This is a genomic window from Pseudomonas sp. GW823-FHT05G12, from assembly GCF_058795575.1.
Genome location: NZ_CM179501.1, coordinates 624,215 through 1,080,851, shown reverse-complemented (window position 1 = coordinate 1,080,851; position 456,637 = coordinate 624,215). Strand labels below are relative to the sequence as shown.

Here is a 456,637-nt window from a genome sequence, read left to right as displayed (position 1 = left end):
AGTTCGAACTGATTGCCATCACGCCAGGGGAAGACCGGCCCCGCCATGTCAGCGCGCAGTGAAGATCAGCACCGCGCTAACCGGTACCGACGGGTTGATGGACTTCAACCTGGCGAACTTGCGCAGGCTTTCCAGCCCCGGCAGCAAGCCAAAATCTTCGGCGCGCAGCACCAGAGGCTCAAGGGTCACCACCTGGAAGCGCCGCGCATCCAGGCGGGTAGCCAGCAACAGAACACTGTAACTGTGCGACTGGCCATGCAGGGTGACCGTCAGCGGCAGGCGCAATTCGATCTGTGCACCGTCGGCCAGGTCATTGATCGGCTGCAGGTCGATCTGTGCCTTCACTGTGGCCTCGGCGAAGCGCTCGACCTCGAACAGGTTGTCGCGCATTTGCTCGTCACGCAGCGGAATACCGCTGCTCACCGAGTCCATCTCGATCCTCAACCCGGCCATACCCTTGCGATCGACCGTGCCATGCAACACCAGAAAGCGATGCACTTCGGCGGTGTCGCCGTTCTTGCCGGTGATGAACGACAGCCGTGAAGATTCGCCATCCAGGTGCCAATTGGCATGAGCGGGCAGGCACAAAGCCAGCAATAAGGCAGGCAGCAGACGGGGCAACTTGAACATGACAGATCTCGTGAAACCAGGCCGCCAACCTTACCCGCCTGCATTCATGGCAGCAAGCGGCAGCCCTCACGCGCGCTTTGCCAGGCCGCCTGGCTGCGCCGCCCCAGGCCTTCAGCGGTGACTCGCTGCTGCTGGCTGTTTTCCTCCAGCAGGCTCAGTGGCAGCCACTGCTTCACGTACCCTTGGCAGTACACCTTGTCGAAGCCCATGACAAAGCGGCAGGAACAATATTCCTTGGCCGAGTAGGCCGAGAGTATGCCGGGGAAGTCCGCCAGCGCCTGGCGTTCCTGCCAGGCCCAGTACAGGAGCCCTGCCAGCGCCAGCAGCAATAACCGCTTCATGCCCCCTCCCCGGCCAGTACCGCCAGCACCCGCTTGAGCAATTCGTCGTGTCGATAGCTGCTGTCACGGTCATCGGCGTAGCGCACGATCACCAGCTTTTGCTCAGGCAGCACATATAACGCCTGCCCCCAGTGGCCAAGGGCGGCGAAGGTGTCTGCGGGTGCACTGGGCCAAGGCCGTTCGGCGCCAGCCAGCGGCTGGTTGAGCCACCAGTGGCCGCCCGGGATGGCCTCGCCAGGCAGCGCCTGGGCCTGGGCAAACGGGGTCCGGTTGAAGGCTACCCAGGCTCTGGGCAGCAATTGTCGGCCCTGCCAGCGCCCGTCGCGCTGCATCAGCAGGCCAATACGGGCCAAATCGCGGGCACTGAGGTAGAGATAGGAAGAGCCTACATAGGTGCCTGCCCGGTCACGCTCCCACACCGCACTGCCGATACCCAACGGGGTGAACAGTGCGTGCCAGGGGTAGTCGGGGTACTGCCCGGCATCGAGCATGCCACGCAGCGCGGCGGCCAGCAGGTTGCTGTCGCCGCTGGAGTAGAGGAACCGCTGACCGGGGCTGGCGGCGGCACCCCGGGCCGCCGCGTAGGCGGCCATGTCTGCGCGGCCACGGGTATACAGCATGGCCACTACCGAGGACTTCAGCGGCGCGTATTCGTAGTCTTCCTGCCACTCGAGGCCACTGGCCCAGTGCAGCAGGTCGGCCACGCGCACGCCTGGGTGGGCGCGCATGGGGGGATAGAAGCGGCTGACCGGGTCTTGCAGCTGGAAGCGGCCTTCGCCCTGGGCTACGCCCATTACCGTGGCCAGTATGCTCTTGCTTACCGACCAGGTCAGGTGCGCGGTGGCGGCGCGGGTGGGCGCGGTGTAGCGCTCGTGGAGGATACGCCCGTCGCGGATGATCAGCAGAGCGTCCGTGCGGATGCCGTTGCGCTCCGAGGGGGAGCGTGCAGGAAAGGCGTAGGCGTCGACGGCCTGCCAGTCGAGGGTGGCAGGGTCGTTCTGCCACTGCGGGTCAGGCCAGTCTTCAGCTTTGGCGCTACCTGCAACCAGCGCAAGGATGACCAACAGTACCTTCATCGAGCTCGCCTTGATTGGGGCTGCTGTGCAGCCCTTCGCGGGTAAGCCCGCGCTCACAGTTGCAGGAGCGGATTCCCCCGCGAACAGGCCAACATCATCGATAAGGAATCAGCGCCGAACCGGTCGCTTCTGCAGCTTGCGCTGCAAGGTCCGTCGGTGCATGCCCAGCGCCCGTGCGGTGGCCGAGATATTGCCTTCATGCTCGTTCAGCACGCGCTGGATGTGTTCCCACTGCAGGCGATCGACCGACATCGGGTTTTCCGGCACCAGGGTATCCAGGTCGGTGTGCTCCGACAGAAGTGCTGCCAACACATCATCGGCGTCAGCCGGCTTGCACAGGTAGTTGCAGGCACCGCGCTTGACCGCCTCCACTGCGGTGGCAATGCTCGAGTACCCGGTCAGGATCACCACGCGCATTTCCGGGTCCAGTTCCAGCAGCTTGGGCAGCAGCACCAGGCCGGAGTCGCCATCCATCTTCAGGTCCAGCGTGGCGTAGTCCGGCAGGTCCTGCTGGGCCAGAATCAAGCCTTCTTCGGCAGAACTGGCAGTGCTCACACGGAAACCGCGACGGCTCATGGCCCGGGCCATGACCCGGGTGAAGGTGGCATCGTCATCCACCAGCAGCAGGTGCGGCAGCTCTTCGCTTTCGACCTGGTTTTCTTCGCTCATCATTCATCTCCTCGCTTGCCATAGGGCAGGCGCAGTTCGGTCAGGGTGCCACCCTGTTCATGACTATAGAGTTTCACCGAGCCGCCCGCACGGGTCACGCTGGCCTTGCTCAAGAACAGGCCCAGGCCGAAGCCTTTGCCCTTGGTGGTAATAAAAGGTTTGCCGATGGCTTCGGCAATGGCTGGCGGTACACCAGGACCATGGTCGTGGATACTGATGACGATGTCCTGGGCGTCCCAGTCCAGGCGAACTTCCAGATCATCAGGGCAGGCATCGGCGGCATTGTTCAGCAGATTCAGTAACGCCTGGGTCAGGTCTGGCGGCGGCGCCAGACGCGGCACCTTGCCGTCGCGCAGGCGCTGGAAGCGGTAGCTGGCTTCCGGGCGCATCAGGTGCCAGCGGTTGAGCGCCTCGTCCAGCCAGGCAGTCACATCCTGCTCCACGATGGCCAGGCGTCGATTGGCTTCGGCTGCGCGCACCAGCTGTTGCAAGGTCTCTTTGCACAGCTTTACCTGGTCCTGGAGGATCTGCAGGTCCTCCTGCAACATCGGGTCGGTGTGGTCCTGGCGCATTTCGTTGATCAGCACGCTCATGGTCGCCAGCGGCGTACCCAGTTCATGGGCGGCACCGGCAGCCTGGGTAGCCACAGCCAGCAGTTGCTCGTCGCGCAGGCTTTCTTCACGCCGCTCTGAACGCAGCTGCTCCTGGCGGCGCAGCTCTTCGGCCATGCGCGCGGCAAAGAAGGTGATCACAGCCGCCGCCAGGGCAATGCTCAGCCACATGCCGTAGACCTGCATCTTGTCCCGCGCCATCGGCAGCCCTTCGAGCGGGTAGAACTGCACCAGCAGCAAACTGTAGGCCGTCAGCGCAATGCCCGACAGGATCAGCGAATACAGCCACGGCAAGGTCACCGCAGCGATCGCCAGCGGCACCAGGTAATACGACACGAACGGGTTGGTCGAGCCGCCGGAGTAATACAGCAAGGCACTGTGGATCAGCAGGTCACAGGCCAGCTGCAGGGCGTACTCCATTTCGGTGACGGGCAGCGACAGCCGCAGGCGCAGGGCCGTGAAGGCACACAGCAACGAAGACAAAGCCAAGGTGCCGGCCAGCGACAGCCAGGGCAATGGCAGCAGTTCGGTCCAGTAGGCAACGCCCACCGAGCCGGCCTGGGCAGCCAGGACCAGGACCCGAATGACGGTCAGGCGCCAGAGGTTCTGGCGGGTAGCGGACAACGGTTGTACGGCGGCGAGCATGAGCTCTCCTGATGAGTGCTCCAGAAAAATCGGCTGGAGTATACCGAAGCCGGGCGCCTCGCTGCAGCGATGCGGCAAAGCGCCACACTTTGTCACAGGTTCATGATGGCACTTTTGAACCCACTACACTGTTGCCGGTCCTATGGGCCATGCGTGGAATGGATGACCAGCCCCCACGCCTTCAAATGCCAAGGAGTACCACATGCAAATCCCACGTCGCGGCGCCGCCCTGATCATGTCTTGCGGCCTGCTCGCCAGCCTGCCGGCACTGGCTGCCGATGAACCGCGTTTCAACCAGGTATCGCTGCGTGCCGAAGTCAGCAAGGAAGTGGCGCGCGACCTGATGGTCGTGACCCTGTACAGCGAAGCGCAGAACAGCGACCCGGGCAAGCTCGCCAAGCAGATTACCGAAACCATGAACAAGGCCGTGCAGCAGTCGCGCCAGGTCAAGGACGTGAAGATCAGCCAAGGCAGCCGCAACAGCTACCCGGTGTATGACAGCAAGGGCCAGAAAATTACCGGCTGGCGCGAGCGCGCCGAACTGCGCCTTGAAAGCGCCAACTTCCCGGCCTTGTCCCAGCTTACCGCCGATTTGTTGCAAGAGCTGAAAATGGCTGGCATGGACTTCTCCATCGCCCCGGCCACGCGCAAGGCCAGCGAGGATGCTCTGCTCAAGGATGCGGTCGATGCCTTCAAGGCACGCGCGCAACTGGCGACCGAAGCGCTGGGTGGCAAAGGCTACAAAGTGGTGAGCCTGAATCTCAACAGCAGCGGCTACCCGCGCCCGTACTTGCGTAGCGCGCCGATGGCGATGAAGGCCATGGGGGCTGATGAAGCGGCACCGGCGCCAGATATCGAGGCAGGCACCAGTGAAGTGAGCATGAATGCCGATGGCCTGATCGAAGTGCAGATGCCATAAGGCGTCCACGCATCATTTGTGGGAGCCCGCGAGCAAGACACGGTGGTGGAGGCACGGGCTTCGCCCGTGTTCGCGGGTAAACCCGCTCCTACGGGTGACTGCGTTATTGTCACGATTTTCAGACATTTCTTACGCACCAACAGGGTGCGTCCTACGCTTTCCCCTACCTAGAAACATCGCGCAAAACGCCATCATTTTGCCTACGCAAACGTTTAACTTCGCCAAAAGTTATACCGATGCGACATCCATGTACGTTCGTGCCACTTTCCCGGCGTCAACTATCCTTGTACCTGTTGCAATGGGAACGCCCCCTGCATAAGTATCCGCAGGTCGGCTCACGAGGCCACCTCATCCAAAAAATGACAACAATGAGGCCACCATGCTCAAACACGCAGTCATTCCGTTCCTGCTGGGTGCAGGCTTGCTCAGCGGCGCACCGTCGGCCGTTGCCGCATCCAACCTGGTGTTCTGCTCCGAAGGCAGCCCGGCCGGCTTCGATCCGGGGCAGTACACCACCGGGACCGACTTCGATGCCTCGGCAGAGACCGTGTTCAACCGCCTGACCCAGTTCGAGCGCGGCGGCACTGCGGTCATCCCGGGCCTGGCGACCAAATGGGAAGTGTCCGACGACGGCAAGACCTACACCTTCCACCTGCGCGAAGGGGTCAAGTTCCACACCACCGACTACTTCAAGCCCAGTCGCCCGTTCAACGCCGACGACGTGCTGTTCACCTTCAACCGCATGCTCGACAAGGACAACCCGTTCCGCAAGGCGTACCCCACCGAGTTTCCATACTTCACCGACATGGGCATGGACAAGAACATTGCCAAGGTGGAGAAGCTTGACGAGCACACGGTGAAGTTCACCCTCAACGAGGTTGACGCCGCGTTCATCCAGAACCTGGCCATGAGCTTTGCCTCGATCCAGTCCGCCGAATACGCCGACCAGCTCCTAAAGAACGGCAAGGCCGCCGACATCAACCAGAAGCCGATCGGCACCGGCCCGTTCGTGTTCAGCAAATACCAGAAGGACGCGCAGATCCGCTTCAAGGGCAACAAGGACTACTGGCAGCCCGAGGACGTGAAGATCGACAACCTGATCTTTGCCATCACCACCGACGCCTCGGTGCGCATGCAGAAGCTCAAGAAGAACGAGTGCCAGGTCACCCTGTTCCCACGCCCTGCCGACATCGAGCCGCTAAAAGCCGACAAGAACCTGCAAATGCCGCAGCAGGCCGGTTTCAACCTCGGTTATATCGCGTACAACGTGATGGACAAGATCAAGGGCAGCAACGAGGCCAACCCCATGGCCCAGCTGAAAGTCCGACAGGCGCTGGACATGGCCGTGGACAAGAAAAAGATCATCGAGTCGGTGTACCAGGGCGCCGGCCAGCTGGCGGTCAACGCCATGCCGCCCACGCAGTGGTCCTATGACGACAGCATCAAGGACGCCGCCTTTGACCCCGAGAAAGCCAAGCAACTGCTCAAGGAAGCCGGCATCAAGGAAGGCACCGAAATCACCCTGTGGGCCATGCCCGTGCAACGCCCGTACAACCCCAATGCCAAACTGATGGCTGAAATGCTCCAGTCCGACTGGGCCAAGATCGGTATCAAGGCGAAGATCGTCAGTTATGAATGGGGCGAGTACATCAAGCGCTCCAAAGGTGGCGAACAGGGTGCCATGCTGATTGGCTGGAGCGGTGACAATGGTGACCCGGACAACTGGCTGGGTACCCTCTACGGTTGCGATGCCGTCGATGGCAACAACTTCTCCAAGTGGTGCTACAAGCCCTACGACGACCTGATCAAGCAGGCCAAGGCCACGTCCGACCAGGCCAAGCGCACCGAGCTGTACCAGAAGGCGCAGCATATCCTCAAGGAGCAGGTACCGATCACCCCGATCGCCCACTCCACTGTCTACCAGCCCATGAGCGCCAAGGTGAAGGACTTCAAGATCAGCCCGTTCGCGCTGAATTCCTTCTACGGCGTCAGCGTGGACAAATAGGCTGACTGAGGCACCCGCTGAATCGCGGGTGCCCTTCACCCCCGCCACCTCTTCATGTCGTCCTGCGGCCATACGCTGCGGGGACGGCGAACTGTTGCCGCCATTCGTACCCGGAGGCGGCGCGAACAGATGAAAAAGGATTTGCCATGCGCCACGTTACCCGCCTTTCCGCGCTGCTGGCTCTGGGCCTGGTCAGCCAATCCCCGGTCCTGCTGGCCAACAACCTGGTGTTCTGCTCTGAAGGCAGCCCAGCCGGCTTCGACACCGCCCAGTACACCAGCGCCACCGACAACGACGCCGCCGAACCCATCTACAACCGCCTGGTCGAGTTCGAACGTGGCGGCACCACCGTGCACCCGGCCCTGGCGACGCACTGGGAGGTGTCCGACGACGGCCTGCGCTACACCTTCCACCTGCGTGAAGGGGTCAAGTTCCACAGCAACAAGGCCTTCAGCCCGAGCCGCACGTTCAACGCCGACGATGTGCTGTTCACCTTCAACCGCATGCTCGACAAGGGTCATCGGTTCCGTCAGGCCTACCCTACCGAGTTTCCCTATTTCAACGGTATGGGCCTGGACAAGAACATCGCCCGCGTCGAGAAGGCCGACCCATTGACCGTGGTGTTCACCCTGAACACCGTCGATGCCGCGTTCGTCCAGAACCTGGCCATGAGTTTCGCCTCCATCCTCTCCGCTGAATACGCCGAACAGCTACTGGCCAGTGGACGCCCCAGCGACATCAACCAGCAGCCTATCGGTACCGGGCCGTTCGTGTTCCAGCGCTACCAGAAGGATTCGCAGATCCGCTACAAGGGCAACAAGGACTATTGGGCAGCGAACGAAGTGAAGATCGACAACCTGGTGTTCTCGATCAATACCGACCCGTCGGTGCGTATCCAGAAGCTGCGCCGCAATGAATGCCAGGTGACCCTGCACCCACGCCCGGCCGACCTGCCGGCGCTCAAGGCCGACAGCACGCTGCAGGTGCTCCAGCAACCAGGCTTCAACCTCGGCTACATCGCCTACAACACCCAGCACCCGCCATTCGACCGCCTGGAAGTGCGCCAGGCAATGGACATGGCGGTCAACAAGGAAGCCATCCTCCAGGCGGTGTACCAGGACGCCGGCCAACGGGCGGTCAACGCCATGCCACCGACCCAGTGGTCCTATGACGACAGCATAAAGGACGCCCCGTACGCGCCAGAAAAGGCCAGACAGCTGCTCCAGCAGGCGGGTGTCAAACCTGGCACCGAGATCACCCTGTGGGCGATGCCGGTGCAACGCCCGTACAACCCCAATGCCAAGCTGATGGCCGAAATGCTCCAGGCGGACTGGAGCAAGCTCGGATTCAAGGTGCGCATCGTAAGCTACGAATGGGGCGAATACCTCAAGCGCATGAAAAACGGTGAGCACGACATCGCCCTGATCGGCTGGACCGGTGACAACGGCGACCCGGACAACTGGCTGGGCACCCTCTACAGCTGCGAAGCCATCGGCAGCAACAACTACTCGCGGTGGTGCGACCCGCAGTACGACAGCCTGGTCAAGCAGGCCAAGCAGGTGACCGACCGTACGCAACGCACCGCCCTGTACCAGCAGGCCCAGCAGCGGCTCAAGCAGCAGGTACCGATCACGCCGGTGGCGCATTCCACCGTGAGCCAGCCGCTTAGCGTCAAGGTTTCCCAGTTCAAGGTCAGCCCGTTTGGGCGCAATGATTTTTCCGGTGTGAGTGTTGATTAAGCGTTAGCCAGTACCGGCCTCTTCGCGGGCAAGCCCGCTCCCACAGGATCTCGACAGGTTCGGACACTGCGCCCTACCTGAGGGAGCGGGCTTGCCCGCGAAGAGGCCAGAACGGCCAACACAACGCCCCGATTCTGCCCGGTGATCCCGCGGCACCCCTGGCAACACCGCAGCAATCACCCGGCCCACAAGGCCGGCCATAACTAGAAAAGAAAGGGAGCTTTAACCTTGAAAGTATTCACCTTGACCGCACTGGCGTTATCCATCAGTGCCTTTTCCACGGTGGCCCAGGCAGATCCGCAGAGCCAGGACTACATTCCGCTCACCCTCAAAAGCAGCAGCGAGCAAGCGCAAGCCAGCGGCTTCATCGACGGCCAAAGCCTGTCCGGTAGCACCCGCAACTGGTATGCCCGCGAACGTGCCGCACGCGCGCCGCTGTGGAAGTACTACAAGAACGACGGCACCCGCCACGACACTCACAGCCGTGAAAACTGGGTCCAGGGCACCATCCTCAATTACAGCTCCGGCTTCACCCAGGGCACCGTGGGCTTCGCCGTCGAGGCTGCCGGCTACAACGCCATCGCCCTGCAACAGAGCCGCGAAGCCATCGCCGGCCCCAACAACCGCACCCTCACCCACAGCGATGGCGACCCCGTCGGCCAGTGGAGCAAACTGGGCCTGGGCAATATCAAGGCGCGCGTGTCCAACACCACCCTTACCCTTGGCCGCCAATCGGTGGATACGCCGATGATCGCCTACATCGGCAACCGCGCCCTGCCCTCGAGCTTCCAGGGCGCGTTCCTGCACAGCGCTGAATTCGACAACCTCAGCATCGACCTGGGCACCTTCGACCGCGTCTCGCCACGTACCGAACAGAGCCTCAGCAAGTTCCGCAGCGAGTACAGCGCCACCGGCGTGGAAACCGACCGTGCCAGCACCGCCGGCATCAACTACCAGCCGTTCAAGAGCCTGAGTACCAGCCTGTACGCCACCAAGGTCGACGACTTCTGGAACCAGTACTACTTCGGCGCCAACCATGTGCTCGGCGACAGCGCAGTGCTCAGCCTGAGCACCGGCCTGAACTACTACAAGACCGTCGACGCCGGCAGCCAGAAAATGGGCAAGATCGACAACGACACCTACAGCCTGTCACTGGGCCTGACCCATCAGGCCCACACCCTCAGCGCCTCCTGGCAGCAGGTCAACGGCAATGAATACTTCGACTACCTGCACGAAACCAACGGCATCTTCCTGGCCAACTCGCTGCTGTCGGACTTCAACGGCCCCAACGAGAAATCGCTGCAGATTTCCTATGTGCTGAACATGGCGCCCTATGGCGTGCCTGGCCTGAAGTTCAACCTGTACAACGCCCGCGGCTGGGGTATCGACGGCACCCACTACCGCGGCACTGCCTACGACGTGAATGGCCTGGATGGCGAAACCCACTATGAGTGGGGTATTGGCACCAGCTACGCGTTGCAGAGCGGGCCGCTGAAAGACACCAGCATCCGCGCCACCTACACCACCCATCGCGCCAGCAAGGCCCAGGGCGATGGCAGCCTGGATGAGTTCCGCGTGGTCACCACCATTCCGTTCAACATTCTCTGACCGTCGGCGCCCTGGCCCGTTTCGCTGCGGGCCGGGGCGGCTACGCTGGAACCAATGCAAGCAGGGAGTTTTCAACACATGCACAGAGCTTTCATGAAATCGCGGCCGTTGCGCCTAGCCCTGGTCGCGCTGCTTCTGGGCGGCGCCACGCAACTGGCGGCCAAGCCGCTGGTGGTGTGTACAGAAGCCAGCCCGGAAGGGTTCGACATCGTCCAGTACACCACCGCAGTCACCGCCGATGCCTCGGCCGAGACAGTGTTCAACCGCCTGGTCGACTTCAAACCCGGCACCACCGAGATCCAGCCGGCCCTGGCCGAGCGCTGGGACATTTCAACCGACGGCCTGACCTACACCTTCCATCTGCGTCAGGGGGTGAAGTTCCACACCACCGACTACTTCAAGCCCACCCGTGACTTGAACGCCGATGACGTGCTGTGGAGCCTCAATCGCCAGCTCGACCCGAACCACCCCTGGCATGACAAGACCAGCGTCGGCTACCCGTACTTCGAGAGCATGGGGTTCAAGGAACTGCTCAAGTCGGTCAGCAAGGCTGACGAGCACACCGTGGTGATTACCCTCAGCCGACCGGAAGCGCCGTTCCTGCGCGACATGGCCATGGGCTTTACCTCGATCTACTCCGCCGAATACGGCGACCAGTTGCTCAAGTCTGGCAAGACCGCCGAGCTGAACAGCAAACCGATCGGCACCGGCCCTTTCATCTTCCAGCGTTACAACAAGGACGCCCAGGTCCGCTTCAAGCCCAACCCGGACTATTTCCGCGGCAAGCCGCCGGCCGATGCGCTGGTGTTCGCCATCGCCATCGACAGCAACGTGCGCCTGCAGAAACTGCGCGCCAACGAGTGCCAGGTGGCGCTCTATCCCAAGCCCGATGACGTGCCGTCGATCAAGCAAGACCCGAAACTCAAGGTTGAAGAAATCGAGGCCCTGGTCACCGGCTACATCGCCATGAATACCCAGCACAAATACCTCAACGACGTGCGTGTGCGTAAAGCCATCAACATGGCCTTCGACCGCCAGACCCATGTCGACCAACTGTTTGGCAAAGGCAACGCGCTGGTGGGTGTAAACCCTTACCCACCCACCATGATCGGCTACAACACCCATAACCAGAACCCACCGCGCGACCTCGACAAAGCCCGCGCACTGCTCAGCCAGGCCGGTGTACCCGAGGGCACGGTAATCACCCTGTTCACCCGCAACGGCGGCGGCCCGACCAACCCCAACCCGCGCCTGTCCGCCGAGATGCTGCAGGCCGACCTCAAACAGATCGGCCTCAAGCTGGATATCCGCGTCATGGAATGGGCCGAGATGCTGCGCCGGGCGAAGAACGGCGAAGCCGACCTGGTGTCCACCGGCTGGGCCGGCGACAACGGCGACCCGGACAACTTCCTCAGCCCACTGCTCAGTTGCGATGCCGTGAAAAGTGGCGAGAACTATGCGCGCTGGTGCAACCCCAAGTTCCAGGAGCTGATCAGCCGCGCCCGCGAAGTGATCGACAACGACGAGCGTGCAAGGCTCTATAACGAGGCATTGAAAGTGTACGATGACGAACAACCCTGGATCAGCATGGCTCATCCAAAGATGTTCACCGCCATGCGTGACAACGTGGAGGGCTACGTGATCAACCCTCTGACCAACAACAACTTCGCCACCACCAAGGTGAAGTAGAACAACAACGACCGCCGGCCACCCACACGGGGACCGGCGGCTCTGCCGTAACGGGCTGATCGCCCCACGGCCTGATGAGGTAACCCCGACAATGTTGAGTTTTATTGCCCGGCGCCTTGGCCTGCTGATACCGACCTTTTTCGGCATCACCTTGCTGACCTTCGCGCTCATACGCCTGATCCCCGGCGACCCGGTGGAAGTGATGATGGGCGAGCGCAGGGTCGACCCCGAAATGCATGCCCAGGCCATGGAACGCCTGGGCCTGAACAAGCCACTGCCGGTCCAGTACCTGGACTACGTCGGCAAACTTGCCCAAGGTGACCTTGGCGAATCGCTGCGCACCCGCGAAAGCGTGTGGCGCGAGTTCCTCACCCTGTTCCCGGCCACCCTGGAGCTGGCCTTCGCCGCCCTGCTGTTCGCCGGCGTCGTCGGCCTGCTGGCCGGTGTAATCGCCGCACTCAAGCGCGGTTCGCTGTTCGACCACGGGGTCATGGGCATATCACTGGCCGGCTACTCGATGCCGATTTTCTGGTGGGGCCTGATCCTGATCATGTTCTTCTCCGTGAGCCTGGGCTGGACCCCGGTGTCCGGGCGCATCGACCTGCTCTACGACATCGAGCCGAAGACCGGCTTCATGCTTATCGACACCCTGCTCAGCGATGAAGAAGGCGCGTTCAAGGACGCTGTGATGCACTTGATCCTGCCGGCCATCGTGCTCGGCACCATCCCGCTCGCGGTGATCGCCCGCATGACCCGCTCGTCGATGCTGGAAGTACTGCGTGAAGACTACATCCGCACCGCCCGCGCCAAAGGCCTGTCGCCGGCCCGTGTGGTGTTCGTCCATGGCCTGCGCAATGCGCTGATCCCGGTGCTGACCGTGTTCGGCCTGCAGGTCGGCACGCTGCTGGCCGGTGCGGTGCTGACCGAAACCATCTTCTCCTGGCCGGGCATCGGCAAATGGCTGATCGAAGCCATCGGTGCCCGTGACTACCCCGTGGTCCAGAACGGCATCCTGTTGATCGCCTGCCTGGTGATTCTGGTCAACTTCGTCGTGGACATCCTCTACGGCCTGGCCAACCCACGCATCCGTCATCAGCGCTGAGGCCCTTGCCATGACTAGCCCGATTACAAAATCCGTGTCACCGGCCAGCCCGGTGGACCAGAGCCTGCTCTACCCCTCCCCGTACAAAGAATTCTGGCAAGCCTTCGCGCGCAACAAGGGCGCGGTGATGGGCCTGGCCTTCATGTGCCTGGTGGTGTTCTGCGCGCTGTTCGCGCCTTGGGTCGCCCCGCATGACCCGAGCGAGCAGTACCGCGACTTCCTGCTGACCCCGCCGGTGTGGCTGGAAGGCGGCACCTGGCAGTTCATCCTGGGCACCGACGAACTGGGCCGTGATCTGCTTTCGCGGCTGATTCAGGGTGCACGGCTATCGCTGCTGATCGGCCTGTCGTCAGTGGTGATGTCACTGATCCCAGGCATTCTCCTTGGCCTGCTGGCCGGCTTTTTCCCGCAGTTGCTCGGCCCGTCGATCATGCGCCTGATGGACGTGATGCTAGCCTTGCCGTCGCTGTTGCTGGCCGTGGCCATCGTCGCCATCCTCGGCCCTGGCCTGATCAACACCGTGATTGCCATCGCCATCGTTTCCCTGCCGTCCTACGTGCGCCTGACCCGCGCCGCGGTGATGGGCGAACTTAACCGCGACTACGTCACCGCCGCACGCCTGGCCGGCGCCGGCTTGCCCCGACTGATGTTCGTCACCGTGCTGCCCAACTGCATGGCACCGCTGATCGTGCAGGCCACGCTCAGCTTCTCCTCGGCCATCCTTGACGCCGCCGCACTGGGCTTCCTCGGCCTCGGCGTACAGCCGCCAACCCCCGAGTGGGGCACCATGCTGGCTTCGGCCCGGGATTACATCGAGCGCGCCTGGTGGGTGGTAAGCCTGCCCGGCCTGACCATCCTGCTCAGTGTGCTGGCAATCAACCTGATGGGCGACGGCCTGCGCGATGCGCTGGACCCGAAACTCAAGAACGCCGCCTGAGGAAAACGCCATGCCACTTTTGCAGATCAACAACCTCAACGTGCGCTTCGGCGACGCCAATGCGGTACCCGTGGTGGACGGCCTTGACCTGGTGGTAGACGCCGGCGAAATCCTGGCCATTGTCGGCGAGTCCGGCTCGGGTAAATCGGTCACCATGATGGCCCTGATGGGCCTGATCGACGCCCCCGGGCGCATCACCGCCGACGCCCTGACCTTCGACGGCACCGACATGCTCAAGCTCAGCGGCCGTCAGCGGCGCAAGGTGGTGGGCAAGGACATCGCCATGGTCTTCCAGGACCCGATGACCGCGCTCAACCCCAGCTACACCGTAGGCTTCCAGATCGAGGAAGTGCTACGACAGCACCTGGGCCTGAAAGGCAAGGCTGCACGCCAGCGTGCTCTGGAGCTCTTGAAAAAGGTCGAGATCCCGGCCGCCGAAAGCCGCCTGGACGCTTACCCGCACCAGCTGTCAGGCGGCATGAGCCAACGTGTGGCGATCGCCATGGCCATTGCCGGCGAGCCAAAGCTGCTGATCGCCGACGAACCGACCACGGCCCTCGACGTGACGATCCAGGCACAGATCATGGAACTGCTGGTCAACCTGCAGAAGGAGCGCAACATGGCGCTCATCCTGATCACCCACGACCTCGCCGTGGTTGCCGAAACCGCCAGGCGGGTGTGCGTGATGTACGCCGGCCAAGCCGTGGAAGTGGGCCAGGTGCCAGAACTGTTCGATGTGCCCGCCCACCCTTACAGCGAAGCCCTGCTCGCCGCGATCCCCGAGCACAGCATTGGCGCCGAACGCCTGGCCACCCTGCCTGGCATCGTCCCCGGCCGCTACGACCGCCCGGTCGGTTGCCTGCTGTCACCACGCTGCCCCTATGTTCAGGACAATTGCCGGCGCCAGCGCCCCCCCCTCGACCCTCAGGCCCACAGCCTGGTGCGTTGCTTCTACCCGCTGAACCAGGAGGTGGCGTGATGGCCGTCGTTCTATCCGCCCGGGAGCTGACCCGGCACTACGAAGTCTCCCGCGGGCTGTTCAAGGGCCATGCCCTGGTCCGTGCGCTCAATGGCGTTTCATTCGAACTGGAGGCCGGCAAGACCCTGGCTGTAGTCGGCGAGTCCGGCTGCGGCAAGTCGACCCTGGCCCGCGCCCTGACGCTGATCGAAGAGCCGTCGTCCGGCTCGCTGCAAATTGCCGGCACCGAGGTGAAGGGCGCCAGCAAGGCAGAGCGCAAACAACTGCGCCGCGATGTACAGATGGTGTTCCAGAGCCCCTACGCCTCGCTCAACCCAAGGCAGAAGATCGGTGACCAACTGGCCGAACCGCTGCTGATCAACACCTCGCTGAGCAAGGCCGAGCGCCGGGACAAGGTGCAGAAGATGATGGAACAGGTCGGCCTGCGCCCCGAGCACTACCAGCGCTACCCACACATGTTCTCTGGCGGCCAGCGCCAGCGTATCGCCCTGGCCCGGGCGATGATGCTGCAGCCCAAGGTGCTGGTGGCCGACGAACCGACCTCTGCGCTGGACGTGTCGATTCAGGCGCAGGTGCTGAACTTGTTCATGGATCTGCAGAAGGAGTTCAACACCGCCTACGTGTTCATTTCGCACAACCTGGCGGTAGTACGGCATGTGGCGGATCAGGTATTGGTGATGTACCTGGGGCGGCCGGCGGAGATGGGGCCGAAGGAGGACATCTACAACAAGCCGCTGCATCCCTATACCCAGGCGCTGCTGTCGGCGACACCGGCGATTCATCCAGACCCGTTGAAGCCGAAGATTCGTATCGTCGGGGAACTGCCCAACCCGCTGAACCCGCCGGATGGGTGTGCCTTCCACAAACGCTGCCCGTATGCGACCGAGCGGTGTGCCAAGGAGGTGCCGGCGCTGAGGCAGGTGAGTACGCGGCAGGTTGCGTGCCACTATGCGGAGCAGTTTCTTTAACTGTTAGAAAACTGGGCAGCCCTCAATGCGAAAAACAGCAGTTTGCTGCGCTGCCCAGCTGAAGTACCAAGGCTTTTTGATTGTGGAGCTGAATCCATTTGTGGACGAGGTTGCCATTGAGGCTGTAGCCCAAGGCGATGTTTGCGATGGAGGCGCCGGGCTCGTCGCACTCTGGGCTTTGAAAGGTTTATTGTAGGTACGGCGCTGAGGATGCCTGGAAAATCCGCTTGATGGGCCAGAAATGGTGTCCACTTTTAGGTGGACACCATGGCCTTCGCCGGTTCCGTCAGGAAGATGTGTTGGCCGGACGGATACCGGGATTCGACTATCAGGGGAGTGTCAATTTTTTTGTGTACGGGACAAGGCATTTTCAATGCTTTGATACCTGCTTGCTGACTGCAGACGCCGTCAAGCCTAATTGGGCGCAAAAGGGCCGCAAAAAGCGGCCCCCAAAATCTCAATGCATAAAGAACCAGATCAGAATGATCACCGGAATCGGCACCCCAATCATCCAAAGCAGTATCGAGCGCATGGCCTTTCTCCTTGTTCGATGGTGACAAGAAAGGTGCAGCCGCCATGCCAGTTGTATCAAAAAACTACATTCATAAGAATCAAAGGCTTACCCTCCAAGCCGCCTGAGCAAACCGTGCAATATGCAGGATCCACGCCCTTGCACCTGGGTGTTCTGCAATGCACTATCCTCCCATGATCGCCACCACCCTCCCCGACGGCCCCGAGCAAACGCCGCTTACCGCCGAAATCGTGCTGCGCTACCACCTCTGCTGGAAGCACCGCGACCTCGACGGTGTCATGGCGCTGTACCACCCCGATATCCAGTACCACGACTTCTTCCAGAACCGCGTGCTCGGCCACCAGGAACTGCGCGACTATGTACGCGCCTGTCTGCCCCATGAAGCCGGCGAGGACATCGTCCACAGCGACCGCATCCGCGTCGATGGCTGCACCGCATTCATTCAGTATCAGGTCACGGTGCAGGGCGGCGACGGCCTGGTTGCGTTCCAGTCCAGCGAGGCGATCACCGTCAGGGACGGGCTGATCTGGCGGGTCAACGAATACGCCACGCTGGTCCGCCGGAACGGCACAGGCCCCGCCAACAGCGGCCCGCGCCCCGCCACCAGCCGCCTGGGCCTGTCGCCCCGGCAGTTGTCGACCATGGCCCAGGACCTGGAGCACTACTTCCAGCGTCAACGCCCCTACCTCGACCCGGAGCTCGACCTGCAACAGGTCGCCGACGCCAGCGGCTACAGCCGCAACCAGATTTCCTACCTGCTCAACCAGGTGCTGGGGCAAAGCTTCTATCGCTACGTCAACCAGGCACGCCTGCAGCACCTGATGGCCAGCCTCGGCGACGACAGCGTCGAGGCGACGATCGACGAGCTGGCCTTCAGTGCCGGCTTCAACTCGCTGTCGGCGTTCTACAAGTGCTTCCGTGAGCACACCGGGCTCACGCCCAAGGCCTACCTGAAGCAAATTTCCCTGCGTGCACGCACGTAGGACAGCTGCCCGCTGACACCACTACGATCGCCCACAGACCTTGACGGATGTGGAGCCGAACCCGATGCAACCCCTGCGCACGCTCAGCCTGTGGATGGACCAGCTCGACGAGCCGCTGTGCGCGCGCCCGGCACTGCGCAATGACCTCGACGTTGACGTGTGCATCATCGGTGCCGGCTATACCGGCCTTTGGACCGCGTACTACCTCAAGCGCCAGGCACCCCAGCTGAACATTGCGGTGATAGAAGCCCAAATCGCCGGCTTCGGCGCCTCCGGCCGTAATGGGGGCTGGCTGATGGGCAACCTGCTCGGCGAAGACCGCCTGCTCGGTGCCCTCTCGCCGCAACAGCGCCGCGCCAGCATCGACCTGCTGCACGGCATCCCTGATGAAGTGCATCGCGTGCTGCAAAGCGAAGGCATCGACTGCGACTACCGCAAAGGCGGCGTCCTTTATTGCGCGGCGCGCTACCCGGAGCAGGAACGCAGCCTGCGCGCCTACCTCGACGACTTGTATCGCCAAGGCATGACCGAGGACGACTACCGCTGGCTGAGCCCCGAGCAGCTGGGGAGCCAGCTGCAGGTCAGCAATGCGTTTGGAGCCATCTACAGCCCGCACACGGCGACCATCCAGCCAGCCAAGCTGGTGCGCGGCCTTGCCCGGGCAGTGGAAGCGCTGGGCGTATCGATCTACGAAAACACCCCGGCCATCGACTGGCAGCCGAGCGAGGTGCGTACCCCGCTGGCACAGATTCGCTGCCAGTGGATGGTGCCTGCCGTGGAGGGTTACGCCGCCAGCCTGCCGCCACTGGGCAAACACCAATTGCCGGTACAGAGCCTGCTGGTGGCCACCGAGCCGCTGCCGGAGGCCACCTGGGAGCAGATTGGCCTGAGCCAGGGCCAAGCCTTCAGTGAAAGCAGCCGCCAGGTCACCTACGGCCAGCGCACCGCCGACAACCGCCTGGTCTTCGGTGCTCGCGGTGGCTACCGCTTCGGTGGGCGTCTGCGCGAAAACTTCAACCTCGACGAACACGAAGTCGAACTGCGCCGCTACCTGTTCGGCGAACTGTTCCCGCAGCTCAAACAGGTACGCATCACTCATACCTGGGGCGGCAACCTGGGCATGGCGCGACGCTTCCGCCCACACATGCTCTGCGACCGCCAGCGCGGCATCGCCCTTGCCGGCGGCTACGGCGGCGAAGGCGTGGGGGCTACCAACCTGGGCGGACGCACCCTGGCGGCGCTGATCCTCAACCAGCGCAACGAACTGACGGCACAACCCTGGGTGCTCGACAACCGCCCGCTATCGAGCCTGGCCAGCTGGCCTCCCGAGCCCTGCCGCTGGCTGGGCTACAACGCGATCATCCAGAGCTTCGTCCACGAGGACCGGACCCTCGCCAACCCCGCCAGCGCGCCGTGGAGGCGGCGCCTGGCCATCTCGGTTGCGGACTTCATGGAAGGCTTCATGCACTGACTTCCCTTTTCACTCGTACAGGATCCACCGGTCATGAGCATCACCCAGTTCAAGAACACCGAATTTGCCGTGCTCGACAGCTCCAACCCGGTCGCGGTACCGCTCGGCGAACCCGTGGCAGTCACGTCAGTCACCTGCGTGGAGCGCAGCGATGGCGTTGAAACCGGCATCTGGGAATGCACCCCAGGGCGCTGGCGGCGGCAGATCGTGCAACAGGAGTTCTGCCATTTCATCAAGGGCCGCTGCACGTTCACCCCCGACGGTGGCGAGCCCCTGGTCATAGAAGCCGGAGACGCATTGATGCTACCGGCCAACAGCACCGGCACCTGGGACATCCAGGAGACCGTGCGCAAGACCTACGTGCTTATTTTCTGATCCGCTGATCGCCTGCCTTCGATAACAACAGACAAAGCAAGGTAAACCCGACATGCGCACCTTCCTCCTCGCCCCCCTGATGCTGGCCGCCAGCGTGGCCAGCGCCGCTGAAACGGTGAAGATCTACAACTGGTCCAGCTACGTGGCCCCCGACACGTTGAAGAACTTCCAGCAAGCCAGCGGCATCGTGCCGACCTATGACGTGTACGACAGCAATGAAACCCTCGATGGCAAGTTGATGACCGGCAATTCCGGCTACGACGTGGTGTTCCCCTCCAACCATTTCATGGCCCGGCAGATTCAGGGCAAAGCCTTGAAGCGCCTGGACAAGTCGCAGCTGCCCAACTGGCACAACCTCAACCCGGTGCTGCTCAAGGCGCTGGAGGTCAACGACCCGGGCAACCAGTACGGCTTCCCGTACCTGTGGGGCAGTACCGGTATTGGCTACAACATCGACAAGGTCAAGGCGGTGCTCGGCGACAACGCGCCCGTGGACTCCTGGGACCTGATCTTCAAGCCCGAGTACATGAGCAAGCTGAAAAGCTGTGGCGTCGCGGTGCTGGACAATGGCCCCGAACTGCTGCCGATCGCCCTGCACTACCTGGGCTTGCCCCATCACAGCCAAGACCCCAAGGACTACGAGAAGGCCAAGGACCTGCTGATGAAAGTGCGGCCTTACATCAGCTATTTCCACTCGTCCAAGTACACGGGCGACCTGGCCAACGGCGATATCTGCGTGGTAGTGGGGTTCTCAGGGGACGTGCTGCAGGCGAAGAACCGCGCCGATGAGGCGAACAATGGCGTGAAGGTGGGCTATTCGATACCCAAGGAGGGCGCGCCGATGTGGTTCGACATGGTCGCCATGCCCGTCGATGCGCCCGATGAAAAGGCCGGATATGCCTACATGAACTACCTGCTGCAGCCGGAAGTGATGGCCAACATCAGCAACCATGTGCAATACGCGAACGGCAACCTCAAGGCAGACGGCCTGGTAGACCCGGCGATGAAGGGCAATACGATGATTTACCCGAGCGACGAGGTGATGGGCAAGCTGTATGCGCTGGAGGCGATGCCGGCGAAGATCGACCGTATTCGTACGCGAATCTGGACCAGTATCAAAGCCGGGAACTGAAATGGGGCCGCCTAGCGGCCCTTCGCGGGCACGCCCGCTCCCACAGGTATCCCATGACCTCCTGGTTTGGTGATTCCCTGTGGGAGCGGGCGTGCCCGCGAAGGGCTGCAAAGCAGCCCCGATTTCAGGCCTTAATGGTGCTCGCGGGTAGCGCGGAACTTGATGTCCGGCCAGCGCTCTTCCATCAGCGCCAGGTTGACCCGGGTCGGCGCCAGGTAGGTCAGGTGACCGCCGCCGTCGATGGCTAGGTTTTCCATGGCCTTGGTCTGGAATTCCTCGAGCTTCTTCTTGTCATCGCAGCTGATCCAGCGCGCCGACCAGACAGTGATGGGCTCGTAGGCGCACTCGACCTTGTACTCTTCCTTCAGGCGGCTGGCGACCACGTCGAACTGCAGCACACCGACCGCACCCAAGATGATGTCGTTGCTGCGCTCAGGGAAGAACACCTGAGTAGCACCTTCTTCGGCCAGCTGCTGCAGGCCTTGACGCAGTTGCTTGGATTTCAGCGGGTCTTTCAGGCGTACGCGGCGGAACAGCTCCGGTGCGAAGTGCGGGATACCGGTGAAGCCCAGCGCCTCGCCTTCGGTGAAGGTGTCGCCAATCTGGATGGTGCCGTGGTTGTGCAGGCCGATGATGTCACCGGCAAAGGCTTCTTCCAGCTGCTCACGCTCGGAGGAGAAGAACGTCAGCGCATCGCCGATACGCAGGTCTTTGTTCAGGCGCACGTGGCGCATTTTCATGCCTTTCTCGTACTTGCCCGAGCAGATGCGCATGAAGGCGATACGGTCGCGGTGTTTCGGGTCCATGTTCGCCTGGATCTTGAACACGAAGCCGGTGAACTTCTCTTCCACAGGCTCCACGGTGCGCTCGTGGGCCACACGGCCAAGCGGACGCGGCGCCCAGTCGACCACGGCGTCGAGCACGTGGTCGACACCGAAGTTGCCCAGTGCAGTACCGAAGAACACAGGGGTCAGCTGACCGTTGATGAACTCTTCCTGGTTGAACTCGTGGCAAGCGCCCTGCACCAGCTCCAGTTGCTCGACGAACGAATCGTACTGGTCGCCCAGGTGCGCGCGGGCTTCGTCCGAGTCCAGCTTCTGGATGATCTTGGCTTCGGTACGCTCGTGGCCGTGGCCCGGGGTGTACACCACGATGTAGTCACCGGTCAGGTGGTACACGCCCTTGAAGTCACGGTAGCAACCGATCGGCCAGGTGATTGGCGCGGCCTTGATCTTCAAAACGGCTTCGATCTCGTCGAGCAGTTCGATTGGGTCGCGGATATCACGGTCGAGTTTGTTGATGAAGCTGACGATTGGCGTGTCGCGCAGGCGGCACACGTCCATCAGGGCGATGGTACGCGGCTCAACGCCTTTACCGCCGTCGAGCACCATCAGCGCCGAGTCCACCGCGGTCAGGGTGCGGTAGGTGTCTTCCGAGAAGTCTTCGTGGCCGGGGGTGTCGAGCAGGTTGATCATGTGCTCGCGGTACGGGAACTGCATCACCGAGGTGGTGATGGAGATGCCGCGCTGCTTCTCCATTTCCATCCAGTCGGAGGTGGCATGGCGGTCGGACTTGCGCGACTTCACGGTACCGGCGACGGCAATGGCCTTGCCCATCAGCAGCAGCTTCTCGGTGATGGTGGTCTTACCGGCGTCGGGGTGGGAAATGATTGCGAAAGTGCGGCGCTTCGCGACTTCGGCGGCCTGGTTGGTCATGGGAAATCGCCTGACTGGGGGATTTGAAAGGGGCAGTATCATACCTGAAGTTGGGCCTGGGCCAAAATCTGCCGAATGAATGGCGCCTGTGCCGGCCTCGTCGCGGGTAAACCCGCGCCTACAGGTACGACACAGGATCCGGATGCGGTGCAGTCTTCGTAGGAGCGGGTTTACCCGCGAAGACGCCAGCACAGACAAAACAAACCCAACAGGCAATCGCTTTATCACGACAAATAACCAAAACGCAGTTATTTCAACGCCTGCAGCACATCAAGTCGCTGTTTTTTCTCGCCAAAAAACCCGCAACCCAGCGATTAACGCTGGCCAAATGCCGTCCCAGATGGGAACCTTTACGCCCACGGAGACGTCCACTCCCCTGCAAACCGCTTCGGTTGGGGACTGGTTTCATCAGCATTTTCGGGCCCGACGGGGTTCGGCTCATGGCCTGATCGCAGCCCTCGGTTTGCATCACGCTGCTACTCGCGAACACACCACCCGCCGCCAGGACTGGCCGGCAACCAAGAAGTGTGCTCGCCGACTACACAAGGAGTCCACCTGTGGCTAAACGCTACGGAAAGGGGCTGTTGGGATGGGCCGCCGTGCTCGTCATCCTGGCCCTGCTGGTCCACTGGATCGGCATCGACACGATCGCGCGTTATCGCGACGATCTTGGGTTCTACCTGCAAGCGCACCTGGTACTGGTGCTGGCTTCGATGGCGGCGGCGCTGGCCGTGGGCATCCCCGCCGGCATTGCGTTAAGTCGACCGCACCGGGTCGACAAAGCCGAGCGCTTCATGCAGTTCTTCAACGTTGGCAACACCATCCCCCCTCTGGCCGTTCTGGCCATCGCCCTGAGTATCCTGGGCATCGGCGCCGGGCCTGCGATCTTCGCACTGTTCCTCGCGTCCCTCCTGCCCATCGTGCGCAACACCTACGAAGGCCTGAAAAACGTCCCCGCATCGCTCAAGGAAGCCGCTACCGGCATTGGCATGACCCCGCGCCAGCAACTCTGGCAGGTGGAACTGCCCAACGCCGTGCCGATCATCGTCGGCGGCGTACGCGTGGCCCTGGCGTTGAACGTGGGCACCGCACCGCTGGCATTCCTGATCGGCGCCAACAGCCTGGGCAGCCTGATTTTCCCCGGCATCGCCCTGAACAATCAGCCGCAGCTGCTGCTGGGGGCCGCCTGTACCGCGCTGCTGGCACTGGTGCTGGATGCGGCGGTGAGTTTCTCCAGCAGGCGCTGGCTGGAACGTGGCCTGGCCCAATAAGGATAGGAAACGCATGAAGAAGAGAATCGCCTTGCTGCTGGGCGCGGCCCTGCTGTTCGCAGGATTTGCCCAGGCAGCGGAAAAACCGCTGATCCGCATCGGCGCGCGGGTGTTCACCGAACAGACCGTGCTCGCCGAAATCACCGCGCAGTACCTGCGCGCCAATGGCTTCGATGTGCGTGTCATCGGCGGGCTTGGCAGCAGCCTCGCACGTCAGGCCCAGGAAACCGGCCAGCTCGACCTGATGTGGGAATACACCGGGGTGTCGCTGGTGTCCTACAACCACATCGATGAGCGTATGCCCAGCGCCGAGGCCACCTACGCCAAGGTCAAGGAGCTGGATGCCAAAAAAGACCTGATCTGGCTGACCCCGTCGAAATTCAGCAACACCTATGCCCTCGGCTTGCCAAAGCAGGTCGCGGAGGCCTACCCGCAGATCAACTCGATCAGCGACCTTAACCAGGTGCTGCGCGACGAGCGCAAGCGTAATCACCTGGTGGCCCTGGACACCGAGTTCGCCAACCGCCCCGACGGCCTGGTCGGGCTCAAGGAAATGTACGACCTGCAGGTCGGCCGCGCCAATATCCGCCAGATGGACGCGGGCCTGGTCTACACGGCCATGCACAACAACCAGGTGTTCGCAGGCCTGGTCTACACCACCGACGGTCGCCTGAGCGCGTTCAACCTCAAGCTGCTCGAAGACGACAAGCACTACTTCCCCGACTACACCGCCGCCCCGGTGGTGCGCAAGGCCGTGCTCGACGCCAACCCGCAACTGGTCGCCCTGCTCAAGCCACTGGCCGAGCAGCTCGATGACGAGACCATGCGCCAGCTCAATGCCAAGGTCGACGTAGACCACCAGAACCCGACCGCTGTGGCCGCGGCATTCCTGCGAGAGCATCCCCTCAAGGAGGTACAGCCATGAGCCTGCTCGACACGTTCGCCCACCTCGACTGGGCCCAGGTGCTGCAACTGACCTGGCAGCACATCATGCTGGTTGGCATCGCCGTCGGCCTGGCGATCCTCGTTGGCGTGCCGCTGGGCATCCTGATGACCCGCTTCCCGGCAGTGGCCGGCCCGCTGCAGGCCAGCGCCACAGTGCTGCTGACCATCCCATCGATTGCGTTGTTCGGCCTGCTGCTGCCGTTCTACTCCAAGTTCGGCCAGGGGCTGGGCCCCTTGCCTGCGATCACTGCCGTGTTTCTTTATTCGCTGCTGCCAATCATGCGCAACACCTACCTGGCCCTGACCAATGTCGAGCCCGGTATCCGTGAAGCCGCGCGTGGCATTGGCACGACCTTCGGCCAGCGCCTGCGCATGGTCGAGCTGCCCATCGCCGTACCGGTGATCCTCGCCGGCGTTCGCACCGCCGTGGTGATGAACATCGGCGTCATGACCATTGCCGCCACCATCGGCGCCGGCGGCCTCGGCGTGCTGATTCTGACTTCCATCAGCCGCAGCGACATGTCGATGCTGCTGGTCGGCGCCGTACTGGTCAGCCTGCTGGCGATCATCGCCGACCTGCTGCTGCAAACCCTGCAACGTGCCCTGACTCCAGAAGGACTGCGCTCATGATCGAACTGAAGAACCTCAGCAAAACCTTCAACGTCAACGGCAAGGACGTCAAAGCCGTCGACTCGGTAAGCCTCACCGTCAATGAAGGGGAAATCTGCGTGTTCCTCGGCCCGTCGGGCTGCGGCAAGAGCACCACGCTGAAAATGATCAACCGCCTGATCACGCCCACCTCGGGCCAGGTGTTCATCAACGGCGAAGACACCACCGGCCTGGACGAAGTTACCCTGCGCCGGCACATCGGCTATGTGATCCAGCAGATCGGTCTGTTCCCCAACATGACCATCGAGGAGAACATTACCGTGGTCCCGCGCCTGCTTGGCTGGGACAAGCAGAAATGCCACGAGCGGGCTCGCGAGCTGATGCGCATGATCAAGCTCGAACCCAAGCAGTACCTGCAACGCTACCCGCGCGAGCTATCTGGCGGCCAGCAACAGCGTATCGGCGTGATTCGCGCCCTGGCAGCAGATGCACCCGTGCTGTTGATGGATGAACCGTTCGGCGCGGTCGACCCGATCAACCGCGAGATGATCCAGAACGAGTTCTTCGAAATGCAGCGGGCGCTGAACAAGACGGTGATCATGGTCAGCCACGACATCGACGAAGCGATCAAACTGGGCGACAAGATTGCCATCTTCCGTGCCGGCAAGCTGTTGCAGCTGGATCACCCGGATACCCTACTGGCGCACCCGGCGGATGATTTCGTCAGCAACTTTGTGGGCCAGGACAGCACCCTCAAACGCCTGTTGCTGGTGCGTGCCGAGGATGCAGCGGACAACGCGCCGTCGGTGAGCCCGGAAACACCAGTGAGCGACGCACTGGAGCTGCTCGATGAGCACGACCGCCGCTACGTGGTGGTGACCGACGCGCAGAACAAGGCGCTGGGCTATGTGCGCCGACGTGACATGCACCGCCAGCAAGGGACGTGTGGCGATTTCCTGCGGCCGTTCAATGCCACGGCGTCGCACGATGAGCATTTGCGCATCCTGTTGTCGCGCATGTACGAGTTCAACCGCGCGTGGTTGCCAGTGTTGGATGCCGAGCAGGTGTTCTTGGGCGAGGTGACGCAGGAGTCGATTGCCGCGTACCTGAGCTCGGGGAGATCGCGGGGGGCGAAGAGCAGTATCGTTTCGCCGGCCGAGGCGGTGGTTTCGTAATCGCCGGGGGCGCTTTGCGCCCCTTCGCGGGTAAACCCGCTCCTACAACGGCCTGTGTTCAATCCCCGATGTATGTCCACAACCGATCAATGTGTAGGAGCGGGTTTACCCGCGAATACGGTGGTGGCGGCAACGGTGAACGACGGGTGAAGATTGGCCAGCAGGCCCGGCCCTTTCGCGGATGAACCCGCTCCTACGACGGCCTGCGCCCAATCACCGATGTGTGTCCACCACCGATCAATGTGTAGGAGCGGGTTTACCCGCGAATACGGTGGTGGCGGCAACGGTGAACGACGGGTGAAGATTGGCCAGCAGTCCCGGCCCTTTCGCGGGTGAACCCGCTCCTACGACGGCCTGCGCCCAATCACCGATGTGTCCACCATCGATCAATGTGTAGGAGCGGGTTTACCCGCGAATACGGCAGCGGAGGCAACGGTGAACGACTGGTGAAAATTGGCCAGCAGGCCCGGCCCTTTCGCGGGTAAACCCGCTCCTACAAGAGCGAGCGAAGGGCCGCAAAGCGGCCCCGGCAATCTCGATCAAAACCCAACACTGGCCTGCACGTAGAAGGTTCGCGGCTCACCCACGTAAAGGCCGGCATTGTTGTCACTGGAGCGGGTGAAGTACTGCTTGTCGAACAGGTTCTTCACCCCCGCCGCCAGCTTCAGGTTGGACAGTTCAGGCCCGAATTCGTACCCACCGCGGGCATGCCAGGTCACATAACCCGGAATATCGCCATACTGCCCGTCAGCACTCGGCTCGGTGATGTAGTCGCCATTGAAACTGCCATCGGCATTGATCCCGGTACCGGGTGCGCGCTGCCTGGATTGGGCATAGGCATCCAGGTTCCAGGTCCAGCGGTTGACCGCGTAACGCACCCCGGCAGTGGCCACCTGGCGTGAATAGAACGGCAGGTCTCGGCCCTTGAACCCCGGGATATCCCCTTCATAGGTCGCGCGGGTATAGGTGTAGCCACCGCTCACCGACAGCCCGTCCAGGCGCGGGTCCAGCCCTGCCAGGTCATAACGCACCGAAGCCTCGATGCCCTGGTGCTTGGTCGCACCGAGGTTGGTCCAGCCCACGTCGTTGCTGATGTACTGCAGCTCATCATCGAAGTCGATGTAGAACGCCGTCAGCTCACCGGCAAAGCCGCCATTGTCATAACGGGTACCGATTTCGTAGGTCTTGGCTTTTTCCGGCTCCAGGCCATTGGCCGTACTGTTGCCAGAACCGCCCTGGCCCAGCTGGAAGTACTGCAGGCTACCGAACGAAGTCTCGTAGTTGGCGAATACCTTCCAGGCATCGGAAACGTGGTACATCACGCTCAGCGCCGGCAAAGGCTCGTTGCTGGTGATGCTGCGCTTTTTCTCGGCTACCGGGCGGTTGTTGGCGTCCAGTACCGGGCGGTCGCGCCAGTCGGTATTGATGTGCTCGAAGCGCACGCCAGGGGTAATGGTCCAGTTGCCCACGTCGATCTTGTCGTCGATGTAGTAGGCGCTGGCCTCGGTGCCGCCGCTGCGGTCCTGGAACACGTGGCCGTCGGAAGTCGGGGTCACCGTCGGCACGTTGTCGATCAGCGCCAGGCGAGTCGACTGTTCGCGCATCGCTTCCTTCAGGTAACGGTAACCGACACTGACTTCCTGGGTGGTTGGGCCGGCAAAGAAGATGCGCGACACACGGGGTTCGATGGCAAAGGTGTGGTAGTTGCGCGGGTACGACGACAACGTCTTCATGTCCCGCGAGGCTATTGTGCTGCCGCGGAAGCTGTCGGTGTAGTAGGTCAGCACTTCGAACTGGGTGGCATCGTCGAGCTGCCGCTGCCATTTGAACGACACATCCTTGCGCCGGCCAGCGAAGTAGTCGTAATCACGCAGCGACTGGTACGGGTTGCTGTCGTATTGGGCCTGGGTCAAGCCACCCGGCATGTCGGCACGGCCATCGTAATAATGGAAGTTGAGCCAGAACTCATCGACATCGGTTGGCGCCCAATGCGTCTTGAGGATAACGTCGTCGATGTCGTTGCCGTTGTTGCTTTCACGGTAACCGTTGCCATTCACCCCGGTGTACAACAGCGCCACGCCGATGCCATTGTCGGCCGTGCCACCGACGAAGGCTGACTCGGTGTGTTTCCAGCCACCGTGCTGGGAGGTCTCCAGGGTGGTGGACAGCTCTGCCGAGGCCTTTTGCGGAATAGCCCGGGTTACAAAGTTGATCACGCCGCCCACGTTCTGCGGGCCATAGCGCACCGAGCCGGCACCGCGCACGACGTCGATGCTGTCGAGGTTGCCAGAGGAAATCGGTGCCATCGACAGCTGTGGCTGGCCATACGGCGCGAACGCGGCCGGGATGCCATCGATCAGTACCGTGGAGCGTGGTGACAGGCGCGAAGTAAGGCCGCGCACGCCCACGTTCAGCGACAGGTCGCTGCCACCGGTTCCGTTGGAGTCCTGCACTTGCACGCCGGGGATGCCGCGCAGCACGTCGCGCACGTTCATTGCGCCCTTCTCCACCATCGCCTCGCGGCGTACCACGGTGCGTGCCCCGGGGTGGTTCTGTACCACGCTCTGCTGGGCATCACCCAGCCAGTCACCGACCACCTTGATGTCGGTGGGTGCCAGCTCCAGGCTGCCGCTGCCCAGGTCAAGGGTAGTCGGCAGAGGCTTCACCACAACGGTGTCCCCGGACATCTCGTAGGTGAGCCCGCTGCCTTGCAACAGCTGTTGCAGCGCCTGCACCGGCGCCAGGTTGCCCGATACCGCCGGGGCCTGTTTGCCGGCGACCAGCTCGGGGCTGAAAAACAGCTGCAGGCTGGTCTGCTGGCCGAGCTGGTTCAGCGCCGAACCCAACGGCTGGGCCTGGATCTGGAGGGTATTGCCGGCCTCTGCGGCCTGGCTGTCAACGGCCACGGCGCTGACCGCCAGGGCCAGCGCCAGGGCGCAAAAGCGTGGGAAGGGTTTGTTGTTGTTCACGTCGTCGAAACATCCTGGAATGCGGAATAAACGCCAACCGCGTGCAAATGGAAATGCTTGGCAGTTGCAGCTGGCGAGGAAGACGAACGAGTGAAAAAAAACCTGAATCTAGTTGGCGATTATTTCGCTGGAGCCGTCTTCATGGGCCTTGATGGCCACCGGCAGGATGCTCGGCAAAGCCCGCAGCAGAGCGTCTGTATCGTTGGTACTGAAGGTGCCGGACAGGCGCAGCCGCGCGACTTTCCCAGGGGCGACCCGCAATGGCTGGCTACGGTAGCGCAAGGTTTCGGCCACTACTTCGGTGAGGGTTGCGTTGTCGAACACCAGCTTGCCCTGTCGCCATGCGGTCATGGCGCCGGTGTTGACCGCATAGGGTGCGGCGACCAGGCCCTGTGCATCTATATGCGACCCCTGCCCGGCCGTCAGTTGCGCCAGCGAGGCGCCCTTGCCCTGCACCCGCACCGACCCCTGTTCCACCGCCACACGGGTGCTGGCTGGGTCCAGGCGGACGTCAAAGCGGGTACCTGTGACGATCACACTGCCCTGGGCAGTGTCGACCACAAACGGCCGGTTACTGTCATGGGCGACGCTGAACATCACTTCCCCGGCGTTCAGGCGCACGTGCCGCTGGCCGGCGCTGAACTCCACCTGCAACTGCGTGCTGCCATTGAGCTCCAGATGCGAGCCATCCGGCAGTTCGACCTGACGGCGCTCATTGAAGGCCGTCTGCAGGCTGCCCTGATGGTTCAGTTGCAGGTGGTGCCAGCCGGTCCAGCCCAGGCCCAGCGCCACTACCGCGACACTGGCGGCCAACGCCTGGCGCATGAAACGCCGTCGTGGCAGCTGCTGCACCGGGTCTGGCCGGCACAGCGCCTCCAGGTGCTGGCGTGGAATGAAGTCGGCGGCCTGCCACACGCGGCAGAGATGCTCATATTCTTCCCGGTGATGCTCGTCGCTCGCCAACCAGGCACGCAACTGCTTGTGCAGCCCGGCATCCCGAGGTGCATCCTGCACGCGGGCGAACCATGCGGCCGCCTGCTCGCGGACGGCATCGGTACCGTGCTGTTTCATCGAAAAGGCCTCCTGACTCTTCATGCCGACACATCCAGGTGCTCACGCAGGTGCCGGAGCGTGCGGATCATATACTTTTCGACCATGTTCTTGCTCAAACCCATGCGCTCGGCAATCTCGGCCTGGGTCAGGCCTTCGAGCTTCTGCCAGATGAACACCTGCCGGCAGTTGAGTGGCAGCTCGGCCAGGGCGCGCTCGACGCGGTCGGCCAGCTCCAGGGCATGCACGTAGGCTTCCGGGTCGCCACTGCCGGTTGCGCCTTCTTCGAAGGCTTCCCGCTCCAGCGCCTGGCGGCGGTCCTCGCGACGGAAGCCATCCACAGCGATGTTGCGCGCAGCCTGATGCAGGTAGGCGCGTGGCTGCTCAACCTGCTCGCGCGGGGTTTCCAGTACCCGGACAAAGGCATCGTGGGTGAGGTCCTCGGCCTGCTGACGACTGCGCAGCTTGCGCGTCCAGGTGCCGATCAGCTCATGGTAGTGGTCGAGGAAGCCTTTGTGTCCGGACACGGTCGGGGGTCATCAGGGAGGCAGATAAGGGTGCGAATAGTAATGTTTCTCATCAAAAGCAGCAAATCCGCCAGTCGGTAACAAAAAATTTATGGGCGATTTCCTGTACGGGGGTACCAGGAAAATGTGGCCATAAATATGAACACCTCCGGCCCTTTCGCGGGCAAGCCCGCCCCCACATGGAACGCGTATCCCCTGTAGGAGCGGGCTTGCCCGCGAAGGGCCCAACACGCTCCATTCCACAATTTTTTACGCTTGAAAGATCGCAGGGAACATCAGCCGGTCACACGAGTCGGTTATTCAAATGGCTGGTCGTCGATCCACGTCGATCACGCCCGGATTGCCTGTTGATTCTGCATTCTTCACGCCCTAAAGTGCGCGCCGAACGTCCATGCTGGAAACGATCCATCCGGCTCAAGTACTGAGTAGGCGAACCAAAGTGGGGATACGGAGGACGTTCAGTTTGCAGCCACTTAATCTTTCAGTTTGCCCATGGAGTCCCTGAGCATGTCGATCCAGGTCGAAGACTATTTCGCGCGTGAAACCTTCCAGAAAATGAAGGCGTTCGCTGACAAGCAGGAAACCCCGTTCGTACTCATCGACACCCAGATGATCAGCCAGGCGTACGACGACCTGCGCGCCGGTTTCGAATTCGCCAAGGTCTACTACGCGGTCAAGGCCAACCCGGCCGTTGAAATCATCGACCTGCTCAAAGAGAAAGGTTCGAGCTTCGACATCGCCTCGATCTACGAGCTGGACAAAGTGATGGGCCGCGGTGTCAGCGCCGACCGCATCAGCTACGGCAACACCATCAAGAAGTCCAAGGACATCCGCTACTTCTACGAGAAGGGCGTGCGCCTGTATGCCACCGACTCGGAAGCCGACCTGCGCAACATCGCCAAGGCCGCACCGGGCTCGAAAGTGTATGTGCGTATTCTGACTGAAGGCTCCACCACTGCCGACTGGCCACTGTCCCGCAAGTTCGGCTGCCAGACCGACATGGCCATGGACCTGCTGATCCTCGCCCGCGACCTGGGCCTGGTGCCTTATGGCATCTCCTTCCACGTGGGCTCGCAGCAACGCGACATCAGCGTGTGGGACGCCGCCATCGCTAAGGTCAAGGTAATCTTCGAACGTCTGAAAGAAGAAGACGGCATCGAACTGAAGCTGATCAACATGGGTGGTGGCTTCCCGGCCAACTACATCACCCGTACCAACAGCCTGGAAACCTACGCCGAAGAAATCATCCGCTTCCTCAAGGAAGACTTCGGTGACGAACTGCCGGAAATCATCCTCGAGCCCGGCCGTTCGCTGATCGCCAACGCCGGCATCCTGGTCAGCGAAGTGGTGCTGGTCGCACGCAAGTCGCGTACCGCCGTCGAGCGCTGGATCTACACCGACGTGGGCAAGTTCTCCGGCCTGATCGAAACCATGGACGAAGCCATCAAGTTCCCGATCTGGACCGAGAAGAAAGGCGAAGCCGAGGAAGTGGTCATCGCCGGCCCGACCTGCGACAGCGCCGACATCATGTACGAGAACTACAAGTACGGGCTGCCGCTGAACCTGGCCATCGGTGACCGCCTGTACTGGCTGTCGACCGGCGCCTACACCACCAGCTACAGCGCAGTGGAATTCAACGGTTTCCCGCCGCTGAAGGCATACTACCTGTAATGCACGACGGGGCCGAAAGGCCCCGTTTTCATGTGCGTGCTGTCGATGCTGGCCTCTTTGCGGGTAAACCGTACAACGCCCTGCGCCCAACCACCGATGCGTGTGTAGGAGCGGGTTTACCCGCGAATACGGCGGCGGTGGCAACGGTGAACGGCCAGTGGAAATTGGCCAGCACAGTCAACCTCACTCACCACGCCGTTCGATCTCCTCGGCATAGCGCCCGGCAAAGGTCATGAGCGCCGGCCCCGCCTCCTGCAAGGTCACCAGCGCCGCACGCAGGAAATTCATGTTCCCCGCAACCCGGGCCTGCTCCAGCCACTGCCCTGCCTCGGCCAACTGCCCACGCTCGACCAGCACCAGCGCCAGGCTGAACATCCCACGAAAATCCCCCGCCTCGGCCGAACGCCGATACCAGCGCACCGCCCGCGCCGGGCTGGGCGCCGTGGCAATGCCCTGCTCCAGGTAACGCCCATACAGGTTCATCGACTTGGCATGCCCCAGCTGCGCAGCCTTCTCGTAGCACATCAGTGCCTGCGCCTGATTGGCCGGCACCCCACGCCCGGTCGCCAGAAGGTTGCCCAGGTTATACAGGCCCCAGTCCAACCCGGAGTCGGCCGCACGGGCGTAGTGAACGGCCGCCTGCACCAAACTCACCTCGCCGCCCCAGCCATGCTCCAGGCAACGCCCGAGCATGTTGTGCGCCATGGCACTGCCACTCTGTGCAGCGATACCGAACCAACGCCGGGCAACCGTGGCATCCTGCTGGATGCCACGCCCATCCAGCAGGATCTGCCCCAGCAGCAACTGCGCCTCGACCACGCCCTGCCCCGCTGCCGCCAGAATCGCCTGGGCGGCCTTGCCGGGGGTTTCCTCGAGCATGGCCTGCAAGCCGGCCACATCCACCACTTCCTCACGTCGCAGCAGGTAGGACACGGCTCAGACCTCAGCCCAGCGGCGCAGCAAATTATGGTAGGTGCCCGTCAGCTGCAACAGCGAAGGATGGTCCGGCACATCGGCAGTCAGCTGCTGGATTGCATTGTCCATCTCGAACAGCAGCGCCCGCTGGCTGTCATCGCGCACCAGGCTCTGGGTCCAGAAGAATGCGGCATAGCGTTGGCCACGGGTCACCGGGTTGACCTTGTGCAGGCTTGTGCCGGGGTACAGCACCATGTCACCGGCGGCCAGCTTGATCTGCTGCACGCCATAGGTGTCCTGGATCACCAGCTCACCGCCGTCGTAGCTTTCCGGGTCGCTGAGGAACAGCGTGGAAGACAGGTCGGTACGCACCCGCTCCGGGCTGCCCTTGGGCTGGCGCAGGGCATTGTCGATGTGGAAACCAAAGTTGCCGCCATCGCGGTAGCAGTTGATCAGCGGCGGGAACACCTTGTGCGGCAAGGCTGCCGACATGAAGCGCGGGGTCTTCCACAGGCGGTCGATCAGCGCAGTGCCGATTTCCTTGGCCAGTGCATGGCCTTCCGGCAGCTGCAGGTTGTGCTTGGCCTTGGCCGACTGATAACCCGCCGTAACCTTGCCATCGGCCCAGTCGGCCCGCTCCAGCGCCTCGCGGATACGGGCCAGTTCATCAGCGTCGAACAGGCCTGGGATGTGAAGCAGCATGGCAACAGCACCGTTAGTAAATGTAAAGGCGCAATGATATTGATTCCCTTTTGCGCTACACAAGCCCCATTCGCCGCTTAAGACGTTTCAGCGGCATGAAACCGTAAAGACAAATTGTAAAGATTGTAAATTCTTCACGAATGGTAACGACTCTCAATTGTTAGTCAAAATTGCTTACATTAAGATCCACCGCCTCAATACCTTGGGGAAGGTTCTTTGCAATGCGCCAGTACGTACCATCTGCTGTGAGTTCGCCACGCCTGATCGTGTCTGCCATCGGTGTCGCCCTGAGTGCCTCGTCGGTCTATGCCGCCGATCCGGCCGCCAACAGCGCCATCACCCTCGATGCCACCAGCGTCAACGGCAAGGCTGAACAAGCCAGCACCGATTACAAGGTGGAGAAGGCCGCCTCGCAGAAGTACACCGCGCCGCTGGTAGACACCCCGCGCTCGGTAACCGTTATCCCGCAGCAAGTGATCAAGGACACCAACGCCCTGACCCTGCAGGATGCCCTGCGCACCGTGCCCGGCATTACTTTCGGCGCTGGCGAAGGCGGCAACCCGCAAGGTGACCGCCCGTTCATCCGCGGCTTCGACGCCCAGGGCGATACTTACCTGGACGGCGTGCGTGACACTGGCGCCCAAACCCGCGAAATCTTCGCCATCGAATCTGTTGAAGTGGCCAAGGGGCCGAACTCGGCCATCGGTGGCCGCGGCGCGGCCGGCGGTACCATCAATCTGGTAAGCAAGCGCGCGCATCTGGGCAACTCGCTGGACGGTGCCTGGACCTGGGGCAGCGACCAGACCCAGCGCTACACCTTCGATGGCAACTACCAGTTCAGCGATACCGTTGCCGGCCGCCTGAACCTGATGACCCACGAAAGCAACGTCGCCGGCCGCGACAAGGTCAACTACGACCGCTGGGGTATCGCCCCGTCGCTGGCCTTTGGCCTGGGCACGCCGACCCGCGTCAACCTTGACTACTACCACCTGGAAAGCGACGACCTGCCGGATTCGGGTATCCCTTACAGCATCCCCGTTACTGGCAGCGCCGCCCGTACTTCGGCGCACCCGAGCAAGCCGATCGATGGCGGTGACAGCGACAACTTCTACGGCTTGACCGGTCGCGACTTCCGCAAGAGCCGCGTGGACATCGCCACTTTCGCCATCGAGCACGACCTGACCGACTCGCTGACCATCAAGAACACCCTGCGTCACGGCAACAGCATGCAAGACTACGTGCTGACCCAGCCGGATGACAGTGCCGGCAACGTGAACAACAACGGTGTATGGCGTCGTGCCAACACCCGCGTGGGTAACACCGCCACCACCACCAACCAGACCGACCTGTTCGGCGAGTTCTTCGTCGGCGGTTTCAAAAACAACTTCTCGACCGGTATCGAACTCACCAAGGAAGAATCCGACCGCCAGAGCTACACCGTCACGCCAAACAGCAAGCTCACCTGCACCGGGCCTGGCAATGGTGGTAGCTGCACCTCACTGAGCGACCCTAACCCGGACGACACTTGGGACGGCACTGTCTCGCGCAACTACGCCGGTACCAAGACCAGCGGCAAGACCCGAGCGATCTATGTCTTCGACACATTGGAGCTCACACCCCAATGGCTGCTGAACATGGGCCTGCGTTACGACCATTTCGATACCAAGTTCCGCACCTACGACGCCAGCGGCGCAACCGTCTTGAACAAGAACGGTGTACCCACCAAAGGTCGCGACAAAAGTGAATTCTTCACGGGCCAGCTGGGTCTGGTGTGGAAGCCAGCCGAGAACGGTAGCATCTATATTTCCTACGCCACCTCGGCGACACCGCCAGGCGCAATGCTCGGCGAAGGTACCGAGACCAACTCACTGCCAGGTACAACCGACCGCAGCGGCAATATTCTGGGCAGCGACCTGGAACCGGAAGAAACCACCAACTACGAAATCGGTACCAAGTGGGACTTACTGGACGAACGCTTGTCGCTGGCAGCGGCGCTTTTCCGCACTGAAAAGGAAAACGCCCGCGTCCAGGTGGACACCACTACCTACGAGAACGTCGGCGAAACTCGCGTGCAGGGTATCGAGCTGTCCGCCAGTGGCAAGCTGACCGACAAGTGGCAGGTATTCGCCGGCTACACCTACATGCAAGCTCGCCAGATCGACGGCGGCCCGATGGGCAAGGCCAACGACGGCAACCAGCTGCCGAACACGCCAAACAACAGCGCCAGCCTGTGGACCACGTACTCGATCACGCCAAAGCTGACCGTGGGCGGTGGTGCGTTCTACGTGGATGACGTGTACGGCAACGTGGCCAACACCACCATGGTCGACAGTTACGTACGCTACGACGCCATGGCCGCCTACAAGCTGACCAAGAACGTCGACCTGCAACTGAACGTGCAGAACCTGACCAACGAGGTGTACTACGACAAGGCCTTCTCCACCCACTTCGCCAACCAGGCGGCCGGGCGGACGGCACTGCTGACCACCAGCGTCCACTTCTGATGTCGGGATTGGGTTGATCCGCTAGAAGGGCTGCTCCTGTGGCGGCCTCTTCGCGGGCTTGCCCGCTCCCACAAGTCCACCACAACCTTCAAACCCTGTGGTGTACCTGTGGGAGCGGGCAAGCCCGCGAAGAGGCCGGTACAAGCTTCCACCAAAAGAAGCCCACCCCCGCCCCGTTCATTGAGCGGGGCTTTTGCGTATCAAGGCATAATGCACGCCGCGCAGTCTGCGGCAGCAACACAAGGTGATCAATGTGGTGAAGAAGACGCTGTTCCAATTGCACTGGTTCTTTGGCATCACCGCTGGCCTGGTGCTGGCCTTGATGGGCATTACCGGGGCGCTGTACTCGTTCCAGGAAGAACTGCTGCGCGCATTCAATGCCGATGTACTCAAGGTAGAAGTACGCACCGAAGGCGTGCTACCGCCGGCCGAGCTGGTTAAGCGGGTCGAAGCCCAGCAACACGACAAAGTCTCGATGCTGTGGGTCGACGTGCGCGAAGGCAACGCTGCACGGATCTTCTTCATGCCCGCACCGGGCGAACGCCGTGGCGAGCTGCGCTATGCCGACCCGTACACCGGCGAACTCAAGGGCGAAGCGGCCGGGCAAGGCTTCTTCAACCTCATGCTCAAGCTGCACCGCTTCCTCGCCATGGGCGATACTGGCCGGCAAATCACCGGGGCCTGCACCCTGATGCTGGTGTTCTTCTGCCTGTCCGGCCTTTACCTGCGCTGGCCGCGTAAAGCGCTGGACTGGCGCACCTGGCTGACCTTCGACTGGGCCAAGAAAGGCCGCGCCTTCAACTGGGACCTGCACGCCGTTGCCGGCACCTGGTGCCTGCTGTTCTATCTTCTGTTCGCCCTGACCGGGCTGTTCTGGTCCTATGAGTGGTACCGTGAAGGCCTGAACAAGCTGCTGGCCGACGCGCCGGCTGCGGGCCAGCAGCAAAAACGGGGTGAAGGCCGTGGCCGGCACGGGCCGCAGAACGTCGACAGGAATGCGCCGCCGCTGGTGGTGGACTACGACGCCATCTGGGCCAACCTCAAGGACGCCGCGGGCCCAGGCCTGTCCACCTACAACCTGCGCCTGCCGCCCGCTGGTGGTCAGCCGGCCAACCTGTTCTACCTGCTCGACAACGCTGCGCACCCGCGTGCCTTCAATACCCTGGTGCTGGACCCGGCCACTGGCCAGGTTAAAAAGCACGACCGCTACACCGACAAGTCCTTCAAGGCGCAGCTACTGCAGAGTGTTTACGCCTTGCACGTCGGCGAATACTTCGGCTTGCCGGGGCGCATCATCGTCACCATTGCCAGTCTCACCATGCCGTTGTTCTTCGTCACCGGCTGGCTGCTGTACCTCGACCGCCGCCGCAAGAAACGTCAGGTGCGTGCAGCCCGTGGCAACGTCGCCAACAGCGGCAATGGCGAGGGCTGGCTGATCGGCTTTGCCAGCCAGAGTGGCTTTGCCGAACAGTTGGCCTGGCAGAGCGCCGAGCAGCTGCAGGCAGCTGGCCAGCCCGTTCAGGTGCGCGCCCTTGCCGAGCTGGGTGAAAACGACTTGCGCCAGGCCCATCGCGCGCTCTTCGTGGTGAGTACCTTCGGCGACGGCGAAGCGCCCGACAGCGCTCGCGCCTTCGAGCGCAAGGTGCTCGGCCAGCCTTGGGCACTCAACAACCTCAACTATGCCCTGCTTGCCCTCGGTGATCGTCAGTACCCGCACTTCTGCGGTTTCGCTCGTCGCCTCCAGGCGTGGCTGGGAGAGCGCGGTGCCAGCAGTGCATTCAGCCCGGTGGAAGTGGACAACGCCGACCAGGCCGCCCTGCAGCAATGGCAGCAGGAGCTGGCGCAACTGACCGGTGTCCAGCCGGTGGCCGCCTGGCAGCCGCCAACCTTTGCCAACTGGTCGCTGGTGCGCCGCGAACTGCTCAACCCCGGCAGCCAAGGCCAACCGGTGTACCTGCTTGGCCTGCTGGCTGCAGAGCCTGCAAGCTGGGAAGCCGGCGATCTGGTAGAGATACTGCCGCTGAATGGGCAGCCACGGATCGACGCGTTCCTCAAGGGCATGGCACTGGACGCCAGCAGCCAGGTGCAGGTGAATGGCCTGAGCGAAACCCTTGCCCAGGCACTCGCTGGCCGCCAACTGCCGACGCGCCGCGACCACCTGATCGGCTTGCAGCCACAAGCGCTGGTCGATGCACTGGCGCCAATCGGCAGCCGCGAATACTCCATCGCCTCGATCGCCAGCGATGGTGTGCTGGAGCTGATCGTGCGCCAGGAACGCCACCCAGACGGCAGCCTTGGCTTGGGCTCTGGCTGGCTGACCGAATACCTGCCAATGAATGGCACCCTGAGCCTGCGCCTGCGGCGTAACAGTGGCTTCCATCTGCCTGAGGCTACTGCGCCGATGATCCTGATCGGCAACGGCACTGGCCTGGCGGGCCTTCGCAGCCTGTTGCGCGCCAGGGTCAATGCCGGTGAGCAGCGCAACTGGCTGCTGTTCGGTGAGCGTAACCGGGCGCATGACTTGCTGTGTGGCGATGAGCTGCACGCTTGGCTGGACAACGGCGACCTGGCACGGCTGGACCTGGCGTTCTCACGCGATCAGGCTGAGAAGGTGTATGTGCAGGACGTGATGCTGGAGCAGGCCGAGGACTTCAAGCGCTGGGTGGCCGACGGGGCTTGCGTGTATGTCTGCGGCAGCCTGCAAGGCATGGCAGCGGGGGTGGATGCGGCGCTCAAAGGCATGCTGGGTGAAGCTGCTGTACAGCAGTTGATCGAGGATGGGCGATATCGGCGAGATGTGTATTGACCGGTGTGTAGGAGCGGGTTTACCCGCGAATACGGTGGCGGCGGCAACGGTGAACGGCCGGTGGAAATTGGCCAGCAGGGCTGGCCTCTTCGCGGGTGAACCCGCTCCTACGGCGGCCTTTCCCCAACCACCGATACGTGTGTAGGAGCGGGTTTACCCGCGAATACGGTGGCGGTGGCAACGGTGAACGGCGGGTGGAAATTGGCCAGCAGGGCTGGCCTCTTCGCGGGTAAACCCGCTCCTACGACGGCCTTCCCCAACCACCGATACGTGTGTAGGCGCGGGTTTACCCGCGAATACGGTGGCGGTGGCAACGGTGAGCGGCGGATGGAAATTGGCCAGCAGGGCCGGCCCTTTCGCGGGTGAACCCGCTCCTACAACGGCCTGGGACCAACCGCCGATGCGTGTGTAGGCGCGGGTTTACCCGCAAATACGGTGGCGGCGGCAACGGTGAACGGCGGATGGAAATTGGTCAGCAGGGCCGGCCCTTTCGCGGGTGAACCCGCTCCTACAACGGCCTGTGACCAACCGCCGATGCGTGTGTAGGAGCGGGTTTACCCGCGAAAGGGCCGGGCCTGCTGTCAGTGCAGCTCGAAGGTATCGGCATCCAGATTGACCGGGAACTTGGCCCGGTACGCCGCCAGTTCCGCCGCGCTCAGTACTGCAGTGAACACACCGTCCGCCTCCCCGGCACTGAGCAGGCTCTCGCCCTGGAAATCCAGCACCTGGCTGTCACCAGAGTAAGCAAAGCCTTTACCGTCCGTGCCCACCCGGTTCACCGCCGCCACATAGCACAGGTTCTCGATCCCCCGCGCCGGTAGCAGGCGGTTCCAGTGCTGGCGACGCGCGGCCGGCCAGTTGGCGGTGTACAGCAGTAGGTCAGTGTCCTGGGCGTCACGGCTCCAAACCGGGAAGCGCAGGTCGTAGCAGATCAGCGGGCGAATGCGCCAGCCCTTGAGCTCGAACTGCACCTGCCGCTCGCCTGGGGTGTAATGTTTGTGCTCACCGGCCATGCGGAACAGGTGGCGCTTGTCGTAGTGCAGAATCTCGCCGTCCGGCCGCGCCCACAACAGGCGGTTGCGGTGGCTGCCATCGGCGGCCTGGATGATCACACTGCCGGTAATCACCGCGTTGTGCTTCTTGGCCTGTGCCTTCAACCATTTGTAGGTCGGACCGTTCTCCGGCTCGCACAGGCTCTCCGATTGCATCGAAAAACCGGTGGTAAACATTTCCGGCAGGATTACCAGGTCAACCTCGCCCACCTGCTCCAGCAGCACCTCGAAGTGCGCGTAGTTGGCCTCACGGTCGTGCCAGGCCAAGGTGGTTTGCACCAGGGCGACTTTCAGGTTCGGCAGTGTACTCAGATCGCGCATAGTCTTTCCGCTGCCTGACGCAGCGTCTCCTCTCGTTTGGCAAAGCACAGGCGTACCAGGCGTTGCTCGGGGATGGGTTGCTGGTAGAACACCGATACCGGGATGGTCGCCACGCCGTGCTCACGCGTCAGCCACAGCGACATGTCGACATCGTTCAGGTCCGGACGGATTTGCGAATAGTCCACCAGCTGGAAATAAGTGCCCGTCGTGCGGGTAAAGTTGAAACGCGAGCCGTCCAGCAAACCGCAGAACAGGTCGCGCTTGGCCTGGTAAAAGGCCGGCAACTCATCAATATGCTCGGGGTGCCCGGCCATGAAGTCGGCCAAGGCACACTGCAGCGGCGTCACGCCACAGAAGTTGACGTACTGGTGCACTTTGCGCAGCTCGGCGCTCAAGGCTGGCGGTGCGATCACGTAACCGGTCTTCCAGCCGGTAACGTGGTACGTCTTGCCGAAGGAACTGACCACGAAGGCACGTGAGTACAACTGCTCATGGGCCAGCACACTGGCGTGGCGTACGCCGTCGTAGACCAGGTGCTCGTACACTTCATCGCTGACCAGGTAGATATCGCGGTCGGCAATAAGTGCGGCCAACTGGTCGAGGTCCTCGCGGGTGATCAACGCGCCGCTGGGGTTGTGTGGCGAGTTGAGGATGACCACGCGCGTGCGCGGGCTCAAGGCATCACTGAATTTCTGCCAGTCGATACGGAAGTCGCCGTCGCTCAACTGCACATGCACACAGCGACCACCGGCCAGCTCCACGGACGGCTCGTAACTGTCGTAGCAGGGGTCGAAGACGATCACTTCATCACCGGCATGCACCACCGCCTGGATGGCACAGAAAATAGCCTCGGTGGCGCCGGGGGTGATAGTCACTTCCTGATCGGCATCCACCCTTGCCCCATACAACCGCTCGACCTTGGCCGCCACCTGCTGGCGCAGGGCCGGCAGGCCGGTCATGGGCGAATACTGGTTATGCCCGGCAGCCACGTGCCGGCCCACTGCATCGAGCAGGGCCTGCGGGCCATTGAAGTCAGGAAAGCCCTGGGACAGGTTGAGCGCGCCAGTCTGCACGGCGAGCTGGGACATGGTGGTGAAGATGGTCGTGCCGACATTCGGCAGTTTGCTGCGGATCATGGAGCCCTCTTTCCTGGGGTATATCCGGCACGGGGTGGAGTCCGAGCATAGCGGATCGAGCGGTCAGGAAAAAGGTTGAAACAATAGGGGGATTGCTCTGGATCAAAGGGCGTCTGTGGGGGCAGCCTTGCCCGCCCCCACATGGCGCTGCTTAGCGTTTGTCGCGACGCTTCTTCTCGGCCTTCTTGTGGTGCGACATCAGGCGGCGCTTCTTGTTGACCTGGCGATCGGTAAGGGTGTTCTTCTTACCCTCGTACGGGTTCTCACCCCCCTTGTACTCGATACGGATCGGCGTACCGACCAGCTTGAGCACCCGGCGATAGGTGTTTTCCAGGTAACGCGAGTACGACTTGGGAATGCTGTCGGTCTGGTTGCCGTGGATCACGATCAGTGGCGGGTTGGCACCGCCGAGGTGGGCATAGCGCAGCTTGATGCGGCGACCGTTGACCATCGGCGGCTGGTGCTCGCTCACGGCATCTTCGAGGATCTGCGTCAGGCGGCTGGTCGGCCAGCGGGTGACCGCGGACTGGAACGCAGCCTGTACCGACTTGTACAAGTTGCCCACGCCCGTGCCATGCAGCGCGGAAATGAAGTGGATGTCGGCAAAGTCGACGAAGAACAGCCGGCGCTCCAGCTCGGTCTTCACGTAGGCGCGCTCACCCGGCTCCATGCCATCCCACTTGTTCAGGGCAATGACGATGGCGCGACCGGCTTCAAGGGCGAAGCCCAGCAGGTTCAGGTCATGGTCGACCACACCTTCGCGGGCATCCATGACGAAGATGACGACGTTGGCATCCTTGATCGCCTGCAGCGTCTTCACCACCGAGAACTTCTCGACTTCCTCGTGGATCTTGCCACGCTTGCGCACACCGGCGGTGTCGATGAAGGTGTACTTCTCGCCATCGCGCTCGAACGGGATGTAGATACTGTCACGGGTGGTGCCCGGCTCGTCGTAGACCACCACACGCTCTTCGCCGAGCATGCGGTTGACCAGCGTAGACTTGCCAACGTTCGGGCGGCCGATGATGGCGATCTTGATGCCATCCTTCTCGCTTGGGCCAGGAATGCGCACGGCTTCCTCACCTTCAGCGACGTCCTGCTCGAGGGCTTCTTCTTCGGCATCACGCGGCAGGTGACCGAGCACGGCCTCCATCAAGGCGTTGATACCACGGCCCTGGGAGCCCGCCACCGGAATGGCGTTACCCATGCCCATTGGCGAGAATTCGGCGCGGGCAACGTCGGGGTCGATGTTGTCGATCTTGTTGGCAACCAGGATCGCCGCCTTGTTCCGCTTGCGCAGGTGCTCGGCGATCATCTGGTCTGCTGCAGTCATGCCCGCACGGGCATCAACCAGGAACAGCACATAGTCGGCTTCTTCAATGGCCATGAGCGACTGCTCGGCCATTTTCTCGTCCATGCCCACTTCGTCACCGGTGATACCACCGGTGTCGATCAGGATGAAGGAACGACCCTGCCAGCTGGCATCACCATACTGGCGGTCACGGGTCAGGCCCGACAGGTCACCGACGATGGCATCGCGGGTCTTGGTCAGGCGGTTGAACATGGTGGATTTGCCGACGTTCGGGCGGCCCACCAGGGCAATTACGGGAACCATCGGCTCTCCACTCTCGAATTCTTGAAAATGCAAAGGCCGCTGCAAGGCAGCGGCCGGAGTTTGGGCGGCGTGTCCTACGCCGCGGCTTGAAGCCCGCCAAGGCTTCAAGCATAGCTTCAGCGGATGGTCAGTGCCTCGAGCTTGCCGCTGTTGCCGAAGACATAGATGGTGTCGCCGACCACAAGTGGGCGGGCGCGCAGGCCATCGCTGTCGATACGCTCACGGCCGACGAAGCGGCCATCCACCTGGCTCAGCAGGTGCAGGTAACCTTCAAAGTCACCCACAGCCACGTAGCTGCTGAACACTTCAGGGGCGGTCAACTGGCGGCGAGCCATGCTGTCGTTGCTCCACAGGGCACTGGAAGAGCGCTCATCCACACCTTCCACGGTACCCGAGGCTTCGCTGACGTAGACGTTACCGAAGCCCTGAGCGACACCCACATAGCTGGAAGCATCGCGCTGCCACAGCTCGCGGCCGCTTTCCAGGTCCAGGCCCGCTACACGGCCCTGGTAGGTGCTGACGTACAGGGTACCACCAGACAGCAACAAGCCGCCGTCGATATCAACCACACGGTCCAGCTCGGAACGGCCCTTCGGGATGGCCACGCGGCTTTCCCACACGGGCACACCGTTGTTGATGTCAACCGCGACCACTTTGCCGGTGGACAGGCCGGCAACAGCCAGGCGGTTGGTGGCGATCGGCGCACCGGTGCCACGCAGCGTCAGCACGGCCGGCGAGTTTTCGTAGATCCAACGGCGGTCGCCAGTGGCGGCATCCAGGCCGATCAGGCGGTCGTCCTGGGTCTGCACCACCACCACGTCACCGTTGTTGGCAGGTGGGGCCAGCACTTCGCTGGTCACGCGCGAGCGCCAACGCTCCTCACCGGTGCTGGAGTCCAGGGCAATGACTTCACCCTTGAGGGTACCGAGCATGACCAGGCCATAGCCTACGCCAACTGCACCGGAAACCTGCAGCTCCAGGTCCTTCTTCCACACCACGTCGCCGGTGATGCGGTCGAGGGCGAAGACTTCGCCGTTGACGTCGGAAGCGTAGATACGGTCGTTCTCGATGGCCGGTACCAGGGTGTTGTAGGTTTCACCCTGGCCGTCACCGATCGAACGGCTCCACTGCTTCTTCAGCACCACTTCCTCGGTGAACTTGGTCAGCTCGGCCGGGGGCAGTTCCTTCTTGCTGTTGCTGCTGCAACCTGCGGCCAGTACGGCCAGGGTCAGCACTGCTGCATGTTTCCAACCGATCACTTACGCGTCCCCTTTAGCCAGGTCATCCAGCTTCAATTGCAGGCCACCGACCGCCGCGTCATCGGACAGCGCAGCCTTGGCTTTTTCGTAAGCGCTGTGCGCGTCGTTGGTGCGACCCAGCTGCACCAGCAGGTCACCCTTCAACTCTTCACGGCTGGCCAGGAAGGCTTTGTCGGCGTCGCCGTCGAGCAGCTTGAGCGCATCCTCGGCCTTGTTCTGGGCTGCCAGTACGCGCGCCAGACGCTGACGCGAAATCTCGCCCAAGGTAACGTCGGCCGGTTTGTCCAGCACGCTTTTCAGCTCGGCTGCGGCGTCATCGAGCTTGCCGCTGTCGACCGCGACCTTGGCCACGAACAGGCTGCCGTACTGGGCGTAAGCGGTGCCGCCAAACTCGCTCTTGAGCTTGCCGGCCAGTTCCGCGACCTTGGTGGCGTCCGGCTGGCCGGTCGGTGTCAGGCTTGTTTCAATCAGCGCCTGATACAACTGCGAGGCACCTTGCGACTGGTTGGTCTGGTACTTGTGCCAGGTATTCCAGCCCAACACCACCACGCCAGCCAGCAGTGCACCGGTCAGCAGCGGCTTGCCGTTGCGGTTCCACCAGTCCTTGACGCCTGCCAGGTCATCATCATCGGTACTCGACACCCCAATACTCCTTTTCGCCTATTCGCTTGTTGAACCGCGTTACGCCTGCGCGATCGCGGTTTCCAGGTGCTCTGCAAGAGCATCCCAGGCAATGTTCTGTTGTTCACCCTGGCCACGCAGGGGCTTCAAGCCGATTTCTTGCTTGGCCAGCTCGTCGTCGCCGAGGATCAGGGCGAACAGTGCACCGCTCTTGTCGGCTTTCTTGAACTGGCTCTTGAAGCTGCCACCACCGGCGTTGACTGCCAGGCGCAGGCCCGGCAAGCGGTCGCGCAGGCCTTCGGACAGGCGCAGGCCAGCCAGCTCCGCCTGTTCGCCAAAGGCGCACAGGTAAACGTCGATCTGGCGGCTGATGGACTCCGGCACCTTGCCCAGGGTTTCCAACAGCAGGATCAGGCGCTCGATGCCCATGGCGAAACCAACGCCAGTGGTCGGCTTGCCACCCATCTGTTCGACCAGGCCGTCGTAACGGCCACCCGCGCACACCGTGCCCTGGGCACCGAGCTTGTCGGTTACCCACTCGAACACGGTCTTGCTGTAGTAGTCCAGGCCGCGTACCAGCTTGGTGTTGATCACGAACGGAATACCGGCAGCGTCCAGGCGGGCCTTGAGGCCTTCGAAGTGCACACGCGACTCTTCGTCCAGGTAGTCTTCCAGCTTCGGCGCCCCAACCAGCACCGCCTGGGTGTTCTGGTCCTTGCTGTCGAGGATGCGCAGCGGGTTGCTCTTCAGGCGGCGCTGGCTGTCTTCGTCCAGTTGCTCCAGGCGCGCGGAGAGGAACTCGACCAGCGCGTCACGGTAACGTGCGCGGGCTTCACTGGTGCCCAGGCTGTTGAGCTCCAGCTTGACCGCGTCCTGGATGCCCAGCAGGCCCCACAGGCGCCAGGTCAGCATGATCAGCTCGGCATCGATGTCCGGGCCGTCCAGGTTGAACACTTCCACGCCAATCTGGTGGAACTGGCGGTAGCGGCCCTTCTGTGGGCGCTCGTGGCGGAACATCTGGCCGATGTACCACAGCTTCTGCACCTGACCGTTGCCGGTGATGCCGTGCTCGAGCACCGCTCGCACGCAGGCCGCAGTGCCTTCAGGGCGCAGGGTCAGCGAATCGCCGTTGCGGTCCTCGAAGGTGTACATCTCTTTTTCGACGATGTCGGTCACTTCACCGATCGAGCGCTTGAACAGCTCGGTGAACTCGACGATCGGCGTGCGGATCTGGCTGTACCCGTAGGTGTCCAGCAGCCCGGCCACTGTGCCTTCGAAGTAGCGCCACAGCGGCGACTGTTCTGGCAGGATGTCGTTCATGCCACGGATGGCTTGCAGCGATTTGCTCACGAAAAGTCCTTACGAATTCTGTGTGTCAGCCACGAGCGATCAACGCCGCGTCGGCCTCGGCCTTTTCGGCCGCTTTCTGGCGGATGAGTTTTTCAAGCTCATCGACCAGGTTGTCATTGGTCAGCTTCTGCGCCGGCTTGCCGTCGATGTAGATCAGGTTCGGCGTACCGCCGGTCAGGCCTACATGGGCTTCCTTGGCTTCACCCGGGCCGTTGACCACGCAACCGATCACCGCTACATCCAGCGGCACCAGCAGGTCTTCCAGACGCCCTTCCAGCTCGTTCATGGTCTTGACCACATCGAAGTTCTGCCGCGAGCAGCTCGGGCAGGCGATGAAGTTGATGCCACGCGAACGCAGATGCAGCGACTTGAGGATGTCGTAGCCGACTTTCACTTCTTCGACCGGGTCGGCCGCCAGCGAGATGCGGATGGTATCGCCAATACCTTCGGCCAGCAGCATACCGAGGCCGACGGCGGACTTCACGGTGCCCGAACGCAGGCCACCGGCTTCAGTGATGCCCAGGTGCAGCGGTTGCACGATCTGCTTGGCCAGCAGACGGTAGGCTTCGACAGCCATGAACACGTCCGAGGCCTTGACGCTGACCTTGAAGTCCTGGAAATCCAGGCGATCGAGATGCTCGACGTGGCGCAGGGCCGACTCGACCAGTGCGGCCGGGGTCGGTTCGCCGTACTTCTTCTGCAGGTCTTTTTCCAGCGAACCGGCGTTGACCCCGATACGAATCGGAATGCCGCGGTCGCGGGCGGCATCGACCACCGCGCGCACGCGGTCTTCACGGCCGATGTTGCCCGGGTTGATCCGCAGGCAATCAACGCCCAGTTCGGCAACACGCAGGGCGATCTTGTAGTCGAAATGGATGTCGGCGACCAGCGGCACGCTGACCCGTTGCTTGATCTTGCCAAACGCTTCGGCCGCGTCCATGTCCGGCACCGAGACCCGCACGATGTCCACGCCGGCGTCGACCAGACGCTGGATTTGCGCCACGGTAGCAGCGACATCGTTGGTGTCGGTGTTGGTCATGCTCTGCACCGCGATGGGCGCATCACCACCCACCGGCACATTGCCAACCCAGATTTTGCGGGATTCGCGACGTTTGATCGGAGATTCGCCGTGCATGACTTACTGTCCCAACTTCAGGCGAGCAGTCTCGCCACTGGTGAACGGGGCAACATCGACGGCCTGGCCGTTGTAGCTGACCTGGGCGCCCCGGGCAAAGCCCAGGCGTACCGCGAATGGCGGCTTGCCGGTCAGCTCGAGGTTGTCCCCCTTGCGCTTGATGGCGCTGAACAGCACCTTGCCGTTGCCGTCGCTGACCTGGGTCCAGCAATCAGCGGTGAACTGGATGGCGACCTTGGCGCTGCCTGCTGGCACCGCGGCAGGCTCGACGGCCGCCACGGCCGGTGCAGGTGCAGGTGCTGGTGCCGGCGCAGCAGTGGCCTGTACCGGAGGAGTAACCGGTGCAGGCGAAGCAGCAGGTGCGGTTTGCACAGGCGCTTGTTGTGCTGGAGCAGGCGCTGTGGCAATGACTGCCTCAGAGGTTACCGGCGCCTGTTCAGCGGCAGCAGGCTGCTCGGCAGCGCCCTGCTCCAGCGCCAGCGGCGCGCTTTCAGGTTGCTGTCCAGCGGAAACGGCCTGGTCTTCAGGCTCATCGAGCGGGTGAATCTGTGTGGTGCCGTCGGCGCTTTCGACCTCGACGTGCTCCAGGGCAATCTTCGCCAGCTCCTTGCCCCGCAGGCTGCCCTGGTCCTGCCACCAGAAAAAGCCACCACCGACCACAGCCACCAGCAACAGCAGGCTGACGCCGCGCAGGATGTTGTGCGACAACCGCACAGGCTCTTCGATACGGCCCAGCGAATGCACGTCGCTGCCTTTGGCGTGGGTACCGGTGTAGCGGTCGAAGGCATCTACCAGGGCGGCTTGATCGAGGTCCATCAGCTTGGCGTAGGCGCGAATGTAGCCACGAGCGAAAGTATGCCCGGGCAGCTTGTCGAAGGCGCCGGTTTCCACGTGGTTCAACGAACTGACAGTGAGGTTGAGCTTGCGGGCCACCTCGGCTTGAGACCAGTCCCGTTTCTCACGGGCCAGGCGCAAAAGCTCACCGGGGTTCTGGCCAGGCGCTACTGCTACTTCGGGATGCGCGGCGTTCATCGTTGCTCCGACAGGTATTGCTGATATTCCGGCGTACCGGGATAAAGTCGTTGTAATTGCTGGCCCAATTCGGCCAGTGTGCCCTGCTCGTCGAACACCCTGGCAAGGCGGCTGCCCAGCAGCAGGCTACGGGCGTCGTGGTCGCTCAACTGGCTGAAACGATCGTAGTAGTCCCGGGCCGGCACATAATGCCTGTTTTCGTAGGACAACTCAGCCATTTCCAGCAACGCTTTTGGTTGCCGCTGGTTGAGTTGTAACGCTTTCAACAGATACGCGTGCGCCTGATCGCGGCGTTCGAGCTTCAGGGCGGTCAGGCCCAGATTCTCGTACACGCGTGAGCGCTCAGGATACAGGGTATCGGCACTGGCCAGGCGAAACATCTGCTTGGCCTCGGCAAATCGCCCCTGAGCATAAAGGAAACTGCCGTAATTGTTGCGAATTCGCGTGTCACCGCGGCTTATCTGCAAGGCCTTGCGAAAATGTGCTTCGGCCAACGCCGGCTCGCCTTGGGCTTGAAACACTACCGCCAGGGCGGCGTGCGCGTCGACATCCTGGTCATCCAGCGCCAGGGCCTTTCCCAGCGGCGCCTTGGCCTGTTCGGTCAAACCTTGTTGCAAATAACCCAAGCCAAGCTGCACATAAGCCCGCCCTGCCTCCACCCTGCCCTGGCGGCTGGCCAAGGGGTCGCTCGCGCCGCCCGACACGCAGCCGGCCAGCAGCGAAAGCGCAAGGATCGACAGCGCGGCACGCAGGCTCATGGGCAAGGTACCTGTCAGTGGCTGGCGGCGCTGTCTGGCAGTTCGACGTCCGCAGAAAGCTGGCGAACAGCGATGTAGCGCTCACTGCGGCGAGTACGGTCATTGACCTGGCCGACCAGCTGGCCACAGGCAGCGTCGATGTCGTCGCCGCGCGTGGTACGGGTGGTGACGTTGAAGCCACCGTGGTGCAGCAGGTCCTGGAAGCGACGAATGGCGTTGTTGCTCGGTCGCTCGTAACCCGAATGCGGGAACGGGTTGAACGGGATCAGGTTGATCTTGCAGGGTACATCGCGCAACAGTTCGATCATCTGCGCGGCATGCTCGGGCTGGTCGTTGACGTCCTTGAGCAGGGTGTACTCGACGGTGAGCACGCGCTTGCCGCCCAAGGTGGACATGTAGCCCATGCACGATTCCAGCAGCATCTTCAGCGGGTACTTCTTGTTGATCGGTACCAGCTTGTTGCGCAGTTCGTCGTTCGGCGCATGCAGCGACAGGGCCAGCGACACGTCGATGTGCTTGGCGAGTTCGTCGATCATCGGCACCACGCCCGAGGTGGACAAGGTGACACGGCGCTTGGAAATGCCATAGCCAAGGTCATCCATCATGATTTTCATGGCGGCAATGACGTTGTCGAAGTTCAGCAAGGGCTCGCCCATGCCCATCATGACCACGTTGGTAATCGCGCGGTCGACTTTGGCAGGAACGGTCCCGAAGGATTTGTTGGCAAGCCACACCTGGCCGATCACTTCGGCGGCAGTGAGGTTGCTGTTGAAGCCTTGCTTGCCGGTGGAGCAGAAGCTGCAGTCCAGGGCACAGCCGGCTTGCGACGATACGCACAGGGTGCCGCGGTCGTCGGTTGGAATATAGACGGTCTCGACGCAGCTGCCGGAGGCAACGCGGATCACCCATTTACGGGTGCCGTCGGCGGAAATGTCTTCACTGACCACTTCCGGTGGGCGTATTTCGGCAACGGCCTCGAGCTTTTCGCGCAAGACCTTGCCTACGTTGGTCATGGCCGCAAAGTCGGACACGCCAAAATGGTGAATCCATTTCATCACCTGGCCGGCACGGAAGCGCTTCTCCCCAATAGAGTCGAAGAATTGTTCCATTTCCGGCTGGGTCAGACCCAACAGGTTGATTTTGCCAGTAGATGTCGTCATGGATTCACCCTCACCCGTAAGCTTTCGCTTAGCGAGTGGTTACCTCGGTAGCAGCGAAGAAGTAAGCGATTTCGCGAGCAGCAGCAGCTTCGGAGTCCGAACCGTGAACGGCGTTGGCGTCGATCGACTCGGCGAAGTCAGCGCGGATGGTGCCGGCAGCAGCTTCTTTAGGGTTGGTAGCACCCATCAGCTCACGGTTCTTGGCGATGGCGTTCTCGCCTTCCAGAACCTGGACAACGACCGGACCGGAAGTCATGAAGGCAACCAGGTCACCGAAGAAGCCGCGCTCGCTGTGCTCAGCGTAGAAGCCTTCGGCTTCGGCTTTGGACAGTTGCTTCATTTTCGAGGCAACGATTTTCAGGCCGGCTTCTTCGAAGCGAGTGGTGATCTTGCCGATGACGTTTTTGGCAACAGCGTCAGGCTTGATGATGGAGAAAGTACGTTGAACAGCCATGGAAAACTCCAGAATATGAGTGTTACGAAAAATTAAACCCGCGAATTATACGCGGGTTCCGGGGGATTGCCTAACCTGCAAGTGACGCTTAGTCGGCTTCGTCGATCCAGGCGGCCTGGATTGCCTCGAGCACTTTCTCACCGCCGCGTGACGGATCGTCGCTGAACTCTGGCAATGCCAGCACCCAGCTGTGCAGGTCCACGAAATTCACATAACGAGGATCGACCTCAGGCTTGCTTTCTGCAAGCTGGATTGCGATCTCAAGTACATCAACCCATTTCAGACTCATGTACAGGCCCTCAGTGCGGTGCTTCGGCAGCATGGTTGAGCGAATACTTGGGGATCTCGATGGTCAGGTCTTCGTCAGCGACGAAAACCTGGCAACCCAGGCGCGATTGCGCTTCCAGGCCCCAGGCTTTGTCCAGCATGTCTTCTTCCAGCTCGTCAGCCTCTTCGAGCGAATCGAAGCCCTTGCGCACGATGCAGTGGCAAGTGGTACAGGCCTTGACGCCGCCGCAGGCGCTTTCCATCTCGATGTGATGGTCGTGGGCCAGTTCCAGGATGTTGGTCCCGGGCTTGACCTCCACGGTCACCCCCTCGGGGCAGAACTTCTCATGCGGCAGGAATGTCACCAGCGGCATCGATTACTCCTCGATCTCATTCAGGTTGCGCCCGGCCAGTGCGGCTTTGACCGTCGAATCAAGGCGACGGGCGGCAAATGCATCGGTCACCTGCGACAGACGCTTGGTCTGTTGCTCGATGGCTGCGCCATCGGTGCCGGCCAGCAAATCACGTAGTTCTTGCATCTGGAATTCGATGGCGTCGCGCTCATCACTGCTGAGCAGGCGATCGCCGTCGGCGTCCAGGGCGCCCTGTACCGCCTCGAGCAGCCGCTCGCCATCTACCTGATGCTCTCGCAGCTGGCGGGCGTGCTTGTCGGAACCGGCGTGTTCGAAGGAGTCCTTGAGCATGCGGGCGATTTCGCCGTCGGTCAGGCCGTAGGACGGCTTGACCTGAATGCTGGCTTCCACGCCCGAACCCAGCTCGCGGGCAGCGACGCTGAGCAGGCCATCGGCATCCACCTGGAAGGTGACGCGGATTTTTGCAGCACCGGCAACCATGGCTGGGATGCCGCGCAGCTCGAAGCGGGCCAGCGAACGGCAGTCACTGATCAGCTCGCGCTCGCCCTGCAGTACGTGGATCATCATGGCCGACTGGCCATCTTTGTACGTGGTGAACTCCTGAGCTCGGGCCACCGGAATGGTGGTGTTACGCGGGATCACCTTCTCCATCAGCCCGCCCATGGTTTCAAGACCAAGCGACAGCGGGATGACATCGAGCAGCAGCAGCTCGCCACCTTCGCGGCGGTTGCCGGCCAGGGTGTCGGCCTGGATGGCGGCACCAATGGCCACCACCTGGTCTGGGTCGATCGAGGTCAGCGGGGTGCGCCCGAACAGCGCGCCCACGGCCTCACGTACACGCGGCACGCGGGTCGAACCACCGACCATGACCACGGCGCTGACTTCTTCCAGCTCAACGCCACTGTCGCGCACGGCGCGGCGGCAAGCCTTCAGGCTGCGGGCAACCAGTGGTTCGATCATGGCTTCGAAGGCGCTGCGGGTCAGCTCACCGTGCCAGGCACCGTGACTGACGTTGACCACATCAGCGTCGGTCAGGGCTTCCTTGGCGGCGCAGGCGGTTTGCAGCAGCGCGCGCTGGGTAGCCGGGTCCAGATCGGACGACAAGCCAGCCTGCTCGATGATCCAGCCGGCAATAGCATGGTCGAAGTCGTCACCACCCAAGGCGGTATCACCGCCGGTGGCCAGCACTTCGAATACGCCAGCGGTCAGGCGCAGGATGGAAATATCGAAAGTACCGCCGCCCAGATCATAGATGGCTACCACGCCTTCGGCGTTCTGGTCCAGGCCGTAGGCTACGGCGGCCGCAGTCGGTTCGTTGAGCAGGCGCAGCACGTTCAGGCCGGCCAGACGCGCTGCGTCTTTGGTAGCCTGACGCTGGGCGTCATCGAAATAGGCCGGCACGGTGATCACCGCACCTACCAGCTCGCCACCCAAGGTGGCTTCGGCCCGTTCGCGCAACACCTTCAGGATGTCGGCAGACACTTCCACAGGGCTTTTCGGCCCCTGCACGGTGTCGATGAACGGCATGTGCGACTCACCACCCACAAAGCGGTATGGCAGTTGCTCGCCCAGCTGCTTGACGTCGGCCAGGCCGCGCCCCATCAGGCGCTTGACCGACAGCACGGTGTTCAACGGGTCGCTGGAGGCAGCATCACGCGCGGCCTGCCCCACTTCGTTGCGCCCTTCGAGGTAGCGCACCGCGGACGGCAGAATGACGTTACCCTGCGCGTCGGGCAGGGGCTCGCTACGGCCGCTGCGCAGTGCAGCGACCATTGAGTTGGTGGTACCCAGGTCGATTCCAACCGCCAGGCGGCGCTGGTGCGGCTGAGGGCTTTGACCGGGTTCGGCAATCTGCAGTAGGGCCATGCTTATCTGAATACCTTAGGTGCCATCACGGGCAGCACCGGGGTTAATCGTCGAGGCGCTCTTCCAGTTGGCGCACTTCTTGGGCGAGCTTGTCGAGGAACTGCATGCGGCGCATCAGGCGTTCAGCCTTGTCGCGCTCGCCCGGGGCATCCCAGCAGCCGGCAAAGTCCTCATTCAGCGTGTCCTGGGCGGCCTTCAGGCGCTTCTTGAACACGCCGACACCGTCAAGGTCGGCTTCATCCTGCAGTTCTTCGAGCTCTTCACGCCACTGCATCTGCTGCAGCAGGAAGTCAGGGTCGTGGACCGTAACCTCCTGGGGCACTTCGTGGCCGCTGATGGCCAGCAGGTAGCGCGCGCGACGCGGCGCACTGCGCAGCGTCTGGTAAGCGTCGTTGAGGGCCGCGGATTTTTCCAGCGCTATACGCTGCTCACGCTCGGAGGCGTCGGCAAAGCGATCAGGATGGACTTCGCGGGCCAGCTCGCGATAGCGAGTGGCCAGCTTGTCGAGATCCAGACGGAAGCTTGGCTGGAGGTCAAACAATGCGTAATGACAAGGAGTACCCACAGCCAGCCTCAAACGTTGAAGCTTTCGCCGCAGCCACACTCACCGCGCACGTTGGGGTTGTTGAACTTGAAGCCTTCGTTCAACCCTTCCTTGACGAAATCCAGTTCGGTGCCATCGAGGTAGACCAGGCTCTTGGGATCGATGATCACCTTGACGCCATGGTTTTCGAACACCTGGTCTTCGTCCGCCAGTTCGTCGACGAATTCCAGCACGTAGGCCAGACCCGAGCAACCGGTGGTGCGCACGCCCAGGCGAATGCCCTCACCTTTGCCGCGCCCGTCGAGGGAGCGGCGAATGTGGTTGGCGGCGGCTTCTGTCATGCTGATAGCCATCAGAACTCCTTACCTTGCAACAGGCGACTTAGATCAAGCCTTTCTTCTGCTTGTAGTCGCGTACGGCTGCCTTGATGGCATCTTCGGCGAGTACCGAGCAGTGAATCTTGACCGGCGGCAACGCCAGCTCTTCGGCCAGTTGGGTATTCTTGATGGTTTCGGCCTCGTCCAGGGTCTTGCCCTTCATCCACTCGGTGGCGAGGGAACTGGACGCGATGGCCGAACCGCAGCCGTAGGTCTTGAACTTGGCGTCTTCGATAACGCCCTGCTCGTTTACCTTGATCTGCAGGCGCATCACGTCACCGCAGGCCGGGGCGCCGACCATGCCGGTGCCGACATCCGGGTCTTCGGCATTCATCTTGCCGACGTTGCGCGGGTTTTCGTAGTGGTCGATGACCTTTTCACTGTATGCCATGGTGCAATTCCTTCCTCATCAGGGAGCCGCTCTTGCCGGCGACTGCTTAGTGGGCGGCCCACTCGATCTTGGAGATGTCAACGCCGTCTTTGTACATATCCCACAGCGGCGACAGCTCACGCAGTTTATTGACGGCCTCGCAGACTTTCTGCGCGGCGTAGTCGACTTCTTCTTCGGTGGTGAAACGGCCGAAGGAGAAGCGGATCGAGCTGTGCGCCAGCTCGTCGTTGCGGCCCAGAGCACGCAGTACGTAGGACGGCTCGAGCGACGCGGAGGTACAGGCCGAACCGGACGATACGGCGATGTCTTTCAGCGACATCAGCAGCGATTCGCCTTCGACGTAGTTGAAGCTCAGGTTCAGGTTGTGCGGTACACGCGCAGTCTGGCTGCCATTGACGTACAGCTCTTCAAGGTTCGAGACCTGCTTGAAGAAGCGGTCGCTCAGGGCCTTGATGCGTGCGTTTTCTGCAACCATTTCCTGCTTGGCAATGGCGAAGGCTTCGCCCATGCCGACGATCTGGTGGGTCGGCAGGGTGCCCGAACGCATGCCGCGCTCATGACCGCCGCCGTGAATGATGGCTTCAAGACGTACACGCGGCTTGCGGCTGACGTACAGCGCGCCGATGCCTTTCGGGCCGTAGACCTTGTGCGCCGAGAACGACATCAGGTCGACTTTCAGCTTTTGCAGGTCGATTTCGACCTTGCCAGCCGACTGGGCGGCGTCGACATGGAACAGTACGCCGCGCGAACGGGTCAGTTCACCGATGGCGGCAATGTCGTTGATCGAGCCGACTTCGTTGTTCACATGCATCAGCGAGACCAGGATGGTGTCGTCGCGCAGCACCGCTTCTACCATGGCCGGGGTGACGATGCCGTCTTCGCCTGGTTCCAGGTAAGTGACTTCAAAACCTTCGCGCTCCAGCTGGCGAGCGGTATCCAGGACCGCCTTGTGCTCGATCTTGGAGGTAATGATGTGCTTGCCCTTGGTCTGATAGAAGTGCGCGACACCTTTGAGCGCGAGGTTGTCGGACTCGGTGGCACCGCTGGTCCAGACGATTTCGCGCGGATCGGCGTTGATCAGCTCGGCAACCTGGCGACGACCGTTCTCCACCGCTTCCTCGGCCTTCCAGCCAAAGACGTGGGAGCGCGAGGCCGGGTTACCGAAGTTCCCGTCGACCAGCAGGCAGTCGGCCATCTTCTGGGCCACGCGTGGGTCGACCGGAGTGGTCGCGGAGTAATCAAGGTAGATCGGCAACTTCATTTGTCTCTCCTATCAGGCGGTGGCGTCGCTCGTCGTCCCAGGGGGTCAATCGACGGCAGACGTCTCAATCTTGTCCAGCTGGGCGGTTCGTCCTGCGACACGGCGCAGGTCCTGGCGCTGGGCGACTTCCTGCACATCACGGCGCTTGACGAGGTCGGCCAGGCTGATGCCGCTGAGGAATTCATGGATCTGCTGGCTGAGGTCGCACCACAGGTGGTGGGTCAGGCAGGTATCACCGGCATGGCAGTCACCGAGCCCCTGGCAACGGGTGGCGTCGACCGATTCGTTGACCGCGTCGATAACCTGGGCCACCTGGATGGTTTCCATGCCCCGCGACAGCTGGTAGCCACCGCCTGGACCGCGCACACTGGAAACCAGGCTGCTGCGGCGCAGCTTGGCGAACAGCTGCTCCAGATAAGAGAGGGAAATGCCCTGGCGCTCGGAAATATCGGCCAAAGACACCGGCCCATGCTTCGCGTGCAACGCCAGGTCGAGCATGGCGGTCACGGCGTATCGGCCTTTGGTAGTCAGTCGCATGGCTATTGGGTACCACGGGAGTTTCAGGATGTGTGCGAGTATGCGATTCCCGAGCATTTAAGTCAACTATTAGACCTACTGCTTTAGTCGGGATTGCATCAGGGAGGCGGGCGCGATTGTAGCAGACGAGGGGCGTGAGCACACGCCCCGCATGCCACCATGACTTCAGTGCGGCGCGATCAATGCGGCTGAGTGTCGCGCTGGGCCACCTGGGCAGCCTCGCTGAAGTCGTCCTCCGGCAAGGCCGGCAGTTCCTTGGCACAATAGTCACTGCCCATCTTGGTCAGCGCGCCACACATACCCTCCAACCGTTCGTCGACGGCCTGCAGGTGATCGAGCATCTGGCCGATGGCCCGCGCCACCGGGTCGGGCATGTCGCCACTGACACCATAGGCGTCGAAGCCGATCTTCTCGGCCATTGCCTTACGCTTGGCTTCGACTTCGGTGTCCTCGCTCTTGACGATGATCCGCCCCGGAATGCCTACCGCGGTAGCCCCGGCCGGCACTGCCTTGGTGACCACCGCATTAGAACCAATCTTGGCGCCGGCGCCGACGGTGAAAGGCCCCAGCACCTTGGCACCCGCCCCTACCACCACGCCGTTCTCCAAGGTGGGGTGGCGCTTGCCCTTGTTCCAGCTGGTGCCACCGAGCGTCACCCCCTGGTACAGGGTGACGTCATCGCCGATCTCGGCGGTTTCGCCAATGACGATGCCCATACCATGATCGATGAAAAAGCGCCGGCCAATGGTGGCGCCAGGGTGGATTTCGATACCGGTCAGCCAGCGACCGAAGTTCGATACCAGCCGGGCCAGCCATTTGAAATCACGCCTCCACAGGGCATTGCCCAGGCGGTGCAGCCAGATGGCATGCATGCCGGGGTAGCAGGTGAGCACCTCGAAGGCATTGCGTGCAGCCGGGTCACGGTGGAATACGCTTTGAATATCTTCACGCAGGCGTTCGAACATCTGTCAGTCCTTCCGTTTATGCGGTTCGCCCCGGACCACTTTCTGGGTCTCGGTGAGGATGCCGCGCAAAATGCTCATTTCCGAACGCTCGACCGCCACCCGCCCATACAGCCGGCGCAAGCGCGGCATCAGGTGCTTGGGCTTTTCGGGGTCGAGGAAGCCGATGCCCACCAGGGTTTTCTCCAGGTGGTCGTAGAACAGCTCCATTTCATCCATGGTCGCCAGCTCAGCGGCGTCAACCTTCTCGACTTTGCCCGGTGCTTCACCGGCAGCCAGCCAGGCCATGCGCACCTCGTAGGAGAGCACCTGCACGGCAGCAGCCAGGTTCAGCGAGCTGAAGTCGGGGTTGGAGGGAATGTGCACGTGGAAGTGACATCGCTGCAGTTCTTCGTTGGTCAGGCCGGCGTGCTCGCGCCCGAACACCAGGGCGATTTCCTCGCCGCCATTGGCATGCTCCACCGCCTTGGCACCGCATTCACGCGGGCCGATCAACGGCCAGGGAATGCTGCGCTCGCGGGCGCTGGTGCCCATCACCAGGTTGCAGCCGACCAGCGCCTGTTCGAGGCTGTCGACCACCTGGGCATTATCCAGCACATCGTCGGCGCCCGAAGCACGGGCACTGGCATCCACGGCGGGGAATTCTTTCGGCTGCACCAGCACCAGACGCGACAAGCCCATGTTTTTCATGGCACGTGCAGCGCCGCCGATGTTGCCGGGGTGGCTGGTATTGACCAGAACAACACGAATATTTTGCAGCAAGGTGTTGTGCTCACAGATGCAGGAATCAGGGCCTTCGATCTTACAGAACCGACAGACGTAACGCCATGAAAGCAAATGTGACACTTCTGCCGCCAAAGTTTTCTGCTAGAATGATCGGCTTTCTTCTTTAACATCTCCAGGTGACCCGCCCATGCAGCCTATGCTGAATATCGCCCTGCGCGCCGCTCGCAGCGCCAGTGAACTGATTTTCCGCTCCATCGAACGCCTGGATAGCATCAAGGTCGATGAGAAAGAGGCCAAGGACTACGTTTCCGAAGTCGATCGCGCCGCCGAGCAGAGCATCGTCAACGCACTGCGCAAGGCCTACCCGAACCACTCCATCCAGGGCGAGGAAACCGGCCTGCACGCGGGTAGCGGCGAAGAAGGCAAAGATTACCTGTGGATCATCGATCCGCTGGACGGCACCACCAACTTCCTGCGCGGTATCCCGCACTTCGCCGTCAGCATCGCCTGCAAATACCGCGGCCGCCTTGAGCACGCCGTGATCGTCGACCCGGTTCGCCAGGAAGAATTCACCGCCAGCCGTGGCCGTGGCGCCCAACTCAATGGCCGCCGCCTGCGCGTCAGCTCGCGCACAAGCCTGGAAGGCGCCCTGCTGGGCACCGGCTTCCCGTTCCGTGATGGCCAGATGGCGGACATGGACAACTACCTGGGCATGTTCCGCGCCTTGACCGGCCAGACCGCCGGCATCCGCCGCGCCGGCTCCGCCAGCCTGGACCTGGCCTACGTGGCTGCTGGCCGCTTCGACGCCTTCTGGGAGTCGGGCCTGTCCGAATGGGACATGGCAGCTGGCGTACTGCTGATCCAGGAAGCCGGTGGCTTGGTGAGTGACTTCAACGGTGGCCACGACTTCCTCGACAAAGGCCACATCGTTGCAGGCAACATCAAGTGCTTCAAGGCAGTACTGACTGCCATCCAGCCGCACCTGCCAGAAAGCATGAAGCGCTAAGCGCAGATTGCTGGCAAACAAAAAGCACCTCTCGAGGTGCTTTTTTTGTGCCTGGTGGTTTTGCGCGGCCTGTGCCGGCCTCTTCGCGGGTAAACCCGCTCCTACAGGGACAATGCGTTCCATGTAGGAGCGGGCTTACCCGCGAAGAGGCCGGCACAGGCCACGCAAATTACTGACCCGCTTCGCTCAGGATCAACTTGCCATTCTTGTCCAGCGGAATGGTCGATCCCGGCTCGCGATCCATCTTCACCTTGCCTACCTGATCACCGATGGAATAGGTCACGTTGTAGCCCACCACCTTCTCGCTGATGTCGTTGACCGTGTTGCAGCGAGTTTGCGTGGTTGTGTAGGTATCACGCTCCTGCATGCCTTCCTGCACCTTGTTACCGGCATAACCACCACCGACCGCACCGGCCACCGTGGCAATCTTCTTGCCGGTGCCACCACCGATCTGGTTACCCAGCAAGCCACCGGCCAGCGCACCCACGACGGTGCCGGCGATCTGATGCTGGTCCTTGACCGGCGCCTGGCGCGTAACGGTAACGTCCTTGCACACTTCGCGCGGGGTTTTCACCTGTTGCTTGATCGGCTGCACGTCGGTGACCTGGGCATACTCAGGCCCCTTGTTGACCAAGCTGTAGGTCGCGACAGCACCTCCGGCAGTCACACCGACAGCACCCAGTACCGCACCCACCAGCATTGATTTGTTCACGTGGACCTCCTGATCGTACCAGCGGGCATCAACCCGCGCTTCTCCCAGCCTTGGAGCAAAAAAAAAGGCGCGAGTTCAATACTCGCGCCTTTTACACCGCCAGGCGGTGATGGACTAGCCCTTACGGACGATCATCCACACCCTCGGCCTTGGTCGGCGGGATCAGGTCTTCGCTGTTCAGGTTCAGCCAGATCAGCACCACGTTGGCGATATAGATCGACGAGTAGGTACCGGCCATGACACCAATGAACAGGGCGAGCGAGAAACCGAACAGGTTGTCACCCCCGAAGAACAGCAGCGCAGCAATGGCCAGCAAGGTCGAAACCGAAGTGGCGATGGTGCGCAGCAAGGTCTGGGTGGTGGAAACGTTGATGTTTTCGATCAGCGATGCCTTGCGCATGACGCGGAAGTTTTCACGTACCCGGTCGAACACGACGATGGTGTCGTTCAGCGAGTAGCCGATGATCGCCAGCACCGCTGCCAACACCGTCAGATCGAAGGTGATCTGGAAGAACGACAGGATACCCAGGGTCACCACCACGTCGTGGATCAGCGAAACGATCGCCCCCACGGCGAACTTCCACTGAAAACGGAAGGCCAGGTAGATGAGGATACCGCCCAGGGCCAAGAGCATGCCCATGCCACCCTGGTCGCGCAGCTCTTCACCGACCTGCGGGCCGACGAACTCGACACGCTTGACCGTGGCCGGGTTGTCACCCCCGGCCTTTTGCAGCGCAGCAGCGACCTTGTTGCCCAGCTGCGGGTCATCGCCTGGCATACGCACCAGCAAGTCAGTGGTAGCGCCAAAGCTCTGCACTACCGCCTCGTGGAAACCGGAGTCGACCAACTCGGCACGCACTGCCTTGAGGTCGGCCGGGCGCTCGTAAGTCAGCTCGATCAGCGTACCACCGGTGAAGTCCAGGCCGAAGTTAAGGCCCTTCTGCCACCAGCTGAACAGCGCCAGCACGGTGAGGAGCACGGTAATGGCGAACGCGACATTGCGCACGCCCATGAAGTTGATGGTTTTCATCGCAGCTCCCTCAAACCCACAGCTTCTTGATGTCACGCCCGCCGCAGGTCAGGTTGACCATTGCGCGGGTCACCATGACGGCGGTGAACATCGAGGTGAAAATCCCGAGGGACATGGTAACCGCAAAGCCTTTGACCGGGCCGGTACCCATGGCGAACAGGATACCGCCGACCAGCAGGCTGGTCAGGTTGGCGTCGATGATCGCGGTGTACGCACGATTGAAGCCTTCGTGGATGGCACGCTGCACCGACATGCCGGCTTTCAGCTCCTCGCGGATACGCGAGAAGATCAGCACGTTGGCGTCCACCGCCATACCCATGGTCAGCACGATACCGGCAATACCCGGCAGCGTCAGGGTAGCGCCCAGCAGCGACATCAACGCCAGCAGCAGGACCATGTTGCCCGCCAGGGCGATGGTGGCGATCACGCCGAAGCCGCGGTAGATGGCGATGATGAACAGCGAGACGAACAGCATGCCCCACAGCGACGCATCGATACCCTTGGTGATGTTGTCAGCACCCAGGCTTGGGCCAATGGTACGTTCTTCAGCGAAGTACATCGGCGCAGCCAGACCACCGGCACGCAGCAGCAGGGCCAGCTCGGACGATTCGCCCTGGCCGTTCAGGCCGGTGATGCGGAACTGGCTGCCAAGCGGCGACTGGATGGTCGCCAGGCTGATGATTTTTTTCTCTTCGACGAAGCTTTGTACGGCAACGTCCTTCTCGACGCCGCCGACGGTTTGCTTGACGTAGCGGGTAACCGGCTTCTGCTCGATGAAGATCACCGCCATGCTACGGCCGACGTTGCTACGGGTAGCACGGCTCATCAGCTCGCCACCGTGGCCATCCAGGCGAATGTTCACCTGCGGGCGGCCATGCTCGTCGAAGCTGGCCTGGGCGTCGGTAACCTGGTCACCCGTGATGATCAGGCCCCGCTCGACTGCGGCGGAGCGGCCGCCCTCACGGAACTCGAACACCTCGGTAGTGGCCTTGGATGCACCCGGTTCGGCACCGAAGCGGAACTCCAGGTTGGCCGTTTTACCAAGGATACGCTTGGCTTCGGCAGTGTCCTGCACGCCTGGCAGCTCGACCACGATACGGTTGGCGCCCTGGCGCTGTACCAGAGGCTCTGCCACACCCAGCTCGTTCACGCGGTTGCGCACGGTGGTGAGGTTCTGCTTGATCGAGTATTCGCGGATCTCGGCGACTTTCGCCTGGGTCAGCGCCAGACGCAGCACCGCAAGCTCGTTGCGATCGGTGGTGGTCAGGTCGAAATCATTGAAATTCTTGCGGATCAGGGCACGTGCCTGTTCGCGGGTGGCATCGTCAGCGAAGCCCAGCATGATGCCGCCATCCTGCTGAGGCAGGCTGCGGTAGCGGACGCGCTCTTTGCGCAGCAAGGTCTTGACCTCGCCTTCGTAGACTTTCATGCGGGCAGTCATGGCCTTGTCCATGTCCACTTCCAGCAGGAAGTGCACACCACCAGACAGGTCCAGGCCCAGTTTCATCGGGCTTGCGCCCAGGTTGCGCAGCCATTGCGGGGTAGTCTGGGCCAGGTTCAGGGCCACGACGTAATCATCGCCCAGTGCCTTGCGCACTACATCCTTGGCTGGCAGCTGGTCTTCCTGATTGGTCAGGCGGATCAGCCCGCTGCCCTTTTCACCCAGGCTTGCGCCCTTGACAGCGATCTTGGCATCGACCAGCGCCTTGCTGACGCGATCAAGGTCGGCCTGATTCACCTGCAGCGCCGAGCTGGCACCGCTGATCTGTACCGCCGGGTCATCCGGGTAGAGGTTGGGAGCGGAATAAATGAAACCGACCACCAGTACCAGCACGATCAGTGCATATTTCCACAGAGGATATTTGTTCAGCATCACGCCGCCCGTTCAAGACGCGGGGCGCGTTGCGCGCCCCGACTGGAAAATAAAACCGGTAACTCAGATAGCCTTGAGCGTACCTTTTGGCAGGGTGGCAGCAATGGCACCCTTCTGGAACTTCAGCTCGACAGTGTCGGACACTTCCAGCACCACGAAGTCATCGGAAACCTTGACGATCTTGCCGGCGATGCCGCCGTTGGTGACAACTTCGTCACCTTTCTGCAAGTTGCTCAGCAGGTTCTTCTGCTCTTTCGCGCGCTTGGCCTGCGGGCGCCAGATCATCAGGTAGAAGATGACCAGGAAACCGACCAGGAAAATCCACTCGAAGCCGGTACCGGCTGGGCCAGCGGCAGGTGCTGCAGCGTCCGCGTATGCGGCGGGGATGAAGAAGCTCATTGGGCACTCCTAATGTAATTTTCTAATAATGGATGCGGACAGTCAGTCCAAGGGCGGTACAGGAAGCCCGCGCTTGGCGTAGAAGGCGTCGACAAAGGCGGCCAATTTACCCTGTTGAATAGCCTCGCGTAAACCGGCCATCAAGCGCTGATAATGGCGCAAGTTGTGGATGGTATTCAGCATGCTGCTCAGCATTTCGCCGCATTTGTCCAGATGATGGAGATAGGCGCGCGAGAAGTTGGTGCAGGTATAGCAGTCACAGGTCGGATCCAGCGGCGATTCATCGTGACGATGGAACGCATTGCGGATCTTGATCACCCCTGTATCAACGAACAGATGACCGTTGCGCGCGTTACGCGTCGGCATCACGCAGTCGAACATGTCGACGCCGCGGCGCACACCCTCAACGAGATCTTCCGGTTTGCCTACCCCCATAAGGTAACGAGGTTTGTCAGCAGGCATCTGGTCCGGCAGATAATCCAGCACCTTGATCATTTCGTGCTTGGGCTCGCCCACCGACAGGCCGCCAATGGCCAGGCCGTCGAAACCGATGTTTTCCAGGCCTTCCAGCGAGCGCATGCGCAGGTCCTGGTACATGCCACCCTGAACAATGCCGAACAGCGCTGCGGTGTTGTCGGCATGGGCGTTCTTCGAGCGCTGGGCCCAGCGCAGCGACAGCTCCATGGAAGTGCGTGCCACATCGTGCTCGGCCGGGTACGGGGTGCACTCGTCGAAGATCATTACCACGTCCGAGCCCAGGTCACGCTGAACCTGCATCGACTCTTCCGGGCCCATGAACACCTTGGAACCATCGACCGGCGAAGCGAAGGTCACGCCCTCTTCCTTGATCTTGCGCATGGCACCCAGGCTGAATACCTGGAAACCACCAGAGTCGGTGAGGATCGGGCCTTTCCACTGCATGAAATCGTGCAGGCCGTTGTGCTTCTTGATCACCTCGGTGCCCGGACGCAGCCACAGGTGGAAGGTGTTGCCGAGGATCATCTCGGCGCCGATGGCCTCGATGTCGCGTGGCAGCATGCCCTTGACCGTGCCATAGGTCCCTACCGGCATGAATGCCGGGGTTTCCACGGTGCCGCGTGGGAAGGTGATGCGACCCCGACGGGCCTTGCCGTCGGTGGCCAGCAGTTCGAAGGACATTCGACAGGTGCGACTCATGCTTGATCCTCGGGCCCGCGTGGCGCCGGATTGCGGGTGATGAACATGGCATCACCGTAACTGAAGAAGCGGTACCCGTGCTCGACCGCCGCTGCGTAGGCAGCCATGGTCTCGGGGTAGCCGGCGAAAGCCGAGACCAGCATCAGCAGCGTGGACTCCGGCAGATGGAAGTTGGTGACCAGGGCATCGACCACATGGAACGGCCGGCCCGGGTAGATGAAGATGTCGGTGTCGCCACTGAAGGCCTTGAGCACGCCATCACGCGCGGCGCTTTCCAGCGAACGCACACTGGTGGTGCCAACCGCGATCACCCGACCACCACGGGCCCGGCAGGCCTCGATGGCATCGACCACATCCTGGCCCACTTCGAGCCACTCTTTATGCATGTGGTGGTCTTCGATCTTGTCGACCCGCACCGGCTGGAAGGTGCCGGCGCCCACATGCAGGGTGACGAAGGCGCGCTCGACGCCCTTGTCGGCGATCTTTTCCAGCAGCGCCTCGTCGAAGTGCAGGCCTGCGGTAGGCGCGGCAACCGCGCCAGCGCGCTGGGCGTACACGGTCTGGTAGCGCTCACGGTCGGCGCCCTCGTCCGGGCGGTCGATATAGGGCGGCAACGGCATATGGCCGACACGGTCGAGCAACGGCAGCACCTCTTCGGTGAAGCGAAGCTCGAACAGCGTGTCATGGCGCGCGACCATTTCGGCCTCGCCACCGCCATCGATGAGGATGACCGCGCCTACCTTGGGCGCCTTGCTGGCGCGCACATGGGCCAGCACCCGGTGGCTGTCGAGCACGCGTTCGACCAGTACCTCCAGCTTGCCGCCGGAGGCTTTCTGGCCGAACAACCGCGCCGGGATCACTCGGGTGTTGTTGAACACCATCAAGTCGCCGGGGCGCAGATAGTCGAGCAAGTCGGGGAATTGCCGGTGCGCCAGCGCGCCGGTAGGCCCATCGAGCACCAGCAGACGGCTGCCATGGCGCTCGGCCAACGGGTGGCGGGCGATCAGGGAATCAGGGAGTTCGAAGGAAAAATCGGCGACGCGCATGATGATGTTCGGTTCGGCAGGGCCGGGAAGTTTAGCCCAATGTGTGAAAATTGACCATGAAAGCCGATTGACCGACCAGCGGCACCTCTTTATACTGCGCGCCACGCCCTGATGGCGGAATTGGTAGACGCGGCGGATTCAAAATCCGTTTTCGAAAGGAGTGGGAGTTCGAGTCTCCCTCGGGGCACCAAATCCGGAAAAAACCGACCTTACGGTCGGTTTTTTTGTGCCCGACGATTTTGTCGGGCTGGGCCAAGGTCCTCTCAGGGACGAACCGCTGTCACTTCGATCTCAACCCGCCAGGCAGGGTGCGCCAGGCCTGCAATCTGGAACGCCGAGCGCGCAGGTAGCACCGGCTGCTTGGCGGCTGGCCCAAAGAACTGGGTGTAGCCAGCCATGAAACCTTCGAAATCCATCTTGCCGCCGTTCTCCGGCCCACCCACCAGGAATACCTGCATCTTCACCACGTCAGTCAGGCCAAGACCCAGTGTTTTCAGCTGCTGCTGGATGCTTTCAAGCACATTGATGGTTTGTGCCTTGGTATCACCGTAGGCTTCCAGCGAATCCTTGGGCGCATCGGGATGGATCACCGACGGAACGGAACCGCTCAGATAGACGACTGACTTCCCGGCAGGAATCTCTACAGCCGACGAGATAGGGAAACTACCTGCGCCATGGCGCACGATATCTTGTGCATGAACGCTGCCACCGGCTATTCCCAACGCCAATGCTGCAACGGTCTTGAAAGCGCATTTCATATTTCTCTCCTGATGGTTACACAAGAATGTACACGCACCGTTTATGCGTGTACGGGTCATTCCATTGCGGTATGCGTACTTAGAATCGATACAAACTGAAGGGTTTCGGATCCAGCACCGGCGCCTTTCCAAGCAGCAGGTCTGCCGTCAGCTCGGACGACACCGGGCTTTCCGTCATACCCCAACCGGTCGCGGTGTTGATAACCAGGCCCGGGTACTCGTTGACCTGCGAAATGATCGGGTTCTCATCCGGGGCGATGGCCATGGCACCGCTCCACTGATCGATCAACTTCGCATCTTTGAAGGCAGGGAACTCGACTTTGAGCTTTTCCAGAGATGCATCCAGCTCTGGAATATCTGGGGCCGCCGTCATCAGCCTGTTTTTCTCGAAGGGCGAAACCTCGTCCAGCCTCCACTGGGTGGGCTGAGTGAACGAATCGATCAGTTGCTTGTTGAGTGATATGTGCACCGGGAAGTCGGGGATGGCCAGCAATGGCAGGTATTTATAACCATACATGAACGATTCTTTGACCACCGGGGCAACGACGACGCGCGGCGAGGTGGCGTATGTACCGTCGGCCTGCTCGCGGAAGTAGATATTCCCTGGCAATGCAACGTTGCCCCCCGGTGCACGGGGTGCCGCGCTGATGATTTGCTGGGACTGGTAGGCCGGCAAGGTAGGCACATCGACGCCCAGGTTCTGCATGAACAGCCTGGACCAGGCGCCGCCTGCCACGACCACGCGAGAAGTCCTGATGGCGCCCTTCTCGGTCACCACATCGGAGATGACGCCCGCCTGGGTTTCCAGGCCCCTTGCGGCGCAGTGGGTGTAGATGCGCACACCCATTTTCTTGGCGTACTCCGCCATGACAAACGATGCGCGCTCAGCGTCCAGGCTACCGGAGTCTTCCTCGAAACCTGCAATTTTCCAGCTCGAGGATGCACCGCGCAGCCGCTGTTCGAGTTCATTCCCCTGAATGATCCGAGTCTTGAAGGGGTTGTCCGCTGCTACTTCCCGGCTTTTGACATCGATCCACTTTCTGACGTTTTCCAGGTCTTCTTCATCGAAAGGAACTTCGACCCGGCCCTGTGTGCGATAGCTGGTATCTGCACCCACTTTGGCATTCATCTCGCGCCACCGTTGTTTGGCAAGATGGTGCAACTGGAACGTCGCATCAGGCATCTTGTAGGTCATGACCTGACCATAGAACCTGCATGACTGCTCGCCGGCAATATCACCTTTTTCAACGACGACTACCGAGAGGCCACGCTCGACAAGATTGATTGCGGTCATGAGCCCCAGAATACCAGCGCCAACAACGACGACGTCTGCCTGTTTGGGAAGCGCACCTTCGCTACCTTCTACAAAACCAAACCGCGGTTTGCCGGGGATCAACCTGCCTTCGCGGGTCAGCAAGGGGGTCAGAATGCCTGCGCCACCTGCAATAGCCACGCCGCCGCCGCCGATCAAAAATTTACGCCTCGTCATTCCCATGACACTTTCCTTTCCTGGTAATCGGTGTGGGTTCATCAGCTCAGGCGGCGAGCCGCCGCGGTCAACTTTCGGCCACCGCGTCAGGCTGATGTTTAAAATTGAAGGGCGGCTATTTTGTTGATGACCCGCTTCGGGAAAAAGCGCTGTGGGCAAATACTTAGTTCAGCTATTTTGAAACTATCGCGCAAGTGACATAAATAGTTGATATGGCGACACTCAACACTCGAAAGAGGGAAGTTAGTTCGGGCGAATATGCTGGCTTAGTTCCGAAAGTGCGCGGGGGCAATAAGCGCTGCGGATTCAGTAACTGTGTGGGTGCATAGCGTTATGTGGCAACACTTCATTGCCACATATTCAGTGTGGACAAAGGCATCAGGATCCGACGGTGGTAGATCTGTCCAATGCACAGGGAGGCATGGAGCGGATCGGCACGGATTAGCAGAGCCTGTTCAGGTTCAGTGAGCACCAGATCCAGATGGATACCCGTTGCGAGACCATCGAGCGCAACCTGGGGTCAATTTTTCGTGTGCCCGCCCGTGGCTCAGGCGCTCTTCACGCCGAGATCTTCAGCAAACCGAAGCAAGTAGCCGTCCGGATCCTGCACCAGGAAATTGCGCTGGCCGACCAGCATGCCGCCCTGGCGGTACCAACACTCTTCAATCGGCTTTCTGATGCTATGCCCCGCAACCCCCAGCGACGCGACCAAGGCCAGTGCATCAGCGCATTCGATCGACAGGTTGATGCCTCGACCATACGGCGGCTCCAGCGGGCCGACCCGCCAGGGTGACTCACTCTGCCAGTCCTGCTCCAGCATCAGCTGGCTGCCACCAAAAGACAGGAAGGCAAAATGCTCTTCTGGCCGGTCGTATTCAATCTTGAAGCCGAGTACGCCGCAGTAAAATGCCAGGCTGCGAGGTAGATCAGAAACAATCAGCTCCGGCACCAGGGGATTTAGCTTAAACAATGTTCTGATTCCTTTCAGGGTAAGTCGACTGGCAACTATGAACAGGTCGCCCTGAAAAAGGTAGCTTGTCAGTGTGGTCGCCCAATGCAGCTCAATGCAGTTCACACCCCTCAGATTCGCCCGAAAAAAAATCCCTTCACTTTGACGCCGCCCCAATGGCTCTGGGACCTGTAGCCATACCTGCATTCTATTGGCCGCCGTCATGACTAACACTTAAGCTGTCATTCGTCGGATATATGCCGAAAGTATTGCTAGAGTAATGGCACTTAGCCATAGTTGCGTTCCCATTTTTCCACGCCCTGTGTGACACATGAAAACAATCGCGCCCTGCATGGCGGCAATGATGCTGCTCAGTGGGTGCAATGGAGTGCCAACGTCGTACGTTTCAGATCCCGTCTACAGTCAGGCTTTCGTGGTCACTTCTGGTGCCCCTCTGCCGATGTTGCTGATGGCCAGCGCCATCCAGTGGAACGAGGATTACGCTGTGACCGCCAAACACACCCCCTTCCTGCGCAACGTGGTCCACGAGGGCCTCGGTGACGTAGTGTTCTTCAAGCACAAAGCCAGCAGCGTGCCGCACTGGCGCCAGTACGTGCCAGGGGAAGCCGTGACGGCGGTGGGCTTCAACAGTTTCATGATGCCGATGCAGGGCAAGGGCCATGCCCTGCCGTCACTGGTACGGCTTGAAGGTACGCCTGGCAGTGTTTTCTACTCGGTGCATGACGGCCCGATCACCAAAGGCATGTCGGGTGGGCCGGTGTTTGCCGATGACGGCAAGGTGGTGGGCATCAACGTGGCCATCATTCCCACCAACGAGATCAATGCGGGCAAGCGCCCGGACCTGGTCGGCAAGGACCGTATCAGCGTGTTCATGTCGTTCAGCGAAATCGACAAGGAATGGCGACGCTATCAGTACCTGCTGGCGCACAAGGCCAAGCCCCAGGCACCGGCTGCGGTCAAAGGCTACGTGGCGGTGGCCGCCAAGCCGTGAATCGGGGCGCGGTGTTGGATGAAAAGCGGCCTATGATGTGAGGCTGATGGCCTCTTCGCGGGTAAACCCGCTCCTACAGGGCCTGCACAGGATTTGAGCCTTGTGCAGTACCTGTGGGAGCGGGTTTACCCGCGAAGAGGCCCTGCCAGCCAACGCGAGAAGGACCTGCCATGCACCTGACCCACCGCCCCATCCGGCCAGAAGACATCCCCGTTATCTGCAGCTTCCCGCAGAGCCCGGACGAACTGTTCTACATGTTCCCCAAAGCCACCTACCCCCTCACCCCCAACCAGCTGAGCGACGCCATAGCCCAACGCAGCGGCTCCACGGTAGTGGAAGGTAACGGCGCTGTCCTGGCCTTCGCCAATTTCTACAAAGCCGAACATGGCGGCCTATGTGCCCTGGGCAACGTAGTGGTGGCCCCCAGCGCCCGCGGCCTTGGTGTAGCGCGTTATCTGGTAACGGCAATGATCGACCTCGCCCGCCAGCAGTACAGCGCCCGGGAGGTCTGGGTGTCATGCTTCAATCACAACACCGCAGGCTTGCTGCTTTATCCACAACTGGGTTTCATGCCGTTCGGCATCGAGGAGCGGCAGGCGTGGGATGGCACGCGGGTGGCGTTGGTGCAGATGAAGCAAATATTGACTTAACCGAGCTGGATCAGCGGGTCATTGCATGTGGCTGAACGAGAAGGTCCACCCCCAGAGCACGAATGACCCTCAATACAGTGTCAAAACGAGGCTTCGCGCCAGGGCTCAGCGCCTTGTACAGGCTTTCTCTACCCAGCCCACTCTCCGTAGCAATATGTGTCATGCCCCGTGCACGAGCGATATGGCCAAGTGCTCGAATGATTTCCTCGGTATCGCCATCTGATAGCACCTGGCTAAGGTATTCACTGATTGCCTCATCGCTGCTCAACAAGGCTGCCATATCAAACGGGATCAATTTTTCGCTCATTTCATCTCCTTCAGCAGCTTTCTGGCTTTGAGGATGTCGGCGGCCTGGGTGGACTTGTCGCCGCCGACCAGCAGTAAAACCAACCTCTGCCCCTTTTGCGTGAAATAGATGCGATAACCGGCAGCTACGTCGATGCGAAGCTCACCAATACCGCCTCCAAGCCACTTGAAGTCACCAAGATTGCCCGCCGCTGCTCGCTCCAGCCTACGACCTATCGCCAGCCTGGCCCTCAAATCTCTCAAGCTCGATAGCCAAGCGGCAAAGCTTTCCGTCTGTTCAACGAGAAACATCAAGTGGTCACCCAATCGTATCCTTATGGATACACCCATTCAAGGATTGAAGCGACCCACTCTGTCGTTTTTGAGCTGAATCAGGAATTCAGGCACATCTGATAGGCTGGTCGGAGTTTTCCCTTCGTTTCAGCTACAAAATCCCTTGCAACATTCAACCCTCGAACCTTCGACGAGCCTCGGCGTCCCATCCTGCATCCCCCGCGTTTCGAGGTGCCCCCACGTGAAAGACGTCATCGCCCGCAAGTACCGCCTGGTGGTGAAGACCATCGGCTATATCGGTTGGTCGCTGTTCTGGCTGCTGATCTGGGATGTGCTGGTCACCATCGATTTCATGCTGTTCTTGAACAGCAAGTTCACCCTGCCACTGATCCCGCTGACCCTGCTGGGCTCAGCCTTGGTGGTGCTGGTGAGTTTTCGCAACAGCAGCGCCTACAACCGCTGGTGGGAGGCTCGCACCCTGTGGGGCGCGCTGGTGAACAGTTCGCGCAGCTTCGCACGGCAGACGCTGACGCTGATCGATGACCCGGATGACGGCCTGAACCCGGTCAAGGCCACCCTGCTGCGCCGGCATATCGCCTATGTGAACTGCCTGGCGGCGCACTTGAAAGGCGAAAGCTGCCCGGAGGAGCTGATGGCCTTCATCCCTCCGGCGGAGTTCGAACGGCGCAACCGCTCGAACAATTTCGCCAATGACATTCTCGGCGGCTCGGCAGCCTTGCTGGCGCGAGAATACCAGGCCGGGCGGCTGGACAGCATTCGTCTGGCGCGGCTGGAGTCGACGCTGGTAGATCTGTCTAACGCCCAGGGCGGCATGGAGCGGATTGCCAATACGCCATTGCCCTACCCCTATGTGTATTTCCCACGGCTGTTCATCACCCTGTTCTGCCTGATCGTGCCGGTGGGGCTGGTGGAGTCGCTGGGCTGGTTCACGCCGCTGGCGTCGACGGTGGTAGGGTTCATGTTGCTGGCCATCGAGCGGATCGGCACGGACTTGCAGAGCCCGTTCAGGTTCAGCGAGCATCAGATCCAGATGGATACCATCTGCGAGACGATCGAGCGTAACCTGGAGTCGATGCAGCGGGAGGCGCAGTGTGCCGAGGCTGTAGACGCCTGAGAGATGTCGGGGCTGCTTTGCAGCCCGGGCTTTCCGTCAGGCCCGCACATAGCGCTGACGCAACACATCACTCGACACATCCACCAGCAACACCAACACCAGCATACCGATGATCACCGTGCTGGCCTGGGCCTCCTGGAACAGGCTCAAGGTGGTGTACAGCATCTGCCCCAACCCGCCCGCCCCGACGAACCCGAGCACGCTGGCCATGCGGATGTTGTTCTCCCAGCGGTACAAGCTGTAGGCCAGCAACTGCGGCCACAGGTTGGGCAGGGTACCAAAGCAGAACGCCGCCACCTGGCTGCCCCCCTGCAAACGGATCGCCGCCGCCGGCTCGGGCGGGGCATTCTCAAGTGCCTCGGCAAACAACCGCCCCAGCACGCCAGCGGTGTGCAACGCCAAAGCCAGAGTACCGGCATTCGGCCCCAGCCCAGCCGCCAGCACAGTCAGCGCTGCCCACACCAGTTCAGGAATGGCACGCAAGGCATTGAGCAGCAAACGCGCGGCCCCTTGCAACGGCCAACCGAAGCGACCCGCCGCCGGCAGTGCCAGCAACATCCCCAATACCATTGCCAACAAGGTGCCCATGCCAGACATGGCCAGGGTTTCCAGCGCCCCGCGCCACACCGCCTTGAGGTGCCCCGCAGACAGATCCGGCTGCAGGAAGCGCCCGGCGTACTCGCCCATCTGCCCCAGCCCGCCATTGCCGACCAGTGCGTGCAGGTCCAGCTCCAGGTATGCGAACGAGGCCACCACCGCTGACACGATGGCACCCAACAGCACCCAGTTGATCACCCGGTTCATGCCAGCCTCCAGCGCAGCAGGCGGCTGAGCAGGTCGGCCAGGATCACCAGCAACAAGAACGTCAACAGCATGCTCGCCACTTGCGCACCCGCAAACATGCGCATCGACAGGTCGATCTGCTGGCCTAGCCCGCCAGCACCGACAAAGCCCATCACCACCGAAGCCCGTACCGCGCACTCCCAGCGGTACACGGTATACGACACCACTTCGGAGGCAGCATTGGGCAGGATGCCGTAGAAAAACGCCGCCAGCCGGCCACTGCCCGCCTGCAACAAGGCATGCGCCGGGCGCTGGTCGACCGACTCGAATATTTCGGCATAAACCTTGCCGAGCATGCCACTGTAGGTGATGGCGATAGCCAGTACGCCCGCCGTCGGCCCCAGCCCCACGGCGCGCACGAACAGCAACGCCCAGACGATCTCCGGCACGCTACGCAGGAAAATCAGCAGCCCGCGCACCGGCAGGCGCAACAGTCGCGACCACAACCCGGCCCGCCCGCCGCGTGAAGCAGCACGCAAGGACAAGGCACGGCTGGCCAGCAAGCCAGCCGGGATCGCCAACAACAACGCCAGCGCCATGCCGGCAGTCGCCACGGCCAGGGTCTGCAAGGTGGCTTCATATAGCAGTGCAAGAAAATCGGCATCATGTGCCGGCGGCCAGAAGGCGCTGGTAAAGCTGGCAATCTGCTGACGGTTGTCCGCCTGCAACAGCACCCCGGGGTTCAGTTCGCTTGTCTGGATAGCCGGCCACAGTACTGCTACCGCCAACAGGGCCAGCAGCATCCGCGGCAGCAGCGCCGGGTCGCGGGCGTCGGTCTTCAGCATCGCGGAATCTGCACGGTCAGGGTCGGCCCCTGGGTTGGCGGCGGAGCCAGTTGTTCGTTGGCGTATAGCGCGTCCAGCAGTTGCTCGGTGACCGCTTCGGCCGGGCAGTCGAACACAACCTGCCCTTCCCGAATACCAATCACCCGCGGAAAATGCGCCAGCGCCAACTCTACGGCGTGCAGGCTCGCCACCAACGTCACGCCAGTGGCCTGGGCATGGCGATTGAGCAAGGCCAGGCTGTGGTCGGCCAACACCGGGTCCATGGCCGACACCGGTTCGTCGGTCAGCAGCACCTGCGGGCGCTGGTACAACGCCCGAGCAATGCCCACCCGCTGCAACTGGCCACCGGACAACTGTCCACACTGCACGAACAGCTTGTCGGCCAGGCCCAGTTCGGCCAAGGCCTGGCGCGCCCCCGGCACATCGCTGGGATACAGCAGGTTGAGCAAGCCGCGCAGCGTACCCCACTGCCCCAGGCGACCCGCCAGCACTGCGGTCACCACCCGCTGACGCGGTGGCAAAGGCGGCGACTGATGCACCAGGCCAACCCGCGCACGCAGTCGCTGGCGTGCCCTTGCCGACAGTGCCCACGGCTGCTCGCCAAGCAACTCCAGGCGCCCACTGCTGGGCTGAATGGCCGTGGCCATCAGGTGCAGCAAGCTGGACTTGCCCGCCCCCGACGGCCCAATGATGGCGACACGCTCGCCCTGCGCGATACGCAGGCTCACCGCGTCAAGCGCGCGTACCTGGCCATGGCGCAGGCTGGCACCGTGCAGATGGATTGCTGCATTCGAAGCTGTCACTTGAGCAGGCCGGCCTCGCGTGCAGCTTGTTCGGTGCCCTTGTAGTTCTCAGGCTTGGTCTCGATGAAGCGGCTGGCGGCCTGCAGGTCAAGGATCGCCTTGTGCTCCGGGTTGCTCGGGTCGAGGTCCAGGAAGGCTTTCTTGATTTTCTGTTTCAACGCCGGGTCCATGTTGCCGCGCACGGTCCAGTTGTAGTCGAAGTAGGTCGGGGTCGTGGCGAACACCTTCACCTTGGTGGTGTCGACCTTGCCGGCATCCACCAGCTTTTGCCACACGCTGGCGTTCAGCACGCCACCATCGACCTTGCCAGCCTGCACCCAGGCCACGGTGGCATCATGGGCGCCAGAATAGGCCACACGGCTGAAGTACTCTTCAGGCTTGATATTGTCCTGCTTGAGCATGAAGTAACGCGGCATCAGGCTGCCCGAAGTAGACGAAATGGAACCGAAGGCAAACGACTTGCCCTTCAGATCGCTCAGGCTCTTCACGTCGGGGTTGGCGGTGATGAACTTGGAGGTGAACTGTGCGTCCTGCTCACGCTGTACAAGTGGAGTGGCGGTCGGGTCCTTCAGGTGCACCTGAACGAACGTGAAGCCCCCCAGCCAGGCCAGATCGAGGCGGTCTGCGGCCAGCGACTCGACCACCGCCGGGTAGTCGGCCACGGGTACGAACTTCACCTCCATGCCCAGTTGCTTGGCCAGGTACTCACCCAAAGGCTTGAACTTGCGCTGCAGTTCGGTCGGCGCTTCGTCGGGAATGGCGCTGACCCGCAGGGTTTCTGCGGCCTGAACGACAGCGGCACAGCAAGACAGCACGAGGCCGGCGGCGAGCGCCAGGGGGCGGTTGAGCATGGGTGTTCTCCGGTTCAATAGCGGGGAAGTGCCGACACATTTGCCGACACCGGGAATTATAAGAGGCAAGGGCCCAAAGGCCAGCTTTGCTACAATCGCGCAACAATTTGACCTGCAGAGGTGCGTATGAGCGAGCCGATTCGCCTGACCCAGTACAGCCATGGCGCCGGCTGTGGTTGCAAGATCTCCCCCAAGGTGCTGGACGTGATCCTTGCCGAAAGCGGCACCCAGGCCCTGGACCCGAAACTGTGGGTCGGCAACGCATCGCGCGACGATGCAGCAGTGTACGCGCTGGACGACGAGCGCGGCGTGGTCTCGACCACCGACTTCTTCATGCCGATCGTCGATGACCCTTACGACTTCGGCCGCATTGCCGCCACCAACGCCATCAGCGACATCTATGCGATGGGCGGCGACCCGCTGATGGCCATCGCCATCCTCGGTTGGCCGGTCAACGTGCTGCCGCCGGAAGTCGCCCGCGAAGTCATCCGCGGCGGCCGTGCGGTGTGCGCCGAAGCGGGTATCCCGCTGGCCGGCGGCCACTCGATCGACGCGCCCGAGCCGATCTTTGGCCTGGCCGTCACCGGGGTGGTCAGTAAACGCCACCTCAAACGCAACGACACCGCCAGCGCGGGCTGCCAGCTGTACCTGACCAAGCCCCTGGGCATCGGCATCCTCACCACTGCCGAAAAGAAGGCCAAGCTGCGTGTGCAAGACCAAGGCCTGGCCCGTGACTGGATGTGCACCCTCAATACGCCGGGCAGCCGCTTCGGCAAGCTGGACGGGGTCAAGGCCATGACCGACGTCACCGGCTTCGGCCTGCTCGGCCACCTGGTCGAGCTGGCCGAAGGCAGCGGCCTCACCGCGCACCTGAACTACGCCGCCGTGCCACGCCTGGCTAGCGTCGACCACTACCTGGCCGAAGGCTGCATCCCTGGTGGAACCCTGCGCAACTATGACAGCTACGGGCACAAGATCGGCGCCCTGAGCGACGACCAGAAGCACCTGCTGTGCGACCCGCAGACCAGCGGTGGCTTGCTGGTAGCTGTTGCCCCGGAGGGTGAAGCCGAGTTCCTCACCGTGGCTGCCGAACTGGGCCTGAAACTGTCCCCGATCGGCAAGCTGGTCGAGCGACAGAGCCATGCGGTCGAGGTGATCTGATGCGCCCCGACTGCACCGACTTCCGTCAGCTGTTCCTCGACGACGTGCCGATGATGGACATGCGCGCCCCCGTCGAATTCGCCAAAGGCGCCTTCCCTGGCGTGGTAAACCTGCCGCTGATGAACGACCAGGAGCGGCAGAAGGTCGGCACCTGCTACAAGCAGCAGGGCCAGGCCGCCGCCATCGCCCTGGGCCACCAGCTGGTCAGTGGCGCCACCAAGCAGGCCCGTCTGGAGGCCTGGGCAGCGTTTGCCAAGGCCCACCCTGACGGTTACCTGTACTGCTTCCGTGGTGGCCTGCGATCGCAGATCGTGCAGGGCTGGCTGCGCGATGAGGCGGGTATTCAGTATCCGCGTGTCAAAGGCGGCTACAAGGCCATGCGTACCTTCCTGCTGGAGACAACCCAGCAAGCGGTGGAGCAATGTGATTTCGTACTGGTCGGTGGACTGACCGGTACTGGCAAGACCGATGTGCTGCACCAGCTGGACAACGTGCTCGACCTTGAAGGCCACGCCAACCATCGCGGTTCCAGTTTCGGCAAGCGTGCCACGGCACAACCGGCGCAGATCGACTTTGAAAACCAGCTGGCAATCGACGTGCTGAAAAAGCGCGCCCGCGGTATCGGGCAGTTCGTTCTGGAAGATGAAGGCCGCATTGTTGGCAGCTGCACGGTGCCGCTGGAGTTGTACCAAGGCATGCAGCATTACCCGCTGGTGTGGCTTGAAGACAGCTTCACCAACCGCGTGGAGCGCATCCTGCGCGACTACGTGGTCAACCTGAGCGCCGAGTTCAAGGCCGTGCATGGCGAAGAAGACGGTCCCCGGCTGTTTGCCGAGCGCATGCTGCAGAGCATGGCCAATATCTACAAGCGTTTAGGTGGAGAGCGCCATCAGCGCTTGTCCGAGATGCTGCGCGAAGCCTTGGAAGAGCAGCAGCACAGCGGCGCAGTAGACCTGCACCGGGGCTGGATCGAAGGCTTGCTGAACGAGTACTACGACCCGATGTATGCCTACCAGCGCGCAGCCAAGGCCGAGCGCATCGAGTTTGCCGGGGATGCCGTGGAAGTACGCGAGTACCTCAAGGCCCGGGCGCTGCGCCAACCGCGCAAATAGAACCAGCACCCTGTAGGAGCGGGTTTACCCGCGAAGAAGGCAACGCGGTGCATGACACCGGCAAAGCCGATGTTCGCGACTGAACCCGCGCCTGCAAATGTGGGCCAATCATGCCTGAACAGGCGTTACTGCCCCGGGCTAAGCACCCGCTCCAGCTCCGCAGCGCGGTCGCGGGTCATGTCCATGATGCAGCTGCCACCTTCCAGCTGCGCCAGGGTCCCGCCACTGGCCTGTACATGGAACTGGCAATTGCCATCACGGTAGGCCAGCCACTTGCGCTGCACATCCCGCAGGCTCTTCTGCTGCCCGGCATCCAGCTTGCCCATCAACTGCTTGTACACCCGGTTCAAGCGCTGGTCCTGCACTTGCGTTTCGGCCCCGATGCACGCGCTCATGGCCACGGTGCTGGAGGCCTTGTCCATGCACTGCCCGTAGGCCGCCGTGTAATCGTCCGCCATCGCTAGCGGTAGCACGCAAGCCAGTGCCAGGCCCGCCAGGTAATGCTTGATCATGCTGACCCTCCTTGTGGGTATCAAAACGTCTGCGGCTGCTCCGGGGGCATCAGCACCTTGCCTGGCTCGAAGCGCAGCGAGGGCATTTGCGTCGCTGCATACAACGTTACCCCCAGGGCGGCAATCAAGGCGACATCAAGCCAGTTCCAGCCTGGCACGTCGTCAGCCCTTCGCGCCTTCCAGCAAAACCAGGCTTGCCCCAGGCAAAACACCACCATCGCTACCAGCCACAGGTAGAAGCCAGCACCAAAGCCGGTAAGGTCATGAAATTCATAGCTGCTGTTATCCGGCAAGCGGTCGATGCCAAAACTGCTGGCGGCCAGATACGCCGCCCCAAGCCCGGCCAGCAAGGCCAGCCGGCGAAACCGCCGATGAGCCAGGATAGCCAGGGCCAGCAGCGGGTTGGCAAACCATTGGTACAAGCCGAACGGCATGCCCCATGGCCCGTACAGCAGCATCTGCAGGGCCGGCATATGACGCTCGCCGCTCATAAGCGCGCCATCGAAGAACAGGGCGAGCAAATACAGCAGCAGGCTGATACTCAGGTAGAAAGCGGGCAAAGGGGATTCCTGAGAGAAACGGGACAGCCTACGACCTTAACCCAGGCCCTGCCCCGCTTCCAAACCCTCAATAGGTGCCGCGCAGGGTCACCATGAAGTTGCGTGGCTCACCATAGTAGTTGCCATAGGTCGAAGTGCCCACGGTTTCGTAGTACTTCTTGTCGAACAGGTTGTTGCCGTTGAGCGTGACGTTCCAGTGATCATCGACACGGTATTCGACCAACGCGTTCCAGATCGCATACCCGCTCTGGTCGAAGTCGAACGGCACGTTTCGCTCAACCAGCGCGCCGCTGCTGTCGTAGCGATTCACTGTACCGCTCATGTACGTGGCGCTTTGCACCTGCACGCCACCGCCGACCTTGAAGTCGCTGAGGATACCCGGCAGCCGGTAGGTGCTGTACAGCTTGAACAGGTGCTTTGGCATCACCGTGCTCAGCGGTGCATCGGCGCTACGGTTGCGGTTCAGGTTGAAGGTGTAGCCCCCCACCAGCATCCAGTCCGGCAGCAGCTCGCCAGACAGCTCCATGTCGATGCCCTTGCTCACCACCTTACCGTTGGACACATAGCAGCAGCTGCCCGAGAAGCCGGCGTTGGTGACCAGGAAGTTCGGGTCTTGCACCGCTTCGTTTTCGCGGGTGCTGTAGTACAGCGCCACGCTGGCGTTGAGTGCGCCGTTGAACAACTCACCCTTGAGGCCGGTTTCGTAGGTTTTGCCGGTCATGGGCTCAAGCGGCGAACCGCTTTGCGCAGGGCCGCTGATTCGGCTGGACTGCGGTTTGTAGATTTCCGAATAGCTGGCGTATGTCGACCATTGATCGTCAAGGTCGTAGACCAGGCCACCGAACGGGGTGACCTTCGTGCCTATACGCTGCTCCGGGCTGGAGATACTTGCTGGCGAGGTCAGGTTGTTGGTGTAGGTCTGCCAAAAGTGGAAGCGCTGTGCACGCGCACCGACAATCAGGTGCAGGGGTTCGGCCAGCTGCAAACGCAGGCTGCCGTACAGGCCGTACTGGCGTTGCGAGTTGGGGCTGTAGTCGCGCTTGTAGTCACGCCCGTTGCCGGGGTCGTCGAACGCCGAGCTGTCGGGGTCGAACACGTTGGCCGGCGCGCCCGAGGCGGCATAAGGCGCGGTGCCCAGCCACCGGCTGTCGATCTTCTGGTAATCGGCACCAAAGACCACTTCATGGTCCAGACCAAAGGCCTGGAAGTGGCCAGAGACGTTACCGTCATACAGGTGCTGCTCGTTCTCCTGGCGGGTCGAGGTGCCGTACCAGGTCGCCCCGGTATTGGTCACCGGGTCTACTGCATTCAGTGTGGTCGCCGTCTTGAACAGCCCAAGGTCCCAAGTGTTGGTGTAGCTGAGGTTGAGCTTCCAGTCGTCGTTGAATCGGTGGTCCACCTTGGCGAAGTACTCGCGCGCGGTGGCGTCGAGGTAGGCCCAATTCTTGGTCAGGCCGGTATGCCGTGGCAGGTTCAGGTCAGCACCATTGCTGTAGCGCGGCACCGCGCTGTTGCTGCCGGTTTCGTGGGATTTGTTGTAGCGAGCACCGAAGGTGAGCATGGTGTCGTCCGTAACGTCCGCCTCCAGCACGCCATACACCAACGGCCGCTCGGTGGCGCGGTTGTCGGTGAAATACTGGCGATCGGTGTTGGACATCACCAGGCGACCGCGCACGCGACCATCCCAGCCCAGCGGGCCGGACAGGTCGAACTCCTGGCGATAGTTGTCCCAGCTACCGGCCGACAGGGTCAGCTTCAGCTGGTTAAAGGAAGTCGGCCGCTTGCGCACCATGTTGATGATGCCACCCGGGTCACCCGAGCCACCATACAACGCAGCAGTACCACGCAGTACCTCGATGTGGTCGAACTCGGCCAGTTCGAAGATGTTCGATGAATAGAACGAACCCATGGCGGTCCCCAGCGCCTGCGGTGCAGCGCCGTCGATCTGCAGGTTCTGGATACTGAAGCCCCGCGAGATGAAGTCCTGGGTGCGGAAGGTGGTGCTCTGGGTGACGATGCCCGGCGTCACTTTCATCGCCTGGTTGATGTCGGTCAGTTGCTGGTCTTCAATCAGCTGGCGGGTCACGGTCGACACCGATTGCGGCGTCTGGCGCAGGCTGGTCGGGGTCTTGGAGCCAACGCTGATCAGGCCCGGTGCGTAGGAGCCGGTGTTCTCGGTACTCTGGCCCATGCCCTGCCCGGCTACTGTGGTCACGCCAAGTTCCATCGCGTCACTGCTCACCGCCGCTTGCGGCTCGGCCACCAGCCGGTAGCCGTTTTCGCTACGCTCTACCCGGTAGCCACTGCCGGCCAGCAACACGGCAAAACCGCTGTCCACCGAATACAGGCCATGCAGGCCGTTGCTTTGCAGGCCGGCCAGTGCTTCAGGGGTGAAGGCCAGCGACACGGCGGCTTGCTGGGCATAGCTACCAAGCGCCTGGGCCAGGTCGCCGGCGGGCACTTCGAAGCTACGGCGGGCGGCCTCCTCGGCGACGGCCGGCAGGGCCGCAACAGATAGGGCCAGCCCGGCGCAGGACAGGCGCAAGGCCAGGGCTAGCGGGCTGAGGACGGGGTGGCCAGGGAATCGGCGCATGGTGGATCGGCTCCTTGTTCTTGATCGGTTGGCCTCTTCTCTGACGGGCCACTGCGCAGAAGCGGAACCACCTGGATCAATTTTCTCGTGAGACGGGTTCGACCGTGGTCCACCAGCTGCCAACGCCGCCGATACGAATCGGCAGCGCCTCGGCCAGCAGGCGCAGGGCCCTTTCGCTGTCATCCAGAGGCAGTACCGCCGACACCTTGATCGCCTGCATTGCCTGGCGGTCGAAGCGCAGCACGCCACGACGTTGCTCGGCCAAGGCATCGAGTACCTGGTCGAGCGGTACGCCGTCGGCCACCAACTGGTGATGCTGCCAGGCTCGATCGACCCGCGCCGGGTCGATGGCCGGCAACGGGCCAAGCCCGTCACGCGCCACCCATGCCCGCTCGCCCGGGCCGACGACCAACTGATCGCCGGACACGGCAGTGCGCGCCTCGACCCGGGACTCAAGCATGGTCAGCTCGCTGCGAGCGTGGCCTTGGCTGACCACGAAGCGCGTACCCAGCGCCTTGAAGCTGCCTTCGTCGGTCTGTATCACGAAGGGTCGCGTCGGGTCATGGCTGACATCCACCAGTACTTGGCCATGCAGCAGGCGGATGCGCCGCTCGCCAGTGCTGAACTCGACATCCACGGCAGAGTTGCCGGCCAAGGTCAGCTGCGAGCCATCTGCCAGGGTTTGGCTGCGCCACTCCGCCGGCGCGGTATGCAAGTCGGCCAGCCAGTCGCGCGGCGTTCCACCGGAAAGGCTCAGTGTGCCCAGCAAGGAGATTGCCAGGGCCAAACCGAGCAAAGTGCGCCGTGCGCCCGAGCCTGGCGCCGAAACCCGTACGCCGGCGCGCAGCCCGGCGCCCACCGGGCCGCGTTGCTCGCGCAGTGCCTGCACCTGGCTGATCACCCCTTGCATGCGGCGCAAGGTGGCGCCGTGGCGTGGGTCGGCCTGCAGCCATGCGTCGAACTCACGCGCCTCGTCGGCATCCAGCTCACCCTCGCCCAGGCACAGGGCCCATTCGGCAGCTTCCTGTTCGATACGCGAGGGGTTCACGGTTCGGCAATGTCCAGCGTGCGGTGGCAATGGATCAGGGCCTGGGCCAGGTACTTGCGCACCATGCGTGGGGAAATCTGCAGGCGTTTGGCAATCTGAGGCTGGGTCAGGTCGTCCAGGTAGTAACCGACGAAGGCCTCGCGGGCATTCACGTGCAGGCCTTCCAGCAGGAAAGCGATCTGCTCCAGCGCTTCGAGGGTGATGAGGATGCTTTCGGGAGACTGGTGCCCTTCCAGCGCCTCGGCAGCCAAGGCAAGTTCGCTGAGGTAGGCCTCTTCGATTTGCTGTCGGCGCACCCGGTCGATCAACAGGCGGCGTGCAGTGGTACTGAGGTAGGCGCGTGGCTCGCGCATGCCCAGCAAGGCATCACGCGAGGCCAGGATGCGCACGAAGGTGTCCTGGGCCAGGTCGGCTGCGCTGTGCGAACAACGCAGCTTGCGACGTAGCCAGCTGAAAAGCCAGCCATGGTGCTCGCTGTACAGCTGTTCTAGCGGGTACGGGCTCGGTGAGTCGGCTACGGGCATGGGGCACCGGGACACAAGTGAGAATTGTTCCCGAATAGTAGCTATTCGCCGTAAGACTATGCAACAGGTGGTTCGAGCAACAAGCCGTAAATGCCAGAGTCGGACAGCTCACCCGCCACGCACCAGCGCGCCCGCAAGGTGCCCTCCAGCACGAAGCCCTGGCGCTCAAGGGTGCGTGCCGAGCCTTGGTTGCGCGGATCGATTTCGCCTTCCAGGCGGCGCATGTGCAGGGTGTGGGCGAGGTAGTCGATGAAGCAGGTCAGAGCCTCGTCCATGTAGCCCCTGCCCTGCACGGCGCTAGCCAGGCAGTAGCCGATTTCGCCACGGCGGGAAATGTCGTCGATGTTGAACAGCTGGACCATGCCGATCAGTTCGCCGTTGTCGCGGCGGTACATGCCAAGCTTGAGCTGGTCGCCATTGGCATAGGCTTCGCGGTCGGCGGCCAGGGCGCTCTCGGCTTCGGCCAGGTCTTGCCAGGGTGCATGGTGCCAATAGCGCATGACCTCGGGGTCGGCCATGATCGCCAGCCACTGCGCGGCATCGGCATGGCGCATGGGGCGCAGTTGCAGGCGTGGGCTGTCGAGGCAGAGGTCACTGGGGAAACTGCGGGGTGGGGTCACGCCGGATCTCCTGTCCATTGCTGGGGAGATGACAGTTTAACGTCAAGTGCAGGGTTCAGGCATCTCGGGGCAGCTTTGCAGCCCGTCGCTGGCAGGTTCACTACAGGCCAGGAGCCTTTCACGCTACCTGTGGGAGCGGCCTTGCGTCGCGAAAGGGCTGCAAAGCAGCCCTGGCAATTCTCGCGATGCCGCTGATGCCTGGGGCCGCTGTGCGGCCCTTTCGCGACACAAGGCCACACATCGACCACGTCAGGCTGATCGATACTTCAGGCCACCTCAGCCCCATCATCCGGCCAATGCGGCTCGTTGGCCTCTGGCGGGGTCAGCGGCGGCAAACCATACGCCGCCCGCGCATCATCACAGCTCGGGTTATGCACCCCACCCTCCCACGACGCATCAAACTCGCGGCACGGGCTGGAACGGTTGGCGTAAATCGTACAAGCCACCTCTTTACCGATCTCGCCCTGAAGGCTGACACAGCGGCAGGGCTTGGCATCGGTGCCGATCATGGCAACGCGCGTGGGGTTGATCTGTACCACCAGGTCGTCCGGCACTACGCCCCCGGCAGACTGGCATTCGCCCCAGAAGAAGGACACACGGAAGTACCCGCAGCAGGCGCCGCAGTCAAGGCAAGGGTTATATTCAGACATGATGTCACGGAGGGAAGGTTGTTGTTATCGGGACTGGCCCGCGGCGCCATTTTTAATCCAAGCAGGGGCCGCTGGATAGAGGGGGAATGCAAAAAAAAATGCCGCTGATCCGGCTGCCGGACAAGGACGGCCAATACCTTCGCCGGCCGCCCCCTTTTCAGTCAGCAGATGGGCTGGTAGGTCTCTGCATCCCAACGTTGCAAACCTAGGCCTGCGCTCGGCTCGTAGCCACCCCCCTGCACCCTGCTGAATTGCGTATGCGCCTCACCACAATGCACCAGACGATCGTTCTCATCGCCCTCGGTGAGTACCGTGTAGGACTTACTGCGCATGGCCTGATACTGCCTGTCGGCAGCCGCCATGACCTGGTGATACTTCATCAACTGGCTGCTGCTCAAGGCCAGGCGTTTGTCCAGCTGCACGCCCCAGCGGGTCAGGCAAACCTCGGCAAAGTGGCGAACGATCAGCCCAGGTTCGGTCAGCACCTTGCCATCGCCTGCGCCATCAGCCGAGGCGTTGCCCACCAGCGTGGCATGGCGGCCCGGCATCGGGTAAACGCATATCCGTGTTTCTTTGGCGACCGAAGGGATCACGCAGGCAAAACCTTTGGAGCGCTCATCCCTTGAGTAGAAGCCTACGTACTCTTTGACATTGTCCGCCAAGGTTACGCGCTCGGCCTGTACGTTACCGACGCCAGGCACCGGGTCGATGGCAAATATGTTCACCGGTATGCCGCGCAATACCGGGTCTTGCGCCATGGCATTGGCCAGCATGTGGCAGCTGATCCCTCCCCTGCTCCAGCCCACCAGGTTGACCTGGGTTGGCAGGCGCGGTTTGCGGAACATGCTGATGATGCGCTCCTGCAGTTCCTGCGGGGTCGGGTGGCGATCGCCGTAGTCGTAGGTTCGCCAGAACCATGAGGCGGAGGAAGACACGTCCGGAATGGGCACACCGGCAGCTTTCAGCCGCTCGTATTCCTGCTCACTGAGCTTGGTGCGCCGCCAGCTGCTTTCGCCTTTGATGACCTGCAGCACATGGTTGACATTCTCCTCCCAGCCGCGGCCAAACAGCTGGCCGGTCCAGTTGAAATAGCCGCCGGGTTCGACGAACAGGTTGTCATCCTGAAGGTTGCCGCTGCCTGGGCCGTCGACGGCGATCCAGTGGGCGAATTCCCGGCTCTGGTCGTTGCTGGCCAGGGTCGAGACCAGCTCGCCATTCCAGAAATTGGGATTGGCGTCGTCGAAACGGTGCGAGCCAGTGCCGCAGAAGTAGGCGGTGAAGACACTCATGGGGGATCTCTTTGGTGAGAAATGAGTGCTGACGGTAGGCGTACGGGTAACCAGAAGGCAGGCGGAAAGCTCACCCAAGAGGCAGGTGGGGCTGCTTCGCAGCCCCCAACGGGCTTACTTGCGAGCCAAACCATCAGCCCGGAACATTTGCCGGATCCCGCGGATGGCCTGGCGAATACGGTCCTGGTTCTCGATCAACGCAAAGCGCACATGGTCGTCCCCATAGTCACCAAAGCCGATCCCCGGCGACACGCAGACCTTGGCCTCGGCCAGCAGCTTCTTGGAGAACTCCAGCGAACCCAGGTGCGCATACTCCGGCGGGATCTTCGCCCACACGTACATCGACGCCTTGGGGTTCTCAACCATCCAGCCCAGTTCGTGCAGCCCTTTGACCAGCAGGTTACGGCGCTGGCGATACTGCTCGGCAATGTCGCGCACGCACTGTTGGTCGCCTTCCAGCGCGGCAATGGCTGCAACCTGTAGCGGGGTGAAGGTGCCATAGTCGTGGTAGCTCTTGATCCGAGCAAGGGCGCTGACCAGCTCGGGGTTGCCGACCATGAAGCCGATGCGCCAGCCGGCCATGTTGTAGCTCTTGGACAGGGTGAAGAACTCCACCGCAATGTCCTTGGCACCCGGCACCTGCATGATCGACGGGGCTTTCCAGCCGTCGTAGACGATATCGGCATAGGCCAGGTCATGCACCACCAGTACGTTGTACTGCTTGGCCAGGGCCACCACGCGCTCGAAGAAGTCCAGCTCCACGCACTGGGCAGTCGGGTTGGAGGGGAAGCCCAGGATCATCATCTTCGGCTTGGGGATGGACTCGCGAATGGCCCGCTCAAGCTCGTTGAAGAAGTCCACACCCGGCACCAGCGGCACCGAACGCACCTGGGCACCGGCGATCACTGCGCCGTAGATGTGGATCGGGTAGCTGGGATTGGGCACCAGCACCGTATCGCCCTGGTCGAGGGTGGCCAGCATCAGGTGGGCCAGGCCCTCTTTCGAGCCGATGGTGACGATGGCTTCGCTTTCCGGGTCGATGTCGACCTCGTAGCGGTCCTTGTACCAGTTGGAGATGGCCCGGCGCAGGCGGGGGATGCCGCGCGACGTGGAGTAGCCGTGGGTGTCTTCACGCTGGGCGACCTGTACCAGCTTCTCGACGATGTGCGGCGGGGTGGCGCCATCGGGGTTGCCCATGCTCAGGTCGATGATGTCCTCGCCACGACGGCGGGCAGCCATCTTGAGCTCGGCGGTAATGTTGAAGACGTAGGGGGGGAGACGATCGATGCGCGCAAAGCGGCGCGGCGAACCTGGGTTGGCCATGGCTTCCTCTGAGTACGTAAGCGCCCGGAACCGTCCGAGCGACGTTGGCCGATGTGGCGGCCTGGATCAGACGATAGTGCCGGAACAGGATCCTTGTAAAGGACAATTTCCTGTTTTGTTAGAACTTTTCAGATCTATTGTTTGAAAATCAGAGATTTATATTTTCCTGGGCTGGCCTCTTCGCGGGTAAACCCGCTCCTACAGGAACCTTGTAGGAGCGGGTTTACCCGCGAAGAGGCCAGCACAGGAAAAACACCAAAAAAAAACCCCGGCACAGAGGCCGGGGCTTTCGTGAAACAGGCAGCAGTTTCAGCGTGCGTAGGTCATCAGCACGTCCGCAGCGGTCTGGCTGTCCACACCCATCATCACGCTCAGGGCAGTGACGGTGAGGATGGAGAAGCCGAACACCTTGCGGGCCCACTTGCTGTCGTCCTCGGCCTTGTAACCACCCCAGGCCATGTACAGCCAGTACAGGCCCATGGCAGCAGCCACGGCCAGGTAGCCGAGGCCGGCGTAACCGCCGAGGGTAAGCATCAGGGTGGCGAGCACGAAGGCCAGCACGTACAGCACGATCTGCTTTTTCGCCGCGAGGATGCCACGTGCCACCGGCAGAACCGGAATGTTGGCAGCGCTGTAATCCTTGAAGCGGAAGATCGCGATGGCAAAGCTGTGCGGCATCTGCCAAAGGCTGAACATCACCAGCAGGGTTACCGCAGCCAGGTCGAAGCTGTTGCTCACGGCGCAGTAGCCGATCACCGGAGGCATGGCACCCGACAGGCTGCCAACCAAGGTGCCGTGCACCGATTTACGCTTCAGCCACAGGCTGTAGAAACCGACGTAGACGACAAAGCCAATCAGTGCGCAGAACGCAGACAGCGGGTTGGCCTGGACATACAGCAGGCTGAAACCCGCCACCCCGAGCAGGGTGGCGTAGATCAGCGCGAGGGACAGCGACATGCCGCCCTGGACCATGACACGGTTCTTGGTGCGCTCCATCTTGTGGTCGATGTCACGGTCGATGCAGTTGTTGAACACGCATCCGGACGCAACCACCAGCGAAGTACCGATCACCACCGCCAGGAACAGGGCGAAATCCACATGGCCCTTCGAGGCAAGGAAGAAACCGCCTGCCACGGAAAGCACGTTACCGAAAATGATCCCCGGTTTGGTGATTTGGATAAAGTGCTTAACGGACATGCAGTCTTACCTCACTTGGCCAACATTTCGAAGTGGATGCTGAACATGATCCACAGCGACAGGCCGACAAGCAGAGCGATCACCAGGGTGGTGAACAGGAACGTCGAAACGTTGTTGCGTTGCTCTTTCGAGCGGTCCATGTGCAGGAAGTAAACCAGGTGAACAACTACCTGGATCACGGCCATGGCAACAATGATCAGAACGGTCAGGTTCTTCGGCAGGCTGGCAGTCATGGCCAGGCCGAACGGGATCGCAGTCAGGATGATCGACAGTACAAAACCGATCATGTACGACTTGACGCTGCCGTGATTACCTTCGTGATGAGTGTCGTGTGCGTTAGCCATTACAGAACCCCCAGCAGGTAAACGACGGTGAATACGCAGATCCAGACCACGTCCAGGAAGTGCCAGAACAGGCTCAGGCAGCTCATGCGGGTCTTGGCGGTCGGCGTGATGCCGTGCTTGTTGATCTGGTACATCATGATTGCCATCCAGATCAGACCAGCAGTCACGTGCAGACCGTGGGTACCTACCAGGGCGAAGAAGCCCGACAGGAAGCCACTGCGCTGCGGGCCGAAGCCCTCGCTGATCAGGTGATGGAACTCATAGATTTCCATCGCGATGAAGCCTGCACCGAACAGGAAGGTCACAGCCAACCAGCCCAGTACGCCAGCTTTCTTGCCATCAAACATCTTCAGCATGGCGAAGCCGAAGGTGATCGAGGACAGCAGCAGGAACAGCGTTTCAACAGCTACGAAATCGAGCTGGAAGATGTCATGACCCGACGGGCCGCCGGCAAAACTGCCGGACAGCACCGCGTAGGTGGCGAAGAGCGACGCAAACAGGATGCAGTCGGTCATCAGGTACAGCCAGAAGCCCAGTACGGTCATCTGGCCCGAGTCGTGGTGGTGGTCGTCGTGCCCATGGTCGTGACCATGAGCAGCGCCGTGCATTACTTGACTGGACATTGATTACACCCGCTCAAACGATTCGACACGTGCGCCGGCAGGCAGAGCACCTGCTTTGGCCAGCGCTTTCATACGCTCGCCTTCGATGCGCGCCACTTCTTCGGCCGGAACCATGTAGCCCTGGTCGTCACGTGCAGCGTGGCGAACGAAGACAGCGATGGTTGCAACCAGGCTCGCGCCAACCAGCCACCAGATGTGCCAGATGAAGGCGAAGCCGAAGACGGTCAGGAACAGGCCCATGAACAGACCGGTAGCGGTGTTGCTCGGCATGTGAATGGCTTCGTACTTGGCCGGGGCCTTGTACGCAACGCCTGCTTCCTTGGCTTCGTGCCAGCAGTCCAGACCAACTTTCTCAGGCATGTGAGCGAAGTTGTAGAACGGAGGTGGCGAAGAAGTCGACCATTCCAGGGTACGGCCGCCCCATGGGTCGCCGGTCACGTCCAGGTTCTGGTTGCGGTCGCGGACCGAAACGACGATCTGGATCAGCTGGCAAGCGATACCGAACAGGATCAGCACGGCGCCGACAACGGCTACGTACAGGTAGGGTTCCCACAGTGGGTTGTCGGAGTGGTTCAGACGACGGGTCATGCCCATGAAGCCCAGGGCGTACAGCGGCATGAACGCAACGTAGAAGCCCGACAGCCAGAACCAGAAGGCAGCTTTGCCCCACTTCTCGTTCAGGGTGAAGCCGAAGGCTTTCGGGAACCAGAAGGCGAAACCGGCGATGTAGCCGAATACCGCGCCACCGATGATCACGTTGTGGAAGTGCGCAATTACGAACAGGCTGTTGTGCAGGACGAAGTCAGCACCCGGAACGGCAAGCAGTACGCCGGTCATGCCACCGATGGAGAAGGTGACCATGAAGCCCAGGGTCCAGAGCATCGGTGCGGTGAAGCGCACACGGCCTTGGTACATGGTGAACAGCCAGTTGAACAGCTTCACACCGGTCGGAATGGAGATCAGCATCGTCGCCAGGCCGAAGAAGGTGTTGACGCTGGCGCCGGCACCCATGGTGAAGAAGTGGTGCAGCCATACAGCAAAGCCGAGGATGGCGATCGCGCCCGATGCGTAAATCATCGAGTGGTGGCCGAACAGGCGTTTGCCAGAGAACGTCGAAGTTACTTCCGAGAACACGCCGAAGGCCGGCAGGATCAGGATGTAAACCTCAGGGTGACCCCACGCCCAGAACAGGTTGACGTACATCATCGGGTTCCCACCAAGCTCGTTGGTGAAGATGTGGAAGTCCAGATAACGGTCAACGGTCAGCAGAGCGAGTGCAGCAGTCAGAATCGGGAACGAAGCGACGATCAGCACGTTGGCCCAGGTGCAGGTCCAGGTGAAGATCGGCATGTCCATCAGTTTCATGCCAGGTGCGCGCATCTTCATCACGGTGACGAGGAAGTTCACGCCGGTAAGCGTCGTACCCAATCCGGATAGCTGTAGCGCCCAGATGTAGTAGTCGACACCCACCCCAGGGCTGTACTGAATGCCCGCGAGCGGCGGATAGGCAACCCAGCCGGTCTTGGCGAATTCACCAACGCCCAGCGAGATGTTGACCAGCAGCACGCCTGCCAGCAGCAGGTAGAAGCTCAGGGAGTTCAGGAACGGGAAGGCAACGTCACGTGCACCGATCTGCAGAGGAACCGCCAGGTTCATCAGGCCGGTGAAGAACGGCATCGCCATGAAGATGATCATGATCACACCGTGAGCGGTGAAGATCTGGTCATAGTGTTCAGGCGGCAGGTAGCCTTCGGAGCCGCCGGTTGCGGCAGCCAGCTGGGTACGCATCATGATGGCGTCGGCAAAGCCGCGCAGCAGCATGACCATCGCGACGATGATGTACATCACGCCGATCTTTTTGTGGTCGACAGTAGTCAGCCACTCGCTCCACAAGTAGGTCCACTTGCGGAAATAGGTGATAAGACCGACGACAGCGATACCGCCGAGCGCGATCATGGCAAGCGTCACCATGACTATCGGCTCGTGATAGGGTATCGCCTCCAGGCTTAATTTACCGAACATCTCTTACTCCTCTGCACCGGCAGCTGGTTGCATACTCGATTCCACACCCTTGGTTGTGGCCAGATCTTTGCTGCCTGCTTCTTCGTGGCTACGACCGCGGTTCATGCCTTCGTACTTGTCGACGATCAGCTGGAACTGCTCAGGCGAAGCCTCGCTATACAGCGCGACCGGGTTGTTTTCGCTTGGTTTGGCCAAGGCGTCGTATTCGGCCTTGTCCAGCTTCTTCGGCGACTGCTTGACTTCAGCGACCCACTTGTCGAAGTCTTCCTGAGAGGTGGCAGTAGCCTTGAATTTCATGCCGGTGAAGCCAGCACCGCTGTAGTTGGCGCTGATACCGTCGAATTCGCCGTTTTCGTTGGCGATCAGGTGCAGCTTGGTGGTCATGCCGGCCATGGCGTAGATCTGACCGCCCAGGCCCGGGATGAAGAACGAGTTCATCACGGCGTCGGAAGTGACGCGGAAGTTGACCGGAGTGTTAGCCGGGAAGACGATCTTGTTGACCGTGGCAATGCCCTGCTCCGGGTAGATGAACAGCCACTTCCAGTCCAGCGCGACCACGTCGATCTGAATCGGCTTAACGTCCGAATCCAGCGGACGATAAGGGTCCAGCTTGTGGGTGGAGTGGTAGGTGACGTAACCCAGGGCGATGATGATCAGGATCGGGATGATCCATACCGCGGCCTCGATCTTGGTCGAGTGCGACCAGTCAGGAGTGTAGGTGGCTGCCTTGTTGGAAGCACGGTACTTCCAGGCGAACGCCAGGGTCATGATGATCACAGGGATTACCACCAGCAGCATCAGGCCGGTAGCGATCAGGATCAGGTTCTTTTGCTCAATGCCGACCTGGCCCTTCGGGTCGAGCAGGGTCCAGTTGCACCCACTGAGTAAAAGCATGCCTAAAAAGGGCAATATGCCAAACAGTCTGGGGTAACGCTTTTTACTCATCTCACGACCTCTAGATCAGCTTGCTTCAATGCAATTTGTGTTTTGGTAGCCAACACTTCGTCCTGCCAAGTGAGGCATTTCGCGCCCGTACTCGCTCCTGCCTGGGGTCCGACTGCAGGACCTTGGCTTCAAGCGGGTTAGCGGTGCTTATGGTTTCGTAGGCAACAGGCCTGTACTTCAGACCAAGTCCATTTGGTGCGGGAAAACGCGGAGGGGTGTCCGCCCGGTATCGCCGTTGGGCGAAACTTGACGAAGTCAGCAAAAAGGAGCGCTGAGGCTTCCTTCAATCCTGCGACTCGCAAGCAGTGCCGAACGGAAATTGGGGGCGATTGTAGATAGGTCGCCAACCCTTGACTATGACTTATTGAGCAACAGTCTTTTACAGGATCTGTAACAATGCTGCTCGATAATTCAACTTCGCGACAGTTTGTCGCACCCCGCTTGATAGGCCTCAAAGCCGCACCCTGCAAGGCCTGCGGGTTGATCTGGATCAAGCGGTGCGCAACTTTTCCCTCTTCTCATGCGGTGCAAAAGACCCCATGCAATTCGGGACTTTTGTCTAAGCCTGGCGTCGATTGCGGTAGATACCGAGCGGAACCAGGACGGCGGTCAGCACGAAGGCAACAAGTGCCCATTGCGCCAGCGACAGGCCGAGGATCGGCGGATACGGCGTGCTGCAGAAGCCGTCGACCTGGAACGCCAGTGGCCACAGCTTCGCCAGTGGCAGGTCATCCACGATCGGCTGCAGGGTATCGATACCGCAACTGACCATGGGGTTGGCGAGTATATACACATGGTTGCCCGCCGCAACGATTCCGCCAATTGCACTGAGCACCACCAACGCCTCGAAGAAGGTCAGGCTGCGGCGCCCGGGCATCGCCGCAGCGATGAAGGCAAACACGGCAATGAACAGCAACGCATAACGCTGCAGGATGCACAACGGGCAGGGTGCCTCGCCGAGCACCACCTGCATGTAGAGGGCGCCGCCGATCAGTGAAAGGCAGATCAGCCCCAACAGCACCAGAAAGCGCCGTTCCCGATTCAGGCGCGATGTTTGTTCGTTCATTGCCGGTTCCTTCGATGGATAGTGGCAGCGTGGTCCGCCTGCCTGGGCGCAAGTCTACACGCTGGGCATGGCCTGTGAGCATGCCGAGGGAGCGTCGCGGAAGCACTGCGCAGGGCTATCCAGTGTGGGTGAGACCGGCCGCAACGACGTCGGTTCAACGCCGGGCGGCAAAAAACGGCTGCCCAGGTGCCGCGCAGGGGCAAGCCCCTCGACACCCGGGAGTGAAGGATACCGTGATTAAAGGATGATTAAGGATGAAAGCTGCGCAGGTGCTTTCATCTCTTCTTTATATATAGGCAGAAAGATGTGCTGCAGCGGGGGACGAGTACGCTATAGGCCTGTACCGGCCCCTTCGCGGGTAAACCCGCTCCTACAGTTACGGCACCACATTCAAGACCGGTGCAATACCTGTGGGAGCGGGCTTGCCCGCGAAGAGGCCGGCACAGGCGCTACATCACTCCAGCGCTGCCGCCGGCCCGAAGAACTCGTAGCGGCTCTGCTGCTCGGGCACACCCAGGCCCTTCAGCTGGCGCTTGACCGCCGCCATGAAGCCCTTGGGCCCGAGGAAGTATGCATCCACGTCACGCTCCTGCGGCAGCCACTCGGCGAGCAGGTCTTCACTCAGCAAACCCACGGCATCGGCCGCAGCGCCACCTTCCGGCTCGGCATAGCAGTAGAAGCGCTTGAGCTGTGGATGACGCGCCGCCAGGCCATCGATCCAGTCCCGGAAGGCATGCACCGCGCCGTTACGCGCACAGTGGATGAAATGCACCTCGCGCCGGGTTTGCAGTGCTGCCTGCAGCATCGCCAGGGTCGGGGTAATGCCCACCCCTCCGCTGATCAGCACCAGCGGTTTGTCGCTGGCTGCCAGGGTGAAGTCACCCGCAGGCGGGAACAGTTGCAGGGTATCGCCCACCATCAGCTCATCGTGCAGGTAGTTGGAGACCTTGCCACCCGCCTCGCGCTTGACGCTGATGCGGTATTCCTTGCCGTCGCACAGCGCCGACAGGGAATAGTTGCGGCGCTGCTCGGCACCGTCAATGTCCAGTTTCAGACCGATGTACTGGCCAGGTTCTGCCTTGAGCACCGGCATGCCATCCACCGGGGCGAAGTAGAACGAAACGATCTCGCTGCTTTCCTGCTCGCGGCGTACCAGGCGGAATTCACGGGTACCGCGCCAGCCACCCTCGGCCTCTTCCTTCTCTTTATAGAGGTTTTCTTCAGCACCAATCAGAATGTCGGCCAGCTGGCCATAGGCCGCGCCCCAGGCGTCGATCACCGCAGGTGTGGCAATGTCCTTGCCCAGCACTTCCTCGATGGCGCGCAGCAGGCAGCTTCCGACAATCGGGTAGTGCTCCGGCAGAATCTGCAGGGCAACATGCTTGTTGATGATCTGCCCGACCAGGCCGCCCAGTTGCTCCAGCTGGTCGATATGGCGGGCATACATCAACACGCCGTTAGCCAGCGCACGCGGCTGATCGCCACTGGCCTGGTGGGCCTGGTTGAACAGCGGCCGTACCTCGGGGTACTCGCTGAGCATCATCTTGTAGAAGTGGGTGGTCAGCGCTTCGCCGCCGCTTTCCAGCAGAGGTACAGTGGCCTTGATGATTGCACGTTGTTCGGCATTGAGCATTGCAACAACTCCTGAGCCTGTGGCTTCAAATGACTGCCCCTGCTATTACAGCAATCGTGCCAACTTTTATCGCCAGCAAAATCAGGGGTTTGATGCAGGTCATGTCAAAACGACCCACCCCTGCGTATAGTCATATCGACCCATAGGAGTCCATATGACTACACAGCCACTGCTCACCACCCTCCTGCCCCTGGTCAGCGACCTGTCCCGCGATTTGCCCGACCAGGAACGCTACCGCCGCCTGTTGCAAGCCATGCGTGGCCTGCTGCCGTGCGATGCTGCAGCACTGCTGCGACTGGATGGTGAATGGCTGGTGCCGCTGGCAGTGGATGGCCTTAGCCCCGACACCCTTGGCCGGCGCTTTCGGGTCAGCGAGCACCCGCGTTTCCAGATACTGCTCAGCCGCCCGGAACCCACCCGTTTCGCCAGCGACTCCGAACTGCCCGACCCCTACGATGGTTTGGTCAATGCCCCCGATGCCGACCTTGAAGTGCACGACTGCATGGGCTGCCCGTTGATGGTCGATGAGCGCCCATGGGGCCTGGTCACCCTCGACGCCCTCACCCCCGGGCAGTTCCAGAGCCTGGAGCTGGATGCCCTGCAGGCCTTTGCCAGCCTGGCTGCCGCCACCGTTACCGTGGCCGAGCGTATCGAGCACCTGGCCCTGCGCGCCGAAGACGAACACCATCGCGCCGAGCTCTACCGCCAGGCCAGCGGCCAGGATAGAGAGCTGATTGGCCAGAGCGCCGCACACAAACGCCTGGTGGAGGAAATTCGTCTGGTCGGCAGCAGCGACCTGACCGTGCTGATCACCGGCGAAACCGGGGTCGGCAAGGAGCTGGTGGCCCAGGCCCTGCACCGGGCCAGTAGCCGCGCCGACAAGCCGCTGGTCAGCCTCAACTGCGCCGCCCTGCCCGACACCTTGGTGGAAAGCGAACTGTTCGGCCATGTGCGCGGCGCCTTCACCGGCGCGCATGGCGAGCGCCGCGGCAAGTTCGAACTGGCCAACGGCGGCACACTGTTCCTCGACGAAGTGGGCGAACTGCCGCTGACGGTCCAGGCCAAGCTTTTACGCGTGCTGCAAAGCGGCCAACTGCAGCGCCTGGGTTCGGACCGCGAGCACCGGGTGGACGTACGCCTGATCGCCGCGACCAACCGCGACCTGGCTGCAGAGGTGCGTACGGGCAACTTCCGCGCCGACTTCTATCACCGCCTCAGCGTATACCCGCTGCACGTGCCACCGTTGCGCGAACGTGGGCGTGACGTGCTGCTATTGGCGGGCTACTTCCTCGAACAGAACCGTTCACGGCTTGGCCTGAACAGCCTGCGCCTGAGCCATGAGGCCCAAGCCGCGTTGATCGCCTACGACTGGCCAGGCAATGTGCGCGAACTGGAACACCTGATCGGCCGCTCGGCACTCAAGGCGCTGGGCCAGCACCCTGATCGGCCACGTATCCTCACCCTCGAAGCCATCGACCTGGACCTGCGTGTGTCGGCAGCCACGCCAGGCACGCTGCCCTCCCCCGCTGCACCGCAGCAAGTAGTCGCCCCGCCTGAAGGCGGCTTGCGTGAAGCCGTCGATATTTACCAACGACAGGTGATCGAAGCCTGCCTGCAGCGGCATCAGGACAACTGGGCAGCAGCGTCCCGCGAACTCGGTCTGGACCGCGCAAACCTGAGCCGTTTGGCCCGCAGGCTTGGGCTTCGCTGAGGCTTTTCTACCAAAGGATTAACCCAGAAAGCCATCTGGTTGCTTCCCCACCGGCTGCTATATCTCCCTAACCACCCGTTTGTCGACTGCCTGGTCGAAGCTGTGCGTAAAACCCCTGAAAGGGCTCTGTTACGCCGGTTGTGGCCCGAACACTCGGGCTGGGGGATCCGGATATCAGCAGGGAGCATCCATGGACAACATCGTCGTCGCCGATAAGCAATCCGAAGTCGCCACTCAGAGCGCCTGGGGCAATATCAATCTCAAAGCACCAAGCGTCGTGCAGGTACCGGTTTCTCCAGACAAAGTGGCCACGGTCACCCAGCGCGGGCAGGACCTGATCATCACCCTGAAGTCGGGGGAAAAGGTCACCATCGGTAACTTCTTCGCCGTGGACCAGGCCGGGGTCGGCAGCGATATGGTCTTCGTCGGCGAAGACGGCACCCTGTGGCATGCCCAGTACGATGCGGCAGCGTTCACCGGTTTCACCTTCGAAGAAGTGGCCTCGCTGGACGAACTGGTCGCAGGCATCGGTACTGCAGGCAGCGCCATGCCAACTTGGGCGATTGCCGGGCTCAGCCTGCTGGGCGTGGGCGGCGCAGCAGCAGCGGCGGACAATGGAGGCGGGGGCAGCAGCGGCGGTTCCGACCCCGACACCAGCGCACCGGCCACGCCAATCGACCTGCTGGTTTCACCGGATGGCCTGCGTCTGACCGGCCGTGGCGAAGCAGGCACCACGGTGAACATCCGCGACGCCGCCGGCAACCTGATCGGCAGCGGCACAGTGGGTGCCGACGGCATCTTCGAGGTGACGTTGAATGCGCCGCAGATCAACAGCGAAAACCTTGATGTCACCCTGACCGACGCCGCCGGCAATGTCTCGGCGCCTGGCACTGTCACTGCACCGGACGCAACTGCACCACTGGCGCCGACCGACCTGGCAATCAATGAGCAGGGTAACACCCTCACCGGTCGTGCCGAGCCCGGCTCGACGGTATCCGTACGAGGCGCAGGTGGCGTATTGCTGGGCACTGCGGTGGCCAGTGCGGACGGCCAGTTCAGCATCACCCTGCAACCGCCACAAAGCGACGGCCAGGCCCTGGAGGTCAGCGCTGCAGACGCGGCAGGCAATAGCTCGCCAGTTGCCAGCATCACGGCACCGGACGTCGACACCCCTGATACTACAGCCCCTGAACAACCGACCGACCTGGCCCTGGCCGAAGGCGTCACCTTCACCGGTCGCGGTGAGCCTGGTGCTACCGTGCAGGTGCGCGACGCAGCCGGCAACCTGATTGGCACCGGTGTTGTCGGTTCCGACGGCCTGTTCAGCCTCACCCTGTCGCCTGCCCAGGCCAATGGTGAAGCACTCGACGTGCGTTTGGTGGATGCCGCCGGTAACAGCTCTACCCCATTGCAGTTCGATGCGCCGGACATTACCCCGCCCGATGCGGTGAGCAACATTGCCGTCGGCGCTGACGGCCTGGCCCTGAGCGGTCGCGGCGAGCCCGGCGCCACCGTTGAAGTGCGCAATGCCAGTGGCACCGTGATCGGCACGGGTATTGTGGGAGCCAATGGCACTTTCCTGATTGATCTTGATCCGGCGGCGCAGCCGGGCGAGCAGTTGAGCTTGGTGCAGACCGACACAAGCGGCAATGCGTCCGTGGCTACCGAGTACGACGTCCCACTGACCTCCGCGCCCAACAGCCCGAGCAATCTGGCCATCGATGCTGATGGCACCACCGTTACCGGTACCGCGCCGGCTGGCAGCCGTGTGGAAGTGCATGATGCCAACGGCACCCTGATTGGCAGTGCCATTGCCAACGCCGATGGCAGCTTCAGCATCGAACTGAATCCCGCACAAGCCGACGGCGAACTGCTGGACGTGGTCGCCATCGATGACGGCGGCGTTTCCTCGCTGCCCGCCCAAATCACCGCACCGGATATCACCGCCCCTGCCACACCGACAGAACTGGCCGTGAGCGCGGACGGCAGCGTGATCACCGGCCGTGCCGAACCGGGCAGCACCGTGCGCATCGTGGCTGCCGACGGCACCGAATTGGGCACTGCTTTGGTCGGCCCGACCGGCGTGTTCAGCCTCAACCTCAACCCGCCACAAGTTGACGGCGAAGTGCTACAGGCCACCGCGACCGATGCCGCTGGCAATACTTCCGTTGCCAGCTCGGTCACCGCGCCGGACATCGATGGCGGCGATACCACCCCGCCTGAAGCACCGACCAATCTGGTGATCGGCCTTGCCGGCAGCCAACTCAGTGGTCGAGGCGAAGCCGGCACTGCCGTGCAGGTGCGTGACGCGGCCGGCAACATCCTCGCGACAGGCACCGTCGCTGCAGATGGCACCTTCACCGTCACCCTGGACCCTGCCGTGAACGACGGCAGCACCTTGCAAGTCACCCTCACCGATGCCGCCGGCAACGTATCCCAGCCGGGCTCGGTCACTTCGGCCGACTTGCTGCCGCCCGCTCAACCGACTGACCTGGCCCTGGCCGATGGTGTCACCTTCACCGGTCGCGGCGAGCCCGGCGCTACCGTGCAAGTACGCGATGCCAACGGTGCTGTCATCGGTACTGGTGTCGTCGGTGCCGACGGCCTATTCAGCCTCACCCTGTCGCCTGCCCAGGCCAACGGCGAAGCACTCGACGTACGCTTGGTGGATGCTGACGGTAACGCCTCTGCCCCATTGCAATTCGATGCGCCGGACATTACCCCGCCCGATGCGGTGAGCAACATTGCCGTCGGCGCTGACGGCCTGGCCCTGAGCGGTCGCGGCGAACCCGGCGCCACTGTTGAGGTGCGCGATGCCAGTGGCACCGTGATCGGCACAGGTGTTGTGGGAGCCAATGGCACCTTCCTGATCGATCTGGATCCGGCGGCGCAGCCGGGCGAGCAGTTGAGCCTGGTGCAGACCGACCCAAGCGGCAATGCTTCGGTGGCTACTGAGTACGACGTACCGCTGACCACTGCGCCCGACAGCCCGAGCAATCTGGCCATCAATGCTGATGGCACCACCCTCACCGGTACCGCGCCGGCCGGCAGCCGTGTGGAAGTGCATGACGCCAACGGCACTCTGATTGGCAGTGCCATTGCCAACGCCGATGGCAGCTTCAGCATCGAACTGAATCCCGCACAAGCCAACGGCGAACTGCTGGACGTGGTCGCCATCGATGACGGCGGCATTTCCTCGCTGCCCGCCCAGATCACCGCGCCCGACATCACCGCCCCTGCCGCCCCAACCGAACTGGCGGTCAGCGCGGACGGCAGCGTTATCACCGGCCGTGCCGAACCGGGCAGCACCGTGCGCATCGTGGCTGCCGACGGCACCGAACTGGGCACTGCTTTGGTCGGCCCGACCGGCGTGTTCAGCCTCAACCTCAACCCGCCACAAGTTGACGGCGAAGTGCTACAGGCCACGGCGACCGATGCCGCTGGCAACACTTCCGTTACCAGCTCGGTCACCGCACCGGACATCGATGGCGGCGATACCACCCCGCCTGAAGCACCGACCAATCTGGCTATCGGCCTTGCCGGCAGCCAGCTCAGCGGTCGCGGCGAAGCCGGCTCTACCGTGCAGGTGCGTGACGCGGCAGGCAACATCCTCGCGACTGGCAACGTCGCTGCAGATGGCACCTTCACCGTCACCCTGGACCCTGCCGTGAACGACGGCAGCACCTTGCAAGTCACCCTCACCGATGCCGCCGGCAACGTATCCCAACCGGGCTCGGTCACCTCGGCCGACTTGCTGCCGCCCGCACAACCGACTGACCTGGCCCTGGCCGATGGCGTCACCTTCACTGGTCGCGGCGAGCCCGGTGCTACCGTGCAGGTGCGCGATGCTGCCGGCAACCTGATTGGCACCGGTGCCGTCGGGGCCGACGGCCTGTTCAGCATTGCCCTGTCGCCTGCCCAGGCCAACGGCGAAGCCCTGGACATCCGCCAGGTGGATGCCGCCGGCAACAGTTCGATACCGCTGGAGTTCACAGCCCCGGATATCACACCGCCCGAGGCGGTCACCGACATCTTGGTCGGCCCAGGTGGCACGGCCCTGAGCGGTCGCGGCGAACCGGGTGCCACTGTGGAAGTGCGCGATGCCAGTGGCACCGTGATCGGCACAGGTGTTGTGGGAGCCAATGGCACCTTCCTGATCGATCTGGATCCGGCGGCGCAGCCGGGCGAGCAGTTGAGCCTGGTGCAGACCGATCCAAGCGGCAATGCTTCGGTGGCTACTGAGTACGACGTACCGCTGACCACTGCGCCCGACAGCCCGAGCAATCTGGCCATCAATGCTGATGGCACCACCCTCACCGGTACCGCGCCGGCCGGCAGCCGTGTGGAAGTGCATGACGCCAACGGCACTCTGATTGGCAGTGCCATTGCCAACGCCGATGGCAGCTTCAGCATCGAACTGAATCCCGCACAAGCCGACGGCGAACTGCTGGACGTGGTCGCCATCGATGACGGCGGCATTTCCTCGCTGCCCGCCCAGATCACCGCGCCCGACATCACCGCCCCTGCCGCCCCAACCGAACTGGCGGTCAGCGCGGACGGCAGCGTTATCACCGGCCGTGCCGAACCGGGCAGCACCGTGCGCATCGTGGCTGCCGACGGCACCGAACTGGGCACTGCTTTGGTCGGCCCGACCGGCGTGTTCAGCCTCAACCTCAACCCGCCACAAGTTGACGGCGAAGTGCTACAGGCCACCGCGACCGATGCCGCTGGCAATACTTCCGTTGCCAGCTCGGTCACCGCGCCGGACATCGATGGCGGCGATACCACCCCGCCTGAAGCACCGACCAATCTGGCTATCGGCCTTGCCGGCAGCCAGCTCAGCGGTCGCGGCGAAGCCGGCTCTACCGTGCAGGTGCGTGACGCGGCAGGCAACATCCTCGCGACTGGCAACGTCGCTGCAGATGGCACCTTCACCGTCACCCTGGACCCTGCCGTGAACGACGGCAGCACCTTGCAAGTCACCCTCACCGATGCCGCCGGCAACGTATCCCAACCGGGCTCGGTCACCTCGGCCGACTTGCTGCCGCCCGCACAACCGACTGACCTGGCCCTGGCCAATGGCGTCACCTTCACTGGTCGCGGCGAGCCCGGTGCTACCGTGCAGGTGCGCGATGCTGCCGGCAACCTGATTGGCACCGGTGCCGTCGGGGCCGACGGCCTGTTCAGCATTGCCCTGTCGCCTGCCCAGGCCAACGGCGAAGCCCTGGACATCCGCCAGGTGGATGCCGCCGGCAACAGTTCGATACCGCTGGAGTTCACAGCCCCGGATATCACACCGCCCGAGGCGGTCACCGACATCTTGGTCGGCCCAGGTGGCACGGCCCTGAGCGGTCGCGGCGAACCGGGTGCCACTGTGGAAGTGCGCGATGCCAGTGGCACCGTGATCGGCACAGGTGTTGTGGGAGCCAATGGCACCTTCCTGATCGATCTGGATCCGGCGGCGCAGCCGGGCGAGCAGTTGAGCCTGGTGCAGACCGATCCAAGCGGCAATGCTTCGGTGGCTACCGAGTACGACGTACCATTGACCACCGCGCCCGACAGCCCGAGCAATCTGGCCATCAATGCTGATGGCACCACCCTCACCGGTACCGCGCCGGCCGGCACCCGTGTGGAAGTACATGACGCCAACGGCACGCTGGTTGGCACTGTGGTGGCTGGCCCCGACGGCAGCTTCACCGTCACCCTCGACCCGCCTCAGGCCAACGGCGAACTGCTGGACGTGGTCGCCATCGATGACGGCGGCGTTTCCTCGCTGCCCGCCCAAATCACCGCACCGGATATCACCGCCCCTGCCACACCGACAGAACTGGCCGTGAGCGCGGACGGCAGCGTGATCACCGGCCGTGCCGAACCGGGCAGCACCGTGCGCATCGTGGCTGCCGACGGTAGCGAACTGGGCACTGCCTTGGTCGGCCCGACCGGCGTGTTCAGCCTCAACCTCAATCCGCCACAAGTTGACGGCGAAGTGCTACAGGCCACCGCGACCGATGCCGCTGGCAACACTTCCGTTGCCAGCTCGGTCACCGCGCCGGACATCGATGGCGGCGATACCACCCCGCCTGAAGCACCGACCAATCTGGTGATCGGCCTTGCCGGCAGCCAGCTCAGCGGTCGAGGCGAAGCCGGCTCCACCGTGCAGGTACGTGACGCGGCCGGCAACATCCTCGCGACTGGCAACGTCGCTGCAGATGGCACCTTCACCGTCACCCTGGACCCTGCCGTGAACGACGGCAGCACCTTGCAAGTCACCCTCACCGATGCCGCCGGCAACATATCCCAACCGGGCTCGGTCACCTCGGCCGACTTGCTGCCGCCAGCACAACCGACTGACCTGGCCCTGGCCGATGGCGTCACCTTCACCGGTCGCGGCGAGCCCGGTGCCACCGTGCAGGTGCGCGATGCCGGCGGTACTGTCATCGGTACTGGTGTCGTAGGTGCCGACGGCCTGTTCAGCCTCACCCTGTCGCCGGCCCAAGCCAACGGCGAAGCACTCGACGTGCGCTTGGTGGATGCCGCCGGCAACGTCTCGGCGCCACTGCAATTCGATGCGCCGGACATCACCCCACCTGAGGCAGTAACCAATATTACAGTTGGTGCTGACGGCCTGGCCCTGAGCGGTCGCGGCGAGCCGGGTGCCACTGTGGAAGTGCGTGATGCCAATGGCACTGTGATCGGCACAGGTGTGGTCGGTGCCAACGGCACCTTCCTGATCGACCTGTATCCGGCCGCTCAGCCAGGCGAGCAGTTGAGCCTGGTGCAGACCGACCCAAGCGGCAACGCTTCGGTGGCTACCGAGTACGACGTACCACTGACCACCGCGCCCGACAGCCCGAGCAATCTGGCCATCGATGCTGATGGCACTACCCTCACCGGTACCGCACCGGCCGGCACCCGTGTGGAAGTACATGACGCCAACGGCACGTTGATTGGCACTGTGGTGGCTGCCCCCGACGGCAGCTTCACCGTCATCCTCGACCCGGCCCAGGCCAACGGCGAACTGCTGGACGTGGTCGCTATCGATGACGGCAGCGTCTCCTCGCTGCCTACCCAGATCACCGCACCGGATATCACCGCCCCTGCCGCACCGACCGAACTGGCCGTGAGCGCGGACGGCAGTGTTATCACCGGCCGTGCCGAATCAGGCAGCACCGTGCGCATCGTGACTGCCGACGGCACCGAACTGGGCACTGCCGTGGTCGGCCCGACCGGCGTGTTCAGCCTCAACCTCAACCCGCCACAAGTTGACGGCGAAGTGCTGCAGGCCACGGCGACCGATGCCGCTGGCAATACTTCCGTTGCCAGCTCGGTCACCGCCCCAGACATCGATGGCGGCGACACAACGCCACCGGAGACCCCGACCAACTTGGTGATCAGCGCTGCCGGCAGCCAACTCAGCGGTCGTGGCGAAGCCGGTACCAGCGTTCAGGTGCGCGATGACGCAGGCACCGTAATTGCCACGGGCACGGTCAATCCGGATGGTACCTTCGCCATCACCTTAAACCCGGCCATCACCGATGGCAGTACGCTGCAAGTCACCCTCACCGACGCCGCTGGCAACCTATCGCAACCGGGCTCGGTCACCTCGGCCGACTTGCTGCCGCCCGCGCAACCGACCGACCTGGCCCTGGCCGATGGCGTCACCTTCTCCGGTCGCGGCGAGCCCGGTGCTACCGTGCAGGTTCGCGATGCCGGCGGCGCTGTCATCGGTACTGGTGTCGTCGGTGCCGACGGTCTGTTCAGCCTCACCCTGTCGCCTGCCCAGGCCAACGGCGAAGCACTCGACGTACGCTTGGTAGATGCTGACGGCAACACCTCTGCGCCGCTGCAATTCGATGCGCCGGATATCACCCCACCTGAAGCAGTAACCAATATTGCAGTTGGTGCTGACGGCCTGGCGCTGAGCGGTCGCGGCGAATCGGGTGCCACTGTCGAAGTGCGCGATGCCAATGGCACCGTGATCGGCACGGGTGTCGTGGGTGCTAACGGCACCTTCCTGATCGATCTGGATCCGGCGGCGCAGCCGGGCGAGCAGTTGAGCCTGGTGCAGACCGATCCGAGCGGCAATGCTTCCGTGGCTACTGAGTACGACGTACCGCTGACCACTGCGCCCGATAGCCCGAGCAATCTGGCCATCGATGCTGATGGCACCACCCTCACCGGTACCGCGCCGGCTGGCACCCGTGTGGAAGTGCATGACGCCAACGGCACGCTGGTTGGCACTGTGGTGGCGGGCCCCGACGGCAGCTTCACCGTCACCCTCGACCCGCCTCAGGCCAACGGCGAACTGCTGGACGTGGTCGCCATCGATGACGGCGGCGTTTCCTCGCTGCCCGCCCAAATCACCGCACCGGATATCACCGCCCCTGCCGCACCGGCCGAACTGGTGATCAATGCCGACGGCAGCGTAGTCACCGGCCGCGCCGAACCGGGCAGCACCGTACGCGTGCTGGCCGCCGACGGCACCACTGTGCTGGGTAGCGTGGTAGTTGGCGCTACCGGCAGCTTCAGCATCACCCTCGACCCGCCACAGATAGACGGCGAGGTGCTTCAAGTCACGGCCACCGATGCGGCAGGCAACCCCTCCACCGCCAGCAACCTTACCGCGCCGGACATCGACGGCGGCGACACCACGCCACCGGAAGCCCCGACCAACCTGGTGATCAACCCTGCCGGCAGCCAGCTGACCGGTCGCGGTGAAGCCGGTGCCAGCCTTCAGGTGCGCGATGGCGCAGGCACCGTAGTTGCCACGGGCACGGTCAACCCGGATGGCACCTTCGCCATCACCTTGAACCCGGCCATCACCGATGGCAGTACCCTGCAAGTGACCCTGACCGACGCTGCCGGTAATGTCTCGCAACCCGGTTCGGTCGCCACGCCAGACCTGCTGGCCCCCGCGCAGCCAACCGAGCTGGCCTTGGTCGATGGTGTGACTTTCACCGGCCGCGGCGAGCCCGGTGCCACCGTACAGGTGCGCGATGCCACCGGCAGCCTGATCGGCACAGGCCTGGTCAACGAAGACGGCACCTTCAGCGTCACGCTGTTCCCCGCCCAGGCCAATGGTGAAGCACTGGACATTCGCGTGGTGGACACCGCCGGCAATAGTTCGACGCCGCTGGCGTTCACTGCACCGGACATCACGCCGCCAGCTACTGTCAGCAACATCGTGGTCGGCGCCGATGGCCTGGTGCTCAGTGGCCGGGGCGAAGCGGGTGCTACCGTACAGGTACGTGATGCCAACGGCACTGTCATCGGTACCGGAACCGTCGGCGCCAACGGCACCTTCGTGGTCGACCTGGACCCGGCTGCCCAGCCGGGCGCTCAGTTGAGCCTGGTGCAAACCGATGCGAGCGGCAACGCCTCCGAGGCCCTGCAATATGAAGTTCCGGTAACCACCGCGCCCGCGAGCCCCAGCGACCTGGTGGTGGCTGAGAACGGTGTCAGCATCAGCGGTACAGCCCCGGCGGGCAGCCGCGTGGAAGTACACGACGCCAACGGCTCACTGGTCGGCAGTGTGGTGGTAGGTGCCGATGGCACCTTCACCGTCATCCTCAACCCGGCCCAGGCCAACGGCGAATTGCTGGACGTGGTCGCCATCGACGGCAGCGGTGCTACATCGCTACCCGTGCAGGTCACCGCACCGGATATCACCCCACCGGTCACCCCGGGCGAGCTGGCGATCAGTGCCAACGGCAGCGAGGTCACCGGCCGCGCCGAAGTGGGCAGCACCGTGCGGGTGGTGGCCGCCGATGGCACCACCGTGCTGGGTAGTGTGGTGGTCGACGCCACTGGCAGCTTCAGCATCTCCCTCGACCCGCCACAGGTAAACGGCGAGGTACTGCAAGTCACCGCCACCGACGCCGCCGGCAACACCTCCACGGCCGGCGACATCACCGCGCCGGACATCGACGGTGGCGACACCACACCACCGGATGCCGCGACCAACCTGGTAGTCGGCCTGGCCGGCGCCCAGCTCAATGGCCGCGGCGAAGCCGGGGCCAGCGTGCAGGTGCGCGATGCCCAGGGCAATGTACTGGCCAGCGGCTCGGTCAACCCGGACGGCACCTTCCAGATCACCCTCGACCCACCGGTGAAAGATGGCAGCAACCTGCAAGTGGTGCTGACCGATGCCAGCGGCAATGCTTCGGCCCCGGCGTCGGTGGTTACCCCGGACTTGCAGGCCCCGGCTCAACCGACCGGCGTGGCCTTGGCCGACGGCGTGACCCTGAGTGGCAACGGCGAACCGGGCGCGACCGTGCAGATACGCGATGCCTTGGGCAACTTGCTCGGCACTGGCCTGGTCCCTGAAACCGGCAGTTTCAGCATCACCCTGTCGCCGGCCCAGGCCAATGGCGAAATCCTCGACATCCGTCTGATCGATGCCGCCGGCAATGTCTCTTCACCCCTGCAGTTCGAGGCCCCGGACATCACCGCGCCTGCCGTAGTCAGCAACATCGTCGTCGGCGCCGACGGCCTGACCTTGGGCGGTCGCGGCGAAGCCGGTGCTACCGTCGAGGTGCGCGATGCCAATGGCACGCTGGTCGGTACCGGCACAGTGACCGCGAACGGTACTTTCCTGATCGACCTCGATCCGGCTGCGCTGCCGGGTGAACGCCTGAGCCTGGTACAGACCGACCCGAGCGGCAACGCCTCTGAAGCGCTGACCTACGACGTGCCACTGGTGGTCACGCCGACCAGCCCGAGCGAACTGGTCGTCGCTGCCGATGGCAGCAGCATCAGCGGTTCTGCTCCTGCTGGTAGCCGCGTGGAAGTGCATGATGCCAACGGCACGCTGGTCGGTAGCATCGTGGTGGGTGCCGAGGGCACCTTCACCGTGGTGCTTACACCGGCCCAGGCCAATGGCGAATTACTGGACGTGGTGGCGATCGACAACAACGGCACCTCGTCGTTGCCGGTGCAGGTCGCCGCACCAGACATCACCGCGCCTGCGGCGCCAAGCGATCTGGCAATCAGTGGCGACGGTACCGTTGTCAGCGGCCGCGCCGAAGCAGGCAGCACCGTCCGTGTGCTGGCCGCCGATGGCACCACTGTACTGGGCAGTGTCGTGGTGGGGGCCAGCGGCGCCTTCAGCATCGGCCTCACCCCGCCACAAGTGGCAGGCGAGCAGTTGCAGGTGACGGCCACCGATGTCGCAGGCAACGCCTCCACGGCCGGCAGCGTCACCGCACCGATCGTGGACAACGGCGGCGACACCACACCGCCGGAACCCGCTACCGAGCTGGCCATCAGTAACGATGGCCGCACAGTCTCCGGGCGCGGCGAAGCGGGCGCCACCGTGGAGGTGCGCAACGATCAGGGGCAAGTGCTGGTGAGCGGCACCGTTCAGCCCGATGGCAGCTTCAATGTGCAACTGCCAACCCCGGTGGTGGATGGCTCGTCCCTGCAAGTGACCCTGACCGACGCCGCCGGCAACGTCTCTACACCTAGCCCGCTGACGGCGCCCGACCAGGTAGCACCGCTGCAACCAACCGACCTGGTGCTGAGCAATGGCGACAGCCTGGCCGGTACTGCAGAAGGGGGCGCACGAGTAGAGGTCAAAGATGCCTCGGGCAACCTGATCGGCAGCGCCATTGCCGAGCCGGATGGCAGTTTCAGCCTGACCCTCGACCCGCCACAGGCCAATGGCGAGACCCTGTCCATCACCGTGACCGATGCGGCAGGCAACACTTCGGTGCCGCTGAGCTACGTGGCCCCGGACATCACCGCGCCAGCGATCGTCGCCGACGTGGTGGCAAGCGATGGCAGCCTGGCCGTGTCTGGCCGTGGCGAGCCCGGTGCCACAGTGGAAGTGCGTGATGCCCAGGGCGCAGTCATCGGTACTGGCACCGTGGCGCCAAATGGCACCTTCGTGATTGACCTGGAGGCACCGCTGGCAGCAGGTGAGAACCTCGTGCTGGTGCAGACCGATGCCGCCGGCAATACCTCGGCAGGGGTCAGCGTGACCGTTGCCGATACACCGCTGCCCGAAAGCCCGAGCGGCGTGGTGGTGGCCGGTGACGGCTCCAGCGTTTCCGGTACCGCACCGGCAGATACCCAGGTGGAAGTGCGTGACGCGCAGGGCAATGTCCTGGGCAGCGCCCAGGCCGGTCCGGATGGCAGCTTCACCGTCGGCCTGACCCCGGCCCAGGCCAACGGCGAGACCCTGGATGTCGTGGCGGTTGACGGCGCTGGCAACAGTTCGCTGCCTACCCAGATCACCGCCCCCGATATCACCCCGCCCAATGAAGCCAGCGAACTGCAACTGAGTGCCGATGGCAGCCTGCTCACTGGTCGCGGCGAACCGGGCACCACCGTGCAGGTCATCAGCGCCGACGGGACTGTGCTGGGCAACGCCCAGGTCGGTGCCGACGGTGTGATCAGCGTGGTCCTGAACCCAGCGCAGACCGACGGCCAGGAACTGGACGTGGTCCTGCGCGACCCCGCTGGCAACACCTCGACCGCCACCATCGTCGCGCCCGATACCGACGGCCCGCTGCAACCCTCCGGGCTGGCCATCGATACCGCTGGCATCCACCTTACCGGCCAGGGCCAAAGCGGCTCCATCGTCACCGTGCGTGACGCCGACGGCAATGTGCTGGGCACTGCCAGCGTGGGCGGCGACGGCCGTTTCGACGTCACCCTCAACGCGCCACAGCGCAATGGCGAAAGCCTGACCGTCGAAGCGACCGACAACCTGGGCAATAGCGCAGGGCCGGTGGACTTCACCGCCCCCGACTCTACCCCGCCGCAAGTGGTCACCAACCCAGCCATCGACGGCACCGGTACCACGATCACCGGCAACGGCGAACCGGGCGCCACCGTGACCGTGCGCGGGCCGGATGGCAGCGTGCTGGGCAGCACGGTGGTCGGCGCGGGTGGCGCTTTCGAAATTACCCTCGACGAGCCGCAAACCAACGGCCAGGCACTGACCGTGGAGCAACGCGACGCGGCCGGTAACCTGTCGGCGGCGGTCGATTTGTCGGCACCGGATACCCAGGCACCCGATAGCCCCACCGGGCTGGTCCTGGCTGGCGACGGCAGCAGCCTGAGCGGCAGCGGTGAGCCGGGTGCGCAGGTGACCGTGATCGGCACTGGCGGCACAGTACTGGGCACCGCAACGGTCCAGCCCGATGGCACCTTCCAGGTGGCAATCGACCCGCCACAGCTCAATGGCCAGACGCTGTCTGTCACTCAGGCGGACAATAGCGGCAACGGCTCGCCCGCTGGCACTGTGATCGCACCTGACTTCGAGGCACCGCTGCCGGCGCAAGGGCTGGGCCTTGATCCTACTGGCACACTGCTCAGCGGGCAGGGCGAGGCAGGCAGCACCGTAGAGGTACGCGATGCTGCGGGCAACCTGCTAGGCACCATCCCGGTGAATGCTGACGGGACGTTCGAAGTGGCACTCTCCCCGGCCCAGACCAACGGCGAAGTGCTGTCGGTGGTGCTGATCGATGGCGGCGGCAATGCCTCGCCGTCGGCCACGTTCACCGCTGACGACAGCACCGCGCCAGCTGCGCCTGCCGGCCTCACGATCACCCCGGGCGGCAGTGCCATCCAGGGTACCGGTGAAGCTGGCTCCACGGTGGAAGTGAAGCTTGCCGACGGCACGTTGGTAGGCACCGTCGTCGTGCCCGCAGGCGGCAGCTTCACGGTCCCACTATCGCCCGCCCAGTTGGACGGCCAGGCCCTGGATGTGACGCTGACCGATGCGGCCGGCAATATTTCGCAGCCCAGCCAGATCCTTGCGCCTGACATCACGCCACCAGCGCTGCCTACCGACGTTGCAGTCAACGGCGATGGCACGGCTGTGACCGGTAATGCACCTGGCGCCAGTTCGGTGACCGTGAGCGATGGGGCCGGCAATGTGATCACCGTTGCGGTCAACCCGGATGGCAGTTTCAGCGTGCCGCTGGATACACCGCAGAACAACGGCCAGACCGTAACCGTGGTAGTGACCGACGCAGCCGGCAACGACTCCGCGCCGGTCTCTGTCACCGCTCCGGACACGACCAATCCTGAACCGGCGACCGGGCTTACCGTAAGCCCGGACGGCAGCACGGTCGGCGGCACAGCCGAGCCTGGCAGCACAGTGGAAGTCCGCAACCCGGATGACACCGTGCGCGGCACTGTAACTGCTGGGCCGGACGGCACCTTCGTGATACCGGTCGACCCACCGCTGGCATCAGGCGAAACCGTCGATGTGGTGGTGATCGACCCTGCCGGCAACGAGTCGCCTGAAATACCACTGACTGGCCCGACCGGTACCGAAGTGGCCACGCCTTCGGCCCTTGCCATCAGCGCCGACGGTTTCCTGCTGACCGGCCAAGGTACGGTCGGCTCGCTGATTACCGTGACCTCCGGTGGCACCACGCTGGGTAGCGCCACGGTCGGCAGCGACGGCACCTTCCGTGTGTTCTTCCAGAACGCCCAGCTCAACGCCCAGATCTTGCAGGTCAGTGCCAAGGCTACCGTCGATGGCCAGCCTTCGGTGCCGGCCATTATCGTGGCCAATGACACCACGGCACCGGACGCGCCGACACAGGTAAACCTCAACGCCACCGGCAGTACGCTGACCGGCCAAGGCGAGCTGGGCGCAACCGTGCGCGTGACAGACGTACAAGGCACCTTGCTGGGGACTGCAACCGTCGACAGCAATGGCCTGTTCAGCGTCAGCTTCTCGCCGGCCGTGGCCAATGGGCAGAACCTGATCGTCACCCAGGCTGATGCTGCAGGCAATGTTTCGCTCGCGGCCACCCTGCAAGCGCCCGACCTGCAGGCACCGCTGGCAGCCAGCAACCTCAGCCTCAACAGCGCAGCCACCGTGCTCAGCGGCCAGGGCGAAGCCGGCGCCAGCGTCACCGTGCGCGACGCCAGCGGCGCCATCCTGGCCACCGGCACCGTCAACCAGAGCGGCCAGTTCCAGATCACCCTGCCCAGCGCGCAGGTCACCGGTAGCCCGCTACAGGTCACCCTCAGTGATGCCGCGGGCAATGTGTCCGGCCCGGCCAGCCTGGCCACGCCAGACCACACGCCGCCAGCGGCCATCAGTAACCCGGTGTTGAGCCAGGACGGCCGGCAGCTTTCCGGCAGCGGTGAAGCGGGCGCCACGGTACAGGTACGCAACGCCGCCGGTGCCTTGCTCGGCACCGCCACGGTGGGCGCCGACGGTCGCTTCACGGTGACCTTCGACACGCCGCAAGCCAACGGCCAGGTCATCGGCGTGACGCAAATGGATGCCGCCAGCAATACCTCGCCGGCGATCAACGTGACAACCCCGGACCTGACCCCACCCGCACCGCTGACCAACGTGGTGCTGAACAACAACGGCCTGACCCTGACCGGCCTGGGAGAAGCCGGTGCCACGGTCACCGTTCACGGCCAGGACGGGACCATCATCGGCACCGGCCTGGTAGCGGCCAATGGCAGCTTTACCCTCACCCTGAACAGCGCCCAGCTCAACGCCCAGCACCTGAGCGTTACGCAGACCGACGCGGGCAACAACACCTCCACAGCCGTGGCGGTCACCGCGCCAGACTTCACCCCGCCTACCGCACCGACAGCACTCGCCCTGTCCGGTACCGGGCTGCAACTGACCGGTAACGCCGAAGCCGGCAGCACCGTGACCGTGCGCGATGCCAGCGGCAACGTGCTGGGCACAGCGGTAGCCAGCAGCAACGGCACCTTCCAGGTCACCCTGAACAGTGCCCAGACCAATGGCCAGATGCTGCAGGTGACCGCCACCGACGCAGCCGGCAACGTGTCGCCGGCCGCACCTTACACTGCAGCCGACACCACGCCGCCGGCCGCCGTGACCAACCTGGCTGTCTCCGCCAATGGCGCCACCCTGACAGGCGATGGCGAAGCAGGCGCAACCGTGACCGTACGAGCACCGGACGGTACCGTGCTGGGCAACGCTACAGTGGCCGCTGACGGTCACTTCAGCGTGTCCCTGTCGCCGGCAGCGATCACGGGTGAAAGCCTGAGCGTGGTCCAGACCGATGCCGCACAGAACGTCTCCCCTGCGCAAAGCGTGACGGCGCCGGGCGCGCTGGCACCGGCCACGCCGGACAACCTGATACTGGCCGCCGACGGCCTGTCGGTGAGCGGCACCGCCGAGGCGGGCAGCACAATCAAGGTGTACGGCCCCAACGGCGTATTGCTGGGCAGCAGCCCGGTCACCAACGACGGCACGTTCACTGTCAATCTCGGCAGTGCACAGGCCAATGGCGAAGTGTTGCAGGTCAGCGCAACGGGCCCCGATGGCACTGTATCGCTGCCCGCTACCCTACAGGCACCGGACACAACGGCACCGCAACCACTGACCAATCTGGTGTTGTCCAACGACGGCCTGGTACTCAGTGGCCGCGGTGAAGCAGGTGCCACCGTAACCGTGCTTGGCGAAGGCGGTATCGACCTGGGCACTGCCGTGGTCGATGCCAATGGCAACTTCAACGTCAACCTGAACAGCGCGCAGATTAACGGCGAACAGCTCAGCGCCAGCCAGTCCGATGTGGCCGGCAACGAGTCCAACAGCGTCAGCCTGACAGCCCCTGACCGCGTCGCGCCGGATGCTGCCGGCAACCTGGCCTTCGCCGGGGGTGGCAGCTTGCTGAACGGTACCGGCGAAGCGGGTGCCGCCGTGCGTGTGCTCGCCGCCGATGGTTCGGTGCTGGGCAGTGCCACGGTGCGCGCCGACGGTACCTTCCAGGTCAACCTCGCATCGCCGCAGGCCAACGGCCAACAGGTGCAAGTGGTACTGGCCGATGCGGCTGGCAACCAGTCTGCCGCCAGCGCCATCACCGCACCCGATACCACACCGCCATCGGCACCCGGCGAACTGGCCGTTTCCGGTGATGGTGTCACCCTCACCGGCCGCGGCGAAGTGGGCGCGCTGGTGACCGTGACCAACCCGGCAGGCGAGGAAATCGGCAGCGCCACGGTCGATGCCAGTGGCCACTTCACCATCACGCTGAACCCGGCGCTGGGCAACGCCGAGCTACTCAGCTTCACCCAGGCCGATGCGGCCGGCAACGTGTCGGCAGTGGCAACCCTGCAAACCCCGGACTTCACCCCGCCCGACCCACTCACCCAAGTGGTGATCAACGCCGACGGCAGCGTGGTCAGCGGCCTGGGCGAGGCCGGCGCCACAGTAATCGTCAGTAACGCGGCCGGTACCGTACTGGGCACGGGTATCGTACTGGCTGATGGCAGCTTCAGCGTCGAACTGTCACCCGCACAAATCAACGACCAGACACTGTCGGTACTGCAGGCCGATCCACCCGGCAACGTCAGCCTGCCGGTCAACGTGCAAGCGCCGGACCTCACGCCGCCAGCGGCAGCAACCGAGCTGCGGCTCAATGCGGCAGGTGACGAGCTGGGCGGTGTCGGCGAAGTGGGCGCCACCGTGCGCGTGTACGTCGGTACCACGCAGGTCGGTACCGCCACAGTAGGCGCCGACGGGACCTTCATCGTCGGGCTGGATGCAGCGCAGCTCGATGGCCAGGTGCTGCAGGTCACCCTGACCGATGCAACCGGCAACATCTCGCCAATCAGTTCGGTCACGGCCGTGGACACCACACCACCGGCTACCGTGATCGCCACCATCAACGACAGCGGTACCCAGGTGACCGGTACTGCCGAAGCCGGCACCCGCGTCACGGTGGTCAACAACAACGGCGACCTGCTGGGCCAGGTAACGGTGGAGCCGGACGGCACCTTCGTCCTTGGCCTGAACCGCCCGCAAATCAACGGCGAAACGCTGACCATCATCGCTCAGGACGCCACTGGCAACCCGTCGGTACCGCTGGCAGTGACTGCGCCAGACCTGACGCCACCGGTGCAGCCGACCGACCTGCTGCTCAACGCAGCCGGTACGTCGATGACGGGTACGGCAGAAGCCGGCAGCACCATCACGGTGCGCGGCCCGAACAACAACATCGTGGGCACGGTGGAAGTGGGTGAGAACGGCCAGTTCACTGTGCCGATCAGCCCGGCACAGAACAACGGCCAGTTGCTGACGGTGGTGTCCACGGATGATGCTGGCAACGCTTCGGTGGCGGTCCCTTACCAGACCAACGACACCTCGCCACCCGACCTGGTGACCAACCTGGCGATCAACAACACCTTCAACGTGCTGACCGGCAAGGGCGAAGCTAATGCCACGGTTACCGTCAGCCTCGACGGAGACGTGATCGGTACCGGCGTGGTAGATGCCGCTGGCAACTTCCAGATAACGCTGGTGCCGGCGGCGGGCTCGCTCGCAACCCTGGAAGTGACACAGTCCGACGGCATCAATACGTCTGCGGTCGCGACCTACCTCACACCCTTGATCGCACCACCCGTGCCGCCCACCGACGTGACCTTGGGCAGCGACGGCCTGACCCTGACAGGCAGTGCACCCAGCGGTGTGGGCATTCGCGTGTACGACGCTGCAGGCAACCTGATCGGTACAGGGGTCGCAAGCCTGAACGGCTCCTTCACCCTGACGCTGGACGCAGCCCAGCTCAATGGCGAACACATTTCGGTGACAGCGGTGGCGCTGATAGGCGGCGAATCGCAGCCGACCTTCCTGCAAGCAGCCGACATCACGCCACCGACCAACCCGGTGGTGACCAGCCTGTCTGTCAATGGCCTGGTGCTGACCGGCACGGGTGAAGCCGGTGCCACGGTGACAGTGCGTGATGCCGGCAACAACGTGCTCGGCACGGCGGTGGTGAATGGCGGTGGCGTGTTCACCGTCAACCTGAACGCCGCGCAGCTCAACGGCCAGGTCCTGGGCGTGAGCCAGGCTGACGCTGCAGGCAATGCGTCCGGCAGCACAAGCTACACCGCCGCAGACCTGCAGCCACCCGCTGCCCCCACCAACGTCGCCATCAACGGCACCGGTACCGTGCTTACCGGTAGCGGTGAGGCGGGCGCTACCATTACCGTCCAAGGCCCGAACGGCCAGGTCGGTACGGGTGTGGTGCAAGCCAACGGCACCTTCAGCATTACCCTGACCTCGCCACAGAACGACGGGCAACTGCTGGTGGTACGCCAGGCCGATGCTGCCGGCAACCTGTCCGCCAGCACCAGCCTGACTGCGCCGGACACCACCCCGCCAGCCGCCCCGCTGGCCACCATCAACGCCAACGGCACCTCGGTCAGTGGTTCGGGCCAGATCGGCAGCACGGTCACCGTGCGCAACAGCGCCGGTACCGTACTGGGCACCGCAACGGTGGGCAGCAACGGCCTGTTCGTGGTCAGCCTGACTGCGGCGCAGATCGACAACCAGGCGCTCAGCGTCACCCTCACCGACAGCGCCGGTAACGTGTCCACAGGCACTGCGCTGACCGCACCGGACCTGACCCCGCCTGCGGCTGCCGGCAACCTGCTGTTCAGTGCCGACGGCGGTACCCTCACCGGTACGGGCGAAGTGGGTGCCACCGTCACCGTACGCAGCGCCGGCGGTACCGTGCTGCAGACCGCGACGGTGCAGGCGGACGGCACCTTCACCGTGACCCTCAGCCCGCCTCAGGACAACGGCCAGATCCTTTCGGTGACCCTCAGCGACCCGCGCGGCAACGTGTCGGGCAACGTCAACGTCACGGCACCGGATGTGGACGCCAACGCGCCGGTCATCGCCAGCGACAACCTGGCCACGGCCACGGTCAACCTGGCAGCGGTCAGCGCCACGAAGACCTACACCGACAGCTTCACCACGCTACTGTCGGGGTTCTCCAAGACCTACACCTGGACGGTGGCAGCAGGCACCACGGCTGACCCTACCCTCACACTGACCACCAACAGCGTGCTGGCATTGCTCAACAACACCAGCTTCACCCTGCAGGTGAAAGACGCCAGCGGCGCCTGGGTGACCATCGCCACCGGCAACACCCAGGGCCTGCTCGACCTGATCGTGCTGCCAATCGGCTTGCAGGTGGACATCGGCGTGCTGCAAGCCGGTGATTACCGACTGACCGTGGGCAGTGGCGGCATCGGCCTGATCACCGAAGTGAGCACCACGCTGGACATCGTCTCCACCAGCCTGACCCAGTTCACCGGCACCGGCATTGCCACCTCCGGCAACGTCATTACCGACGTGGGCACCGATGGCGCGGTGGATGCCCGTGGCCCGGACAGCGCCGCCGTGCTGCAAGTGCTGAAAGACGGCAGCTACGTCTCGGCCGGGGCTGCCACGACGGTTCAGGGCCTGTACGGCACCCTGGTGATCCGTGCGGACGGCAGCTACACCTACACACCGAACGGCAGCCCGAACAGTGTCGGCAAGGTGGATGTGTTCAGCTACCAGTTGGTGCACCCGAACGGCCTGTCCGATTCCGCCAACCTGTACGTGCGCATCGACAGCCCGCAAGCCACGGAGATCTGGAGCGACACCAACTACGGTGCACCGGCCACGGTGGTCGACGCAGTCAACGACGTTGGTAGCAGCCAGGTCACCCTGGACAACCGCGTGGACACCAGCAGCAGTACGCTGGGCTCGCTGAACCTGCCAGTGATCGGTACCCGCCAGGCCACCTACACCACCACGGTTGCCGCCAATACCACGGCCGACCTGCAGGTGGTGGTCAACTCCACCAACCTGTTGAGCCTGCTCAACGGCACCACCATCGAGCTGCTCAAGCTCAACCCGGCCACCGGCCAGTACGTGCTGGTGCAGTCGGTGCCAGGTGGTTCGCTGGTCAGCATACTGGGCGGCGGCGCCGGGTATACCTTCGAGAACCAGGGCGCCGGTACTTACCACGTACGTGTCACCGCCGGCGGCATCGGCTTGCTCAGCTCCATCACCACCAGCCTGAACACCACCACAACGTACCTGACCGAGTTCGTGGTCAGTGGCGCGACAGCAGCCACCGGCAACCTGCTGACTGACGACAACATCGGTTCGGCCTTGACCGTGCTGAGCGTGCTGACAGCCGCCAACACCTACACCATCCCGGGCTACAACGGGGTAAGCGTGGCCGGTACCTACGGCACGTTGCTGGTGCATGCCGACGGCAGCTACACCTACACCCTCAACGCGGGGCTCACCTCGGCGGTGGTCGGCCAGCAAGACACCTTCACCTACGAGCTAAGCCACCCGAACGGCACCACCGACACCGCAACCCTGACCATCAACGTGGACGATGCTGCCGGCCTCACCACGACCACATCGCTGCTGGCCGATACTGGCGACGCATCCGCGGCACTCGCCAGCCTGGCAGCGGCCACCGATGTGATCGCCGGCACCGACGGCAACGACAACCTCGATGGCAGCCGGGGTGGCCACATCACCCTGCAGGGTGGTGCGGGTGACGACACGCTGGTGGTGGTCGACCAGAACTTCGCCAGCGTCGACGGTGGCTCGGGAACCGACACCCTGCTGTGGGGCGGCGGTGATGCCAGCATCGACCTGGGCAACCTGGCCGGGCGCGTACACGACATCGAAATCCTCGACCTCAACGACACCAGTTCGGTGGCGCTCACCCTCAACCTGGCGGATGTGGTGGCCATCACCGAAACCGGTACCGACACACTGATCATCAAGGGGGACGACAAAGACTCGGTTCACATGACGGACAACTGGACGCTGGTCGGGAACCAAACTGCCGACGGCATCGACTATAACCAGTACACGGCCCAGGAGGATCCAAGCCATCACCTGTGGGTACAAAACGGTATCCATGTGGTTTGAGGCCGCTGCAAACCCGCCGGGTGAATGCCCGGCGGCATGGACGACCAGCAGTAAGGGAACTATGTGAAGCGAAGCAGTCCGCTGTCACCGCTGTTGCTGGGAGCCTTCGGGCTCCTGGCCCTGAACTTCCACCCGGTTGCCCAGGCAGCCGATGATATAGACCCCCACCTGCGCCAGATCGGGCCGTCGCTGCTACGCGATGCGCCCGAAGCGGTGCCCGCCCGCCCCCCCATCGGCATGGCCCCGGTCGCCAGTGGCGAACGGCTGAGCCTTACCGACGCAGTGCTGCAGGCAGCGCAATGGCACCCGAGCATCGCAGAGGCCATCGGCAACCTTTACAAGCAGGGCGAAGGCATCAACGTCGCCCGAGCGGGGTATTACCCACAGATTTCCGGCGGTATCCGCACCGGTTATGACACCGGCTATGGCGGCGACCGCAATAGCCAGGCCCTGAACCTGTCGCTCAAACAAATGCTCTATGACTTCGGCAAGGTCGACAGCGCCGTCAACGCGGCCCAGGCTGCCGCCGCCCGGGCACAGGCCAATATCCTGCTGGTGGTCGACGATCTGGCCCGCGACACAGCCTATGCCTGGATCGAAACCCGCCGCTACGAGCAGCTGATGACAATTGCCCGCGACCAGATTCGCGGCGTGGGCGACATTGCCGGCATGGCCCGCCAGCGCAGTGACATGGGCGCCAGCACCCGTTCCGACGTGGTACAGGCCGAGTCCCGCGTGGAAAGCGCCCGTGCCACCCTGGAGGAGTACCAGTCGCAGTACGAGCGCTGGCGCTCGACCCTGGCGGCGCTGATGGGCCGCGTTACCCCACCGGCACTGGCCGAAGGCTCACCCGCCGAGCTGAACCAGGCCTGCAAGCGCCCTGCACAGGGTGATGACCGCCTGCCCGCCGTGCTGATGGCCCTGGCCCAGCGCGCACAGGGCCAGGCAGAGCTGGCCCAGGCCAAGGCGGAGGCCTACCCTACCCTGTCGTTGCAACCGCAGGTCAATCATTACCTGGACGACGACTACAACCGCGATAACGCACGGCTGGACCGCACCCAGGCGGGCATCTACCTGAACGTCGAAGTTCCCATCTACCAAGGGGGCTCCATCAGCGCCCGCACCCGCGCTGCCGGCCACGCGCTGACCGCCGCCGACTCCGCCGAAGACGCCGCACGTCTGCAAGCGCGTCGAGGCCTGGCCGAGGCCAAGGCGCAAACCTCCGGGCTGGGCCGCCGACTGACCTCGCTGGAAGCACGCCAGGTCAGCATCCAGGAGGCACGCATGCTCTACGGGCGTCAGTACCTGGACCTGGGGACACGGCCACTGCTCGACCTGCTCAACGCCGAGCAGGAGATCTACCAGTCACGCTTCGAACTTGCCGGCACCCGCTCCGATCTGCTGCGCCTGGATGTCGACTGCCTGTACAACACCGGCGCCCTGCGCACGGCCTTTGGCCTTGAGGGGCGCAACCTGCAAGGTGTGGAGATCCAGCCATGAGTGATTCGATCGATGTGACCCTGCCCAACCAGGCGCCCGCGCCGGAGCAGGCCGCCGCCCACCGGCCAGACCTTGGCCCCTGGCTTGAGGTGATGTTGCAGGTGGCACACCACTACCGCCTGGACGTATCACCCCAGCGTATTCGCCTGGCCGCTGCGGAGGATGCCCGCCCGTTGAATGAAATCCTCCGCCACATGGCACGTCAGGCGGGGCTGGCATTGCGCTTCGTGCACTTCGATGCCAAGGGCCTGCGGCAATGGCGCACGCCGCTGGTGCTGGAGCTGGACGATGGGCAACTGGCGGTGGTCGAGTCGGTGACCGAAGAAGACGACCTGGCGGTGGTGTTCGCCGGTGACCAGGGCCTGACTTCGCGCCTGCCCCGCGACACCCTGAAAGGCCGTATCAACCGTGTTGCCCTGCTGCGCCCGGCCCGGCCACTGCGCGATGTGCGCACCGACGACTACACCGCGCCTTACGACCGCCACTGGTTCGCCCGCATCGTACTGCGCGACCTGCGTCCCTATGGGCAGGTGATGGTCGCGTCACTGGTGGCCAACGTGCTGGCGCTGGCCGGCGTGCTGTTCTCGATGCAGGTGTACGACCGAGTCATACCGGCCGAATCCCTGCCCACCCTCTACGTCCTGTTTGGCGGTGTGGTGTTGGCACTGGTGTTCGACTTCAGCATGCGCCTGCTGCGGCTAAAGGTGACCGACCTGCTCGGCAAGCGCGCCGACCTGCGGGTGAGCGACCTGGTCTACGGCCATGCCCTGCGCCTGCGCAACTCGGTGCGGCCCAAGTCCACCGGCTCGTTCATCTCGCAGTTGCGCGAGCTGGAGTCGATCCGCGACCTGATCACGTCCAGCACCGCCACGGTGCTGGCCGACCTGCCGTTCTTCCTGCTGTTCCTCTTCGTGTTCTGGCTGATCGGCGGCGTACTGGTGTTCATCCCGCTGGTCGCGCTGCTGGCCATGGTGTTGCCCGGGTTGCTTGCACAACGGCGCCTGGCACGGTTGGCCAATGCCTCGATGCGTGAGTCGGCGCTGCGCAACGCCATGCTGGTGGAAAGTATCCAGGGCCTGGACGAGATCAAGGCACTGCAGGCAGAGGCACGCTTCGAACGGCAGTGGAACCAGTACAACGCGGCTTGCGCGCACACCAACCTGCGCCTGCGCACCCTCACCAACGGCCTGGTGACCTGGACGCAGAACGTGCAGGGTGCCGTGTTTGCCGTGGTCATCGTGATCGGCGCCCCCATGGTCATCGCCGGCGACCTCACCACGGGTAGCCTGGTGGCGGCATCCATGCTTTCATCGCGGATGATGGCGCCGCTGGCCCAGCTGACCCATGTGCTGACCCGCTGGCAGCAGGCCAAGGTCGCGCTGCAAGGCCTGGACAAGCTGATGCAGTCGCCGGTCGACCACCCCGAAGGCGAAGCCCGCGTGCACCTGCCGGCCATTCACGGCGAGTACCGCCTGCGCCAGGCCAACTTCCGCTACAGCGAAGACTACCCGCCAGTGCTGAACATTGGCCGGCTGGATATCCAGCCGGGCGAGCGCATTGCCGTGCTGGGCCGCAACGGCGCCGGCAAATCAACCTTGCTGCAGGCGCTGGGTGGGGCCATGGACCTGGTACAGGGCGAGATCAGCCTGGACGGCATCGCCATGGCCCACCTCGACCCTGCTGACCTGCGCCGTGACGTCGGCCTGCTGCCGCAGTACGCGAGGCTGTTCCACGGCACCCTGCGGGAAAACCTCACCCTCGGCGCCGGCCAGGCCAGCGACCAGGAACTGGTGGCCGCGCTGGCCGCCACTGGCGCACTGGACTTCGTCCGCCGCCTGCCCAAGGGCATGGACCACTTGATCCTCGAAGGAGGCCTGGGCTTGTCTGGCGGCCAGCGCCAAGCCCTGGTGCTGTCGCGCCTGCTGGTACGCCAGCCGCAGGTACTGCTGCTGGACGAGCCAACCGCGTCGCTGGACGACATGACCGAGCGCAAGCTGCTGGATAACCTGGAGCGCTTCTGTCAGGGCCGTACACTGGTGATCGCAACCCATCGCCTGAGTGTTCTGCAGCGGGTCGACCGCATCCTGGTGCTGGACGCCGGGCGCATCGTCATCGATGACGCGCGCGATGCCGCGCTGGCCAAACTGCAGGGAGCCCAGGCATGAGCAACCATGAACTCCCGGCTTCCTACCTGGACGGGCAGGACGACCAGGCGGTATTCCGCGCCGGCCGCATCATCACCCTCTGCGCGCTGATGCTGGCGGCGTTCCTGGCCTGGGCGGCCTGGTTCGAGGTGACCGAGGTATCCACCGGCACAGGCAAGGTCATTCCAAGTTCGCGAGAGCAGGTCATTCAGTCGTTCGAGGGCGGTATCGTCGCGCAGATGAGCGTGGCCGAAGGTGACCTGGTCGAGCGCGGCCAGGTGCTGGCCCAGCTCGACCCGACCAAGACGGCTTCCAGTGTGGGTGAAAGCGAAGCCAAGTACCGCGCTGCCAGGGCCAGCCAGGCCCGCCTGCAGGCAGAGGTGACCGGCAAGCCACTGACCTTCCCGGAGAGCCTGCGCGACTCTCCCGACCTGATCGATGCCGAAACCGCGTTGTACCAGACCCGCCGTCGCGGCCTGGAACAGACCCTGGCGGGCATTCAGGACTCGTTGCAGCTGGTGCGCAGCGAGCTGAAAATCACCGAGAACCTGGCAAAGATGGGGGCCTCCAGCCGAGTTGAAGTGATCCGCCTGAACCGCCAGCGTTCCGAGTTGGAACTCAAGGCCAACGAGGCACGCTCGGACTATCTGGTGCGCGCCCGGGAAGAACTGGCCAAGGCCAGCGCCGAAGCGGACGCCCTGTCGGAAGTGATCCGCGGGCGCAGCGACTCGCTCACCCGCCTGACCCTGCGCTCGCCGGTGCGCGGCATCGTGAAGGACATCGAGGTCAACACCCTGGGTGGCGTGGTGCAGCCTGGTGGCCAGGTGATGAAGATCGTGCCGATGGACGAACGCCTGCTGATCGAAACCCGCATCGCGCCACGGGACATCGCCTTCATTCACCCCGACCAGGCGGCCAAGGTCAAGATCAGTGCCTATGACTACTCGGTATACGGCGGGCTGGATGGCAAGGTGGTGGGCATCTCGCCGGATACCCTGCAGGACGAGGTCAAACCGGAAATCTACTACTACCGCGTGTTCATCCGCACCGAACAGGACAGCTTGCAGAACAAGGCCGGCAAGCGTTTTGCGATCGTGCCAGGGATGATTGCCACGGTGGATATCCGAACGGGCGAGAAAACCATCCTCGATTACCTGATCAAGCCGCTGAACCGAGCCAAGGAGGCCCTGCGTGAACGCTGATCCAGGCGTTTACACACCTCCCCCTGTGGGCGTGGACATGCCCGCGAACACCGGCGAAGCCGGTGCCATGTACCGCGTCGCACGCTTCGCGGGCATGCCCGCTCCCACAAGTCCACCCTAGCACTCTTGGGTAGTGGGCATCTCGCCGGACACCCTGGCCAGAATCCATCCTCGGTTACCTGTTCAAGCCGCTGAACCGGGCATCTACACACATGCCCGCTCCCACAAGGGTCCCAGGCGCTCCGGAGTAGTGGCCATCTCGCCGGAAACTCTGGCCAGAATCCATCCTCGGTTACCCTTTCAAGCCGCTGAACCGGGCATTTACACACATCCCTGTGGGGCATGCCCGCGAACACCGGCGAAGCCGGTGCCATGTACCGCGTCGCACGCTTCGTGGGCATGCCCGCTTCCACAAGGGTCCCTAGCCCTCCTGGGTTCTGTGCAAAATGCCTAAAGCCCAACCCAAACAGGCCGATAACCGGTTATCCCCTGCTCCTCACCGAAGGTCACCATGGCCACGCAAAATGCCCGCGCGGATTCGCTATCCCTGCTGCTGTTCACCCTGCGCAGCGGCAAGCTGATGGCAATCAACCTGCTCAAGGTCAGCGAGATCATCCCCTGCCCGCCGCTGACCAAGCTGCCTGAGTCGCACCCCCACGTAAAAGGTGTGGCAACCCTGCGCGGCCACTCGCTGTCGGTCATCGACCTGTCCCGCGCCATTGGCGAACAGCCACTGGTCGACCCGCAGGGTGGCTGCCTGATCGTTACCGAGATCAGCCGCTCGCGCCAAGGCCTGCATGTACAGGCGGTCAGCCGCATCGTGCATTGCCTGAGCACCGACATCAAACCGCCGCCCTACGCCTCGGGCACCCGCTCGTTCATCACCGGTGTGACGCGCGTCGACAACACCCTGGTGCAGGTGCTGGACATCGAAAAAGTCATACACGCCATCGCCCCGCCCGTCGCCGAGCCAGTGCACAGCACCTTGAGCGAAGAAGATGCCAGCCTGCTGGCCGCCGCCAACATCCTGGTGGTGGACGACAGCCAGGTGGCCTTGCAGCAGTCGGTGCACACCCTGCGCAACCTCGGTATCGAATGCCACACCGCGCGCAGCGCCAAAGACGCCATCAATGTGCTGCTGGAGCTGCAAGGCACCGCGCAGGAGATCAACATCATCGTCTCCGACATCGAAATGAGCGAAATGGACGGCTACGCCTTCACCCGCACGCTGCGTGAAACCCCTGACTTCCAGCACCTGTACGTGCTGCTGCACACCTCGCTGGACAGTGCCATGAGCAGTGAAAAGGCGACCCAGGCCGGGGCCAATGCCATCCTTACCAAGTTCTCCTCGCCAGAGCTGACCGATTGTCTGGTGGTGGCTGCGCGTACCGTGGTGTTCGCCGAGCACTGATATATTCAGCGACAAACTCCCCGGCTTGCCGCCGGGGGTGACTCGGGCATAATTCGCGCCCCTCGCAAGAAAATTGCCGGAATCGCGTATGAAGCTTCTCAGCTCTATCTTGATCAGCTGCGCCCTCTTCAGCGGTATTGCCCAGGCCTCCAGTAGCCAGGCCTGGAACGAGCAGCGCCAGCAGATGCTCAAGGCTTGCCTGACCGCCAGCCAGTTCAAGGACGCCCATGCCCGCGGCAAGCCCGCCGAGTTCGATGACCAGGCCGGCATGAGTGCCCTGCTGATCGAAGGCGTCTACCCACAGAAACACATGCAGCAGCGCACCGGCACCGAGCTGTGCCTGTACGATCGCCAGCACCAGCGTGCGTTCGTCAGTGAATGGAGCCCGGAAGCCAAGTGACCGACCGCTTACGTTTCGGCTGTACCGGCTGCGGCAAATGCTGCACCGGCCACCATGTGCCCCTGACGCTGGCCGAAGCGCGTCGCTGGGCGGACGATGCCGGCCAGGTGGTGGTACTGATCGAGGCCTTCGTCGTGGACGGCCCCGGCATGCCGCTGGATCAGCGTGACCATGTGCTGCGACGCTCCCACCCGGTGCATTGCGGCGAGGGCGAGGCACGCGTCTCGGTGACCTTTGCTGCATTCAACCCCGGACGTTGCCGTAACCTCGACGCCAACGACCTCTGCACCATCTATGAGCAGCGCCCACTGGTCTGTCGCATCTATCCGGTAGAAATCAACCCGCATATTCCCCTGCGGCCAGACAGCAAGGACTGCCCGCCGGAGGCCTGGCAACAGGGGCCGGAGCTGATTCTCGGCACGCAACTGGTCGATGTGGAACTGCAGGCGCTGGTACAGGCTTCGCGCCAGGCCGACCGCGATGACATTGCCGCCAAGGTGGCGGTGTGCCAGGCATTGGGCATGACGACCAGTGCGCTCAAGGGTAACGGTTTTACCGCCTACTTGCCGGATATGGGGGCGTTTGCTGCGGCGCTGGCGCAGGTACAGGGGAATGAAGGGGCGCAGTGGACCTTGCATGTGCAGGATGAAGCGCTGACGGCAAGCTTGCAGGCATTGGGTTTGCGCACAACCCATGAAACCCCGGTTTATTACGCCTTTATCGGCTTCTAGCCGGCCAAGGCGGCGCCCTGTGCAGGCGCCCTAGCACGGGGCTTTCGCCGAAAGCCCCGTTGTTTCCCCCTAGGATCGTTACCTTTTGCGCAACAGTGCTTATCGCACTTCGCTCTGTTTCGAGTGCACTGAAAGGACTAACTTTACCCCTGTCCTCATTAGCACTTGCACCGCAAGAAGGTAGTTTCAAATGTCCAACAGTATGGGTATTGCCAGCGTCTTCGTCCTGTCTTCCCTGTTGTTGTCGCCCCTGGCCATGGCCGAAGAATCCCCGGCATTCGTTGCCCGTAATGCAGAGATCGCGGCTGTCCATCAAGAGGCCCGTGACGCTGTAGCCGCAAACAAGGCCGATACCGTAAAAGACGCGAAACAGACAGCTTCCAAAGTCAGCGTCGATACCAGTGCCGACAGCTGATCACGCACTGTCGCTACTCCCGTTTTCCCTTGGCTACGCCATGGGCACCCCCGGTGCCGATATGTTAGCCGGCGGTTGCAGGAGCTGAGTGCAACACAGTTACTGGATTGAGGCGGGAGCCTCGTGATGCTTGGCCATCAGCTCGGTCATGACCTCGATGGGGCACTTGAAACCGAAGCGCTTACGCGGTCGGATGTTCAACTCGTAGGCAATCGCATCCAACTGCTCTTGGCTGCACACCGACAGATCCGTGCCCTTGGGCAGGTACTGGCGGATCAGTCCGTTGATGTTCTCATTGCTGCCGCGCTGCCAGGGGCTGTGCGGGTCGCAGAAGTAAATTGCCACCCCGGTCTTCTGGGTGATTTCCGCGTGACGCGCCATCTCCCGCCCTTGGTCGTAGGTCATGCTCTTGCGGGCCGCCAGCGGCATATGGTTCAGCGCCGAACTGAAGCCTTCCACGGCCGAGGTCGCCGTCGCGTCTTGCATCTTCACCAGCATCAGGTAGCCGCTGGTGCGTTCGACTAGCGTACCCACGGCCGATGCGTTGGCTTTGCCCTTGATCAAGTCGCCCTCCCAATGTCCCGGCATCACGCGATCCTCGATCTCCGGCGGACGCACATGGATGCTGACCATGTCCGGGATCTGGCCACGGCGATCTACGCCGCCAGAACGCGGACGGCGGGAGGTTTTGCCTTGCCGCAGGCAGATGATCAGCTCCTTGCGCAGTTCGCCGACCGGCAGGGCATAGATCGCGTTGTAGATCGTCTCGCGGCAGACGTAGGCGTCTTCGAAGCTTGGGGATTTCATGGTTCGCAGCTTGCCGGCAATCTGCTCGGGAGAAAAGCGCTGTCGCAGCAGGTGGGCGACCAGCTCGAACAATTCGTTGCCGGGCACCAGCTTTTGCCGGGGCCGGCAGGGCAATCGACGATCGCGCATGGCTTGTTGGGCATGCTGGGTGGTGTACTCACCCCGGGCATCACGATTGCGACGGATCTCGCGACTGATCGTTGAGGGGCTGCGGTTGAGCATTCGGGCAATGGCGCGCTGGCTCATGCCACGCAGCAGACTGACCTGGATATCGGAGCGTTCTTCAACGCTGAGTTCGTGATAAGACATGGCAACACCCTACCGGAAAGGTCAGGTGTTGCACTCAGTTTTTGCCGCCGCCGCCTTTTAAAGCCGCTGCCGATCAGCGGCTTTTTTTATGTGCTTTAACGCTCAGCCCGGCTGTAACGTGTACCTATAAAAAAGACGCACATTCAAATATAAAAACTGCCCCACCGTCAGATCCAAGGAGCTAGTACCGGTGCCTTCCGCGTTTCGTTTTACCCCGCTTTTCATTGCGTTGACTGCAACGATCCCTTTCGCCGCCCAGGCAGATGAAGACAAGGCTGATGGCTTCATCGAAGGTTCGTCCTTCAACCTGCATTTTCGTAATGCCTACTTCAACCGCGACAACCACAACGCCGGCGTGCGCGACACCCGCGAGTGGGGCCAGGGCGCGGTAGCGCGTTTCGAGTCGGGCTACACCCCAGGTGTGGTCGGCTTTGGCCTGGATGCTCATGCCATGCTGGGCCTGAAACTCGACGGCGGTGGCGGCCATGCCGGCACCAGCATCCTGCCCGAACACATCAAGGACGACGGCGAACTGGGCGCTGCCCCGCATTCGTTCTCCACTGCCGGTGCTGCGGTCAAGCTGAAAGCCTTCGACACCGAACTGAAAGCCGGTGACCTGTTCCTCACCAACCCGGTGATCGCCGGCGGTGAAACGCGCATGCTGCCGCAAACTTTCCGCGGTGTAAGCCTGACCAACACCAGCATTGATGGCCTGTTGCTCGAAGGCGGCCAGGTCAGCTTCACCCACCCGTACAACCAGAGCGGCCACCGCCGCATCGACACCTACTACGGGTCACTGGACGAGCACGACAAGAGCAAGCACCTGAACTGGGCCGGCGCGTCGTGGAGCGGTACCGAGCACATCACCGCCAACCTGTACGCCGCCGAGCTGAAGGACATCTGGAACCAGTATTACGCGGACTTCGACTACACCTATGTGGTCAATGACCTGGTCAGCCTGAACCCGGGCGTGCACTTCTATCACACCCAGGACACCGGCCAGGCCCTGCTAGGCAAGATCGACAACAACACCTACAGCGTGCACTTCACCGTCAATGCAGGCTTCCACAGCGTCACCGCCGCCTACCAGCGAGTGAACGGCAACACGCCGTTCGACTACATCAACCTGGGCGACAGCGTGTACCTGGACAACTCGCGCATGTACTCGGACTTCAACGCGCCGAACGAGCGTTCGTGGAAACTGCAGTACGGCTATGACTTCGCCGGTGTCGGCGTGCCTGGTTTGACCACCTCGCTGTCGTACTCGCGCGGCGAGGCTGACCTGACCAAGGCCACTCAGGACACCACTCACTACGACTACTACCGTGAAGATGGCAAGAACGCCATGCACTGGGAGCGCGACCTGGACGTGAAATACGTGTTCCAGGAAGGTGACCTCAAGGACTTGTCGGTGCTGGTACGCTATGCCACCCACCGCGGCAGCCAGGGTTATGCGTCGATCGACAGCAACAGCGACAACGATGAACTGCGGGTAATCGTCGATTACCCACTGAACGTGTTCTGATCTTGCGCTGCAAGCATCGCAAATAACCCTGTGGGAGCGGGTTCAACCGCGAAGAAGGCACCGCGGTGTTGGGCACCGGCTGCGCCGATGTTCGCGGGTAAACCCGCTCCTACAACGGCCTGTGTCCAATCCCCGGTGTGTGTCCACCGCAGATCAGTGTGTAGGAGCGGGTTTACCCGCGAATACCGTGGTGGCGGCAACGGTGAACGCCTGCTGGAGATTGGCCAGCAGGCCCGGCCCATTCGCGGGTAAACCCGCTCCTACAGGCGACGGCAAATCGAAAAGTACGGTACACCGTGCTTCCGTCGGACAAATCTTGTCCGACAATGCCCGCTTCCCTAGAATATCGCCGCCGCGAATGGCCCTGCCCACGCAGTAGCGAGCATGCCCACCCAATCCCCGCGTTTCGCAGTCTACAGGTCGCACCCCGAGCTGATCCTCAACCTGGGCAGTTGCCTTGCCGTGCTCGCCATCGTGGCCATCGTCAGCTACCTGCTTGCCCGCGAGCGCGAAAGTGTCGAGCAGTCGGCGGTGCGCTCGTCGAACAACATTGTGCAGCTGATCGAAAGCGACATTCTGCGCAACGTCGAACTCTACGACCAATCCCTGCAAGGCTTGATCTGGGCCGTCGGCCGCAAGGAACTGCCGGAAGTCCCCGGCCCGATACGCCAGCGCCTGCTGTTCAATGAAGCCTTCGTCGACCGCAAGCGCGGGGACGTGCTGTGGCTGGACAAGCAAGGCAATATCGTTGGCGACTCCACCAGCAGCGTGCCGCGCAAGGCCAACTTCGGCGACACCGGGGTGTTCAAGGCCCACCAGCACAATGCCAACCTCGGCTTGCTGGTGGGCCCCCCTTTCAAGGCCAAGCTTGGCGACCTGGACTGGTGTATCAGTTTCAGCCGGCGTATCTCCGGCCCCAATGGCGAGTTCGCCGGGTTGGCAGCGGGTGCGCTGCGCCTGTCGTACTTCAATGAGTTGTTCCAGCGCCTGGACATTGGCCACGACAGCAGCATCAACCTGTTCAATACCGATGGGCAGTTGCTCGTCCGCCAGCCCTACCGCGGGCAGGACCCGCTGATTGGCACCTACTACACCGAACGGCCCAATTTCAAACGCATCCTCAGTGAACAGAGCGGTAGCTTCACCGCCCGCTCCCACAGCAGCGGCAAGCTGCGCATGTTCACCTTCGCCCGGGTCGCGCAGTTGCCACTGATCGTGCTGGTGGCGCACTCGGCCGACGAGGTGTTCGAGTCCTGGCGCCGCACCGCCATTCTGGTCAGCGTCGCCACCGGCGGTCTGTGCGTGGGCATTCTCTGGCTGACTTTGCTGCTGGGCCGCGAACTGCGCCGCCGCCACGACGCCGAAGAAAACCTGGCCATGCTCGCTTCCACCGATAGCCTGACTGGCCTGGCTAACCGCCGCAGGCTGGACCATGTGCTGCGCCAGGAATGGGCCCGCGCCCAACGTAGCCGTAAGCCGCTGGCGATACTGATGGTGGACGTGGACCACTTCAAGGCATTCAACCAGCGCCATGGCCATGCCGGTGGCGACCATGCCTTGCGCGAGGTGGCCAAGGCCATCGAGGCATGCATTCGTCGCCCTGCGGACCTGGCTGCGCGCTATGGTGGGGAGGAGTTTCAGGTAGTGTTGCCGGAAACCGATCTGGCTGGGGCCCAGCTACTGGCTGAACGCATCCGCGCCAGCGTCGAGGCGCTGGCGCCGTTTGCGGATGATGCCCACGCCGTGACCGTGAGCATCGGTATAGGTCTGTCCGGCACCCAGCAGGACCTTGGCAGGCTGCTGGGTGCTGCGGACGAAGCGCTCTACCGCGCCAAGGCCAATGGCCGCAATCGGGTAGAGGGCCCGCTCGATTAGGAGCGGGCGCGAGCGGCGTTGCGCAGGGCCTTGACCTGGTCATGGTTGCGCTGCACGCCTTGCAGCTGCTTTTCCACCAGGCTGTAGGTCATGTCGCTGGCAGTGCGGCCCAGTTTCACCAGCTTCTCGCGGGCTTCCTTGTAGGCCTTGAGGGCGTGGTCCTCGCCACGCTCCACCTCATTCAGCACAGCTTCTTCGTCCTTGCCGGTGACCAACGACTTGAGGTTGACCCAGCCGCGGTGCAGGTCGCCACTGATGCTGGTAGAAGTTTCCGGATCGCCGCCCAGGCGGCGCACTTCGCTCTGCAGCTCACTGGCAGCGTTGGCGCACTCGCCCGCACGCTGGACGAAGAACGCTTTCAGTTCAGGGTTCTTCACATCATCGGCCGAGGCCTTGAAACCTTTCTCGCCATCCTTGCTGTACTCGATCAGGTCGTTGAGTACATCGATCACGTCTTTGTTGGGGTTGCTCATGGTCGAACTCCTTGGCAGGTGATAGTCCACTAGGGAATTGCAGTGTTCGTGCCACGCTTTCAAAAAATATAAATTCCTTAATATTCAATAAGTTACAAAAATGATGGCATCGGCTGTCAACGGCGTTCTGCATGATTGCCGCTTGGGGCTTCGTGCAGATTGCAGTATGGTCGGCACCTTTCCACAGCCAGGTGCGCGAAGATGAAGCCGGAAACCCTCGAACTACTGGTGACCCGCAGCATGCCGTTCGGCAAGTACCAGGGAAGGATCATTGCCGACCTGCCCGGTGACTACCTGGCGTGGTTTGCGCGCAAGGGCTTCCCGGCAGGGGAACTGGGCGGGTTGCTGGCGTTGATGCATGAGATCGATCACAACGGGCTGGGTGATCTACTGGTGCCGTTGCGGCAGAAGCATCGCCGTTGAAAGGCCAACGTGGGCTCTGTAGGGGGCCTTGTGTCGCGAAAGGGCTGCGGAGCAGCCCCAGATTTCCAGCTTCGCAACTTAGATTGCCGGGGCCGCTTTGCGGCCCTTTCGCGACACAAGGCCGCACACACAGAACGAGGTCTGCTCATACACTTTTAGCAGGCGCCACGGCCAACTCCACACGCTCGCTCTTCTTGATAACCGCATACACCACCGCTGTCACCAGGCTACCCGCCACAATCGCCAGCAGATAAAGCAACGCATGGTTGATCGCGTTGGGGATCAACAACACGAACAAGCCGCCATGCGGCGCCATCAGCTTGCAGCCAAAATACATCGACAATGCCCCGGTCAACGCACCACCGGCGATACTGGCCGGGATCACCCGTAACGGGTCCTTGGCGGCAAACGGAATCGCCCCCTCGGAGATGAAGCACAGCCCCAGCGCCAGCGCCGCCTTGCCCGCCTCGCGCTCGCTCTGGGCGAACTTGCGCCGGGCCAGGAAAGTGGCAATACCCAAACCAATCGGCGGCACCATGCCGGCGGCCATGGTCGCCGCCATTGGCGCGTAGCTCGACGAGGCCAGCAGCCCCACCGAGAACGCATAGGCGGCCTTGTTGATCGGCCCGCCAAGGTCGACGCACATCATGCCGCCCAGCAACAGCCCCAGCAGGATGGCATTGGTGGTGCCCATGCTGTCGAGGAAGTGCGTCAGGCCTTCGAGCATCGCCGCTACCGGCTGGCCAACCACGTAGATCATCACCAGCCCGGTGAACAGACTGGCCAGCAATGGAATGATAAGGATCGGCTTGAGCGCCTCCAGGCTGCTGGGCAAGCGCGCCCATCGGGCAATGGCCTTGGCGCTGTAACCGGCGAGGAAACCGGCGACGATGCCACCGATGAAGCCGGCCCCCAAGGTGCTGGCCAACAGGCCGCCGATCATGCCCGGGGCCAGCCCGGGGCGGTCGGCGATGGACCAGGCGATATAGCCTGCCAGTAGCGGAACCATCAGCTTGAAGGCAGCCTCACCGCCAATCTGCATCAACGCCGCCGGCAAGGTGCCCGCCTCTTTGTAGGCCTCGATACCGAACACGAACGACAACGCAATCAGCAAGCCGCCGGCCACCACCATCGGCAGCATGAACGACACGCCGGTCAGCAAGTGCTTGTACACACCGGTTTTCTCGCCCTTGGTCGGCGTGGTCGCCGCTGGGGCGTCGGCAGCGTTTTCCACCGTGGCTTGCGCCAGGGCTTTGTCCAGGGTAGCGCTGGCCTGCTTGAGGGCAATGCCGGTACCACAACGGTAAATACGTTTGCCGGCGAAACGTGCAGTGGGTACTTCAATGTCGGCGGCCAGCAGCACCACGTCCGCCGCAGCGATGGCCTCAGCGGACAAGGGATTGCGCGCACCGACCGAGCCCTGGGTCTCGACGGTCAACTGGTAGCCCAGTTGCTGTGCGGCTTGCTGCAAGGCTTCTGCGGCCATGAAGGTATGGGCTACGCCGGTCGGACAAGCAGTCACGGCAACGATGCGGGTACCAGCACTGCCAGCGGCGGCCGGGCCATCTGTCACTGCGGTCAGCAGCTCGGCGTTGGCCGCCGCTTCGTCGAGAAAGCCTTCGCGATCAGCCAGCGCCTGGGACGGCGTGCTTTGGTACAGGCGCTTGCCGACGAAGCGGGCCAGGTCCACCGGCCCGGTGCTGACCACAAGCACCCAGTCAGCCTCGGCGATCTGTGCGGCGCTCAGTTGCCGCTCGGGGTGTTCAGTATTCTGCACTTCGACGCTGGTGCTCCAGCCGCGACGCTGGGCGGCGGCGGACAGCAAGCGTGCACTCAGTACACTCGATACCTGGCCATTGGGGCAGGCGGTGACTATGGCAATGTTCATCGGCAACCCTCTTGTTGTTCTGTCAGTTGCACGGCCGCTTCCAACTGCGCAAGGTGCTCGCGGTCATGGATGCCGAAGCCAACCTGGGTAACGGCCTGGGCGGCGATGGCAGTGGCCCGGGTCAACGTCTGCGCAGGCGCCTCGGCCAGCAGCAGGCCGTGGACCATGCCGGCCACCAGCGAATCCCCCGCCCCCACCGTGCTGGCAACCCGCACCTTGGGTGGGCGGGCCTGCAGGGCCAGATCGCGGCTGAACCAACTGACGCCCTGCTCGCCCGCAGACACCACCACGTGTTCAACGCCACTGTCCAGCAGGCGCTTGGCGGCGGCGCGCTGTTGCGTCAGGTTATCCACAGCCAGGCCCAGCACTTCGCCCAGTTCTTCGGTATTGGGCTTGACCAACCAGGGCGCGCTTTGCAAGCCAACACGCAGGGCTTCACCACTGCTGTCCAGGACTACCTTGAGGCCTTGGGCCTTCAACCGTTCGAGCAACTGGCGGAACCAGTCGGCACTGATTCCGCGCGGCAGGCTACCGGCCACCACCACGGCATCGTGACCGGGGGCAATCTGTTCCAGCCTGTGCAGCAAGGCACTGCGTGCCGCCTCGTCGACCTCCGGGCCCTGCCCGTTGATGTCGGTCACGCGGCCATCGGCCTCGACCAGCTTGATATTGCTGCGGGTTTCGCCCGGCACACGGACAAAGCAGTCGATAAAACCGCGGCCGTCGATCAGCGCCTCGAAGGGCTGCAGATTGTCGCCCCCCAGGAAACCGCCCACGGTTACGCTGTGCCCCAGGTCGGCCAGTACCTGGGCAACGTTCAGCCCCTTGCCTGCGGCGTGACTGTGCTGCGCCTGGCTACGGTTGACCTGCCCTGGGCGCAGAGTGTCCAGGCCGATGGTGATATCCAGCGCAGGGTTGAGGGTAAGAGTGAGGATCTTGGCCATTCAGTAACGCTCCACCAGCGCGCGAACTGCTGCGGCGCTGTCCTGTTGCAGGGCCTCGCGCGCCAGGGCGCGGGCTGTCTGATGATCGGCCTGGCGAACCAGTGCCTTGACTTCGGCGATGCTGCGCGCGGAGACGCTGAGTTCGTCCACGTCCAGCCCCAGCAGCACGGCCACCGCCTGCGGGTCGGCTGCCAGCTCGCCACACACGCCCACCCACTTGCCGTGGGCATGGGCGGCGCGCACGGTCATGTCGATCAGGCTCAATACCGCCGGGTGCAGGCCGTCGGCCTGTGCCGAGAGGCTGGGGTGGCCACGGTCAATGGCCAAGGTGTATTGAGTCAGGTCGTTGGTGCCGATGCTGAAGAAGTCCACTTCGCGCGCCAATTGCGCTGCCAGCAGGGCCGCTGAAGGCACCTCGACCATAATGCCCAATTGCAGGTCGGCTACCGGGATTTCTGCACGCAGGCGCTCCACCATGGCCCGAGCCTCACGCCATTCGTGCACCTGACCAACCATGGGGAACATGATACGCAACGGGCGCTGGTCGGCGGCCCGCAGCAACGCGCGCAACTGGTCTTCCATCACTTGCGGGCGCTGCAGGGTCAAACGCACGCCGCGCACGCCGAGGAAGGGATTTTCCTCGGCAGCGATCGGCCAGTAAGGCAACGGTTTGTCGCCGCCAACATCCAGGGTACGCACCACCAGCGGGCGCCCATCGAGGCCATCGAGCACGCGGCGGTACTCGGCTTCCTGGGTAGCCACATCCGGCGCTTGAGGGTGGGCCATGAAAATCAGTTCGGTACGCAGCAGGCCGACACCTTCGGCGCCCTGCTCCACCACCTTGGCGATGCCGTTGCTATCGCCGATGTTGGCAAACACCTCGACGGCATGCCCATCACGGGTGATGGCCGGCTCGAAGCGGTTGGCCCAGGCGGCCTGCAGGCGTTGCTCGCGCAGGTCACGCTCGGCCAGCGCCCGCTGCAGCTCATCCGCTGGCGGTGCGACGCTGACCACACCACGCTGGCCATCGAGCAGCAGCGGCGTACCACTCTCCAACAGCAGTATCGATGCACCCGCGCCGACCACTGCTGGTATGCCCAACGCCCGGGCGACGATGGCACTGTGGGCCGTGGCGCCGCCCTGGGCGGTGACAATGCCGGCAACCCGGTTGGGGTCCAGGCGGGCGACATCGGATGGACCGACTTCGGTCATCACCAGCACATAGGGTTGCTCGGGTTCAACCTGCGCCTGCACACCACACAACTGCGCCAGCACGCGGCGGCCAATATCGCGCAGGTCGGCGGCGCGCTCGGCGAGCAGCGCATCGTGCAACGCCTCTTGCTGACGGGCCGCAGCTTCGATCACGGCCATCCAGGCGGCCGCAGCGCTTTCGCCCTGGGCCAGGCGCTGTTCGGCATCGTCGGTCAGGGCCGGGTCGGCAAGCATTTCCTGGTGGGTGACGAAAATTTCGCCAATGGCCTTGTCGCTGCGCAGGACCAAAGCCTGCAGTTCGCCATTGACGGTAGCCAAGGCTTCGCGCAGTTTCTGCCGCTCCAGGGCGCAAGATTCACCCCGCAAGGGATAGTCGAACTCACGCTCGACACAGACATGCGCCGGGCCGCTGGCGATGCCGGGGGCGGCGCCCACACCCTGGATACGGCTGCCGGCCGCTGGCGCTTGCAGTACTTCGGGGACGTCATCGGCAATGGGCGCGACGCTCTGCGGTAGCGGTTCCACCTCTTCACCCAAGCCTTGTTCGATAGCAGCCAGCAGCACCGGCAAGGCATCGGCAGCGATGCTCGGTTCGGCGACCAGTTCCAGTGCCTGACCACGGCGGGCGCCGAGGCTGAGCAGCTTGCTCAGGCTCTTCACCGATACGGCTGGCTGCGCGCTATCGACCAGGCGCACACGGATTTCCCCTTCAAAGCCCTTGGCCAGTTGTGCAAGCACCTTGGCCGGTCGCGCATGCAAGCCATGTGGATTGGCCAGCACGATACGTGCGCTAGGCCAGTCCGCCGGCACTTCGCCGCCCAGCACTTCCAGCACCGCACGGCTGCTGGTGGCTTGGTAGAGCATCTGCCCACGGCCTTCGATCAGCACTTCGCACAACCGCTCGAGCAGGGCCTCGTGAGCGGCGCCAAGGCTGGCCAGGCAGAACAGACCGTTGAGCGGCTGGTCGCGGTAACGCAGCGGCTGCTGCGGGGTGATGAAGGCGAGGCCCGGCTGACGAACCTGGCGCTCGCTGTGCAGCCACCACAGGCCCTCACCCAGCGGCAGCGGCTCGGCCTGCTGCAGCACGGCGGCAAAGCCACTGTCGACACAGTCGGCACGTTGCAGCAGGCGGGCACCGCGCCAGGCCAGTTCGTCGAAGTCTTCTGCCGGCACGTTCAGCCCGACCAGCTGCGCATCCAGCGCCAGCGCCTGGGGCGCGCCCTGCAGCAGCTTGAGCAGCGCTTCGGCAGAGCTGGCACGGCGCAAGGCTTCGGCCAGGTCGGTCTCGCCCAACGCCCGGGTCAACAGCTGCAGCAGGCGCAGGTGTTCGTCGGAGCGGGCGGCAATACCAATGGCCAGGTAGACCATTTGCCCGTCACCCCAGTCTACCCCCTCGGGGAACTGCAGCAGGCGTACGCCGGTGGCATACACCAGGTCACGTGTTTGCGGCGTACCATGGGGAATGGCGATGCCCTGGCCAAGGAACGTGGAGCCTTGTGCCTCCCGGGCCTGCAGCCCTTGCAGGTAACCCTCGGCGACCAGACCGTCCGCAACCAGCCGATCGGCCAGAAGGCGCAACGCCTCGTCCTTGTCGGCGGCCTTCTGGCCCATGGCTATCTGCTCATTGGCGAGCTCGAGCATGACCTTCTCCTTTTGCAGTTCCCGTGCGGGTACTGGAGTATTGTTGTGAAATTCACATAAAGGGCCAGTTCAGCAGCCTTGCGCGGGTGGCAGCCGAGGCAGAAAATTCGGCAGCTGAAACGTTTAATCTGACCAGACGGCCACGTTACTCGATAATCTGCCCAGTAAAAAGCCCCATCCTGTCGGACAATTGCGACAATGGTCGTCTGCGCGTGATGCCTGTACCGGGTCAAACTACCCGGTCTGGCCTTACAGGCAGCCCCGGAAATAACAAGGAAAATTCGGTGAAACTCAGCGATATCGCCCGTCTGGCCGGTGTGTCCGTGACCACTGCCAGCTACGTCATCAATGGCAAGGCTGAACAGCAGCGCATCAGTAACAGTACTGTCGAGCGGGTACGCGCGGTGGTCGAAGCCCACGGCTTCACCCCCAACCCGCAGGCTGCTGGGCTGCGCAGCCGGCATACCCGCACCCTGGGCTTCATTCTCCCGGATCTGGAGAACCCCAGCTACGCCCGCATTGCCAAGCAACTGGAGCAAGGCGCACGCGCCCGCGGCTACCAGCTGCTGATTGCCAGCAGCGATGACCAGCCAGACAGCGAGCGCCAACTGCAGCAACTGTTCCGTGCGCGCCGATGCGACGCGCTGTTCGTTGCCAGCTGCCTGCCGCCAGAAGATGACAGCTACCGCGAGCTGCAGGACAAAGGCCTGCCGGTGATTGCCATCGACCGCCGCCTGGACCCCGCACACTTCTGCTCGGTGATCAGCGACGACCGCGATGCCAGCCGCCAGCTGGCCGCCAGCCTGCTCAGCTCGGCCCCACGCAGTATCGCCCTGATAGGCGCACGCCCCGAGCTGTCGGTTAGCCAGGCGCGTGCCGGCGGATTCGACGAAGCCCTGCAAGGCTACACCGGCGAAGTGCGCCGCTATCAGGGCGAAGCCTTCAGCCGTGAGTGCGGCCAACGCCTGATGCAGCAACTGATCGACGACCTGGGTGGCCTGCCGGATGCTCTGGTGACCACTTCGTACGTGCTGTTGCAGGGCGTGTTCGACACCCTCCAGGCGCGCCCGGTCGACTCGCGCCAACTGCAGCTGGGTACCTTTGGCGACAACCAGTTGCTCGACTTCCTGCCGCTGCCGGTCAATGCCATGGCCCAGCAGCATGGCCAGATTGCCGCCACCGCGCTTGAACTGGCACTGGCCGCCATCGAGGAAAAACGCTATGAACCCGGCGTGCACGCCGTTGGCCGCACCTTCAAGCAACGCATCTCAGCGGCCTGAACATGCGCCTGATCGACACCCACACCCACCTGGACTTCCCCGACTTCGACGCCGACCGCCCGCGCCTGCTGGCCAACGCGGCGGCGCGTGGGCTGGAGCGAATGGTGGTGCTGGGGGTGTACCAGGCGAATTTCCAGCGGGTGTGGGAACTGGCCTGCGCCGAGCCGCGCCTGTTCGCCGCGCTTGGCCTGCACCCGGTCTACCTCGACCAGCATCGCCCTGAGCACCTGGTGCAACTGCGCGAGTGGCTGGAGCGCCTGCGCGACAACCCGCGGCTATGTGCCGTAGGTGAGTTCGGCCTGGACTATTACCTCGCAGACCTTGACAGGACCCGCCAGCAGGCGCTGTTCGAAGCGCAACTGCAGATGGCTTGCGACTTCGAACTACCAGCCCTGCTGCACGTGCGCCGCAGCCATGCCCAGGTGATTGCCACACTCAAGCGCTACAAGCCAGCGCGGGCGGGGGTGATTCATGCGTTTGCCGGCAGCTACGAAGAGGCCCGCGAGTACATCAAGCTGGGCTTCCTGCTGGGGTTGGGCGGTGCGGGTACCTGGCCGCAGGCGCTGCGGCTGCGCAAGACCTTGGCGCGGCTGCCACTGGACAGTGTGGTGCTGGAGACTGACTCACCGGACATGGCACCGGCGATGTACCCAGGGGTACGCAACAGCCCGGAGCACCTGCCGGAAATTGCAGCGGCGCTGGCGCACGTAATGGGGCTGGATGTCGAGGTGCTGGCACAGGCCAGCACCCGCAATGCTTGCACGTTGTTTGGCTGGTGAAACTCGGGTGAACGGGATTACCGCGGGATGCGAGTGGCGCGGAATCAGACCAGCACGGTCCACAGCGCAAACCCGGCATACCACAGCACTGCACAGCGCAACAGCAATTCCCACAGGCTGTCCAGCCGCCCCAACCCACGCTGGCTGTCCTCTTCCTCGGGAATGTCATCGGCAATCCGCCCCACCCGAGCCACCAGGTGCCCGGCGCTGATGTGCCAGTTGAGCACCTCGTGCAGCATCACCCGTGTCACCGCGAGGAAGTTGCCCACCAGGGCAAAGCTCAACGCCAGCGCCCGCACCGGCAACCAGTCCATGATGTGCCGCAACTGCTCGGCACGCGCCTTCAAAGCCGGCTGCTTGCTGTGCTCACTACACAGCGCCAACAATCGATAAGCCAGCGCAGCGCCAGGGCCCAGTACGAAATACCAGAAGATCACCGCAAAAAAGCCCTGGTACACCTGCCACAGCAAGTTACCCTGCACCCGCACCAGCAAGCTGTGCGGTTCATCGGCCACCAGGCCCAGGTCGCGCTCGGCCGCGTGCAGCGCCGCCTGATCGTCCCCCCGCCGCCAGGCATCACGAAACGCCCCAAGCGATGCCTTGGCATCGCCGCGGCCCAGGCTGTAGATCAGCACCAGCAGGTGCACCGGCAACGCCAGCAGACCATAGGCCACCGGCTCCAGCACATGCAGCAGCAACACCAGCAGCGCTACCGGCGCCAACACCAGGATGGCCAACGTCCACCATGGGTGCACCTTGCCGTTGCGTTCCAGACGCACCAGTTCGCCAATAAAGAACCCGTCACGCTGCACCTGATGGCGCAGGGCCGAAAACTTCTCGACCCACAGCGCCAGCAACAACACCAGAAAACTCATGCCTTGTCCTCGTTGTGCTGCAGCGCCTGGCGGTAGCGCGACCAGTCGAAGGCCGGGCCGGGGTCGGTCTTGCGCTGCGGGGCAATGTCGCTGTGGCCCTGAATGCGGTTCAGGTCGATGGCTGGCCAGGCACTGCGGATGTGCCGGGTGAGTTGTTCCAGCACCGCATACTGGGCATCGGTATAGGGCAGGTCGTCGGTGCCTTCCAGTTCGATGCCGATGGAAAAGTCGTTACAGCCTTCGCGCCCGTCAAAGCTCGACACACCCGCATGCCAGGCACGGTCATGCAGCGACACGAACTGCGTCACCGCGCCGTCACGCTCGACGAACAGGTGCGCCGACACGGTCAGGTGGTTGATGCTGGCAAAATACGGGTGTTCATCAGGGGCCAGGCGGTTCTGGAAGAATTGCTGCACCTTGCCCGTGCCGAAACAGGCCGGGGGCAGGCTGATGTTGTGGATCACCAGCAGGGAAATCGATTCGCCTTCGGGGCGCGCATTGAAGTTCGGCGAGGGGCAGTGGGTGATTCCGATTCCGTGGAACCAGCCAGTGGCACGGTCCAATTGCATGGGCAGATCCTGAAAAACGCCGTGAACATGCCCACAGTATGCCCTGCGGCCAACGCCGTGTGCATGTGAATGATTGTAATGCGTCGACCTATTGCGCCAGCCCTTGCCGCAAGCTTTCAAGTACCGCCTCCAGCGCCCGTTCGAACAACAGGCGATCATCCAGCACGCGCACTTCGTGCCGTTGCAGTGCCTGGGCCAGGCTGGCACTGCTCCACTCGCGCACTTTCATGCCGGTGCGGTTGGCGAACACCAGCCTGTCACTGCTGTCGATGCGAGCGACCAGCTTGCAGCGCAGTGGTTCATCCTCGTCGAGAACCTCGACCCAGGTGCCGATGCGCAGGCGTTGCGCCTGGCGCAGCGCTGCAGCCTGCCCCTCGGCAGCGTGCAGGGGCACGCAGGCGGGTTCTTCGGCAATCGTCAGCACAATCTCTTGGGCCACCCGCACATCGCCCAAGGATTGGCCCTCCCCGCTCGGCAGCGCCTCTTTACCTGCGCAGGCGCGCAGGTGCAACTGTTCCAGTTGCAGGAAGAACTCGCGGGTCGCCACCGCGTCCAGGGCTACGCTGGCCAGGCCATCGCGCAGCGCCTTGAGCAGGCCTGGCACCTGCTGCAGCAAGGCTTGCGGCTCATGTGGCGGCGTGATGCTGGCCAGCAGCATGTCCATCGTCTGCACTGCGTCGCGCCAGGCCTGTGAGGCCTCGCCCTGTTTCAGCCAAGCCAACAGCAGTACCTGGCTCCAGGCCTGCACCAGCATTTGCACCACCACCTGCGGCAATACCCGGCCGCGCAGGCGCTGGTTGAGCACGTGCTGCACCTGCTGCCTGGCCTGCATTGCCCGGGCACGGCCTTCTTCGGCGTCGCGAGTGCGTTGCTCCAGCAACTCGTTACGTCGCCGTTCGTCCTGATTGAATGCCAGGAAGTCGTCGAGCAGCTCGGCGAACAGGCTGGCATCGTCGGCAAAATCATTGAGCAAGCGCTGGACGATACGCTCTACCCGCATGTGCAAGCTGTCACGCTGGCACTCGCTGCCGCACTCCCAGCCAATCGCGGCGCCGGCGATTTCGTTGAGCAAACGGCGCGCCGGGTGGCTACTCCGGCTGAACAGCCCCTTGTCCAGTAATGCCACCTTGAGCAGGGGAATATGAAGGCGCGCAATCAGCGCCCGCAGGCTGGTCGGCAGGTTGTCATCGTTGTGGATGAACGCGAACAGCAGGCCAACCAGGTTGATCATGTCTTCGTCAGCCACGTGAAGGCGCCGACGCGTACCGCTGCGCACGCTGACCCGCAACAGCAGTTGCTCAAGCTGCTGGCCAAGCTCGAAGTCATCGGCCTCGTACGTGGCGGGCACATAGCGCTGCAAATGCGACAGTAGCCGGAGCAGGTCGGCGGTACTGATCGGCTGGGCGGCAGCCACCGCTTGCAAGCGCGGAGCGAACTGCCCGCGCACCGGCGCCAGCAGTGCCTGCAACGAGGCAAACAACGCCTGCCCTGCGGCGTCCGCCCCCTCCTCCTGGCCAAGGTTCGCCGGCCTGGGCTGCGCACGCATGCGCCGGTCTTCGGCACGCCGGCGCGGCGCCGGTTGCAGCTCGGGCAGTACGCCGGCAGCGGCCAGCAACTGGTTGGCTTCGCCATAGATCACATCGACATCGCGCAGTACATAACGCTCGAACAGCTTCAGCAGCACCAGCTTGACCCGCAGGCCAACGCCCAGATTACGCCCGGCGTCGAGGAAGTAACGACACAGCGCGGCTGGCCCCAATGGGTTGTGCTGCTCGTACAGGGGGCGGTCGAGCAATGCCTGCAGGCGCAGACCCAGTTGCTGCAGGGCAACGCCATCGCGTGACAGCACCCGCGCCACCATGCCCTCGATGGCGGCGGCCCGTTCCATTTGAGCCTTGCTGCGCGGCTTGCCCGGCTGGGCCAGGTTTGCCAGCAAGTCGACTTGGCCGGCTCGGAGGAAAGCATCATGGAACGTATCCAAAAAACCACGCTCGATGCTCTTGCGCTTCAGGCGCAGGTCACGCATGGCTTCGAAGTACAGGTTCTGGTCACCGCGGTCGAAGGCCTTGTCGGCCATTTCGAAGAGCGTGTCATCGGCATTGTCGAACAAGTCCTGCAGGCCCTGACGCAACTGCAACGCGGCCTTGTCGCGCACCTGCAGCAACAAGACCGGAAGGCAAGGATGAGGCGTACGCCCCCCTCGGTCGATGGTTGCCGCCAAGGGCACCACCTTGCCTTCTTTTTGCATCCTGGACTCCTTGCAGGGTGTCTTGCCCGAAAGGGCTGAAAAATCGTCAAAGCTATGACGCCAAATACTAGTCGCCATTATCGGTAAAAAATCGCATAGCTACCAGCGCCGTTTCGCTGGCTGGCTAATGACCCTGATCTGCTCCGATTACTCACGACGCCCGACCAAAGGTCAGCGCCAAGGCTGCTGTACACATCGGCCCCCTGCCCTATAATCGCGGGCACCTAGCTTGTGGAGCCGACCATGCCGAACCTACGCCTTGCCGACCTGACCGCTGAAATTGAAGCCAACGTGCGCCGCGCGCTGTTGGAGGACATCGGCAGTGGCGATATCACCGCGCAACTGATCCCGGCCGAGCGCCTGGCCAAGGCGACCATCATCACCCGTGAAAACTGCGTGGTCGCCGGTACCGCCTGGGTCGATGCCGTATTCCGCCAGCTCGACCCGCGCGTTGCAGTGCACTGGCAGGTGGCCGACGGTGAGCAGGCCACTGCCAATCAGCCGTTGTTCCACCTGGAAGGCCCGGCCCGTTCGCTGCTCAGTGGTGAGCGCAGCGCACTGAACTTCCTGCAGCTGCTGTCAGGGGTCGCCACCCGTGCGCGCTTTCTCGCCGACCTGGTAGCCGGCACCCAGGTGCGCCTGCTGGACACCCGCAAAACCCTGCCGGGCCTGCGCCTGGCGCAAAAATACGCAGTGACCTGCGGTGGGTGCGACAACCACCGCATAGGCCTGTACGACGCCTTCCTGATCAAGGAAAACCACATCGCCGCCAGCGGCGGCGTAGCCGAGGCTGTGGCCGCAGCGCACCGCATTGCGCCGGGCAAGCCGGTGGAAATCGAGGTCGAAAGCCTGGACGAACTGCGCCAGGCGCTGGCCGCTGGCGCGGACATCATCATGCTCGACGAGCTGAACCTGGACGAAATGCGCGAAGCCGTGCGCATTACCGCGGGCAAAGCCAAACTTGAAGCCAGCGGCGGGGTCAACGAAACGACCCTGCGGGTGATCGCCGAAACAGGGGTGGACTACATCTCGATTGGTGCCATGACCAAGGATGTGAAAGCGGTGGACCTGTCGATGCGACTGAGCCTGTGAGCTGATTGCAGGCAATAAAAAACCGGCGCTTGGCCGGTTTTTTATTGGGGTCGCTTTGCACCCCTTTTTCTCAGATCAGAACGAGGCGTTGGCCAAACCGTCCAGGTAGCGCTCGACATCCAGCGCTGCCATGCAACCCGCACCGGCCGAAGTGATGGCCTGGCGGTAAACGTGGTCAGCCACGTCGCCAGCGGCAAACACACCCTCGACGTTGGTAGCGGTGGCGTTGCCTTCGCGGCCGCCATTGACTACCAGGTAGCCGTCTTTCAGGGTCAGCTGACCTTCGAACAGCGAAGTGTTCGGGGTGTGGCCAATGGCGATGAACACACCGTCGACCTTGATTTCGTCGCTGCTGCCGTCGTTGTTCTTCAGGCGCGCACCGGTTACGCCCATGTTGTCACCCAGCACTTCGTCCAGGGTGGCGTTGAGCTTGAGCTCGATCTTGCCTTCGGCCACACGGGCGTTCAGCTTGTCGACCAGGATCTTCTCGGCGCGGAAGGTTTCACGACGGTGTACCAGGGTCACTTTGCTGGCGATGTTGGCCAGGTACAGTGCCTCTTCCACGGCAGTGTTACCACCACCGACCACGGCGACCGGCTTGTTGCGGTAGAAGAAACCGTCACAGGTGGCACAGGCCGAAACACCCTTGCCCATGAAGGTTTCTTCCGACGGCAGGCCCAGGTAGCGAGCGCTGGCGCCAGTGGCAATGATCAGCGCATCACAGGTGTACTTGCCGCTGTCACCCTGCAGGGTGAACGGCTTGTTGGCCAGGTCGACAGCGTTGATGTGGTCGAAGACGATTTCGGTTTCAAAACGCTCGGCGTGCTCTTGCATACGCTGCATCAGAGCCGGGCCGGTCAGGCCGTGGGGGTCGCCCGGCCAGTTGTCGACTTCGGTGGTGGTGGTCAGCTGGCCACCCGCCTGCATACCGGTGATCAGCAGCGGCTTGAGGTTGGCACGGGCGGCATACACCGCAGCGCTGTAACCGGCTGGGCCGGAACCGAGAATGATGACGCGCGAATGACGTACTTCAGACATGTCGAACTCCTGTCGAGCGGGCCGCAGGGCCGGCATCGGTGTACCGGCTGCGCCAGCCAAGAAATTAAAAAGGACCCACGCAGCACTTGGGGAAGGCTAAAACGCGCAGGCCCGCAAAGCGAAAAGTTGAGCGCACTGTAGCGAGGTCGCAAAGATTAAGGAAATATCCTTAGACAATCCACCTCATAGGCATCGCCTATGCTGCGATTTCATCGATAAACACGCGCTGCGCGCTTTTGTTACATCCCGTTTCCCGCCCACTGCGTGCCTTTCGTCGGCGCGGCAAACTCGGTAAGGTCAGCGCGTTTTCCTTCTCTGCGGAGTATCTAGATGCAAGCCCCTGTCCTCTCTGGCCCCCAATACTTGCGCGAAGGCCTGAAACTGGTGCTGAGCCCCAACCTGCGGTTGTTCGTGCTGCTGCCACTGGCGGTCAACCTGTTGCTGTTCGGTGGCCTGATCTACTTCGCCGGCCACCAGTTCGGCCTGTGGCTCGATGCCCTGATGCCCACGCTGCCTGACTGGCTGAGCTTCCTCAGCTACATCCTCTGGCCGCTGTTCGTTGCCTTGCTGGTGCTGATGGTGTTCTTCACCTTCACCCTGGTGGCCAATATCATTGCCGCGCCGTTCAATGGCTTCCTGGCGGAAAAGGTCGAGGTGGTAGTGCGTGGCGAAGACACCTTCCCAGCCTTCAGCTGGGGCGAGCTGGCAGCCATGGTACCGCGCACCTTCAGCCGCGAAATGCGCAAGCTGGGCTACTTCCTGCCACGCGCCATCGGCCTGTTCGTCCTGTCGCTGATCCCGGTGGTCAACGTGGTGGCTGCGCCGCTGTGGCTGATCTTCGGCGTGTGGATGATGGCCATCCAGTACATCGACTACCCGGCGGACAACAACAAGATGAGCTGGCAGGACATGCTCGCCTGGCTGCGGCAGAAGCGCTGGCAGAGCCTGGGCTTTGGCGGCATCACCTACCTGGCACTGATGATTCCAGGGGTGAACGTGCTGATGATGCCGGCGGCGGTGGCCGGGGCTACGCTGTTCTGGGTGCGGGAGCGGAGCTGAGTCCTGGACCGCGTGCGATTGACATGAATTGCGCGGCCCCCTGTGGGAGCGGCCTGGTGTCGCGATAGGGCCGCAAAGCGGCCCCAGCAATCTGTGCATTGCCGCTGAAATCTGGAGCCGCTCTGCGGCCCTATCGCGACACAAGGCCCACAAAAAAGCAGAGCGTGCCTGGCCTGGGTTTCACTGCCCCAACCGGCTGGAAAACTGCCCCACCACATCCACCACCCGCTTCGCCCCGTCCTGGATCTCGACAATTACGGTGCCCGTCTCATCCGCCAGCGCCAGCCCCTGTTCGGCCTGGCGCTTTCTGGTGTCGATGATCGCCACCGCCGCCTGCGCCAGTTGTTCGTTCTGCTGTACCACCCGGGCGATTTCTTCGGTGGCGGTGCTGGTGCGGGAGGCCAGTTGGCGCACTTCGTCGGCAACGACGGCAAAGCCCCGCCCTTGCTCGCCCGCGCGGGCAGCTTCGATGGCCGCGTTAAGGGCCAGCAGGTTGGTCTGCCCGGCAATGTCGCTGATGGTCTTGATGATCGAACCGATCACCCGCGACTGGGTATCCAGCGCCTGGATGCCGTCGGCGGCCTCTTGCATCGAAGCCTCCAGTCCACGCATCACGGTGACAGTCTGGGTGACCACTTCGGTGGCCTTGCGAGCACTGACATCGGTACCCAGCGAGGTGTTGTAGGCGACATCTGCCGCCTCGGCCACTGCCAGCTCCTGGTTGACCTGGTCGGTGATCACGGTGGCGAACTTGACCACCTTGTACAGCACATCGTGGGCATCGAAGATCGGGTTGTACGAGGCCTCCAGCCAGATCACCCGGCCATGGGCATCGATGCGCTTGAAGCGCTCGGCAACATATTCGCCACGGCGCAGCCTTTCCCAGAACGCTTGGTAGCCAGCCGAGTTGACCTCCTGCGGTTCGCAGAACATGCGGTGGTGCTTACCGCGAATCTGCTCCAGGCGATAGCCGACGGTGGCCAGGAAACGATCGTTGGCAGTGAGAATGATGCCGTCGAGGTCGAACTCGATCACCGCAGTCGAACGCATCAGGGCCTTGATCAGGCTTTCGTGCTCGCGTGAGGTCTCGATGGTTCGCGTGAGGTCGCTGGAATGCAGGGTGAAGTACTTGATGCGCCCCTCGCTGTTCTTCACCGGCTGCAGGATCGAGCGCAGCCAGGCTTCCTGACCATTGCCCCGCAGAAGACGGAACGCACCGTTCAGGTGTTCACCACGGCTGATCGCGCTTTTCATGCGCTGGTAGAAGTCCAGCGACTTTACGTGGGCGGGGACGATGTCCTCGATATTGCGTCCAAGCAATTGTTCGGCACGGTAGAGCATCTCGCTCTCGAAATTGCCGTTGACCATCTCGATCCGTCCCTGAGGGTCGAGCTGCAGCACCAGCATCTCGCTGTCGAGACTACTCTTGACCTGTTCGATGGACATCAGGTCTTCGCGCAGTTGCCGGATTTCTTGCTTGAGCTTGTTGTTGAACATCACCGCTCTCCTGGAGCGCATCACGTAGTCGAATGCATCTTCATCGGCTGCCGGCGACACCTTCTTGAGTGCTGTGCGAGGAAATATTCATGAAGGCAAAAGTGCCGGCAGTCAGGCGTCATCTTTACGTCACAAGGCGGTCACATTAGCGCAACCCGGCAGGCGGAAACTTTTTGTCATGAATACACCCGCCCTACGCATTACCCTGGTCAGCGAAACCTTCCCACCCGAGATCAATGGCGTGGCCAACACCCTTGGCCGCCTCAGTGATGGGTTGCGCCAACGCGGCCATGAGGTCGAGGTGGTGCGCCCGCGCCAGGCCGGCGAAGGGCACGCGCACAACGACCCGCACCTGATGCTGTGCCGCGGCTGGGCGCTGCCTGGCTACCCGGGTTTGCAGTGGGGCGAGGTGTCGATGCACAAGCTGTTGCGCCACTGGCGCCGGCAGCGCCCGGATGTACTGTACATCGCCACCGAGGGGCCGCTGGGGCTCAGCGCACTACGCGCCGCCCGACGCCTGGGGGTGGCGGTGGTCAGTGGCTTCCACACCAACTTCCCGCAGTATTCCGGCCAGTACGGCCTTGGCCTGCTGGCGCGCCTGCTCACCCACTACTTGCGCTGGTTCCATCGGCGCACGGCAATCACCTTGGTGCCGAGTGCCAGCCAGCGCCTGGAGCTGGAGCGTCGTGGTTTCGAACGCCTGGAGTTGCTGGCCCGAGGGGTCGATGCCTGCCTGTTCAATCCGGCCCGGCGCAGCCGGGCCCTGCGCGAAAGCTGGGGGCTAGGCCCGGAGGACATCGCCGTACTGCATGTCGGGCGGCTGGCGGCGGAAAAGAACCTTGGCTTGCTACGGCCTTGCTTCGAGGCATTACGCAAGACGTATCCACAAAAGCGCCTGCGCCTGATCATGGTCGGCGACGGGCCTCAGCGCGCCAGGCTTGAACAAGAGATACCGGACGCCGTGTTTTGCGGCGCCCAGCGCGGTGAACGACTGGCCGAGCACTATGCCAGCGGCGACCTGTTCCTGTTCCCGAGCCTGACCGAGACCTTCGGCAATGTGGTGCTCGAAGCCATGGCCTCAGGGTTGGCGGTAGTTGCTTATGACGAGGCGGCCGCAGCGCAGCATATTCGCCATGGCCACAGCGGCGCGCTGGCGATGCCGGGGGACCAGGCAGCGTTTGTCGATGCAGCGTGCTGGTTGCTGGAAGAAGTGGAGACCTTACGCAGGGTGCGCCTGAATGCGCGACAGCATGCCAGCCGCCAGGGCTGGCCGGCGATTGTCGAACAGTTCGAGGGGTATCTGAACAGCGCATGCCGGCAACCTGGTGCTACGGCTGGGCGTTCTGCGCAATGTTTGCAGCGCCTGTGAGATCCAGCGCCGCCCGCGCGGCACTCGATCTCACAGGTGCCAAAACATCACGTCAGGCACTCTTCAGGCCAGGGCTTTCTCGATGGCCTGCACCACCGCCGGGTCATCCGGTGCCGTGCGCGGCGAGAAACGCGCCAGCACCCGGCCATCCTTGCCCACCAGAAACTTCTCGAAATTCCAGGTAATGTCACCGGGGAACTCGGCCCCCTCCCCTGCCAGCAGGCGGTACAACGAATGGCGCTGCGGCCCGTTGACCTCCAGCTTGCCCCCCAGCGGGAAGCTGACCCCGTAGTTGAGGCTGCAGAAGTCCTGGATTTCCTTTTCGCTACCCGGTTCCTGCCCGGCAAACTGGTTGCACGGCAGGCCAAGCACATTGAAGCCCTTGTCCTTGTAGATCTGGTAGAGGTTTTCCAGGGCCTTGTATTGCGGCGTCAGGCCACATTTGGAGGCAACGTTGACCACCAGCACCACTTGGCCCTTGAAGGGGGCGAGGGGCAGCTCTCCGCCGTTCAGCGCTTCCAGTTTCAGGTCGTGAAATGCACTCATGATGAAATCCCCTCTCAGGTTCCCGGTTGCCGTGCAGGCGAATTCCGCCCACTAAAAAGGCGCTCGTCCAAACCGTTCACCTCCCGTAGGAAGGCAAATCGGCTTGCCCGAGCGCCTGGCGACTTTCTGAGCTTAGCGCAGAAAATCAGTGGTGATGGCCACCTTCACCGTGGATGTGACGGTGAGCGATTTCTTCGTCGCTGGCGTCACGCACGTTCACAACCTTGACCTGGAAGGTCAGGCGCTGACCGGCCAGTGGGTGGTTGCCATCAACGGTGACGTCGTCGCCGTCGATGTCGCGGATGGTGACGATCTGCATCTGGCCGTCCGGCGCCGAAGCGTGGAACTGCATGCCCACTTCCAGCTCGTCGACACCTTCGAACAGGCTACGGTTCAGGGTGCTGACCAGTTCGGCCAGGTACTCGCCGTAGGCCTCTTCAGGTTCAATGGAAACGTTCAGCTCGTCACCAGCCTGCTTGCCTTCCAGGGCTTTTTCCAGGCCCGGGATGATATTGCCGGCACCGTGCAGGTAAACCAGCGGCGCGCCACCGGCGGAGCTGTCGATGGTCTCCCCGGCGTCGTTGGTCAGGGTATAGTCGATGGAGACAGCCTTGTTGGCGGCGATCAGCATGGGGCAAGACCTTTTGCAAAAGAATGTAGAGCGGACAAGTGTAACCTTGCCATCGTCCGATTGCGAACGTGGTGCAGACGAGCAACGGCCCATCAGTCGGATCAACGGCTTTCATCAGGACGAAGAAGGCCACTGGGTGGCGGAACTTTCGTGCGGCCATACCCAGCACCTGCGCCACCAGCCGCCGTGGCAGGCACGCCCCTGGGTGCTCGACCCGGCACAACGTGCGCAACACATCGGCCAGCCTTTCGCTTGCGGCTGGTGCGCACAAGGGGCCGATAGCGCTACCCTTGACCGCTAATTTCTTGCACCGCTTATTTCGAGAAGCACGCATGCAGACATTTTTCATTGCGCCGACCGACTTTGGTGTCGGCCTGACTTCGATCAGCCTGGGCCTGGTGCGCACCTTGGAGCGTGCCGGCCTGAAGGTCGGCTTCTTCAAGCCTATCGCCCAGCCCCACCCGGGTGACACCGGCCCCGAGCGCTCCACCGAACTGGTCGCCCGCACTCACGGCATCAAGCCACCGGTCCCACTGAGCCTGGCCCACGTCGAGCGCATGCTCGGCGATGGCCAACTGGACGAGCTGCTTGAAGAAATCATCCGCCTCTACCAGCAAGCCTGCGTCGGCAATGACGTGGTTGTGGTCGAGGGAATGGTGCCTACGCGCCACGCCAGCTACGCAGCGCGGGTCAACCTGCACCTGGCCAAGAGCCTGGATGCCGAGGTAATCCTGGTATCGGCCCCGGAAAACGAAGTGCTCAGCGAGCTGTCTGGCCGGGTCGAACTGCAGGCCCAACTGTTTGGCGGCCCACGCGACCCGAAAGTACTGGGGGTGATCCTCAACAAGGTGCGTACCGACGAGAGCATGGCGGACTTCGCCACCCGCCTGCGCGAGCACTCGCCATTGCTGCGTGGCAATGACTTCCGCCTGCTTGGCTGCATCCCCTACCAGCCCGAGCTGAACGCGCCGCGGACACGCGATGTGGCCGAGCTGCTCGGCGCCCAGGTGCTCAATGCCGGCGATTACGAGCAGCGGCGCATGAGCAAGATCATCATCTGTGCACGCACGGTGGCCAACACGGTCCCGCTACTGACCTCGGGCACCCTGGTGGTAACCCCGGGCGACCGCGACGACATCATCCTCGCTGTCAGCCTGGCAGCGATCAATGGCGTACCCCTGGCCGGCTTGCTGCTGACCAGCGACAGCAAGCCTGACGTGCGTATCCTCGGCCTGTGCCGCGGTGCCCTGCAGGCCGGCCTGCCGATCCTTTCGGTCAGCACCGGCTCGTACGACACCGCCAACCAGCTCAACTCGCTGAACCGCGAAATCCCGGTGGACGACCGCGAGCGTGCCGAGTTCATCACCGACTTCGTCGCCAGCCACCTCGACGCGGCCTGGCTGCACCAGCGCTGCGGCACGCCGCGCGAACTGCGCCTGTCGCCGGCAGTGTTCCGCTACCAGCTGATTCAGCGTGCGCAGCAGGCCAACAAGCGCATCGTCCTGCCAGAAGGCGCCGAGCCACTGCTGGTGCAGGCTGCAGCCATCTGCCAGGCCCGCGGCATCGCTCGCTGCGTGCTGCTGGCCAAACCCGAAGACGTCGACGCCGTGGCCCGCGCCCAGGGCATCACGTTGCCGCCGGGGCTGGAGATTCTCGACCCCGAACTGATTCGCGGACGCTACGTGGAACCCATGGTCGAGTTGCGCAAAAGCAAGAACCTCAACGCACCGATGGCCGAGCAACAACTGGAAGACCCCGTGGTGATCGGCACCATGATGCTGGCCCTGGACGAAGTGGACGGCCTGGTCTCGGGCCTGGTGCACTCCACGGCCAACACCATCCGCCCGGCCCTGCAGCTGATCAAGACCGCACCCGGCTCGAGCCTGGTCTCATCGGTGTTCTTCATGCTGTTCCCCGAGCAGGTGCTGGTGTACGGCGACTGCGTGATGAACCCGCACCCAAGCGCTGCCGAACTGGCGGAGATTGCCCAACAGAGTGCCGCCTCGGCGCAGGCCTTCGGCATCGCGCCACGGGTGGCGATGATCAGTTATTCAAGCGATTCGGCCAGCGATGAAGAAGTCGAGAAAGTGCGCGAAGCGACACGCCTGGCACAGGACGCGGCGCAGGAGCTACTGATCGACGGGCCGTTGCAGTATGACGCAGCGGCCAACCCGGCCATCGCCCGAGAGCTGGCGCCGGCTAGCCCGGTGGCCGGGCGCGCCACGGTGTTCGTGTTCCCCGACCTGAATACCGGCAATACCACGCACAAGGCGGTACAGCGCAGTGCCGACGGGGTCAGCCTGGGGCCGATGCTGCAGGGTTTGCGCAAGCCGGTGAATGACTTGCCGCGAGGGGCGCAGGTTGACGATATCGTGCATACCATTGCCCTGACGGCGATTCAGGCCAGCGTGGCGCGCTAAAAGCAGAGGCTTCTTTGCAAGCCTTGTGGGAGCGGGTCTGCCCGCCCCCACAGAGCCGCAAAGCGGCCCGGAAGGTCAATCAGGGATACTGCTGAACCTGACCTTGCTGCTCATACTGCTGACCCGGAATCGGCTTCAGGTTCACTTCCACACGGCGGTTCTGCGCACGACCATTGGCGTCAGCGTTGCTGGCGATCGGCTGGTCCGGGCCCATGCCACGTACAGAGATACGCGAGGCATCCACACCCTGCGAAGTCAGGTAGGTGCTGACCGCCTGCGCACGGCGCTGGGACAGGTCCATGTTGTGCTGGCGGCTGCCCGTGCTGTCGGTGAAGCCGACCACTTCGATGGTGTTCTGGTTGAACTGCTTGAACGAGCCAGCCAGGTTGTTCAGTGGCGAGTAGAAGCTTGGGGCGATGTTGGCCGAGTCGGTGGCGAAGGTGATGTTGCCCGGCATGATCAGCTTGATCTGGTCACCCTGACGCTGCACTTCCACACCCGTGTTGGCCATCTGTGCGCGCAGCTCGGCTTCCTGCTTGTCGGCGTAATAGCCGTAACCTGCAGCGGCAGCACCCACTGCTGCGGCACCGATCAGGGCCCCCTTGCCACGGTTGTTGTGGTCGATGGCGGCACCCGCGATGGCACCGGCCAGCGCGCCCAAACCGCCGTACTTGGCGGTCTTGCTCATCCCTGTGGAGCCCTGCGCCTGACCCTGGTTGTCGTAAGGGTTCTGACCGGCGCAGCCGGTCATCAGTGCAGCGGCGGTTGCGACGATAATCAGACGACGCATGGTGAACATGGACAAGCTCCTACTGAAATTCATAAATGCGGCAGATCCCAAGGGGTTCTATGCCAGCCTTGGAACGCATCGGCAACGAAAAATTCCATGAAAGTGCCTTCATGTGCCATCAGGCCCGCACGAATGGGTTTTCACGCATCTCGTCGCCCAAACGGGTGTCGGGCCCGTGGCCGGTCACCACGACGGCCTCTTCGTCCAGCCGGTACAGCCGCTCCTTGATGGAACGCACGATTGCCCGCTGGTCGCCACCCCATAAATCGGTGCGGCCAATACCCCGGCGGAACAGGGTGTCACCGGCAATCAACAACTTGGCGTCGGCGAACCAGAAGCTCATCGAGCCCGGGGTATGGCCTGGCGTATGCAACGCCACACCGCAGCCGCAGGCCAGTTCTTCGTCATCGCCCAGCCAGCGGTCCGGTGCCGGTACCGGCGTGTAGGGTACGCCGAACATCTGGCACTGCATCTCAAGGTTGTCCCACAGCATCTGGTCGTCCTTGTGCAGGTGCAGCGTGGCACCCGTCAGCTCCTTGAGCTTGCCTGAGGCGAGGAAGTGGTCGAAGTGCGCATGGGTGTGGATGATGCTCACCAGCGTCAGGCCGTGGACCTGCAGGCGGGCAAGAATCTTGTCCACATCACCACCCGGGTCCACGACAATGGCTTTCTTGGTCAGGGGGTCGCCGATCAGCGTGCAGTTGCACTGCAAGGGGCCGACAGGGAAGGTTTCGCGGATGAGAGCAGGCGGGGCTTGGGTCATGGTGTTCTCGCAGGTGAAGCTGGGTTCTGCTGGGAGCCTGACAGGAAAATGGGGTGGGTGCACGAGGTTCATGTCTTGAGCGAAGTGGCGCCTGTGAGATCGAGCGCCGCCCGCGTGGTGCATCGCGAGCAAGCTCGCTCCTACATTTGTTTCGGGCCAGTTATTCCTGAGGCGGAGGTGCGCGCCACCTTGGTGCCCACCTCGATATTGCGTGGAACAAACAAGGCGGTCGCGCGCGAGGGTGCAGGCAATACTGGCCCGAAACAAATGTAGGAGCGAGCTTGCTCGCGATGCGCCGCGCGGGCGGCGCTCGATCGCCCAGGCACCCAATACCTCAAGGCAAAAACAACCTGAACAACCCACCCCCAAGCGCCCCGCCGTTGGAGATCTCGATCCGCCCGCGCACCCCGCCGCTTTCATGCAACGCGGCGATCCGCGCCGCAAAATACAGCCCAAGGCCGGTACTGCCGCTGGTCGAGTCGATGCCCTGGATGTACTCCTCCTGGCGCTCAAGCATGTGCTTTGGATAACCCGGGCCGTCATCATTGACGCAAATGGCCAACTGGTTATCGGCCTCTTCGATGGTGATCAGCAAGGCGTGCCCGGCAAAGCGGGTGGCGTTGGTGATGACGTTGGAGATCACCGAGGCCACCAGTTCGCGGTCGAAGAAACCCAGCGGGTTGTCGGTGTCGATACGCCAGGTGGCGAGAATGTCGTTGTGCTTGAGTACTTCCTCGTGCGCCGCCAGCTGGGCTTCGATGAAATCATCCAGCTCATGGTAATCCGGGCATACCGGCAACTGGTTCACACCCAGTTTGTACAAGCCCAGCAACTGCACCAGCATGCCGTTGAGGTGACGAAATTCATGCTCCATGATCCCCTGTTCAGCACCGCCGCGCAGTTCCTCGGGCAAGCGTTCCACCCACTGGCTGTGGGACTGGATCAGCGCCGACAACGAACTTTTGAGGTCGTGCACGGTGGAGGCGATCACCGTGGAAAAATCCAGCCCCTGATTGTCTTGATTCATGCGCCGAACACTCGGATGTGCAGTTTGCGGTAACGGTCATAGCGATTGTCGCTGGCAGGGATCCCGGCCACGCTGGTCAAAGCGTCGCGGCACTCCTGCATGATCGCAGGCTGAGGGTTGTCACCGCCGATGCGCAGCAGCGCCTGGGCGGTGTTGAGGGCGATGCTGATGTTCTTCGGCTGTAAACCCAATGCCTTTCGGAACAGTTGCAACGCCTCGCCAAGCTGCCCTCCCTGGTAACTGCGCACACCCTGCCGGTTGAGGGTGACCGCTTCGGTAATGGCGTTGAGCACGCTGGGGTCATCCGTCAGCTTGCCCACTTTCTCCATGACCTTGGGGTCATCGCCATAACTTTCCACACAGTTCTTCAGCACGCCGATGGCGGCGGCTTCCTGCCCCATCGCCTGCAATTGCGCAGCGACAGTCAGGGCCGAATCGACCGAGAAGAACTGGTTCATCTTGTCCAGGCGCTGAATCGCCTGTTCTGTCAACTTGCCGGCCGTTTCCGGGTCGCCGGCCTGCTGCAGGCTGGCAGCCTTCATCATCCGCGCACGCACCTGCAAGCCTTGGTCCTCGGGGTTTTCCTTGGCCACTTCGCTGAGCGTGGTGTTGATCTCGACCCGGGTACGGGCGTCCAGGCCGAAGCCTGCATTCTTGCTCATCAACGCCTGCACCAGGCCAAGGTTGTTTTCGGCATCCTTGTAGCGCGAACTCTGCCCCTGGTTCACCGCATGACGGAACGCCTTCGATGCGCTCTCGAAGTCTTCGTTCTCCAGCGCCAGCTTGCCCAGCGTCGACTGCCGACGCACCGACAAAGGCGACAGGCGCACGGCTTCTTCAAGCAAGTTCTGCGCGCGCCGGGTATCCCCCTGAGCCACCAGCACCTCGGCCATGCCATCGTAAAGGCCTGGCATGATCGGGAACGCCTTGAGCGCCTGCTCGTATACACCCTGGGCCTGAGCATTCTGACCACGCTTGTGCATCAGTGCGCCCAATGCAGCATATACCCACGGCTGCGGACGGCTGGCCAGGATGGCCTTGAGGAATTTTTCCAGTTCCTCGAAACGGTTGAGGTTGCGCAGGGCATCGGCCCGGTAGCGCAAGCACAAGGGTGCCAGGCGCGGATCCTTCTTGCACAGCTCGGCGCAGGCCGCCAGTACTTCGGCCGGACGGTTGCGGTCCAGCGCCTGCAGGATCGGCTTCAGCAACGTCTTGCGCTGGAACAGTTTCTCGACGCGCTGGGCCAGGCCAACCCGGTTGAACGGTTTGGTCAGGTAGGCATCGGGCTCGTGCTCGATGGCGCTGAGAACAATCGCCTGACTGCTCTCGGCAGTGACCATGATGAACACGCACTCATGGCTGATGTGCTTGTCGATGATCAGGTCTTCAAGCACCTGCTGCCCGTTCTTCTTGCCATCACCCAGATGGAAGTCCTGCAGGATGAAGTCATAGCGCTTCTGCGCGCACATGCGCAGCGCCTGCTCGCCGCTGTCAGCGGTGTCCACGTCGCGCACGCCCAACTCGCGCAACATGGAACGGGTCGACGTACGAAAGTCGGTAAAGTCGTCGACGATCAGAAAGCTCTTTTGCCCGTACTGCAGCATCAACACGACCTGCCTTGGAATGATTGAAAAATCGCGCGAGGCGATGCCACCGATAGCTGTATCGGCAGCTGGTCGGGAAAGATGAGGGTAGAGCATTGTCGGCCAGAAAATATGGCGTCAGGCCATCACTTTAACGAGCAATGACCTACAGGGCCAGTATCACGCCAGCAACCCCAGGGATTTGGCCTTGGCCACCGCCTGGGTGCGCCGCTCCACGCCCAACTTGCTGTTGATGTGGCTGGCGTGGGTCTTCACCGTGTGCAGGGAAATGAACAGCCGTTCGCTGATCTGCTGATTGGAGCAACCTTGGGCAATCAGTTCGAGCACGGCCATTTCGCGGCCACTCAGCGCTTCGCCGTTGCCCGTACTGGCGATTGACACTGGCGGCAGGTGCTTGAGCAGTTCCGCCTGAACCGGGCAAGCGGCACCTGCCTGCAGTTGTTCATGAAGCCATTGCGGGTGTTTTTCCAGCAGTGGCTGCATCGGCTGCATCACACCGCCATGCGCCGCTTCCAGCAAGCTTGGCAGCAACTGCGCGGCCTGCCCTTCCTTGCCTTCGTCCAACAGCAGGGAAAGCCATTGGCTCTGGGCGCTGACGGCGAGCATCATGCCGCCACTGTCCTGGCCGCGCTTTACCAGGCATGCCAGGCGTTGCACGGCATCGTCGCTACGCAACTGGATGCGATCGAGCGCTGCCTGCTGCAACGCAATGTGCAACGGCAGCAGCGGATGGAACTCCGGTGCCGCCGCCGGCTGCTCGCCGCCATAGGTCTGGCCCAGGCGCTGCAGCCAGGACTCCGCCAGATCGGTACGCCCCTGGGCCAGCCACAGTTCGCATTTGACCAGGGTAATCATGGCCAGGTAGTAGACCGGGGGCACATCCCAGATGTGCATCAAGCGCTCTGCCTCGGCCAGTTCGGCAAAGGCCTCGGCAAAGTGACCTTCCCGGCCATCGAGCGTGGCAATCACGCAATGACCGATGAGCACACTGATGTCCCGGCACGCTCGCGCCTCGCCCAGCCCCGCGCGCAAACGCGCGCGGCCCTGCGCCGGCTGCAGACGCGAGACCAGCAGGTAACCTTCGTAAAGCGTCAGCCGCGCACGCACGGCATACAGCCGCTGCGCCGAAAGCCCTTGCAGACGTTGCAGCCCTTGGCGCACTTCGTCCAGCGCACGCAGCACCTCGCCACGGGCATGCAGCACCCGCGCCCGATCGTAATGCGCCAGCGCCTCGAACAAGGGGTTACCGACCCGCTGGGCCAGCTCCAGGGCCTCGCGGTTCCAGCCTCGGGCCCGCCAGAAGTCACCATCGGCAATGGCCAGGTTGGACAGCGTCGACAAACACACCAGCCGCTGGCCATAGCGCTTGCTCGGCAGGCTCTGCAGCGCTTCGCCGCAATAGGCCAGGGTGCGCTCGCGGTCGCCACGGCCACGGGCAATGACCCCACTGAGTGCCAGCCATTGGGCCAGCATCGACTTTTGTGCGGTCGCCGAAGGCGCGGGCAGAAAGCGACTGAGGTAGCCAGCCAGTTCCTCGGCAGCATCCAGCTGGCAAGCCAGCCCCAACGCCCAGCTGTACAGCACGATCAGCCGCGGCGTGCTGATCAACAGACTGTCGGGCAGGTCCATCTTCCAGCGCAGCAACATGCCGACATTCTGCTCGGCCAGCAGTTGCTCCTCGGACAGACTTTGCACCAGGTCGGCGGCAACATCGAGGTGGCCGGCACGCAAAGCCTGCTCCACCGCCTCGTCCAGCAGGTCTTGAGCTTCAAACCAGCGGCAGGCCCGCAAATGCAGAGCGACCTGCGATTCGCTCGCCTGGCGGCTGCGCAGCAGGTCGGAGAACAAATGGTGATAGCGGAACCAGTGGCCATGCTCGTCCAGCGGCACAAGGAACACCTGATGCGCCTGCAGGAAGCTCAGGACGGCGGCGCTGTCGTGGCGGCCACGCATCGCATCGCAAAGCGGAGCGCAGAAACGCTCCTGGCAGGCGGTTTCGTCCAGGAAGGCCTGCACGTCCGCAGGTAGCCTGTCGATGACTTCTTCAAGCAGGTAGTCGCGGATCAGGCCCTCGCCACCATGCAGCGCCTGGGGCAAGGCTTGCTCGTCGGCGCTGTCGCTGGCCGCCAGTTGCCAGAAACGCAACCCGGCCACCCAGCCGTCGCTGCGCTGGATCAGGTTGTCCAGTGCCTGGCCGCGCAGGCCGGTAGGCTGGCGACCGATCACCGCCAGCGACTCATCCGCGGTGAGGCGCAGGTCCTGTTCGTTAAGCTCGACCAACTGCCGGGACAGGCGCAGGCGCGCCAGGTGCCAGTCTGGCCGCTGGCGGCTGGTCACCAGCAACACCAGGCCGGGGGGCAGGTGATTGAGGAAGAACTGCAGGCAACGGTCGAGCACCGGCCCCTGGGCCAGGTGATAGTCGTCCAGCACCAGCAGCAGCGGCGTATCAGCCTGCAGGTACAGCGCCAGCTCGTCGAGCAGGCCGTCAAGCCACTCTTCAAAGGCAAACGGCTGGTGGCGCTGGCGCATTTTCAGCAGGCCCATGGCCTGGCCGCCCAGTGCCGGGCAGTATTGCTGCAGGCCTTCAAGCAAGCGCTCAAGGAAGCGGCCAGGGTCAGCGTCCCGCTGGCTCAGGCCAAGCCACAGGCTGCGCCAGTGCTCGGGCAGTGTTTCGCAAAACTCGATGGCCAGGGAGCTTTTGCCGAAACCCGCCGGCGCATTGACCAGCAGCAGCCGCCCGCCCAAACCGGCTTCCAGCCGCTGGCACAAACGCAGGCGCGGCACATGGCCGTCCGGCAGCGGTGGCCGGAAGAAACGCCCGTCCCGCAGGCCAAGGGCCTGACTTGCGAATCCATGGGTACGGGACAGATCTGTCATGGCCGGCTCGTTCTGGTTGGAAGACAACGGCGGTATGGATGTTTGCGAGACTAGCCGTTAACGCTGCGCATTTGAAGATGATGGGCGCAATAGGCGCGGAAAAGACTGCGACAAAAAGCAACATGGCTGATGGACAGGGGCTGGGGCAGGGGTTTGGAGAGGTATTCAGGAGGTTTATTGCCTTGCCCGGCCTCTTCGCGGGTGAACCCGCTCCTACCGCGGAACCTGTAGGAACGGGTTCACCCGCGAAGAGGCCGGTTCAGGAAATAGAAACGCCCCGGCGAGCCGGGGCGTTCTGGGGATCACACGGCGTTCAGTGATTTCAGCTTAGCGAATACCCGACTGACGCAGCGCTGCGGGCTGGAAATCGGCCTTGCTGGCACTGAAGCCGAAGTCGTAGGCACGCTTCTCTTCGTTCTTCATCCCAAGGGCCAGGTAACGACCGGACTGCAGGTCGTAGATGGCTTCCAGGGTGTACCAAGGCACTTCCACGTTGTAATAAGGCTGAGCATGAGCCTCGGACACGCGCCACAGTTGGCCACGGCCGTCGTACTGGTCGATCACCGCAGCCTGCCAGGTGTCCTCGTCGATGTAGAAATCACGCTTGGCGTAGATGTGCCGCTGGCCTGGCTTGAGGGTTGCAACTACGTGCCAGACGCGGCGCAGCTCGTAACGGGCCAGATCCTGGTTGATGTGCCCGGCCTTGATGATGTCGGCGTACTTCAGCTTGGGGTCATCCAGCTTGAAGGCGTTGGAGGCGATGTACAGTTCCTTCTTGCCTTCCAGCTTCCAGTCATAACGGTCCGGTGCACCGTTGAACATGTCCAGGTTGTCCGACGTACGCAGGCCGTCGGCGGCGGTACCTGGGCCGTCATACGACACTTGCGGTGCCTGGCGCACACGGCGTTGGCCGGCGTTGTAGATCCACGCCTTGCGCGGCTCCTTCACCTGGTCGAGGGTTTCGTGCACCAGCAGCACAGTCCCGGCCAGGCGCGCAGGCGCAGTAACTTCCTGCTTGAAGTAGAACAGGATGTTGCCTGGGTTGTTCGGGTCGTAGTCCTTCATCTTGTCGCGGAAGACGAACTGGTCGGAGAAGTATACGGGGTTGAACGAGCCATTCTGCTGCGGCGTGGCCTGGGTCACCAGGCGGCTGACACTGCCGCCGCGGTAGCGGGTGATGTGGTTCCAGATCACCTCAAGGCCGCTTTTCGGGATCGGGAACGGCACCGCCGTGCGGAAGTTGCTCAGGCCGTTGCCGCCTTCCACCAGGGTGGTTTTGGTGGCGTTTTCCTTGATGGCAGCGAACACATCGGCCGGGACGGTTGCGCCGCGATGGGTCTTGAACACCGGGATCTTGTAGGTGTTCGGGTAGCGTTTGAACATGGCCAACTGGCCGGGCGAGAGTTTGTCCTTGTACTGGTCGGCATTCTGCGCAGTGATGGTGAACAGCGGTTTTTCACTGCCGTACGGGTCGGACAGGAAGCCCTTGCCGTCGACGCTGCCTGCGGTCTTCGACAGCGGCTCCCACGGGCCGATGGAGCCGTCGGCGTTGCCGGCCTTCTCGGCACCCATCGGGGTCAGGGTGCTGCCCAGCTTGGCCGCCTCGTCGGCGGATACCGCAGCCATGACGCTGGTCGCCAGCAGGGACAGGCCCAGCACACCGGCTTGCAGCAGACTTCTGGTCTTGTTCATGTCGTGTCGTCCTGGATCTGTATGCTTAGAAGTTCACGCCGAAGCTGAGGGCGACGAAGTCGCGGTCATCCACGGTGCTGTACTTGCCGTCGAAGAAGTTGGTGTACGACAGGCTCGCCGTATAGGTGTTCTGGTACTCGGCGTCCAGGCCCAGGCTGACAGCCTTGCGGCCTTCCTCGAAGTTGGCGCCAGGGCCAGGCGAATAACCGGACACGTCATGCGACCAGGCCACGCTCGGCTTCAGGTTGATACCCGCGAATACGTCGTTGTAGTCCCAGATGACACGGCCGCGGTAACCCCAGGAAGTGCTGGTGGTGTAGCCGTCGTTCTCGCATTTGCGGTTCAGGTTGGCGGTGGACGCCCCCGCACCGGCGCCGGCGATGGTGCTGCCATTGAGCGCCTGGCAGGTATCGGCGCCACCGGTGGATGGCAACGGACCTGGGCCGAACACCGGGTCGCGACCGTAGCGGGTATCGTGGGCATTCTCCAGGCCGCCGACATGGGTAACACCCACTTCACCGACTACAGTCATCCGGCTGGCACCCATCACCTGGTCGAAGAAATGGGTCAGGGTGGTCTGGAACTGGGTGATCTCCTTACGGCGATACCCATGCAGGTCTTGCCCCGGCGTACCGGTCAGCAACGATGCGTTGCTCAACGCGCCGCCAATTGGACGGACACCGGCGAACAGGATATCCGTGGTATTGAGCTGCACTGGCGCATTGGGGCGGTAGCTGACTTCGCCGCTCCAGGCGGTGCCAGTGGGTAACGTGGTGGAGAAACTCAAGCCATAAAGGCGGATGTCCTCGGGGTATTCCACAAAGTACTCGGAATTACCCGCCACGATCAGAGGCGCCAATGCGCGCAGCTGCGCAGGCAGGGCGCTCAGCCCGGCGAACACGGACGGCGGGGCCCCTGTGGCACTGAAGATGGGTGCACGGCTATGGTAATTCATGAAGTAGGCGCCGAACTCCGTGTCCAACGGCTCGAACATATAGCGCATGGCCACACCGAACTGGCCGCTGTCACGCGCATCGCGGTCGGCACCACGGCGCACCATCACACCCTCTTCGTTGATGTCCACGCCCCGCGTGGCGAGGAACTGCTGGGCAGCGCCCGGCACCGTGCGGCTGCTATTGAGCACGCGCAAGTTGTCGGTACAGCCGTCGGCGATGATGTCCGGCTGGGAGAAGAAGGTGCCGCAGTTGTCGACGACCGTCTGGTCCCATTCGAGCTGGTAGAAGGCCTCGGCCGACAGGTTGTCGGTCAGGCTCTGCGAGATGTAGAACATGTTGACCGGAATCAGGCCTTCCTTGATCTCGGCCCCGGGACGGCGGAACGCCGACACGTCGATGGGGTTGATCGAGTTGATGCCGCCGCCGATGAAGGTACTTTCGCCCCAGCTCACTACCTGCTTGCCAAAACGCACCGAGCCAGGCTGATCGCCGATGGAGTAGTTGTGGTAGACAAAGGCGTCGAGCAGCTCGGCCCCGGACGACTTGGCGCCTTCCTTGCGGTTGGAGTCGCTGATGTCCTTGAACTCGCGGTTTTCGTCCTTCAGTTCGAAGTCGTACCAGTACTTGCCGCGCACGAACACACCGGTGTCGCCGTACTTGAGCTCCAGGTCATGAATGCCCTTGAAGATCTTGGAGAAAGTTTCGCCCTTCTTGAAGTTCAGGTGGCCATCGTCGGATGTCTGTGACAGGCCCTTGCCGCCGTTGTTCACCCCTATCAGGTTCTTGTTGGGGTTGGCCGTCGACCAGCTGGCGCCGATGGAGAGCGACGAGTCGAACTGGCCTTCGATTTCACCAATGTTGAAACTGACAGCGAAAGCAGGACTTGCGAGCGTGGAAGCAAGGCTGACGGCCAAGGGCAGCTTGGCCCGGCGCCAGAACAGGTTTGCAGATTTCATCGACGCTACTCCATGTACTTTTTTGTTATGGCAGTGAGTCCTTTCAAGAACGGCCCGAGCGACCGGATTGCAGGCTTGCACCTGCGGCGACACAGCTTGCGCATGTCGCCCTCCCCCATTCCTGAAAATCCCCTGGCCCCGACTATAGCCAGCAGGCACAGGCGCTTGATCCCTCTAAAGTGTGATTTGCGCTACATGCCACCAACTCGCTGCAGTTTTGCTTCGGTTGCGGGCTGGTAGTGCTCAAGGATGGCGCATTTCTGTCGTTTGGCAAGGCGGCGGGCTCTCTAGCATGCGGGTCACGCTCTGACGTGCGCGACCCGCACAAGGGTTACAACGTGGAAAGGAACGCGCTGTTGCTGGCCTGCCACTGGACGATGTCCTGGCGAATGCGTTTCTTGTCGAGCTTGCCGACACTGGTCTTGGGAATTTCAGTAACAAGGGCGATCTGGCTTGGAATCGCCCACTTGTTGATATGACCTTGCTCGACGAATGGCTTGAGGTGTTCCTTCAGCGCCTTGGCGTCGATATCGTGGCCGTCACGTGCCACCAGCAGGGCAAACGGGCGCTCACCCCACTGCGGGTCGGCCACCCCCACCACCGCCACTTCGCGCACGGCCGGGTGGCGACTGATCAGGTCTTCCAGGTCGAGCGAGGAAACCCACTCGCCACCGGTCTTGATCACATCCTTGATGCGGTCGCGGATGTCGATGTAGCCCATGCCGTCGAGGGTGGCGACGTCACCGGTGTGCAGCCAGCCGCCCTGCCACAGCTCCTCGCTCTTCTCCGGTTCCTTGAAGTAGCCCATGGTCAGCCACGGCGCACGCAGTACCAGCTCGCCCTGGGTTTCACCATCGGCGGGCAGGAAGTTGCCTTCGCCGTCGACGATGGCCGCTTCGACCAACGGCACCGGCACACCGGCCTTGATACGGTAAGTGACGCGCTCATCCTCGCTGCCGGCCTGCAGTTCATCGTTCAGGTGTGCCGCGGAGATCAGCGGGCAGGTTTCCGACATGCCATACGCGGCGGTCAGCTGGATGCCGCGCGCCAGGGCGGCCTGGTACAGCGAACGGTTGAGCGAGCTGCCGCCGATGATGATCTTCCAGCCGCCGAAGTCCTGCCCCTGGGCGTTCGGGCAGTTGAGCAGCATCTGCAGGATGGTCGGTACGCAGTGGGAGAAGGTGACCTTCTCTTCACGCCAAAGCTTGACCAGCATGTCCGGCTCGTAGCGCCCTGGGTACACCTGCTTCATGCCGAGCATGGTGGCAGCGTAGGGGATGCCCCAGGCATGCACGTGGAACATCGGGGTGATGGGCATGTAAACGTCGTTGCTGCCCAGCAGGCGCACGCTGTCGATACTGCCGGTGACCGAGGCCTCGGCCAGGGTGTGCAGCACCAGCTGGCGGTGACTGAAATACACGCCCTTGGGGTTACCGGTGGTGCCAGTGGTGTAGAAGGTAGTGGCCACCGAGTTCTCGTCGAAATCCGGGAAGTCGTAGCGCGGGCTGGCAGCAGCCAGCAGCTGCTCATACTCGCCGACCAGACCGGGCAGTTCGGCAGTCTTGTCCGGGCCATCGGTCAGCAGCAGGGTCTTGTCGACAGTGGTCAGCTGCCCGGCGATGGCCTGGTACAGGCCGACGAAGTCGCTGTTGACCAGCACCACGCGGTCTTCGGCATGGTTCATGGTGTAGAGGATCTGTTCGGGCGACAGGCGCACATTGATGGTGTGCACCACAGCGCCGATCATCGGGATGGCGAACATGCATTCCAGGTAGCGATGGCTGTCCCAGTCCATCACCGCCACGGTGTCACCGGCCTTGACCCCGGCCTCGGTCAGCACATTGGCCAGGCGGGCAATGCGCTCGTTGAGCTGTGGATACGTCAGCCGCATCTGGTCGCGGTAGACGATTTCGCGGGTCTTTTCATAGCGGCTGCCGGACATCAGCAGGCGCTTGATCAGCAATGGATAGGCATAGGCGCCCTCGGCGGGCTTGATGATGCGTGTCTGCAACATGGGGATCCCTTTTCTGAAAAGCGGGCCGGACAAGTCTGGGTTTACTGTAGTTCGCCAATGTGACGGCCAAATCAGCCGAAGGAATGATTTGCGCGGCAGAGGTATGAGTGGCGGGCGTTGACGGGCAGCAAGGTTGAGCTAGACACTGCGGCGGCGGCTTCAGGTTTGCGCCGAAGCCGAGGGCCTCTTCGCCGGCAAGCCCGCTCCTGCAAGGGTTGTGGTGACCTTGTGGGCGCGGGCATGCCCGCAAATGGCCACTATGCCCTTATCCCTCCCTGCCACCGGAGATCTTCATGCCCAGCCCGCGTCGCGCCGTGTTTCTCGATCACCAGTCCCTGGACCTTGGCGACCTCGACCTTTCGCCCCTGAAGCAGCAGTTCGACCAGTTCGAACTGTTCGCCGCCACCCGCCCGGAACAGGTCGCGGAACGCTTGCAGGGCGCCGTGGCAGTGGTCAGCAACAAGGTCATGCTCGACGCCGCAACCCTGGCCGCCAACCCGCAACTGAAGCTGATCCTGGTGGCCGCCACCGGCACCAACAATGTCGACCTGGCCGCCGCTCGCGCCCAGGGCATCACCGTGTGCAACTGCCAGGGCTACGGCACGCCGTCTGTCGCCCAGCATACCCTGGCCCTGCTGTTGGCCCTGGCCACTCGGCTGTGCGACTACAACCAGGCGGTGGCCGATGGCCAGTGGGCCAAGGCCAGCCAGTTCTGCCTGCTGGACTTTCCTATCGTCGAACTGGAGGGCAAAACCCTCGGCCTGCTCGGCCACGGCGAACTGGGCGGCGCAGTGGCGAGGCTGGCCGAAGCCTTCGGTATGCGTGTACTGAGCGGGCAGATCCCTGGCCGCCCGGAGCGCGCCGACCGGCTGCCGCTGGACGAGTTGCTGCCGCAAGTCGATGCCCTGACCCTGCACTGCCCACTGAACGAGCACACCCGGCATATGCTCGGTGCCCGCGAACTGGCCCTGCTCAAGCCCAACGCGCTGGTGGTCAACACCGCCCGTGGCGGCCTGATCGACGAACAGGCGTTGGCCGATGCCCTGCGCGGTGGTCACCTGGGCGGCGCGGCGACCGACGTGCTGAGCGTGGAGCCGCCGGTCAACGGCAACCCGCTGCTGGAGCCCGGCATCCCGCGCCTGATCATCACCCCGCACAGCGCCTGGGGTGCCGTGGAGTCGCGCCAGCGCATCGTCGGCCAGCTCAGCGAGAACGCCCAGGCCTTCTTCGCCGGGCAGCCACGCCGCGTGGTCAGCTGAGCCAGGCGCCCGCCTCTGCTACACTGCGCCACTTTTTTCCAGGAGACGTCGTCCATGGACCCGCGCAGTGAAGTGTTGCTCCGTCAGGCAGAGCTGTTTCAGGGGCCGCTGCTGATTGCCGGCGCCCCCGCCGACGACCTGCTCGGCCAGTTGCCTAAGGCCCAGGCCTGGACCTGGCATGCCGGCGATCAGGCCATGCTCGAAAGCCGCTTCGCAGGCCGCAGCCATTACGGCGTCGAGGCCCCTGAAGCAGCATTCGACAGCGCCGTGCTGTTTCTGCCCAAATCCCGCGAGCTGGCCGCCTATCTGCTCAACGCCCTGGCATCGCGCCTGGCTGGCCGCGAGCTGTACCTGGTCGGCGAGAAGCGCGGTGGCATCGAGGGCGCGGCCAAGCAGCTGCAGGCCTTTGGCAAGCCACGCAAACTCGACAGCGCCCGGCACTGCCAGCTGTGGCAAGTGACCATCGACCAGGCACCGCAGGCAAAATCGCTGGAAAGCCTGGCCGAGCGCTTCGAGCTGGCCCTCGAAGACGGCCCGTTGCAGGTGGTCAGCCTGCCTGGGGTATTCAGCCATGGCCGACTCGACCGAGGTACGGCCCTGCTCCTGAAGCATCTTGACGGACTGCCCGGTGGCCACATGCTGGACTTTGGCTGCGGTGCCGGGGTACTGGGTGCCACGCTCAAACGCCGTTACCCACAAAGCCGGGTGACCTTGCTGGACGTGGATGCCTTCGCCGTGGCCGCCAGCCGCCTGACACTGGCTGCGAACGGCCTGGAAGGCGAAGTGATCAGCGGCGATGGCATCGACGCCGCCCCTACCGAACTGAGCCTTATCCTGAGCAACCCGCCATTCCACACCGGCGTTCATACCAACTATCAGGCTTCGGAAAACTTGCTGAAAAAATCGGCCGTTCATCTGCGAAAAGGTGGCGAAATGCGCTTGGTCGCCAACAGTTTCCTGCGCTACCAGCCACTGATCGAAGGGGCATTGGGCAACTGCCAGGTACGTGACGAGGCCGACGGTTTCCGCATCTACCAGGCAACTCGCGGATAAAAAACAGCGCTTGCCGAAAGCGTTTTGCCTAGGCAGAATCCGCACCGTCCTAGGGGAGTAGTCTCCCGCGAGCACCCAGCTCGCCCGGTACGCGTCAACATACTTGGTCCACAGACCATGGCGCGTGCGACCCACCATGCACGCCTGCATGGCGAGATCCGCATAGACGGATCGAGGGTTTGACAAGACCTATGACACGCACACCTTACCCGGGGCGGGGAGGCTGTACGTGTCATAGCCGTGTCGACCCGCCCCCGTAGGAATCCTGATGCTGGAATCACTGTTGGTCCCCACCGCTATCGTTGCCTTGGCCGAGATCGGCGACAAGACGCAACTGCTCGCACTCATTCTCGCTGCCCGCTTCCGCAAACCCTGGCCGATCATCGCCGGCATCATCGCCGCCACCTTGGCCAACCATGCCGCAGCCGGTGCCGTGGGGGCGTGGGTCGGCAGCTTCTTCAGCGATTCGGCCCTGCACTGGATCCTGGCTGCGAGCTTTACGGCCACCGCACTGTGGACGCTGGTACCGGACAAGATGGATGACGACGAGAACCCGGCTCGCCGTTTCGGGCCATTCCTGACGACACTGATTGCGTTCTTCCTAGCCGAAATCGGTGACAAGACCCAGGTCGCTACCGTGATGCTGGCGGCGCAGTATCCGCACCTGATCATGGTCATTATCGGCACTACCCTGGGTATGCTGATTGCCAACGTGCCGGTGGTACTGGCGGGTAACTTCGCGGCTGACAAACTGCCGTTGACGCTGATTCGCCGCCTGGCGGCAACGGCGTTCTTCGTACTGGCGATCGTGGCCGTCTATTCGGCAATGAAGGCCAGTGGCTGGATTGGGTAAAGGGCACATCAGGGGCTGCCATGCAGCCCCTGGATTCAGGCATTTACGGCTTGGCTGCAGCCTGATACAGCGGCATCACCTTCGGAATCGCCGCCTGCAGCGAAGCAATGCGGCTCGCGGACGCCGGGTGAGTACTCATGAACTCAGGCGGTGCACCTTCGGAAGCCTTGCTCATCTTGTTCCACAGGGTGATCGCGGCATTCGGGTCGTAGCCGGCACGGGCCGACAGCTCCAGGCCAATCAGGTCGGCTTCGTTTTCGTTGGCCCGGCTGTTGGGCAAGGTCATGGCGTAGTTCACCACCGTGTCGGCCATGGCCATGCTGCTCTGGCCGAGGCCGAAGATGGCACCGGCACCCTGGCGAGCCATTTCCACACCGTATGCCTTGGACATGGCCTCGCGGCTATGCTCGCGCAAGGCGTGGGCAATCTCGTGCCCCACCACTGCGGCAATTTCCGCATCGGTGAGTTTGAGCTGATCGATCAGCCCGGTGTAGACGATGATCTTGCCGCCCGGGCCGCAGTTGGCGTTCAGTTCGTCACTCTTGATCACGTTGACTTCCCAGTCCCACTGCGCGGCATCCGGGCGGAATTTGGGCGCCTGGGCGATCAGGCGGCTGGCAATTGCCTGCACACGCTTGGCATCGGCGCTGGACTTGTCGAGCACACCCTTGCTCGATGCTTCACCCAGGGTCTGCTGATACGACTGCGCGTACATCTGGTTGACCTCATCGGTCGAGAGCATGCTGAACATGTACTGCTGGCGCTCGACGCCAACAGCACCGCCGCTGGTGGTATTCACAGCCTGGCAGCCGGCCAACAGAATGCCAGCGCTCAGCAGGCTGACGACAAAAGACTTACGCATGAAAACACTCCCTATCCACATGCGCCGTATCCTAGGCCGAGTCGCCAGTGGCTGCCATAGCCGCAGGGAAGATTTTCGTCGCCTGATCCGGCCTCTTCGCGGGCAAGCCCGCTCCTACAGGGGTAACACGACCGTGGGTATGAGCAGGCTTGCCCGCTCCTATAGCAGGGGTAACACGATCATTGTAGGAGCGGGCTTGCCCGCGAAAGGGCCGACACAGCCCCCCATCAAGCAGGGGTAAGACACTCCGGCGCATCCAGCTTCGGGTCATTGACGAAATTGGCCAAGGCCCGCTCACGCAGCGTCGCCGGTGGGCTGGCCAGCAGCTCGTGCAAGCGGGTAATCGGCGTGTCCGGGTCAAGCCAGGCCGCCTGCCCCGCTTCGTCGAGGATGAGCGGCCGACGCTGATTCATGGCCGCCTGGGTCACCACCGCGCAACTCAGCCATACCTGGTCCTGCACCGGATAGGCCTCCCATACCGCCGCAAAGTACAGCGACGCGCCCTCCCCCGGGGTCAACCAGTACGGGCGTTTGCGCACGCTGCCACGCCATTCGTAAAAGCCGTTGGCCGGCATCAGGCAGCGACGCTGACGAAATGCATCGCGAAACATCGGTTGTTCGGCCAGCGTTTCGGCGCGGGCATGGGCAGGGGTGCGGGACAGGTCGGTGAGCCAGGCCGGGGTCAACCCCCAGCGCGCCTTGGCCAGTTGCTGCTGGCCGTCAAGCTGACGCTGGATCAGCACCGACGCCCCAGGCGATATATTCCATTGGGCCGGCTGGCCGACGGGAAAGCCCGGCAGACTGGCAAGGGCCTGGGGCCAGCGAAACAGGGCATAACGTCCACACATGGGCGAATTCAGAACCTAGCAGATCAAGGTACCGGGGACATTCTCCGGTTCGTCGCCAACCAGTGGCTGGGCATCATTGTACGCATCGATCAGCTGCCGTGCGCATTCGGCCTGCTCATCAGCCACGACGAGCCCCAGCAGGCCCTGCAAGGGCAGCTCGCCAGCGGCACCGACCAGGTCACGGCCGACCACGTGTACATCGATCCCCTCGCTGGCAAGCATGCCTGCCAGCATTTGCGCCTCGAGCAGGCTTTCCGGTTCGTAGATACGCTGCATCAGGTGTCGTCCTCGCGGCGGACTTCAAGCATCCATTCGTCACCATGCACCTGCAGAATGCACACCACAGGCTGGCAGCACACTTGGCAATCCTCGGTATAAACCTGGTCGCCCGCAGACAGATCGACGGTAGTTTCCACACGTTCGCCACAATAAGGGCAATCATAGAAGTCGGTTTCCAGCATCGCGGCCTCCGCAGTGACTTATGCGTATAATTGCCGGTCTGTTTACAGGGTCTGTGTGCGTCCGAGCCGTTTTTCGGAGCCCGTCCCTACCTTATTACCCTAGCCGTTTCCAACAAGAGAGCATGATGGGCGAATTCGATGCCATCCGACCGTACGACGACGCTGAGGTCCCTGCCGTTCTGGCACGCCTGCTCAGCGACCCGGCATTCCTCGATATCCTCACCCACTTCCGCTTTCCACGGGCGGCCGGCGCTCTCGGCTGGTTGCTCAAGCCCTTGATCGCACGCCGCCTGCGCAAGGAATTCGCCGGTGTTACCTGTGTCTCGACCTTGCAGGACAAAGTCGAGTACTACGTCGACCAGACCATCGATCGCGCCACCGACGGCGTCACCTACTCGGGAGTGGAACAGCTCAAGGCCGGCACCGCCTACCTGTTCCTGGCCAACCACCGTGACATCGTCATGGACCCGGCCTTCGTCAACTATGCGGTGTACCACGCCGGCCTGCCCACGCCGCGCATCGCCATTGGCGACAATTTGCTGCAAAAGCCCTTTGTCAGCGACATGATGCGCCTGAACAAGAGCTTCATCGTGCACCGTTCGATCAGCGGGCGGCGCGAAAAACTGGCTGCTTACCAACTGCTGTCGGCTTACATCAACCACTCGATCCGCAACGATGCCACCTCGATCTGGATCGCCCAGGCCGAAGGTCGGGCCAAGGACGGTGACGACCGTACCGACTCGGCGATCCTCAAGATGTTCCACATGAGCCGCAAGGACGAACCGTTCGGTGCAGTGATCCAGAGCCTGAACCTGACCCCGGTGTCGATCAGCTACGAATACGACCCGTGCGACCAGGCCAAGGCCCGCGAGCTGTACATCCGCGCCACAACCGGCACCTACAAGAAGGCGCCGGGCGAAGATGACAACAGCATTGCCAAAGGCATTACCGGCTACAAGGGCCGAGTCCACATCAACTTCGCGCCGCCGGTAACCGAGTACCACGAAGACACAAAACAGCTGGCGGCAGAGATTGACCGACAGATTCTGGGGGGTTACCGACTGTTCCCGGTGCATTACCTGGCATATGCGATGTGGGAGGGCAAGGACGAAGCCCTGCAAGTGCCAAGCGCCGAGAAGGTGTTCCCGGCGGATGAGCTGGCCAAGGCCAAGGAAGAATGGCAACGGCGCCTGGATGCCTGCCCGCAAGAGCAGCGGCCATACCTGGTGTTGCAGTATGCGACGCCGGTGCGCAACCAGTATCAGGTCAGGCAGCAGGCACCTGTAGCCTGATCAGGTTTGGGGCTGCGTTGCAGCCCCGATGGTTCTCAGACCCAGGTGCTGAACCAGGACAGCAGCAGCGCCATCGCCAGGCACGAAAAGCCCAGAATGTAGAAGTATTTCGGCACCCGAAGGTCGAAAGCGTCCACTACCCCGTCGTCTACTGCCATGTACTCGCGGGTTTCGGCCTCGCGCCGCCGCGCACTGTGCAGCAGCAAACCGCCCGGGCAGGTCAGCAGCAACGCCAGCAGGTTGATCAGCTTGGTGGGATGGGCGGCCAGGAACCCCCAGAGCACTTGCAAGGACATCACGCAACCTCGGTGTGAGCAGTGGCAAAGGCCAGCATTCTACCCAAGTCGCACCGTGGCGCCCGGCCTTGGCGACAAACTGTCGTTAAATTTCATCTGTCATCCGCTCGTCATCCATTCAGGCGACCCTGTCGACCTTTTGATGACCCGGAGCTTTTTCATGTTGCACGCCGAAAACCAGGACCGCCTCTACCTCGTTGCCCAGAGCGATGAACAACAGGCGCTGATCGATGGTTTTGCCATCAACGTGCAGGACCGCCAGTGGCTGGTCTACTGTGCGCTTGGTGGGCATGTGCATGAGGACTTGCCCGAAGTGGATGCCGGCACTGGGTTCAGCTTGCTGGATTTCCACATAGAAGCGGCGTAGATCTGTACCGGCCAGACAACAAAAAACCCGCTGCCTGTCACTCAGGCAGCGGGTTTTCTTGCACCACCTGAAGCTTACTGACCCAGCACCTGCCCGATGCTCGGGTCCTTGAACAGGCGGGTCAGGGCATCGCTCAGCACATCACCCACCAGCTGGGTGTTGGTGTCCTGGTTCGGCGCCATGCCGAAACGCTGGTCCAGCGAAGCGCCATAACGGCCGCTGTAACGGCGGCCGCCATTGGTCACATCAGCGCGGAAGGTGGCGCCGATGGTGGCCTCGGTCACGTAAAGGTTGTCTTTCGGCGACTGATACTTCAGCTCGGCCAGGGTCACGGTCAGCTGCGGCGCATTGCCGGCGTTCGGGGTCGGGGTGAAGCCGAGCAGGCGCACAGCCGCTTCAGCCTGAGCCTGCAGCTTGGGCACCACGTCATTACCGCTGACGCTGATGGTGCTGGTCTCGGGGTACATGCCACCGCGGGTACCCAGGGACTGCGAAGGCCGGCCATCAACTACCCGGACCACCACCGGCTGGCCATGACCGACCGGGGCCAGCTGGGCCTTGAGCGTGGGTTGCGGGTTGAGTTGTTGCGGGCTGTGGGCACAACCGACCAGGCTAAGGCTGGCCACGGCGATCAAACCGAACAACAGACGTTGCAACATGCGCGTTTCTCCAGAAAATGCGGCAAAGGCCCACAGTATACCTAGCCAGGCACAGACCAGTCATCGGCCCGGCCCGCTTGTCACAATCGTTTCATCGCCACACCCTTATCCTTGCGCCAAGCCCTAACGCAAAGGACTCGCCGCCATGACCTCGCTCTGGACTCAGCTCTTCCAACGGCCGCGCTACAACGCTTATGCCCGCCTTGACGCTGATGGCAAATGCCTGGCGTTCAAGCAATGCAGCCAGGCACCAAGCGGCATCGACTGGGTGCAGATCAGCGAAATTCAGCTGGCCTGGCTGGGCCGCGAGCTGCCCATCGAAGCCCGGGTTTGCGCCCGCGCAAACCGCCGTTGGCACCAGCGCCTCCTCGCTGCCTGACAAACGCTGCAATAAAAACCACGAATGGCGACATTTCTGCCCGCGACATCGCTATAATCTCCCCCCGATTATAAGGACGTCTCCTGATCGGGCCCCGCACTCGCCGATTGACCCCGGCAACTTCACCGCTTCGCCCACAGAGAGCCTTCCACTCAGGTCTTGCATCGGCTGTCGTGCCTGCTTTTTCCGGCCCTTCACACTGCATGAACCTGCGGGTTGCCATCGCGCAGTCCCCTTTTGAGGTTCACGTCTCCAAAAGAGCGTGAAAAAACGGTTTTCACAACTTCACAAGAGTGTGGCGAGCAAATGAACAGTCTGGCATGTGCAAAAGCGGCAGATGTGTCCCGAACAGCCCTGAACAGGCGGCAGATGCGCTCATCCCGTATGAGTGTCTGAACCGTTCCATAACGCACGCACGACACCTTGACCATAAGTCGAATTGCCGCACCTGTGGCAAACGGCGTTCAATACACGAACCCGAAGACTGATTGGCGGTGTCCGCGGAAGTTGCAAGAACTGCGAAAAGTCGGACATGGCGACCCTGGCAAACCCAGGTCCTATGCTGTCAATTAGGTAGCTGTAGATTGTGGAGACGCGTTAAATGGCGCAGAACGAATCGGTTGATGTGGTACTGGTAGGCGCGGGCATCATGAGTGCCACCCTGGCCGTACTGCTCAAGGAGCTTGACCCGACCCTGAAGCTTGAGGTCGTCGAGGCGATGGACTCCGGGGCCGCGGAAAGCTCCAACCCCTGGAACAACGCAGGCACCGGCCACGCCGGCCTGTGCGAGCTGAACTACACGCCGCAGGCCGCCGATGGCAGCATCGACATCAAGAAGGCCGTGCACATCAACACCCAGTTCGAGGTTTCGCGCCAGTTCTGGGCCTACCTGACCAAGAAGGGCAACTTCGGCTCGGCGCGTGCCTTCATCAACCCTGTCCCGCACCTGAGTTACGTCGAGGGTGACAAGGGTGTTTCCTTCCTCAAGAAGCGCTTCGAGCTGCTCAAGCAGCACCACGCCTTCGCCGAGATGGAATACACCGAAGACAAGGCCGTGATGAACGACTGGATGCCGCTGATGATGCCTGGCCGCCCGGCCGACCAGCACATCGCCGCTACTCGCGTGGCCAAAGGCACCGACGTCAACTTCGGCGCACTGACCAACAAGCTGCTCAAGCTGCTGGGCGACTCGCCGGACGCGCAGGTCAAGTACAGCAAGAAGGTTGTCGGCCTGCGCCGTAACGGCAGCGGCTGGACCGTGAGCATCAAGGACGTCAACAGCGGCGGCAGCCGTGAAGTCGACGCCCGCTTCGTCTTCCTCGGCGCCGGCGGCGCGGCCCTGCCGCTGCTGCAGTTGTCCGGCATCCCGGAAAGCAAAGGTTTCGGCGGCTTCCCTGTGAGCGGCCAGTGGCTGCGTTGCGACAACCCGGAAATCGTCAAGCAGCACCAGGCCAAGGTCTACAGCCAGGCCGCTGTCGGCGCCCCGCCGATGTCGGTGCCGCACCTGGACACCCGCGTCGTGGACGGCAAGACTTCGCTGCTGTTCGGCCCGTATGCCGGTTTCACTACCAAGTTCCTCAAGCACGGCTCGCTGATGGACCTGCCGCTGTCGGTGCGCATGGGCAACATCGGCCCGATGCTGGCCGTGGCCCGCGACAACATGGACCTGACCAAGTACCTGGTCAGCGAGGTGATGCAGTCGATGGAGCAGCGTCTGGAAGCCCTGCGTCGTTTCTATCCGCAGGCCAAGGCCGAGGACTGGCGCCTGGAAGTGGCGGGTCAGCGCGTGCAGATCATCAAGAAAGACCCGAAAAAAGGCGGCGTGCTGCAGTTCGGTACCGAGCTGGTCTCGGCCCAGGACGGCAGCCTGGCAGCACTGCTCGGCGCATCGCCAGGTGCCTCGGTAACCGTATCGATCATGCTGGAACTGATCGAGCGCTGCTTCCCCGAGCAGGCCAAGGGCGCCTGGGCTGCCAAGCTCAAGGAAATCTTCCCGGCTCGCGAGAAGACCCTGGCAACCGATGCTGCGCTGTACCACAAGATCAGTGCCGATAACGACGCGGCGCTGGATCTGGCAGAGAGCAGCCCGGCGGCCAAGCATTACGCTTAAGCCGGTCTGAAACGCAAAAACGCCCCTCGGGGCGTTTTTTGTGCCTGGCGCTTGATCAGCCTGTACCGGCCTCTTCGCGGGCATGCCCGCTCCCACAGGTTCGGTAATGCCCGCAGGTGCGACGCGACTCCTGTGGGAGCGGGCGCGCCCGCGAAGAGGCCGGCACTGGCTACAGATCAGCCGCGGGCTTTATCGATGATCTCGATGTACTCAGGGGCATTGCGCTGGTCGGCAATCTGCTCGACGAAGGTCTTGCCGTGCTCGTCCTTGCCGTCCAGGTCCAGGCCAGCTTCGACGAAGAAGCCTACAAAGCGCTCGAAGTCGTCCACGCGCAGGCCACGGTAGGCCTTGACCAGCTTGTGCAGCGACGGCGAAGTCACACCATCGGCCGGCTCGAACTGAAGGAACGACTTGATGTAGTCGTCGCTGATTTCGTCACCGATTACCTGTTTCTTGTCTTTACGCATTGCCGACTCCAACTGGACCATCACGGAATTTCGAAGGCCGGCAGTTTACCCCCCGCAGGCTTCGCGCCTCAACGCGTACGTACCGTCCCGGTGTGCAAGTCGGCCCAGATGTGGCCGTTGCCATAAGTCAGAAACTGCACGTACAGGGTTTCGTTACGCAGCAGGTCCATGACCACCCGGTAGTTGCTGACCGGGTAATTCAGGCTCAAGGTGCGGGTTTTAGCGTCATACACAGGCTTTTTCAGGCTTTTGGCCGCTTCACCATCGAACGTCAGCAGCACCTGGGCAATGGTCGCACCCTTGCTCAGCGGCTTGCCCTTCAGGCGCACCTGCAACGACGATGTGATCGGGATCGGCTGCTGATCGGACTGGCGCTGGGCCCCTACAACCACCGAATAGTCAGTCACTTGCAGCAATTGCTGGCTGGTCGGTGCTTCCTGGCGCAGGGACTGGTCATCAGGAGGCAGGAACTGACTGTGCAGCGGTGCGGCAGCGAGCGGCAGGCTGACCGCCAGCAGGAGGGGAAGAATCGCACGCATGTGAGGCTCCTTGTATGAAGGAGCACTCTAGCATGCCGGGTGCAGCCGATATCAATCGAACTGCGCGCGCATCCAGGCCTGGTAATCGGCCACGCCGGCCTCACCCTCGCGCGGTGCCCAGTGTGCGTGCTCGCCCTCGCCCACTGGTCGGTATGGCCCAGCCTTGCACTCGAACAGGATGCTGTCAGGCTCCAGCACGACCAAGCCATGGTAGGTACCAGGTGCCAGATCCACACCCAGACAGTCGCCACCGGCCTGCAGCACCCGCTTGTCAGTCACCGCGCCTTGTTCATCGAAGATCAACAGGCCAAAACGCCCCTTGAGCGCTATCAAGGTTTCAGCCTTGTCGGCGCTCAAATGGCGATGCGGCGGAATGTAGGTGCTCGGTTGCAGCCCGACGGCCATGCGGTGGCAGGGCTCTTCCATAGCGTGAAAGTTATGGTGCTGCCGCCCGCGCGGGTTGGCAGCGGCCTTTTCGGCCAGCCCGGCGAACAGCGATTGGTCGATGAACGCAGGCTGGCGCACGGTTACAGCCCCTTTACGGCGAAGATGCCGTTAGCGTTGCGCCAGTAACCTTTGTAGTCCATGCCGTAACCGAAGATATAGCGATCGACACAAGGCAGGCCCACATAGTTGGCCTTGAGGTCAGGGCTTGCCTTGCGGTCGTGGTCCTTGTCGATCAGCACAGCGGTGTACACCGAGCGGGCGCCGGCATGCTTGCAAAACTCGATGATGGCGCTGAGGGTGTGGCCTTCGTCGAGGATATCGTCAACGATCAACACGTCACGGTCGATGAACGACACTTCCGGCTTGGCCTTCCAGAAAAGCTCGCCGCCGCTGGTCTGGTTGCGGTAGCGGGTAGCGTGCAGGTACGAGGCTTCCAGCGGGAACTGCAGGTGGGTCAGCAGTTTGCCGGAAAAGATCAGGCCACCGTTCATCACGCAGAACACAACCGGGTTCTTGTCGTGCAGGTCCTTGCAGATCTGCTCGCCGACTTTGGCGATGGCCGCTTCGACTTCGGCTTCGGTGTACAGGCAGTCAGCTTCATGCATGACTTGACGGATATGCTCGAGATCGGCGGACATGGCGCGCTCCGGGGGGCATTTTGGAAAAGCGGGCAAAGGTACGCATCCGCTCGTCACAGATCAAGCATTTATGGACTAACGTCCAGAATGACCAGACGACAGCACAGGCTGAATAGATTAATCTAGCGCGGTTTTTTTGCCCGCCTTTCGGAGCCCTCCCCTATGCCCACTCGTGAGATCCGCCATCCGCTGATCCGCCACAAGCTTGGCCTGATGCGCCGTGCCGATATCAGCACCAAGAATTTTCGCGAACTCGCCCAGGAAGTCGGCGCGCTCCTGACGTATGAAGCCACCCAGGACCTGCCCCTCGAAACCTACGAGATCGACGGCTGGTGTGGCAAGGTCTCGGTTGAAAAAATCGCCGGCAAGAAGATCACCGTAGTACCGATCCTGCGCGCCGGCATCGGCATGCTCGACGGCGTGCTCAGCCTGATCCCGGGTGCCAAGGTCAGCGCCGTCGGCGTTGCCCGAAACGAAGAAACCCTCGAAGCCCACACCTATCTGGAAAAGCTCGCGCCGGACATCAACCAGCGCCTGGCCCTGATCATCGACCCGATGCTGGCCACCGGCGGCTCGATGGTTGCCACCATCGACCTGCTGAAAAAGGCCGGCTGCAAAGAGATTCGCGCCATGGTGCTGGTCGCCGCGCCAGAAGGCATCGAGGTGGTGGAAAAAGCCCACCCGGACGTGAAGATCTACACCGCCTCGATCGACCAGCGCCTGAACGAGCACGGCTACATCGTGCCAGGCCTGGGTGATGCCGGTGACAAGATCTTCGGCACCAAGCAAAAGGACGCCTGACCATGCAGGACGGCTTCAACGACCCGCTCTGGCGCCAGGTCGTTTCGGGCGCGCAGATGCTCTTCGTGGCATTCGGCGCGCTGGTGCTGATGCCCCTGATCACCGGCCTCGACCCGAACGTCGCGCTGTTCACCGCCGGCATCGGCACCCTGCTATTCCAGCTGGTCACCGGACGTCAGGTACCGGTGTTCCTGGCCTCGAGCTTTGCCTTCATCACGCCGATCATCCTCGCCAAAGGCCAGTTCGGCCTTGCCGAGACCATGGGTGGCGTAATGGCTGCCGGCTTCGTGTACACCTTCATGGGGCTGATGGTAAAAATCAAAGGCACCGGTTTCATCGACCGCATGCTACCGCCGGTGGTGATCGGCCCGGTGATCATCTCCATCGGCCTGGCCATGGCACCGATCGCCGCCAACATGGCGATGGGCAAAGGTGGGGACGGTACGGCACTGATGCCGTACAAGACGGCCATGCTGATCTCGATGCCAGCGCTGCTGACAACCTTGATCGTTGCCGTATTCGGCAAGGGCATTTTCCGCCTGGTACCCATCATCTCCGGCGTGCTGGTGGGCTTTGCCCTGTCGTTCGCCTTTGGCGTGGTCGACACCGCCAGGATCGCTGCCGCACCGTGGCTGGAAATTCCCAATTTCACCGCCCCTGCGTTCAACTGGCAGGCCATTCTGTTCATCGTCCCGGTTGCGCTGGCGCCGGCGATCGAGCATATCGGCGGGGTGATCGCAGTGGGCAGCGTGACCGGCCGTGACTACCTGAAAAAGCCTGGCCTGCACCGGACGTTGCTGGGCGACGGCCTGGCGACTACTGCAGCCGGCCTGTTCGGCGGCCCGCCCAACACCACCTACGCCGAAGTGACCGGCGCGGTGATGCTGACCAAGAACTACAACCCGAAGATCATGACCTGGGCGGCGGTCTTCGCCATTACCCTGGCATTCATCGGCAAGTTCGGCGCGCTGCTGCAGAGCATCCCGGTGCCGGTGATGGGCGGCATCTTGTGCCTGCTGTTCGGCTCGATCGCAGCGGTGGGCATGAACACCATGATCCGCCACAAGATTGACCTGGGCGAGGCACGCAACCTGGTGATCGTCTCGGTGACACTGGTGTTCGGTATCGGCGGCGTGCTGATCGGCAGCGGTGACGGCCCGGATGACTGGGGCCTGAAGGGCATTGCCCTGTGCGCCATTGTGGCTATCGCCCTGAACCTGATTCTGCCGGGTAATGACAGCTGGAAGCACAAGAAGCTGGATGTATGACCGGTCGGAAGGGGCCGCAAGGCGGCCCCTTCGATTCAGGCCTTTTCACACATATCAGCCAACACCCTCACCCACTCCGGGTGATCATTCAGGCACGGCACCAGCACCAGCTCCTGGCCGCCCGCCTCGACAAACTGCTCGCTGCCACGCATGCCTATCTCTTCCAGGGTCTCGATGCAATCCGCCACAAACGCCGGGCACATCACCAGCAGCTTCTTCACACCGGCCTTGGCCAGCTCATCCAGCCGCGTCTCGGTGTAGGGTTCGATCCACTTGTCCCGGCCCAGCCGCGACTGGAACGACACCGACCATTTGCCATCCAGTATGCCCATGCTCTGCGCAAAGGCTTTGGCCGTAGCCAGGCATTGCCCGCGATAGCAAACCGAACGTACTTCGGCGGTTGCACCGTGGCAGCAATCGGCAGCGCGCAGGTCGTGCTTGACCCCCTTCGGAAACAGTTTCTTCAGGTGCCGTTCCGGCAACCCATGGAAGCTCAGCAGCAGGTGGTCGTAACCCTGCTCCAGGTACGGCCGAGCGCTGGCTGCCAGCGCCTCGATGTACGCCGGGTGCTCGTAGAACGGCTGCAGCACGCGCATCTGCAACGGTAACTGGCGCTCACTGACCGTCTGTTTTGCCTGCTCGATCACAGTGGTCACCGTGCTGTCGGCGAACTGTGGATAAAGCGGTGCCAAAGTCACCTTGCGCACACCTTGGGCGGCCAGCCGCGCCAACACATCAGGCAAGGCCGGCTGGCCGTAGCGCATGGCGATTTCCACCGGGCCATGGGGCCAGTGCTCGGCCATCGCGGCCTGCAGGCGACGGGTCAGCACAACCAGAGGCGAGCCCTCCTCCCACCAGATCGAAGCGTAGGCATGTGCCGACTGCTCCGGGCGCTTGATCAGGACCAGCGACACCAGCAAGCGCCGCACCGGCCACGGCAGGTCGATCACGTACGGGTCCATGAGGAACTGGTTGAGGTAGCGGCGCACATCGGCCACCGAGGTGGAGGCCGGGGAACCCAGGTTGACCAGCAGCAGGGCGTGATCGGTCATGCAGCGTCCTATGTCAGAGGCGACTGGACAGGTTGTCCAGCGCCGATTGCAGATCGTTGAAGCGGAAGGTGAAGCCGGCTTCCAGCAAGCGTACCGGGCGCGCCCGCTGGCCTCCCAGCAGCAAGGTGGACATCTCGCCAAGCCCGGCCTTGAGCAGCAATGCCGGCACTGGCAACAGCGCCGGCCGATGCAGGGCGCGGCCCAGTCGCCTGGCAAACTCACGGTTGCGCACAGGCTCCGGCGCGCAGGCATTATAAGGACCGCTGGCATCCTTGTGCTGCAAGAGAAAATCAATCAGGGCGACCTGGTCGTCTATATGAACCCAGGGCATCCACTGCCGCCCATTGCCCAAAGGCCCGCCCAGCCCCAGTTTGAAGGGCATGCGCAGGCGCGACAAAAAGCCGCCATCGCTGGCCAGCACCAGGCCGGTACGGACCAGTACCACGCGTATTCCCTGCGCTTGCGAACGCTGGGCGGTCTCTTCCCAGGCAATACACAACTGGCTGGCGAAATCTTCACGCACCGGGGGTGAAGCCTCGGTCAGTTCGCGTTCGCCACCGTCCCCGTACCAACCTACCGCAGAGCCGGAGATCAACACCTCCGGGCGCTGCTCACGGGTGCCCAACCAAGCCAGCAATTGCTCGGTAAGGGTGACACGGCTGGCCCACAGCACGTTGCGCCGGGCGGCCGTCCAGGGCCTGTCGGCAATCGGCGCACCGGCAAGGTTGACCACCGCATCAAGATGATCGTCGGCCTCCAGCTGCTCCAGGCGCGCGATACCACGCACCCCGCTACCACAGATTTTCGCCACCTGTTCAGGACGCCTGCTCCAAACCGTAAGCCGATGCCCTTGGCCCAGCCAGTACTGGCACAGATGCTTGCCAATCAAACCGGTGCCACCTGTCAGCAATATATGCATGGCTGTGTCCTCGCAGAATGCGTCGGTGGTCTATTTTTAACAGCAAGGCACTTTTTTGACCCGACGCTCTCGGATAAACATAGGCCAACCTGCCGCCAACACGGAATAACCTTATACATAATTTTGGCATTGTACAGGTTTGCCTGACAGCGTAGTCTGCTCACAGCAAGGTTTGAAGAGGCCATCATGACAGTACCTATCGCCATAATCGGGGCCGGCATCGCCGGTTTGTCAGCCGCCCAGGCCTTGCAGAAGGCCGGGCAATCCGTGCACTTGTTCGACAAAGGCCACGGCAGTGGCGGGCGCATGGCCAGCAAGCGCAGCGAAGCCGGCGCGCTCGACCTGGGCGCACAGTACTTCACTGCCCGTGACCGACGCTTCGTCGATCAGGTGCAGCAATGGGTGGCCGCCGGCTGGGCCGAGCAGTGGAAGCCTCAACTGTACAACTACCGTGATGGCGAACTTACCCCCTCCCCCGACGAGCAGACGCGCTGGGTGGGCGTGCCACGCATGAGCGCCATTACCCGCGGCTTGCTCAAGGACGTCACCGTCAATTTCGGCTGCCGCATAGCGGAAGTGTTTCGCGGCAAGCAGTACTGGCACCTGCAAGATACCGAAGGTTGCAGCCACGGCCCCTACAGCCGTGTGGTCATTGCCGTCCCGGCACCGCAGGCCACGCCACTTCTGGCCGCCACACCGAAGCTGGCAGCCGTGGCCGCTGGCGTGCAAATGGAACCTACCTGGGCCGTCGCCCTTGCCTTCGAGACACCGCTGGATACACCAATGCAAGGCTGCTTCGTGCAGGACAACCCGCTGGACTGGCTGGCCCGCAATCGCAGCAAGCCTGGCCGCGACGAGCACCTGGACACCTGGGTACTGCACGCAACGTCAGACTGGAGCCGGCAACACATCGACCTGCCAAAGGATGAAGTGATCGAGCAGCTGTGGGGCGAATTCGCCGAGCTGGTCGGCTGCGTGGTCCCCCCGCCCACCTTCGCCCTGGCCCACCGCTGGCTCTATGCCCGCCCCAGTAGCAACCATGAGTGGGGCGCACTGGCCGATGCTGACCAGGGCTTGTACGCCTGTGGGGACTGGTGCCTGTCCGGCCGCGTCGAGGGCGCATGGCTCAGTGGCCAGGAAGCAGCGCGGCGCTTGCTCGAACACCTTGAGTGATGCCGAACTATACAAAAATACTAGTTTGCATAACTTCAGCGCTGTGCTGAAATAAACCTGTACAAGTTTCGAGTCACGTACAGGTTTATTTTCGGAGGCAGCCATGCACGACCCTTCCGCCCACAGCAAGCCGCGTATCGCCATCAGCGCCTGCCTGACCGGGCACAGCGTGCGCTACAACGGCGGCCACAAGGCCTCCGACCTGTGCCGTAAACAGCTGGAACAGCACTTCGACTGGCTACCCGTGTGTCCGGAAGTGGCAATCGGCCTGGGTGTCCCGCGCGACCCGATTCGCCTGGTCGGCAACCCCGAGCAACCCGAAGTGGTCGGCACCCGCGACCCCGGCAAGGACCTTACCGACCCGCTGCGCACCTATGGTGAGCAGATGGCCAACGAGCTTGACGACATCTGCGGCTACATCTTCATGCAGAAGTCACCTTCATGCGGCCTGGAACGGGTAAAGGTTTATCAGGACAACGGCCACCCGGCCGTGCATGGTGGCCGTGGCGTCTATGCCCAGGCTTTCTGCGCATTGCGCCCGGACCTGCCAGTAGAAGAAGAAGGCCGCCTGCATGACCCTGTGCTGCGCGAGAACTTCATAAGCCGCGTTTACGCCTACGCCGACTGGCAGCGCCTGCTGGCCGAGGGCCTGAACCGTGGCGCGCTGGTGCGCTTTCATTCGCGCTACAAGTATTTGCTGATGGCCAACAATCCCCAGGCCTATCGCACCCTCGGCCGCCTGCTTGGCAGCATGAGCAAGGCTGATGAACCACAGAGCATCGGCCCGCGCTATTTCAGCCAGCTGATGCAGGCCCTGCGCCGCTGCGCCAGCCGCGGCACCCACAGTAACGTGCTGCAGCACCTGAGCGGCTACTTCAAGGATGCCCTGACGCAGCAGGACAAGGCGGAGTTGCAGGCAGTCATCGGCCAATACCAACAAGGCGTGGTACCACTGGTAGTGCCACTAACCTTGCTCAAACACCATTTGCGCAAGCACCCAGACCCCTACCTGCAGCAACAAGCCTACCTGCAGCCTCACCCCGAGAGCCTGGGCTTGCGCAATGCGGTCTGAGGACTTGCTGCCCATCGGCGAACTTGCCCGTCGCACTGGCGTCAACCCGGTCACCCTGCGCGCCTGGGAGCGCCGGTATGGGTTGCTCAAGCCGCAGCGCACCGCCAAGGGGCATCGCCTGTACCCACTTGAGCAGGTCGAACGCGTCGAAGCCGTTCTGGCCTGGCTGCAGCGTGGCGCGTCGGTCGGCCAAGTCCGCGAGTTGCTCGACAAACCCGCCAGCACCCCACCGAAGGGGGACTGGCAAGCCCGGCAATTCCAGCTGATCGAAGCCATCGCCGGCCTTTCACAGCGCGCCCTCGACCAGCAACTCAACCAGGCCATGGCGCTGTACCCGGCGGTCACCCTGTGCGAGCAATTGCTGCTGCCGCTACTCGACATGCTCGACCTGCGCTGGCGCAATTACTTCAACGCTCGGCTGGAGCAGGTGTTTTTTCACAGCTGGCTGCGCAGCAAGCTCGGTGCCCGCGTGTACCACGACAACCAGCTGCTGCAAGGGCCTGCCGTGTTGCTGGCCGAAGACAGCGAACGCACCTTCAGCCCGGACTTATGGTTGTGCGCTTGGCTACTCACCAGCAATGGCTTCCCGGTCGAGGTGCTCGAGCAGCCCGTCGCAGGCCCGCAATTGCTAAGCGCCGTCAACGCGCTCAAACCACGCGCCTTACTCCTGCACCTGGGGCCACGCATCGACGACAAGGCGTTGCTGCGCACCCTGCAAGGCTTGCCGATCCCCAAGCTGCTGGGCGGTGCCACGCTGGCGCTGCATGAAGCCCGCTTGAAGGCTTTTGAGCTGCCCGACCTTTTCCTGTTCGACACCCCGCAGGCGGCATTGCGCGTGCTTCAAGCCCATGATCGACAGCCTGTAGAGATAAATCCCCCATGCACCTGACCTGGCTGCGCAGCGACCTGCGTATCGATGACAACACTGCACTCAGCGCCTCTACCGAACGCGGCCCGACCATCGCCCTGTGGCTGGTCAGCCCCGGACAATGGCAAGCCCATGACGATGCCGACTGCAAAGTCGACTTCTGGCTGCGTAACCTGCATGACCTGCGCCAATCACTGGAAAAGCTGAACATCCCCCTGCTGATCCGCACAATCGATACCTGGGACCAGGCGCCACAGGCGGTGCTCGATATCTGCCGCCAACATCAGGTGCAAAGCGTGCACTGGAACGAGGAGTACGGCATCAATGAGCAGCGCCGGGATGATGCCACCCGCGCACTGTTGGAAAAGTCGGCCATCCAGGCGCACAGCCACCTCGACCAGCTGTTCTTCCGTCCGGGCACCGTACTCACTCGCAGTGGCGATTACTTCCAGGTGTTCAGCCAGTTCAAGAAGACCTGCCTTGAGCATCTGCACCGCAGCCTGCCGGCCCTGGCACGGCGGGTGAAGCGCCAGGCCCCGCTGAACATCGACAGCGACCCGATCCCGCAACATGTAGAGGGGTTCGGAAAAACCACGCCCGCACTGCGCGACCACTGGCCAGCCGGTGAAGCTGAGGCACAGTCCCGCCTGTCACGTTTCCTGGACGAAACCATCGACGACTACCACCACTTGCGCGACTTGCCTGCCAAGCCTGGTACCAGCCAGCTATCCCCCTACCTGGCCGCCGGCGTGATTTCGCCCCGCCAATGCTTGCACGGTGCACTGGCCGGCAACCGGGGCGAGTTTGACAGTGGCAGCACAGGCGTGCAGACCTGGATCAATGAGCTACTCTGGCGTGAGTTCTACAAGCACATCCTGAGCGGTTATCCACAGGTCTCGCGCCACCGCGCCTTCCGCGCCCAGACCGAAGCCCTGCCCTGGCGTGACGCCCCGGCAGACCTGGAGGCCTGGGAGCAGGGCCGCACCGGCTTCCCGATCATCGATGCCGCCATGCGCCAGCTGCTGCACACCGGGTGGATGCACAACCGCTTGCGCATGGTCGTGGCCATGTTCCTCAGCAAGAACCTGCTGATTGACTGGCGCAAGGGAGAGCGGCACTTCATGCGCCACCTGATAGACGGCGACCTGGCCGCCAACAATGGGGGTTGGCAGTGGAGTGCGTCCACTGGCACCGACGCGGTGCCCTATTTCCGTATCTTCAACCCGGTTTCACAGTCGCAGCGCTTCGATCCACAGGGTCAGTTCATTCGCCACTGGGTACCGGAACTACAGGAGCTCGATGAAAAAGCCATCCATCAACCCATTAAATCGACGGACCTTTTCGGTAATACTTCGTACCTAAGTCCAATCGTAGATCTCAGCAGCAGTCGCCAGCGGGCCCTGGAAGCATTCAAAGGGCTGCCACGCCGGCAGAATCAGGGGATACGTCTTGATTAACTCGCGTAGTTTTTGGGTTACAGGCGCAAGCAACGGACTTGGCTTGGCTTTGGTGGAGCGGATGCTCGATGAAGGACATCGCGTTGCCGCGAGTGGCAAGGATAGCGATGCACTGGATGATTTGGGGGCACGCTACGGCAGCCAATTGTTGCGTTTGCCGTGGCAGTTGCAGGAAGAACAACACGTCACCGATGCGTGCCAACAGATTTGCCATGCCTGGTGTTCGCTGGACGGGCTGATCCTCAACACCGGCACCACCGATTACCTGCCAGACAATGTCAGTGACAGTGAGCTGATCGAAGCGATCGTCACCACCAACCAGCTGGCCGCAGAGCATTGCCTGAGCAAAGCGCTGCCGTTGCTGGCAAAGGGGCAGTCGCCCCAGGTGATGGGGCTTTTCAACCGCTATTCGGCGTTGCAGCTGTTTGCACCGACACAGGTGACTGCGGGCTGGAACAACTTGCCGCAATGGCTGCGTGAGCAGCGCAAGGCCCTTGAGGACCAAGGGGTAGCACTGACCATCGTAGGGCCACAATCGTTGAAGGTTACGGTAACGTCGGCACAGGCGATACCGGAGGCGTGGACGCCCGACAGTGCCGCAGAGGAGTTGCTGCGCCGGTGGCCTCAGAGAGAACCCGAACTGGTCCTGGAGACGCTGGACCTTAGTAGCCTGTGGCCGCTGGCGCGTTGACCGCTGAAATCAGCATTACCTTCTTCGCGGGCAAGCCCGCTCCTGCAGATTACCCAGACCTTTAATGCTGTGGTATTCCGGCAGGAGCGGGCATTGCCCGCGAATGCAGGTGAACTCAGAGCGCCATTCTGTAATGCAGGCTGTAGCTTTCTACACCATCGTTGGGCTCTTTGATGCCGGCGTTGGAATAGTGAATCGCCCGCACCCCAATCTCATGCCCGCCGGCAAAGCGCAAACCAAAACCAATGCGGTCCTCGAACTGGAACGCCGAACCCAGCTCGTTGCTTTCCAGCTCGGTGCTGGAGAACGCCGCCACCCCGATGCCGGCTTCGATGTAAGGCTTCACCGACTCCCCGGCAAATTCATAGACGAACACGGGCGCGAAGGACAGGCTGTGATTGCTCGCGGTCTCGTCGCCATCCCAGTAGGTGTAGGCCCCATCCCAATAGCCGGTCAGCCGACCAACGCTGGTCTGCCACCAACTCGCGTCCCAATTCGATTGCAGCCCTAGCCGGTAGACCATTGTCGAATCGCCAGTCTGCCCCACCGAAAACGAAACATCGGCAGCCTGTGCCGACATCGCTTGCCCCAAAACAAAGGCAGCAGCCGCTGCCAAGCCGAGCAGTTTCCTCATAAGAAACATCCTTCTTTCTGATGCTGTTATTTGTCCGCCTCATCTCAGGCAAAGCGGTAGAAAGCAGAAGTGGAACGATAGTTCAGCCTTTTTTCACGTTTTTTTCACAACGCAAAGCTTTGCACATCGTCAGACTTATGCCACAGCACAGGTAGGATTTTTCTTAAGGCTTCTGGATCAGCGCTTGTCCAGAAGCGTGCAGCGCCGGCCGGGCCTTCGGCCAACAGATCATTGGCACCCAACAGCCGTTGCAACTGACGCGCCACGGCCGCGCCGGTGTCGATGATGGCCACGTCATCCGGGACCATGCCGGCCAGCAATGGGCGAAGGAAAGGGTAATGGGTGCAGCCGAGGATCAGCGTATCGCAACCTGCAGTCAGTAGCGGCTGCACATAACCTTGCAACAGCTGGCGCACCGCCGGGCTTACCAGGTCACCGACTTCGATCAGCTCGACCAGCCCCGGGCAAGGCTGGGTAATAACCTGTACGTCATTCGCGAAGCGATCGAGCAAGGCTGCGAACTTGGCACTCTGCAGGGTACCGGTGGTGGCCAGCACACCGACCACGCCCGAGCGGGTGGCTGCCGCTGCAGGCTTGACGGCCGGTTCCATGCCCACCAACGGCCAGGTCGGATACAACTCACGCAGGTCGGCCACTGCCGCCACCGTGGCAGTGTTGCAGGCCAGGACCATGGCCTTTGCGCCTTGTTCATGGAAGAACCCGGCAATGCGTCGGCAGCGCTCGCGGATATAGTCCGGCGACTTCTCACCGTAGGGTATATGCCCGCAATCGCCCACATACAGCAACGTTTCGTTGGGCAGCAGGCGCTGGATCTCGGCCAGCACCGACAATCCGCCAACCCCCGAGTCCATGACGCCGATCGGCGCCGAGCGCTCAGCCATCGCGCTTACCACAGACCGTGCAAGCCGGGTCGCGCTTGACACGAAGCTCGCGGATACGGGTGCCAAGGGCATCGATCAACAGCAAGCGGCCGACCAACGGCTCACCGAAGCCAGCCAGCAGCTTCATCGCCTCCAGCGCCTGCAGGCTTCCCACCAGCCCCACCAGCGGGCCAATGACGCCTGCTTCGCTGCAGGTCAGTTCAGCTTCGCTACCATGCCCGTACAGGCAGTGATAGCACGGACTGTAGTCACGCCGCGGGTCGAACACCGACAGCTGACCTTCCAGACGGATTGCCGCTCCGCTGACCAGCGGCTTGCCGGCGGCGACACAGGCAGCGTTGACCGCCTCGCGGGTAGAGAAATTGTCGGAGCAGTCCAGCACCAGGTCGACCGCCGCCACCGCAGCCACCAGCGAGTCCTCGTCCAGTGCCTGGCGGTGAGCAACCAGGCTGACTTCCGGGTTGATTGCCTGCAAGCGCTGCAAGGCCGAGTCGACCTTGCTCATGCCAACGCTGGCACTGTCGTGGATGACCTGGCGTTGCAGGTTGGTCAGGTCGACGGTGTCGAAGTCGGCCAGGTGCAGCTCACCCACGCCAGCGGCGGCCAGGTACAGGGCGACTGGCGAGCCCAGGCCACCCAGCCCGATGATCAGCGCTTTGCTCTGCTTGAGCCGCAGCTGGCCATCGATGTCGATCTGGGCCAGCAGCACCTGGCGGCTGTAACGCAGCAGTTCCTGATCACTCAGCATGGCAGTCGCCCCAGGGTAATGCGTTCATGGCCGCCCAGGTCCGTGCGGCTGGCCACCTCGATAAAGCCATGTTCAGCCAGCAGAGCGCGTACCGCCGCCGCCTGATCGTAGCCATGTTCCAGCAGTAGCCAACCACCTGGCAACAAGTGCGCGGGGGCCTGGGCGGCGATCACGCGAAGGTCGTCCAGGCCATCGGCACCGGCCACCAGGGCACTGCTGGGTTCGAAGCGCACGTCGCCGGCCACCAGGTGCGGGTCTTCAGCGGCGATGTAGGGCGGGTTGCTGACAATGAGGTCGAAACGCTCCCCGGCCAGGCTGTCGAACCAGTGGCTCAGCCGTACCCGAGCGTTGGCCAGGCCCAACCGCTGGCGGTTGCGCTCGGCGAGGGCAGCAGCCTCCTCCACCCGGTCAACCGCTGTCACCTGCCAGGCCGGGCGCTCGCTGGCCAGCGCCAGAGCGATGGCACCCGTACCGGTACCCAGGTCGAGAACCTTGGCGGGCGAAGCGGGTTGCAGTTCAAGCGCCGTCTCGACCAGCAGTTCGGTATCCGGCCGCGGGATCAGGGTATGCGGCGCGACCTCCAGGTCGATCTTCCAGAAGCCCTGCAGCCCAAGGATATAGGCCACTGGCTCGCCGCCACGGCGGCGTTTCAGGTAGCCGGCATAGGTCTCGGCATCTTCGCTGCTGACAATACGCTCGGGCCAGGTATGCAGGTAGCTGCGCGATTTACCGATGGCCGCAGCCAGCAGCAGTTCGGCATCCAGGCGCTCAGTGGGCGATTCAGGCAACTGCGCGTTGCGCAACAGGCTGGCGATGACAGTCATCAGTCCCCCAAGGCGGCCAGTTGATCGGCCTGGTATTCGGCCAGCAGCGGTTCGATCACCGCGTCTACGCCACCGCTGAGAATGTCGTCAAGCGAATACAAGGTCAGGTTGATGCGGTGATCGGTCACCCGCCCCTGTGGATAATTGTAGGTGCGGATGCGCTCGGAGCGGTCACCGGAACCCACCAGCAGCTTGCGCTCACTGGCAATGGCGTTCTGCGCGGCACTGGTCTGCATGTCGTTCAGCTTGGCCGACAGCCAGGACATGGCGCGAGCACGGTTCTTGTGCTGCGAGCGCTCCTCCTGGCATTCGACCACGATACCGGTAGGCAAGTGAGTGATACGGATCGCCGAATCGGTCTTGTTGACGTGCTGGCCGCCGGCACCGGAGGCACGGTAGGTATCCACGCGCAAGTCGGCCGGGTTGATTTCGATGGCGGCCTGCTCGTCCGGCTCGGGGAGCACCGCCACCGTGCACGCGGAAGTGTGGACACGGCCTTGGGACTCGGTCTCGGGCACACGCTGAACCCGGTGTGCACCGGACTCGAACTTGAGCTTGCCGTAGACATTCTCGCCCTCGACGCGGGCAATGATTTCCTTGTAGCCGCCGTGCTCGCCTTCGTTCTCGGACAAGATCTCCAGGCGCCAGCCGCGCTTTTCGGCGTAGCGCGAATACATGCGGAACAGGTCACCAGAGAAGATGGCTGCCTCGTCGCCACCCGTACCGGCGCGGATTTCCAGAAACACGTTGCGACCGTCGTTGGGGTCTTTGGGCAGCAGCATGCGCTGCAGCTGCGCCTCCAGCGTCAGCAGTTGCTCCTTGGCTTCACGCACCTCTTCCACGGCCATTTCACGCAGGTCCGGGTCACTGTCCTTGAGCAGCGCCTGGGCACCTTCGAGGTCGTCCTGGACTTTGCGCCACTCTTTATAAGCAGCGTAGACCGGCTCTACCTCGGCATACTCGCGGGAGTAGGCGCGAAAACGCGTCTGGTCGGAAATAACCTCGGCGTCACCGAGCAGGGCGGTGAGTTCTTCGAAACGGTCCTGGAGGATTTCCAGTTTGTTCAGCAGCGACGCTTTCATTGCGGGGATTTGTCCGTGGAGCCCTCATTGAGGGCAAAGAGTTCCTGGGCCATGGCCAGCGCATCAAGGCGGCCCTCGGCCGAGAGCTTTTTCAGCTGCACGCTGGGCGCATGCAGGAGTTTGTTGGTCAGGCCCCGGGCCAGCTGGGCCAGCACGTCTTCGGGGTTGCCGCCATTGGCCAGCAGGCGCAGGGCCTTTTGCAGTTCTTCGTCGCGAAGGCGCTCACTTTGCTGGCGATAGGCCCTGAGCACGTCCACTGCCGCCAGTTCGCGCAGGCGCAGCATGAAGTCTTCGGCGCCCACGGATACCAGCTCTTCGGCCGCCTGGGCCGCGCCCTGGCGGCTCTTGAGGTTTTCCGCCACTACATCGTGCAGGTCGTCGACGGTGTACAGGTAGACATCATCCAGCTCGCCGACTTCGGTTTCAATATCGCGAGGGACAGCGATGTCGACCATGAAAATCGGCTTGTGTCGGCGCTGTTTCAGTGCACTCTCGACCGCGCCCTTGCCCAGAATCGGCAACTGGCTGGCGGTGGAACTGATCACGATGTCACTGTTGGCCAGTTCCTGGGGGATGTCTGCCAGCAGCACGGCATGCGCGCCGAACTGCTCGGCCAGGATGCTGGCGCGCTCCAGGGTGCGGTTGGCCACCACGATACGGCGTACGCCCTGCTCGTGCAGGTGGCGGGCGACCAGGGTGATGGTTTCGCCGGCACCGATCAGCAGGGCCTGGCTGCGGCCCAGGTCGGCGAAAATCTGCTTGGCCAGGCTGACCGCGGCGAACGCAACCGAAACCGGGTTTTCACCGATGGCCGTATCGGTACGCACCTGCTTGGCGGCGCTGAAGGTGGCCTGGAACAGGCGCCCGAGCAACGGCCCGACGGTACCGGCTTCGCGGGCCACGGCGTAGGCGGACTTCATCTGGCCGAGGATCTGAGGCTCGCCCAGAACCAGCGAGTCCAGGCCCGAGGCCACGCGCATCATGTGCTTCACGGCGTCGTGCTCTTCATGCACGTAGGCGCTGGCGCGCAGCTCGTCGATGCTGAGGCGGTGATAGTCGGCCAGCCACTGCAGCACGGCGTCGGCGGACAGGTGGTCCTGCTCTATATAGAGCTCACTGCGGTTGCAGGTCGACAGGATCGCCGCCTCGCGGCTGGACGTCAGTCGGCAGAGCTGCTGCAGGGCGTCTACCAGCTGCTCTGGGGTAAACGCCACGCGCTCGCGTACGTCTACCGAGGCAGTCTTATGGTTGATACCAAGTGCAAGAAAGGCCATGCAAGGTCGCTGGTTGTGACGGGAAGCCGATAATTGTCCTCTTTCGCAGGTTTCAGGACAACCACCGTTCGCTATTGTGCTGATAGTCCTGCGGCTATCGCCTTTTCGTAGCCTGCCCTAGCGGTGTTTTCAGGTCTTGCCGGCTTTTGATCTGGCTTTTGATCCTGATCTTGATCTTCGCGACTTCAGGAGGCCGAACGCAGGCCTTGCACAGGGAGGTGACGGGCATGGATGCCCGTCAAGCGCTGTGCCCCAGGATGGGGCCTGCAGCGCGGTCCTCCCGGGAGCAAGCCCTACGCTCGGCCTCCTGAAGTCGCAATCTGCAGCGCCTGATCAACCGCGCGCTTAGAAGCGACAGTAAGAGCAAAAGCCAGAGCCATCGGTTCGACATGGCCCTAGCCAACTACGTTGACCGGGTCGAGAAGACTTTTGACATATTTCCAAAAGATTTATCCACAGTCTTGTAGTCCATTTCCCAAATACATGCCCAACTGTTGCCCTACCCTCCTTCCGGACCTAGTCTTGACACTGCTACATCGATATTTCTCACTGAGACAGCGATACGAATTGGATAGCATCGAGCTATCAGTCCGTCAGTTTATTTGTAGCTATTAATTTTGCCGATTATTAGAAGTTTTGTTGATGAGGATCAGCAGCGGTAATGATGAACTGAAATGATGCACACTTACTTGGTGACACACCAACAACAAGCATTTTTATATTTCAGTTTTGTTAAGCTTATCTTAAAACGATTTCCAATGCAGGGTATGCTTCGTGCATGGCAGGAAGCTATATAATAGGCACGCGCAATGGAAGAATTTGAAGCATCTCGTAGGCACTCAGTGCTACTTTGGGGCGTTAACTTGTGTGCTATTTCGGCCTCTACGCTGAGCTATATTTATTTTTCCTACTATATTTATGCTCATACTGCTAGTCTAATACTTTCCCAAGTAGTGCTGTTTGCACCAATGGTTCTGCCGGTAATTCTTGTCGCTCCAATCTACCGACTGGCTGACTATCTAGCGCCACGCACGTTGCTGTGGAGTGCCAACTTGCTGTCGCTGGGCTGCGCGGCGGCCACCTACAAGATCCTGCCACATCATGTGGAAGTCGCCGTGTTAGGCGCGGTAGTCATTGGCACCCTGGATGCGCTGCAACGGGTAGGGCGTATTGTTGCCATCAAGTGTTATTTCCCGGGTGCGCAAATCGCCAGCTCAGTGCCTCTGACACTCACCGCACAATTCATTGCCGGCGGCCTGGCAGGCATCAGTCTGCTACTGTTCAAAGCCAACATGACGCCTGGGTTAGCCCTGCTCATTACTGTCAGTCTTTTTTCCATCGCGGCTTTGGCGGCCTATCTACTACCTGCGCCAACAAAGCCTCCGATCACCGTGCAGGTCGCACCAAGACTATTGACTGCCCTTGGTTCGCTTTTGCAGGAGTATCCCGCGCTACGCCTCAGCCTCTATCAGTTCATCATCTTCGTCAGCCTTTTTCAGGGCTTCTTCAATGTGTCCAGGGTGCTGTTACCGGCCCATGTGCTGGGCTTGGGAGAGGTGTATGTCGGTTTGTTGCAGGCCGTCAATAGTGTGGCAGCTTTGGTGGGCGCAGTACTGTTCTATCGTTTGGGCAAGTGTAATGTGCAACCGCTACCTATGCCGATGGCTGTAGTCAGCGGCCTGTTCATGATGCTCGCAGCGTTCGGCCATGATATTCAGTCCAGTTACATCGCGTATTTTCTCTACATATTCTTTTTCGAACTGGCATTTTTCAAATTGCAAGCCGATCTTGTCAGGAGCACACCTACCAGCGCCATGCCGTTGATGGCATCTGTCCAGTATGCGGGGGTCTACTTAGGCATGATAATCACCATCTTCGCCGGATCAATACTGGTTAAGTATGTTGGCCTGTTCAGCACGAGCATTATCTTCGTTGCTTTCTATTTCGTCGCATCCAACGCCCTGCGAACGACAGTTACGATCAAGGGAAAACAACCTGTCTAAATAATTTCTTCAAGGAGAACAATATGCCCACATTGGCGCGTGTGTTTCCGTTCGTCCGTCTTTTGGATTTGGCGAACATATTAACAATGTTCAATATCGGCCTGGCCTTCGGTACTGTTTATTTTGCGTTGCAAAGACGGTTTGTTCTGGCGGCGACGGTGATTTGCCTGGCCGCGATGCTCGATTTCCTTGACGGCCACATAGCCCGGCGCTACCTGGCTGCGAACAGCGCGCAACGGGCCTTCGGCAAGCATCTAGACAGTTTTGCCGACTTGCTCAATTTCAGCATCACGCCAGCCCTTGTCATCCTAATCCTCGACCAGTCTCTTTCGGCCACGCTGGCCGCAGTAACTCTGGTTTTCACGGCCATTTTGCGGCTATCGCTGTTTGGCATGCCCGGCACATCGGCTGGCGGGGGATATCAGGGGCTACCCACCACATATTCAGGATTTGTCTTTGCGCTGGCGCTGATGGGGTTATCGGCCGGGCATTACGGTGCCGGTGTGATCGTCGGCCTAATGGCCCTGGTCGGCATCCTCCAGGTCACCAGCTTGAGAATTCCCAAGTATGGCGCACCTTCGACGGTCGCTTGCTTCGCAATGCTGTTCGGGCTCAGCACTATTTACTTTCATCCCTGGTAATCCGAGGTTCCAATGAAACACGTGGTTTTCGTCGACAGCACCGTAAGCGGCCTGCTGGCTTTTGAGGCAGCCAAACGGCTTGGCTGCCACGTCACCTTCATTCATCAGCGCGACGCCTCGTTCCTGACGATCTCGATCAAGGACGACACCTCCCGTCTCGAGCCTTACCTGCGATATGTGGATGCTTATTTGCGTATCGATAATCTGGAAGGCGGCGAATTCAGCCGGTTGTTGGCCAACCTGCACGCAGAGCGCCCTATTGACGCCCTGATCTCTACCTCTGAAGCAGCCATAGTACCGGTGGCGCGGGAGGCCCAGCGCATCGGCACCCTCTACCCGAGGTACGAAGCTCTGTGCGGGGCGGTATACAAGAGTCGACTGCGCGAAACGCTGCGGGCACACGGACTACGCTCTCCTGATTTTGAAGTACTAAGCGAGGAGCAACTGATCAATGGGGTCGTTCCGAGTTTGTCGCTGCCATTCGTTGTCAAGCCGACCCGAGGGTTCGCCAAGCAGTTTTCCGCCATTTGCCATAGCCAGACCGACTTTGACGCCTTTCTCGCCGAGCTGCGCCAGAGTCGCAAGGGTGCTGATCCTATGATCGACCACTTGGTAAGCCGCGACTATCTGGTCGAGCAATACATCGACGGTACATTGCATTCAGCGGAAGTCATCGTCCAGGACAGCAAGGTCTCCTGCTTTGCGACCACCATCCGTTTCCGCGCCGACTATAGCGAAATATTAGAAATGACCGCGACCATGCCGTCAGGCCTTGACGCAGCACAGCGCGACGAGATCAAAGCATATGTGCAGGCAGTGTTCAGCGCTCTGGGGCTGGATTTTGGCCTTTATCATGTTGAACTGTTGCGCGATGCCAAAGGGCCCTGTCTAGTGGAGATCAACGCACGCATGATGGGTAGCGTAGCGCCGCAGATGTACCGGATGCTGACCGGCATCGACCCGTTCGAACTGCTAGTCCGTCTGCACCTGGGCGAGCCCATTCTAATTGACGACTCAGTGCTTCAGCGCGCAGGTAGCGTCGTAACTGTCGCCTCCCGCAATGGCGGTCATATCGCCCACGACTACGACCCCGACACCCTACAGCCATTACTGGACAAGTACGCCATCCGGTTTTGCACCGCCCACGTTGCGCCTGGCCAGGCGGTAAACGTCTATAGCGGCAACATCGGCACAATTGGCCACGTCATCGTTGAGGACGACTGCCCCCACTCTGCGGCGAAAAAGGGCAATCGCTTCCTGCGCGAGCTGTCCTCACTTTACGGCCTTGAACTCGCGACTTATACCGGCGCCGAGTTGGCTTAAACCTGACATGAACTGACAGCCCCCTGCAACGGACTGATTCGACTGATTAGGGAAGACATATGCACTCAGTAAATCCTTCTCCCGTGTTCGCTTTTTCCGGCAAGGCCGATACCCTGCAGCAACTGGCACCACTTCTGAGCACCGGGCAAGTGTTGCCCCTTCGTCGATTCACCGTGGCACAGTGGCGGGAGGACTGGCAGGCAGTGATCGCGCACTGTCAGGCGTTCTTTGGCGATGAGCCGCTGATTGTACGATCCAGCTGCCTGGCCGAAGACCGCGACGGCCATTCCGGTGCAGGAATGTACGCGTCAGTTCTAGATGTGTGTGGCGGCCAGGCACTCGGCGAAGCCATCAAGACGGTGATCGCCTCCTACGGCCTAGCTCGCGAGCGCGATGAGGTGCTGGTGCAGCAGATGGCGAGAGGAGTATTGGCCAGCGGAGTGGCGATGACCCGTGATCCAGAGACGGGTTTGCCATATTACGTAGTTGACTATGTACCAGGTGCCAGCACTGACGGTGTCACTAACGGCAACGAGACTGTGCATGCTTTCGTCTCCCTTGGCAAGCGAGCCTGCGGAATTACCAGGGCTGTTTGCGTTGCTCGAAGAGGTACAAGTTCTAACCGGGCGCGATGCCTTGGACATAGAGTTCGCGATCACTGTCGATGGCCCTCTGCTATTCCAAGTGCGTCCCATGACCGCAGATGGGCCCCGTAATGCCAGCGCACTTGCCGACGCCCAACTACGCAAAGTTTTGGAGCACGAGGTTTCCCAGCTCGAAGAGCTGATCTGCAAGCAACACCATCTGCGTCCTACGTCGACCGCCTTCCTTGGCCTTATGCCGGACTGGAACCCGGCGGAAATGATCGGTACCAAGCCGCGGGCGCTAGCCTACTCGCTATATAAGGAGCTGATCACTGACCTTAATTGGGCCTCTGCCAGATTCCGATACGGCTACCGGGATCTGCGGCGCAAACCGCTGATGTACCAGGTGGGTGGCTCTCCTTACATCTGCATTGCCCACAGCATCGAGTCATTCATCCCTGCCTCGGTACCTCAAGATGTTGCCGAGCGCGTAGTCGAACAGTGCGGCGAGTACTTGGCCATGCATCCTCATCTGCATGACAAGATCGAGTTCGCGATCATTCCTACTTGCTTCACGCCAGAGCTTACTAGCCCCGATGCCGCTGCCGCGCTGCCGGCGCTCCGGACTCTTAGTACCAAACAGCACGAATGCTACCTGAACGAGCTACGCCAGTTGACCGAGCACATTATTTCCCCCAGCGGCCCGTTCTTCTCCGACCTGACACGTCTACCGAGTATTACTGACAAGGTGCAGAGTTTAATGGCGAGGCAACCTCGGGGCGAGTCCTTGCAACGTATGAGGAATGCTCTATCGGCGGCCAACGTGGTCGCTGAAGTATTCGCTGGCGCTGCCCGTGCAGCGTTCGTCGGTACCGCAATAATTAAATCGCTGGAAACAGCGGGGGTAGTATCTGCCGGTTTCATCGATCATGTGACCGGAGGGGTCAATAGTATCGGTCGCGAGATGGCCAACGATTTCCAGACTTTGCATAAGGACGATTTCCTAAAGCTCCACGGTCATGTCCGGCCGGGGACCTACGATATACGTGTGGCGCGCTACGACGAGACTCCGGAGAGTTATTTTGACTGGCAGCGCCCATTACAACGCCCCCCAAAATCTACGAACGGGCTAACTGTATCTCGGGCCCAGGTCAACGCCATGCAGCAAGCTTTCGACCAGTGCGGTCTTAACGTTTCCGCCGAGCAGTTCCTCCAATTTGCTCAAGCCGCTATTGCATCGCGCGAGAAGCTCAAATACCTCTATGCAGCGTTTGTTTCGGATGTTTTGCGCTCACTATGCGATTGGGGGGAGGTACATGGTCTTGACCGCGACCAACTCAGCTTTGCGCAAATCACCGACTTTACCAGCGGTTACGCCGACATCGATCACAACCGTTTGCACCAAGCGATTGCCCACAACCGTAGCCGCTGGTATGAAACGCAGTTAGTCCGTACGCCAAGCATCATCTGTCAGCCGCAAGATCTATTCGGCCATCGAGTGCACTGGTGCAATCCCAACTTCATCACTCGAAGTGCCACTCATGCGCGGGTGGCCCATGTGCTTCCAGGGCAATTGGCACCGGACATAGAGGGTTGCATTGTCTTAATCGAAAATGCTGATCCGGGTTTTGATTGGATTTTTACCCACCGCATTGCTGGTTTCATCACCGCCTACGGAGGCGAGAACTCGCACATGTCGATCCGAGCGCGAGAGTTCGCCATTCCCGCAGCTATCGGCGTGGGCGATACTCGATTCAAAACCCTATTGGCGGCGACAAGCCTGCTGCTCGACTGCGCCGAGCGGCGTATACAGGTGCTGGCATGATTTTGATTGGGCTGACCATGCTCAGGCAGTTCAACGCCGAACGCCAGGAATGGCGGGACGCGCTCGACCAGCGCTGGGTTGAATTCTTAGGCCAATGTGGGCTGACCCCGCTGTACCTTCCAAACGATCCGAGAGTCAGCATGGCGTTAGTCCAATCATTGCGCCCTCAGGGCCTCCTGCTTACTGGTGGAGGGAGTTGCAAGGCCCTGAGTGGGTCAGCCGACACACGCGACGTCACTGAGAGGGTCTTGCTTGATCTTGCGGAAAATCTAAGGCTTCCGGTGCTCGGTGTATGCCGCGGCATGCAGGTAATGTTGACGCGAGCTGGCGGCACTTTGGAACGCTTGGCCGGCCATGTAGGTGAGCACATGATCAACATGCAAGAACAACGGCGGCGAGTGAATTCCTATCATGAATACGGCTTTCGCGAGGCGCCCGACGGCTACCGCGTACTAGCCCTGGCCGACGACGGCGTGATCGAGGCTGTGTATGACGACCACCGTCGGCATACCGGGATCATGTGGCACCCCGAGCGAGAACTACCTGCCGATCCATTGGATATTCAACGCGTGCGACATGCCTTCGGAGCTTTTTCATGAAAGCCATCATTCTTGCTGCAGGTCGCGGGAGCCGCTTACAAGCCCTGACCGATGAACGCCCCAAGGCCTTGGTACCCTTTAACGGTGTGCCACTGCTACAGCGCGCGATTGAAACGCTCCGTCGATGCGATGTCAGCGAGGTTGGCATCGTTGCAGGCTATCGAAGCGAAATGCTTGCACCATTCGCCGACACTTTGTTTCACAACCACCGCTGGCACAGCTCCGGTATTTTCAGCTCTCTAAATTGCGCCAGCGATTGGTTGAGCGCAGAGCCTTGCCTTGTTAGCTACGGTGACATCTTCTACGACAGCACCCTAGTATCCGAGCTAATTAACCATCCAGCCGATATTGTCCTGGGCTACGATCCCGCTGCAGTGCGTCTCTGGCAGCAACGCTTCAACGATCCGCTACCAGATCTGGAGAACTTCCGCTTAGTCGATGGATGGGTGAGCGCTATTGGACAGACCGCTACCAGTCTTGAAGTCATTCAGGGCCAGTACATGGGCTTGTTCAAAGTCACGCCAGCGGGTTGGCAGACGTTGAAAAAGCAATTGCAAGGGCTCACGCCTCAGGCACGCGACCAAACTGACATGACATCGCTTTTAGGGATACTAGTCAGCGAAGGTTTTCCAGTCGCCGGCGTGGCGACGCACGCTCCCTGGGGAGAAATTGACTGCCCCAGCGACGTGGCACTATACGAGCGGATCTATCCTGACCGGTGATCTCGACAAAATTGTCGGTGCGACTAACCCTGACGGTAGATTCGAGGATCGCGGCGGATAAATGGCTCAAGGTTTTTCAGGCTGCACGTGGTTGAAAACGCCTTCGCCCGGTTGAAGCACTAGCGGGCGGCCGCATCGCGCTTCGACAAGCTCAAGCGGAATTATGAAAGCGCAGTGGCCATGGCCTGCGCCTTTCTTTGGCTACCCATGTGAAACGGGAACAGCCCCTAACTCCGCACATTACGCTTCTCATGGCGCTTGTGCTTTCCCATTTCCTGCTTCCAGGGACGTAAAATATACAGGCAGGGGCTGGGTCATTGCGTCAGAAGCCCCCTCGAACCTCTCCCCCACCCCGCTGTCCTACTCAGCACCACCCAGCCTGTAAACCACGACCTTCGCAGGTGGGTTTGCCCCCGCGCTTGTGTCATCATGCTCCGACCGCCGGTGAGTCCTCCTATAAGCCTTTCTATGAACAAACCATACGCATTGCTGCTTGCCTTCGCCCTGCTACAGGGCTGCCAAAGCCTGGCCCCGCAAAAGGCCGAGCCTCCCGTCGCCGAAGCTGGCAAGGGCGAGGCGGAAAAGCCCGTGGTGTATGGCTCGTTCAAGCAGGACACACTCTATAGCCTGTTGGTGGCAGAGCTGGCCGGCCAGCGCAACCGTTTCGACATCGCCTTGGCCAACTACACCGATCAGGCGGCAAAAACCCAGGACCCAGCAGTTTCCGAGCGCGCCTACCGCATTGCCGAGTACCTCGGCGCCGACGAGCCGTCACTGGAGAATGCACTGGTCTGGGCGCGCAACGACCCACAGAATCTCGACGCCCAGCGCGCCGCCGCCATCCAGCTGGCCCGCGCCGGCCGCTATGACGAGTCCATGGCCTACATGGAAAAGGTACTGCAGGGCCAGGGCGACACCCACTTCGACTTCCTCGCCCTGTCCGCAGCCGAAACCGACCAGAGCACCCGCGACGGCCTGCTACACAGTTTCGAACGCCTGCTGGTGAAATACCCCGACAACGGCCAGCTGATATTCGGCAAGGCCCTGCTGCTGAACCAGGACGGCAAGACCGAAGAAGCCCTGGAACTGCTCGAGTCGCACCCGGCACAAAACGGCGAAGTCGCCCCGATCCTGCTGCGCGCCCGTCTGCTGCAGGCCCTGGACCGAGGTCCAGAGGCCCTGCCACTGCTGCGCGGGGCGATTCGCGACAACCCGGACGACAAACGCCTGCGCCTGACTTACGCTCGCACCCTGGTCGAACAGGACCGTATCGCCGATGCCAAAGGCGAGTTCATCAGCCTGGTCCAGCAATACCCCGATGATGACGAATTGCGCTACTCGCTGGCGCTGGTGTGCCTGGAGAACAAAGATTGGGATGAAGCCGAAGGCTACTTGCAAGAGCTGGTCGAGCGCGACAGCTACGTTGACGCCGCGCACCTGAACCTGGGCCGCATCCACGAGGAGCGCCACGACCCTGCTGGCGCTCTGCGTGAATACGCCCTGGTCGGCCCGGGCCCAGACTACCTGCCGGCACAGCTGCGCCAGGCCGACATCCTGATCGCCAACGGCCGCGGCACCGAGGCCTCGCGCCTGCTCGCCGACGCGCGCGAAGCCCAGCCAGACTACGCCATCCAGCTATTCCTGATCGAATCGGAAAGCTACAGCAACAACAACAAGGACGCCCAGGCCAACCAGGTGCTGCAACAAGCCATCAAGCGCTACCCGGACGACCTCAACCTGCTTTACACCCGCGCCATGCTGGCCGAGAAGCGCAACGATTTGACGCAGATGGAAAAAGACCTGCGCGCCATCATCACCCGCGAGCCAGAAAACGCCATGGCCCTGAACGCCCTCGGCTACACACTGGCCGACCGCACCACCCGCTATGCCGAAGCCAAGGCGCTGATCGACAAGGCCCACCAGCTGACCCCCGATGACCCGGCAGTGCTCGACAGCCTGGGTTGGGTCAACTATCGCCTGGGCAACCTCGACGCAGCTGAAACCTACCTGCGCCAGGCCTTTGCCAACTTCCCCGACCACGAAGTGGCCGCCCACCTGGGCGAAGTGCTGTGGGCCAACGGCAAGCGCCGCGAAGCCCGCCAGGTATGGGCCAAGGGCTTCGAAGCCCAGGCCGACAGCCCTATCCTGCGCAAGACCCTCTTGCGCCTGACCGGATCCGAGACTCTTTAACGCCATGTTCCTGCGCCATTGCATCACCTTTACCTTGATCGCCCTGCTGGCCGGCTGCGCCGGCTTCGGTAGCCGTGAGGCCCTGCAGGGCCACGGCGACCCGCAACAGTGGCGCGCCCACAAAGCGCAGCTGAGCAGCCTCGATGGCTGGCAGATCAACGGCAAGGTCGGCATCCGCGCCCCGCGCGATTCCGGCAGCGGTACGCTGTTCTGGCTGCAACGCCAGGACTATTACGACATTCGCCTGGCCGGCCCGCTGGGCCGTGGGGCCGCGCGCCTTACCGGCCGCCCGGGTGGCGTGGTGCTGGAAGTGGCCAACCAGGGCCGCTACGAAGCCACCAGCCCGGAAGCCCTGCTGGAAGAACAACTGGGCTGGCAGCTGCCGGTTTCGCACCTGGTCTGGTGGGTGCGCGGCCTGCCCGCCCCCGACAGCAAGAGCAAGCTGACCCTGGATGGCGACAGCCGCCTGGCCAGCCTGGACCAGGATGGCTGGCAGGTGCAGTACCTGAGCTACACCGAACAGAACGGCTACTGGTTGCCCGAGCGCCTGAAGCTGCACGGCAAGGACCTGGACGTGACCCTGGTGGTCAAGGACTGGCAGCCGCGCCAGCTGGGGCACTGATCACATGCAAAAGCTCACCCTGCCCGCCCCGGCCAAGCTCAACCTGTGGCTGCACATCATCGGCCGCCGCGCAGACGGCTACCACGAACTGGAAACGGTGTTCCAGTTTCTCGACCACGGCGACGAACTGAGTTTCGCCCTGCGTGACGATGGCGTGATCCGCTTGCACACCGAGATCGAGGCCGTCCCCCACGACAGCAACCTGATCGTACGGGCCGCGCGCATGCTGCAAGCACAATCGGGCACCACGCTTGGCGCCGACATCTGGCTGACCAAGGTACTGCCCATGGGCGGAGGTATCGGCGGTGGCAGCTCAGACGCCGCGACCACCCTGCTGGCCCTGGCCCACCTGTGGCAACTGGACTGGGACGAAGACCGCCTGGCCGCACTGGGCCTGAGCCTGGGCGCCGATGTGCCGGTGTTCGTACGCGGCCACGCAGCGTTCGCGCAAGGTGTAGGCGAACAGCTGACACCGGTCGACCCGATCGAACCCTGGTATGTCGTGCTGGTGCCGCAAGTGTCTGTCAGCACAGTAGAAATTTTTTCACATCCGCAGTTGACACGTGATTCTCTCCCCCTTAAGATGCGCCCCGTTCCCGAGGGAAACAGTCGAAATGACTGCCAACCGGTGGTAGAGCAGAATTACCCAGAAGTTCGCAATGCGTTGAATTCACTGGGAAAATTCACTGAGGCTCGACTAACCGGCACTGGAAGTTGTGTGTTTGGGGCCTTCCCAAGCAAAGCCGAAGCTGATAAAGTTCTGGCCCTTCTTTCAGCGACCCAAACAGGGTTTGTGGCGAAAGGAAGCAATATTTCGATGTTGCATCGCAAGCTGCAAAGTCTGGTCAAGAAGTCGAGCGCATGAGCGTTCGCAGCAACAGATACAGGGGCGTCGCCAAGCGGTAAGGCAGCAGGTTTTGATCCTGCCATGCGTTGGTTCGAATCCAGCCGCCCCTGCCATTTTCCTTATACTCATCCAGGTATACCCTCAGCCTTCAGGTACTGCGCGTGTCCAAGATGATGGTCTTTACGGGGAACGCTAACCCCGATCTGGCTCGGCGTGTCGTACGTCAGCTGCATATCCCTCTCGGTGACGTCTCTGTCGGTAAATTCTCCGACGGCGAGATCAGTACTGAGATCAATGAAAATGTTCGCGGTAAAGACGTTTTCATTATTCAGCCGACCTGCGCCCCGACCAACGATAACCTGATGGAACTGGTAGTGATGGCCGACGCCTTCCGCCGCTCCTCAGCATCCCGAATCACCGCCGTGATTCCCTACTTCGGATATGCCCGCCAGGACCGCCGTCCGCGTTCGGCACGTGTAGCCATCAGCGCCAAAGTTGTTGCTGACATGCTCACTGTCGTAGGTATCGACCGTGTACTCACCGTCGACCTGCACGCTGACCAGATCCAAGGCTTCTTCGATATCCCCGTCGACAACATCTACGGCTCGCCCGTACTGGTTGACGACATCGAAGACCAGCGTTTCGAGAACCTGATGATCGTCTCCCCGGACATCGGTGGTGTCGTGCGCGCACGCGCTGTCGCCAAGTCCCTGGGCGTCGATCTGGGTATCATCGACAAACGCCGCGAAAAGGCTAACCACTCCGAGGTTATGCACATCATCGGCGACGTCGAAGGGCGCACCTGCATCCTGGTAGACGACATGGTCGACACCGCCGGCACCCTGTGCCACGCGGCCAAGGCCCTGAAAGAGCACGGCGCTGCCAAGGTTTACGCCTATTGCACGCACCCTGTCCTGTCGGGCCGCGCAATCGAGAACATCGAGAAGTCGGTACTGGACGAGCTGGTGGTGACCAACACCGTTCCGCTGTCCGCCGCTGCTCAAGCCTGTGATCGTATCCGCCAGCTGGATATCGCACCGGTTGTCGCTGAAGCGGTACGCCGCATCAGCAACGAAGAATCGATCAGCGCGATGTTCCGCTAAGCGGGACACGTGTTGATGTGAAGCGCCCCGCCCCAACCTGTGTTGGGGCGGGGCTTTTTTGCCATCCCCGTTGGCGCTGGTCGCAAACGCCCTCGGGGGGCTATTTTGGAGAAACAAAATGACTGATTTTATTCTGAACGCCCAAGCGCGTACTGACCTGGGGAAAGGTGCGAGCCGCCGCCTGCGTCACTCGCTGAGCATCCCAGCCGTTGTCTACGGTGGTGATAAAGAAGCTCAATCCCTGACCATCCTGGCCAAGGAAATCACCAAGCTGTTCGAAAACGAAGCTGCCTTCAGCCACGTTATCGAACTGAACGTTGACGGTGTTAAGCAGAACGTCATCATCAAGGCCATGCAGCGCCACCCAGCCAAGCAGTTCATCATGCACGCTGACTTCGTTCGCGTCGTTGCTGGCCAGAAGCTGACCGCCAAGGTTCCGGTTCACTTCATCAACGAAGAAGCCCCGGTCAAGAAAGGCGGCGAGATCTCCCACGTTGAGTCCGAGATCGAAGTTTCCTGCGAAGCCAAAGACCTGCCTGAGTTCATCGAAGTTGACCTGGGCAACGCCGAAATCGGCACCATCATCCACCTGTCGGACCTGAAAGCTCCGAAAGGCGTAGAGTTCGTCGCTCTGGCCCACGGTGATGACAAAGCTGTTGCCAACGTTCACGCTCCACGCGTTGCTCCAGAAGCAGAAGGCGCTGCCGAGTAATCCACTCGCACGCCGGCGTTGATCGGGTTACAGTGCCGCGCGCACTGTAACCCACCAACTCCAAGGAAGAGCCCCTGACGTGACCGCCATCCAGTTGATCGTTGGCCTGGGTAACCCCGGCCCCGAATACGAACAGACCCGGCATAACGCAGGGGCTCTTTTCGTTGAACGCCTTGCCAGCGCCCAGCGTGTTTCGCTGACCGCTGACAAAAAGTATTTCGGCCTGACGGCTAAATTCAGCCATCAGGGCAACGACGTTCGTTTGTTGATCCCCACCACCTACATGAACCGCAGCGGCCAGTCCGTAGCGGCCTTGGCCAATTTCTTCCGCATCAAGCCGGAAGCGATACTGGTGGCACACGACGAACTCGATCTGCCCCCAGGCGTTGCCAAGCTCAAGCGCGGCGGCGGCCATGGTGGGCACAACGGCCTGCGCGACATCATCGCGCAGCTCGGCAACCAGAACGACTTCCACCGCCTGCGGCTTGGCATCGGCCACCCGGGTGACGCCAAACTGGTATCCAACTTCGTCCTGGGCCGCGCGCCGCGCGCCGAGCAGGAGAAGCTCGACGCCAGCATCGATTTTGCCCTCGGCGTGCTGCCGGACGTGCTTGCCGGCGACTTCGCCAAGGCGATGCGCGAGCTGCACAGCCAGAAGGCCTGATTTCCTTTAGAGAGGGGAATACCCATGGGTTTCAATTGCGGCATCGTCGGCCTGCCCAACGTCGGCAAGTCCACCCTGTTCAACGCCCTGACCAAGTCTGGCATCGCGGCGGAGAATTTCCCTTTCTGCACCATCGAGCCGAACAGCGGCATCGTGCCTATGCCCGACGCTCGCCTGGCTGCGCTGGCTGAAATCGTCAAGCCAAACCGCATCCTGCCGACCACCATGGAATTCGTCGACATCGCCGGCCTGGTTGCCGGTGCCTCGAAAGGCGAAGGCCTGGGCAACAAGTTCCTCGCCAACATCCGCGAGACCGACGCCATTGCCCACGTGGTGCGCTGCTTCGAAGACGAGAACGTGATCCACGTTTCCAACAGCGTCGACCCCAAGCGTGACATCGAGATCATCGACCTCGAACTGATCTTCGCCGACCTCGACAGCTGCGAAAAGCAACTGCAGAAGGTAGCCCGCAACGCCAAGGGCGGCGACAAGGACGCCTTGGCGCAAAAGGCCATTCTGGAAAAGCTGATCCCGCACTTTACCGAAGGCAAGCCTGCGCGCAGCCTGATGAAGCACATGGCTGACGACGAAAAGGCCGTCATCCGTGGCTTCCACTTGCTGACCAGCAAACCGGTGATGTACATCGCCAACGTGGCCGAAGACGGCTTCGACAACAACCCGCACCTGGACGTGGTCAAGGCCATTGCCGAGGAAGAAGGCGCGGTAGTGGTGCCGGTGTGCAACAAGATCGAAGCAGAAATCGCCGAGCTGGAAGACGGTGAAGAGAAGGACATGTTCCTCGAGGCCCTGGGCCTGGAAGAGCCTGGCCTGAACCGCGTGATCCGCGCCGGTTACGAGCTGCTGAACCTGCAGACCTACTTCACTGCCGGCGTGCAGGAAGTACGCGCCTGGACCGTTCGCGTCGGAGCCACTGCCCCGCAGGCAGCCGGCGTTATCCACACCGACTTCGAAAAAGGCTTCATCCGCGCTGAAGTGGTGGCCTATGACGACTTCATCCAGTTCAAGGGTGAAGCCGGTGCCAAGGAAGCCGGTAAGTGGCGTCTGGAAGGCAAGGATTACATCGTCAAAGACGGCGACGTGATGCACTTCCGCTTTAACGTCTAAGCGGTAACCAGCAGCACACACAAACCCCTTGAGGCTTGCGCTTCAAGGGGTTTTGTTTTGCCCAGACATGCGCGCCCTTGGCAGGGGCGGCCTTGTGTCGTGCCAGGCCGCAAAGCGGCCCCCGCCTTCAGCATCTAAGCTGAGGTTCAGCGCCCTTCTCGCCCAGAGCCGACACCATGCCCCAACCCACTCGTTTCGACTGGCAACGCTGGCTCCCTGGCCTGGTCACCCTGCTCCACTACAAGGCAGCCTGGCTACCCAAGGACATCGCCGCCGGCCTGGTTCTCACCACCATGCTGGTGCCTGTGGGCATCGCCTACGCCGAGGCTTCCGGCGTCCCCGGCATCTATGGCCTGTACGCCACCATCATCCCCCTGCTGGCCTATGCCCTGTTCGGTCCCAGCCGTATCCTGGTGCTGGGCCCGGACTCGGCGCTGGCCGCGCCTATCCTGGCTGTGGTGGTGCAATACGCGGCCAGCGACCCGCAGCGGGCGATCGCCATCGCCAGCATGATGGCCCTGGTCGCGGGGGCGTTCTGTGTGATTGCCGGGCTGCTGCGCCTGGGCTTCATCACCGAGTTGCTGTCCAAGCCCATCCGCTATGGGTACATGAACGGCATCGCCCTGACCGTATTGATCAGCCAGTTGCCCAAGCTGTTCGGCATCAAAGTCGACAGCGAAGGCCCCTTGCGCGACCTTTGGTACTTGGGCCAGGCGCTATACGCCGGCCAAGGGCACTGGCCAAGCTTTGTCGTGGGTGCCGGTAGCCTGGCGCTGATTCTGCTGCTCAAACCGTTCAAGCGCCTGCCGGGCATCCTGATCGCCGTGGTACTGGCGACGCTGGCAGTGAGCGTGTTCAACCTCGATCAGATGGGCGTCAAGGTACTCGGGCAATTGCCTCAGGGCCTGCCCGGCTTCGTCTTCCCCTGGGTCAGCGACATTGACCTGGTCGAGGTGCTACTGGGCGGGATTGCAGTGGCGCTGGTGTCGTTTGCCGACACCAGTGTGCTGTCACGCTCCTATGCCGCGCGCCTCAAGATGCGGGTAAACCCCAACCAGGAAATGTTCGGCCTGGGCGTGGCCAACGTGGCCTCGGGGCTGTTCCAGGGCATCCCGATCAGCAGCAGTTCGTCACGCACCCCAGTGGCCGAAGCTGCCGGCTCGCAGACCCAGCTCACCGGCATCATCGGCGCCCTGGCGGTAACCCTGTTGCTGCTGGTAGCGCCCAATCTGATGCAGCACCTGCCTAACAGCGCTTTGGCTGCGGTGGTGATTGCCGCTGCACTGGGGCTGTTCGAATTTGCCGACCTCAAGCGTATCTTCCGCATGCAGCAGTGGGAGTTCTGGCTGTCGTTCACCTGCTTTGTCGGCGTGGCGGTGTTCGGCGCCATTCCCGGTATCTGCATTGCAGTGGCGGTGTCGGTGATCGAGTTCCTGTGGGACGGCTGGCGGCCGCATTACGCAGTGCTCGGCCGGGCCGATGGGCTGCGCGGCTACCATGACATACAGCGTTATCCACAGGCCCGGCGTATTCCAGGGCTGGTGCTGCTGCGCTGGGACGCGCCGTTGTTCTTTGCCAACGCCGAGCAGTTCCAGAACACAGTGATGGCGGCGGTAGACGCGTCGCCAACGCCTGTGCAGCGGGTGGTAATTGCCGCTGAGCCTGTGACCAGTATCGATATCACTTCGGCGGACATGCTGGCCGAGCTGGACCGGGCATTGGAGGCGCGGGGGGTGGAGTTGCAGTTCGCCGAAATGAAGGACCCGGTGAAGGACAAGATGCGGCAGTTCGAGTTGTTCGAACATATGGGGGAGAAGGCCTTTCATCCGACGGTGGGCGCAGCGGTGGATGCGTACCTGGAAGAGAGCGGGGTTGATTGGCAGCCCTGAATTGCCTGGAGAGCGGGCTTAACCGCGAAGAAGCCCGCGCCGACTCCGAAGCCGGTCAATCCAGATCAACATGCCGCTGGCGTACACCGATACCGCCAGAAACAGCGCCATACGCACCGCAAATGCCTTGTACACATCCTGCCCACCTGCACTGTCCTGCACCGACTGCCCCAGCAAGATCAACATGGTCGTCAGGCAACTGACCCAGTACGCCGGGCTCTGCCGGCTCGGCACCGCCTGGTACAGGCGCCGAGCCTGCCAAAGGGCGAACAGCAGTACCCACAAGAAGAACATCCACAGGTGAACGAACAGGCTCAGCGCTACCCACAGCGCTATCGCCAACACCCCGGCAAGCAAGGTTGAACCGATCAGCTCCCGGCTGGCGTGCCGCGCGCGGGTTTCGCCTGCTTGTTGCCCCACACTCACGGCCTTCATGATCAACGGCATGTACTGGTCAGGGGCGATCAATGCCAGCAGAAAGGCCGGCATCACGATCAACGTGGCACGCAGCGCCACCCAGCTGACATGCTCGCTACCCAGCAGCGGCGGCACCGGCGGTGCTGGCGCATTGGCAGGTTCGGGGAACAACGTATGCGCCACCGACGTGCCCAGCACTGCCAGCAGCATGCCTTTGGCCAGCGCTTCGACCACCGACAATGCCAGGGTGAAGTCACTGGTGCCGGCAGCGGCGATCATGGTCAGGCCGATCACCAGCAGGTTGGCCAGCAAGCCGTTGCCGCCCTTCAGCGCATAGCGCAAGGTCAGGAAAACACCCACCCCAACCAGTAACACCCCAGCCAACGGAGCATGGCGCAACAGCGGAATCAGCAGCAACCCGCTGCCGCAAGCGAGCAGCACTAGTAGCGCCAGGGCCGGTGCTGCACGCAGGGGCAATGGCTGACTGCGCATGGCCAGCAACAGCACCGCAAACACCGGCGCCAGGATCGGCACCGGCAAGCCGATACCAAAGCTCACCGCCAGGCACAGCGCCACGCCCCAGGCCAGGCGCAGTGCGCGCAGGCGGCGCAATTCAATAGGCATACGACAGCCAGCTCATCAGCCACATGAACAACCGGCCCAGCAGGTTCAGTGGGTTGCCTTCGCTAGGCAGGGCCATGACCTCGGCCTGCCCACCGACCCGCAGCACGGTCTTGTCCTGAAGCTGATCGCGCTCCAGTTCGACAATCACCGGAAAGCGCTGCGCCGAACGCAGCCACTCGCGGCTATTCTGCACGGTCGGCAGCGTACCCGGCGGCGTGCTCTGGCCCACGCTCACGCCATAGCCAATGCTGCGTATACGCCCTTTCAACACAGTGCCCGGTAGCGCATCGAGCACCACCAGCACCGGGGTTTCAGGGCGCAAGCGACCGAGGTTGTTCTCGGTCATGTCGGCACTTATCCACACGTCATGGATACTGATCAGGGTCATCATCGGGCTACCTGCCCCGACATAGTGGCCAACGTCTGTGCGCAGGTCGGTGATCAGCCCGTTTGCGTCGGCACGCACCACGGTACGGGCAAGGTCCAGGCGCGCCTTTTCCACATTGGCCGCAGCACTGCGCAGCTGGGCGTTGTCTTCCTGTGCCCCGCCCTGCTGCTCACGGGCGCGCTCCACCTCGGCGCGGGCTGCCGCCACTTGGCTGATGGCCTGGTCGCGGGTGGCCTGGGCTCCTTCCAGGCGGCGCACCGACACCGTACCGGGGTCTTCGTCAATCAGCCGTTTGAGGCGCTCGGCGTCCTGCCGCGCCTTGCGTTCGTTGGCCTGGGCGGCCACCAGCGCTGCCTGCGCCGAATCGATACCAGCGGTACTGGCGCCGATCTGCCGGCGCACGGTATCAAGGTCGGCTTCGGCGCGGGCCAGGGCAATGCGGTACTGCTCCTGATCGAGTTCGAACAGCACATCGCCCTGGCGCACCTCCTGGTTGTTGCCCACGGCCACACGCTTGATCTGCCCGGCCACTTCGGCGGCCACCGGGACTACGTAAGCCTGCAGGCGAGCTTGCTGGGTGTACGGCGTATAGCGGTCAGCCAGCAAGTACCAGAGCAGGCTGACGGCAATCAGCAGCAGCACCCAGCGCATGCCGCGATCCGGGGCTGACGGGGGCGGCGTGGGCGTGGCGTCGCTCATTCGGTTTCACCTTGTGCATGCGCGGTGTGGGCTGGCTCGTCGAGCAACTCGCCCCAGTCGGTGCGTTGCTGCATTTGCTGGCGGGTGGCCGGGTCGATCGGCGCGCGGCTGGCGTCCCAACCACCACCCAGGGCCTTGTACAACGTCACCAGGCTGCTGACCGCGTTGCCACGGCTGACCAGGTAGCCGTCCTGTTGCTGCAACAGCAGTTGCTGAGCATCGAGCACCCGCTGAAAATCGGCGAAGCCTTCGCGATACTGCGAGCTGGCCAGATTCAGCGAGCGCTGTGCAGCCTGAGAGGCCTGGTCGCGAATGGTTGCACTCTGCAGCGAGCGCACCAGCCCGCTGGCAGCATCGTCGGCCTCACGGGCGGCTTCGCGCACGCCCTGCTGGTACAACTCGATCAGTTGCTGCAAGCGGGCATCTTCCACACGTACGGTGTTCTTGCGCCTGCCATAGTCGAACGGGTTCCAGATCAGGCTTGGGCCAGCCGCCAGGTCGAAGGTGTCGGGCAGATGATTGGCCGATAGGAAGGTCCAGCCGATACTGCCGAGCAAGCTCAGCTGTGGATAAAGATCGGCCTCGGCCACCCCGACCAGCGCCGACTGCGCCGCCACTGCCTGCTCGGCGGCGCGGATGTCCGGGCGGCGCTGCAGCAGGCTGGCAGGTACATCCTGCAACACTGCCCGGTTGGGCAAGGGCAGTTGGCCATGCCCGGCCTCCAGCTGCGGCAGCGGCCCGGGCGGGCGGCCAAGCAGCGAGCACAGTACGTTGCGCAGGGCGTTGAGCTGGTTCTCGAACTCGGGAATGGTGGCCAGGGTCGCCAGGTATTGAGTACGCGCCTGCTGCCAGTCGAGCTCGTCGTTTTCGCCGTGGCGGAACAACCGCTCGGTAATCTCCAGGCTACGCGCCTGGCGCTTGGCGTTCTCTTGTGCGATCGCCAGCCGCGCTTCGGCGGTACGCAGGGCAAAGTAGGTGTCGGCCACTTGCGCACGCAGCAGCAGCATGGCATCGGCGTAGTTGGCCTGGGAGGCGAAGTAGACGGCATCGGCGCTTTCGATGGCGCGACTGAAGCGGCCCCAGAAGTCAATTTCCCAGCCGATGTCGAAGCCCACGCTGGATTGCCAGAACACCGAATCACGGGCCGAAGGCGTACCAGACTGATTCTGCTTCAGGTACAGGCTTTGCGCACTCAGTTGCTGCAGCTGCGGATAACGCCCGGTCTGCACGATGGCCAACTGGGCACGAGCTTCAGCGATACGCAGGCCAGCCACGCGCAGGTTGGTGTTGTTGGCATCGGCCTCGGCTATCAACGCGTCCAGGGTCGGGTCGGCAAACACCGCCCACCACTGGCGCAGGTCGGGCGCCGCCGCGCTGCGCCCTGCCTGCTCCAGCATTGGCGTGCTCCAGCCGTCCAGCCACGGCGCTTGGGGCTTCTCGAAATCCGGACCAACCTGAGTGCAACCGGCCAGCACCATCAGCAGCCCCAGGCCATAGCAGCGGTTGGGCATGGCCTAGGCGGCAGGGGGTGCCGGTTGCTCCGGCACCTGCAGCGCAACCCATTGCCAGAACAGCACGTACGTCACGCCGAGGATTACCGGGCCGATGAACAAGCCGATGATGCCTTTGACCACCATGCCGCCCAATGCCCCAATCAGTACCACCGGCATCGGTACATCAACCCCGCGCCCCAGCAGCAGCGGCTTGAGCACGTTGTCGGCAAGGCCGGCGACGAAGGTGTAGATGGCAAAAATGATGGTCGCCACCGTGAAGCCTTCGGCGTTGAACACATAAATGATCACCGGCAAGGTCACCAGCGTCGCCGGGGCCTGTGCAATGCCCAGCATGAGGATGACGATGGCCAGCATCCCGGCACCGGGAACCCCTTTGATGACAAAACCAACACCGATCAGCAGCATCTGGATGAAGGCAATGCCGATCACCCCTTGTGCCACCGCGCGAATGGTGGCCGTGCACAGCGTGGCCAAGGGTTTACCGCGCTCTGCGCCTGAAACCCGCATGGCGATGCGTTGGGTAGCGATTTCACCTCGTTCACCGAAGGCCATGATGACCCCGGAAATGATGATTGCGCCGATGAACAGAAGGAAGGCCCCGCCGGCGCTGGCCGCAGCGCCCAGCACCGTTAGCCCGGCCCCCTTGATCTGGGGCATCCACTGATTCAGTACACTGGCCATGTTTTCGGAGGCCGCCAACCACAGCGCGTGCACCTTCGGCCCGATCAGTGGCCAGGCCGCCACGGAATCAGGCGGGACCGGCACGCTCCAGGCGCCGCTCTTGAGTAGCGTCACCAGGCTGTCCACCGATTCGCCGATGGACATCACTACCAGGTAGATAGGCACCAGCAGCAGCACCAGAACCAATAGCACCACCAGCGTCGCCGCATAGCCTTGCTTGAGCCCGGTGCGGCGCTGGATGCGGCAATGCAACGGGTACAAGGTGACCGCCAGAATCACCGCCCACAGCATCAACTCCAGGAACGGCTGGAACACCTGGAAGGCGAAGATCACCAAGGCTGCCACCAGACCGGCCTTGATCAGCACATCGAGCAAGCCCCGCGAAAGGGCGCTGTCCAACTTGAAACTCGACTGCATGATTCATCTCCCGATATTCAATGCACCAGCACGGCGCAATTCACTGCCCCGTTTCAGGGGATGCCTGCACAGGGCTGTCATCGCGCAGCTGCCGCGCCAAGGCCATCATGACCAAGGGCACCACCGCCATCGACAAGGTGATGGCCAGCACCAGCAGGTCGTGTACTGCTTGCGTGAGCACTTGGTGCTCCAGCGCCAGCTTGAACACCACGAAGGCGAACTCGCCCCCCGAAGCCAGCACCACGCCCAGGCAGAGCGCCTGGGCCTTGTTGAGCCCACCCATCGTGCGCCCCAGGCCATACAACAAGGGCAGCTTGATGGCGACCAGCAGCAACGTCAGGCCCAACACCATCAGCGGCATGCCGAACAGCAGGCGCAGGTCGGCACTCATACCTACGCCAACGAAGAACAATCCAAGAAACAGGCCTTTGATCGGCTCGATCTGGGTTTCCAGTTCGTGGCGAAACGGCGACTCGGCCATCAGCACACCGGCCAGGAAGGCCCCCAGCGCCATCGACACACCCACATGCTCCATCAACCAGGCGGTGCCCAGCACGACCAGCAAGGCCGTGGCGGTCGACAGTTCAGGCAGGCCCGAACCCACCGTCCACTTGAATATCGGGGTCAGCAGATAACGGCCAAAAACAATCAGCACACCAATGCCGACAACCACAGCCAGCAAGGGCCAGGCACCTTCGTCAGCAGTGCTGACATCGCCACCGAGCAGCGGCACCACGGCAATCAAGGGAATGGCGGCAATGTCCTGGAACAGCAGGATGGCCACGGCCATGCGGCCATGAGGTTTGCCCAGGTCCTTGCGCTCGGCCAGTACCTGCAAGCCAAAGGCAGTGGACGACAGCGCCAGGCCCAGGCCCAGCACGATGGCGGCAGGTTTCGATTGGTCGAACAGCCAGAATGCCAGTAGCCCAAGCAGCACAGCGGTCAGCCCCACTTGCAAGCTGCCGACGCCAAATAGCGCCCGGCGCATGGTCCACAGACGCTTTGGGGACAGCTCCAGGCCAATCACGAACAACAGCATGACCACGCCCATTTCCGACAGCCGCGCCACGTTGTCCGGGTTGCCGAGCAGGCCAAACACCGACGGACCAATCAGGATACCCGCCAACAGGTATCCCGGTACTGCGCCCATTTTCAGACGCTGCGCCAGCGGTACCAGAAGTACCACCGCCAAAAGGAATACCACCGTCGCCTGCAACAGGCTGCCGTCATGTGGCATGAGCTCGTACCTTCGCAGCTCCCTGCTGGGAGGGGTTCAGAAGCGTTCTTCGACGAACTTGAACGGGTAGGCGACTGCCTTGTACTTGCCGATCTTGCCGCGTTTGGGCAGCTTCACCTGCTGGTCGCGGGTTATGTCCTTGTAGGGAATACGGCTGAGCAGGTGGCTGATGATATTCAGCCGGGCGCGACGTTTGTCGTTGGAATTGGCCATGAACCACGGTGCCCAAGCGGTATCCGACGCCTGGAACATTTCGTCACGCGCTTGGGTGTATTCATCCCAGCGGCTATACGACTTGAGGTCCATCGGCGATAACTTCCACAGCTTGCGGCCGTCGTTGATGCGGTCCTGCAGGCGCCGGGTCTGCTCATCGGCGCTGACTTCAAGCCAGTACTTGATGAGGATGATCCCCGAATCGACCATGACCCTTTCGAACACAGGTACACCGGCCAGAAACTTGTCCACTTGCTCACCAGAGCAAAAGCCCATTACCCGCTCAACGCCCGCTCGGTTGTACCAACTGCGATCAAAGATCACCACTTCGCCCGCCGCTGGCAGATGGCCCAGGTAGCGCTGCAGGTACATTTGGGTCTTTTCCCGCTCGGTCGGTGCGGGCAGGGCCACCACACGGAACACCCGTGGGCTGACACGCTCGGTAATGGCCTTGATGGTGCCGCCCTTGCCGGCGCCATCGCGGCCTTCGAAGACAATGCATACCTTCAGGCCCTTGGCCACCACCCACTCCTGTAGCTTCACCAGCTCTACATGCAGATTCTTGAGCGCTTTTTCGTAGGCCTTGCCGCCCAGTTTTTCTGGCTGTTTTTGGGGGGGCTTCCTGGACGGCTTCGACATGACACGCTCCTGAAGGCTGATGAAGAGTGAGTATGGTCGATTAATGCCAGTTTGCCGCTTCGCTTGCAGATTGATGTGGGGGCTGTCGTGCAGCCCCCGGGAGGCACTATTTGGCCAGCTTGTTGTAGCTGGTCATCAGGTTGCGGTAGTCCGGGATATGGTTGGAGAACAAGGTACCCAGCCCTTCGATGTCGTTGCGCCAGTCACGGTGCAGTTCGCAGGCCACGCCGAACCAGGTCATCAGTTGCGCCCCGGCAGCCTCCATGCGTCGCCAAGCCGAGTCACGGGTCAGTTCGTTGAACGTGCCAGAGGCGTCGGTGACGACGAATACCTCGAAGCCCTCCTCCAATGCCGACAGGGCCGGGAAGGCCACGCATACTTCAGTGACCACACCAGCAATCAGCAGCTGCTTCTTGCCGGTGGCTTTTACCGCTTTGACGAAATCTTCGTTGTCCCAGGCATTGATGTTGCCCGGACGTGCAATGTAGGGGGCATCAGGGAACTGCTCTTTCAGTTCCGGCACCAGCGGGCCGTTGGGCCCAGTCTCGAAACTGGTGGTGAGGATGGTCGGCAGCTTGAAGTATTTGGCCAGGTCGGACAGGGCCAACACGTTGTTCTTGAAGCGGTCGGGGTCGATGTCCCTTACCAGCGAGAGCAAACCGGTCTGATGGTCGACCAGCAGTACGGCTGCGTTGTTCTTGTCCAGACGCTTGTATTGGAAGGCCACGGTGGATCTCCTTGCTTCAGCGGGTTGGGAGTATCAGCGTAGGCAAGGATGGGGGGTGAGAGAGACCGTCAGTCGGCTTGCCTGTCCTGGCGCCCCCATCACTTCACAAATTCCTGAACTGATTATTTGCCGCCAGCGATTTTTCCCCTCGCCCACCGCCACCAGAATCGCTTCACCACAATCACAATAAACCGTGAGGCCACTCCCGTGGACCAGACACTTCAAGTGCGGCAAGCCGCCGCCGACCTCGTCGCGGCGTTCGCCAGCAACGACACCGCCCGCTATTTCGCTTGCTTCAGCGAAGACGCCACCTTTCTGTTCCACACCTTGCCGTATCCGCTGCTGTCGCGTCGCGCCTATGAAGAGCTCTGGGCCCAGTGGCAGGCCGAGGGCTTTACCGTGCTTGCCTGCGAATCGGGCAACGCCCATGTAAGCCTGCAAGGCGACGTGGCTGTGTTCATGCACGATGTGGCCACGCGTATCCGCATCGGCGGTGAAGAACACCCGTTGAGCGAGCGCGAGACCATCGTCTTCCGTCGCCATGGTGACCTGTGGCTGGCCTGCCACGAGCACCTGTCGGTCGTAACACCGGCCTGATCACCCTTTACGCGGCGCTGCCGCCCTGCCATCGCACCCACAAGAAGGCCCGCGCACTGCGCTGGCTACAACAACCGCGCTGGAGCACCACCATGAGCCACTCGACCGGTATCGAGACCAACGGCGTCGAACAGATCCCCGCCGATCAACGCGACGCCTCCCCGCTAGACCTGTTCCGCCTGATCTTCGGCGGTGCCAATACCTTCGCTACCGCCGTACTGGGCAGCTTCCCGGTGCTTTTCGGGTTGTCTTTCCAGGCGGGTGTGTGGGCGATTCTGCTTGGCGTTGGCATCGGCGCGCTGATCCTTGCACCGATGGGGCTGTTCGGCGCGCTTAACGGCACCAACAACGCCGTTTCATCGGGTGCGCACTTTGGTGTACACGGGCGCATCGTCGGCTCGTTCCTGTCGCTGCTTACGGCGGTGGCGTTTTTCTCGCTCTCGGTGTGGAGCTCGGGCGATGCGTTGGTCGGTGGTGCCAAGCGCCTGGCCGGCCTGCCAGAGACCGACCTGACCCTGGGCCTGGCCTACGGCTTGTTCGCGGTGCTGGTACTGGTGGTATGCATCTTTGGCTTCCGCTTCATGCTGTGGGTCAACAAGATTGCCGTGTGGGCCTCGAGCCTGCTGTTCCTGCTGGGCATCGTCGCCTTTGCCGGGCCCTTCGATGCCGGCTACGCAGGCAGCGTCAACCTTGGCCAGGCAGGTTTCTGGGCTGCGTTCGTCGGCGCGGCGATCCTGGCCATGAGCAACCCGGTGTCGTTCGGTGCGTTTCTGGGTGACTGGTCGCGCTACATTCCACGGGAAACACCCAAGGCGCGCATCATGCTGGCCGTGATCGCGGCACAGGGGGCGACGCTGATTCCGTTCCTGTTCGGCCTGTGTACGGCCACCCTGGTCGCCACCCAGGCGCCCGACTACATTGCCGCCAACAACTATGTCGGCGGCCTGCTGGCGGTAGCGCCAAGCTGGTTCTTCCTTCCGGTGTGCCTGATTGCGGTGATCGGCGGCATGTCCACCGGCACCACCGCGCTGTATGGCACCGGCCTGGACATGTCCAGCGTGTTCCCGCGCCTGCTCAGCCGTGCTGGCGCTACGCTGCTGATCGGCGTGCTGGCGATTGGCTTCATCTTCATTGGCCGCTTCACCTTCAACCTCGTGCAGAGCGTATCGACCTTTGCCGTGCTGATCATTACCTGCACCAGCCCGTGGATGGTGATCATGATCCTTGGCCTGATTACCCGCCGCGGCTTCTACCACGCCGACGACCTGCAGGTATTCACCCGCGGCCAGCGTGGTGGCCACTACTGGTTCCTGCACGGCTGGAACTGGCGCGGCATGGGGGCGTGGATCCCCAGCGCGGCGGTTGGCCTGTGCTTCGTCAACCTGCCGGGGCAGTTCGTCGGCCCACTGGGTGACCTGGCGGGCGGCATCGACCTGAGCCTGCCGGTCACGCTGGGGCTGGCTGGCGTGCTGTACCTGCTGTTGCTCAACCTGTTCCCTGAACCTGCTGGCGTGTATGGCCCCCTGGGCCCGCGATGGGTGCGTTGCAAAAGCACCGCGCATACGCCTGTGACCACCGCCGAAATGGCCTGACTGGAAACCGACCATGACCACTTCCCACTATATCGCCGGCCATTGGGTCGAAGGCCAAGGCAGCGACTGCATCAGCGTCAACGACCCTGCGCTGGGGCAACCGTTCGCCGAGCTGATGGCCGCCAGCGTGAGCCAGGTCGACCAGGCCGTCGCCGCTGCCCGCAGCGCCCTGCCCGCCTGGAAAAGCACCTGCGCCAGTGAACGTGCCGCCTTCCTGCGTGGTTTTGCCGAACAGCTCGGGCAGCGCCGCGAAGCGCTTGTCACCGTGCAGATGCGCAATAACGGCAAACCGCGTCACGAAGCGGAAATCGACCTGGATGACGCCATCGCCACCTTTGGCTATTACGCCGAGCTGGCCGAGCAGCTGCCATCGAAAAACCGCACTGTGCCGCTGGCTGCGCCGGGTTTCACCGCCCGCACCCGCCTTGAACCGGTGGGCGTGGTCGGCCTGATCGTGCCGTGGAACTTCCCGTTGGTGACCAGCGCCTGGAAACTTGCCCCGGCCCTGGCCGCCGGTTGCACCGTGGTGCTCAAGCCTTCAGAGGTCACCCCGCTGATCGAGCAGGCCTACGGCCAGATCGCCGACGCCCTGGTCCTGCCCGCCGGGGTGCTGAACATCGTCAACGGCAAGGCCGAGACCGGCGCCGCGCTGAGCAATCACAACGGCCTGGACAAGTTGTCCTTCACCGGTAGCAACAGCGTCGGCAGCCAGGTGATGCGCAGCGCTTCGGCGCAGTGCCGGCCGGTGACGCTGGAGCTGGGCGGTAAGTCGGCCATCGTGGTGTTCGATGATTGCGATGTCGACCAGGCGGTGGAATGGATTGTTGCCGGCATCAGCTGGAATGCCGGCCAGATGTGTTCGGCCACATCGCGGCTGCTGGTGCAGGACGGCATTGCCGATGCACTGCTGCCGCGCTTGCAGGCGGCACTGGAAAACCTGCGGGTGGGTAATCCTTTGACCGAAGAGGTCGACATGGGCCCGCTGACCAGCCAGGCGCAATGGTTGAAGGTGGCCAGCTACTTTGCCACGGCGCGGGAAGAAGGTTTGCAGTGCCTGGCCGGCGGCCATGCACTGGACCGTGAAGGCTGGTTCGTCAGCCCGACGCTGTATACCGATGTGCCGAAAGACAGCCGCCTGTGGACCGAGGAAATCTTTGGCCCGGTGCTCTGCGCACGGCGCTTTGCCACCGAGGAACAGGCCATTGCCGAAGCCAATGACAGCCGCTTCGGGCTGGTGGCTACAGTATGCTCCGCCGACCTGGAACGCGCCGAGCGCGTGGCCGATGCGCTGGAGGTTGGCCATGTGTGGATCAACTCGGTGCAGGCGGTGTTCGTCGAAACGTCATGGGGGGGCACCAAGGGCAGCGGGATCGGCCGTGAGCTGGGGCCTTGGGGGTTGTCGGCCTATCAGTCGGTCAAGCACGTAACCCGCTGCCTGGGCTGATATCGCAAGGGGCCGCGTTATGGCACCGGCTCTGCCGGTGTTCGCGGGTAAACCCGCTCCTACACGGCGGCCTGTGTCCAAACTCCGGTGTGTGTCCACCCCCGATCAGGTGTAGGAGCGGGTTTACCCGCGAATACGGTAGCGGCGGCAACGGTGAACGGCGGGTGGAGATTGGCCAGCAGGGCCGGCCTCTTCGCGGGTGAACCCGCTCCTACACGACGGCCTGTGTCCAACCCCCGAGGTGTGTCCACCACCAATCTGCGTAGGAGCGGGTTTACCCGCGAATACGGTAGCGGCAGCAACAGTGAACGGCGGGGGGAAATTGGCCAGCAGGGCCGGCCTCTTCGCGGGTGAACCCGCTCCTACACGGCGGCCTGTGTCCAACCCCCGAGGTGTGTCCACCACCAATCTGCGTAGGAGCGGGTTTACCCGCGAATACGGTAGCGGCGGCAACGGTGAACGACGGGTGGAGACTGGCCAGCAGGGCCGGCCTCTTCGCGGGTGAACCCGCTCCTACGCGACGGCCTGTGTCCAACCCCCGAGGTGTGTCCACCACCAATCCGCGTAGGAGCGGGTTTACCCGCGAATACGGTGGCGGCGGCAACGGTGAACGGCGGGGGAGATTGGCCAGCAGGGCCGGCCCTTTCGCGGGTAAACCCGCTCCTACCAGCTGGACTGCCCCCCGATGCCTACACCGACTCGTCAGCCGGCCGCGCCCCCTCCTGCACCAGCACCATGCTCTGCGGCGAAGACAGTGGAATGCCTTCATCACGCAACCGGCCAAGAATGGTGAACAGCAGGTCGCTGCGGGCTCCCGATACCTGCCGCGGCCCGGCCACATAGCCACTCACACCAATCACCATGCCGCTGGCCGTCAGGTCCTTGAACGACACCGAGGCAGCTGGCGCATCCAGAATCGCCTCATGCTCATGGTAAGCCGCCAGCAGCAGCTCCCGGACGCGGTTGGCATCAGTCTCCAGCGGCAGTGTCAAGGTAATGCTGACCACGCCCAGCGCATTGCCCATGGTCACGTTGCGCACGTTCTGCGAGATGAACTGCGAGTTGGGCACGATCACCGTGGAACGGTCAGACATCTGGATCTCCGTGGCGCGCACGTTGATGCGGCGGATATCACCCTCGACACCCGCCAGGCTGACCCAGTCGCCGACCTTCACCGGGCGCTCGGTCAGCAGGATCAGGCCGGAAATGAAGTTCTGCACGATCTGCTGCAAACCGAAACCGATACCGACCGACAGGGCACTGACCACCCAGGTCAGGCTGGTGAGGTTGATACGCAAGGTCGACATCACCAGCATGGCCAGGAACAGGAACCCCAGGTAACCCACCAGGGTCACCAGCGAGGCCCGCATGCCGGCGTCCATCTCGGTTTCCGGCAGCAGGCGGTCGCTCAGCCAGCGCTTGACCACACGGATGGCGAACAGGCCACCGAGGAAGATCGCCAAGGCCAGCAGGATGTCCTGCGGCACGATGTTCAGGTTGCCGAGCACCTTGCCGCCGGTCCCATCCCAGTCGCCCAGACTCAGCAGCAATTCGCTAGGGCTGGTGCCCGACGGCATCAACACCAGCAGCAGTGCCAGGAACAGCACGACAGTGCGGCCGATGCCGGCCAGTATGGTGCTGGCCTGCGCCTGATGGCGAGGCGCCAGGCCCAGGGTCGACGCCAGTGCCAGGCCACCGGGCTGGCGGGGCGACAGCAGGGTTTCGCACAGGTCGCCGAAGAAGGTGGTCAGCAAGTAGGCACAGGTGATCACCAGGCTGACCCACAACAGCTTGGCGGTAAGGAAATAGGCGAGTGTCAGGTAGCCGGTGAGCAGTGCCAGCAGGATCAACGTCAGCCAGATGACCATCACGAACGGGATCAGCCCGGCCAGGCCCGTCGGGCGCTCCAGGTCATGCTTGCGCAGGGTGCGGCGATAACACAGCAGCGCGCCTGCAAAGGTGAGCGCCACCACCAGCGCGGTCAGCCCGTTGACGGCCACCGTCAGCGCCAGGCTGGCGCCGATCACGCTGTTCATGCGCTCCATGGTCATCATGACCATCAGTGCCAATGCCAGCACCTTCGGGAACCAGCCCAGCGCACTGGCGACTTCGTCGTGGATCGCCGGCAACCGCCAGGACGGACGCTGCAGCATCAGCATGGCGCGGCCCAGGCCTGTGATGAAGGCACTGAACACCACCAGGGTAAGAATGTGATTGGTCAGGCTGGTGATATCCGAACCCAATCGCGCATTGCTTTCCAGCCCCCAGCGCAGCAAAGACACCGAGCCGGCGATGGTGCCCAGGGTTGCCAGGCTAACGCCCAGAGCCAAGGCGCTGCGGCGCAGGCGGCCCTCCGGCAACCAACGGATCATGGCACTGGCCAGCAAGCGTTCAAGCACGCGCCTTACCAACGTCCACACCAGAATCGCCGCCACCAGGCTGGCAACGAACAGCCAGCGGTTTTCGGCGCTGAAGGCGCTGCTGATGGCGTCGGCCGCCTCGCCGCGCAGGTCACGCAGGCGCGCCACGTCGTCCTGGGTGGGGCGGATGATGCTCTGCCAGAACGCCGGGCTCAGCGGCGAGGCTGCACGGCTGGTGATTTGCGAGTTGAACTGGCTGCGGCGCAGGTTGACGATTTGCGTGGACAGGTCACGGGCCGACTGGGTCAGCTTGGTGGCCTGATCCTGCTGGGCTACCAGCGCCTTTTTCTCGGCCTCCAGCGCTTTGCGCTGCTGCGTCAGGGTAGCGGCCTCGCCCGGCTGGGCCGGGCCGATGACCTTCAGCTGATCATCGAGTTTTCCCACATCGGCAGTGCGCAGCGCACTCAATGCATCAGCTTGACGCTGAACCTGCATCGCGCCCAGGCGCAGTTGCGACAGCACGTCGTCGTTGGCCTCGCTGGTGACGCCTTGGCGGATGAGGTCCAAGCGGTCGCTCAGTTGTTCGAGGCTGGCGTTTTCGTCCAGTGCGGGCGCCTCGGCAGCCGCCAGGTTGGACAATGGCGTGGCCGGGGCCGACCAGGCCGGGCTGACAAGCAACAGCATCAGGGCCAGCAGGGCAATCAGACCTGGGCAATAACGGGCAAGGCTGACACGCCTCATCGAATATTCCTCTTTGCAATTCGATTTGGCGGGAGATTCTACGCGGCTTCGGGCGGTCAGGAGAGTGCCGTTTCTCGCTTCAGCAATTGCTGTTTGCGCTCCACGCCCCAGCGGTAACCGCTGATGTCGCCATCCCTGCGCACCACGCGGTGGCAAGGGATGGCCACGGCAATACGGTTGGCCGCGCAGGCCATGGCGACCGCCCGCACGGCCTTGGGGGCGCCAATGCGCTCGGCGATGTCGGTGTAGCTGACCCGGCTGCCGGCCGGCACCTCACGCAGCGCCTGCCACACCCGCTCCTGAAACGCGGTGCCTTGCACATCCAGCGGCAGGGCCAGGCCCAAGGCGGGCGCTTCGACGAAACCGATCACTTCGGCGACCTTCTGTTCGTAGGCGCTGTCGCCGCCAATCAGGTGGGCCTTGGGGAACTGATCCTGCAGCTCGTGCAACAAGCCCTCGGGGTCGTCGCCCAGCAGAATCGCGCAGATGCCCTTGTCGCTCTGGGCTACCAGTATTGCACCCAGCGAGCATTGCCCAAGGGCGAAGTGAATGGTTGCCCCGGCACCGCCGGCGCGGTATTGCCGGGGGCGCATGCCCAGACGCTGGTCGGCGCTTTCGTAGAAGCGGCTGTTGGAGTTGTAGCCGGCGTTGTAAATAGCATCGGTGACCGAGTGCTGGCCGCCTTCCAGGTGCGCACGCAGGCGCCGGGCCCGGAAGGCCGTGGCGTAGGCTTTGGGGGTAACCCCGGTTTCGGCCTTGAACAGCCGATGCAGGTGGAAGGGGCTGACGGCCAGCCGTGCACTGAGTTGGCCGAGGCTTGGAACGGGGTCGCTGGTTTCGATCAAGCGGCAGGCGTGAGTAACCAGCTGGCTGTGGCGGGTGGCGCTGGCCTTGCTGATACAGCGTTTGCAAGCACGGTAGCCGGCAGCCTCGGCAGCCGCGGCAGTGTCGTAGAACTCGACGTTCACGCGCTTGGCCTGGCGTGATTTGCAGCCGGGGTGGCAGTAGACGCCGGTGGTACGTACGGCGTAGACAAAGTGGCCTGTGGCGGCAGTGTCGCGGCTCTCTATGGCTTGCCAGCGTTGGTCGGGGGTGGTGTAGAGGTTCATCTTTGTTTCCCGGATATGTTGTTGCCTGTACGGGCGATGCGAAAACCTCAGGCCCGCCACAGGTACCAGGCCGCCACGGTACGAAACGGCCGCCAGGCGCCGCCCAGCGAACGCATTTGCGCCGGTGTCGGCGCCGTCTCCAGCCCCTTGAGCCGCCGATACCCCTCGCGCACGCCAAAATCGTCCACCGGCAGAATGTCAGAACGCCCCAGGCTATAGATCAGCAGCATCTCCACCGTCCACCGCCCTACCCCACGCAGCGCCACCAGGCGTTCGATCAACGCCTCGTCAGCCATGGTTAACGCCTGCTCCCGCGTCGGTACCAGGCCCTCCAGGGTGGCTTGAGCAATGCCTTGGACCGTCACCAGCTTGCTCGCCGAAAAGCCGCAGGCACGCAGGGTTTCCGGGGATACCGCCAGCAACTGCTCTGGCTGGGGAAAATCATCTGCCGGGAACAGTGCCAGCAAACGCCCCAGGATCGCCTCGGCGGCACGGGCGTGCAGTTGCTGGTAGGCAATCGCCCGCACCAATGCCTCATAAGGCTCACGTCCCGGCGTAGCCTGGTGCAGGCAGGGCCCGATCGCTGCGATATGCCGTGACCAGTCCGGGTCAAGTGCCGCCAGGTGTTGCGCGGCCTCGTGATAGGCCTCGGGCGAAAGGTCGGCCAGCATCATGGCACCTCCATCAAGTCGATTGCAGGTCCAGCTTAGCGCAGCCGTTCATCGGGCAAACGCCGGTTCTTGCGCAGCTAATCTTTGGCATGCCATTGCTCCGCGCCATCTTCCCCGCATAGAATTGAGAACTATTCACAATCGCACACATCACTGGACTGGGCCTTCTCTACGATGCAGATCAACGACACGCTCAAGCCCACCGAGGTCGCTCTGCTCTACCAGTCTCACCATGCCTGGTTGCGCGGCTGGTTACGCAGCCGGGTCGGTTGCAGTGAACATGCCGCGGACCTGGCCCAGGATACCTTCGTGCGGTTGTTGCGCGCCCGCCAGGTGTCGCCGCTCAAAGAACCGCGCGCCTACCTCAGCAGCATCGCCCGTGGCTTGATGATCGACCAGTTCCGCCGCCGCGCGCTGGAGCGGGCCTACCAGGAGAGCCTGGCTCACCTGCCCGAAGCAGAAGTGCCCAGCGAAGAGGATAAGCTTGTCATCCTCGATAGCCTTGAACGCCTCGACCGCGCCTTGCACCAGTTGAAACCGCGCGTCCGCCAAGCGTTCCTGCTGGCCCAGCTAGACGGTTTGAGCATCGTGCAGGTTGCCCAACGTCTGGAGGTGTCCAGGGCCACCGTTGAGCGCGACCTGGCCAAAGCCCTGGGCGCCTGCTACCGGTTGCGCTATGCCGATGCCTGATGGTACGCCCGCACAGGCGCAGGTCGATCAGGCCATCGACTGGCTGGTGAAGCTGCGTTTCGACACCCCCAGCCCGCGCACCGAGCAGCAGTTTCAACACTGGCTGGCCAGCCACCCACACAACCGCCTGGCCTGGCAGCGAGTCAGTAATCTGGGTGATGAACTGGCCGGGCTGCCCAAGGACCTGAGCCGGCGCACCCTGGACGCTAGCCAGCACCCAAAAGCCAGCCGCAGGGACCACCTGAAGTTGCTGGGGCTGTTGGCCGTGGGCGGCAGCCTGGGCTGGGCCGCGCGCGAACCGCTAGGCCTGCCACAGCTGCTGGCCGACACCAGCACTGCCACAGGCGAACGGCGCCAATGGCAAGGCAGTGACGGCAGCCGTCTGCAGCTCAACACAGCCAGTGCCATCGACTTGCACTACAGCGCGGAGCAACGCCAGCTGAAACTGATCCATGGCGAGGTCAGCCTCGACAGCAACCCCAACGACAACCGCCCGTTCCACGTCGCCACCCGTGTCGGCCCGCTGACCACCTTCGATGGCCAGCTGTTGCTGCGCGAAAACAGCCAAGGGCTGCTGCTGTCGGTGCGTCGTGGTGAAGTCACGCTGTTCCCTGCCTCGGCCTCAGCGAGGCAAGTGCTGCCCGGTGAAACCTTGCAAGTCACAGCCGACGGCAGCATTCAGGCCAGAACACTGCACAACGACCCCTGGGGTTGGACCGAAGGTGTACTCAGCGTGCAGCAGATGCCGCTTGCCGAGTTTGCCAACGAACTCGGCCGATACCGACCGGGCCTGTTGCGCTGCGCTCCAGAAGTGGCGGGCTTGAAGGTTTCCGGCACCTATCAGTTGGCTGACACCGGGCAGATTCTGCAACTGCTCACCCGCAGCCTGCCCGTGCGGGTCGAGTACAGGACGCGCTATTGGGTAAGCATCGGCGCGGCGTAAAGGGTTATCACTGCGCCACAGCCCGCATCCGCCCACGGCGCCGGTATGACTGCCTGGCAAAGCACACGAACAGCCCGGCCATCAGTGCCAGCGCCATGGGCAAACCATGCGGCGCGACATTCATGGCCGCCCCACTGACCAGCGGCCCGACCAGGCTGCCTACGCCCCACAGCAAGCCCACACTGGCGTTGGCAGTGACCAGGTCCTGGCCCTTGAAGCGCTGCCCGATCAGCACCAGCGCCAAGGTATAGATCCCCCCCGCCACCGCGCCCAGCACCACCAGCAGCGGCCACAGCAGCCAGGTCAGATTCAGCAGCCAGGGCAAACCGATGCCGATCACCATCGCCACCAGCCCGCACGCCAGGTGTAGCCCTGTGCGCTCAACCCGATCGGCCAACCAGCCCAGCGGCAGCTGGAACAGCATGTCGCCGGCAAACACCACCGTCACCATCAACGCCGCCACGCCAACGGCAAAGCCATGGCTGGTGGCGTACACCGGCAGCAGCGACAGCACCACGGCATCGAAGAACGAGAAGAACAGCACCGCCATGCACAACGCCGGTGCCACACGGAAGAACCCGGCCAGGCCGAAGCTTTTTTCGCCCTCTTCGTGCTCGACATGGTCGTTAGGCACCGTCAGCACGATGCACAGCAACGCCAGCCCATAACAGACCGTGACGACACCCGTGATCCACGGGCTATCGGCGCCCAACACTGCCAGCATGGCCGGGCCCAGCACCTGAAAGCCCGTAAAGCTGGTGGCGTACAGGGCCATGATCTTGCCGCGGTTATGTTCGGGGCACAGTTCGTTGACCCACGACTCGCCGAGGATGATGGCGATCCCCATGCCAAGCCCCAGGCCCAGGCGCAGCAGCGCCAGCAGCCACAACGAGCCGAACGCGGACTCGAGCAAGGCGATGCTGACCGCGCACAGGCTGAAACACAGCAGATAGATGGTGCGCCGGGTGAGATGGCGGCAGCAGGCGTCGACCAGAAAAGCCGAGAGCATCATGCCGGCGGCAGGGATGGCCGAGATGATGCCGATTTCCAGTGTGCTCGCCCCCGCTTCATGCAGGCGCAACGACACCAGCGGCAAGCTGGCCCCCAAACTGAAACCCACGACAGAAACAGCGAACAATAAGCCCGCCAACAAACGCATGTTCATGTACCACTCCTGGCAAACCGAAAAGACGTGCAGAAACAGGCGCGCACGCCAGAATGGCGAGCGACGCGATAGCGCAGATCAGTTCAGGCGAGGTGTGGCGAGAAGGTGAAGGCAAACAGCACGCTGCGGCGGCGCTTGAGCACCGTGTCACTCGGCCATGCACGACGCAGTGCCTGGAAGGCAGGCTGGCGGGCGTGTGGGAGGGACTGGGTACGGCGCATTGCTTTGGCTACTACGCAGGTGATTGAAAAAAGAGGCGGCACTCTAGCCACCTCCGGGGGGCTCGTCAATTGCCCAGGGGCCTCTGCCAGGCCCCCGGCGCGTTCAGCGTTTACCTGTACTTGGCAGCAACACCGCCAACAACCCGAACAATGGCAGGAACGAGCACAACCCATACACATATTCGATACCACGCAGGTCCGCTACGTACCCCAACAGCGCAGCGCCAATGCCGCCAAATCCGAACATCAGGCCGAAGAAGATCCCGGCAATCATGCCCACGCTGCCCGGCACCAGTTCCTGCGCATACACCACGATCGCGGAAAACGCCGAAGCCAGGATAAAGCCGATCACCACGCTCAGCACTGTGGTCCAGAACAAGTCGGCATACGGCAGCGCCAGCGTGAACGGCGCCACGCCCAGTATCGAAAACCAGATCACAGCCTTGCGTCCGATACGGTCACCGATCGGCCCGCCAAAGAAGGTGCCCGCCGCCACCGCGCCGAGGAACAGGAACAGGTGCAGCTGCGAGCTGGCCACCGACACACCGAACTTCTCGATCAGGTAGAAGGTAAAGTAGCTGGTGAAGCTGGCCATGTAGAAGTACTTGGAGAACACCAGCAAGCCCAGCACGATCAGCGCCGCGATTACCCGATTGCGCGAAATGCCGTGGGTGGCCTGCACCGCCTTGCGCGCCTTGGCCTGATTGAGGTGTTCCTTGTACCAGCCGCGCAACATCAGGGTAACGCCGAGGAAGAACAGCCCGGCCAGGCCGAACCAGGCCACATGGGTCTGGCCAAACGGAATGACGATGGCCGCTGCCAGCAGCGGGCCCAGAGCAGAGCCGGTGTTGCCACCGACCTGGAAGGTCGATTGGGCCAGGCCGAAGCGCCCGCCCGAGGCCAGCCGTGCAATACGCGAGGTTTCCGGGTGGAAGGTCGACGAGCCAATGCCCACCAAAGCCGACGCCAGCAGGATCATCGGGAAACTGCCAACGAAGGCCAGCATCACGATCCCCACCAACGTACACAGGGTGCCTAGCGGCAACAGATTTGGCGTGGGCCGGCGGTCGGTGAAGAAGCCGACCCAAGGCTGCAACAGCGAGGCGGTGATCTGGAACGTGAGCGTGATCATGCCGATCTGGGCGAAGCTCAGGTCGTAGTTGGCCTTGAGCATCGGGTAGATCGCGGGCAGCACCGACTGGATCAGGTCGTTGATCAAGTGCGCCAAGGCGCAGAAACCGATGATACGCATCACCATCGGCGAGGCTTGGCTTGCCGCTGCCGGGGTGGATGCGGTGGAGGCACTACTGATGGCCATTTGCCTGAATCTCCGTCCTCTGGTTTGGGATCCGATTATCAGGAATCAAATAGATACATAGCTACCTTTTTTATCCCCCTGTCGCCACGTACTTGAAAATGGTTCTCAATATAATTAGCATCCTCTGCCAATGACTCCTGTCATCGTTAGGCCAAACGACCCCTATCGTGAGCAGACCGCCCCCATGAGCCCGATGTCCGCCAAGCAGCTGCAGCCCGATCCACAACAGGAAGCGCTGGCGTGGTTTTCGTTGCTGCGCCAGCCCGGTTGCGACGAAACCCAGCGCCAGGCATTTGCAGCCTGGTGCCAGGTACAAGAGAACGCCCACGCCTACGCCGAGCTGGAGACGTTCTGGCAACAGCTGCAACCCGCACCTGCCCGCCCTCGCCCACGGCATGTCACTGTCCGTCGCAGTCATCTGGGTAAAGGGTTGGCGCTTGCGTTTTTGCTAGGGTTAGCCGCTGCAGCTTACCTGTACTGGCCGCTGATGCAGCGTCTGGCCAGCGAGCTGTACACCGATGTGGGAGAGCGCCGCAGCATACGCTTGGCGGATGGCACGACATTGAACCTGGACAGCGCCAGCGCGATGAACGTCGACCTGCGCGGCCGCACCCGCCAACTGCACCTGGTGCAGGGCCAGGTGCATCTGGAAGTCGTGCTCGACGGGCGCGCCATGGACGTGGAAGTGGGCAACGCACGCATCCAGGTATACGGCACTCGCTTGCAGATAGCCCGCCATGCAGGGCGCGACGAACTCGTGGTATTCAGTGGCAAGGCCATGGTCACCCAGGGGGGTGAGCAGCGGATGGTCTCGGCGGGTGAGCGGGTAACCTTCGATGACACACGCATCGACCCGGTGCGTAAGGCTGATCTGAAAACCGCTGACAGTTGGCGCAATGGCCGCCTGAAAGCCACAGACATGCCATTGAGGCAGGTGCTGGAGCGCCTTGCCGGTTACCAAGGGCAGCGTCTGTGGATGATGGATGAACAAGTGGCTCATCGCCGTGTAAGCGGCGACTTCAACCTCGACCAGCCTGGCCAAAGCCTGCAATCCCTGGCTGCAGCCCAGCAGTTGCAGTTGCTGGGCGTGCTCGGGCACTGGCTTGTGGTGCGCTGAAACCGGCGCTGGCCGCTAAGTTTTTGAAAGCGTGCAAATTTTTTTTGAAATGAGTGTTGACAGAGGGGGCGTTCAAGAGAATAATGCGCGCCATCGGCTACATAGCTCAGTTGGTTAGAGCATAGCATTCATAATGCTGGGGTCCGGGGTTCAAGTCCCTGTGTAGCCACCAAACAAGACGAAGGGCTTACCGCAAGGTAAGCCCTTTTTCTTTGCCTGCGAAAAAGTTGCTGATGCCCGCGCCAACCAATCCCGCAGCAGCCGGGCGCCGAATCACAGGTTTCGGCGCAGCTATCGTCGCCTCAACGTATTCCGGTCACCGCCACAGCCAGGCCAAGCCCGATCAGTGCCAGACCAATGGCCCGGTCCACCAGCACTTGCCGCTCGATCATCGCCCTGCGCAATGCCGTACTGGAGAAAAATACCGCCACCAGGCTGAACCATAGCCAATGGGCAACGGACATGAACGCACCGTAGGCGAAGTTCAGCGCCAACGGGCTGCCAGGCTGCACCACCTGGGTGAAGGCACTGATGACAAACAACATGGTCTTGGGGTTGAGGGCGTTGGTCAAAAAGCCGGTGCGCAGCGCTTGCAGTACGCTGGCAGCAGACTGGCCAACCCCGTCCAGGCTGATGCGTCGGGTGTTGGTCAATGACTTGTACCCGAGGTAGATCAGGTAGCCTGCACCCAGCACCTTCATGACGAAGAACAGCGTCGGGCTCTGGCTGATGATCACGGCAATGCCCAACACCGTGTACAACACATGCACCTGCACCCCCAGGGCGATGCCCACAGCAGCAGCCAGCCCGGCCTTGCGGCCCTGCGCATAGCTGCTGCGGGTGACCATGGCGAAATCGGCGCCAGGGCTGATGACGGCGAGCAAGGTGAACAGGGCGACGGCGATGAGTTCGGTCATGCTGAGGGCTCTCGATAGGCGATGGAAATGCACAGACCGCCGATTATCGAGCGCTTACAGATGCGGAAAAATCGATTTATGCTGAGATGAATCTGATAGTTTTGCTCACAGATATGTACAGCCTGCCTTGGCCTCTTCGCGGGTAAACCCGCCCCTACAGGGAAATATGTGGCCATGTAGGAGCGGGTATACCCGCGAAGAGGCCGGCACAGCTGAACAGGGATATCATGAAACTGCCGCCACTCAACGCCTTCCGCTACTTCGACATTGCCGCCCAGACCGAGAGCTTCGTGCGCGCCGCCGAGCACTTGCACGTCACTCACGGCGCGGTCAGCCGCCAAATACGCCTGCTGGAAGAAAGCCTTGGCGTGGAACTGTTCGAACGCCGCAACAGGGCCATTTTCCTCACCCCTGCCGGCCGCGCCCTGCATGGCACCACCCAGGCGATCTTCGAGCAGCTGGAAGGCGCCGTGCAGCGTTTGCAGCACCAGGTCCGCGACAATGTGCTTGTGCTGTCCTGCGAACCGACCATCGCCATGCGCTGGCTGATCCCGCGCCTGCCGCGCTTCCATGCCACCCATCCCGACCTTCAGTTGCACCTGGTAGCCGCAGGCGGCCCGCTGGACTTCGCCCGCAGTGGGGTCGACATGGCCATCCGCCGTGACGACTTCCACTGGAATAACCAGCTGTTCAACCAGAAGGTCTGCGATGAATGGATCGGCCCGGTGTGCCACCCCGCCGCCAGCGCCAGACTCGATGGCCAACGGCTGCTGCACAGCACCACACGCCCTGCTGCCTGGCCCACCTGGCTGCGCCTGAGCGGCCAACAGGCGCGGCACTGCGAACGCAGCGACTACGAGCATTTCTACTTGTCGATCCAGGCCGCCAACGCCGGCCTGGGCCTGGCCATTGCCTCAGCCCTGATGGTGCGCGACGAACTCGACAGCGGGCAGCTGCAGGCGCCGTTCGGTTTTGTGCGCGATGGCTCGGCCTACCACCTGCTCAGCCCGCAGCCTCTGGCCGACAGCGGCAAGCGCCAGCGCTTCGCCGAGTGGATAATGGACGAATGCCGGAAGTGCCTGGCTCATTTGGGGTTGATACAGAACGACGCCCCCGCACCGCCATCACCACCCCAGGTGCGATAACCGGCGGTATCCAAATGGATACGGCCTGATGGGTAGCGGCCCAGCCCCATGTTCCAGGCTTGGCCGTGTTGCTGCCAGAAACGGCACAGCGGATTGGGGTCGGCCCAGGCCGGCAGCAGTATATCGACGGCGAAAGCGCGGGTATGCGCACTGTTTGCCGCCCCGCCCGCACAGGCGTTCAGGCGCGGCTCACGGTAAGCCGAAACCACCTCGAACTGGCGCAGGATGCCTTGATCGTCAAGTGCCTTGATCAACGCGAGGGTCGAGCGCACAGCGGCCCAATTGCCAGGGGGTGGTACGGCGAAAGGCGATGCGTGGCACAGTTTCCAGTCCGAAGCCGAGCGCAGCAACTGGTGAATTGGCACTACACCGTAAAGCCGGGCATCTACCAGCATTTCACGGAAAGGGCGGGTTTGATGATCACCCGCCCACTGGGCGAACATCCACACGTCGCGCTCGTCAGCGTGAGCAGCGCTTGCGATACACAGGCTCGCTGCCAAAAGCAGTTGTCTCATTCTTTATCCGCCCCTGCCGAGAACAAAGCCTGCGCGCCCGGGTACGCCCCTGCAAAGTCAGTCTTCGAACAGGGTACAGGCCATCACCAGGGCGTCTTCACGGCCGCCGGCAATCGGATAATAGTCGCGGCGGCGGCCAATTTCGTTGAAACCATAACGCTCGTACAAACGATAGGCCGACTGGTTGCTGGCGCGCACTTCCAGAAAGCATTCGCGGCCATTGAGCTGATAGGCCCGGGCCATCAGGTGCTTGAGCAGGCGCAAGCCCAGGCCGCAGCCTTGGTTTTCCGGTTTTACGGTGATGTTGAGCAGGTGCGCTTCGTCGATGATCACGTTGATCACACCATGGCCCACTTGCTGCTGGCCATCGAACATCAGCCAGACTTCGTACGACTTGAGCGCATCCTGAAAGATTCCACGGGTCCAGGGGTGACTGAATGCGGCATATTCGATCTTAAGTACGGCATCCAGATCCGCCTCGGTCATCGGGCGGAAGCTGATCGAGTCACTCATTCAACGCTCTTCCAGCGCGCCATCAGCTGGCGCATGGCTTTCCAGACGTCCGCCTTGCGTTGCGGCTCGTCCATCAACAGTTCAAGGCCCGGCAATGCCCAGGCGTCGCCCAGGCTGTCGAGCGTCAGGGTTTGGTAATAGGCATCGGCGTCGGCATTGGCGGCAAAACGCAGTGCCGGCAGGCCGACCAGCCACAGACAGGTACACGGGGCGTCTTCCAGGCGCGCCTGAACGAAGCCCTGGACGAAATCGCGCGCAGCCTCCGGCCCCTGGTCCATGTTGCCGCGCACCAGCAGTGGCCAGCGCACCGGCTCGCCGATGATCTGCGGGGCATCGGGCAGGCCAGCGGCGCGCAGCATGTCCTTGAGCAGCAGATAGGAGGGATCGCGGCTCTGGAACGGCTGACCGGTGGCCAGTTCAACCAGCAGCAGGCAACTGCCGGCGCGCAACAACTGCAGCGAAAAGCGCGGTGGCGGCACCGGCGCCGGGCGCGGAGCAGCGGGCTGCTCTTGTGCCTCGACAGGCTTAACGGCGGGTTTAGACACACTGCCCGGGCGCGGGATCTCGATTTTCGGCCGCTCGCCGGAGCGAGCCTGGGGGGTGACAGGCGCTTCGCTGGTTACCGATGCCGGCCTGACCTCAAAATCGATGTCCTCGACTGGCACAACCGGCAGCAGCAGCTCGGGCCGCGACGGTGCGGCGAACGGCAGCTCGGCGCGCGGCAGCCAGTGCACCACTTGCATGGCGGAAAGGTAGGCGCGGCGACGGGGTTCGGTCAGCAAGGGGCGGATATCCGAGGGGGTGAAGGCAATTGGGCATTCTAACGTGTACGCCGTGGTTTTTGCAGCGCCTATCAGACCGAGCGCCGTCACATGAACAACGCCTTACACCTGCACATCCCATGGTTATCTCTCATTACAGACCAAGGGGTAAAAACCACCCCCGCGAATGCAGTACAATCGCCCCCTTTTTCTTGGCAACGAGTCGAAGCCAATGATCGAACCCAAGCGCGTCCTGCGCGCCCTAGCCGAACACTGGGCCCTGATCGAGCCGCTGTGCGAGCGTTTCGACCAGGGCACCCTGAGCCTGGTCGAACTGCGCCAGCATGTGGCCCGCCAGCAGCTCGAAAGCACCCCGCAGGACATCACCCAGCTACTCGACGTGTGGATCCGCCTGGATATCCTGGTCCCGGTGGCCAAGAGCCCGAACCGTTTCGAGCTCAACGCGCAGATCCACGACTTCCTCGCCTACCTGCGCCGCGAACACCGGCTGGGCCTGTGCCTGGAGATCGAAGCCTACTTGCGCCACCTGGAGCGCCTGGCCGGGCACATCCAGGATGCCTTCGACAACCGCGACAGTGACGACCTGGCACGCCAGTTGCGCCTGCTCGACATGCGCGTGCGCGATGTGCTGAAAAAACTCGACAACGACGAGCAGGCACTGGTGGCCGTGGCCGAACGGGCCAAGACCAGCAACCGCCAGATTCCGCTGCGTCAGCGTTATGCCGAAGTGCTGGCCACCTGGGACGAATACGTCGAGCCGATGATCCAGCTGGTCAACGCCGACGGCGCCTTCGAGCAGGGTGTACGCAAGGTCGAGACCGTGCTGCTGAAACTGCTGGGCGAACAAGCGCGCCTGGGCCACTTGGTCGACGACGACATGCTGCTGCGCACCCACGCGCGCATCCTGGAAATGCAGACCAGCGCCCAGTTGACCCTGCGCCACGCCCGCGAACTGCTGCTGCCGCTGCGCGAAGAAGCCCGCCGGCACAACGCCGTGACCCGCGGCGCCGCACTGGCCCTGTCGGTGATCCGGCGCAAAGGCATCGATGCCGTGCCGCAGGCGGCCATGCCGATGTTCACCCGCCCGCAAAGCACCTTCCTTGGCAGTGCCAGCCAGGTCGAGGCCTACGTTTACGCACTGGCCCGCTTCGAGCCCAAACCGGCGCGCTTCCCCAAAGCCCACAAGACCCAGTCCGGCGCCCTGCCCCGCGCCCCGCGCACGGTCAAGGAAATGGCCGAACGCTGCGAACAGGCCCTGCCACTGCCCGACTTGATGGTCTGGCTGCTGGAGCAGGAGCCCGAAGGCGCCACCGACGAGCTACTGTACTGGTTCTCGCGCCTGTCGCGGGAAAAGCGCTTCAAGCGCGAACGCCTCGACCGCCGCGAATACACCACCCAGGAACATTTGGTCAGCCTGCATTCGTTCGCCCTGACCTCCAGCCGCGAAGACGCCCCCAGCGCGCCTACCGAACCCAACGCGAGCCCAGCCCATGCATCTTGATCTTTCCGAACTGTCCCAGCTCGCGCCGATCTTCCGCGAGCTGTTCAAAGGCTTCCACGTCAGCCGGCGCGACCCTGAGCTGTACGCCCAGCTGTCGAACTTCCAGGACCAGTACCGCACCCTGTTCAAGGCCCTGGGCTTCGAACTGGTGTGCGATACCCGTGGTTTCTACTACTTCGTGCCGGACATGACCGCCGCGCAGGTCAACAAGACCGCGCAGCGCCTGTCGCTGTTCACCTTCATCCTGGTCGAGCACCTTGCTGACCAGGGCCGCGACCCGATGGCCGTGCTCGACGGTGGCAGCATCGGCCGCGACGAACTGCCCTCGCTGCTGGACAAGTACCGCGACCTGTTCCTGCAGGCCGAAGTGCAGACCGTGGACGAGCTGGAAGAAAAAATCCTGCGGCGCATGACCCAGCTCGGCTTCGCCCATGAAGAAGGCGGCATCTACCGCTTCCTGCCGCCCATGCACCGCTTCCTCGATGTGTGCCTGTCGGTGCAGCAGGACCGCGACCTGGCCGCCACCCTGCACAGCGCCCTGCCGCTGCCGACCCCGGTACTGGTCGAGGAAGAAAGCGCCGAAGAACTCAACCGTACCGACGACCCGCTCGACCTCACGCCTTTCCAGGGCGAGGAAAGCGAAGAGGACGCCCTGGCCCGGGCCATCCGCGAAGAGCAACAGGAGATTGACGCATGAGCCAGGAACGCTACGGCATCCGCCGCTTCGCATTGCTCAACACCGCCGGCTACAGCCTTGGCCTGTTCCCGCTGGAGCACCCGCTGTCGGTATACGGCGCCAACAACTTGGGTAAATCGGCATCGATCAATGCCCTGCAGTTCCCGATCCTGGCACGCATGTCGGACATGAGTTTCGGCAAGTACAGCCTTGAGCAATCGCGCCGTTTCTACTTCGCCAGCGACACCTCGTACATTCTTTGCGAACTGAGCCTGCCCCACGGCCCGCACGTGATCGGTGTGGTCGGGCGCGGCCCGGGTGGGGGTTTCGGCCACCAGTTCTTCGCCTACAAAGGCGAGCTGGACCTGGCCCACTACCAGAAGAACGACACCTGCCTGCGTCAGAAAGAGCTGTTCACCAACCTTGAGCGCCTGGGGATCAAGGCTTACGAGCTGAAGCCGGACGAACTGCGCCGGCTGCTGGTGGGCGGACACACTTCGGTGCCGCTGGACCTGACCATGATCCCGCTGCGCTCCACCAGCGAGCAAAGCCTGAAAACCTTCCGCGCGCTGTTCATCAACCTGCTGCACATGCGTGAGATCACCGCCGCCAAGCTCAAGCAACTGTTCCTCGACGCCTTCGAGCACAGCCTGCGCTCGGGCAGCGTCGACTACATCGCTGCGTGCGAGGAAGCCTTCCGCGACGTACGCCGCATGGAGCAGGACTACAACGCCCTGGTCGCTGCCGGCCCGTTGGTCGAGGCCCTGGCCGGTGGCGTGGCCCAGCGCGATATCCTGCGTGGCAAGCTGCACCGCATTTCGCCTGTGCTCGACACCCTGCTGGGCACCTGGCAGGAATACGCCATGGCGCGCAAGGAAGAGCTGGTCATCCAGTCCGAGCACTACCGTGGCGAGCAGGACCGCCTGCAGAACGACCAGCGTGGCGGCACCCAGGAGCTGATGCGCCTGGAGCGTGAAATTACCGGTATCCAGCGCTGGCTAGGCGAGCTGTCGGTGCTCAAGCACCGCTTTGCGCTGGTCGATGACGTCAAGGTACTGGAGCAGCAACTGCTGGCGGCCAAAGACGCCCACGACGAGCTGGCCGGCGCGCTGGCCCAGTCACGGCAGTTCAGTGCCGAAGACCTCGACGAGCGCGTACGCGACCTGGAAAAACGCCTGAAGCAGGTCAAGCAGCAGCTGGATCACGCTGACAACAACAGCTATGCCCGCCTGCGCGAAGAGTTCTCGCAGCAGGACGTCGACCGCTTGATGCGCCTGTTCAACGGCGCGCTGTTCAGCCTGCCGCTGGGCGACCGCGGTATCGAGCTGGACGACAGCGACCTGTGGGTAAAATCGCTGGAAGCGGTGCTCGACGGCTTCAAGGGCGAGCGCTTCGAGGCCCCGGGCCTGGCCATTGACCTGACCCACATCGACCCACCGGCCCTGCAGGCCCTGGCCGACCGCGCCGCCCTGCGCGACCAGAAAGAGCGCCTGGAAAAAGAACTCAAGCAGCTCAAGACCCAGCAGGCCGTGGCCGCCGACCGCTCCGCGTCCAAAGCGCAGACCGAAACCCTGTACCAGGAAGTGCTGGACGCGCAGAAGGCGCTGGAAGACTTCCGCCGTAGCCAAACCCTCACCGCCGAAGAGCCCGAGAAGCTGGAACAGCTCTCGCAGCTGGAAGCGGCCCAGGACGAACTCAAGCGCTCCAGCGACGCCTTCACCGAGCGCGTCCAGCAGCTGTCAGCCAAGTTGCAACTGGTCGGCCGCCAGCTCGGCGACCTCGAGTCCAAGCAGCGCACCCTGGAAGACGCCCTGCGCCGTCGCCAGCTGTTGCCGGCCGACCTGCCCTACGGCACGCCATACATGGAAGCCATCGACGACTCGATGGACAACCTGCTGCCGCTGCTCAATGATTACCAGGACAGCTGGCAAAGCCTTCAGCGGGTGGACAACCAGATCGAGGCGCTGTACGCCCAGGTGCGCCTGAAAGGCGTTGCCAAGTTCGACAGCGAAGACGACATGGAACGCCGTCTGCAACTGCTGGTGAACGCCTACGCGCACCGTACCGACGAAGCCCTGACCTTGGCCAAGGCACGCCGCGCTGCGGTCACCGACATCGCCCGAACCCTGCGCAACATCCGCAGCGACTACGACAGCCTCGAGCACCAGCTGGCCCTGTTCAACCGCGAGATCAACAAGCGCCAGGTTTCCAACCTGGAAAGCTTCCGCGTGGTACTGGCGCCGAACAAGGAAGCGCTCAAGCACATCGACCAGATTATCCACAGTGCCGGCCAGTACGAAGAAGGCGAAACCCTGTCGGTCTTCGACCTGACCCAGAGTGCCGATCAGGACAACAAGAACGAAGAGGCCAAGGAGTACCTGGCACGGCTGGTGGCGGCCAACCACAACCAGCTGGGCCTGAAGGACCTGTTCGAGCTGGCGTTCGAGATCACCAAGGTCAATGGCCAGCCGATCATCCACGCCGACATCGACGGTGCGGCGTCCAACGGCACCACCATGACCATCAAGGCGCTGACCAACATGTACCTGTTGCTGCACCTGATGGACCGTGACCTGGCCGGGCGCATTCGCCTGCCGTACTACCTGGACGAAGCGGCAGACATCGACGAACGCAACCAGGCGGCACTGCTGGAGACCAGCCAGCAACTGGGCTTCGTGCCGATCCTGGCGAGTGTGAAACCACAGGTCTCGGCGCACGTTGCGATCGACCTGGAAGGTGGCAGCGGGCCGAACGGCATCTACATCGACGAGGCGGACTGGAAGTTCATCAGCCGGCTGGATGAAGTGAAAGCGGTTGTGCGTGAGGATCAGGCCGAGGAACTGGCCTGAGATAGCCGGGGCCGCGTTGCGGCCCATTCGCGGGTGAACCCGCTCCTACGGCGGCCTGTGTCCAGTCACCGATGCGTACGACGGCCTGCGTCCAACCACCGAGCGTATGTAGGAGCGGGTTTACCCGCGAATACGGTGGCGGCGGCAACGGTGAACGGCGGGTGGAAATTGGCCAGCAGGTCCGGCCCTTTCGCGGGTGAACCCGCTCCTACGACGACCTGCGCCCAACCACCGATGCGTACGACGGCCTGTGTCCAACCACCGATGCGTATGCAGGAGCGGGCTATCAATGAGCCCAAGGCAGGATCGGAATGGCAGTCACCGCATTCTGCGGGCTGCCTTCGATCATGCGGTCGCTGTACACCAGGTACACCAGCGTGTTGCGCTTCTTGTCGAGAAAACGCACCACCTGCATGGTCTTGAACACCAGCGAGGTGCGTTCCTTGAACACTTCCTCGCCATCCTTGAGCTCACCCTTGAAGTTGATCGGCCCGACCTGACGACAGGCAATCGATGCCTCCGCCCGGTCCTCGGCCAGCCCCAAGCCCCCCTTCACCCCGCCAGTCTTGGCCCGGGAGAGGTAGCACGTCACGCCCTCTACCTTAGGGTCATCGAACGCCTCGACCACAATGCGGTCGTTCGGCCCGACGAACTTGAACACGGTGGACACCTGGCCGACCTCTTCGGCGCCGGCCAACATCGGCAGCACGCACGCTGCCACAGCGATTACGTTCTTCAGCAGGCTCATACCAGCACCAGGTTGTCGCGGTGTACAAGTTCCGGCTCGGCGCTATAGCCAAGGATCGACTCGATGGCTTCGGACGACTGACCAATGATCTTCTGCGCCTCCAGGGCGCTGTAGTTGGCCAGGCCGCGAGCCACTTCAACACCGTCCGGGCCGACGCACACCACCATCTCGCCACGACGGAAGCTGCCCTGCACAGTCTTCACGCCAACCGGCAGCAAGCTCTTGTTGGCCTGACGCAGCGCTTGCACGGCACCAGCATCCAGCACCAGGGTGCCACGGGTTTGCAGGTGACCGGCCAACCACTGCTTGCGCGCCGCGAGCATGCCGCGCTCGGGCGACAGCAAGGTGCCCAGGCGCTCGCCCGCCTTCAGGCGGTCCAGCACGCGCTCGATGCGGCCACCGATAATGATGGTGTGAGCACCGGAACGGGCAGCCAGGCGCGCCGCACGCAGCTTGGTCTGCATGCCGCCACGGCCCAGGGCACCACCGGTACCACCGGCCACGGCATCCAGTGAGGGGTCGTCGGCGCGGGCTTCGTAGATCAACTGCGCTTCGGGGTTGTTGCGCGGGTCGGCATCGAACATACCATCGCGGTCGGTGAGGATCACCAGCAGGTCGGCCTCGACCAGGTTGGCCACCAGCGCCGCCAGGGTGTCGTTGTCGCCGAAGCGGATCTCGTCGGTGACCACGGTGTCGTTTTCGTTGATCACCGGCACCACGCCCAGATCGACCAAGGTGCGCAGGGTGCTGCGGGCATTCAGGTAACGCTTGCGGTCGGACAGGTCGTCATGGGTCAACAGGATCTGCGCGGTGTGCTTCCCGTGCTCCCCGAAGCTCGACTCCCAGGCCTGCACCAGACGCATCTGGCCGAGCGAGGCAGCCGCCTGCAGCTCGTTCATCGCACTCGGTCGCTTGGTCCAGCCCAGCTGGCTCATGCCGGCAGCCACGGCCCCGGAGGAGACCAGTACCAACTCCACGCCTGCCTCACGCAGCGCGACCATCTGCTCGACCCAAACGGCCATTGCACCGCGGTCGAGGCCCTTGCCATCGGCGGTCAGCAGAGCACTGCCAATCTTAACGACCCAGCGCTTGGCGCCCGTCACCTTGCTTCGCATCTTCTTCCAACCTATGTCGAATCTGTAGATACCGTGGATACAAAAACGCCGCTCCAGAGAGCGGCGTTTAGTGTACTGCAACCGATCAGTCGCGCACGTAAATGATTTCCGGACCGTCTTCGTCGTCCTCGAAATCATCGTCCCAACCATCGTCGTCGCCGATGTCATGCACGCTCTTGACGCCGGTACGACGCAGGGTACGGGCGTCGTCCAGGGCCTGCAGCTGGGCACGGGCTTCGTCTTCGATACGCTGGTCAAGGTCGGCCAGCTCTTCGGCGTAGGCCGGGTCGTTGGCCAGGCGGTCGGCGCGGTCTTCGAGGTAACGCATCAGGTCGTGGCTGAGCTTGTCGGTGCCCTGCTTGGAAATAGCCGAGATCACGTAGACCGGGCCTTCCCACTCCAGACGGTCGATCACTTCCTGCACACGCTCGTCGCGCTCGTCGTCCATGACCATATCGGCCTTGTTCAGCACCAGCCAGCGCTCACGCTCGGCCAGCGACGGGCTGAAGCGGGTCAGCTCGTTGACGATGACTTCGGCGGCATCGGCCGGGCTGCTTTCGTCCAGCGGCGCGATGTCCACCAGGTGCAGCAGCACGCGCGTACGCGCCAAGTGCTTGAGGAAGCGGATACCCAGGCCGGCACCTTCGGAAGCGCCTTCGATCAGGCCGGGGATGTCGGCGATGACGAAGCTCTTCCAGCGGTCGACGCTGACCACGCCCAGGTTTGGCACCAGGGTAGTGAACGGGTAGTCGGCGACTTTCGGCTTGGCAGCCGAGACCGAACGGATGAAGGTACTCTTGCCGGCGTTCGGCAAGCCCAGGAGGCCGACGTCGGCCAACACCTTCATTTCCATCTTCAGGTCACGCTGCTCACCCGGTTTGCCTGGGGTGGTCTGGCGCGGTGCACGGTTGGTGCTCGACTTGAAACGGGTGTTGCCCAGCCCGTGCCAGCCACCTTGCGCGACCATCAGCTTCTGGCCGGGGGTGACCAGGTCACCGATCACTTCCTGCGTGGAAGCATCGATCACGGTGGTGCCGACCGGCACGCGCAGGAACAGGTCTTCACCCTTCTTGCCGGTGCAGTCGGTGCTACCGCCGTTGGAGCCACGCTGGGCTTCATGGTGACGGGTGTAGCGGTAGTCGACCAGGGTGTTCAGGTTTTCGTCGGCAATCATGTACACCGAGCCGCCGTCACCACCGTCACCGCCGTTAGGGCCGCCGTTCTCGATGAACTTCTCGCGACGGAAGCTCATGCAACCGTTGCCACCGTCACCGGCCTTGACCCGAATGGATACTTCGTCAACAAACTTCATTAAAACCGCCTCTCGTCGGCAGACGAGCTGAATGACTCAAAAACATGAGGCTCTTGCAAAAATGAGCGCGGCGGCCCCGTACGACCGTAGAAACCAACGCCGGCAACCCAGACAAACAGCTTTGCAAGAGGCTCACCACAAACGAAAAAGCCCCGTCGCATGACGGGGCTTCTGGAGCGACGTCGCGATTAAGCGGCGACGATGCTCACGTAACGGCGCATGAACTCGCCTTTCTTCTCGAACTTGATCACGCCTTCGATCTTGGCGAACAAGGTGTGGTCCTTGCCCATGCCAACGCCGTAGCCAGCGTGGAATTCGGTACCGCGCTGACGGACGATGATGTTGCCTGGCTTGATAACCTGGCCGCCATACATCTTCACGCCAAGGCGTTTCGATTCTGAGTCGCGACCGTTACGAGTACTACCACCAGCCTTCTTGTGAGCCATGGTTCAATTCTCCAAATAAATTCAGGGGATCTAGGGGATTAAGCCTGGATGCCGGTGATTTTGATCTCGGTGAACCACTGGCGGTGGCCCATACGCTTCATGTGGTGCTTACGACGACGGAACTTGATGATGCGAACCTTGTCGTGGCGGCCTTGCGAAACGACTTCGGCCACTACTTTAGCGCCAGCAACAACTGGAGCACCGATGGTGACTTCTTCACCGTTGGCGACCAGCAGAACGCGATCGAAGGTCACGGATTCGCCAGTGGCGACTTCCAGTTTTTCGATCTTGAGGAATTCACCTTCAGCGACTTTGTACTGCTTGCCGCCGGTAACGATTACTGCGTAAGACATGGTATTTCTCCGATAATCCTGCTCACCCAGCGCTTTATATGATGAGTATTGGCTGGCATGGCTGCACAGGGCTGGAACGGCCCGGCGCAATTGCGTAAGGCAGGTGCTGCCCAGGAAGTTAGGGTGCGCGATTGTACGCAACCGCGGTTTTGCTTGCAAGTGCCGCCCCCGGCCTGCGGGCACCGCGCCTTGACACACCGGGACCCGCGACCTAGCATGCCGCGCAACCTCACTGGAGCAGCCGATGCAACCCCAAACCTTCTACCGCGCGGTGGCTGATGATTTCAGCGCCGTCGACGAGATCATCAAGAAGCAGCTGACCTCGCGCGTGCCGCTGGTATCGAAGATCGGCGACTATATCACGTCCGCCGGTGGCAAGCGCCTGCGTCCCCTGCTGGTACTGCTGTGTGGCAAGGCCCTGGGCCGCGAAGGCGACGACCTGCGCCTGCTGGCCGCCACCATCGAATTCCTGCACACCGCCACCCTGCTGCACGACGACGTGGTCGACATGTCCGGCATGCGCCGTGGCCGCTCTACCGCCAATGCCCTTTGGGGCAACGCGCCGAGCGTACTGGTGGGCGACTTCCTTTATTCGCGCTCGTTCGAAATGATGGTCGAGCTGGGCTCGATGCCGGTCATGCAGATCCTGTCCAAGGCCACCCGGGTGATTGCCGAAGGTGAAGTGCTGCAACTGTCGCGCGTACGCGACGCCAGCACCACCGAGGAAGTCTACATGGAGGTCATTCGCGGCAAGACGGCGATGCTGTTCGAAGCTTCTACCCACAGTGCTGCGGCGCTGGCCCAGGCCACCGACGAGCAGCGCGAAGCCCTGCGTACCTTTGGCGACCATCTGGGCGTGGCCTTCCAGCTGGTCGACGACCTGCTGGACTACAAGGGTGACTCGCAGACCCTGGGCAAGAACGTCGGTGACGACCTGGCCGAAGGCAAACCTACCCTGCCGCTGATCTACACCATGCGCGAAGGCACTGCCGAGCAGGCGGCGCTGGTACGCCAGGCGATCCAGAAGGGTGGCCTGGAAGATCTGGAACAGATTCGCGTTGCGGTCGAAGAATCGGGCGCACTGAAATACACCGCCGAGCTGGCGCGCGATTACGTGAAACGCGCCATCGCCTGCCTCGAAGTGCTGCCTGCCAGTGAATACCGGGATGCGCTGGTTGAACTGAGCGAGTTTGCGGTCGCGCGTACGCACTGACAGACCGAGTCGACTTCATTCGCGGGCAAGCCCGCTCCTGCACCATCTGTGGGGAGCGCGCTTGCCCGTGGTGCTTTTTGTCCGGACATAATCACTTCCGGAAAAATACCTTTTACAATGTGGGCTTTTAACCGCCCGTCTGTTTGTTTGAGGAACCGAAGTGAGCACTCTGCCACCCTGCCCGAAATGCAACTCCGAATACACCTATGAGGATGGCACTCAGCTTATCTGCCCTGAATGCGCCCATGAGTGGTCGGCCAGCGGCGATGCCGAGGCGGCCAGCGACGATGTGGTGAAGAAAGATTCGGTCGGCAACATCCTGCAAGACGGTGACACCGTCACTGTGATCAAGGACCTCAAGGTCAAGGGTTCGTCCCTGGTGGTCAAGGTTGGCACCAAGGTCAAGAACATCCGCCTGTGCGACGGCGACCACGACATCGACTGCAAAATCGACGGCATCGGCGCCATGAAGCTGAAGTCCGAGTTCGTCCGCAAAGTCTGATCAGGCAAAAAACGCCAATTGGCGCTTGCTATTCTGGTAATAGGAATTATTCTCATTGGAATTGCCGTCCAAGGAGAATAGCCATGACTTATCTGATCGACGCCTGGCTGGAACGCCCTCACCCCTACCTGCGCATTCTTCATCGGGAAACCGGCGAAGTGTGCGCGGTGCTTGAAGAAGAAGCCCTCGACGAACTGCGTGACCAAGGTGACCTGGACATGAGCGGGCTGAATTCGAGTGAACCGGGGGTGCTCAAGGAACTGGTACGGAATCTGTTTCTATTCTGCTATGCGCGGGCATTGCGCCCTGGGGGGACAGACTGGAATTGAGGCCGGCAGGGCCGGCCTCCAGGGCATTACAGAACGTCGAGCAGCTCGACGTCGAACACCAGAACGCTGTGCGGCGGGATGCTGCCAACGCCTTGGGCGCCGTAAGCCAGCTCGCTTGGCACGTACAGGCGCCATTTGCTGCCAGCGTTCATCAGCTGCAGGGCTTCGGTCCAGCCAGCGATCACGCCGCCTACCGGGAATTCAGCCGGCTGGCCACGCTCGTAGGAGCTGTCGAACACGGTGCCGTCGATCAGGGTGCCGTGGTAGTGCGTACGCACGTTGTCTTCGCGGGTCGGCTTGGCGCCTTCACCAGCGGTCAGCACTTCGAACTGCAAGCCCGAAGCCAGCGTGGTGATACCTTCACGCTTGGCGTTCTCGACCAGGAACTCCTTGCCAGCAGCAGCAGCGGCTTCGGCCTTGGCTGCAGCTTCGGCTTGCATCACCTCGCGGATGACCTTGAAGCTGGCCGACAGGTCGGCTTCGCTGACACGGCTGTCGGCACCGTTGAAGGCGTCGGTCAGGCCGGCCAGGATGGCTTCCAGGCTAACGCCTGGTGGCGGGTTGTCGCGCAGCTGGCCGCCCAGCTGACGGCCGATACCGTAGCTGACGCGCGTTTCGTCGGTAGACAGGTTGAGTTCGGACATTGTCGTGCTCCACTGCAGGGCGCAATGCAGCCGCGCCCTTGATAAAAAGGGCGAGCAGCCTAGCACACTGGGGCGCTGCGAGCAGCTACCAGGCCGAACGCTGGGAAATCGGCACCTTCAGGTCTTCTTCCGGGTGCGTACCCATGCCGCACATTTCGTCCTGCACCGACCAGTGCACCAGGTTCATCGAGACCATGGGGATGGTTTGCAGCAACTTGCGCGCATCCTCCACCGAGTGCACGCGCAAGCGTTCACCACGGGTATCGGACAGGGGGTGAGGATGGCCTTTGACCCGGGCCTCGAGCAGGTAGTCACCGCCTTCGATGGCGATCAGGTTCAGTTCGTCGACATGGCCAGCCCTGGCCTCGGTATTGAGCTGATGCAGGTTCATGAGAGCACCTCGCGATGGGAACCACGCATGAGAGCTCATTTTTTGTACAGGAAGGGAGAATGCGCAAGGCATGACTGACGCCACTCGTCAGTTGAGCCTCGATATCTGTGGAAGCGGGCGTGCCCGCGAAGCAGGCCACGCGGTGGCTGGCACCGGCTTTGCCGGTGTTCGCGGGCAAGCCCCACAGGGATCACGCCAGCTTTCAGAAATTGAGCAAGACAGTTGCTCCCACAGGAGTTGCAGTGAGGCCTGGCGGGACTCAGTGCTTGGTCAGCTTGTCCAGGTAACCCATGCAGAACGCCGAGACCACGAAGGTCATGTGGATGATCACGTACCACATCAGGTAATCGGTGGAGATGTTCTGCGCATCCATGAACACCCGCAGCAGGTGAATGGAGGAAATCGCCACGATCGACGCGGCAACCTTCATCTTCAGCGACGAGGAATCCATCTTGCCCAGCCAGTTGAGCTTTTCCTTGCTTTCATCGATGTCCAGTTGCGAGACGAAGTTCTCGTAGCCGGAAATCATCACCATCACCAGCAGGCCACCAACCAGCGACATGTCGATCAGTGACAGGATCACCAGGATCAGGTCAGCTTCGCTCAACGCAAAGACATTGGGCAGGACGTGGACCACTTCCTGGAAGAATTTCAGCGCCAGGGCCAGCAGGCCGAGGGACAAGCCGAAGTAGATCGGTGCGAGCAGCCAGCGCGAGGCATACATCGCGTTTTCGAGGATACGTTCCATGAAGTTCAGGACTCATCAGGTGACTAAAAAAGCGACGGCGAGTATAGCCAGCCACCTGTTACAGCAAAAGCCCGGGGGCTGCTCCGCAGCCTGATCGCGACACAAGGCCACACTCCCACAGCAAGCCGATGCTGTTGGAGCGGCCTTGTGTCGCGATGGGCCGCAAAGCGGCCCCGGCATTCTTCAGGTCTCAGGATGAAACTGGTAATCCCCCAGGTTGCGACACCGCTCACCATTGATCCGCCGCAACTGCGCCTGCAAATGCAGACACCAGATCTGCGGGTCATCGGCCACCTGATAACCATGCATGGTCAGGCTGTCGACGATGGCATTGAGCACCGACTCGGCCACCAGTGGCCCATGAAACGGGCCCTGCGCCTTGATCGCGGAGGGTTGTTCACCGGCCATGCCGGCGGCGAACAGCAGGGTCCACATGCCGTTATCCCCGGCCAGTGGACGAATGCTGCATTCGATACGGGTCACCAGGCCCAGGCACTGGCGTGTGAGGCTGAGGTTGCGCATGGCCGCGTCCCCTCCAATGAGCCTTGTTCAGCCCGAAACCCTCAGGCTGTTTCCATCCTGAACGCTGTACCGTCCTTAAGTTCCAGCATAGAGGAACCGCTCAGAAAGATGGAAAACTGGCGCTGAACGGTAGCACATCGCCGTCAGCGCCAGTTTATTGACTCAAGCCGGTTTGGCCTGGGCAATCACCTCTTCCAGGCGTTCCTTTTCTGCCTTCTCGATGTCTTCCTCGCTGATCATCTCGGCAATTTCACGCAGGCGCTCCACCACTCGGGCATTGACGCTGCCCTCGGTGAACAGCCCCTTGTCGTCGAGTACCCCGGCCTCCTCGCCCACCAGCAGGCTCAGCGCCTCATCAGCCTGGCTGACCGCGTAGACGTGGAACATGCCGTTCTCCACCGCCTGCAACACGCGCTCGTCAAGCATCAGGGTGGCGACGTTGGCACGCGGAATGATCACCCCCTGCTCGCCGGTCAGGCCACGCGCCTCGCAAAGGCGGAAGAAGCCCTCGATCTTCTCGTTCACTCCACCCACCGCCTGCACTTCACCAAACTGGTTGATGGAGCCTGTGATGGCGAAGCACTGCTTGAGCGGCGTGCGCGACAAGGCCGAGATCAGCGTGCAGGCTTCGCCCAGCGAGGCGCTGTCGCCGTCCACGTAGCCGTAGGACTGCTCCAGGGCGATGCTCGCGGAGATCGCCAGCGGGAACTCCTGGGCATAGCGGCTGCCCAGGTAACCGGTGAGGATCATCACCCCTTTGGAGTGGATCGGCTGGCCAAGGTTGACCTCACGCTCGATATCGACAATACCGCTGCCGCCCGGGTAGACGGTGGCCGAAATACGCGCGGGCATGCCGAACGCCGAGTCACCCACTTCAAGCACGGTCAGCCCGTTGCACTTGCCGATGGCCGCGCCTTCCGTGTCGATCAGGATGATGCCGGCGAGCATGTCGTCCAGCACCCGTTGCGACACACGGCCGGTACGGGTGGCCTTGGCCTTCAGCGCACGCTCGATGTGGCCTGCGTCGGTCATTTCGTCACTGGCCAGCTGGCGAATGAAATCAGCCTCGCTGACCAGCTGGAACAGGTCGCCGATACGCGCCGACAGGCGCGACTGGTTTTCAGCCAGACGAGCACTGTAGGTGGCCAGACGCGCCACCGCGTCACTGGTCAGCGGCGCCATGCCCTCTTCGTTGGTGCGGGTGCGCAACAGCTGGGCGAACTGCTCCAGGTTCTCGTCGACCATCGGCATGTCTTCATCGAAGTCCACCAGCACGCGGAACATCTCCTGGAAGTCCGGGTCGTGGTCCTGCAGTGCGTAGTACAGCTGGCGCGAGCCGATGATCACCAGCTTGACGTTCAGCGGAATCACCTGCGGCTGCAGGCTGACAGTGGCAACACGGCCCAGCTCACCGATCGGCGACTCCATCTTCAACTTGCGCGACTGCAGCGCACGCTTGAGCGCGTCCCATACGAACGGCTCACCCAGCATTTTCTCGGCTTCCAGAATCAGGAAGCCGCCGTTGGCACGGTGCAGCGCGCCTGGGCGCAGTTGGCGATAGGAGGTATACAGCGCACCTTGGTCGGTGCTGTATTCGATACGGCCAAACAGGTTGTCGTAGGTCGGGTGTGGCTCGAACACCACCGGCGCACCACCGTCAGCGTGATGGCCCACCACCAGGCTGGGCGCGTACTGCTCTTCGAGCAGCTTGCGGGCCACGGCGTCGGACTTGCTGTCATCGACCAGTTGCTCGACCAGCGTACGCAACAGGTTCAACTGCACCGATTGCAGGTAGGCGCAAACCGCCGCGTTTTCGGCGTACTTCTCCGACAGCGGCGCCAGCAACGGCTGCAGCGCCAGGGTGATGGTTTCTTCGTTGAGCTGGCGCAGCTGGTTGTTCGATTCGCGCTTCCATTGCGGCAGGCTGGCCAGCTCTTCGTTGAGGCGCTCCTCAAGCAGGGCAATGTCCTCGTGGAACTGCTCGCGCACCTCTTCGGGCAATTGGGCAAACTCTGCTTCATCCAGCGCCTTGCCATCCGCCATCGGCGTGAAGGCGACGTTGCTGGCATCGCGGTACAAGGCCACGTCCTTTTCCAGCGACGCGCGCTCGATCACATCCAGAGCGCGGTCATAACGCTGGTTGAAAGCGCGGTCGATGGCGCCCTTCTTCTGCTGGTAGGACGGGTGTTCGAACACCGCCGGGAACGTCGACAGCAGGTTGTCGATCAATCCGCCCATGTCGCTGATGAACTCGGCGGCGCTTCCGGACGGCAGCTCCAGTGCACGTGGTTCACGGGTGTCGTCGAAGTGGTTGACGTAGACCCAGTCGGCCGGGGTCTGCTGGCGCTTGCCCTCGGCCTTGAGGTAGCGCTTGACGAACGAGAAGCGCCCGGTGCCGGGCTCGCCCATCACATACACATTGTAACCAGGACGCGGCATGGCCACGCCAAACTGCAGGGCCTCGACAGCACGTTCCTGGCCCAGAACTCCGCGAAACGGCTCCAGATCGTCGGTATGGGTAAAAGCAAACTGCTCGGGGGAGAAACGCCGGGTCAGGGCTTCAGGCGCAAGACGCAGGCGCGCAGCGACAGGATCGGGCATTGGGTTTCCTTACTTCGGCGGGGCAGATACGCAGCATTCTGGCGCTGCCCGCGCGCGCCTTGCAAGGCTCCACGGGACTTTATGTCGCAGCCGGTGCAGTCTTGTGACAGCAAATTTTTCGCAATCAACAACGCAACCTTTAGATCGTGCCTAAACTCCAAGCTGCGCGGGTGGGTGAAAAGCTTTCCCGACCTGGCAACCGAGTTGCCAGAAACCCTGACCCTTGGTTAAGACAAAGAGAACAAATGCTATGAAACGGATTCTTCTGGGTACTCTGTTCACCGTGGTCTCGCTGAACGCCATGGCCGAAGCGCCGGGCGGCCCGAACTGCGGCTGGGGCAACATGCTGTTCGAAGGCCAGCGCGGCACGCCGGCACACTTCCTGGCTTCTACCACCAACGGCACCTCCGGTAACGCCACCTTCGGCATGACCTCCGGCACCAACGGCTGCTCGACCAAGGCTTCGCTGACCTACGGCGGCAAGTCCTGGTTCGCCATGAACGGCATGATGAACGAGCTTTCCGAAGACATGGCCATGGGCCAGGGCGAAGCACTGACCACCTATGCCGTCGTTCTCGGCGTAGCACCGGAGGACCGCAGCTACTTCAACTCGGTCACCCACCAGCACTTCAACCAGATCTTCAGCAGCGCCGACGTCACTGCCGAAACTGTCCACAGCAACACCCTGGCCGTTCTGAAGAGCGACCCACGCCTGGCCAAATACGCTACCGAGGCCTAAGCACAGCTGCTCCCGCCCCACCCGGGGCGGGTTTCGCCTTTTTCGGCATCGTCAAGAAGTAGTTGCCCGATATGCTCAAACGCCTCACTGCCCTGGCGCTGTGTGCCTGCGCCCCTGTTCATGCCGCTCCCCTGCTGGATCCAGGCCGTCTCCAGCAATTGGCCAATACCCCCTACTGGCTCGCCATTGGACATTACGAAACCGCCAAGCTCGGCGGCTGGCGCAGCTATGTGGATGATGATGCGTTCTTCCTCGCCGAAGATGGCGCGCACCATCCGGACCAGGAACTCAAGGCTACGGTCGATGCGCTGTATGCCCCGGCCAGCCTCGGTGACAAGCACGCCCAGTGCGTATTCCCCGCGCGCACCCGCTGGCTGCGCGAACAGCTCGACCTGCAAGACTTGCCACAACCGGACTGCCAGGAATTCAAGACCTGGTACCAGTCGATCGACCCGCACAGCGCCGCGTTGATCTTCCCGGCAGCCTACCTGAACAGCCCGTCGTCGATGTTCGGACACACCCTGCTGCGCATCGACCAGTCCAACACCCGCAGCGACGACACCACGCTGCTGAGCTACGCCATCAACTTCGGTGCCTATATCGAAGGCAGCGACAACAGCATCCTGTACGCCTGGAAAGGCCTGATGGGCGGCTACCCGGGGCTGTTCGCGCTGATGCCCTACCAGGAAAAACTCTCCGAATACCGCAGCCTGGAAAACCGCGACCTGTGGGAATACCAGCTGGACCTGACCCCCGAAGAAACCGGACGTATGGTCGAGCATGTGTGGGAGCTGAAGCAGATCCAGTTCGACTACTTCTTCTTCGACGAAAACTGCTCGTATCGCCTGCTGGAGCTGCTGCAAGTGGCCCGGCCGAGCCTGGACCTGACGTCTCAGTTCCCGCTGACCGCCATTCCCACCGACACGGTGAAAGCCGTGAAGCAGTCCGGCCTGGTCGCCAGCGAAACTTACCGCCCTTCTCGCGAACGTGAATTGCTGGCCAGGGCCGAGCCACTCGACCACGACGAAAAGCGCCAGGTGCTGGCTGTAAGCGCCGACACTGCGCAACTGCAAAGCCCAGAATTCCAGGCCCTGCCTCGCGAACGCCAAGCGTTGGTGCAAGATGCCGCGTATCGCCTTGAGCGGTATCGGGCCAATGGCCAGGAACGCGACCCAGGGCAGGCCAAACGCAGCTTCGAGTTGCTGCGGGCGATCAACAGCAACCCGCCGCCGCCCCTGCAGATCGAGCGCCCCGGCCTGCCCGAAGATGGCCATGACTCGCGCACCTGGCAACTGGGCGTGGGCACCCGTGAAGACCGCGCCTACGCCGAATATGGCTTGCGCATGGCCTACCACGACCTGAATGACAACGCCTATGGCTTCCCCCTGGGCGCACAGATCGAAATCCTGCAATTGAAGCTGCGCCAGTACGAAGGCAACGATTGGCAGGTGCAGCGCCTGGACCTGGCCACCATCCGTTCACTGACACCCCGTAACGAGCTGCTCAAGCCTTGGTCATGGCAAGTGGCCGGCGGGCTGGAGCGGGTGCCGGGCAAGCATGATGACGAAGTGCTGGTGAGCCATGTGAATGGCGGCGCTGGCGGCACCTGGCAGCTGGCCGACGGTTTGCTGGGGTTTGCCTTGGGCACGGTGCGGGTCGAGCATCACAACGACTTCGCTCAGTTCATTGCCCCGGCGGCTGGCTTCAATGGCGGGCTGCTGTGGCGCAATGGGCTAGGCAACATGACGTTGGAGGCCAAGGGCGATTACTTCACCAACGGCGAAGTACGTCGCAGTGTAAGCCTGAACCAGCAGTGGGAGATCAGCCAGAACCTTGGGCTTCGGTTGAGTGCCTCGCGGGAGTTCAGCCACCTGGCTACGGCGCAAAACGAGGTGATGCTGGAGCTGAAGTGGTATCACTACTGAGGCCGCTCTGCGGCCTTTCGCGGGCACGCCCGCTCCCACAAGGCTCCCCACAAGATCAGAGGCCTGTGCAAGTACCTGTGGGAGCGGGCTTGCCCGCGAATTGGCCAGTCAGGCTAGTAAAGCAGTGTGACTGAACCAACTCTTTGACACTGTTTTGACACCTACCCGACAAACCGCCACCTAGACTTCCCATCATCAACTGGAGGGCTTTGTGGCTATGTCGCGGTACTGGTTCGGCGTGTGCATTGCGTTGTTGCTGTCGGGTTGCGAAACCACCCACGAGCAGATGGTCAACCACGGTTACCCTCCTGCCTATGCGGATGGCTTCCAGGACGGCTGCAGCAGTGGCCGCCAGGCGGCCGGGCTGATGGTGGGCAACTTCCGCAAGAACGTACCGCGCTACCTGCACGAGCGCCAGTACGAAACCGGCTGGGACGATGGCTTCCGCCAGTGTCATGCCATGCAGAACAGCGAAGAACAGCGCCAATACCACGAGCGCTTCTGGGACCAGCGTGACCGCGAGTGGGAGCAGGAAAAGGACCGCGGCGCTGCCAAGGCCTATCGCCACAATTGAGTCGCAAACGGACATTCCTTTAAACCGGCGGCCTGCCATGATGGTCTCATGCACAAGGAGGCCCTACATGAGCCGAGCATTCGTCAACGAAGACCAAGCCGCCGACCAGGCCGACCAGCCGGTCGAGCGGCGCATCAGCGAACAGCCCAACTATGTGACGGCCAGCGGCCTGCGCCAGTTGCAAACGCGGGTGGCCGAGCTGAATGCCTTGCGCAGCGAACTGCAGGCGCAGGGCGAACGGGGTGACAAACAACGGCTGGCCGATACCGAGCGGGATCTGCGCTACTTCAGCGCGCGGGTGCAAAGCGCCCAGGTGGTACCCGCGGCGACTTCCCATAGCAAGGTACAGATTGGTAGCCGGGTGCGATTTGTCGATGCGCAGGACCAGGAGCAGGTGGTGCAGCTGGTGGGCGAGGATGAGGCGGATGCCGGGCGGGGGTTGATCAACTGGGGTTCGCCATTGGGGCGGGCTTTGCTCGGGGCTGGGCCGGGTGATGAGGTGGTCTGGCGGCGGCCGGTGGGGGAACAGGTGATAGAGGTGGTTGAGATTCTGGGTGAGGGTTGAGGGCCCTGGGGCTGCTTTGCAGCCCATCGCGACGCAAGGCCGCTCCCACAGGGCCTTGACTGCCTGGTTGTCCAACTTCTCGGGTGCAGTCCAGCCTGTGGAAGCAACTGTCTTGCTCAACTTCTAAAAGCTGGCGCCATCCCTGTGGGAGCGGCCTTGCGTCGCGATGGGCCGCAAAGCGGCCCCCTACGGTCTCAGATCAGACCACGCCCTGAGCCAGCATCGCATCGGCCACTTTCACAAAGCCCGCAATGTTCGCCCCCTTGACGTAGTTGATCCGGCCATCAGCCTCTTCACCGTAGTGCACGCATGCATGGTGAATCGACTGCATGATGTTGTGCAGCTTGCTGTCCACTTCACCGGCCGTCCACAGCAGGCGCATGGCGTTCTGCGACATTTCCAGGCCCGACACGGCTACGCCGCCCGCATTGGAGGCCTTGCCCGGGGCGTACAGAATGCCGGCGTCCAGGAAGATATCCACAGCCTCTAGGGTAGTCGGCATGTTGGCGCCTTCGGCCACACAGATACAGCCGTTACGCAGCAAGGTGCGGGCATCTTCGGCGCCCAGCTCGTTCTGGGTGGCGCATGGCAGGGCGATGTCGCACGGCAGGCTCCACGGGGTCTGGCCCTTGCGGAACTCCAGGCCGAATTGCCCGGCCAGCTCGCTGATACGTCCGCGCTTGACGTTTTTCAGCTCCATCAAGGCGTCCCACTGGGCGTCGGTCAGCCCGGCTTCTGCATACAGGGTACCTTCAGAGTCAGACAGCGAGATCACCTTGCCGCCCAGGTCCATGACCTTACGCGCAGCATACTGGGCGACGTTGCCCGAACCAGACACCGCCACGCGGCGGCCGTCGATACGCTTGTCCTGACGCTTGAGCATTTCTTCGGCGAAGTAAACGCAGCCATAGCCGGTGGCTTCCGGGCGGATCAGGCTGCCGCCATAGGTCATGCCCTTGCCGGTCAACACCGAGGTGAACTGGTTGGCCAGGCGCTTGTACTGGCCGAACATGAAGCCGATTTCGCGGGCACCCACGCCGATGTCACCGGCCGGTACGTCGCAGTCAGCGCCGATGTGGCGATACAGCTCGCTCATGAACGCCTGGCAGAAGCGCATCACTTCGGCGTCGCTCTTGCCTTTCGGGTCAAAGTCCGAGCCGCCCTTGCCGCCGCCCATGGGCAGCGAGGTCAGCGAGTTCTTGAACACCTGCTCGAACGCCAGGAACTTCAGCACGCTGAGGTTCACCGACGGGTGGAAACGCAGCCCGCCCTTGTACGGGCCAATGGCACTGCTCATCTGAATGCGGTAACCGCGGTTGACCTGCACCTTGCCCTGGTCATCGACCCAGGAAACGCGGAACAGTACGGCGCGCTCGGGCTCGACCATGCGCTCGAGGATGCCGGACTGCAGATAGTGGGGGTTGGCTTCAAGGAATGGCCACAGGGTGCGTAGCACTTCTTCCACCGCCTGGTGGAATTCCGGCTGGCCTGGGTCACGCTGCTTCAGGCGTGCAAGGAAATTGTCGACAGATTCGATCATGGTAGACATCTCACCAAGAGGATTGGACTTATTGGTTTTTTCAGGAATGTACCAAGAAGCAATCGCACCGGAATAGGGCGAGATGTCGTTTTTATGAAATTATTTGGTGCGTTTTATATAAGTGTATACAAAACGCACCTTTGATTTCCCATTCTTAGCGGAACGCCAGGCACAAAAATGGGGCCCCTTTGGGCCCCATTCTCGTGCATCAGAAAACCGGCTTACTGGGCCAGTTTCTTGTGCCGTACACGGTGCGGCTGGGCAGCAGCATCACCCAGACGCTTCTTGCGGTCGGCTTCGTACTCGGTGTAGTTACCTTCGAAGAACACCACGTTCGAGTCGTCTTCGTACGCCAGGATGTGGGTAGCCACACGGTCCAGGAACCAACGGTCGTGGGAAATCACGATCGCGGCGCCCGGGAAGTCCAGCAGGGCTTCTTCCAGCGAACGCAGGGTTTCGACGTCGAGGTCGTTGGACGGTTCGTCGAGCAGCAGAACGTTACCGCCTTCCTTCAGGGTCAGGGCCAGGTGCAGGCGGCCACGTTCACCACCGGACAGGTCCTTGACGAACTTCTGCTGATCGCCACCTTTGAAGTTGAAGCGGCCAACGTAGGTACGCGAAGGGATCTCGTAGTTGCCGATGCGGATCTGGTCGGAACCGTCGGAGATCTGCTGGAACACGGTCTTCGCGCCGTCCAGGTCCTCGCGGCTCTGGTCCACACAGGCCAACTGCACGGTTTCACCGATCTCGATGCTGCCCGAGTCCGGCTGCTCCTTGCCCATCAACATGCGGAACAGGGTCGACTTACCGGCACCGTTACCACCGATCACGCCAACGATGGCGCCTTTGGGCATGGAGAACGACAGGTTGTCGATCAGCACACGGTCGCCGTAGCCCTTGGTGACGTTCTTGAACTCGATAACCTTGTCACCCAGGCGCGGACCGGCCGGGATATAGATTTCGTTGGTTTCGCTGCGTTTCTGGAATTCCTGCGACTGCATTTCTTCAAAGCGCTGCAGACGGGCCTTGGACTTGGACTGGCGGGCTTTGGCGCCTTTGCGCACCCACTCCAGTTCCTCTTTCATGGCCTTCTCGTGGGCGCTCTGCTGCTTGGATTCCTGCGCCAGACGCTCCGACTTGGCTTCCAGCCAGCCCGAGTAGTTGCCTTCGTACGGGATGCCGGCGCCGCGGTCCAGCTCCAGGATCCAGCCGGCGACGTTGTCGAGGAAGTAACGGTCGTGGGTAATGGCTACCACGGTGCCCGGGAAGTCGTGCAGGAAGCGCTCCAGCCAAGCCACCGAGTCGGCGTCCAGGTGGTTGGTCGGTTCGTCGAGCAGCAGCATGTCGGGTGCCGACAGCAGGAGGCGGCACAGGGCCACACGGCGTTTCTCACCACCGGACAGGTGTTCGATGCGCGCATCCCAGGCCGGCAGGCGCAGGGCATCGGCAGCGACGTCCAGCTGGCGCTCCAGGTTGTGGCCATCAGCGGCCTGCAGGATGGCTTCCAGCTTGGCCTGCTCGGCGGCCAGCTTGTCGAAGTCGGCATCCGGCTCGGCGTACGCCGCATAGACCTCGTCCAGGCGAGCTTGGGCGTCCTTGATTACGCTGACCGCTTCCTCGACCACTTCACGCACGGTCTTGGTTGGGTCCAGTTGTGGTTCCTGTGGCAGGTAACCCACGTTGATGTCGGGCATCGGACGGGCTTCGCCGTCGAATTCCTTGTCGACGCCCGCCATGATCCGCAGCAGGGTCGATTTACCCGCGCCGTTCAGGCCAAGTACGCCAATCTTGGCGCCTGGGAAGAACGACAGGGAAATGTTCTTGAGAATTTCCCGCTTCGGCGGCACGACCTTGCTCAGCCGATGCATGGTGTAGACGTATTGAGCCAAAACCAAGCCCTCTAATCAGATAGGTAAAGACATCGCCGATCGCCCCGGCACGCGGTGGCCAGTGGGATGTGTTTACGGGGTGTCATTGAACAAAGTCGACCATTCTACGCCAACGCGCGGCGTTGCATAGGAGGGGCCGATGGTGGGGTGTGATCAGTGCGGTCACTGGGATGAATTCATTGCCTGTGCCGGCCTCTTCGCGGGCATGCCCGCTCCCACAGCGTCACCACAGAGTCTGAAGAATCCGCGATTCCTGTGGGAGCGGGCGAGCCCGCGAAAGGGCCGGCACAGCAGCCGAAGAGGCTCAGACGTGACGCTGTTTGGCCTTGCCCCGCGGCAGGCGGCAACGGTCGCCCTGCTCGGCCAGGCGCGCGGCCCAGGCGGACTTCACGCTGAAGCCGCCGCTGCGGGCAGGTTGCTGCTCGGCCGCCTTGGCCGGTTTGCCAGGTGCAGGCGAAGTGCTGACCACCTTGGCTGCCGGCTTGACCGCCGGTACTGCAACAGCCGGCTCTGCTGCCACCTTGGCGGTCTTGCGCAGTTCAGCCAGCGATGGGGCCTTGCTTTTGGCGGCAGCGGCCGCCTCGGGTTTGCCCAGCGAACGCTGGCAAGACTTGCAGGATACGTCCTCGGTCACGGCAGTGCTGACAAGGGTCTGACTGCTGCGCCCGCAGGCGGAATCGAGGCCATTGGAGGAAAAGTGAGTAACCAAAACCGAACATCTCCGATGCGTTGTCATGTGAAGCGGGCGCTATTCTCGCACAGGTTACAGGGGCTTGCCGAACCACCGGGCAGCCACCATCGGTCAACATGGCTGGCACTTCGCCATAATCCGAGGCATGCTAGCCGGTTTCGGGTGTCCGGCCTTATAGTGCGCCACCGCGGTGCGCAAGCCGGGCGCCGGCACGCACCGTGCACGATCATTCCCTGCCATCGCCAGCCCAATCGCAGGATCAACGCTTGACCAACCTTACTCATCCGTCGTCATTGCGTTCCGCCCCACAAGCACCCGCGACTCTCCTGCGCGGGTCGATCAAGGGTGCGCTGGCGCTGCTGGCCCTGATCCTGCTGGGCCTGCTGCTGTGGCAGCTGTTCGCCCAGTTCAATCATACCCAGGCCGAATTGCGCAAACAGAGCCTGGACGCCTCCGCGGAACTGGCCGACCACCTGAGCCTGAACATGGCGCTCAAGGCGCAACAGGCCGTGAACGTGGTGCAACCCTACCCTGATGCACCGACACCTGCCGCCCTGCCCAGCCTGCTCGGTACCCTGCGCGAGCGCCTTCCCGCCCTGCAGAGCGTGGCCTGGCTGGACAACGTCGGGCAGCTACGCGCCGACAGCCAGGCCGGCAGCCCCGACCGCCAATCGCTTGACGAGTTGCTCGTACTGAGCCAGGGTCGCCCGTACTTCTTCACCAATTCGGCCGACAACCACCTCCTGTACCTGTTGCTGCGCCAGGATACCGCACAGGGTAGCGGCTACTGGTTACTGCGCCTGTCACCGGACTATTACCGCGAGCTTACCCTCCACCTCGAGGGCAGTGGCCACCCGCAGTGGCTGCTGGAAAACAGCCGCAGCGGCGAGGTGCTGCAGCGCCATGCCGCAACCGACACCAGCGACGAGCCGCTGCAAAGCGTGATGCTGGCCTTTATCGAAAACAGCACCTGGCAGCTACGCGGTCTGTTCGACGCCAAACTGGCCCAGCAAAAATTATTGCCGGCGCTGCTCGGCAAGTGCCTGCTGGTGCTGTTCTGCGCCCTGCTGCCAGTGCTGGCGCTGATCAACATGCGTCGCCGCCAGCGGGCGCTGCAGGAAGACCGCCGGCGTTATCAGGAAATTTTTGAAGGCACCGGCGTTGCCCTGTGCGTGCTCGACCTGTCCAGCCTGCCCGGCCAGCTCGACCGCTACCACCTGCGTAACCGGGCCGCACTCAAGCACAGCCTGGCGCTGGACCCGAACCTGCGCCGCTCGCTGCTGCTGGAGCTGAAGATCACCGAGGTCAACCAAGTGGCGCGCCAGCTGCTGAACATCGACTGCCACGAAGGTGCCTGGCAGCGGCTGATCGATGGTACTGGCGACAGCCGAGACAGCGTCGGCATGCAACTGATCGACGCACTGATCGAACAACGCCCGTTGCTGGAGCTGGAAGTGCGTCTGCCGACACCGCAGGGCACCGAGCTGCACCTGTGGCTGATGGCGCGCCTGCCGCTGCAGCGCCGTGATTATCAGGCGGTGATCCTCAGCATCAGCGATATCACCAGCCGCAAACAGGTGGAGCTGTCGCTACTGGAACGCGAAAGCTTCTGGTCGGACGTGGTACGCACCGTACCCGACCAGTTGTATGTGCAGGATGTGCCGAGCCAGCGGATGATCTTCAGCAACCGCCACCTCGGCCAGACCCTGGGCTACGACCGCACCGAGCTGGCTCAGATGGGCGACCGCTTCTGGGAGCTGCTGCTGCACCCCGAGGACGCCGCACACTACCAGGCACTGCGCCGCCAACAGCGCGACAACTGTCATGACCAACCGCTGCACTGCCAGCTGCGCTTCCGCCACCGCGACGGAAGCTGGCGCTGCTACGACATCCGCGAGCAGGTGCTGACCCGCAACGCCGAAGGCCTGGTGACGCGCATCATCGGTGTGGGCAAGGATGTGACCGTTCAGATCGAGGCCAGCCAGTCGCTACGTGACAGCGAGCAACGCTACCGCATGCTCGCCGAAAGCATCAGCGACGTGATCTTTTCCACCGACAACCAGCTCAAGCTCAATTATGTCAGCCCCTCGGTACAGAGCGTGCTGGGCTACCAGGCCGACTGGATCTTCGCCAACGGCTGGCAGTCGATCGTCGCCAACCCGGCTCAGCTCACCGGCATCTACAGCCTGATGGAGCGTGTCAGCAAGGCCATGGGCGATCCGGCGCAGATGGCGCAACTGTGCAGCCAGTTACCCACCCAACTGTTCCTGTTCGACTGCCTGCGTGCTGATGGCCGCAAGATCCCGATCGAGCTGCGCCTGGTGCTGGTGTGGGACGATGACCAGCGCTTCGAAGGCGTACTCGGGGTGGGCCGCGACATCAGCCAGCAACGCCGTGCCGAAAAAGACCTGCGCATGGCCGCGACCGTATTCGAACATTCCACGTCGGCGATCCTCATCACCGACCCGGCCGGCTATATCGTTCAGGCCAACGAGGCGTTCAGCCGCGTCAGCGGTTACGCCGTCAGTGAAGTGCTCGACCAACTGCCGGGCATGCTCACTGTCGACGAACAGCAGGAAGGCCACCTGCGCTATGTGGTCAAGCAACTGCACCAGCGCGGCAGCTGGGAAGGTGAAGTGTGGCTCAAGCGCCGTGACGGCGACCATTACCCGGCCTGGGTCGGCATCACCGCGGTACTGGACGACGAAGGCGACCTGGCCAGCTACGTGTGCTTCTTCACCGACATCAGCGAACGCAAGGCCAGCGAACAGCGCATCCACCGCCTGGCCTACTACGACGCCCTTACCCACCTGCCCAACCGCACACTGTTCCAGGACCGTTTGTACAACGCCCTGCAGCAGGCCGAGCGGCAGAAGGCCTGGGTGGTGCTGATGTTCCTCGACCTCGACCGCTTCAAACCGATCAACGACTCCCTCGGCCATGCGGCCGGCGACCGCATGCTCAAGGACATGGCCCTGCGCCTGCTGGCCTGCGTGGATGACGACGACACGGTGGCACGCATGGGCGGCGACGAGTTCACCCTGCTGCTGCAACCGCGCCCCACCCGCGAAATGGCCCTGAACCGCGCCATCCACGTGGCCGAGAACATCCTCGGCAGCCTGGTGCGGCCGTTCGTGCTGGAGAACCGCGAGTTCTTCGTTACCGCCAGCATCGGCATCGCCCTCAGCCCGCAGGATGGCAGTGAGCTGAGCCAGCTGATGAAGAACGCCGACACCGCCATGTACCACGCCAAGGAACGCGGCAAGAACAACTTCCAGTTCTACCAGGCCGAAATGAACGCCAGCGCCCTGGAGCGCCTGGAGCTGGAAAGCGACCTGCGCCATGCCATGGAGCAGAACGAATTCATCCTCTATTACCAGCCGCAGTTCAGCGGCGACGGCAAGCGCCTGACCGGCGCCGAGGCGCTGCTGCGCTGGCGTCACCCGACCCGAGGCCTGGTGCCGCCGGGCGACTTCATCCCGGTGATCGAGGAACTGGGCCTGGTGGTGGACGTGGGCGACTGGGTGCTGCGCGAGGCCAGCCGCCAGCTCAAGGCCTGGCACAAGGCCAAGGTGCGAGTGCCGAAAGTGTCGGTGAATATTTCGGCGCGGCAGTTCTCCGACGGCCAGCTAGGCACGCGGATTGCCAACATCCTGGAAGAAAGCGGCCTGCCGCCGGCATGCCTGGAACTGGAGTTGACCGAAAGCATCCTGATGCGCGAGGTGAACGAGGCGCTGCAGATTCTTGCCAGCCTGAAGAACCTCGGCCTGAGCATTGCGGTAGACGACTTCGGCACCGGCTACTCGTCGCTCAACTACCTCAAGCAGTTCCCCATCGACGTCCTGAAGATCGACCGGACCTTCGTAGACGGCCTGCCCGAAGGCGAGCAGGACGCGCAGATTGCCCGGGCGATCATCGCCATGGCCCACAGCCTCAACCTGGCAGTCATCGCCGAGGGCGTGGAAACCCACGAACAGCTGGAGTTCCTGCGCGAGCATGGTTGCGACGAGGTGCAGGGCTATCTGTTCGGGCGGCCGATGCCGGCGCATCAGTTCGAGGCGCAATTCTCCAACGAGACCTTGTTCATGTTCCATTGACCCGCACACAAGGTCCCCGTAGGAGCGGGTTTACCCGCGAACACCGGCCAAGCCGGTGCCATCCACCGCGCCGCATTCCTGCATAAAAAAGCGGACTTCCAGGTCAACTCCCGCCCCCGCCCAGCCCAGAAACGGCGCGGGATGCAAGATGAAGCCCATTGGTCTGCGACTTGACGCCACTTCATATGCCAGCCGCGAATCAATCGGTTAGAATGCACACCCAAATTACCCCGATCCTTGAGGACCGCCATGTTCAGCCGTGATTTGACCATTGCCAAGTACGACGCCGAGCTCTTCGAAGCCATGCAGCAAGAAGCTCTGCGCCAGGAAGAGCATATCGAGCTGATCGCTTCGGAAAACTACACCAGCCCGGCAGTCATGGAAGCCCAGGGCTCGGTCCTGACCAACAAGTACGCCGAAGGCTACCCAGGCAAGCGCTACTACGGCGGTTGCGAGTACGTCGACGTCGTCGAGCAACTGGCCATCGACCGTGCCAAGGAGCTGTTCGGCGCCGACTACGCCAACGTACAGCCGCACGCTGGCTCCCAGGCCAACGCTGCCGTCTACCTGGCCCTGCTGTCTGCCGGTGACACCATCCTGGGCATGAGCCTGGCCCACGGTGGCCACCTGACCCACGGTGCTTCGGTAAGCTCCTCGGGCAAGCTGTACAACGCCATCCAGTACGGCATCGACGGCAATGGCCTGATCGACTACGACGAAGTCGAGCGCCTGGCTGTCGAGCACAAGCCCAAGATGATCGTTGCCGGCTTCTCGGCCTACTCGCAGGTTCTGGACTTCGCCCGCTTCCGCGCCATCGCCGACAAGGTCGGTGCCTACCTGTTCGTCGACATGGCCCACGTTGCCGGCCTGGTTGCCGCAGGCGTGTACCCGAACCCTGTTCCGTTCGCCGACGTGGTCACCACCACCACCCACAAGACCCTGCGCGGCCCGCGCGGCGGCCTGATCCTGGCCCGTGCCAACGCCGACATCGAGAAGAAGCTGAACTCCGCCGTCTTCCCGGGCGCCCAGGGCGGCCCGCTGGAGCACGTCATCGCGGCCAAGGCCATCTGCTTCAAGGAAGCCCTGCAGCCAGAGTTCAAGGCTTACCAGCAGCAAGTCGTGAAGAACGCCCAGGCCATGGCCAGCGTGTTCATCGAGCGCGGTTTCGACGTGGTTTCCGGTGGCACCCAGAACCACCTGTTCCTGCTGTCGCTGATCAAGCAGGAAATCTCCGGTAAGGATGCTGACGCCGCCCTGGGCAAAGCCTTCATCACCGTCAACAAGAACTCGGTACCGAACGACCCGCGTTCGCCGTTCGTCACCTCGGGCCTGCGTTTCGGCACCCCAGCCGTTACCACCCGTGGTTTCAAGGAAGCCGAGTGCAAGGAACTGGCCGGCTGGATCTGCGACATCCTGGCCGACCTGAACAACGAAGCGGTGATCGACGCCGTCCGTGAGAAGGTCAAGGCCATCTGCAAGAAGCTGCCGGTTTACGGCAACTGATTGGCGCTTGCCTGAAGTGAAAAAGCCCGGCCCAGTGCCGGGCTTTTTCGTGAACGGACCATGAAACACGTTCGCAGGCCTGATACACATCCTGTGGGAGCGGGCGTGCCCGCGAAGAAGGCTACGCGGTGGATGGCACCGGCTGCGCCGGTGTTCGCGGGCACGCCCGCTCCCACAGGGAATGATTTCGAGCAGCCACGTGCCATCACGTATTACCCTGTTTGACACCACCAACCACAGGCCACACCTTGACCAGAGAACAACTCGAAACCCGGCAGATCCCCATCTACTTCGCCGCCGTACTGGCCGCGATCGTTTTCGGCCTGCTGGCCAGCGACACTGCGCGCCAGCTTGAAGCCCTGATCACCCCCGCCATCGCCGTGCTGATGTACGCGATGTTCCTGCAAATACCCTTCCTCGACCTGCGCCAGGGCCTGGGTAACCGCCGCTTCATCACGGCCCTGCTACTGGCCAATTTCATTCTCGTTCCGCTGCTTGTCTGGGGCATCACCCGCGGGCTGGTGGAACACCCGGCGATCCTCGTCGGTGCCTTGCTGGTGCTGCTTACGCCCTGCATCGACTACGTGGTGGTGTTCACCCACATTGGCAAAGGCGACTCACGCCTGACCCTGGCCGCAACCCCCGTGTTATTGCTGGCGCAACTGGTGCTGCTGCCGGTGTACCTGGCCCTGATGCTGGGTGGCAGCAGCCAGGTGGCAATCTCCATCACCCCGTTCGTGGAAGCCTTCGTGCTGTTGATCGTGTTGCCGATGGCCCTCGCGGTGTTCACCAGCGCCGGTGCCCGGCGCTCGCGCGCAGTCGCGACCTGGAACGACGCCTGGGCGTGGTTGCCGGTGCCGGCGATGGCCTTGGTGCTGATGGTGGTGATCGCTTCGCAGATTGCCGTGGTACTGCGTGATTTCGACCGTTTGCTGCCGGTGGTTCCGGTATACATCGGCTTCATGCTGCTGGCGCCGGTGCTCGGTTTCATCTGTGCGCGCCTGCTGCGCCTGCCGGCCAGCGAGGCACGCTCGGTGACCTTCAGCGCAGCCACGCGCAACTCGCTGGTGGTGCTGCCGCTGGCGCTGGCGTTGCCAGAAGAGATGCGCGGGTTGGCGGCGGCAGCCGTGATCACGCAAACCCTGGTAGAGCTGGTGAGCGAACTGATCTATGTACGGGCGGTACCACGGTTTGTGCGTTGACCCGTGGTACTCGTCATAGAGAAAAGGACTATTCGGGGCACACGGCGAACACCTGCACCTCTACCAGGTAGCCAGCCCCCAGGTCGGCGCCCACGCAGGCCCGCACCGGTTTTGCACAGCCTTGCAACCAGGCGTCGTACACTTCGTTGACCAGGTCGAAGTGGCGGTAGTCGGCCAGCCACATCTGAACCCGCGTCAGCTGCGCCTTGCCGACGTTGGCCTGCACCATCAGGCCGTCGATCACGCTCAGCGCCTGACGCAACTGCCCCTGCACATCCTGTTGCAGGTCGTCGGCCACGATGCCTGCCGTTTCGAACAGGCCCCTGTAACTGACCGCCAGTGACATCCGCGCGCTTGATCCGTAGCGAGTGATCATCGAGGTACCCTCCCCCTCAACCCATCTGGTTGAAGCAGACGACTTTGGGTTGGGTCATGTCCTCGTAGGCGAACCGCACCCCCTCGCGCCCAAGACTCCCATACTTGGCGCCACCAAATGGCATGGCATCGAAGCGGTAGTCGGAAGAGTCGTTGATCATTACACCGCCGGCCTCGATACGCCGGGCCAGGCTCAACGCCAGCGACAGGTCGCGGGTGAACACACCGGCATGCAAGCTGTACTCCGGGGCATTGGCCAGCGCTATCGCCTGCTCGACAGTCTCGAAGGGCGCCAGCATCACCACCGGTGCAAAAACCTCCTCAAGCCACAGCCGGCTGACGTGGTCCACGCTTTCGAGCACTGTCGGCGCATAGATCGCCCCCTGACGCTGGTGGCCGCAGAGCAGGCGGGCACCGCCCTCAAGCGCCTGGTTGACGCGTTCTTCGATCTGTCGGGCAGCCGCTTCGGTGATCATCGGCCCCATATCGGTTTCGCGCCGGCCCGGATCGCCCCAGACCATCGCCTGGGTCAATGCCACGAAGCGTGCACGAAACGCTTCGTAGATCGAGGCATCTATGAGAATGCGCTGGGTGCCGATGCAGTTCTGCCCGGCCGCCCAGAACGCGCCCGACACACACGACTCGACAGTGGCTTCCAGCTCGCAGTCCTTGAGCACCAGCACCGGGGCGTTGCCGCCAAGGTCCATGGCAAGCTTTTTCAAGCCAGCCCCGTGCGCAATCTTTTCGCCCGTCGCGAAACCGCCCGTAAAGGAAACCATGCGCACCTCACGCACAGCCACCAGCGCCTTGCCCAGTTCGGCGCCCCCTGTGGCTACAGTGACGACGGCCTCCGGCAACCCTGCCTCCACCAGGTACTGCACCAGTTTCAGGGCAGAAAGCGGGGCCAGTTCCGAAGGTTTCAGAATGACCGCATTGCCCCCTGCAAGTGCTGGCCCCAGCTTGTGCGCCACCAGGTTGAGCGGGTCGTTGTACGGGGTAATGGCCAGGATCAACCCCAACGGCTCGCGGGTGAACCAGCCCTGACGCGATTCGGAGCCCTCATAGGCATCGAAAGGCACCACCTCACCGGCGTTGCGCCGCGCCTCTTCGGCAGACAGCTTGAGCGTGTTGATGCAGCGTTTGACCTCTTTCTCGGCCTGGCGCAGGGTCTTGCCCGCTTCATCGACGATCAGGCCGGCAAAGTCTGCCGCATCCCGTTCAATGAGCTGAGCGGCGTGTTCCAAAATAGCTGCCCGACGGTGCCGGGGCAGCGCCGCACTTTCACGCATACCCTGACGGGCAAGGGCGAGCAAGGCAGGCACCGCTTCTGCGCCGAGGTTGTCGACGCTGCCAACCAGGCTGCCATCGAAGGGGTTGTACACATCGATCAAGGCGGGTTGCTGAACAAGCGCCCGCGATATGGAAGTCAGGCTCATGAACGTTGCTCCTCAGGCCGAATGGCCGGCCGCGTGAATGGCGACAATGTCCGACAGCAGGGCAAAAGCCGTTTCGATGCGCCCCGCCCCCGGGCCGGACACGGTTACAGCCCCCAGCAACTCGGTGTCGAACGCCAGCGCATTGGTGGCGCCCGAAATACCCGCCAAGGGGTGATGGCCAGGCAGCAGCTTCGCTTCGACGCTGGCTCGCACCGAACCATCGGCTTCACGGCGGGCGCTGCCGATCAGCTTCCAGCGCTCGCCCGCCGCCCGTGCCCGCTCGATAGCCGCGCTGTCGATGGCACTGATACCGCTGCAGGCCACATCACCCACCTGCAGACAGGCGCCGAGCAACTCATTGGCGAGGATCACCACCTTCAGGCGTACGTCATGGCCTTCCACATCGGCGGTCGGGTCAGCCTCGGCAAAGCCAAGCGCTTGTGCCTGGGCCACTGCCTCGTTGAAGCCAAGCCCTTCCTCCATGCGCGTGAGCACATAGTTCGAGGTCCCGTTGAGAATGCCCTCGAAACCCACCAGGCCCGCGCCCGCCAGGGTCTGGCGCGCCATGCGCAGCACCGGTGTGCCGCTCATCACGGCGCCTTCGTATTCGAACGACACATTGTTGGCCTTGGCCAAGGCCTTGAGCGCCTGGGCATGCAAGGCAATCGGCCCCTTGTTGGTGGTGACCACATGCTTGCCCGCCTCCAGCGCCCAGCGGCAGAAGGTTGCCGCCGGTTCACCGTCCTTGGGGTTGGTGAATGTGGCCTCGGCGATGATGTCGGCGCCTGATTGCTTGATCACCGCCTCATTGAACGCCTCAGCCGAACCTTGAGGGATTTGCGCCAGCGCGCCCTTCTGGGCCGGCAGCGCGGCCAGCATGGCGGCATCCAGGCCGTCGCGGTCGATCACCGACCCCAGGAACAAGTCGGTGACACCAACGATTTTCAGGCCAAAGCCCAACTCTTGCTGCCAGCGCGCATTGCGTTCGGCGATCAGTTGGGCAAGAGCGCGGTTAACGCCACCAAAGCCAACGAGTGCAATTTTGTATTCGGTCATGGTTTGCTGTCCTGTCCAGGCAGTGGGTCGATGAGGACTAGCGTAAGAGCCGTGCACTGCCAGTTGAATATGGCAATCCGCTGTATTTATTGGCCAATCTGGCCAGTGCAAAGCGCGCACCTGCGCCGGGGCAAAACGCACAACGCCGCCTGGGCGCGAACCTAGGCGGCGTTGTGCTAGCCAATGCAAAGACGCGCTTCAGACCACCGCGGCCAGGACGAACGAAGTCACCGTGTTCTCCACCCCGGGCATGGCAGCGATTTCCTTCCACACATGGTGCACCCGCTCCGGGCTGGAGGCCTCGACGCGCAACATCAGGTCGAACTCGCCGCTGAGCACTTCACACTGGATTACCTCGGGGATCTGGCGCAGCGCATCGAGTACCGCCTCACCGCGCATGCGGTCATAGCGGTAGACGAAGATCACCGCGTTGATCAACGACGCCGGCCGTCTGCCCTCACCGATGCGCAGGGTATAACCCTGAATGGCGCCGTCGCGCTCCAGGCGCTCGATGCGCTGGCGTACCGCATTGCGCGACAGGTTCACCTTCAACCCCAACTCGGCGTGGGCGATACGCGCATTGGCGGTGAGCTCGGCGAGAATGCGCTCGTCCAGGGGGTCGAGGATGCGCTTCATCGCCCAGCCTGCAACCGGGTCAACAAGGTATGAACACCGGCCAGGTCGTCAGCTGCCAACAGCGGCCCATCGCCCGCTGTGCCGACCGCGCCGGCGGGCACCTCACCGTGCCAGGCCCCCAGCTCCGCCAGCAGCTCGGCAGACTTTTCGGGGGCAAACTGCCCCAGCGTGACAATGGGCGCACCGATGTTGCGCCGGTGCAGGCGCCCGGCGAATACCCCTGTCGCGGCATGAGGGTCTACTGCGCTGCCCGTTTCGTGGAACAGCGTGACAATTTCTTCGCGAATCAGCGCGTCGTCCACGGCATAGGAGTCGAACAGCATGCGCGCATGCAACCACTGGCGGTTGCCGATGCTCAGCTCGCCGCACGCCTCGAAGTGCTCCATCAGTGCCCGGGTCGCCCCGCCATCGCGGTCATACAGTTCCCAGACGAAGCGCTCCAGGTTGGAGAACAGCGAAAAGTCCATGACCGGTGACAAGGTCTGGCTGGTTGAGCCACGGCTGTAGCGGTTGCAGTGGATGAACCGGTGCAAGGCATCGTTGCGGTTGGTGGAGACGATGATCTGGTTGATCGGCAGGCCCATTTTCTGGGCAATGAACCCCGCGTAGATCTCGGCAAAACTGGCCGTGGGGATGCTGAACCCAACCGGGCGTATGCCGCCACCGAGCTGCAGCGCCGCATGGAAATAGAACACGATCTGCGCCAGCACACCGACCCAGTTGGTGGAGTTGAAGCTGACCGGAATCAGCCCGGGGCATGGCCAGTCACGCAGCAGCGCCGACACCAGCGACTGGCAATCGTCAAAGCTGCCATCCACGGCCACGCAGCTCACGCTGTCGGACGCGGCGCTGCGCATCACTGCCGCGCGGTCGGCGGGCGTGCCTGCGCTGGGGTATAGCGCCAGCAAGCCTGCTGCAGGGCAATGCCGCAGCGCCTCGATAGCCGCTACTGCGGTATCGCCGTTGCTGGCACCGACCAGCATGACCCGCTCGCACTCCGCCCCCAGAAAGTGCCGGACAAAGCGCGCCTGCAACTGCGCGGCAAAGTCCTTGGAGGACCGGGTAGGCCCATGGAAAAGCTGCAGGATCCATTCGTTATGGCCAAGCTGCTGCAACGGCGCAATGCCGCGGTGGCGGAACCCGCGATAGCTGTCGCTGACCAGCGCCCTGAGCGTAGGCTCGTCGAGGGTATCGCCGACAAACGGTGCCATTACCCGCCAGGCCAGTTCGTCGAAGGGCAACCACGACCAGCTGGCAATTTCCTGTGGGCTGAACACCGGCACCGAGGTGGGCACATAAAGCCCGCCATCATCGGCCAGGCCAGAAAGCAATGCCGTGCGGAAATCGACCCGTGTCTCGTTGCCGCGCGTGGATGTGTACTGCATCGGTGCTCCAGATAGCTACGTAAATTAACGATGCGCCATGGCCACCAGCCAATGGCTGAACGCCTGGGCATCGGGGGACAACGCTTCACCCAGGCCGCGTACCAGGAAAAACGACTCGCTTGCCTCGATACGCTGGGCAAAGGGAGCGACCAGCCGCCCCTCCTGCAGCAGCTCCTCTACCAGCGACGAGCGTGCCAACGCCACGCCCAGCCCCAGCTCCGCCATGCGCAGGGTCGACACCAGCGTGTCGAACTGCAGGCCGCTGGAAGAATCGACCTGATCGGCACCGACCCGCTCCAGCCAGTAGCCCCACCCCTCCTCGTAACCCAGCACATGCAGCAACGGCACACGGGCCAGGTCGCGCGGGTCGCGCAGCGGGCAGCTGGCCAGCAGCGCGGGTGCGCACACCGGCACCAGCACGTCGCGGGTCAGGCGCTGCGCCTCTACGCCAGCCCACTGCCCGCTGCCCCAGCGGATTTCCAGATCATCTTCGGCATCCAGCTCCTTGACCCACAGGTTGCTGATGTAGCGGATGTCCACCTGCGGGTGCGAACGCCGAAAGTCGGCCAGCCGCGGGGCCAGCCAGAAGTGCAGGAACGACAGGCTGCCCCGTACCTTCAGCGGCCGACGTTGGCGTTGCCCGAAGATTTCATTGGTGCCGACCGCAAGGCGGCTGATGGCGTCCTGCACCACCGGCAGGTAGGACTGCCCTTCTTCGGTCAGCCCCAGCCCGCGCGGCAGGCGCTTGAACAGCGCCACACCCAATTGGCTTTCCAGGTGACGAATCTGCTGGCTCACGGCCCCTTGGGTAAGGTGCAGCTCTTCTGCCGCATGGGTGAAGTTCAAGTAACGCGCCGACACTTCGAAGGCTCTCAGCCAGTTCAGGGGGGGCAAGGTTTTCTGAGTCATCGGCGGCTTCTCGTGGCTAGGTTCCGGTGGCCTAGTATCACCTGCTCAGGCGGCCTCGGAACCTGGGACGACAATTTCCACCGGGCCCGTACGGCGGCTGCGGTACTTGCACGTCAGCCAATAGGCCAGGTAGCACCAGGCAATGAAGGGCAAGCCGAAGTACAGGGCAACCCGCTGAGCTGGGTCGAAGGCAATGCCGACGCAGGCCAGTACGCAGCAGAAAATGGCCCCCAGTGGTACGAACGGGTAGCCACGCACCCGGAACTTGAGGTCCTCGAGCTTGCCGCCGCTGGCGATGTAATGACGGCGGAATGCGATCTGGCTGGCCGCGATGCTGATCCACACCACTACCACGGCCAACCCTGAAATCGACACCAGCGCCAGGTAGATGGTGTCGGGGGCAAACACACTGCTCAACAGCGAAGCCATGCCGCCAGCCATGCTCAGCACGATCGCATTGAAGGGAGTGCCGCGGCGCGACAGCGTGGCGTAACGGCGGGGCATGTTGCCTTGGTCGCTGAGGGTCCAGAGCATGCGCGAAGCGGCGTAGAGGCCGGAGTTGGCGGCAGACAGCAGCGCGGTGATGATGACGAAGTTCATGATATCGGCCGCGTACGGGATACCAATCATCGCAAAGACCATCACGAACGGGCTTTCAATAACCCCGGCCTGTTCACGCGGCAGCAAGGTGGCCAGTACAAAGATGGTGCCGATGAAGAACAGCGCCAGGCGCAGGACCGTGGTGCGAATGGCCTTGGGCACGTTCTTTTCCGGGTCTTTGGTTTCGCCGGCAGCGATGCCGATCAGCTCGGTACCCGAGAACGCGAAGGCCACTGCCAGCAGGGTCATTGCAATGGACCAGAAACCGGTGGGGAACAACCCTTCACGGGTGAAATTGCCCAGCCCTGCACTATGCGCCTGCTGGATCTCGAAGCCACCCAGAATGGCCCCGCCGCCCACCACCAGAAAGGCGATGACGGCCAATACCTTGACCAGTGACAACCAGAATTCGGTTTCGGCGAACGATCGCACCGAAATGATATTGCTGATGAACACCGCAGCGCCGAACAGCGCACTCCACATCCATACCGGCGTGTCGGGGAACCAGCGCACCATCAGGATGCCCGCGGCGGTGAATTCGGAGCCGATGGCCACCGTCCAGGTCAGCCAGTACATCCAGGCCACCATGTAACCGGTGCCCGGGCCGAGGTAACGCGTGGCGTAACTGCTGAACGAGCCGACTTCCGGCATGTGTACCGCCAGCTCACCCAGGCACATCATGACCAGGTACACCATGATTGCGCCAAGTATGTAGGCGATGACCGCGCCCAACGGGCCGGCCTGGTTAACGGTGTAGCCCGACGTGAGAAACAGGCCGGTGCCTATCACTCCGCCCAGCGCCAGCATGACGATGTGGCGGGTTTGCATATCCTGCTTGAAGGTATGCGCCGAGGCATTTCTAGTTGTGGTTGTCTGCACGGACATTGTGGGTTACTCATGAAAGTTGGCGGGCAAGGACGTAGCAACGACCTCGTCTTGGCAGAGCGAATCGAGTTGCCTTGCATATTGTTTTTGTTCGACTTCATGAAGTGGCACCCACCACACGGGTGGGTGCTACGCGCCAGCCTCAGGCCTGCACCGGGCTCTGGCAGGCGTCTGCGTCAGCGTGCAATTCCTTTGCGACGGCCAGTTCCTCACGCACCGATGCACAGGCCTGTGCCAGGTCCGCCAGCAGGTCATCGGTTTCCTCGATGCCCACTGAAATGCGCACCAGCCCTTCGGAAATGCCCAGCGCCAGGCGCTCTTCCAAAGTGTTCTCGACATGGCTGGTGGTGCGCGCCGGGCCATAGATGGTCTCTACCGCGCCGAGGTTGCCGGCCCGGTGGGCATACTTCAGCCGCGGCAGCAAACGGGCCACGGTCGGCATGCCGCCCTTCAGCACGAAGCTGACGATGGCGCCAAACCCGCGCATTTGCGCCTTGGCAATGGCATGCCCGGCATGCGCCGGCAAACCTGGGTAGTTCACCGCTTCAACCAGCGGCTCGGTGCTCAGGTAATGGGCCAACGCCATGGCACTGGCTTGCTGCTGGCGCAGGCGCACTGCCAGGGTCTTGATACCGCGGATGATCAGGTAGGCCGAGAACGGGTCCAGCGCCGCACCGTTGATTTCCCGGTAGTGCCGCACCTGGGCCATCAACGCCTCCGCGCCGCACACCACGCCACCCAGCACGTCACCATGCCCGGACAGAAACTTGGTTGCGCTGTGCACCACCACATCCACGCCCAGCGCCAGCGGGTTCTGGTTCAGTGGCGTGGCAAAGGTGTTGTCGGCCACCACCAGCGCCCCCACCTTGTGCGCAGCGGCGCTCAGCCGACGAATGTCCAGCACCTTCAGTGTCGGGTTGGTGGGCGTTTCCAGGTACAGCAGGTCGCAACCGGCGGCAATCTCGCGCTCCAGCGCTTCAGTGTCCAGGGTATCGCACAGGCACACTTGCACGCCCATGCGCGGTAGGAACTCTTCGAAGATCTTGTTGGTGCCGCCATAGCTGTCGCGGGTCGACACCACGCGTTTGCCGTTGGACAGGAAGGTGTGCAGCACGGCACTGATGGCCGCCATGCCGCTGCTGAACGCGACTGCCGACTCGGCTTGCTCCAGTTCGGCCAGTTTTGCTTCCAGCGTGGCGACCGTGGGGTTGCTCATGCGGCTGTAGATGAAGCCCGGCTGCTTGCCCTGCGCCACGTCGTACCAGGCATCGATATCGTTATAGCCATAAGCGGCGCTGACCACGATCGGGGTCTGCGTGGCGTTGTACGGGTGCTGTACCTGTTCCCCGCTCCACACAACCCGCGTCCCCACACCGGCCGCAGCATTGCCCTCGAATTTTTCGTTGTTGTTCATATCCGGTTCCCGCCCAGCTGAGTTGTGTACACCGATGCAGCATCGGCCTTCAGCGGACTATAGGGAGATGGCGGGGGCCTGAAAAACGATGGAATCCGGGTCTGACTGGCGTTTTTTTTAATGGCTGCGGGCCGGGCGCTGCAAAAGCCGCCCGGCCATGTGGGCGCTTAGGCCAGGTTGCGCTTCAGCTCTGCGATATGCTCCGGGCCGATGCCACAGCAACCGCCGACCATGCTGGCACCACGCGCACGCCAGTCCTTGGCCCATGCCAGGTAACCCGGCGGATCGAGGTCTTCGCGCAGTTCGTCCAGGCCATCGTTGGCAGTGGCTTCTTTGGGCTGCGGCGGGAAGGCGTTGGCATAGGCACCGATGGCAATCTCGGCGTTGTGTCGCTCGATGACCGAGCGCGCGACATCAATGGCGGCGCCGATCACCTCCGGCTGGCTGCAGTTGAACAACACCGCAGCCACGCCCAGGCTGACTGCGGCTTCGATGGCTTCGGCCACCGGTTCACCGGAACGCAGGCGCGGAACCTCGTCGACGTCCTCGTCCTGCAGGGTGAAGGACACCCAGAACGGCCTGCCGTCTGCCGGCAAATGGCTATGAATGGCCCGCACTTCGGCCACGGAACTCTGGGTTTCGGCCAGCCACAGGTCAACATGCGGGGCCAGGCCCTGGAGCAGCGGGGTCAGCACCTCTGCCACACGCTCGGGCTGGAACAGGTCGGGCCGGTAGGACCCGAACAGCGGCGGCAGCGAACCGGCCACCCTGACCGGGTGCGCGCCGCTATCTGCCGCGTGCCGCGCAAGCTGGCCTGCGATATGGGCCAGCTGTCGCCCTTCGGCGGCAAAGCGTTCTTCACCGATGTGGAACGGCACTACCGCATAGCTGTTGCTGGTGATGACCTGCGCACCCGCCTCGATGAAGGCTGCATGCACACCCACGACCGCCTCCGGCGCCTCGCTCAGCGCCAGCGCCGACCACTCGGGCTGGCGAAACGGTGCACCACTGCGCTGCAGCTCTCGGCCCATGCCGCCGTCCAGAATTACCATCGTTCGCTCTGCCATATAACTTCTCTGAAGGTTCTTATGAATAAAATTCATTATGGGGATTGGCGGTTATAACTATTAAATACCCTATCACCCATTTGCCCAACATATCAGGTATGTACATGCGATTTTCTTCTCTGCTGGGTGCGGGCCTTGTACTGCTCGCAACTGCCACCCAAGCCTTTGCTGGCGCAACGTTGGAGCGGGTTGAATCGCGCAAGGAAATGGTCAACGTGCTGATGGAAAGCTACCCGCCGTTTTCCTTCCTCAATGACCACAACCAGCTCGACGGTTACGACGTGGACGTAGCCAAGGCAGTGGCCGACAAGCTCGGCGTCAAACTGCGCCTGGAAACACCGTCCTGGGACGTGATTGCCGCTGGCCGCTGGAGCGGGCGCTACGACATCTGCATTTGCTCGATGACCCCGAGCAAGGCGCGCGCCGAGGTGTTCGACTTCCCCGTGGAGTACTACGCTTCGCCCGCCGTGATCGTGGTCAATGCCTCGGATGAGCGCATCCATGGCGCCAAAGACCTGGAAGGCCGCAAGGTGGGTTCGATCAGTGCATCGAGCTACGAAAGCTACCTGAACAAGAACCTGGTCATTGAAGGCAAGGAAGACCAGAAGATCGATTACCCGTTCGACTTCGTGCAGGCTGCGCCCTACGACACTGAAAACGTCGCCTTCCAGGACCTGGGCCTGGGCACTGGCGTGCGCCTGGACGCCATCATTACCAACCTGGTGACCGCGCAGCCGCGCCTGCAGCAAGACAAGCGCTTCAAGCTGGCCGGTGCGCCGCTGTATGAAGAGCCCAACGCGGTGGCCATCGAAAAAGGCGACCCTGAGTGGGATGCCAAGGTACGCCAGGTGTTCGCCGAGCTGAAGGCTGATGGCACCCTGGCCAAGCTGTCGCAGAAATGGATTGGCGCCGACATCAGCAAATGAGCACCTTCCCTCCCTCCCCCAAGCCCGTGGCAAAGCCTGCGGGCGCCGGCCTGTTCGGCTTTCGCACCCGGTTACTGCTGACCTGGCTGGCGCTGTTCGGGCTGTTTGTCGCCTTCTTCCTCAGCTTTGACCTGAAGTTCGCCATCATTCTGGAGAAGTTTCCCAACCTGGCCGGTTTCAAGCTGGGGCCCAATGGTTTTCTGCAAGGCGCCGCACTGACCCTGTTCCTGTGCCTGTGCTCGATGGTGGTATCCGTGCTGCTCGGCTTTGCCGCCGCGCTGGCACGGTTATCCAACAGCGCGGTGCTGGTGGGTGTGGCCAGCTTCTACACCTCGTTCTTCCGTGGCACGCCGCTGCTGATCCAGATTCTGCTGATCTACCTGGGGCTGCCGCAGGTGGGCCTGGTACCCGGCGCCATCAGCGCCGGCATCATTGCCTTGTCGCTGAACTACGGCGCCTACCTGAGCGAAATCTTCCGCGCCGGCATCCTCGGCGTGGCCCGTGGGCAGCGTGAAGCAGCATTGGCGCTGGGCATGCGCACGCCGCAGATCTTCTGCCACATCATCCTGCCCCAGGCCATGCGGGTGATCATTCCGCCCACCGCCAACCAGTTCATCTCGATGCTCAAGGATTCGTCGCTGATTTCCGTGATGGGGGTTTGGGAGGTGATGTTTCTGGCGCAGTCGTATGGGCGTTCGAGCTATCGCTACCTGGAAATGCTGACCACCGCAGCCGTGATCTACTGGGTGCTGTCGATACTGCTGGAACTGCTGCAGGCGCGGCTGGAACGGCATTTTGGCAAGGCTTATCAGCGCTGAGGGCTGCCACACGGCCCTTGCAAAATCATCTACGCAGGCACGACGTGCAGGAGCGCCACCAGGGCGCTCCTGCATCGACCGCGTCAACTGAAGCCGCTTTGCTGCTCACAAAGCTTTCATCTCGGCAATATCCCGCGCCACCTGGTCTGCCGAGTGGTCGAACATCGCCTGTTCCTGCGCATCCAGCGGCAACTCGATAATCCGCTCAAGCCCCTTCTCTGCCAGTACGCAGGGCACACCCATGGCGATATCCGTTCGCCCATACTCGCCCTCAAGAATCGCCACCGCCGGCAAAATACGGTTCCGCCCATTGGCGATCGCATCGACCATCTGCGCAATGGCCACGCCCGGTGCATCGCAAGCGCTCCCCATCTTCTTCAACCCCAGAATCTCGCCGCCGCCCTTACGTGTGCGTTCGACAATCTGCTCGATCTGCTCATCGGACAAGAAGTGCGACAACGGCACCGAGCCAATCTGGCAGTAGCGCATCAGCGGCACCATGCTGTCGCCATGCCCGCCCAACACCAGCGCCGTGATATCCCGTGCAGAAAACCCGGTTTGCTCAGCGATAAAACACTTCATGCGCGCGGTATCCAGCACCCCCGCCTGCCCAAACACCTTGTCGCGCCCCTGCCCGCTGACGCTCCAGGCGCGATAGGTGAGGACATCGACCGGGTTGGACACCACCAGCACCGTCGCTGTCGGCGCGTGGTGTTTGATGTCCGCCATGATGCTGTCGAGGATTGGCAGGTTGGTACTCAATACATCCTGGCGCGACTGGCCGGGCTTGCGCGGCACGCCGGCCGTGATCACCACCAGCTCGGACCCCTCCAGCATCTCGGCTTTGGCCCCGCCGTGAACATGGGTATCGGAACCTGAATCCACCGCCGCCTGCCAAACGTCCAGCGCCTTGCCTTGCGCCAGTTCACCCTGCACGTCCATCAACACCAGCTCACGGCACAACTCATCCCGGGCGATGATCTGCGCCGCCGCCTCGCCGACCAGGCCGGCACCCACAATCGTTAATTTGTTCACCAGACACCTCCCAGCGGCGCGCGCCACCAGGAACACGCCTGCGTATAGAGAGAAGTATTGCCTGCCGGGGCCAAATGGCCACCCAAGATGATGCGACTACCTTCACTTGACAGTATTCCACGGCAGCGCAAATACTTTGGCCAGATTCATATAGATGACCATACAACAAGGTGAATCAATCGATGAACATACTGCCCAAGTGCCCCGTCGCCACACCACCACCCGCCGGCCTGAGCGCCACGCCTCCATGCTGCCCATCTTCCGTTACCAGGCGCCCGCCTGTGAGCGGCAGCTAGCGCAAAGCCGCGTTCCCTTCCTCGAAACCGCAGCAGCAGCCGCAACGGCAGCCACCTGGCATGCCCCGTGGAAACGCCCGTCACGCCTTCAAACCCTGAGTGCACGCCAGCCCAACCGAGACTCCTTGAATGACTCCCTTAGATATACAGCTATTACTGACAGCATTGGCCAGTGTTCTGGTGCTGGTGGCGCTCATCGTTTCGCGCCTGAAAATGCACCCGCTGCTGGCCTTGCTGGTGGTGTCCATTGGCGTGGGCTTCGCGACGCATATGGCGCCAGGCAGCATCGTCTCCCACCTGCTCACCGGCGCCGGCAAGACACTGGGCGCAGTGGGGGTGGTGATTGCGCTGGGTGCGATGCTCGGCAAGATCCTGGCTGACGCTGGCGTCACGGAGCAGGTCGCGGATGTCATCCTCAAGCGCACCTCCGACCGCATGATCCCTTGGGCCATGATGCTGGTTGCCTTTGTCATTGGCATCCCCATGTTTTTCGAAGTCGGCCTGGTGATCATGCTGCCGCTGATATTCAGCGTGGCGCGCAAACTGGAAAGCAAGGCGCGCTTCAAAGGCTCGGCGTACGTGTATGTAGGTGTGCCGGTCATTTCGGCGCTTGCCGCCATGCACGGCATGGTACCGCCGCACCCAGGCCCCCTGACCGCCATCGCCGTGCTCAAGACCTCGGTTGGGCCCACCATGCTCTATGGCTTCCTTGCCGCCATTCCGGCAATGATCCTGGGCGGCCCGCTGTACGGCATGTTCATTTCACCGCGCATGAACACGCGGCCCGATCAGGCATTGCTGGACCAGTTCACACTGGCTGATAAAGCCGATGGCCAACCCCGCCCCGGGGTAATGGTCGGCATGCTGGCCGCATTGCTGCCGGCCATCCTGATGCTGGTGCATGCCGTCGCCGAGATGCTGCTGCCCAAAGGCAATGCGCTGCTGGAGATGGCCAGTTTTCTGGGCAACCCGCTGATCGCCATGCTGCTGGGCGTGCTGTTCGCCGGCGCCAGCCTGGTGCTTGCGCGCGGCGGCGACGCCGAACAGCTGCGCGATGCACTGGGCAAAAGCCTCAAGCCGATCGCCTCGATCATCATGATCATTGCCGGTGGCGGTGCCTTTCAAGAGATGCTGACCAGCGCCAAGGTAGGCGATGCCATTGTGCACCTGACCCAGCAGTCTGCCTTCCCTCCCCTGATTCTGGGGTGGCTGATCGCGATGCTGCTCTCGGTGTCTACCGGTTCCGCCACGGTCGGTATCGTAGGGGCTGCCGGCCTGCTGGCACCGCTGGCTGGTGCAGACCCCAGCCTCAACCTGCCTTTGCTGGCCTTGTCCATCGGCTGCGGTTCGCTGTTCTTCAACTATGCGAACCATGCAGGCTTCTGGATGGTGAAAGAATCCTTTGGCATGACCATGGGCGAAGCCACCAAGACCATCTCGGTGGTGCAGTCGATTGTGGCGGTGGTTGGCTTGATCGTGGTGCTGCTGCTGAACGCGGCGATTGCTGTGAGCTGAACCGGCTTGCAACAACTGCCCTAGATCATCCCAAGGTCTGCACGGACGGTGCGGACCTTGGGTCGCGATGGGCTGCAAAGCAGGTTCACACTGACATCAGTACTGGTTTTTCTTCAACTTCTCGGCCAAAGGCGGATAGTAGATCTGGCCGATCTCATCCGATGACCACCACGCCCAGTGCAGCAGGTACAGGGTGACGATGCTCAGTAGCGCATAGCCCTTCCAGCCAAACCAAAAGGTGAAATAAGCCATCAACCCGGGCAGCTGGAAATGAGCACTCACCCCAGCATTTGCAATTGCCATCAGCACCAGGCCGAACACCAGTACCCCGGCTTGGAAGCGCTGTTGCCGCCACTCCTCGCGCTGCACGGTCAAGCGTTTCCAATAGTTGTAGAGGAATTCGTTGCCTTCACGAAGGCTGTGCTCTCGCAGTGCACTGAAGGTCACGTAGTTGGGAAACAACGAATAATCTCGCGGGCCCTGAAGCCGATACCACGGAACGAAGGTGCCCATGATCGCCGCCACACGCGCCAGCACCGGAATTACCACCGACACCACCAGGCAGAAGACCATGATGCCCACGAATATACGCCCGACATTTTCCCAGACGATCGCCATGTCCCCTGAGAAACCCAGCAAGGTTGTACCCAGTGAGTGCATGAGCGCGATATCGATGAACAAGCCTACATAGGCCAGCTTCAATGCCCAGCGTACTTCCCACGCTTTTTCGAATACCGCACCCGGCAGCCCGGCAATAGGGTTGGTGGTTTTCAGGCTGTCTCTGTTTTGATCCATGCAGAACCCTCGGTAGTTGGCACATGGCCAGGCAAATGGTCAGGGCAAAGCGCTTTAAATGCGCTTTGCCTGATTACCATGCACTACAGAGGCGCGAGCGTTCTACTCAACTTGAGGCAGTTGCTACCATCCCCGCAGAAGGGGCTGCTTTTGTGTTGCATGTCCAAGGGCTGCAAAGCAGCAGTTCATGCATCCACACCGGAGTGCCATGCCCTCTTCCGCGGTGCACACTAATCAGCTGGTCCTACCCACCCTGCTCCATCACCTTCCCACACTGCTCACTGGCCAATCGGCTGATGATCCGGATCGCCTGGTGGATACCGGCCGTGTTGCGAAAGCTCAGACGCGGGTTGTGTTCGCATTCCAGCATTTCGTCGTGCTGGACCAGGGCCTCGCCTAGCAGTTCTAGGGTCCAGGCGTAGCTTTGGATGGTGGAGAGGCGTTCTTGGTCAGACATGGCGGGCCTCCGGTTGGGTGGAGGTGAAGAAAGGTTTGCCGACGGCGAGCTCACTCAGGGCGGCCGAAGAACAACGGCGGAGAACGGATACGCGGATCTGTAACGGATTTACGGTGATCATGCATGAGTTCCTTTCGTGATGGAACTGCCACCGCTCGCGGCCAAGCAAGTTAAGGTGGCAGCAGTACGCGGGTTGGCCGACCGGGACGAAAGGAGCCCGGCACACCCGAAGGTGTCCCGCGCACCACCGCCATAACGCAACATCGCGGGCACAAAAAAGCGCCTGCGATGGAGATTGGGCGCTGATGCGCCTTTCGATTCCGACCGGCCAAGGTCGCATCGCCGATGCTTCGGCGACAGAGGGACTTTATTCCTGGGTGGCGGTTTTCGCAAGTTTCTCGGGGTACGAATAGCCAACGCGCGCCGTAGGAAAACGGCTTGCCACAGGTCACATGTACTTCCCAGAATAAATGCGGTCCGTGTAGGAGCTGGCTTGCCTGCGAAGGGCTGCGCAGCAGCCCCATACGGAAAATCCATTATCTAGAAAAATTTCGGTTATCACCCGGTAAGCACTGGTCAAAACCTGATCGCCAGCTAACCATTATCTAAAAATACCTGCAACCCTAAGTGGAAAACTGCGAACCATAAAGTCAAAAACACGCAGATCCGTGGGGAAAAAAGCGGGAACAAAAAAGCCCGCACAAGGCGGGTTTCTGTTGGTGCCAGGTAGCGAGAAATCGCCATAGGCCAACTGATTCTGGTGCGGAGACAGGAATCGAATATCACCTGTTAAGCCCTTAGAATGTAGGACTCACCACCTAATTCCGTTCTTGCATATCCCTAAACGTATCCCTAAAGCAAAATCCACCGACCTGTCTGACCGCTAATCCTTCAGATCAGCATTGATATCGATCCTTAATCACCCGATCGTAGTAGCCTCCCTTGGATCCCGCATTCATCAGCCCCTGATGGACCTCCGACGGTACTCTACAGAAATCGTACGTACGTCCCTGCTTAAAGGTGATCTTCATTCTCTTGGTAATCGGGTCGTAACCGACAGCGGTGATAGCTGAAGATCTGACTGGAATCATTTGCATCTCATGCTCCCTCACGCTGATGGCGGCATAGTGGCCAGGGTCCAGAGATACTAGGTCACTCAACCTCTGACAGCCACCCGGGACATTGTGACTCTTGATTTCCATCAATCCTGAGATCCGGGGACCCTGAGAGATGGCATCTGCTACGGGGACGGGAACCCGCGCAGCCTTGCTAGCGGCTGCCAGGTTGACGATGGTTGACAGTTGACGAGGTTGACGCCTCCCGAAGAGAAGGGTCAGTAGCCTGGTGAATGGTTGATTGGGTTCACCACCCAGACGAGTGTGTTCACCCGGTTCACCTGTTCACTAAGCTGGGCACCCTGCTGCTAACGAAGTCCCGCGGGTTCCCAGCCCCGTATCTGGCCACATCTCTCAGGGTCCCCGGCGGCTCCTAGGATCCGGGAGGTGGGGAATGCCTCAGCCGCTGAAGGCACGACCAACTAGGGGGCATGGGGTCGCTAGATGACTACGAATCCAAAGCGGTGTAACAGGTGTAATAGGTGTAACGACACCGCACAACCCATTGTTCTTAAAGGTAAAAACAGTGATACACGCTCAAGCCTTCGCTTTGCCCTAGCAGTGTAACAACAGATCCGGTGTAACCATGGTAGGCCGCTATCGACCCAAACCGGCCCTTCGCAAAGGGCCGCAATGGGCAAACGCTGCGAGTCACGGACGCTGCCTTCGACCCAGCGCAATCCTTCATCACGTTCGACTACAGCTGACGGGGATCGGTGAATTCCGTAACGCCTGCGTCAGCGTACCGTTGTACCCAGACCGGCTGGATACCGCAAAAACCTGTTCGCTGTTAACGGAACTCGAAAGCGGTTTACGGCTATCCGTTAAAAGCGAAGAGCCAGAAGTACCAGACCTATCAGCGCTTGGTATAGAACATATTTCGCCGCGCAGTTGGAACGTCCCACTGGCCGCTGAAAGATGGCAGCGTGGCAGCCGACAGCGACGCGTCGATATCGAAGTGATAGTGCGCTCTTGCGCTACATTGACGCCCTGGCAGCTCCTGATTCGTGAACGGCATGAGAGCATCTCAATGCTAGGCAACTTGACGCTGCTTAACTTCAGCGTCAATAGGACGGCGCAACACTGCGATTTCGCGGCGAAACGCGACAAGCTGATGCCAATGCTGGCCTTGGTCTCAATGTCCCATTGATTGCTAGCTCTGCGTGGGACGAAGCCGCGATTTCAGCCAGAGTCCATGCCCTCGCCAAAATAGCATTGACGATCTGTCCTAAAAACGAATGATGACCTCCCACCCAGCACAGCAGATGGGTCTATTCACGCTCCAGACTACGAGCATCTGCGGTGACCGCCTCCACAACCCCCGCCAGCTCCCGTACCAGGTCAGGCTCGAAGCGCTCCAGGTAAGCTGCGATAGTCTGATTGCGCAGCATGCGAGACACATAGCCCTTGGCAACCACGAGTACCAGCATGGTTTCGCCAAGGGTGTCTTCAACCAACCGGTAGTCGTGGTAGAGCTTTTCCATCTCCCGCTCCATGCGTGCAATGTCTTCAGCAGTCACGCCCTCACTGACTTTCTTTGCCTCGACCAGCTGTTCAGGACGCGTTGCGGCCAAGACCATTTCGGCGTAGCGGCCAGTAAAACAGTTAGCGGACATCATCATCTCGACTAATTCGATCTGGCGCATAGGCTTCATCTTGCGCAGCACACGAAAGACCGCCTGACTGACCATTCGCGTTTTCAGCATCTCAGCGACTTCCGGCGCAATTCCCCGCAGCAAACGCTGGCGCTCGCGGATGCGTCCAACGTTGACGCTCAAGACTTCGGCAATCCGCTCGGCGGTCGTTCCTTTGCGAATGGCCTCCAGAATCATTTTGTGCTCTTGAATTGGGGTAAGTCGGTTGATCTGCCGGTTGTAGGTGAAGCCTTCGTCATCTGTCGCCAACAGACACAACGCGTCTTTTGCACCCAACTGTACGAGCGCAGCTAGTCGCAAATGACCATCCAACAACAGATAACGGGGCTCCTCTCCTGCCCCGTGAACCGGCTCGGGATGCACCGCAAGCGGTTCAACCACCCCCAGCTCACGGATGGAAGCTAGGATCGCCGCATACTTGACGGAGGTCAGCATATCGTGGGTGACTTGGCGAGAGGGCAAGATCAGCGGTAAGCGGACGGTAATTAGATCAGGCTCAAAGGCACGCTTGACGACAGTCATGCGTCCCCCTGAATACGCTCGGCCAATACCTGCGGCATATCTTCAATGCCTTCGCTGCGTAACATTGAGCGAAAAAATTCATCGGCTAGTAACCGACGCAATGCGGTCACGACGAAGAGCAATCGTTGCTCACTGATGTCGGCCTTCTTCACCATCAGGCGCTGACGGCGCACCTCAGTCTGATAGGCGGTTAGCAACTGGCGGGGAGTGGTCATGCGCTCGCCTCCCTGATGCTTACCATAATCTTTCCCTAGAACCCGTCGACGGTCGATCAGACGGCGCACCTTGATGAGTTCATCCCCTTTCAACAGCCCACTTTCATAGGCCTCGACCATGGCGGCCTGGACCTGGGCATCGTCGGACCGTGCCACATGGATCGCGACTTTAATCGGTAGCCAGCCCTTTTCGACAGCAGCGATCAAGCGCTCCTCTCCTTGCCGCAACAGGATCAGAATCCCGCCGACATAGGCACGGTTCAAGCAGGTTTTCTGGGCAATCTGCCTGATGGAGTAACCACGCTCGTGCAGTACGTTGATCGCCATCAGCAAGTCGCGGTTCGAATGCTTGCGTCGCGCCAGATTCTCCACCAAGCTGATGAGATAGCGGTCCGCCTCAGCCGCCGTCACCACGACCGCCGGAATGGCCGACTCCCCCAGGACCTTAAAGGCTTCGAAGCGCCCCTGCCCACAAATAAGGTCGAAACTCGAACCATTACGGGTCACCGTGATCGGTCGTTTCAACCCCAGACTCGCAATGTTTTCCACTAGGCGTGCAAACACTTGTTGATTGCGACTACGCGGGTTGAGCACGCGAATATCCGCGAGTGGGATCTGCGCAATAGGCGCTGCCTGCGCCACATGAAGTGCAAGATGCTCTCCCGATGTGGCCATTACGCAGCGCTCCCCAGGGGTATACGTCGACTCAGGTCCGCCAGGATATCCAAGCTGTCGAACCGGTAGAGTTCCAGTTCGCGCGGATTAGTATCTCCCAGACGCAGGTGAGGTGCCGCCAAATCGATCATGGGAAAGAGGTAGTAATCAAGCACTTCCTGCTCACCAGGGAGCATGCGAACAGCGACCGTCAGGTCCGGTAATAAACCGAAGTCGAAGCGTAGCTGCCAACGTCTGCGCGGCGACTCTGAGCATTGACAGCGGCACAGCACCACCGAGATCGAGAACTCATCATTAACCCAAACCAGTTGGGTCTGGGGGTCGACCGAGATGCGTCCACCGACAAGACGAATGCGCTCCTGCGTGTCGACCAAGATCTGCGGATACAGCTCTCGCAGCCGGCGATTGGCCTCCAGAAAGCTGTAGTCCCGTGCGGGTGAATAACCAATCAGGCTGTAGCTGCGTAGCAAACTACCAAAGCGCTGGCGATAACAACTGCTGGATGGGCAATCCTCTTGCTCATCGATGATCAAACCAGACAGACAACCTCGCTCCGCAAATAGTTGCTTCAGCGTGGCCAGCATTTGCTCATCAGTCCAGTGCCGTGACCGCGCACGGATGATGGCCTGCGCCGCTAGAAACAAAGCGTGGTCGACCACTGAGGAGAAGGCACCGTCCGCCCGCACCAACTGATCAACTGGATTAGGTGTACGGGGCTGTTTCAGCTTGCCAGACGTGCGATTCCATACGTTGTTACCGATGTACTTTTCGTTGATCAGGACCTGATGCACTACGCCCCGTGTCCACGGCCGCTGGAAGTCTGTTAGCAGGCCACGCCGATTCAGTTGCGTTGCAATTTCAGCTTCGGTTCGACCTTCCCTGACAAAGGCCTGGTAAATGTCTTGAACGACCTGTTGTTCGGACTCAGGACCTGGAGTGAGGATCACCCGATCCGTCTGAAGGCTTTTGTACTCTCCCCGACCCAAGATTGCTTTAGGCTGCCCAGTCTGATCGATAAGTTGACGACGCAATCCATAGCCAGCCGGGCCTCCTTGTCGGTAGCCCAACTCGATCAGGCGCGACTGCCCCGCAAATACCTTGACGGACAGTTCACGGCTGTACTCACCGGCCATCATGCGCTTAACACTCTTGATAATGCTGGAGACCGGTGAGCCATCGTTAACGAACTGTTCGGCGCAGTATTCGACCCTGACACCCGCCTGCCGACATCGTACTTCGTAGCTGGCGCTCACATCAGGGTCCTGAAAGCGCCCCCAGCGACTTACGTCATAGACCAGAACCACAGAGAACTCGGACTGACCCGCGTCAACGTCTCGAAGTAGCTGCTGAAGAGCTTCCCGACCATCCAGGCTCAAGCCACTTTTCCCTGCATCGGTGTACACCCGGACGATCTCCAGCTCATGCGCTGCCGCATAAACGCGAATCGCATCCAGCTGGTTCTCAGTGGAGTACTGCTGGTGTTCCGTCGACATGCGGACGTAGGCAGCGGCTCTATTGCTGCCCTCTGCTAGGGATAGCTGTGCTCGTCTCATTTGTTGATCGATGCCCCCTCAGCGGCTTGGGGTCTACACCCATGCCAAGCCGTAGATTGCACTACGCCTACCGGCCTTCGTCAGATGCGCCACAAACGAATATAAATAGGAGCCACAGAAAAATGATCGCGAAAATGGGCAATCCTTTTCCAATCAATGCAGAAATCTACGCCGGCGCCGTAGCCGCTGCCTTACGTACCGAATTAGGCACGTCACATCGCGCAATCAAGACGCTGCGCAATTGGACCGATGCCAGTGAACGCACCGCTAAGCACTGGCTGGCGGGCAGCCATGGTCCCAGCGGCCTTCATTTGGTTGAATTAATGCGGCATTCGGACCATGCGCTTCAGGCAGTGCTTGAATTGGCACAGCGGAACTCGTCCGTGGCAGTGGTCTGGCTTCCCGCTTTGCGCGAGCGCTTGCTTGACGTCGCGGAAATGATCGAGGCTTGCCTGGGGCCTGGCAGCGCTCGCTGACAGCCCTTTGCGCGGTCTCCCGGTCTCTATTGCTGTAGCCTGAATCCTCCGTGTTCAGAAGATTCCAAGCCATTTAAAGTATGTAGATTCTGCATTTGAAGAGTGCGGGATATTCAAGGCTAAAAGGCTAGTAGCGGGACTACTGTTCAGCTGAATGCCCGCAATTTGCCGATTGCTGCCGCTCTCCACAGGCAGCTTTGGGTCGAAAGCAGCCGGTCACGAATACCCGCTTTCGACCCGAAAAAGACGGTGGCCTTTATGGCTTTGGGTACGGTTTCAGCTTCAATGTAAGCAATGAGGGGGAGGCTACAGAATTCGGAAAAAGTCGAACGGTAAGATCTCCGAATTCTGTGGGATTCCCTTCTAGGTCAGAAAGCCCCCCCAAGCGTCAGTAGGGATCAGATCCGTGGTACTGACTTACGCAACGGTGGGAGCGGGCGTAAGCAGCGCGACACACTCCTCGATGACATATTCCGGAATGCTCTCGAATTTATGCGGGTTGAGCTGCATCACGTACTCATTCTCGATGTGATAGGACTCGTTGATGAATTTGCGGATGACGCTGTCGTCGTGCTCATCATTGATGAGCCGGAACAGCTGGATTTTTTCATAACCCACAGCGGTAGCGTAAAACTTGGCCTTGATGGCCACCACATCCTTCACCTCAGCCACCAGGGCAATGTAATTAAAGTCGGCGATATGGTTGTTGCGGATTTGTGACTCGGCATCTGCCTGTTCGGCAGTCGTCATGTCCCGAATAGAAGATCCTGACTGAATCGTCGGTGTATCCCGCCCCTTGAAAAGGCTAGCAAGTAGGTTGTATTCCAGGCCTGCGTCGTCCAGCAGCTCGAAGTGTCGTCGCAGGTAGATTGTCTTCAGGACGGTGTCGGTAAGTGCCTCGATATTATCTTTGCAGATTTTGGCGAAGGTCTGGATATCGTTCCTCTCGATCGGAACTTCCGTTACAACCCCGGCGCGCGAAGATAAGAAGCAAGCAGATGGTTCGGCGGCTTTGAATATGGCGTTGGTACTTTTTATGACATCAATCGCGGGTTCGATGTCGTGGGTGAGCATCAGCGTGGTTATGCCGCGCAGACTGGCCTTACCCCGGAATAGCTCCTGGAGGATCGCAAATTTCTTGTTCTTGTCGAAAGATGAGATAGGATCATCCAATACGACTAAATCCGGTTTTTCACTGAGGACTTGATGCATGAATAGCACAAGCGCAAATGCGTTTTTTTCCCCGTAGCTCAGATGACGTGAGGCCGTCTCTATGTAATTCTCCTGGTCTTTGTGGATTAGCTTCATTTTGTAGGATTCTGGTTCGGCTACGATTTCAACAACGTATTTGTAGCCTGCAGACTTCAGGAAGCCATTGATGCTGTTCTGGTTGTCTTCGATGTTTTTTTTAATTTTCGCTTTGTGTCGATTGATTTTCCCTTTGAGGCTACCAACTTTCCCAATCAAGTCATCCAGCTGAAGGTTGATAGGGTCGACGGTCTTGCGCGTCTCCTCAGAATCAAGCTTGTCGATTAAATTGAGCTCAATTTTCAAAGGTGTCAGTTGGTCGCCAATTTCTTCGAAATCGCGTAGAGAGAAAAAAGATATAGTTCGCAACCCCTCCAGCTTGTTGATCAATGCATCAATGTCCGCTTTGAGGCCCGTCAGGAAGCTTTGCTCCTCCGCCTGCAATTCAACCTTTGCCTTTGTCACATTCTCCAAATTCTCCCGGCACTTCTCGCTGAAATATTTTCCTAGCCTGTCAATGATTCCGCGAAGGAGGTTAATGTGCCCGACGGCGTTGGAGTCATACTCTCTTTCGACGGCTAAGGCTGTGTCCTTCTGTTCTACGCTAGTCAGCGCTATTGAACAGTAGGGGCAGCTATCTGCTAATTGTAGAAATTCATTGCCTTTTACCTGCCATGCGATCCATTTGGCAGGTTCCTGACTTTTAATAAACGTCGAAAATGGTTGCAGGACATCAGGAATGTTTTCCAACTTATTGCCAGATCCGAATGCCTTGTGGATCTTGCTTGTCTTGGGGATGGCACCTGTCTTAGACTTTCCGAAGGCCTCCCGTAATTCCTTCAGATCGGTTACGACTTGTCCGATTTCAGCATTGTCGGAGAACGCTTTTCGGATACCCGAAAGCAGCGAATCGATATCAGCCATCTCCGCCAGATATTCCGGAGTTCTGATGAAAATCTCAAAACTATTTTTCACAATCTCATCTTTCTGGAACACGAATTGCTGCACATAGCTGTCGTCAAATACGAGGACTTTCCTGAGTTTGTCCACTCCCCGAACCTCCGGGGCTGGCATATCAGGCTTGCCGCGGTGCTTGAATGGGATCAACTCGTGGAGAGAGCCGTCAGCACGAATATGGCTGATAATAGCTTTCGCAATGGTGCTTTTTCCAAGGCCGTTTGGCCCATATTTGATGTTTAGCGCTCCTTCAGAAATAACTACATCTGCGCGGTCAATACTGTTGCAGTTGAGTACGGTAACTGTGTAGTTAGCCATGCGACCCCCTTAATCTTGAACAGAGTAGGCAATTAAAATTAGCAGCTATTTCTACAGTCGTCCGCGAATGTCCGATTTATTTGATTTTGTAACCGGGAATCCACAGTATCCGGAGATTTTTGTACGTTAAACCGCGAGCGTCCACTTTTGGCCGATTTCTGCCCTTCGTGAACGGCAGCTTCGGGTCGATAGCGGTCCGTCGTGACTGGCTGTTCTCGACCCATTTTGCACATCCGCGAGCTTGGCCAATCTGCTTTTGACGGGATCAACCGCAACATCGCAGAAACAAACAGCCCGCATCTGCGGGCTGTTTCGGGGTTACGCTTCGATCAGGTCTATTGGGGTGATGCCTCTAGCGCCTTCTAGCACATCATCGCGGTCGAGCTCTCTGGCCGAGGGGCCGAAGAGCGGGATCGACAGACCTGACAACATCATGCCCCCGCTACCTCGATGATGGTCTGCGGCGAGAATTCGAGAGCCCACAGCGGCAAGTTGCTTGGCCAAGCGATTCCATTCATCGCCGAGGGCCAAAGCGGCTGCGCGTAGGGCGCTGTCCTGAGCTTGGCTAGACTCATGCTTAGCCTTGGAGATCTGAGCATCGAGCGCCTCAGTTTCCGCCTGCAATGCAGCGACAATCAGTTCTTGGCGCCTTGCATGTTCATCAGCCTCAATGAGCAAGGAGCTAGCTCTCTCCATCGCGGTGCTTGCAGCCTTTTCACCCTCACTATTGCCGGTTGCGACGTTGCGTGCGTAGAGGTTCGCAGCCTCAATCTCAGCTTGCTGCGCCCTCTCGATGGCTAGATTTGATTCTTTTTGGATCGCCTGTAGGCGCTCAAGAATAAGCGTACGAGTGCTCTCCAGTGAAGTTATCGTATTAACTGAATCAGACATGACTTGACGAGCCTTTGTCTTGGCCTGCTTCGCATTCGCCAAACTTTCCTGATAGCTGATCTCGCGTTCAATTCGCTCAATAGCACTAGGAATACTGCGCAAGCGACCCTCTGCGTCGGAAAGCTTATTCATAGCCGCCGTACTTTCAGGGCTGCCAATGCAATTGCCATGACGGTCCCAGTTACTCGGTGTTGCCTCCCACGCAGCTCTCAGGCCTGGAATGCTTTCTTCAAGAGAGTCACGCTCTGCAATCAATTCGTCACGCTGCTTTTTCAATTCTTTCATGCTCAACACCTAATGATTGGAAGTGGTTACGTACGAGGCTGGCAAGGCCGCATGTTGCCGACACTACCTCGTGGATTTAGAGGTAGTAGTTCAAGCGGCCAGTACTTCGTTCTCGGCCGGTTCAGGGATCGTCAGGACGACATAACAGCGCTGTAGTCCAAGGCCGGGCAGGCGCACAGAGGTGGAGGCCTTGCCATCTTTGCCTGGCTCTAATACCCGACGCCTAAGCAGCTCTTTGTTCACGGCATTGAGGTTCATGCCTCGGAAGATTTCAGAGCGCCAAGCTTCGGGAAGTACGTAATAGGTTGTCGTCGTGTGCGACGTGTCACCCATGCCGTGCTCCATCGACTTGCGAAAGCCGAGCCGGTCAATAGTGCGGGGGCCGTGTTCATCTACCTTGGCAGCCGTCGATTCCCAGCGCGTAAAGCGGCTCTCTCCAAAACGCTCAATCACCTGGCGCAGGCGTGCGAGAATCGCATCACCTTCCATGTTTCCAGCGCCACCTCGCTCAGCTAACCAGGCATTCAGGCATACGCGGGCGGCGTCGAGCGCCAGACCGTCTGGCCACCCCGTAACGCCCAAAGCGGTGGCCAACTCTCCCGCAGCCGCTGCCAAACCGAAGCGGGTTGCGGCCCGCTGGGCCTGGCCGCTGGCACTGGCGGGGAGCGCTTCAGCAGTGAAACGCTCCACAGTGCTGCGTACCATGGCTGTATAGGCGCGCAACTTGGTCGGGTCGCAGAGGGCCGACAGGAAGGCAAGGGCAGGCGAGCCGTAAAACTTGGCCACTCGCGCCTTGAGCGCGTCTGACAGAGCGGCGGCATCGTCGAAGCCATGCAGTTCCTCGAACAGCCCAAGCCCTTTGCTTGCATCAGCAGGGACAGCAAGCAAACGTACCTCCATACCTGCTTTCAGATCCTTATTTGCCTCGGCCATGTGCTGCGCAAGGGTCTTTTCTCCGGTGGAGAGAAACAGCAAGCGCCACTCTTGAACTTGGCGCCCGCTCATGCCCCGATCATTGGCCCGCGCCTTGCCGGTGCCGTTGCCGAGCATGTAGACCGTTTCACCGATGATCCGTGGGTCGCACATCCCGATCTCATCGAGCACCAGCAATCCGTCCGAGTGCGCCGCCGCGATACTTTCCAGGGCGTTGTCCGTAGAGCGCCAGGAGCGCACCAAACGCGGCCCACCCCAAACCGAGGCCGCCACCTGCAAATGGGTGGTCTTTCCGCCCGAGCTATCACCGTACAAGTGGAAGCCGCCCGATTCATGCCCAAGCAGGTGCAGTAGCGCTCCAGCGAAAGCCACGCACACGACGAACGCTAAGCGGTTGTTCCCAACGCACAACGTGCCGATTTGCTGTTGCCACTGCTCGAGTGTTCCGGCTTGGGTAATGGGCGGGAGCTGGGCGCCAGCTTCGTAGAAGTGCAGGTATTCAGTGCTGGCACCAATTTGCCGATCCGGCACCAGGTAAGCATCCCCATGCCAGCCCAGACGAGTGACCAACCGGGCACGCTCGGAGCCGTCGTAGCCTTGTAGGTAGCTCTGTAGGTCGTTGCGCGAATTGCGAGCAGTGCGCACAGGCGCCAGGCGCAGCCCCATATCGACGAGTGGCGCGAGCACTTCTTTGCCAAAGTCGCCCGCCATCGCCCTAGCCGGAATGTTGAGGCGCTTGCTTGCCCCATCCGGATCATCGAACTCCACAAGCAGGCCCCATCCGTGGCCCTTTTCGTCACGGGTGCGAGCTAATATCTCTAGCCGTGAACAAACTGGGCGTGCTTCGCCATCCTCACCGGCATAGAACACCCCCTCCTTTGTGAGACGGAAACCGCTGGGGGCCGGGGCGGTTTTCTTCTCGGGTTGCGGCTTGGCCTGGGCAGTGGCCTTGCTCTGCTTGATGGGGGTGTGGGTAGCGGCGACTGCGGGGGTGAGGGAGAACAGTTCCCCGGTGCGTTGCAGCTCTGCCAAGTGTTGGGCAGTCCACCCTTTGGATAGGGCGTCAGCCGCATCATCACCTTCGCGCCACTCGCCGCCTGGGGCGAAGGTGGGATGCCCACCATCCATACGAGGGAGTTGCCCGAACGCCGTCAAGGCTACCGTCTGCACCGTGGCAGCTCCGAGCCTCCGCAGATGGTCGGCCAAAGCATTCATGCACTTCAATCCTGGAACATCGTTGTCAGGCCACAGCAACACGTCACGCCCGACTAGTGCCGCGAAATCAGCCTTTTGCCAAGAGTTCGTCCCGTTGGGCCAGCAGGTGGCAACATGTTCGGGCCACAGCTCGGCAGCCGCATCGGCGGCCTTCTCGCCCTCACACAGCACTACTGGTGCCGCTGGGCGTTTAGCCAGCTCATCAAGATTCAACAGCGGACGGGGTTCAGGTAAGGCCTGCCAGCGCCAAGCAAGCGAGCCATTGCCCGAGTGTTTGCACCAGGTAAGTGGCGCGAACACTTTGCGCGCCGAGCCGGTCTCATCCGGCACCAAGTCGAAGCGATACAACACCATGAGAGGCTGACCACTGGCATCGCGGTAGATCCAGACTTTTGAGGGCTTACCGTGCTGCCTGTGCGTATGCATTACCTTCTGCATCGCCTGCTCAGGAATGGGAAGCACTGGTGTCCAGTCCTGTTTCGAGACTTTTGTACTGGGCGACTTGGTGCTTGTGCTACCTGGCTCGACGCAGAGAAAGGCCGCAAGTTTGTTGCAGGCGTCTATATCAGTGACGCGATCCAGGTAGCGCACTAGGTCAATCAAATCGCCGCCTTTGTCACCCGTAGCAAAGTCACACCAAGTGCCCTTAGCCAAGTTGACCTTAAGCGAACCTGCGTGCTTGTCAGTTCGTGTAGGGTTTGGAGCGGTGTACTCCTTACCGCCATCTACCCGTTTACCGCCTGGCAACCAGTTAGAAAGGACTTGTTCGATTGACCTGAGGGAAGCGTGTTTGACTTCGGAAAAGCTGGGGCGCTTGTTCATTGGAGATCCCCATGCACCAGCTGAGAAGTGGACTTATCGCCGTGCAAGGCCAATGACCGAATCAGTCCTACGGTACCTTGGATGTCCCAAATAACATTCGCTATTACTGAGTCAGACAGCCTCTCAACATCCGGACCGGAATTGAACTGTGCCATGAGCAAGTGCAAAACGGCGTCGACGCGGGAACAAGCCGCAGTGATGGCATCAATTGGCACACCGGCAGCATTGGTGGCGCATACGGATAGAAGGTCTTCAGGTAGACGCCCTTCAAGTCCCTTGGACGCAGATTTCATTGCGCACCCCCGACGGTTTCCAGGGAGCGGGCAATGCTCATATGTCGGTTGTAGCGTGCGAGGCGGGTAGCAAGGCTGGAGTTTGCGTGTAGAGCGGCGAGAGCCATTGCCCGGTGGGCGGCGGCGCGGATTTTGGACGGATTGAGGGCGGGCATGTGTGGTACTCCAAGTTAGCTGGAGCTGCCACTGATCGTCGCCAAACGATTTTGGGTGGCAGCTGTGCGCAGGTTGGCGAACCGGGAACTTGGAACCCGGCAGGCCCGAAGGCCTCCCACGCACAGCCGCCATAACACGAAACGGCAGACACAAAAAAAGCGCCTGCTGTCGGATGGGGCGCCTATGCGCCAAGTATATCGGGTCGCCAAACCCGGTCACTGAATTTGCAGCGACGGACGGAGCATAGCTTGACGATTTGATAAGAGCAATACGCAAGGCTTGCGCGATCACGCACGACGTCATAGATTGAGGGGGCATACGAATGTACCTCCAACGCCTCCGGTTGCAGCCGGGGGCGTTTTCGTTAGAGCTTAGCGACGACGGGGCGTACCAGAGACAGCCAGCTTAGATGCTGGCCATTGCGAGACTCTGAACGCATGTGCTCCAAGGCAGCGGGATTGGCCAGCAGATTGGGTATTAGTTGCCGTGCGTCTTCGATTACTACGCCCGATGGCACGTCGACGGCCAGCATCACCCATTCCAGCGACGGCCAGGCCAAGAGCAAAACGTGCGCGCCATCAGAAATGGCACGATCACGCAAGGCGCGTAGGCGATCACGTCCCATGGCCACTGCAGGCGGGGCGCCTTCAAGTACTCCGACCGCGTCGAGGACGGTGTGTGGCAGGAAGATTGGAGTCATGCCGCCACCTTGTCGCGAGCGGCAATGCGGGCCCGGGTCCAGTCCAAAACTTCAGACAAGACCCAAGCGACAGGCGCACCGCGAGCGGTGCTATCCGTAAGTTTGACTGGCTGGGGAAAACCGCTTTCAGGCTGGCTCATCAGCTTATAGATCGTCGGACGCGCAAGACCTACCAAGGCGACCACATCTGTTATGCGGATCAGTCGTGTTGCTGGATCAAAACCGAGTGGGCTCGTGTCACCGAGGTCAGCTCTTGGAATTGACTGTGCAAGAGGGTTGGCGCTTGAAGTGCTACGAGTTGTCATAGCTAGTTCCCTGTATTGGTATGAACAGGGCCAACTATTTATGCCGATTCACTGGTGAAAGAAACAGAGAAATTTCTAGCCGACTGGAGTTATCCCCATTTCGCTTCTTCGTAGCACCTTCGTCACATCTATACGACATTCGACCCCGACGAACGGTAGTGCTCGTCTACAACCCGCTGCGCAGTGGTAAGGGGGTCAATTGCCCCCTTGATCGAGCCAGCTAGCCAGGTCGTGAAGGTATACCACCCGTTGCATGCGTCCGCCCCACTCACCCTTCACTACGCGCAACGATATCCTCCCTTTGCCAAACTCCCTGAGAAGCGCCGGCATTCCCATGTGCGAAAGATAGTGCTGTCGCACGAGCTCAAGCGGTAAGCACGTGCTGCCGTAACGTTTCAAAAGCATGTCGTATGTTTGGCTATCAATCATTTGCCCCCCCGCGCCCCATGGCTGTAGGCTGAATTCCGCGCCGTCTAGATGTTTTGTGTCCGAACGAAAGAGCGACCAGCAGGAAGAGCTGGGCATTCCGGCTGTTACACTTTCTCGCTGTGTTACACCCGGGTGTAAGCCGACACTGCGTGGGGTGTAAACAGGTTTTCATCAATAGTTTCAATACGTTGCACCCTAGCGTTACACCGGTTACACCTGATACACCGGCCTTGAAGAGGCTGAGCATATCCAACCAGATTTACCCAAATGTCCCTATTCGATATTTCCCACCCAATCTGCTTCATGAATGAGGCAACCGCCCATGGGCAAAATCGTAGGGGGTGATCGCCTCCTTGCGATTAGCATCCAAATAATCAGCCCACCACTGCACCATGAGCCTACGCTCTTGTATATGCTCAGCCTTGTGGGTGTAGGCGGCACGCACCGTGTTTCTCTCCTGGTGGCTCATTTGCCGTTCGACAGCGTCTTTACTCCAAAGCCCTGACTCAACCAGCGCGGAGCAGGCCATAGTCCGAAAACCATGGCCGCATACCTCTGCTTTGGTGTCATACCCCATACGCCGCAGCGATTTGTTCACGGTGTTCTCGCTCATGGGCTTCCAGTGATTGTGGTCACCCGCAAAAACCAGATCGAAACGACCAGTGAGGTTACGAATTCTCTCCAGCACCTCTACAGCCTGGCGGCTGAGCGGCACCAGGTGTGGCGTGCTCATCTTGGAGCCTCGATGGGAGTTCTTCACACCCTCAATAGCCACCCTTTCGCCAGGGATTTCCCACATCAGCCTCCCCATGTCTATCTCTCCCCAGCGAGCGAAGCGGAGCTCGCTGGAGCGAATGAACACCAACATGGTCAGCTGCACCGCGAGCTTGGTCAGGCCGCGCCCGCTGTCGGCATCTATCCGCTGGAGAAGCTCAGGTAAGCGCTCGAATGGCAAAGCAGGCCGGTGCGCCGTTTTGCGGGTAGCCGTGGCGCCTTGCAGATCGATCGCAGGGTTGAAATCTAGATGGCCATGCTGAACCGCCATACGGAGGATGCCCGTCATGTACTGGCGTAGGCGTGCAGCCGTATCCAACGTATCCCGCTTTTCCGCCGCTTTCAGCGGAACAAGCAGATCCCGTGTTTTCAGCTCCGCGACCGGACGATCACCGAGAGTGGGCAACAGGTGGGATTCAATGCGTCGCCAAACGGTGGAGGCATGACCAGGTGTCCACTTACGAGCGCAGGCTGCATGCCATTCCTGTGCAAGCAAACGGAAGGTATTCGCCCGGGCATTGACCGCTTCCTGTTTGTCCAAGCGCGCCTGCTCGATGGGGTCTTTCCCAGCAGCAAGGAGTTCAAGCGCCTGAGCGCGTCGCTCCCTGGCCGCTTTCAAGCCGAGCGCCGGATAGTTGCCAAACGTTGCTAAACCATCACGGCCATCAGGTTTGGTGTACTTCATACGCCAAGTCTTGACGCCTGACGGCTTCACCAGCAGGTAGAGGCCTTTGCCATCGAACAGCTTGTAGTCCTTCTCCCGAGGCTTGGCCGCATCACATTTGGGATCGGTGAGAGGCACCACTGTGCGCGCCATAGGGATACGTTTCCTTATCGAACCGAGATATCCCTAACCATATCCCTAAATCGCGTAGATGCCCAGAGACAAAACGAGACAGGCAGGAACAACAAAGCCCGCGCTAGGCGGGCTTTGCGGGGTGTTTCGTAGACAGTCATAGACTTCTGGAAACTGGTCTCTGGTGCCGGAGACAGGAATCGAACCTGCGACCTTCGCGTTACGAGTGCGCTGCTCTACCGACTGAGCTACACCGGCGTGTAGCGCAACGTACCACTGCTCACACCCGTAACGCAAACCCCTGTTTCCGCTGGTTTATTGCCCTGCCCTCAAGCCCCCTTGCACCCTTTGGGCGCCAGGTCTTCCTCGATGTCGGTCGTGCACGCCCAGCCGCTGGCCGAACGCGTCAGGGTCAGGGCCTTGCCCAGTGCGTTGGCAGGCGCATCCACCAGGGTGCAGACAATGCTGCCGCTACCATCTGCGGCCTTGCCGCTCGCCGTGATCGCACAATGCGCCGTCGCCGGCTGGCCACCCAGGGCGGCGACATCCGCTACATCCTTTCCATCATTCAGCCGCAGATCCATCGCCGTCTTCAGGGCGCTGATCTCCAGCAACCCGGCCGCGGCCTTGGAGCGTGCCTGGTGGTTGGTGTACATCGGTAAGGCGATGGTCGCCAGAATGCCGATGATCGCGACGACGATCATCAGTTCGATCAGGGTGATACCGCGTTGCCCTTTCATGAACGTAGTTCCTTTTTGATTCGCTTACACATTGAGGTCAGTTGCGCCCCAACCGGCAGCGGCGCAGTAGGCCTGAACAGACACCTTTTGTCACCCCTGCCCGCACGGGCGTCATCTTCGCTGAACTACTCTAGTGAGCATCACGGACGCGTGCCCTTGCATGGACGCGGCAAGCTGTTTCCAGGCTTGTCGCCGGGGCTGAACAAGGACCTTTGCATGACTTCATCTTCACTTCTCTACCGCTGGCACGGCACCGACGCCAATGGCGCGCCGGTCAGCGGCCAAACACCCGGGCGCAGCCCGGCTTATGTGCGCGCCGGGCTGATTCGCCAGGGCATCACGGTGGCGAGTTTGCGGCCGGCCAGCGGGCTGGCGTTCAGCTTGCCAAAGCGGCGCGAAAAGGCAGACCCGGCGGGGTTCAGCCGGCAGTTGGCGACGTTGCTCAAGGCCGGCGTGCCGCTGCTGCAAGCGTTCGAGGTGATGGGCCGCAGTGGTTGCGATGCGGCGCAGGCGGCGTTGCTGGAAAGATTGAAACAGGATGTGGCCTCGGGCCTGGGGTTGGCGGATGCATTGCAGCGTCACCCGGCATGGTTCGATGCGCTGTATTGCAACCTGGTACGGGTGGGCGAGCAGTCCGGTACGCTCGACCGGCAGCTGGAGCAGCTGGCCGGCATGCTGGAGCAGCGTCGGGTGCTGCACAAGAAGGTGCGCAAGGCGATGATCTACCCGCTGCTGCTGTTGCTGACCGGGCTGGGGGTGTCGGCGATCTTGTTGCTGGAGGTGATTCCGAAATTCGAGAGCATGTTCTCGGGCATGGGCGCGGCGTTGCCGGCATTTACCCAATGGGTGATCAACTTGTCCACAGGGCTGAGCCGTTTTGCGCCGCTGCTGCTGGTGATGGGCTTGGTGCTGGGTGTTGCCGTGCGCCAGCTTTACCGGCAGCACGCGCCAGCGCGCCTGTGGATATCTCGGCGGGTGCTGGGCTTGCCCGTGTTTGGCAAGTTGCTGGGGCAGGCCGCGCTGGCGCGGTTTGCGCGCAGCCTGGCAACGTCCTACGGCGCCGGGGTGCCGTTGCTGGATGCGCTGGGTGCGGTGGCGCGGGTAACGGGTGGCGACCTGCACGAGCAGGCGGTGTTGCGGCTGCGCCAAGGCATGGCCAATGGGCAAGGGTTAAACCAGGCGATGGCCGGTGAACCGCTGTTTCCCCCCTTGCTGGTGCAGTTGACGGCCATCGGTGAATCCAGCGGCACGCTGGACCAGATGCTGGAAAAAGCCGCCAGCCATTACGAGGAACAGGTCAGCCAGGCGCTGGACCAGTTGACCAGCCTGCTGGAGCCGGCCATCGTGCTGATCCTGGGCTTGCTGGTGGGTGGCCTGGTGGTGGCGATGTACCTGCCGATCTTCCAGTTGGGTAGTTTGATCTGAACATGACTTTATGGGCTTTTCTGGCTGAACAGCCAGCGTATTTCCTCACCCTTGCCACGGTGCTCGGCCTGCTGGTGGGCAGCTTTATCAACGTGCTGGTGTATCGCCTGCCGATCATGCTGGAGCGGCAATGGCAGCGTGAGGCGCAAGAGGTATTGGGGCTGCCGACCACGCAGCACGCGCGTTTCGACCTGTGCCTGCCCGCCTCCCGGTGCCCACACTGCGCGCACCGGATTCGTGCGTGGGAGAACATTCCAGTCATCAGCTACCTGGCCTTGGGCGGGCGCTGTTCGTCCTGCAAAAACCGCATCAGCCTGCGTTACCCGGTAGTGGAAGTGGCCAGCGCGCTGTTGTCGCTGGTAGTGGCCTGGCGCTTCGGCGCTTCGGTAGAGGCGTTGCTGGCGTTGCCGCTGACCTGGTGCCTGCTGGCGCTGAGCCTGATCGATGCGGACCACCAGCTGCTGCCGGATGTGCTGGTGCTGCCGACCATGTGGCTAGGGCTGATCGTCAATGCCTTTGGCATCCATGTGCCCCTGGCCGATGCCCTGTGGGGCGCAGTGGCCGGGTACCTCAGCCTGTGGACGGTGTACTGGGTGTTCAGACTGGTCACCGGCAAGGAAGGCATGGGCTATGGCGATTTCAAGCTGATGGCGCTGATCGGGGCGTGGGGGGGTTGGCAGGTGCTGCCGTTGACGCTGCTGTTGTCGTCGGTGGTCGGGGCGCTTGTTGGCCTGTGCCTGCTGCGTTTTCGCCGGCATGCCTTGGGCACGGCAATCCCGTTTGGCCCTTATCTGGCAATTGCGGGGTGGATTGCCGTGCTCTGGGGTGATGAAATATACGCCTCATACATGCAACTGCTTGGATACTGATGACCACTGCGGCATTTACCCCCTGGATTCTCGGCCTGACCGGCGGCATTGGTAGCGGCAAAAGCGCCGCTGCCGAGCGCTTTGTCGAGCTTGGCGTGCACCTGGTCGATGCCGACCAGGCGGCGCGCTGGGTTGTCGAACCTGGTCGCCCGGCCCTGGCCAGCATCGTCGAGCGCTTCGGCCCGGGCGTGCTGCAGGGCGACGGCCAGCTCGATCGCGCCGCCCTGCGCCAGCTGATTTTCGCCGACCCGGCGCAACGCAAATGGCTGGAACAACTGCTGCACCCGCTGATCGGTCAGGAGATTTTCAGCTATCTGGCCAAGGCGCAGTCGCCTTATGCGGTCTATGTGTCGCCGCTGCTGATCGAATCGGGCCAGCATCATAAGACCCAACGTGTGCTGGTGATCGATGCGCCGCAGGACCTGCAAATAGCCCGTACCCTGGCGCGGGACAACACCAGTGCCGAGCACGTGCAGGCCATTTTGCAGGCGCAGTTGGGCCGTGAGGATCGCCTGCGCCATGCCGATGATGTGGTAGTCAACGACGGCGGCCTGGCCGCGCTGCATGAGCAGATTGACCGCCTGCACCACTTTTACCTGACTTTGAAAGGAGGCCAGCCATGAGCCAGCCATTGACCGTCGATTGCCCAACTTGCGGCGCGCCTGTGGAATGGAGCGAAAAAAACGCGTTCCGGCCGTTTTGTTCGGACCGTTGCAAACTGATCGACCTGGGGGCCTGGGCAGCCGAGGAGCACAAGATTGCGGGGTCGGAAGAGTCCGAAGATGAGCTGTATTCGGGGGACCTGGAGCCGCGGCATTGAGCTGATCCACCAATACAACGCGGGCCCACAACCCGCGCGGTACCTGTGGGAGCGGGCAAGCCCGCGAAGCAGGCGCCGCAGTGGATGGCACGGGCTTCGCCCGTGTTCGCGGGCATGCCCACAGTGAGAGTGCAACCTCTGAGTGCTGATTACCCCCGAAGAGGCCGGCACAGCCACCACACATTCACCGCTCATCTTCCTTCCAGGGCGCCTGCAGATAGCGTGTGCGGTTGAAAGTTTCCAGCCACTCGGGGCAAAACACCACCAGCGCACTGATCACCATGCCGTTGATGAACGCCTCGGGGAACATCATCAACCACAGGTAGCCAACAAAGTCGCTGAGCCACTCCGGCAGGGCAAAACGCCCGTCCAGCCACAACACCCCTAGCGCTGCGGGGACGCAAATCAGCACAGTCAGGGCGGCCGGAAAAAAACCCGAACAAAAGATGTAAACGAACAGGTTGCGGGGCTGGGCACGCTCCACCAATAGCGCGCACACCTCGGTAATCAGCACCGGCAAGCCAACCAGCAACAAACCATTCAACCCCAGCGCCGCCAGATCCTGACGCCCCAGCGCCAGCAAGCCGAGCTGGGCCATGAACCCACCCAGCACCGCCAGCGGCCAGTCCAGCAACAGGGTGACCGCCGTCATGCCAATAAAGTGGTACGACACCCCAGTATCAAAGTCGCGCCGCACCAGCCACAGCGCAAACAGGCAGAACACCGTGCCAAACAGCAAATGCTGGCGGCGCCGGTCGGTAAACAGTTCAACCCAGCGAACCCGGCTGACCGCCCAGATCAGCAACGGCACATAACCCAGCCAGCCAAGGGTAAGGGTGGTGCCGGATAACACCTGCGCGCTGATCACCTGAACAATACCCTTTGCGGCCATGTGGATAAAACCGAGTCTACACCCATTCTCCCATTCCTTCGGCTGCGGTAGGCTGACGCTTCCATTCGATGCAGGAAGCATTGGTCATGCTGGAAGGAACCAACCCCGCCCTGCTACTGGCAGCGGCACTCAACGCCATCATCGGTGTAATTCACCTGGCCATCATCGCCGTGGGGCCGCGTTGGTACCGTTTGTTCGGGGCCGGTGAGCGCATGGCGGTGGCCGCCGAGAAGGGCCGCTGCTACCCGGCGCTGATCACCGCTGCCATCGCCTGCGTGTTGCTCGCCTGGTCGGCCTATGCGCTGTCGGCTGCCGGGGCGATCGGGCGGCTGCCCTTGCTGCTGCCAGTCATTTGCCTGATCACCCTGGTGTACTTGCTACGCGGCCTGCTGGGGCCAGTATTGCTGGCGGGCACCGGGCGTTCGCAGCGTTTTATCGTGGTCAGTTCGCTGATCTGCCTGGGCTTTGGCGTGGTACATCTGGTCGGGCTGGTGCAGCAGTGGCCAGTGCTGGGCTGATTCTCACGCTTAAACAGCATCTTACCGTCATCGATTAGCGGCTAAGCTTGTCTGCATGGATGACTCAGACTACCTGCGCCTGCTTACCATCCAGGCCGAACAAGCCAATGCCTTTCTCTCCAACGCCCGTAAGTGGGAGCGGGAGCGATGGGTGTGCCAGCGCCTGTTGCAGGGGCTGAACATTCCCTACCGCAGCGAGGACTTCACCCCGGCGGGGCAGGAGCCGCCAGACGTGCTGTTCCGCGACGCCGCCTTCGAGGTGTTTTTCGTGCTCGACGAGGGCCGCCGGCTGAACGATGAATGGCGCGAGGAGCTGCAGCGGCGACGCAGTGCGTTTTCCCTGGCGCAGCTGGTACGCCGCGAAGCACGCCCACGGCGCATCAGTGCCACCGAACTGCTGGGGCGCCTGGCGCCCACCTTGCGCAAGAAGGCGCACAATTACCGGGAACGCGGGCTGGAGCTGAACGAGCTGGACATCATCGCGTTCTCCAGCCTCAAGCGCGAAGTGCTCGACCTCAACACCCACTTCCCGCCGCCTACCGAATACCTGCGCCAAGGCTGGCGTTCGCTGTCGCTGGTCGGGCCAACCTTTGCCCGGGTACTGTTTGCCCACCCCGATGCGCCGGATTTCCTGCGCGGCAACCTGGGCCGCAGCATCGTCTTCGACGTAGGCATCAGTCTTTGATCCAGTGCAGCGACTGTTTGCGATGGCGTACACTCGGCGCCAGGGATAGAAAGCATTATCATTTGTTTCAAGCGCCTGCGCGAACGCTGTAGCGTTTGCGCAGTCACAAACGTCTACCTGACGAGGCCCACCATGACCAGTCGCCTGAACCCGGAAGATCAGCGTCGTGTCGATGCGTATCTGCGAGCCCCCCAGCACCAAGTCGAGCGCAGGCCCTTCCGGCCGTGGCTGCTCCTTGTGCTGGTGCTGGCCGTGACCATCGGGTTGGGTCTGATCAGCCGCCTGCTGAGTGGACTGGTGCTATGAGCTGCTTCGCGCTCGCCCTCCCCTCGTGCAGTTTGCGGCCGGCCCCCAGGGCCACGAATTCCGTAAACCTTATGAGATATTCCCATGACTCATCGCATCGTGATTGTCGGCGGCGGCGCCGGCGGCCTGGAACTGGCGACCCGCCTGGGTAAAAGCCTGGGCAAGCGCAAGCAGGCCGAAATCACCCTGGTCGACACCAACCTCACGCACATCTGGAAGCCACTGCTGCACGAAGTGGCCGCCGGCTCGCTGAACTCCTCGGAAGACGAACTGAACTACGTGGCTCAGGCCAAGTGGAACCACTTCAATTTCCAGCTGGGGCGCATGAGCGGCCTGGACCGTGAAGGCAAGCAGATTCAACTGGCTGCCACCCTCGACGAAGAGGGCCGCGAGCTGCTGCCTGCGCGCACCCTGGGCTACGACACCCTGGTGATTGCCGTGGGCTCCAACACCAACGACTTCGGCACCCTGGGCGCAGCGCAGCACTGCCTGTTCCTGGATACCCGCAAGCAGGCGGAGCGTTTCCACCAGCAACTGCTGAACCACTACCTGCGTGCCCACGCCGGCGACGTGGCCAGCGAGAAAATCAGCGTAGCCATTGTCGGCGCCGGTGCCACCGGTGTAGAGCTGGCGGCCGAGCTGCACCACGCTGCCCACGAGCTGGCGGCCTATGGCCTGGACCGCATCCAGCCCAAGGACATGCACATCACCCTTATCGAGGCGGGCCCGCGCGTTCTGCCGGCGCTGCCGGAGCGCATCAGCGTACCGGTTCACAAAACCCTGGAAAAACTCGGGGTGAAGGTGATGACCAACGCCGCAGTCAGTGAAGTGACCGAGGACGGCCTGAAAACCAAGGACGGTGAAGTGATCCAGGCCAGCCTGAAGGTGTGGGCAGCCGGTATCCGCGCGCCTGGTTTCCTCAAGGACATCGATGGCCTGGAAACCAACCGCATCAACCAGCTGGTCGTGCGCCCTACCCTGCAAACCACCCGCGACGACAACATCTTCGCCTTCGGTGACTGCGCCGCCTGCCCGCAACCTGGCAGCGACCGCAACGTGCCGCCGCGCGCACAGGCGGCGCACCAGCAGGCTTCGATGCTGGCGCAAAGCCTGAAGGCGCGCCTGGAGAACAAGGCCCTGCCGACGTACGAGTACAAGGACTATGGCTCGCTGGTGTCGCTGTCGCGCTTCTCGGCGGTGGGCAACCTGATGGGTAACCTGATGGGCAGCGTGAAGCTGGAAGGCTGGCTGGCGCGGATGTTCTATGTGTCGCTGTACCGCATGCACCAGATGGCGCTGTACGGGTTCTTCCGCACGGCGTTGATGATGCTGGGCAGCAAGATTGGCCGGGGTACCGAGCCGCGCCTGAAGTTGCACTGACAGGCGCCCCCATGCCCTGTAGGCGCGGGTTTACCTGTGAATGCGATGGTGGCTGCGCTGCCGTATTCGCGGGTGAACCCGCTCCTACAAAGGGGCGGTTTGGCAAATAGATGCAGGTGGGATTTGCACCGATGGGCGCATTTTTCGAGGCAAAAGAAAAAGGGCATCTCATGCGAGATGCCCTTTGTTCATGGTGGGTCGTGTAGGATTCGAACCTACGACCAATTGGTTAAAAGCCAACTGCTCTACCAACTGAGCTAACGACCCAAAAATGGTCGGGGTGAGGGGATTCGAACTCCTGACATCCTGCTCCCAAAGCAGGCGCGCTACCGGACTGCGCTACACCCCGAGTGTTTCAAAAAAAAGGGCATCTCTTTGGAGATGCCCTTTTCTACATGGTGGGTCGTGTAGGATTCGAACCTACGACCAATTGGTTAAAAGCCAACTGCTCTACCAACTGAGCTAACGACCCGGAAAATGGTCGGGGTGAGGGGATTCGAACTCCTGACATCCTGCTCCCAAAGCAGGCGCGCTACCGGACTGCGCTACACCCCGAGATTGGCTCCGCGACCTGGACTCGAACCAGGGACCCAATGATTAACAGTCATTTGCTCTACCGACTGAGCTATCGCGGAACTGAACTTCGGTACAACTCCGAAGACTGTGTTCGCTTCGGACTCTTTAGCTTCTTCGCTTTCGCGTTGTCGCTGCTGAGGCCGGCTATTCTACATTCTTCGTTTTGCTTGTCAACCACTTTTTTTCATTCAACTTACTGATTTGTAAGTTGTTTTGCGATCACCGATGTTGCTGGTGATTCGCTTAGTGCCTGACAACGCGGCGTATATTAGGGGCACTCTAAATTTGATGCAAGCAAAAATTTCAAAAATTTCAGGCGGTTACCCCGGGTTGGCGCAAAGGCCCGAAATAGCTGGGCTGTGCCGGCATTGGCAACGGGTAAAAAAAGCCCCGCAAACGCGGGGCTCATGGTGCAACACAATCAGCCAAAGACGATTTCGTCGCCTTCCACCTTGGCGGTGATCGCCGTACCGGGCAGGAACTTGCCGGCCAGAATCAGCTGCGCCAGCGGGTTCTCGATCCAGCGCTGGATCGCACGCTTCAGCGGCCGCGCGCCGTACACCGGGTCGTAACCCACGGCAATCAGCTTGTCCAACGCCTCTGGGCTCAGGCTCAACGACAGTTCGCGCTCCAGCAGGCGGCTGCGCAGGCGGCCGAGCTGGATTTCGGTAATACCGGCAATCTGCTCGCGGCCCAAAGGCTCGAACACCACCACTTCGTCGATGCGGTTGATGAACTCCGGACGGAAGTGCGCCCCCACCGCATCCATCACTGCCGCACGCTGTGCCTCGCGGTCACCCACCAGTTCCTGAATCTGCGCCGAGCCCAGGTTGGAGGTCATCACGATCACGGTGTTGCGGAAGTCCACGGTGCGCCCGTGGCTGTCGGTCAGGCGGCCGTCTTCCAGCACCTGCAACAGCACGTTGAACACATCCGGGTGGGCTTTTTCCACCTCGTCCAGCAGCACCACCGAGTAAGGCTTGCGCCGCACGGCCTCGGTCAGGTAACCGCCCTCTTCATACCCTACATAGCCTGGCGGTGCACCGATCAGGCGCGCTACGGAGTGCTTCTCCATGAATTCGGACATGTCGATGCGCACCATCGCCTCTTCGGTGTCGAACAGGAACTCGGCCAGCGCCTTGCACAGTTCGGTCTTGCCCACACCGGTCGGGCCGAGGAACAGGAACGAACCACTTGGCCGGTTCGGGTCGGACAGCCCGGCACGTGAGCGGCGTACGGCGTTGGCTACGGCGGTTACCGCCTCGCTCTGGCCAATCACGCGCTGGTGCAGCAGCTCTTCCATTTTCAGCAGCTTCTCACGCTCGCCTTCGAGCATCTTGGCCACAGGAATGCCGGTCCACTTCGACACCACTTCGGCAATTTCTTCCTCGGTGACCTTGTTGCGCAGCAACTGGTTGTCGGTCTTGCCGTGCTGGTCGACCATCTGCAGGCTGCGCTCCAGGTCCGGGATCACCCCGTACTGCAGTTCGGCCATGCGGTTCAGGTCGCCTTTGCGACGGGCGGCTTCCAGCTCCTGGCGAGACTGCTCGATCTTTTGCTGGATCTGCGCCGAGCCCTGCACTTCAGCTTTCTCCGAAGCCCAGATTTCTTCCAGGTCGGAATACTCACGCTCCAGCCGCTCGATTTCCTCGGTCAGCTTCTCCAGGCGCTTTTTCGCCGCTTCGTCTTCTTCTTTCTTCAGCGCCTGCGACTCCACCTTCAGCTGGATCAGGCGGCGATCAAGGCGGTCGAGCACTTCCGGCTTGGAGTCAATCTCCATGCGGATGCGGCTGGCCGCTTCGTCGATCAGGTCAATGGCCTTGTCCGGCAGCTGGCGGTCAGTAATGTAGCGGTGGCTGAGCTTGGCCGCAGCGATGATTGCACCGTCGGTGATGGCCACCTTGTGGTGCACTTCATAGCGCTCTTTCAGGCCACGCAGGATGGCGATGGTGTCTTCCTCGCTCGGCTCCTCGACCAGCACCTTCTGGAAGCGGCGCTCCAGGGCGGCGTCCTTTTCGATGAACTGGCGGTACTCGTTCAGCGTGGTGGCACCTACGCAATGCAGCTCGCCGCGGGCCAGGGCCGGCTTGAGCATGTTGCCGGCGTCCATGGCGCCCTCGCCTTTGCCGGCGCCGACCATGGTGTGCAGTTCGTCGATGAACAGGATGATCTGGCCTTCCTGCTTGGACAGTTCGTTCAGCAGGCTTTTCAAGCGCTCTTCGAACTCACCGCGGTACTTGGCACCGGCAATCAGCGCGCCCATGTCCAGCGCCAACAGGCGCTTGCCTTTGAGGCCGTCGGGCACTTCACCATTGATGATGCGCTGGGCCAGGCCTTCGGCGATGGCGGTTTTACCCACGCCGGGCTCACCGATCAGCACCGGGTTGTTCTTGGTACGGCGTTGCAGCACCTGCACTGTGCGGCGGATTTCATCGTCACGGCCAATGACCGGGTCCAGCTTGCCCTCTTCGGCACGCTTGGTCAGGTCGACGGTGTATTTGTCCAGCGCCTGGCGCGATTCCTCGGCGTTGGCGTCATTCACTGCCGCGCCGCCACGCAGGTTGTTGATGGCATTTTCCAGCGCTTTCTTGCTCACGCCCTGGCTCAGCAGCAGCTTGCCGAGCTTGCTGTTTTCGTCCATGGCGGCCAACAGCACCAGCTCGCTGGAAATGAACTGGTCGCCCTTCTGCTGTGCCAGGCGGTCTGCCTGGTTAAGCAGGCGTGCCAAGTCCTGCGACATGTTCACGTCGCCGGTAGGGTTCTGTATTTTCGGCAGTTGGTCGAGTTCTTTCACCAGCCCCTGGCGCAGGCCATTGATGTCGAAGCCTACCTGCATCAGCAGCGGTTTGATGGAGCCGCCCTGCTGTTCGAGCAGCGCCTGTAACAGGTGCACGGGCTCGATGGCAGGGTGGTCCATGCCAACGGCCAAAGACTGGGCATCGGATATTGCAAGTTGCAGCTTGCTGGTTAAACGGTCTATTCGCATGGTGTACCTTCCTTTAAAGGGCAGGTCGGAGCGATGGACAGCGCCTGTTTATAAAGAAACCTGCCTGAGATGACTTTATAGATAAGGCTGATTCTGGAAGATTCAAGCTTAGCGGGGTTGACCAAAGTCAACCTGTTGGATTAACGGGGGCCATTCGCGGGCATGCTCGCCCCCACAGGTACACCACCAGTTTCAACGTTTGCGGAATCTCTGTGGGAGCGGGCGTGCCCGCGAAGAGGCCGGTACAGGCTAGCGCGGGTCCAGCCAGACCAACGATGCAAAACGCCCACCCTGCGGGGTACGGCGATAGGAGAAGAACCGCGCATCACTGACCGTACACAAGCCACCGCCATAAACAGCAGTCACGCCACGGGCAGCCAGGCGAATACGCGCCAGCTCATAGATATCCGCCAACAGCTTGCCTGGCCGTTCGCCGTCGACGAATGCCCGAGCTGCTTGCGGGTGCACGGCGGTAAAGGCATCACGCACTTCCAGCCCCACTTCGAACGCTTGCGGGCCGATGGCAGGCCCCAACCACACCAGCACCTCTTCTGGCGGCAGCGCCAGCCGGTCCAGCGTGGCTTCCAGCACGCCACCCGCCAGCCCGCGCCAGCCCGCATGCGCCGCCGCCACGCGGGTGCCGGCACGGTCGCAGAACAGCGCAGGCAGGCAATCGGCGGTCATCACGGTGCAGGCAATACCAGGCTGGCGGGTCCAGCTGGCATCGGCCTCGGCCACCACGGTCGGGTCGGCATCCGCCACCACCCGCCCATGCACCTGCTTGAGCCAGGCCGGTTGGATGGTGAACTGTTCGCTCAGGCGGCGGCGGTTCTCGGCGACCGCGGCAGGGTCATCCCCAACATGGTCGCCGAGGTTGAAGGTTTCATAGGGCGGCAGGCTGACGCCGCCCTGACGGGTGGTGACACAGGCGCGCACCGAAGCCGGGGCCGGCCAGTCGGGGAACAGCAACGCCTGCGTCAGGTCACTCATCCGATGAAGCTCTCGCGGTCCTGGTTCAGCAGCGACAGCAACCAGACGAAGTCATCCGGCAGTGGCGATTCCCACTTCATGACTTCACCGGTAATCGGGTGGGCCAAGGCGAGGAAACGCGCATGCAGCGCCTGGCGCGGGAAAGTCTTGACCGCCTCGACCATGGTCGGGCTGGCAGCGGGCGGAATACGGAAGCGCCCGCCGTACGTCTGGTCACCAACCAGTGGGAAACCCACGTGGGCCATGTGCACGCGAATCTGGTGGGTACGGCCGGTTTCCAGCTTGACCCGCACATGGGTGTGCGAGCGGAAGCGCTTGAGTACGCGGTAGTGGCTGACCGCCGGCTTGCCGCCGTCAGTTACAGCCATGCGCTGGCGCATGCCGCCGTGGCGGCCGATGGGCGCGTCGATCTTGCCACCGGCAGTCACCACGCCAATCACGATGCACTCGTAGATGCGGCTGACCTTGCGGGCCTGCATCTGCTCGACCAGCTTGGTCTGCGCCTGCAGGGTCTTGGCCACCACCATCAGGCCGGTGGTGTCCTTGTCCAGACGGTGCACGATACCGGCGCGCGGCACGTTGACGATGTCTGGCACATGGTGCAGCAGCGCGTTGAGCAGGGTGCCGCTGGCATGCCCGGCCGCCGGGTGCACAACCAGCCCGGCAGGCTTGTTGATCACCAGGATGTGGTCGTCTTCGTAGACGATATCCAGTTCGATATCTTCTGCGATCCACTCGCCCTGGGCCTCTTGTTCGGCCTCCAGGGCAAGCAGAGAGCCACCATGAACAAGGTCTCGAGGGCGCACGACTGCACCATCGACCGTCAGGCGGCCCTCTTTGATCCACGAAGTTAGCCGCGAACGCGAGTACTCGGCGAACAATTGGGCGGCGACCTGGTCGAGGCGTTGGCCGCCCAGTTCGGACGGTACCTCTGCGCTAAGTTGAATGATCTCGGACATGCTCGATTCGGCGGGCGCACAGCCTTTGGTTTCGGCTGCGAGCTTGTGGTTAAATACGGCTTCTTTTGTCCCGGGGTTGGCCGGGGCGCTCATCATAACAGGACGGCACCGCCCAAGACAGCGGCCGTCAAAGGGACGCAAGCCGCCATGCGAGTGAAACACCTGCTGCTGATCGCCATCCTCGGGCTTACCGCGGCCTGTTCCTCTAATAAAGAGGTCATTGACGAGAACCTCAGCGAGGCCGAACTGTACCAGCAGGCCCAGGCTGATCTGGATAACTCCAGCTACACCAGCGCCGTGAACAAGCTCAAGGCCCTGGAGTCGCGCTACCCGTTCGGCCGCTATGCCGATCAGGCGCAGCTCGAGCTGATCTACGCCAACTACAAGAATTCCGAGCCCGAGGCCGCCAAGTCGGCCGCCGAGCGCTTTATCCGCCTGCACCCGCAGCACCCGAACGTCGATTACGCCTACTACCTCAAGGGCCTGACCTCGTTCGACCAGGACCGTGGCCTGCTGGCGCGCTTCCTGCCGCTGGACATGACCAAACGTGACCCGGGCGCCGCCCGCGACTCGTACAACGAGTTCGCCCAGCTGACCAGCCGCTTCCCCAACAGCCGCTACGCGCCAGACGCCAAGCAGCGCATGATCTACCTGCGCAACCTGCTGGCTTCGTACGAAATCCACGTGGCCGACTACTACCTGAGCCGCCAGGCTTATGTAGCGGCTGCCAACCGTGGCCGCTACGTGGTCGAAAACTTCCAGGAAACCCCGTCTGTCGGTGACGGCCTGGCGGTGATGGTCGAGTCGTACCAGAAGCTGCACCTGGACGAACTGGCCGCCACGAGCCTGGAAACCCTCAAGCTCAACTACCCAGGCCACCCGAGCCTGGTCGATGGCGAGTTCCAGCCCAAGCAGACCGAGTCTGACGGCCGCGGCTGGCTGTCCAAGGCCACCTTGGGCCTGATCGAAACCGAAACCCCGCTGCCGCCAGGCGAAACCCGCGCCAACCAGGACGTGGTCAAGCAGTTCCAGGACGCGCGCGACGAGATGCCGCGAGAGCTGCTGCCTAAAGACGAGAACGGCGACCCAATCGTGCCGGAAGGCCCGAAAGAAGCCGAGAAAGACCGTTCCTGGTTCAGCTACATGACCTTTGGTCTGTTCGACTGACCTTCAGCGGTGAATGAAAGGGAGGCCTTGGGCCTCCCTTTTTTATTGGCCGCGTCCTAGACTGTCGGCTTCTTCAATCGACAAGCTGGACATCATGGTTCGCCTACTTTTCTGGATCGCCCTGATCGCCGCCGCGTTCTGGCTGTGGCGCAAATACAAAGTCAGCCAGCAGTCGCACCCCGAGGCGAAGCTGGATGCGCCGCTGAAGATGGTGCGCTGTGCCCATTGCGGCGTGCACCTGCCCAACGACCGGGCGCTGCAGCAGGGCAATGAGTGGTATTGCAGCCAGGCCCACCTGCAGCAGGGCCCTGGCCACCAAGGCTGAACACGATGTCTGTTCAATCCTGAAACCAATTCGAAATCTGTGGGAGCGGGCTTGCCCGCGAAGCAGGCACCACGGTGTATGGCTCCGGCTTCGCCGGTGTTCGCGGGCACGCCCGCTCCCACAGTTTTTATCTGCAATTTCGTGTTCCACATATCCCTCCCCGACCCTTTCACACCATTTACGACCCCTCCCCCCCGCCAGCATTGACCCGTCCGGACAAAATTCGCTAAATCCTATTTATCCGCATAAATATGAAAAATAGCGAAATGCTCAAACCCAAACGCAAGCGCCAGAAGCTGTCCGATGTGATCGTCGAATCAGTCAAGCGCTCGATCGTCACCGAAGCGCTGCACCCCGGCGACCGCCTGCCTACCGAGCGTGAGCTGATGGAGCATTTCGAATGCTCCAAGGGCACCGCCCGCGAAGCCCTCAAGGCGCTCGAAGTCGAAGGCCTGGTCAGCACCCGCACCGGCCCGACCGGGGGCGCCTACCTGAACGAAGTGGGCACCGAACCAGCCAGCCGCGCACTGCGCAACTACCTGCACTTTCAGCACCTGGACGGCGAACAGGTGTACCAGCTGCGCAAAGTCATCGAGGTAGAACTGGCGGTGTCGGTGATGGGCAAGCTGAGCGAAGCCGATTACGCCGCGCTGCAGGCCAACATCGACTTCTGCAGCGCGCCGGAAGACAGCGAAGAAGGCCAGCGTGAGCAGCGCCTGGCGGAGCTTGAATTCCACACCCTGCTGGCCAACCGCTGCCCCAACCCGTTGCTGCGTTTCATGGCGGTGTTCCTCAACGACCTGCTGCGCGACCTGGTGGTGCTGAAAAAGGCCTACCTGCCCAAGCGCCAGCAGTTCGCCGCCGCCAACATCGACTACCACAAGCAACTGCTGACCGCCTTGCGCGCCAGCGACGAACCCGCCGTACGCCGGCTGATGCACGAACACATGTGCGACGCCGAGCACCACATGACCGCGCTGGAAGGCGAGGTTGCCCGCAACTTCCTGCTGGAGTTCGATCACCACCACTGATGCGCCTGTAAAGAGGCCTGCACACAGGCCCGGCCGTACCCGCTTTGTCATTGCCACTCCTGCCTAATAACCACAAACAAGGAGTTACTCATGCAAAGACGTACCCTGCTCAAGGCAGGCCTTGCCCTAGGTGCCTTAGGTAGCCTCCCCTTGGGGGCACACCGGGCATTCGCCGACCAACCGCTGACCTTCTATGGGCTCAAGTCCATGTCGGGGGCCTTCGCCAGCTACGGCAAGTACGCCGACATGGGCTCGCGCCTGGCCATCGCCGAGCACCCACAGTTGCTCGGCCACCCGCTCAAGTACAAAGTCATCGACACCGAAGGCAACGCCGGCAAGGCGGTGCGCAAGGTGCAGGAAGCCATCGGCCAGGATGGCGCACGCTTCTTCCAGGGGTGCACCCTGTCGTCTTCGGCACTGGCGGTGTCCAAGGAAATCCACAAAGCCGGCGGCGTGTTCATGACGCCTGTGGGCGCCGACGAAATCACCGGCAAGGACTGCAATGCCTCAACCTTCCGCTGGTCGGTGCCCACCTATGGTGCCATCCGCGAAACCCTGGTGCCGATGAGCCGCCAGCTGCCCCAGGCCAAGCGCTGGTACACCATCACCCCGCAATACGTATTCGGCGATGCCCTGCTGGACAACGCCCGCAAAGTGTTCGCCGAGCTCGGCGTGGAACACATCGGCAACAGCTACCACTCGCTGCAGGAGCAGGAATTTTCCGGCTACCTGACCAACGCCATCGCCGCCAAGCCAGACGTACTGGTGCTGCTCAACTTCGGTAGCCAGGCCTCCAACGCCCTGCGCCAGGCGGTCAACTTCGGCATCAAGGACCGCATGAAAGTGCTGATGGTGTGGTCTGCCGGCCTCGACCAGTTCCAGGAGCTGGGCAGCGACGTGCTCGAGGGCGTGTACCTGGGTGCGCAGTACTGGCACCAGGTCGACACCCCGCTGAACAAACAGTTGGTCGCCGCCACCCGCAAGGCCTATGGCATCAACCCCAACTATCCGCTGGCCGCCGACTACATCGGCACCAAGGTGATGCTCGAAGCCATCGTCAAGGCCGGCAGCCTGGACGGGGCCGCCGTGTCTGCGGCATTGCAGGGCATGCGCTTCCAGGGCCCGACCGGCGAAGAACTGATCCGCCCGGGTGACCACCAGGTGCTCAAGGACTACTACCTGCTGCGCGGCAAGCCCCAGGGGCAGATGCGCGACGAGGACGACCTGGCCGAAGTCATCAGTTCGGGCCGCTCGTTCGTCGAGGTCGATCACACCGGTTGCGCCCTGGCCTGAAGCTGCGGCGTTAGTCACAAACACTTGTACAGGCAGCCGCCCGGCGCGCTGTCGAGGGCACGCTCATGCTCGATTTGTACCTGTTCCAACTGCTCAACGGCCTGGGCCTGGGGATGATCTACTTCCTCATCGCCGTAGGCCTAACGATCATTTTCGGCCTGCTGAACTTCGTCAACTTCGCCCACGGCGCGTTTTTCTTGCTGGGCGCCTACCTGTGCTACACCGCCGTGGCCGTCACCGGCAACTTCTGGCTGGCGCTGCTGATTGCGCCACTGGTGGTGGCCGCGCTGGCCTGGGCGGTCGAGCGCCTGTTGATCAAACGCATCTACCACCTGCCGCACACCTTCCAGATCCTCGTCACCCTCGGCATCGCGCTGATAATCCAGGAAGCGTCGGTGCTGATCTGGGGCCCGGTGGGCAAGAACATTGCCGTGCCACCCGAACTGCGTGGGGTGCTGATACTCGGCGACTTCATCTACCCCTACTACCGCTTGTTCCTGATCGGCTTCGCAGCGCTGATCGGTACTGGCCTGTGGCTGCTGCTGGAACGCACCCGTTTCGGCGCACTGGTGCGGGCCGGTAGCGAAAGCACCGAAACCGTGTCGCTGTTGGGCACCAACATTTTCCGCCTGTTCTCCCTGACATTCGCCCTGGGCGTGGGCCTGGCGGGTGTGGCGGGTGTGCTGTTTGCGCCGCTACGGGGCGCCCAGCCCTTCGTCGGCCCGGAAATCCTCGGCATTGCCTTCGTGGTGGTGGTGATTGGCGGCATGGGGTCGTTCGGCGGGGCGCTGGTTGGCGGCCTGCTGGTGGGTGTGGTGCAAAGCATGATGACCAGTCTCTGGCCGCAAGGCGCCAGCCTGATGATCTACGGCGCCATGGCAGCAGTGATTCTGGTCCGTCCCTACGGCCTGTTCGGGAGAGCCTGAGATGAGCGAGAAAAACCCATTGCCAGTCGCCAAGGGCCGCGCCCCGGCGCTGCTGTCGCTGGTAGTTGCCAGCCTGGTGGCGCTGCCGCTGTTGCTGCCCTCGGCCACCCTGGCCACCGAGATCCTGATCTTTGCCATGGCCGCACTGGCCTGCAACCTGCTGCTCGGCTACACCGGACTGCTGTCGTTCGGCCAAGGCATCTTCTTTGGCGTGGGCGCCTATGGCGCAGCGCTGCTGATGATCCACCTGCAGTGGGGCATGTTCGCCGCGCTGCTTGGCGCAGCTGTGTTCGGCGCCCTCCTCGCGCTGCTGGTGGGCGCACTGGCGATCCGTCGCACGGGCATCTACTTCGTCATGCTGACCCTGGCTTTCAGCCAGATGGCCTACTTCCTGGCCTATACCCTCAGCGGCTGGACCGGCGGTGACAACGGCCTGCTTGATGTGCCACGGCCGAATATCGAAGTCGCCGGCCATGTGCTGGTCGACCTGGCCGATCCGCGGCACTTCTATGTGTTCGTCGCGGTGCTGTTCCTGTTGATCTTCGCCGCAGCCCTGCGGGTGATCCGTTCGCCATTCGGCAGCACCCTGCTGGCTATCCGCGAGAACGAGACCCGCGCCGCCGCCATCGGCTACGACACCCGCCATTTCAAGATACTTGTGTTCATGCTGTCGGGCGCCATCACCGGCATCGCCGGGGCGCTGTACGCCATGCTGCTGCACTTTGCGCCGCTGTCGAACATCGACCTGATGATGAGCGAGAACATCCTGATCATGACCATCGTCGGCGGCACCGGCTCACTGTTCGGCTCGCTGCTGGGGGCCGGCGCCATCGTGCTGCTGGGTGACGTGCTGTCGGAGCTTTGGCCACGCTGGCTGATGCTGCTGGGGGTGATCCTGATTCTGGTGGTGGTGTTCATGCGTGGCGGCCTGTGGGGCGGCCTGACCGAACTGGGCAAGCGCCTGCTGGCCACGCGCAATGCCGATGACAAACCCCAGGGCAAGACCAAGGAGACCCTGTGATGAGCGACTACCTCCTGGAAACCCGCCAGCTGGAGCTGGCCTACGGGCCGTTCAAGGCGGTCGCGGGCGTTGACCTCAAAGTGCGAGCCGGCACCATCCACACCATTATCGGCCCCAACGGCGCCGGCAAGACCAGCCTGTTCCACTGCCTGACCGGCGAACGTCAGGCCACGGCCGGCAAGATCCTGTTCAATGGCCAGGACATCATTCGCAAGCCGTCCCACGGGCGCGTGGCGCTTGGCATGGCGCGCTCGTTCCAGCTCACCAGCCTGTTCCAGAACCTGTCAGTGCGCGAGAACCTGCGCCTGGCAGCCCAGGGCCGTGATGGCCTGGGCGCGCTGAACTTTTGGCGCAGCGTCGAGCACAAGCGCAGCCACTGGAACACCGCCGACCAGGTGCTGGAGCGCCTGAAACTGAGCGCCCGTGCCGAAACCCTGGCGGGCGAGCTGTCGCACGGCCAGCAAAGGGTGCTGGAAGTGGGCATGTCGATCTGCGCCAAGCCCACCCTGCTGATGCTCGACGAACCCACTTCGGGCATGGGCATCGACGACATCCCGGTGATGACCGACCTGATCAGCGATCTTGGCCGCGACCATACCGTGCTACTGATCGAGCACAACATGAGCATTGTCATGTCGATCAGCCAGCGCATCACGGTGATGAGTCACGGCCAGATCCTGGTCGAGGGTACCCCTGAACAGGTGCGCAACGACGAGCGCGTACGCACCGCCTACCTTGGAGAGGCCGCCTGATGCTCAACGTCGATTCGATCCATTCCTACTACGACAAGAGCCATGTGCTCGAAGGTGTCTCGCTCAAGGTCGAGGCAGGCGAACTGGTAACGCTGCTGGGGCGCAACGGCGCAGGCAAGACCACCACCTTGCGCAGCATCCTTGGCATCGTCCGCCCACGACAGGGGCAGATCAGCTTCAACGGCCAGCAGTTGGTCGGCCGCGAAATTTTCGATATCGCCCGGCTCGGCATTGCTCTGGTGCCGGAACACCGCGGCATTTTCCGCCAGCTCAGCGTGGAGGAGAACCTGAAGATTGCCGTGCGCAAGACCAGCCGCTGGCAGCTGGAGGACGTCTACAGCATGTTCCCGCGCCTGAAGGAGCGGCGCCGCAACGGTGGTTTCGCCCTGTCCGGTGGCGAGCAGCAAATGTTGGCCATCGCCCGCGCCCTGCTCAACGGCCCCAGGCTGCTGATCCTCGACGAACCCACCGAGGGCCTGGCCCCGGTGATTGTCGATGAACTGGTGAAGATCCTGCGACGGATCAAGGACGAAGGGCTGTCGATCCTGCTGGTAGAGCAGAACCTGATGGTCTGCGATGCCCTTGCTGATCGCCACTATGTGCTGGAGCAGGGCCGCGTCGCTTACCAGGGCAGTGCGGCGCAGTTCCGCGAGGACCCGAGCATCAAGAACCGGTACCTGGCCCTTAGCGCCTGACCCGACCGTGCTTACCTGTACCGGCCCTTTCGCGGGTAAACCCGCGCCCACAAAGGTGTCACCACCCTCAGCCCTGCGAGGCCTTTGTAGGAGCGGGTTCACCCGCGAATAGGCCGGTACAAGCAACCCAGTAATTTCAGGAGAGATGAACCATGAACACCCGCATCGATCCCTCGCAGCACCTGCTCGGCCAAGGCCCTCTGATCAACCGCGAGCGCCTGTGGCAATCATTGATGGACCTGGCCCAACTCGGCGCCACCGCCAAGGGTGGCGTATGCCGCCTGGCCCTGACCGACCTCGACCGCCAGGCGCGCGACCTGTTCGTCCACTGGTGCGAAGAGGCCGGCTGCACGGTCAGCGTCGACGCCATCGGCAATATCTTCGCACGCCGCCCCGGGCGCAACCCTGCCCTGCCGCCCATCATGACCGGCAGCCACATCGACACCCAACCCACCGGCGGCAAGTTCGATGGCTGCTACGGCGTCATGGCCGGCCTCGAAGTGATGCGCACGCTCAACGACCTGCACCTGACCACCGAAGCCCCGCTGGAAGTGGTGGTATGGACCAACGAAGAAGGTTCGCGCTTCCCGCCCTGCATGATGGGCTCGGGCGTGTTTGCCGGTAAGTTCGGCCTGCAGGAAACCCTGGACAAGGTCGATGACCAAGGTCTGTCGGTCGGCGCTGAGTTGCAGCGCATAGGCTACGCCGGCCCACGCGTGCCTACCGGGCATGCCGTGGGCGCCTACTTCGAAGCACATATCGAACAAGGCCCGGTGCTGGAAGACCAACGCACCACCATCGGCGTGGTCCAGGGCTGCCTGGGACAGAAATGGTTCGACCTGGTACTGACCGGTGTCGAGGCGCATGCCGGCCCCACGCCCATGCACCTGCGCAAGGACGCATTGGTCGGCGCAGCCGAAGTGGTGGCTGCGGTCAACCGCGTCGCTCACGCGCACCAACCACATGCCTGCGGCACGGTCGGCTGCCTGACCCTGCATCCAGGTTCGCGCAACGTTATCCCCGGCCAGGTACACATGACCATCGACCTGCGCCACCTCGACCCTGGGCACCTCGACGCCATGGTCAGCGAAGTGCGCGCAGCCATCGAAACCAGCACGGTGAAACATGGCCTGAGCTATCAGCTGACCCCGACAGCCGACTTCCCGCCGCTGTACTTCGCCGAGCAGTGTGTGGATGCCGTGCGCCAGGGGGCGCGTGCGCTGGGCCTGAGCCACATGGATATCGTCAGCGGCGCCGGTCACGATGCAATCTTCCTCGCCGAGCTGGGCCCGGCCGGGATGATCTTCGTGCCATGCGAAGGCGGCATCAGCCACAACGAAATCGAAAATGCCGCGCCCCAGGACCTGGCCGATGGTTGCGACGTCCTGTTGCGCGCCATGTTCCAGGCCGCCAACCCGGGAGCCCGTTGAAATGACCCAGAAAACCGCGATTGGCGAACTCACCGCCGTCGAACTGCTCGAACTGTACCAGCGCCGCCAGTTGTCACCCGTCGAGGTGGTCGAGGATGTGCTGGCGCGCATCGACCTGCATAACCCGGCGGTCAACGCCTTCTGCCATGTCGACGGCGAAGGTGCCCGCGCCGCCGCCCGTGCCAGCGAACAGCGCTGGCAACGTGGCCAACCCTGTGGCCGACTGGATGGTGTACCCGCCTCGATCAAGGACCTGACCCTGACCCGCGGCATGCCTACCCGCAAGGGCTCGCGTACTACCTCGGGTACCGGGCCGTGGGAAATCGATGCGCCCTTCAGCGCCTTCATGCGTGAAGCCGGTGCAGTGCTGGTAGGCAAGACCACCACGCCGGAGTTCGGCTGGAAAGGCGTGACCGACAACCCGCTTTACGGCATTACTCGCAACCCTTGGGATACCAGGCTGACTGCCGGTGGTTCGTCTGGTGGTGCTGCGGCAGCCGCCGCGCTGAACCTGGGGGTGCTGCATCAGGGCAGCGATGCCGGTGGTTCGATTCGCATCCCCTGCGCCTTTACCGGCACCTTCGGCATCAAACCGACCTTCGGCTATGTACCGCAATGGCCGGCCAGCGCCATGACCGTGCTGTCGCACCTGGGGCCGATGACGCGTACCGTGGACGATTCGGTGCTGATGCTTGACTGCGTAGCGCGCCCCGATGCCCGCGACGGTTTGGCCGGCGCACCCCGGCAGGCGCCGTGGCTCAGCCAGCAGCAAGATCTGAGCGGCCTACGCATCGCCTACAGCGCCAACTTCGGTTACGTGCAGGTCGACCCACAGATCCAGGCACTGGTGGCGCAAGCGGTGCAGCGCCTGGCGCGGCTGGGTGCGCAGGTAGAGGAAGTGGACCCGGGCTTCAGCGACCCGCTGGAAACCTTCAACACCCTGTGGTTTGCCGGTGCGGCGCGGTTGGCAAGTGCCTTGAGCGATGAGCAGAAAGCGTTGCTTGACCCGGGGCTGCGCTGGATTGCCGAACAAGGTGCACAGATCAGCCTCGGCGAATACACCCAGGCGCTTGAGGCACGGGCAGAATTGATTGCGAAGATGAATGCCTTTCATCAGCGATATGACGTGCTGGTATCGCCGATGCTGCCGTTGGTGGCGTTCGAGGCCGGACACAACGTGCCGCCTGGGTCGGGGATGGCGCAATGGATGGAGTGGACGCCGTTCAGCTATCCGTTCAACCTGACCCAACAGCCGGCGGCCTCGGTACCCTGCGGGTTCACCCGCGAGGGGTTGCCGGTGGGCCTGCAGGTGGTGGCCGGGCGCTTTGCCGATGAGCAAGTGCTGCGGGTGTGCAAGGTGTATGAGCAGCATTATCCGACCCGGCACCTGCAAGCACCGATTACTGGCTGAAATCTGTGTTGGTTTCTGCGGCCCTTTCGCGGGTGAACCCGCTCTCGTAGGAGCGGGTTTACCCGCGAAGAGGTCCTCAGCCCAAACGCCCTTCTGGCGCATACGGCGCCGGGTCGATAATCGGCTCGGCCCCTGTCAGCAAATCGGTAAACAGCTGGCACGAAGCCGGCGCCAGCACCAGCCCATTGCGATAATGCCCGCAGTTCAGCCACAACCCTTCATGCCCTGGCACAGGCCCAATATAAGGGATGCCTTCTGGCGACCCCGGCCGCAGTCCCGCCCAGTGCGCCACCACTGTCGCGCCTTCAAGCTCTGGCAACAACTCCACCGCCGATGCTTTCAGGCTTTCCAGCGCATCCCCGGTCGGGGTCTTGTCATACCCGGCGTGTTCCAGCGTGCTCCCTACCAGAATGTGCCCGTCACGTCGCGGGATTGCATAGCGCCCCTTGGCCAGCACCATGCTCGGCAAGAAGTCTTCAGCGCACTTGAACAGGATCATCTGGCCCTTCACGGGCTCCACCGGCAGTTCAAGGCCAAGGGTACGCAACAGGTCACCACTCCAGGCGCCTGCGCTGAGCACAACCTCATCCGCCGCCAGTACCCCATCTGCCGTCTGTACACCGGTCACGCGCCCCTTTTCCTGCACGAAGCCGGTGATCTGGCAGTGTTCGCGCAAGCTCACGTTCGGCAGCGCCAGCAACGCTGCTTTCAGCGACTTGACCAAGCGTGGGTTGCGCACATTGGCCACGCCAGCCATGTAGATGGCCTGCTTGAAGCCCGGGCCCAGCACCGGCACCGCATCGTAGGCCGCCGAAATATCCACGGCACTCAGCGGCCGCTGCTCGCGCGCGGCCCAGGCCAACGCTTCGGCCTCGTCGTCCAGGTCGAGCCAGTACAGCCCGGTGGTGTGAACTTCCGGGTCGACGCCGGTGCTGGCGAACAGACGCTCGCCCAGCTGGGGATAAAAGTCCTGCGACCAATGCGCCAGAGCGGTCACGGCGGGGCTGTAGCGCCACGGGTACAACGGCGAGACAATGCCTCCGCCAGCCCAGGACGACTCTCGGCCAACCTCGCCCTGATCGCACACCACCACCTGGCCGACCTTGGCTGCCAGGTTGAATGCCGTCAGCAGGCCGATCACCCCGCCGCCAACCACCACTACTTGCTTGCTCATCTGTCGATCCAACACCTGAAGTAAAACCGCGATGCACCGGGCATCATTGAACCTTCAACTTCCCCAACAGTGCGTGCTGTGCTCAACGGCGCCCGGATTGTGCTGCACGCCAGCCTGGTCGAGCTGGAAATCGCCACAGCCATCCTGTGCCATCAGCCCATGCGGTAGCCGCCGGGCGCGCAGCGTGAAGGTGTCACTGTCGCGCTGGGCCTGAAGGCTGTAGTAGCGGGTACCTTCGGGCAAGACCAGGTCGCCCTCGGCGTATTGGCCAGTGCGCACGCGGTGGCGCTCCAGGCGCAGGGCGGCATCATGCAGCAGGCCAACCACTTCGCTGCGCGCGGCTCGCCGAAGCTGGTCGCTGTAACTGGGGTAGGCAATGGCTGCCAGAATGCCGGTCACGGCCAGCACAATCAACAACTCGATCAGGCTCAAGCCTTGCTGCATGTCAGTCTCCTCGCAATCTTTGCCGCCAGGTGATGCGTTGGGTTTGATTGCCGGCCACGGCGTAGACCGCTTCCAGCACATGCCGAGAGCGGCTTTGCTTGCTGACGGCGGTAATCCGGAACAGGCTAACCGGCTGCCCTTCGGGCATGTGCGCGGCACGTTCGCTGACACCCAGGTTCTGCAGCTGGAAAAAGCCGGTCTGGGTACCTTGCCACTGCCCAACCAGATCGTGCGGCCTGGGCGGTGGCAGGCACGCGTTACAAACGTCAGGGGGCGCCCGTTCAAGTTCGCGTACCCCGGCCAGCAAAGTGGCCTCTGCCTCTTCCAGCGCCATCAGGCCATCGCTCAGGTAGCCGGTCATTCGCGTTTCCACCAGCGCGTCGCGCAGGGCAGATGTGGCAAGCAGGCCCAGCAGGACGCTGAGCACCAACGCCAACAACAGGACAATACCCCGCTGGCGGTTCATGAATCCGGAACCGGGTTGCGCAATGCCACGCTCAGCGCATGGTGCTGCTCAAGCTGCAAGGTCGGCTCATACAATGTCAGCTGAAGATCGATCCGCTCTCCAGCCACCTGCACCACACGCAGTTCGCGCACGTGATCGACCAAGGGCTGATTGCGGCCGCGCCGCTCGAAGTAAAGCGTACTTCCAACGTGAACATAGCGATGCCGGCTGAAAGGCAAAGCCATAAGCTTGTCAGTCCCTTGCGCGCGCTCCTTGTGTACCTCCACCGTGTCGATACAGTTTGTCAGCAAGGTCCAGTCGGGGTCGCCGGCATATCCTGGTAACTCAGCGACAACCAGGCTCAAACTTGACGGGCCGTTCGCCAAGGGCCGGGCAAAGGCCTGCTCCGCGCCTGGGATCAGAAAGTCGTCTGGGCCCAGGCGCAGGCAACCGAACATCCCGGCCATGCGGATATCCTGCGCCATGCGCAGCAACGCAAGCCGCGCAGAATCCTGCATGCGCACTGCCGTACTTTGCAGGCGCCAAGTCTGGTGCGCAGAGACAAAAAGCTGACTGGCCGCCGCCAGCAGCATCAATCCGATCGCCAGCGCCACCACCATCTCAAGCAACCCAAACCCTGTATGGCAGCGCCTCATCGCCGCCTGCGCTCATGTTCGCTGTGCAGCGCCATCGCCGCCTGTCCATCCCGGCGCGCGCTGTCCGCAGCCTGCAATGCCTGCAACTGCATAGCAGCCGTTGCGAACAGGCCTGCGGCCACGACCACAACCGCCAACAGCACTTCCAGAAGCGTCATGCCCCCTTGCCTTGCATGCATCCCTGCGCCTCCTGCGACTTTTCCCGTCATTGCTTTCAACTTGGGCGACTGGACCTCTTGTCCAGCCGCCAGGAAGCTATAGCCAAGCACGTCCAGGGAGGAATGCACGGTGAAGCAACGCGGCGTAACACTGATACAAATGTTGTCGGCCTTGGCCGTGGCGGTCTTGCTGACCCAACTGGGCATGCCGGCCTACGCCCGAATGAGCGATGACCTGCACCGGGCGGCGGCTGCCCGTGATCTGGCGCAGGCGCTGCGCAGTGCACGCAGCCATGCGCTGTTGCAGGGTCAGCCGGTGCTGGTGCTGGCGCTGGACGGTAATTGGGGGAATGGGTGGCGGGTAGTGCTGGAGCATAACCGGCAGGTGCTGCGCGAACAGCGCCTTTCAAAGCCGCTGAAAATAACCAGCAATCGCGGTGAGCAGTTCAAATTCAGTGCGCTGGGCGTGCCCATGACGTCGGGCAACAGCTGGTTGGGCGCAAAACTGGAAATGTGCGAACGCGCCGCTGCTCGCAGCCGATATCAGGTGGTGCTGGCATCAAGCGGCAGAGTCAGGTTGCTTACGGAGGACCTGAGCAATGACCGCTGCTAGCGCGGTCATTGCAGGAGCGGTCTTGTGTCGCGCAAGGGCTGCAAAGCAGCCCCTGCATTGGCGGCGGTGCTGCCCGTCAGATCAGCGAGCGAACCCGCAGCTCTTTGGGCATTGAAAAGGTGATGTTCTCTTCGCGCCCGTCCAGCTCTTCAGCGCCAGTGGCGCCCCAGGCCTTGAGCTGTTCGATCACGCCACGCACCAGCACTTCGGGCGCAGAAGCACCGGCGGTGATGCCGATGCGCGCGGCCTGGTCAAACCAGCCGCGTTGCAGGTCCTCGGCACCGTCGATCAGGTAGGCCGGGGTGCCCATGCGCTCAGCCAGCTCACGCAAACGGTTGGAGTTGGAACTGTTCGGGCTGCCGACCACCAGCACCACGTCGCTCTCGCCGGCCAGTTGCTTGACGGCATCCTGGCGGTTCTGGGTGGCGTAGCAGATGTCGTCCTTGCGCGGGCCGCCGATGTTCGGGAAGCGCGCACGCAGCGCATCGATGACGCGGCTGGTGTCGTCCATCGACAGTGTTGTCTGGGTGACGAAAGCCAGGTGGTCCGGGTCGCGCACCTGCAGGTTGGCCACATCTTCCTCGTCTTCGACAAGGTAGATGGCGCCGCCGTTGCTGGCATCGTACTGGCCCATGGTGCCTTCGACTTCCGGGTGCCCTTCGTGGCCGATGAGAATGCACTCACGGCCATCGCGGCTGTACTTGGCCACTTCGATGTGAACCTTGGTCACCAGCGGGCAAGTGGCATCGAACACTTTCAGGCCACGGCCAGCAGCTTCCTGGCGCACGGCCTGGGAAACACCGTGGGCACTGAAGATGACGATGACATCGTCCGGCACCTGGTCCAGCTCTTCGACAAAGATGGCGCCGCGGTTACGCAAGTCTTCCACCACGAACTTGTTGTGCACCACTTCGTGGCGCACATAGATCGGCGGGCCGAAGACTTCCAGCGCGCGGTTGACGATCTCGATCGCCCGGTCGACCCCGGCGCAGAAGCCGCGAGGGTTGGCGAGTTTGATTTGCATGCTCGGCTCCAGGCTTACAGGGCCTTCACCTCGAGGATCTCCACCTCGAAGGTCAGGGTCTTGCCAGCCAGTGGGTGATTGAAGTCGATGGTGACCTGGTCGTCATCGAACGCTTTGACCACACCCGGCAGCTCGGTGTTGGCGGCGTCGTTGAAGATGATCAGCAGCCCTTCGGACAACTCCATGCCTTCGAAGTTGGACCTCGGCATGACCTGCACGTTCTGCGGGTTAGGCTGGCCGAAGGCGTTCTCCGGGGCCACTGCCACGGTGCGCTTGTCACCGGCCTTGAAGCCGAACAGGGCGTTTTCAAAACCCGGCAGCAGGTTGCCATCACCCACTTTGAAAGTAGCCGGGGCCTTATCGAACGTGCTGTCGACGGTGTCGCCGTTTTCCAGGTGCAGCGCGAAGTGCAGGGTGACTTCGGTGTTCTGGCCGATACGGGTGTCAGTCATGGACCGGATCCTCGGACTTCTTGCTCTTGAACATATCCAGCGCCAGCATCACCGCACCAACGGTGATGGCGCTGTCGGCCACGTTGAAGGCCGGGAAGTAATGGCGGTTCTGCCAGTGCACCAGGATGAAGTCGACTACATGACCCAGCACGATGCGGTCGTACAGGTTGCCAATCGCCCCACCCAGCACCAGCGCCAGCGCCACGGCCAGCCAGGTCTCGTTGCGCCCCAGGCGCTTGAGCCAGACGACCAGTACCGCGCTGACCACCACGGCGATCAGGGCGAACAACCAGCGCTGCCAACCCGCTCCGTCAGCCAGGAAGCTGAACGCGGCACCGGTGTTGTAGGCCAGGGTCCAGCTGAAGTAGTCAGGAATGACCACGATCTGCTGGTACATGGTCAGGGCGTTGTTGAAGTACAGCTTGGTGGCCTGGTCGATGACCAGGACCAGCAAGCTCAGCCACAGCCATGCAAGGCGCCCGAAGCGCCCCGCTGCAGGGTTAGGCATAGTGGCGCACCTCACCCGAGCCGGTCAGGTTGTCGACGCAACGGCCGCAGATTTCCGGGTGCTCCGGATGGCTGCCGACGTCGGCGCGGAAGTGCCAGCAACGGCCGCACTTGGTGTGGCCGGACTTGACCACTTGCAGCTTGAGGCCTTCGACTTCGGTGGCTACCGCTTCGGCCGGCGCCTGTGCGAACGGCACCACGCTGGCGGCCGAGGTGATCAGCACGAAGCGCAACTCGTCGCCCAGCTTGCCCAGGTCGGCACTCAGGCCTTCGTCGGCGTACAGGGTCACTTCGGCTTGCAGGTTGCCGCCGATGACCTTGGCAGTGCGCTGGTTTTCCAGCTCCTTGTTGACCGATGCCTTCACTGCCATCACGCGGTCCCAGTAGGCGCGGTCCAACTCGGTGCCTTCCGGCAGCTCGCTCAGGCCTTGGTACCAGCCGTTGAGCATTACCGACTCGTTGCGCTCGCCCGGCAGGTACTGCCAGATTTCGTCGGCGGTGAATGCCAGGATCGGCGCGATCCAGCGCACCAGCGCCTCGCTGATGTGGTACAGCGCAGTCTGGCAGGAACGGCGGGCGACACTGTTGGCGCCGGTGGTGTACTGGCGGTCCTTGATGATGTCGAGGTAGAAGCCGCCCAGCTCCTGTACGCAGAAGTTGTGCACCTTGGAGTAGACGTTCCAGAAACGGTACTCGCTGTAGTGCTCTTCCAGTTCGCGTTGCAGCAGCAGGGTACGGTCCACGGCCCAGCGGTCCAGCGCCAGCATGTCTTCCGGGGCCAGCAGGTCGCGGGCCGGGTCGAAGCCGGACAGGTTGGACAGCAGGAAGCGGGCGGTATTGCGGATACGCCGATAGGCGTCGGCACTGCGCTGCAGGATCTGCTCGGAAACGGCCATTTCACCGGAATAGTCGGTGGCCGAAACCCACAGGCGCAGGATATCGGCACCCAGGGTGTTGTTGACCTTCTCCGGCTCGATGGTGTTGCCCAGCGACTTGGACATCTTGCGGCCGTTCTCGTCCACGGTGAAACCGTGGGTCAACAGCTCGCGGTATGGCGCATGGTTATCGATGGCGCAACCGGTCAGCAAGGACGAGTGGAACCAGCCGCGGTGCTGGTCGGAACCTTCCAGGTACAGGTCAGCGCGCGGGCCGGTGGCGTGGCCGATGTCGTGCGAGCCACGCAGTACGTGCCAGTGAGTGGTGCCCGAGTCGAACCACACGTCGAGGGTGTCGGCGATCTTGTCGTACTGGTCGGCTTCAGCGCCCAGCAGTTCAGCGGCGTCCAGCTTGAACCAGGCCTCGATGCCTTGCTGCTCGACACGCTTGGCCACTTCTTCCATCAGTTCGACAGTGCGCGGATGCAGCTCGCCGGTCTGCTTGTGCAGGAAGAACGGGATCGGCACACCCCAGTTGCGCTGACGCGAGATGCACCAGTCCGGGCGGTTGGCGATCATCGCGTGCAGGCGCGCCTGGCCCCAGGCCGGGACGAACTTGGTGTCTTCGATGGCTTTCAGCGCACGCTCACGCAGCGGCTCGCCGGTGCTCGGCTGCTTGTCCATGCCCACGAACCACTGCGCGGTGGCGCGGTAGATCAGCGGGGTCTTGTGGCGCCAGCAGTGCATGTAGCTGTGGCTGATGGTTTCGGTGTGCATCAGCGCACCGACTTCGCTCAGCTTCTCGACGATGGCCGGGTTGGCCTTCCAGATGAACTGGCCGCCGAAGAATGGCAGCGAGTCGACATACACGCCGTTGCTCTGCACCGGGGTAAGGATGTCGTCGTTGACCATGCCGTAGCGCTTGCAGGTGACGAAGTCGTCTTCACCGTAGGCTGGCGAGGAATGCACCACGCCGGTACCGGCGCCCAGCTCGACGTAGTCGGCCAGGTAGATTGGCGACAGGCGATTGTAGAACGGATGGCGGAAGTTGATCAGCTCCAGCGCCGAACCTTGGGCGGTGGCAACGACCGAACCTTCCAGGTTGTAGCGCTTCAGGCACGACTCGACCAGCTCTTCAGCCAGCACCAGCAGGCGTTCGCCGGTGTCGACCAGGGCGTACTTGAATTCCGGGTGGATATTCAGGGCCTGGTTGGCCGGGATGGTCCACGGGGTGGTGGTCCAGATCACGATGGCGGCCGGCTTGGCCAGCGAGGCCAGGCCGAAGGCGGCGGCCAGCTTGGCTTCATCGGCAACCGGGAAGGCCACGTCGATGGTCTGCGACTTCTTGTCGGCGTACTCGACTTCCGCTTCAGCCAGCGCCGAACCGCAATCAAAGCACCAGTTCACCGGCTTCAGGCCCTTGAACACGAAGCCTTGCTTGACCATCTCGGCCAGGGCGCGGATTTCACCGGCCTCGTTGGCGAAGTTCATGGTCTTGTATGGGTTGTCCCAGTCACCCAGCACGCCCAGGCGGATGAACTCGGTCTTCTGCCCTTCGATCTGCTCGGCAGCGTACTCGCGGCACAGCTCGCGGGTACGGTCGGCGGAAAGGTGCTTGCCGTGGGTAACCTCGACCTTGTGCTCGATCGGCAGGCCGTGGCAGTCCCAACCTGGCACGTACGGCGCATCGAAGCCGGCCAGGGTCTTGGAACGGACGATCATGTCCTTGAGGATCTTGTTCAGCGCATGACCGATGTGAATCTTGCCGTTGGCATAGGGCGGGCCGTCGTGCAGGACGAACTTGGGACGATCCTTGCCAATTTCGCGCAGCTTCTGGTACAGGCCAATGCTGTCCCAGCGCTGCAGGATCTGCGGTTCGCGCTGAGGCAGGCCGGCCTTCATGGGGAAGGCGGTGTCCGGAAGGTTAAGCGTGGCTTTGTAGTCGGTCATTTCAGGCTCTTCGTTAGCGGTTGAGCGTGCCAATGTGCACGTGCGGCGGCGATATCCGCATCGATCGCCGACTTCAGCGCCTCCAGGGAGGCGAATCGCTGCTCTTCACGCAGCTTGTGGTGGAACTCCACCGTCAGGCGCCGGCCGTAAAGATCGCCGGCAAAGTCCAGAAGATGAATCTCCAGGTGCGGGCGCCCATCACCGGCAACGGTGGGGCGCACGCCGATATTGCCGACACCCGGCCAAGCTTTGCCGTCGATCACGATGCTGGCCAGGTATACCCCGGACAGCGGCACGCGGCGGCGCTTGAGCTGGATGTTGGCGGTTGGTGTGCCGAGCTGGCGGGCCAGCTTCTGGCCGTGCAGCACGCGGCCTGTAATGCGGTACGGGCGGCCCAGCAGGTGTTCGGCCAGTTCGAAGTCGCCCTCGGACAAGGCCTTGCGCACTTCGGTGCTGCTGACCCGCAGGCCATCCTGGATGACCGTGTTGGCGGCCTCGACGGTAAAGCCGTACGCGTTGCCGGCCTCGACCAGGAAAGCGAAGTCGCCAGCGCGGTCGCAGCCGAAGCGGAAGTCATCGCCCACTTCGAGATGACGCACGCCCAGGCCGTCGACCAGGATGGCCTTGACGAAGGCATCGGCACTGAGCTTGCTCAGACGCTGGTTGAACGCCAGGCACAGCACCCGGTCGATGCCTTCGGTCGCCAGCAGCTCGATCTTGTCGCGCAGCCGGGCCAGACGTGCCGGCGCGGTATCGGGTGCGAAGTACTCGCGTGGTTGCGGTTCGAAGATCACCACGCAGGTCGGCAGGCCCAAGGCCTGACCGCGCTCGCGCAGGCGCGCCAGGATTGCCTGGTGGCCGCGGTGAACCCCGTCGAAGTTGCCAATGGTGGCGACACAGCCCCGGTGCTCGGGGCGCAGGTTGTGAAGACCTCGAACCAGCTGCATAACGCGCTTCTTGCTCATAAAGTGGCCGATTATAACCACACCCGGGCGCTGGTGACAGGCAGCAGCGCCCAAGGGCGGCGTGGAATGCGAAAAACCGACGCCTGACCCGCCAAAAGCCTCAGTGCAAGGCCTTGCGAGCGAAATGCCGGGGCCTGAAGCCACACAGGTACAGGCAGCCAAAATACGTCACGACGCCCGCCAGGATCAGCGCCCCAAGCCGCAGGAAGCGCTCAAGCATGATGCCCTGTTCCCAGGCCGGCATATAGTGCATGCCCGCCAGCAGTACTGCCGACATCAGCGCCACCGCCAACACAAGCTTGAGCAGGAACACTGCCCAGCCAGGCTGAGGCTCGAACAGCTGCTGACTGCGCAGCTTCCAGAACAGCAAACCGGCATTCAGGCAGGCACCGAGGCTGATCGCCAATGCCAGGCCGGCATGTGCAAGCGGGCCGACCAGGACAAGGTTGAACAGCTGGGTGCAGACCAGGGTGAAGACTGCGATCTTCACCGGCGTGCGAATATTCTGCTGCGCATAGAAGCCAGGTGCCAGTACCTTGATCAGAATGATCGCCAGCAAGCCCACGGAATAGGCGATCAACGCTCGCTGGGTCATCGCCGCATCAAACGCGCTGAACTTGCCATATTGAAACAAAGCAACGGTCAGCGGTTCGGCAAGAATGGCCAACGCCAGGGTGCAGGGCAGTACCAGCAGGAAGCACAGGCGCAGGCCCCAGTCGAGAATCCGTGAGTACTCCTCGCGGTCCTTGTTGGCGTAGGTCTTGGCCAGGGTCGGCAGCAGGATGGTGCCCAGGGCAACGCCCAGCACACCGGAAGGCAGCTCCATGAGGCGGTCGGCGTAGTACATCCACGATACCGAGCCGGCCACCAGGAAGGAGGCGAAGATGGTGTTGATGATCAGCGAGATCTGGCTCACCGACACCCCCAGGATCGCCGGCAGCATCTGTTTCAGTACCCGCCACACACCCGCGTCCTTGAGGTTCAGGCGCGGCAGCACGAGCATGCCGATCTTCTTCAGCGCTGGCAGCTGGTACAGCAACTGCGCCAGGCCACCCGCCAGCACGCCCCAGGCCAACGCCATGATTGGCGGGTTGAAGTACGGCGTCAGCAACACGGCGAAGGCGATCATCGCCACGTTCAGCAAGGTGGGCGTGAAGGCCGGCACCGAAAAGCGGTTCCAGGTATTGAGGATCGCTCCGGCCAGGGAAGACAGCGAGATCAGGAATATATAAGGAAACGTCACCCGCAACAGGTCGGTGGTCAGCTCGTATTTTTCGGTGCTGTCGACAAAACCCGGGGCCGTCGCCCACACCACCCACGGTGCAGCGAGGATGCCGATGGCGGTCACCAGGGCCAGCACCAGGGTCAGAAGGCCGCTGACATAGGCAATGAAGGTGCGCGTCGCCTCCTCGCCTTGCTGGGTCTTGTACTCGGCCAGAATCGGCACGAAGGCCTGGGAGAATGCGCCTTCGGCGAAGATGCGCCGCAACAGGTTGGGCAGTTTGAACGCGATGAAGAAGGCATCGGTAGCGACACCAGCACCAAAGATGCGGGCCAGGATGGTGTCGCGAACAAAGCCCAGCACCCGCGAAATCATGGTGATCGAGCTTACTGCAGCCAGGGATTTGAGCAGGTTCATCGAAAAGATTCACGCCAATGACAGAGGACGCTGCCAGAGAGCGTCCGAATGTGCGATACTCCCGCGCCTTCGCAGGGGAGCCAAAAATTCCCGAGTGTACAGGTCGCGCAGCAGAAAGGAATCTTTCCCGCTTGTTGGCGCACCGCTCGGCGGAACCTTGCAGGTGGCCTTGACATCCGCTCGACTGATCGGCATGATTCGCGGCCTATTTTGTTTGCTATTTACCTAAAGTCTTTCGAGGAGCTCGACGGTGGCCAACACACCTTCCGCCAAGAAACGTGCAAAACAGGCTGAGAAGCGTCGCAGCCACAACGCCAGCCTGCGTTCCATGGTCCGCACCTACATCAAGAATGTAGTTAAAGCCATCGACGCAAAAGACGCCGAAAAAGCGCAAGCCGCTTACGTTCTGGCTGTACCTGTAATCGACCGTATGGCCGACAAGGGTATCATCCACAAGAACAAGGCTGCTCGTCACAAAGGCCGTCTGAATGGCCACATCAAGGCGCTGAAAGAAGCTGCAGCTGCCTAAGCGACGCGCTAGTCGAAAAACCGACCCTAGGGTCGGTTTTTTGTTGCCTGCGATTTATGCTTGCGGGCCCAGTTCCATGTGGGTCTCGATCTCTGTGTGTCGCGAAAGGGCTGCGAAGCAGCCCCGGCAATCTCAGCTTCTGCGCTGAAACCGAGGGGCCGCTACGCGCCCCTTTCGCGACGCAAGGCCGCTCCCACAAAAAAGCAGGGCCGCGTTTGGCGGCCCTACTTTTACATCACTTGGCGATCTGAATCTTCGGTGCCCACTGCAGCCATTCATCCTCGGCCTTTTCGAACAAGGCAAAGGTCTGCTGCGGCCGTGCCGGGTTACCCATCTGCTCGCCATCTGGCGTTGCGAAGGCGATACCGCCATCGATCAGGGTTTCCAGCGACTCGGTACGCACTGTAGCGCCCTTGAACAGACTCCAGTCGAAACCGAAACCACTGCTGTTCCAGAAGCGGCTACCGCTGCGCACCAAGGCGGCATAGCGCGGCTCGATGAGGATATGAATCAGCACGCGGTCAGCGCTCTGGCCCAGCTCGAAGCCTGTCACCTTGCCCACCGTAACCTCACGATAGGTAACCGGCACACCCGGCTTGATCGAGCCGCGACGCGGTGCACTGAGCGTCAATGGCAGGCCGACCTCTGGCCCTGCTACCTCCGGTGCCTCGGCCAGGGCGATGAAATCGCGCTGTGGCCCACGGTTCTTGGCTGCTGGCTGCACTTCCAGGTACTGCCCACCTATCAAGGTGTCCAGGTTTTCAGTGCGCACCAGGCCCAGGGCCGGCTTGACCACCCAGAACTGCGTGCCGGCACGGGCAATGCGATCCGCCGATTCGGTAATGCGCGCCCGTAGCAGCACCGCCTGCAGGTCATCGGTGAGGTCGACGCTCTCGATGCTGCCCACATCCAGGCCGCGGAAGCGGATGGCCGTGCCCGGTTTCAGGCCATCGGCACGCTCTACACGGATGGTGATCAACGTACCCGCACGGTTCACCGCTTCCTGGCTGTCATGCAGGCGGAAGCGTGGAATGTGCCGTTTCAGCGGTACATCGGGCCGTGGTGTATCGAACGCAATACCGCCGGCCATCAGTGTTTGCAGCGACTCACTCTTGATCTTGATGCCCGACAGGCCGCCGGTCAGGGTGATCCCACTGACGTTCCAGAAGCGCGACGAACCATTGACCAGCTTCTCGTACTCCTTCTCGATATGCACACCGATCAGGATGCGGTTGCTGTTACGGGCGAACTGATAGCTCTGCACGCTACCCACCTTCACCTGGCGGTACGTCACCGGGCTGCCGATTTCCAGCGAACCCAAGGTGTCGGCGAACAACACCATGTGCAGGCCCGGCGCTTTGAGGTCGAGCGGCGGCGCCTTGGCACGCGCCTCGAACTCACGCTCTGGCCGTGCGCCCTTCTCACCAGGACGAATGGCGATGTAGTTACCTTTGACCAGCGCTTCCAGGCCAGTGATTCCCGCCAGGGAAATCGACGGTTTGACTACCCAGAACTGTGTCCCGTCTACCAGGTAGTCCTCGGTCAGTGGGTCGAGTGTCAGCTCGGCCGAAGCGCTGGCCAGGTTGTCTTCCATCTTCAGGGCTTTCAGCGAGCCCACCTGGATGCCCTTGTACATGACCGGCGTGCGACCCGCCTGCAGGCCTTCATAATCGCTCAGCTTCACTTTTACCCGGATACCCGCCTGGGCGGCATCGAAGTCCTCGTACAGACGGAACGGCAGGCTCGGATCGGTGGGAGGGCTGTCCTTGCGGTACTCCGGCGTGGCGAAGGCGATACCACCCGCCACAATGCTCGACAACGACTCACTGCGCACCTTCACACCCGAAAGCGAAGCATCGATGCTGACACCGCTGGCGTTCCAGAAACGCGTGTGCTTGCGCACCAGGCTGGCGTAGGCCGGCTCGATGAAGACTTTCACCTCTACGGTGCTCTGGTCCTCGGACAGGCGGTAGCTTTTCACCCGGCCAACCTGAATCTGCTTGTAGAATACCGGGCTGTCACGGTTGAGCGAGCCCAGCCTGTCGGCCTTGAGGGTCAGGTGCAGGCCTGGTTCAGAATCCGAGAGCGGTGGCGCCACCTTCAATGCCACAAAGCGTTTGGTACGTTCCCCCTCTCCCGGGCTAACGGCGATGTAGTTACCCGACACCAGTGTTTCAAGGCCAGATATACCGGCCAGGCTGACACTCGGCTTCACCAGCCAGAAACGCGTGCCTTTGGTTAGATGGGGCTCGGCAGCCTTGTTCATCTCGATGGTAGCGATCACCCCCTGCGTGTCGCCCTTGGCGTCGAGCACCAGGCTTTTCACCTTGCCAACCGGCATGCCTTTGTAGATGACCTCGGTCTTGTTGGCGACGATACCCTCTCCCGACTCGAAGCGGACTTCAATTTCCACGCCAGCGTCGCGGTAGGCCTGCCACGCGAGCCAGCCACCGATCATCAGCGCAATCAAAGGCAGGATCCAGATGGCCGACCAGTTCGAGGCTGGGCGGGTTTTAGCCGTTGGCAGGTCACTCATGGTCGTCATCCGACTCCGTGTTATCCCAAATCAGTCGGGGATCGAAAGTTAAAGCGGCAAGCATTGTCAGTATCACCACAGTTGCGAAGGCGACAGCGCCCAGGTTGGCTTCGACACTGGCTATTCGGCCAAAATTCACCACTGCCACCAGGATGGCAATGACGAAGATATCCAGCATGGACCAGCGCCCGATGAATTCGATGAAGCGGTACATCAATATCCGCTGCCGGGCCGAAAGCGGCTGCCGCCGCTGAACGGAGTACAACAGCAAGCCGATACCCACCAGCTTGAACGTGGGGACCAGGATACTGGCAATGAACACCACAGCCGCAATGGGCACCATGCCGTGCTTGAGCAGGGTGATGACACCGGACATGATGGTGTCCGGGCTACCCTGACCGAGGGTACTCACGGTCATGATCGGCAGTATGTTGGCCGGGATGTAGAGGATCGACGCCGCAATCAGCAACGCCCAGGTGCGCACGATACTGTTCGGCCGGCGTGCATGCACGATAGCGCCGCAACGTGTACAGGTTTGCGAAGTGCTGTCTGGCTCTTGCCTGTTCAGCTCGTGACACTCATTGCAGACAACAATGCCTGCGTCAATCGCCCGCATGCAGGTCCTCCCCCGATAGCGCACTCCAGATCTGGTGGGGCGACATCACCACTTCGAGCCACACCTGGATCAATAACAGACTGATGAAACAGAACAGCCCAAGGCCCACGGTCAGTTCGGCCAGGTCCACCAGTTTGACGATGGCCACCAGCACCCCCATGAAATAGACCTCGAGCATGCCCCAGTCACGCAGGTGGTGATAGATGCGGTAGAAGACCAGGCCGTAGTCCCGCCCGAAGTTCAAGCGGATGCTCAACAGCACGGCCAGCTGACAGAGCAGCTTCGCCAGCGGAATGACCATGCTACAGAGCAGTACCACTACGGCAACACCGCGCATTCCCGAGTTGTACAGGCCTAGCACGCCACTCCAGACCGTATCGTCCGAAGTCTGGCCAAGCAGGTGCAACTGCATGATCGGCAGGAAATTGGCCGGCACGAATAGCAAAAGGGCCGTCAGCACCAAGGCCAGGCTGCGATTGACCACATTATGCCGGTGGGCATAGAGCTCGTAGCCGCAGCGCGGGCATTGGGCTTTCTCATCATGCTGCAGCACGGGCTTGCGCAGCAGCAGGTCGCATTCATGGCAGGCGACAAGCTCGTCCAACGGCAGCTGGGCCAGGGTTTCAGGTTCGACAGAATTGGACATAGAGCGCTTCTGTATAGGTGCGTGGGGGCTATTCTAGTGTTCTGACTCGAATTATGGGAGGCGACGTTGTCCTGAAGGGTGTGCGGGGGGCGCCCCTGCCTGGCGTTGCACCCTTCCCTTGTAGGAGCGGGTTTACCCGCGAACACCGGCGAAGCCGGTGCCATCTCCGCTCCCGCAGTGATTCGAGCAGTTCCAGTTTTTTGCCCACCAAAGACAAAACCCCTACCTGCATGCGCAGATAGGGGTTTTGCGAAATGAATCTTGACGATGACCTACTCTCACATGGGGAAACCCCACACTACCATCGGCGATGCATCGTTTCACTACTGAGTTCGGGATGGGATCAGGTGGTTCCAATGCTCTATGGTCGTCAAGAAATTCTGTTGCCAGAATGTCCAGATGGACAGCCCAGCGAATTCGGATATGCGATATTTGTGGTCTTACGAATTTTCGGGTTTTTCGTCTTCACCACCGCAATCTGCGTCAGCAAATTGCTTGGGTGTTATATGGTCAAGCCTCACGGGCAATTAGTATTGGTTAGCTCAACGCCTCACAGCGCTTACACACCCAACCTATCAACGTCGTAGTCTTCGACGGCCCTTTAGGGGATTCAAGATCCCAGTGAGATCTCATCTTGAGGCAAGTTTCCCGCTTAGATGCTTTCAGCGGTTATCTCTTCCGAACATAGCTACCCGGCAATGCCACTGGCGTGACAACCGGAACACCAGAGGTTCGTCCACTCCGGTCCTCTCGTACTAGGAGCAGCCCCTCTCAAATCTCAAACGTCCACGGCAGATAGGGACCGAACTGTCTCACGACGTTCTAAACCCAGCTCGCGTACCACTTTAAATGGCGAACAGCCATACCCTTGGGACCGGCTTCAGCCCCAGGATGTGATGAGCCGACATCGAGGTGCCAAACACCGCCGTCGATATGAACTCTTGGGCGGTATCAGCCTGTTATCCCCGGAGTACCTTTTATCCGTTGAGCGATGGCCCTTCCATACAGAACCACCGGATCACTAAGACCTACTTTCGTACCTGCTCGACGTGTTTGTCTCGCAGTCAAGCGCGCTTTTGCCTTTATACTCTACGACCGATTTCCGACCGGTCTGAGCGCACCTTCGTACTCCTCCGTTACTCTTTGGGAGGAGACCGCCCCAGTCAAACTACCCACCATACACTGTCCTCGATCCGGATAACGGACCTGAGTTAGAACCTCAAAGTTGCCAGGGTGGTATTTCAAGGATGGCTCCATGAGAACTGGCGTCCCCACTTCAAAGCCTCCCACCTATCCTACACAAGCAAATTCAAAGTCCAGTGCAAAGCTATAGTAAAGGTTCACGGGGTCTTTCCGTCTAGCCGCGGATACACTGCATCTTCACAGCGATTTCAATTTCACTGAGTCTCGGGTGGAGACAGCGCCGCCATCGTTACGCCATTCGTGCAGGTCGGAACTTACCCGACAAGGAATTTCGCTACCTTAGGACCGTTATAGTTACGGCCGCCGTTTACCGGGGCTTCGATCAAGAGCTTCGCTTGCGCTAACCCCATCAATTAACCTTCCGGCACCGGGCAGGCGTCACACCCTATACGTCCACTTTCGTGTTTGCAGAGTGCTGTGTTTTTAATAAACAGTCGCAGCGGCCTGGTATCTTCGACCGGCATGGGCTTACGGAGCAAGTCCTTCACCCTCGCCGGCGCACCTTCTCCCGAAGTTACGGTGCCATTTTGCCTAGTTCCTTCACCCGAGTTCTCTCAAGCGCCTTGGTATTCTCTACCTAACCACCTGTGTCGGTTTGGGGTACGGTTCCCAGTTATCTGAAGCTTAGGAGCTTTTCTTGGAAGCATGGTATCAACCACTTCGTCGCCTGAAGGCAACTCGTCATCAGCTCTCGGCCTTGAAATCCCGGATTTGCCTAAGATTTCAGCCTACCACCTTAAACCTGGACAACCAACGCCAGGCTGGCCTAACCTTCTCCGTCCCTCCATCGCAATAACTGGAAGTACAGGAATATTAACCTGTTTTCCATCGACTACGCTTTTCAGCCTCGCCTTAGGGACCGACTAACCCTGCGTCGATTAACGTTGCGCAGGAAACCTTGGTCTTTCGGCGTGCGAGTTTTTCACTCGCATTGTCGTTACTCATGTCAGCATTCGCACTTCTGATACCTCCAGCAAGCTTCTCAACTCACCTTCACAGGCTTACAGAACGCTCCTCTACCGCATCATCGTAAGATGATACCCGTAGCTTCGGTGCATGGTTTGAGCCCCGTTACATCTTCCGCGCAGGCCGACTCGACTAGTGAGCTATTACGCTTTCTTTAAAGGGTGGCTGCTTCTAAGCCAACCTCCTAGCTGTCTAAGCCTTCCCACATCGTTTCCCACTTAACCATGACTTTGGGACCTTAGCTGACGGTCTGGGTTGTTTCCCTTTTCACGACGGACGTTAGCACCCGCCGTGTGTCTCCCATGCTCGGCACTTGTAGGTATTCGGAGTTTGCATCGGTTTGGTAAGTCGGGATGACCCCCTAGCCGAAACAGTGCTCTACCCCCTACAGTGATACATGAGGCGCTACCTAAATAGCTTTCGAGGAGAACCAGCTATCTCCGAGCTTGATTAGCCTTTCACTCCGATCCACAGGTCATCCGCTAACTTTTCAACGGTAGTCGGTTCGGTCCTCCAGTCAGTGTTACCTAACCTTCAACCTGCCCATGGATAGATCGCCCGGTTTCGGGTCTATACCCAGCGACTAAACGCCCTATTAAGACTCGCTTTCGCTACGCCTCCCCTATTCGGTTAAGCTCGCCACTGAATATAAGTCGCTGACCCATTATACAAAAGGTACGCAGTCACCTAACAAAGTAGGCTCCCACTGCTTGTACGCATACGGTTTCAGGTTCTATTTCACTCCCCTCTCCGGGGTTCTTTTCGCCTTTCCCTCACGGTACTGGTTCACTATCGGTCAGTCAGTAGTATTTAGCCTTGGAGGATGGTCCCCCCATATTCAGACAAAGTTTCTCGTGCTCCGTCCTACTCGATTTCATTGACAAGAGATTTTCGTGTACGGGGCTATCACCCACTATGGCCGCACTTTCCAGAGCGTTCCACTAATCTCAAATCAACTTAAGGGCTGGTCCCCGTTCGCTCGCCACTACTAAGGGAATCTCGGTTGATTTCTTTTCCTCAGGGTACTTAGATGTTTCAGTTCCCCTGGTTCGCCTCTTGCACCTATGTATTCAGTACAAGATAACCAGCTTATGCTGGCTGGGTTCCCCCATTCAGAGATCTCTGGATCACAGTCTGTTTGCCGACTCCCCAAAGCTTATCGCAGGCTACCACGTCTTTCATCGCCTCTGACTGCCAAGGCATCCACCGTATGCGCTTCTTCACTTGACCATATAACCCCAAGCAATCTGGTTATACTGTGAAGACGACATTCGCCGAAAATTCGTACGTTGCTCTTTCGAGCAGAACTCACAAATTTTACCTTAGCCTGATCCACCAGCAGTGAAACTGGTGTTCAGTCTATATCTATCACATATCCGAATTTTTAAAGAACGATCTGACAAAAGCCAGAAATCAACATTCGAGCTGAATGTTCATTTCTAAGTTCTGACAAGTGACTGCGTACGGCGAAAGTGGTGGAGCCAAGCGGGATCGAACCGCTGACCTCCTGCGTGCAAGGCAGGCGCTCTCCCAGCTGAGCTATGGCCCCGTATTCTACGGCTGAACCATGTAATGGTAGGTCTGGGCAGATTTGAACTGCCGACCTCACCCTTATCAGGGGTGCGCTCTAACCAACTGAGCTACAGACCTATAACAGGGTCGCGTTACAGCATCGTCTTTTACAATGAATCAAGCAATTCGTGTGGGAGCTCATCAGCAGGCTGATGTCGTCGATTAAGGAGGTGATCCAGCCGCAGGTTCCCCTACGGCTACCTTGTTACGACTTCACCCCAGTCATGAATCACACCGTGGTAACCGTCCCCCCGAAGGTTAGACTAGCTACTTCTGGTGCAACCCACTCCCATGGTGTGACGGGCGGTGTGTACAAGGCCCGGGAACGTATTCACCGCGACATTCTGATTCGCGATTACTAGCGATTCCGACTTCACGCAGTCGAGTTGCAGACTGCGATCCGGACTACGATCGGTTTTGTGAGATTAGCTCCACCTCGCGGCTTGGCAACCCTCTGTACCGACCATTGTAGCACGTGTGTAGCCCAGGCCGTAAGGGCCATGATGACTTGACGTCATCCCCACCTTCCTCCGGTTTGTCACCGGCAGTCTCCTTAGAGTGCCCACCATAACGTGCTGGTAACTAAGGACAAGGGTTGCGCTCGTTACGGGACTTAACCCAACATCTCACGACACGAGCTGACGACAGCCATGCAGCACCTGTGTCAGAGTTCCCGAAGGCACCAATCCATCTCTGGAAAGTTCTCTGCATGTCAAGGCCTGGTAAGGTTCTTCGCGTTGCTTCGAATTAAACCACATGCTCCACCGCTTGTGCGGGCCCCCGTCAATTCATTTGAGTTTTAACCTTGCGGCCGTACTCCCCAGGCGGTCAACTTAATGCGTTAGCTGCGCCACTAAAATCTCAAGGATTCCAACGGCTAGTTGACATCGTTTACGGCGTGGACTACCAGGGTATCTAATCCTGTTTGCTCCCCACGCTTTCGCACCTCAGTGTCAGTATCAGTCCAGGTGGTCGCCTTCGCCACTGGTGTTCCTTCCTATATCTACGCATTTCACCGCTACACAGGAAATTCCACCACCCTCTACCGTACTCTAGCTTGCCAGTTTTGGATGCAGTTCCCAGGTTGAGCCCGGGGCTTTCACATCCAACTTAACAAACCACCTACGCGCGCTTTACGCCCAGTAATTCCGATTAACGCTTGCACCCTCTGTATTACCGCGGCTGCTGGCACAGAGTTAGCCGGTGCTTATTCTGTCGGTAACGTCAAAACAGCAAGGTATTAGCTTACTGCCCTTCCTCCCAACTTAAAGTGCTTTACAATCCGAAGACCTTCTTCACACACGCGGCATGGCTGGATCAGGCTTTCGCCCATTGTCCAATATTCCCCACTGCTGCCTCCCGTAGGAGTCTGGACCGTGTCTCAGTTCCAGTGTGACTGATCATCCTCTCAGACCAGTTACGGATCGTCGCCTTGGTGAGCCATTACCCCACCAACTAGCTAATCCGACCTAGGCTCATCTGATAGCGCAAGGCCCGAAGGTCCCCTGCTTTCTCCCGTAGGACGTATGCGGTATTAGCGTTCCTTTCGAAACGTTGTCCCCCACTACCAGGCAGATTCCTAGGCATTACTCACCCGTCCGCCGCTGAATCAAGGAGCAAGCTCCCGTCATCCGCTCGACTTGCATGTGTTAGGCCTGCCGCCAGCGTTCAATCTGAGCCATGATCAAACTCTTCAGTTCAATACTGCTTGGGTTTTTAAGAAACCCTAAACTTGGCTCAGCAATCTCAAATGACTATGTGATTTCTCGCATGGCCACTTGTGATGCTGATAATCTTTTTGACTATCAGTCCGTACTCACAAGCACCCACACGAATTGCTTGATTCGATTTGTTAAAGAGCGTTGGTTAAGAGCTTTTCATCTCAACCGAGGCGCGCATTCTACGCTTTCCTCAGAGCCTGTCAAGCGTTTATTTTGAAGTTTTTTGCGAGAAACTCGTTTAGCTTCAAACACTTGGCTCGCTGCGATCTCTCGTAGCGGGAGGCGAATCATACAGCACTCAGAAGCGCTGTCAACCATCATCTCAACCGCTTTCGATCATTCGATCGTAGCCCTTTCAGCTTTTGCCTTAACTACTTAACTCATTGAATCTCAAGAAGTTTTTCGTTCCGATGTCGCTGGAAGTGGGGCGCATTATAAGGGGATTCGAGAGGGCGTCAACCTTTAATTTCAAGAAATTGAAATATAAGGGGAAAGACCGTATCGGGGCTGCCAAGTGTTCGCCACGACAGTTTCAGCGCCTGTGAGATCGAGCGCCGCCCGCGCGGCGCTTCGCGGGTAAACCCGCTCCTACGTTTGTTTCGGGCCAGTCCCTCCTGTGCCAGGCGCGCGCGACCGCCTTGTTTGTTCGACGCGATATCGAGACAGGCACCAAAGCGTTCGCGCGCGAATCTCACAGGCATAATTGGCCGGAAACAAACGTAGGAGCGGGTTTACCCGCGAAGCGCCGCGCGGGCGGCGCTCGATCTCATAGGCGGTGAATGTCTCAAGCCGGACGCGCGCGGCGCTCGATCTCACAGGCGCTGCAGGGGTTATGGCAGACACATCTCACCGCCAAAACCACCTCAAGACATACCCACCACACCTCCCCCTACAACAGCAACAACCAACCCCCAAAAACAAAGCGGGGAGGCCTGACGGCCTCCCCGCTTCATCTACTTCCCTTACAGGCTAGGGAATGCAAACTGCGACGCTTCATGGCTGGCCCGCTGCGGCCACCGCTGGGTAATGGCCTTACGACGGGTATAGAAGCGCACACCATCCGGGCCATAGGCATGCAGGTCACCAAACAGCGAACGCTTCCAGCCACCAAAGCTGTGGTAGGCCACCGGCACCGGCAGCGGTACGTTCACACCCACCATACCCACTTCGATCTCGTCGCAGAACAGACGGGCCGCTTCACCGTCACGGGTAAAGATGCAGGTGCCGTTGCCATACTCGTGATCGTTGATCAGCTGCATGGCCTGCTCCAGGCTATTCACACGGACCACGCACAGCACCGGGCCAAAGATCTCCTCTTTATAGATGCGCATCTCCGGGGTCACATTGTCGAACAGGGTGCCACCTACAAAGTAGCCATCTTCATTACCCGCCACACGGAAGCCACGGCCATCCACCACCAGCTTGGCGCCAGCAGCAACACCGTCATCGATGTAACCCACGACCTTGTCACGCGCTGCCGCAGTCACCAGCGGGCCCATGTCCAGGCCGCACGAGGTGCCGGCACCAATCTTCAGCGCCTTGATCTGTGGCTCCAGCTTGGCAATCAGGGCGTCAGCCACTTGGTCGCCCACGCACACGGCTACCGAAATGGCCATGCAACGCTCGCCACACGAGCCGTAAGCCGCGCCCATCAGTGCACTGACTGCGTTGTCCAGGTCGGCATCCGGCATCAGCACCGCGTGGTTCTTCGCGCCCCCCAGGGCTTGTACACGCTTGCCACGCTTGGTGCCTTCGGCATAGATGTACTCGGCGATCGGGGTCGAACCCACGAAGCTCAGTGCTTTGACTTCCGGCGCTTCGATCAGCGCATCCACCGCTTCCTTGTCACCGTGCACGACGTTGAGGATGCCCTTCGGCAGGCCGGCTTCCAGCAGCAACTGGGCAATGTACAGGGTCGAGCTCGGGTCACGCTCGGAAGGCTTGAGGATGAAAGCGTTGCCGCAGGCGATGGCCAGCGGGTACATCCACAGCGGCACCATGGCCGGGAAGTTGAATGGGGTGATACCGGCAACCACGCCCAGCGGCTGGAAGTCGGACCAGGCGTCGATGTTCGGACCGACGTTACGGCTGTACTCCCCCTTCAGCACTTCTGGGGCTGCACACGCAAACTCGACGTTCTCGATACCACGCTTCAGTTCGCCGGCGGCGTCTTCCAGGGTCTTGCCGTGCTCTTCGCTGATCATCTGCGAAATCTTGGCTTCGTTCTGCTCCAGCAGTTGCTTGAAGCGGAACATCACCTGGGCGCGCTTGGCCGGAGGGGTGTTGCGCCAGGCCGGGAAGGCTGCCTTGGCCGAGTCGATCGCTTCCTGCACGGTTGCGCGGCTGGCCAGTTCGACCTTGCGAACGGCCTGGCCAGTGGACGGGTTGAAGACATCGGCGGTGCGCTCACCCTTGGTAACCAGTTCGCCGTGAATCAGGTGCTGAACAATGCTCATGCAAAACTCCAGATAAACAAAGGAGAGCCAGGCGCACGCTGCGGGCGCCTGGCATCAATATCGGAAAGATCAGTCGATCAGGTTCAGGGTTTCGCCTACCGCATCGAACAGGAGGTCCAGTTCCTGCGGCTTGGTATTGAAGGTTGGGCCGAACTGCAGGGTGTCGCCACCAAAGCGTACATAGAAGCCGGCTTTCCACAGCTTCATGGCCGCTTCGTATGGGCGAACGATGGCATCACCGTCACGGGCGGCGATCTGGATGGCGCCGGCCAGGCCGTAGTTACGGATATCGACGATATTCTTGGTGCCCTTCACGCCGTGCAGCAGCTTCTCGAAATGCGGCGCCAGTTCAGCCGCGGACTGCACCAGGTTTTCCTTCTGCAGCAGGTCCAGCGCGGCGAGACCGGCGGCACAGGCTACCGGGTGCGCCGAGTAGGTGTAGCCGTGTGGGAATTCCACGGCGTATTCCGGGGTCGGCTGGTTCATGAAGGTCTGGTAGATCTCGCTGCTGGCAATCACTGCGCCCATCGGGATGGCGCCGTTGGTCACCTGCTTGGCGATGCACATCAGGTCCGGGGTAACGCCGAAGGCTTCCGAGCCGGTCATCGCACCCATGCGGCCGAAGCCAGTGATCACTTCGTCGAAGATCAGCAGAATGTTGTGCTGGGTGCAGATTTCACGCAGGCGCTTCAGGTAACCCTTTGGCGGCGGCAGCACACCGGCCGAACCGGCCAGCGGCTCGACGATGACTGCTGCGATGTTGGAGGCATCGTGCAGCTCGATCAGCTTGAGCATTTCGTCAGCCAGCGCGATACCGCCCTCTTCCGGCAAGCCTTTCGAGAAGGCATTCACCGGCAATACAGTGTGAGGCAGGTGGTCGACGTCCAGCAGTTGGCCAAACATCTTGCGGTTACCGTTGACGCCACCCAGGCTGGTACCCGCGATGTTCACGCCATGGTAACCACGGGCACGGCCGATGATCTTGGTCTTGGTTGCCTGGCCTTTCAGGCGCCAGTAGGCACGCACCATCTTCAGTGCGGTATCGGCGCACTCGGAACCGGAGTTGGTATAGAAGACGTGATTCAGATTGCCCGGAACCAGCTCGGCGATCTTTTCCGCCAACTGGAACGACAGCGGGTGGCCGAACTGGAACGCTGGGGAGTAGTCCAGCGTACTCAGTTGACGGGTCACCGCGTCGGCGATTTCCTTGCGAGTGTGCCCTGCGCCGCAGGTCCACAGGCCGGACAGGGCGTCGAAGATCTTGCGCCCGTGGTCATCGATCAGGTAGTTGCCTTCGGCCGCCACGATCAGGCGTGGGTCGCGCTGGAAGTTGCGGTTGGCGGTGTAGGGCATCCAGTGGGCGTCCAGCTTGAGCTGGCTGGCGATACCGGCAGGACCAGTTTCGGGCATGTTCATCGGCGGTTCCTCGGAAGACGATTAGGCAACGATGGATGTTGTTGCAGCTAAATTGGCACGGCGATAGAGTCTGAAAAAGCCTACATTTCTAACCTTCAGACAGGCCGTGACTAAACTAATGAGCCGACGCCCCGATCCACTCGCCCAAGTCAGCGATTTCGACATCCGCCTGCTGAAGATCTATCGCAGCGTCGTCGAGTGCGGTGGCTTCTCGGCTGCCGAAAACGTACTGGGCATTGGTCGCTCGGCCATCAGCCAGCAGATGAACGACCTCGAGCAACGCCTTGGCCTGCGCCTGTGTCAGCGCGGCCGCGCCGGTTTCTCGCTGACGGAGGAAGGCCGCGAGGTCTACCATTCAGCCCTGCAACTGCTCAGCGCGCTGGAAAGCTTCCGCACCGAGGTCAACGGCCTGCACCAGCATTTGCGCGGCGAGCTGAACATCGGCCTGACCGACAATCTGGTGACCCTGCCGCACATGCGTATCACCCATGCCCTGGCGGAACTCAAGGATCGGGGCCCTGATGTGCGCATCCAGATCCGCATGATCGCCCCCAGCCAGGTCGAGCACGGCGTGCTCGACGGCAGCCTGCACGTTGGCGTCGTACCACAGACCAGCCCGTTATCGGGGCTTGAGTATCAACCGTTGTACAGCGAACGCTCGCTGCTGTACTGCGCGGTTGGCCACCCGCTGTTCTACGCCGACGACCAGCAGATAGACGACGAGCGCCTCAACAGCCAGGAAGCCATCACCCCCACCTTCCGCCTGCCGGCCGACATCCAGGCGCACTACCAGGCGCTGAATTGCACAGCCAGTGCTTCTGACCGCGAGGGCATGGCGTTTCTCATCCTTACCGGGCGCTATATCGGCTACCTGCCCGACCACTACGCCATGTTCTGGGTGCAGCAAGGCCGTTTGCGTGCGCTCAAACCCAAGGAGCGTTTTTATGACCTGAGCCTGAGCTGGGTTACCCGCAAAGGCCGGCGCCCCAACCTGGTGTTGGAAAGCTTCCTCGAAAGCCTGGCTGCGACACGTTGATGCCTGTCTGTGCCGCAAACGCTTGTCACTTCGGCACAGGCAGGTAATCTTGTCCCACAGCCGCAGCCACTGCACCGTACGGAATCGTCCATGACCCTAGAAGTCCCTGCGCATCGCCTCTCCGCCTCGGGCAAGCCCGCGGGCCGTATCCGCCAGAAGAACGAACAGGCCATTATCCAGGCCGCCGAAGATGAATTCGCCCGCCATGGTTTCAAGGGCACCAGCATGAACACCATCGCCCTCAAGGCGGGGTTGCCCAAGGCTAACCTGCATTACTACTTCACCAACAAGCTGGGCCTGTACATCGCCGTGCTCAGCAACATCATCGAGTTGTGGGACAGCACCTTCAACGCCTTGAGCGTCGATGACGACCCCGGTGAAGCCCTGAGCCAGTACATCCGCACCAAGATGGAGTTCTCCCGGCGCAACCCGCAAGCTTCGCGCATTTTCGCCATGGAAGTGATCAGCGGTGGCACCTGCCTGACCGAATACTTCAGTGCCGACTACCGCGAATGGTTCCGCGGCCGTGCTGCGGTATTCCAGGCCTGGATCGAAGCAGGCAAGATGGACCCGGTCGACCCCGTACACCTGATCTTCCTGCTCTGGGGCAGCACCCAGCACTACGCTGACTTCGCCACCCAGATTTGCCAGGTGACTGGCCGCAGCCGCCTGACCAAGCAGGACATGGAAGACGCGAGCAACAACCTTATCCACATCATTCTGAAGGGCTGCGGCATCAAGCCGGCTGCCTGACCGTCCTTTATGCCTTCTACCCTGCTCGACCTCTGCGAATACCGCGAGGAAATCCGCAAAAGCCGCTTCATCACCCTCGCCGGGCCGATCAGCAGCGCCGCCGAAGCGATGAGTTTCATCGAACGTCACAGCGACCTGGCCGCTACCCACAACTGCTGGGCCTGGAAACTCGGCGCGCAGTACCGCAGCAGTGACGACGGCGAACCCGGCGGCACCGCAGGGCGGCCGATCCTGGCAGCCATCGAAGCGCAGGACTGCGATCAGGTGGTGGTGCTGGTGATCCGTTGGTACGGCGGCATCCAGCTGGGTACCGGCGGCCTGGCCAGGGCTTATGGCGGCGGCGCCAACAAGTGCCTGCAACAGGCGCCCAAACGCCTGCTGGTGCAGCGCAGCCATTTCAGCTGCAGTTGCAGTTTCAGCGAGCTGGCGCTGGTGAAGCTGCGTCTGGCCGAGGTTGACGGCCTGGTCCTGGATGAACAGTTCACCGCCAATGGTGTGGACCTGGTGATTGCCCTCGGTGACGCCCACCTGGCGCCATTGCAACAGCAACTGGCGGACCTGAGCCGCGGGCGCATTTTGCTCGAAGCACGCTGAACATTGCCCACAACAACTGTGGGCCTGCCTGTGGATAAGCTTGGGGCACTCTCTTGCAGGCTAGTGATTTCGAGGCCCCCAGAGCTTTGATCATATTTTGATCACTATTTGATGACAGTCGTAAACTGCTGAATGTGCGCGACTTATCCCCAGCGAACCGCCCATCCAAGCCGCCCCCCCCTTGCTCACCTTGCACACAATAACTGTGGACCAGCTTGTGGATAACCCGTGCGCCAACGGGCGAAGCGCCCGGCCCCACAAGGCCCAGACAAAACTGACCATTTTTTAACCAGACGCAAACCAGGCACGCGTATTCGCCGTGACGTATGCTCAATTCCTTTCTCCTACACCGATAAAGGAATGTTCCTATGGCTAATTCAAGAACTGCCCTCATCATCGGCGCCTCGCGCGGGCTTGGCCTGGGTTTGGTACAACGCCTGCACGAAGACGGCTGGCACATCACTGCCACCGTCCGTAACCCGCAGCAGCCCGGCGGCCTGGCGAACGTCCCCGGCGTGCGCATCGAGCAGCTGGAAATGACCGACACCGTTCAGCTCGACAGCCTGCAGCAACGCCTGCAAGGCCAGGTGTTCGACCTGATATTCGTCAACGCCGGGGTCATGGGCCCCCTGCCGCAAGACCTGGAGGCAGTACACAACAGCGACATTGGCGATCTGTTCATGACCAACGCCGTGGCGCCGATACGCGTGGCTCGCCGCCTGGTGGGTCAAATACGCGAAGGCAGTGGTGTGCTGGCCTTCATGAGCTCGATCCTGGGAAGCGTCACCATCCCCGACGGTGGCGAAATCTGCCTGTACAAGGCCAGCAAGGCGGCACTGAACTCGATGATCAACAGCTTCTTTGTTGAGCAGCAGCGCCCGGACCTGTGCGTGCTGGCCATGCACCCGGGTTGGGTGAAAACCGACATGGGTGGCGAAAACGCCGATATCGATGTGCTCACCAGCACCCGCGGCATGATCGAACAGATCAAGGCTCAAAGCGGCAAGGGCGGCCTGCGCTTCATCAACTACAAGGGCGAGCCCTTGGTCTGGTGATTCACCAGGTCGCAGCCCGGCTGGGCGCATTGCCCGGCCGGCCCCTGTAGAATGGCCGCAACCGTACCTGATTGAGATGAACCACTATGTATGACTGGTTGAACGCCCTGCCCAAGGCCGAACTGCACCTGCACCTGGAAGGCTCACTGGAGCCCGAGTTGCTGTTCGCCCTGGCCGAGCGCAACAAGATCGCCTTGCCCTGGGCCGATGTGGAGACCTTGCGCGGTGCCTATGCCTTCAACAACCTGCAGGAGTTCCTCGACCTGTATTACCAGGGCGCCGACGTGCTGCGCACCGAGCAGGACTTCTACGACCTGACCTGGGCCTACCTGCAACGCTGCAAGGCCCAGAACGTGATCCACACCGAACCCTTCTTCGACCCGCAGACCCACACCGACCGCGGCATTGCTTTCGAAGTGGTGCTCAACGGCATCAGCCAGGCGCTCAAGGATGGCCGCGAACAACTGGGCATCAGCAGCGGCCTGATCCTCAGCTTCCTGCGCCACCTCAGCGAGGATGAAGCGCACAAGACCCTCGATCAGGCCTTGCCGTTCCGCGATGCGTTCATTGCCGTAGGCCTGGACAGCTCGGAGATGGGCCACCCGCCCAGCAAGTTCCAGCGGGTGTTCGACCGCGCCCGTAGCGAAGGCTTCGTCGCCGTTGCCCATGCTGGCGAAGAAGGCCCGCCCGAGTACATCTGGGAAGCCCTCGACCTGCTGAAGATCAAACGTATCGACCATGGCGTGCGCGCCATCGAGGACGAGCGCCTGATGCAGCGCATCATCGACGAGCAGATCCCGCTCACGGTGTGCCCGCTGTCCAACACCAAGCTATGCGTGTTCGACCACATGAGCCAGCACAACATCCTCGACATGCTCGAGCGTGGTGTGAAAGTCACGGTCAACTCGGACGACCCGGCCTACTTCGGTGGCTACGTCACGGAGAACTTCCACGCTCTGCATACCCACTTGGGCATGACCGAAGACCAGGCTCGTCGCCTGGCGCAGAACAGCCTGGACGCACGGCTGGTTTGAGTAGCATGACGACGTTGCGCTCAACCGACCTGCAACGTCGCCACGCGGGCTATGCGATTGATCTGCTGGATACCCAGCGCCGAAATATGCAGTGCCCGTGAGTCCTCTATCTCGCGCATCCAGCCAGATTGCAGGAACAACCTGAACAAGGCCTGACCCAGTACGCCACCCAGATGCGGGCCTTGGTCATTCCATTCGGTGCAGCGGCAGATCACGCAACCTCGTTGCTGGTGTGGCGCCAGGGCATCGATGTACACCCCGACCAAGGCCAACTGCGCCCGCCCCTCGTCACTGACCCTCAAGTGCCGTCCGCTGCCTTCCAACCAGCCAGCCACCACCATGCGATGATACAGCTCACTGGCCAACTCCCCACCCAGGTGATCGCCACAACGGCGCGCCCGGCGCATCGACAGCGGCAGCGACGATACCGGCGCTTCGGCACGCTCTCCCCTGGCGCTTTCCAGCTGTACGCTGGCCAAGGCCTCTACCGCCGCTCCGACCTGCGGGGTAGCCAGGCAGAAGTAACGTTTGCGGCCCCTGGCTTCATGCCTGAGCAAACCGGCCGACGACAGCAGCGAAAGATGTGCGCAGGCTGATGATGAAGTCAGGCCAGTCATTATCGCGAGCTCATTGGCCAACCGTGGTGTGCCATCGATCAATGCCCACAACATGGCACTGCGCTTGGGGTCGGCCATCAGGCTGGCAATTTGGCTGATACTGCTGGCTGCGTTCATGTCCTTGTAACTCCCTGCAAGTTCACGGTGGGGATGCGATGGCCAACCCTGCCAGGGAAGCGCCTCTCGCTGGCACTGGCCTGGCTCGCCAGTATAAGCCGCAGAAAAACGCCGGTCAGACGACCAGGTGCCGTCGTACTCATGACGAAAAACCACTGGGTATGCCTACCCATGGCAAGCAGCGAAGCGGCTTCGAAAACGCCCCGGAACCAAGTCAACCAAGGCACCGGTACGCCCACACAAACGCGCTGAAACATCTTGATGAAAACAAACTTGCAGCCATTTCAGATGTGGCCCACAGCAACCTTCCACAAATAGCGCGAAACAAAGCGAAGGTTCTGCGGGTTTGCGGGCATTGCGCCCAAAGTAGGAAACACCACCAGGGAAATGCGCACACTTACCGTCAGTCAGGACGCTGAAGCCGTGTCATGGCAGGCTGGCGGGCCAGCGCTACACTTGAGCGGCTCCCCTTCCTGGAGGTATGCAGCGATGAAAATTATCGTAAGTGCGTCGAGCCGAAACCCCGCCTGCCCTTGGCAAGTCCAGCTCGATCAGCATGTGGTCAGTTTCCGCAGCGAGGCTGAGGCGCGCGCCTTCGTCGCCACGCTGGAAACCCGGCTGCAGGCACCTCACCCGCTCATGCGGGAGCCTTGGCCTGCAGACGCCGGGTCAACAGCGCGACACTGACCACCAGCGCCCCGCACAGGCTGATCACGATTGCCATTGGCACCGCACTGCCATCATGCAGCAGCCCGACCAGCGCCGCAGCACCCGCAGCTACGCTGAACTGCACGCAGCCCATCAGTGCCGACGCGCTGCCGGCACGCGCGCCCTGTCCACTCATGGCGCAGGCCGAAGCATTGGGAATGATGCAACCAAGGCTGGCGATGCAGATGAACAGCGGCACCAGTAGCGGCCACAATTGCGCAGGGCGCAACGCCGCCACGCCCAACAGCACCAGGCCCGCAACCAGATACAGCCACACCGCACGGCCCAGCAGGAAGGCCGGCCCGCGTTTGGCCAGCAGGCGGGCGTTCACCTGCGCCACCAGAATAAAACCTGCGGCGTTGGTACCGAACAGCCAGCCGTAGTGCTCAGCGGGCACGCCATACAGTTTGATGAACACGAAAGGTGAACCGGCGATATAGGCGAACATGCCGGCAATGGCGATACCGCCGGTCAGGGCATGGCCGAGGAAAACCCGGTCAGCCAGCAGCCGCAGGTATTGGCGTAAAGCGCCAGATAGCGGTTGGCGGGGTATATGCTCGGGCAGGCTTTCCGGCAGGCCCAGGCTTACCGCAAGCAGGCAGCCAGCACTGAACAGGCTCAGAGCAAGGAAGATCGACTGCCAGCCGGCCAGGTTCACCAGCACCCCACCCAGCATCGGTGCCAGGATCGGCGCCAAGCCCATGACCAGCATCAGTTGCGAAAACACTTTGGCTGAAGCTACCGGGTCGCACTTGTCGCTGACGATGGCCCGCGAAAGCACCATGCCGGCACAACCACCCAGTGCCTGGATGAAACGCGCCACCACCAAGGTATCGAGGTTGGGGGCGTAGGCACAGGCCAGTGATGCCAGGGTGAACAGCGTAACGCCGAACATCAGCGGTTTGCGTCGGCCAAAGCGGTCGGCAACCGGCCCATAGGCCAACTGCCCGATAGACAGGCCCAGGAAGTAGGCGGCCAACGTGGCCTGGACGTGTTTTTCATCGGTGGCGAACGCTTGCGCCATGGCCGGAAAGGCTGGCAGGTAGAAGTCGATCGCCAAGGGCCCGAACGCACTGAGTGCGCCCAGGATGAGCACCATTCGCAGGTTCATCAGGAATCCATAGCAGGCTAAGCAAGTGACTGATTCTACCTGCTGTGGACCCTGTCAATGTGAAAAGATTTGCAACACTGTTAGCCCCGGAGGGAGCAATCAGGTCTTCAGGCGAGTTCAGCCTGATACCCCTCATCCCGAATCGCAGTGAGGATCTGCTCCTGCGCCAACTCGCTCTGCACACGCACCTGTTTGCCCGCCAGATCAACTTCCACCCTGGCTGCCGCATCCTGCTCCTGCACCGCGCGGGTCACGGCTTTCACGCAATGGCCGCAGGTCATGCCTTGCACATTGAACACTTGCATGGGGGTTACCTCCTTCAGGTTTTTCACAAGTCTCAAGCTTGCCATCAGGGCAAGGTCAAGCCCTGCCTGCAACGCCCGGGGTGGAAATCCGCGTCCGCGTCGGCCAAGCTGCGCCTTTGACGATCAGGCAAGCAGGAGATTTTTCATGTTCAGGGCAGCATTGGGCGTCGTCGGGCTCTTGGGCGCGCTGGCTGTGGTGCCACCGGCATTCGCCGAGGGCAACTCGGCCTACAGCGTACTGATCATTTCCCGGGAGCGCCTGGAAGTGGCCACCAGTTGCGAAATCGGCGTGTACCTCAACGACCAGCTTTCCGGGCGCGTTTTCCAGGAGCAGTCCACCTCGTTCAACCTGCCGCCTGGCCCGGTGGATGTGCGCCTGCGCCTGCTGCCTGGGCAAATGCCGGGTTGCGCCGCAGGTATAGAGGACCAGCGCAGCACGCGTTTGAATCTGCAGGCGGGCCAGATCAACAAATACCGCATCGCCATGGGGCAATATGGGCTGGAGTTGAAACGAGCCGACCTGGGCTATTGACCTTGCCTGCGTGGCAAGGTTGATGCTGGAGACCTGTCCAAGGAGGAGAGCCATGCCCGCATCCACCACATACGACCTGCCGATCTCCGGCATGACCTGCGCCAGCTGTGCTGGCCGGGTCGAGCGCGCCCTGCGCAAGGTCACCGGCGCTGAACAGGTCAGCGTAAACCTCACCACTGAAAAAGCTCGGGTTCTGGCCCCGCCTGCCAGCCTGCCAGCCTTGGTCGAAGCCGTGCGCGAGGCCGGTTACGGGGTACCAACCCGCACCCTCGAACTGCAGATAGGCGGCATGACCTGCGCCAGTTGTGTCGGCCGAGTAGAGCGCGCCCTGGGCAAATTGGCCGGGGTCGAGCAGGTCAGCGTCAACTTGGCCAGCGAACGCGCGCACCTCGAAGTGCTTGCCGCCCTTGATGACAACCTGCTGATCGACGCTGTGCAGAAGGCAGGCTACAGCGCCAGCCTGCCGCAATCGACCAAGGACGACCAAAGCGCTGTCCAGCGCCGCCTGCGCAACGAGCGCCTGGCAGTCGGTGCAGCCTTGCTGTTGGCCCTGCCGCTGGTATTACCCATGCTGGTACAACCGTTCGGCTTGCACTGGATGCTACCCGCCTGGGCGCAGTTCCTGCTGGCCACACCCGTGCAGTTCATTCTCGGTGCCCGCTTCTACATTGCAGCCTGGAAGGCCGTGCGCGCCGGCGCCGGCAACATGGACCTGCTGGTGGCCCTGGGCACCAGCGCTGGTTATGGCCTGAGCCTGTACCAATGGGCACAGGCTCCCGCCGGCATGGCTCCGCACCTGTACTTCGAAGCCTCAGCCGTGGTGATTGCCCTGGTATTGCTGGGCAAGTACCTGGAAAGCCGCGCCAAACGCCAGACCGCCAGTGCCATCCGAGCCCTCGAAGCCCTGCGCCCGGAACGCGCCCTGCGCGTGGTCGACGGCGTGGAAGAGGACGTGGCCATCGCCCACTTGCGCGTGGGCGACCTGGTACTGGTCAAGCCCGGCGAACGCTTCCCGGTCGACGGCGTGGTCGAAGACGGCAGCAGCCATGCCGATGAGGCCCTGATCAGCGGCGAGAGCCTGCCAGTGCCCAAGCAACCCGGCGACAGCGTCACCGGTGGCGCCATCAATGGCGAAGGCCGGCTGCTGGTGCGTACCCAGGCACTGGGCACCGAGACCGTGCTGGCGCGCATCATCCGCCTGGTGGAAGACGCCCAGGCCGCCAAAGCGCCGATCCAGAAGCTGGTCGACCGTGTCAGCCAGGTGTTCGTCCCGGCCGTGCTGGTACTGGCGCTGATCACCCTGATTGGCTGGTGGCTGGCTGGGGTACCGCTGGAAACCGCGCTGATCAACGCCGTCGCCGTGCTGGTCATCGCCTGCCCCTGCGCCCTCGGCCTGGCCACGCCCGCCGCGATCATGGCCGGCACCGGGGTCGCCGCCCGCCACGGCATCCTGATCAAGGATGCCGAAGCCCTGGAGCGTGCCCATGCGGTCAACCGCGTAGTGTTCGACAAAACCGGCACCCTCACCTCCGGCAGCCCGCGGGTGGTTCACAGCCAGGCGCTGGACGGCAACAGCGCCGACCTTCACCGCCTGGCCGGCGCCCTGCAGCGTGGGAGTGAACACCCGCTGGCCAAGGCGGTGCTGGTGGCCTGTGCAGAGCAAGGGCTGGACGTGCCAACCGTTGCCGACAGCCAGTCGCTGACCGGGCGCGGCATTGCCGGTCGCGTTGAGGGCCGTGAACTGGCGCTGGGCAACCGCCGACTGCTTGACGAAAGCGGTCTGCAGCCCGGCGAGTTGGCCGCCCAGGCTCTGGCCTGGGAAGCTGAAGGGCGCACACTGTCGTGGCTGATCGAGCGCGGCAAGCAACCGAGAGTGGTGGGCCTGTTCGCCTTTGGTGACAGCCTCAAGCCTGGCGCCGCGCAGGCCATCGAAACCCTGCACGCCCAACACATCAGCAGCTACCTGCTGACCGGTGACAACCGTGGCAGCGCCAACGTGGTTGCCGAGGCACTGGGCATCGACGATGTGCACGCCGAAGTGCTACCGGCCGACAAGGCCGCGACCGTGGCCGCGCTCAAGCAGGATGGGGTGGTCGCCATGGTTGGCGATGGCATCAACGATGCACCGGCGCTGGCCGCGGCCGACATCGGCATTGCCATGGGTGGCGGTACCGACGTGGCCATGCAGGCCGCCGGCATCACCCTGATGCGTGGCGACCCGCGCCTGGTGCCCGCCGCGCTGGAAATCAGCCGCAAGACCTACGCGAAGATCCGCCAGAACCTGTTCTGGGCCTTCATCTACAACCTGATCGGCATTCCACTCGCCGCGCTGGGTTACCTCAACCCGGTCCTGGCAGGTGCCGCCATGGCCCTGTCCAGTGTCAGCGTCGTCAGCAATGCACTGTGGCTTAAAACGTGGAAACCCACCAGCAGCACCCAGGAGGCGCCATGAACATCGGCCAGGCCGCCCGCCGCAGCGGGCTCAGCACCAAGATGATCCGTTACTACGAGTCCATCGGCCTGCTCAAACCCGCCACTCGCAGCGACAGCGGCTACCGCCTGTACCAGGCGCAAGACTTGCACAACCTGGCCTTCATCAAACGCTCCCGCGACCTGGGCTTTTCCCTCGAGGAGGTCGGCAAGTTGCTGACCTTGTGGCAGGACCGCCAACGTGCCAGCGCCGATGTGAAGGCGCTGGCCATGCACCACATCGATGAACTGAACCGGCGTATCGAGGAGCTGGTGAGCCTGCGCGACACCCTCGGCGAGCTGGTTTCGCACTGTCAGGGTGACGACCGCCCGGACTGCCCGATCCTCAAAGACCTGGCCAATGGTGCTGCAGGCAGCTGCTGTCACTGAGCTGCCACGAGCGTTTGGCATGCCATAAATGTCCAAACACGACCGATTAGTCACCAACCACGACTTTATCCAATAAATACGGGCGTTTTGGCTTCATAAAACCCGGATGCTGCCGATGTAGATGCTACCTGCCTCGTGTGTCGAAAATAACAATTCCGGGAGCGTCGATGAGCATCAAACAGAAATTGACCTGGGCATTCGCGGTCATCGCCGGCTTGCCCATCGTTCTGGTGGCCACCCTGGTGGTCATCAACCTGCGCGGCGAAGCCCGCGACGGATTCCTCGACAGCAGCAGCCGGGAAATCCGCCAGGTCAGCAATGCGATGAACATCTTCTTCCAGGGGATCAACCAGAACGTCGAGTACATGGCTTCCCAGCCAATGGTTGCCGCCACGGGCAGCGAGCTGAACAAGTACATGAGCGCAACCCCGTCTTACGAACTGGGCGAGCAGGCCAGCAAAATTCTCGACTTCATGACTCGCCTGGCCAACTCACATCCCGCCTACGCCTACCTGTCCTACGGGGTGAGTGACGGCGGCTACACCGGCTGGCCGGCCGGCCAGAAGTTTGTCAATTATGACCCACGCACCCGCCCCTGGTACCAACTTGCCATGGCCAACCCTGGCAAGACACTGCGTACCGGCGCCTACTACTGGGCCGCCGACGATGCGGTGCTGGTCAGCACCGTGCGCACCGTGGCCAACCAGCTAGGCAACCCCGGCGGCGTGGTCAACATCGACGTGTCGCTCAAGGGCCTGACCGAGATCGTCAAGCAGATCAAACTGGGCGAAAGCGGCTACCTGATGCTGGTGGAAAGCAACGGCAACGTGATGGTCGACCCGCGCGATGCCACACACAATTTCAAGCAGCTGGGAAGCTTTGGCGACGGCTATGCCAAGCTGGCCAAAGCCGGCAAAGGCCTGGTCGAGGTCGAACTCAATGGCGTGCACTACATGGCCAACGTCTACCCCGACCAGCAGCTGGGCTGGACCTTCATCGGCCTGATCGAACAAAGCGAAGTGATGCAGACCACCACCCGGCTCACCTGGCTGATCGGTGTCATCGCTGTGGTGTTGGCCGCGCTGTTCGCGGTGGTCGGTGCGGCCTTCGCCAAACTGATCGTGCGCCCGATCAACAGCGTCACCAATGGCCTGGAAGACATTGCCCAAGGTGAGGGTGACCTGACCCGCAACCTGGAAATCCGCGGCCGCGACGAAACCGCGCAACTGGCCAACTGGTTCAACCAGTTCCTCGGTGCCATTCGCAGCCTGATCCAGCACATCGGCACTGCTGCCAGCAAGATCCTCAGCACGTCCAGCAGCTCGACCCGCGTCTCCAGCGACATGGCCGAGGCGGCCGGCCGCCAGCGCGAAGCCGTGGACATGGTTTCCACCGCATTCCACGAAATGGTCGCCACCGCCAATGAAGTGGCACGGTCCTGCAGCCAGGCGGCGCAGTCGGCCGACAGCGGCCAGCAGCAGGCCCGCGAAGGGCAGCAGCAGATCGATGCGGCGGTACACAGCGTTGATCGCCTGAGCCACGAAATCGAGCAATCGGCCCAGTCGATCCAACAGCTGGAGCGTGACAGCAACGCCATTCAGTCGATCCTCGGCACCATCCGTTCGATTGCCGAACAGACCAACCTGCTGGCCCTGAACGCCGCCATCGAAGCGGCCCGTGCCGGTGAACAGGGCCGCGGCTTTGCCGTGGTGGCCGACGAAGTGCGGGCGCTGGCCAAGCGTACTGCCGACTCCACCGCCGAAATCGACGGTTTGCTGGGCAACCTGGCCAGCCGTACCGCCGAAGTGGCCGAGCAGATGCACGCCAGCCTGGAAGTGTCGCAGCAGTCGGTCAGCCGCATTGGCCTGGCCCGCGACAGCTTCGGGCAGATCCGTGAGTCGGTGGACGTGATCCGCGACATGAACACCCAGATCGCCACGGCCGCCGAAGAGCAGCATCAGGTGGCTGAGGACATCAACCGGCACATCAGCCAGATTCACGGGGATGCGCAGTTGGTGGCCGAGCTGGCCCAGGCGGCGCGCCAGGACTCCGAGAGCCTGGCTGGGCTGTCCAATGAGCTGGATACGCTGGTGCGCAGGTTCCGCACCTGATGATGCATGGCCTGTGCCGGCCCTTTTCGCGGGTGGTAACGCGCCCTCCGTAGGCGCGGGTTTACCGCGAAGAGGCCGGCACAAGTAACCCTGAACTAAAGCTTCAACTCCCCCGGTGTCGCGCCAAACAGCTGCTTGAATGCCGCAATGTAGGCCGAGGTGGAGTCATACCCACACCCCAGCGCCGCCTCGGTCACATTCTCCCCCGCCTCCAGCAACGCCAGCGACGACAACAGCCGCATGCGCTGGCGCCAATTACGAAAGCTCAAGCCGGTCTCCCGTTGAAACAGCCGCATCAGCGTCTTCTCCGAACACCCCAGCTCCCGCGCCCACTGCTGCAAGGTCTGCGGCTGGTCTGGTGCAGCGATCAAGCCATTGCACAGCGCCAGCAAACCAGGGTGGCGGGGCAACGGCAGCGAAAAACCGACTTCCGGCAAGGTGCGCAACTGATCGAGCAGCACTGCCACCAGACGCGATTCGGCGCTGTCGTCCTCTGGGTAATCTGCCGGGAACAGGCAGAACTGCTTGATCAGCTCGCGCGCCAGCGGCGTGACTTCCAGCACTCGGCATTGTTCCGGCGCCCATGGGCAGGCATCGCGGCGCACATACAGGCTGCGCATCTCGGCTTGCATCGAGGTGACCACTTCATGCTCGGCATCGGCAGGGATCCACACCCCCCACTGCGGTGGGGCAAAGTAACTGCCGTCGCGTGTGTACACGCCAAGTACACCGCTGATGGCGTAGGAGAACTGCACCCAGTCGTGCTGGTGGCGGGTAGTCCACGAACCGGCGCCAAGGCTTTCGGCACGGGCGTAGAGCGGTCTGGGCAGGTGTTCCAGCGCGGGGATAGCGCGGGGGTGTCCGATGATCGGCATGGTATTTTCTTTTAGTTCTGACCAGACAAGCCTAACAGCTGGATCATGATCGAGGCACTCGCCGCCTCTGCCGTTACCCTGGAGGTGCTTCAACGCTCGACGATAACGGTCACCCCCTGCCCGCCTGCCGCACAGATCGAAATCAGCCCGCGCCCCTTACCCGCCGTCGCCAACAGCTTGGCCAGGTTGGCCAATATCCGCCCACCGGTTGCCGCAAACGGGTGCCCGGCCGCCAGCGAACTGCCCCTGACATTGAGTTTGCTGCGGTCGATCGCGCCAAGCGGCGCCTCCAGGCCCAACCGCTCACGGCAGTAATCGGCATATTCCCAGGCCTTGAGCGTGCACAGCACCTGGGCCGCAAAGGCTTCGTGGATTTCGTAGTAGTCAAAGTCCTGCAGCGTCAGGCCATTGCGTGCCAGCAAGCGCGGCACGGCATACACCGGCGCCATCAACAACCCTTCGCGCCCCGTGACAAAATCCACCGCGGCGGTTTCGCCATCCACCAGATAGGCAAGCACCTGCAACCCCTGCTGCTGCGCCCACGCCTCGCTGCCCAACAGCACCAGCGAAGCACCATCGGTCAACGGCGTGGAATTACCCGCCGTCAACGTGCCCTGCCCGCTGCGGTCAAAGGCTGGTTTGAGTCCGGCCAACTGCTCAAGGCTCAGGTCGGGGCGCAGGTTGTTGTCCCGTGCCAGCGAAAGAAACGGCGTCAACAGGTCGTCCTGCCAACCCTCGGCATAGGCAGCGGCCAGCTTCTGGTGGCTAAGCAGCGCCAATTCGTCCTGCTCGGCGCGGCCAACGCGCCAGGTGTGGGCCATGCGCTCGCAATGCTCGCCCATCGACAACCCCGTACGCGGCTCGCTATTGCGTGGCAGCTCGGGTTTCAGGTGATGAGGCCGCAGCTTGAGGAAGGGCTTTAACCGTTCGCCAAGGCTTTTGCCACGGTTGGCCTGCAGCAATATATGGCGCAAGCCTTCGTTGACGGCGATCGGCGCATCGGAGGTGCTATCGACACCGCCTGCAATACCGCAGTCGATCTGCCCCAGGGCAATCTTGTTGGCTACCAGCAGCGCAGCCTCCAGCCCGGTACCGCAGGCCTGCTGGATGTCATAGGCCGGGGTCTGCGGTGACAGGCGCGAACCCAACACGCACTCGCGGGTCAGGTTCATGTCGCGCGAGTGCTTGAGCACGGCACCGGCCACCACCTCGCCCAACCGCAGCCCGTGCAGGCGATAGCGTTCGATCAAGCCTTCAAGCGCGGCCGTGAGCATCGCCTGGTTGCTGGCTGTAGCGTAGGCGCCATTGGAGCGGGCGAAAGGGATCCGGTTGCCGCCCAGGATCGCGACCCGGCGAGTTGAACGCATGCGCGTGTTCCTCCTGAAACAATTTGTTCGGTACAGCCTAGGTGTTTTTACCGCATTCGAACGACCCTGCCGCAAAGTTGGTCCACACTTTCAAGCTTGCCTTTCGGGAGACCCCTCATGAGCGATCGCTACCTCGGTTTTGCCAACTCCAATCTCGGCCGCCGCCTCGTGGATGCCCTTGGCCTGCCACGCCCGGCGCCACTGGAGCGCTGGCAGGCTGGCCGCCTGCGGCCGGTGGAAGGTGCCCTGGTACTGGGTGGCGGGCCACTGGCGACGCAGGTCGAAGCCATCGCCCCGCGCCTCACTGACGAGGTATACAGCTTCAATGCCGACAACCTGCAGGCTGAAGCCTGGGTGGCCGGCCTGGGGCCGAAAATCAAGGCCGTGGTCTTCGATGCCAGTCACTTGTCCGACAGCGATGCACTGAAGCAGTTGCGTGAATTTTTCCAGCCGCTGTTACGCAGCCTGGCCCCATGCGCCCATGTACTGGTGCTGGGCCGTGCACCGGAAGGCCTCGACGACCCACTGGCCAGCGTTGCACAGCGTGCCCTTGAGGGCTTCAGCCGCTCACTGGCCAAGGAACTGCGCAATGGCGCGACTGCCCAGCTGCTGTATGTCGCCCCCGGTGCCGAAGATCAGCTGGAAGGCGCCCTGCGCTTCTTCCTCTCGCCAAAGAGTGCCTTCATCTCTGGCCAGGTACTGCGCCTGCAAGCCTGCACCAGCCAGGTGGAGGACTGGACCCGCCCACTCGGCGGCCGCCGTGCGCTGGTCACGGGGGCTGCGCGCGGCATCGGCGCCGCCATTGCGGAAACCTTGGTACGGGACGGCGCCGATGTGCTGCTGCTGGATGTACCGCAGGCCAGCCAGGACCTCGACGCCCTCGCAGCACGCCTCGGCGGCAAGGCACTGCCACTGGACATATGCGCGAGCGATGCGGCAACGCAACTGCTCGCGGCCCTGCCCGACGGCATCGATATCGTGGTGCACAACGCCGGTATCACCCGCGACAAGACGCTGGCCAACATGACGCCGGAATACTGGGACGCCGTGCTGGCCGTGAACCTCAAGGCACCGCAAGTGCTCACCCAGGCGTTGTATGACAACGGCGCGCTGGGGGAAAACGCGCGCATCACCCTGCTGGCCTCGGTCAGCGGCATTGCCGGCAACCGCGGGCAGGCCAACTATGCCGCGAGCAAGGCCGGGCTGATCGGCCTGGCCCAGGCCTGGGCGCCACGGCTTGCCGAGCGCGGTGGCAGCATCAACGCCATCGCCCCCGGCTTCATCGAAACCCACATGACTGCAGCCATGCCCATGGGCCTGCGCGAGGCGGGCCGGCGCTTGAGTTCGCTGGGCCAGGGTGGGCGCCCGCAGGATGTCGCCGAAGCCATTGCGTGGCTCAGCCAGCCAGGCTCCGGGTCGGTCAACGGCCAGGTGCTGCGGGTGTGCGGCCAGGCACTGATGGGGGCTTGAACATGAGCCGACAATGGCACGACCTGCACAACCCTGCCGCCCGCGCCAGCCTGTACCTGCGCGCAGCCAGCAAACGCTCCATCAGCGGCGACCGGCTGCCGGACGATGGCCTGCGCTGTTTCATGCGGGTCCAACCGGGCAATCTGGGTGCCTATCGAAGGCTTTGCCACTTTCCCGATGATGGCCGCCTGCCGGGGACCTATCCTCATGTGATGGCGTTTGCCCTGCAATTGCAGCTGATGACAGCCGATGATTTCCCCTTCCCGCTGCTGGGTCTGGTACACCTGCACAACCGCATCGAAGTGCTGCGCCCGCTTGGTGCTGTCGAAGGGCTGCGCTTTGCGGTGTACGCGCACAACCTGCAGCGCCATGCCAAAGGGGGCACCTTCGACCTGGTCACCGAGGCTGAAGATGGCATCGGCCTGCTCTGGCGCGAGACCAGCCGCATGTTGGTGCGTGGCTTGACCCTGGAAGGCGAGGCAAGTGAGCCCGCCGACACGGCGCCTGATTCATTGCCCGAGGCCACCCGCTGGTATGCCGACAGTGATATCGGCCGGCGATATGCCAAGGTGTGCGGGGATTACAACCCTATCCACCTCAGTGCTGTCAGTGCGCGGTTGTTCGGCTTTCCAACGGCCATTGCCCATGGCATGTGGACCAAGGCAATGGCCTTGGCCGCGCTGCGCGGGCACTTGCCGCACAGTGGCTTTGCCTTTGAGGTGGACTTCCGCAAGCCGGTCAGGTTGCCTTCAGAGGTGGTGCTCAGTGCCAGTGAAGCGGGCCCTTCGGGCCAACTGCGCCTGGACGGGCACGGGGACGTGCTGCATATGGTCGGCCGTTGGGAGTGCCTGTAGGGCCGGGCCTGTCCTGGCGGTATACGCTTGCTTTGCATCGGGCCTGGGCAGAAGCTATGCAGCAATAGGAGACCCCCGATGAACCTGCAAGAACTCACCCAACGCCTGCATCAGATCCGCGATACCAACGACTGGCGCGGCTTCCACAGCCCGAAGAACCTGGCCATGGCCGCCAGCGTCGAAATGGCCGAACTGGTAGAAATCTTCCAGTGGCTGAGCGAGGACGAATCGCGCCAGCTGCCTGCCGACAAACTCGCCCACGCCGGCCAGGAGATCGGTGACGTGGTGCTCTACCTGTTGCTGCTGTGCAGCGAACTGGGTCTGGACATGGACCAGGTGGTGCGTGCCAAGCTGGCCGACAGCGAGAGGCGCTTCGCCCGATGAACGACCGTCATTTCGATGAGCTGGCCACCCGCTTTGCCGAAAAGATCTATGGCGGCGCCAAGGGTGCGATCCGCCTGGCCGTGCTGCAGGCCGACCTGGCCGAAGCGCTACCCGACCGCCCGCTACGCATCCTCGACATCGGCGCCGGGTTGGGCCACATGGCCTTGTGGCTGGCCGAGCGCGGCCACCAGCTGACCCTGGCCGAACCTGCGGCGCCCATGCTCGACGGCGCCAAGGCACGCTTTGCCGAAGCCGGCCAGACCGCGACCTTCATCCAGGCGCCCTGGCAAGACCTGCTCGGCCAACTGACCGAGCGCTACGACCTGGTGCTCTGCCACGCCGTGCTCGAATGGCTGGCCGAACCCGAGAGCATCCTGCCGGTGCTGCACCAGCTCACGGCCCCCGACGGCTGGTTATCGCTGGCCTTCTACAACCGCGACGCCCTGGTCTATCGCAACCTGCTCAAGGGCCATTTCCGCAAGTTGCGCAGCAACCGGCTGGAAGGTGAAAAGCAGAGCCTGACCCCACAGAAACCGCTTGATCCACGCGAACTCAAGGCGCAACTTGAGCTTATGTGGCTGGTTGAAAGCGAAAGCGGCGTGCGGGTGTTTCACGACTATATGCCCAAGGAATTCCAGGGCAAGGCCGAGCTGCTCGACCTGCTGGAAATGGAACTGGCCCACCGGCGCCACCCCACCTTCGCCGGGCTTGGCCGCTACCTGCACTGGGTTTGCCGCCCCCGCTAATCCGCCGCGCCGGGAGAAACACATGCCGTACCGTCTGTTGTGCCTGGCCCTGCTGCCCATTGCCCTGGCTGGCTGCCAGGGCAGCAACCCGTATGTGGCCAGCAGCCGCCCGTTACCACCGGCCCCCGCCCAGGCGGCCACCACCTTCGACGCCAGTGCTTACCCTGCGCCCGCTCGTGATTATGGGCACTACCGCAGCTGGAGCTGGCGCAATGGCCAGTTGCCCAGCGGCGCTGTCGATGCCGACCCGGCGCAACTGGCCGATGCCGTCAGCGGTGCGCTCGACCAGCATGGCCTGCGCCCCTCTCGCGCAGGCCCTGGCGACTTGCTGGTGAGCGCCGATATGCGCTTGGAAAAACGCTTGCGCCAAGTGCGTGACTACGACACCTACGACCCCTACTACGGGCCGTACCCCTATGGAGGTGTCGGCTATGGCGGCTACCGCCACGGTTATGGAGGCTATGCCAGCGTGCCCATCGTGCGTACCTACGAGGTCGAAGTCCTGGTGGTGCGCATCGACCTGTACGACGCCCGCAGCGGCCAGCCGGTCTGGAGCGCCAGCGCCGAAAGCAGCAGCAACAAGGACTCGCCCCGCGAACGCGAAAGTGCCTTGCGCGACTCTGTGCACAAGGCGCTCAGCGGCTATCCTCCCAGTTAATAGCTAACGGAGAACCATCATGTTGCGCCGTCTCGTTCTACTGTCATTCGCGTTGTTGCTCGCTGCCTGCTCCAGCAACAACGTCCAGCAGGATTTCGATGCCAGCCGCGATTTTGCCGCCTACCGTAGTTGGGCATGGCAGGAGCCAGGCCTGCAGTACCGCCCGGATGACCCACGGATCAAGAGCGACCTCACCGAGCAGCGCATTCGCCAGGCGGTGGCAGACCAACTCGACCAGCGCGGCCTGCGCCCGGTACAAGGCGGAGCGCGGCCCGACCTGACAGTACGCACATACCTGATCGTGGAGCAGCGCCAACAACAGATCACCACCAACTACGGCGGTGGCTGGGGTGGCTACTGGGGCGGCTACTGGGGTGGCCCGATGTACAACGAAACCCGCAGTGTCGACTACAAGGTCGCCACCATCCAGGTCGACATGTTCGATGGGCGTGACGGCAAGCTGGTATGGCGCGGCAGTGCCGAGCAGATCATGAACAACTACCCGCCAAGCCCGGAAGAACGCAACAGCGCAATCCGCAATACCGTGGCCAAGGTGCTGGGCAACTACCCACCGGGCAGCAAAAAATAGCGTTGGAACGCGGCTTTTGCATGCACCGTGGCCCGGCGGGAGCGGGTTTATCCGCGAAGCAATTGGCCCGGTGCATGGCACCGGCTTCGCGGATGGTCGCGGGTGAACCCACGCCTACATAGATGGCGATTCCGAGTACGACTGCGTCACCGGCCTGGCCTGTGTCAGCTACGACAAAATCCATTCCACGCACGCCTTTTTTCCGATGCCAACCGCACTCCCCCGCACGTTCCCGTCTATCTTCTTTTAAGGAAACCTGACTGACCGGGTAGAAGTGTTCAACATTTGGGAAAGGCGACCTGCCAATGCAAAGCATTGTTCTCCTGCTGTGGCTTGCCTTGTGCTCCGAACAGGATGTGCGTCAACGCCAGATATCCAACGTGCTGACCCTGGGGGCGGCTGGCTGCGCCCTGGCCTGGCTGTTCAGCACCGGTCACAGCTGGATAGGCGCCGAAGCCAGCGAGGCCGGTTGGGCGCTGGCCATCGTCATGCTGCTGACCCTGCCAGGCTACATGCTCGGCCGCTTCGGCGCCGACGACGTCAAGCTGATGGGCGCCCTGGCCCTGGCCACCAGCCCGCAATATGTGCTCGGCACCTTCATTGGCGCGGGTGTCACTGTACTGGTCTGGCTACTGACCCGCCGCCGCCTGTGGACTCTGCTCAACCCCAAGGTAAAGAAGCGTTTGCAGGCCCTGACCGAAGAAATGGGCGACAAGCAGGCATTCGTCCCCTATGTGTTATCAGGTTTTCTTCTAACGGCCGTATGGATCCAATAACCCTTCCAGTGGTCCGATGACTTGTACAGACCTTGTACATATTCGCTGAGTGCGACTACTTTTAAGCTGCCAGAGCGTCTGGCACGGGAGCAGGGCTGTATAAGAACAGGGAGTTGATCGTGTCCAGATCAGTGAGTGAAGTAAAGGTGTTGGTGGTTGATGACCAACCGGTCATTGTCGAACAGCTGAGTGAATTCCTTCAAACCAAGGGCTATGCCTGCGTTACAGCCCTCTCAACCGACGAAGCCATCGAGCACTATGTGGCAGACCCGACCATCGGCTTGCTCATCTGTGACCTGCATATGCCCGATCGGGATGGCATCGAGCTGGTGCGCGCCTTGAAGGAAATCAACGGCAGCCAGCGCACGTTCGAAGCCATCATGTTGACAGGGCGTGCCGAGAAACAGGACTTGATCCGGGCGATACGCGAAGGGTTTGCCGATTACTACCAGAAGCCGATGGACCTTGATGAACTGTTGGCAGGCGTCCGTCGGCAAGAAGCGGCTTTGCTGGAGCGCCAGCGCAACCTTCGTGATCTGGGTGGGTTGAACCAGCGCTTGCAGGAACTGGCCGAGTCGGTGGACGAACTGTATCAGGACCTGGAAAAAGCCCGTGGCCAAGGCACCCACCGGCGTGCCAGTGATGCAGAAGAAAGCGAAAGCGAGCTGCCAGCAGCGTTCGAGAAACTGTCACCACGCCAGCTGGAAGTAGCGCGCCTGGTAGGCAAGGGCAAGACCAATTACCAGATCGCCTGCGAACTGGGCATTACCGAAAACACCGTGAAGCTGTATGTGTCTCAGGTATTGCGTTTGACGCATATGCACAACCGCACCCAGCTGGCTCTGGCGCTGACCCCCAGCTCGTCACCCGTGCACCAGCGGTTCACGACCCATTGAGTGAAGGCTCGGCTTACCATCTGGAGCGGCTTCGTGCTGCAAAGGCTGCTCCTGCAAGCCCATAGTTGCCTGCTACAGCTGGATCGCCAGGTTCAACGATAGCCGCGGCCCACGGTCCAGGCTATCCAGCGCAACATCCGCCAACGGCTTGGCCACTTCCAGCGCCACATTGAACACATGCCCACCCCCTAACCGCACACCCAGCGCCACCGATGCCAGATGGGCGTCCTCCACCGGTCCCCGGTTATGCCAGGCCTGAGCGGTATCCACCACCGCATAGGGCTGAACCTGCGCAAGCCAGCTACTGCGCATGCTGTAGTTGAGCTCGTAAGCCACACCCCAGCCCTTGTCACCGTCCGCCTGATCGCGCGGGTAACCGCGCCCGAAACTCTGCCCGCCAAACCCCGCACGCTCGCTGTCGGGCAAGCGATCATCACTCCAGTACAACGCCCCGGACACCACCCCCTGCCAGTTTTCCAACAGGGTGTCGCTCTGCAAACCGGAAAGCCGCAAGCGAAGGAAGTCGAGATCGTAGTCAGCATCGCTGCGTGCCCCCAGGTAGTCCAGCCCCTGATGGACCCCGGCACTGACGATACGCAAACGCCCCTGCTCCACCTTGCGCCAGTCACCTTCGAATGACAGCGCCCGCACATAGGTGTCGTATTTGCGAGACGTTGGCTGCTCGGCCATCCGGTCTTCATCATGCTCACTGACCGAGTACAGGTGGCCCTGCACCGCCAGCCACTCATTCGGCCTGACAACCACCGGCTGACGCAGGCCGATCGCATAGCGCTCACTGTCGTGCTCGCGGGTGATATCGCGGCCATCGTCCAAACGTATGCGCGTGCCGGGCTCGCTGCGGTAGCGCGACGCCGACAGCAGCAGTTGGCTACCGGCGGCGTCCAGGTACTGGCTGTAATCGAGGCGCTGGTAATAGACCCGGTCATTGCCAGGGGGCAGCAGCCAGCTGGCCGTGACACGTTCGCCATGGCGGGTCTGGGCATTGCTGGCTACGGTGATCAGGGCCTGTGCAGCATCACGGCTGGAGTCGGCCACGGTCACAGCGGCGCTGAGCGGCGTGCGTCGCGCATGCACGGTCAACTGGGCGACACCATCGGCAGCCCGTGCCATTGCCAGTTCGGCCTCTACCACGACCCCTGGCATGCGCGTAGCCAGGCCCAGATAGCGCTCCAGCGTTTCGCGGGTCAGTGGGCGCTCGGCCTCAATGCGCGCCAGTAACTGCTGCAAATACTCACTGGCCGGTCCAATATCGCCGTCCACGCGGTAATCACGTACGTAACCTTCGACCAGCACCACGTCGACCCTGCCATCGGCCACATCCTGAGGAGGCAGGTAGGCATACGACAGCAAATAGCCCTCCTGCCGGTAGCGTTGGGTCAGGCGCTGGGTGTATTGCTGCAATTCACCCAACGTGGTTTCGCGCCCGATCAGCGGCTGATAGTGTTCACGCAGGTCGCCCAAGGGGAACACCGTGCCGCCCTCGAAGCGCACTTTTTGCAGCACCAGCCGGGTGTTGGCCGGGGCCCAGTCGGGGTTGTCGATAGCCGCCCCTGCCAACCGTATGCGGGGGCTCACAGGGGCGTAGTCCGTCATCGGCAGGTTGGCGCTGGGCAGACGCCGCTCGTACTCATGGCTGTCGAGAAACCCCGGCAACGGGTCGGCGTGGGCAGCAAGTGCCCAAAGCAGCAACATCAGGGGCACGACCAGAGGACGCATAGGGCACTCCATGTTCCCATGGGTTGCGGGGCACCAGCCGGTCACACCCGTCACTTGCAAGCGTAGGTGCTGGCCCGGCTGTCGTCGAACACCTACTCACTGACCTGGAACGCCACCCGCGCCGTCTGACCGCTTTCGTCCAGCGCGCTGAGTTCGGCCTGCCCGACCTGTGGCAAACGCAGCAACAAGCTGTCCTGCCCCTGGGTTTCACCCAACGGCTGGCCGTTGAGGAACCACCAGCGCCGTCCACCACCACCCAAGGCAGATACCTGCAATTGCAACGGCTCAGTGCTGGTGGCCGGGCGGCGCAGATTGTCGCCTGGGCGCACGCCGACGATCGACAGCGGTGGTGCGCTGGCCGGCGCCTGCGGCGGGCAGGCCGGGTCGATGGCCGGCAAACGCGCCATGCGCCGCTCGACACGGGGTAGCCAAGGCTCCAGCGGCGCCGGCCACAGGGCGATGTCACGAGCCTTGGCGCCCGGGCAGCTACCATCGACCCGCAAGCCCTGCTCGTTGACCCACACTTTTTCGCGCAAGCCCAGGCCCAGCGGCTGGTCGGCTGCCTGCAAGGTTGGTGGCGTGGTGCCGTCCAGGGTCCATGCAAAGCGCTGACGCCGACAGTTGGTGTCCTGCTTGCTCATCGGCTGGCCCAGCGGCCAACAGATCGCCGCAACGCCGATATTCGCAGGTACCGGCGCTACCGGGACGCTGATGCCGCGTTGGCTGTCGCGATTGCTCAACAGATCGTGCACCTGCAACATCAGCGGCGCCGCCGACGCCAGGCCGAACTGCCCAGGCACCGGTGTACCGTCGGGGCGGCCAATCCATACGCCGATCAGGTAGCGCGGCCCCACGCCAATCGACCAGGCATCGCGAAAGCCGTAGCTGGTGCCGGTTTTCCAGGCCAGTAGCGGGCGCTGCACCAGTTCGGCGTGCGGGTCGCGGTCCGGGCGCGCCTGGCCGCTGAGGATACGCCGGATGATCCACGCCGCCCCCGGTGACAGCAACCGGTGCTCCACCAGAGGGGCCTGTGGCTGCAAACGCACCTGCGCACTGTTGCCACCCCGCGCCAGCGCCGCGTAGCCCCCGACCAGGTCCTCCAGCCGGCTGCCGGCACCGCCCAGGATCAACGACAGGTTGGGCTCGGCAAGGGGGGGCAGTATCAACGGCATGCCCGCCATGCGCAGTTGCGCGGCAAAGCGTTTCGGGCCGTAGGCCTCCAGCAATTGCACGGCGGGCAGGTTGAGCGACAGGGCCAGCGCCGAGCTGGCCGACACCGGCCCGCTGAACCCCATGGAGAAGTTGCCAGGGCGATAGTCGCCATAGCGTCGTGGAACATCCTGCAACAGCGATTCGGAATGGATCAGGCCATCGTCCAGCGCCATGCCGTAAAGAAACGGCTTGAGGGTAGAGCCGGGCGAACGTAGCGAACGCACCATGTCGACATGGCCAAAGCGGCGCTCATCAGACAAATCTATCGAGCCCAGGTACGCGCGCACCGCCATGCTCTGCGCTTCGACCACCAGAATGGCGGCCGAGGTACGCTCCGGCAGCCGTGCGCGCCAGCCCAGCAGCAAGTCTTCGAGGCGCCGCTGAAGCGCAGCGTCAAGCGTGGTGCGGATCAGCGGCGGGCTGTCAGCGCTGTTCAGGCGCCGGGCCAGCAATGGCGCCAGGGCCGGCTCCTGGCGTGGCGCCAACACCAGCGGCTCCTCGGCCGCCTCGCGAATTTGCTGGGCCGGCCACACCTGGTATTCAGCCAGGCGCTGCAGCACCTTGTCCCGGGCACGCTGGGCACGCTCGGGGTGGCGGTCCGGGCGCAGCCGGCTGGGTGCCTGGGGCAGCACGGCCAGCAGTGCCGCTTCGGCAGGTGTCAGGTGCAGGGGCGACTTGCCCAGGTACGCCCAGCTGGCTGCCGCCACGCCCTGAAGCGTGCCGCCGAAAGGTGCGCGGTTCAGGTAGATCTGCAGGATGTCGCGCTTGGACAAGTGCCATTCCAGCTGCAAGGTGCGCCATAGCTGGCGCAGTTTGCCGACCAGGGTACGGTCGTGCGGGTCGAGCAGGCGTGCCACCTGCATCGACAATGTGCTGCCGCCCGACACGACACGCCCCCCGCGCAGGTTCAGCCAGGCCGCGCGGGCCAATGCCAGCGGGTTGACCCCTGGGTGGTTGTAGAACCAACGGTCCTCGTAAGTCAGCAAAGCCTGCAGGTAAAGCGGCGAAACCTCTTCAGGGCTTACGGGGTAGCGCCACACGCCATCAGCATCGGCAAAGCGCCACAAGGGCGTGCCGTCTTCGGCCAGCACTACCCGGGCCAGGTCATCACCCGGCAGCGGCAGCGGCCAGATACGATCTGCCAGCCAGAACAGGCTGCCGAGCACCAGCAGACTGATCAGCGCGGCACGCAACAACCTGCCCGCACGGCACCGTGGTCGCGCTAAGCTTGGCATCGGGAACCGACCTGGCCAGGTAATGGCCAAAGGCTTTGGGACGACAACCTCGCCGATTTTTTCATCAGGAAGCAACTATGCATGTAGAAGGTTTTTTCGAGTGGCTGGGCCAGGCACTGGGGTCGTTGATCCGCTTCATCGTCGACGCATTGAGCGGGTTGTTCAACCTGCTGGCCAATGCCGGTGGCAACTTCATCGATGGCCTGTCGCGCACCTTGGGCATGGACACTTCGCTGCTGAGCATCCTGGCCCTGATCATCGGCCTGATGCTGCTGTACTCGGCAATCCGCGCATTCATGCGCGCCTCGATCATCCTCGGAATCATCTGGCTGGTGCTGGGGCTGTGGGTGATGAGCTGGGTGATCCACTGATCTGCGCGGTCTTTGTGGGAGCGGCCTTGCGTCGCGACAGGGCTGCACAGCAGCCCCAGGATTTCAGCTTCGCCGCTTGAATTGTCGGGGCCGCTTTGCGGCCCTATCGCGACGCAAGGCCGCTCCCACGCTGTCCGCGTAGAGGGGTCTCTAGCGGGCTTTCACCGTCATCTCCCCTTGCCCATCGCCCACGGCCTGCAGGTTCGGCCGGTACATCGATTCGACCTGCGGCGGCGGCACGCGGTAAGTGCCCGGGGTCACTGCTCGCGCCAGGTACAGCAGGTGGGTGGTGCCATAGCCCTCAAGCTTGAGCGCGGCAACATAACGGTCATCACGGTACTCCTGATGCACCACGCTGGCGTTCTGCATCGACTCGCGCCACGCCTTCACTGCACTGCTGGCGTTGTCCAGGCTGGCGGCGCTTTGAGCCAGGTTCTGGTTTTCCAGCTCCAGGCCTGCCGGCAGCAGGTCCACCACCAACGCATCCGGCACGCGGTCCTCAGCCTTGAGCGCCAGGTGCACGAGCACAAGGTCGCCACTGCGCAGGTTGTGCAGGTCCAGCGGCTGGCCATTCATACCCAGGTACTCTCTGTGAATCTGCATGCCATTGCCGCCTGCCGCAGGTGCCTGGCGCGGGTAGCCGGACAAGGTCAGCTGCTGATAGAGCGTCTCACTGCCTTGGTTCTGCACGCTCAGCGGTGAAGCCAGCAACGGGCCCTCAAGCTTCATACCGGCCTCGGCATTGTTCAACTCGCGCACTTCCCCCGCGCTGTCCAGGCGTGCCTGCCACTGGCCTTCCGGCTTGCCCAGCAGGCCACGGCCAGCGAGGAACAGTGCATTGCGCTCTTGGGTCGACAGCCAACGGTTGGCCGCCAGTTCATCCGACAAGGCGAACAGGCGCTGATCGACCTGGCTGCTGGCCAGGTTGCTTTCCTGCAGCAGCGCCAGGATCAGCGCCTGGTCACGCAGGGCGCTGCCATAATCGGCCAGCCAGCCTTTGCCACGGCTGATGCCCAGGCCCGCCTGCAAGGCTTGCTCGGCACGCGGTTTGTCGCCCATTTTGTCCAGCGCCACTGCCAGTTGTACCAGCGGCAGACCGGAGCGGGCATCGGCGCGACGTTCGAACAGCCCGCGCAGGGCACCCAACGGCGCCTGCTGGCTGCGCGACAGCACCAGCGCCGCATAGGCCTGCACGGCAAAGCGCGTATGGTCGGCATTTTCGCTGTAGTCGACTTCGATCAGGTTGCGCTCCTGCAGGTAACGCAGCAGGCGCTCACTGGCCTTCTTCAGTGCCTCGGCGGGCACGCCGTAACCCTGGTCACGGGCACGCAGCAGGAAGTCGGTCACATAGGCGGTCAACCAGTACTCTTCCTCGCTGTCCGAACTCCACAGGCCAAAGCTGCCGTTGTAGCGCTGCATCCCCAGCAGGTGCTCGATGCCCATTTCGATCTTGCGTTTGCGCACATCCGCCGGCTCGCCCTTGATGCCAAGGCGCTTGAGGCTGTCGGCATCGGCGTACAGCGAAGGGTACAGGCCGCTGGTGGTCTGTTCGAGGCAGCCGTAGGGGTAGGCTTGCAGCGCGCGAATCTGCTCGGCAAGGTTCAGCGGCGGCCGGCTCGACAAGGCCAGGCTGGCTTCCAGGCCAGCGGGCTCGAAGGCGGCCAGGTCTGCTTCGGGCAGGGTCCACGGCTGGTCCTTCAAGGCCACACGGTAGTGCTTGAGCATTGCCGGGTAGGCCGGGCGCACGCCCAGCGTCCACTCACGTTCGAACGCATTGACCGGCTCGTTCGGCAGTTGCAGGCCCGTCACCCGGACATGCACCTTGCCCTGCCCCAGCCCTCCCTGGGCCTGCACCGGAATCATCAGCGTCGAGCGCTGCCCTTCGGCCAGGTTAATGCTCTGCACGGCGTTGGCCGCCAGGCTCAGTTGCCCATCCGTGGTGATTTCGACGCTCAGTTGCTGGGCGCGGCCGGACAGGTTGGCCAGGTCCAGTGCCAGGCTGGTACGGTCGCCACCGGCCAGGAAGCGCGGGGCCGAAAGCTCGGCAATCAACGGCGCGGCGACCACGGTCTTGCCTTCGGCCATGCCGAAGTGCTCTTCGGTCCAGGCCTGGGCCATCAGCCGCAGTTCACCGTTGAAGTCGGGGATGTCGACCGTGGCCTGGCCCTCACCCTTGTCGTCCAGTGTCACCGGCAGGCTCTGCTGGGCGACGATGGTTACCGTAGTGTTGGGGCGCTTGCCCCCCTTGGCCATCGCTGCGTCACCACCGAACGCCAGGCTGGCCAGGCGGCCTTGGCCGGCCTCTATCAACTGGCCGTAGATGTCCAGTTGATCGGCACCATAGGCCTTGCGCCCGAACAGGCTGGCGAACGGGTCGGGGGTTTTGAAATCGGTGATGTTGAGGATGCCCACGTCCACCGCCGACAACAACACATGCACCTGCTTGGGCACACTGCCATCGGCGTTGGCGGCCTTTACCTTCACTGTCAACGGCTGTTTCGGGCGCATTTTCTCCGGCGCCTGCAGGCTCAGCGCAAGCTTGCGCTCGGCGCGGTCCAGCGGCAGGTGCAGCACGCCCACGGCGCGCTTGGGCGTGGCATTGGCCTTGCGCTCACCAGGGCGGATAACCAACGCGCTGATGTACAGGTCGTGACGGGCCCAGGCCTTGTCCAGTTGCACGTCAAAGGTCTTGCCCTCGGCGGGCACATCGATCTCCTGCCACCACAGCGGGCCATCGCTGGACTCGATCATCAGGTAGCCGCTGCCCGCAGCGGGCGGAGTGACGGTGACCTTGGCGGTAGCGCCATCGGTGTAGGAGGGTTTGTCCAGCGCCAGCTTGACCTGGTCCGGCCGCACCGCGCCGCCCTCAGCGTTGTCCTGGGCACGATAGCCGGCCCAGAAGCGCTCACTGGACACCAGACCGGTCTGCGGGTCTTCGACCTCGACGCGGTACGGGCCCCATTCAACCTGGAAGCTGAGCTTGGCGGTGGAACCTGCCTTGACGCTGATCGTCTCTTCGTTCTGGGTCAGGAACTTCTCGTTGTAGGCGTAGCTCCAGCCGTCGTTTTGCGAGTAATTCCAGTAATAATCCCGGCGTTCGCGAACAAGGCGCACCTTGAGCGCGTCGGCCGCCAGTTTGTTACCGTCGCGGTCGGCCACCAGGAACTCGAATTCCACGGGCCCGTCGCTATCGGTCTCCTCACCTTCGAACAGGCCTCGCAGGCCCGGCAGGCGCTCAGCCGGCCAGATAGGCTGCTCCAGGCGCCGGGTGATCGGCCGGCCACCCGACTCCTGCAGGCTGGCCTGCACGGTCAGTTGCAGCGGAGAGCGGGCTTCGGCCCAACGGCTTTCGATATCGACTACCGCCTTGCCGGCCTGGTCAAGGGTGACTTCGTCCAGTTCCAGGTCCTGGTTCAGATCGGTTTCGGTGACCGAGCCGAATTGGTAGCCAGGCAACGCCGGTACGGCCTCGCGCAGCGGGCGTACATAGGCCTGACCGCTCAGGCGGTTGCCGGCGGCCGGCGCACCATAGAGGTAACGGCCATTGACCTGGATACGCGCATCTTCATCCGGCGAAAGCGGTGTGCTGCTGCCCTTGAGCTCCAGCGCCAGGCGCTCGGGCAGGAAGTCTTCAACGAGGAATTCATAGACCTGCTTGCGCCCGCCACCCAGGTCGAGCAGCAGTTGCCAACGGCCGGTCGGGGCCTCGGTGGCCAGTTGCAACTGGTATTGGTACAAGCCATTGCTGTCGGCTTCCCAGACGAACTTGCGGCTCACCTGTTCATCCGGGCGACGCACTTCCACGCTCACCGGCTGGGCTTTGACCGGCTTGCCGTCCTGGTCGCGCAGCAGGCCGTTGAGCAGCACCGTCTCACCCGGGCGGTACAGGTCACGCGGGCCGAAGATGAAGAATTGCAGCGGGTTGGCCTGAGGCCCGGTGATGTCGAATTCGGCCAGGTCCAGGGCTGCGGTGTTCAGGCGCAGCAGCGTGGTATGCACGCCCTGAGTGGCAATCAGGGTATCGGCCTTGGGCGTGATCGGCAGCTGGGCATGCCCCTTGCCATCGCTGGTGGCCTGGGCCAGCAGCTTGCCCTTTTCGTCATGGATTTCCAGGTTGACGCCGCTCAGCGCCTTGCCGCCTTCCAGGGCTTGAGCAAACACGTCGATGCGATCGCGGTAGCGGTGGGCCGACACGCCGATGTCGCTGAGGGTGAACAGGGTTGCCGGCTGAGAATAATCGTAGGTACCCGAGGCGCGCATCACTGCCAGGTACACGCCTGGCGCCTGCAACGGCTTGATGCCGGCAATCGGCAGCAACACGGTCTCGCGCGTGTTGCGCGCCGGGTTTAGATCGAAGCGGCCGCTGTAGACCAGCTCGGCCATGTCCAGGGTTTCCTTGGACTGGTAGTAGTACAGGCTGCTGTTGCGTCCCCAGTTGGCCAGGAAGGTCGAAAGCATGTCTGGCTTGACGCGGAAGAACTCGACATCCACTTTGTCGACGTTCAGGGCAATCACCGGCAGGCCTTCGGCCAGGCGCGTAGGCAGCAATGAGCCGCGGCTGGCAAAGCCGATGGTCGGCTGCATGTCGCGGGTTTCCAGGCGGGTGATCGACTCGCTGTCCAGCTGCTTGCCGTTGACTGCCAGCAGCCCCTTGTCGACGGTCAGCACCAGCTTGCGCTGCGGCTCCAGGTGGCGCAAACGCAGCTCCATCTGGTTGTCGGAGAGTTCCCAGGCACCGTCGAGCTTGCCTTTGACGGTGTCTACCAGGTGCACCTTGGTGGTGAAGTCCTGCTTGGCATCCAGCGGTACGGAGAAGCTGATCGACAGCGTTGCCGCGCCATCGAGCTGCACTTCCGATACGTCCAGCACCGTGAGTTCGCGGCCCTCGTAGCGCTTGGCGAGCACGGTCGGGTCCTCACGCTTGGGGGCGGAGGCTTCGGCGGGCGCGGGTGCCACAGACTTCTCGACCGGTGCTGGTTTACCCGGCGTGGAAGAGTCACAGGCACTGAGCAACGCCAGCGCGCAGGCCAGCAACAATCCTTTGTTGAACATGAGATAGGAACTCTTGGGCAGCGTGTACGTGAGGGCAGCAACTATAGCGCAACGTCAGGTGCAGCACCCGGCGTTGCGCGCCAGGTCAGACCATGGTCGCGCTAAATGGTTGCCTGGTCGGTACACTGTGGCCATTCGTTAAAAGGGGGCCGCGTTGCGCCCCTTCGCGGGCTCGCCCGCTCCCACAGGTTTGGCGCCGGCCACAAGAGCAACACTTTCCTGTGGGGGCGGAAGCCCGCGAAGGGGCACACAGCGGCCCCAAAATCTCATGGAATGCACATGCCCCAACTCGCTGCCGACTGGCGCCACCGCCCCACCCACCGCAAGGTCTGGGCGTTGGCCGCGCCGATGATCCTGTCCAACATCTCGGTACCGCTGGTGGCGCTGGTCGACAGCACGGTCATCGGTCATCTCCCGCACGCTCACCAACTGGGCGCGGTAGCTGTGGGCGCCACCTTGTTCACCTTCATAGTCGGCCTGATGGGCTTCCTGCGCATGGGCTCCACCGGCTTCGCTGCTCAGGCCGCCGGCCGTGGCGACGGTGCAGCGCTACGCCAGGTCCTGGTGCAAGGGCTGCTGCTGGCGGTCGGCTTCGCCCTGTTGATCGGCCTGCTGGCCCTGCCCTTCAGCCAGCTGGCACTCCATGCGATGCAACCCAGCGCAGCCCTGCAGCAATCCACCGAAGACTTCTTCCATACCCGCCTGCTTGGCCTGCCTGCGGCGCTGGCCAGTTACGCGCTGGTCGGCTGGTTCCTCGGTACGCAGAACGCCAGGGCTCCACTGGCCATCCTGCTGACCACCAACCTGCTGAACATCGCCTTGAACCTGTGGTTCGTGCTGGGCCTGGACTGGGGTGTACTGGGCTCGGCGCGGGCATCGGTGATTGCCGAATGGACTGCCGCCCTGCTCGGCCTGGCCCTGACCCGCCCGGCTCTGCGGGCCTACCCGGGGCAGATCGTGTGGGCAGCGCTCAAGCGCTGGCAGGCCTGGAGGCCACTGCTGGCGGTGAACCGCGACATCTTCCTGCGTAGCCTGGCGCTGCAACTGGTGTTCCTGCTGATTACCGTGCAGGGCGCACGCCTGGGCGAAGCGACCGTGGCGGCCAACGCCCTGTTGCTCAATGGCCTGCTGCTGACGGCCTATGCGCTGGATGGGCTGGCCCATGCGGTGGAGGCCTTGTGCGGCCATGCCATTGGTGCCCGTGACCGCGACACCTTGCGCCGCTCGCTGGTGGTCGCTTGTGGTTGGTCACTGATCACCAGCCTGGGCTTTGCCGGGCTGTTCCTGCTGGGTGGGCACCTGTTCATCGACTTGCAGACCGACATCGAAAGTGTGCGGGCGGCGGCTTATCCGTATTTGCCCTACCTGGCGTTGCTGCCGCTGATCGCGGTGTGGAGTTACTTGCTGGATGGCTTGTTCATCGGCGCGACCCGGGCGCGGGAAATGCGTAATGCAATGCTGGTTTCGGTGTTGATTGCGCTGCCGGTGGCAGTGGCCATGAGCGGGTTGGGCAACCATGGGTTGTGGGTGGCGTTTCTTGGGTTCATGGGGTTGCGGGCGGTGACGTTGGGGTGGGTTGGATGGAAACTGAAACTGGAGGGCAAGTGGGTCACAGGGCCCGGAAACACAATATGAAAAATATGCTCGATTGACTGCTTCCAAGCCTCTGGCCGATAAAAGCAGAACCCATGGAGGGGGCTCACACCAACGGCCTATGAGCAAGGAGCCATCATGTACCCTCCACCCGCGCCATCAGGTGTCTCAGTACTTAGCAACATGCACGCTGCAAGCAAAGAGCGTAACTACTTTAAAAATGGCGGCAGTGCTTTTCTAGTGTCGTGGTTCTATTCGAAGGTTCGTAATCGAGACGAGTGGGATTACAAGCAACAGGGAAGGCAATATGAGGCGTTAGGTAATTTCAATTATGGCGCAACTGGAACTGCTGCTGGCCTTTCGGAGGAGTTCCTGTTGAGGGGGGCGGGATGGGCACAGAGCCGCGCGGGGACCAGTAATTCAGCATTTGGATCATGGTGGGGCAGTTCCCCTTATGGCGACGACCCCGAGGATCAGGAATGGATCAAGAAAGGGATCGAATATGCCAAGTCATACGGGTATTAGATGGCTGATTGCTTGCCTGCTTCTGCTTATCCTCGGTCAAACCCTATGGATCTTCTCCAGAGATGCAAGGCCTGTGTTGACCAAGATTGTTTCTGAAACTCCAATTGGCAAGCAGAGTGCCATTTATGAGGTGCTCAGCGATGCTGGTGGGGCGACAGTGCCGCTGATCTACTTGTACTTTGTGGCTGAAAAACAACAGCACGATGATCTGGTCTTGAAGGGCCTTGAAAGGCTGACGCCTTTCCTGGTCACTCGACAATCGGGCGCCGTGCTGCACGTGGAGGGCCTGAAAATAACGGCGCGGACTGAGGAGCAGGTCTACAGCTATTCGAGTACCACTCTTCTCGAAGAGGGTGGCGCAGTATTGCCTATTACAATCGAACTCACCGCGACGTCTCACCGAGAGTGATAGTCAAAGGGGCCGCGCAACGGCCCCTTTGCATTTCAGGAGGACAGGTACGAAGACCGGGTCAAGCCCAGGCGCAAGGCATCCAGATACTGGGTCCGCTCACGCGCAGTGATCTTGGCGCTGGCAACCTTGTCGCGGTAATGCGTCATCAACTCTTCCGGCGACAGGTGCACGTAGCGCAGCATGTCTTCGATGGTGTCGTGGGTTTCGATACCGGCGTGGTACACACTGCCGTCGGCATTCTGGTAGATGTTCACCGAATCGGTGTCACCGAACAGGTTGTGCATGTCACCCAGGATTTCCTGGTAGGCACCCACCAGGAACACGCCCAGCAGGTAATCCTCACCCTCCTTCACCGCATGCACCGGCATGCTGGTTTCGATGCTCTGCTCGTCAACGTACTGGTTGATCTTGCCGTCGGAATCGCAAGTCAGGTCCTGCAATACCGCACGCCGCATCGGCTCTTCGTCCAAGCGGTGCAGCGGGATGATCGGCAGGACCTGGCCGATGGCCCAGGTGTCTGGCAGGCTCTGGAACACCGAGAAGTTGCAGATGTACTTGTCGGCCAGCTTGTCGTTCAGCTCGTCCAGCACCTGGCGGTGCGAGCGCTGGCGGGCTTTCAGCGAGTTGTGCAGGCGGCGGCACACGGCGAAATAGCACTGCTCGGCCAGGGCCTTCTCGCCCAGGCTCAGCTTGCCATCGGCGTACTGCGCGGCCACATCACCCATGTAGTGGGTGGCGCGCCAGTAGGTCTCGGTGACCATCTCGATGTCGGTCGGGCCAAGCAGGTCGACCAGCCACTGCACGGTCTCGGGCAGGGCTTCCTTGTTCTCGATGGTCGGTACGTCGTCGTTGTGTTTCTCGACGTCGGTCACCTGGATCACCAGCATGGCGTGGTGCGCGGTCAGCGAACGGCCACTCTCGGAGAAGATGTGCGGGTGCGGCAAGCCCTGCGCGTCGCAGAACTCCTTGAGCATGCCCACCACCACGCCGGCGTAGTCGTCCATGTCGTAGTTGATCGAGCTGGCATTGCGCGAGTGGGTGCCGTCGTAGTCCACACCCAGGCCGCCACCCACGTCGATGTGGTCGACCGGCAGGCCCAGCGCACGCAGTTCGCCGTAATAACGGATGGCTTCCTTGAAACCGTGCTGGTAGTCAGCCAGGTTGGCAATCTGCGAACCCATGTGGAAGTGCAGCAGGCGGATGCCCTGATCCAGGCCCGCATCGCGGAAGCGCTGCACCACCGAAAGCAACTGGGCGGCGGACAAACCGAACTTGGACTTCTCGCCACCGGTGTCGGCCCACTTGCTCGAGGCCAACGACGACAGGCGAACGCGCAGGCCAACCTGTGGTTTCACCTTGAGCTCGGCGGCCTCTTCGATCACCAGGGCCACTTCCGACTCTTTCTCGATGACGATGAACACATTGTGGCCAAGCTTCTGACCCATCAGCGCCAGGCGAATGAACTCACGGTCCTTGTAGCCGTTGCAGACGATGGTGCCGCCCTTCGGCGCCAGCGCCAGCACTGCCAGCAACTCGGGTTTGGAGCCGGCTTCCAGGCCGATGGAAACGTTTTGCGTGGCGATGATGTTTTCCACCACCGCTTCCTGCTGGTTGACCTTGATCGGGTACAGCGCGGTGTACTGGCTCTGGTATTCCAGGCGCGCGATGTTGGCGTCGAAGGCACCGGTCAGCTGGCGCACACGGTCCTGCAAAATGTCAGGGAAGCGTACCAGCAAGGGCAGCGACAAGCCGCTCTGGCGCAGTTCGTCGACCTGTTCGAACAGGTCGATCGGAGCGCTTTGAGGGCCGTTGGGGCGTACTTCGACGCGCCCGGCTTCATTGATGGCGAAATAGCCAGCGCCCCAATGGCGGATACCATAAACACTGCGGCTGTCGGCCACGGTCCATTGGCTACCATCGTCTTTGCGTGTGCGTCGTACGGACATTCAAGTCCCCTATAGATAAGTCGAAGACACTGCCCGCAGGCAGCGGGGCGAGTGTAAAAGCTGAAAATGACGATTCATCCGTGCTCAGGCATAGACTCTGACCACGGGAACGAGTTTAGAAAGCGCTGGGCAAAAAATCGCGCGATGGCCTCAGCCGCCGGACTTTTTCGCCTTGAAACCCTGTTTGGTCAGCTCGCCGATCAACAGCTCGACATGGTCGCCCTGGATCTCGATAACCCCGTCCTTCAAGGCGCCGCCGGTACCGCAGCGGCGCTTGAGTGTGGTCGCCAGCTCTTTGAGCTGATCGGGCGGCAGCGGCACGCCGGTGACGGTGGTCACGGTCTTGCCGCCACGGCCTTTGCTTTCGCGGCGCACGCGGGCAATGCCGTCGCCTTCGGGGATGATTTGCTGCTTGCAGGTGCAGGCGTCCACCGGCTGGCCACAGTCGGGGCAGTGCCGACCGGCGTCGGTGGAGTACACGAGACCGCCAAGGGCGGAAAAGGAAGAAGCTTTCTTGGCCACTTTTGTTCCTCGGTGCTGAGGACAAAAACTGGTCGTGCCTTGGGGTTGAGGCCGACCGCGAAGCCCCACTCTGGCAGGGGCGGCGCTACTGCTGCAAGAATTGCGGCAGCCCGAAAAGGGCGCGCAGTGTAACGATAAATACGCCGGTTGTGTAGGAGCGGATTTACCCGCGAACAAGGGCAAAGCCCTTGCCCTGGGAAACGGGTGTCTGGGCCGGTATTTCGCGGGCAAACCCGAGCCTACAAAGTGGCCTTGTAGCGCTGCAACGCCGCCAACGAGTCCGGGCAATAAGGCTTGCTCAGGCTTTCCTGCTCAGCCTGTTCCAGACCGATGAAGCGCGCTTCAATAACCTCTTCCGGCTGCAACCGCAACGGCGCATCCGACACCGCCGAATACACCGCGCACCACAAGCGGTTATCCGGCTGGTCGAAATAGAACCGCTCGTGAAAGCGCAGCTCGGCGCCCTCGATGCCCAGCTCTTCGGCCAGCTCGCGCGCGGCCGACTCGGCATACGCTTCGCCAGCCGCGACCATGCCGCCCGCTGCCACATCCCAATAGCCGGGGTACAGCGCCTTGCTCAGCGTACGCCGGTGTACACACAATTCACCGGCACTGTTGAACAGCAGAATGAACGTGCAGCGACCGATCAGGCCACGCTCGCGCAGCTCGGCACGGGGCAAGGCGCCCAGTACCTGGTCGGTTTCGTCCACCCAGGTGACCAGCTCCCGGTCGGAAGCCGCCCGATGGGCGGCCTCGGTTGGGCTGATAGCCATCATCAACCCTGCGACAGCAGCTGACGCAGATCGATAACCGCAGCGTTGGCCCGGGAAATGTAGTTGGCCATGACCAACGAGTGGTTGGCCCACATGCCGAAGCCACTGCCGTTGAGCACCATCGGGCTCCACAGCGACTCTTGCGAGGCCTCCAGCTCACGGATGATCTGACGCACGCTGACGGTGGCATTCTTCTTCGCCAGCACGTCGGCGAAGTCCACCTCGATGGCACGCAGCAGGTGCGACAGCGCCCAGGCTTGGCCACGGGCTTCATAGAACACGTTGTCGATCTGCAGCCATGGGGTTTCCACCAGCTCCTCATCCACCTGCGGCGCCTGGCCGGCAACGACCGACTCGGTCTTCAGCGTGGTGTTGAGCTTGACCCGGCCAACGCTGGCCGACAGGCGCTGCGACAGCGAGCCCAGACGGGTGGCGACGTCACCCAGCCAGTTGTTCAGGTTGTCGGCGCGGGTATAGAAGATAGCGCCCTTGTCGCCGGCAGCCAGACGGGTCTGGTAGCGGGTCAGCGACTTGATGCCCTCTTCGAACTCCGACTCGCTCGATGGCAGGATCCAGCTCTTGTTGTCGAAGTTGAAGCGCGGCTCGGCCTTGGCCAGGTCGGCGTCTTCGGTGGACTGCGACTGCGAACGGGCGAAGTCTTTACGCAGGGCACGGGACAGGTCGCGGACCTGGACCAGCACGCCATATTCCCAGCTTGGCATGTTGTCCATCCACAGCCCTGGCGGGAAGCGGTCGTTGGAAATGTAGCCGCCCGGCTTGTTCAGCAAGGTGCCGGCCACGGTCTTGAGGGTTTCGACGGTGGTATAGCCCACCACCATCTGCTGGCCAGTACGTTCGGCTGCGGCCTGGGCGTTTTGCTGCACCGGGAACAGAGCAGGCTCCTGGCTCCAGTACCAGCCCAGGCCGATACACACCAGCAGGTACAACCCGATCAGGGTCCCCAGGGCACGGCTCCAAAGGCCGCCAAGGTAGCTACGGGCGGCAGCGCCGCGCCCGTCGACACGCTCACGGGGCTCGGCTTTGGCCTCGCGGTTTTTCCAGTCCAGCATGGCTTTGTCCTTATCAGTCACGACGGTTCAGGGGCTTTGACCACAGGCCTGCGCTAGCGTGCCACGGGAAGCCCGAATGGCTGCACTATAAAGCAGACACCACCGTACGCATAAGCGACCATTCAGTCAGCAACTGAATATTCGTTCTGCCCGCTTTGTTGACGCAGGGCACTCACGCACGTGAAAAGAGCTGCTAGCATAGAGCCATCATTGCCCCTGCACATCCCAACCTATAAGTAGCCAGGACATGAGCCAAGCAGTCGAGCCGAGCCCGCAGTGCCCCGTCCAACAGTTGACGCGTAACGGCCTGCGCAAGGACGACCCGCTCGACCAACTGCTGCTGCCCGTGCGCAAACCGGTGTACATCCTGCTGCAGGACCACGAGCGCGCCCAGCGCCTGGCCCAGCAACTGGAATTCTTTGGTCTGGTGGTGCAAGCGTTGCCCAGCGCCGCAGCGTTTCTCGCCTCGATCAGCGAGTACCCGCCGTCGGCCATCATCATGGATGTCGACTTCACCGGCGCCGGCCTGGGCTTGCTGCTGGCCGCTCAGGTGCAGCAGGGCCTGGCACGCTCCATTCCGTTGCTGTTCTTCAGCCATCACGAAGCCGACACCCCTACCCGCCTTGCCGCAGTACGCGCCGGCGGTCAGGACTTTCTCACCGGCAGCCTGGAAGCTTCCAGCTTGCTGGAAAAGGTCGAACTGCTGACCAACACCGCCCCGCACGACCCGTTGCGCGTGCTGATCATCGATGATTCGCGCACACAGGCCATGTACACCGAGCGTGTACTGGCCGGCGCCGGCATGCTCACCCGCAGCCTGACCGACCCGATCCGCACCATGGCCGAGCTTGCCGACTTCCAGCCCGACCTGATCATCCTCGACCTGTACATGCCGGCCTGCACCGGCCCGGAGCTGGCCAAGGTAATCCGCCACAGTGACCGTTATGTGAGTGTGCCGATCATCTACCTGTCTGCCGAGGACGACCTGGACAAGCAACTGGATGCCATGAGCGAAGGCGGTGATGACTTTTTGACCAAGCCGTTTCGCTCACGCCACCTGATCACCACCGTGCGCAACCGCGCCGCCCGCGCCCGCCATTTGAAGGCGCGCATGGTCCGCGACAGCCTGACCGGGCTGTACAACCACACCCATATCCTGCAGCTGCTGGAAGACTGCAGCTTCCGCGCCCGCCGTGAGCAGCAGCCGTTGAGCTTCGCCATGCTCGACATCGACCACTTCAAGAAGATCAACGACCGCCACGGCCACCCCATGGGCGACCGAGTGATCAAGAGCCTTGCCCTGTTCCTCAAGCAGCGCTTGCGCAAGACCGACTTCATTGGCCGCTACGGTGGCGAGGAGTTCGCCATCGTCATGCCCAATACCGCGCTGGATGCCGCACACAAGGTGCTGGACGAAATTCGCCGGCGCTTTGCCGAAATTCTCTACCCGGCGCAGCCGCGGGATTTGCAGTGCACCTTCAGTGCCGGGGTGGTGCAACTGGACGAGGGGCTGGATGCACTGACCATGGCCAGTGCAGCGGACGAGGCGCTGTACCGGGCTAAGCATGCGGGGCGCAATTGCGTCGTTCGTGTAGAGCCCTGAAATTCGCACTCACGGTGCCGGCTTCTTCACAGGCTTGCCCGCTTCCCCAGGCATTTCACATACCTCAAGTCTGGAGGTAAACCTGTGGGAGCGGGCAAGCCCGCGAAGAGGCCAGTGCCGGCCACACCAATGGAGGCACTGTGCCACTTTTTTTCTGACACCAAGCCCCTGGCGTCATCACCCCGTCACAAAATCGCAATAACTTCAGGCGCCTACCTCTCCCCTGCGCAGGAAGTTCGCGGCTATGCGCCTGAAGTGGCTGACCAATTTCAACACGCTGTTGCTGGTGACCGTGTGTATCGCCTTGGGCGCCACCCTGTGGTGGTCACAACGCGCCCTCGAGCGCCCCTACCAGCTGATGGAGCGCTATCTGGGCCTGTCCCAGCAGTTCCAGAACCAGGCGGCGCGCAATATCCAGGCCTACCTGGGCAGCGGCGATGCCCTGCGTCAGGCCGCCGCCATGGAGGCGACCCAGCAGTTGCAGGCCGCACTGACGGACTGGCCGGTAGAGCTGGCCGAGAAGTTGCGCCCCAGCCTGGATAGCCTGCAGGCCTTCACCGCCAACGAACTGCTGGCCGCCGGCAAGCTGGCCGGCGACCCACAAGCCCTGCTGCTGCAAGCCGAGCGGGAGCTGGGGGCGAACTTCGAGCAGATGGCCAGCTACGCCCGCGACAGTGGCAACGCCGAGGCCAATCGCTACTTGCTGCCCTTGCTAGACGCCACCCTGCATCTGGGGCGGCTGTCATTGGCTCGCGACAAGCTGGTCAGCAGCGGCCGCCCGGAGCTGGCCGACGAGGTCGAGCGCGAGCTGCAACTGATCCGCGCCCAGGCCCAGACGGTCGACGGCCTGCCACTACTCGGCGTAACCCGCACGGCCGAATCCGGAGCCGACGACTTCGCTGCGATGATGGGCCTGGAATCCCAGAGCAGCGCCCAGCAGGAAGACATTGCCGTGGGCCTCAAGCGTGAATTGCAAAGCCTGCTCAACCGCTACCCGGCCGAACTGCAACGCACCCGTGAACAGATCGAGCGCCGCGCCGAACTGGCCGCCACCACCGGCCAGCGCCTGGAAGCCGTACAACAGGCCATCGCCGCGCTGGAACCCGAAGTACGCGGCCAGCATGCGAAAATCGCTGCCGAGGTGCGCATCATCCAAGGCCTGATGATCGGCCTGATCCTGCTGATCGCCCTATTGATCGACACGCTGCAACGGCGCCTGGCGCGGACCCTGACCGGACTGGCCCCGGCCCTGTCACGCTGGGCCGAGGGCGATTTCGCCCAAGCCATCGCCCTGGGCAAGACCAACCGCGAACTGCACGACATCCAGGAGTCGCTCAACCGCCTGCGTCAGTACCTGGTGGAGCTGGTCGGCACCATCCGCCATAACGCCGAGCAGGTGGCCGGCAGCAGCCACGCCCTGGCCGGCATGAGCGCTGCGCTGCACGGCGGCGCCGAGCGCCAGGCCGGCGATACCGGGCAGATCCGCGATGCCTTGGGCGAGCTGGAAGCGACCATTCAACAAGTGGCAGGTGACGCCAGCGCAGCCGCCGAGGCCAGCCGCGATGCCGGGCGTGCGGTGGAACAAGGCCAGGCGGTAATCGGCCAGAGCCTGTCGGGCTTGCGTGAGCTGGTCGATGAAGTGCAAGGCAACGCCCGCATGATCGAACAATTGGCGGAAGAGTCGGCCACCATTGGCGGGGTACTGACGGTGATCCGTGCGATTGCCGAGCAGACCAACCTGCTGGCACTGAATGCCGCGATCGAAGCGGCCCGTGCCGGCGAGATGGGCCGTGGCTTTGCCGTGGTCGCCGATGAGGTGCGCTCACTGGCTCAGCGCACCACGGGAGCTACCGGCGAGATCCAGGCGTTGATCGACCGCCTGCAGCAGGCCGCCAGAAGTTCGGTGGCGGGGATGCGCGCGCAACTGGAACATGCCGAGGCCACGGCCAACCAAGCCCAGGCGGCGGATGGGGCACTGGATGAGATTGTCTGTGCCATTCGTACCATTTCCGATACAGCGGTGCGGATTGCCGATGTCACGGCACAGCAGAGTGGCGCGGTGAGCGAGATTCGTGACCACAGCGAGCGGATTCACGAACTGGGTGAAGAAAACCTGCAGCGCATTGGCGAGGGGCGTGAACAGGGTGAACAGCTGCTGAGCCTGGGCGGTGAGCTGAACCGGGCGGTGCGAGCGTTCAGGGTCTGAGATCGAGCGCCGCCCGCGCAGCGCTTCGCGGGTAAACCCGCTCCTACGTTTGTTTCGGGCCAATTATTCCTGCGCATCCGTTATCATGCCGGGCACGTTCCACCTCGCGAGTCCGCCATGCGCCGCCTGTTTTTCATGCTGTTCCTGCTGCTGGCCAGCCCGGCCTTCGCCACAGGCCTGCTCGACAACCGCCCCAGCGCCACCCTTGGCGCCGCTTCGCTGGCCAACAACGCCGACTTCCTGCCGGTACACGAGGCCTTCAAGCTCAACCTGGTCCAGGCCGATGCGCAAACCATCAAGCTGCGCTTCGTCGCCACCGATGGCTACTACCTTTACCGCCACCGCTTCCAGTTCCGCACGGAACCGGCCGACATCATCCTAGGCACGCCGAACATCCCCAAGGGTGAGGCCAAGCACGATGAATTCTTCGGCGACGTCGAGGTGTACCACGGCGTGCTCGATATCGAGTTGCCACGTAAAGACCCGCGCGCCTTCACCCTGCTGGTGGGCTACCAGGGTTGCGCCGACAAGGGCTTGTGCTACCCGCCGGAAACCGCACGCCTGAGTATCGATGGCGAAGGCGTTGCAAACACGCCAGCCACCCGCGAACACGGCTGGAACTGGAAGTCGCTGCTGCTGTTCTTCCTCGCTGGGGTCGGCCTGACCTTCACCCCCTGCGTGCTGCCGATGTTGCCGATCCTTTCCGGTGTCGTGCTGCGCGGCCAGGTTGGCGGCGTGCGCGGCCTGGCGCTGTCGCTGGCCTACGTGCTGCCAATGGCCGCCAGCTTCGCGGTGCTCGGCGCACTGATGGGCCTGTTCGGCGCAAGCCTGAACCTGCAGGCGCGCCTGCAGTCGGCCTGGGTGCTGGTACCTTTCGCGCTGTTTTTCGTAGTGTTCGCCCTGGCCATGTTCGGCCTCTTCGAACTGAGGCTGCCCCAGGCCCTGAGCAACCGCCTGAACAACGTCGCCAACCACACCCGCGGCGGCTCGCTGCTGGGCGCAGCTGTGCTCGGTGTGCTCTCCAGCTTGCTGGTTTCTCCGTGTGTATCGGCGCCCCTGGCCGGTGCCTTGCTCTATATCAGCGCCAGCGGCGATGCCCTGGGTGGCGCACTAAAGCTGTTCGCCCTGGGTTTGGGCATGGGTGCACCGCTGCTACTGGTGGCCACCGGTGGCGCGGCCTGGCTGCCCAAAAGCGGCCCGTGGATGAATACGGTAAAAAACGCCATTGGCGTACTGCTGCTGGGGCTGGCCATCGGCTTGCTCAGCCGTGTACTGCCGGGCCCTGCGACCTTGCTGCTGGTCGGTTTCCTCGCTGCGGGTGTGGCACTGTTCCTCGGTGCGCTGGAATTCGTCGTCAAGACGACGGCCCAGCGCCTGGCGCAACTGCTCGGTCTGGCCTTGCTGGTGTACGCGCTGGCTTGCTGGTACGGCGCCCTCACTGGCCAGGGCGACCCACTGCGCCCACTGCCAGTTGCGTCACTGGCCGCCAGCGGCGGTCTGCCGGCAGCAAAAGCCGATGCCTGGCAGACCATCACCACACCTGATGCCATGGACGCAGCCCTGGCGCAAGCCAAGGCCGCCGGCCAGCCAGTGCTGCTGGACTGGTACGCCGACTGGTGCATCAGTTGCAAGGTGATTGAGCATGAGGTGCTCAATGCACCGCAGGTGCAAACACAGCTGGCCGGCTTCAAACTGCTGCGGTTCGACATCACCGAAAGTAATGCCGAGCAACGCAAGCTGCTCGACCGCTATCAGCTGTTCGGCCCACCCGCCCTGCTGTTTTTTGCTGCGAACGGCAGCGAAATTACCGCTGATCGGGTGATTGGCGAGATAAATGCCGGTGAATTCGCGCAGATTCTGACGCGCGTGCGCGGCAAAGTCGGTCTATAACTTCCCGCGGGCCCGGAAAAATCCTGTAATGAGTGACCGGATTTAATTATCCGGTCACATACTTCGCGCGAACCTCGGACATCGTGCTGGCTATTGCCGGGAACTGGACACTTGCCGTTGCTTTACGGCACACTCGCCGCGCTGTGTCGAATTGCCCTACAAATCCAAGGAATCCGCAGATGGCAACGCTACTGGTGCTCCACGGCCCAAACCTCAACCTGCTCGGTACTCGCGAGCCAGGCCACTACGGCGCCGTGACCCTGGCTCAGATCAACCAGGACCTGGAGCAACGTGCCCGCGCCGCAGGCCACCATCTGCTGTACCTGCAGAGCAATGCCGAATACGAACTGATCGACCGCATTCACGCCGCACGCAACGAGGGTGTGGACTTCATCCTGATCAATCCGGCTGCTTTCACCCACACAAGCGTCGCATTACGTGACGCATTGCTTGCGGTGAGCATCCCATTCATCGAAGTGCACCTGTCCAACGTGCACAAACGCGAACCGTTCCGTCACCACTCCTACTTTTCCGATGTTGCCGTAGGGGTGATCTGCGGTCTGGGCGCCAGCGGTTATCGCCTGGCCCTGGAGTCCGCGCTGGAACAACTGGCTGCCAACGCACAGCCCAAATGATGAAAACCCTGGCCTAAGTGGGCCGGGGTTCGAGAGAAACGTTTCAGATACGTTTTTTGTATTTCGCCCCCTGACCGAACCTTTGGGAGTTGATGATTAATGGATATCCGTAAAGTCAAGAAACTGATCGAGCTGCTGGAAGAGTCTGGCATCGACGAACTGGAGATCAAGGAAGGCGAAGAGTCGGTCCGTATCAGCCGTCACAGCAAGACCCCAGCTGCCCAGCAGTTCTACGCACCGGCGCCTATGGCCGCCGCCCCTGCCGCTGCGCCGGTTGCCGCTGCTGCGCCAGCCGCCGAAGCCACTGCTGCCGCCCCGGCCCTGAAAGGCACCGTGGTCCGTTCGCCAATGGTAGGTACCTTCTACCGCAAGCCTTCGCCGACCTCGCCTAACTTCGCTGAAGTTGGCCAGTCCGTGAAGAAAGGCGACACCCTGTGCATCGTCGAAGCCATGAAGATGATGAACCACATCGAAGCCGATATTGGCGGTGTCATCGACGCCATCCTGGTAGAAGACGGCCAGCCGGTTGAGTTCGACCAGCCGCTGTTCACCATCGTTTGAATCGCGGAGAGCCAACGATGTCTGGGAAGCTCGAAAAAGTCCTGATCGCCAACCGCGGGGAAATTGCCCTGCGGATCCTGCGTGCCTGCAAAGAGCTGGGTATCAAGACCGTCGCCGTGCACTCCACTGCCGACCGTGAACTGATGCACCTGGGCCTGGCAGACGAGTCGGTCTGCATCGGCCCTGCATCGTCCAAGGATTCCTACCTGCATATCCCGGCGATCATCGCTGCCGCCGAAGTGACTGGCGCCACTGCGATTCACCCGGGTTACGGCTTCCTGGCGGAAAACGCCGACTTCGCCGAACAGGTGGAAAAATCCGGTTTCGCCTTCATCGGCCCGAAAGCCGACACCATTCGCCTGATGGGCGACAAGGTTTCGGCCAAGGACGCGATGATCAAGTCGGGCGTACCGACCGTACCGGGCTCCGATGGCCCACTGCCAGAAGACGAAGAAGTTGCCCTGGCGATTGCCCGTGACGTCGGCTACCCGGTGATCATCAAGGCCGCCGGTGGCGGTGGTGGTCGCGGCATGCGCGTGGTGCACAAGGAAGAGGACCTGATTTCCTCGGCCAAGCTCACCCGTACCGAAGCCGGTGCTGCCTTCGGCAACCCGATGGTTTACCTGGAGAAGTTCCTGACCAACCCACGTCACGTGGAAGTGCAGGTACTGTCCGACGGCCAGGGCAACGCCATTCACCTGGGCGACCGTGACTGCTCGCTGCAGCGCCGTCACCAGAAGGTCCTGGAAGAAGCACCAGCCCCGGGCATCGATGAGAAAGCCCGCCAGGAAGTGTTCAAGCGCTGCGTCGATGCGTGCATCGAGATCGGCTACCGTGGTGCGGGTACTTTCGAGTTCCTGTACGAAAACGGCCGCTTCTACTTCATCGAGATGAACACCCGCGTGCAGGTTGAGCACCCGGTATCGGAGATGGTCACTGGCATCGACATCGTCAAGGAGATGCTGAGCATCGCCGCTGGCAACAAGCTGTCGTTCCGCCAGGAAGACGTGGTGATCCGTGGCCACTCGCTGGAGTGCCGGATCAACGCCGAAGACCCGAAGAAGTTCATCCCGAGCCCAGGCAAGGTGAAGCACTTCCACGCCCCGGGCGGCAACGGCGTACGCGTCGATTCGCACCTGTACAGCGGTTATTCGGTTCCGCCGAACTACGACTCGCTGATCGGCAAGCTGATCACCTACGGCAAGGACCGCGACGAAGCCATGGCGCGCATGCGCAATGCCCTGGACGAGATCGTCGTCGACGGCATCAAGACCAACATCCCGCTGCACCGCGACCTGGTGCGTGATGAAGGCTTCTGCAAAGGCGGCGTCAACATTCACTACCTCGAGCACAAACTGGCCAACCAGGAGTGATCGTGTAGTGTGATGTACCAGAACCCCGGCCCTGTGCCGGGGTTTTTTATTGCCTGCCAGAATCTGGGGCCGCGTCGCGGCCCCAGGGCTCTACCCCTTCATCCGCGGCATGTCGATGCGGTGCTCATGCACTCGCCGATAAAGCGTCGCCCGCGAAATACCCAAAGCCCGCGCCGCATCAGCCGGCTTCCAGCGATGGCGGATCAGCGCGTCCAGCAACAGCTGCCGGGCCGGGCACGACACCCCGCTTTCAGCCGAGCCAACCGCTTCACCGCGCACCTCCTGCGGCAGATCCTGCAGCCGCACCTGCCCGCCCTCACTCACCGCACAGGCATACCGCAACACCTGCCGCAGCTGGCGCAAATTGCCCGGCCAGCGATAAACCAGCAGCGCCTGCAGCGCGTCATCCGCCAACACCACCTCCACCCCGCAGGCCGCCGCCTCTTCGGCCAGCAACTGGTGAATCAGCCCCAGCCGGTCATCACGCTCACGCAAGGGGGGAAGCTCGAAACGGGCATTGGCCAGGCGGAAGTACAAGTCTTCACGAAATCGCCCGTCCTCCACCATCGCCGCCAGATCGCGATGGGTCGCACAGATCACCTGAATATCCACCCGCTCCCGCCGCGCCGCACCCAGCGGCGCCACCTCACCCTCCGCCAGCACCCGCAGCAGGCGGGTTTGCAGGTTCAGCGGCATGTCCCCGATCTCGTCGAGGAACAGCGTGCCGCCATCGGCCTGCTGCAACAGCCCTTGCATGCCTTTGCTGGAAGCCCCGGTGAAGGCCCCGGCCACATAGCCGAACAACTCGCTCTCGATCAGGGTTTCCGGAATGGCCGCGCAGTTCAGGGTAACGAACGGACCGTCACAGCGCTGGCTTTGCTGGTGCAGCTGGCGGGCGAATACCTCCTTGCCGGCCCCGGTCTCACCCAGTACCAGCACCGCCAGGTTGCAGTCCTTGACCCGCGTGGCCAGCCGCAGGTGCTGCTCGATACGGGTGTCCTGGGCCTGGCGCACAGGCTGCGCACGCTGGCGTTGCTGCGGTGCACTGACCCGGCCATACAAACCACCCAGACCGGGCAGGCGCTGGGCGGACGACGCGCTCACCCGGCGCAGTTGGTCGATGTCGAACAGTTCGCCTATATGCTCGGGCAAGCGCCCCAGGCGTTCCACCAAGCGTTGCCGCGCCAGGCTGTTGATCGCCTGCAAGCGGCCATCGGCATCCCAGGCCAGCAGGTAGTCGGGCTGGCTCTCCACATAGCCCGGCGTACCATGGGCGCGCATCACCCAGTGGCCTTGGGCGCTGTGCATGAAGAAGGCGTTTTCGATCTCGCGGGCCGTTTGCTCGACCAACTGGCGGATCAGGTGCTGGCTGCGCCGATCGTCCGGCGACTGCAAGGCCGACACATCGACCACGCCCAACAACTCACCCAACGGGTCGAACACCGGCGCCGCTGTGCAGGTCAGGCCGATGAAGGCGGCGCGAAAGTGATCGCGCTTGTGCACCGTGACCGGAGCCTTGCTGGTCAGCACCGCCGCCACGCCGCATGTGCCCTCCTCGCCCTCCGACCAGCAGGTCCCCAGATACAGCCCGGCCTTGCGACAGTCGTTGCGGATGGCCGACTCGACCCGGTAATCGATGGTGCGCCCCTGGGCATCGGTAAGCAGCACACAGTAGTCAGCGCCGCGCACCCGCTCATGCAAGCGCGCCACGGCATCGCTGGCGATGCGCAGGAACAGCTCGGCGCGTTCGCGGCATTCGTTGAGCAGGCTTTGGGAAAGGATACGCGGCCCCTGCTGGGAACCGGGGTCGAGGCGGTACACATCCATGGAGCGGCGCCATGAATCGAGGATCAGCGGTGGTACCGGCGCCTGCGGCAGGCGGTCGGCATTCTTCAACACCCTGCTGACGCAGTCCACATGGGCTCGGGAGTTCGCGGCAAGCATTCAGGCCCTCCGGTTCTCGTTACTGTTTTTATCGTTGTCCGGCCATTAAGCGCCTCTGGGCATGCCCCGACAAGCACTGTGTGATTACCGGCTGGCTTGAGACGCAGCGTCTCAGTGTCTCGGCAACGCAGGCCCGGCGCTGGCACCCGGCGTCTCGCCACCCTACCCGTGTAGACCTGCCCGAACACGACCAGAGCCCTCTAGCCCGGGCACTTCAGCTATTGCGAAGAAAGCTGGCACCCCGCTTGCTCCTGCCCTTGCAAACAAAAATACGAGGTGCGCCATGCCGCTACCCGCCCCGATTGTCGGGATCATTGCCAACCCTGCCTCTGGCCGCGACCTGCGCCGCCTGACCGCCAATGCCGGGCTCTATTCGAGCACCGACAAGGCCTCGGCTATCCAGCGCCTGCTGGCCGCTTTCGGCGCCACCGGCATTGGCCAGGTGTTGTTGCCCAGCGACATGACCGGCATCGCTGCTGCAGTGCTCAAGGCCAGCCAGGGCCCAGGGGCCCGTGACCAGCACTGGCCGGCCATCGAGATCCTCGACCTGCCACTGAGCCAGACCGTGGCCGATACCCGCCTGGCTACCCGGCGCATGGTCGAGCGCGGCGTGGCGATGATCGCCGTGCTGGGCGGTGATGGCACCCACAAGGCGGTCGCCGCCGAGGCCGGTGACGTGCCGCTGCTGACCCTGTCCACCGGCACCAATAACGCCTTCCCCGAACTTCGTGAAGCCACCAGCGCAGGCCTGGCCGGTGGCCTGCTTGCCAGTGGCCGGGTACCGGCCAGCATCGGCTTGCGCCGCAACAAACGCTTACTGGTGAACGTGCCGGAACAACAGCTGGCCGAGTGGGCCTTGGTCGAGGTGGCCGTATCGCCGCAGCGTTTCATCGGTGCCCGTGCACTCAGCCGCAGCGAGGACCTCTGCGAAGTCTTCGCCTGCTTCGCCGAGCCCCACGCCATCGGCCTATCGGCCCTGTGCGGTCTGTGGTGCCCGGTGTCACGGCAAGATCCGCACGGCGCCTGGGTACGCCTGGCCCCCGACGCCGAACAGGCGCTGTTGGCGCCGTTGGCGCCCGGCCTGCTGCAAGCCTGCGGCATCACTGCCTGCGGTCCGCTGACACCCGGCGTCGCCCAGCGCCTGAGCCTGGCCAGCGGCACCCTGGCGCTGGATGGCGAACGCGAAATCGAATTTGCCGAGCATGACACCCCCACCATCACCCTCGACCACCAAGGCCCACTCAGCGTGGACGTCGAGGCCGTGCTGGCGCATGCCGCCCGCCACCACCTGCTGGCCGTCCCGCGCGGCCACCGGCTGCACCCTGCAAACCCGTGTTGAGACAACCCCGGAGAACAACAAGATGTCCAATCAACTCAGTACTGAACAACTGCTGCATGCCTATGAAGTCATGCGGACCATCCGCGCCTTCGAAGAACGCCTGCATGTGGAGTTCGCCACCGGCGAAATTCCCGGCTTCGTCCACCTGTATGCCGGCGAAGAAGCCTCTGCCGCCGGGGTCATGGCCCACCTGCGCGACAGCGACTGCATCGCCTCGACCCACCGCGGCCATGGCCACTGCATCGCCAAAGGCGTGGACGTGTACGGCATGATGGCCGAGATCTACGGCAAGAAGACCGGCGTGTGCGGTGGCAAAGGCGGCTCGATGCACATTGCCGACCTGGAAAAGGGCATGCTCGGTGCCAACGGTATCGTCGGCGCCGGCGCACCACTGGTGGCCGGGGCGGCGCTGGCGGCCAAGCTCAAGGGCCGTGATGACGTGTCGGTAGCCTTCTTCGGCGATGGGGCATCCAACGAGGGCGCCGTGTTCGAGGCCATGAACATGGCGTCGATCATGAACCTGCCCTGCATCTTCGTGGCCGAGAACAACGGCTACGCCGAGGCCACTGCCTCCAACTGGTCCGTAGCCTGCGACCACATTGCCGACCGCGCTGCCGGCTTCGGCATGCCAGGCGTCACCATCGACGGCTTTGACTTCTTTGCCGTATACGAGGCCGCCGGCGCTGCTATCGAGCGCGCCCGCTCCGGGCAAGGGCCGTCGCTGATCGAGGTCAAGCTCAGCCGTTACTACGGCCATTTCGAAGGCGATGCGCAAACCTACCGCGCCCCTGATGAAGTGAAGAACCTGCGCGAATCCCGCGACTGCCTCATGCAATTTCGCAACAAGACCACCCGCGCCGGCCTGCTCACGGCCGAGCAACTGGACGCCATCGACGCCCGCGTCGAGGACCTGATCGAAGACGCCGTTCGCCGCGCCAAATCCGATCCCAAGCCACAGCCCGCCGACCTGCTCACCGACGTCTACGTCGCCTACCCCTGAGCCGCGGATTACAAGAACAACAGGAGAACCACCATGGCAAGAAAGATCAGCTACCAGCAGGCCATCAACGAGGCCCTGGCCCAGGAAATGCGCCGCGACAGCACAGTGTTCATCATTGGCGAAGACGTCGCCGGCGGTGCCGGTGCGCCCGGCGAGGATGACGCCTGGGGTGGCGTGTTGGGCGTGACCAAAGGCCTGTATCACCAATTCCCCGGCCGCGTGCTTGACGCGCCGCTGTCGGAAATCGGCTACGTCGGCGCGGCCGTCGGTGCTGCCACCCAGGGCCTGCGCCCGGTGTGCGAACTGATGTTCGTCGACTTCGCCGGCTGCTGCCTGGACCAGATCCTCAACCAGGCCGCCAAGTTCCGCTACATGTTCGGCGGCAAGGCAGTGACCCCGCTGGTGATGCGCACCATGTATGGCGCCGGCCTGCGTGCGGCAGCCCAGCACTCGCAGATGCTCACCTCGCTATGGACGCACATCCCCGGCCTGAAGGTGGTGTGCCCATCCTCGCCTTACGATGCCAAGGGCCTGTTGATCCAGGCGATCCGCGACAACGACCCGGTGATCTTCTGCGAACACAAACTGCTGTACAGCATGCAGGGCGAGGTGCCGGAAGAGGTGTACACCGTACCGTTCGGCGAAGCCAACTTCTTGCGCGATGGCGACGACGTGACCCTCGTTACCTACGGGCGCATGGTGCATGTGGCGCTGGAGGCCGCCAACAACCTGGCCCGCCAGGGCATCGACTGCGAAGTGCTGGACCTGCGCACTACCAGCCCGCTGGACGAGGACAGCATTCTGGAAAGTGTGGAGAAGACCGGCCGCCTGGTGGTGATCGATGAAGCCAACCCGCGCTGCTCGATGGCCACCGACATCAGCGCGCTGGTGGCACAGAAGGCTTTTGGCGCACTCAAGGGACCGATCGAAATGGTCACCGCGCCGCATACCCCGGTGCCGTTCTCCGACGCCCTGGAAGACCTGTACATCCCTGACGCGGCGAAGATCGAAGCCGCCGTGCGCAAGGTGATCGAAGCCGCAAGGAGTGCCGCATGAGCCAGATCCATACCCTGACTATGCCCAAGTGGGGCCTGTCGATGACCGAGGGCCGGGTGGACACCTGGCTCAAGCAGGAAGGTGACGAAATCAGCAAGGGCGACGAGGTGCTGGACGTCGAGACCGACAAGATCAGCAGCAGCGTCGAAGCGCCTTTCAGCGGCGTGCTGCGCCGCCAGGTAGCCAAGCCGGATGAAACCTTGCCCGTCGGCGCACTGCTGGCGGTGGTAGTCGAAGGCGAAGCAGAGGAGGCCGAGATCGATGCCGTGGTACAGCGCTTCCAGGCCGAGTTCGTCGCCGAAGGTGGCGCCGACCAAAGCCAGGGGCCGGCCCCTCAGAAGGCGGAAGTAGGCGGGCGCCTGCTGCGCTGGTTCGAGCTGGGTGAAGGCGGCACACCGCTGGTGCTGGTGCACGGCTTTGGCGGTGACCTCAACAACTGGCTGTTCAACCACCCGGCACTGGCTGCCGAGCGGCGGGTCATCGCCCTCGACCTGCCGGGCCACGGCGAGTCGGCCAAGACCCTGCAGCGGGGCGACCTGGATGAGTTGAGCGAAACCGTGCTCGCCCTGCTCGACCACCTGGACATCGCCAAAGCCCACCTGGCCGGCCATTCCATGGGTGGTGCCGTCAGCCTCAACGTGGCGCGCCTGGCCCCGCAGCGGGTGGCCAGCCTGAGCCTGGTAGCCAGCGCCGGTCTGGGCGAAGCGATCAACGGGCAGTACTTGCAAGGTTTCGTCACTGCGGCCAACCGCAATGCACTCAAACCGCAGATGGTGCAGTTGTTTGCCGACCCGGCGCTGGTCACCCGGCAAATGCTGGAGGACATGCTCAAGTTCAAGCGCCTGGAAGGTGTGGACCAGGCCCTGCAGCAACTGGCAGGGGCGCTCGCCGACGGCGACCGGCAGCGCCACGACTTGCGCGGAGTACTTGGCAATCACCCGACACTGGTGGTGTGGGGTGGCAAGGATGCGATCATCCCGGCCAGCCATGCCGAGGGCCTGGAAGCCGAAGTACAGGTGCTGCCAGAGGCCGGCCACATGGTGCAGATGGAGGCGGCCGAACAGGTCAACCAGCAACTGCTCGCATTCCTGCGCAAGCACTAAGCCCTTTTCGTGAGCCTGGAGAACAACAATGAATGACCTGAGCCACACCCACATGCGCGCGGCCGTCTGGCATGGCCGCCACGATATTCGTGTCGAACAGGTACCTTTGCCGGCCGACCCTGCGCCGGGCTGGGTGCAGATCAAGGTGGACTGGTGCGGCATCTGCGGCTCCGACCTGCACGAATATGTTGCCGGCCCGGTGTTCATCCCGGTAGAAGCCCCGCACCCGCTGACCGGCATTCAGGGCCAGTGCATCCTCGGCCATGAATTCTGCGGCCACATCGCCAAGCTTGGCGAAGGCGTGGAAGGCTATGCCGTAGGCGACCCGGTGGCGGCAGACGCCTGCCAGCATTGCGGTACCTGCTATTACTGCACCCATGGCCTGTACAACATCTGCGAACGCCTGGCGTTCACCGGCCTGATGAACAACGGTGCCTTCGCCGAGCTGGTCAACGTGCCCGCCAACCTGCTCTACCGGCTGCCGCAGGGCTTCCCTGCCGAAGCCGGGGCACTGATCGAGCCGCTGGCGGTGGGTATGCACGCGGTGAAAAAGGCCGGCAGCCTGCTTGGGCAAACCGTTGTAGTGGTGGGGGCCGGCACCATCGGCCTGTGCACCATCATGTGTGCCAAAGCCGCGGGCGCAGCGCAGGTTATCGCCCTGGAAATGTCCTCAGCACGCAAAGCCAAAGCCAAAGAGGTAGGCGCCAACGTGGTGCTGGACCCCAGCCAGTGCGATGCCCTGGCGGAAATCCGCGCACTGACTGCAGGGCTGGGCGCCGATGTGAGCTTTGAGTGCATTGGCAACAAACATACGGCCAAGCTGGCCATCGACACCATCCGCAAAGCAGGCAAGTGCGTGCTGGTGGGTATTTTCGAAGAGCCCAGCGAGTTCAACTTCTTCGAGCTGGTGTCCACCGAGAAACAGGTGCTGGGGGCGTTGGCGTACAACGGCGAGTTTGCCGACGTGATTGCCTTCATTGCTGATGGTCGGCTGGATATTCGCCCGCTGGTAACCGGCCGGATCGGATTGGAGCAGATTGTCGAGCTGGGCTTCGAGGAACTGGTGAACAACAAAGAGGAGAACGTGAAGATCATAGTTTCACCAGGTGTGCGCTGATTGCACCTTGAAGGCAACGTGGCACCTGTGGGAGCGGGTGGGCCTGCGAGCAATGCAACACAGTGGAGGGCACCGGCTTTGCCGGTGTTCGCGGCTGAAGCCGGTCCTACAGGGTACGCGCAAGGTTCCAAGGCTGTGCGCTGACACAGGGGCTCGCTGTCTCAGGATCCCATTCTGCGTCATACTCGGCAGACCTATTGCCCGGTCCTCTCCATGCGTCCACTGCTCCCCATTACCCTGGTCCTGCTGCTCGCCGCCTGTGGCGATGGCGAATCGCTGCTCCCGCCCGACGCACGGCTGCCTGACGGTGGGCGTTACCGAGGGCAGGTGGTCGATGGCCTGCTGCAAGGTGAGGGCCGGATCGACTACCCCAACGGCAGCTGGTACGCCGGCAGCTTCAAGGACGGCCAGTGGCACGGCCAAGGTGAATGGCATGGGCAGAACGGCGAGGTCTACCGGGGCCAGTTCGCCGAGGGGCTGTTTCAGGGCCTGGGTGACCTGATCACCCCAGGCAGCCACTATAGCGGCACCTTCCGCCACGGCCGCCGCGACGGCGAGGGCACCCTCAAGCAAGCCGACCAGACATACCGCGGCCAGTTCAAGGACGACCTGTACGACGGTGCAGGCCAACTGGAACTGGCCGACGGCAGTCGCTACCAAGGCCTGTTCGCCAAGGGCAAGCCCAACGGCGCCGGGGTGCGCAGCGATGCCAGCGGCAACCAGTTCAGCGGCCACTTCGTCAACGGCCAGCTACAAGGCGCCGGCACCTACGACAGCGTTGATGGCGAGCAGTACATCGGCGAATTCAAGGACAACCGCCTGGAGGGCCGTGGCCGCTACGAAAATGCCGACGGCGACGTGTGGATCGGTGAATTCAAGGACGGCTCGCTGATCGGCGAAGGGGAGTTGCTGGGCAGCGATGGCAGCCACTACAAGGGCGAGTTCGCCGACTGGCGTCTGTCGGGCCAGGGCAGCCTGCAACTGGCCGACGGCAGCAAGTACATCGGCGGTTTCCTCAACGATGCCTACCATGGCCATGGGCGGCTGATTCTGCCCAGTGGCAAGGTCGAAAGCGGAACATGGGCCAACGGCGTGCGCGTGCGCGACCAGAACGGCAAGCTGCTGCCAGACCCACTGGACCTGGCGTTGCTCAACCAGGGCCGGCTGCTGGACGAGGCGCTGGCTCGGGTACCTCGCTCGGCGCCACCGATCCAGCTGTATAGCCTGGTAGTGGCCGGCGATGGCCAGCAAAGCGTATTCCTGCGCGAAGCCGACTACGTCAGCCGCATGCTCAAGGTGCGCTTTGGCGCCCGTGGCCAGGTAACCCTGGTCAACCACCGCGACCACATGGCCACACGCCCCATGGCCACCCGCGAAAACCTCTCCCGCGCTGCCGCCACCCTGGCAGAGCGCAGCGGCCCCGAAGACCTGGTGTTCATCTACCTCACCAGCCATGGCAGCCAGGACCACCAGCTGGTGCTCGACCAACCCCGCCTGCAACTGGCCGACCTGGCCGCTGACGAGCTGGCCACTGCCCTGGCGCCGCTGAAGGATCGCGACAAGGTCATCGTCATCTCCGCCTGCTATTCAGGGGGCTATATCGCTCCGCTCAAAGACGAGCGCACGCTCATCATGACCGCTGCCCGGGCCGACCGCGTCTCCTTCGGTTGCTCGGAGGAAGCCGACTTCACCTACTTTGGCGATGCCCTGTTCGCTGAAGCGCTGAACCAGACCGACGACCTGAAACAGGCGTTTGAACTGGCGCGTGCCAGCGTTGCCGAAAGAGAACAAAGGGAAGGCTTCGAGGCCTCCGAGCCGCAGTTGTGGGCACCGCCGGCCGTGCTTGAGCACTGGCACCAGCTGCGCCAGCAACAAGCCGAAGAAGCGTTGCGTAACGCCACACAGGCCAACGTGAGCAAGCAGGCAAAAATGCCCGGCACTCACTAGACTTGTGTGTAACAAGGGAGAGACATCATGTACTTGACGCCTCAGCATGTCCTGCTTGCCGGAGCCACCGGCCTGACCGGTGAACACCTGCTAGACCGCCTGCTCAACGAGCCCACCATCACCCGTGTCCTGGCGCCTACACGCCGGCCATTGGCCGAGCACCCGCACCTGGAAAACCCGGTGGGCGACCCGGCGGTATTCCTTCCGCAACTGGCCGGGCGGGTCGACATCGCCTACTGCTGCCTGGGCACCACGCTGAAGCAGGCGGGTTCCGAATCGGCTTTCCGCGCGGTGGATCTGGACATGGTGGTCGCCTTCAGCAAGCGTGCCCGGGAAATGGGCGCACGGCATCTGCTGGTGATCAGTGCAGTGGGCGCCGATCCTAAGTCGTCAATTTTCTATAACCGGGTCAAGGGCGAGATGGAAGAAGCGCTCAAGGCTCAGGACTGGCCACAGCTGACCATCGTGCGGCCCTCGTTCCTGCTGGGCGAGCGACTGGAGCCACGGCTGACTGAACAGCTAGTTGCGCCGTTTTCCCGGTTCATACCCGGGAAATACCGGGGAATCGAGGCTTGTACCCTGGCGCGGGCGCTGTGGCGGCTGGCGCTGGAAGAAGAAGACGGCGTGCGGGTTGTGGAGTCGGATGAATTGCGCAGGTTGGGCAGGATCTAGGCTTCGCTTGTGCTGGCCTCTTCGCGGGCACGCCCGCTCCCACAGGGTCTCCATAATCTTCCAGTGACTACTCACCAATAGGAATGGGCGTGCCGGCGAAGAGGCCATCACAGGCCGCCGCTAGCCTGGAAGCCTATGCCGGCCGCTGTCAGCAAAGACAACGGCAGCAGCAGGGTATCAAGCAACATGCTCCCCGGCAGATCCAGACGCGGATACGCCGGAGCGTCAGCCCCGTAATGATCCCGCGGGCAACACCCGCCATTTATCACATACAAATCCAGCCGGGTACCGGCATACACTACCGGTGCGCCGGGCTTGTTGGCATCCAGCGTGCGCACCGTGGCGCAGCCACCCAGCATCACCAGCGCCAGCAACCCCGCCAGTGCTCGCTTCAATCATCCACCCCGAAGTGGTGCTCGCCCCAACGCGGCAACATGTCCTGGGGGATGTTCAGCAGGTTGAGGATACGCGCCACGACAAAGTCGACCAGGTCGTCGATGGTCTGCGGCTGGTGATAGAACCCCGGTGCCGCTGGCAGGATTACCGCGCCCATTTGCGACAGCTTGAGCATGTTTTCCAGGTGGATGGTGGAGAATGGCGCTTCGCGTGGCACCAGGATCAGTTGACGACGCTCCTTGAGGGTAACGTCGGCAGCACGCTCGATCAGGTTGTTGCAGGCGCCAGTGGCGATGGCCGACAAGGTGCCAGTGGAACAGGGGACCACCACCATTGCCGCCGGGGCGCCAGAGCCCGAGGCTACCGGCGACATCCAGTCTTCCTTGCCATACACACGGATCTGCCCGTCGGCCGCGCCGGTGTATTCGGTCAGGAAGGCCTGCATCGCCTGGGGCTTGGCCGGCAACACAACATCCGTCTCGGTGGCCATCACCAACTGTGCGGCCTTGGAAATCAGGAAGTGCACCTCGCGGTCTTCGCGTACCAGGCAATCGAGCAGGCGAAGGCCATACTGGGCACCCGAGGCGCCCGTCATGGCCAGGGTGATGCGTTCCGGCCCGCTCACTTCAGCGCCTCGGCCAGCTTGCCGTGCAGGCCGCCGAAGCCGCCGTTGCTCATGATCACCACATGGGTGCCTGGGCGAGCCTGACCTTTGACCCGCTCGATGATCGCTTCGAGGCTATCGGCCACCACGCTCGGCACCTTGCACTGCGCGGCGGTGGCGGCCAGGTCCCAGCCGAGGTTGGCCGGCGCATACCAGATCACCTGGTCGGCGTCGTTGACGCTTTCTGGCAGGCCGTCACGGTGGGCACCGAGTTTCATCGAGTTGGAGCGTGGCTCGATCACCGCGATCACAGGCGCCTCCCCCACCCGCTTGCGCAGGCCGTCGAGCGTGGTGGCAATGGCGGTCGGATGGTGGGCGAAGTCATCGTAGATGGTCACACCTTGTACTTCGGCAACCTTCTCCATGCGCCGCTTGACGCTCTTGAACGCACTCAGGCCGTCGATGCCCATGGCCGGTACCACGCCCACATGACGCGCTGCTGCCAGGGTGGCCAAGGCGTTGGCGACGTTGTGCTGGCCGGTCAGCGCCCAGTCCACCACACCCTGCACTTCGCCCTCGAACAGTACTTCAAAGCGCGAGCCATCTGGGCTGAGCAGGCGGGCTTGCCACTGGCCGCCCTCCCCGGTGGTTTGCACAGGGGTCCAGCAGCCCATGCCGATCACACGCTCCAGCGCTTGCTCGGTGGTCGGGTGGATGACCAGGCCTTCGCTGGGGATAGTCCGCACCAGGTGGTGGAACTGTCGCTCGATCGAGGCCAGGTCCGGGAAGATGTCCGCGTGATCGAACTCAAGGTTGTTGAGGATCGCGGTACGCGGGTGATAGTGGACGAACTTCGAGCGCTTGTCGAAGAAGGCGCTGTCGTACTCGTCGGCTTCCACCACAAAGAACGGCGTGTCGCCCAAGCGGGCCGACACCGAGAAGTTCTGCGGCACGCCGCCAATCAGGAAGCCCGGGCTCATGCCGGCGTGCTCCAGCACCCAGGCCAGCATGCTGCTGGTGGTGGTCTTGCCGTGAGTACCGGCAACGGCCAGCACCCAGCGGCCTTGCAGCACGTGGTCGGCCAGCCACTGCGGGCCGGAGACGTAGGGCAGGCCCTTGTTCAGCACGTATTCAACCGCTGGGTTGCCGCGCGACATGGCGTTGCCGATGACCACCAGGTCTGGCGCCGGATCCAGCTGGGCCGGGTCATAGCCTTGGGTCAGTTCGATACCCTGGGCTTCGAGCTGGGTGCTCATTGGGGGATAGACGTTGGCGTCGGAGCCGGTGACGCGGTGGCCAAGTTCCTTGGCCAGCACCGCCAGCGAACCCATGAAAGTGCCGCAAATACCGAGAATGTGAATATGCATGGTCGACCTCGCAAAACATCGAGGCAGGGTAGCCCAGGGCGCGACAAATCGCACCCGCTGTTTCGCTCAGTCGCCCCTGGTAATGCCGTGTTTGCGCAGTTTTCGATACAAGGTATTGCGGCTGATGCCCAAGTGCTCGGCAACGCGGGTGAGATGCCAGTGTTTTGCCTCCAGGACCTCCTTCAGCGCTTGCCGCTCCGCGTCGAGCAGAACCTCGGTCCCTGCAGATTCACCCTCAATCTCTGCGGCACCGCCGGACCTGTGTGGGCGGGCGTGCCCGCGAACGAGGGCAACGCCCTCGCCCTCCATTTCCTGGTCGGACTTCTTCGTGGGCTCGCCCGCCCCCGCGAGGGATGGGCTGGTGCGGATGACTGCGGGGAGGTCCACAAAGGTAATGCGGGCATCTTCGCAAAGCGCCACCAAAGTACGCAGCACATTGCGCATCTGCCGCACGTTCCCCGGCCAGTTAAATGCGAGCAGCGCCTGCCGCGCCCGGGGCTCGATGTCTATCCATTGCCCCTGCGTCTCCTGACGCAGCAGAAAGTCCAGCAACTGCGCCTTGTCACTGCGTTCGCGTACCGCCGGCAGTGCCACCTCCAGGCCATTGAGGCGGTAATACAGGTCCTCGCGGAAACTGCCCTGTTCAACCCGTTCCAGCAGGTCACGGTGCGTAGCGCTGACGATGCGCACGTCCACCGCCTGCGGCTCTCCCCCGATCGGCACCACCTGGCGCTCCTCCAGCACCCGCAGCAGTCGGGTTTGCAGGGCAAGCGGCATATCGCCGATCTCGTCCAGCAGCAAGGTGCCGCCGTCGGCCTGCAACAGCTTGCCGCGCATGCCCTCCTTGCGCGCGCCGGTAAAACTGCCGCCGCGGTACCCGAACAGCTCACTCTCGATCAGGCTTTCCGGGATAGACGCGCAGTTGATGGCGACGAACGGCTTGCCGCGCCGCTCACTGGCCTGATGCACAGCCTGGGCGAAGGCTTCCTTGCCACAGCCGGTCTCGCCGCGCAGCAGCAATGGCACATCGCGCTCGAACACCCGCACGCTGCGGCGGAAATCATTTTGCAACGCAGGGTCAAGCAGACAGACCAGCGGCTCCACTTCAGCTGCGGGCCGCGGCTGGGCGGCCGGCACCGACCACACCGGCGCCCGGGCCTGCCCCCGCAGGCTGGCGAACACCTGGCGACCGTCCAGGGTGCGCAGCGGCCAGACAGCACTGCCGCCGGGCGTGGCACGGCTGAACATTTCGTCATGGCTGCACGCGAAAAAGCACTCCAACGGTTTGCCCAGCACGCCACCCCGTACCGTGCCCAGCAGGTTCAGTGCGCTTTGGTTGGCAGCGCAAATACGCCCATCGCCGTCGAACGCCAGCAAGCCTTCGCTGAACAGGCCGACCGACTCGGCTTGCAGGTGAAAACGCAGTAACCATTGCTGCTCGAAATGGCGCAGGAAATAGCAGCTTTCGATCATCTTCGCCGACAGGTTGACCAACGCCATGGTGTGGAACTGGCTTTGCCGCGATACGTCGGGGCGCGCAGAGGACACGTCGAGTACCGCCAGCAGGTCGCCATGCGGGTCGAACACCGGGCTGGCCGAGCAAGTCAGCCCGGTGTGACGGCCACGGAAGTGCTCGTTCTGATGGATGGTCAGCGCCTGGCGCTCGACCAGGCAGGTGCCGATGCCATTGGTGCCCTCACGCGCCTCGCTCCAGTCGGCGCCCAGCCACAGCCCCGCACGCTCGAAGCTGCGCCGCTCGGCGGGGGCACTGACGCAATTGAGGATCACCCCGCGGGCGTCGGTCAGCAGCACCGCGTGGCCTGCACCGGAAAGCTGCCGGTGCAGGCTGTTCATTTCATGGTCGGCAATTTGCAGCACCTGGTGCAGGCGCTCGCGGCTTTCCAGCAGGCGCCCATGCTCAAGCACCACCGGCGCTTCGATCACCGCCGGGTCGAGGTGGTAATCCTCCAGGCAGCGCAGCCAGGAACGGGCGATGGACGGATCACTGCCGCCCTCCCCGGCCCCGCCATGGGCAACGCTATGGACCTGCCGGGCATGGCGAGTGAAGTGATTGCTCTGCATTGTTGTAATTCTCCGCAGATAGAGCGTCAGCCCAGCATCCTCCACCCGGTTAGGCTTTGCAATGCACACGCCTGTGATGTGTCGCAAACGGCACAAAATGTCACCCCAGGCGTACCGGCGCCGGCACAGCGGTCCTTGAACAGGCCCGTAAAAATGACCCAAGTCATTGATTTGCCTGGCACCGCCAACACTGGCCCAACCCTTGCTCTATGCTTTTCAACTCCCTAAAAAGCACAATACCAAGGAGACACACCATGCGTTATGCACATCCCGGTACCGAAGGCGCGAAGGTTTCCTTCAAGAGCCGCTACGGCAACTACATCGGTGGTGAGTTCGTTACTCCGGTAAAGGGGCAGTACTTCGAAAATACCTCCCCGGTGAATGGCAAGCTGATCGCTGAATTCCCCCGCTCTACTGCCGAAGACATCGACAAAGCCCTGGATGCCGCCCATGCTGCGGCCGACGCCTGGGGCCGCACTTCAGTGCAGGATCGCTCCAACGTGCTGCTGAAGATCGCCGACCGCATCGAGCAGAACCTCGAACTGCTGGCCATTACCGAAACCTGGGACAACGGCAAGCCGATCCGCGAAACCCTCAACGCCGACATTCCGCTGGCGGTCGACCACTTCCGCTATTTCGCTGGCTGCATCCGCGCCCAGGAAGGCGGCGCTGCCGAAATCAATGAAGGCACCGTGGCCTACCACATCCACGAGCCACTGGGCGTGGTCGGGCAGATCATCCCCTGGAACTTCCCAATCCTGATGGCTGCCTGGAAGCTTGCCCCGGCACTGGCCGCTGGTAACTGCGTGGTGCTCAAGCCTGCCGAACAGACGCCGCTGGGTATCACCGTACTGCTCGAAGTCATTGGCGACCTGTTGCCACCTGGCGTGCTCAACGTAGTGCAAGGCTATGGCCGCGAAGCCGGTGAAGCCCTGGCCACCAGCAAACGCATCGCCAAGATCGCCTTCACCGGCTCTACCCCGGTGGGCTCGCACATCATGAAATGCGCCGCCGAGAACATCATCCCGTCCACCGTCGAACTGGGTGGCAAGTCGCCGAACGTATACTTCGAAGACATCATGCAGGCCGAGCCAAGCTTCATCGAGAAGGCGGCAGAAGGCATGGTGCTGGCGTTCTTCAACCAGGGTGAAGTGTGCACCTGCCCGTCGCGTGCCCTGGTGCAAGAGTCGATCTACCCGCAGTTCATGGAAGTGGTGATGAAGAAGGTGCTGCAGATCAAGCGCGGCGACCCGCTGGACACCGACACCATGGTCGGCGCGCAGGCCTCGCAGCAGCAGTTCGAAAAAATCCTCTCGTACCTGCAGATTGCCCAGGAAGAAGGCGCCGAGCTGCTCACCGGCGGCAAGGTCGAGAAGCTGGAAGGTTCGCTGGCTACCGGTTACTACATCCAGCCGACCCTGCTCAAGGGCAACAACAAGATGCGCGTGTTCCAGGAAGAAATCTTCGGCCCGGTGGTCAGCGTCACCACCTTCAAGGACGAAGCCGAAGCGCTGGCAATTGCCAACGACACCGAGTTCGGCCTGGGTGCCGGCGTGTGGACCCGCGACATCAACCGTGCCTACCGCATGGGCCGCGGCATCAAGGCTGGCCGTGTGTGGACCAACTGCTACCACCTGTACCCGGCGCATGCCGCGTTCGGCGGGTACAAGAAGTCGGGGGTCGGGCGTGAAACGCACAAGATGATGCTGGATCACTATCAGCAGACCAAGAACCTGCTGGTGAGCTACGACATCAATCCGCTGGGCTTCTTCTAGACCGCGTCGCCTTCTTCGCGGGTAAACCCGCTCCTACAGGTTCACCGTTGGTTCCAGAGCCGGTGCGGTACCTGTGGGAGCGGGCAAGCCCGCGAAGAGGCCGGACTTGCTTTACACAAAACCCAGGGCGGTAACCGTGCACCAACCGCTCTGGCTCGCTTCCTGCAGTACCCATCACCATCGGCCCGGAACCCTTCCGGCCACCAAGAAAAACAACAGGTGAATCTATGCCAAGCGAACATTCCGCCGGATCGCCGGCAGGCTCCTCCGTCGACTTCGAGAAAGTCGGCTCTGACTATTTCCAGCAACGTGAACTGAAAAAAGGCGCCGCCGGCTGGGTACTGCTGGTCGGCCTGGGCGTGGCGTACGTCATTTCCGGCGATTACGCCGGCTGGAACTTCGGCCTGGCGCAGGGCGGCTGGGGCGGCATGTTCCTGGCCACCTTGCTGATGGCAACCATGTACCTGTGCATGTGCTTCTCGCTGGCCGAACTGTCGTCGATGATCCCCACCGCTGGCGGCGGCTACGGCTTTGCCCGCAGCGCGTTCGGACCGTGGGGCGGCTTTCTGACCGGCACGGCGATCCTGATCGAATACGCCATCGCCCCAGCCGCCATCGCGGTGTTCATCGGCGCCTACTGCCAATCGCTGTTCGGTATCGGCGGCTGGATGATCTACCTGGCGTTCTACATCGTGTTCATCAGCATCCACATTTTCGGCGTGGGTGAGGCACTGAAGCTGATGTTCATCATCACCGCCATCGCCGCCATTGCCCTGGCCGTATTCCTGATAGGCATGGTGCCCCATTTTGATGCAGCCAACCTGTTCGACATCGCCAAAACGGACGCCGTCGGCGCCAGCAGCTTCCTGCCGTTTGGCTATGTCGGCGTGTGGGCAGCCATCCCCTACGCCATCTGGTTCTTCCTTGCCGTCGAAGGCGTGCCACTGGCCGCAGAAGAAACCAAGAACCCCAAGCGTGACCTGCCACGCGGCCTGATCGGCGCCATGCTGGTACTGCTGGCCTTCGCCTTGCTGATCCTGGTGGTCGGCCCGGGCGGCGCAGGCTCCGAGGCGCTGAAGGCCTCCGGTAACCCGCTGGTCGAAGCCCTGTCGAAGGCCTACGGCGGCTCCACCTGGATGGGCGGCTTCGTCAACCTGGTCGGTCTGGCCGGGCTGATCGCCAGCTTCTTCTCGATCATCTATGCCTATTCCCGGCAGATCTTCGCCCTGTCCCGCGCCGGTTACCTGCCGCGCAAACTGTCGGAAACCAACAAGAGCAAGGCCCCGGTACTGGCCTTGGTCATCCCCGGCATCATCGGGTTTGCCCTGTCGCTGACAGGCCAGGGTGACTTGCTGATCCTGGTGGCAGTGTTTGGCGCTACCCTGTCTTACGTGCTGATGATGGCTGCGCACATCACCCTGCGCATCCGCCGGCCAAAGATGGAGCGCCCCTACCGCACCCCGGGTGGCATCTTCACATCCGGCCTGGCGCTGGTGCTGGCGTGCATCGCCGTGGTCGCCGGATTCCTGGTGGACCCGCGGGTAGTCATTGGCGCTGCAGTGATCTATGCGGTATTAATTGCCTACTTTGCTTTCTACAGCCGCCACCACCTGGTTGCGGGCACACCGGAAGAGGAATTCGCCGCGATCCAGAAGGCCGAAGAGGCCCTGCACTGATCGCTGCCACCCGCCGCGGGGCAACCCGCGGCTCTGGAGATTCTGTATGGCAAGTTTCGTACACACGGTCGGCCATCTGGTCTACCGCTTCGACAGCCTCAAGGACGTGATGGCCAAGGCCAGCCCGGCACGCTCCGGGGACTGCCTGGCAGGCGTGGCGGCCAGCAACGACGCCGAGCGCGTCGCCGCGCAGATGGCGTTGGCCAACATTCCGCTAACGCACTTTCTCAATGAAGCACTGATCCCTTACGAAGCAGATGAAGTTACCCGCCTGATCATCGACACCCACGATGCCCAGGCCTTCGCCCCGGTCAGCCACCTGACCGTGGGTGGCCTGCGTGACTGGCTGCTGAGCGAGGAAGCCAACGAAGACAGCCTGCGCGCCCTGGCGCCCGGGTTGACCCCGGAAATGGCCGCTGCCGTGTCGAAGATCATGCGCGTGCAGGACCTGGTGCTGGTGGCGCAGAAAATCCGTGTGGTCACCCGGTTCCGCGGCACCATGGGCCTGCGCGGGCGCCTGTCGACCCGGCTGCAACCCAACCACCCGACAGACGAACCGGCCGGTATTGCCGCCAGCATCCTCGACGGCTTGCTGTACGGCAACGGCGACGCCATGATCGGCATCAACCCGGCCACCGACAGCATCGCTTCGATCTGCGCCCTGCTGGAAATGCTCGACGCCATCATCCAGCGCTACGACATCCCCACCCAGTCCTGCGTGCTGACCCACGTCACCACCTCGATCGAAGCGATCAACCGCGGCGTGCCACTGGACCTGGTGTTCCAGTCCATCGCCGGCACAGAGGCGGCCAACGCCGGCTTCGGCATCAACCTGAACGTGTTGCAGGAAGGCTACGAAGCAGGGCTGTCGCTGAAACGTGGCACCCTCGGGCAGAACCTGATGTATTTCGAAACCGGCCAGGGCAGTGCGCTCTCGGCCAACGCCCACCACGGCGTCGACCAGCAGACCTGCGAAACCCGCGCCTATGCCGTGGCTCGTCACTTCAAGCCGTTCCTGGTCAACACCGTGGTCGGTTTCATTGGCCCGGAATACCTGTACAACGGCAAGCAGATCATCCGCGCCGGCCTCGAAGACCATTTCTGCGGCAAACTGCTGGGCGTGCCGATGGGTTGCGATATCTGCTACACCAACCATGCCGAAGCCGATCAGGACGACATGGACACCTTGCTGACGCTGCTGGGGGTGGCCGGCATCAACTTCATCATGGGCATCCCCGGCTCCGACGACATCATGCTCAACTACCAGACCACCTCGTTCCATGACGCGTTGTACGCGCGCCAGACCCTGGGCCTGAAGCCCGGGCCGGAATTCGAGGCATGGCTGGCCCGCACCGGTATCTTCACCCAGGCCGATGGCCGGGTGCGCTTCGGTGACAACCTGCCGCCGGCCTTCCGCCAGGCCTTGGCACAGCTTGCATAGGGATGACCATGGACCATCGCACGCCTACCCCCGACAACCCTTGGCTGGCCCTGCGCAACCTGACCCCGGCGCGCATCGCCCTGGGCCGCACCGGCACCAGCCTGCCGACCGGGGCGCAGCTGGACTTCCAGTTCGCCCATGCCCAGGCACGAGATGCCGTGCACCTGGCTTTCGACCACGCCGGCCTGGCCAGCCAGCTGAGTGACCGCGGGCGCGAAAGCCTGGTGTTGCACAGCGCTGCCAGCGACCGCCACCAGTACCTGCAGCGCCCGGACCTTGGCCGGCGGCTGAACGAAGACTCGATTGCGACCCTTCGCCAGCATGCCCAGGCCAACCCCGGTGGCGTCGACCTGGCCATCGTGGTGGCTGACGGCCTCTCGGCACTGGCCGTGCATCGCCACACACTGCCGTTCCTGACCCGCTTCGACGAACAGGCTGCCGCCGACGGCTGGACCTGCGCCCCGGTGGTACTGGTGCAGCAGGGCCGCGTGGCAGTGGCCGACGAGGTCGGCGAGCTGCTGGGCGCCCGGATGACGGTGATGCTGATCGGCGAGCGCCCGGGGCTGAGCTCGCCCGACAGCCTTGGCCTGTATTTCACTTACGCACCCAAGGTCGGCCTGACCGATGCCTACCGCAACTGCATTTCCAATATCCGCCTGGAGGGGCTGAGCTATGGCATGGCGGCGCACCGCCTGTTGTACTTGATGCGCGAAGCCTGCCGGCGCCAGCTTTCCGGGGTGAATCTAAAGGACGAAGCCGAGGTCCATAGCCTGGAGAATGAAGACAGCGCCAACCAGAAAGGTAACTTCCTGCTCGGCAAAGGGTAAAAAATCTGTCACGGAAGGCGGATTGCACTCGTGCCGTTCATTGGGCAGCATGCCCTTGAACGCTGCTGGCATTCCGCTGTTTCCCAAATGGACTCTGAGGGCCGCACATGCGCATCATCAAAGCAACCCTGGAACACCTCGACCTGCTCACCCCGTTGTTCGTCCAATACCGTGAGTTCTACGGGCAACTGCCCTACCCCGACAGCTCGCGCAGCTTTCTGGAAAAGCGCCTGAAGCGGGACGAATCAGTGATTTACCTGGCACTTCCGGATGATGACGACAGCAAACTGCTGGGCTTTTGCCAGCTGTACCCGAGCTACTCGTCGCTGTCGTTGAAGCGGGTATGGATTCTCAACGATATCTATGTAGCCGAGGACTCCCGGCGCATGCTGGTCGCCGACCATTTGATCCGCGAGGCGAAGAAAATGGCCAAAGAGACCAATGCTGTGCGCATGCGCGTGTCGACCAGCGCGAACAATGAAGTGGCGCACAAGACCTACGAATCCATCGGGTTTCGTGAGGATACCGAGTTCAAGAGCTACATCCTGCCAATCAGCCAGGATTGACCGGCACCGACCGCTTCGCGGGCACGCCCGCTTCCACAAGCAAGGTAGTGATCCTTGGGGGAGCGGGCGTGCCCGCGAAGCGGTTGGTAAAGGAATACCCCTCTACCGTAACCCCCCGCTACAAACTCTCCGGGCATGTTCCTGACTTAGCCGTATAATGGCTCACCTGTCATGTGTGAAAATTTACCCTCCCCCCGGTAACCAAGCCTACGCCCAAGAACACAGGTGCTGTACATGGATTTCAACCCGCTGGACCTTATCCTGCATCTCGATGCCTACCTCGATCTGCTGGTCACCAATTACGGTCCCTGGATCTACGCCATCCTGTTCACCGTGATCTTCTGCGAAACCGGCCTGGTAGTGATGCCATTCCTGCCGGGCGACTCGTTGCTGTTCATCGCCGGCGCCGTTGCGGCGGGTGGCGGCATGGACCCGGTACTGCTGGCCGGCCTGCTGATGGCCGCTGCAATCCTGGGCGACAGCACCAATTACGTGATCGGCCGAACAGCCGGCGAGCGTTTGTTCAACAACCCCAACTCCAAGATCTTCCGCCGCGACTACCTGCAACGTACCCACGATTTCTATGAACGCCATGGCGGCAAGACCGTGACCATGGCGCGCTTCCTGCCCATCTTGCGCACCTTTGCACCGTTCGTCGCGGGCATCGCCCACATGCACTACCCACGCTTCCTCGGCTTCAGCGTTGTCGGTTCGCTGCTTTGGGTCGGCGGCCTGGTCACCTTGGGCTACTTCTTCGGCAACGTGCCGTTCATCAAGCAGCACCTGTCGCTGATGGTGGTGGGCATCATCGTCCTGTCGCTGGTGCCGATGATTCTCGGCTTGCTGCGTGGGCGCCTGGGCCGTACGGCCAAGGCTCACTGAACAGGTAAAGAACGAACGGCATGTGGTCATTCAGCGCCTGGCGGCGCAAGCGTACTCTGGCGCGTTACCCGATCACGCCACAGCAATGGCAGGCCGTACGCGAGCGGCTGCCGATGCTGGACGGCATCAGCGACGCTGAAGACCGCTGGCTGCGCGAAGCCTGCATCCTGTTCCTGCTCGACAAGCACCTCACCTGCCTGCCCGGGGTCGAACTGGACGACGAACAGCGCCTGTTGCTGGCTGCCCAGGCACAGTTACCCCTGCTTCACCTGGGTGAGCTGAACTGGTACCAAGGCTTCCACGAAATCATCCTGTACCCCGACGACTTCAAGAGCCCCCAGCGCCACCGCGATGCCAGTGGCGTGGAGCATGTGTGGGACGGCGAACACAGCGGCGAGGCGTGGCAGCAGGGGCCGATCATCCTGGCCTGGAACGGCGTGCAGGCCAGTGGTGGCTGGGAGGCTTACAACCTGGTCATCCATGAGCTGGCGCACAAGCTCGACATGCTCAACGGCGATGCCAACGGCCTGCCACCGTTGCACAGCGGCATGCCCGTTGATGAGTGGGCAAGCGCCATGCAGCAGGCTTACGACGACCTCAACCAGCAACTGGACGCCAACCCCGACGCCGAAACCGCGATCGACCCCTATGCTGCGGAAAACCCGGCAGAGTTCTTTGCCGTTACCAGCGAGTACTTCTTTAGTGCCCCTGACCTGCTTCATCAGGCTTATCCAAAGGTCTACCACCAGTTGTCGCTGTTCTACCGGCAAGACCCGCTGGCGCGCCTGTGCCGGCTGCAGGCGGAACACCCCGAGTACCGCGAAAGCCACGCCTGACGGGCCCGCACATCAGGCCAAGCGTGGCGTGCCCCGGCAGAATGTGCCTATAATCGCCGCCACTTTTTGGTCAAACACGGGGGCACTGCCCAATGAGCTACAGCAAGATTCCGGCGGGCAAAGACCTGCCGAACGACATCTACGTCGCCATCGAGATCCCGGCCAACCACGCGCCGATCAAATACGAAATCGACAAGGACAGCGACACGCTGTTCGTCGACCGTTTCATGGCTACCCCAATGTTCTACCCAGCCAACTATGGCTTCATCCCGAACACCCTGGCTGACGACGGTGACCCGCTGGACGTGCTGGTGGTTACCCCTTACCCAGTGGCCCCAGGCTCGGTTATCCGCGCCCGTCCGGTTGGCGTGCTGAACATGACCGACGACGGTGGCGGCGACGCCAAGGTCATCGCTGTTCCTCACGACAAGCTGTCGCAGCTGTACGTTGACGTCAAGGAATACACCGACCTGCCAGCCCTGCTGATCCAGCAGATCGAGCACTTCTTTGCCAACTACAAAGATCTCGAGAAGGGCAAGTGGGTCAAGATCGAAGGCTGGGAAGGCGCTGATGCCGCCCGTGCCGCGATCACCAAATCGGTCGCTGCCTACAAGGGCTGATTTCGACTGCAGGGAAACCCCGCTTTGGCGGGGTTTTTCATGCCTGAATGGAACGCGCTCACTGCTGGGAACAAATCCTACACAGTCCTACACCAGCATCCTACAAACAGCCTCTTTTCGTACAAATCCCGTCAACACCCGGTTCATTTCCTTACTGGCAACCCGCCGCTACACTCGCCGCCATGAACACTTCCGGCGACCGCCTCAGAGCCCTGCTCCACGAATGTGGCCTGACCCCTTCCGATTTCGCCGCCCAGCGCAGCGTCACAGCACAGCACGTCAACAACTGGTTCAAACGCGGTGTGCCTTTGGCCCGACTGGACGAACTGGCCGATCTGTTCTGTGTGCACCGGCGTTGGCTGCGCACCGGTGAAGGCCCCAAACACCCCAATCCACTCCTGCGCAACGGCCGTCCACGGCCAGCGCCCGCCAACCCGCTTACCCCGCTGTCGGAACATCGTGGCCGGGTATTGAAGGTGCCCTACTACGAAGTGCGCAACGGCTTGCTGTCGCCGGTGGGCAGCAAGCACCTGCGCTTGCCGGCAAAAGCCCTGAAGGGCTTGGGTGTGCAAGCCGGCAACGCAATCTGCCTGGCAATGCCGGCCAGCAACATGCTCCCGCTGATTCCGCTGCAAGCTACCTTGGCCATCGACCTGGGCATGACCCAGGTGGTCGAGGGCGAAACCTATGCCCTGCTGCAAAACGGCATGCTCAGGGTAAACAACCTCAGTCTTGGCCCGCACGACACCCTGTACCTGCACAGCCATGACCGGCGCAACTACACGGTCGAACGCTACACCGCTGCTCAGCGTCAGGCGCAGGGCCTGGAAATTCTTGGCTGGGTGTTCCACTGGTCACATTTCCGCCAGCAGCGGCCCAGTTGAAGCGCTCTGGGCAATTTTTTGCTGGGCATCCTGCGCCCGCCCTTGTATGCTACGCCGCACATTAAGCCCCGACCGGCGCGAGCCGCGTTCCAGAGGGCTCGGCGATATCCCACACGGGCATCTGCCATCTCTTTCAGGCCCTTGATGGCCACACAGTTAAGGCGATTGCGGCTTACCATAAATTAGTCGGAAGCGTCCCCGAGAAGCCGGCCACAAGCCGGCTTTTTAATTTGGCAATGCCCCGTCCTGAATAAGGTTGACACCTCCCGTTGTGCTCAGCCCCCCCGCTGTTCACGTTCAGCCCGCAAGCGATTCTGGGGTGTCGGCTTCTTCTTGTCGCGCATATAGATATCAAGTTGATATTTCGAAATCTTCCAATGGAGGGTTTTTTCTGAAGGTGAGCGTTTCGCGCCAGACTATAATAAAACGATTAGATGTGCGCTGACACGTGCGGCCATCCTTGGAGATTGCTTATTATTTATATTTAATCTGTAACGGTTTGATGTAGTGATGAGGACTTAGCATGAACGCCTTATTGAAAGAGCTGCACGCCTATCATCATGAGGTGGCTACCAAAATTACTCAGATCAAAGAATTACTGGAGAGGATAAGACACGGCTCTGCGGGTGCCGATGACTGCAAGCTGTTGTTTAAGCAACTGGAAGCCTTGCATGGTGATGCAGAGCGGCACCACCATGAAAATGAAGAGCTTATTCGGCTGGCCTTGCTGACAACCGACGCACCGATTCACCAACGGGTCATGGCCATCGAGCAAGATCATAAAGCCTTCACGCGAATTGCCGGACAGCTCAAGATGTTGGAGCAGTCAAAGCAAGAGACCAGAGTAATTGCCGACACGATCGAAGACTTCATCAAGAAATATTATGACCATATGGATGCCGAGGAGAATATTTTCTTTCCGGTAGCAGACAAGTGGTTGTCAGACACCCAATGGCAGGAAATAAAGCTTCAATGGCACACGCCAAAGATCTAGATACCCTGCGTCAAAATAAGGCTGATGATCAACACTTGAATTCGCAACTTTATTGCACTGATATCCGAGGCTGCATATACCCTCCTATAGCGATTTACCGTGAGGTGAATGAGCCGGACGCTTATGGTAGGCTTTCAGAGAGTACCAACGTTCCAGCGTTCTTGCAGATCCCCTGCTTAGGCAGAAAGCGCTTCGATCTAGTGCCCCCTTACTGATTCGTAAGCGCTCCGACAAAGGTAACGCGTGGAAAGGATTCGACTTCGAGATCATGAATCGACTGCATGAACAGGGTTTCATCAGTGTTCCAGTTAACAGAAAAAAATCCATCTGGTTGACGACGGAGGAATGGAGCGAGGTCCGCAGCTAGCAGACGAGGCCACCAGTGATCGCCAATCGAAGCCGGCTTAGAAGACACATGTTCATTTGATGGGAAGGAGCATAGCCATGACGGCTAATTGCGGCTACCCAACAAGGGCGGACCGCAAACCGGCTTACAACGTATCAATTCAACTCCATTCGCGCCCATACTTCATCGAGATCGTCAGGAACGCTCATAAACCTGATAATTGCCTTTTGTCGCTCAATGGCTGATCGCTGGCCGAGTAATTTATTAAGCGATGTATCTATAACCGCTTCGTAGAATTTTTTACCATGGACATGACGCGCAAGCTTTTCCTCCGGAGACAGATTTAAAACCGTCTCAAGCTTGTCCTGAAATCGTTGAATGATGTGATCTGGCTCCAAAAACTGATGCCACTCAACTAAAACCCTGTGTATTTCCTCATGATCAAATGAGATAGCTGGATCAAGCAGTTTTTCTTTAAAACCGAGTGAGCGCAGGCCTTCCCACAGCGGATTGACGATTGACCACAACACCCCATGACTCACCCAACGGTCAAGATCCTGCATCACAACCTGCTCCAACTGTAGAAGCCCCCCTGCAATTTTATTTTGCTGCTTTTCGGGAAGGGCATTCCACAGTTCACGAGGTAATACCAAGTAGTTTTCGATACAGTACCTAGGCAGGAAAAGCAAGTTTTCCGTTGTTTGGGTTATTTCGGCAATCTTCTCGTCAGACCACTCATCGCGATCCACCACCCCCAGCCAGTCAGTCTCCTGTACGAGAATATCAATAACGCTTTGCTTTTTACCCGCCCACGCCAACACCCAACTTCTTTCGAAATTTGGATGGACTTTTCTCAGAAAGACTTCAAAGGCCTGAACATCATCAACGCCTTCCAACAGCAACACACGTCTGCCGGAGTTTCCGACCTGCTGCTCTTTGATTTCGCGAATACGCGTTTCCAGTTTGCTCATGCATCAGCTCCCTGAGTGCGGAGCTCAATACGCATCCCTTGGCTTTCATAACGCTGCCAAACATCTACCGAATGCGAGGTGATAATTATCTGACCACCGTGGCTTTCAACCAGTTTCTCTAGTGCATTCAATAGCGGCGTAACCAAAGAGGGATGAAGATACAAGTCAGGCTCATCAATGAGTACAACGCCACCTTTTTGCAGCCAGCGGTGCATCAGGTACAGAAGAATAAGCACTTGGTGCTCACCAGCACTAAGGTCATCCAAAGAATGGTAGACGCCACGCTTCCCATTGATCTTCACGCGCAGCCGTCCCTCGCCGGGCTTGATCTCTGGATCAATCTGTTTCCCTACAAGAAACTGATTGAGCCCTCTAATCACTTCATGAAACTTATGCAGCTGGGTTGTCTTCAAATTAATAAGCGATGCCTCCAACTGCCCCCGCCAATCTTCCGAAACCAGGTACTTTGTGAGCCAGCGTTGCGTGAGGATATCGGGCAAAGGCTCAGAAACGTTTCTTTTCGGAGAAACCCAGCGCCGCTCCTCCGCATCGAGATAAATCAGGTTCGGGGCGTCGACCTTCTCGTGGGACAGGATCAATTGCTTACGACTTTCAGACCATTTATCAACCCAGGCCTCTTTAGGGAGGTACAAAGACCTCTTTGGCTGGCCGGGCTTGCCAGTCCTAGCAACTGACTCGCCTATCCAAAGTGTGTTCGAGTGTTTAGCTTGTATAGCTTCCACCCAATCCATACTCCCAAAAACCAAACCTACAGGTTGTGTTGTGAAGGGATGCAGATTTTCAATAACTACCGCGATGCCCTCCCAGCGCTGTAGCCATTGTCTGGACTCATGTTTTTGCGGCAGCGCCTTGCGCTGGTCCAACCAGTGCCCCAACGCCTCCCACAGGGTAGCGACTGCACGCAAAACGGTTGATTTTCCGCAACCATTAGGGCCGGTCAGTAGAATTTTTGACTCCAGCTCTTCGGTCCAATCATTCTGAAAAATGATTGGCTCACCGCTCAAGGGCCCAACAGATTCTGCATGTATCGATGAAATTTTCATTGTGCTTCCCACGTTTGAGCCGCTTATAGACTCCATACCTTTTACTCTACACGTCCGAAGACAAACGGCAGCGCTGCTCTGGCTGCAGCTGCCCAAGGTGCCTCCGGCGATCACCGCGCGTCATAAGCTGAGCCTGGTTGATCAGCATGCAAAGCTTCTTTCTTAGCACCGAGCAAAGCCTAGATCTCACCGCGGAGGCAATTCGGAAAATCACACAGAGAAAGTAGGTCTACGATGACTGCCAACTGCCCCCCCCTGCGGGGCACAACAGCAGGTAGCCGAACTTTACCTTCTCTATAGATCCTGAACCAGCAAAGCCCATTCAACCTGCCCGGCTTCAATCAATTGCCCTGACGGCGGCACCACGCCTACAAGCAGCGAAGCATTAACGCCTCATCCCCAACTCAGCATCATCCATCAGCGCCTTGGCCATCGCACTCAGATAGTGGGCGGCCCAGATCATCATCGGTTTCTCATCCATCAGGCCGGTGATGGTCAGTTCGCGTACGTAACCCATCAGCTCTGAGGACTGCTCGCGTGCGTCTCGGCAAGGGATGCCTGGCTCGATGCGGAACAGTGGGTGGGTGCAGTTTTCGCCTTGGTAGAAGGTTGTTTTGCCTACGGTGAATTGGGTGTCTTCTGTTGTCATTGTTCATTCCCCTGAAAGATATCTAATGCCTTGGCGGGCCTGTTCGCGGGTGAAGCCGCTCCTACAGGTACCGCCCGCCTTGAAGTCTGTGATGGCTCTGTAGGATCAGGTTCACCTGCAAAAGGGCCGGCATTACCAACACATCAACAAAGACTTGGTGCAAAGCCCGAGGTCGGAACAAAGCTGTACGTGAGGGAATGAACTGCGTGGGGTGGATCGGGGACGATATTCAGCATGGTGACACTCTCTATTAATTGGCTAGAGCTGCCACTCATGACTTGCAGTGTGATGGGTGGCGGCCACGTACGGGTCTGCAAGACCGGCAGAGAGCAAAATCCGGCAGGTTCGAAAACCTCCCGTACGTAGCCACCATCAAGCGTACGCAATGACATGTCATTGGCGATCGGTTGTGGTCATTTTGCTCTCGGCGGGCTTGCAGGCCCGGTCGCTGATTTGGCAACGACAGGGCCAGACTAGGTCGCCGAGAGAACCACTGCAATGGCACAGAGGCGGTAGGAAGCTATTTCAGAAACGGCCTACGCGCAACGGAAAAAAACTGATTATCAGAAGTCATACCGCGCCCCAACCATCATGCTGCGCGACGGCCCGTAGAAGTTGAACGTGGAGGTCGAGCCCACCCGCGACAGGTAGTCCCGGTCGAACAGGTTATTGACGTTGAAGGTGGCGGTCAGCTTCGAAGTCACCGGGTACGACAGCATCGCATCCACCGTCGCGTAGCCCGGCGCGTCGATACGCACGCCGCCGTTTTCGGAGTAGAAGTTGCTCATCGCGGAAATTCCGCCACCAATCGCCAGGCCGGTCAGCGGCCCTTGACTGATGGTGTACTTGCTCCAAAGCGAAGCCTGGTTGCGCGGCATGATGAAGAACGTGGTTTCGGCGTCACCCTTTACGGTTTCGGTCTCCATCCAGGTGTAGCCAGCCAGCAGTTCCCAATTCGGCGTCAGCTTGCCGCTCACTTCCACTTCCGCGCCCTTCACGCGGGTCTTGCCGGATGCAACGGAATCGGTAGTGGCCACACCATCGGCATCGTACAGGGTGGTAGCGCGGTTCTTGTCGGTCAGGCGGAACACCGAGAAGCGCGTATTCAAATCGCCGCCAAAGTAGCTGCTCTTGAGGCCGAACTCGTACTGCTCGCCTTCACGCGGTTTCAACACCCGGCCACTGCTGTCGGTGTCGGATTGAGGCTTGAAAACCTGCGAGTAGCTAGCGTACAGCGCGTGGTTCTCGGTCAAGTCATAGACCAGCCCCCCGTACGGGGTGAAGTGGCCGTCCACACGCTTGCTGTCATTGGTCGATGCACCGCTGCTCAGGGTGGTGGTGTAGAAATCACCGCGGTACCAACTGAAACGGCCACCGGCAATCAGCGCAAGGCGCTCGATCGGGCGGAATGTGACCTTGGAATAAAGGCCGTATTCCTCTTCCTGCATGCCGGTCTCGGTGCTGTAGTTGGGCGACGGTTTGGCGAACTGTTTAGGCGAGTAGGTGTTGACGTTGATGGCGCCCAGGTTGGTGGTGCCGTTGAGATACTCGGTGTCGTAGTTCTTGTAGTCGCTGCCCACCACGAACTCGCTGACCTGGCCGAAGGTTTCGAACGGCTGGCTGTAACTGGCGTCCAGCGAGTAGGTGTCCTGGGTGAAATCACGGGCGCTGGCGCGCTCGGAGTTGGCGCCTGTGGTGGCATTGGTTGCAGTGAAGGCGTACAGGTAGTTGGTGTCGCGGTGCGAGCCACGGGCCGCGACACGGCCGTAACCGCCATTGTCGAAGCGGTGGGTCAGCTCGGCGACCAGGTCGGTGGTCTTGCCGTCGAAGTAGTTCCAGTCGGCGCCCAGGAAACGCGAATGGCTGAAGTCGGGCACCTCGCCGGACAACGTGGCCGGGTAGCCGTTGTGCGGGGTGATGTTCTTCACTTCGTGCATCAGGCCGAACGACAGCGTAGTGGCGTCGTCCAGGTCGATATCCAGCGCACCGTAATAGCTGTTGCTGGTGTTGGCGTTGTAGTCCACTTCGCCATTGGTGTCGTCACGGGATGCAATGAAGCGCCCGCGCACGCGACCGGCGGCGTCCAGCGGGCCGCTCAGGTCGATTTCTTCATGGTTGGTGTCCCAGGTGCCGTAGCTGCCTTCGATGTGCCCCTGAAACTCGGCGGTCGGGCGCTTGCGTACCATGTTGACGATACCGCCCAGTTCGCTGGTGCTGCTGAACAACCCGGCCGGGCCACGCATGATTTCGACACGGTCGAACGCGGCCAGCGACGGTACGGTGCCAAAGATGCTGGCCATGGGGGCCGGCAGGCCATCGATGTTGAATTCGCTGTACTCGTAGCCACGGGCGTAGATCGACGAACGGCCGCTGTCATTGGTCAGGGTGCGCAGGCCAGCGGTGTACTTGGCCAGGTCATCCAGGTGCACGAACTGGCGATCCTTGACGTAGTCCTGGGTGTAGACGGTGATCGACTGCGGGATGTCCTTGAGCGCTGCCGGCGTCTTGGTGCCCACGGTAGCGGCATCGACGCTGTAACCGCCGGTTTCCTCCGAAGGCAGCATGTCGTACAGGCGGTTGCCTTCGATGGTCAATGCAGGCAGATCAAGCGAGTTGTCTTCAGCCGCCGCCTGGGCCGCTACCGTTTCGGCCACTGCCGATAAAGAAAACGGTGCCAGCAACCCCAGCGCCAGCCATCCCCGAACCCGTTGCAAGCTGCCCACACTTTTGAAACCGGTCATGACACACCTTTCGCCCAAATGATATTGAATCGCAAACGAAACAAGTTGCTTTTTGCGAACGATACCGGAGCGAAATCCAGGGTGCAGCAGGATTAACCTTCTTAACACATCAAGGCGTTGCCCTTTCCCTGCAGCCAGTGGGATGATTCGCAACTGATAAAAGTTCTCATCAAGGCTCGCCGTGCCCACCTCACTTCTCCTTGCCGAAGACGACCCACGCCTGCTTCAGGACCTGGACCGCCATTTCCGCAACCGCGGTTTCCAGGTGCACGCCTGCGCCAGCGGCACCCAGGCCCTGAATGCCATACAGCAATCGCAGTTCGAACTGGTGCTGCTGGACATCATGCTGCCAGGCATCGACGGCCTCAGCCTGCTCGACGCCCTGCGCCGCCAGCAGGCGGTGCCGGTCATGCTGATGTCGGCACTAGGGGCCGAGCAGGATCGCATCAGCGGCTTCACCCGTGGTGCAGACGACTACCTGCCCAAGCCCTTCAGCCTGGCGGAGCTGGACGCACGGGTGGATGCCTTGCTGCGGCGCGTGGCATTCGATCGTGGTACGGCGCTGCGTGCCGACGTGGGGGAGGTGATGCTGGACCACGACCGCCAGGACGTTATCCACAACGGCAACGCCGCTGGCCTTACCGCTTCCGAATTCCGCTTGCTGGTCACGCTGCTGGCCCACCCCGACGAAGCGTTGAGCAAGCCCTTCCTGTACCAGACCGTGCTGCACAGGGCCTATACCCGACTGGACCGAGGCCTGGATGTGCATGTGTGCAACCTGCGCCGCAAACTGGCCGACATCAATGCCCAGCACCTGCAGATCCAGGCCGTGCGTGGCCAAGGGTACATCCTGGTCGACACGGAGCAGGCCTGATGCGTCGCCACCCGTTGCTGTGGAAACTGGCCTTGCTACAAGTCAGCTTCTGCCTGTTGCTGATCTGGCTCATCTGGACCTGGGGCCTTTCGGTGGAACGCAGTACCTATTTTCTGTCCCAGGCCGACCAGGACTACCTGGCGCGTTATGCTCAACAGGCCGAACAGGCGTGGGAGCAGGACGGCGCAGCCGGCACCGAAGCCTGGCGCAAGCAGGTGGCACGGGCCGAGGACACCTGGGTGGCCGTGATAGGTCCACACCTTCAGAGCCTTGGCACCACGCCGCTGAGCGCCGAGGAAGCCAGCCACCTGACATTCATGCGCAAGCTCGACTGGCCGATGAGCCGGCGCCTGCAGGATGAACTGCCCTACGTCAGCATCGAATTTCCGCAACACCCCGAGCATGGCCGCCTGGTGCTGCAACTGCCCGAACGGCTGCTACCCACAGGCCTGACACCCTGGACCCATGTGGTCACGCATGGCGTTGCCCCCGCACTGCTGGCCCTGCTGCTAGGCCTTGCGCTATACCGGCATCTTGTCGTGCCGCTGAACCGCCTGCGCGACCGCGCCGACGCCCTGCGGGCCGATGATCTGGACAGCCCCGCCCTGCCCCTGCAGGAGCGGCGTGATGAGCTGGGTGAGCTGGCTCAGGCCTTCGAGCACATGGCCGGGCGCCTGCGCCAGAGCCTTGAGCAACAGCGCCTGCTGTTGCGCACGCTGTCTCACGAATTGCGTACGCCGCTGGCGCGGCTGCGCATCGCCCATGACAGCGACTTGCCACCGCCGCAGCTGCGCGAGCGCCTGGACCGTGAGGTGGCCGACATGCAGAAGCTGCTGGAAAACACCCTCGACCTGGCCTGGATGGACACCGAACAGCCCAGCCTGGCGACCGAGCCGGTATTGGTGCTTTCCGTGTGGGAAGCCTTGTGCGAGGACGTCTGCTTCGAAAGCGGCTGGGACCGTGCGCGCCTGCCGTGTTCACTTGGCACCGACTGCCTGGTGCAGGCCCATCTGGACAGCCTGGCCCAGGCCCTGGAAAACCTGTTGCGCAATGCCATTCGCCACTCGCCGACCGAAGGCCGGGTCAGCCTCGATGGCTGGCGGGAGGGCGCATACTGGCAACTGCGCCTGAGCGACCAGGGGCCAGGCGTACCTGATACCGACCTTGAGCGCATCTTCAAGCCCTACCAACGCCTGGCCGACAGTGGCGCAGGCTTCGGCCTGGGCCTTGCTATCGCCCGTCGCGCCATCGAACTGCAAGGCGGGCGGTTATGGGCCAGCAATGGGCACCCGGGCCTGTGCCTGCACATGACCTTGCCTGCGGCCTGAGACTGTTTAGAAAGTTAATGCGCTTTACGCTCGATCGGGACTGGTTATCATCTGGGCGCTCAAGCCTTGCGCTCCATGCAAAGCCCTGACGAGACGCCTGATGAGCAAGAAGAACCTGATGCTGGCCTTGGCACTTGCCCTGGCGGCCCCTCTTGTCCTGGCACAGCCCGAGCATGACCAGAAGATGGACACGTCGGTGCTACGGCGCCAGGACCTGGCCTATCACTTCAGCCAGTTTGATCTGGACTCGGCCGATGGCCTGCGTCACTACCGCCTGTGGGTTGGCAAGCCGAATCGTCCAGCGCCGGCATCGGGGTACCCGGTGCTGTGGATGCTCGATGGGAATGCTGCACTGGGGACGCTGGATCAGCAACAACTGGACAGGCTCGCCGCAGGCCAGGCGCCCCTGCTGGTGGCGGTGGGTTATCGGACCGAACTGCGCATCGACAGGGCCGGCCGTACGCTGGACTACACCCCGGCGCTGCCGGAGCAGGTGCAGCAGCGTGATCCGCTGACCGGCCAGCCCAGCGGCGGGGTCGATGCGTTCCTGGAACTTTTGACCGGGCGCATGCGCACGATGGTGTCGGCTATGGCGCCGATCGATCCGCAACGACAGACGCTGTGGGGGCACTCCTATGGTGGCCTGGCCGTGCTTCACGCACTGTTTACCCGCCCCGGCGAATTCTGCCTTTACGCGGCTGCCAGCCCGTCACTGTGGTGGCGCGATGGCGTGATTGTCCGGGAGGCGCAAGGACTTCCCTCACGCCTGGGCGAGGCGCGCCCGCGCCTGCTGCTGATGCGCGGCGGGCAGGAGCCCGCCAACCCGCATGGTTCGCCGCACGAGGACGACGAGTTGCCTGCGCGCCGCCTGGCGGCAGATCTGGCCGCGATCAAAGGCCTCGACGTGCGCTATGAGCGCTTCGACGGTCTGGGGCATGGGCCCATGCTGGCCGCCTCCCTGCGCAGGGTGATCGAAGGCATGTCTGGCCAGTGACCAGCCCTGCGCCTGTCCGACTCAAGGTTGCGCGTACTTGAGCACGTACAGGCACAGTTCGCGGTAGACATCCACAGGCAGCTGCGACATCAGCTTCTGAGCCTGGCCGAGGGTTTTGCAATTGAGTTCGGCCATCGTCCGACGGTGTTTCAAACCCAGCAGGCCGGCATGCACCACCTGCGCATACTGAATATAGGAACAGGGGAAATCGGCCTGGGGGCTGCGCTGGACCTTGAAGTTGATCTTCAGGTCTGCTCCGCGGAAGAATGCCCTGCCCTGGTAGGTCTGCTGGGGCACGAGGAGCCCTTTTTCAGGACAGGTGCTGTGACAGACCGGCAGGCTATTCCTGTCCGTCTCCAGGCCACGTCGATAGATCACGATTTCGGAACCCGGCACCTCGATACAGGCGTTTTCGAAAGCATCGATGATGGCCCTGCCATTGATTTGCGCCTCTTCGATCTGCGTCAGGCTGACCACACGCTCGATCTCCTGATTGCCAACGCTGTTGACCACACGGTCCAGGGTCGACCAGTGGCTGAATTCTTTCTGACACGCAATCAGATGGACCTCGCTCTGATAGCCCTGCCGGGCGGCTTCAGGTGGAAAATCAGCGAAATGAGGGCTGTCGAGCGCGGTTTCCATGATGATGTTGTATTTGTTTTCCATCGCATACGTGCAAATCATTGCCCCCAGGCGCCAGATGAACGACTCGGTATGCTCATAGACATGCAGCACGCCTTTGTCTTCCATCGCCCGATAATGAGGGTGCAGTTCACGAAAATGGGTTTCGTAAAGGCGAACATAATTGTCGTAGCGCCCGCTCTTCAGCAGCGTTTTTTCCAGCAAGTACGTCTTACCCGAGCCTTGTGTACCGGCAATGATGAGCATTTTGGGCTTGAGCACGCCGTCGACGTAGTCGCGCTTCTTGTCGAACAAAGTGTCGACGACCTTTCTGAATGCGAGATGGAGATCGGTATCGGTAAAAGGATAGAGAGAGGACATGACGGTTCGTTTCCTTGGTTTGCCAATGTGACCGTCACGAAGGTAAGCGCTGCGGCAGGTGAGAAAGGAGTAGATGGTTACTGCTGCAAGTCTCGCCGAAGGTAGTAGAACCGCGGGTTGCCACTGGGGTGGCACTGTGCTGTATGCTTGGCCGGTCTTCAGGGCGGGGTGTAAGTCCCCACCGGCGGTAAATCGAAAGATGAGCCCGCGAGCGCCCCGACCATGTCGGGGGTCAGCAGATCTGGTGCAACTCCAGAGCCGACGGTCATAGTCCGGATGAAAGAAGGCGTCATGCAGGGGCCATCCGGGCGCCCTTGCGCGCGCATTTTGTTCGCCCCGAGACGTTCATCGATCATTCACGAGGAGCGTTTCATGTTCACCCAGCACCACGCGCAATTCCCCAATATTTCCGCCGCCATCGCCGCCTTCCAGGCCGGGCGCCCAGTACTGTTGCTCGACGATGACGACCGCGAGGACGAAGCGGACATCATTGCCGCCGCCGAGAACATTTCGCTGCAGACCATGGCCATGATGATTCGCGATTGCAGCGGCATCGTCTGCCTGTGCCTGGACGAAGCCACCGTCGACGAACTGCAGCTGGCACCCATGGTGCAGAACAACCAGGCCCGCCACGGCACCGGTTTCACCGTCACGATCGAGGCGGCCGAAGGTATCACCACCGGGGTTAGCGCCCAGGACCGCATCACCACCATTGGCGCAGCACTGCGCTCCAGCGCCGAACAGCGCCATATTGTCAGCCCGGGGCATGTTTTTCCGCTGCGCGCCCGCAATGGCGGGGTGCTGACCCGCCGTGGGCATACCGAAGGTTCGGTGGACCTGGCGCGCCTGGCCGGCCTGCGCCCGGCAGCGGTCTTGTGCGAGCTGATGAACCCCGATGGCAGCATGGCCCGTGGTGAGCAGGTGGCGGTATATGCACGGCAGTACAATTTGCCGGTGCTGACCATCGAGGAGCTGGCGCGGTACCGTGAGGCAATGCTGGAACGGGAAGCAGAGCCGGCCTGATCCACCGAACCGGGACGCTTTGCGGTCCTTGTGCGAGCGGCCCTTTCGCGACATAGGGCCGCTCCTCCATCGGTCTGCATCAGCCGATGCAGTTGCCGGAAGTTTGCTCCCCCCGCCCCGCTCTGCTAGTGTCGCGCCGTTCTGAATGCCACCGAGACAGTCGCCATGGCCCGCAAAAAAGCCTCCCTCGATTTCGAGCAATCCCTCGCAGACCTGCAAGCACTGGTCGAGCGCCTGGAGAACGGCGAGTTGTCGCTGGAAGAGTCGCTGGCCGCCTTTGAACAAGGCATCGCCCTGACCCGTGACTGCCAGGGCGCCCTGGCCCAGGCCGAACAGAAGGTGCAAATTCTGCTGGAGCGCGACGGCGAACTGGCTGCCCAACCCTTCGACGCGGAGCCGGAAGCATGATTGGCACCTACCAGGCCAGTTGCCAGGCGCGCGTCGACGCAGCCCTCGAACCGCTGTTCATCGCCCCGAGCAAAGAGCTGGAACGCCTTTACGCCGCCATGCGCTACAGCGTGATGAACGGCGGCAAACGCGTGCGCCCGTTGCTGGCCTACGCGGCCTGCGAAGCCTTGGGCGCCCCCGCCGAGCAGGCCAACGGTGCAGCCTGCGCGGTCGAGCTGATTCATGCTTACTCGCTGGTGCATGATGACCTCCCGGCCATGGACGACGACGACCTGCGTCGCGGCCAGCCGACCACCCACAAGGCGTTTGACGAAGCGTGCGCCATCCTTGCTGGCGACGGTTTGCAGAGCCTGGCTTTCAGTGCCCTGCTCGACCCTTGCCTGAGCCCTCAGATCGACAGCATTCGCCTGGCCATGGTTCAGGTGCTGGCCAAAGCTGCCGGCCCGGCCGGCATGGTTGGCGGCCAGGCCATCGATCTCGGTTCGGTGGGCCAGAAGCTGGACCAGCAGGCGCTGGAGTTCATGCACCGGCACAAGACCGGCGCGCTGATCGAAGCCAGCGTACGCCTCGGCGCCCTGGCCAGTACCCGTGCCGAACCGGCGCAGCTGGATGCCCTGCAAACTTATGCACAGGCCATTGGCCTGGCATTCCAGGTGCAGGACGACATCCTCGACGTGGAAAGCGACACTGCTACCTTGGGCAAACGCCAAGGTGCAGACATAGCGCGTGACAAACCGACCTACCCGGCCCTGCTGGGGCTGGAAGCCGCCAAACTCTATGCAATCGAACTGCGCGACCAGGCGCTGGCCGCACTGCAAGGGTTCGGCGAAAAGGCCGAGCCGCTGCGGGCCTTGGCGCGTTATATTGTCGAACGCCGTAACTAAACAGCTTCACCTATCCCTGTAGGGTCGGGTTTACCCGCGAATGCGATCTTGAATTTGCCGACGCATTCGCGGGTAAACCCGCTCCTACAGGGGGCCGCGTAACCTGTGGTCGAATGGGCACTTTTCCCACAATGGGGTAAACTGCCGCGTCTTCACACACCTATAACGACTCGCCTGATGCCCACGACGTTTCAAGAGATCCCCCGCGAACGCCCGGTCACGCCGTTGCTCGACCGCGCTGACACGCCTGCCGGCCTGCGCCGGTTGGCCGAAGCCGACCTGGAAACGCTGGCCGACGAACTGCGCCAGGAATTGCTCTACACCGTTGGGCAGACCGGTGGGCATTTTGGTGCCGGTCTGGGCGTCATCGAGCTGACCATCGCCCTGCACTACGTGTTCGACACCCCGGACGACCGGTTGGTGTGGGACGTGGGGCACCAGGCCTACCCGCACAAGATCCTCACCGGGCGCCGTAACCGCATGCTCAGCCTGCGCCAGAAGGACGGCATCGCGGCCTTCCCGCGCCGCAGCGAAAGCGAGTACGACACCTTTGGCGTTGGCCACTCCAGCACCTCGATCAGCGCCGCGCTGGGCATGGCCATTGCTGCCCGCCTGCAGAACAGCGCACGCAAGTCGATCGCGGTGATCGGTGATGGCGCGCTGACCGCCGGCATGGCATTCGAGGCGTTGAACCACGCCCAGGAAGTCAATGCCGACATGCTGGTGATCCTCAACGACAACGACATGTCGATTTCGCGCAATGTCGGCGGCCTGTCCAACTACCTGGCCAAGATCCTCTCCAGCCGCACCTACGCGAGCATGCGCGAAGGCAGCAAGAAAGTGCTGTCGCGGTTGCCAGGCGCCTGGGAAATTGCCCGTCGCACCGAGGAATACGCCAAGGGCATGCTGGTGCCAGGCACGCTGTTCGAAGAGCTGGGCTGGAACTACATCGGCCCGATCGACGGCCACGACCTGCCCACCATGATCGCCACCCTGCGCAACATGCGTGACCTGAAAGGCCCGCAGTTCCTGCATGTGGTGACCAAGAAGGGCAAAGGCTTCGCCCCTGCCGAGATTGACCCGATCGGCTACCACGCCATCACCAAGCTGGAGCCGGCCGACAAGCCGGCCGCGCCGAAGAAAGCCAGCGGCCCGAAATACTCCGCGGTGTTCGGCCAGTGGCTGTGCGACATGGCCGCCGCCGACAACCGCCTGGTGGGCATTACCCCGGCAATGAAGGAAGGCTCGGACCTGGTCGACTTCAGCGAGCGCTACCCTGAGCGCTACTTCGACGTTGCGATCGCAGAGCAACATGCCGTGACCTTGGCGGCCGGCATGGCCTGCGAGGGCAGCAAGCCGGTGGTGGCGATCTACTCCACCTTCCTGCAGCGTGCCTACGACCAGCTGATCCATGACGTGGCGGTGCAGAACCTCGACGTGCTGTTCGCCATCGACCGCGCCGGCCTGGTCGGCGAGGATGGGCCGACCCACGCCGGCAGCTACGACCTGTCGTACCTGCGCTGCATCCCGGGCATGCTGGTGATGACCCCCAGCGACGAGAACGAACTGCGCAAGATGCTCAGCACCGGCCACTTGTACAACGGCCCGGCCGCTGTACGGTACCCGCGTGGTACCGGCCCGAATGCGCCGATCAGCGGTGACCTGCAACCACTGGAGATCGGCAAGGGCGTGGTCCGCCGCCAGGGCGAAAAAGTGGCCCTGCTGGTGTTCGGCGTACAACTGGCCGAGGCCATGCAAGTGGCCGAACAGATCAACGCCACGGTGGTCGACATGCGCTTCGTCAAGCCGCTGGACGAGGCGCTGGTGCTGGAGCTGGCAGGCAGCCATGAGCTGCTGGTAACCATCGAAGAGAACGCCATCATGGGTGGCGCGGGCGCTGCGGTGGGTGAGTTCCTTGCCAGCCAGGCAGTGCTCAAGCCGCTTCTGCACCTGGGGCTGCCGGATATCTATGTCGAGCATGCCAAGCCTGCGCAAATGCTGGCTGAATGCGGGCTGGATGCGGCCGGGATCGAGGCTTCGGTGAAGGCCCGCATGGCCAGGCTCGGGCTCTAGGGCCCTTTCGCGGGTGAACCCGCTCCTACGACGGCCTGCGCCCGATCACCGATGTGTGCCAACTGTAGGAGCGGGTTTACCCGCGAATACGGTAGCGGCGGCGACGGTGAACGACTGGTGAAAATTGGCCAGCAGGACCGGCCCTTTCGCGGGTGAACCCGCTCCTACGACGGCCTGCGCCCGATCACCGATGTGTGCCCACTGTAGGAGCGGGTTTACCCGCGAATACGGTAGCGGCGGCGACGGTGAACGACGGGTGAAAATTGGCCAGCAGGCCCGGCCCTTTCGCGGGTGAACCCGCTCCTACGACGGCCTGCGCCCGATCACCGATGTGTGCCAACTGTAGGAGCGGGTTTACCCGCGAATACGGTAGCGGCGACGACGGTGAACGGCGGGTGAAAATTGGCCAGCAGGCCCGGCCCTTTCGCGGGTAAACCCGCTCCTACGACGGCCTGCGCCCGATCACCGATGTGTGCCCACTGTAGGAGCGGGTTTACCCGCGAATACGGTAGAGGCGGCAACGGTGAACGACTGGTGAAAATTGGCCAGCAGGACCGGCCCTTTCGCGGGTGAACCCGCTCCTACGACGGCCTGCGCCCGATCACCTATGTGTGCCCACTGTAGGAGCGGGTTTACCCGCGAATACGGTAGCGGCGGCAACGGTGAACGACTGGTGAGAATTGGCCAGCAGGACCGGCCCTTTCGCGGGTGAACCCGCTCCTACGACGGCCTGCGCCCGATCACCGATGTGTGCCCCCCGGTAGGAGCGGGTTTACCCGCGAATACGGTAGCGGCGGCGACGGTGAACGACTAGTGAAAATTGGCCAGCAGGCCCGGCCCTTTCGCGGGTAAACCCGCTCCTACGGGGACAGCACAGTGCTGTGGAAATACTTTGGAACTGCCCATGAAAAAATTAGCCTGTACCACGATTCTCTGTGCCCCTACATTCCTTCTGGCCGCTGAGCGCGACGACGCCCTCAAACTCCCCGACGTGCTGATCAGCGCCAGCCGCCAGGTCGAATCGCGTACCGCCACCAGTGCTGCCAACACGGTTTTCACCCGCACCGACATCGACCGCCTGCAACCCTCCAGCGTCACCGACTTGCTCTCCCGCGTGCCGGGCGTGCAAGTGGCACCTACCGGTGGCCGTGGCAGCCTGCCGGGCATCTTTATCCGGGGCACCAAGGCCGCGCAAAGCCTGGTGCTGGTCGATGGCGTGCGCATCGCCAATGCCACCTCGGGCGACAGCGGCCTGCAGTTTCTGGACATCGACCAGATCGAGCGCATCGAAGTCCTGCGCGGCTCGCGCTCAGCGGTGTACGGCAGCGATGCCATTGGCGGGGTGATCCAGATCTTCACCCGACGCAGCAATGGCCCCGGCCTGCAGCCACGCCTGCGCATGGCCGCCGGCAGCAACCAGACATTCCAACGCAGCCTGGGGTTTTCTGGCGGCAACGACTCGACCCGCTTCAACCTTGGCGCCAGCCTGGATGAAACTGCCGGTATCGACTCGACCGGGCCATCCTTCGCCAGCGATGGTGACCACGACGCCTACCGCAACAAGGCGTTGAACCTGAGCCTGAGCCACACCTTCAGTGAGCGCTTCGAGGCCGGCTTGAACCTGCTCGACAGCCGTGGTCGCAGCGAGTACGACAACCCGTTCGGCGGCTTCGACCCCGTCACCTTCGAAAGCTTCGGTCAACAACCCTACACCGACTTCAGCGTAAGCAGCCTGGGCAGCTACGTTGACGTTCAGGTCACCGAAACCTGGCACTCACGCCTTGAACTGGCACATAGCGAGAACCGGGACGACAAACGCGACAAGCTCAGCGCTGAGCGCTTCGTGTTCAACACCTACCGCGATCAGGCTACCTGGCAGAACGACCTGGCCCTCGGCGAACGCAACACCGTACTGATCGGTGGCGACTGGTACGAAGACCGCGTACACGGCACTACCGATTTCACTGAGGACAGCCGCTGGAACCGTGCCGTGTTCGCCCAGCACCGCTACCGGGGCGAGCAGTTTTCCACTGAGCTGGGGGTGCGCCATGACCGCAACCAGCAGTTTGGTGGCCAGACCACCTGGAGCGGCAGCCTGACCGTACCGCTGAACGCGAACAACGATGTGCTGCTGTCCTACAGCGAAGGCTTCCGCGCGCCAACGTTCAACGACCTGTATTACCCACAGTTCAGCAACCCGAACCTGGACCCAGAGCACTCCAGAAGCTACGAGCTGCAATGGCGCAGCCAGCTGACTGCAGAGAGCCGGCTGGAGACTTCGCTGTACCGCACCGACCTGCGCGACGCGATCATCTTTGGCCAGGACTCGATACCCCGTAACGTCGCCTCGGCACGAATCAATGGTGTGGAAATGGCGCTGGCGCAGCAGTGGGGCGCCTGGCACAGCCAGCTTGGCCTGGCGCTGATCGACCCACGCGACCGCGACACTGGCCACACCCTCGCCCGCCGCGCCCGCCGCACCTTGAGCCTGGACCTGGACCGAGAGTTCGGGCGTTTCAGCGTGGGTGCCAGCTGGCAGGCGGTCAGCAACAGTTATGACGATGAGGCCAACCGCAACCGCATCGGTGGCTATGGTCTGCTGGGTTTGCGCAGCAGTTGGGCGGCTAGCGACGAACTGAAACTCGAAGCCAAGCTGGATAACCTGCTGGACCGCAGCTACAGCCGCGCCCTTTACAGCTATGAGGGTGCGTATCACCCTTACCGCGAAGAGGGCCGCACTGTGCTCTTGAGCATCACCTGGACACCGGCGCTTTAGCGTCCAGCAACGCACACAAGCGGGCGGTGGCTTCGATCATCTGCCCGCTGGGGCGCTCCAGCCCTTTGTCCGGGACCACCAGCAGACGCCCATCAGCCACCGCCCGAATCTGCGGCCAGGCCTTCCAGCTGGCCAGTTGCGCCTCATCAGCTGCCAGGATGACCTGCGGATTACGCAGCAGCACGGACTCCACATTCACCTGTGGCGCCGGCTGGCCAAGGTCGGCGAACACATTGCGCGCCCCGCACACGGCCAGGGCGTCGCTCACCACCTGACGGCCACCGAGCGTGTACAACGGCCGATCCCAGACTTGATAAAACACCTGCAAGGGTTCGTCACGCCGATACTGCTGGCGCAGCTGTTGCAGCCGCTCACGCAGGGCTCGCGCGTATGAATGGCCCTGCTCGGCACGCCCGACACGCTCGGCAATGGCCTCGATCTGCTCGATCAGCTGGCTGATGTCATGGGGTTCGGCGCTGAAGGTGGCGATACCCAGGCGCTTGAGTTGGTCGCGCTGGGCCGGCGGCACACTGCCTGGCCACAGCAGCAACAGGTCGGGGCGCAAGCTGAGCAGGCGCTCCATGTCCAGTTGCCCTTGGCGCCCGACCGAAGGCAAGTGGCGCAGTGCAGCCGGCCGTTCGCCACCGTCGAGCACGCCCACCAGCAGGTCGTCGGCCTGCAGCTCAAGCATGATCTCGCTCATCGAGGGGGCCAGACTGACGACACGTAGCGGTTCTGCAGCCAGTACGGTGCAGGCGAACAACGCCAGCAGGCCAGGTAGCAGTCGCATCAGCCCAGCTGGCGCGGAATGCGATAGAGGTACAGCACTACAACGGTAGACACTGCGAGGAGGATCTGCGGCACTGCCTCCAGGCCGACCAGCACCGACAATGCGGCGACCCAAGCCGGGAAGCAGGCATACAACATGGCCATGCGCCGCACCCGCGCCAGTTCGATCCAGGCAGCGGCTTCTTCGCCCGTGCCGAGCACCTTTGAGGTGGCAATTAGTGCGCGCTTGTAGGCACCGAAGCGCGGCAGGCTGAGGAACATGGTGACCGCACCGGCGATGAACAGTGGCATGGCCAACACCGGGATCAGTGCATCACCGCCCCCAAAGGCCCAAGCCATGACTGGCAGCGGCACCAGGCCCACCGCCAGGTACTGCCACCAGGCCAGCGCCAGGCGCCGCTTGACCTCGGCGCGGGTCACGCCTGGGGCACCTCGCCCTGGTGTTCGTTGCCCAGCATGTGGCCCAACTTGCCGGCCTTGGTCGCCAGGTAGTAGCGGTTGTGCGGGTTATGCCCGGTGTGCAGCGGCACACGCTCGGCAACCACGATGTTCATGTCGGTCAGGGCTTTGACCTTGCGCGGATTGTTGGTCATCAGGCGCAGCGACTTGACGCCCAGGTGCTCGAGCATCGGCAGGCATATGGCGTAGTCACGCTGGTCGGCAGCGAAGCCCAGGCGCTCGTTGGCTTCGACGGTGTCGGCGCCGCCATCCTGCAGCTCGTAGGCGCGAATCTTGTTCAGCAGGCCGATGCCACGGCCTTCCTGACGCAGGTACAACAGCACCCCACGGCCTTCGCGGGCGATGGCCTGCAGCGCGGCTTCCAACTGCGAGCCGCAGTCGCAACGCTGGCTGAACAGTGCATCGCCGGTCAGGCACTCGGAATGCAGGCGCCCCAATACCGGCTGGCCGTCCGCGATATCACCCAGGCTGAGCACCACATGCTCACGGCCTGTGGCTTCGTCGAGAAAGCCATGCATGGTGAAGGTCGCGAAGGGCGTCGGGAGTTTTGAGGCGGCAACAAAGACGACGGGCACGTTGTGCTCCTGGAGTAAGTAGGAAATTTCTCGTGGGCCGATTGTATCAGCAGGTTGGGGAATGTGGGCTGGCTGTATACAGTGGCTTAAGATCGAAAAGTTCGATACTTATTAAAAGCCATCGCTCAACCCCAAGCCCGCAGCCCAAGAGGGCCGCGATATACCTTGGTGTATTCGGCTTCAGTGTGGGTGACTGTCCGCGCTGAACGGATAGGGCTGTTTCCAGTGCTCGAAAATCGGCTTCAGTTCGCCGCTACGTATCAGCTCCTTCATGCGCTTGTCGAACAGTTCGCACAGAGCCTTGGCCTGGTCGTTACGGGCAAAGGCCAGGTACAACGGCAACTCGGCCACATGGGTACGGCGGAAACGCTCCGGGTGAGAGGTTTGCCCGAGCACGTAGTCGACCTCGGTCAGTGCGTCGATGTAGTAGTCCACCCGGTCATGCTCGAGCATCGGCAGAATGCCCTCGCGACGCTGGATTTCGCGGAATTCGCGCACATTGGGCAAGTAGCTGCCGTAATCATAACCACGCACCCAGGCCAACCGGTACTTGCCGATGGTCTCCAGGGTAGGCACAGGTTTGCTGGCCAGCCCCAGGGCATAGATATGGTCCATGTCGAAATGCCAGCGCGGGTACAGGTTGTCGTCGTTCTCTTCCTTGTACGAGCCGACCCAGGCATCAGCCTCGCCGCGTTTGACCAGGCCAACCGCCCGGCTGTAGGGCGCGCTCTGGGTAACCACCTTGACTCCGGCCGGCTCGAACACTTTGCGCAGCACATCCCAGGCCACCCCGGTACCGTCGGCGTTGGTGTAGTCGAGCCACTCCTCGCTAACCAGATGGATCTGTTTCGGCATGCCCTCGGCAGCCGTCACCCACGGGGCAATACTCAGCAGCATTGCCAGCAGTACAGTCCTTAAGGCCATTCACGCACTCCCTGTTTCAGGCAACCGCCCACACCAGAACCTGCATGCCCAGCCAGGCAAACACGCCGGCCAGGATATCGTCGAGCATGATGCCGACGCCCCCGTGCACATGGCGGTCGATCCAGCGGATCGGCCACGGCTTGAGGATGTCGAAGAAGCGGAACATCAGGAACCCTGCCAACAGCCACTGCCAGCCCTCCGGCACCAGCCAGAGGGTGATCCACATGCCGACAATCTCGTCCCAGACAATGCCTTCATGGTCGTGTACGCGCAAATCATTGGCAACTTTGCCGCACAACCAGAAGCCAAACAGCATGCTCACGCCGAGCAACAACCAGTAGCCCCAGTCGGGCAGCAGCTGCCACAAGGGGATGAACGGTATGGCGACCAGCGAGCCCCAGGTACCCGGGGCCTTGGGCAGAGTGCCGGAACCGAAGCCAAAGGCGATGAAGTGCCACGGGTTGCGCCAGACCGAAGGCGGAACGAACTCCGCAGGCACCTGGTTGGGGTGATCGGTCACGGTCTCTCCCTAAAGTGTTGATAGCCCCGCTGGACGGGGGTTATGTCCTGGCCCTGTGAGTCGCGCAAGGTCACACCCTGCCCTTCGAGCACACGACCAATGATATGTACCTCGATGCAACCGAGACCAGCCAAGGGCGCCAGCGCTTCGGGCGGCAAGGTGAAGGCCAGTACATAGTCGTCGCCACCGGTGAGTGCTGCCTGCAACGCCGCTTCGCGCCCGAGGAATGCCTCTAAGGCAGGAGACACTGGCACCTGCGCCAGGTTCACCTCCAGCGCCACGCCGGAGGCCTTGGCGATATGACCGCAGTCAGCGAGCAGGCCATCGGAAATGTCCAGGGCCGCAGTGGCCTTGCCACGCAGCAAAGCCCCGAGGGTGAGCTGCGGCATCGGTGACCAGTAATGAGCCAGCAGCGGCTCGGCCTGCGCGGCAGGCGCCTCGCGCTCACCCAGCACCAGCGGCAAGGCACCGGCGGCCTTGCCCAGCGAACCACCGACACACAACAGATCACCCGGCCTTGCACCGCTGCGGCGCAAGGCCTGGCCAGCCGGCACGCGGCCGAACACGGTCACGGTGATGCTCAAGGGGCCGCGCGTGGTGTCACCACCGATCAGGCTCATGCGGCAACGGTGGGCCATGCGACCAAGGCCGTCGGCATAGGCCGCCAGCCAGTCAGGGCCAACGTCAGGCAGGGTCAGTGCGAGGGTGAAGCCGATTGCAGTCGCGCCCATGGCTGCCAGGTCACTGGCCGCCACAGCCAACGAACGCTGGCCAAGCAGCAACGGATCGCAAACAGCAGGAAAGTGCACCCCGGCGACCAGGGTGTCGGTCGACACCGCCAGTTGCTCACCGGGGGGAAGGTCCAGCAGGGCGCAGTCGTCGCCGATACCCAGCGCCACGCCCTCGCCGCCCTGCGCACAGGGCGCCGCTGCGAAGTAATGGTTGATCAGCTCGAACTCACCCATGGCCAAGCAGCGCCAGGATCAGCGCTTGTTCGCCTTGACTTCTGCTTCACGCAGCGCCGGGGCGAGCTTGTCCAGTACGCCGTTGACGAACTTGTGGCCGTCAGTGGCACCGAAGACCTTGGCCAGTTCCACACCTTCGTTGATCACGACGCGGTAAGGCACGTCGACGCGTTTGATCAGTTCCCAGGTGGACAGGCGCAGCACAGCCAGCTCGACCGGGTCGAGCTCTTCCAGTGCGATGGTCATGCACGGCACCAGCGCTTTGTCGATTTCGCCCTTGATTGCCGGGACCCCATGCAGGATCTCGCGGAAATAGGCACCGTCGACATCGGTGAAATCGTTATCCACCCGGAACTGCGCTTCGATCTCGTTCAGCGAATGCTGGGCCATGTGCCACTGGTAGAGGGCCTGGGTCGCGAGCTTGCGGGCTTCGCGGCGCTTGGCGCTCTTGGAGGGCTTGCCGGCATCCGCAGGTTTTGGATCGCGCGGGTTGAAACGATCGCTTTCGTCGCTAATCACTTGGCCTCCAACTGCGCCAGCAGGCTGACCATTTCCAGTGCGGACAGGGCAGCTTCAGCACCTTTGTTGCCGGCTTTGGTGCCAGAACGCTCGATGGCTTGCTCGATGGAGTCGACGGTCAGTACGCCGAAGGCCACCGGAACACCGAACTCCATGGACACCTGGGCCAGGCCCTTGGTGCACTCGCCCGCCACGTATTCGAAGTGCGGGGTACCGCCACGGATCACGGCGCCCAGGGCGATGATCGCGTCGTAGGCGCCTTGCTGGGCGACCTTCTGTGCCACCAGCGGGATCTCGAATGCACCCGGGGCACGGATGATGGTGATGTCGCTTTCGCTGACACCGTGGCGTACCAGGGCATCAACGGCACCGCTTACCAGGCTTTCGACAACGAAGCTGTTGAAGCGGCCAACCACCAAAGCATAGCGACCTTTGGGGGCGATGAAGGTACCTTCGATGGTCTTCAGGGTCATTCCGATATTCTCATCTTCAAGAGCGAGGCCGCATACAAGCGGCCTCGACAGGGGTCTGGACTCGAGCAGAGGGCGTCAATGCCGCCTCAAGTCACTCGGAGGGCACGTATTCTACAACTTCCAGATCGAATCCGGATATCGCGTTGAACTTCATCGGCGAACTCATCAGGCGCATCTTGCGCACACCGAGGTCACGCAGGATCTGCGAACCGGCACCCACAGTGCTGTAGGTGGTCGGTGCCTTGGCCGGCGCATCGCCCGCGCTTTCGCGGATGTGCGCCAGCAGCACGTCGCCGTCCAGCGGGTGCCCCAGCAGCAACACCACACCACTGCCGGCCTCGGCCACTGCGGCCATGGCCGCGCGCAGGCTCCAGCGGCCTGGCTGCTTGACCAGCAGCAGGTCGCGCAGCGGGTCCATGTTGTGCACGCGCACCAGGGTCGGTTCTTCCGCGCAGATCTTGCCCAGGGTCAAGGCCATGTGCACGTCGCCTTCGACCGCGTCACGGTAGGTGACCAGGTTGAACTCACCCAGCTCGCTCTCCACCGATTGCTCGGAAACACGCTGCACGGTGCGCTCGTGGATCATGCGGTAGTGGATCAGGTCGGCAATGGTGCCGATCTTCAGGCCGTGCTCGGCGGCGAACACTTCCAGTTCGGCTCGGCGCGACATGGTACCGTCGTCGTTCATCACTTCGCAGATCACGCCGCTTGGCTCGAAACCGGCCATGCGCGCCAGGTCACAGGCGGCTTCGGTGTGGCCGGCACGCGCCAGCGTACCGCCTGGCTGGGCCATCAGCGGGAAGATGTGACCAGGGCTGACGATGTCTTCGGCCTTGGCGTCCTTGGCAGCAGCAGCCTGCACAGTGCGTGCGCGGTCGGCGGCGGAAATACCGGTGGTGACGCCCTCGGCGGCCTCGATCGACACGGTGAACTTGGTGCCGAAGCCCGAGCCGTTGCGCGGCGCCATCAACGGCAGCTTCAGCGTTTCGCAACGCTCGCGGGTCATCGGCATGCAGATCAGGCCACGGGCGTGCTTGGCCATGAAGTTGATGTGCTCCGGCTGGCAGCATTCGGCCGCCATGATGATGTCGCCTTCGTTCTCGCGGTCTTCGTCATCCATCAGGATGACCATTTTGCCCTGGCGGATGTCTTCGACCAGTTCTTCGATGCTGTTGAGCGCCACGCGGCACCCCCTTCTCAATCAGGATTTCAAGAAGCCATTGGCGGCCAGGAAGCTTTCGGTAATGCCACTGCCCTTGCTCGGTTCGGCGGCCTTGTCACCCAGCAGCAAGCGCTCCAGGTAACGGGCCAGCAGGTCGACCTCAAGGTTTACCCGACGCCCTGCACGGTAATCGGCCATGATGGTTTCGGACAGAGTGTGCGGGACAATGGTCAGCTCGAATTCGGCGCCATTGACCTCATTGACCGTCAGGCTGGTGCCGTCGACGGTGATCGAACCCTTGTGGGCGATGTACTTGGCCAGTTCCTTCGGTGCACGCACGCGGAACTGGATGGCGCGGGCGTTATCGCTGCGCGAAATGATTTCGCCAACCCCGTCGACGTGGCCGCTGACCAGGTGCCCGCCCAGGCGGGTAGTGGGGGTCAGGGCTTTTTCCAGGTTGACCTTGCTGCCGCTCTTGAGGTCGATGAAGGCGGTGCGCTTGAGGGTTTCGACGCTGACATCGGCCCAGAAGCCGTCGCCCGGCAGCTCCACGGCCGTGAGGCATACACCGTTGACGGCGATGCTGTCGCCGAGCTTGACGTCCCCCAGGTCGAGCTTGCCGGTTTCTACGTAGACGCGCACGTCACCACCCTTGGGGGTCAGGCTGCGGATGGTGCCGATGGATTCGATGATGCCGGTGAACATGGGGTCTTCCTCAAAAACGGTTTGCGCGGGGCAAGCCCGGCATTATACGCCGGGCGCCGGCAGGGGGATGGCCGTGACCCGCCAGTCATCGCCCACTGCGCGCATTTCGGTAATTTTCAGCCGTGGTGCTTCGCTCATCTTGTCCATCGGCCAGTCCAGCAGCGGCCGGGCATGAGAGCCGAGGAAGGTGCCAGCGACGAACAGCTGGTACTCATCGACCAGGCCTTGCCGTGCGAAGGCACCGACCAGGCCGGCACCGGCTTCCAGCAGGATTTCGTTGACGCCGCGGGCGGCCAGGGCGTGAAGCAGCGCCCCCAGGTCGACCTGGCCATTGTCGCCCGGCAAGCTGAGCAATTCGTGGCCGGCAGCGGCATAGCGCGGGTCATCTGCGACAGCAGTCACCACCAGAGCCGGGCCGGCCTGGAAGAACGGCGCCGCCAGTGGCAGGCGCAGACGGCCATCGACCAGCACCCGCAAGGGTGTGCGGCTAAGAGCCAGGGCAGTAGTTTCGGCATCCAGGCCCAGCTCGGCACCGCGCACGGTCATGCGTGCGTTGTCTGCCAGCACGCTGGCGGCGCTGGTCAACACCACGCTGGAGCGGGCGCGCAAGCGCTGCACGGCTGAGCGGGCGGCCGGGCCGGTGATCCACTGGCTCTCACCACTGGCCATGGCGGTGCGGCCGTCCAGGCTCATGGCCAGCTTGGCGCGAACGAACGGCAGGCCGTGCTCCATGCGCTTGAGGAAGCCTGGGTTGAGGGCGCGAGCCTCGGCTTCGAGCACCCCGCTGGCCACTTCGATTCCGGCTTCGGCCAGGCGCCGCAGGCCCTGTCCCGCCACTTGCGGGTTAGGGTCCTGCATGGCTGCGACTACACGCGCCACACCGGCCTTGACCAGCGCTTCGGCACACGGCGGCGTACGGCCATGGTGGCTGCATGGCTCCAAGGTGACATAGGCACAAGCACCCCGGGCAAGTTCACCGGCCTGGCGCAGGGCATGCACTTCGGCATGTGGCTCGCCGGCGCGAACGTGCCAGCCTTCGCCAACCACTTCGCCATCACGCACGATCACGCAGCCTACGCGCGGGTTCGGGTGGGTGGTGTACAGGCCTTTACGCGCCAGCTCCAGCGCACGGGCCATGTAGTGGGCGTCAAGGATGGCGGCTTGGCTGGGCATGTTCACTCTTTAGCTGGCTCACGGGCCAGGCGGTCGATTTCTTCGCGGAACTCGTCGAGGTCCTGGAAGCGCCGGTACACCGAGGCAAAGCGGATATAGGCCACTTCATCGAGTTTGCGCAGCTCGGCCATGACCATTTCACCGACCACCAGCGATTTGACTTCGCGCTCGCCCGTGGCACGCAGCCGGCTCTTGATGTGCGCCAGCGCAGCTTCCAGGCGCTCGACGCTGACCGGGCGCTTTTCCAGGGCCCGTTGCATGCCAGCGCGCAGCTTTTCTTCGTCGAAGGGCTGGCGCGTGCCGTCCTGCTTGATCAGCCGGGGCAGCACCAGCTCGGCGGTTTCGAAGGTGGTGAAGCGCTCGCCGCAGGCCACGCATTCACGGCGGCGGCGCACCTGCTCGCCCTCGGCGACGAGGCGAGAGTCGATGACCTTGGTGTCGTTGGCACCGCAAAAGGGACAGTGCATGGTGGCAGGCAACAAAAAAAGGGAGGGCCATGGTAGCGCATTGCACTGGCAAGACAAGCCAAAGGGGTTAACATCCATGGGAAATATGCCCGTGAAGGACTCCCCCATGCACTACCGAGCGCTCGTCGTGCTGTGCTGCGCCGCTTTGCTTGCCGCTTGCGGCAGCGACAGGCCAAAGACCGACAACCCGGCGCCCGCGCCAGCCCCCTCGGCCAAGGCCGAAGTACCGGGCCCGTTGCCGGCCTACCAGCGCGAGCTGAGTGGCACCTTGCTGGAAATCCCGGCGGGTGCCGAGGTGGAACTGGCCTTGCTGGTGATCGACGAGCGCGACCGCCCGCAGCGCCTGCTGGCCAGCAGCAACCTGACCGGTACCGGCCAGGCGCTGCCCTACCACCTGCGTTTCAACCCCGAAGCCTTCCCGCCCGGTGCCCGGGTCGAACTGCGTGGCCGCGCCAGCAACTCCGGCCAGCTGATCATGCACCTGCCCCCGGTGCGCATTACCCAGGCACAAACCCAGGCCACCGGCCCGCTGCGTTTCGAGAAGGCGCCTTAAGTGATGCCGCTGGCCCTGCAACAGGCCCTCAGCGGCCTGATCGGCGAAGCACGCCTGATCGTCAGCGAACTGCCCGACTGTGACCTGAAGCTATGGCTGATCGACGACCAGAACATGGATCGCGCCTTCAGCAGCGAAGAAACCCGACGCATTCTTGAAGAACCTCCCTATTGGAGCTTCTGCTGGGCCAGCGGGCTGGCAATGGCCCGCTACCTGGCCGAACGCCCGGAATGGGTGGCAGGCAAGCGCGTGCTGGACTTTGGCGCCGGCTCTGGTATCGCCGGCATTGCTGCTGCACGCGCCGGTGCACGGGAAGTGGTGGCCTGCGACCTCGACCCGCTGGCCCTCGCTGCCTGCCGTGCAAATGCAGCACTGAACGGGGTGACACTAAGCTACAGCAGCGATTTTTTTGCCGAGGAAGACCGTTTCGACCTGATCCTGGTTGCCGATGTGCTGTACGACCGCGCCAACCTGCCGCTGCTGGATGCCTTCCTGAGCCGCGGTCGGCAGGCCTTGGTGGCCGACTCGCGGGTACGCGACTTTCGCCACCCGTTGTACCAGCAATTGGGCGTGCTCGAAGCACTGACCCTGCCGGACCTGGCCGAGCCACACGAATTCCGCCGGGTCAGCCTGTACCACGCCAGCCGCGACACCTTATAGTGGTGCCATACACGAGTTTGCGAGAGTCGCGATGACCCAAGACACGCCTTACATTTTCGACGCCACCGATACCAACTTCCAGCAACTGGTGATCGAGAACTCCTTCCACAAGCCGGTGCTGGTGGACTTCTGGGCCGAGTGGTGCGCGCCGTGCAAGGCGCTGATGCCTTTGCTGGCTAAGATTGCCGAGGGTTACCAGGGCGAACTGCTGCTGGCCAAGATCAACTGCGACGTAGAGCAACAGGTGGTTGCCCAGTTCGGCATCCGTAGCCTGCCGACAGTGGTGCTGTTCAAGGACGGCCAGCCGGTGGACGGTTTTGCCGGGGCACAACCGGAGTCGGCGATCCGCGCCATGCTCGAGCCGCATGTACAAATGCCCGCCGCGCCCACCGCCGCGCCACTGGAGCAGGCAAAGGCACTGTTTGCCGAAAGCCGTTTTGCCGAAACCGAAACGCTGCTACAGGCGCTGCTGGGTGAGGACAACAGCAATGCCGAGGCGCTGATCCTGTATGCCCGCTGCCTGGCCGAGCGTGGTGAGCTGGGCGAAGCGCAAGTGGTGCTGGATGCGGTCAAGACTGACGAACACAAAGCTGCACTGGCCGGTGCCAAGGCCCAGCTGACCTTCCTGCGCCAGGCTGCCAGCCTGCCGGAAGTGGCTGACCTTAAAAGCCGTCTGGCGCAGAACCCGCAAGACGACGAGGCGGCTTATCAGCTGAGCATTCAGCAACTGGCTCGCCAGCAGTACGAGGCGGCGCTGGAAGGTCTGCTGAAGCTGTTCCAGCGTAACCGTGGCTACGAGAACGGGCTGCCGCAGAAGGCGCTGTTGCAGGTGTTCGAGTTGCTGGGTGGCGATCACCCGCTGGTTGGTGTTTATCGTCGCAAGCTGTCGGCGGCGATGTTCTGAGTGACCTTGAAGCCTGCGCTGGACCTGTTGGAGCGGGCATGCCCGCGAAGAAACCGACACAGTGGATGGCACCGGCTCTGCCGGTGTTCGCGGGTAAACCCGCTCCTACGGGTGACCGCGCAGGCGTTTCAATTTTCAAGCAAGACAGCGCTCACCCTACCCAGTGATAAACGGGCGCATCCACGCCGCTCTCCACCTTTACCTCACTGCTGTGCCGCAAGCGCACCAGCAACCGTTTACCCGCCGCCGTACTCCCCGCCAACCCTTCCAGGCGGTCCAGCAATTCCGGCCCGCTCATCTGTCCTGCCAGACGCAACACATCACGCGCCGCAGCCCACTGACCGTCATTTTGGCGCGGTGCGACCACCGCAGCTGTCGCGGCCGCCTGGGCTACCATCGGCACCTCGGTCTGCCGCCCCAGTTGCGCCCACTCTTCAGGCGTCAGCTCGATGGTCAGGTCCACCGGCCAATCACCAATCTGTCCACGAATTCTCATGATGCATTCCTTGAGCCCAAGTCAATGCAGCCATGCTACCGCAACATGAAACATGCGCCACACAGGCTGGCGGCACGCCGAGAAGTTGTTATAACATAACTCAATCTTTCAGCCCGCTCCGGAGTCGTCCATGCGCCGCCTGCTGCTCGCCCTGCCCTTCGCTTTGCTGCCACTGGCCGTGGCCCATGCTCACGATGACCATGATCATGACCACGCCCACGGCTCCCTCGGCGCCCACGAGCATGGCGTAGCCAAGCTCAACGCAGTGCTCGATGGCAATACCCTGGAACTGGAACTGGACAGCCCGGCAATGAACCTGGTCGGCTTCGAGCATGCCGCCAGCAGCGATGCCGACAAGGCCAAAGTCGCCGCCGTGCGCCAGCAGCTTGAACAACCCCTGAAGCTGTTCGACCTTTCTGCTGCCGCGGACTGCAAGGAAGAGCAGCAGGCGCTGGAAAGCCCTCTGTTCGGTGACGCAGCGAAGGCCGACGACGATGGTGACGAGCACGAACATGAACATGAGCACGACCATCAGCACAGCGACATCGGCGCCCACTATCAGCTGACTTGCGCCAACCCCGACAAACTCACACAGCTGGACCTGGCGCCGCTGTTCAAGGCCTTCCCCGCCACCCAGAAAATCAACGTGCAACTGATCGGCCCCAATGGCCAGAAAGGCGTGGAAACCACGCCAACCAAGGCAGCGGTCGCCTTCTGAATGAACCAGCCGTTGATCGATCTGCATGACCTGGTGTTCGCCTGGCCAGGTCACCCGCCGCTGCTGGATATTCCGGCATTGCGCCTGGACGCTGGTGAAGCACTGTTCCTCAAGGGCCCCAGCGGCAGTGGCAAGACGACCTTGCTGGGCCTGCTGGGCGGGGTGAACATGCCGGTCCAGGGCCGCATCCAGTTGCTCGGTCAGGACCTCGGCAGCCTGAGCCAGGGCGCCCGCGACCGCTTTCGGGTCGATCACACAGGGTATATCTTCCAGCAGTTCAACCTGCTGCCGTTCCTCTCGGTACGTGAAAACGTCGAACTGCCCTGCCGCTTCTCGCGCAGCCGCAAGGCACGCGCCGAGCAGCGCCATGGTAGCGTTGACCAGGCAGCCAGCACGCTGCTGACCCACCTGGGCCTGGGCGACCCTGCCATGCTCGCCCGCCGCGCCGACAGCCTGTCGATCGGCCAGCAACAGCGGGTCGCCGCCGCCCGCGCACTGATCGGCCAGCCTGAACTGGTGATCGCCGACGAACCGACCTCGGCACTGGATGCGGACACGCGCGAAGCATTCATCCGCCTGCTGTTCGATGAGTGCCGCGCCGCCGGTGCCAGCCTGTTGTTCGTCAGCCACGACCAGAGCCTGGCACCACTGTTCGACCGCCACCTGTCGCTTGCCGAACTGAACCGCGCCGCCAAGCCCCGGGAGGCCTGATGTACCTGCTCCGCCTTGCCTTGGCCAGCCTGGCCAACCGCCGCTTCACTGCGTTTCTGACCGCCTTTGCCATTGCCCTGTCGGTGTGCCTGCTGCTGGCTGTTGAGCGGGTCCGTACCGAAGCCCGTGCCAGCTTCGCCAGCACCATCAGCGGCACCGACCTGATTGTCGGTGCACGCTCCGGCTCGGTGAACCTGCTGCTGTATTCGGTGTTCCGCATTGGCAACGCGACCAATAACATCCGCTGGGACAGCTTCCAGCACTATGCACAGGACCCACGGGTGAAGTGGGCAATCCCGATCTCGCTGGGCGACTCGCACCGCGGCTACAGAGTGATGGGCACCACCACGGATTACTTCAGCCATTACCAGTACGGCCGCCGCCAGCATCTGCAACTGAGCCAGGGGCGTGAGTTTGCCAACGACCCGTTCGAGGTAGTGCTCGGCGCTGAAGTGGCCGAGGCATTGCACTACAAGCTGGGTGACAAGCTGGTGCTAGCCCACGGCGTGGCCGCAATCAGTCTGGTCAAGCACGACGACAAGCCGTTTACCGTGGTCGGCGTACTCAAGCGCACCGGCACCCCCGTCGACCGCACCCTGCATATCAGCCTGGGCGGCATGGAGGCGATCCATATCGACTGGCACAACGGCGTACCCGCCCGTGGCGCCGGGCGCATCAGCGCCGAACAGGCCCGTACGATGGACCTGCAACCTGCCGCCATCACTGCGTTCATGCTTGGCCTGAACAGCAAGATCGCAACCTTCAGTTTGCAGCGAGAGATCAACGAGTACCGCAGCGAGCCATTGCTGGCGATCCTGCCGGGGGTCGCCCTGCAGGAACTGTGGAGCCTGATGGGCACTGCGGAACAGGCATTGTTCGTGGTGTCGCTATTCGTGGTGCTGACCGGTTTGATCGGCATGCTCACGGCGATTCTCACCAGCCTCAACGAACGCCGCCGGGAAATGGCGATCTTGCGTTCGGTCGGGGCCCGGCCTTGGCATATTGCGGGGTTGCTGGTACTGGAAGCACTGTCACTGGCCTCGGTCGGGATCGTGGCCGGGCTTGGCTTGCTATATGCGGGTATCGCCCTGGCACAGGGGTATGTGCAGGCCAACTATGGTTTGTACTTGCCACTGGCTCTGCCGAGTACCCATGAATGGACCTTGCTGGCTATCATCATGGGGGCCGCGTTGCTGATGGGCAGCGTGCCGGCGTGGCGGGCTTACCGGCAATCGCTGGCCGACGGCCTGTCCATACACCTCTGAGTGCGCGTAATGATCAAACACCTCACCGCCTGCTTCGCGGGCACGCCCGCTCCCACAGGGAGCCCCGCAGGCGTCGGAGCTTGTGCAGTACCTGTGGGAGCGGGCATGCCCGCGAAGAGGCCGGCAATGCACATGCTGCTGGCCTTGCTGTTGCTGGTAGCGATGCCTCTATGGGCCGCCGAACCCAAGGAGCTGGACTGGCCCGCACTGATCCCTGAAGGTGCACCGGTCATCCCGCCACAACTGGCGCCGCTGCACGACATGTCACAGCTCAGCAACGCCCTGTCTGCCGAATCCGCACCTCCCGCGCGCCAGCAGGCGCCCGACGCACCAGTGGTAGAAAGCCTCGACGGCCAACAGGTCAAACTTCCCGGCTACATCGTGCCACTGGAGGTCAGCGAAGAAGGCCGCACCACCGAATTCCTGCTGGTCCCTTACTATGGCGCGTGCATCCACGTGCCGCCGCCGCCGCCGAACCAGATCGTGCATATTTTCAGCGAGATGGGCGTGCGCGTCGAAGACCTCTACCAGCCCTACTGGATAGAGGGAAAGATGCAGGTTAAAGCTTCCAGCAGCGAGCTGGCCGACGCCGGCTACCAGATGGAAGCCGAGAAAATCTACGCTTATGAGCTGAGATGAGAACTGTTTCGAATTCGTGAAGACGCTTCGTTGAGCTGGGTCAAACTTTCCGTTTGACCAGCTCCGTACCATTGGACTACTCGATTAATAACGTCCTTTGGGAGCTTCCATGAACAAGTCCTTGCTGGGTGCCTCGCTTGTGGCCCTTGCGCTCGCCGCCCCTGCCGCCCACGCCTATCAGGCGGGGGACATGATCCTGCGCGCAGGCGCCATCACCACCGCCCCGAACGAGAGCAGCGGCGACCTCAAGTTCGACGGCAACAAGGTGTCGGGCACCAAGGCGACCCTGGACAGCGATACCCAGTTGGGCCTGACCTTTGCCTACATGCTCACCGACCACATCGGCCTGGAGCTGCTGGCAGCTACCCCGTTCAAGCACACCGTCGGCGTAAAAGGTCTGGGCGGCGGGCTGGACGGCAAGCTGGCGGACATCAAGCAACTGCCGCCAACGCTGTCGCTGCAGTACTACCCAATGGAGCCAAATTCGCGCTTCCAGCCGTACGCTGGCGTTGGTATCAACTACACCCTGTTCTTTGACGAAGATTTGAGCAGCGCACGCAAGGAACAAGGCTTCAGCAACCTCAAGCTGCAGGATTCGGTAGGTATCGCCGGCCAACTGGGCATGGACTACATGCTGACCGACAACCTGCTGGTAAACGCCTCGGTCTGGTACGTCGACATCGACACCAAGGCCAGCGTCAACGGCCCGACCGCCCTTGGCTACAGCAAGACCAAGGTCGACGTCGACGTCGACCCGTGGGTATACATGGTCGGCCTTGGCTACAAGTTCTGACCTGAACATTGCAGGGTGGCCTCGGCCGCCCTCGCGCGTTGCAGCCATAGCCAGTAGCACAGTGCGGCGGCACTGATGCCCATGCCAAGCCCACACACCGCAACCCAGCCCCAGTGTGCAAACACCCAGCTCGCCAACACCGCCCCCAAACCGCTGCCCAGCGAATAGCAACACATGTAGGCGCCGATCAAACGGCTAGCCATCGCACCACGCCCGGCCAGCAACAGGCTCTGGTTGGTGACATGCACTGCCTGCACGGCAAAGTCCAGCATCAGCACACCCAGCACGAAGGCCAGCAATGAATGTTCGACGAACGCTGTTGGCAGCCACGACAGCGTCAGCAGGGCCAACGACACTCCGGTCGTACGCTCACCGCGCCCAAGGTCAGCCAGACGACCGGCATGCGAAGCCGCCAGCGTGCCCGCCACACCTGCCAGGCCAAACAGGCCGATCTCGGTATGGCTCAGTGTCAGCGGCGCAGCGCTGAGTGGCATGACCATGGCACTCCACAGCACGCTGAATGCGGCGAAGATCAACACACCGAACACGCCGCGCTGGCGCAGCAACCGGTCGTGCCGATACAAGCTGAACTGGGCCACGATCAACGCCCGGTAACCCGGCCGGCTCCCCATCGGCTGCCCGCCGGGCAGACTGCGCCACAGCACCAGCGCCAGCAACATCAAGAGCCCTGCGGCGACAAGGTACACACTTCGCCAACCGGCCAGGTCAGCCAGCCCGCCCGAAGCCAGCCGTGCCAGCAGAATACCCAGCACCACACCACTGGTGACAGTGCCTACCGCCTGCCCTTGCTGGCCAGGTGAGGCAAGGCTCGCAGCATGAGCCACCATCACCTGCACCATGACTGCCATCAACCCGGTGATCGCCAGAGCCAGCAGCAATATTGCCCAGTTCGGCGCCATGCCAACGCCGACCAGCGCAAGCGCCGCGAACAGCAACTGGCCAAGCAACAAGCGTTTACGGTCGACCAAGTCCCCGAGCGGCACAATCAGTAGCAGCCCCAGGGCGTAGCCCGCCTGGGTCGCGCCGACTACCCAGCCAATCTGCTGCTGCGCCACTCCCAACTCAGCAGCCATCGACTCAAGCAGCGGTTGAGCGAAGTACACCGTCGCCACCGCCATTGCGCTGGTGGTGGCAAGCAACAGGGTTATCCAGCGTGTCAGCGAAGGAGTCATCGGGCAAAGCCTCTGGGATCTGGTTTCAATTTGAAACCACATGCTGGCTATTTAGCAAATGTGGTTTTAATCTGCAACCAGATAATCAAGACAGGCTTGCCCCATGCTCGATGAAAACAATGCGCAGTGCCCCGTGGCCCGGGCTCTGGAGGTGCTGGGTGACCGGTGGGCGCTGATGATCCTGCGCGATGCCTTCGACGGCCTGCGGCGTTTCAGTGAATTTCAGAAGAACCTGGGGCTGGCGAAGAACATCCTCACCTCGCGGCTAAAGCTGTTGGTGGAAAGTGGGTTGCTGATGACACAGCCGGCGTCGGATGGCAGTGCCTATAAAGAATATGTGCTGACCGATAAAGGGCGGTCGGTGTTTCCAGTGGTGGTTGGTTTGAGGCAGTGGGGGGAGCGGTTTCTGTTCGAGGCGGGAGAAGCGCGTTCGGAACTGGTGGACGGCGTGACGGGGCAGGCGCTTGAAATATTGCAGGTCCGTGGCCAGGATGGGCGGGTCTTACATCCCGAAGATTGCCAGCGCAGAAGGGTGCGGCATGGGTGATGTCAGGGCTGCTGAGCAGCCCCGCGGGGCTCAGCCTTTACCTAGAAGCTTTGTCAGGCCTTCAACCATCGGCGTTACCTGCGCAAATTTGAACCGCGCCAACAGCCGCTGGTTATCCGCTCGCGAATGGCGGATATCACCCGATCGCGCCGCCGCATAGCTGATCGCTGGCAAGCTCCCCACCACCTTCTCCAGCGCGGCCAGCAACTGGTTCAGTGAGGTCGCCTGGTTCAGCCCGATGTTCACCGCCCCTTCCTCGACCTGCGGCTGCTCCAGTGCCTGCACCATCACCTGCACCAGGTCGCCCACATAAAGGAAGTCCCGGGTCTGCTCGCCGTCACCGAACACTGTAATCGGCAAGCCCTGCACAGCACGCTCGCAGAAGATGCTGATCACCCCGGAATACGGTGAGGAAGGGTCCTGCCGTGGCCCGAAGATATTGAAGAAGCGAAACACCACCGGCTCCAGACCATGCTGGCGACGGTAGAAGTCCAGGTACTGCTCACTGGCCAGTTTGTCCACGGCATAAGGGGTCAACGGCGCCTTGGGCGTGTCTTCGGAAATCGACTCCCCTTCACCATTGTTGCCGTACACCGCTGCGCTGGAGGCGAAGAGCACCCGGCGCACGCCATGCACGCGCATGGCTTCGCAAACGTTGAGGGTACCGATGAAGTTACTCTGGTGGGTACGCACCGGGTCTTCGACCGAGGCCTGAACCGACGCTACCGCCGCCAGATGCACCACAGCACGGCAGCCAGCCGCCGCTTGAGTGACCAGCCCTGCATCGGCAACATCACCTTCGATCAGTTCCAGCCGTGGGTGATCGACCTGCAGATTGCTTCGCCGGCCGGTGGAGAAGTCGTCGAGAATGCGTACGGCGTAGCCTTTGTCCAACAACGCATCGCACAGGTGGGAGCCAATGAAGCCGGCACCGCCGGTGATCAGGATGGGGGCGTCAGCCATGGCGGTAGAACCGGTCCAGTAGAGGTGGCAAGCCAGCGCGCCAGGCACGCGGCTTGATACCGAAGGTATGAAGGATTTTCTTGCAGGCCAGTACCGCGTGCTGTGGTTCTTCGCTGGCATCCGGGCGCGCGGCATGGGCCTGCGGCGTGGGGGCCTGAACGGCCAGCTGGCGGTATTGGCCGGCCTCGGCGAGGATCGCCTGGCCCAGCGCCAGCGGCGTGGTCGCCTCATTGCCGGCGTAATGGTAGGTGCCCCACAGCGGCGCATTGCAATCAAGTTGCTTGAGCACCGACAGGATCACTCGGGCAGCATCATCGACCGGCGTCGGGTTGCCACGTCGATCATCGGCCAGCAGCAGCTCCTGTGGTTGCTCGGCACGGGTCAGGAAGCGGCCCAATGCGCCATCGATGCTCTCGTCCAGCAACCAGCCAAAGCGCAGCAACACATGCTGCGGGCAGGCCGCACGCACGCTCTGCTCGATGCGCCATAGGGCCTGGCCACGCATGCCCAGCGGCACTGGCTCGTCCTTTTCGCTATAGGCCGTGGCCCGCGAACCATCGAACACACGGTAGCTGGATGGCTGCACCAAGGTGATCTGATGGTGCTGGCACAGCTCTGCCAACCGCTCCACCGCCCGCTCCTGTTGGGCCAGGCGCTGCTCGCTGACCGACTCGGCCTGGAACCAGTCGAAGTAATAGGCCAGGTTCACCAGCGCGTCGGGGCGATGGTCATCGAGCAACTGAGTGAGGCTTGAGGGCGCCCAGCCGTTCTCGGGCGGGCGCGGTGCCAGGAATGCGATGTCCTCCTCGGCCCCAAGACGAATCAGCGCTTGCCCGAGGGCATTGCCACCACCCAACAGCATTAGGCGCATACGCATAGAGTCAGCAGATCCGGAGAGGTTGATGAGAAAAAAGAGTCATTTTGCGGTTTCCTGCCCGGGAAGTCCAACACCGGACCCGTTCGATGCCACAGGGCGGGATTCCACAGTTTCACCGCTCAATACCGCCACAGACAGAAATTTCCTACGACATACGAGGAATGGGCTGACTACCACGTCACGGCATAACTGCATTGAATAGTCGACTCCCCACTTGCCAGCCAGGGAGTTTCACACAAAAACGACAAGGAACGTTCAATGCCTCATTCGGAAGCTGCCTACCTGGATTTCTACCCAGAGCAAAGCCAGGCCATAACCTTTGCAAGCCAGACCCTTGCTGATTTGGGTGGACCGGAGGCTAAAGGAGTAGCACTTCAGGCTCGTATATTCGCCGATCAACTCGAGAAAGGTGCTCGCTGAAGACCCGCTGCTGGTACGTGGTTGAGCACAGGAAAATACTCCATGATCGAAATCGACTTGACGTTTGTTCTGCTACTCGCACTGGTTGCACTGATGGCCGGCTTTTTTGATGCTATTGCCGGGGGCGGTGGCCTTATCACGCTCCCGGTGTTGTTTATTGCCGGTGTAGAACCCTTGGCAGCTATTGCCACTAACAAGTTCCAGGCAGCTTCGGCTACGGTTTCGGCTACGTGCGCCTTCGCCCGCAAAGGCATGATCGACTGGAGACGAGGCAGTCCCATGGCTGTCATGGCGTTTATCGGTGGGGCGCTGGGGGCCTTGTCGATAACTTATGTCCCCAAAAGCGTTTTGCAGGCGTGCGTCCCACCACTGCTGATCCTGATCGCCGCCTACTTTGCCTTCAGTCCAAAGCCGAATGAACAAGCGCGCAAGGCAAAGGTATCGACCAGCCTATTCTGCGTGACGGCTGCACCAATCATTGGCTTTTATGACGGCATCTTCGGCCCCGGAGTCGGCTCGTTCTTCATGCTGGCTTGCGTGGTCCTCCTGGGCCAGCACCTCATTCAAGCCGTATGCACCAGCAAGCTTTTGAACGCGGCCTGTAACCTGGGCGCACTATCCGTCTTTTCTCTCAGCGGGGCGATCATCTGGCCGCTGGCGCTGGCAATGGCGCTCGCCGCCTTTCTGGGCGCACAATTGGGGGCTCGCTGCGCAGTTCGCTTCGGCTCTCGCCTCATAAAACCGCTGCTGGTCAGCGTCTGCTGCATCATGGCACTCAAACTGCTGCTCGATACCGGCAACCCGCTCGGCGAATGGCTCAACCAGTTCTTCTAGAGAGCACCATGCACATTCAAAAGGCTTCCCCACAGCGCGAGAAGTGGCAGTTTGACGAGCCCGCCCCGGGCAAAGAACTGTTCATCAATGAAGTCTTTGGAAACTACCAGCAACAGGCGCGATTGCTGGTACCTGATATCGAGCGCGCAGCTCCCGCATTCGTCTTGGGGGGCGCGCGTTCCGACTTTACCCGGCTCAACCCCCTGCTTTATCGCCTGCAAGCCGCGGGCATTGGTTCACTCACTGGCAATCTGTCAGGTCACAGCCTCGCCAGCGAACCAGGCGCAATGGCGCCGTCACTGGCGACGAACCTTGATGAAGCACAGCGCTTCCACGCGCATATCGCGCCGCGATGCCGAACGCTCATAGGCCACAGCCTTGGCGGGGCAATTACGCTTAAGCTTGCAGCACAGTTGCCACAAGTGGACAGCATCGTACTGATCTGCCCCGCAGTTTATCCAGACCATGCCCACCAAGCGCCGTTCGGCCCGGCATTCACTGCGGCCATCAACAAGCCTTTCGGTTTTCTGGAGAGCGATAGCTATACCTTCCTCAACCAGTTTCGTGGAAGAGTATTGATGGTGATCGGCGAGTACGACGGGCTCAACTCCCAGAGATTCGGCAAAGGCCCCGGCACCAGCGCTGGCAACCTGTGGCTTGCCGGCACTGAACGCTATAGCCCGATTCCTGAAGAAGTTAACCTCGCCTTGATGCGAGCAGTTCCAGCGTCGCGTTTGCAATGTCTGTTTCTTACCGACTGCGACCATGGCATCGCGGCACATTTGCGCAGTACTCCGGCAATAGCGGACCAGGTTGCCGACACGGTCGCAACGTTCATCCTCGACAATGCTTAAGGCGTTTAGCATTACTCGATCTCGAACAGACCATTGCGCAATGGCGCCACGCTCAATCGCTCACGCACATCGTCATCTATGCGCGGATCATCCGGCCGGTACAGTTTCACCTGCCGATACGCATTGATGCGATTGATCTCCTCGCCCAGGTATTCCCACACCACCCGGGTACAGGCCGGGTTGCGCCGGTCGCCGCTGGATACCCCGGCCTTCAGGCCATTCAGCCGGGTAATGCGGCTTTTGAAGCTGGGGATGAGGATGGTCTGGCTCATTTCGTTGAATGTCAGCGACTCGTAGTCGATGAGGAACATCCGGTCCTGCAGCTGGAACGCCGCCCCCAGGTAGCGGCAGCGTACCTCGGCATGCTGATCGGTGGCGCTGGAGCGCTCCTGCCGTTCCTGGCGCTCGAACAGAAAACGGCCGCGCTCTTCCCACAGGTGCACCAGCGACACGAGGATCGTGCCCGGCACCGACATGCAGTTGGAGTACTCGAAGTAGTAACCGCAATAGCGCGAAAGGTTGCCGCCATGTTCGTGCAACGGGCGGAACAACTCGCTGATCGGGTCACTGGGCTGCTGGGGCTGGGGCGATACCCGCGCACCGATCAGACGGGCGAACTGCTCAGCGGGCAGGTTCAGTTCGTAATCCTCGACACCGAAGAAGTCGCCGATACGCTTCAGGTTGAAAGCCGTCGGACGGCTTTGCCCGCTCAGGTACTTGTTGAACTGCGCGCGGTTGATCGACAGCTGGCGGCAAACTTCGGAAATAGAGCGGTAGTGGCTGCAGGCAAGTTTGAGGTTTGTAGCGAAGTGATCGCTCATATGCGGAGTCCAGGTGACGCGAATGACGCCATTGTAGCATCAAGTCGCATCAAGTCAGAGCAATCCGCGAAATTGTAACCACTCTTGTCATAGCCAACCATGCGCCCCAACGAATAGCGGTGCGCCTGCCGTCCGCTGGTCTTTCCACACGAAGAATAAGAATCGAGGTCATTTTCCAATGCTCGAAGTAATCAACGATTTCCTTTCGGGGAAACTCCTCATCGTGCTGATCGTAGGGCTGGGTAGCTACTTCACCATCCGCTCCCGGTTCGTCCAGTTCCGCCACTTCACCCATATGTTCAGCGTGTTCAAGGAATCGCTGCGTGGCCAGGCAGGCCAGCTGAGCTCCTTCCAGGCCCTGATGCTGAGCCTGGCCGGCCGCGTGGGCGCCGGCAACATCGCCGGTGTCGGTATCGCAGTGACCCTGGGCGGCCCAGGTGCCGTGTTCTGGATGTGGGTCACCGCACTGGTGGGCATGTCCAGCAGCTTCTTCGAATGCACCCTGGCCCAGGTGTACAAGCGCGCTGATGGCGACGGCCTGTACCGTGGCGGCCCGGCCTACTACATCCAACACGGGCTGAAGCGCAAGAGCATGGCCATCGTGTTCTCGATCTTGCTGCTGGTCACCTACGGCTTCGCCTTCATCGGCCTGCAGTCGTACACCGTCACCCACTCGCTGCAGAATGCCTTTGCCTTCGACCCAAGCCACACCGGTATTGTCCTGGCCGTGCTGCTGGCCATCACCTTCATCGGCGGCATCAAGCGCATCGCGGCGGTGTCGGACCTGCTGGTACCCGTCAAGACCCTGGCCTACATCGGCGTGACCCTGTACGTGATCGGCACCCAGATCGAACACGTGCCAGCCATGCTGGAAACCATCTTCAAGAGCGCCTTCGGCCTCGACCCGGCGTTTGCCGGCCTGCTCGGCAGCGCCATCGTCATGGGCGTGAAACGTGGCGTGTTCGCCAACGAAGCAGGCCTGGGCAGTGCACCGAACGTCGCTGCCGTGGCTGCCGTGAAACACCCGGGCGCGCAGGGCGTGGTCCAGGCCTTCAGCGTGTTCCTCGACACCTTCGTGATCTGCACCTGCACCGCCTTGCTGATCCTGCTGTCGGGCTTCTACACCCCAGGCTTCGAAGGTGACGGCA

The 456,637-nt window shown here is 62.2% G+C and carries 400 protein-coding genes, 11 tRNA genes, 3 rRNA genes, 6 pseudogenes and 2 riboswitches (2 of these 422 cut by a window edge); of the genes and pseudogenes, 192 read left to right on the top strand and 228 right to left on the bottom strand.

Annotation, left to right across the window (positions count from 1 at the left end; translation table 11 throughout):
• The 6 genes from AC3RCM_RS04935 to AC3RCM_RS04910 form a co-directional block, all read right to left on the bottom strand.
• Positions 1–47 carry the 5' portion of a phospholipase D-like domain-containing protein gene (locus AC3RCM_RS04935; RefSeq protein WP_180688809.1) on the bottom strand. 1,111 nt of this gene lie to the left of the window's left edge, so the window shows 47 of its 1,158 coding nt (coding positions 1–47); it begins with the start codon at positions 45–47; the stop codon falls past the left edge of the window.
• 1 nt (position 48) lies between these two features.
• Complete coding sequence (locus AC3RCM_RS04930) at positions 49–630, bottom strand: YceI family protein (protein ID WP_004574419.1); 582 nt, start codon at positions 628–630, stop codon at positions 49–51.
• A 44-nt stretch (positions 631–674) separates the two neighbouring features.
• Positions 675–971 carry a hypothetical protein gene (locus AC3RCM_RS04925; RefSeq protein WP_064492388.1) on the bottom strand — a complete coding sequence of 99 codons (297 nt, stop codon included), beginning with the start codon at positions 969–971 and terminating at the stop codon, positions 675–677.
• Positions 968–2,047, bottom strand: coding sequence for a serine hydrolase domain-containing protein (locus tag AC3RCM_RS04920; protein ID WP_392523783.1), 1,080 nt, complete (start codon positions 2,045–2,047; stop codon positions 968–970). The genes AC3RCM_RS04925 and AC3RCM_RS04920 overlap by 4 nt, the downstream gene beginning before the upstream one ends.
• Positions 2,048–2,155: 108 nt before the next feature.
• Positions 2,156–2,716 (bottom strand): response regulator transcription factor, encoded by a 561-nt coding sequence (locus AC3RCM_RS04915; protein ID WP_003255244.1) that lies wholly within the window; start codon positions 2,714–2,716, stop codon positions 2,156–2,158.
• Complete coding sequence (locus AC3RCM_RS04910; RefSeq protein WP_012051278.1) at positions 2,716–3,972, bottom strand: ATP-binding protein; 1,257 nt, start codon at positions 3,970–3,972, stop codon at positions 2,716–2,718. Before AC3RCM_RS04910 ends, AC3RCM_RS04915 begins: the two co-directional genes overlap by 1 nt.
• A gap of 202 nt (positions 3,973–4,174) precedes the next feature.
• Here AC3RCM_RS04910 and AC3RCM_RS04905 point away from each other — a divergent pair, with 202 nt between their 5' ends.
• The 13 genes from AC3RCM_RS04905 to AC3RCM_RS04845 all read left to right on the top strand — a co-directional run bounded on the left by AC3RCM_RS04905 (position 4,175) and on the right by AC3RCM_RS04845 (position 20,411).
• Positions 4,175–4,891, top strand: a complete 717-nt coding sequence (locus tag AC3RCM_RS04905) for an SIMPL domain-containing protein (RefSeq protein ID WP_003255248.1) — start codon at positions 4,175–4,177, stop codon at positions 4,889–4,891.
• A 379-nt stretch (positions 4,892–5,270) separates the two neighbouring features.
• Complete coding sequence (locus AC3RCM_RS04900; RefSeq protein WP_010952093.1) at positions 5,271–6,896, top strand: ABC transporter substrate-binding protein; 1,626 nt, start codon at positions 5,271–5,273, stop codon at positions 6,894–6,896.
• A 146-nt stretch (positions 6,897–7,042) separates the two neighbouring features.
• Positions 7,043–8,635, top strand: a complete 1,593-nt coding sequence (locus AC3RCM_RS04895; protein WP_064492386.1) for an ABC transporter substrate-binding protein — start codon at positions 7,043–7,045, stop codon at positions 8,633–8,635.
• A 228-nt stretch (positions 8,636–8,863) separates the two neighbouring features.
• Entirely contained in the window at positions 8,864–10,243 is a 1,380-nt protein-coding gene (locus AC3RCM_RS04890; protein ID WP_104886654.1) for an OprD family porin, read from the top strand.
• 78 nt (positions 10,244–10,321) lie between these two features.
• Positions 10,322–11,932 (top strand): ABC transporter substrate-binding protein, encoded by a 1,611-nt coding sequence (locus AC3RCM_RS04885; RefSeq protein ID WP_177409996.1) that lies wholly within the window; start codon positions 10,322–10,324, stop codon positions 11,930–11,932.
• 91 nt (positions 11,933–12,023) lie between these two features.
• Positions 12,024–13,034, top strand: coding sequence for an ABC transporter permease subunit (locus tag AC3RCM_RS04880; RefSeq protein WP_003255257.1), 1,011 nt, complete (start codon positions 12,024–12,026; stop codon positions 13,032–13,034).
• A 10-nt stretch (positions 13,035–13,044) separates the two neighbouring features.
• Complete coding sequence (locus tag AC3RCM_RS04875) at positions 13,045–13,971, top strand: ABC transporter permease subunit (protein ID WP_003255259.1); 927 nt, start codon at positions 13,045–13,047, stop codon at positions 13,969–13,971.
• Between the two features lie 10 nt (positions 13,972–13,981).
• Complete coding sequence (locus tag AC3RCM_RS04870; RefSeq protein ID WP_020191897.1) at positions 13,982–14,950, top strand: ABC transporter ATP-binding protein; 969 nt, start codon at positions 13,982–13,984, stop codon at positions 14,948–14,950.
• Entirely contained in the window at positions 14,950–15,918 is a 969-nt protein-coding gene (locus AC3RCM_RS04865; RefSeq protein ID WP_003255261.1) for a peptide ABC transporter ATP-binding protein, read from the top strand. The genes AC3RCM_RS04870 and AC3RCM_RS04865 overlap by 1 nt, the downstream gene beginning before the upstream one ends.
• A gap of 690 nt (positions 15,919–16,608) precedes the next feature.
• Positions 16,609–17,433, top strand: a complete 825-nt coding sequence (locus tag AC3RCM_RS04860) for an AraC family transcriptional regulator (protein ID WP_177429881.1) — start codon at positions 16,609–16,611, stop codon at positions 17,431–17,433.
• A gap of 64 nt (positions 17,434–17,497) precedes the next feature.
• Positions 17,498–18,904, top strand: a complete 1,407-nt coding sequence (locus AC3RCM_RS04855) for an NAD(P)/FAD-dependent oxidoreductase (RefSeq protein ID WP_492629401.1) — start codon at positions 17,498–17,500, stop codon at positions 18,902–18,904.
• 33 nt (positions 18,905–18,937) lie between these two features.
• Positions 18,938–19,279, top strand: a complete 342-nt coding sequence (locus AC3RCM_RS04850) for a cupin domain-containing protein (RefSeq protein ID WP_012051262.1) — start codon at positions 18,938–18,940, stop codon at positions 19,277–19,279.
• A 52-nt stretch (positions 19,280–19,331) separates the two neighbouring features.
• Positions 19,332–20,411: a polyamine ABC transporter substrate-binding protein gene (locus AC3RCM_RS04845; RefSeq protein WP_003248478.1), complete on the top strand. Its 1,080-nt coding sequence runs from the start codon at positions 19,332–19,334 to the stop codon at positions 20,409–20,411.
• A 131-nt stretch (positions 20,412–20,542) separates the two neighbouring features.
• Here AC3RCM_RS04845 and AC3RCM_RS04840 read toward each other — a convergent pair whose 3' ends face one another.
• The gene (locus AC3RCM_RS04840) at positions 20,543–22,126 is read right to left on the bottom strand and encodes a peptide chain release factor 3 (protein ID WP_003248481.1); all 1,584 of its coding nucleotides are present in this window, start codon (positions 22,124–22,126) and stop codon (positions 20,543–20,545) included.
• Positions 22,127–22,683: 557 nt separating this feature from the next.
• On the opposite strand from AC3RCM_RS04840, the gene AC3RCM_RS04835 reads away from it, so the two are divergent.
• From AC3RCM_RS04835 to AC3RCM_RS04820, 4 genes are read left to right on the top strand one after another with little or no spacing between them, the layout of a single operon-like run.
• A complete protein-coding gene (locus AC3RCM_RS04835; protein WP_003248483.1) occupies positions 22,684–23,397 on the top strand; it encodes an ABC transporter permease in 714 nt (237 codons plus the stop codon).
• A 13-nt stretch (positions 23,398–23,410) separates the two neighbouring features.
• On the top strand, positions 23,411–24,322 hold the full coding sequence (locus AC3RCM_RS04830; protein ID WP_049586430.1) for a glycine betaine ABC transporter substrate-binding protein: 912 nt from the start codon (positions 23,411–23,413) through the stop codon (positions 24,320–24,322).
• The gene (locus AC3RCM_RS04825; RefSeq protein WP_492629400.1) at positions 24,319–24,972 is read left to right on the top strand and encodes an ABC transporter permease; all 654 of its coding nucleotides are present in this window, start codon (positions 24,319–24,321) and stop codon (positions 24,970–24,972) included. Before AC3RCM_RS04830 ends, AC3RCM_RS04825 begins: the two co-directional genes overlap by 4 nt.
• Positions 24,969–26,126, top strand: a complete 1,158-nt coding sequence (locus AC3RCM_RS04820; protein ID WP_492629399.1) for an osmoprotectant ABC transporter ATP-binding protein OsmV — start codon at positions 24,969–24,971, stop codon at positions 26,124–26,126. Before AC3RCM_RS04825 ends, AC3RCM_RS04820 begins: the two co-directional genes overlap by 4 nt.
• Positions 26,127–26,665: 539 nt before the next feature.
• Here the strand turns inward: AC3RCM_RS04820 and AC3RCM_RS04815 are convergent.
• The 3 genes from AC3RCM_RS04815 to AC3RCM_RS04805 all read right to left on the bottom strand — a co-directional run bounded on the left by AC3RCM_RS04815 (position 26,666) and on the right by AC3RCM_RS04805 (position 30,672).
• Positions 26,666–29,095 (bottom strand): TonB-dependent siderophore receptor, encoded by a 2,430-nt coding sequence (locus AC3RCM_RS04815; protein ID WP_492629398.1) that lies wholly within the window; start codon positions 29,093–29,095, stop codon positions 26,666–26,668.
• A 108-nt stretch (positions 29,096–29,203) separates the two neighbouring features.
• The gene (locus tag AC3RCM_RS04810; protein ID WP_064492417.1) at positions 29,204–30,166 is read right to left on the bottom strand and encodes a FecR family protein; all 963 of its coding nucleotides are present in this window, start codon (positions 30,164–30,166) and stop codon (positions 29,204–29,206) included.
• 20 nt (positions 30,167–30,186) lie between these two features.
• Complete coding sequence (locus AC3RCM_RS04805; RefSeq protein ID WP_064492377.1) at positions 30,187–30,672, bottom strand: RNA polymerase sigma factor; 486 nt, start codon at positions 30,670–30,672, stop codon at positions 30,187–30,189.
• A gap of 507 nt (positions 30,673–31,179) precedes the next feature.
• Between AC3RCM_RS04805 and AC3RCM_RS04800 the strand changes: the two genes are divergently transcribed.
• The gene (locus AC3RCM_RS04800; RefSeq protein ID WP_003248498.1) at positions 31,180–32,343 is read left to right on the top strand and encodes a type III PLP-dependent enzyme; all 1,164 of its coding nucleotides are present in this window, start codon (positions 31,180–31,182) and stop codon (positions 32,341–32,343) included.
• Positions 32,344–32,526: 183 nt separating this feature from the next.
• Here AC3RCM_RS04800 and AC3RCM_RS04795 read toward each other — a convergent pair whose 3' ends face one another.
• Together AC3RCM_RS04795 and AC3RCM_RS04790 are read right to left on the bottom strand one after the other, a co-directional pair.
• Complete coding sequence (locus tag AC3RCM_RS04795) at positions 32,527–33,276, bottom strand: tetratricopeptide repeat protein (protein WP_409320043.1); 750 nt, start codon at positions 33,274–33,276, stop codon at positions 32,527–32,529.
• A 3-nt stretch (positions 33,277–33,279) separates the two neighbouring features.
• Positions 33,280–33,960: a Fe2+-dependent dioxygenase gene (locus tag AC3RCM_RS04790; RefSeq protein WP_003248502.1), complete on the bottom strand. Its 681-nt coding sequence runs from the start codon at positions 33,958–33,960 to the stop codon at positions 33,280–33,282.
• 221 nt (positions 33,961–34,181) lie between these two features.
• On the opposite strand from AC3RCM_RS04790, the gene AC3RCM_RS04785 reads away from it, so the two are divergent.
• Both AC3RCM_RS04785 and AC3RCM_RS04780 read left to right on the top strand, forming a co-directional pair.
• Positions 34,182–36,464 carry a TonB-dependent receptor gene (locus tag AC3RCM_RS04785; RefSeq protein ID WP_409322226.1) on the top strand — a complete coding sequence of 761 codons (2,283 nt, stop codon included), beginning with the start codon at positions 34,182–34,184 and terminating at the stop codon, positions 36,462–36,464.
• 253 nt (positions 36,465–36,717) lie between these two features.
• Positions 36,718–39,270 carry a PepSY domain-containing protein gene (locus AC3RCM_RS04780; RefSeq protein ID WP_492629397.1) on the top strand — a complete coding sequence of 851 codons (2,553 nt, stop codon included), beginning with the start codon at positions 36,718–36,720 and terminating at the stop codon, positions 39,268–39,270.
• A 581-nt stretch (positions 39,271–39,851) separates the two neighbouring features.
• Here the strand turns inward: AC3RCM_RS04780 and AC3RCM_RS04775 are convergent.
• The 21 genes from AC3RCM_RS04775 to trmJ form a co-directional block, all read right to left on the bottom strand.
• A complete protein-coding gene (locus tag AC3RCM_RS04775; RefSeq protein WP_492629396.1) occupies positions 39,852–40,643 on the bottom strand; it encodes an amidohydrolase in 792 nt (263 codons plus the stop codon).
• Complete coding sequence (locus tag AC3RCM_RS04770; protein ID WP_064492815.1) at positions 40,631–41,779, bottom strand: pyridoxal phosphate-dependent aminotransferase; 1,149 nt, start codon at positions 41,777–41,779, stop codon at positions 40,631–40,633. The genes AC3RCM_RS04775 and AC3RCM_RS04770 overlap by 13 nt, the downstream gene beginning before the upstream one ends.
• Before the next feature lie 151 nt (positions 41,780–41,930).
• Positions 41,931–43,394, bottom strand: a complete 1,464-nt coding sequence (der, locus tag AC3RCM_RS04765; RefSeq protein WP_010952071.1) for a ribosome biogenesis GTPase Der — start codon at positions 43,392–43,394, stop codon at positions 41,931–41,933.
• Positions 43,395–43,510: 116 nt separating this feature from the next.
• Positions 43,511–44,653: an outer membrane protein assembly factor BamB gene (gene bamB, locus AC3RCM_RS04760; protein WP_003248513.1), complete on the bottom strand. Its 1,143-nt coding sequence runs from the start codon at positions 44,651–44,653 to the stop codon at positions 43,511–43,513.
• Positions 44,654–45,295: a tetratricopeptide repeat protein gene (locus AC3RCM_RS04755; protein ID WP_064492816.1), complete on the bottom strand. Its 642-nt coding sequence runs from the start codon at positions 45,293–45,295 to the stop codon at positions 44,654–44,656. It abuts the gene before it with no gap.
• 39 nt (positions 45,296–45,334) lie between these two features.
• Positions 45,335–46,624 (bottom strand): histidine--tRNA ligase, encoded by a 1,290-nt coding sequence (gene hisS, locus AC3RCM_RS04750; RefSeq protein WP_003248516.1) that lies wholly within the window; start codon positions 46,622–46,624, stop codon positions 45,335–45,337.
• A gap of 25 nt (positions 46,625–46,649) precedes the next feature.
• On the bottom strand, positions 46,650–47,759 hold the full coding sequence (ispG, locus tag AC3RCM_RS04745) for a flavodoxin-dependent (E)-4-hydroxy-3-methylbut-2-enyl-diphosphate synthase (protein ID WP_010952070.1): 1,110 nt from the start codon (positions 47,757–47,759) through the stop codon (positions 46,650–46,652).
• 3 nt (positions 47,760–47,762) lie between these two features.
• A complete protein-coding gene (locus tag AC3RCM_RS04740) occupies positions 47,763–48,791 on the bottom strand; it encodes a RodZ domain-containing protein (protein ID WP_064492817.1) in 1,029 nt (342 codons plus the stop codon).
• Entirely contained in the window at positions 48,788–49,549 is a 762-nt protein-coding gene (pilW, locus tag AC3RCM_RS04735) for a type IV pilus biogenesis/stability protein PilW (protein WP_020193002.1), read from the bottom strand. Before pilW ends, AC3RCM_RS04740 begins: the two co-directional genes overlap by 4 nt.
• Before the next feature lie 14 nt (positions 49,550–49,563).
• Positions 49,564–50,709 (bottom strand): dual-specificity RNA methyltransferase RlmN, encoded by a 1,146-nt coding sequence (gene rlmN / locus AC3RCM_RS04730; RefSeq protein WP_003248524.1) that lies wholly within the window; start codon positions 50,707–50,709, stop codon positions 49,564–49,566.
• Positions 50,710–50,737: 28 nt separating this feature from the next.
• Entirely contained in the window at positions 50,738–51,163 is a 426-nt protein-coding gene (ndk, locus tag AC3RCM_RS04725; protein WP_003248526.1) for a nucleoside-diphosphate kinase, read from the bottom strand.
• Between the two features lie 88 nt (positions 51,164–51,251).
• Positions 51,252–51,452 carry a Fe-S cluster assembly protein IscX gene (iscX, locus tag AC3RCM_RS04720; RefSeq protein ID WP_064492821.1) on the bottom strand — a complete coding sequence of 67 codons (201 nt, stop codon included), beginning with the start codon at positions 51,450–51,452 and terminating at the stop codon, positions 51,252–51,254.
• 10 nt (positions 51,453–51,462) lie between these two features.
• Positions 51,463–51,804, bottom strand: coding sequence for an ISC system 2Fe-2S type ferredoxin (gene fdx / locus AC3RCM_RS04715; protein WP_492629395.1), 342 nt, complete (start codon positions 51,802–51,804; stop codon positions 51,463–51,465).
• A gap of 3 nt (positions 51,805–51,807) precedes the next feature.
• Complete coding sequence (gene hscA / locus AC3RCM_RS04710; RefSeq protein ID WP_064492819.1) at positions 51,808–53,670, bottom strand: Fe-S protein assembly chaperone HscA; 1,863 nt, start codon at positions 53,668–53,670, stop codon at positions 51,808–51,810.
• 43 nt (positions 53,671–53,713) lie between these two features.
• Entirely contained in the window at positions 53,714–54,235 is a 522-nt protein-coding gene (gene hscB, locus AC3RCM_RS04705) for a co-chaperone HscB (RefSeq protein ID WP_010952065.1), read from the bottom strand.
• Positions 54,236–54,243: 8 nt separating this feature from the next.
• The gene (gene iscA, locus AC3RCM_RS04700; RefSeq protein ID WP_003248536.1) at positions 54,244–54,567 is read right to left on the bottom strand and encodes an iron-sulfur cluster assembly protein IscA; all 324 of its coding nucleotides are present in this window, start codon (positions 54,565–54,567) and stop codon (positions 54,244–54,246) included.
• Between the two features lie 28 nt (positions 54,568–54,595).
• Positions 54,596–54,982, bottom strand: a complete 387-nt coding sequence (gene iscU, locus AC3RCM_RS04695; RefSeq protein WP_003248539.1) for a Fe-S cluster assembly scaffold IscU — start codon at positions 54,980–54,982, stop codon at positions 54,596–54,598.
• A gap of 46 nt (positions 54,983–55,028) precedes the next feature.
• On the bottom strand, positions 55,029–56,243 hold the full coding sequence (locus AC3RCM_RS04690) for an IscS subfamily cysteine desulfurase (protein ID WP_003248541.1): 1,215 nt from the start codon (positions 56,241–56,243) through the stop codon (positions 55,029–55,031).
• Positions 56,244–56,288: 45 nt separating this feature from the next.
• Positions 56,289–56,780 carry a Fe-S cluster assembly transcriptional regulator IscR gene (gene iscR, locus AC3RCM_RS04685; RefSeq protein WP_003248542.1) on the bottom strand — a complete coding sequence of 164 codons (492 nt, stop codon included), beginning with the start codon at positions 56,778–56,780 and terminating at the stop codon, positions 56,289–56,291.
• A gap of 179 nt (positions 56,781–56,959) precedes the next feature.
• Entirely contained in the window at positions 56,960–57,745 is a 786-nt protein-coding gene (gene cysE, locus AC3RCM_RS04680; RefSeq protein ID WP_010952064.1) for a serine O-acetyltransferase, read from the bottom strand.
• Between the two features lie 3 nt (positions 57,746–57,748).
• Positions 57,749–58,504: a tRNA (cytosine(32)/uridine(32)-2'-O)-methyltransferase TrmJ gene (gene trmJ / locus AC3RCM_RS04675; RefSeq protein WP_004576300.1), complete on the bottom strand. Its 756-nt coding sequence runs from the start codon at positions 58,502–58,504 to the stop codon at positions 57,749–57,751.
• 151 nt (positions 58,505–58,655) lie between these two features.
• On the opposite strand from trmJ, the gene suhB reads away from it, so the two are divergent.
• Positions 58,656–59,474: a type III secretion system regulator SuhB gene (gene suhB / locus AC3RCM_RS04670; RefSeq protein WP_003248548.1), complete on the top strand. Its 819-nt coding sequence runs from the start codon at positions 58,656–58,658 to the stop codon at positions 59,472–59,474.
• A gap of 169 nt (positions 59,475–59,643) precedes the next feature.
• Here suhB and AC3RCM_RS04665 read toward each other — a convergent pair whose 3' ends face one another.
• The 6 genes from AC3RCM_RS04665 to queA form a co-directional block, all read right to left on the bottom strand.
• Entirely contained in the window at positions 59,644–60,186 is a 543-nt protein-coding gene (locus AC3RCM_RS04665) for a glycine zipper 2TM domain-containing protein (RefSeq protein WP_003248550.1), read from the bottom strand.
• Positions 60,187–60,307: 121 nt separating this feature from the next.
• Positions 60,308–61,216 carry a protein translocase subunit SecF gene (gene secF, locus AC3RCM_RS04660; RefSeq protein WP_012051244.1) on the bottom strand — a complete coding sequence of 303 codons (909 nt, stop codon included), beginning with the start codon at positions 61,214–61,216 and terminating at the stop codon, positions 60,308–60,310.
• A gap of 10 nt (positions 61,217–61,226) precedes the next feature.
• Positions 61,227–63,089, bottom strand: a complete 1,863-nt coding sequence (gene secD, locus AC3RCM_RS04655; protein ID WP_012051243.1) for a protein translocase subunit SecD — start codon at positions 63,087–63,089, stop codon at positions 61,227–61,229.
• Between the two features lie 63 nt (positions 63,090–63,152).
• Positions 63,153–63,488, bottom strand: coding sequence for a preprotein translocase subunit YajC (gene yajC / locus AC3RCM_RS04650; protein ID WP_003248556.1), 336 nt, complete (start codon positions 63,486–63,488; stop codon positions 63,153–63,155).
• Between the two features lie 42 nt (positions 63,489–63,530).
• Positions 63,531–64,646, bottom strand: a complete 1,116-nt coding sequence (gene tgt / locus AC3RCM_RS04645) for a tRNA guanosine(34) transglycosylase Tgt (protein WP_003248558.1) — start codon at positions 64,644–64,646, stop codon at positions 63,531–63,533.
• A 14-nt stretch (positions 64,647–64,660) separates the two neighbouring features.
• The gene (gene queA, locus AC3RCM_RS04640; RefSeq protein ID WP_004576301.1) at positions 64,661–65,710 is read right to left on the bottom strand and encodes a tRNA preQ1(34) S-adenosylmethionine ribosyltransferase-isomerase QueA; all 1,050 of its coding nucleotides are present in this window, start codon (positions 65,708–65,710) and stop codon (positions 64,661–64,663) included.
• A gap of 105 nt (positions 65,711–65,815) precedes the next feature.
• Here queA and AC3RCM_RS04635 point away from each other — a divergent pair.
• Positions 65,816–65,900: transfer RNA gene (locus AC3RCM_RS04635), tRNA-Leu, on the top strand.
• Between the two features lie 73 nt (positions 65,901–65,973).
• Here AC3RCM_RS04635 and AC3RCM_RS04630 read toward each other — a convergent pair.
• Together AC3RCM_RS04630 and AC3RCM_RS04625 are read right to left on the bottom strand one after the other, a co-directional pair.
• The gene (locus AC3RCM_RS04630) at positions 65,974–66,468 is read right to left on the bottom strand and encodes a RidA family protein (protein WP_014755382.1); all 495 of its coding nucleotides are present in this window, start codon (positions 66,466–66,468) and stop codon (positions 65,974–65,976) included.
• A gap of 79 nt (positions 66,469–66,547) precedes the next feature.
• On the bottom strand, positions 66,548–67,963 hold the full coding sequence (locus AC3RCM_RS04625; RefSeq protein ID WP_409320046.1) for an NAD(P)/FAD-dependent oxidoreductase: 1,416 nt from the start codon (positions 67,961–67,963) through the stop codon (positions 66,548–66,550).
• Positions 67,964–68,378: 415 nt separating this feature from the next.
• Between AC3RCM_RS04625 and AC3RCM_RS04620 the strand changes: the two are divergent.
• Positions 68,379–68,489 (top strand): annotated as a pseudogene (locus tag AC3RCM_RS04620) (effector protein); the annotation flags it as partial.
• A 15-nt stretch (positions 68,490–68,504) separates the two neighbouring features.
• On the opposite strand, the gene AC3RCM_RS04615 reads toward AC3RCM_RS04620, so the two are convergent.
• Positions 68,505–68,927, bottom strand: coding sequence for a bleomycin resistance protein (locus AC3RCM_RS04615; protein WP_012051239.1), 423 nt, complete (start codon positions 68,925–68,927; stop codon positions 68,505–68,507).
• Positions 68,928–69,270: 343 nt separating this feature from the next.
• On the opposite strand from AC3RCM_RS04615, the gene AC3RCM_RS04610 reads away from it, so the two are divergent.
• Positions 69,271–69,918, top strand: coding sequence for a trypsin-like peptidase domain-containing protein (locus AC3RCM_RS04610; protein WP_179052749.1), 648 nt, complete (start codon positions 69,271–69,273; stop codon positions 69,916–69,918).
• A 170-nt stretch (positions 69,919–70,088) separates the two neighbouring features.
• Complete coding sequence (locus tag AC3RCM_RS04605; RefSeq protein ID WP_003248564.1) at positions 70,089–70,568, top strand: GNAT family N-acetyltransferase; 480 nt, start codon at positions 70,089–70,091, stop codon at positions 70,566–70,568.
• Between the two features lie 10 nt (positions 70,569–70,578).
• Here AC3RCM_RS04605 and AC3RCM_RS04600 read toward each other — a convergent pair whose 3' ends face one another.
• Together AC3RCM_RS04600 and AC3RCM_RS04595 are read right to left on the bottom strand one after the other, a co-directional pair.
• Entirely contained in the window at positions 70,579–70,875 is a 297-nt protein-coding gene (locus AC3RCM_RS04600) for an addiction module antidote protein (RefSeq protein ID WP_003248566.1), read from the bottom strand.
• Positions 70,872–71,165, bottom strand: a complete 294-nt coding sequence (locus AC3RCM_RS04595; protein ID WP_003248568.1) for a type II toxin-antitoxin system RelE/ParE family toxin — start codon at positions 71,163–71,165, stop codon at positions 70,872–70,874. The genes AC3RCM_RS04600 and AC3RCM_RS04595 overlap by 4 nt, the downstream gene beginning before the upstream one ends.
• 223 nt (positions 71,166–71,388) lie before the next feature.
• Here AC3RCM_RS04595 and AC3RCM_RS04590 point away from each other — a divergent pair, with 223 nt between their 5' ends.
• Positions 71,389–72,282 (top strand): bestrophin family protein, encoded by an 894-nt coding sequence (locus AC3RCM_RS04590; protein WP_014861462.1) that lies wholly within the window; start codon positions 71,389–71,391, stop codon positions 72,280–72,282.
• 36 nt (positions 72,283–72,318) lie between these two features.
• Here the strand turns inward: AC3RCM_RS04590 and phnE are convergent, their stop codons facing one another.
• The 4 genes from phnE to AC3RCM_RS04570 are packed head-to-tail and all read right to left on the bottom strand — an operon-like array spanning position 72,319 to position 75,564.
• Positions 72,319–73,086, bottom strand: coding sequence for a phosphonate ABC transporter, permease protein PhnE (phnE, locus tag AC3RCM_RS04585; RefSeq protein ID WP_104886665.1), 768 nt, complete (start codon positions 73,084–73,086; stop codon positions 72,319–72,321).
• Positions 73,083–73,910 carry a PhnE/PtxC family ABC transporter permease gene (locus AC3RCM_RS04580; protein WP_409320462.1) on the bottom strand — a complete coding sequence of 276 codons (828 nt, stop codon included), beginning with the start codon at positions 73,908–73,910 and terminating at the stop codon, positions 73,083–73,085. Before AC3RCM_RS04580 ends, phnE begins: the two co-directional genes overlap by 4 nt.
• On the bottom strand, positions 73,904–74,713 hold the full coding sequence (locus AC3RCM_RS04575) for a phosphonate ABC transporter ATP-binding protein (protein WP_409320461.1): 810 nt from the start codon (positions 74,711–74,713) through the stop codon (positions 73,904–73,906). The genes AC3RCM_RS04580 and AC3RCM_RS04575 overlap by 7 nt, the downstream gene beginning before the upstream one ends.
• Positions 74,710–75,564, bottom strand: coding sequence for a putative selenate ABC transporter substrate-binding protein (locus AC3RCM_RS04570; protein ID WP_010952054.1), 855 nt, complete (start codon positions 75,562–75,564; stop codon positions 74,710–74,712). The genes AC3RCM_RS04575 and AC3RCM_RS04570 overlap by 4 nt, the downstream gene beginning before the upstream one ends.
• Positions 75,565–75,690: 126 nt before the next feature.
• Between AC3RCM_RS04570 and selD the strand changes: the two genes are divergently transcribed.
• Positions 75,691–76,725 carry a selenide, water dikinase SelD gene (gene selD / locus AC3RCM_RS04565; RefSeq protein ID WP_064491323.1) on the top strand — a complete coding sequence of 345 codons (1,035 nt, stop codon included), beginning with the start codon at positions 75,691–75,693 and terminating at the stop codon, positions 76,723–76,725.
• Positions 76,725–77,837 carry a tRNA 2-selenouridine(34) synthase MnmH gene (gene mnmH, locus AC3RCM_RS04560; RefSeq protein WP_064491322.1) on the top strand — a complete coding sequence of 371 codons (1,113 nt, stop codon included), beginning with the start codon at positions 76,725–76,727 and terminating at the stop codon, positions 77,835–77,837. The genes selD and mnmH overlap by 1 nt, the downstream gene beginning before the upstream one ends.
• Positions 77,838–77,962: 125 nt before the next feature.
• Here mnmH and AC3RCM_RS04555 read toward each other — a convergent pair whose 3' ends face one another.
• The 16 genes from AC3RCM_RS04555 to hmpA all read right to left on the bottom strand — a co-directional run bounded on the left by AC3RCM_RS04555 (position 77,963) and on the right by hmpA (position 94,786).
• A complete protein-coding gene (locus AC3RCM_RS04555) occupies positions 77,963–78,349 on the bottom strand; it encodes a lysozyme inhibitor LprI family protein (protein WP_492629394.1) in 387 nt (128 codons plus the stop codon).
• 20 nt (positions 78,350–78,369) lie between these two features.
• A complete protein-coding gene (locus tag AC3RCM_RS04550) occupies positions 78,370–78,909 on the bottom strand; it encodes a hypothetical protein (RefSeq protein ID WP_064491321.1) in 540 nt (179 codons plus the stop codon).
• Between the two features lie 67 nt (positions 78,910–78,976).
• Entirely contained in the window at positions 78,977–81,502 is a 2,526-nt protein-coding gene (locus AC3RCM_RS04545) for a TonB-dependent siderophore receptor (RefSeq protein WP_492629393.1), read from the bottom strand.
• Positions 81,503–81,578: 76 nt separating this feature from the next.
• Positions 81,579–82,550, bottom strand: coding sequence for a FecR family protein (locus AC3RCM_RS04540; RefSeq protein ID WP_457252015.1), 972 nt, complete (start codon positions 82,548–82,550; stop codon positions 81,579–81,581).
• Complete coding sequence (locus AC3RCM_RS04535) at positions 82,547–83,074, bottom strand: sigma-70 family RNA polymerase sigma factor (protein ID WP_012051229.1); 528 nt, start codon at positions 83,072–83,074, stop codon at positions 82,547–82,549. The genes AC3RCM_RS04540 and AC3RCM_RS04535 overlap by 4 nt, the downstream gene beginning before the upstream one ends.
• 56 nt (positions 83,075–83,130) lie before the next feature.
• On the bottom strand, positions 83,131–83,694 hold the full coding sequence (locus tag AC3RCM_RS04530) for a GNAT family N-acetyltransferase (RefSeq protein WP_003248588.1): 564 nt from the start codon (positions 83,692–83,694) through the stop codon (positions 83,131–83,133).
• A gap of 266 nt (positions 83,695–83,960) precedes the next feature.
• Positions 83,961–84,344 carry a YkgJ family cysteine cluster protein gene (locus AC3RCM_RS04525; RefSeq protein WP_003248590.1) on the bottom strand — a complete coding sequence of 128 codons (384 nt, stop codon included), beginning with the start codon at positions 84,342–84,344 and terminating at the stop codon, positions 83,961–83,963.
• A 161-nt stretch (positions 84,345–84,505) separates the two neighbouring features.
• Entirely contained in the window at positions 84,506–85,633 is a 1,128-nt protein-coding gene (locus AC3RCM_RS04520; protein ID WP_198748022.1) for a hypothetical protein, read from the bottom strand.
• Between the two features lie 114 nt (positions 85,634–85,747).
• Positions 85,748–86,956: an alanine transaminase gene (gene alaC, locus AC3RCM_RS04515; RefSeq protein WP_004576357.1), complete on the bottom strand. Its 1,209-nt coding sequence runs from the start codon at positions 86,954–86,956 to the stop codon at positions 85,748–85,750.
• Between the two features lie 309 nt (positions 86,957–87,265).
• The gene (cyoE, locus tag AC3RCM_RS04510) at positions 87,266–88,153 is read right to left on the bottom strand and encodes a heme o synthase (RefSeq protein WP_492629392.1); all 888 of its coding nucleotides are present in this window, start codon (positions 88,151–88,153) and stop codon (positions 87,266–87,268) included.
• Positions 88,154–88,164: 11 nt separating this feature from the next.
• The gene (gene cyoD / locus AC3RCM_RS04505; protein WP_003248599.1) at positions 88,165–88,497 is read right to left on the bottom strand and encodes a cytochrome o ubiquinol oxidase subunit IV; all 333 of its coding nucleotides are present in this window, start codon (positions 88,495–88,497) and stop codon (positions 88,165–88,167) included.
• A complete protein-coding gene (gene cyoC, locus AC3RCM_RS04500) occupies positions 88,497–89,120 on the bottom strand; it encodes a cytochrome o ubiquinol oxidase subunit III (protein WP_010952048.1) in 624 nt (207 codons plus the stop codon). The genes cyoD and cyoC overlap by 1 nt, the downstream gene beginning before the upstream one ends.
• Before the next feature lie 3 nt (positions 89,121–89,123).
• Entirely contained in the window at positions 89,124–91,142 is a 2,019-nt protein-coding gene (cyoB, locus tag AC3RCM_RS04495) for a cytochrome o ubiquinol oxidase subunit I (RefSeq protein WP_010952047.1), read from the bottom strand.
• 3 nt (positions 91,143–91,145) lie between these two features.
• On the bottom strand, positions 91,146–92,087 hold the full coding sequence (gene cyoA / locus AC3RCM_RS04490) for a ubiquinol oxidase subunit II (protein ID WP_003248605.1): 942 nt from the start codon (positions 92,085–92,087) through the stop codon (positions 91,146–91,148).
• Positions 92,088–92,646: 559 nt separating this feature from the next.
• The gene (locus AC3RCM_RS04485; RefSeq protein ID WP_003248609.1) at positions 92,647–93,153 is read right to left on the bottom strand and encodes a disulfide bond formation protein B; all 507 of its coding nucleotides are present in this window, start codon (positions 93,151–93,153) and stop codon (positions 92,647–92,649) included.
• A 454-nt stretch (positions 93,154–93,607) separates the two neighbouring features.
• Positions 93,608–94,786 (bottom strand): NO-inducible flavohemoprotein, encoded by a 1,179-nt coding sequence (gene hmpA, locus AC3RCM_RS04480; RefSeq protein WP_064491317.1) that lies wholly within the window; start codon positions 94,784–94,786, stop codon positions 93,608–93,610.
• A 154-nt stretch (positions 94,787–94,940) separates the two neighbouring features.
• On the opposite strand from hmpA, the gene norR reads away from it, so the two are divergent.
• The 9 genes from norR (at position 94,941) to AC3RCM_RS04435 (ending at position 125,994) form a co-directional block, all read left to right on the top strand.
• The gene (norR, locus tag AC3RCM_RS04475) at positions 94,941–96,497 is read left to right on the top strand and encodes a nitric oxide reductase transcriptional regulator NorR (protein WP_064491316.1); all 1,557 of its coding nucleotides are present in this window, start codon (positions 94,941–94,943) and stop codon (positions 96,495–96,497) included.
• A 190-nt stretch (positions 96,498–96,687) separates the two neighbouring features.
• Entirely contained in the window at positions 96,688–118,191 is a 21,504-nt protein-coding gene (locus AC3RCM_RS04470; RefSeq protein WP_492629391.1) for a BapA/Bap/LapF family large adhesin, read from the top strand.
• A 63-nt stretch (positions 118,192–118,254) separates the two neighbouring features.
• Positions 118,255–119,691, top strand: a complete 1,437-nt coding sequence (locus AC3RCM_RS04465; protein ID WP_088513036.1) for a TolC family outer membrane protein — start codon at positions 118,255–118,257, stop codon at positions 119,689–119,691.
• Positions 119,688–121,856 carry a type I secretion system permease/ATPase gene (locus AC3RCM_RS04460; protein WP_003247299.1) on the top strand — a complete coding sequence of 723 codons (2,169 nt, stop codon included), beginning with the start codon at positions 119,688–119,690 and terminating at the stop codon, positions 121,854–121,856. The genes AC3RCM_RS04465 and AC3RCM_RS04460 overlap by 4 nt, the downstream gene beginning before the upstream one ends.
• Complete coding sequence (locus AC3RCM_RS04455) at positions 121,853–123,037, top strand: HlyD family type I secretion periplasmic adaptor subunit (protein ID WP_010952039.1); 1,185 nt, start codon at positions 121,853–121,855, stop codon at positions 123,035–123,037. The genes AC3RCM_RS04460 and AC3RCM_RS04455 overlap by 4 nt, the downstream gene beginning before the upstream one ends.
• Positions 123,038–123,548: 511 nt before the next feature.
• Complete coding sequence (locus tag AC3RCM_RS04450; protein ID WP_104886674.1) at positions 123,549–124,448, top strand: chemotaxis protein; 900 nt, start codon at positions 123,549–123,551, stop codon at positions 124,446–124,448.
• A gap of 88 nt (positions 124,449–124,536) precedes the next feature.
• The gene (locus AC3RCM_RS04445) at positions 124,537–124,848 is read left to right on the top strand and encodes a hypothetical protein (protein ID WP_014589718.1); all 312 of its coding nucleotides are present in this window, start codon (positions 124,537–124,539) and stop codon (positions 124,846–124,848) included.
• Complete coding sequence (locus AC3RCM_RS04440; protein WP_064492571.1) at positions 124,845–125,579, top strand: YkgJ family cysteine cluster protein; 735 nt, start codon at positions 124,845–124,847, stop codon at positions 125,577–125,579. The genes AC3RCM_RS04445 and AC3RCM_RS04440 overlap by 4 nt, the downstream gene beginning before the upstream one ends.
• A 190-nt stretch (positions 125,580–125,769) precedes the next feature.
• Positions 125,770–125,994 (top strand): hypothetical protein, encoded by a 225-nt coding sequence (locus AC3RCM_RS04435; protein ID WP_049586405.1) that lies wholly within the window; start codon positions 125,770–125,772, stop codon positions 125,992–125,994.
• 99 nt (positions 125,995–126,093) lie between these two features.
• Here the strand turns inward: AC3RCM_RS04435 and AC3RCM_RS04430 are convergent, their stop codons facing one another.
• Positions 126,094–127,110 (bottom strand): IS30 family transposase, encoded by a 1,017-nt coding sequence (locus AC3RCM_RS04430; protein WP_008435491.1) that lies wholly within the window; start codon positions 127,108–127,110, stop codon positions 126,094–126,096.
• Positions 127,111–127,300: 190 nt separating this feature from the next.
• Here AC3RCM_RS04430 and AC3RCM_RS04425 point away from each other — a divergent pair, with 190 nt between their 5' ends.
• Positions 127,301–128,635, top strand: coding sequence for an OprD family porin (locus tag AC3RCM_RS04425; protein ID WP_064492570.1), 1,335 nt, complete (start codon positions 127,301–127,303; stop codon positions 128,633–128,635).
• Between the two features lie 384 nt (positions 128,636–129,019).
• A complete protein-coding gene (locus tag AC3RCM_RS04420; protein ID WP_064492569.1) occupies positions 129,020–130,510 on the top strand; it encodes a sensor domain-containing diguanylate cyclase in 1,491 nt (496 codons plus the stop codon).
• On the opposite strand, the gene AC3RCM_RS04415 is transcribed toward AC3RCM_RS04420, so the two are convergent.
• Positions 130,507–130,983: a ferritin-like domain-containing protein gene (locus tag AC3RCM_RS04415; protein ID WP_020193732.1), complete on the bottom strand. Its 477-nt coding sequence runs from the start codon at positions 130,981–130,983 to the stop codon at positions 130,507–130,509. The genes AC3RCM_RS04420 and AC3RCM_RS04415 overlap by 4 nt on opposite strands.
• A 201-nt stretch (positions 130,984–131,184) precedes the next feature.
• Between AC3RCM_RS04415 and AC3RCM_RS04410 the strand changes: the two genes are divergently transcribed.
• Positions 131,185–131,406, top strand: coding sequence for a DUF3820 family protein (locus tag AC3RCM_RS04410; RefSeq protein ID WP_003247308.1), 222 nt, complete (start codon positions 131,185–131,187; stop codon positions 131,404–131,406).
• Positions 131,407–131,551: 145 nt separating this feature from the next.
• Here AC3RCM_RS04410 and AC3RCM_RS04405 read toward each other — a convergent pair whose 3' ends face one another.
• The 3 genes from AC3RCM_RS04405 to ptsP are packed head-to-tail and all read right to left on the bottom strand — an operon-like array spanning position 131,552 to position 137,091.
• A complete protein-coding gene (locus tag AC3RCM_RS04405) occupies positions 131,552–133,294 on the bottom strand; it encodes a PTS fructose-like transporter subunit IIB (protein ID WP_064492568.1) in 1,743 nt (580 codons plus the stop codon).
• Positions 133,291–134,238, bottom strand: a complete 948-nt coding sequence (gene pfkB, locus AC3RCM_RS04400; protein WP_198748003.1) for a 1-phosphofructokinase — start codon at positions 134,236–134,238, stop codon at positions 133,291–133,293. The genes AC3RCM_RS04405 and pfkB overlap by 4 nt, the downstream gene beginning before the upstream one ends.
• Positions 134,239–137,091: a phosphoenolpyruvate--protein phosphotransferase gene (gene ptsP / locus AC3RCM_RS04395; RefSeq protein WP_064492566.1), complete on the bottom strand. Its 2,853-nt coding sequence runs from the start codon at positions 137,089–137,091 to the stop codon at positions 134,239–134,241.
• Positions 137,092–137,375: 284 nt separating this feature from the next.
• Here ptsP and cra point away from each other — a divergent pair, with 284 nt between their 5' ends.
• Positions 137,376–138,371 (top strand): catabolite repressor/activator, encoded by a 996-nt coding sequence (gene cra, locus AC3RCM_RS04390; protein WP_003247312.1) that lies wholly within the window; start codon positions 137,376–137,378, stop codon positions 138,369–138,371.
• A gap of 2 nt (positions 138,372–138,373) precedes the next feature.
• The gene (locus tag AC3RCM_RS04385; protein WP_198748002.1) at positions 138,374–139,150 is read left to right on the top strand and encodes a TatD family hydrolase; all 777 of its coding nucleotides are present in this window, start codon (positions 138,374–138,376) and stop codon (positions 139,148–139,150) included.
• Between the two features lie 44 nt (positions 139,151–139,194).
• Here the strand turns inward: AC3RCM_RS04385 and ampE are convergent, their stop codons facing one another.
• The 3 genes from ampE to AC3RCM_RS04370 form a co-directional block, all read right to left on the bottom strand.
• Entirely contained in the window at positions 139,195–140,025 is an 831-nt protein-coding gene (gene ampE / locus AC3RCM_RS04380; RefSeq protein WP_010952026.1) for a regulatory signaling modulator protein AmpE, read from the bottom strand.
• Positions 140,022–140,594: a 1,6-anhydro-N-acetylmuramyl-L-alanine amidase AmpD gene (gene ampD, locus AC3RCM_RS04375; protein ID WP_104886676.1), complete on the bottom strand. Its 573-nt coding sequence runs from the start codon at positions 140,592–140,594 to the stop codon at positions 140,022–140,024. Before ampD ends, ampE begins: the two co-directional genes overlap by 4 nt.
• A gap of 88 nt (positions 140,595–140,682) precedes the next feature.
• Positions 140,683–142,842: a DUF1631 domain-containing protein gene (locus AC3RCM_RS04370; protein WP_492629390.1), complete on the bottom strand. Its 2,160-nt coding sequence runs from the start codon at positions 142,840–142,842 to the stop codon at positions 140,683–140,685.
• 243 nt (positions 142,843–143,085) lie between these two features.
• Between AC3RCM_RS04370 and nadC the strand changes: the two genes are divergently transcribed.
• On the top strand, positions 143,086–143,934 hold the full coding sequence (gene nadC / locus AC3RCM_RS04365; RefSeq protein ID WP_064492563.1) for a carboxylating nicotinate-nucleotide diphosphorylase: 849 nt from the start codon (positions 143,086–143,088) through the stop codon (positions 143,932–143,934).
• Positions 143,935–144,009: 75 nt separating this feature from the next.
• Here nadC and trxB read toward each other — a convergent pair whose 3' ends face one another.
• Positions 144,010–144,972 (bottom strand): thioredoxin-disulfide reductase, encoded by a 963-nt coding sequence (trxB, locus tag AC3RCM_RS04360; RefSeq protein ID WP_003247318.1) that lies wholly within the window; start codon positions 144,970–144,972, stop codon positions 144,010–144,012.
• A 330-nt stretch (positions 144,973–145,302) separates the two neighbouring features.
• Here trxB and cysZ point away from each other — a divergent pair, with 330 nt between their 5' ends.
• The gene (gene cysZ / locus AC3RCM_RS04355) at positions 145,303–146,031 is read left to right on the top strand and encodes a sulfate transporter CysZ (protein WP_010952022.1); all 729 of its coding nucleotides are present in this window, start codon (positions 145,303–145,305) and stop codon (positions 146,029–146,031) included.
• A 180-nt stretch (positions 146,032–146,211) separates the two neighbouring features.
• Here cysZ and AC3RCM_RS04350 read toward each other — a convergent pair.
• Together AC3RCM_RS04350 and AC3RCM_RS04345 are read right to left on the bottom strand one after the other, a co-directional pair.
• Positions 146,212–146,625: pseudogene (locus AC3RCM_RS04350) on the bottom strand (methyl-accepting chemotaxis protein); the annotation flags it as partial.
• A gap of 180 nt (positions 146,626–146,805) precedes the next feature.
• A pseudogene (locus AC3RCM_RS04345) lies at positions 146,806–147,399 on the bottom strand (PAS domain-containing protein); the annotation flags it as partial.
• A gap of 307 nt (positions 147,400–147,706) precedes the next feature.
• On the opposite strand from AC3RCM_RS04345, the gene AC3RCM_RS04340 reads away from it, so the two are divergent.
• Positions 147,707–148,897, top strand: a complete 1,191-nt coding sequence (locus tag AC3RCM_RS04340; RefSeq protein WP_064492553.1) for a glycosyltransferase family 4 protein — start codon at positions 147,707–147,709, stop codon at positions 148,895–148,897.
• A gap of 63 nt (positions 148,898–148,960) precedes the next feature.
• Here AC3RCM_RS04340 and AC3RCM_RS04335 read toward each other — a convergent pair whose 3' ends face one another.
• Both AC3RCM_RS04335 and AC3RCM_RS04330 read right to left on the bottom strand, forming a co-directional pair.
• Positions 148,961–149,443, bottom strand: coding sequence for a glutathione peroxidase (locus tag AC3RCM_RS04335; protein ID WP_014589696.1), 483 nt, complete (start codon positions 149,441–149,443; stop codon positions 148,961–148,963).
• 145 nt (positions 149,444–149,588) lie between these two features.
• The gene (locus tag AC3RCM_RS04330) at positions 149,589–150,074 is read right to left on the bottom strand and encodes an FKBP-type peptidyl-prolyl cis-trans isomerase (RefSeq protein WP_003247325.1); all 486 of its coding nucleotides are present in this window, start codon (positions 150,072–150,074) and stop codon (positions 149,589–149,591) included.
• Here AC3RCM_RS04330 and AC3RCM_RS04325 point away from each other — a divergent pair.
• The gene (locus tag AC3RCM_RS04325) at positions 150,073–150,375 is read left to right on the top strand and encodes a DUF3565 domain-containing protein (RefSeq protein WP_010952015.1); all 303 of its coding nucleotides are present in this window, start codon (positions 150,073–150,075) and stop codon (positions 150,373–150,375) included. The genes AC3RCM_RS04330 and AC3RCM_RS04325 overlap by 2 nt on opposite strands.
• Before the next feature lie 31 nt (positions 150,376–150,406).
• Positions 150,407–152,494 (top strand): phosphate acetyltransferase, encoded by a 2,088-nt coding sequence (gene pta, locus AC3RCM_RS04320; RefSeq protein ID WP_010952014.1) that lies wholly within the window; start codon positions 150,407–150,409, stop codon positions 152,492–152,494.
• 79 nt (positions 152,495–152,573) lie between these two features.
• On the opposite strand, the gene AC3RCM_RS04315 is transcribed toward pta, so the two are convergent.
• The 8 genes from AC3RCM_RS04315 to AC3RCM_RS04280 form a co-directional block, all read right to left on the bottom strand.
• On the bottom strand, positions 152,574–153,293 hold the full coding sequence (locus AC3RCM_RS04315) for a YiaD family glycine zipper/OmpA-like lipoprotein (RefSeq protein ID WP_003247328.1): 720 nt from the start codon (positions 153,291–153,293) through the stop codon (positions 152,574–152,576).
• Between the two features lie 109 nt (positions 153,294–153,402).
• Positions 153,403–154,047: an MBL fold metallo-hydrolase gene (locus AC3RCM_RS04310; RefSeq protein ID WP_064492551.1), complete on the bottom strand. Its 645-nt coding sequence runs from the start codon at positions 154,045–154,047 to the stop codon at positions 153,403–153,405.
• Positions 154,048–154,381: 334 nt separating this feature from the next.
• On the bottom strand, positions 154,382–155,074 hold the full coding sequence (locus tag AC3RCM_RS04305) for a sensor histidine kinase (protein ID WP_003247329.1): 693 nt from the start codon (positions 155,072–155,074) through the stop codon (positions 154,382–154,384).
• Positions 155,071–156,678, bottom strand: a complete 1,608-nt coding sequence (locus AC3RCM_RS04300; RefSeq protein WP_003247330.1) for a tetratricopeptide repeat-containing response regulator — start codon at positions 156,676–156,678, stop codon at positions 155,071–155,073. Before AC3RCM_RS04300 ends, AC3RCM_RS04305 begins: the two co-directional genes overlap by 4 nt.
• Positions 156,679–156,837: 159 nt before the next feature.
• Positions 156,838–159,555 (bottom strand): winged helix-turn-helix domain-containing protein, encoded by a 2,718-nt coding sequence (locus AC3RCM_RS04295; RefSeq protein ID WP_492629389.1) that lies wholly within the window; start codon positions 159,553–159,555, stop codon positions 156,838–156,840.
• Between the two features lie 327 nt (positions 159,556–159,882).
• Complete coding sequence (locus tag AC3RCM_RS04290; RefSeq protein WP_010952007.1) at positions 159,883–161,247, bottom strand: DUF1329 domain-containing protein; 1,365 nt, start codon at positions 161,245–161,247, stop codon at positions 159,883–159,885.
• A gap of 25 nt (positions 161,248–161,272) precedes the next feature.
• On the bottom strand, positions 161,273–163,159 hold the full coding sequence (locus AC3RCM_RS04285; protein WP_064490772.1) for a DUF1302 domain-containing protein: 1,887 nt from the start codon (positions 163,157–163,159) through the stop codon (positions 161,273–161,275).
• 331 nt (positions 163,160–163,490) lie between these two features.
• Positions 163,491–165,173 (bottom strand): fatty acid--CoA ligase, encoded by a 1,683-nt coding sequence (locus tag AC3RCM_RS04280; protein ID WP_010952004.1) that lies wholly within the window; start codon positions 165,171–165,173, stop codon positions 163,491–163,493.
• Between the two features lie 293 nt (positions 165,174–165,466).
• On the opposite strand from AC3RCM_RS04280, the gene AC3RCM_RS04275 reads away from it, so the two are divergent.
• The 3 genes from AC3RCM_RS04275 (at position 165,467) to AC3RCM_RS04265 (ending at position 168,338) form a co-directional block, all read left to right on the top strand.
• On the top strand, positions 165,467–166,432 hold the full coding sequence (locus AC3RCM_RS04275) for a 2-hydroxyacid dehydrogenase (RefSeq protein WP_010952003.1): 966 nt from the start codon (positions 165,467–165,469) through the stop codon (positions 166,430–166,432).
• Positions 166,433–166,486: 54 nt separating this feature from the next.
• A complete protein-coding gene (locus AC3RCM_RS04270; RefSeq protein ID WP_198747997.1) occupies positions 166,487–167,485 on the top strand; it encodes a methyltransferase in 999 nt (332 codons plus the stop codon).
• Between the two features lie 40 nt (positions 167,486–167,525).
• Positions 167,526–167,666: riboswitch (yybP-ykoY riboswitch) on the top strand.
• A gap of 87 nt (positions 167,667–167,753) precedes the next feature.
• A complete protein-coding gene (locus AC3RCM_RS04265; RefSeq protein WP_003247342.1) occupies positions 167,754–168,338 on the top strand; it encodes a TMEM165/GDT1 family protein in 585 nt (194 codons plus the stop codon).
• A gap of 43 nt (positions 168,339–168,381) precedes the next feature.
• Here the strand turns inward: AC3RCM_RS04265 and AC3RCM_RS04260 are convergent, their stop codons facing one another.
• From AC3RCM_RS04260 to AC3RCM_RS04245, 4 genes are all read right to left on the bottom strand, one after another.
• Positions 168,382–169,200 carry a M48 family metallopeptidase gene (locus AC3RCM_RS04260; RefSeq protein WP_020192885.1) on the bottom strand — a complete coding sequence of 273 codons (819 nt, stop codon included), beginning with the start codon at positions 169,198–169,200 and terminating at the stop codon, positions 168,382–168,384.
• Positions 169,201–169,427: 227 nt separating this feature from the next.
• A complete protein-coding gene (locus tag AC3RCM_RS04255; RefSeq protein WP_064490774.1) occupies positions 169,428–170,048 on the bottom strand; it encodes an SOS response-associated peptidase in 621 nt (206 codons plus the stop codon).
• 15 nt (positions 170,049–170,063) lie between these two features.
• Positions 170,064–170,324 carry a putative signal transducing protein gene (locus AC3RCM_RS04250; protein WP_020192887.1) on the bottom strand — a complete coding sequence of 87 codons (261 nt, stop codon included), beginning with the start codon at positions 170,322–170,324 and terminating at the stop codon, positions 170,064–170,066.
• Positions 170,324–170,509: a CPXCG motif-containing cysteine-rich protein gene (locus tag AC3RCM_RS04245; RefSeq protein WP_010951999.1), complete on the bottom strand. Its 186-nt coding sequence runs from the start codon at positions 170,507–170,509 to the stop codon at positions 170,324–170,326. The genes AC3RCM_RS04250 and AC3RCM_RS04245 overlap by 1 nt, the downstream gene beginning before the upstream one ends.
• Positions 170,510–170,631: 122 nt before the next feature.
• Between AC3RCM_RS04245 and AC3RCM_RS04240 the strand changes: the two genes are divergently transcribed.
• Entirely contained in the window at positions 170,632–171,801 is a 1,170-nt protein-coding gene (locus AC3RCM_RS04240; protein WP_014589682.1) for a 1-acyl-sn-glycerol-3-phosphate acyltransferase, read from the top strand.
• 35 nt (positions 171,802–171,836) lie between these two features.
• Here the strand turns inward: AC3RCM_RS04240 and AC3RCM_RS04235 are convergent, their stop codons facing one another.
• Positions 171,837–172,097, bottom strand: a complete 261-nt coding sequence (locus tag AC3RCM_RS04235) for a hypothetical protein (RefSeq protein ID WP_064490775.1) — start codon at positions 172,095–172,097, stop codon at positions 171,837–171,839.
• A 160-nt stretch (positions 172,098–172,257) separates the two neighbouring features.
• Between AC3RCM_RS04235 and AC3RCM_RS04230 the strand changes: the two genes are divergently transcribed.
• Positions 172,258–172,464 (top strand): hypothetical protein, encoded by a 207-nt coding sequence (locus AC3RCM_RS04230; protein WP_003247353.1) that lies wholly within the window; start codon positions 172,258–172,260, stop codon positions 172,462–172,464.
• Between the two features lie 74 nt (positions 172,465–172,538).
• On the opposite strand, the gene AC3RCM_RS04225 is transcribed toward AC3RCM_RS04230, so the two are convergent.
• Positions 172,539–173,123 (bottom strand): YajG family lipoprotein, encoded by a 585-nt coding sequence (locus AC3RCM_RS04225; RefSeq protein ID WP_010951995.1) that lies wholly within the window; start codon positions 173,121–173,123, stop codon positions 172,539–172,541.
• A gap of 145 nt (positions 173,124–173,268) precedes the next feature.
• Here AC3RCM_RS04225 and AC3RCM_RS04220 point away from each other — a divergent pair, with 145 nt between their 5' ends.
• Positions 173,269–173,502 carry a hypothetical protein gene (locus AC3RCM_RS04220; RefSeq protein WP_014589680.1) on the top strand — a complete coding sequence of 78 codons (234 nt, stop codon included), beginning with the start codon at positions 173,269–173,271 and terminating at the stop codon, positions 173,500–173,502.
• A 601-nt stretch (positions 173,503–174,103) separates the two neighbouring features.
• Positions 174,104–175,612, top strand: a complete 1,509-nt coding sequence (gene mqo, locus AC3RCM_RS04215) for a malate dehydrogenase (quinone) (protein WP_010951993.1) — start codon at positions 174,104–174,106, stop codon at positions 175,610–175,612.
• A gap of 176 nt (positions 175,613–175,788) precedes the next feature.
• Here mqo and AC3RCM_RS04210 read toward each other — a convergent pair whose 3' ends face one another.
• From AC3RCM_RS04210 to AC3RCM_RS04195, 4 genes are all read right to left on the bottom strand, one after another.
• Positions 175,789–176,079: a PA4642 family protein gene (locus AC3RCM_RS04210; protein WP_003247360.1), complete on the bottom strand. Its 291-nt coding sequence runs from the start codon at positions 176,077–176,079 to the stop codon at positions 175,789–175,791.
• 68 nt (positions 176,080–176,147) lie between these two features.
• Positions 176,148–176,618 (bottom strand): hypothetical protein, encoded by a 471-nt coding sequence (locus AC3RCM_RS04205; RefSeq protein ID WP_003247361.1) that lies wholly within the window; start codon positions 176,616–176,618, stop codon positions 176,148–176,150.
• A gap of 51 nt (positions 176,619–176,669) precedes the next feature.
• Positions 176,670–177,143 (bottom strand): WbuC family cupin fold metalloprotein, encoded by a 474-nt coding sequence (locus tag AC3RCM_RS04200; protein ID WP_010951991.1) that lies wholly within the window; start codon positions 177,141–177,143, stop codon positions 176,670–176,672.
• A 2-nt stretch (positions 177,144–177,145) separates the two neighbouring features.
• A complete protein-coding gene (locus AC3RCM_RS04195) occupies positions 177,146–177,703 on the bottom strand; it encodes a hypoxanthine-guanine phosphoribosyltransferase (RefSeq protein WP_010951990.1) in 558 nt (185 codons plus the stop codon).
• Between the two features lie 162 nt (positions 177,704–177,865).
• On the opposite strand from AC3RCM_RS04195, the gene upp reads away from it, so the two are divergent.
• Together upp and AC3RCM_RS04185 are read left to right on the top strand one after the other, a co-directional pair.
• Positions 177,866–178,504 (top strand): uracil phosphoribosyltransferase, encoded by a 639-nt coding sequence (gene upp / locus AC3RCM_RS04190; RefSeq protein ID WP_003247366.1) that lies wholly within the window; start codon positions 177,866–177,868, stop codon positions 178,502–178,504.
• A gap of 2 nt (positions 178,505–178,506) precedes the next feature.
• Complete coding sequence (locus AC3RCM_RS04185; RefSeq protein ID WP_003247369.1) at positions 178,507–179,772, top strand: uracil-xanthine permease family protein; 1,266 nt, start codon at positions 178,507–178,509, stop codon at positions 179,770–179,772.
• Between the two features lie 35 nt (positions 179,773–179,807).
• Here the strand turns inward: AC3RCM_RS04185 and hemH are convergent, their stop codons facing one another.
• Both hemH and AC3RCM_RS04175 read right to left on the bottom strand, forming a co-directional pair.
• Entirely contained in the window at positions 179,808–180,824 is a 1,017-nt protein-coding gene (hemH, locus tag AC3RCM_RS04180) for a ferrochelatase (protein WP_492629388.1), read from the bottom strand.
• Positions 180,825–180,837: 13 nt separating this feature from the next.
• Positions 180,838–181,743 carry a TIGR01777 family oxidoreductase gene (locus tag AC3RCM_RS04175; RefSeq protein WP_010951988.1) on the bottom strand — a complete coding sequence of 302 codons (906 nt, stop codon included), beginning with the start codon at positions 181,741–181,743 and terminating at the stop codon, positions 180,838–180,840.
• Between the two features lie 186 nt (positions 181,744–181,929).
• On the opposite strand from AC3RCM_RS04175, the gene AC3RCM_RS04170 reads away from it, so the two are divergent.
• The 5 genes from AC3RCM_RS04170 (at position 181,930) to AC3RCM_RS04150 (ending at position 187,004) form a co-directional block, all read left to right on the top strand.
• Entirely contained in the window at positions 181,930–182,916 is a 987-nt protein-coding gene (locus AC3RCM_RS04170; RefSeq protein ID WP_010951987.1) for an NAD(P)/FAD-dependent oxidoreductase, read from the top strand.
• 103 nt (positions 182,917–183,019) lie between these two features.
• Positions 183,020–183,988: a YbgA family protein gene (locus AC3RCM_RS04165; protein WP_010951986.1), complete on the top strand. Its 969-nt coding sequence runs from the start codon at positions 183,020–183,022 to the stop codon at positions 183,986–183,988.
• Positions 183,978–184,877: a MerR family transcriptional regulator gene (locus AC3RCM_RS04160; RefSeq protein ID WP_198748413.1), complete on the top strand. Its 900-nt coding sequence runs from the start codon at positions 183,978–183,980 to the stop codon at positions 184,875–184,877. Before AC3RCM_RS04165 ends, AC3RCM_RS04160 begins: the two co-directional genes overlap by 11 nt.
• On the top strand, positions 184,868–186,313 hold the full coding sequence (phrB, locus tag AC3RCM_RS04155; protein ID WP_198748412.1) for a deoxyribodipyrimidine photo-lyase: 1,446 nt from the start codon (positions 184,868–184,870) through the stop codon (positions 186,311–186,313). The genes AC3RCM_RS04160 and phrB overlap by 10 nt, the downstream gene beginning before the upstream one ends.
• The gene (locus AC3RCM_RS04150) at positions 186,306–187,004 is read left to right on the top strand and encodes an SDR family oxidoreductase (RefSeq protein ID WP_064490927.1); all 699 of its coding nucleotides are present in this window, start codon (positions 186,306–186,308) and stop codon (positions 187,002–187,004) included. Before phrB ends, AC3RCM_RS04150 begins: the two co-directional genes overlap by 8 nt.
• Positions 187,005–187,119: 115 nt before the next feature.
• Here AC3RCM_RS04150 and AC3RCM_RS04145 read toward each other — a convergent pair whose 3' ends face one another.
• The 6 genes from AC3RCM_RS04145 to hemA all read right to left on the bottom strand — a co-directional run bounded on the left by AC3RCM_RS04145 (position 187,120) and on the right by hemA (position 192,468).
• On the bottom strand, positions 187,120–187,638 hold the full coding sequence (locus tag AC3RCM_RS04145) for an acyloxyacyl hydrolase (RefSeq protein WP_003247385.1): 519 nt from the start codon (positions 187,636–187,638) through the stop codon (positions 187,120–187,122).
• A gap of 104 nt (positions 187,639–187,742) precedes the next feature.
• The gene (murI, locus tag AC3RCM_RS04140) at positions 187,743–188,540 is read right to left on the bottom strand and encodes a glutamate racemase (RefSeq protein ID WP_064490926.1); all 798 of its coding nucleotides are present in this window, start codon (positions 188,538–188,540) and stop codon (positions 187,743–187,745) included.
• On the bottom strand, positions 188,533–189,288 hold the full coding sequence (locus AC3RCM_RS04135) for a molybdopterin-synthase adenylyltransferase MoeB (protein ID WP_014589669.1): 756 nt from the start codon (positions 189,286–189,288) through the stop codon (positions 188,533–188,535). The genes murI and AC3RCM_RS04135 overlap by 8 nt, the downstream gene beginning before the upstream one ends.
• Positions 189,282–190,112, bottom strand: a complete 831-nt coding sequence (gene prmC / locus AC3RCM_RS04130) for a peptide chain release factor N(5)-glutamine methyltransferase (protein ID WP_014589668.1) — start codon at positions 190,110–190,112, stop codon at positions 189,282–189,284. The genes AC3RCM_RS04135 and prmC overlap by 7 nt, the downstream gene beginning before the upstream one ends.
• Entirely contained in the window at positions 190,112–191,194 is a 1,083-nt protein-coding gene (gene prfA, locus AC3RCM_RS04125) for a peptide chain release factor 1 (protein ID WP_003247392.1), read from the bottom strand. Before prfA ends, prmC begins: the two co-directional genes overlap by 1 nt.
• A complete protein-coding gene (gene hemA, locus AC3RCM_RS04120) occupies positions 191,191–192,468 on the bottom strand; it encodes a glutamyl-tRNA reductase (protein WP_010951977.1) in 1,278 nt (425 codons plus the stop codon). Before hemA ends, prfA begins: the two co-directional genes overlap by 4 nt.
• An 809-nt stretch (positions 192,469–193,277) precedes the next feature.
• On the opposite strand from hemA, the gene AC3RCM_RS04115 reads away from it, so the two are divergent.
• The 17 genes and pseudogenes from AC3RCM_RS04115 to AC3RCM_RS04035 all read left to right on the top strand — a co-directional run bounded on the left by AC3RCM_RS04115 (position 193,278) and on the right by AC3RCM_RS04035 (position 209,317).
• Positions 193,278–194,471, top strand: coding sequence for an MFS transporter (locus AC3RCM_RS04115; protein ID WP_231114221.1), 1,194 nt, complete (start codon positions 193,278–193,280; stop codon positions 194,469–194,471).
• A gap of 23 nt (positions 194,472–194,494) precedes the next feature.
• A complete protein-coding gene (locus AC3RCM_RS04110) occupies positions 194,495–195,112 on the top strand; it encodes a CDP-alcohol phosphatidyltransferase family protein (protein ID WP_064490923.1) in 618 nt (205 codons plus the stop codon).
• 12 nt (positions 195,113–195,124) lie between these two features.
• Entirely contained in the window at positions 195,125–196,435 is a 1,311-nt protein-coding gene (locus AC3RCM_RS04105; protein ID WP_064490922.1) for an ATP-grasp domain-containing protein, read from the top strand.
• 59 nt (positions 196,436–196,494) lie between these two features.
• Positions 196,495–196,896, top strand: a pseudogene (locus tag AC3RCM_RS04100) (PEP/pyruvate-binding domain-containing protein); the annotation flags it as partial.
• Between the two features lie 82 nt (positions 196,897–196,978).
• Positions 196,979–198,844 (top strand): PEP-utilizing enzyme, encoded by a 1,866-nt coding sequence (locus tag AC3RCM_RS04095; RefSeq protein WP_492629387.1) that lies wholly within the window; start codon positions 196,979–196,981, stop codon positions 198,842–198,844.
• On the top strand, positions 198,841–199,443 hold the full coding sequence (locus tag AC3RCM_RS04090) for a type 1 glutamine amidotransferase (protein ID WP_064490921.1): 603 nt from the start codon (positions 198,841–198,843) through the stop codon (positions 199,441–199,443). Before AC3RCM_RS04095 ends, AC3RCM_RS04090 begins: the two co-directional genes overlap by 4 nt.
• Complete coding sequence (locus tag AC3RCM_RS04085) at positions 199,440–200,165, top strand: phosphocholine cytidylyltransferase family protein (protein WP_064490920.1); 726 nt, start codon at positions 199,440–199,442, stop codon at positions 200,163–200,165. The genes AC3RCM_RS04090 and AC3RCM_RS04085 overlap by 4 nt, the downstream gene beginning before the upstream one ends.
• 84 nt (positions 200,166–200,249) lie before the next feature.
• Positions 200,250–200,378: pseudogene (locus AC3RCM_RS04080) on the top strand (IS5/IS1182 family transposase); the annotation flags it as partial.
• Positions 200,379–200,633: 255 nt separating this feature from the next.
• Positions 200,634–202,355 carry a tetratricopeptide repeat protein gene (locus tag AC3RCM_RS04075; RefSeq protein WP_064490919.1) on the top strand — a complete coding sequence of 574 codons (1,722 nt, stop codon included), beginning with the start codon at positions 200,634–200,636 and terminating at the stop codon, positions 202,353–202,355.
• Positions 202,356–202,359: 4 nt separating this feature from the next.
• Positions 202,360–202,977 (top strand): lipoprotein insertase outer membrane protein LolB, encoded by a 618-nt coding sequence (lolB, locus tag AC3RCM_RS04070; protein ID WP_010951969.1) that lies wholly within the window; start codon positions 202,360–202,362, stop codon positions 202,975–202,977.
• A gap of 4 nt (positions 202,978–202,981) precedes the next feature.
• On the top strand, positions 202,982–203,842 hold the full coding sequence (gene ispE, locus AC3RCM_RS04065) for a 4-(cytidine 5'-diphospho)-2-C-methyl-D-erythritol kinase (protein WP_019750445.1): 861 nt from the start codon (positions 202,982–202,984) through the stop codon (positions 203,840–203,842).
• 20 nt (positions 203,843–203,862) lie between these two features.
• Positions 203,863–203,937, top strand: a tRNA-Gln gene (locus AC3RCM_RS04060).
• Between the two features lie 48 nt (positions 203,938–203,985).
• A complete protein-coding gene (locus AC3RCM_RS04055) occupies positions 203,986–204,927 on the top strand; it encodes a ribose-phosphate pyrophosphokinase (RefSeq protein ID WP_003247410.1) in 942 nt (313 codons plus the stop codon).
• 118 nt (positions 204,928–205,045) lie between these two features.
• Positions 205,046–205,639, top strand: coding sequence for a 50S ribosomal protein L25/general stress protein Ctc (locus tag AC3RCM_RS04050; RefSeq protein ID WP_003247411.1), 594 nt, complete (start codon positions 205,046–205,048; stop codon positions 205,637–205,639).
• Positions 205,640–205,718: 79 nt separating this feature from the next.
• The gene (pth, locus tag AC3RCM_RS04045; RefSeq protein ID WP_003247413.1) at positions 205,719–206,303 is read left to right on the top strand and encodes an aminoacyl-tRNA hydrolase; all 585 of its coding nucleotides are present in this window, start codon (positions 205,719–205,721) and stop codon (positions 206,301–206,303) included.
• Between the two features lie 24 nt (positions 206,304–206,327).
• Positions 206,328–207,428: a redox-regulated ATPase YchF gene (gene ychF, locus AC3RCM_RS04040; protein WP_003247414.1), complete on the top strand. Its 1,101-nt coding sequence runs from the start codon at positions 206,328–206,330 to the stop codon at positions 207,426–207,428.
• Between the two features lie 176 nt (positions 207,429–207,604).
• Positions 207,605–209,317: a SulP family inorganic anion transporter gene (locus tag AC3RCM_RS04035; protein WP_010951966.1), complete on the top strand. Its 1,713-nt coding sequence runs from the start codon at positions 207,605–207,607 to the stop codon at positions 209,315–209,317.
• Between the two features lie 18 nt (positions 209,318–209,335).
• Here AC3RCM_RS04035 and AC3RCM_RS04030 read toward each other — a convergent pair whose 3' ends face one another.
• The 7 genes from AC3RCM_RS04030 to ycaC form a co-directional block, all read right to left on the bottom strand.
• Positions 209,336–210,358 carry a DUF2955 domain-containing protein gene (locus AC3RCM_RS04030; RefSeq protein WP_020190536.1) on the bottom strand — a complete coding sequence of 341 codons (1,023 nt, stop codon included), beginning with the start codon at positions 210,356–210,358 and terminating at the stop codon, positions 209,336–209,338.
• On the bottom strand, positions 210,348–211,445 hold the full coding sequence (locus AC3RCM_RS04025; protein ID WP_020190535.1) for an HlyD family secretion protein: 1,098 nt from the start codon (positions 211,443–211,445) through the stop codon (positions 210,348–210,350). The genes AC3RCM_RS04030 and AC3RCM_RS04025 overlap by 11 nt, the downstream gene beginning before the upstream one ends.
• Complete coding sequence (locus AC3RCM_RS04020) at positions 211,442–212,956, bottom strand: efflux transporter outer membrane subunit (protein ID WP_064490917.1); 1,515 nt, start codon at positions 212,954–212,956, stop codon at positions 211,442–211,444. The genes AC3RCM_RS04025 and AC3RCM_RS04020 overlap by 4 nt, the downstream gene beginning before the upstream one ends.
• Before the next feature lie 3 nt (positions 212,957–212,959).
• Positions 212,960–214,057 carry an AI-2E family transporter gene (locus AC3RCM_RS04015; RefSeq protein WP_064490916.1) on the bottom strand — a complete coding sequence of 366 codons (1,098 nt, stop codon included), beginning with the start codon at positions 214,055–214,057 and terminating at the stop codon, positions 212,960–212,962.
• A 40-nt stretch (positions 214,058–214,097) separates the two neighbouring features.
• A complete protein-coding gene (locus AC3RCM_RS04010) occupies positions 214,098–215,294 on the bottom strand; it encodes a monovalent cation:proton antiporter-2 (CPA2) family protein (protein ID WP_064490915.1) in 1,197 nt (398 codons plus the stop codon).
• Positions 215,295–215,330: 36 nt separating this feature from the next.
• Complete coding sequence (gene ppk2 / locus AC3RCM_RS04005; protein ID WP_064490914.1) at positions 215,331–216,146, bottom strand: polyphosphate kinase 2; 816 nt, start codon at positions 216,144–216,146, stop codon at positions 215,331–215,333.
• Between the two features lie 106 nt (positions 216,147–216,252).
• A complete protein-coding gene (gene ycaC, locus AC3RCM_RS04000) occupies positions 216,253–216,873 on the bottom strand; it encodes an isochorismate family cysteine hydrolase YcaC (RefSeq protein ID WP_010951959.1) in 621 nt (206 codons plus the stop codon).
• Between the two features lie 207 nt (positions 216,874–217,080).
• On the opposite strand from ycaC, the gene AC3RCM_RS03995 reads away from it, so the two are divergent.
• From AC3RCM_RS03995 to AC3RCM_RS03985, 3 genes are all read left to right on the top strand, one after another.
• Entirely contained in the window at positions 217,081–217,470 is a 390-nt protein-coding gene (locus AC3RCM_RS03995; RefSeq protein ID WP_104886694.1) for a YybH family protein, read from the top strand.
• A 92-nt stretch (positions 217,471–217,562) separates the two neighbouring features.
• Complete coding sequence (locus tag AC3RCM_RS03990) at positions 217,563–219,062, top strand: purine-cytosine permease family protein (RefSeq protein WP_010951957.1); 1,500 nt, start codon at positions 217,563–217,565, stop codon at positions 219,060–219,062.
• A 13-nt stretch (positions 219,063–219,075) separates the two neighbouring features.
• Positions 219,076–220,506 carry an aldehyde dehydrogenase family protein gene (locus AC3RCM_RS03985; RefSeq protein ID WP_492629386.1) on the top strand — a complete coding sequence of 477 codons (1,431 nt, stop codon included), beginning with the start codon at positions 219,076–219,078 and terminating at the stop codon, positions 220,504–220,506.
• Positions 220,507–221,195: 689 nt separating this feature from the next.
• Here AC3RCM_RS03985 and AC3RCM_RS03980 read toward each other — a convergent pair.
• From AC3RCM_RS03980 to AC3RCM_RS03970, 3 genes are read right to left on the bottom strand one after another with little or no spacing between them, the layout of a single operon-like run.
• Positions 221,196–223,607: a DUF3772 domain-containing protein gene (locus AC3RCM_RS03980; protein ID WP_064491203.1), complete on the bottom strand. Its 2,412-nt coding sequence runs from the start codon at positions 223,605–223,607 to the stop codon at positions 221,196–221,198.
• 56 nt (positions 223,608–223,663) lie between these two features.
• Positions 223,664–224,716, bottom strand: coding sequence for a bifunctional DNA-binding transcriptional regulator/O6-methylguanine-DNA methyltransferase Ada (gene ada / locus AC3RCM_RS03975; protein WP_064491204.1), 1,053 nt, complete (start codon positions 224,714–224,716; stop codon positions 223,664–223,666).
• Positions 224,717–224,763: 47 nt separating this feature from the next.
• Positions 224,764–225,390, bottom strand: coding sequence for a DNA-3-methyladenine glycosylase family protein (locus AC3RCM_RS03970; protein ID WP_010951953.1), 627 nt, complete (start codon positions 225,388–225,390; stop codon positions 224,764–224,766).
• Between the two features lie 171 nt (positions 225,391–225,561).
• On the opposite strand from AC3RCM_RS03970, the gene AC3RCM_RS03965 reads away from it, so the two are divergent.
• Both AC3RCM_RS03965 and AC3RCM_RS03960 read left to right on the top strand, forming a co-directional pair.
• Entirely contained in the window at positions 225,562–226,077 is a 516-nt protein-coding gene (locus AC3RCM_RS03965) for a sigma-70 family RNA polymerase sigma factor (RefSeq protein WP_064491205.1), read from the top strand.
• A complete protein-coding gene (locus AC3RCM_RS03960; protein ID WP_492629385.1) occupies positions 226,064–227,020 on the top strand; it encodes a FecR domain-containing protein in 957 nt (318 codons plus the stop codon). Before AC3RCM_RS03965 ends, AC3RCM_RS03960 begins: the two co-directional genes overlap by 14 nt.
• A 7-nt stretch (positions 227,021–227,027) precedes the next feature.
• Here the strand turns inward: AC3RCM_RS03960 and AC3RCM_RS03955 are convergent, their stop codons facing one another.
• The 3 genes from AC3RCM_RS03955 to AC3RCM_RS03945 form a co-directional block, all read right to left on the bottom strand.
• The gene (locus tag AC3RCM_RS03955; RefSeq protein ID WP_266023779.1) at positions 227,028–228,185 is read right to left on the bottom strand and encodes an MFS transporter; all 1,158 of its coding nucleotides are present in this window, start codon (positions 228,183–228,185) and stop codon (positions 227,028–227,030) included.
• Positions 228,186–228,268: 83 nt separating this feature from the next.
• A complete protein-coding gene (locus AC3RCM_RS03950) occupies positions 228,269–228,406 on the bottom strand; it encodes a hypothetical protein (protein WP_003247435.1) in 138 nt (45 codons plus the stop codon).
• A gap of 103 nt (positions 228,407–228,509) precedes the next feature.
• Positions 228,510–229,724, bottom strand: a complete 1,215-nt coding sequence (locus AC3RCM_RS03945) for an MFS transporter (RefSeq protein ID WP_129933724.1) — start codon at positions 229,722–229,724, stop codon at positions 228,510–228,512.
• A 193-nt stretch (positions 229,725–229,917) separates the two neighbouring features.
• On the opposite strand from AC3RCM_RS03945, the gene AC3RCM_RS03940 reads away from it, so the two are divergent.
• Positions 229,918–230,841 carry a FecR family protein gene (locus AC3RCM_RS03940; RefSeq protein ID WP_104960760.1) on the top strand — a complete coding sequence of 308 codons (924 nt, stop codon included), beginning with the start codon at positions 229,918–229,920 and terminating at the stop codon, positions 230,839–230,841.
• 95 nt (positions 230,842–230,936) lie between these two features.
• Positions 230,937–231,013: transfer RNA gene (locus AC3RCM_RS03935), tRNA-Met, on the top strand.
• Positions 231,014–231,143: 130 nt separating this feature from the next.
• On the opposite strand, the gene AC3RCM_RS03930 is transcribed toward AC3RCM_RS03935, so the two are convergent.
• On the bottom strand, positions 231,144–231,758 hold the full coding sequence (locus tag AC3RCM_RS03930) for a LysE family translocator (RefSeq protein ID WP_014589638.1): 615 nt from the start codon (positions 231,756–231,758) through the stop codon (positions 231,144–231,146).
• A 227-nt stretch (positions 231,759–231,985) separates the two neighbouring features.
• Here AC3RCM_RS03930 and AC3RCM_RS03925 point away from each other — a divergent pair, with 227 nt between their 5' ends.
• Positions 231,986–232,903 (top strand): LysR substrate-binding domain-containing protein, encoded by a 918-nt coding sequence (locus tag AC3RCM_RS03925; protein WP_492629384.1) that lies wholly within the window; start codon positions 231,986–231,988, stop codon positions 232,901–232,903.
• Here the strand turns inward: AC3RCM_RS03925 and AC3RCM_RS03920 are convergent.
• The 3 genes from AC3RCM_RS03920 to AC3RCM_RS03910 are packed head-to-tail and all read right to left on the bottom strand — an operon-like array spanning position 232,843 to position 234,713.
• Positions 232,843–233,418 carry a D-Ala-D-Ala carboxypeptidase family metallohydrolase gene (locus AC3RCM_RS03920; protein ID WP_020191533.1) on the bottom strand — a complete coding sequence of 192 codons (576 nt, stop codon included), beginning with the start codon at positions 233,416–233,418 and terminating at the stop codon, positions 232,843–232,845. The genes AC3RCM_RS03925 and AC3RCM_RS03920 overlap by 61 nt on opposite strands.
• 57 nt (positions 233,419–233,475) lie before the next feature.
• On the bottom strand, positions 233,476–233,931 hold the full coding sequence (gene rimI, locus AC3RCM_RS03915) for a ribosomal protein S18-alanine N-acetyltransferase (protein ID WP_010951945.1): 456 nt from the start codon (positions 233,929–233,931) through the stop codon (positions 233,476–233,478).
• A complete protein-coding gene (locus AC3RCM_RS03910; RefSeq protein WP_064491211.1) occupies positions 233,928–234,713 on the bottom strand; it encodes a hypothetical protein in 786 nt (261 codons plus the stop codon). The genes rimI and AC3RCM_RS03910 overlap by 4 nt, the downstream gene beginning before the upstream one ends.
• A gap of 211 nt (positions 234,714–234,924) precedes the next feature.
• Between AC3RCM_RS03910 and mksB the strand changes: the two genes are divergently transcribed.
• The 3 genes from mksB to mksF are packed head-to-tail and all read left to right on the top strand — an operon-like array spanning position 234,925 to position 239,739.
• A complete protein-coding gene (gene mksB, locus AC3RCM_RS03905) occupies positions 234,925–236,214 on the top strand; it encodes an Mks condensin complex protein MksB (protein WP_003247449.1) in 1,290 nt (429 codons plus the stop codon).
• Positions 236,204–236,911, top strand: coding sequence for an Mks condensin complex protein MksE (mksE, locus tag AC3RCM_RS03900; protein WP_003247452.1), 708 nt, complete (start codon positions 236,204–236,206; stop codon positions 236,909–236,911). Before mksB ends, mksE begins: the two co-directional genes overlap by 11 nt.
• The gene (gene mksF / locus AC3RCM_RS03895; protein ID WP_064491212.1) at positions 236,908–239,739 is read left to right on the top strand and encodes an Mks condensin complex protein MksF; all 2,832 of its coding nucleotides are present in this window, start codon (positions 236,908–236,910) and stop codon (positions 239,737–239,739) included. Before mksE ends, mksF begins: the two co-directional genes overlap by 4 nt.
• Positions 239,740–240,025: 286 nt before the next feature.
• Here the strand turns inward: mksF and AC3RCM_RS03890 are convergent, their stop codons facing one another.
• The 5 genes from AC3RCM_RS03890 to rplU form a co-directional block, all read right to left on the bottom strand.
• Complete coding sequence (locus AC3RCM_RS03890; RefSeq protein WP_010951941.1) at positions 240,026–240,487, bottom strand: CreA family protein; 462 nt, start codon at positions 240,485–240,487, stop codon at positions 240,026–240,028.
• Positions 240,484–241,602 (bottom strand): glutamate 5-kinase, encoded by a 1,119-nt coding sequence (gene proB / locus AC3RCM_RS03885; RefSeq protein ID WP_003247458.1) that lies wholly within the window; start codon positions 241,600–241,602, stop codon positions 240,484–240,486. Before proB ends, AC3RCM_RS03890 begins: the two co-directional genes overlap by 4 nt.
• Before the next feature lie 85 nt (positions 241,603–241,687).
• Positions 241,688–242,914, bottom strand: coding sequence for an Obg family GTPase CgtA (gene cgtA / locus AC3RCM_RS03880; RefSeq protein ID WP_003247460.1), 1,227 nt, complete (start codon positions 242,912–242,914; stop codon positions 241,688–241,690).
• 188 nt (positions 242,915–243,102) lie between these two features.
• Positions 243,103–243,360: a 50S ribosomal protein L27 gene (gene rpmA, locus AC3RCM_RS03875; protein WP_003247464.1), complete on the bottom strand. Its 258-nt coding sequence runs from the start codon at positions 243,358–243,360 to the stop codon at positions 243,103–243,105.
• Positions 243,361–243,398: 38 nt separating this feature from the next.
• The gene (rplU, locus tag AC3RCM_RS03870) at positions 243,399–243,713 is read right to left on the bottom strand and encodes a 50S ribosomal protein L21 (RefSeq protein ID WP_003247466.1); all 315 of its coding nucleotides are present in this window, start codon (positions 243,711–243,713) and stop codon (positions 243,399–243,401) included.
• A gap of 244 nt (positions 243,714–243,957) precedes the next feature.
• Here rplU and AC3RCM_RS03865 point away from each other — a divergent pair, with 244 nt between their 5' ends.
• The 3 genes from AC3RCM_RS03865 to AC3RCM_RS03855 all read left to right on the top strand — a co-directional run bounded on the left by AC3RCM_RS03865 (position 243,958) and on the right by AC3RCM_RS03855 (position 245,757).
• Entirely contained in the window at positions 243,958–244,926 is a 969-nt protein-coding gene (locus AC3RCM_RS03865) for a polyprenyl synthetase family protein (RefSeq protein WP_010951940.1), read from the top strand.
• A 160-nt stretch (positions 244,927–245,086) separates the two neighbouring features.
• The gene (locus tag AC3RCM_RS03860; protein WP_010951939.1) at positions 245,087–245,428 is read left to right on the top strand and encodes a zinc ribbon domain-containing protein YjdM; all 342 of its coding nucleotides are present in this window, start codon (positions 245,087–245,089) and stop codon (positions 245,426–245,428) included.
• Positions 245,429–245,511: 83 nt separating this feature from the next.
• Positions 245,512–245,757 carry a PA4570 family protein gene (locus tag AC3RCM_RS03855; protein ID WP_010951938.1) on the top strand — a complete coding sequence of 82 codons (246 nt, stop codon included), beginning with the start codon at positions 245,512–245,514 and terminating at the stop codon, positions 245,755–245,757.
• Positions 245,758–245,783: 26 nt separating this feature from the next.
• On the opposite strand, the gene bamJ is transcribed toward AC3RCM_RS03855, so the two are convergent.
• From bamJ to AC3RCM_RS03830, 5 genes are all read right to left on the bottom strand, one after another.
• Positions 245,784–246,401, bottom strand: a complete 618-nt coding sequence (bamJ, locus tag AC3RCM_RS03850) for a BamJ family beta-barrel-assembly machinery protein (protein WP_003247482.1) — start codon at positions 246,399–246,401, stop codon at positions 245,784–245,786.
• An 85-nt stretch (positions 246,402–246,486) separates the two neighbouring features.
• Positions 246,487–246,792 carry a DUF6482 family protein gene (locus AC3RCM_RS03845; RefSeq protein WP_014589631.1) on the bottom strand — a complete coding sequence of 102 codons (306 nt, stop codon included), beginning with the start codon at positions 246,790–246,792 and terminating at the stop codon, positions 246,487–246,489.
• Between the two features lie 259 nt (positions 246,793–247,051).
• Positions 247,052–247,540 (bottom strand): TIGR00645 family protein, encoded by a 489-nt coding sequence (locus tag AC3RCM_RS03840; protein ID WP_003247486.1) that lies wholly within the window; start codon positions 247,538–247,540, stop codon positions 247,052–247,054.
• 183 nt (positions 247,541–247,723) lie between these two features.
• Positions 247,724–248,062, bottom strand: a complete 339-nt coding sequence (locus AC3RCM_RS03835; protein WP_010951936.1) for a PA4575 family protein — start codon at positions 248,060–248,062, stop codon at positions 247,724–247,726.
• A 162-nt stretch (positions 248,063–248,224) separates the two neighbouring features.
• The gene (locus tag AC3RCM_RS03830; protein WP_004575710.1) at positions 248,225–250,663 is read right to left on the bottom strand and encodes a Lon protease family protein; all 2,439 of its coding nucleotides are present in this window, start codon (positions 250,661–250,663) and stop codon (positions 248,225–248,227) included.
• Positions 250,664–250,913: 250 nt separating this feature from the next.
• Here AC3RCM_RS03830 and AC3RCM_RS03825 point away from each other — a divergent pair, with 250 nt between their 5' ends.
• The 4 genes from AC3RCM_RS03825 to AC3RCM_RS03810 all read left to right on the top strand — a co-directional run bounded on the left by AC3RCM_RS03825 (position 250,914) and on the right by AC3RCM_RS03810 (position 254,466).
• Positions 250,914–251,402 (top strand): DUF3015 domain-containing protein, encoded by a 489-nt coding sequence (locus AC3RCM_RS03825; protein ID WP_003247492.1) that lies wholly within the window; start codon positions 250,914–250,916, stop codon positions 251,400–251,402.
• Between the two features lie 71 nt (positions 251,403–251,473).
• Complete coding sequence (locus tag AC3RCM_RS03820) at positions 251,474–253,327, top strand: Lnb N-terminal periplasmic domain-containing protein (RefSeq protein WP_064491213.1); 1,854 nt, start codon at positions 251,474–251,476, stop codon at positions 253,325–253,327.
• A gap of 217 nt (positions 253,328–253,544) precedes the next feature.
• Entirely contained in the window at positions 253,545–253,901 is a 357-nt protein-coding gene (locus AC3RCM_RS03815) for a lipoprotein (protein ID WP_003247495.1), read from the top strand.
• Positions 253,902–253,968: 67 nt separating this feature from the next.
• Positions 253,969–254,466 carry a GreA/GreB family elongation factor gene (locus AC3RCM_RS03810; RefSeq protein WP_060538637.1) on the top strand — a complete coding sequence of 166 codons (498 nt, stop codon included), beginning with the start codon at positions 253,969–253,971 and terminating at the stop codon, positions 254,464–254,466.
• A gap of 199 nt (positions 254,467–254,665) precedes the next feature.
• On the opposite strand, the gene gdhA is transcribed toward AC3RCM_RS03810, so the two are convergent.
• From gdhA to AC3RCM_RS03795, 3 genes are all read right to left on the bottom strand, one after another.
• Positions 254,666–256,006, bottom strand: coding sequence for an NADP-specific glutamate dehydrogenase (gene gdhA / locus AC3RCM_RS03805; protein ID WP_003247498.1), 1,341 nt, complete (start codon positions 256,004–256,006; stop codon positions 254,666–254,668).
• A 221-nt stretch (positions 256,007–256,227) separates the two neighbouring features.
• Positions 256,228–257,895, bottom strand: coding sequence for an energy-dependent translational throttle protein EttA (gene ettA / locus AC3RCM_RS03800; RefSeq protein WP_010951931.1), 1,668 nt, complete (start codon positions 257,893–257,895; stop codon positions 256,228–256,230).
• Between the two features lie 304 nt (positions 257,896–258,199).
• Positions 258,200–258,604 carry a hypothetical protein gene (locus AC3RCM_RS03795; RefSeq protein ID WP_492629383.1) on the bottom strand — a complete coding sequence of 135 codons (405 nt, stop codon included), beginning with the start codon at positions 258,602–258,604 and terminating at the stop codon, positions 258,200–258,202.
• Between the two features lie 248 nt (positions 258,605–258,852).
• Here AC3RCM_RS03795 and AC3RCM_RS03790 point away from each other — a divergent pair, with 248 nt between their 5' ends.
• The 3 genes from AC3RCM_RS03790 (at position 258,853) to AC3RCM_RS03780 (ending at position 265,388) form a co-directional block, all read left to right on the top strand.
• Positions 258,853–262,683 carry a sensor domain-containing protein gene (locus tag AC3RCM_RS03790; protein ID WP_336090170.1) on the top strand — a complete coding sequence of 1,277 codons (3,831 nt, stop codon included), beginning with the start codon at positions 258,853–258,855 and terminating at the stop codon, positions 262,681–262,683.
• A gap of 249 nt (positions 262,684–262,932) precedes the next feature.
• A complete protein-coding gene (gene glyA, locus AC3RCM_RS03785) occupies positions 262,933–264,186 on the top strand; it encodes a serine hydroxymethyltransferase (protein WP_003247505.1) in 1,254 nt (417 codons plus the stop codon).
• Between the two features lie 248 nt (positions 264,187–264,434).
• Positions 264,435–265,388 carry an arsenic resistance protein gene (locus AC3RCM_RS03780; RefSeq protein WP_457251419.1) on the top strand — a complete coding sequence of 318 codons (954 nt, stop codon included), beginning with the start codon at positions 264,435–264,437 and terminating at the stop codon, positions 265,386–265,388.
• A 28-nt stretch (positions 265,389–265,416) separates the two neighbouring features.
• Here AC3RCM_RS03780 and AC3RCM_RS03775 read toward each other — a convergent pair whose 3' ends face one another.
• The 9 genes from AC3RCM_RS03775 to AC3RCM_RS03735 all read right to left on the bottom strand — a co-directional run bounded on the left by AC3RCM_RS03775 (position 265,417) and on the right by AC3RCM_RS03735 (position 275,136).
• The gene (locus tag AC3RCM_RS03775) at positions 265,417–265,734 is read right to left on the bottom strand and encodes a RidA family protein (protein WP_020193334.1); all 318 of its coding nucleotides are present in this window, start codon (positions 265,732–265,734) and stop codon (positions 265,417–265,419) included.
• 46 nt (positions 265,735–265,780) lie between these two features.
• The gene (locus AC3RCM_RS03770; RefSeq protein WP_457251418.1) at positions 265,781–267,199 is read right to left on the bottom strand and encodes an aldehyde dehydrogenase family protein; all 1,419 of its coding nucleotides are present in this window, start codon (positions 267,197–267,199) and stop codon (positions 265,781–265,783) included.
• A gap of 12 nt (positions 267,200–267,211) precedes the next feature.
• Positions 267,212–268,255: a homoserine dehydrogenase gene (locus tag AC3RCM_RS03765; RefSeq protein WP_064492828.1), complete on the bottom strand. Its 1,044-nt coding sequence runs from the start codon at positions 268,253–268,255 to the stop codon at positions 267,212–267,214.
• A 198-nt stretch (positions 268,256–268,453) separates the two neighbouring features.
• The gene (locus AC3RCM_RS03760) at positions 268,454–268,891 is read right to left on the bottom strand and encodes an Lrp/AsnC family transcriptional regulator (protein ID WP_010951921.1); all 438 of its coding nucleotides are present in this window, start codon (positions 268,889–268,891) and stop codon (positions 268,454–268,456) included.
• Complete coding sequence (locus AC3RCM_RS03755) at positions 268,888–270,276, bottom strand: threonine synthase (protein WP_409322731.1); 1,389 nt, start codon at positions 270,274–270,276, stop codon at positions 268,888–268,890. Before AC3RCM_RS03755 ends, AC3RCM_RS03760 begins: the two co-directional genes overlap by 4 nt.
• A 24-nt stretch (positions 270,277–270,300) precedes the next feature.
• Positions 270,301–271,185: a LysR substrate-binding domain-containing protein gene (locus tag AC3RCM_RS03750; RefSeq protein ID WP_198747364.1), complete on the bottom strand. Its 885-nt coding sequence runs from the start codon at positions 271,183–271,185 to the stop codon at positions 270,301–270,303.
• Positions 271,186–271,230: 45 nt separating this feature from the next.
• Entirely contained in the window at positions 271,231–272,670 is a 1,440-nt protein-coding gene (locus AC3RCM_RS03745; protein ID WP_409322732.1) for an amino acid permease, read from the bottom strand.
• A gap of 142 nt (positions 272,671–272,812) precedes the next feature.
• Positions 272,813–274,084: a cystathionine gamma-synthase family protein gene (locus tag AC3RCM_RS03740; protein WP_010951917.1), complete on the bottom strand. Its 1,272-nt coding sequence runs from the start codon at positions 274,082–274,084 to the stop codon at positions 272,813–272,815.
• A 167-nt stretch (positions 274,085–274,251) separates the two neighbouring features.
• Entirely contained in the window at positions 274,252–275,136 is an 885-nt protein-coding gene (locus AC3RCM_RS03735) for a homocysteine S-methyltransferase family protein (RefSeq protein ID WP_177409998.1), read from the bottom strand.
• A gap of 119 nt (positions 275,137–275,255) precedes the next feature.
• On the opposite strand from AC3RCM_RS03735, the gene AC3RCM_RS03730 reads away from it, so the two are divergent.
• Entirely contained in the window at positions 275,256–276,077 is an 822-nt protein-coding gene (locus tag AC3RCM_RS03730; RefSeq protein WP_003247511.1) for an ABC transporter substrate-binding protein, read from the top strand.
• Complete coding sequence (locus AC3RCM_RS03725; RefSeq protein WP_003247513.1) at positions 276,074–276,895, top strand: amino acid ABC transporter permease; 822 nt, start codon at positions 276,074–276,076, stop codon at positions 276,893–276,895. Before AC3RCM_RS03730 ends, AC3RCM_RS03725 begins: the two co-directional genes overlap by 4 nt.
• Positions 276,896–277,000: 105 nt before the next feature.
• On the opposite strand, the gene AC3RCM_RS03720 is transcribed toward AC3RCM_RS03725, so the two are convergent.
• A complete protein-coding gene (locus AC3RCM_RS03720) occupies positions 277,001–277,930 on the bottom strand; it encodes a malate dehydrogenase (protein WP_198747362.1) in 930 nt (309 codons plus the stop codon).
• 425 nt (positions 277,931–278,355) lie between these two features.
• Between AC3RCM_RS03720 and AC3RCM_RS03715 the strand changes: the two genes are divergently transcribed.
• Positions 278,356–279,741 (top strand): GntP family permease, encoded by a 1,386-nt coding sequence (locus tag AC3RCM_RS03715; RefSeq protein WP_492629382.1) that lies wholly within the window; start codon positions 278,356–278,358, stop codon positions 279,739–279,741.
• 96 nt (positions 279,742–279,837) lie between these two features.
• Here AC3RCM_RS03715 and AC3RCM_RS03710 read toward each other — a convergent pair whose 3' ends face one another.
• The 4 genes from AC3RCM_RS03710 to AC3RCM_RS03695 all read right to left on the bottom strand — a co-directional run bounded on the left by AC3RCM_RS03710 (position 279,838) and on the right by AC3RCM_RS03695 (position 282,024).
• Complete coding sequence (locus tag AC3RCM_RS03710) at positions 279,838–280,536, bottom strand: hypothetical protein (RefSeq protein WP_492629381.1); 699 nt, start codon at positions 280,534–280,536, stop codon at positions 279,838–279,840.
• Positions 280,537–280,780: 244 nt separating this feature from the next.
• Complete coding sequence (locus AC3RCM_RS03705; protein ID WP_014589611.1) at positions 280,781–280,993, bottom strand: hypothetical protein; 213 nt, start codon at positions 280,991–280,993, stop codon at positions 280,781–280,783.
• Positions 280,986–281,114: a hypothetical protein gene (locus AC3RCM_RS03700; protein ID WP_263395049.1), complete on the bottom strand. Its 129-nt coding sequence runs from the start codon at positions 281,112–281,114 to the stop codon at positions 280,986–280,988. Before AC3RCM_RS03700 ends, AC3RCM_RS03705 begins: the two co-directional genes overlap by 8 nt.
• Positions 281,115–281,889: 775 nt before the next feature.
• Complete coding sequence (locus AC3RCM_RS03695; RefSeq protein ID WP_263970427.1) at positions 281,890–282,024, bottom strand: KTSC domain-containing protein; 135 nt, start codon at positions 282,022–282,024, stop codon at positions 281,890–281,892.
• Between the two features lie 670 nt (positions 282,025–282,694).
• Between AC3RCM_RS03695 and AC3RCM_RS03690 the strand changes: the two genes are divergently transcribed.
• A complete protein-coding gene (locus AC3RCM_RS03690) occupies positions 282,695–283,258 on the top strand; it encodes an HNH endonuclease family protein (RefSeq protein WP_099452844.1) in 564 nt (187 codons plus the stop codon).
• 121 nt (positions 283,259–283,379) lie between these two features.
• Here the strand turns inward: AC3RCM_RS03690 and AC3RCM_RS03685 are convergent, their stop codons facing one another.
• From AC3RCM_RS03685 to AC3RCM_RS03675, 3 genes are read right to left on the bottom strand one after another with little or no spacing between them, the layout of a single operon-like run.
• A complete protein-coding gene (locus tag AC3RCM_RS03685; protein ID WP_099452843.1) occupies positions 283,380–284,285 on the bottom strand; it encodes a ParB/RepB/Spo0J family partition protein in 906 nt (301 codons plus the stop codon).
• A complete protein-coding gene (locus tag AC3RCM_RS03680; RefSeq protein ID WP_099452842.1) occupies positions 284,282–285,175 on the bottom strand; it encodes a ParB/RepB/Spo0J family partition protein in 894 nt (297 codons plus the stop codon). The genes AC3RCM_RS03685 and AC3RCM_RS03680 overlap by 4 nt, the downstream gene beginning before the upstream one ends.
• The gene (locus AC3RCM_RS03675; RefSeq protein ID WP_260680790.1) at positions 285,175–286,668 is read right to left on the bottom strand and encodes a recombinase family protein; all 1,494 of its coding nucleotides are present in this window, start codon (positions 286,666–286,668) and stop codon (positions 285,175–285,177) included. Before AC3RCM_RS03675 ends, AC3RCM_RS03680 begins: the two co-directional genes overlap by 1 nt.
• A gap of 182 nt (positions 286,669–286,850) precedes the next feature.
• On the opposite strand from AC3RCM_RS03675, the gene AC3RCM_RS03670 reads away from it, so the two are divergent.
• The gene (locus AC3RCM_RS03670) at positions 286,851–287,204 is read left to right on the top strand and encodes a hypothetical protein (protein WP_021782005.1); all 354 of its coding nucleotides are present in this window, start codon (positions 286,851–286,853) and stop codon (positions 287,202–287,204) included.
• 417 nt (positions 287,205–287,621) lie between these two features.
• On the opposite strand, the gene AC3RCM_RS03665 is transcribed toward AC3RCM_RS03670, so the two are convergent.
• The 9 genes from AC3RCM_RS03665 to AC3RCM_RS03625 form a co-directional block, all read right to left on the bottom strand.
• Complete coding sequence (locus AC3RCM_RS03665; RefSeq protein ID WP_104963011.1) at positions 287,622–289,727, bottom strand: AAA family ATPase; 2,106 nt, start codon at positions 289,725–289,727, stop codon at positions 287,622–287,624.
• Between the two features lie 318 nt (positions 289,728–290,045).
• Complete coding sequence (locus AC3RCM_RS03660) at positions 290,046–290,903, bottom strand: coiled-coil domain-containing protein (protein WP_157767018.1); 858 nt, start codon at positions 290,901–290,903, stop codon at positions 290,046–290,048.
• 90 nt (positions 290,904–290,993) lie between these two features.
• Positions 290,994–293,873 carry a DUF927 domain-containing protein gene (locus AC3RCM_RS03655; protein ID WP_099452838.1) on the bottom strand — a complete coding sequence of 960 codons (2,880 nt, stop codon included), beginning with the start codon at positions 293,871–293,873 and terminating at the stop codon, positions 290,994–290,996.
• Between the two features lie 813 nt (positions 293,874–294,686).
• Positions 294,687–295,022, bottom strand: a complete 336-nt coding sequence (locus AC3RCM_RS03650; RefSeq protein WP_099452835.1) for a hypothetical protein — start codon at positions 295,020–295,022, stop codon at positions 294,687–294,689.
• A complete protein-coding gene (locus AC3RCM_RS03645) occupies positions 295,019–295,327 on the bottom strand; it encodes a helix-turn-helix transcriptional regulator (RefSeq protein ID WP_099452834.1) in 309 nt (102 codons plus the stop codon). Before AC3RCM_RS03645 ends, AC3RCM_RS03650 begins: the two co-directional genes overlap by 4 nt.
• A gap of 195 nt (positions 295,328–295,522) precedes the next feature.
• Entirely contained in the window at positions 295,523–295,732 is a 210-nt protein-coding gene (locus AC3RCM_RS03640) for a pyocin activator PrtN family protein (RefSeq protein ID WP_225874453.1), read from the bottom strand.
• Between the two features lie 325 nt (positions 295,733–296,057).
• Positions 296,058–297,347: a tyrosine-type recombinase/integrase gene (locus AC3RCM_RS03635; protein ID WP_099452832.1), complete on the bottom strand. Its 1,290-nt coding sequence runs from the start codon at positions 297,345–297,347 to the stop codon at positions 296,058–296,060.
• A gap of 161 nt (positions 297,348–297,508) precedes the next feature.
• A tRNA-Thr gene (locus tag AC3RCM_RS03630) sits at positions 297,509–297,584 on the bottom strand.
• A 71-nt stretch (positions 297,585–297,655) separates the two neighbouring features.
• Entirely contained in the window at positions 297,656–298,066 is a 411-nt protein-coding gene (locus tag AC3RCM_RS03625; protein ID WP_012051131.1) for a pilin, read from the bottom strand.
• 216 nt (positions 298,067–298,282) lie between these two features.
• Here AC3RCM_RS03625 and AC3RCM_RS03620 point away from each other — a divergent pair, with 216 nt between their 5' ends.
• Genes AC3RCM_RS03620 through yacG form a run of 4 tightly spaced genes read left to right on the top strand, consistent with a single transcriptional unit; the run spans position 298,283 to position 301,180 of the window.
• Positions 298,283–299,491 carry a type II secretion system F family protein gene (locus AC3RCM_RS03620; protein WP_492629380.1) on the top strand — a complete coding sequence of 403 codons (1,209 nt, stop codon included), beginning with the start codon at positions 298,283–298,285 and terminating at the stop codon, positions 299,489–299,491.
• A 2-nt stretch (positions 299,492–299,493) separates the two neighbouring features.
• Positions 299,494–300,360 (top strand): prepilin peptidase, encoded by an 867-nt coding sequence (locus AC3RCM_RS03615; protein ID WP_180688884.1) that lies wholly within the window; start codon positions 299,494–299,496, stop codon positions 300,358–300,360.
• The gene (gene coaE, locus AC3RCM_RS03610) at positions 300,360–300,983 is read left to right on the top strand and encodes a dephospho-CoA kinase (RefSeq protein WP_198747354.1); all 624 of its coding nucleotides are present in this window, start codon (positions 300,360–300,362) and stop codon (positions 300,981–300,983) included. The genes AC3RCM_RS03615 and coaE overlap by 1 nt, the downstream gene beginning before the upstream one ends.
• On the top strand, positions 300,980–301,180 hold the full coding sequence (gene yacG, locus AC3RCM_RS03605; RefSeq protein WP_010951889.1) for a DNA gyrase inhibitor YacG: 201 nt from the start codon (positions 300,980–300,982) through the stop codon (positions 301,178–301,180). Before coaE ends, yacG begins: the two co-directional genes overlap by 4 nt.
• Positions 301,181–301,364: 184 nt before the next feature.
• Here yacG and AC3RCM_RS03600 read toward each other — a convergent pair whose 3' ends face one another.
• Positions 301,365–302,072, bottom strand: a complete 708-nt coding sequence (locus tag AC3RCM_RS03600; protein ID WP_064492470.1) for an energy-coupling factor ABC transporter permease — start codon at positions 302,070–302,072, stop codon at positions 301,365–301,367.
• Positions 302,073–302,158: 86 nt separating this feature from the next.
• Here AC3RCM_RS03600 and AC3RCM_RS03595 point away from each other — a divergent pair, with 86 nt between their 5' ends.
• From AC3RCM_RS03595 to AC3RCM_RS03580, 4 genes are all read left to right on the top strand, one after another.
• On the top strand, positions 302,159–302,590 hold the full coding sequence (locus AC3RCM_RS03595; protein ID WP_049588119.1) for a hypothetical protein: 432 nt from the start codon (positions 302,159–302,161) through the stop codon (positions 302,588–302,590).
• A 55-nt stretch (positions 302,591–302,645) separates the two neighbouring features.
• Complete coding sequence (locus AC3RCM_RS03590; RefSeq protein ID WP_003247546.1) at positions 302,646–303,275, top strand: DUF1780 domain-containing protein; 630 nt, start codon at positions 302,646–302,648, stop codon at positions 303,273–303,275.
• A gap of 132 nt (positions 303,276–303,407) precedes the next feature.
• Positions 303,408–303,581 carry a DUF3094 domain-containing protein gene (locus AC3RCM_RS03585; RefSeq protein ID WP_492629379.1) on the top strand — a complete coding sequence of 58 codons (174 nt, stop codon included), beginning with the start codon at positions 303,408–303,410 and terminating at the stop codon, positions 303,579–303,581.
• Between the two features lie 84 nt (positions 303,582–303,665).
• On the top strand, positions 303,666–304,961 hold the full coding sequence (locus AC3RCM_RS03580) for an NAD(P)/FAD-dependent oxidoreductase (RefSeq protein ID WP_003247549.1): 1,296 nt from the start codon (positions 303,666–303,668) through the stop codon (positions 304,959–304,961).
• 191 nt (positions 304,962–305,152) lie between these two features.
• Here AC3RCM_RS03580 and AC3RCM_RS03575 read toward each other — a convergent pair.
• The 8 genes from AC3RCM_RS03575 to rluD form a co-directional block, all read right to left on the bottom strand.
• A tRNA-Lys gene (locus AC3RCM_RS03575) sits at positions 305,153–305,228 on the bottom strand.
• Positions 305,229–305,233: 5 nt separating this feature from the next.
• Positions 305,234–305,310: transfer RNA gene (locus tag AC3RCM_RS03570), tRNA-Pro, on the bottom strand.
• 47 nt (positions 305,311–305,357) lie between these two features.
• Positions 305,358–305,433 (bottom strand) — tRNA-Lys (locus AC3RCM_RS03565).
• 6 nt (positions 305,434–305,439) lie between these two features.
• A tRNA-Pro gene (locus AC3RCM_RS03560) sits at positions 305,440–305,516 on the bottom strand.
• Between the two features lie 4 nt (positions 305,517–305,520).
• Positions 305,521–305,596, bottom strand: a tRNA-Asn gene (locus tag AC3RCM_RS03555).
• Positions 305,597–305,958: 362 nt separating this feature from the next.
• Positions 305,959–308,523, bottom strand: a complete 2,565-nt coding sequence (gene clpB, locus AC3RCM_RS03550; RefSeq protein ID WP_010951887.1) for an ATP-dependent chaperone ClpB — start codon at positions 308,521–308,523, stop codon at positions 305,959–305,961.
• A 249-nt stretch (positions 308,524–308,772) separates the two neighbouring features.
• A complete protein-coding gene (gene pgeF, locus AC3RCM_RS03545; protein WP_010951886.1) occupies positions 308,773–309,513 on the bottom strand; it encodes a peptidoglycan editing factor PgeF in 741 nt (246 codons plus the stop codon).
• On the bottom strand, positions 309,510–310,472 hold the full coding sequence (rluD, locus tag AC3RCM_RS03540; protein WP_003247554.1) for a 23S rRNA pseudouridine(1911/1915/1917) synthase RluD: 963 nt from the start codon (positions 310,470–310,472) through the stop codon (positions 309,510–309,512). The genes pgeF and rluD overlap by 4 nt, the downstream gene beginning before the upstream one ends.
• Before the next feature lie 147 nt (positions 310,473–310,619).
• Here rluD and AC3RCM_RS03535 point away from each other — a divergent pair, with 147 nt between their 5' ends.
• The 10 genes from AC3RCM_RS03535 to AC3RCM_RS03490 all read left to right on the top strand — a co-directional run bounded on the left by AC3RCM_RS03535 (position 310,620) and on the right by AC3RCM_RS03490 (position 320,523).
• The gene (locus tag AC3RCM_RS03535) at positions 310,620–311,639 is read left to right on the top strand and encodes an outer membrane protein assembly factor BamD (protein WP_064492474.1); all 1,020 of its coding nucleotides are present in this window, start codon (positions 310,620–310,622) and stop codon (positions 311,637–311,639) included.
• 94 nt (positions 311,640–311,733) lie between these two features.
• Positions 311,734–311,964 carry a PP0621 family protein gene (locus tag AC3RCM_RS03530; RefSeq protein WP_014589594.1) on the top strand — a complete coding sequence of 77 codons (231 nt, stop codon included), beginning with the start codon at positions 311,734–311,736 and terminating at the stop codon, positions 311,962–311,964.
• Positions 311,965–312,230: 266 nt separating this feature from the next.
• Entirely contained in the window at positions 312,231–312,995 is a 765-nt protein-coding gene (locus tag AC3RCM_RS03525) for a FadR/GntR family transcriptional regulator (RefSeq protein ID WP_020192253.1), read from the top strand.
• 90 nt (positions 312,996–313,085) lie between these two features.
• Positions 313,086–314,288, top strand: coding sequence for an ABC transporter substrate-binding protein (locus AC3RCM_RS03520; RefSeq protein ID WP_003247562.1), 1,203 nt, complete (start codon positions 313,086–313,088; stop codon positions 314,286–314,288).
• Positions 314,289–314,353: 65 nt separating this feature from the next.
• Complete coding sequence (locus AC3RCM_RS03515; RefSeq protein ID WP_266023721.1) at positions 314,354–315,214, top strand: branched-chain amino acid ABC transporter permease; 861 nt, start codon at positions 314,354–314,356, stop codon at positions 315,212–315,214.
• A gap of 1 nt (position 315,215) precedes the next feature.
• Positions 315,216–316,235, top strand: a complete 1,020-nt coding sequence (locus AC3RCM_RS03510) for a branched-chain amino acid ABC transporter permease (protein WP_492629378.1) — start codon at positions 315,216–315,218, stop codon at positions 316,233–316,235.
• Positions 316,235–316,987 (top strand): ABC transporter ATP-binding protein, encoded by a 753-nt coding sequence (locus AC3RCM_RS03505; protein ID WP_012051121.1) that lies wholly within the window; start codon positions 316,235–316,237, stop codon positions 316,985–316,987. The genes AC3RCM_RS03510 and AC3RCM_RS03505 overlap by 1 nt, the downstream gene beginning before the upstream one ends.
• Positions 316,987–317,682 carry an ABC transporter ATP-binding protein gene (locus AC3RCM_RS03500; RefSeq protein WP_010951881.1) on the top strand — a complete coding sequence of 232 codons (696 nt, stop codon included), beginning with the start codon at positions 316,987–316,989 and terminating at the stop codon, positions 317,680–317,682. Before AC3RCM_RS03505 ends, AC3RCM_RS03500 begins: the two co-directional genes overlap by 1 nt.
• A gap of 152 nt (positions 317,683–317,834) precedes the next feature.
• Complete coding sequence (locus AC3RCM_RS03495) at positions 317,835–319,112, top strand: Zn-dependent hydrolase (protein WP_492629377.1); 1,278 nt, start codon at positions 317,835–317,837, stop codon at positions 319,110–319,112.
• Between the two features lies 1 nt (position 319,113).
• Positions 319,114–320,523: an amidase gene (locus tag AC3RCM_RS03490; RefSeq protein ID WP_492629376.1), complete on the top strand. Its 1,410-nt coding sequence runs from the start codon at positions 319,114–319,116 to the stop codon at positions 320,521–320,523.
• Between the two features lie 76 nt (positions 320,524–320,599).
• Here the strand turns inward: AC3RCM_RS03490 and thiO are convergent, their stop codons facing one another.
• From thiO to AC3RCM_RS03465, 5 genes are read right to left on the bottom strand one after another with little or no spacing between them, the layout of a single operon-like run.
• Positions 320,600–321,697, bottom strand: coding sequence for a glycine oxidase ThiO (gene thiO, locus AC3RCM_RS03485; protein ID WP_492629375.1), 1,098 nt, complete (start codon positions 321,695–321,697; stop codon positions 320,600–320,602).
• Positions 321,698–321,751: 54 nt separating this feature from the next.
• A complete protein-coding gene (locus AC3RCM_RS03480) occupies positions 321,752–322,141 on the bottom strand; it encodes a type IV pilin protein (protein ID WP_010951877.1) in 390 nt (129 codons plus the stop codon).
• A gap of 1 nt (position 322,142) precedes the next feature.
• Positions 322,143–322,607: a hypothetical protein gene (locus tag AC3RCM_RS03475; RefSeq protein ID WP_492629374.1), complete on the bottom strand. Its 465-nt coding sequence runs from the start codon at positions 322,605–322,607 to the stop codon at positions 322,143–322,145.
• Positions 322,604–323,242 (bottom strand): PilW family protein, encoded by a 639-nt coding sequence (locus AC3RCM_RS03470; RefSeq protein WP_492629373.1) that lies wholly within the window; start codon positions 323,240–323,242, stop codon positions 322,604–322,606. The genes AC3RCM_RS03475 and AC3RCM_RS03470 overlap by 4 nt, the downstream gene beginning before the upstream one ends.
• Positions 323,239–323,421: a prepilin-type N-terminal cleavage/methylation domain-containing protein gene (locus tag AC3RCM_RS03465; protein ID WP_020192262.1), complete on the bottom strand. Its 183-nt coding sequence runs from the start codon at positions 323,419–323,421 to the stop codon at positions 323,239–323,241. Before AC3RCM_RS03465 ends, AC3RCM_RS03470 begins: the two co-directional genes overlap by 4 nt.
• Positions 323,422–323,530: 109 nt before the next feature.
• Between AC3RCM_RS03465 and AC3RCM_RS03460 the strand changes: the two genes are divergently transcribed.
• Positions 323,531–324,013: a GspH/FimT family pseudopilin gene (locus tag AC3RCM_RS03460; protein WP_010951873.1), complete on the top strand. Its 483-nt coding sequence runs from the start codon at positions 323,531–323,533 to the stop codon at positions 324,011–324,013.
• A gap of 76 nt (positions 324,014–324,089) precedes the next feature.
• Here AC3RCM_RS03460 and ispH read toward each other — a convergent pair whose 3' ends face one another.
• The 6 genes from ispH to murJ form a co-directional block, all read right to left on the bottom strand.
• Positions 324,090–325,037, bottom strand: coding sequence for a 4-hydroxy-3-methylbut-2-enyl diphosphate reductase (gene ispH, locus AC3RCM_RS03455; RefSeq protein WP_010951872.1), 948 nt, complete (start codon positions 325,035–325,037; stop codon positions 324,090–324,092).
• Positions 325,038–325,051: 14 nt separating this feature from the next.
• Positions 325,052–325,489: an FKBP-type peptidyl-prolyl cis-trans isomerase gene (fkpB, locus tag AC3RCM_RS03450; protein WP_010951871.1), complete on the bottom strand. Its 438-nt coding sequence runs from the start codon at positions 325,487–325,489 to the stop codon at positions 325,052–325,054.
• Positions 325,482–325,997 (bottom strand): signal peptidase II, encoded by a 516-nt coding sequence (gene lspA, locus AC3RCM_RS03445; protein WP_003247609.1) that lies wholly within the window; start codon positions 325,995–325,997, stop codon positions 325,482–325,484. Before lspA ends, fkpB begins: the two co-directional genes overlap by 8 nt.
• Complete coding sequence (gene ileS / locus AC3RCM_RS03440; protein WP_104886734.1) at positions 325,990–328,821, bottom strand: isoleucine--tRNA ligase; 2,832 nt, start codon at positions 328,819–328,821, stop codon at positions 325,990–325,992. Before ileS ends, lspA begins: the two co-directional genes overlap by 8 nt.
• Positions 328,818–329,768 carry a bifunctional riboflavin kinase/FAD synthetase gene (gene ribF, locus AC3RCM_RS03435; RefSeq protein ID WP_010951868.1) on the bottom strand — a complete coding sequence of 317 codons (951 nt, stop codon included), beginning with the start codon at positions 329,766–329,768 and terminating at the stop codon, positions 328,818–328,820. The genes ileS and ribF overlap by 4 nt, the downstream gene beginning before the upstream one ends.
• A 118-nt stretch (positions 329,769–329,886) precedes the next feature.
• A complete protein-coding gene (gene murJ, locus AC3RCM_RS03430) occupies positions 329,887–331,425 on the bottom strand; it encodes a murein biosynthesis integral membrane protein MurJ (RefSeq protein ID WP_064491427.1) in 1,539 nt (512 codons plus the stop codon).
• Positions 331,426–331,675: 250 nt separating this feature from the next.
• Between murJ and rpsT the strand changes: the two genes are divergently transcribed.
• Entirely contained in the window at positions 331,676–331,954 is a 279-nt protein-coding gene (gene rpsT, locus AC3RCM_RS03425; protein ID WP_003247625.1) for a 30S ribosomal protein S20, read from the top strand.
• A gap of 235 nt (positions 331,955–332,189) precedes the next feature.
• Here rpsT and AC3RCM_RS03420 read toward each other — a convergent pair whose 3' ends face one another.
• The 10 genes from AC3RCM_RS03420 to aptA form a co-directional block, all read right to left on the bottom strand.
• Complete coding sequence (locus AC3RCM_RS03420) at positions 332,190–334,490, bottom strand: PqiB family protein (protein ID WP_104886735.1); 2,301 nt, start codon at positions 334,488–334,490, stop codon at positions 332,190–332,192.
• Positions 334,483–335,106 (bottom strand): paraquat-inducible protein A, encoded by a 624-nt coding sequence (locus AC3RCM_RS03415; protein WP_014589576.1) that lies wholly within the window; start codon positions 335,104–335,106, stop codon positions 334,483–334,485. Before AC3RCM_RS03415 ends, AC3RCM_RS03420 begins: the two co-directional genes overlap by 8 nt.
• A complete protein-coding gene (locus AC3RCM_RS03410) occupies positions 335,093–335,752 on the bottom strand; it encodes a paraquat-inducible protein A (protein WP_020190949.1) in 660 nt (219 codons plus the stop codon). Before AC3RCM_RS03410 ends, AC3RCM_RS03415 begins: the two co-directional genes overlap by 14 nt.
• A gap of 259 nt (positions 335,753–336,011) precedes the next feature.
• Positions 336,012–336,127 (bottom strand): 5S ribosomal RNA (gene rrf, locus AC3RCM_RS03405).
• 131 nt (positions 336,128–336,258) lie between these two features.
• A 23S ribosomal RNA gene (locus AC3RCM_RS03400) occupies positions 336,259–339,151 on the bottom strand.
• A gap of 243 nt (positions 339,152–339,394) precedes the next feature.
• Positions 339,395–339,470 (bottom strand) — tRNA-Ala (locus AC3RCM_RS03395).
• 24 nt (positions 339,471–339,494) lie between these two features.
• A tRNA-Ile gene (locus AC3RCM_RS03390) sits at positions 339,495–339,571 on the bottom strand.
• Between the two features lie 85 nt (positions 339,572–339,656).
• A 16S ribosomal RNA gene (locus AC3RCM_RS03385) occupies positions 339,657–341,193 on the bottom strand.
• Together the 16S, 23S and 5S rRNA genes with 2 tRNA genes alongside form the textbook arrangement of a ribosomal RNA operon.
• Before the next feature lie 983 nt (positions 341,194–342,176).
• A complete protein-coding gene (locus AC3RCM_RS03380; RefSeq protein ID WP_064493232.1) occupies positions 342,177–343,670 on the bottom strand; it encodes a CoA-acylating methylmalonate-semialdehyde dehydrogenase in 1,494 nt (497 codons plus the stop codon).
• Positions 343,671–343,739: 69 nt separating this feature from the next.
• The gene (aptA, locus tag AC3RCM_RS03375) at positions 343,740–345,086 is read right to left on the bottom strand and encodes an omega-aminotransferase AptA (RefSeq protein WP_064493233.1); all 1,347 of its coding nucleotides are present in this window, start codon (positions 345,084–345,086) and stop codon (positions 343,740–343,742) included.
• A 118-nt stretch (positions 345,087–345,204) separates the two neighbouring features.
• Between aptA and AC3RCM_RS03370 the strand changes: the two genes are divergently transcribed.
• From AC3RCM_RS03370 to AC3RCM_RS03350, 5 genes are all read left to right on the top strand, one after another.
• On the top strand, positions 345,205–346,122 hold the full coding sequence (locus AC3RCM_RS03370; RefSeq protein WP_014755221.1) for a LysR family transcriptional regulator: 918 nt from the start codon (positions 345,205–345,207) through the stop codon (positions 346,120–346,122).
• A gap of 90 nt (positions 346,123–346,212) precedes the next feature.
• A complete protein-coding gene (locus AC3RCM_RS03365; RefSeq protein WP_003255279.1) occupies positions 346,213–346,875 on the top strand; it encodes a TetR/AcrR family transcriptional regulator in 663 nt (220 codons plus the stop codon).
• Positions 346,876–346,884: 9 nt separating this feature from the next.
• On the top strand, positions 346,885–347,469 hold the full coding sequence (locus AC3RCM_RS03360; RefSeq protein WP_010951864.1) for an IMPACT family protein: 585 nt from the start codon (positions 346,885–346,887) through the stop codon (positions 347,467–347,469).
• Positions 347,470–347,837: 368 nt separating this feature from the next.
• Positions 347,838–348,524 carry an SDR family oxidoreductase gene (locus AC3RCM_RS03355; protein WP_492629372.1) on the top strand — a complete coding sequence of 229 codons (687 nt, stop codon included), beginning with the start codon at positions 347,838–347,840 and terminating at the stop codon, positions 348,522–348,524.
• An 86-nt stretch (positions 348,525–348,610) separates the two neighbouring features.
• Entirely contained in the window at positions 348,611–349,558 is a 948-nt protein-coding gene (locus AC3RCM_RS03350; protein ID WP_003255282.1) for an adenosine deaminase, read from the top strand.
• A gap of 20 nt (positions 349,559–349,578) precedes the next feature.
• Here the strand turns inward: AC3RCM_RS03350 and AC3RCM_RS03345 are convergent, their stop codons facing one another.
• A complete protein-coding gene (locus tag AC3RCM_RS03345; protein ID WP_004576993.1) occupies positions 349,579–350,292 on the bottom strand; it encodes an ArsR/SmtB family transcription factor in 714 nt (237 codons plus the stop codon).
• Between the two features lie 489 nt (positions 350,293–350,781).
• On the opposite strand from AC3RCM_RS03345, the gene AC3RCM_RS03340 reads away from it, so the two are divergent.
• Positions 350,782–350,979: a hypothetical protein gene (locus AC3RCM_RS03340; protein WP_080574868.1), complete on the top strand. Its 198-nt coding sequence runs from the start codon at positions 350,782–350,784 to the stop codon at positions 350,977–350,979.
• Here AC3RCM_RS03340 and AC3RCM_RS03335 read toward each other — a convergent pair.
• Both AC3RCM_RS03335 and AC3RCM_RS03330 read right to left on the bottom strand, forming a co-directional pair.
• On the bottom strand, positions 350,930–352,111 hold the full coding sequence (locus AC3RCM_RS03335; protein WP_003255285.1) for a multidrug effflux MFS transporter: 1,182 nt from the start codon (positions 352,109–352,111) through the stop codon (positions 350,930–350,932). The genes AC3RCM_RS03340 and AC3RCM_RS03335 overlap by 50 nt on opposite strands.
• 107 nt (positions 352,112–352,218) lie before the next feature.
• A complete protein-coding gene (locus tag AC3RCM_RS03330) occupies positions 352,219–352,416 on the bottom strand; it encodes a heavy-metal-associated domain-containing protein (protein ID WP_014589568.1) in 198 nt (65 codons plus the stop codon).
• A 145-nt stretch (positions 352,417–352,561) separates the two neighbouring features.
• On the opposite strand from AC3RCM_RS03330, the gene AC3RCM_RS03325 reads away from it, so the two are divergent.
• The 5 genes and pseudogenes from AC3RCM_RS03325 to AC3RCM_RS03305 all read left to right on the top strand — a co-directional run bounded on the left by AC3RCM_RS03325 (position 352,562) and on the right by AC3RCM_RS03305 (position 357,918).
• The gene (locus AC3RCM_RS03325) at positions 352,562–352,948 is read left to right on the top strand and encodes a hypothetical protein (RefSeq protein ID WP_003255287.1); all 387 of its coding nucleotides are present in this window, start codon (positions 352,562–352,564) and stop codon (positions 352,946–352,948) included.
• A 52-nt stretch (positions 352,949–353,000) separates the two neighbouring features.
• Entirely contained in the window at positions 353,001–355,400 is a 2,400-nt protein-coding gene (locus tag AC3RCM_RS03320; protein ID WP_492629371.1) for a heavy metal translocating P-type ATPase, read from the top strand.
• Positions 355,397–355,807 (top strand): Cu(I)-responsive transcriptional regulator, encoded by a 411-nt coding sequence (gene cueR / locus AC3RCM_RS03315; RefSeq protein WP_004576995.1) that lies wholly within the window; start codon positions 355,397–355,399, stop codon positions 355,805–355,807. Before AC3RCM_RS03320 ends, cueR begins: the two co-directional genes overlap by 4 nt.
• A gap of 167 nt (positions 355,808–355,974) precedes the next feature.
• Positions 355,975–357,012, top strand: a pseudogene (locus tag AC3RCM_RS03310) (cache domain-containing protein); the annotation flags it as partial.
• Between the two features lie 138 nt (positions 357,013–357,150).
• Positions 357,151–357,918 (top strand): methyl-accepting chemotaxis protein, encoded by a 768-nt coding sequence (locus AC3RCM_RS03305; RefSeq protein ID WP_370688781.1) that lies wholly within the window; start codon positions 357,151–357,153, stop codon positions 357,916–357,918.
• Positions 357,919–358,013: 95 nt separating this feature from the next.
• Here AC3RCM_RS03305 and AC3RCM_RS03300 read toward each other — a convergent pair whose 3' ends face one another.
• Both AC3RCM_RS03300 and AC3RCM_RS03295 read right to left on the bottom strand, forming a co-directional pair.
• Entirely contained in the window at positions 358,014–358,793 is a 780-nt protein-coding gene (locus tag AC3RCM_RS03300; protein WP_003255291.1) for an AraC family transcriptional regulator, read from the bottom strand.
• Between the two features lie 89 nt (positions 358,794–358,882).
• Complete coding sequence (locus AC3RCM_RS03295; RefSeq protein WP_492629370.1) at positions 358,883–360,160, bottom strand: acetyl-CoA C-acetyltransferase; 1,278 nt, start codon at positions 360,158–360,160, stop codon at positions 358,883–358,885.
• A gap of 117 nt (positions 360,161–360,277) precedes the next feature.
• On the opposite strand from AC3RCM_RS03295, the gene AC3RCM_RS03290 reads away from it, so the two are divergent.
• The 8 genes from AC3RCM_RS03290 (at position 360,278) to AC3RCM_RS03255 (ending at position 366,533) form a co-directional block, all read left to right on the top strand.
• Positions 360,278–361,630: a 3-oxoacyl-ACP reductase gene (locus AC3RCM_RS03290; protein WP_409319842.1), complete on the top strand. Its 1,353-nt coding sequence runs from the start codon at positions 360,278–360,280 to the stop codon at positions 361,628–361,630.
• A 2-nt stretch (positions 361,631–361,632) separates the two neighbouring features.
• Positions 361,633–362,484 carry a MaoC family dehydratase gene (locus AC3RCM_RS03285; protein WP_003255296.1) on the top strand — a complete coding sequence of 284 codons (852 nt, stop codon included), beginning with the start codon at positions 361,633–361,635 and terminating at the stop codon, positions 362,482–362,484.
• 78 nt (positions 362,485–362,562) lie between these two features.
• A complete protein-coding gene (locus tag AC3RCM_RS03280; protein ID WP_003255298.1) occupies positions 362,563–362,868 on the top strand; it encodes a MazG-like family protein in 306 nt (101 codons plus the stop codon).
• Complete coding sequence (locus AC3RCM_RS03275) at positions 362,865–363,614, top strand: methyltransferase domain-containing protein (RefSeq protein ID WP_409319841.1); 750 nt, start codon at positions 362,865–362,867, stop codon at positions 363,612–363,614. The genes AC3RCM_RS03280 and AC3RCM_RS03275 overlap by 4 nt, the downstream gene beginning before the upstream one ends.
• Before the next feature lie 22 nt (positions 363,615–363,636).
• Complete coding sequence (locus tag AC3RCM_RS03270) at positions 363,637–364,272, top strand: DUF4136 domain-containing protein (RefSeq protein WP_014589558.1); 636 nt, start codon at positions 363,637–363,639, stop codon at positions 364,270–364,272.
• A gap of 19 nt (positions 364,273–364,291) precedes the next feature.
• Positions 364,292–364,861 (top strand): DUF4136 domain-containing protein, encoded by a 570-nt coding sequence (locus AC3RCM_RS03265; RefSeq protein WP_010951849.1) that lies wholly within the window; start codon positions 364,292–364,294, stop codon positions 364,859–364,861.
• A gap of 305 nt (positions 364,862–365,166) precedes the next feature.
• The gene (locus AC3RCM_RS03260) at positions 365,167–365,637 is read left to right on the top strand and encodes an A24 family peptidase (RefSeq protein WP_010951848.1); all 471 of its coding nucleotides are present in this window, start codon (positions 365,167–365,169) and stop codon (positions 365,635–365,637) included.
• 119 nt (positions 365,638–365,756) lie between these two features.
• Entirely contained in the window at positions 365,757–366,533 is a 777-nt protein-coding gene (locus AC3RCM_RS03255) for a response regulator transcription factor (protein WP_190869729.1), read from the top strand.
• 72 nt (positions 366,534–366,605) lie between these two features.
• Here AC3RCM_RS03255 and AC3RCM_RS03250 read toward each other — a convergent pair whose 3' ends face one another.
• Entirely contained in the window at positions 366,606–368,270 is a 1,665-nt protein-coding gene (locus AC3RCM_RS03250) for a ShlB/FhaC/HecB family hemolysin secretion/activation protein (protein ID WP_492629369.1), read from the bottom strand.
• Positions 368,271–368,362: 92 nt separating this feature from the next.
• Entirely contained in the window at positions 368,363–370,717 is a 2,355-nt protein-coding gene (gene pbpC, locus AC3RCM_RS03245; protein ID WP_198748331.1) for a peptidoglycan glycosyltransferase PbpC, read from the bottom strand.
• Between the two features lie 77 nt (positions 370,718–370,794).
• Here pbpC and AC3RCM_RS03240 point away from each other — a divergent pair, with 77 nt between their 5' ends.
• A complete protein-coding gene (locus AC3RCM_RS03240) occupies positions 370,795–371,088 on the top strand; it encodes a hypothetical protein (RefSeq protein WP_004577004.1) in 294 nt (97 codons plus the stop codon).
• 150 nt (positions 371,089–371,238) lie between these two features.
• Here AC3RCM_RS03240 and AC3RCM_RS03235 read toward each other — a convergent pair whose 3' ends face one another.
• A complete protein-coding gene (locus AC3RCM_RS03235; protein WP_492629368.1) occupies positions 371,239–376,140 on the bottom strand; it encodes an alpha-2-macroglobulin family protein in 4,902 nt (1,633 codons plus the stop codon).
• 279 nt (positions 376,141–376,419) lie between these two features.
• Between AC3RCM_RS03235 and AC3RCM_RS03230 the strand changes: the two genes are divergently transcribed.
• The 3 genes from AC3RCM_RS03230 to AC3RCM_RS03220 all read left to right on the top strand — a co-directional run bounded on the left by AC3RCM_RS03230 (position 376,420) and on the right by AC3RCM_RS03220 (position 378,667).
• The gene (locus tag AC3RCM_RS03230; RefSeq protein WP_064493245.1) at positions 376,420–377,775 is read left to right on the top strand and encodes an MATE family efflux transporter; all 1,356 of its coding nucleotides are present in this window, start codon (positions 376,420–376,422) and stop codon (positions 377,773–377,775) included.
• Between the two features lie 96 nt (positions 377,776–377,871).
• A complete protein-coding gene (locus AC3RCM_RS03225) occupies positions 377,872–378,258 on the top strand; it encodes a polymorphic toxin type 44 domain-containing protein (RefSeq protein WP_492629367.1) in 387 nt (128 codons plus the stop codon).
• Positions 378,236–378,667 (top strand): hypothetical protein, encoded by a 432-nt coding sequence (locus AC3RCM_RS03220; protein WP_064493246.1) that lies wholly within the window; start codon positions 378,236–378,238, stop codon positions 378,665–378,667. The genes AC3RCM_RS03225 and AC3RCM_RS03220 overlap by 23 nt, the downstream gene beginning before the upstream one ends.
• Positions 378,668–378,702: 35 nt before the next feature.
• Here AC3RCM_RS03220 and speA read toward each other — a convergent pair whose 3' ends face one another.
• The 4 genes from speA to AC3RCM_RS03200 form a co-directional block, all read right to left on the bottom strand.
• Positions 378,703–380,616 carry an arginine decarboxylase gene (speA, locus tag AC3RCM_RS03215; RefSeq protein ID WP_010951840.1) on the bottom strand — a complete coding sequence of 638 codons (1,914 nt, stop codon included), beginning with the start codon at positions 380,614–380,616 and terminating at the stop codon, positions 378,703–378,705.
• A gap of 150 nt (positions 380,617–380,766) precedes the next feature.
• Positions 380,767–381,138 carry a translation initiation factor Sui1 gene (locus AC3RCM_RS03210; RefSeq protein ID WP_003255318.1) on the bottom strand — a complete coding sequence of 124 codons (372 nt, stop codon included), beginning with the start codon at positions 381,136–381,138 and terminating at the stop codon, positions 380,767–380,769.
• A 239-nt stretch (positions 381,139–381,377) separates the two neighbouring features.
• On the bottom strand, positions 381,378–381,911 hold the full coding sequence (locus AC3RCM_RS03205; protein WP_010951839.1) for an NUDIX hydrolase: 534 nt from the start codon (positions 381,909–381,911) through the stop codon (positions 381,378–381,380).
• A 2-nt stretch (positions 381,912–381,913) separates the two neighbouring features.
• Positions 381,914–382,981 carry a DUF2333 family protein gene (locus AC3RCM_RS03200; protein ID WP_049587200.1) on the bottom strand — a complete coding sequence of 356 codons (1,068 nt, stop codon included), beginning with the start codon at positions 382,979–382,981 and terminating at the stop codon, positions 381,914–381,916.
• Between the two features lie 247 nt (positions 382,982–383,228).
• Here AC3RCM_RS03200 and AC3RCM_RS03195 point away from each other — a divergent pair, with 247 nt between their 5' ends.
• From AC3RCM_RS03195 to accC, 6 genes are all read left to right on the top strand, one after another.
• Complete coding sequence (locus AC3RCM_RS03195) at positions 383,229–384,584, top strand: diguanylate cyclase (RefSeq protein ID WP_010951837.1); 1,356 nt, start codon at positions 383,229–383,231, stop codon at positions 384,582–384,584.
• Positions 384,585–384,828: 244 nt separating this feature from the next.
• Positions 384,829–386,790 carry a methyl-accepting chemotaxis protein gene (locus AC3RCM_RS03190; RefSeq protein ID WP_198747166.1) on the top strand — a complete coding sequence of 654 codons (1,962 nt, stop codon included), beginning with the start codon at positions 384,829–384,831 and terminating at the stop codon, positions 386,788–386,790.
• A 117-nt stretch (positions 386,791–386,907) separates the two neighbouring features.
• Positions 386,908–388,680 carry a protein-disulfide reductase DsbD gene (locus AC3RCM_RS03185; protein ID WP_198747167.1) on the top strand — a complete coding sequence of 591 codons (1,773 nt, stop codon included), beginning with the start codon at positions 386,908–386,910 and terminating at the stop codon, positions 388,678–388,680.
• A gap of 179 nt (positions 388,681–388,859) precedes the next feature.
• Positions 388,860–389,315, top strand: coding sequence for a type II 3-dehydroquinate dehydratase (gene aroQ, locus AC3RCM_RS03180; protein WP_010951834.1), 456 nt, complete (start codon positions 388,860–388,862; stop codon positions 389,313–389,315).
• A gap of 99 nt (positions 389,316–389,414) precedes the next feature.
• On the top strand, positions 389,415–389,876 hold the full coding sequence (gene accB / locus AC3RCM_RS03175) for an acetyl-CoA carboxylase biotin carboxyl carrier protein (protein WP_010951833.1): 462 nt from the start codon (positions 389,415–389,417) through the stop codon (positions 389,874–389,876).
• A 17-nt stretch (positions 389,877–389,893) separates the two neighbouring features.
• Positions 389,894–391,249: an acetyl-CoA carboxylase biotin carboxylase subunit gene (gene accC, locus AC3RCM_RS03170; RefSeq protein WP_003255333.1), complete on the top strand. Its 1,356-nt coding sequence runs from the start codon at positions 389,894–389,896 to the stop codon at positions 391,247–391,249.
• Positions 391,250–391,339: 90 nt separating this feature from the next.
• Here accC and AC3RCM_RS03165 read toward each other — a convergent pair whose 3' ends face one another.
• A complete protein-coding gene (locus AC3RCM_RS03165; RefSeq protein ID WP_064492936.1) occupies positions 391,340–393,193 on the bottom strand; it encodes a sigma-54-dependent Fis family transcriptional regulator in 1,854 nt (617 codons plus the stop codon).
• A gap of 283 nt (positions 393,194–393,476) precedes the next feature.
• Between AC3RCM_RS03165 and AC3RCM_RS03160 the strand changes: the two genes are divergently transcribed.
• From AC3RCM_RS03160 to AC3RCM_RS03130, 7 genes are all read left to right on the top strand, one after another.
• A complete protein-coding gene (locus tag AC3RCM_RS03160) occupies positions 393,477–394,532 on the top strand; it encodes an ATP-NAD kinase family protein (protein WP_108191695.1) in 1,056 nt (351 codons plus the stop codon).
• A 22-nt stretch (positions 394,533–394,554) separates the two neighbouring features.
• The gene (locus AC3RCM_RS03155) at positions 394,555–395,532 is read left to right on the top strand and encodes a thiamine pyrophosphate-dependent dehydrogenase E1 component subunit alpha (RefSeq protein WP_010951830.1); all 978 of its coding nucleotides are present in this window, start codon (positions 394,555–394,557) and stop codon (positions 395,530–395,532) included.
• Positions 395,533–395,565: 33 nt separating this feature from the next.
• Positions 395,566–396,588 (top strand): alpha-ketoacid dehydrogenase subunit beta, encoded by a 1,023-nt coding sequence (locus tag AC3RCM_RS03150; protein ID WP_010951829.1) that lies wholly within the window; start codon positions 395,566–395,568, stop codon positions 396,586–396,588.
• A complete protein-coding gene (locus AC3RCM_RS03145) occupies positions 396,585–397,691 on the top strand; it encodes an acetoin dehydrogenase dihydrolipoyllysine-residue acetyltransferase subunit (protein WP_104886745.1) in 1,107 nt (368 codons plus the stop codon). The genes AC3RCM_RS03150 and AC3RCM_RS03145 overlap by 4 nt, the downstream gene beginning before the upstream one ends.
• Positions 397,692–397,743: 52 nt before the next feature.
• Entirely contained in the window at positions 397,744–398,808 is a 1,065-nt protein-coding gene (locus tag AC3RCM_RS03140) for a 2,3-butanediol dehydrogenase (RefSeq protein ID WP_223843612.1), read from the top strand.
• Between the two features lie 213 nt (positions 398,809–399,021).
• A complete protein-coding gene (locus AC3RCM_RS03135) occupies positions 399,022–400,755 on the top strand; it encodes a C13 family peptidase (protein WP_104886747.1) in 1,734 nt (577 codons plus the stop codon).
• 27 nt (positions 400,756–400,782) lie between these two features.
• On the top strand, positions 400,783–401,427 hold the full coding sequence (locus tag AC3RCM_RS03130; RefSeq protein WP_010951825.1) for an oxidoreductase: 645 nt from the start codon (positions 400,783–400,785) through the stop codon (positions 401,425–401,427).
• A gap of 107 nt (positions 401,428–401,534) precedes the next feature.
• On the opposite strand, the gene AC3RCM_RS03125 is transcribed toward AC3RCM_RS03130, so the two are convergent.
• The 4 genes from AC3RCM_RS03125 to AC3RCM_RS03110 all read right to left on the bottom strand — a co-directional run bounded on the left by AC3RCM_RS03125 (position 401,535) and on the right by AC3RCM_RS03110 (position 405,876).
• Positions 401,535–401,822, bottom strand: a complete 288-nt coding sequence (locus AC3RCM_RS03125; RefSeq protein ID WP_003255347.1) for a YceK/YidQ family lipoprotein — start codon at positions 401,820–401,822, stop codon at positions 401,535–401,537.
• Positions 401,819–402,448 carry a flavin prenyltransferase UbiX gene (gene ubiX / locus AC3RCM_RS03120; RefSeq protein WP_013970698.1) on the bottom strand — a complete coding sequence of 210 codons (630 nt, stop codon included), beginning with the start codon at positions 402,446–402,448 and terminating at the stop codon, positions 401,819–401,821. Before ubiX ends, AC3RCM_RS03125 begins: the two co-directional genes overlap by 4 nt.
• Positions 402,445–403,794, bottom strand: coding sequence for a UDP-N-acetylmuramate:L-alanyl-gamma-D-glutamyl-meso-diaminopimelate ligase (gene mpl / locus AC3RCM_RS03115; RefSeq protein ID WP_064492931.1), 1,350 nt, complete (start codon positions 403,792–403,794; stop codon positions 402,445–402,447). Before mpl ends, ubiX begins: the two co-directional genes overlap by 4 nt.
• A gap of 66 nt (positions 403,795–403,860) precedes the next feature.
• Entirely contained in the window at positions 403,861–405,876 is a 2,016-nt protein-coding gene (locus AC3RCM_RS03110) for a sigma-54-dependent Fis family transcriptional regulator (protein ID WP_198747170.1), read from the bottom strand.
• Positions 405,877–406,130: 254 nt separating this feature from the next.
• On the opposite strand from AC3RCM_RS03110, the gene exaC reads away from it, so the two are divergent.
• From exaC to AC3RCM_RS03055, 11 genes are all read left to right on the top strand, one after another.
• The gene (exaC, locus tag AC3RCM_RS03105; protein ID WP_010951822.1) at positions 406,131–407,651 is read left to right on the top strand and encodes an acetaldehyde dehydrogenase ExaC; all 1,521 of its coding nucleotides are present in this window, start codon (positions 406,131–406,133) and stop codon (positions 407,649–407,651) included.
• 227 nt (positions 407,652–407,878) lie between these two features.
• Positions 407,879–409,327, top strand: coding sequence for an ethanolamine permease (gene eat / locus AC3RCM_RS03100; RefSeq protein WP_003255355.1), 1,449 nt, complete (start codon positions 407,879–407,881; stop codon positions 409,325–409,327).
• A gap of 46 nt (positions 409,328–409,373) precedes the next feature.
• Positions 409,374–410,768, top strand: a complete 1,395-nt coding sequence (locus tag AC3RCM_RS03095; RefSeq protein ID WP_104886750.1) for an ethanolamine ammonia-lyase subunit EutB — start codon at positions 409,374–409,376, stop codon at positions 410,766–410,768.
• Between the two features lie 8 nt (positions 410,769–410,776).
• The gene (eutC, locus tag AC3RCM_RS03090; protein WP_010951820.1) at positions 410,777–411,595 is read left to right on the top strand and encodes an ethanolamine ammonia-lyase subunit EutC; all 819 of its coding nucleotides are present in this window, start codon (positions 410,777–410,779) and stop codon (positions 411,593–411,595) included.
• Between the two features lie 107 nt (positions 411,596–411,702).
• On the top strand, positions 411,703–412,161 hold the full coding sequence (locus AC3RCM_RS03085; RefSeq protein WP_492629366.1) for a GNAT family N-acetyltransferase: 459 nt from the start codon (positions 411,703–411,705) through the stop codon (positions 412,159–412,161).
• Positions 412,162–412,395: 234 nt separating this feature from the next.
• Positions 412,396–413,043 carry a DedA family protein gene (locus tag AC3RCM_RS03080; protein ID WP_392525598.1) on the top strand — a complete coding sequence of 216 codons (648 nt, stop codon included), beginning with the start codon at positions 412,396–412,398 and terminating at the stop codon, positions 413,041–413,043.
• Between the two features lie 20 nt (positions 413,044–413,063).
• Positions 413,064–413,879, top strand: coding sequence for a M90 family metallopeptidase (locus AC3RCM_RS03075; protein ID WP_198747171.1), 816 nt, complete (start codon positions 413,064–413,066; stop codon positions 413,877–413,879).
• Between the two features lie 92 nt (positions 413,880–413,971).
• The gene (gene ppa, locus AC3RCM_RS03070) at positions 413,972–414,499 is read left to right on the top strand and encodes an inorganic diphosphatase (protein ID WP_003255365.1); all 528 of its coding nucleotides are present in this window, start codon (positions 413,972–413,974) and stop codon (positions 414,497–414,499) included.
• Positions 414,500–414,681: 182 nt separating this feature from the next.
• The gene (locus AC3RCM_RS03065) at positions 414,682–415,383 is read left to right on the top strand and encodes a LexA family transcriptional regulator (protein ID WP_049587189.1); all 702 of its coding nucleotides are present in this window, start codon (positions 414,682–414,684) and stop codon (positions 415,381–415,383) included.
• Positions 415,384–415,906: 523 nt separating this feature from the next.
• Positions 415,907–416,377, top strand: a complete 471-nt coding sequence (locus AC3RCM_RS03060; RefSeq protein WP_457251818.1) for a hemerythrin domain-containing protein — start codon at positions 415,907–415,909, stop codon at positions 416,375–416,377.
• 268 nt (positions 416,378–416,645) lie between these two features.
• Entirely contained in the window at positions 416,646–416,744 is a 99-nt protein-coding gene (locus tag AC3RCM_RS03055) for a DUF6429 family protein (RefSeq protein ID WP_492629365.1), read from the top strand.
• A 134-nt stretch (positions 416,745–416,878) separates the two neighbouring features.
• Here AC3RCM_RS03055 and AC3RCM_RS03050 read toward each other — a convergent pair whose 3' ends face one another.
• From AC3RCM_RS03050 to AC3RCM_RS03035, 4 genes are all read right to left on the bottom strand, one after another.
• A complete protein-coding gene (locus AC3RCM_RS03050; protein WP_392525594.1) occupies positions 416,879–417,694 on the bottom strand; it encodes a hypothetical protein in 816 nt (271 codons plus the stop codon).
• The gene (locus tag AC3RCM_RS03045; protein ID WP_392525593.1) at positions 417,691–418,758 is read right to left on the bottom strand and encodes an AAA family ATPase; all 1,068 of its coding nucleotides are present in this window, start codon (positions 418,756–418,758) and stop codon (positions 417,691–417,693) included. The genes AC3RCM_RS03050 and AC3RCM_RS03045 overlap by 4 nt, the downstream gene beginning before the upstream one ends.
• Before the next feature lie 385 nt (positions 418,759–419,143).
• Positions 419,144–419,407: a DUF3077 domain-containing protein gene (locus AC3RCM_RS03040; RefSeq protein ID WP_392525591.1), complete on the bottom strand. Its 264-nt coding sequence runs from the start codon at positions 419,405–419,407 to the stop codon at positions 419,144–419,146.
• A 563-nt stretch (positions 419,408–419,970) separates the two neighbouring features.
• Positions 419,971–422,148, bottom strand: coding sequence for a TonB-dependent siderophore receptor (locus AC3RCM_RS03035; protein WP_064492924.1), 2,178 nt, complete (start codon positions 422,146–422,148; stop codon positions 419,971–419,973).
• A gap of 181 nt (positions 422,149–422,329) precedes the next feature.
• On the opposite strand from AC3RCM_RS03035, the gene AC3RCM_RS03030 reads away from it, so the two are divergent.
• The 3 genes from AC3RCM_RS03030 to AC3RCM_RS03020 all read left to right on the top strand — a co-directional run bounded on the left by AC3RCM_RS03030 (position 422,330) and on the right by AC3RCM_RS03020 (position 425,344).
• Entirely contained in the window at positions 422,330–423,022 is a 693-nt protein-coding gene (locus AC3RCM_RS03030) for a response regulator transcription factor (RefSeq protein WP_060539117.1), read from the top strand.
• Complete coding sequence (locus tag AC3RCM_RS03025; protein ID WP_198747173.1) at positions 423,022–424,350, top strand: HAMP domain-containing sensor histidine kinase; 1,329 nt, start codon at positions 423,022–423,024, stop codon at positions 424,348–424,350. The genes AC3RCM_RS03030 and AC3RCM_RS03025 overlap by 1 nt, the downstream gene beginning before the upstream one ends.
• 100 nt (positions 424,351–424,450) lie before the next feature.
• The gene (locus AC3RCM_RS03020; protein ID WP_104886755.1) at positions 424,451–425,344 is read left to right on the top strand and encodes an alpha/beta hydrolase; all 894 of its coding nucleotides are present in this window, start codon (positions 424,451–424,453) and stop codon (positions 425,342–425,344) included.
• 21 nt (positions 425,345–425,365) lie between these two features.
• Here the strand turns inward: AC3RCM_RS03020 and AC3RCM_RS03015 are convergent, their stop codons facing one another.
• Positions 425,366–426,346, bottom strand: coding sequence for a zeta toxin family protein (locus AC3RCM_RS03015; RefSeq protein WP_064492920.1), 981 nt, complete (start codon positions 426,344–426,346; stop codon positions 425,366–425,368).
• Positions 426,347–426,496: 150 nt separating this feature from the next.
• Positions 426,497–426,638, top strand: a riboswitch (FMN riboswitch).
• A gap of 80 nt (positions 426,639–426,718) precedes the next feature.
• On the opposite strand from AC3RCM_RS03015, the gene ribB reads away from it, so the two are divergent.
• From ribB to AC3RCM_RS02990, 5 genes are all read left to right on the top strand, one after another.
• A complete protein-coding gene (gene ribB / locus AC3RCM_RS03010) occupies positions 426,719–427,369 on the top strand; it encodes a 3,4-dihydroxy-2-butanone-4-phosphate synthase (protein ID WP_492629364.1) in 651 nt (216 codons plus the stop codon).
• 165 nt (positions 427,370–427,534) lie between these two features.
• Complete coding sequence (locus AC3RCM_RS03005) at positions 427,535–427,777, top strand: exodeoxyribonuclease VII small subunit (RefSeq protein WP_003255380.1); 243 nt, start codon at positions 427,535–427,537, stop codon at positions 427,775–427,777.
• Entirely contained in the window at positions 427,774–428,661 is an 888-nt protein-coding gene (ispA, locus tag AC3RCM_RS03000) for a (2E,6E)-farnesyl diphosphate synthase (RefSeq protein WP_409322841.1), read from the top strand. Before AC3RCM_RS03005 ends, ispA begins: the two co-directional genes overlap by 4 nt.
• A 177-nt stretch (positions 428,662–428,838) precedes the next feature.
• Positions 428,839–430,734: a 1-deoxy-D-xylulose-5-phosphate synthase gene (dxs, locus tag AC3RCM_RS02995; protein ID WP_010951809.1), complete on the top strand. Its 1,896-nt coding sequence runs from the start codon at positions 428,839–428,841 to the stop codon at positions 430,732–430,734.
• A 904-nt stretch (positions 430,735–431,638) separates the two neighbouring features.
• A complete protein-coding gene (locus AC3RCM_RS02990; RefSeq protein ID WP_492629363.1) occupies positions 431,639–433,510 on the top strand; it encodes a TonB-dependent receptor domain-containing protein in 1,872 nt (623 codons plus the stop codon).
• Here AC3RCM_RS02990 and AC3RCM_RS02985 read toward each other — a convergent pair.
• The 12 genes from AC3RCM_RS02985 to nrdR form a co-directional block, all read right to left on the bottom strand.
• Entirely contained in the window at positions 433,488–434,300 is an 813-nt protein-coding gene (locus AC3RCM_RS02985; RefSeq protein ID WP_457251569.1) for a cobalamin-binding protein, read from the bottom strand. The two genes, AC3RCM_RS02990 and AC3RCM_RS02985, sit on opposite strands and share 23 nt — an antisense overlap.
• Positions 434,300–434,719: an MFS transporter gene (locus AC3RCM_RS02980; RefSeq protein ID WP_492629362.1), complete on the bottom strand. Its 420-nt coding sequence runs from the start codon at positions 434,717–434,719 to the stop codon at positions 434,300–434,302. Before AC3RCM_RS02980 ends, AC3RCM_RS02985 begins: the two co-directional genes overlap by 1 nt.
• A complete protein-coding gene (gene ribA / locus AC3RCM_RS02975; RefSeq protein WP_003255389.1) occupies positions 434,716–435,333 on the bottom strand; it encodes a GTP cyclohydrolase II in 618 nt (205 codons plus the stop codon). Before ribA ends, AC3RCM_RS02980 begins: the two co-directional genes overlap by 4 nt.
• Before the next feature lie 180 nt (positions 435,334–435,513).
• Positions 435,514–436,257, bottom strand: a complete 744-nt coding sequence (locus AC3RCM_RS02970) for a substrate-binding periplasmic protein (protein WP_010951804.1) — start codon at positions 436,255–436,257, stop codon at positions 435,514–435,516.
• 16 nt (positions 436,258–436,273) lie between these two features.
• Complete coding sequence (locus AC3RCM_RS02965; RefSeq protein WP_010951803.1) at positions 436,274–436,777, bottom strand: phosphatidylglycerophosphatase A family protein; 504 nt, start codon at positions 436,775–436,777, stop codon at positions 436,274–436,276.
• Positions 436,774–437,742 (bottom strand): thiamine-phosphate kinase, encoded by a 969-nt coding sequence (gene thiL, locus AC3RCM_RS02960; protein ID WP_010951802.1) that lies wholly within the window; start codon positions 437,740–437,742, stop codon positions 436,774–436,776. The genes AC3RCM_RS02965 and thiL overlap by 4 nt, the downstream gene beginning before the upstream one ends.
• A gap of 18 nt (positions 437,743–437,760) precedes the next feature.
• A complete protein-coding gene (gene nusB, locus AC3RCM_RS02955; protein WP_003255393.1) occupies positions 437,761–438,261 on the bottom strand; it encodes a transcription antitermination factor NusB in 501 nt (166 codons plus the stop codon).
• A complete protein-coding gene (gene ribH, locus AC3RCM_RS02950; protein WP_003255395.1) occupies positions 438,258–438,734 on the bottom strand; it encodes a 6,7-dimethyl-8-ribityllumazine synthase in 477 nt (158 codons plus the stop codon). Before ribH ends, nusB begins: the two co-directional genes overlap by 4 nt.
• Positions 438,735–438,825: 91 nt before the next feature.
• Positions 438,826–439,917: a bifunctional 3,4-dihydroxy-2-butanone-4-phosphate synthase/GTP cyclohydrolase II gene (gene ribBA / locus AC3RCM_RS02945; RefSeq protein ID WP_003255398.1), complete on the bottom strand. Its 1,092-nt coding sequence runs from the start codon at positions 439,915–439,917 to the stop codon at positions 438,826–438,828.
• 18 nt (positions 439,918–439,935) lie between these two features.
• Positions 439,936–440,601 carry a riboflavin synthase gene (locus AC3RCM_RS02940; RefSeq protein WP_003255399.1) on the bottom strand — a complete coding sequence of 222 codons (666 nt, stop codon included), beginning with the start codon at positions 440,599–440,601 and terminating at the stop codon, positions 439,936–439,938.
• A 42-nt stretch (positions 440,602–440,643) separates the two neighbouring features.
• On the bottom strand, positions 440,644–441,774 hold the full coding sequence (gene ribD / locus AC3RCM_RS02935; RefSeq protein ID WP_492629361.1) for a bifunctional diaminohydroxyphosphoribosylaminopyrimidine deaminase/5-amino-6-(5-phosphoribosylamino)uracil reductase RibD: 1,131 nt from the start codon (positions 441,772–441,774) through the stop codon (positions 440,644–440,646).
• Between the two features lie 2 nt (positions 441,775–441,776).
• The gene (gene nrdR, locus AC3RCM_RS02930; protein ID WP_003255402.1) at positions 441,777–442,241 is read right to left on the bottom strand and encodes a transcriptional regulator NrdR; all 465 of its coding nucleotides are present in this window, start codon (positions 442,239–442,241) and stop codon (positions 441,777–441,779) included.
• A gap of 106 nt (positions 442,242–442,347) precedes the next feature.
• On the opposite strand from nrdR, the gene AC3RCM_RS02925 reads away from it, so the two are divergent.
• The 3 genes from AC3RCM_RS02925 to trxA are packed head-to-tail and all read left to right on the top strand — an operon-like array spanning position 442,348 to position 444,358.
• Positions 442,348–442,794, top strand: a complete 447-nt coding sequence (locus AC3RCM_RS02925) for a YbaY family lipoprotein (RefSeq protein WP_020191400.1) — start codon at positions 442,348–442,350, stop codon at positions 442,792–442,794.
• A gap of 3 nt (positions 442,795–442,797) precedes the next feature.
• Complete coding sequence (locus AC3RCM_RS02920; RefSeq protein WP_064492914.1) at positions 442,798–443,454, top strand: class I SAM-dependent methyltransferase; 657 nt, start codon at positions 442,798–442,800, stop codon at positions 443,452–443,454.
• A 31-nt stretch (positions 443,455–443,485) separates the two neighbouring features.
• Positions 443,486–444,358: a thioredoxin gene (gene trxA / locus AC3RCM_RS02915; RefSeq protein WP_010951799.1), complete on the top strand. Its 873-nt coding sequence runs from the start codon at positions 443,486–443,488 to the stop codon at positions 444,356–444,358.
• 151 nt (positions 444,359–444,509) lie between these two features.
• Here the strand turns inward: trxA and AC3RCM_RS02910 are convergent, their stop codons facing one another.
• Positions 444,510–444,854, bottom strand: a complete 345-nt coding sequence (locus AC3RCM_RS02910; RefSeq protein WP_064492913.1) for a hypothetical protein — start codon at positions 444,852–444,854, stop codon at positions 444,510–444,512.
• Between the two features lie 130 nt (positions 444,855–444,984).
• Here AC3RCM_RS02910 and AC3RCM_RS02905 point away from each other — a divergent pair, with 130 nt between their 5' ends.
• The 5 genes from AC3RCM_RS02905 to AC3RCM_RS02885 all read left to right on the top strand — a co-directional run bounded on the left by AC3RCM_RS02905 (position 444,985) and on the right by AC3RCM_RS02885 (position 448,980).
• Positions 444,985–445,572, top strand: coding sequence for a DUF2796 domain-containing protein (locus tag AC3RCM_RS02905; RefSeq protein ID WP_064492912.1), 588 nt, complete (start codon positions 444,985–444,987; stop codon positions 445,570–445,572).
• Positions 445,573–446,283 carry an ABC transporter ATP-binding protein gene (locus tag AC3RCM_RS02900; protein WP_064492911.1) on the top strand — a complete coding sequence of 237 codons (711 nt, stop codon included), beginning with the start codon at positions 445,573–445,575 and terminating at the stop codon, positions 446,281–446,283.
• Positions 446,283–447,548 (top strand): ABC transporter permease, encoded by a 1,266-nt coding sequence (locus tag AC3RCM_RS02895; RefSeq protein WP_176684346.1) that lies wholly within the window; start codon positions 446,283–446,285, stop codon positions 447,546–447,548. Before AC3RCM_RS02900 ends, AC3RCM_RS02895 begins: the two co-directional genes overlap by 1 nt.
• A 126-nt stretch (positions 447,549–447,674) precedes the next feature.
• Positions 447,675–448,187, top strand: coding sequence for a DUF3299 domain-containing protein (locus tag AC3RCM_RS02890; protein ID WP_064492909.1), 513 nt, complete (start codon positions 447,675–447,677; stop codon positions 448,185–448,187).
• A 109-nt stretch (positions 448,188–448,296) separates the two neighbouring features.
• Complete coding sequence (locus tag AC3RCM_RS02885; RefSeq protein WP_010951793.1) at positions 448,297–448,980, top strand: OmpW/AlkL family protein; 684 nt, start codon at positions 448,297–448,299, stop codon at positions 448,978–448,980.
• Here AC3RCM_RS02885 and AC3RCM_RS02880 read toward each other — a convergent pair.
• The gene (locus tag AC3RCM_RS02880) at positions 448,968–450,173 is read right to left on the bottom strand and encodes an MFS transporter (protein WP_064492908.1); all 1,206 of its coding nucleotides are present in this window, start codon (positions 450,171–450,173) and stop codon (positions 448,968–448,970) included. The genes AC3RCM_RS02885 and AC3RCM_RS02880 overlap by 13 nt on opposite strands.
• Before the next feature lie 103 nt (positions 450,174–450,276).
• On the opposite strand from AC3RCM_RS02880, the gene AC3RCM_RS02875 reads away from it, so the two are divergent.
• On the top strand, positions 450,277–450,720 hold the full coding sequence (locus AC3RCM_RS02875; RefSeq protein WP_010951791.1) for a winged helix-turn-helix transcriptional regulator: 444 nt from the start codon (positions 450,277–450,279) through the stop codon (positions 450,718–450,720).
• Between the two features lie 30 nt (positions 450,721–450,750).
• On the opposite strand, the gene AC3RCM_RS02870 is transcribed toward AC3RCM_RS02875, so the two are convergent.
• Complete coding sequence (locus AC3RCM_RS02870) at positions 450,751–451,683, bottom strand: NAD-dependent epimerase/dehydratase family protein (protein WP_003255418.1); 933 nt, start codon at positions 451,681–451,683, stop codon at positions 450,751–450,753.
• Positions 451,676–452,560 (bottom strand): sugar nucleotide-binding protein, encoded by an 885-nt coding sequence (locus AC3RCM_RS02865; protein WP_019439170.1) that lies wholly within the window; start codon positions 452,558–452,560, stop codon positions 451,676–451,678. The genes AC3RCM_RS02870 and AC3RCM_RS02865 overlap by 8 nt, the downstream gene beginning before the upstream one ends.
• Before the next feature lie 258 nt (positions 452,561–452,818).
• Here AC3RCM_RS02865 and AC3RCM_RS02860 point away from each other — a divergent pair, with 258 nt between their 5' ends.
• Genes AC3RCM_RS02860 through AC3RCM_RS02850 form a run of 3 tightly spaced genes read left to right on the top strand, consistent with a single transcriptional unit; the run spans position 452,819 to position 454,668 of the window.
• Complete coding sequence (locus AC3RCM_RS02860) at positions 452,819–452,980, top strand: hypothetical protein (protein ID WP_155741836.1); 162 nt, start codon at positions 452,819–452,821, stop codon at positions 452,978–452,980.
• Between the two features lie 42 nt (positions 452,981–453,022).
• Positions 453,023–453,814, top strand: coding sequence for a TSUP family transporter (locus AC3RCM_RS02855; protein WP_014755162.1), 792 nt, complete (start codon positions 453,023–453,025; stop codon positions 453,812–453,814).
• Positions 453,815–453,822: 8 nt separating this feature from the next.
• Positions 453,823–454,668, top strand: coding sequence for an alpha/beta hydrolase (locus AC3RCM_RS02850; protein WP_064492907.1), 846 nt, complete (start codon positions 453,823–453,825; stop codon positions 454,666–454,668).
• Between the two features lie 11 nt (positions 454,669–454,679).
• On the opposite strand, the gene AC3RCM_RS02845 is transcribed toward AC3RCM_RS02850, so the two are convergent.
• Positions 454,680–455,489 (bottom strand): helix-turn-helix domain-containing protein, encoded by an 810-nt coding sequence (locus AC3RCM_RS02845; RefSeq protein WP_020191391.1) that lies wholly within the window; start codon positions 455,487–455,489, stop codon positions 454,680–454,682.
• A 178-nt stretch (positions 455,490–455,667) separates the two neighbouring features.
• On the opposite strand from AC3RCM_RS02845, the gene AC3RCM_RS02840 reads away from it, so the two are divergent.
• On the top strand, positions 455,668–456,637 hold the 5' portion of the coding sequence (locus AC3RCM_RS02840) for an alanine/glycine:cation symporter family protein (protein WP_064492906.1). 473 nt of this gene lie beyond the right edge of the window; 970 of the gene's 1,443 nt are visible here — the first part of the coding sequence; its start codon is at positions 455,668–455,670; the stop codon falls past the right edge of the window.

What these genes read in the sequence shown, in the direction of transcription:
- AC3RCM_RS04930 (WP_004574419.1), bottom strand. Translation starts at nt 630, where the DNA reads ATGTTCAAGTTGCCCCGTCTGCTGCCTGCCTTATTGCTGGCTTTGTGC.
- AC3RCM_RS04925 (WP_064492388.1), bottom strand. Translation starts at nt 971, where the DNA reads ATGAAGCGGTTATTGCTGCTGGCGCTGGCAGGGCTCCTGTACTGGGCC.
- AC3RCM_RS04920 (WP_392523783.1), bottom strand. Translation starts at nt 2,047, where the DNA reads ATGAAGGTACTGTTGGTCATCCTTGCGCTGGTTGCAGGTAGCGCCAAA.
- AC3RCM_RS04915 (WP_003255244.1), bottom strand. Translation starts at nt 2,716, where the DNA reads ATGAGCGAAGAAAACCAGGTCGAAAGCGAAGAGCTGCCGCACCTGCTG.
- AC3RCM_RS04910 (WP_012051278.1), bottom strand. Translation starts at nt 3,972, where the DNA reads ATGCTCGCCGCCGTACAACCGTTGTCCGCTACCCGCCAGAACCTCTGG.
- AC3RCM_RS04905 (WP_003255248.1), top strand. Translation starts at nt 4,175, where the DNA reads ATGCAAATCCCACGTCGCGGCGCCGCCCTGATCATGTCTTGCGGCCTG.
- AC3RCM_RS04900 (WP_010952093.1), top strand. Translation starts at nt 5,271, where the DNA reads ATGCTCAAACACGCAGTCATTCCGTTCCTGCTGGGTGCAGGCTTGCTC.
- AC3RCM_RS04895 (WP_064492386.1), top strand. Translation starts at nt 7,043, where the DNA reads ATGCGCCACGTTACCCGCCTTTCCGCGCTGCTGGCTCTGGGCCTGGTC.
- AC3RCM_RS04885 (WP_177409996.1), top strand. Translation starts at nt 10,322, where the DNA reads ATGCACAGAGCTTTCATGAAATCGCGGCCGTTGCGCCTAGCCCTGGTC.
- AC3RCM_RS04880 (WP_003255257.1), top strand. Translation starts at nt 12,024, where the DNA reads ATGTTGAGTTTTATTGCCCGGCGCCTTGGCCTGCTGATACCGACCTTT.
- AC3RCM_RS04875 (WP_003255259.1), top strand. Translation starts at nt 13,045, where the DNA reads ATGACTAGCCCGATTACAAAATCCGTGTCACCGGCCAGCCCGGTGGAC.
- AC3RCM_RS04870 (WP_020191897.1), top strand. Translation starts at nt 13,982, where the DNA reads ATGCCACTTTTGCAGATCAACAACCTCAACGTGCGCTTCGGCGACGCC.
- AC3RCM_RS04865 (WP_003255261.1), top strand. Translation starts at nt 14,950, where the DNA reads ATGGCCGTCGTTCTATCCGCCCGGGAGCTGACCCGGCACTACGAAGTC.
- AC3RCM_RS04860 (WP_177429881.1), top strand. Translation starts at nt 16,609, where the DNA reads ATGCACTATCCTCCCATGATCGCCACCACCCTCCCCGACGGCCCCGAG.
- AC3RCM_RS04855 (WP_492629401.1), top strand. Translation starts at nt 17,498, where the DNA reads ATGCAACCCCTGCGCACGCTCAGCCTGTGGATGGACCAGCTCGACGAG.
- AC3RCM_RS04850 (WP_012051262.1), top strand. Translation starts at nt 18,938, where the DNA reads ATGAGCATCACCCAGTTCAAGAACACCGAATTTGCCGTGCTCGACAGC.
- AC3RCM_RS04845 (WP_003248478.1), top strand. Translation starts at nt 19,332, where the DNA reads ATGCGCACCTTCCTCCTCGCCCCCCTGATGCTGGCCGCCAGCGTGGCC.
- AC3RCM_RS04840 (WP_003248481.1), bottom strand. Translation starts at nt 22,126, where the DNA reads ATGACCAACCAGGCCGCCGAAGTCGCGAAGCGCCGCACTTTCGCAATC.
- AC3RCM_RS04830 (WP_049586430.1), top strand. Translation starts at nt 23,411, where the DNA reads ATGAAGAAGAGAATCGCCTTGCTGCTGGGCGCGGCCCTGCTGTTCGCA.
- AC3RCM_RS04825 (WP_492629400.1), top strand. Translation starts at nt 24,319, where the DNA reads ATGAGCCTGCTCGACACGTTCGCCCACCTCGACTGGGCCCAGGTGCTG.
- AC3RCM_RS04820 (WP_492629399.1), top strand. Translation starts at nt 24,969, where the DNA reads ATGATCGAACTGAAGAACCTCAGCAAAACCTTCAACGTCAACGGCAAG.
- AC3RCM_RS04810 (WP_064492417.1), bottom strand. Translation starts at nt 30,166, where the DNA reads ATGAAACAGCACGGTACCGATGCCGTCCGCGAGCAGGCGGCCGCATGG.
- AC3RCM_RS04800 (WP_003248498.1), top strand. Translation starts at nt 31,180, where the DNA reads ATGTCGATCCAGGTCGAAGACTATTTCGCGCGTGAAACCTTCCAGAAA.
- AC3RCM_RS04790 (WP_003248502.1), bottom strand. Translation starts at nt 33,960, where the DNA reads ATGCTGCTTCACATCCCAGGCCTGTTCGACGCTGATGAACTGGCCCGT.
- AC3RCM_RS04785 (WP_409322226.1), top strand. Translation starts at nt 34,182, where the DNA reads ATGCGCCAGTACGTACCATCTGCTGTGAGTTCGCCACGCCTGATCGTG.
- AC3RCM_RS04775 (WP_492629396.1), bottom strand. Translation starts at nt 40,643, where the DNA reads ATGCGCGATCTGAGTACACTGCCGAACCTGAAAGTCGCCCTGGTGCAA.
- AC3RCM_RS04770 (WP_064492815.1), bottom strand. Translation starts at nt 41,779, where the DNA reads ATGATCCGCAGCAAACTGCCGAATGTCGGCACGACCATCTTCACCACC.
- der (WP_010952071.1), bottom strand. Translation starts at nt 43,394, where the DNA reads ATGGTTCCCGTAATTGCCCTGGTGGGCCGCCCGAACGTCGGCAAATCC.
- ispG (WP_010952070.1), bottom strand. Translation starts at nt 47,759, where the DNA reads ATGCACGGCGAATCTCCGATCAAACGTCGCGAATCCCGCAAAATCTGG.
- AC3RCM_RS04740 (WP_064492817.1), bottom strand. Translation starts at nt 48,791, where the DNA reads ATGAACGCCGCGCATCCCGAAGTAGCAGTAGCGCCTGGCCAGAACCCC.
- pilW (WP_020193002.1), bottom strand. Translation starts at nt 49,549, where the DNA reads ATGAGCCTGCGTGCCGCGCTGTCGATCCTTGCGCTTTCGCTGCTGGCC.
- rlmN (WP_003248524.1), bottom strand. Translation starts at nt 50,709, where the DNA reads ATGACGACATCTACTGGCAAAATCAACCTGTTGGGTCTGACCCAGCCG.
- ndk (WP_003248526.1), bottom strand. Translation starts at nt 51,163, where the DNA reads ATGGCTGTTCAACGTACTTTCTCCATCATCAAGCCTGACGCTGTTGCC.
- iscX (WP_064492821.1), bottom strand. Translation starts at nt 51,452, where the DNA reads ATGAGTCTGAAATGGGTTGATGTACTTGAGATCGCAATCCAGCTTGCA.
- fdx (WP_492629395.1), bottom strand. Translation starts at nt 51,804, where the DNA reads ATGCCGCTGGTGACATTCCTGCCGCATGAGAAGTTCTGCCCCGAGGGG.
- hscA (WP_064492819.1), bottom strand. Translation starts at nt 53,670, where the DNA reads ATGGCCCTACTGCAGATTGCCGAACCCGGTCAAAGCCCTCAGCCGCAC.
- iscA (WP_003248536.1), bottom strand. Translation starts at nt 54,567, where the DNA reads ATGGCTATCAGCATGACAGAAGCCGCCGCCAACCACATTCGCCGCTCC.
- iscU (WP_003248539.1), bottom strand. Translation starts at nt 54,982, where the DNA reads ATGGCATACAGTGAAAAGGTCATCGACCACTACGAAAACCCGCGCAAC.
- AC3RCM_RS04690 (WP_003248541.1), bottom strand. Translation starts at nt 56,243, where the DNA reads ATGAAGTTGCCGATCTACCTTGATTACTCCGCGACCACTCCGGTCGAC.
- iscR (WP_003248542.1), bottom strand. Translation starts at nt 56,780, where the DNA reads ATGCGACTGACTACCAAAGGCCGATACGCCGTGACCGCCATGCTCGAC.
- cysE (WP_010952064.1), bottom strand. Translation starts at nt 57,745, where the DNA reads ATGTTCGAACGCCTGCGTGAAGATATTCAAAGCGTATTCCACCGTGAC.
- suhB (WP_003248548.1), top strand. Translation starts at nt 58,656, where the DNA reads ATGCAGCCTATGCTGAATATCGCCCTGCGCGCCGCTCGCAGCGCCAGT.
- secF (WP_012051244.1), bottom strand. Translation starts at nt 61,216, where the DNA reads ATGAAAACCATCAACTTCATGGGCGTGCGCAATGTCGCGTTCGCCATT.
- secD (WP_012051243.1), bottom strand. Translation starts at nt 63,089, where the DNA reads ATGCTGAACAAATATCCTCTGTGGAAATATGCACTGATCGTGCTGGTA.
- yajC (WP_003248556.1), bottom strand. Translation starts at nt 63,488, where the DNA reads ATGAGCTTCTTCATCCCCGCCGCATACGCGGACGCTGCAGCACCTGCC.
- tgt (WP_003248558.1), bottom strand. Translation starts at nt 64,646, where the DNA reads ATGTCCTTCGAACTGCTGGCCACCGACGGCAAGGCCCGTCGGGGTCGC.
- queA (WP_004576301.1), bottom strand. Translation starts at nt 65,710, where the DNA reads ATGCGCGTCGCCGATTTTTCCTTCGAACTCCCTGATTCCCTGATCGCC.
- AC3RCM_RS04630 (WP_014755382.1), bottom strand. Translation starts at nt 66,468, where the DNA reads ATGAAATGCGCTTTCAAGACCGTTGCAGCATTGGCGTTGGGAATAGCC.
- AC3RCM_RS04625 (WP_409320046.1), bottom strand. Translation starts at nt 67,963, where the DNA reads ATGGGAATGACGAGGCGTAAATTTTTGATCGGCGGCGGCGGCGTGGCT.
- AC3RCM_RS04610 (WP_179052749.1), top strand. Translation starts at nt 69,271, where the DNA reads ATGCTGCTCAGTGGGTGCAATGGAGTGCCAACGTCGTACGTTTCAGAT.
- AC3RCM_RS04605 (WP_003248564.1), top strand. Translation starts at nt 70,089, where the DNA reads ATGCACCTGACCCACCGCCCCATCCGGCCAGAAGACATCCCCGTTATC.
- AC3RCM_RS04600 (WP_003248566.1), bottom strand. Translation starts at nt 70,875, where the DNA reads ATGAGCGAAAAATTGATCCCGTTTGATATGGCAGCCTTGTTGAGCAGC.
- AC3RCM_RS04595 (WP_003248568.1), bottom strand. Translation starts at nt 71,165, where the DNA reads ATGTTTCTCGTTGAACAGACGGAAAGCTTTGCCGCTTGGCTATCGAGC.
- phnE (WP_104886665.1), bottom strand. Translation starts at nt 73,086, where the DNA reads ATGAACCGGGTGATCAACTGGGTGCTGTTGGGTGCCATCGTGTCAGCG.
- AC3RCM_RS04580 (WP_409320462.1), bottom strand. Translation starts at nt 73,910, where the DNA reads ATGCTGAAGACCGACGCCCGCGACCCGGCGCTGCTGCCGCGGATGCTG.
- AC3RCM_RS04570 (WP_010952054.1), bottom strand. Translation starts at nt 75,564, where the DNA reads ATGCTCAACCGCCCCCTGGCGCTCGCCGCCGGCCTCGTGCTGTCTTGC.
- selD (WP_064491323.1), top strand. Translation starts at nt 75,691, where the DNA reads ATGAGCGAGCCGATTCGCCTGACCCAGTACAGCCATGGCGCCGGCTGT.
- mnmH (WP_064491322.1), top strand. Translation starts at nt 76,725, where the DNA reads ATGCGCCCCGACTGCACCGACTTCCGTCAGCTGTTCCTCGACGACGTG.
- AC3RCM_RS04555 (WP_492629394.1), bottom strand. Translation starts at nt 78,349, where the DNA reads ATGATCAAGCATTACCTGGCGGGCCTGGCACTGGCTTGCGTGCTACCG.
- AC3RCM_RS04545 (WP_492629393.1), bottom strand. Translation starts at nt 81,502, where the DNA reads ATGCGCCGATTCCCTGGCCACCCCGTCCTCAGCCCGCTAGCCCTGGCC.
- AC3RCM_RS04535 (WP_012051229.1), bottom strand. Translation starts at nt 83,074, where the DNA reads ATGCCCGTAGCCGACTCACCGAGCCCGTACCCGCTAGAACAGCTGTAC.
- AC3RCM_RS04525 (WP_003248590.1), bottom strand. Translation starts at nt 84,344, where the DNA reads ATGTCTGAATATAACCCTTGCCTTGACTGCGGCGCCTGCTGCGGGTAC.
- AC3RCM_RS04520 (WP_198748022.1), bottom strand. Translation starts at nt 85,633, where the DNA reads ATGAGTGTCTTCACCGCCTACTTCTGCGGCACTGGCTCGCACCGTTTC.
- alaC (WP_004576357.1), bottom strand. Translation starts at nt 86,956, where the DNA reads ATGGCCAACCCAGGTTCGCCGCGCCGCTTTGCGCGCATCGATCGTCTC.
- cyoE (WP_492629392.1), bottom strand. Translation starts at nt 88,153, where the DNA reads ATGTCCGTTAAGCACTTTATCCAAATCACCAAACCGGGGATCATTTTC.
- cyoD (WP_003248599.1), bottom strand. Translation starts at nt 88,497, where the DNA reads ATGGCTAACGCACACGACACTCATCACGAAGGTAATCACGGCAGCGTC.
- cyoC (WP_010952048.1), bottom strand. Translation starts at nt 89,120, where the DNA reads ATGTCCAGTCAAGTAATGCACGGCGCTGCTCATGGTCACGACCATGGG.
- cyoB (WP_010952047.1), bottom strand. Translation starts at nt 91,142, where the DNA reads ATGTTCGGTAAATTAAGCCTGGAGGCGATACCCTATCACGAGCCGATA.
- cyoA (WP_003248605.1), bottom strand. Translation starts at nt 92,087, where the DNA reads ATGAGTAAAAAGCGTTACCCCAGACTGTTTGGCATATTGCCCTTTTTA.
- AC3RCM_RS04485 (WP_003248609.1), bottom strand. Translation starts at nt 93,153, where the DNA reads ATGAACGAACAAACATCGCGCCTGAATCGGGAACGGCGCTTTCTGGTG.
- hmpA (WP_064491317.1), bottom strand. Translation starts at nt 94,786, where the DNA reads ATGCTCAATGCCGAACAACGTGCAATCATCAAGGCCACTGTACCTCTG.
- norR (WP_064491316.1), top strand. Translation starts at nt 94,941, where the DNA reads ATGACTACACAGCCACTGCTCACCACCCTCCTGCCCCTGGTCAGCGAC.
- AC3RCM_RS04470 (WP_492629391.1), top strand. Translation starts at nt 96,688, where the DNA reads ATGGACAACATCGTCGTCGCCGATAAGCAATCCGAAGTCGCCACTCAG.
- AC3RCM_RS04460 (WP_003247299.1), top strand. Translation starts at nt 119,688, where the DNA reads ATGAGTGATTCGATCGATGTGACCCTGCCCAACCAGGCGCCCGCGCCG.
- AC3RCM_RS04455 (WP_010952039.1), top strand. Translation starts at nt 121,853, where the DNA reads ATGAGCAACCATGAACTCCCGGCTTCCTACCTGGACGGGCAGGACGAC.
- AC3RCM_RS04450 (WP_104886674.1), top strand. Translation starts at nt 123,549, where the DNA reads ATGGCCACGCAAAATGCCCGCGCGGATTCGCTATCCCTGCTGCTGTTC.
- AC3RCM_RS04445 (WP_014589718.1), top strand. Translation starts at nt 124,537, where the DNA reads ATGAAGCTTCTCAGCTCTATCTTGATCAGCTGCGCCCTCTTCAGCGGT.
- AC3RCM_RS04435 (WP_049586405.1), top strand. Translation starts at nt 125,770, where the DNA reads ATGTCCAACAGTATGGGTATTGCCAGCGTCTTCGTCCTGTCTTCCCTG.
- AC3RCM_RS04430 (WP_008435491.1), bottom strand. Translation starts at nt 127,110, where the DNA reads ATGTCTTATCACGAACTCAGCGTTGAAGAACGCTCCGATATCCAGGTC.
- AC3RCM_RS04420 (WP_064492569.1), top strand. Translation starts at nt 129,020, where the DNA reads ATGCCCACCCAATCCCCGCGTTTCGCAGTCTACAGGTCGCACCCCGAG.
- AC3RCM_RS04415 (WP_020193732.1), bottom strand. Translation starts at nt 130,983, where the DNA reads ATGAGCAACCCCAACAAAGACGTGATCGATGTACTCAACGACCTGATC.
- AC3RCM_RS04410 (WP_003247308.1), top strand. Translation starts at nt 131,185, where the DNA reads ATGAAGCCGGAAACCCTCGAACTACTGGTGACCCGCAGCATGCCGTTC.
- AC3RCM_RS04405 (WP_064492568.1), bottom strand. Translation starts at nt 133,294, where the DNA reads ATGAACATTGCCATAGTCACCGCCTGCCCCAATGGCCAGGTATCGAGT.
- pfkB (WP_198748003.1), bottom strand. Translation starts at nt 134,238, where the DNA reads ATGGCCAAGATCCTCACTCTTACCCTCAACCCTGCGCTGGATATCACC.
- ptsP (WP_064492566.1), bottom strand. Translation starts at nt 137,091, where the DNA reads ATGCTCGAGCTCGCCAATGAGCAGATAGCCATGGGCCAGAAGGCCGCC.
- AC3RCM_RS04385 (WP_198748002.1), top strand. Translation starts at nt 138,374, where the DNA reads ATGCGCCTGATCGACACCCACACCCACCTGGACTTCCCCGACTTCGAC.
- ampE (WP_010952026.1), bottom strand. Translation starts at nt 140,025, where the DNA reads ATGAGTTTTCTGGTGTTGTTGCTGGCGCTGTGGGTCGAGAAGTTTTCG.
- ampD (WP_104886676.1), bottom strand. Translation starts at nt 140,594, where the DNA reads ATGCAATTGGACCGTGCCACTGGCTGGTTCCACGGAATCGGAATCACC.
- AC3RCM_RS04370 (WP_492629390.1), bottom strand. Translation starts at nt 142,842, where the DNA reads ATGCAAAAAGAAGGCAAGGTGGTGCCCTTGGCGGCAACCATCGACCGA.
- nadC (WP_064492563.1), top strand. Translation starts at nt 143,086, where the DNA reads ATGCCGAACCTACGCCTTGCCGACCTGACCGCTGAAATTGAAGCCAAC.
- trxB (WP_003247318.1), bottom strand. Translation starts at nt 144,972, where the DNA reads ATGTCTGAAGTACGTCATTCGCGCGTCATCATTCTCGGTTCCGGCCCA.
- cysZ (WP_010952022.1), top strand. Translation starts at nt 145,303, where the DNA reads ATGCAAGCCCCTGTCCTCTCTGGCCCCCAATACTTGCGCGAAGGCCTG.
- AC3RCM_RS04340 (WP_064492553.1), top strand. Translation starts at nt 147,707, where the DNA reads ATGAATACACCCGCCCTACGCATTACCCTGGTCAGCGAAACCTTCCCA.
- AC3RCM_RS04335 (WP_014589696.1), bottom strand. Translation starts at nt 149,443, where the DNA reads ATGAGTGCATTTCACGACCTGAAACTGGAAGCGCTGAACGGCGGAGAG.
- AC3RCM_RS04325 (WP_010952015.1), top strand. Translation starts at nt 150,073, where the DNA reads ATGGGGCAAGACCTTTTGCAAAAGAATGTAGAGCGGACAAGTGTAACC.
- AC3RCM_RS04330 (WP_003247325.1), bottom strand. Translation starts at nt 150,074, where the DNA reads ATGCTGATCGCCGCCAACAAGGCTGTCTCCATCGACTATACCCTGACC.
- pta (WP_010952014.1), top strand. Translation starts at nt 150,407, where the DNA reads ATGCAGACATTTTTCATTGCGCCGACCGACTTTGGTGTCGGCCTGACT.
- AC3RCM_RS04315 (WP_003247328.1), bottom strand. Translation starts at nt 153,293, where the DNA reads ATGTTCACCATGCGTCGTCTGATTATCGTCGCAACCGCCGCTGCACTG.
- AC3RCM_RS04310 (WP_064492551.1), bottom strand. Translation starts at nt 154,047, where the DNA reads ATGACCCAAGCCCCGCCTGCTCTCATCCGCGAAACCTTCCCTGTCGGC.
- AC3RCM_RS04305 (WP_003247329.1), bottom strand. Translation starts at nt 155,074, where the DNA reads ATGAATCAAGACAATCAGGGGCTGGATTTTTCCACGGTGATCGCCTCC.
- AC3RCM_RS04300 (WP_003247330.1), bottom strand. Translation starts at nt 156,678, where the DNA reads ATGCTGCAGTACGGGCAAAAGAGCTTTCTGATCGTCGACGACTTTACC.
- AC3RCM_RS04295 (WP_492629389.1), bottom strand. Translation starts at nt 159,555, where the DNA reads ATGACAGATCTGTCCCGTACCCATGGATTCGCAAGTCAGGCCCTTGGC.
- AC3RCM_RS04290 (WP_010952007.1), bottom strand. Translation starts at nt 161,247, where the DNA reads ATGAACAAGACCAGAAGTCTGCTGCAAGCCGGTGTGCTGGGCCTGTCC.
- AC3RCM_RS04285 (WP_064490772.1), bottom strand. Translation starts at nt 163,159, where the DNA reads ATGAAATCTGCAAACCTGTTCTGGCGCCGGGCCAAGCTGCCCTTGGCC.
- AC3RCM_RS04280 (WP_010952004.1), bottom strand. Translation starts at nt 165,173, where the DNA reads ATGTTGCAGACACGCATCATCAAGCCCGCCGAGGGCGCCTATGCCTAT.
- AC3RCM_RS04275 (WP_010952003.1), top strand. Translation starts at nt 165,467, where the DNA reads ATGCCCAGCCCGCGTCGCGCCGTGTTTCTCGATCACCAGTCCCTGGAC.
- AC3RCM_RS04270 (WP_198747997.1), top strand. Translation starts at nt 166,487, where the DNA reads ATGGACCCGCGCAGTGAAGTGTTGCTCCGTCAGGCAGAGCTGTTTCAG.
- AC3RCM_RS04265 (WP_003247342.1), top strand. Translation starts at nt 167,754, where the DNA reads ATGCTGGAATCACTGTTGGTCCCCACCGCTATCGTTGCCTTGGCCGAG.
- AC3RCM_RS04260 (WP_020192885.1), bottom strand. Translation starts at nt 169,200, where the DNA reads ATGCGTAAGTCTTTTGTCGTCAGCCTGCTGAGCGCTGGCATTCTGTTG.
- AC3RCM_RS04255 (WP_064490774.1), bottom strand. Translation starts at nt 170,048, where the DNA reads ATGTGTGGACGTTATGCCCTGTTTCGCTGGCCCCAGGCCCTTGCCAGT.
- AC3RCM_RS04250 (WP_020192887.1), bottom strand. Translation starts at nt 170,324, where the DNA reads ATGCAGCGTATCTACGAACCGGAAAGCCTGCTCGAGGCGCAAATGCTG.
- AC3RCM_RS04245 (WP_010951999.1), bottom strand. Translation starts at nt 170,509, where the DNA reads ATGCTGGAAACCGACTTCTATGATTGCCCTTATTGTGGCGAACGTGTG.
- AC3RCM_RS04240 (WP_014589682.1), top strand. Translation starts at nt 170,632, where the DNA reads ATGATGGGCGAATTCGATGCCATCCGACCGTACGACGACGCTGAGGTC.
- AC3RCM_RS04235 (WP_064490775.1), bottom strand. Translation starts at nt 172,097, where the DNA reads ATGTCCTTGCAAGTGCTCTGGGGGTTCCTGGCCGCCCATCCCACCAAG.
- AC3RCM_RS04230 (WP_003247353.1), top strand. Translation starts at nt 172,258, where the DNA reads ATGTTGCACGCCGAAAACCAGGACCGCCTCTACCTCGTTGCCCAGAGC.
- AC3RCM_RS04225 (WP_010951995.1), bottom strand. Translation starts at nt 173,123, where the DNA reads ATGTTGCAACGTCTGTTGTTCGGTTTGATCGCCGTGGCCAGCCTTAGC.
- AC3RCM_RS04220 (WP_014589680.1), top strand. Translation starts at nt 173,269, where the DNA reads ATGACCTCGCTCTGGACTCAGCTCTTCCAACGGCCGCGCTACAACGCT.
- mqo (WP_010951993.1), top strand. Translation starts at nt 174,104, where the DNA reads ATGGCGCAGAACGAATCGGTTGATGTGGTACTGGTAGGCGCGGGCATC.
- AC3RCM_RS04210 (WP_003247360.1), bottom strand. Translation starts at nt 176,079, where the DNA reads ATGCGTAAAGACAAGAAACAGGTAATCGGTGACGAAATCAGCGACGAC.
- AC3RCM_RS04205 (WP_003247361.1), bottom strand. Translation starts at nt 176,618, where the DNA reads ATGCGTGCGATTCTTCCCCTCCTGCTGGCGGTCAGCCTGCCGCTCGCT.
- AC3RCM_RS04195 (WP_010951990.1), bottom strand. Translation starts at nt 177,703, where the DNA reads ATGTCCGCCGATCTCGAGCATATCCGTCAAGTCATGCATGAAGCTGAC.
- upp (WP_003247366.1), top strand. Translation starts at nt 177,866, where the DNA reads ATGCCCACTCGTGAGATCCGCCATCCGCTGATCCGCCACAAGCTTGGC.
- AC3RCM_RS04185 (WP_003247369.1), top strand. Translation starts at nt 178,507, where the DNA reads ATGCAGGACGGCTTCAACGACCCGCTCTGGCGCCAGGTCGTTTCGGGC.
- hemH (WP_492629388.1), bottom strand. Translation starts at nt 180,824, where the DNA reads ATGACCGATCACGCCCTGCTGCTGGTCAACCTGGGTTCCCCGGCCTCC.
- AC3RCM_RS04175 (WP_010951988.1), bottom strand. Translation starts at nt 181,743, where the DNA reads ATGCATATATTGCTGACAGGTGGCACCGGTTTGATTGGCAAGCATCTG.
- AC3RCM_RS04170 (WP_010951987.1), top strand. Translation starts at nt 181,930, where the DNA reads ATGACAGTACCTATCGCCATAATCGGGGCCGGCATCGCCGGTTTGTCA.
- AC3RCM_RS04165 (WP_010951986.1), top strand. Translation starts at nt 183,020, where the DNA reads ATGCACGACCCTTCCGCCCACAGCAAGCCGCGTATCGCCATCAGCGCC.
- AC3RCM_RS04160 (WP_198748413.1), top strand. Translation starts at nt 183,978, where the DNA reads ATGCGGTCTGAGGACTTGCTGCCCATCGGCGAACTTGCCCGTCGCACT.
- phrB (WP_198748412.1), top strand. Translation starts at nt 184,868, where the DNA reads ATGCACCTGACCTGGCTGCGCAGCGACCTGCGTATCGATGACAACACT.
- AC3RCM_RS04145 (WP_003247385.1), bottom strand. Translation starts at nt 187,638, where the DNA reads ATGAGGAAACTGCTCGGCTTGGCAGCGGCTGCTGCCTTTGTTTTGGGG.
- murI (WP_064490926.1), bottom strand. Translation starts at nt 188,540, where the DNA reads ATGGCTGAGCGCTCGGCGCCGATCGGCGTCATGGACTCGGGGGTTGGC.
- AC3RCM_RS04135 (WP_014589669.1), bottom strand. Translation starts at nt 189,288, where the DNA reads ATGCTGAGTGATCAGGAACTGCTGCGTTACAGCCGCCAGGTGCTGCTG.
- prmC (WP_014589668.1), bottom strand. Translation starts at nt 190,112, where the DNA reads ATGACTGTCATCGCCAGCCTGTTGCGCAACGCGCAGTTGCCTGAATCG.
- prfA (WP_003247392.1), bottom strand. Translation starts at nt 191,194, where the DNA reads ATGAAAGCGTCGCTGCTGAACAAACTGGAAATCCTCCAGGACCGTTTC.
- hemA (WP_010951977.1), bottom strand. Translation starts at nt 192,468, where the DNA reads ATGGCCTTTCTTGCACTTGGTATCAACCATAAGACTGCCTCGGTAGAC.
- AC3RCM_RS04115 (WP_231114221.1), top strand. Translation starts at nt 193,278, where the DNA reads ATGGAAGAATTTGAAGCATCTCGTAGGCACTCAGTGCTACTTTGGGGC.
- AC3RCM_RS04110 (WP_064490923.1), top strand. Translation starts at nt 194,495, where the DNA reads ATGCCCACATTGGCGCGTGTGTTTCCGTTCGTCCGTCTTTTGGATTTG.
- AC3RCM_RS04105 (WP_064490922.1), top strand. Translation starts at nt 195,125, where the DNA reads ATGAAACACGTGGTTTTCGTCGACAGCACCGTAAGCGGCCTGCTGGCT.
- AC3RCM_RS04095 (WP_492629387.1), top strand. Translation starts at nt 196,979, where the DNA reads ATGCTTTCGTCTCCCTTGGCAAGCGAGCCTGCGGAATTACCAGGGCTG.
- AC3RCM_RS04090 (WP_064490921.1), top strand. Translation starts at nt 198,841, where the DNA reads ATGATTTTGATTGGGCTGACCATGCTCAGGCAGTTCAACGCCGAACGC.
- AC3RCM_RS04085 (WP_064490920.1), top strand. Translation starts at nt 199,440, where the DNA reads ATGAAAGCCATCATTCTTGCTGCAGGTCGCGGGAGCCGCTTACAAGCC.
- AC3RCM_RS04075 (WP_064490919.1), top strand. Translation starts at nt 200,634, where the DNA reads ATGAACAAACCATACGCATTGCTGCTTGCCTTCGCCCTGCTACAGGGC.
- lolB (WP_010951969.1), top strand. Translation starts at nt 202,360, where the DNA reads ATGTTCCTGCGCCATTGCATCACCTTTACCTTGATCGCCCTGCTGGCC.
- ispE (WP_019750445.1), top strand. Translation starts at nt 202,982, where the DNA reads ATGCAAAAGCTCACCCTGCCCGCCCCGGCCAAGCTCAACCTGTGGCTG.
- AC3RCM_RS04050 (WP_003247411.1), top strand. Translation starts at nt 205,046, where the DNA reads ATGACTGATTTTATTCTGAACGCCCAAGCGCGTACTGACCTGGGGAAA.
- ychF (WP_003247414.1), top strand. Translation starts at nt 206,328, where the DNA reads ATGGGTTTCAATTGCGGCATCGTCGGCCTGCCCAACGTCGGCAAGTCC.
- AC3RCM_RS04035 (WP_010951966.1), top strand. Translation starts at nt 207,605, where the DNA reads ATGCCCCAACCCACTCGTTTCGACTGGCAACGCTGGCTCCCTGGCCTG.
- AC3RCM_RS04030 (WP_020190536.1), bottom strand. Translation starts at nt 210,358, where the DNA reads ATGCCTATTGAATTGCGCCGCCTGCGCGCACTGCGCCTGGCCTGGGGC.
- AC3RCM_RS04025 (WP_020190535.1), bottom strand. Translation starts at nt 211,445, where the DNA reads ATGAGCGACGCCACGCCCACGCCGCCCCCGTCAGCCCCGGATCGCGGC.
- AC3RCM_RS04020 (WP_064490917.1), bottom strand. Translation starts at nt 212,956, where the DNA reads ATGCCCAACCGCTGCTATGGCCTGGGGCTGCTGATGGTGCTGGCCGGT.
- AC3RCM_RS04015 (WP_064490916.1), bottom strand. Translation starts at nt 214,057, where the DNA reads ATGCAGTCGAGTTTCAAGTTGGACAGCGCCCTTTCGCGGGGCTTGCTC.
- AC3RCM_RS04010 (WP_064490915.1), bottom strand. Translation starts at nt 215,294, where the DNA reads ATGCCACATGACGGCAGCCTGTTGCAGGCGACGGTGGTATTCCTTTTG.
- ppk2 (WP_064490914.1), bottom strand. Translation starts at nt 216,146, where the DNA reads ATGTCGAAGCCGTCCAGGAAGCCCCCCCAAAAACAGCCAGAAAAACTG.
- AC3RCM_RS03990 (WP_010951957.1), top strand. Translation starts at nt 217,563, where the DNA reads ATGAGCCACTCGACCGGTATCGAGACCAACGGCGTCGAACAGATCCCC.
- AC3RCM_RS03985 (WP_492629386.1), top strand. Translation starts at nt 219,076, where the DNA reads ATGACCACTTCCCACTATATCGCCGGCCATTGGGTCGAAGGCCAAGGC.
- AC3RCM_RS03980 (WP_064491203.1), bottom strand. Translation starts at nt 223,607, where the DNA reads ATGAGGCGTGTCAGCCTTGCCCGTTATTGCCCAGGTCTGATTGCCCTG.
- ada (WP_064491204.1), bottom strand. Translation starts at nt 224,716, where the DNA reads ATGAACCTCTACACCACCCCCGACCAACGCTGGCAAGCCATAGAGAGC.
- AC3RCM_RS03970 (WP_010951953.1), bottom strand. Translation starts at nt 225,390, where the DNA reads ATGATGCTGGCCGACCTTTCGCCCGAGGCCTATCACGAGGCCGCGCAA.
- AC3RCM_RS03965 (WP_064491205.1), top strand. Translation starts at nt 225,562, where the DNA reads ATGCAGATCAACGACACGCTCAAGCCCACCGAGGTCGCTCTGCTCTAC.
- AC3RCM_RS03960 (WP_492629385.1), top strand. Translation starts at nt 226,064, where the DNA reads ATGCCGATGCCTGATGGTACGCCCGCACAGGCGCAGGTCGATCAGGCC.
- AC3RCM_RS03955 (WP_266023779.1), bottom strand. Translation starts at nt 228,185, where the DNA reads ATGAACATGCGTTTGTTGGCGGGCTTATTGTTCGCTGTTTCTGTCGTG.
- AC3RCM_RS03950 (WP_003247435.1), bottom strand. Translation starts at nt 228,406, where the DNA reads ATGCGCCGTACCCAGTCCCTCCCACACGCCCGCCAGCCTGCCTTCCAG.
- AC3RCM_RS03945 (WP_129933724.1), bottom strand. Translation starts at nt 229,724, where the DNA reads ATGGCCATCAGTAGTGCCTCCACCGCATCCACCCCGGCAGCGGCAAGC.
- AC3RCM_RS03940 (WP_104960760.1), top strand. Translation starts at nt 229,918, where the DNA reads ATGTCCGCCAAGCAGCTGCAGCCCGATCCACAACAGGAAGCGCTGGCG.
- AC3RCM_RS03930 (WP_014589638.1), bottom strand. Translation starts at nt 231,758, where the DNA reads ATGACCGAACTCATCGCCGTCGCCCTGTTCACCTTGCTCGCCGTCATC.
- AC3RCM_RS03925 (WP_492629384.1), top strand. Translation starts at nt 231,986, where the DNA reads ATGAAACTGCCGCCACTCAACGCCTTCCGCTACTTCGACATTGCCGCC.
- AC3RCM_RS03920 (WP_020191533.1), bottom strand. Translation starts at nt 233,418, where the DNA reads ATGAGACAACTGCTTTTGGCAGCGAGCCTGTGTATCGCAAGCGCTGCT.
- rimI (WP_010951945.1), bottom strand. Translation starts at nt 233,931, where the DNA reads ATGAGTGACTCGATCAGCTTCCGCCCGATGACCGAGGCGGATCTGGAT.
- mksB (WP_003247449.1), top strand. Translation starts at nt 234,925, where the DNA reads ATGATCGAACCCAAGCGCGTCCTGCGCGCCCTAGCCGAACACTGGGCC.
- mksE (WP_003247452.1), top strand. Translation starts at nt 236,204, where the DNA reads ATGCATCTTGATCTTTCCGAACTGTCCCAGCTCGCGCCGATCTTCCGC.
- mksF (WP_064491212.1), top strand. Translation starts at nt 236,908, where the DNA reads ATGAGCCAGGAACGCTACGGCATCCGCCGCTTCGCATTGCTCAACACC.
- AC3RCM_RS03890 (WP_010951941.1), bottom strand. Translation starts at nt 240,487, where the DNA reads ATGAGCCTGCTGAAGAACGTAATCGCTGTGGCAGCGTGCGTGCTGCCG.
- proB (WP_003247458.1), bottom strand. Translation starts at nt 241,602, where the DNA reads ATGCGAAGCAAGGTGACGGGCGCCAAGCGCTGGGTCGTTAAGATTGGC.
- cgtA (WP_003247460.1), bottom strand. Translation starts at nt 242,914, where the DNA reads ATGAAGTTTGTTGACGAAGTATCCATTCGGGTCAAGGCCGGTGACGGT.
- rpmA (WP_003247464.1), bottom strand. Translation starts at nt 243,360, where the DNA reads ATGGCTCACAAGAAGGCTGGTGGTAGTACTCGTAACGGTCGCGACTCA.
- rplU (WP_003247466.1), bottom strand. Translation starts at nt 243,713, where the DNA reads ATGTCTTACGCAGTAATCGTTACCGGCGGCAAGCAGTACAAAGTCGCT.
- AC3RCM_RS03865 (WP_010951940.1), top strand. Translation starts at nt 243,958, where the DNA reads ATGCAACCCCAAACCTTCTACCGCGCGGTGGCTGATGATTTCAGCGCC.
- AC3RCM_RS03855 (WP_010951938.1), top strand. Translation starts at nt 245,512, where the DNA reads ATGACTTATCTGATCGACGCCTGGCTGGAACGCCCTCACCCCTACCTG.
- bamJ (WP_003247482.1), bottom strand. Translation starts at nt 246,401, where the DNA reads ATGTCCGAACTCAACCTGTCTACCGACGAAACGCGCGTCAGCTACGGT.
- AC3RCM_RS03845 (WP_014589631.1), bottom strand. Translation starts at nt 246,792, where the DNA reads ATGAACCTGCATCAGCTCAATACCGAGGCCAGGGCTGGCCATGTCGAC.
- AC3RCM_RS03840 (WP_003247486.1), bottom strand. Translation starts at nt 247,540, where the DNA reads ATGGAACGTATCCTCGAAAACGCGATGTATGCCTCGCGCTGGCTGCTC.
- AC3RCM_RS03835 (WP_010951936.1), bottom strand. Translation starts at nt 248,062, where the DNA reads ATGCGCAACCTCAGCCTCACACGCCAGTGCCTGGGCCTGGTGACCCGT.
- AC3RCM_RS03830 (WP_004575710.1), bottom strand. Translation starts at nt 250,663, where the DNA reads ATGCCCGATCCTGTCGCTGCGCGCCTGCGTCTTGCGCCTGAAGCCCTG.
- AC3RCM_RS03825 (WP_003247492.1), top strand. Translation starts at nt 250,914, where the DNA reads ATGAAACGGATTCTTCTGGGTACTCTGTTCACCGTGGTCTCGCTGAAC.
- AC3RCM_RS03820 (WP_064491213.1), top strand. Translation starts at nt 251,474, where the DNA reads ATGCTCAAACGCCTCACTGCCCTGGCGCTGTGTGCCTGCGCCCCTGTT.
- AC3RCM_RS03815 (WP_003247495.1), top strand. Translation starts at nt 253,545, where the DNA reads ATGTCGCGGTACTGGTTCGGCGTGTGCATTGCGTTGTTGCTGTCGGGT.
- AC3RCM_RS03810 (WP_060538637.1), top strand. Translation starts at nt 253,969, where the DNA reads ATGAGCCGAGCATTCGTCAACGAAGACCAAGCCGCCGACCAGGCCGAC.
- gdhA (WP_003247498.1), bottom strand. Translation starts at nt 256,006, where the DNA reads ATGATCGAATCTGTCGACAATTTCCTTGCACGCCTGAAGCAGCGTGAC.
- glyA (WP_003247505.1), top strand. Translation starts at nt 262,933, where the DNA reads ATGTTCAGCCGTGATTTGACCATTGCCAAGTACGACGCCGAGCTCTTC.
- AC3RCM_RS03775 (WP_020193334.1), bottom strand. Translation starts at nt 265,734, where the DNA reads ATGTCACTGGCGGTCAGTTACAGGGGCCTGTTCGAAACGGCAGGCATC.
- AC3RCM_RS03770 (WP_457251418.1), bottom strand. Translation starts at nt 267,199, where the DNA reads ATGAGCCTGACTTCCATATCGCGGGCGCTTGTTCAGCAACCCGCCTTG.
- AC3RCM_RS03765 (WP_064492828.1), bottom strand. Translation starts at nt 268,255, where the DNA reads ATGACCGAATACAAAATTGCACTCGTTGGCTTTGGTGGCGTTAACCGC.
- AC3RCM_RS03760 (WP_010951921.1), bottom strand. Translation starts at nt 268,891, where the DNA reads ATGAAGCGCATCCTCGACCCCCTGGACGAGCGCATTCTCGCCGAGCTC.
- AC3RCM_RS03755 (WP_409322731.1), bottom strand. Translation starts at nt 270,276, where the DNA reads ATGCAGTACACATCCACGCGCGGCAACGAGACACGGGTCGATTTCCGC.
- AC3RCM_RS03750 (WP_198747364.1), bottom strand. Translation starts at nt 271,185, where the DNA reads ATGACTCAGAAAACCTTGCCCCCCCTGAACTGGCTGAGAGCCTTCGAA.
- AC3RCM_RS03745 (WP_409322732.1), bottom strand. Translation starts at nt 272,670, where the DNA reads ATGTCCGTGCAGACAACCACAACTAGAAATGCCTCGGCGCATACCTTC.
- AC3RCM_RS03740 (WP_010951917.1), bottom strand. Translation starts at nt 274,084, where the DNA reads ATGAACAACAACGAAAAATTCGAGGGCAATGCTGCGGCCGGTGTGGGG.
- AC3RCM_RS03735 (WP_177409998.1), bottom strand. Translation starts at nt 275,136, where the DNA reads ATGGTAATTCTGGACGGCGGCATGGGCCGAGAGCTGCAGCGCAGTGGT.
- AC3RCM_RS03730 (WP_003247511.1), top strand. Translation starts at nt 275,256, where the DNA reads ATGCGATTTTCTTCTCTGCTGGGTGCGGGCCTTGTACTGCTCGCAACT.
- AC3RCM_RS03725 (WP_003247513.1), top strand. Translation starts at nt 276,074, where the DNA reads ATGAGCACCTTCCCTCCCTCCCCCAAGCCCGTGGCAAAGCCTGCGGGC.
- AC3RCM_RS03715 (WP_492629382.1), top strand. Translation starts at nt 278,356, where the DNA reads ATGACTCCCTTAGATATACAGCTATTACTGACAGCATTGGCCAGTGTT.
- AC3RCM_RS03710 (WP_492629381.1), bottom strand. Translation starts at nt 280,536, where the DNA reads ATGGATCAAAACAGAGACAGCCTGAAAACCACCAACCCTATTGCCGGG.
- AC3RCM_RS03705 (WP_014589611.1), bottom strand. Translation starts at nt 280,993, where the DNA reads ATGTCTGACCAAGAACGCCTCTCCACCATCCAAAGCTACGCCTGGACC.
- AC3RCM_RS03700 (WP_263395049.1), bottom strand. Translation starts at nt 281,114, where the DNA reads ATGATCACCGTAAATCCGTTACAGATCCGCGTATCCGTTCTCCGCCGT.
- AC3RCM_RS03695 (WP_263970427.1), bottom strand. Translation starts at nt 282,024, where the DNA reads ATGAAGATCACCTTTAAGCAGGGACGTACGTACGATTTCTGTAGAGTA.
- AC3RCM_RS03690 (WP_099452844.1), top strand. Translation starts at nt 282,695, where the DNA reads ATGGTAGGCCGCTATCGACCCAAACCGGCCCTTCGCAAAGGGCCGCAA.
- AC3RCM_RS03685 (WP_099452843.1), bottom strand. Translation starts at nt 284,285, where the DNA reads ATGACTGTCGTCAAGCGTGCCTTTGAGCCTGATCTAATTACCGTCCGC.
- AC3RCM_RS03680 (WP_099452842.1), bottom strand. Translation starts at nt 285,175, where the DNA reads ATGGCCACATCGGGAGAGCATCTTGCACTTCATGTGGCGCAGGCAGCG.
- AC3RCM_RS03675 (WP_260680790.1), bottom strand. Translation starts at nt 286,668, where the DNA reads ATGTCGACGGAACACCAGCAGTACTCCACTGAGAACCAGCTGGATGCG.
- AC3RCM_RS03670 (WP_021782005.1), top strand. Translation starts at nt 286,851, where the DNA reads ATGATCGCGAAAATGGGCAATCCTTTTCCAATCAATGCAGAAATCTAC.
- AC3RCM_RS03665 (WP_104963011.1), bottom strand. Translation starts at nt 289,727, where the DNA reads ATGGCTAACTACACAGTTACCGTACTCAACTGCAACAGTATTGACCGC.
- AC3RCM_RS03660 (WP_157767018.1), bottom strand. Translation starts at nt 290,903, where the DNA reads ATGAAAGAATTGAAAAAGCAGCGTGACGAATTGATTGCAGAGCGTGAC.
- AC3RCM_RS03655 (WP_099452838.1), bottom strand. Translation starts at nt 293,873, where the DNA reads ATGAACAAGCGCCCCAGCTTTTCCGAAGTCAAACACGCTTCCCTCAGG.
- AC3RCM_RS03650 (WP_099452835.1), bottom strand. Translation starts at nt 295,022, where the DNA reads ATGACTCCAATCTTCCTGCCACACACCGTCCTCGACGCGGTCGGAGTA.
- AC3RCM_RS03645 (WP_099452834.1), bottom strand. Translation starts at nt 295,327, where the DNA reads ATGACAACTCGTAGCACTTCAAGCGCCAACCCTCTTGCACAGTCAATT.
- AC3RCM_RS03640 (WP_225874453.1), bottom strand. Translation starts at nt 295,732, where the DNA reads ATGCTTTTGAAACGTTACGGCAGCACGTGCTTACCGCTTGAGCTCGTG.
- AC3RCM_RS03635 (WP_099452832.1), bottom strand. Translation starts at nt 297,347, where the DNA reads ATGGCGCGCACAGTGGTGCCTCTCACCGATCCCAAATGTGATGCGGCC.
- AC3RCM_RS03625 (WP_012051131.1), bottom strand. Translation starts at nt 298,066, where the DNA reads ATGAAAGGGCAACGCGGTATCACCCTGATCGAACTGATGATCGTCGTC.
- AC3RCM_RS03620 (WP_492629380.1), top strand. Translation starts at nt 298,283, where the DNA reads ATGACTTCATCTTCACTTCTCTACCGCTGGCACGGCACCGACGCCAAT.
- AC3RCM_RS03615 (WP_180688884.1), top strand. Translation starts at nt 299,494, where the DNA reads ATGACTTTATGGGCTTTTCTGGCTGAACAGCCAGCGTATTTCCTCACC.
- coaE (WP_198747354.1), top strand. Translation starts at nt 300,360, where the DNA reads ATGACCACTGCGGCATTTACCCCCTGGATTCTCGGCCTGACCGGCGGC.
- yacG (WP_010951889.1), top strand. Translation starts at nt 300,980, where the DNA reads ATGAGCCAGCCATTGACCGTCGATTGCCCAACTTGCGGCGCGCCTGTG.
- AC3RCM_RS03600 (WP_064492470.1), bottom strand. Translation starts at nt 302,072, where the DNA reads ATGGCCGCAAAGGGTATTGTTCAGGTGATCAGCGCGCAGGTGTTATCC.
- AC3RCM_RS03595 (WP_049588119.1), top strand. Translation starts at nt 302,159, where the DNA reads ATGCTGGAAGGAACCAACCCCGCCCTGCTACTGGCAGCGGCACTCAAC.
- AC3RCM_RS03590 (WP_003247546.1), top strand. Translation starts at nt 302,646, where the DNA reads ATGGATGACTCAGACTACCTGCGCCTGCTTACCATCCAGGCCGAACAA.
- AC3RCM_RS03585 (WP_492629379.1), top strand. Translation starts at nt 303,408, where the DNA reads ATGACCAGTCGCCTGAACCCGGAAGATCAGCGTCGTGTCGATGCGTAT.
- AC3RCM_RS03580 (WP_003247549.1), top strand. Translation starts at nt 303,666, where the DNA reads ATGACTCATCGCATCGTGATTGTCGGCGGCGGCGCCGGCGGCCTGGAA.
- clpB (WP_010951887.1), bottom strand. Translation starts at nt 308,523, where the DNA reads ATGCGAATAGACCGTTTAACCAGCAAGCTGCAACTTGCAATATCCGAT.
- pgeF (WP_010951886.1), bottom strand. Translation starts at nt 309,513, where the DNA reads ATGAGTGACCTGACGCAGGCGTTGCTGTTCCCCGACTGGCCGGCCCCG.
- rluD (WP_003247554.1), bottom strand. Translation starts at nt 310,472, where the DNA reads ATGTCCGAGATCATTCAACTTAGCGCAGAGGTACCGTCCGAACTGGGC.
- AC3RCM_RS03535 (WP_064492474.1), top strand. Translation starts at nt 310,620, where the DNA reads ATGCGAGTGAAACACCTGCTGCTGATCGCCATCCTCGGGCTTACCGCG.
- AC3RCM_RS03530 (WP_014589594.1), top strand. Translation starts at nt 311,734, where the DNA reads ATGGTTCGCCTACTTTTCTGGATCGCCCTGATCGCCGCCGCGTTCTGG.
- AC3RCM_RS03525 (WP_020192253.1), top strand. Translation starts at nt 312,231, where the DNA reads ATGCTCAAACCCAAACGCAAGCGCCAGAAGCTGTCCGATGTGATCGTC.
- AC3RCM_RS03520 (WP_003247562.1), top strand. Translation starts at nt 313,086, where the DNA reads ATGCAAAGACGTACCCTGCTCAAGGCAGGCCTTGCCCTAGGTGCCTTA.
- AC3RCM_RS03515 (WP_266023721.1), top strand. Translation starts at nt 314,354, where the DNA reads ATGCTCGATTTGTACCTGTTCCAACTGCTCAACGGCCTGGGCCTGGGG.
- AC3RCM_RS03510 (WP_492629378.1), top strand. Translation starts at nt 315,216, where the DNA reads ATGAGCGAGAAAAACCCATTGCCAGTCGCCAAGGGCCGCGCCCCGGCG.
- AC3RCM_RS03505 (WP_012051121.1), top strand. Translation starts at nt 316,235, where the DNA reads ATGAGCGACTACCTCCTGGAAACCCGCCAGCTGGAGCTGGCCTACGGG.
- AC3RCM_RS03500 (WP_010951881.1), top strand. Translation starts at nt 316,987, where the DNA reads ATGCTCAACGTCGATTCGATCCATTCCTACTACGACAAGAGCCATGTG.
- AC3RCM_RS03495 (WP_492629377.1), top strand. Translation starts at nt 317,835, where the DNA reads ATGAACACCCGCATCGATCCCTCGCAGCACCTGCTCGGCCAAGGCCCT.
- AC3RCM_RS03490 (WP_492629376.1), top strand. Translation starts at nt 319,114, where the DNA reads ATGACCCAGAAAACCGCGATTGGCGAACTCACCGCCGTCGAACTGCTC.
- thiO (WP_492629375.1), bottom strand. Translation starts at nt 321,697, where the DNA reads ATGAGCAAGCAAGTAGTGGTGGTTGGCGGCGGGGTGATCGGCCTGCTG.
- AC3RCM_RS03480 (WP_010951877.1), bottom strand. Translation starts at nt 322,141, where the DNA reads ATGCAGCAAGGCTTGAGCCTGATCGAGTTGTTGATTGTGCTGGCCGTG.
- AC3RCM_RS03475 (WP_492629374.1), bottom strand. Translation starts at nt 322,607, where the DNA reads ATGAACCGCCAGCGGGGTATTGTCCTGTTGTTGGCGTTGGTGCTCAGC.
- AC3RCM_RS03470 (WP_492629373.1), bottom strand. Translation starts at nt 323,242, where the DNA reads ATGAGGCGCTGCCATACAGGGTTTGGGTTGCTTGAGATGGTGGTGGCG.
- AC3RCM_RS03465 (WP_020192262.1), bottom strand. Translation starts at nt 323,421, where the DNA reads ATGCATGCAAGGCAAGGGGGCATGACGCTTCTGGAAGTGCTGTTGGCG.
- ispH (WP_010951872.1), bottom strand. Translation starts at nt 325,037, where the DNA reads ATGCAAATCAAACTCGCCAACCCTCGCGGCTTCTGCGCCGGGGTCGAC.
- fkpB (WP_010951871.1), bottom strand. Translation starts at nt 325,489, where the DNA reads ATGACTGACACCCGTATCGGCCAGAACACCGAAGTCACCCTGCACTTC.
- lspA (WP_003247609.1), bottom strand. Translation starts at nt 325,997, where the DNA reads ATGCCTAACCCTGCAGCGGGGCGCTTCGGGCGCCTTGCATGGCTGTGG.
- ileS (WP_104886734.1), bottom strand. Translation starts at nt 328,821, where the DNA reads ATGACCGACTACAAAGCCACGCTTAACCTTCCGGACACCGCCTTCCCC.
- ribF (WP_010951868.1), bottom strand. Translation starts at nt 329,768, where the DNA reads ATGCAGCTGGTTCGAGGTCTTCACAACCTGCGCCCCGAGCACCGGGGC.
- murJ (WP_064491427.1), bottom strand. Translation starts at nt 331,425, where the DNA reads ATGAACCTGCTCAAATCCCTGGCTGCAGTAAGCTCGATCACCATGATT.
- AC3RCM_RS03420 (WP_104886735.1), bottom strand. Translation starts at nt 334,490, where the DNA reads ATGAGTGACCTGCCAACGGCTAAAACCCGCCCAGCCTCGAACTGGTCG.
- AC3RCM_RS03415 (WP_014589576.1), bottom strand. Translation starts at nt 335,106, where the DNA reads ATGCGGGCGATTGACGCAGGCATTGTTGTCTGCAATGAGTGTCACGAG.
- AC3RCM_RS03410 (WP_020190949.1), bottom strand. Translation starts at nt 335,752, where the DNA reads ATGTCCAATTCTGTCGAACCTGAAACCCTGGCCCAGCTGCCGTTGGAC.
- AC3RCM_RS03380 (WP_064493232.1), bottom strand. Translation starts at nt 343,670, where the DNA reads ATGAGCATTGTTCAGCACCTGATTCACGGCGAACTGGTTACCAAGGGT.
- aptA (WP_064493233.1), bottom strand. Translation starts at nt 345,086, where the DNA reads ATGAACATGCCCGAAACTGGTCCTGCCGGTATCGCCAGCCAGCTCAAG.
- AC3RCM_RS03370 (WP_014755221.1), top strand. Translation starts at nt 345,205, where the DNA reads ATGAGCCGACGCCCCGATCCACTCGCCCAAGTCAGCGATTTCGACATC.
- AC3RCM_RS03365 (WP_003255279.1), top strand. Translation starts at nt 346,213, where the DNA reads ATGACCCTAGAAGTCCCTGCGCATCGCCTCTCCGCCTCGGGCAAGCCC.
- AC3RCM_RS03360 (WP_010951864.1), top strand. Translation starts at nt 346,885, where the DNA reads ATGCCTTCTACCCTGCTCGACCTCTGCGAATACCGCGAGGAAATCCGC.
- AC3RCM_RS03355 (WP_492629372.1), top strand. Translation starts at nt 347,838, where the DNA reads ATGGCTAATTCAAGAACTGCCCTCATCATCGGCGCCTCGCGCGGGCTT.
- AC3RCM_RS03350 (WP_003255282.1), top strand. Translation starts at nt 348,611, where the DNA reads ATGTATGACTGGTTGAACGCCCTGCCCAAGGCCGAACTGCACCTGCAC.
- AC3RCM_RS03345 (WP_004576993.1), bottom strand. Translation starts at nt 350,292, where the DNA reads ATGAACGCAGCCAGCAGTATCAGCCAAATTGCCAGCCTGATGGCCGAC.
- AC3RCM_RS03340 (WP_080574868.1), top strand. Translation starts at nt 350,782, where the DNA reads ATGAAAATTATCGTAAGTGCGTCGAGCCGAAACCCCGCCTGCCCTTGG.
- AC3RCM_RS03335 (WP_003255285.1), bottom strand. Translation starts at nt 352,111, where the DNA reads ATGAACCTGCGAATGGTGCTCATCCTGGGCGCACTCAGTGCGTTCGGG.
- AC3RCM_RS03330 (WP_014589568.1), bottom strand. Translation starts at nt 352,416, where the DNA reads ATGCAAGTGTTCAATGTGCAAGGCATGACCTGCGGCCATTGCGTGAAA.
- AC3RCM_RS03325 (WP_003255287.1), top strand. Translation starts at nt 352,562, where the DNA reads ATGTTCAGGGCAGCATTGGGCGTCGTCGGGCTCTTGGGCGCGCTGGCT.
- AC3RCM_RS03320 (WP_492629371.1), top strand. Translation starts at nt 353,001, where the DNA reads ATGCCCGCATCCACCACATACGACCTGCCGATCTCCGGCATGACCTGC.
- cueR (WP_004576995.1), top strand. Translation starts at nt 355,397, where the DNA reads ATGAACATCGGCCAGGCCGCCCGCCGCAGCGGGCTCAGCACCAAGATG.
- AC3RCM_RS03305 (WP_370688781.1), top strand. Translation starts at nt 357,151, where the DNA reads ATGGCCGAGGCGGCCGGCCGCCAGCGCGAAGCCGTGGACATGGTTTCC.
- AC3RCM_RS03300 (WP_003255291.1), bottom strand. Translation starts at nt 358,793, where the DNA reads ATGCCGATCATCGGACACCCCCGCGCTATCCCCGCGCTGGAACACCTG.
- AC3RCM_RS03295 (WP_492629370.1), bottom strand. Translation starts at nt 360,160, where the DNA reads ATGCGTTCAACTCGCCGGGTCGCGATCCTGGGCGGCAACCGGATCCCT.
- AC3RCM_RS03290 (WP_409319842.1), top strand. Translation starts at nt 360,278, where the DNA reads ATGAGCGATCGCTACCTCGGTTTTGCCAACTCCAATCTCGGCCGCCGC.
- AC3RCM_RS03285 (WP_003255296.1), top strand. Translation starts at nt 361,633, where the DNA reads ATGAGCCGACAATGGCACGACCTGCACAACCCTGCCGCCCGCGCCAGC.
- AC3RCM_RS03280 (WP_003255298.1), top strand. Translation starts at nt 362,563, where the DNA reads ATGAACCTGCAAGAACTCACCCAACGCCTGCATCAGATCCGCGATACC.
- AC3RCM_RS03275 (WP_409319841.1), top strand. Translation starts at nt 362,865, where the DNA reads ATGAACGACCGTCATTTCGATGAGCTGGCCACCCGCTTTGCCGAAAAG.
- AC3RCM_RS03270 (WP_014589558.1), top strand. Translation starts at nt 363,637, where the DNA reads ATGCCGTACCGTCTGTTGTGCCTGGCCCTGCTGCCCATTGCCCTGGCT.
- AC3RCM_RS03265 (WP_010951849.1), top strand. Translation starts at nt 364,292, where the DNA reads ATGTTGCGCCGTCTCGTTCTACTGTCATTCGCGTTGTTGCTCGCTGCC.
- AC3RCM_RS03260 (WP_010951848.1), top strand. Translation starts at nt 365,167, where the DNA reads ATGCAAAGCATTGTTCTCCTGCTGTGGCTTGCCTTGTGCTCCGAACAG.
- AC3RCM_RS03250 (WP_492629369.1), bottom strand. Translation starts at nt 368,270, where the DNA reads ATGCGTCCTCTGGTCGTGCCCCTGATGTTGCTGCTTTGGGCACTTGCT.
- pbpC (WP_198748331.1), bottom strand. Translation starts at nt 370,717, where the DNA reads ATGCCAAGCTTAGCGCGACCACGGTGCCGTGCGGGCAGGTTGTTGCGT.
- AC3RCM_RS03240 (WP_004577004.1), top strand. Translation starts at nt 370,795, where the DNA reads ATGCATGTAGAAGGTTTTTTCGAGTGGCTGGGCCAGGCACTGGGGTCG.
- AC3RCM_RS03235 (WP_492629368.1), bottom strand. Translation starts at nt 376,140, where the DNA reads ATGTTCAACAAAGGATTGTTGCTGGCCTGCGCGCTGGCGTTGCTCAGT.
- AC3RCM_RS03230 (WP_064493245.1), top strand. Translation starts at nt 376,420, where the DNA reads ATGCCCCAACTCGCTGCCGACTGGCGCCACCGCCCCACCCACCGCAAG.
- AC3RCM_RS03225 (WP_492629367.1), top strand. Translation starts at nt 377,872, where the DNA reads ATGTACCCTCCACCCGCGCCATCAGGTGTCTCAGTACTTAGCAACATG.
- AC3RCM_RS03220 (WP_064493246.1), top strand. Translation starts at nt 378,236, where the DNA reads ATGCCAAGTCATACGGGTATTAGATGGCTGATTGCTTGCCTGCTTCTG.
- speA (WP_010951840.1), bottom strand. Translation starts at nt 380,616, where the DNA reads ATGTCCGTACGACGCACACGCAAAGACGATGGTAGCCAATGGACCGTG.
- AC3RCM_RS03205 (WP_010951839.1), bottom strand. Translation starts at nt 381,911, where the DNA reads ATGGCTATCAGCCCAACCGAGGCCGCCCATCGGGCGGCTTCCGACCGG.
- AC3RCM_RS03200 (WP_049587200.1), bottom strand. Translation starts at nt 382,981, where the DNA reads ATGCTGGACTGGAAAAACCGCGAGGCCAAAGCCGAGCCCCGTGAGCGT.
- AC3RCM_RS03195 (WP_010951837.1), top strand. Translation starts at nt 383,229, where the DNA reads ATGAGCCAAGCAGTCGAGCCGAGCCCGCAGTGCCCCGTCCAACAGTTG.
- AC3RCM_RS03190 (WP_198747166.1), top strand. Translation starts at nt 384,829, where the DNA reads ATGCGCCTGAAGTGGCTGACCAATTTCAACACGCTGTTGCTGGTGACC.
- AC3RCM_RS03185 (WP_198747167.1), top strand. Translation starts at nt 386,908, where the DNA reads ATGCGCCGCCTGTTTTTCATGCTGTTCCTGCTGCTGGCCAGCCCGGCC.
- aroQ (WP_010951834.1), top strand. Translation starts at nt 388,860, where the DNA reads ATGGCAACGCTACTGGTGCTCCACGGCCCAAACCTCAACCTGCTCGGT.
- accB (WP_010951833.1), top strand. Translation starts at nt 389,415, where the DNA reads ATGGATATCCGTAAAGTCAAGAAACTGATCGAGCTGCTGGAAGAGTCT.
- accC (WP_003255333.1), top strand. Translation starts at nt 389,894, where the DNA reads ATGTCTGGGAAGCTCGAAAAAGTCCTGATCGCCAACCGCGGGGAAATT.
- AC3RCM_RS03165 (WP_064492936.1), bottom strand. Translation starts at nt 393,193, where the DNA reads ATGCTTGCCGCGAACTCCCGAGCCCATGTGGACTGCGTCAGCAGGGTG.
- AC3RCM_RS03160 (WP_108191695.1), top strand. Translation starts at nt 393,477, where the DNA reads ATGCCGCTACCCGCCCCGATTGTCGGGATCATTGCCAACCCTGCCTCT.
- AC3RCM_RS03155 (WP_010951830.1), top strand. Translation starts at nt 394,555, where the DNA reads ATGTCCAATCAACTCAGTACTGAACAACTGCTGCATGCCTATGAAGTC.
- AC3RCM_RS03150 (WP_010951829.1), top strand. Translation starts at nt 395,566, where the DNA reads ATGGCAAGAAAGATCAGCTACCAGCAGGCCATCAACGAGGCCCTGGCC.
- AC3RCM_RS03145 (WP_104886745.1), top strand. Translation starts at nt 396,585, where the DNA reads ATGAGCCAGATCCATACCCTGACTATGCCCAAGTGGGGCCTGTCGATG.
- AC3RCM_RS03140 (WP_223843612.1), top strand. Translation starts at nt 397,744, where the DNA reads ATGCGCGCGGCCGTCTGGCATGGCCGCCACGATATTCGTGTCGAACAG.
- AC3RCM_RS03135 (WP_104886747.1), top strand. Translation starts at nt 399,022, where the DNA reads ATGCGTCCACTGCTCCCCATTACCCTGGTCCTGCTGCTCGCCGCCTGT.
- AC3RCM_RS03130 (WP_010951825.1), top strand. Translation starts at nt 400,783, where the DNA reads ATGTACTTGACGCCTCAGCATGTCCTGCTTGCCGGAGCCACCGGCCTG.
- mpl (WP_064492931.1), bottom strand. Translation starts at nt 403,794, where the DNA reads ATGCATATTCACATTCTCGGTATTTGCGGCACTTTCATGGGTTCGCTG.
- AC3RCM_RS03110 (WP_198747170.1), bottom strand. Translation starts at nt 405,876, where the DNA reads ATGCAGAGCAATCACTTCACTCGCCATGCCCGGCAGGTCCATAGCGTT.
- exaC (WP_010951822.1), top strand. Translation starts at nt 406,131, where the DNA reads ATGCGTTATGCACATCCCGGTACCGAAGGCGCGAAGGTTTCCTTCAAG.
- eat (WP_003255355.1), top strand. Translation starts at nt 407,879, where the DNA reads ATGCCAAGCGAACATTCCGCCGGATCGCCGGCAGGCTCCTCCGTCGAC.
- AC3RCM_RS03095 (WP_104886750.1), top strand. Translation starts at nt 409,374, where the DNA reads ATGGCAAGTTTCGTACACACGGTCGGCCATCTGGTCTACCGCTTCGAC.
- eutC (WP_010951820.1), top strand. Translation starts at nt 410,777, where the DNA reads ATGGACCATCGCACGCCTACCCCCGACAACCCTTGGCTGGCCCTGCGC.
- AC3RCM_RS03085 (WP_492629366.1), top strand. Translation starts at nt 411,703, where the DNA reads ATGCGCATCATCAAAGCAACCCTGGAACACCTCGACCTGCTCACCCCG.
- AC3RCM_RS03080 (WP_392525598.1), top strand. Translation starts at nt 412,396, where the DNA reads ATGGATTTCAACCCGCTGGACCTTATCCTGCATCTCGATGCCTACCTC.
- AC3RCM_RS03075 (WP_198747171.1), top strand. Translation starts at nt 413,064, where the DNA reads ATGTGGTCATTCAGCGCCTGGCGGCGCAAGCGTACTCTGGCGCGTTAC.
- ppa (WP_003255365.1), top strand. Translation starts at nt 413,972, where the DNA reads ATGAGCTACAGCAAGATTCCGGCGGGCAAAGACCTGCCGAACGACATC.
- AC3RCM_RS03065 (WP_049587189.1), top strand. Translation starts at nt 414,682, where the DNA reads ATGAACACTTCCGGCGACCGCCTCAGAGCCCTGCTCCACGAATGTGGC.
- AC3RCM_RS03060 (WP_457251818.1), top strand. Translation starts at nt 415,907, where the DNA reads ATGAACGCCTTATTGAAAGAGCTGCACGCCTATCATCATGAGGTGGCT.
- AC3RCM_RS03055 (WP_492629365.1), top strand. Translation starts at nt 416,646, where the DNA reads ATGAATCGACTGCATGAACAGGGTTTCATCAGTGTTCCAGTTAACAGA.
- AC3RCM_RS03050 (WP_392525594.1), bottom strand. Translation starts at nt 417,694, where the DNA reads ATGAGCAAACTGGAAACGCGTATTCGCGAAATCAAAGAGCAGCAGGTC.
- AC3RCM_RS03045 (WP_392525593.1), bottom strand. Translation starts at nt 418,758, where the DNA reads ATGAAAATTTCATCGATACATGCAGAATCTGTTGGGCCCTTGAGCGGT.
- AC3RCM_RS03040 (WP_392525591.1), bottom strand. Translation starts at nt 419,407, where the DNA reads ATGACAACAGAAGACACCCAATTCACCGTAGGCAAAACAACCTTCTAC.
- AC3RCM_RS03035 (WP_064492924.1), bottom strand. Translation starts at nt 422,148, where the DNA reads ATGACCGGTTTCAAAAGTGTGGGCAGCTTGCAACGGGTTCGGGGATGG.
- AC3RCM_RS03025 (WP_198747173.1), top strand. Translation starts at nt 423,022, where the DNA reads ATGCGTCGCCACCCGTTGCTGTGGAAACTGGCCTTGCTACAAGTCAGC.
- AC3RCM_RS03020 (WP_104886755.1), top strand. Translation starts at nt 424,451, where the DNA reads ATGAGCAAGAAGAACCTGATGCTGGCCTTGGCACTTGCCCTGGCGGCC.
- AC3RCM_RS03015 (WP_064492920.1), bottom strand. Translation starts at nt 426,346, where the DNA reads ATGTCCTCTCTCTATCCTTTTACCGATACCGATCTCCATCTCGCATTC.
- ribB (WP_492629364.1), top strand. Translation starts at nt 426,719, where the DNA reads ATGTTCACCCAGCACCACGCGCAATTCCCCAATATTTCCGCCGCCATC.
- AC3RCM_RS03005 (WP_003255380.1), top strand. Translation starts at nt 427,535, where the DNA reads ATGGCCCGCAAAAAAGCCTCCCTCGATTTCGAGCAATCCCTCGCAGAC.
- ispA (WP_409322841.1), top strand. Translation starts at nt 427,774, where the DNA reads ATGATTGGCACCTACCAGGCCAGTTGCCAGGCGCGCGTCGACGCAGCC.
- dxs (WP_010951809.1), top strand. Translation starts at nt 428,839, where the DNA reads ATGCCCACGACGTTTCAAGAGATCCCCCGCGAACGCCCGGTCACGCCG.
- AC3RCM_RS02990 (WP_492629363.1), top strand. Translation starts at nt 431,639, where the DNA reads ATGAAAAAATTAGCCTGTACCACGATTCTCTGTGCCCCTACATTCCTT.
- AC3RCM_RS02985 (WP_457251569.1), bottom strand. Translation starts at nt 434,300, where the DNA reads ATGCGACTGCTACCTGGCCTGCTGGCGTTGTTCGCCTGCACCGTACTG.
- AC3RCM_RS02970 (WP_010951804.1), bottom strand. Translation starts at nt 436,257, where the DNA reads ATGGCCTTAAGGACTGTACTGCTGGCAATGCTGCTGAGTATTGCCCCG.
- thiL (WP_010951802.1), bottom strand. Translation starts at nt 437,742, where the DNA reads ATGGGTGAGTTCGAGCTGATCAACCATTACTTCGCAGCGGCGCCCTGT.
- ribH (WP_003255395.1), bottom strand. Translation starts at nt 438,734, where the DNA reads ATGACCCTGAAGACCATCGAAGGTACCTTCATCGCCCCCAAAGGTCGC.
- AC3RCM_RS02940 (WP_003255399.1), bottom strand. Translation starts at nt 440,601, where the DNA reads ATGTTCACCGGCATCATCGAATCCATCGGCACCATCCGCAGCCTGACC.
- ribD (WP_492629361.1), bottom strand. Translation starts at nt 441,774, where the DNA reads ATGCCCAGCCAAGCCGCCATCCTTGACGCCCACTACATGGCCCGTGCG.
- nrdR (WP_003255402.1), bottom strand. Translation starts at nt 442,241, where the DNA reads ATGCACTGTCCCTTTTGCGGTGCCAACGACACCAAGGTCATCGACTCT.
- AC3RCM_RS02925 (WP_020191400.1), top strand. Translation starts at nt 442,348, where the DNA reads ATGCACTACCGAGCGCTCGTCGTGCTGTGCTGCGCCGCTTTGCTTGCC.
- AC3RCM_RS02920 (WP_064492914.1), top strand. Translation starts at nt 442,798, where the DNA reads ATGCCGCTGGCCCTGCAACAGGCCCTCAGCGGCCTGATCGGCGAAGCA.
- trxA (WP_010951799.1), top strand. Translation starts at nt 443,486, where the DNA reads ATGACCCAAGACACGCCTTACATTTTCGACGCCACCGATACCAACTTC.
- AC3RCM_RS02910 (WP_064492913.1), bottom strand. Translation starts at nt 444,854, where the DNA reads ATGAGAATTCGTGGACAGATTGGTGATTGGCCGGTGGACCTGACCATC.
- AC3RCM_RS02905 (WP_064492912.1), top strand. Translation starts at nt 444,985, where the DNA reads ATGCGCCGCCTGCTGCTCGCCCTGCCCTTCGCTTTGCTGCCACTGGCC.
- AC3RCM_RS02900 (WP_064492911.1), top strand. Translation starts at nt 445,573, where the DNA reads ATGAACCAGCCGTTGATCGATCTGCATGACCTGGTGTTCGCCTGGCCA.
- AC3RCM_RS02895 (WP_176684346.1), top strand. Translation starts at nt 446,283, where the DNA reads ATGTACCTGCTCCGCCTTGCCTTGGCCAGCCTGGCCAACCGCCGCTTC.
- AC3RCM_RS02890 (WP_064492909.1), top strand. Translation starts at nt 447,675, where the DNA reads ATGCACATGCTGCTGGCCTTGCTGTTGCTGGTAGCGATGCCTCTATGG.
- AC3RCM_RS02885 (WP_010951793.1), top strand. Translation starts at nt 448,297, where the DNA reads ATGAACAAGTCCTTGCTGGGTGCCTCGCTTGTGGCCCTTGCGCTCGCC.
- AC3RCM_RS02880 (WP_064492908.1), bottom strand. Translation starts at nt 450,173, where the DNA reads ATGACTCCTTCGCTGACACGCTGGATAACCCTGTTGCTTGCCACCACC.
- AC3RCM_RS02875 (WP_010951791.1), top strand. Translation starts at nt 450,277, where the DNA reads ATGCTCGATGAAAACAATGCGCAGTGCCCCGTGGCCCGGGCTCTGGAG.
- AC3RCM_RS02870 (WP_003255418.1), bottom strand. Translation starts at nt 451,683, where the DNA reads ATGGCTGACGCCCCCATCCTGATCACCGGCGGTGCCGGCTTCATTGGC.
- AC3RCM_RS02865 (WP_019439170.1), bottom strand. Translation starts at nt 452,560, where the DNA reads ATGCGTATGCGCCTAATGCTGTTGGGTGGTGGCAATGCCCTCGGGCAA.
- AC3RCM_RS02860 (WP_155741836.1), top strand. Translation starts at nt 452,819, where the DNA reads ATGCCTCATTCGGAAGCTGCCTACCTGGATTTCTACCCAGAGCAAAGC.
- AC3RCM_RS02855 (WP_014755162.1), top strand. Translation starts at nt 453,023, where the DNA reads ATGATCGAAATCGACTTGACGTTTGTTCTGCTACTCGCACTGGTTGCA.
- AC3RCM_RS02850 (WP_064492907.1), top strand. Translation starts at nt 453,823, where the DNA reads ATGCACATTCAAAAGGCTTCCCCACAGCGCGAGAAGTGGCAGTTTGAC.
- AC3RCM_RS02845 (WP_020191391.1), bottom strand. Translation starts at nt 455,489, where the DNA reads ATGAGCGATCACTTCGCTACAAACCTCAAACTTGCCTGCAGCCACTAC.